This is a genomic window from Sulfitobacter maritimus (assembly GCF_013346665.1).
Classification (GTDB): domain Bacteria; phylum Pseudomonadota; class Alphaproteobacteria; order Rhodobacterales; family Rhodobacteraceae; genus Sulfitobacter; species Sulfitobacter maritimus.
Window position 1 is genome coordinate 56,745 of record NZ_JABVBB010000021.1, and the last position, 454,878, is coordinate 511,622.

Genomic DNA, 454,878 nt, shown 5'->3' on the forward strand with positions numbered 1-454,878 from the left:
CAGATTGCTGCTGCCCGCCATCGCCAGCACGCGGTAATAGAGCAGATAGGCCAACGCCGTGGCAGCCAGCGCGTAATAGGCAATGGCGGCGAGCGTGGCGGGGGCGAGGTCGAGCGTCAGCGGGCCTTCGACAACCCATGCAAGCGGCAGCATGATCAGCGTCGCCCCGGTGAGCATCCCGGCAGAGGCGAGTTGCGGCGGCTGGCCCGCAAAATGTTTCCGCGCCCAAACACCCGCCATGGCATAGGACATCGCGCCGCCCAGCACGGCAAGCTGCGCAAGGCTGCCGATGTCAAAATTCTTGAGGTTTTCGAGACCAATCGCCGTGGTGACCCCGGCAAAGCCAAGGCAAACGCCAAGCGCTTTGCGCGGGGTGATGCGCTCGTCCGCCAGAAAGACCGCCGCCGCGAGCACGCCAAAGATCGCCGTTGCGGCGTTGAGGATGGATGTGAGACCCGAGGGGATGTGCAACTGCCCCCATGCCATGAGTGAGAAGGGGATCACATTGTTCAACAGTCCCATGACTAGAAAAGCCGCCCAAATGCGCGGCTCTCGCGGCAGCGGCAGGCGCATCAGCAGCACTGCGCCCCAGAGCACCAGCATCGCCCAGAAAACGCGGTGCGCGACCGAGGTTAGCGGCCCGATCTCGTCCAGCGCCACGCGCACGGCGACGAATGACGCGCCCCAGAGAAGGGCCAGCAGCCCCATTTCAAGCCAAGCGCGGGGGGAGATGGTCTTTTGTATGATCATGGGGGTGGTGTAGGCGCATTCCGTGCCTCAGGCGACCCGAAAGATGCGCATGCACAAAAAACGCCGCCCGAAGTGGTTCGGGCGGCGGGGTTTTCGCGATCGTAATCGGTTTAGAAGGTGAAGCCGACCTTGACGCCAAAGGCAACGGCGTCGTTGTCTTCGAAATCAGCGGAGGCGTTTGCCCCGTTCAGCGTGGTTTGCGCGTCGCCGATGTTCACATAGCGGATGCCCGAGGTGATCTTCATATTGTCGCGGGTATAGATCGCCGCCAGCGCGAGGCTCTTGTTGCCATCGGTCGGGCCGAGGTTGGAAGCGAAACCACCGTTGGATTTCTCATAGCCAACGGAGGCCGAGACGGACCATGTGTCGCTGAGCTTGCGGCCAACGCCAAGCGAGTAGGTGAAGACATCGTCATCATAGCTGACCAGCGAACCGCCGCGAGTTAGCGTGCCGTAGTTCGCGGGCGAAATGTCGAAGTTCGACCAATCGACCCAGCGGACCCCGCCAAAGAGCAGCGTGTCAGCGGCGATGCCAGTCTGGAATGCTAGGTTCACCGATTGCGGCGTCTCGATATCGGTGGTCGACCGGTTGGGGCCGCCAAGAACCGAGTTTTCGACGGTATCAACATCGTGCTTGATCTTCGAGTTGTAGGTCAGTGAGACCCGCATCGCGATTTCAGGCTTTTCGTAAGCGAAGCCAACAGCATAGCCGACCCCGGTATCGCGGTCGCCGTCAACACGATACGGCGCTCCGGCGAACGGACCGGTGGTTCCGGTAACGAATGGAACAGTCGCGGTGGCTTCGATGGTCTGGATGCGGATGCCGCCATGAACGCTGAAGTTGTTCGGCAGCTTGTAGCGCAGCAGCCCGGTCAGCGCGTGGCTGTCAAGATCGGCCTGCGCCCCCTGCGCGTAATAGCCGGTGCCGTTTGGGTAATCTACATCCGCGCCAAAGGGTTGGTCATAGATGATGGCATAGGAAAGGCGTTCGTTGATGTCGGCCTTGTAGGCCGCGCCAAACTGCAGGTAGCTCGACGTCATGTCACCAGAATTGGCACCAGCACCGAAAGGCGGTGGCACTGCGGCTGTGGAGGTGCCGCTCGTGTCGGGCGAAATCGCGCCAAAAGTGAACTCGGCGTAGCGCCCGCTTTCAAACAACGCGCTGATGGATTGGCCAGAGCGGTCGATACCGCCGGCTTGGACCATGGCAGTCGACGCCAAAAGCGCCGGAATGGCCAAGAAATGCGTTTTCATATGTATTCTCCCAAGACTTCTGCGCAGACCCTCCTCCGCACAGGTTGAGTGCATGTAAGCAACAGGGGATGCGCCCGGTCAATTCCTGACCTTGGGTCACGCGGGGTTCAGGGAGCGGACGGAGCTTTGTTGCGTGTTTCATGCCACAGATTGAGATAATTCCCGGTAAAGATCACCGCCGCGCCGACGAAAACCCAGACGTCGAGCGCTTCGGCGTAGAGCAACATGCCGATGATTGCGATGACCGGCAGGCGCACGAAATCAATCGGGACTACTACCGTCGCGGGAGCGAGGCTCAGCGCGTTGGTCAGGCAATAATGCGCCAGCAGGCCGCAGACACCCACCAGCGCAAGGAAGGGCAGACTGGCCGCGTCGGGCAGGGCAATATCCCCGTCGTATCCGGCGGTTAGCAGGCCAAAGACCAGTTGCGTGGTGGTGAGGTAAAACAGAATTGTGGTGATGCCCTGCGTGCGGGTTAGACGTTTGGTCAGCACATTGGTCAGGGCAAAGAACACCGCACAACTGGCTGCAGCGATAATGCCAAGATTCAGGTTGCCGATGTCAGGGCGTGCGACGATCAATATGCCGACAAAGCCCATAAGCGCCGCCAATGCCCGCATCGCAGTCAGCCGCTCACCCAGCAGAAAGATCGACAAGACGACCACCCACAGCGGCGAGGTGAACTCCATCGCAAAGACCTGCGCAAGGGGGATCAGCGTCACCGCCAGAAACCACAGATTCTGCCCGGTGAAATGCGCCATATTGCGCAGCAGTTGCAGCCCAAGGTTGCGTCTGTTGATCTGCCGCCAGGCCCCGGTCGCCCAAGCGATCGACAGGACCACAATGACGCCAAAGGCGCTGCGGTACATCATGATCTCAAAAGTATCGTAGCGGCCCGACAATTCGCGCCCCGCCACCGCCATTGCCGAAAAAGAGGCGATTGAGCCAATCATCCAAAGAGCAGCGCGGAAGGTCGGTGTCATGGGATTACCGTAATGTTATACGCGCGTGTGATCCCAGCGGTAAGCCTCGCCCAGTCAGAGGCCCCGGCGCGGGTTTGGTGGGCGTCAAAGGCCGCGCGGTTGACGAAGAGTTCAGAGACGCGCCAGACCAGTGGATCGTCCGTTGGCGTGACGTCGAACCTCAGGCAGCCCGGGTCGGCACGGGTCAACCGCAGATGCGTCTCAAGCCCGGCGCGTACCCGGTCCGCTTCAGCCCGGGAGGCGCCGCGAAGGTGGCCGGTTAGGGCCACCTTCATGGTTATTCCCACTCGATGGTGCCCGGAGGTTTCGAGGTGATGTCATAGGTGACGCGGTTAATGCCCGGCACTTCGTTGATGATCCGCGTGGCGGTCTCACCAAGGAATTCATGGGTGAAGGGGTAGTAATCCGCTGTCATCCCATCCACCGACGTCACCGCACGCAGAGCACAGGCGAAGTCGTATGTACGGCCATCGCCCATCACACCCACCGTGCGCACGGGCAAGATCGCGACGAAGGCCTGCCAGATATCGTCATAAAGACCATGGCGGCGGATCTGGTCGATATAGACCGCATCGGCTTCGCGCAGGATGTCGAGTTTCTCGCGGGTGATCTCACCGGGGCAGCGGATCGCAAGACCCGGACCGGGGAAGGGGTGGCGACCGATAAAGGACGGCGGCAGGCCCAACTCGCGACCCAATTCGCGCACTTCGTCTTTGAAGAGTTCGCGCAGCGGCTCGACCAGTTTAAGGCCCATCTTCTCGGGCAGGCCGCCGACGTTGTGATGGCTCTTGATGGTGACCGAAGGCCCGCCGGAGAAGGAGACGCTTTCAATCACATCCGGGTAGAGGGTGCCTTGTGCAAGGAAGGTGGCATCGCCCACTTCCTTGGCGTGTTTCTGGAACACGTCGATAAAGAGCTTGCCGATGATCTTGCGCTTGGTTTCGGGGTCCGACACGCCGTCGAGTTCACCAAGGAACAGCTCCTGCTCGTCGGCATGAATGAGCGGCATATTGTAGTGGTCGCGGAACATAGTGACGACCTCTTCGGCCTCACCCTTGCGCAGCAAGCCGTGGTCGACGAAGACGCAAGTGAGTTGGTCACCGATCGCCTCATGGATCAGCACCGCGGCGACGGAGGAGTCGACGCCACCCGAAAGACCACAGATCACCTTTTGGTCGCCAACCTGCTCACGGATCGCGGCGATGGCTTCCTCGCGGTAGGCGCTCATGGTCCAGTCGCCCTTGAACCCGGCAAGCCGCACGAAGTTCTCATAAAGACGCGGGCCGTTGGGGGTGTGGTGTACCTCGGGGTGGAACTGCACCGCGTAGAAGTTGCGCGACACATCCCCGGTGATGGCGAATGGCGCGTTGGGGGAGGTGCCGTAGACCTCAAACCCCGGTGCGATCTTGCTGACGTGGTCGCCGTGGCTCATCCAGACTTGCTCGCGGTCGGTGGCAAACCAGCCTTCGAGCAGGTCAAGCTGCTGGCCTGTGGGGGTCACGAAGGCCCGGCCAAACTCGGCGGTGCCGTGACCGCGTTCCACATGACCGCCAAGGCAATGCATCATCACCTGTTGGCCATAGCAGATGCCAAGCATCGGCACGCCCAGTTCGAAAACGGCTTGCGGCGGCATTGGCGCGCCTTCGGCAAACACAGAGGACGGGCCACCCGACAGGATCACCGCCTTGGGCGCGAATTCCTTGAGGAAGGCTTCGTCCACCGTGTTGAACGGGTGGATTTCGCAAAAGACGTTCAGCTCTCGCAGGCGACGCGCGATAAGCTGCGTGACCTGGCTGCCAAAGTCGATGATGAGAAGGCGGTCATGGGTGATATCTGTCATGGGGGTGTGATTAGGCCCGAGAGGCCGCGCTGGCAAGCCTCAAGGGCGTTCTGGGCAGAGGCTGCGGCGAATATTCACGTCCTCTGGCGGTTCGCGCGGTTGCGATGTCGCTTTTTGCCGCGGAGGGGCGTTATCCGCGCGAAGGGGGTGTTGGGAATGGGGTAGTGACGGGCAAGACTTGCGGGAAGGATAGAGCAATGGCGGAATCAGCACGGCGGACGCGCGGCGGTGGCGGAGCAGCACGGCGGGCGGCACGCTCGGCGGTGTCATTTGAGACAGCACGCTATATCGAGCGTAACATCCCGAACTTCGAAGTGCTGACCGAAGAAGCGCTGGAGATCATTGAGCATAACGCCGATACGGTGCTCGAAGAGATCGGCGTGAACTTCCCCGATAACCCCGATGCATTGGCTTTGTGGCGTGAGGCCGGTGCCGATGTGCAAGGGGATCGGGTGCGTATCCCACGTGGGCTGGCGCGCAATCTCTGCGCTACGGCACCGTCGACGATCACCCAGGTGGCGCGGAACCGCGAGCGTGACGTGGTGATCGGGGGCAAAAGCCTCGTCCTCGCCCCCGTTTATGGCCCGCCCTTTGTGCGCGATGCTGTTGGCGGGCGACGCTATGCCACGATGACGGACTTCGAGAAGTTCGTGAAGCTCGGCTATATGTCCAAATGGTTGCACCACTCGGGGGGGACGGTCTGTGAGCCGACGGATATCCCGGTGAACAAACGCCACCTCGATATGCTGCGTGCGCATATGACGCTGAGCGACAAGCCGTTCATGGGATCGGTGACCGAACCCTCGCGGGCGCAGGACTCAGTCGATATGTGCGGTATCCTTTTCGGTAAGGAGTTCGTGCAGGACAACACGGTGATGACCTCGCTCATCAACATCAACTCGCCGATGACATTCGACGATGTGATGATGGGTGCGCTCAAGGTCTATGCCGAGAACAATCAAGCCTGCATCATCTCGCCCTTTATCGTTGGCGGTGCCATGGCCCCGGTAAGCGTTGCGGGGACATTGACACAGGTGCTCGCCGAGACGCTTGCGGGCATCGCCTATAGCCAATTAGTCCGCCCCGGTGCGCCTGTCATTATGGGCGCCTTCGTGACCTCCATCGACATGAACAGCGGTGCGCCGACCTTTGGCACGCCGGAGGCTGCACATATCACCTATGGCGCTGGGCAATTGGCGCGGCGGTTGAACCTGCCTTACCGCAGCGCCGGGTCGTTCAACGGCTCCAAACTGCCCGATGCACAGGCGGCGTACGAGTCGTCCAACAGTCTCAACATGGGGCTGCTGTCCGGCGTGAACTTTATGTTGCACGCCTGTGGTTGGCTAGAAGGCGGGCTTGTATCCTCATTCGAGAAATTCGTTATGGATGCCGACCAGCTTGGCACGTTGCATCACCTCGCCCGTGGGGTAGAAATGGACGAGAACGCGCAAGCCATGGACGCGATCCGCGAAGTCGGGCCGGGGGGGCATTACCTCGGCTGTGCTCATACGCAAAACAACTTCCGCGATGCGTTTTGGAAGTCGGACCTGCTGGACTACAAACCTTTTGAGACCTGGTCCGACGAAGGTGAGCGGGATACGCAAACCCTGGCGACGGCGCGGGTCGAAAAGATGCTGGCCGATTACCAGCAACCCGCACTTGATCCGGCCATCCGCGAAGCGCTTGACGCTTTTGTGGCAGAGCGCAAAGCGGCAGAACCCGATAGCTTTACCTAAGCGCTGGGCTGGATGGGCGGCATATTACTCAGCCAGAGTGAGGTCCGTTGCGGATTTTAGGAAACGGGCTTCACCCACCATCGCGATGAGCACATCGACGTGGCGCAATAGGCTGTAGCTCGCATCACCTGACTTGCGCTGGGTGTTGAGCTCGGCCTCCAGTTCTATCAGTTTAAGCAACGCGGTTGCATGACGCGGCAGCACGCCAAAGCCAAGGAGTCGCGGCAGATGGGTCGCACGACCGTACTCGTCGGCGCCGATCTTGGCGGCACGCATTAGCAGGCGTGGGCGGTGCAGTTTGTTGAGCATCGTTAGCAGATCTTGCATGGCAAATAGTCCTTTTCAGCGAGGTGGAGAATCACCACCGTCGCCAAAGTCTTTCACAACTTTACCGGGTGTTGCGTGAACTGCATTCGCGCCGTACGGCGGTTTCACCGCTGTTTATCTTTTGGAAACAATGCTGCTCAAACCGAACAATTTTAACGAACGGGTAACCAAAGGATTCATACTCTGTGAATATCTCTGGGGATAACTCCCCGGTTTGGGCCCGCCGAACATGGAAGTGGCAGTCAATTGAAGGCGCAACATCAAACCGAACAGACCTTATTGCCGGAATGGGTACCGGATGGGGCGCTGCACTATCTTGCGCATACTGAAGCAGGCGCTCCCATTCGGGCGCTGGCCCGCAAGGCGGGGTGCCATGCTTCGACGATCATGCGCCAGATCAGACGTATCGAAACCCGGCGGGATGATCCGCTGGTCGATGCGGCGTTGCGCAGACTCGGAGCGGTGCGACCTGCGTTTCAAAATACTGCCGTTTCCTCATCAGGAAAGGCCGCCGCGATGACCAAACCCTCTCCCCGACTTCTAGATGAACAAACCTTTGCCATAGAAGCCTTGCGGGTCTTGCACCGCCTGCGAGAGACTGGCGCGGTTTTGGCCGTAGCGGATGGTATGGAAAAAGCCGTGGTCGTGCGCGAAAGCGACAGTGGCCCCGGCGCGCGTACCGCAGTAGTTGATGCAGCTGTAGCACAGGCAATGGCGCTGAAGGATTGGATCACGCCCGGCCCCGCAGGGCGCGTCACCCGCTACCGTATCACCAACGCAGGACGCGCCGCGCTGCGCAAATTGGCCGAAGAACAGGGCGAACCTAATAGCGCAAAGGGCTTTGCCGAAGCTCCGGCCAATTTCGCGGGGCAGGATGCTTGCCAAGAGCCATCCGCTGGCGAGGTCGAACCCACGCGCAGCCGCTCGCGCTATCATCTGTCAGACAGCCCGCTCACCGCGCTCGCCCGTCGTCGCGACAAAAACGGCGCGCCTTTTCTTGACGAAACATTGGTCCATGCCGGGGAGCAACTGCGCGAGGATTTCGAACTGGCACAGATGGGCGCGCAGGTGGGGCAGAATTGGGACCATTTTCTAACACCCGGCACGTCGTCATCGCCGGCGCGGAGCGATAGATCGGGCGTTATGGCAGCTTCTGCGGCCCGCAAAAGGGTTGCTGATGCCATGGCCGAGCTTGGCCCCGGTCTTTCAGACGTGGTGTTGCGCTGTTGTTGCTATCTTGAAGGGTTGGAGACCACCGAAAAGCGTCTTGGTTGGTCGGCACGGTCGGGCAAGATCGTGCTGCGCATCGCATTGATTCGACTGAAGCGGCACTATGACGAAACCGTGGGGCCGGGCGGCCCGCTGATCGGGTAAAGAGTTAGGCGGCGGACTTGAGTGCCCGCCGCCTTTGGTTTTATTCCGCCACCCGTGTCGGCGTCTCATCGGTCACCGAAATGGCCAGTGCGTCTTTCTCTCCCGCCGCGCGGACACCGGCGGCATAGTCGGGATGTACTTTCTCAAGCACCGCATACCAGCGTTCTTTCACCGACTGCGAACAGGGTGCCATTGCGCCTGCCATATTTGCATGCAGCCGGTCGCGTTGCGCTTGGTCAAAGACCTCAAGGTAGAGCTTGCGCGGTTGGATGTAATCCGCGTCTGCTTCCTCTTGCACATAGCGGTCCGCATCGCCCGAGATACGCAGCGGCGGTTCTTGTACCGATGGGTCGGGGCGGGCCGAGTCCTCGTATTGGTTCGGCTCGTAATAGGCATCCGGATGCCCGGTCTGCTGGGGGAAGAACCGCATGCTGCCGTCCTTGTGGTAGTGGTGCATCGGGGCTGCCTTGGGCGCGTTAACGGGCAGGGCTTCGTAATGCGTCCCCAAACGGTAGCGATGCGCATCGGCATAGGAAAAGACCCGCGCCTGCAACATTTTATCGGGCGAAAAGCCGATGCCGGGGATCTTGTTGGACGGCGAATAGGCGGCGTTTTCGATGCTTTGGAAGTAGTTGTCAGGGTTGCGGTTAAACTCCAACATGCCGACCGGGATCAGCGGGTAATCCGCATGGGGCCAGACTTTGGTCAGATCGAAGGGGTTGAAACCACAGGTTTCGGCCTCTTCCTCGGGCATGACTTGGATATTGAGTTCCCATTTAGGGAAGTTGCCCTCTTCGATGGCGTTAAAGAGATCCTCTTGGAAGTTCTCGCGCGTCGCGCCGATCAGCTTTTCCGCATCCTCATTGGTGCGGTTGCGGATTTCCTGCTGGCAGCGGAAGTGGAACTTCACCCAATGACGCTCGCCCTTGGCGTTCCACATCGAATAGGTGTGGCTGCCGTAGCCATGCATATGCATCGGGTTCACGGGGATGCCACGGTCAGACATCAGGATGGTGACCTGGTGGACCGATTCAGGCTGCGCGGCCCAGAAGTCGAACATCGCCTCGGGCGAGCGCAGATTGGTGCGCGGGTGGCGTTTTTGGGTGCGGATGAAGTCCGGGAACTTATAGGCATCACGCACAAAGAAGATCGGGGTGTTGTTGCCAACAACGTCCCAGTTGCCTTCTTCGGTGTAGAATTTGATCGAGAAGCCGCGCACGTCGCGCTCACTGTCCGCCGCGCCCAACTCACCCGCCACGGTGGACCAGCGCGACAGGATTTCGCAGGTCTTGCCCACTTCCGAAAAGATCGCAGCGCAGGTGTAGTCGCTGATGTCATGGGTCACGGTAAATGTCCCTTCCGCGCCCCAGCCCTTGGCGTGGACGGCGCGTTCGGGAATCCGCTCTCGGTTTTGGTGGGCGAGCTTTTCGATCAACTGGTAATCGTCCAGCAGGATCGGGCCACGGCTGCCGGCGGTCTTGCTGGTGTCATTGGTCGGCATCGGTGCGCCGGCGGTGGTGGTCAGACGTTTGCTCATCTCGAAGTCCCCTCTGCTAGTGTCTGCCAGCAGCATGACCGATCTTGTTTATAATTTCCAATTGCAGTTTTATAACTTTTCGATAGGAAAAGGTTATGAACTTCACGCTAAAACAACTCGAATATTTCCGCGCTCTCGCCACGCTCGGCAATTTTGGCCGTGCGGCAGCGGCTTGTCATATCTCACAACCCGCATTGTCGGTTCAAATTCGCAGTTTGGAAGCCGCACTTGGGGGGCCTTTAATTGAACGGCAAAGCCGCCTGTCGGTTCTCACGCCATTAGGGCGGGAGGTTCTGGGCCGCGTTGATGATATCCTGCGTCAAGCCAAATTGCTTGAGGCGACAGCTCGTGCGCAGGTGGGGTTGGCGGGCACGTTGAACCTTGGATTGATCCCCACGGTTGCGCCTTATCTGCTGCCCGGCGTTCTGGCTGCCCTTAGATCGCGGGATATTTCGTTGCGGGTCGAAGTGCGCGAGGCGCAGACGGAGGTGTTGCTTGCCGACCTGCGCAAAGGGGCCTTGGACGCCGCAGTCATGGCGCTGCCGTCCGGAGAGGCAGGCATGGCCGAGACACCGCTGTTTGAGGACCGCTTCTTGCTCGCTGGTTCGGCTGAACGCATGGCGGGGCCGATGGTCACCCGCCCCACAGAGCTGACCCGAACCCCCCTGATGTTATTAGAAGATGGCCACTGCCTGACCGACCAAGCGCTAGAGGTGTGTCAGCGGGATCGCACACAGGCCGGCATTCACACGGGGGCGTCATCTCTCGCAACCCTGTCGCGGCTGGTTGAGGCTGGGTTTGGCATGACCTTGATGCCCGAAATCGCCGCCCGCACCGAGTTGGACGCGGCACCGGGGTTGCGGCTGCATCGGTTTGCCACGCCCGAGCCCGCACGGCAGATCGGCTTGGTGCGGCGTGCAGAAACCCCCGGTGGCGGATGGGTCACGCAACTGGCTGAAACGTTAAAAGAAGTCGGGGAGGGGATGACCGAACGGACGCGCCGTTTGCTGTAAAAGCTGGGTCGGGCAGCGGATCAGGCCAAGGTTGGCCTGATCCATTGACTTGGCTTACGCCGCTTCTGTTTTGCGGGCGTTGGCGAGGTATTCCAGCACATTCTCGGGGCTGGACACGCCGTAAGGGTCTTCGCTGTGGTTGTCGCAGATGCCGGGCTCTTCGAACCATGCTTCGATCTTGCCATCGTTGATGATGGCCGCATAGCGCCAGCTACGTGCGCCGAAGCCGAGGTTGTCTTTGGCCACCAACATGCCCATGCGGCGGGTGAACTCGCCCGAACCGTCAGGGATCACGTCGATGTTCTTGACGCCCTGCATCTCTTTCCACTTGTTCATCACAAAGCTGTCGTTGACCGACAGGCAGTAGATCGCGTCGATGCCCTGCTCTTGGAATGCGGCAAAGTTGTTCTCAAAGCCAGGCAGCTGGTAGGTGCTGCATGTCGGTGTGAAGGCACCGGGGAGGGAGAACAGGACGACGCGCTTGCCCTTGAAAAAGTCATCGCTGGTCTTGTCTTCCCAGCGGAAGGGGTTGTCGCCGCCGATGCTTTCATCGCGCACGCGCGTTTTGAAGGTGACGTTGGGAACTTGAATACCGGGTTTCATCGCGTCTCTCTTTCTCAAAATGGATTCTTCGTGGCTTGGTAGCGGATATAAGAAGGGTCTTCAACTTTCGCAATGCTGCAACTGCACGGTTCGTTAATCGCGGCATAAAACCGCATAAGAACAGCGACATAACGGTTTGCCAGAGATGCAAGGCTGCGTTGCGCCTGCGAATATCGGTGCTGGTGGTCATCGGCCCAGTGACTATGATAGAGAGACTGCGACACAATGATCAGAGGCCAGCCATGCGCGATCTGAAGATACCCGAACAGCGCCACCCCGAAAAAGCGCGTAAACCTGACAATGCCCAGCCGAAAAAGCCGAGTTGGATCAGGGTGAAGGCCCCCGGTGGCAAAGGCTATGCCGAAACGGCGCGGATTATGCGCGACAATAAGCTGGTCACGGTCTGCGAAGAGGCGGGCTGCCCCAACGTAGGCGAATGTTGGAGCCAAGGCCACGCCACGATGATGATCATGGGCGAGGTCTGTACCCGTGCCTGTACCTTTTGCAACATCGCGACGGGCAAACCGCCAGAGGCGCTGGATGTGTTCGAGCCGGGCCGGGTCGCCGATGCAGTGGCGAAGCTAGGGCTGAACCATGTGGTGATTACCTCGGTCGACCGTGACGATATCAAAGACGGCGGCGCCGAGCATTTCGCACAGACCATCCGCGCCGTGCGCCACCGCAGTCCAAACACCACGATCGAGATTCTGACGCCGGATTTCATCCGCTGTGACCCATCTGTGCTGGAGCAGGTGGTCGAGGCGCGGCCCGATGTGTTCAACCACAACCTTGAGACGGTGCCGGGCCTCTACCCTGAGGTGCGCCCCGGTGCGCGGTACTTCCACTCCTTGCGTCTGCTGCAGCGGGTCAAGGAACTGGACCCGTCGATGTTCACCAAATCCGGCATCATGGTTGGGTTGGGCGAAGACCGCCAAGCGGTCATTCAGGTGATGGAGGACATGCGCGCTGCTAACATCGATTTCTTGACCATCGGTCAGTATCTACAGCCCACGCCGAAACATCACGCGCTGGACCGTTTCGTGACACCGGAAGAGTTCGCCTCTTACGAAAAGGCCGCTTATGGCAAGGGGTTCTTAATGGTTTCCGCATCGCCGCTGACGCGCTCGTCCTATCACGCGGGCGATGACTTTGCCCGTCTGCGTGAAGCGCGCAATCGCAAGCTGGGGTTGGCTTAAAACTGCGGCCCGGCGTCAGCCGCCGGGCAGGGCTTTGAGATAGGCCGCGATGGCTTCGCGGTCGCTTTCAGGCAATTGTGCAAGGTTGCTGACCACCTCGGCCATCTCGCCCCCGGCGCTGTCATATTCAGGCGTGAAGCCGGAGGTGAAATATTCAACCAAATCAGCTTCTGACCAGTCCAGCTGCGCGGGGGTAATGCCGGGGATTTTGCCTTTGCCCGAGGGGTTTGGCGCCCCGGTCAGCCAAGCGCTGTGGTCCAGCGCCCCAAGCGCATTGCGCGGCGTGTGACATTCACCGCAATGGGCCAACCCTTCGGCCAGATAGCGCCCGCGCGCAACCTGCGCGTCAGGGTCGCCTGCCAGCACATAGTCATCCTTGGCAAAAAGCACTTTCCACAGGCCCAGCCCCCGCCGAACGTTAAAGGGAAAACCGACATCATGCGGCTTGCTGGGGGTGCTACTGGCCGGGAGGGTCTGCATATAGGCAAAGAGGTCTGTGACATCCTGCGGGGCCAGATGACCGTAGGCGGTATAGGGAAAGGCGGGGTAGTAATGCTGCCCTTCCGGCGAGACACCCTGCGTTACCGCGCGGGCAAACTCTGGCAGGGTCCAGTTTCCAATGCCGTGATCTGGATCGGATGAGATATTGGGCGCATAAAAGGTGCCAAAGTCGCTTGCGAAAGGCAGGCCACCCGCAAGCACCAAACGCGCCTCACCCTCGCTTTCCGGCGCGGCATGACAGGACACGCAGCCGCCCGCAGCAAAGATTAGCGCGCCAGCGTCTGGGTCAGCGGTCAGCCCCGCGCCATAGCTTTGGTCAAGCGGTTCGGGCCGGGTCAGCCCCCAGCCAAGGCCCGCGCCGAGAACGGCACAGGCCAAAACGACAGTAACAACGCTGCGCAAGGTTTAGTTCTTGGGGCCGCGGTAATCATCGTGGCAGGCGCCACAGGCTTTGCCGACCCCGCCCATGCCCGCCTTGAGCGCATCAAGATCCGTGCCTGCCATGTCCATCATCTCGGCACTGGCGGTTTGCAGGGTTTTGAGCGCGTTGGTGAACCCGTCCATATCGCTCCAGATTTCAGCCTTGGCGCGGGAGCCTTCCACCGCGCCTTGTTCGGTGCCTTCGAGCCAAAGACTGGATGGCTCAAGGCTGGCGGCAGCATGCAGGTTGGCGGCCGCGACCCGCGCCATTTCGGCGTCATAGTCTGTTTCACCCTTGGCCATGCCACCCAGAATTCCAGTATGGTAGGCGATTAACTGCATCTGCGCGTGACGCGCACCCACTGCTGCCTTGGCGGCCTTTTCGCTATGGCTCGCGGCAAAGCCGGTGGTGGCAATCATAATGGCGCCGAGGCCGATGGCGGTAATGCTCTTGGTCAAATGCATGGTTCTCTCCCTTTTGTTGCCGCAGCCTAACACGGCCAAGGCGACCTGCAAAAAACAAAAATGTGATGAGCGGGAGGGGCGAAGGGGCGCCGTCAGAAACGGCGCGGCACCCGTTCGGCGGTGGCCCAGTCCGGCCAATAGCCCAGCCATTCGATCAGCCCTATGGCAAGGGTTGCGGCGATGACCGCAAAAACCAGTATCACGCGGGCAAGAGAAGGCGGGTTGCGCAGCCAAAGCGACATGCGCATCAGCCAACGCGGGTCCATCAGGTAAAGCGTACCTTACCGATAAAGGGCAGGTTGCGGTTGCGTTGGGCAAAGTCGATGCCATAGCCCACAACGAACTCATCCGGTATTTCAAAGCCCGTCCAATCGGCCTTGAGGTCCACCTCGCGCCGGGTGGGTTTGTCGAGCAGAGCGATGGATTTCAGCCGCGCAGGCTCGCGCGATCGCAGCAGATTGGTGACATGATGCAAGGTGTGGCCGGTGTCGACGATGTCTTCGACGACCAAAACATCACGGCCTTCAATCGCGCCACGCAAATCTTTGAGGATGCGCACTTCGCGGCTGCTTTCCATCGCGTCGCCATAGCTCGAAGCCTCAAGAAAATCGACTTCGATGGGCAGGTCGAGTTCACGCACAAGATCGGCAATGAACACGAAAGACCCGCGCAGCAGCCCCACAACAATCAGTTTGTCCGTGCCGTCGAATTCGTCGTGAATTTCGCGGCAAAGGTTCTCGATCCGGGCCGCGATGGCCTTGGCCGAGATCATTTCATCGATGACGTAAGGCCGTTGTGCCATGGTTTGCCCTTGAATCTACGGGATCGAACAGTGAGATAGGGGGTAACCCGCAATGTAACGGAACGCAATGCCCACCCATTCTGAGACCCGCCAACTGCCCTATAGCGCTCAACAGATGTATGATCTGGTCGCTGACGTGGGGCGCTATCCTGAATTTCTGCCCTGGACCGCTGCGGCACGCATTCGCAGCGACGAAGACCGGGGTGATCACCGTGTGATGGAGGCTGATCTGGTGATCTCCTTCAAGGTGTTCCGCGAGCGGTTCACCAGCCGCGTGGTCTTGTGGCCCGAGGCCAAGAAGATCGATACGGAATACCTCGACGGCCCGTTTAAGTATATGAAATCAAACTGGCATTTTGAGGATAACCTCGAAGGCTGTCAGGTGCATTTCTTTGTCGATTTCGAGTTTAAGAGCGCGATTTTGCAAAAAATCATCGGCGTCGTCTTTAACGAGGCGATGCTGCGGATTGTGCGCGCTTTTGAGGCGCGGGCAAAAGCGCTTTATGGGCCGCAGAAAAGCACCGGCAGCTAGAGGGCAGGCTTGGCGTAGCCTCGTAAAAGCAGCGTCAGCGCATGATCGCGGGCGGCAAGGCGGACGGCGTCGCGACCTTGGGGGCCGAACTCAACAGTTTCCGTTTCAATCCCTGAGGGGGTTGCAAGCCCGAAGCAAACGCGGCCTTCGGGCTTGTGTTCAGACCCACCGGGACCAGCGATTCCGGTGATGGAGACGGCGATCTGCGCGTCTGAATGGGCCAAAGCCCCTGCGGCCATTTCCTTAGCGACCTGTTCTGATACCGCACCGAATTTGGCGAGCGTTTCTTGGCGGACGTCCAGCATCGTCACTTTGGCCGCGTTGGTATAGGTGACAAACCCCCGATCAAGCAGCGCCGAAGACCCCGGCAAGTCAGTGAGTGCCGCGGCGAGCATCCCACCGGTGCAGCTTTCGGCGCAGGCGACCATGGCACCCGTTTCCTTAGCTTTGTTGAGCAGTCGCGCGGCAATGCTCATCTACAGCACCCCGTGGTAGAGCGCGGCGAGCGCCATGACGCCCAGAGCCGCGAAAACCCCGGCAAAGATATCGTCGAGCATAACACCCAGCGGGCCACCTTGACGGTCAGCCCAGCCAATGATGAGCGGCTTCCAGATGTCAAAGAGCCGGAACAGCGCAAAAGCAGCGATCCAGCCCGGCCACATGGCGAGGATCGGAATTTGCATCGACCACGCTGCATAGGACAGCGGCAGCAATGCAATCCATTGGCCAACCAATTCATCCACCACGACCTCTGACGGGTCATGGTCTGCACCACCGGCTGTGTAGCGTGCCGTCGCCCACCATCCTGCGGGGAAGGCGACGAGCAAGCCGATGATCAAAAGCGGAAACCCTCCAATCACATGCAACAGCCAAGCATAGGGCAGGGCGATCAGCGACCCCCAAGTGCCGGGCGCGGGGCGGATATGGCCGACGCCAATCAGCGTGGCGATCAGATGCGCCGGGTTCATGTTTTCACCAGAGTGACTGTGGCCATACAAGCGATGCCTTCGCCGCGTCCGGTAAAGCCAAGGCGTTCACTGGTGGTCGCTTTGACGGAGACGCGGTCGACCTCAATCCCCAGCATTTCCGCCATAGAGGCCCGCATCGGGGCGACATGGGGGCCGATCTTGGGTGTTTCGCAGATTAATGTGCAATCCACATGGGTGAGGGTAAAGCCCATCTCGCGGGCAAGCTCTGCTGCGTGACGCAGGAAAATGTCACTGCGCGCGCCTTTCCACTGCGGATCACTGGGTGGGAAATGCTGGCCAATATCACCGCGCGCCAGCGCCCCGTAGATCGCATCGGTGACCGTGTGCAGCGCGACATCGGCGTCAGAATGGCCGACCAACCCGTGGCTATGGGCAATATCGACACCGCAGAGGGTCACATGGTCTCCGGGGCCAAAGGCGTGAACGTCAAATCCGTTGCCGGTGCGAATATCCATGCGGGTCTCCAATAGGCGGGTGGCGCGGGCAAAATCCTCGGGCCGGGTGATTTTCAAGTTATCTGCGCTGCCTTGGGTAATGGCAATCCGCAGCCCCGCCGCGCGGGCGACTTCGACATCATCGGCGGCGGTGCCTTCATAGGCGGCGTGGGCGGCGCGGATCGCGTCGAGGTCAAAACCCTGCGGGGTTTGCGCCGCGTATAACTGGCTGCGGTCTTGCGTGCCGGTGACCACCTTGTCGGTTCCTTGCCACAGGGCATCGCTAACAGGCAGACCGGGGGCGGCAGCTTGATGTTGGGCAAGCGCGTCGATCACGCCTTGGATGACCTCAGCGCTGACACAGGGGCGGGCGGCGTCGTGAATCAGCACTTTGCTGGCGGTCTTTATCGCCGCCAACCCGCGCTCTACGGAGGCAGATCGCTCGGCCCCGCCGGTGGTGACGGTGATGCCCTTGGCGCTGAAAGCGGGCGCATTGTGCATGTCGTCCTCATGCAGGACGAGCACAATCTCGGTAATCTGCGGCATCGCTTGGAACGCCGCGAGCGTGTGGTCGATCACCCGCGCCCCGGCAAGCGGTTGCCATTGTTTGGGGGCCGGCCCACCGGCGCGACGGCCACGACCTGCGGCGACAATCAAGGCAGCGATGCTCATTGCGGCAGTCTTTCTATGGCGAAGGGCAGGATAAAAAGCATGGCTCTGTCTAGGCAAAGCGGCGGCACTGTGCAATCTAAGCGCGCTGCCTAAATTTTAGGCAGTGGCGTGCGGCAAGGCGGGTTTTCCAGTAGGATTTGTTGAGGCCGCGCTGCCGAGGGACTACACAGCAAGGACCGTAGAAGGATTAACCACGTGACTGCCGATGCCTTGAACTTCACCCCTCCGGTTTTGCTGGCGCCGATGGCGGGGATCACTGATCTGCCCTATCGCAGCTTGGTGGCAAAATTCGGTGCGGGTCTGGTCGTCTCTGAGATGGTCGCCAGTCAGGAGTTGCTGAGCCGCCGTCCCGGCACGCGTGAAAAGGCGGAATTGGGTCTTGGCGTGGTCGGCACATCGGTGCAACTGGCCGGACGCGAGGCTGCGCCCATGGCAGAGGCGGCGCGGATGGTCGAAGCGATGGGGGCCGAGATCATTGATATTAACATGGGCTGTCCGGCCAAAAAGGTGACACAGGGCGCCTCTGGCTCGGCACTGATGAAAACGCCCGACCATGCGCTGCGGCTGATTGAGGCTGTGGTCGGCGCAGTCAAGGTGCCGGTCACGCTCAAGACCCGGCTGGGCTGGGACGACGACATGCTTAACGCCGCGTCAATCGCCAAACGGGCCGAAGAGGCGGGGGTTCAGATGGTCACCATTCATGGCCGCACCCGCTGTCAGTTCTATAAGGGCCGTGCCGATTGGGCGGCTATCCGGGCGGTGAAAGAAGCGGTTTCGGTGCCTGTCATTGCAAATGGCGATATCACCAGCAGCCAGAACGCGCGGGAGGCGCTGGCGCTTTCGGGGGCCGATGGGGTCATGGTGGGGCGCGGTGCGCAGGGGCGGCCTTGGCTGCTGGCGCAGATTGCCCATGACCTTTACAACCACCGCGCGCCTGTGGTGCCCACGAGGGTCGCGCTGGCCGAAATGGTGTCTGAGCATTTCGAGGCGATGTTGCAGTTCTACGGCCCCGACCTTGGGGGGCGTGTCGCGCGCAAACATTTGGGCTGGTATATGGATCACGCGGGCACCCCCGCCGATCTGCGGCGTGCCTTGCTGACAGCGCGGGACGCCAAGACGACCTTTTCCCTGATCGCCGCGGCGATGGACGCAGACCACGCGGTCGCGGCATGAGCGCTCCGGCGCAGGAGCCACCGATCTGGACCTCCCTGCCGGTGCCTGCCTTTCTGGTCGCCGAGGATGACCGGGTCGATGATCTCAACCCCGCCGCCGAAGGCTTTTTGAACACCTCTGCCCGAAGCGCACGCGGGGTGCCGATCTGGCAGCTCATTGCAGTGGATCAGACCCTTGAGGCCGCATTCGCCCGCGCCCGCGCACAGGGAACGCCCCTCTTTGTTAATGACGTAGATGTGGGCGCGATACAGCGTGCGCCGATGCAATGTGGCTTGCAAATTGCGCCTTTGGCGGGCAGCGCGGGACAGATGATCTTGATGATCACCCCACGGGAATTGGCCGGACGGGTGACCCAAGACCACAGCGTCAAATCCGCTGCCAAATCCGCGATCGGCATGGCGGAGATGCTCGCCCATGAGATTAAGAACCCACTGGCGGGGATCACAGGGGCGGCGCAGCTTTTGTCGATGAATCTTGGGCCGGAAGATTTGGAACTCACCGATTTGATCGTGGCCGAAAGCCGTCGGATCGTGAAACTGCTGGAGCAGGTCGAACAATTCGGCAACCTCACTGCGCCAGAGCGTCGCGCGGTGAACCTACATGATGTGCTTGACCGCGCCCGCCGCTCGGCGCTGCTGGGGTTTGGCGCGCATATGAAGATTGTCGAGGATTACGATCCCTCATTGCCCCCCGCGCTTGGGGATAAAGACCAGCTGATGCAGGTTCTGTCTAACCTCATTCGCAACGCCTGCGAGGCCGCAGGGCCATCTGGTGGAACGATCCGGCTGCGCAGTTTTTACGAACACGGTTTCCGCCTGCGCCGCGCCGGGGGCGATGGCCAGCCACTGCCGCTCCAGATCGAGGTGATCGACGATGGCCCCGGCCTGCCGGAGCATATCCGCGCCGATGTCTTTGACCCTTTCGTTTCGGGCCGCGAGAACGGCACCGGGTTGGGGCTGGCGCTGGTGAGCAAGATCATCTCGGACCACGGCGGCTGGATTTCGGTCGCCTCCGCGCCCGGACGCACCGCCTTTCGCATTTCACTGCCGCGCGCCATGGCGGCTGACCTTCAGGAGAATTGACATGGACGGGACCATCCTCGTCGCCGACGACGACCGCACGATCCGCACTGTTCTGACCCAAGCGCTGACCCGCGCAGGCTGCAAGGTCCATGCGACCTCAAGCCTGACCACATTGATGCGGTGGGTTGCTGAGGGCAAAGGCGATGCGGTGATTTCGGATGTCATCATGCCGGATGGCAACGGGTTGGAGATGCTGCCGAAAATTGCGCAGGACCGCCCCGGCCTGCCGGTGATCGTGATCTCGGCGCAGAACACGATCATGACCGCAATCAAGGCGAATGAGGCCGACGCCTTTGACTATCTACCTAAACCCTTTGACCTGCCGGACCTGATGAAACGCACCGCGCTGGCATTGGAGCAAAGCGCGAAGCTGCCCCGCCGGAAGGGGGCTGCCTTGGATGACGCGGGGGCCGAGGGTGAGGAGCTGCCCCTGATCGGGCGCACGGCGGTCATGCAGGCACTCTACCGCCGCGTGGCGCAGGTGCTGAACAGCGACGTGCCGGTCTTGATCCGCGGTGAGAGTGGTACAGGAAAGTCTCTGATCGGGCGGGCGATCCATGATTTGTCCGACCGAGGGCGTCTGCCGTTTCTCACCTTAAGCGAGACGGATTTGGCCGATGTGGACGGTCCCGCGCAGCTTTTGGCGCGGCTGCGCGGCGGCACGCTGATGATCGACGAATTGGCCGATCTGGCACCGGAGCATCAGGCGCGGCTGGTTCGGATGTTGGACATCTGCACCGCTAAGGAACAGAGCACCGACGCGCCGCGCTTCATCGCCACCAGTCAGGCCGATCTGGAGGCTGCGCTGGAGGAAGGCGGCTTGCGCCGCGATCTGTATTTTCGCCTGACGGCCATGACGATTGACCTGCCCGCCCTGCGGGATCGGGTTGAGGATATCCCGCTGCTCGCGGCGCATTTTCTGAGCCAACAGAGCGCCGCGCCGCATGTCTCTTTGTCTGACTCCGCTGGTCGTGCGCTGCAAAAGGCGCCGTGGCCCGGCAATGTGCGCGAGCTTGAGCATACGGTCCGTCAGCTTGCGCAGACTTGCCTCGGCGGTGAGGTGTCCGAGGGGGATGTGACCCGACTGCTCGGCGCTGAAGCCAGCCGTGCGCCGCTGCGCAAAGAGGCGGATAACGAGCGGATGGGGGCTTCGGTTGAACGTCACCTGCAACGCTATTTCGATCTGCACGGTGCCATGCTGCCGCCGCCCGGTCTCTATGCGCGTATTCTGCGTGAAGTTGAATTGCCACTGATTGAAATCGCCCTTGCCGCAACGGCAGGCAATCAGGCCAAATGCGCGACTTTATTGGGAATTAACCGAAATACTTTGCGCAAAAAGATCACCGACCTCGATATAGAGGTGACACGGGGCCGCAAGATGATGTAAAAGAGCCACATAAGCGTGGCCATCGGGGAACTATCCCGATCAGGACCACATAAAATGGCGGTTGGTGCAGCAATGCATCACAAAATCGATGAGGTACGCGGGTGGCAACCCGGTCACGCAGGTTCAAACTTGAGCGTTTGGGACGGCTAAGGCGCGTCAAACGGCTGCGCAATTGGTCCACATTCGGGCTGGTGGTGCTCGGCCCTGTGCTGGCGCTTGCCACCTATCTGGCGCTCGGCCCCTTGGGGCAGGGGGCGGATACCTTCAACCTGCGCCTCATCCTACTTACTGATCTGGTCTATGTGCTGCTGGTCGCGGCGCTGGTGTTGATCCAAGTCGGGCGGCTGATCTCGGCCCGTCGGGCGAAATCAGCAGGCTCGCGTCTGCACCTGCGGTTGACCGGGGTGTTTGCGCTGATGGCGTTGATCCCGACGGTGACCGTGGCGATTTTTGCCGGGCTCACGGTGAATGTCGGGCTTGAGGGCTGGTTTTCCGACCGGGTGAGCGGTGTGGTCGGCTCTTCGCTGGCGGCAGCCGAAGCCTATGAGGCTGAGCAGCGGGAAGATTTGATCTCAGACGCCCAGACCCTTGCCCGCAGCATTGCCGCCGCGCGCGCTCAAGGCATCGGCTTGAGCGACAGCGAGCTTTTGGGTGAAGGGCAGCGCCAGATCCAACGCGGGCTGCGCGAGGCGTTCCTGATCGACAGCACCGCCCAAATTCGGGCGCGGGGGGATCGATCCTATCTGTTCGATTTCGAAGCCCCGACAGAAGAGCAGATCGCCACGGCTGCCGAAGAGGGCATCTTGGTCATTGAGGATTGGCCCAACAACGAATTCCGCGCGTTGGTGCCGATGGAGGCCTATGTCGACCGCTACCTCTATGTTTCCCGCGCGGTGGATGGCGACATCCTATCGCTGCTGGACGAGACCAAGGAAACGGTGCGGCTTTACCAACAGCTTGAATCCGAACGCGGTCGGCTGTTGTTTGAATTTGCGCTTGTTTATCTGGGCTTTGCGGTGATCCTGATCCTTGCGGCTGTGTGGCTTGGCCTGTGGTTTGCCGAACGTCTGTCTGGCCCGGTGGGGCGGCTTACTGGCGCGGCACAGCAGGTCGGCGCGGGGGATCTGAACGTGCAGGTGCGCGAAGAGGAGGGCGACGATGAGATCGCGATGCTGGGGCGCTACTTCAACCAGATGACGCGGCAGCTCAAAGGCCAGCGCGAAACCCTGCTGGAGAATACCGACCAGATTGAGCGCCGCCGCCGCTTGTTCGATTCCGTGTTGAGTTCCGTAACTTCCGGCGTGGTGGGGCTGGACCCCGAAGGCCGCGTTACCTTTGTGAACCGCTCTGCCATGCGCCTGCTCGATTGGTCAGAAGAACAGCAAAGCCTGCCGCTGACCTTAGCCGTGCCAGAGTTCGGGCCGTTGTTTGAAACCGTCAAGACTGCCGTAGGCGAAGTGGCGCAGGCTGAGGTGAAAGTCTCCCGTCAGGGCGCGATGGAAAACCTGCTGGTGCGCATGGCGACACGCCGCGCCAAGAATGGCGATCTGGAAGGCTATGTCGTAGCCTTTGACGATGTGACCGATCTGGTGAGCGCGCAGCGCATGGCCGCATGGGGCGATGTCGCGCGCCGCATCGCGCATGAAATCAAGAACCCATTGACGCCAATTCAGCTTAGCGCCGAGCGGATCAAACGCAAGTTTGGCCCCAAGATGGCCGAAGGCGACGACGAAGCGCTCGAACAGATGACCGGGGTGATCATCCGCCAAACTGGTGATCTGCGTCGGATCGTAGATGAGTTCTCCAAATTCGCCCGTATGCCGGAGCCTGAAACCAGTCGTCAGGACATCACGGACCTGCTGCGCGATGCGGTGCTTTTGCAGCAAACCCGGCAGGAGGACGTTCGCATCGACATGGACCTGCCCGATGCGCCCGTCGTGGCCGAACTAGATGCCACGATGATCTCTCAGGCACTGACCAATCTGGTCAAGAACGCCGGAGAAGCCATCGAAACGCTGACGAAGAAAGGCGCCCCCGAAGGGCTGGTGCCGCAAATCCGCGTGGCGCTTTACACCAAGGATCAGCAGGTTTGCATCACCATCGCGGATAATGGCATCGGCCTGCCCGAAGATCGCGCCAGCCTGTTTGAGCCCTATGTGACCACACGCAGCGAAGGCACCGGGCTGGGTCTGCCTATCGTGAAAAAGATTATCGAGGAACATGGCGGCAGCCTGACGCTCGAAACCGCGCCTGCTTTTGACGGGCAGGACCACCAAGGCGCCATGGCGGTGATCACACTGCCCTTGGCCGCCGATATAACACCGCAACAAGGGGACAAGGCAGATGAGTGATATTCTGATTGTAGATGACGAACGCGACATCCGTGAGTTGATCTCGGATATTCTTCAGGACGAAGGTTTTGCCACCCGGCTGGCCGGAAACTCTGACGAGGCGATGGGCGCGATCAACAGTGAAGCTCCGGCGCTGATCATTCTCGACATTTGGCTGAAAGACAGCCGGATGGATGGGATCGACATCCTTAAAACCGTGAAACGCGACAACCCGGATGTGCCGGTGGTTATCATCTCGGGCCATGGCAATATCGAGATTGCGGTGGCGGCGATCAAACAGGGGGCTTACGATTTTATCGAAAAACCCTTCAACATCGACCAGCTTCTGGTGGTGATCCGTCGCGCCATGGAAACTTCCCGCCTGCGCCGCGAGAACCAGACCCTCAAGCGCCGCGACACGACAACCGCCGAGATGATCGGCACCTCCGCGCCCTACCGTGCTTTGCTAAGCCAACTCGACAAGGTCACCAAATCCAATGGCCGCGTGATGCTGACCGGTCCAGCAGGGTCCGGCAAAGAAGTGGCCGCACGCTACATCCACGCCAATTCCGCCCGCGCCTCAGCCCCCTTTGTGACGGTGAACTGCGCCGGGGTGGCCCCAGACCGGATGGAAGAAGTCCTCTTTGGCCGCGAAACGTCGGATCGTGGGGTGGAACCCGGTCTGCTGGAACAGGCCCACGGCGGGGTAATCTATTTTGACGAGGTCGCTGACATGCCGCTTGGCACCCAGTCCAAGATCCTGCGCGTTCTAGTGGACCAGCAATTCACCCGCGTCGGCGGTACCGACAAGGTGCGCGTTGACCTGCGCGTGATCTCCTCGACCAACCGCGATCTGGATCAGGCGATTAAGGCCGATACCTTCCGTCAAGAACTCTACCACCGTCTGAACGTGGTCCCAATTGCCGTGCCGTCGCTTGAAGAACGCCGCGAAGACATCCCGCTTCTGGCGGAACATTTCATCGCAGAGTTCAATGCCTCTCAAGGTCTCCCCCAACGCAGCCTGACAGAAGATGCCGTGGCGCTGATGCAGACGATGGTTTGGCCCGGCAACGTGCGCCAGTTGAAAAACCTCGTCGAGCGCGTGCTGATCCTCGGCGATGGCTCCGGCCCGATCGAGGCCCGCGAACTGCCCGGCGAAGAGGACGGCAGCGGCGGCGAAGAGGGCCGCGTGGTCCTGTCCGGTGCCTTGGCCACTTTGCCGCTGCGCGAGGCCCGCGAAGCCTTTGAACGGGAATATCTGCTGACCCAGATCAACCGTTTCGGCGGCAACATCAGCCGCACGGCCAATTTCGTCGGCATGGAACGCAGCGCCTTGCACCGCAAATTGAAATCGCTCGGCGTTGTGACTTCAGCTAAAGCCGGTGTTCGCGTGGCGCATGTGGACGAAGAGGTCGAAGCGACGGGCTAAGGTTCTTTTTGGCCCACAATACCCCCGGGATGCGAGGGGCTGGCCCCTCGCATCCCAACCTCACCCGCGCGTGACGATCTGAAAGGAGCCATCCGAGTTACGGATCACACAGGACTTTGGGTTCAACGCAGGCAGGGTCGTGGTGGCCTGTACCGGGGCTGCGCGGGCGACACTGCCGGGGCAGGCGGGGATCGACACGGGCGCATAGCCTCGGTCGGCCATACATTGCGTCTCAACCCGTTTGCGCAGTTCGGTATTAGGGTCAAAGGTGATCAACTCACCGGGGACATAAAACCCGCCGGTGGTGGTGCAATTGTTATTGGAATCGCAGCTTCGGCGCGGCGGGATATAGCGCGGCGGCGTGCGACGTACCTGCGTTGAGACGGGCACATCGCGCAGCGCTTGTACTTCGCAGGCGGTGGTGGCGCGATTGACCTGCGCCACATTGGCGCCGGGTTTGTAATAGGTGTTCAGCGGCGCGCAGGCGGCCACGCCCAAGCCAAATAGGGCAAGAGCAAAGCGGGTGCGGGCGGGGCGGAGCGAGATCGGTTTCATGGCCACATCATGCGCCTCTCTCGCGGCAATGACAATTGATTTGACCCTTGCCAACCCATCTGTCATGCCATCTAACCGACCTGATATGACCGCGGCTTGAACCAAGGCCAAGGGTAAGGAAGCCTTTATGAAGATCATCATTTGCGGCGCAGGGCAGGTGGGCTGGCAGATCGCCCGGCACCTTAGCGGGGAACGCAACGATGTCACCGTTGTCGACAGCAATGCCGAGTTGATCCGCCGCGCCACCGATACGCTGGATGTGCAGGGCATCGCGGGTTTTGCAAGCTACCCCGATGTGCTCGACCGCGCCGGAGCGCGGGACGCCGAGATGATCATCGCCGCGACCTATTCCGATGAGGTCAATATGGTGACCTGTCAGGTCGCGCATTCGGTGTTCGGCATCAACCGCAAGATCGCCCGTTTGCGCAGCCAGTCCTATCTCGACGCGATTTACTCTGACCTCTACCGCCGCGATCACATGCCCATCGATGTAGTGATTAGCCCTGAAATGGAAGTGGCCACCGCCGCCCTGCAACGCCTCAGCGCGCCCGCGTCTTTTGATACCGAAGTCTTTATGGACGGGCAGGCGCAACTGCTGGGCATCACGATTGACGAAGACTGCCCGGTGGTGAACACGCCGCTGCGGCAGTTGACGGATCTCTTCTCGACCCTGCGTGCCGTGGTCGTGGGCGTGCGCCGCGATGGCACGTTGTTCGCGCCAGAGGCGAAGGATCAGCTGTTCCCCGGTGACGACTGCTATGTCTTTTCGCACCACGAAGATGTCGCCCGCACGATGGAGATTTTCGGCAAGCAGACCACCAAGCAGGAACGTGTCGTGCTGGTCGGCGGCGGCAATGTCGGGCTGACCGTGGCGCAGCATCTTGAAGCCGGGCCGCTGCGCGTGCGCACCAAGATGATCGAGAAGAACCGCAAATGCGCCGAACGCGCAGCCGAAGCGCTGGAGCGGACGATTGTTCTGAACGGTGACGGGCTGGACGCCGCACTGCTGGCCGAGGCCGGGATCAGCCGCGCCGATGCGATGCTGGCCGTGACCGATGATGACAAGACCAATATGCTCGCCTGTGTGCGGGCCAAGGCCGAGGGCTGCGACTATGTGATCGCGCTGATCAATGACCCAACGCTTGTGCCGCTGATGACGCCTCTGGGCATTGACGCCTATATCAACCCGCGCGCCACGACCGTCAGCTCGATCCTGCGTCACATCCGCCATGGCCGGGTGCGGGCGGTCTATTCCATCGGAGATGCCGAAGCCGAGGTGATTGAGGCCGAGGTGCTGTCGACCTCGCCGCTGGCGGGTAAAAAGGTGTCCGAGATCGACTTCCCCGAGGGCGTCTTGATTGGCATGTTGCGCAAAGACGACAAGGTGATCCGCCCGCACGGCAACACTCGGATTGACGAGGGCGATGTCGTGGCGCTCTTCGCGCTGGCCGAGGACGTGCCGCGGGTTGAGCAACTGTTGCAGGTCTCGATCGACTTCTTCTGAACCTGGGGGGCAAGGGTGTCGCAAACGACCACAATTCGCCGCGAGATCACCCAGCTGCCGCTGTTCTTGCAACTGTTTGGCGTGTCGGCCCTGTCGATGATCGTGCCGTCTATTCACGGGCTGGTGATGAACGACCATCTTGCCAGCCGTGCTTTTCTCTATGCCGGGTTGTTGGGGCTTGTGGCCTTTACGCTGATTGCCATTGCCCATGCCGGGCGCAAACCGCTCGACGGGGCGCTTGGGCCGCTTCTGTCGCTGCTGTCGGCCTTTGTCTTTCTGCCGGTGTTCTTTGCCGTGCCGTTTTTGGAAGCACTGCCGACGACGCGGTTCGTGAATGTCTATTTCGAGATGGTGAGCGCGCTAACCACCACCGGGGCCACGGTCTTTGACAATCCCGAACGGCTCAGCGACACGCTGCATTTGTGGCGCGCGCAGGTGGGCTGGATGGGCGGGCTGCTGATGTGGGTCGCGGCCTCCGCTATTCTGGCACCGCTGCATTTGGGTGGGTTCGAGGTGACCGCACAGGCCGAGCCCGGCCGTCCCGATGACCGCGGAGGTGTGCGAGTGGGGCGGATCACCCCGCGCCAACGTCTGCTGCGCACCACCCAGACGCTTTTGCCAATCTATGCCGGGCTGACCCTGCTTTTGTGGCTTTTGCTGGTGATTGGCGGCGAGACCGCGCTGGTGGCGCTTTGTCATGCGATGTCTGTCTTGGCGACCTCGGGCATCTCGCCCATCGGCGGCATTGAAGAGGCGCAGATCAATGTCTCGGGCGAGGCCGTGATGATGCTGTTCATGTTCTTCGCCCTGTCGCGGCTGACCTTTTCCAAAGACACGGTGACAGCAACCCAAGGCGGGCTGATGACCGACCCGGAATTCCGCATCGGCATTCTGGTTGTTGTGGGTGTGCCGCTCCTGCTCTTCGCACGCCATTGGATCGGCGCGTTCGAGGTCGAGGTGGAGGTCGATGGGGTCCGTGCCTTGCATGCGCTTTGGGGGGCGATTTTCACTGTGATGTCCTTTCTGACCACCACGGGTTTCGTCTCAGAGCATTGGATCGAGGCGCAGGGCTGGTCTGGCCTGAGCACGCCGGGGCTGGTGCTGATGGGGCTGGCGCTGATCGGCGGCGGAGTGGCGACAACGGCGGGGGGTGTGAAACTACTGCGGGTCTTTGCGCTTTATCAAAACGGTGTACGCGAGATGGACCGGCTGGTGTATCCGAATTCGGTTAGTGGGGCCGGTACCGCAGGTCGTCGGTTGCAAAGCAACGGCGCCTTTATCGCGTGGATTTTCTTCATGCTCTTTGCCATGTCGCTGGCCGGGGTGACACTGCTGCTGACGCTCACCGGCACGCCTTTCGATGCGGCGGTGGTCATGTCGGTCGCGACTCTCTCGACCACCGGGCCGCTGATTGAACATGCTGCCGACACACCGATCCGGCTCATTGAATTGGGCATTGCGGCCAAGGCGATCCTCTGCGGTGCAATGGTGCTGGGGAGGCTCGAAACCTTGGCGATTATTGCGCTGCTCAGCCCAAATTTGTGGCGCGCCTGACACGGTCGGCCCTTTGTCTGGGTTAGCGCACTGATATTTAGTCTGGAAACTCGCGCCCTCCCGCTCCATACTCAGGCCTAATGGGGGGGTCCGGTACGCGGACGCCAGCAAGAACAAAGGCGAGACTACGATGGCGTCAGACAGACAGAACCTACAGGATGCGTTCCTTAATCACGTGCGCAAGACGAAAGTCCCGGTAACGATCTTTTTGATCAACGGGGTCAAGCTGCAAGGTGTGATTACTTGGTTCGACAACTTCTGCGTTCTGCTGCGCCGCGATGGTCAAAGCCAGCTTGTGTATAAGCACGCGATCTCGACGATTATGCCAAGCCAGCCGATCAGCCTTTATGAGGGCGAAGACGCTTCTTGAGCCGTCCAACTTTCCAGATCGACAACAGTGACGGGCCCCGCGTAACACGCGCTTGGGTGCTGCATCCTGATATCAAATCCGACAACGACCGGCGCGCGCCTGAGCCCGCGCTGGCCGAAGCCGTGGCCTTGGCCGAGGCGCTGCCGGAGTTGGAGGTCATAGGCGCCGAAGTCGTGCCGCTGCGCGCGGTTCAGGCCGGGATGCTCTTTGGCAAGGGCAAGATCGAAGAGCTGGACCAGCGGATGAAGGACGCCGAGGTCGAACTGGTTTTGGTCGACGGTCCGGTAACACCTGTTCAACAGCGCAACTTGGAGAAGGCGTGGGGCGTCAAACTGCTCGACCGTACCGGGCTGATTCTCGAGATCTTCAGCGACCGTGCCGCGACCCGCGAAGGTGTCTTGCAGGTTGAAATGGCTGCGCTGAACTACCAGCGCACGCGGCTGGTGCGGGCCTGGACCCACCTTGAACGGCAGCGGGGCGGTTTGGGCTTTGTCGGCGGTCCGGGGGAGACCCAGATCGAGGCCGACCGCCGTGCCATCGACGACCAACTGGTGCGCCTGCGCCGCCAGTTGGAAAAAGTCGTGAAAACCCGCGCCCTGCACCGCGCTGCGCGGGCCAAGGTGCCGTATCCGATCGTCGCGCTTGTGGGCTATACCAACGCCGGGAAATCCACGCTTTTCAACCGCTTGACCGGGGCTGAGGTCATGGCCAAAGACATGCTCTTTGCCACGCTGGACCCCACCATGCGCAGCCTCGTGTTGCCCGACGGGCCGGAGATTATCCTCAGCGACACGGTTGGGTTTATCTCTGACCTGCCGACGGAACTGGTCGCCGCTTTCCGCGCCACGCTCGAAGAGGTGCTTGCCGCTGACATCATCTGCCACGTGCGCGATGTCTCCCACGCCGAGACCGAAGAGCAGGCCCAGAATGTCCGCGATATTCTCGCCTCACTCGGCGTGCCAAAAGAGACCCGTAGTTTCGAGGTTTGGAACAAACTCGATCTGCTGCCCGAAGACCGCGCCGAGGCCATGCGCGCCCGCGCGGCGCGCAATGACGATGTGCTGGCGATCTCGGCCATCACCGGTGAGGGGCTGGACAGGCTGCAAGAAGTCATCGCCGAAGCGTTACAAGGTGCCGTACGCGAGGCGGTGCTGACGCTGGAATTTTCGGACGGCAAAAAGCGCGCTTGGTTGTTTGACCAAGACGTTGTTGAGAGCGAGCGTCAGACAGACGACGGATTTGAGATCACCGTCCGTTGGTCCGCGCGACAGGAAGCCGATTTTCAACAGCTTTAAGCGTTATTCTTCGGGGAAGGGCCGTCGGTTGGTAACCTGCTCGGGCCGACGCTTTTCGTAAAAAGCGTTGCCGCCGGCTGTGACGACATAATGCATGTTGTTGTAATTCGCCCGGTACCACGCTGCGTGAAAGAACTTGGCCTTTGACACTTTGGGATGCCGTTGGCCGCTCAGCACTTCTTGTGCGATTTGCCGCGCAAGGTTGGCGCCTTTGTTCATCGGTTTGGTCATCACGCCCGGTGCAAATTGTTTAGGCTGGCTTACCACGCCGCAGACGGTATTGGGGAAACGGTCCGATTCAACACGGTTCATCACCACACTGCCCACGGCGAGCATTCCATTGGAGCTGGAACGGTTGGATTCGAAATACATCGCCCGCGCCATACATTCGACATCTGCCGCCGCAGGACGTGGTTGCGGTGCCTCGCGTGATCCGCCGCAGGCGGTCAGAACGGTGAGACTGATCAGGGCGAGGGTGATTTTCGAATGCTGTGTCGTGCTGCGCAAAGTCCGGACCTCCTGAAACCCCGTCTATGTGCTTTTGATTGCGGGTGGGAATCCAGCAGAAAATGACGGCGGGGGCGAAAACTGGCTCCATTTCGCCACATCGCACGGCTTTGGCTCAACTAAATCTCGAAATCCTTCGCCTGCGCTTCATATCAACCTCAAACAAACCGGAGCCGCCATGACCCTCGTGATCCTCTACTTCGCTACTTTGATCCTGTTCCTTGGTCTCGACTACCTTGGGCTGAGCTATGTCATCAAACCTGTCTTTCAGCGTGACATTGGAAACTGGCTGCTGGATGACTTTCGCATCGTCCCTGCCGGGGTGTTCTACGCCTTCTACGTGGGTGTGCTGCTCTACTTCGTCGCATGGCCTGCGCTGGTGCAGGACCATTCGCTGCGCTGGGTCTTTGGCAACGGTGTGTTGATCGGGGCGATGGCTTACGGCACCTATGAGTTCACCAATCTCGCTACGTTGAAGGATTGGACATGGGCGATGGTGGCACGCGATTTCACGTGGGGGTCGCTGCTGACGGGCACGTCGGCAACGCTCGGCGTGGCACTGACGCGGGCGCTTACCTAGGCGTGGCGCTCACGCGGGCACTAACTTAACGGCCAGTTTCAGTTGACCAGCGCCACATGCCGGGGCGCAGCCCTGCCAGTTCCCAATCGCCGACGCTTTCGCGGATCAGCCGGAGCGTGGGTAGCCCCACATGCGCCGTCATGCGCCGCACCTGACGGTTGCGCCCCTCGCGGATGGTGATGCGCAGCCAAGCGTCTGGCACCGTCTTGCGAAAACGCACCGGTGGGTCACGGGGCCAAAGGGTTTCCGGCGCGTCGATTTGTGCGACCTCGGCGGGTTTGGTCATGCCGTCCTTCAATGCCACACCTTTCCGCAACGCCTCCAAGGCGGCCTCATCGGGCGTGCCTTCGACCTGCACGAGATAGGTTTTGGGCCGTTTGTACTTAGGATGCGCGATGCGGGCCTGTAGCGGGCCGTGGTCGGTCAATACCAGCAGCCCCTCGCTGTCGCGGTCCAACCGTCCTGCCGGATAGAAGCCCTTTTCGTCGATATAGGCCGAAAGGGTCGGGCGGCTGCTGCCTTCGGTGCCTTTGTCGGTGAACTGAGACAGCACGCCGTAGGGTTTGTTCAGCAAGATCACACGGGCGGTCATGGGGCAGGCTCCAAACGGGTGACGCCCACAGCAGCTGCGCGGGCGAGGTCTTCGTCCAGCGACATCGGGATATATTCTCCGCGCCGCCAGAGCTGGGCCATGTCGTCATAGTGCCGGGAGAGGAAGTGGCCTGACTGCCCGGTGGAGGTGACAAAGACCGAACTATCCGGATCAGCGAAATCATAGACCCCGCGATAGCCCGCGCCATGAACGTTAAAGAACGGGTCTTTCCCAGTGCCACGCGTCAGGCCACGTTGCAGCGTATTGTCCCCGCCTGAGGTCGATTGCCGGATGTTCACGAAATAGCGCAGCAGCGGGACTTCGCCCAAGACGGGATGGTCATGGGTGGCCTGATGCGCGTCCCCCCAGCGGAGGGATTCAAGCTGCGTTCCCCATGTCTCATTGATCCACAACAGCGCGTCATCCAGCGCGGCGCGGGCCATGTCGTGACAGGTCTCAACAGGAGCGGATTGGCGCACGTCGCACCATTTCGACGCACCACCGACATCGCGGAAGGCGCGTTCGATAAAGAGCGGTTGGACATGGGTGAACTCTTCGGCCAAGGGGCCAAGCTCGTCACGGATCAGACGGTCTTGGAGCGCGCGGACCCATGCAGCATAGATCAGCGGCTCAGGCAGATGTTCGTTCATCTCGCCCGACCAGCCCGCCAGCAGATCCAGCGCGCGTTGGCGCTGGCGTTCGGGCGTGCCATCTGGGGCAGCCTCGCCCGTGTACCACAGTTCCGCGCCGATCAAGGGCAAGAGCGAACGGGCGGTGGGGCTGACGGTATCCAGTTGCGCTTCGATGAAACTGTCGCGGGTGTGGACCTCGCGGTTCTGCATCAGCCGCTGCCAGCGTTTCACTCGCTGCGTGTCACCCCAGACAAAGGAGACGTGGTTCGGAAAGGGGCGGTCGACGGTCTTGTTGTTGGTATTGCCAAGGATGCCGCCAGCGGGGGCGATAAACTCAGGATTGGCGGTGTAGGGCAGCATCCCGTCCCAACGGTTTGCGGCGATCCAGCCGGGGCTGGGCATACGGCCTTGGCTCTGGTGCTGTGCGTCGCGGCGCGGCAAGGCGCCGATGGTTTTCATGGCGATGGTATCGCGGTCCACCAGTGTGAGGTTCTGTGCAGGCGCAACATAATCCGTGGCGGCGTTGATCGCCTGCTGCACGGATTTCGCCCGCATCACCTTCATCGCAGCGGCAAGCGAGGTATCATCGTCGCGCAGCACGGTCGCGGCGATTGAGGCCACGTGGCCCGCGGGTGTGATTTCGCCCAGATTGTAGTGGCTGCCGGGCATGACCGGGCCATTGTCGGTCCAGCGCAGGGTGACGGTGATGGGATCGGCATCTTTGATATTGATGATTGAGGCGCGTTTGCGGAACTTTTTGAACCCGTCGGGGGTGCGGTATTCTTCGCTGTTATCGGGGTTCAACTCTTCGATATAGACGTCTTGGTCATCGACATAGGCGGTGGTCAACCCCCAGCCGAGGTCGGCGCTGCGCCCTGTCAATACCACTGGCATGCCGGGGATCGTGCCACCGATCACGCCGCCGGTCTCAAGCTCCAGCCGCGCGAGATACCAGATCGCCGGGGCGCTGAAACCAAGGTGGGGGTCATTGGCGAGAAGGGTGCCGCCCGCCGCCGAACGGGAGGGGGCGGCGGCCCATGCGTTCGATGCGCCTGCGAAGGCCTGTGGCTTGAAGGGGGAGAGCGGGTGGTGCGCTGTGGGCGCTGCCGCTGCAAAGCGCGTGGCTTCGGGGAAAAGGGCGGCATATTCCGGCAGTGCGGCGACGCCGGAACCCGGGACATCGGGAAGGATATCCTTAACCCTTTCCTCATCCGTCAGCGTCAGGGACACCCGCGCGCGCAGCACTTCGGCCTCCAGATGTCCGCTCATTTGCAGCCCCATCAACTTGGTGATCGCCAGCGAATCCGCCGGGCGCCAGGGCGCCATGGGGGCGTTGAAAAGCCACATCTCTGGCGCGCCGCGGCCAAGCGCTTCGGTGTTGATCTGGTCCAGCCGCGCGTTGATCCCGGCAGCATAGGCTTCCAGCGCGGCGTTGGTCTCGGGGTCTAAGTGTTCGGCGGACCGCGTTGCCAGTCGGTAAATGTCATAGCGCCGCATCAGCTTGTCGGTGGCCACTGTCGCGGTGCCAAAGACTTCGGACAGCCGCCCCTGCGCGGTGCGGCGCAGCGTGATGAGTTGCCAAAGCCGGTCTTGCGCATGGGCAAAGCCGAGGCCAAAGAAGACGTCAGCATCCGTCGCGCCAAAGATATGCGGCACATTGGCATTGTCGCGCACCACCTCCACAGGCGCAGTGACGCCGTGGACCTTCACTGTATCGTTGTAATCGGGCAGGGATCGCGCGGCGAACCAATAGACCAGCAGCAGGATCACCACGCTCAGCGTGACCAGAAACACCGCCAAACGGACAAGCCAGCGAAACATCAGTGCCATCGAAAGATCCTCGACTGGCGCGCAGATTGACCGGGGCGCGCAGGGTGGTAGGTGTAGTCACAGGCAATAACGCAACTGAATGACAAGGAAAAGCACATGGCAAAGCTCGTGTTTTTGGGATTGGGCGTCATGGGCGCCCCGATGGCGGGGCACCTGCAAAAGGCGGGCCACGAGGTGACTGTCTACAACCGCACCGAAAGCAAGGCGCAGGACTGGGTCAACACTTATGGCGGTGCCATGGCGAAAACCCCTCGCGACGCGGCAAAGGATGCCGATATCGTCATGGCCTGTGTGGGCAATGACGACGATCTGCGCTCAGTTTGTCTGGGGGAAGATGGTGCATTTGGGGCCATGCGGGCGGGGGCGATCTTTGTCGATCACACCACCGTTTCTGCCGCTGTCACGCGCGAGCTTTATGGGGCGGCGAAGGACGCCGAGGTAAGCTTCATCGACGCGCCGATCTCGGGCGGGCAGGCCGGGGCGGAAAATGGCCAACTGTCGATCATGTGCGGGGGTGATGCTGACGCTTTTGACCAAGCGCTGCCAGTGATGGAAGTCTACGCGAAAATTTGCCGCCGTATTGGTGAAAGCGGTGCGGGGCAAATGACCAAGATGTGCAATCAGATTGCCATAGCCGGGCTGGTGCAAGGTCTGTCCGAGGCGCTGCATTTCGCTGAGAAGGCGGGTCTTGATGGCCGCGCGGTTGTGGAGGTCATCAGTCAGGGCGCGGCAGGCTCTTGGCAGATGGAAAACCGCTACGAGACGATGTTGGACGATGAGTTTGACCACGGGTTTGCGGTGGATTGGATGCGCAAGGATCTGGGCATCTGTCTGGATGCGGCGGATGAGACCGGGGCAAGCCTGCCGGTGACCGCGCTGGTCGATCAGTTCTATAAAGATGTGCAGAAGCTTGGGGGCGGACGTTGGGATACGTCGAGCCTGATCAAGCGGCTCAGGGCGATTGGGTAACTGCGAAAGGTAGTGCCGACAGGTAGGGTGGCGCTGAAAACGCCGCCCCAGGAAGGCGTGTCACGCCGAAGGCATGCGATCGGCGTGACGCCGCCCGGCCAAAGGCCGGGCGGCACTTCTAATAGGCCGTTGAGGTAAATTTTACGGAATGATCCGTGAGTACTTCGTGCCTTCCAGCGTCGCGCCAATGCGCAGACCGGCGCGGCCAAATACTGCGGCCAGCACCGGCGCCATGACGGTTGTGGTATCCGCCGAAACACTGTCACCTCTGTCAGAGATCACATATTCGAGCCCCGCACCTGCGGCCCAACCCGGCGAGCGGCGGAACTCGCGCAGCGCGGGCTCGGTCATGAAGAACAGCACATGCGCATATTGCTGTGCGCCGATCTGCAAGCCGCCCGAGGCTTTGGTGACTGAGTAGTAATCTACCGTCACGTCATTCACCCGCAGCGCACCGCGCCCGTAAGCGCCGCCAAAGCCAAGACCCGCTTCGGTCACCAGCGGCATAACCAACATGCCATTAGCCTTTTCGGCCAGTTGCCGGGTGTTGGGATAGCTGCGGTACATTTCGGCCAAGGTCGCATCGACCCGCGCGTCGATCATGGCGCTGCCACGCCCGCCAACACCATTGCCGCAAGCCGCTGTCACACCAAGCGCGGAGAGCGCGCCAAGGGTCACGATACGACGTGTATATGTCTGATTGCTCATGTTTCTGCCTGTAATTTGATTGATGCCTGCTGCCGGTTTGCCCGGCTTGTAGCGCAGATTACGCAAAATCAAGCGCTTTGTCATGCCGAATGGGCCTGTTGCGCTGATTTACGCCCCTGTCTTACGCGGTTTGGCGCAAAATGCGTGCGACATCGGGGGCGAAATAGGTCAAAACCCCGTCACAACCGGCGCGTTTGAAAGCCATGAGGCTTTCCAATACCACCCGGTCGCCATCCACCCAGCCTTGATCGGCAGCGCCACGGATCATGCTGTATTCGCCCGACACCTGATAGGCAAAGGTCGGCGTGCCGAAGCTGTCTTTCACGCGGCGACAAATATCGAGGTAGGGCATACCAGGTTTGACCATCACCATATCTGCGCCCTCAGCCAGATCTCGGGCGACGAGGCGTAGGGCTTCGTCACTGTTAGCCGGGTCCATTTGATAGGTCTTTTTGTCCCCCGTCAGCGCGGCAGAGGCACCGACCGCATCGCGGAACGGGCCGTAAAAGGCGCTGGCGTATTTGGCGGCGTAGCTCAGGATCATCACATCCTGATGCCCGGCTTGCTCAAGCGCTGATCGGATCGCGCCGATGCGCCCGTCCATCATGTCAGAGGGGCCGATGATATCCGCGCCTGCTTCGGCCTGCGCCAATGCCATTTTGACCAGCGCCTCAACCGTGCGGTCATTCACGATGATGCCGTCTTCGACAAAGCCGTCATGGCCGTTAATGTTATAGGTGTCTAGCGCCACATCGGTCATCACCACCATATCGGGCAATGCCTCTTTGATCGCAGCAATCGCGCGGTTGGCGGCGTTCTGCGGGTCCCAAGCGCCCGCGCAATCCTCGGTCCGGTCCTCGGGGCCGGTATAGGGAAAGACGCAGACCGCTGTGATCCCTAGGTCCGCCGCTTCGCGCACTGCCTCGACCAGCTTGTCGACCGAGCGGCGCATGACACCGGGCATGGAGGGGACAGGCTCTTCGACGCCTTCGCCTTCGCGAACGAAAACCGGCCAAATCAGATCGCCCAAGGACAACTCATTCTCGCGCACCAGCGCACGGATACCGGCATTGGCACGGGTGCGGCGCAGGCGTGTGGCGGGGAAGGGGGCGTTGATCGGTTGCATCAAAAATACCTCAGAATGGCTTGCCAAGGGCTTGCCATTTATTTTCCAACGCCTCAACCCTATGAATTGACATGCTGGCCCGGTAAGAGGGCCGGGGACAGACAGCGAACGAGCAGGCCTTGGACTGGTATCAGACCCTCTTTGAAATGATCGACATGCGGTCCTTCTCGAACCTTTGGTTCTGGATCATGCTCGCGGTAATGTGGTCCACGGCCAGCCATTGGGTGCTGGGGGTGCCCTTTGACATGGTGCTGCGGGCGCGGCGCTATGGCGGAGAGGCCGAGGCCGATCTTGAAGATATCGTGCGCATCAATGTGAACCGGCTGCTCTATATCGCGCAGGTTTCTGGCCTGTGGCTCTTGGGGCTGGGGTTCTTTGCGCTGACGACCTTGGTGCTGCTGGGTTTTGTCTATGATGTCGAGTTTGCTCAGGCGGTGCTGCTCTTGGGGTTCCCCATGTCCATCGTTGGTTTGCTCAGCCTGTCGACAGCCCGTTTGATCCGGGTCGAAGGCTCCACCGGCGAAGTCTTGCGGCGGCGGTTGATGCGGCACCGGCTTTATACCCAGATGATCGGCATGGTCTCGATTTTCGTCACGGCTCTCTGGGGAATGTATCAAAATCTTGCTGTCGGTCCGCTGTCGGGTTGACAGGCGTCCCGGCAGGGCCAATTAGGTTCCGATGAACGATCCGCGCAATATCACCCTCTCCGGCGTTCCTGAAGGCTTTGATGCCCGCGCCATCCTGAATGAAGTGGCCAAGGGCGGCCAGCCGGTGGCCCATGTGGCACGCGATGACAAGCGCATGGCCGCGATGCAGGCGGCGCTGCGGTTCTTTGCCCCTGACATGCCGGTGGTTACTTTTCCAAGCTGGGACTGTTTGCCCTATGATCGGGTCTCGCCCAATGCTGACATTTCCGCGCAGCGTATGGCAACGCTCGCGGCCCTTGTGCATGGGATGCCCGAAAAATTCGTCCTGCTGACCACGCTTAACGCCGCGACCCAGCGTATCCCCGCCCGCGCCACCCTGCGCGACGCGGCTTTCTCTGCGCGTGTTGGCAGCCGGATCGATGAGGCCGCGCTGCGCGATTTCCTCGTGCGGATGGGTTTTGTGCAAAGTCCGACGGTGATGGAGCCGGGCGACTATGCGGTGCGCGGAGGGATAATTGACATCTACCCGCCGGGCGAACTTGGCCCGGTGCGGCTGGATCTCTTTGGTGATGTGCTCGACGGTGCGCGGCGGTTTGATCCGGCGACACAGCGCACCACCGAAAAGCTTGATCTGGTCGAACTCGCCCCGGTCAGCGAAGTCATTCTGGACGAGGCCGCGATCACCCGCTTCCGCCAGAACTACCGCATTGAGTTTGGCGCGGCGGGCACCGACGATCCGCTCTATGAAGCGATCAGCGCAGGCCGCAAGCATCAGGGGGCGGAGCATTGGCTGTCCTTCTTCCAAGACGATCTGGAAACCCTGTTTGACTACCTGCCCGATGCCACCGTCACACTGGACGACCAACTGACCCCCATGCGCCTTGCGCGGTGGGACACGATTGCCGACCAATATGAGACCCGACAACTGGCGATGAAGACCCGTTCCAAGATGGACAGCGTCTATAAACCCGCGCCGCCTGAGGGGCTCTATCTGACGGACGACGCATGGCAAGAGGCGTTGCTGGGGCGGCGCGTGATCCAGTTCAACCCGCTGCCACAGCCGACCGGGCCGGGGGTGCTGGACGCTGGTGCGCGGATCGGACGCAACTTCGCGCCGGAGCGACAGCAGGAATCTGTGAGCCTATTCGGGGTCTTGGCCGCGCATATTAAAGCGAAACTCGAAGTCGGACCGGTGCTGATTGCCAGCTACTCCGAAGGTGCACGGGAACGTCTGACAGGGTTGATCGAAGACGAAGGTCTGGCCGAAGCCATCCCGGTAACGGACGGCACACGCATCGGCAAACGCGGGCTGCATCTGGCCGTTTGGGCGCTTGAGCATGGGTTTGAAGCGCCCGATATGACGGTGATCTCCGAGCAAGATGTGCTGGGCGACCGCCTGATCCGCGCGCCCAAACGCAAACGCCGCGCCGAGAACTTCCTGACCGAAGCGCAGAGCCTTAGCCCCGGTGATTTGGTTGTGCATGTCGACCATGGCATCGGGCGCTATCACGGCATGGAAGTGGTCACGGCGGCGGGGGCGGCGCATGAATGTCTGGTGTTGGAATATGCTGAGCAGTCAAAGCTTTACCTGCCGGTAGAGAATATCGAACTGCTGTCGCGCTACGGCCATGAAGAAGGTCTGCTGGACAAGCTCGGCGGTGGCGCGTGGCAGTCGAAAAAGGCCAAACTCAAAGAGCGCATCCGCGAGATGGCGGATAAGCTCATCCGCATCGCGGCAGAGCGGGCGCTGCGCAAAGCCCCGGTGCTCGACCCGCCAGAAGGCATGTGGGACGCCTTTTCGGCCCGCTTCCCCTATACCGAAACCGACGACCAGCTGCGGGCCATTGGCGACGTGATCGACGACCTGACGAGCGGCAACCCGATGGACCGTCTGGTTTGTGGCGATGTGGGCTTTGGCAAGACCGAGGTCGCCATGCGGGCCGCCTTTGTTGCGGCCATGTCCGGGGTTCAGGTCGCGGTCATCGCGCCGACGACGCTGCTGGCGCGGCAGCATTACAAAAGCTTCGCCGAACGCTTCCGTGGCTTCCCGGTTGAGGTGCGCCAACTGAGCCGTTTCGTCTCAGCCAAAGAGGCGGCGGCGACGCGGGACGGGATGGCGAAAGGCACAGTTGATATCGTCATCGGCACCCATGCGCTGCTAGCCAAGGGCATCCGGTTCAAAGATCTCGGCCTGCTGGTCATTGATGAAGAACAGCATTTTGGCGTGGGGCACAAAGAACGTCTCAAGGCGCTGCGCACAGATATTCACGTGCTGACCCTGACCGCCACGCCGATCCCGCGCACCTTGCAACTGTCGCTGACCGGGGTCCGCGATCTGTCGGTCATCGGCACGCCGCCCGTCGACCGTCTGTCGATCCGCACCTATGTGAGCGAGTTCGACGCGGTGACGATCCGCGAGGCGCTGCTGCGCGAACATTACCGGGGCGGGCAAAGTTTCTACGTCGTGCCGCGTCTGAGCGATCTGCGCGAGATCGAAGACTTCTTGCAGGCGCAGCTGCCGGAGCTGACCTATGTGGTCGCCCATGGGCAGATGGCGCCGGGTGAGTTGGATGACCGGATGAACGCTTTTTACGACGGCAAATTCGACATTCTTCTGGCGACCACGATTGTGGAATCTGGACTCGATATCCCCACGGCCAATACGATGGTCGTGCACCGGGCGGATATGTTTGGTCTGGCGCAGCTTTACCAAATCCGGGGCCGCGTGGGCCGTTCCAAGACACGGGCCTATGCCTATCTCACGACCAAGCCGCGGGCGAAACTGACCGACACCGCGCAGAAACGCCTGCGCGTTTTGGGCAGCCTCGACACGCTCGGCGCGGGCTTTACGCTGGCGTCCCAAGACCTCGACATTCGCGGTGCGGGCAACCTGCTTGGCGAAGAGCAATCCGGCCAGATGCGCGATGTGGGGTTTGAGCTTTACCAGTCCATGCTGGAGGAGGCGATTGCCAAAATCCGGGCGGGCGAGATGGAGGGCCTTAGCGAGGCTGATGAGCAATGGGCGCCGCAGATCAACCTCGGCGTGCCAGTGTTAATCCCCGAAGATTATGTGCCTGATCTGGATGTGCGGCTTGGCCTTTACCGCCGCCTCAGCGAGTTGTCGACTAAGGTGGAATTGGAAGGTTTTGCTGCGGAGTTGATCGACCGCTTTGGCAAGCTGCCGAAAGAGGTCAACACGTTGATGCTGGTGGTGCGGATCAAGGCGATGTGCAAACGCGCCGGGATCGCCAAGCTCGACGGCGGGCCAAAGGGCGCGACGATCCAGTTCCACAACGACAAATTCGCCTCGCCCGAAGGGCTGGTGCAGTTCATCCAGGACCAGCGCGGCTTGGCCAAGGTCAAGGACAACAAGATCGTCGTGCGCCGTGATTGGAAGTCGGACGCGGATAAGATCAAAGGCGCCTTTGCCATTGCCCGCGATCTGGCGGAACATGTGGTCGCTAAGCGAAAGAAGGCGAAGAAAGCCAAGGCCAAGGCGAAAGAGTAGAGCGCGCGGCGGTTATTCCGCCGCCGCGGCCAGCCGATTTTCGACCCGACCCATGTAGAGCATCAGCGCATAGCCCGCCGCCGCCATAACAAGCATCGCCAGCGCCAGCGGTTTGGTGGTGCCGTCAAACATCAGCCCAACTGGGGAGGCAATCAGCGCCGCCAACACCGTTGATATCGCCCCTACCACAGAAGCCGCCATGCCCGCGATATGGCCCATTGGCTCCATCGCGATAGCATTGAGATTGCCCAGCGTCAGGCCCGCTTGGAAGAACAGACAGGTCTGGAAGAACACGAAAGCGGCAAAGCCGTAGGGGTCGGGCAGCGCGCCAAGGTTGAACAGATACATCGCCCCCGACAGGAAAATCTGCGCACCAAGCGCGATGGTCACCAACCGCCGCATGCCGTAGCGCACAACGAGCAGGGCGTTGATCAGGCTGGCACTGGCCGCCACCACCGCGATACCGCCAAACCACAGCGGAAAGCTGTCGCCCCGGCCATAAACGCTGTCGTAAATCGGCTGAACCAGCATCAGCATGGAAAACAGCATTGCCATCGCCAGCGACTGTACGATGATCGACAGGCGCACCGAAGGGTGCATCAGCAGTTCGCGCACCGCGCCCATGATCAGCCGCGCCCGCAGCGGGCGGCGGTTTTCTCGTGGATGTGTTTCAGGCAGGCGCAGGCCCATCCAGATGACAGTGAGGAGCGAAAACACGATGAACGCTACAAAGATCGCCCGCCAACCCGCAGCGAGGATGATGCCTGCGCCCAACATCGGCGCGAGAGCAGGCACCAGCGCAAAGACCATCATCACGATAGACATAATCCGCGCCATTTCCCGCCCTGCGTAAAGATCGCGGATAATCGCCACGGCGACCACGCGCGGGCCAGAAGCCCCGAGCCCCTGAAACAGCCGCGCCACGAGCATCAGTTCAAGCGAGTTGCTCATCCAAGCCACAAAAGCCGAGAGCGCATAGAGCGCGGCCCCGCCAAAGACGACGTTGCGCCGCCCGTAGGCGTCGGACAGCGGTCCGCTAAAGAACGTCCCCAAGCCCATGCCGAGCACAAAGGCCGTGAGGATCAGCGGCGCGCGGTGGGCCAGTTCCGGTGACAGTTCAGCCGCGATCTCGGGCAGGGCGGGCAGCATCGCGTCGATCGAAAAGGCGATCGTCGCGAACATCATCGCGATGAGGCCGATAAACTCGATCCGGCCCATCTTGAATTCTGGGGTCTGGGTGGTCATGCCGCGCTCCGACAGTGCTCCGTGGCGGCAAAACCGCAGGGGCAGGCTTCAGGAATTCCTCATGGTTGCCCTCTCGATAATCGAGAGCGCTTAACTTGGCAAGGATCGCAGCGCTGTTTAGCTCTTTTGGGCCGCCAGATCGGCTATAACCTGCGCCCATAGCTCTGGCGGCTGCGCACCGGGAACCGCATGGGCGTTGGCAATGATGAAGGTCGGCACAGAGTTCACGCCCATCTTGCGGCTGTGGGCATCACGGTCGCGGATGTCTTGGGTGTCGACGTCTGACTTCAGCAAGCGAGACACCACGGCGGCGTCCATCTCGATGCTGTCAGCGATGTCGGCCAGCACTTCGCTATCGCCAATGTCGCGGGCGTCGACGAAATAGGCTTTGAACAGGGCAGAGACGGCGGCGGTCTGGCGGCCTTCGATCCCGGCCCAATGGATCAAGCGATGGGCGTCCAGCGTGTTGGGCGTGCGCTGCATGGCCTCGAAATTAATCGTGAGCCCTGCTTTTTCGGCATGTTCCACCACGGGGGCATAGGCTTTCACCGCGCCCTCCTTGCCACCGAACTTTGCTTCCAGATAGGCACGCCGGTCCATGCCTTCGCGTGGCATTTCGGGGTTTAGCTGGAACGGATGCCATTCAATCACGAAAGGATGGTCTGGGTGATCTTGCAACGCGCGATCAAGATGCGCCTTGCCAATATAGCACCAAGGACAGATCGGGTCTGACATGATATCGAGTTTGATCGCTTCGGCCATGCTGCGTCCCATCTGTTGCTGCGGGCTTGGCATAGCGGGCTGCGGCGCCTATCGCAAGGCGGCGGGCCGTTGCAAGCGCCGGGGGGCGGGGGTATAGCAAGAAGATGACACAGACGCCACCGCCCTCGCTGATCCAGATCGCCCGCGCCAGCGGAGCGAGCGAGTCTGCGCCGCCGGTGGATCTTGGCGCACGGGTGCGTGAATTGCGCAAGGCCCGCAATTGGACGCTGGAGCAGGCCGCGCGGCAAGCCGGACTGGCACGATCTACGCTCAGCAAGATCGAAAACGGCTTGATGTCACCCACCTATGACGCGCTGAAAAAGCTTGCTGTCGGGTTGGAAATCACCGTGCCGCAGTTGTTTACCCCGCCTGCGGGGGAAAAGATCACAGGCCGCATGGCCGTGACCCGCGCCGACGAAGGCGCAGCCAAGGCCACCAGCACCTATGAGCATGTCCTACTGGGCGATGCCCTGCGCAAAAAGCAGATGCTGCCCTACCGCGCCCGCATCCGCGCACGCCGGATGGAGGAGTTTGACGGTTGGGTGCGCCATGACGGCGAAGAGTTCCTTTATGTGCTGACCGGAATGGTGCGGCTTTTTACCGAATTCTATGAGCCTGTCGATATGCGCCGGGGTGACAGCGCCTATTACGACGCGACGATGGGGCATAACGTCGTCTCGCTCAGCGATGAGGACGCGACGATCCTTTGGGTAACGTCACTGGTCTGAACCTTCCGCCGGTTCCCACCACCAGACTTCTGGCATGAAATTCGGCCCATCGCCGTAGAGTGGAATTGTGTCAGGATAGGCCATACGCGCGTCATGGGCGATCAGACCTTCGTCGAACTGCCAAAACGGGATGACATAGCGCCCTGCCGTAAGGATGCGGTCCAAGGCGCGGGTGGCGGCAACAAATTGCGACGTCTCGCGTGCCTGCAACATCCGGTCGATCATCGCATCCACGGCGGGAGACTTAACTCCCATCAGGTTGCGCGTGCCGGGCAGATCGGCGGCCTCGGACCCCCAATAAAACCGCTGTTCGGTGCCGGGGCTGAGCGACAGGGCGCGCCGGAAGAACGTCATATCGAAATCATACTCATTCTGCCGCGCGACGAACTGCGCGTCATCTACCGTTTCGATCTGCGCGGTGATCCCCAAACGCTTTAGAGATTGGCTGTAAAGCTCTGCAATCGCGAGGTTTTCCCGGCTTCCTTTGGACAGCAGAATGGTAAAGGCAAGCGGCGTGCCATCCGCCCGCCGCATGGTGCCGCCTTCGGCCTCATAGCCTGCCGCCTCAAGCTGCTGCATGGCGGCGCGGATGCCCGCCCGGTTGCGTGCCGAGCCATCGGCCACCGGCAGCGCGTAGCCGTCAATCGTGCCGGGGGGCAGCGTGTCGGCATATTCATTCAGCAGATCAAATACCTGACCGGTTGCGGGACCATCGCGCATCGCCAGATCGGAGTTTGAGAAGTAAGATGTGATCCGTGGCAAAGCCCCGCCCGTCAGCGTTTCGTTGATATATTCAAAGTTAAACGCCGAAATCATCGCATCCCGCACCCGCCAATCGTCAAAGGGCGCGCGGCGGGTGTTCATCACGAAACCGGTCATGCCAGACGGTTTGCTGTGCGGGAAGGTCGATTTAACGATCTCGCCCCGCGTGATTGCGGGAAAGTCGTATTGCGTGGCCCAAGTCTCGGCGTTGAACTCACGCACGGCGGAAATCTGGCCTGCCTTGAAGGCTTCAAACAGCACATTGGCGTCGCCGTAGAAATCAATCTTGATCTCATCGTAGTTATGCGTGCCTTGGCGGAACGGGACCTCGGCCCCCCAGTAGTCAGGATTGCGCGTGAGAGTGACGTAGCGGCCCGCCTGATAGTCGCTGATCACATAGGGGCCACTGCCCAAGGGAAGCTCGGCCAAGGGCGCGTTGGCGAAGTCTGCGTCTTCCCATTGCGCGCGGCTCAGGATCGGACGCATCCCGGCCAAAAGCGCCAACTCGCGGTTGTCGCTGTTGAACGTCATGCGCAGGCTACGTGGCCCGGTCTGCTCAATGCTCTCAATCTGTTTGCGCAGGCTGTGGTAGCGCGGGTGGCCTTCAGACCCCAGCAGATTGAAAGAGAAGATTACATCCTCGACGGTGACCGGGCTGCCATCGGAAAACTGCGCCTCTTCGCGCAGGGTGAATTCGACCCAAGACCGGTCATCCGGCACCTCAATCGATTCGGCCAAGAGCCCGTAAAGCGCGAAAGGTTCGTCCCATGAGCGGCCCATCAGGGTTTCATGGGTGAAATGCGGCAGCTGCCAAGGCGCGGTTCCTTTGCGCACAAAGGGGTTGAGACTGTCGAATCCCCCGGTATTGCCCAAAACGATCTCACCACCCTTGGGCGCATCGGGGTTCACATAGGGCAGAGCGGTAAAATCGGGCGGCAATTCCGGCGCGCCATACATAGCGATTCCATGTTGGGGCTCCGCAAAAGCTGCGCTGGAGGTCAGAATCAGTGAAGAAAGCGCCGCAACGCCATGTGCTTTCGAGAAAAAATCCCAACTCATTTTCGCAACAATCCCGTTCTGCCCTTATTTTCTTGATTTTATGCTTACCTGCGGATTCCCGCCTTATCAAACTTTTAGCTTGGATTGTGACAGTAGATTGCGTATACAGAGGTCACTGCTCGATAGGTTTCTTGCCTGTATGAAACCTGCCTCAATAACTTACGCCCGCTTCGTGCGGGCGTTTTTTTTGGCCTGTCCCCAAGGTTGGATACGCCAGTAGCCCTTTCCCTTTGTCTCCGCCGCGGTACATGATGCAATTGCAGCATGAACAAGGAGACGCGCCATGGCTTTCACCATCGATCTGTCCGGCAAGACCGCAGTTATCACAGGTTCAAACTCAGGAATCGGTCTGGGCATCGCCTGGGAACTGGCGCGTGCCGGGGCCGACATTGTGTTGAACTCGTTTACCGACGATGACGCCGACCACGCCTTGGCGCAGCAGATGGCGGAGGAATGCAACGTAACGGCCCGCTACATCAAGGCCGATATGTCCAAGGGCGAGGAATGTCGGCGCTTGATCGCCGAAGCGGGCAAATGCGACATTCTGGTGAACAACGCAGGTATTCAGCACGTCGCGCCGATCCCGGACTTCCCGGTGGAGAAATGGGACGCGATCATCGCGATCAATCTCTCCTCGGCCTTTCACACCACCGCCGAAGCGCTGCCGATGATGCGCAAGGCGGGCTGGGGCCGGGTGATCAACATCGCATCCGCCCATGGTCTGACGGCGTCGCCCTATAAGTCGGCCTATATCGCTGCAAAACATGGGATCGTGGGGCTGAGCAAGACCACCGCCCTCGAAACGGCGAAAGAGCTGATCACCTGCAATGCGATCTGCCCGGGCTATGTGCTGACGCCGATCGTCGAAAAGCAGATTCCCGACACGATGAAAGAATATGACATGAGCCGCGAAGAGGTGATCGACCAGGTCATGCTGACCCGGCAGCCCAGCCGTGAATTTGCCACCGTCGAGCAGATGGGCGGCACCGCGACCTTCCTGTGCTCAGATGCAGCGGCCCAGATCACCGGCACGACGATCAGCGTCGATGGCGGCTGGACCGCGTTGTAAATGGCCAAAAGTAAACGCATCAACCTCGCGCTTCAGGGCGGCGGCGCGCATGGCGCTTTCACCTGGGGCGTGTTGGACCGGCTCCTGCAGCAGGAAGATCTGGAAATCTGTGGCATATCAGGGACTTCGGCAGGGGCCTTAAACGGCGCCGCGCTAAAGTCTGGCATGATCGCCGGAGGGCGTGAGGGCGCGCGGGAGAACCTTGCGTGGCTTTGGGGACAGGTTTCCGGCATCTCTGATCTGAGGCTGTCGCATTGGCTCGCGCCCTTTGGGTTGGATAAGCTCAGTCAGGCGATGGAGTATTCCTTGCCCGTTGCGATTTCAGATTCGATGACGCGGGTGGTCTCGCCCTATGCTTACGGCCCGTTTTACCGCAACCCGCTGGAGGATGTGGTGAAACGCTTTGACTATGGCAAAGTGGGGGCGAATAAGCCGCCGTTCTTCTTTGTTTGCGCCACGCGGGTGCGCAATGGCAAGATCAGGGTGTTTGCGGGGGATGAGATCGGCCCAGATGCGCTCTTGGCCTCGGCCTGTCTGCCGACGCTGTTCAAAGCGGTGGAGATTGACGACGCCCAGACTGGCCAGCGCGAGGCGTTCTGGGACGGTGGCTATACCGGCAACCCCGCGCTCTTTCCGCTGTTCCGCGCGGACCTGCCGGAGGACATCGTCGTGGTGAACATTAACCCGCTGGAGCGGCCAGACCTGCCGAAGACGCCGCAGCAAATCCAGAACCGCATCAATGAGATCAGCTTTAACTCCAGCCTGTTACGCGAAATGCGCGCGATTGATTTTGTGCAGCGGCTGATTGCGGATGGCACATTGCCAGAGGGTCGGATGAAGCGGGTGCACATGCATATGATCGCCGATGATGATCTCATGGCGCAGCTCTCGGTGGCGACGAAACTCATGCCCAACCCCGCCGTGATCAAAGCACTGCGCGAGGCGGGAGAGGCGGCAGCGGAGCGGTTTTTGTCGGATCATTTTGACGACATTAACCAACGCAGCAGCGTCGACTTGCCCGAAATGTTCGGCTGATCACTCTGGCTCTGACAGGTCCAGCACGCCGGGCAGGTCGGCGCCGGGCTGCGGCGGATAGACAAGTCCGGCGGAAATCACCAGCTTCGCCGCATCTTCGACACTCATATCAAGTTCGATCACATCCTCCCGCGGGACGAAAAGCAGAAAGCCCGAAGTTGGGTTTGGCGTGGTCGGCAGAAAGATCGACATCATTTCGCCGTTCCCCCCGGTCCGGGCCAGCACCTCGCCCTTTGCTTCGGTCGAGATAAAGCCAAGCGCCCAGATGCCACGCCGGGGATATTCGATCAGGCAGGCGGTTTCAAAACTGCGTTCTGATTGGGCGAAAATCGTCTCGGAGATTTGCTTGATGCCCGAATAAATGGTGCGCACAACCGGGGTGCGCTCCACAAGGCTTTCGGCAAAGCGGATCATTGAGCGGCCAATCAGCCCCTTGGCCATCCAGCCCACCATGATCGTGAAGATCAAAAAGATCACCACGCCTAGGCCCCGCACATTGAACTGCATCGACGGGTCGAGACCGAGGAAGTCCTGAAGCAGGCGATCAGGATGGTAGGCTTTGGGGACCAGGGGCAGCACAAAGCCGTCGATCCAGCCCACGACAGTCCAGATCAACCAGATGGTCAGCCCAACAGGGGCGATCACCACCAGCCCGGTCAGGAAGGACGCGCGCAGCCGTGCGACGAGGCTGCGGCGGACCTGTGTCGGGTCGGGGTCGAAAGGTGTGTTCATCAGGTCGTTTCCGCAGCGTTATTCGCCCCATAGCTAAGGCGAATACCCCCCTCCGGCAATGGCGCGACCGTGTTTTTCACCAGTCAGCGCGGCAGTTTGGACAGATGCGTTGCAATTTGCGCCCCGAGCCGTGCGTTGTTGCGCACCAAGGCGATATTGGCGGTCAGAGAGCGGCCTTCGGTAAGCTCAAAAATGCGCTGCAAGAGGAAGGGGGTCACGCCCTTACCATACACACCCTGCGCATCGGCCTCGCTTTGTGCTTGCGCGATGATGGGGGCCAGTTCGTCTGCCGGGATTTCCTCATCAGTCGGGATCGGGTTGGCGACCAATTGCCCACCGGGCAGACCCATGGCCGCGCGGGTGCGTTGGGCTTTGGCGATCTGTGCGGGGTCGTCGAGACGCAGCGGCGATTGCAGGGGCGATCCTGCGCTCCAGAAGGCGGGAAAGCTGTCTTGGCCCACTGTGATGACCGGCACGCCTTGGGTTTCCAGCACTTCGAGCGTTTTAGGCACATCAAGGATCGCTTTGGCCCCGGCGGCAATCACTGTAACCGGGGTTTGCGCCAGTTCCATCAGGTCGGCGGAAATGTCAAAGCTCTCTTCCGCGCCTTTGTGGACGCCGCCGATGCCGCCGGTGGCGAAAACTTCGATGCCTGCAAGATGCGCAGCGATCATGGTGGCGGCCACGGTGGTCGCGCCTGTGCCGCCCGATGCGATGCACACGGCCATATCAGCGCGGGAAAGTTTCGCCACATCCTTGGCCTGTGCCAGTTCGCTGAGCGTATCGTCGTCCAGCCCGATGTGCAGCGCTCCGTCAATCACGGCGATGGTGGCCGGCACGGCACCGGCTTGGCGGATGTCATCTTCGACCTGCCGCGCCACCTCAAGGTTTTGCGGGTAGGGCATCCCATGGGTGATAATCGTGCTTTCCAATGCCACGATCGGCGCACCACTTTCGCGGGCTTTGGCAATTTCGGCGCTAAAGGTCAGGGGCAGGGCGGTTGATGCAGGTGTCATATCTTGGTCTCTCCGGAAACATAGAGGGCGGCGGCGTCGAGCGCGGTCTTGAGGGCCGTTTGCGCCACCGCGCCGCCGAGTTCAGCAGCCACATGGGCCGCCATGAAAGTGTCACCCGCGCCTGTGACACGCGCCACATGAACTTTGGGCGGGGTCAGGGTGGTAATTTCGTCCTTTTCACCGACAGTGGCAGGATTGCCGCCATCGGTCACCACGGCACGCAAGGCACCCCGCGCCAAAAGAGCGCGCGCGGCGGTGGAGGAATCGTCAAAACTCGTCTGACAGAGCAGCCCGGCTTCCTCAAGGTTCACGTAAAGCGTCCCACGCCCGGCCTTGAGAAAAGGCGTCAGTCGCAGCGCCTTGCCGGGTGAGGCGGGTGCGACCCGCAGATCAGCCTTCGCCAGAAGCGGGCTTTGCGCCATCCGGGCCAGCAGCTCGACGGTCAGGTTCCCATCGAGCGCCACGGCCCCTTCATAGGGCGCAGGCAGGCTGCCGTCTTCGAGCGGGCGCAGGATTTTGTCGCCTGCCGCTTCTAACGAATGGGCGTCGGCAATCGCTGCAATCAGACCGTTGGAGCCTTCAACGGCCATATAACGGTCGGTCGGCAGGTCATCCGAGCGGTAAACGTAATCAGTAATCAGCCCGCGCAATGTGCAGGCGGCGATCAACTCATCGCCTTCGGCATCGCGCCCCACGGCTGACAGCAGCGCCGGGGTCAGACCAAAACGCGCAAGCGCCATGCCGATGTTCAGCGCAACGCCCCCCGGCAGGCGGGTAATACGCCCCGGCATGTCGGAGCCTTGGCGCATCGCGTTTTCCGAACGGCCGATCACGTCCCAAAGGACGGAGCCGATGCAAAGAATGTCTACTGTAGTCTTCATCCCGCGCTTCTAGCCGCCAAGCCTTCCTGCACGCAAGCCGCCTATTACGGGACGCGAAAGGTTAATGCCGCCCAAAGGGTTTCCCACAGCGGTTTACTGGCGTCGACCTCCGGCCCGGTCCCCACGCCCTTTACAGGTCGTAAGACCACAGCGTCGAAAAGATACTCATGGCCGGGGGTAACCGGAATGCGCGCCTGACCTTGCGCGTCCGTACGGTGCAGCGAGATGCTCACGGTATCATCCGGCGCCCGGTCAAAAACTTCGATCTGCGCCTTCGGGCGCGGTTGATCTTGGTAGAGCAGGATCACTTCCATCTGTCCGGCAAAGTCAGCGCTATAGGGATTGGTCTGCACAACGAACTCCGTCTCCATGCCGGTGGGCATGTCATGCCCCTCACCACGGCCCACCGCGATGAGGGTTTTCACATGTCGGGTGTAGCTTTCCTTGAACCGATCCTGCGGCCATTGATTGGCAATGTGATCCGACTCGGCCTGCGGAAAATCCTTATGTTTGGCGAAGGAGAGGAATTTCTCCCATTCTTTGTACGTCACCGTTGACGGCTTGGCCTCCATAATGGCGACGAGCAGAGCATCCTCGGCGGGCGGGTCAATCTGCAAGGCTGGTGTATCGCCGGCGCGGGCATCGACAGGCTGAGCGACGCCGTCCACAAAAACCTCAAACCGCGCAACCCGGTTGGGCAGATAGGAATAGGCCGATCCCACAAATTCCTCGCCATTGCGGAAGTCAGCTTGAATTTTTTCGCCGTTTTCAACTTGATAGTTCAGCGGAGACAGCCAGTATTCATGCCCAAGCACCGGACCAAGCGGCAGGGCGCAGAGCAAAACGAAACTGAGGCGGGACAAAGACATGCGGGCAACTTTCCTATTGGTCAGCGCAAAGCTGGCGCATCTTTTGGCTGTGTCAATGGTTCTGCTGCTTTCGACCACCGGACTGCGTGCGCATGAGGTGCAACCAACGATCGCTGATCTGACGGTTGCAGAGGGGCAGGTCGTCTTGGAATTGCGCGTAAACCTAGAAGCCCTGCTGGCCGGGATCGACCTTGATACGGTTGAGGACACCGACAATGCCGAAAACGCCAGTGACTACGATGACCTGCGCAGCCTGCCGCCTGAGCGGATCGCCGATAGGGCGCCGGAACTTTTGGCGGGCTGGAACGCCTTGCCCTTGCTTAGCATCAACGGGGCGCCAGTCGCTTTGAACAGCGCTGCCGTCAAGGTGCCAGAAGATATTGATCCCGAATTGCCCCGCGCCAGCGTTTGGCGCCTGATCGCCCCATTGCCGGGGCAGGCCACAGAGGTGCAAGTCGCATGGCCCGAAGGCGCGGGCGCATTGGTGCTGCGTCAACAGGGGGTGGAGGACCCCTATACCGGGTATCTAGCGGGCGGCGGGGTCAGCCCCGAAATTGAAATCGCGGGCGGCGATGCGCAAAACACACTACAAGCCTTTGTCAGCTATGTTCCCGTGGGGTTTGACCATATTTTACCCAAGGGGCTGGACCACATCCTTTTTGTGTTAGGGCTGTTTTTCTTGTCGACCCATTTGCGGCCCTTGGTCTGGCAGGTTTCGGCCTTCACACTCGCGCATACGGTGACGCTGGCGCTTGGGGCGATGGGTTGGGTCAATGTGCCGGGCGCGATTGTGGAGCCGCTGATCGCCGCGTCGATCGTTTATGTGGCGGTGGAGAACGTGTTCCATTCAGGGCTTAACCGCTGGCGACCCTTGGTGATTTTTGGCTTTGGCCTGCTGCACGGCTTGGGCTTTGCCTCGGTGCTGGGCGATTTCGGTCTGCCTGCGGGTCAGTTCGTGCCGGCGCTGATCGGGTTTAACATTGGGGTGGAGCTCGGCCAGCTGACCGTGATCGCCATTGCTTTCGTCTTGGTCGACTGGGCGATGAAGCGCGACTGGTATCGCAGTTGGATCGCCGTGCCCGCGTCCTGCGTGATCGCGGCGGTGGGCGCTTATTGGTTTGTCGAACGGGTGTTTTTGTAACGAGTGCGGCAGCCCGTGTTCGGGCTGCCTCTCTGCCGTTTAACCCTGCATCGCGGCGATCAGGCTGGTTAGTTCGGCGACGGGGTCGTCTTTGTCCCAAATCTCTGTGCCAATGCCGAAAAAGTCGGTCGAGGGGGCCAGTTTGCGGATCATATCGATGTCGAGTGCGCCTTCGGCAACCACCGGCACTTCGATCACTTCCGACCACCACTGAAACAGATCGGCTTCGGCAAAGCTGCCGTCGCCCAAGGTGCTGGCCTGAACTGGGCCGAAGCTAATGTAGTCCGCACCGGCTTCGCCTGCGGCCATGCCTTCGTGCCGCGAGGTGCCGCAGAAACTGCCAACGATGGCATCTTCGCCTAACTCTTTGCGGGCATGGCGGACCGTGCGGGCGGCATCGCTGAGGTGAACGCCATCAAGGCCGAGTTTCTCCACCATCAACAGATGATCCGAGATCACCAGCGCCACATCGCGTGCATGGGTCACTTCGCGCAGCGCGTCGCCCGCGCGGGAGAGGCGGTCTTCGTCGCGCGTGGACAGCGCCAAACGCACGCAGGCCACCGGATGTGCGTCCAACACGGCGGCCAGTTGCGCCGGGAAGCGGCTGAGTTCGACTTCGGGCGGGGTGATAAGGTAAATCTGCGGCTGTTCTGGCGCGTCCATGGTCATTGTCCTTGCTCGGGTCTGGAGGTCTGACTAGCGCAAGGCGTTGCAAAAGAAAACGCATATGCTTGTGCAGTGCGGGGTTTCTTGCGGTGCTGGGGCGCAGCAGCTATGAGGCGCGCATGACAGAGACATCATCCACCGCCATCTTGCCCGCGCCGATTCCGGCCATAGTTCTGGTCCGCCCGCAAATGGGCGAGAACATCGGCGCTGCGGCGCGGGCGATGTGGAATTTCGGGTTGGATCACATGCGGGTCGTCGCCCCTCGCGATGGCTGGCCGAGCCAGTCTGCGGTGGCGATGGCGTCGGGTGCGGGGCGGCTGTTGGACGAGGCGCAGCACTGCGCCGATCTGCCAAACGCGCTTGCCGATTGCGACTTCACTTTCGCCACCACAGCACGGGGCCGGGATTTGACTAAGCCGGTCTACAGCCCTGAGGCTGCGATGAAGCTAGCGGCCGAAAAGATCGCGGCGGGGCAACGGGTTGCCGTGCTTTTTGGGCCGGAGCGGGCAGGGCTGGAGAACGAGGACATCGCACAGGTCAATGCGATTGTGTCGGTCCCCGTCAACCCGCGCTTTGCCTCGCTGAACCTCGCGCAATGCGTATTGCTGATGTCCTATGAGTGGATGCGCGCGCAGGGTGAGGTGACCCATGAGGTGACCGAGATGGCAGGCACGGCTTGGGCCAAAGGGGCCGAGGTCGACCATCTGGCACGGCATTATGAAGAGCGGTTGGAGGAGGCAGGGTTCTTCTTTCCCGCGCATAAGACCGCGTCGATGAAGCTGAACCTGCGCAATATGTGGTCGCGCATGCCGCTCACGCGGGCAGATGTGCAGATGTTGCATGGCATCCTGCGGCAAATGGTCCGCTGGAAGGAGAAGGGCTGAGGGGAGCCCCGGCCCGGAATCAAGCCGTAGGCGCCGGGCCATCGCCTGCCCGCCCCACGGGGAGGCGATTTTGCGAATGGTCGCAACGCCTTACAGAGCTTGCACCACGGCTGAGCCATAAAGTGGCATGACAGGAGCTTCAGATCGCCACCCCTCGGGCAGGCGATGGCCCTCAGCAACTCAGGCGTTCGCCTGCTAGACCTTTCCCCCCCCATGTCATACCACGCTCTCCAAACGGAAAAAGAGGCGCGCCATGGCGGAGAAACGCAAACTTTTCGAAGAGGTCGGGACCGACCAGCCAACCCGAGCCCCGGTTCAGACCGGCGGGATCGACAAAGGCCGGGGCGGCGCGCGTGGCGCGATCCGTATCTGGCTGATGATCCTCTTTGCACTGGTCTTTATCATGATTGCCGTGGGCGGGCTCACGCGGCTCACCGACAGTGGGCTCAGCATCACCGAATGGCGCCCTGTCACCGGGGCCATTCCACCGTTGAGCGACGCAGATTGGCAGTCGGAATTCGATAAATACAAACAGATCGACGAGTTTCAGGTCCAGAACAAATGGATGGAACTGTCTGATTTCAAACGCATTTACTGGTGGGAATGGGGCCATCGTCAGCTTGGCCGCGTGATTGGTCTGGTCTGGGCCTTGGGCTTTCTCTATTTCCTGATCCGGCGGCAAATCCCTGTGGGTTGGACCAAACGCCTGCTCTTTGTCGGCGCGCTTGGCGGGGCGCAGGGGGCAATTGGTTGGTGGATGGTCGCCTCTGGCGTGACCAGCGGGGAAGGGGTTGTCGATGTGGCCTCCTACCGTCTGGCCACGCATTTGGGGCTCGCCTTTGTCATCCTTGGGGTCATCACATGGGACGTGCTTTTGCTGGGCCGCAGTGAAAGGGATCTTATTCAAGCCCGCCGTGCCAAGGAGGCGAAGCAATTTGGCATGGCGACAGGGCTGCTGCATTTCGCTGCGCTGCAAATCCTGCTCGGTGCGCTGGTGGCGGGCATTGACGCGGGCCGTTACTTTATCGACTGGCCCTTGATGCAAGGGCAGTTCTTCCCGCCCGACGCTTTTGACATCCACCCCGTCTGGCGCAACTTCTTTGAGAATCCGGGGCTGGTCCAGTTCATGCACCGGATGGCAGGCTATCTGCTCTTTGCCTTCGGCATTGTCGTCTGGCTGCGCGGACGCCGTTCGGCCCATGCGCGTACGCGTTTTGCCTTTAACGCTGTGATGGCCGCGCTGGCCCTGCAAGTCGTGCTGGGCATCACGACTGTGCTTTATGCCGCGCCGGTGCATCTCGCACTTGCGCATCAGGCGCTGGCGCTGGTGCTTTGGGTGTTGATCCTGCGGGCGCGCTTCCTTGCGGCCTATCCCATCGCCACATCGTTGAGAGGCTAAGACATGAGTGCATATGACGAATTGATGGCCTACCAGCGGGAGACCGAAGCGCTGGCACAGGTGGCAGGTCGCTTGGGCTGGGATCAGGAAACGGTCATGCCGCGCAGTGCCGCGCCGCAACGGGGCGAGGAAATGGCTGCGATGGAGGGTGTTTTACACGCCCGCAGGATCGATCCGCGCATTGGCGAATGGTTGTCTCAGATAAATCAGACGGATCTTTCCGAGGTGGGTCAGGCCAATCTGCGCCATATCAAACGAGACTATGACCGCGCAGCCCGCGTGCCCGCCGATCTCGCCGCGCGGATTGCCCGCACCACCTCCGCCGCGCAGGGCACATGGGCCGAGGCCCGCGCCGCCGATGATTTCGCCGCCTTCGCTCCAACATTGGAGGAGGTCATCGCCCTTAAACGAGAAGAGGGGGCGGCGTTGGCCGAAGGGCGCGACATCGGCATCTATGACGCGATGTTAGAGGACTATGAGCCCGGCACTACAGCCGCGGACCTAGAAGCGATGTTCGGCGCATTGCGCCCCAAATTGACCGAGCTGCGCGCCGCGGTGCGCGAGGCCGAAGCACCGCCGATCTTGGAAGGGGTTTTTGATGAAACTGTCCAGATGGCCTTGGCGGAAAAACTTGCCCGCCATTTCGGCTATGACCTTTCAACCGGGCGGATCGACAAAGCGGTGCACCCTTTCTCCTCCGGTTCTGGTCTGGATGTCAGAATCACCACGCGCACCAATGCACTTGATCCGTTCAATTGCTTCTATTCCACCGTGCATGAGGTCGGCCATGCGGCCTATGAACAGGGGATCGACAGCGCTTATCTGCTGACCCCGCTTGGCCGCGGCGTCTCTATGGGGGTGCATGAAAGCCAAAGCCGGATTTATGAAAACCAGATCGGCCGCAGCCGCGCTTTCACAGGCTGGCTGTTTGGCGAGATGAAAGACGCCTTTGGCGATTTCGGTGTCGCGGATGCCGAGACTTTCTACCGGATCGTTAACCGCGTCTCAGACGGTTTCATCCGGACCGAGGCCGATGAGCTGCAATATAACCTCCATGTCCTGCTGCGGTTTGATTTAGAACGCGCCTTGATTTCCGGCGATCTTGAAGTCGCGGATTTGGAAGCTGCCTGGAACGACCGCTTTGAAGCGGATTTCGGCTATAAGGTTGACCGACCCTCGCATGGCGTGCTGCAAGACGTTCACTGGTCGGTCGGACTGCTGGGTTATTTTCCGACCTACACCTTGGGCAATGTCTATGCGGGCTGCCTGCACGAAGCGATGCGCGAGTCGCTGCCTGATTTGGACTCTGACCTTGCGCGTGGGGACACTTCGGCTGCAACCACTTGGCTGCGAACGCATGTGCAGACACATGGTGGGCTTTATGCACCGCGTGAGGTTATCGCCAGAGCCGCAGGCAAGCCGCCAAGCGAAGCGCCGCTACTTGCCTATCTTGAGGAAAAGTTTACACAAATCTATAACCTATGAATGGGGAAGGGGCGGAACTCTGCTCAAACTGATGCGTTTGCAATTTGAACCTTATCGCATAGGCTAAATTAACTACGTGTTAATAATTCGACTTTGCGCTGGTTACTGATATGTGCAATGATGCGGTCAACACGAAATTTGTATTTACCATAGGAGTACCTTCGAAATGAAAATGTTTGCGACAGTAACAGCGGCGGCGATTGCACTTGCGGGTGCTTCTTTTGCCCAAACAACGACGCAGGAAGCCGTTCTCGGCGCGTCGGGCGATCCCGTATATGAGCTGCAGGTTCAGGGTGCCGATGGCGTCGTCTACAACTGTAAGCCTCAGCCGGTTACTGTCGACGGTCAGACGGCCCGCGTCTGTGTTCGCGCTGATGGCGCTGGCCTTTTCGCTGCCGGTGCTGGCATTGGTGGCGGCGCAGCAGCAGCTGGTGCTCTGGTTGTTCTGGTAGCTTTGGCAGCGAACTCGTCGTCCTCCACAACGACAACGTCCACGACTTTGCCAGGCAGCAACTAAGGTTTTTTAAAAACCACGGTTTGAAATTTAAAACCCCCGCATCGTCGATGCGGGGGTCTTTTTATATTTGGTGTAGCTGAACAGTAAGTGCCCCAAGCTGCCCCAATCTTGGGGCGGCTTGGAGCCTTGTACGATTACTCGGCGTTGTCGCCTGCGGCATCCACCTCAGCGTTGTCTTCGTCGCCTTGATCTGCGATCCAAGCCACGCTGACGACTTCTTCGTTCTTGCCGGTGCTAAATACTTTCACGCCACCTGCGCTGCGCGAGCGAAAAGAGATGCCTTCGACCGGCACCCGGATCGATTGACCTTTGGAGGTCGCAAGCATCACCTGATCGGACATCTCAACCGGGAAACAGGCAACGATCGGACCATGTGCCATGGCTTTGGACCAGGCTGTCACGCCCATGCCGCCGCGCCCGCGCACCGGGTAGTCATGCGCCGACGAGACTTTGCCCGCGCCCTTGGCGGTGATTGTCAGGATCAAGTCTTCCGCGGCTGACATTTCCGCATAGCGTTCGGTGCTCAACTGTCCGGCCTGAACCTGCTCTTCCTCGTCGTCAGTGCTGTCATCCTCCGTCAGCCCAGCCATCAGGCGGCGCTGTTTGAGATAGGCGACACGTTCTTCCGATGTTGCCTCGAAATGGCGGATCACGGACATGGACACGACGGTGTCGCCTGCACCAAGACGGATGCCGCGCACGCCGACCGAGTTGCGCGAGTTAAAGATACGCACATCGGTTGCCGGGAAACGGATCGCGCGGCCCGCGTCAGTCACCAACATCACGTCATCGTCGTTCGAGGCGATGCGTGCGTTGATCAGCGTGGTGCCTTCATGCTCGCCCTCGAACTTCATGGCGATCTTGCCGTTCGACTTTACATTGGTGAAATCCGACAGCTTGTTGCGCCGCACCGTGCCGGCGGAAGTGGCAAAGACCACCTGTAGGTCGTCCCAGTCTTTCTCATCCCGGTCAACAGGCATGATCGCTGCGATAGAAACGCCGGTGGGGATGGGCAGAATGTTGACGATTGCCTTCCCCTTGGCCGTCCGCGCCCCTTGGGGCAGGCGCCAGGTCTTGAGCTTGTAGACCATGCCGTCGGTGGTGAAGAACAACAGCTGCGTATGGGTATTGGCGACGAAGAGGTTGGTGACGACATCCTCTTCCTTGGTCTGCATCCCCGAAACACCCTTACCGCCGCGACGCTGCGCACGGAAATCGGCCAATGGGGTGCGTTTGATATAGCCGCCGGAAGTGATGGTCACGACCATATCCTCGCGGGCGATCAGGTCTTCGTCGTCCATGTCACCGGACCAGTCGACAATCTCTGTGCGGCGCGGCACGGCAAACTGCTCGCGCACTTCGCGCAGCTCGTCCGAGATGATGCCGAGAATGCGCTCGCGGCTGCCCAGAATCTCAAGGTATTCCTTGATCTTGCTCGCCAGTTCTTCCAGCTCGTCGGTGACTTCCTTAACGCCGATCTGTGTCAGGCGCTGCAAACGCAGTTCCAGAATGGCGCGTGCTTGCGCCTCAGAGAGGTTATAGGTGCCGTCGTCATTCGCGGTATGGGTCGGATCGTCAATAAGCGCGATGTAGGGCAGGATGTCTTCCGCAGGCCAGCGGCGCGTCATCAGCTTCTCGCGCGCCTCGGCGGCGTCGGCGGAGGAACGAATGGTGGCAACGACCTCGTCGATGTTAGTAACAGCCACGGCCAGACCGCAAAGGATATGGCTCCGCTCCCGCGCCTTGCGCAGCAGATAGGCGGTGCGGCGGGCGACGACATCCTCGCGGAAGTCGATGAAATAGCTGAGGAGTTTCCGTAGCGTAAGCTGCTCGGGCCGGCCCCCGTTCAGCGCCAGCATGTTGCAGCCGAAATAGGTCTGCATGGGCGTGAAACGGTAAAGCTGGTTCATCACCACTTCCGCGGTGGCGTCACGCTTCAGCTCGACCACGACGCGTACGCCGTTGCGGTCGGATTCGTCCTGAACGTGGGCGATGCCCTCGATCTTCTTGTCGCGGACCTGTTCAGCGATCTTTTCGATCATCGTGGCCTTGTTGACCTGATAGGGGATCTCATCGATCACGATGGCCCAGCGGTCCCTGCGGATTTCCTCGACACGTGTCTTGGCGCGGATCACGACGCTGCCGCGGCCTTCAAGATAGGCTTTGCGCGCGCCCGAACGGCCCAGCATGATGCCGCCTGTGGGGAAGTCGGGGCCGGGGACGTAGTCAATCAACTGCTCAGAGGTCAGATCTGGGTCTTCGATCAGGGCCAATGTGGCGTCGATCACTTCGCCAAGGTTATGCGGGGGGATGTTGGTCGCCATGCCGACGGCAATACCACCTGCGCCATTGACGAGCATGTTCGGGAAACGCGCCGGCAGAACCGTGGGCTCTTTCTGCTTGCCGTCGTAGTTGTCTTGGAAATCGACGGTTTCCTTGTCGATGTCCGCCAGCAGATAGGCCGCAGGCTTGTCCATACGCACTTCGGTATAGCGCATCGCCGCCGGGTTATCACCGTCCATCGAGCCAAAGTTACCCTGACCGTCGAGCAAGGGCAGGGACATGGAGAAGTCCTGCGCCATACGTACCAGCGCGTCATAGATCGCAGAGTCGCCATGGGGGTGGTATTGACCCATCACATCGCCCACCGGGCGGGCCGACTTGCGGTAAGATTTGTCGTGGGTGTTGCCGGTCTCATGCATCGCGTAGAGGATGCGGCGGTGCACCGGTTTCAGCCCGTCGCGCAGATCGGGGATTGCGCGGCTGACGATCACGCTCATCGCGTAGTCCAGATAGGACGTGCGCATCTCGTGCTCGATTGTCACCGACGGCCCGTGGAAGATGGGCTTTTCGTCTGCGTTTTCAGGGGTTTCCGGCGTATCGTTCACGTATCTTGCCCACCATTTTTATGGTTCTATATCTTGGGGTTACCTATAGCAGATGGGGCATATCAGGTGCAATGGCTGTGGCCAAAACGCACTGGCAGCACTCCAAGCGAAGTGCCAACATACTGTTTTTATTGAAAAGTAATTCTGATCGCGCATGCTTGTCATACAGAGGCAGCAAAGGAGGCGCAATATGCCCCGCAGTGAAACTGAAATGATGCTCAAAGGCTATGGCCTGACCACGGCTGAATTCTTTTACCATATGCCCGACTATAGCCACGTGCTGAACAGCTATATTTGGCAGGACTACGACATCGCGCCGGACCATCCGCGCCTGTTCGAATTTGTCGAATTTTGGCGGGCGGAACTGGACGGGCCGCTGCATTCGGTCCGCTTTACCCATCGTAAGATGATTAGTCCGGGCGAATGGCAGAACCAAGTGGGTGAATTTACGCTACATTAGGGGCAGGGGCGTCAGGCTGAACAGCTTGCCCCCCCCAACACACAAAATTTGGCGCAATGCGGGTGGTTGAGCGCAACGTCCTGTTCCGCTTCAGCCAAACGCGTGCCAAGCTCGAACTCAGGCTCATAGGGCAGCAGGGTGCATGCCAGCACGGCGGGTTTCTCGGCGCCCCTGCGTTTGACCACCATCCGCGAGGAAGCGCACATCACCGCGTCGGGAGATTTGTCCAAGATACCCCAGCAGGCCGTGGTGATCTCAGGCACCTCCACGGTTTCGTCCATTTCAGGGAAGAGAACCGTCATGCCGGGGTCTTGCGCGTCAATGTCAAAACCGTGTTCGGCATAAAATGCAGCATAACCCGCACGGCTGTCGGCATCGCTATCGCCAAAGATTGAACGCCCCGCGACGGCCATGCGAAAGCCGTTGTCGCGCAGCCATTCCATGCCGATCAACGTCTTGTAAAAGGCGCCCTCGCCACGTTCCGCATCGTGTAGCTCGCGCCGGTAGTGATCGACGGAAATGCGGAAAGTCAGCTTGCCAGGATAGGCGTCGCGCAGACGCAGCAACCCATTTTGCACCGATTTGCGCATCATCGGGCGCATGGCGTTGGTGAGGATCAGCACCTCATAGCCGCGCGCCAAAGAGGCTTCGGTCATCTCCACCATCTGCGGATTCATAAAGGGCTCACCGCCGGTAAAGGCGATCTCGCGCACTGGCCAGCCACGCTCGACAATCTGGTCAAGGTAGTCGCGGACTTCATCGGCGGTGATATAGACCAGCGCGTCATTCGTGGGGCTTGACGCGATGTAGCAGTTCACACATTCGATATTGCACAGCGTGCCGGTGTTGAACCACAGCGTCTCGGCCCCGCGCAGGGATACGGTGGCGCGTGGCTCGCCCTTGGCGGTCACTTTAGGGTCTTGAAACTTGCCCTCGTTTGCTTGCGCAATATCTTTCATCATGGTCCTTGCGTGATCGGGTTTGTTCGCGTCCTGTTGTGCTAAGCTATTGCGGCCCTGTCTAAAAGTCCAAGCAATGAGGAGCACAGTCTTGTGAAGAGGGTGAGAATAGGTATGTTTGCGGTGACCCAACCATGTTGCACGGGCAAGGATTAAACTATGGTTTCGCGCGTCATTCCGGTCGATCCTTTCGATTTGGTCATCTTTGGTGGCACGGGCGATTTGGCCCGCCGCAAAATCCTGCCGGGGCTTTACCGACGGTTCTGCGCAGGCCAGATGCCGGATAACGCACGCGTTGTCGGCGCGGCCCGGACCGAGATGGATGCCACCGGCTACCGCGAGATGGTGGCCGAAGCGATCAAAGAGTTCGGCGGCGACGAAACCTGCGACAAGCTGGATGAATTCCTCGAAAAGCTGGATTACGTCGCCATTGACGCACGCGGCGAGACGGGGTGGTCAGACCTTCACAAACTGATGGCCACCCGCGACCAGATCGAGGTCTATTACTTCTCTGTCGGTCCTGCGCTTTTCGGGGATTTGGCAGAGCGGCTTCAGCAATGGGGTTTGGCCGGGCCTGCTAGCCGGATCGTCGTCGAAAAGCCCTTTGGTCGGGACTTAGAAAGCGCGCAGGCGCTGAACGCGACCTTAGCGCGCTATTTCGACGAGCAGCAGATTTACCGGATCGACCACTATCTCGGCAAAGAAACGGTGCAAAACCTGATGGCGGTGCGCTTTGGCAATATGCTGTTCGAGCCGTTGTGGAACCGGCAATATGTGGATCATATTCAAATCACCGTGGCCGAGACCGTGGGCGTCGGCGGGCGCGGCGAATATTACGATAAATCCGGTGCGATGCGCGACATGGTGCAAAACCACCTAATGCAGCTTTTGTGCCTCATCGCGATGGAGCCGCCTGCGCGGTTTGACCCGGATGCGGTGCGCGATGAGAAATTAAAGGTGATCCGCGCCCTTGATCCGGTGCTGCCGCATCATCTGATCCGGGGGCAATATCTTGCCGAGCCGGGTCAGGAGGACCGCTACCCCAGTTACCGCGAGGCGGTGGGTGATCCGCGGTCGCGGACCGAAAGTTTCATCGCGCTCAAGGCTCATATTAGCAATTGGCGTTGGCACGGCACGCCGTTCTACCTGCGCACTGGCAAACGTATGATCGCCCGCTCTAGCGAGATCACAGTCGTGTTCAAAGACACGCCACATTCGATCTTCACCGAAGACGCAGGCCGTCACCGCAATGTGCTGTCGATCCGGCTGCAACCGAATGAGGGGATCACCCTTGGCGTGACGATCAAGGAACCGGGGCCGGGGGGCATGCGTCTTGTCGATGTGCCGCTTGATATGACCTTTGCCGAAGCGCTTGGCCCCGAGGGGGGCGCGCAGGTGGATGCCTATGAGCGGCTCATCATGGACGTGATCCGGGGCAACCAGACATTGTTCATGCGCGACGACGAGGTTGAGGCCGCCTGGGCCTGGACCGACCCGATCATCCAAGGGTGGGAAGCGCGTCACGACGTGCCAAAACCCTATGACAGCGGCTCAACCGGGCCGACAGACGCAACAGAACTCATGCGGCGCGATGGCCGTGAATGGCGAAAGGTATCCCCATGAACATCATCGAATATGCAGACCGCGAAATGTTGGTGATGAATGTCGCCAATCGGCTGGCAGGCAAGTTGAAATCAGCCCTGTCGGGTAATGAACGGGCAACCTTCGCCGTCCCCGGTGGCTCGACGCCCGGCCCGATTTTCGAGATGCTTTCGGCCACAGATATCGATTGGGCGCGGGTTGATGTCTTGCTGACAGACGAACGCTGGGTTGGCGAGGATGATGAACGGTCAAATGCGCGGCTGGTGAAAGAGCGTCTACTGACCGGCCATGCCGCGGCGGCGCATTTCGTGCCGTTCTACCGCGAAGGTCTGTCGCCCGGTGAGGGGGCAGAAGAGGTCGCGCCCACGCTTGCGCCTTATCTGCCGCTTTCGGTGGCCCTGATGGGGATGGGCGACGATATGCATACCGCGTCACTTTTCCCCGGCGATCCGAGCCTGCCGGCAGCGCTTGCCCCCGACGCGCCGCTTCTTTGTCCGGTCTATCCTGAAAGCCAATCAACCGCCCGCGTGACCTTGCCCGCGCATGTGTTGAACGGCGCTTTGAACAAACATCTGGTGATTTTCGGCGCCGAGAAACGTGCCGCTTTGAAACGCGCAGAATCCCTGAACCCTGACGAGGCGCCCATCGCGGCGTTGCTCGACGAATTGGAGGTCTATTGGGCCGAATGACTGATCTCTGGCAACAATTAGACAAGCTGCAATCCGCAGCCGCAGACCGCCCGATCCTGTCGCTGTTTGACGATCCTGACCGCGCGGCCAACTTCTCGCTGTCCACGCAGCATATGCTCTTTGACTACGCGAAAACCAATATTGATACGCAAACGCGCGATGCACTTCTTGCGCTTGCGGAGCAATCCAATGTCACGGCCCGCCGTGATGCGATGTTCGCCGGAGAGGCGATAAACGAGACCGAGAACCGCGCTGTTTTGCACACGGCCCTGCGCAACCTCGACGGCGGCGCTGTTACGGTTGACGGGCAGGATGTGATGCCCGAGGTGTTGGAGACGCTCAACCGGATGCGCCGTTTTTCCGATGAGATCCGCGCCAGCGAGATCACCGATGTGGTTAATATCGGGATCGGCGGATCGGACCTTGGCCCGGCGATGGCTGTGCGCGCGCTTTCACCTTACCATGATGGTCCGCGCTGCCATTTTGTTTCCAACGTCGATGGCGCGCATATCGCGGATACGCTGAGTGGTCTGGACGCGAAGACGACCCTGGTCATCGTCGCCTCCAAGACATTCACCACCATCGAGACCATGACCAACGCCCGCACCGCGCGGGCGTGGATGCGCGATCACGGGGGCGATCCTACGCAGCAATTCGCGGCTTTAAGCAGCGCATTGGACAAGACTGCAGCGTTTGGCATCGATTCCGCGCGAGTCTTTGGGTTCGAGGATTGGGTCGGCGGGCGCTATTCGCTTTGGGGGCCAATTGGCCTGTCGCTGATGATCGCCATTGGGCCGAAAGCCTTTGACAGTTTTCTACGCGGTGGCCAAGAGATGGACCGCCATTTCTGCGCGGCGGACCCTGCGGAAAACATGCCGATCCTTCTGGCGTTGGTAGGGATTTGGCACAACCAAATTTGCGGCCATACGACCCGTGCGGTCCTGCCTTACGATCAGCGGCTGTCGATGTTGCCCTCCTATCTGCAACAGCTTGAGATGGAATCGAACGGCAAAAGCGTGTTGATGAGTGGCGAAGCCAGCCCGCGTCATACCGGCCCCATCGTTTGGGGGGCGGCTGGCACAAATGGCCAACATGCGTTTTATCAGCTGATCCACCAAGGCAGCCGGGTGGTGCCATGTGAGTTCCTCGTGGCCGCCAATGGGCATGAGCCGGACCTTAAGCATCACCATGATCTGTTGGTGACAAACTGCCTCGCGCAGTCAGAAGCGCTGATGCTGGGCCGCTCGCTGGAAGAGGCGCGGGGGCTGATGCGCGACAAGGGGCTTGAGGGGGCAGAGCTTGAGCGACAGGCCCGCCACCGGGTTTTTCCGGGCAATCGCCCTTCCACCACGCTGATCTATCCGCTGCTTGATCCCTTCACGCTGGGGCAGATCATCGCGCTGTATGAACATCGCGTTTTTGTCGAGGGGGTGATCCTTGGGATTAATTCTTTCGATCAGTGGGGTGTGGAATTGGGCAAGGAACTGGCCACGGCGCTGCAACCGCTCATCGAAGGCGAGAGATCGGCGAATGACAAGGACGGCTCAACCGCAGGGTTGATCAACTATATCCACCGCCATCGCGATTGACCCGGCATTTCGCCTCTTCTGCCACGCCTAAGCTGTTACGCAGCGTTATTGACGCGTCATAGGCGAGGAGAGGCGCATTGGCCCGTTTAGCGGTGGTCCAAACCCTTGCAGTCGTCGCGCCCTTTGGTCAGTCTGACTGAAAATCACCCAAGGAGCCCCGCCATGCTTGGCCAAATGATGACGCAGCCGCTACTGATTTCGAGCCTGATTGCCCATTCCGAGCGCTATCATCCCGAAAGTGAGATCATATCGGTCAACACAACTGGCGGCGTAGAGACAACCACATGGGGCGGCGTCGCGCAGAACGCGCGGCGGTTGGGGTCAGCGCTGACCAATCTCGGACTGGCCCCACAGGCACGCTGCGGCACCATTGCATGGAACAACCGACGCCACCTTGAGATCTACTTTGGCACCTCCGGGGCGGGGTTTGTCTGTCATACGATTAACCCGCGTTTGTTCCCCGAGCAGTTGGTCTATATCCTCAACCACGCTGCGGATGAGGTGCTTTTCATCGACAAGACCTTTGTGCCATTGGTGGCTGCGATCCGCGATAAACTGGAGCATCTCAAACACCTCGTACTGATGTCGGGCCCGGATGAAGAAGCCGCCGAAGCGCTGCCGGGGCTTGTGTTCTATGACGAACTGCTGGCCTCTGGCGATGCCGGGTTTGACTGGCCTGCGTTGGATGAAAACACGGCGTCGAGCCTGTGCTATACCTCCGGCACTACGGGCAATCCCAAGGGCGTGCTTTATTCGCACCGCTCCACCGTTTTACATTCCTTTGGCATTAACATCGCTGACAGTATTGCGATCTCGGCGCGGGATATCGTGATGGCTGTGGTGCCGATGTTCCACGTCAACGCGTGGGGCAGCCCCTATGCCAGTGCCATGACCGGCGCGCGGATGGTACTGCCGGGGCCGAACCTTGATGGCGCGTCGCTCGTTGGGCTGATCGACGACTATCGCGTCTCCCTCGCCCTTGGGGTGCCAACGATCTGGCTGGGGCTGTTGGGGGCGGCCAAACAGTCGGGCAGCAAGCTGGAAAGCCTCGAACGCACAGTGGTGGGCGGCTCGGCCTGTCCGCCGTCAATGATCAAGACCTTCCGCGAGGATTTCGGCGTTGAGACGATCCACGCTTGGGGCATGACCGAAATGTCGCCCGTCGGCAGCGTGAACAAACCGCTGGCCAAACATGCTGACCTGTCAGACGCCGAGCAACACAAACTGCGCGAAAACCAAGGCCGCCCGGTCTTTGGCGTCGAGTTGGAGATCTGGGACGATGCGGGCAAACCGCTGCCCCATGACGGGGAAACCCAAGGCGCACTGGTGACGCGGGGGCATTGGATTTTAGATGCCTATTACCGCTCTGACCGTGACAGCACGCTGCGCGACGGTTGGTTCGATACGGGCGATATCGCGACGATGGACGCCGACGGCTATATCACGATCCGCGACCGCGCGAAGGATATCATCAAGTCCGGTGGTGAATGGATCAGTTCGGTTGAGCTTGAAAACATCGCCATCGCGCATCCCGATTTAGCGGATGCCGCTGTGATCGGCGCGACGCATCCAAAATGGGACGAACGCCCGGTTCTGGTGGCGGTCAAAGCCGAAGGGTCGGACCCGTCAGAGGCCGATGTGCTGAAAGTCTTTGAAGACCAAATCGCGAAATGGCAGGTGCCGGACCGGGTGATCTTTACCGACGCCCTGCCGCGCAATGCGACAGGCAAAGTGCTCAAACGCGATCTGCGGGATCAGTTTGGCGATGTGTTGATGGACAGCGCAAAGTAACATGGCGCTTTAAGGCGAAAAAAGCCGCCTCTGCCTTGTCGGGGGCGGCTCTTTCTTTCGGTGCAGTCGGCACCGCTTAGGCCGAGCGTGACAGGGCGCATTCCACCGCGGGCCGGGGCAGGGTTAGGCGGAAGGTGCTGCCGACGTCGACCTCACTTTCCAGTGCCAAGCCGCCACCGTGGAGCGAGGCCAGTTGTTCGGCAATCGCCAAACCCAACCCCAGCCCCCCGTTTTCACGGGACATGGATCCGTCAACCTGTTGAAACCGTAGGAAAACGCGGTCCAAATCTTCGGGCGAGATGCCACAGCCAGTGTCAGTAACGCTAAAGGTGATCTGCTCAGCGGATTGGACCATCGATAGGTGGATGTTGCCGGACTTGGTGAATTTGATTGCGTTGGAGATCAGGTTGTAAAGGATTTGGCGCAGACGGACCGGGTCCGCGTTGACGGTGGCCGCGCCGTTGTCATCATAGGTCAGGCTCAGCCCCTTGGCCTCGGCATCTGGGCGCAGGTCTTCGGCGACGGAGCGGGCAATGTCGCTTGCCTCAATCTCTTGCAGGTCCAGTTCCATTTTGCCGCGGGCGACCTTGGTCCAGTCAAGCAAATCCTCAACCAGCCGCAGCATATGTTTCGACGATCCCGCGATGCCACCGGCCTGTTCTGCGATGAAAGTCTGGTAATCGTCCACGCCACTGCGGATCTCTGGCGATGTGCCGCTGCTGTTGTCGAGCGCGGTTTGCAAGCGACGGGCCTGCGGCAAACGTTCAGCATGTTGCAAGAAGGTCGCCCGCCCCGAGATCACTGTCAAAGGGGTGCGCAATTCGTGGCTGACGTTGTTCAAAAACTCGGTCTTTTCGCGGTCTGCAGCCTCGGCGGCGTCGATCGCGCGTTTTTCTGCGGTGATATTGGTCCAAATGCCAACTGTATAGCCATGAGGGGTTTTGGCCTCATTCACCTTGACCCAAAAGTCTTTGCTCACCTCCAGCAAGAACGATCCGGTGGGATTGCGAAACCGCGCCATGCGTTTGGCGATCCATGGTTCGCGTTCGCTCACTTCGGCGGGAAACTGGTTCTCTTCGACCCAAATGCGCAGCAGTTCTTCCATGGTGCGGCCGGGGGTCAAACGGTCGGCAACCTTAGGGTGATACTCGCAGAACTTTTTGTTCACAGAGACCAGACGTTCCTTTTCATCAAAGGCGATGAAACCTTCTTGAATGGCGTTGATCGCCTCAGTCAGAAGGGTATGCGCCTCTTGTTTTTTCAAGGTGACACGGCGGAACGCCCAAAGCCCGGCGAGAAGTGCAATCGTCGCAAATAGCGCGAAAGCCACGAGATAAGGGCTTTGCGGTGAATAGGGTGGCAGGCCGTGGGTTAGCCGTGCGCTGGCCTCCCAAAGCTTGCCATGCAGTTCAAACCGGCTGCGGGCGATATGTTCATCTGCATCGCTGTCACGGGGCACGGTGAGAGTGCTGCCAGCAGGCAGGGGGGCAAGGTCAAAGGCGTATTCCCCCGCGAGGTGAGGGTTGTTCTCTTGCAGGCCAAAAAGGGTTTCACAGTCAAAGACGATGGAAATGACCCCCCAGAACCGCGGCGCGCCCAGCCCCTGGGGGCGTTCAAACACCGGATAATGCATGATATAGCCCTTGCCGCCCTGAACGAGCGACAGCGGGCCTTCGATGGTGGGGGTTTGGCGGCGGTAGGCATTGGCCACCCCCGACAGCTGCGCGGGGATGTTCTTATACTCAAGGCCTACAATATTGCCGTCGGCGGTCTCAGGAAAACTGCGGGAAATCTTCAGGTCGGGTGCCAGCGCATAGGTGATGATGCCGGGATTTTCCTGCAGCAGATCCTGCACCAAGAGTTCGATCTTCTTTTCCTTAAAGGCTTCAGACGACAGCAGAATGTTCTCAATGTTCTTGGTGACGAGAACGGTTTCTTGAAACTGATGCTGGACGAGGTTGGAGACCTCATGAAGCGCCTGGCGGGCGTCTTGCCGCAGGCTTGCAATATGTTGATCGTGATCCAGTTTGAAAATCGAATAGGTGATGCCCGCCACGCAGCACAAGACGATCACGTTTAATAGAATATAGGCCTTGGACCTTAAAGTCTCCCGAAACGTGTTAGCCACGCTTTCATCCTTTTTATGTGGCCGCGAGATACACCCTGTAATGAACGCGCTGCCGTTTCCTCCTGCTGTTGATACCTTTGAAGGCAAAGATGTCAGAAATCTGACGAAACATTGCTTTTCGCGGGAAGCGACGCAATTGACGGAGAAAACTGGATGAAATTGTTCCCTTCAGAAGGGAAAGGTGGCGCGATGGAGCGGGTAACGAGAATCGAACTCGTAACTAAAGCTTGGGAAGCTGCCGTGATACCTTTTCACCATACCCGCGCGCTGAGGGTGAGATAATTGGCAGCGTCGGAAAGGTCAAGTCAGGGTTTGGTCGCGGTGACGAAATTGATCTGCGCGGGCAGGCGGACTTCGCCGTTCTGCACATAGTCCGCAAGCGCCTCCGCTATGGCTTGCTGCAACTCTTTGATCTGCGCAGGTTCGGGTTGAAAGTAAGTGATCGCACCACCGGCAGGGCCGATCTCGCACATCTGCTCGGCAAGGGCGTCGGCACCGCCCTCGGGCGTTAGGGTCAAGGTCTCAACCGCGCAGTCTACGGATGCCCAACCTGCCTCCTGCAAAATCTGAGTCACCCGGTCGGGGTCGCGCATGGCAAAGGGGCCGGGGGCGTCTGGGTCACTTTTAGGCATTGAGCCGAGCGTTTGGCGCGCCGCACGTGCAGGCAGGGTAAAGAACGGGTTATCGGGGATTTGCCCCCATGTTGCCACGCTGAGCCGCCCGCCGGGGGTAATTTGCCTTTCCATTTGGGCAAAGCCCGCCACCGGATCAGCGAAGAACATAACGCCGAAGCGCGAGATCAGCCGGTCGAACGGGCGGTCGAGGTCCAATGTCGCCGCGTCACCGTGATGGAACGTCACTTGGGGCAGGCCTGCGGCGCGGCTGCGGGCGAGGTCCAGCAAGGGGGGCGAGACATCGACCCCCAGCACCGCGCCGCTGCTCCCCACACGCTCGGCCGCCGCAAGGCTCGCCGCGCCCGCACCGCAGCCAATGTCGAGCACCCGGTCTCCGGCACGCAGCGCTGCGCGGGCAAGGATACCGTCGAGCACCGGTTGCATCAGCCCGTCCAACTCAGCCTGACGGCGCGCCCATTTCTCGCCCACATGGCTGCTCCAGAATTGGACCTGATCGCTGTTGTCTTGGTTCATGTGCTGGCCCTTCTTCTGCGCCGCCGCCCGCCGCCTTCGCCCCCCGCAGGGCCGGAGCCGCCGGTGTTAAAGGTGATATCAGGAAGCGCCACAAGACTGTTTAGGATCGGGAAAGGTTCAACCGCATTGGGGATCGCAGAGGCATTGACGAAATGCTCCTGAAAGCGCGGTTCGACCGCGGTTTCGATCTTGTGGATCGCATGGACGGTCTTTTCGATTTCGGCGCGGGCATCGGTGTTGAGAAGCGCAATCCGTGCGCCAGTGCCTGCGGCATTGCCCGCGCTGCTCACCTTATCCAGCGGCGCATCTGGGATCATGCCCAACACCATCGCGTGGCGCGGGCTGATATGCGCACCAAAGGCACCGGCCAGCACCACACGGTCGACCTTGTCGACACCGAATTTATCCATCAGCAACCGCGCCCCGGAATAAAGCGCCGCCTTAGCCATTTGGATTTCGCGAATGTCACGGTTGGTCACGGTGATCTTGGGGCCCCCTTTGACCGTGCCATCATAGACCTGATAGCTGTTGGTACGCCCGTCTTGGAAGACCGACGCCGATCCGGTTTGCTCTGCCGTGCCGATCAGACCCGGCGCGTCGACAATGCCGTGAATCCGCATCTCGGCCACCATTTCGATGATGCCAGAGCCGCAGATGCCCGTGATGCCTGTCGCGGCAACGGCCTCCTCAAAGCCTTCGTCGTCGGACCAGATATCACAGCCGATCACCTTGAACCGAGCGACTTTGGTGTCTGGGTCAATCTCGACCCGCTCGATCGCCCCGGGGGCAGCGCGTTGACCGGAACTGATCTGCGCCCCTTCAAAGGCCGGGCCGGTGGGCGAGGAACAGGCCAGCACTTTTTCTTTATTGCCGAGCAGGATTTCAGCATTGGTGCCAACGTCCACAACGAGCATCAAATCATCGGATTTCTGCGGCGCCTCGGACAGCGCGACGGCAGCGGCATCCGCGCCCACATGGCCCGCAATACAGGGCAGCAGATAGACCCGCGCGGCTGGATGGATGTTGAGATCAAGATCCGTCGCCCGAAGCCGCATTGCGCCAGAGGTGGCAAGCGCGAAGGGGGCTTGGCCCAGTTCAAAAGGATCGATGCCCAGCAGCAGGTGGTGCATCACCGGGTTGCAGACAAATACCGCGTCAACGATCAGCTTTTGGTCGATCTCGGCCTCGGCGGCGATTTGGGTGAACAGCCCACACATGCCCTCGCGCACGGCGCGGGTCATTTCCTCGGCGCCTTGGGGGTTCATCATGGAGTAGCTCACGCGGCTCATCAGGTCTTCGCCAAAGCGGATTTGCGGGTTCATCACGCCCGAAGACGCGATGACCTCGCCGCTTTGCAGGTCGCACAGATGGCCCGCGATGGTGGTAGAGCCCAGATCAACGGCAAGGCCATAGACCCGGCCTTCGTACTGCCCCGGCCAGATCTGCATGATCCGGGGCGGGTTGTCCTGATCGCCCAGATGTACGGCAACGGTCACTTTCCACGCGCCTTTGCGCAGGATGGGCTGCATGATCTGCAAAATGTGCAGATCAGCGCCGACATTGCTCAGCCCCCATTGTTCTTCCAGTGCTAAGCGCAGCCGTTCCAGATCGCCCGACGGCTCATGCATGTCCGGCTCGTCAACCTCAACAACATAGAGTTTGACAGCCGGGTTCAGCACGATGTCACGGGCCTCGGCGCGTTTGCGCACCACTTGCTTATGCACTTGGCTTTCAGCAGGGACGTCGATCACAACATCGCCCTGTACCGTCGCCTGACAGCCCAGACGGCGACCCTCTTTCAACCCGCGCTTCTCGTCGTAGCGCTCTTCGACCGCGTTCCAGGGGCTCAATGCATCGGGGGCCACGGTAACGCCGTGTTTGGAAAAGGTGCCATAGCCGGGCGAGACCTGACATTTCGAGCAAATGCCGCGCCCGCCACAGACAGAGTCCAGATCAACGCCCAACTGCCGTGCGGCGGTCAGCACCGGGGTGCCTTTGGGAAAACGCCCTCTCTTGCCGGAGGGCGTAAAAATCACGAGGGGATCGCTGCTCATTTGGTCCGTCCTTGACTGCTTTGCGCCACCATAGCGTTCCGCGCGGCAGGGGGAAGGCAATGCGCGGCAATTCTTGTGATTGGCGCGTCATTCAGCCCGTCTGGGTGACGCAGGGGAATAGGTCTTTCCAATCTTTGCCATCCGTGAAATAGGAAACCGCCAAATGAACCCATCCAGACCGAGGTGTTAAATGGAGATTCGTGAGGCCCTGACCTTTGATGACGTACTGCTGGTTCCTGCGGCGTCCTCTGTGTTGCCGTCTACCGCAGATACAAGAACCCGCGTCACGCAGAGCATCGCGCTCAACATCCCGCTGCTCAGCTCGGCCATGGATACGGTGACCGAAAGCGGCATGGCGATTGCGCTGGCACAGGCCGGGGGCATGGGGGTCGTGCATCGCAACCTCACAATCGAAGAGCAAGCGCGTGAAGTGCGCCGGGTCAAGCGGTTCGAAAGCGGCATTGTCTACAACCCGATCACCCTGCGGCCAGAACAGACTTTGGCAGATGCCAAGGACTTGCAAGAGCGCTACCGTGTCACTGGCTTTCCGGTTGTGGACGACCAAGGCCGGGTGCTGGGGATTGTCACCAACCGCGACATGCGTTTTGCCAGTGACGACCGCACGCCGGTCTCAGTTATGATGACCTCGGACCGTTTGGCGATCCTGCACGAACCCGCAGACCGTGACGAGGCCATCAGCCTGATGAAGTCGCGCCGGATTGAAAAACTGTTGGTCACCGATGCCAATGGCAAACTGACCGGCCTGCTGACCCTGCGCGACACCGAACAGGCGGTGCTGAACCCCACCGCTTGCAAGGACGATCTGGGCCGCCTGCGCGTTGCTGCTGCGACCACGGTTGGGGACGCGGGGTTTGAACGGTCAGAGGCGCTGGTGGATGCCGGGGTCGATATGATCGTGATCGACACGGCGCATGGACATTCCGAAGGCGTGGCGCAGGCAGTGGCGCGCGCTAAGAAACAGTTTGGCGATGTGCAGGTCGTGGCTGGGAACGTCGCCACCGGCGCGGCGACGCGGGCATTGATTGACGCGGGCGCCGATGCGGTGAAGGTTGGCATCGGCCCCGGCTCCATCTGCACCACCCGCATGGTCGCAGGCGTGGGCGTGCCGCAGCTTACCGCCATCATGGATTGCGCCGCCGCAGCCGGTGACGTGCCGGTTATCGCGGATGGGGGCATCAAATTCTCAGGCGATTTCGCAAAGGCGATTGCTGCAGGCGCGTCCTGCGCCATGGTCGGCTCTATGATTGCGGGGACCGATGAAAGCCCCGGCGAGGTCATCCTCTATCAAGGCCGCAGTTTCAAAAGCTACCGTGGCATGGGCAGCATGGGCGCCATGGCCCGCGGCTCGGCGGATCGGTACTTTCAGAAAGACGCAGCAAGCGACAAACTGGTGCCGGAAGGCATTGAGGGGCAGGTGCCTTACAAAGGCAGCGCGGGCAATGTCTTGCACCAATTGGTCGGCGGACTTCGGGCCGCCATGGGCTATACCGGCTGCGCCACGGTCGAAGAAATGCGCCGCGATTGTACTTTTGTAAAGATTACCGGCGCAGGGCTGAAGGAAAGCCATGTGCATGACGTTCAGATCACACGGGAGTCGCCGAACTACCGTATCGGCTGAAGCACATAATGAGCAGTCGACAAAGCCGGGGTGTAAGAACACGCCGGCTTTTTCGTTTTGCGTGCTCGGTACAGACCGGGGGTCAGCCTGTTGCCGCATGATCCGCCAGACATTCCTCATGGTCGCGCAACACCTCCAAAATACGGCAATCGGCCACCCGGTCCGCGTTACAGGCACCAATCATCCGCTGGAGTTCGATGCGCAGAGCTTCGAGCCGCACCAGCCGCGCTTCGACTTCGCGTAGTTGCTTTTGGGCGATTGCATCCACCTGCGCGCAGGACCGGTCCGGCATGTCCGAAAGGTCCAGCAACTCGCGGATCGCTTCGAGGGAAAAGCCAAGTTGGCGAGCGTGGCGGATAAAGGCAAGGCGGTCCAGTTCCGCATCTCCATAGCGCCGCTGGCCGCCGTCGGTGCGGCCAGGTTCCGGCATCAGGCCGATCTGTTCGTAGTAGCGGATTGTCTGGACTTTGGTGCCCGTGCGCTTTGCAAGTGTCCCAATGGCGAGCATGACGAGGTCTCCTACTTCCTACAGCCACTGTAGATTGCTGACCCTGCGCGGCGCAAGAGGACCGGTGGCAATCCTTCCTTGCGCCTTGGCATGATCGCCGGGCGGCGACGCTCGGTCCGGCGATGAGCGGGGCTCATGCTGTTTCCTAACGTCAGGCGGGGTCGAAAAAGTTTTACAAAGCGCTTGAAGCTACAGCGGCTGTAGATCGTATCTTCCTTCTAAAGCATGAGTCGGATCGAGGGCAGACATGACGGATGGCACCACAACTCAGCGCGAATGGCGCGTCACAGGAATGGATTGCGGGTCTTGCGCGGCCAAGGTGCGCGGCGCGGTCGAAGGTCTGCCGGGGGTGGCTGATGTCGACGTCGCGCTGATGTCGGAACGGCTGCGTCTGACGCTGGACAGCCGCGAAACCTCACCCGAACGGGTCGAGAAAGCCGTGCGCGGTATTGGGTTTGGTATCGCCCCGAAGGGAGCCAAGGCAGAAAGACCTCCGGGCGGTTTTATCCTGCCAGAGGACGCGGTGATCGGTGGTGCGCAAGAGGCATCAGCGCAAAACGATGCGCCCGAAGAGACCCCAGAGCTTGCATGGTATCAGACCGCGAAAGGCCGTTTGGTGCTGGGCAGCGGGGCCTTGCTCGCCGTAGCTTGGGCATCGCGGTTGGTTTTGCCTGCTGAGACGTCGCATTGGGCATTTGTCCTTGCCACTTTGCTCGGGCTGATCCCGGTTGCGCGTCGCGCCTTTGCGATGGCGCGGGTGGGCATGCCCTTTACCATTGAAATGTTAATGACCATCGCCGCGAGCGGTGCGCTGGTGATTGGGGAGCCCGAAGAAGCCGCGCTGGTGGTCTTTCTCTTTGCGGTGGGCGAGCTGCTCGAAGGCGTGTCAGCCGGCAAAGCGCGCAACAGCATTCGGGCGCTCGCGGGACTGGTGCCGAAAACAGCGCGGCTTGAAGTCGGGCGCCAAACGCGGGAGGTGGCGGCGGAGACCCTTTCGGTGGGCCAGATTGTGCAGGTCCGGCCCGGAGACAGGGTGCCTTGCGACGGCGCAGTCGTAAGCGGCGTCTCTGGCGTCGACGAAAGCCCGGTGACCGGCGAGAGCGTGCCGCGTCTTAAAGAGCCGGGGGCGGAGGTTTTTGCCGGGTCGATCAACACAGAAGCGCTGCTGCGCGTGCGGGTGACCAAGGCTGCCGCGGACAATACCATCGCCCGCATCGTGCGCCTGATCGAGGAAGCCGAAAGCGCCCGCGCCCCAACGGAGCGGTTCATTGACCGGTTCAGCCGCGTCTACATGCCCGCCGTGGTTGGCATGGCCGTTTTGGTGGCTGTGGTCCCGCCGCTCGCCTTTGGTGGCGACTGGAGCGAATGGGTCTACCGGGCGCTGGCCCTGTTGCTGATCGGTTGCCCCTGTGCGTTGGTAATCTCGGTCCCTGCCGCCATTACCTCGGCTCTGTCTACCGGAGCGCGAAACGGGCTGCTAATGAAAGGCGGCGCGGTGATCGAAGCCGCTGCGCGGGTGACCCATGTGGCGTTCGACAAGACCGGAACGCTGACCCACGGTAAGCCCCGCGTGACCGATGTTCAGGTGTTGGATGGAAGCGAGGCCGATCTCTTGGCGCTCGCCGCCGGGGTTGAGAGCGGCGCGAGCCATCCGCTCGGTCAAGCGATTTGCCGCGACGCAGAAGTTCGGGGGATTGATGCCGCTGCCGTGACCGACGCGCGCGCCTTGCCCGGCAAAGGGGTCGAGGCGGTGATCGCAGGGGCCACGCTTTGTGTCGCGTCACCCCGGTTGGCAGCGGAGCGTGATGCTGTTTCAGAGGGGCTGCGCGGGGCGGTTGAAGCGCTCGAAGGGCAGGGCAAGACGGTGGTGATCGTGCTGCGCGATGATGTGGCACTTGGCCTGATCGCCTTGCGCGATGAACCGCGCGGCGATGCGGCAGAGGCGGTGGCGCAGCTACAAGCCTTGGGCATCTCCTCGGTGATGCTGACCGGCGACAACTGGCGTACAGCTTCGGCCATCGCCGAAGGGCTTGGCATCGACCACCGGGCCGAGTTGATGCCCGAGGATAAGGTGACGGAAATTCAAAAGCTGGCGGCGGACAGCAGGGTTATGATGATCGGCGACGGGATCAACGACGCCCCCGCATTGGCCGCAGCGCATCTGGGGGTCGCGATGGGCTCTGGCACCGATGTGGCGCTCGAAACCGCCGATGCCGCGATCCTGCGCGACAGGGTAACGGATGTGCCGGGACAAATCCGGCTCGCCCGCGCCGCGATGCGCAATATCAGGCAGAACATTGCCATTGCGCTTGGGCTGAAGGCGGTCTTTCTGGTGACCACAGTGTTTGGTATCACCGGACTGTGGATCGCGATTTTGGCCGATACAGGCGCGACCGTCTTGGTCACATTGAACGCTTTGCGGCTGCTGTTCTTCCGGCCAAGCAATGCCAGAAAGCTAGCCGACACCAGCAACCGCTCTACAACCCATGTACCTCAAGATTCACCGGTTTGACATTTAGGAAGGACTTTCCATGACCCTCACCAGACGCAGCTTGCTGACCTCTTTCGCAGGCCTTGCCGCCACCGCACCCTTTGCGAGCTGGGCAGGCGAAAAGCCTGTGATCCATGTGATGAAAGACCCCAATTGCGGTTGCTGCTCGGCTTGGATCGAAATCTTGGAGCAAGAAGGTTTCGCCGTGACGACGGAAAACAGCCTTGGAACGCTGTTGATAAAATACAAGCAAGACAGCGGCATCCCGCAGAACATGGCCTCCTGCCATACAGCAAAGATCGATGGCTATATGATCGAAGGCCATGTCCCGCCCGCAGATATCCACAAACTGTTGGCCATGCGTCCAGATGCGATCGGTCTTGCCGTGCCGGGGATGCCCTATGGCTCTCCGGGGATGGGGCCGGAAGCGGAGCGCGACGCCTATGACGTTTATCTGATCGCCCGCGATGGCAGTACCGAAGTGTTCACAAGCTACAAGGCTGCCTAAAGCGCGGCGTTTGTCCAAACTGGTGAGGAGGCGCGAATGGCACATGACCATGTCCACATTGACCCCGAAAGCGGAGACCGCAGGGTCTCGCTCGCCATATGGGCAAATGCGCTTTTGACCGTTGCGCAGATCGTGGGCGGGATCTTTGCCGGGTCGCTCGCGCTCATCGCCGATGCGTTGCACAACTTTTCGGACATGGCCTCTTTGGTCATCGCTTTTGCTGCGCGGAAGATCGCGCGGCGCCCGGCGGATGCCCGCATGACCTTTGGTTACGGTCGCATCGAAATCGTCGCCGCTTTGATCAATTACACCACGCTCATTCTAGTCGGTTTCTATCTCGTCTATGAGGGCGGGATGCGGATGATTGACCCGCCGCAGGTGGCGGGCTGGACCGTTGTTATTCTCGGCACCGTCGCGCTGGTGGTTGATACGCTGACAGCGCTGCTGACCTATTCGATGCAGAAAGACAGCGTGAACATCAGGGCGCTGTTCTTGCACAATCTGTCAGACGCGCTGGCTTCTGTTGCCGTAATCGTGGGCGGGACGCTGATCCTTCTCTACGATCTTCGCTGGGTCGATCCCGCGATCACCATTGGTATTGCACTATATATTCTCTACCTCGCGTTTACCGAGATCGGCGGGCCAATCCGGATGCTGATGCTGGGCAGCCCGCCGGATATGGACGCCGCGGCGGTGGTGGCGGCAATGACCAAGGTTGCGGGCGTGCGCGATGTGCATCACGTTCACCTGTGGCAGATGCAAGAGCATGAGGTGGCGCTTGATTGCCATGTGGTGTTGCAGGGCTCAGATTGGGCTGAGTTGGAGCCTGTCAAACAAGCGCTTAAGAAAATGCTCGCGGAGGACTTTGGCATCACCCATTCGAGCCTTGAGTTCGAAACCTCTGCCAATGCGCATGAGGATGCGTCCGTGTTTGGCCACCAAAAACAGGACCGCGATGCAGCGCAGGGTGGGGCGAAGCCGCACGACCATTAAGGATTGCGTCCCGCGCGGTGGCATCTTGGAACCTTCCAGCGCGGGAAGTTCGTTATGCCCCTATAGGCCAATGGCCAAGCAGCCCCAGCGATCTGGTGATGCGGATGATAGGAGGAATACCTCATCGTCGCTCTGCCGATTTAGCAGGGCGCGGCTGCGGTCAAAAACGTTGGCGGGCAAGACGGGAGGCAAAGCATGGAGAGGTCCGATAAGCCAGTTGTCGTTGTAACCGGGGCCAGCGGATACCTCGGTGCGGCGGTCGTTAAGCGGTTGCACGAGAACTATCGTGTCGTGGGCTTGGATCGCAGCTCGCCCCCACACCCGCCGCATCAAGCCGAGTGCATTTGTTTCGATATCACCGACCAAGACAGCATCGACAAAGCGCTCGCCCGCTTGCGTCTTGCCTATGGCGACCAGATCGTTGCCTGCATTCACCTCGCAGCGTTCTTTGACCTTAGCGGAGAGGACAATCCAGCCTATGACGCTGTGACCGTTGAAGGCAGCAGACGGCTTTTGAAAGGGCTGCAGGACTTTGATCTTGAGCAATTCATCTTTGCCTCAACCATGCTGGCGCATGCGCCGACGGCACCGGGAGAGCCGATAGACGAAGACGCGCCGTTTGATCCCAAACTGCCTTACCGCGCCTCGAAAATCCGCACCGAGGCATTGCTGCGTGAGGAAAAGGGGCGCGAGAAGCTGGTTTTCCTACGGCCCGCTGGCATCTACGACGATGAGGGCCATTCGACCTTTCTGGCGCATCAGATCGCGCGCATCTACGAAAAGCGTTTCAGCGGAAAGGTCTATCCCGGTGATCTGTCGCGCGGGCAGGCGTTCTTGCACCTTGACGATCTGCTGGATGCCATTGAGCGGATTGTCGAGTGCCGCCACAGCCTGCCGGATGTTTTTCCCGTGCTCTTGGGCGAGGCGGAGCCCATGCCCTTTGGCGCCTTGCAACGGCTGATCGGACGTGAATTGCATGGCGAGGAGTGGGTAACATGGAATGTGCCGCCGAAGGTCGCGAAAATGGGGGCATGGGTTGAGAACCGCTTCTTTGGCGAGGATGCTTTCATCCGAGCATGGATGGTCGATATTTCCAGCGATCACTATGAGCTTGATCTGAAGCAGGCCAAACAACATCTGGACTGGGCCCCAAGCCACAGCCTGCAACATGACATGCCGCTGATGCTGCAAAAGCTGAAGGACGATCCCTATCGTTGGTATGAGGAAAACGGTCTGAACGCCGCGCGGGTCGCAGCGGCAAAGGTCGAGCAGGCGGCAACGGACAGCGCCGCCGAGACGCAAGACGACACCACGGCTGAGCAGCAAACTGCCCTGCGTGAGCATGACAAGCACATGCGCATGATGCATTTTCAGATGCTTTGGGTGCATTGGCTGGTTGCTGCTCTGGGGCTTTGGCTGGCCACCGCGCCATCGGTGTTCGGCACGTTCGATCAGACCGAGTTCAGTGCCGCCGTGCAGCGCGTGACCGAAGATCGGGGGCTGTGGGCGGCCGCAACGCGCAGTTGGCTGACCGCTTGGAACAACGTCTTTACGGGGTTGGCGATCACGGCGCTGGCCTTCATCTCCATGAAGCCCGGCAACGGTTGGGCGCAATGGGCCAATGCGGCGCTCGGGGTTTGGCTGCTTGCCGCACCATTGGTGTTTTGGACGCCCGATGCGGCGGTCTATGCTAATGATACATTGATCGGTGCGCTAGTGATCGCGTTGACGATCCTGATCCCAATGATGCCCGGCATGTCGCAGGAAGGGATGATGGATGATGGGGACATTCCCCCGGGCTGGACCTACTGCCCTTCGACCTACGTTCAGCGCCTGCCGATCATTGCGCTCGGCGTGATCGGTTTCTTGTTGTCGCGGATTCTGTCGGCCTATCAACTGGGCCACATTGACGGAATTTGGGAGCCGTTCTTTGCCGCGCCGTCAAACCTGAACGGCAGCGAATATATCGTGACCTCGGATGTCTCGAAAACATGGCCGATTGCCGACGGCGGTTTGGGCGCAATGAGCTATATGTTTGAGATCCTCATGGGCGTCATGGGCAGCCGCAAGCGCTGGCGCACGATGCCGTGGATGGTCGCGCTTTTTGGCATTGTGGTCGGGCCTTTGGGCGTCATCAGCATCTATTTCATTATCATCCAACCCATCGCCATCGGCACCTATTGCACCATCTGCTTGCTTGCTGCTGCGGCGATGCTGGTGATGATCCCATTCTCCTTGGACGAAATCGTTGCAATGGTGCAATTCCTGATCTGGAACACGCGCCGGGGTCGCCCGTTCTGGCGTGCGTTCTTCCGGGGTGACGCGCTGCCGGGATCGCGGGCGGGCGGCACGATGAGCTTTGATGCCCCGCCGCGTGAAGTCGCCCGCCAAAGCGCACGCGGTGTCACGGTGCCTTGGACCTTGGGGGTGAGTGCCGCAATCGGGTTGTTCCTGATGTTGTCCCGCGCGGTCTTTGGCAACGCCATGCCGCTCGCGGGGAGCGATCATTTGGTTGGCGCTTTGGTTCTTACAACAGCTGTGATTGCATGGGCCGAAGTTGCCCGCCCGCTGCGGTTTCTGAACATCGGTTTTGGCCTGTGGCTGATCGTAGCCCCGTGGATTTTGGCGGGTGGCACCGTGGCAGGGAGCGTGATTGGCGTGCTGTCAGGCATTGCATTGGTCGCGCTCAGCCTGCCGCGCGGCAAGCGCAGCGCGGAACATTATGGTACTTGGGACCGCTATATCGTCTGAGCGCGAGCGGCCGTCTAACCCATCAGCTTTGAGCTGTAGCTGCCGGGCGAGGCCGGGAATACAACTGTCTTGTTGCCGTTCAGAAAGACCCGATGATGCGCATGGGCATGGATCGCCCGCGCCAAGACGCTGGATTCAACATCCCGCCCAAGGGACACATAGTCAGACGCGTTCTGCGCTTGGGTGACCCGCACGATGTCCTGTTCAATAATCGGCCCTTCATCAAGGTCGGCGGTCACGTAATGCGAGGTCGCGCCGATCAGCTTTACGCCACGCTCATAGGCCTGCTTATAGGGGTTTGCCCCCTTAAAGGACGGTAGGAAAGAATGGTGGATATTGATGATCCGACCGCTCATCTTCTGGCACATCGCGTCTGACAGAATTTGCATATAACGGGCCAGCACGATTAACTCCGCGCCGGTGTCCTGCACCACCTCCATAATCCGCGCTTCGGCCTCGGCCTTGTTTTCGCGCGTCACCTTGATGTGATGGAAGGGGATGTCGTGGTTCACCACGACCTTTTGATAGTCCATATGGTTTGATATCACGGCCACGATCTCGATCGGCAAAGCGCCAATGCGCACGCGGTAGAGCAGGTCGTTCAGGCAGTGCCCAAAGCGCGAGACCATGATGACGACCTTCATCGTGCTGTTTTGGTCGTAAAACTGGTAACGCATGTCAAAAGGTTCGGCGATCTTGGCAAAACCGTCGCGCAAGTCCTCAAGCGGCGTGCCTGTTTCCGCGTCCGCGCTGACGCGCATAAAGAACTGCCCGTTGTCTGTGTCGTCAAACTGCGCGCTGTCGGTGATGTTGCAGCCGGTGTCGGCGATGTATTTTGCGATTGCAGCAACGATCCCGCGTCGGGAGGGACAGGTCACGGTCAGGCAAAACTTGGTCATTGGGTCGTCCTCGATGCAAATGCGCAGCTTGAGAGCCGCATCTTGCGCTCCGATAGCACGCGCAGCGCAGGAGTGTAGGTGAAAAGTGGACGCCCGTAGCCGACTTGCGCCGCTTCAGACGCGCAATGCGGGCAGCCCCACACCCGTCGCGTCGAACCCGCCGTCTGCGGCAAGCACTTGGCTGGTGATGAAACTTGCACGCTCACTGGCTAGAAAACAGATCGCTTCCGCAATTTCGCGTTCCGTACCATAGCGGTTGAGCGGCATCGCGTCGTGATAGGCAGCGCGGATTTCGGGCGAATGCACGGCAAGCGCCAGTTTCGTATCCACCGGGCCGGGGCAGACACAGTTCGCGCGAATGCCGAGTTCGCCCAGCTCGGCCGCCTGTTGTTTGGTCAGGTGGATCACGGCGGCTTTGGACGTGCCATAGGCGATCCGCAGGGTCGAGGCGCGCAGGCCGGAGATTGAGCCGATGTTGACGATGGCACCGCCCCGTTGCGACAAGAGCGACAAGCAGGCCTGCGACATGAGAAACACGCCGTCGAGATTTGTCTCCATCACGCGCCGCCAGCGGGTGAAATCTGTCTCTTCCAGTGGGCCGAAATCCGCCACGCCAGCGTTGTTCACCAAAATATCGAGCCGACCAAAGGTCTGTTCAACTTCGGCCACCGCTTGGCTCACCTGTTGGGGGACCGACACATCGCAGGTGATTGCCAGTGCGCCGGGGAGAGTCGCGGCAGCGGTCTGAAGCGCGTCGCGATCGCGGTCGAGCAGCACGACACGGCGGCCTTCGCCATGCAGCAGGGTCGCGGTTGCGAGCCCGATGCCACGTGCTGCACCGGTGATTAGAGCTACGGTGTCGTTCATTTGAGCATCTCCGGCAAAAAGAGCGACAGCGCGGGGACCGCCGCCACAATGGCGAGGCCAATCACACTGATCGCCAGAAACGGCAGCGCGCCACGGGCAATGCGTTCCAGCGGCAGGCGGGTGATATTCGCGGCCACATAAAGGTTAATTCCCACTGGCGGGGTGATGAGACCAATGGCGAGGTTGATCATGACGAGCACGCCGAACCACACCGGGTCCCAGCCCAGCTCGCGCACCACTGGCAGAAAAATCGGCAGCGAGATGAACATTACCGTGACCGGGTCCATGAACATCCCAGCAATCAGCAGGATCAACATGATCACCATCAAGATCACGGCGCTGTTCTCAGACAAACCAAGCAGTTGCGTCGAATACTGGCCGACAAGGTCTTCGACGGTCACGACCCAGCCAAACAGGCTCGCATAGGCTACCACCAACATAACAACCGCAGAGGATGAGGCAGCATCGGACAGGGCATCATAAAGCGCCCGAACCGTGAGTGTGCGATAGGCAAAAGCGCCGACCGCGATGGCATAGACCGTCGCAACCAAGGCCGCTTCGGTCGGGGTAAAGATGCCTGAGTAGATACCGCCAAGGATCACCACGGGCGTCATCAGCCCCCAAAAGGAGCCGCAAAAGCTGCGCCCTAAGGCCCGCCAATAGCCGTCTTGCTCAGGTGCGGGGGACAGCGCGTCCAGACTGTCGCGCCCGCGCCCTTTGATGAAGGGCAGAATGACCAACATCAGCAGCCCCATAAAAAGGCCCGGCAGGATCGCCGCGATAAAGAGCGCCGAGATTGAGGTTTCGGCAATAACCCCATAGATCACCAGCCCGATTGACGGTGGGATCACGATTGAGAACGCCGCGCCCGTGCAGACCAATGCCGCCGCTGCTGCGCGAGGGTAGCCGTCCTCTTGCATGCCTTTAACGATCATCGGCCCGATGGCCGCGACAGAGGCCGGGCCAGAGCCAGAAACCGCACCCCAGAACAGGCAGACCACGGTGCCCACGACCCCCATGCCGCCGGGCAAATTCCCGATGAGGGTGCGAAAGAAGCGGATCATGCGCTCGGCAATGCCCAGCGTTCCCATCAACGTCCCGGCGAGGATGAAAAACGGAATGGCCAGCAGCGCATATTTCGCGATGCCCGTGGCGATCAGGTCGCCCGCGAGGTCAAAGCCGAAGCCGATCAGCCACATCGCATACATGGCCGAGAGGCCAAGGGCAAAGGCCACTGGCACGCGCAGCGCGATCAGCAGAAAGAAACCGGCGATCATCTGGGTGCCTGCACCCATACTAAAGATATCAAACACTTGGCGTGGCCTGCGGCTCTTGGCGCGGGGCGCGCCATGTTTCAGCGGCATGTTGCAGATAGCGGATAATGATCAGCGCAAAGCCAAAAGGCAGGCCGATCTGATACCACCATGCAGGCACACCAAGGGCATAGCTGCGGATGCCGCTATCAAGCTGGTTCATCAAGGTTGCCCAAGAAAACCACGCCGAGGCAGCCAGCAGCAGAATGGAGAAGATGACCGAGAGGATGAAGACCGCCTGCGCCGCACGCCGGGGCAGGGCGTCTTGCACCAATGTCACGGCAAGGTGTTCCCCCCGCCGGGCCGCGATGGCGGCGCCAAAGACGGTGAGCAGCAAAAAGCCGTTGGTCAAAAGCTCTTCTGAAGCGGCAAATGAGTAATGGGTCGCGTAGCGCACGACGACATTGACAAAGCCGATCAGCGTCATGCCCAAAAACAGCACAGCGCAGACGATTTTTTCGAATTCTTGCAGCACAAACCGCATGGCTGGTCCCTTCCCGGATCGGCGCGGCCTCATGGATGAGGCCGCGCTAAGACCTTAGTTCGCCGGGGCGGCGGCAATGGCGTCTTGGAAGCTGCTCACGATCTCGGTGCCGACTTTTTCGGCCCAAGTGTCAAAGGCAGGTTTGGTGGCCTTACGGAAGGCGGCAAGCTCTTCCTCGGAAGGCTCATAGACCTCCATGCCTTTTTCTTGCAGGAAGGCAACGCCTTCGGCAGTGCCTTTGCGGGTGATCTCTCGCTGGTATTCCATGGCCTCTGTCGCGGCGGCGCGCATCTGCTCTCGCTCTTCGGCTTCCAGACCGTCCCAGACCTTGGTGGACACGCCGAGGAAGATCGGATCGTAGGAATAATGCCATGTCGTCAGGTACTTTTGCACCTCAAACACCTGCTGGGGGATGATCACCGCGCCGATGGGGTTTTCTTGACCGTCGACAACACCCTGTTGCAGCGCTGTCATCGTCTCACCCCATTGCATTTGCTGGGGGTTGGCACCAAGCGCGTTCATCACGTCGATATACATCGGGCCGGCCACGCGCATGTTGAGCCCCTTCATGTCCTCGGGGGATTTGATCGGGCGAACGTTATTGGTGACTTCACGAAAGCCGTTTTCGCCCCACGCGAGCACTTCGATGCCCTTCTCGCGCAGAATGTCTTCAAGCAGTTTGGCGGGTTCGCCCTGCGTGGTCGCATCAACCTGCGCGTAACCGCCATAGAGGTAGGGCAGCGAAAAGACGGCCATTTCAGGCACTAGCGGGGTCACGTTGATCGCGGATGTGACCACCAGATCGAGCGCGCCGCGGCCGACCATTTCGGCCTGCTTCATCTGGTCGCCACCAGAGAGCTGCGCATTCGGGAAAACCCGAACGTCATAGGTGCCATCGGTCTTTTCAGCCAAAAGCTCGCCGAACTTTTCGGCCCCTTGGTGCCATGTCGTGCTGTCGCCGGTGTTGTGTGACAGGCGCAGGGTTTCGGCAACGGCCGCGCCGGACAACATCGTGGTGGCAAGCATCGTGGCCAAGGCGGCCTTTGCGATCATTTTCATAGTGGTCTCTCCCTCATTACGCCACAATGTGGAACAGAAGAATTCCTGTTGAGCAAGATATTTCTTGCAATAGTCGCCATAATGCGCAGGTCTTTGGCCCAAGACCTGTCTAGCGAAGTGAACGGTGGTCCATATTGTGATCGATCCAGAGGGCGCGGCCCCAGCCAGTGGAAGTCAAGCGGTGGACCGTGCTTTGGCGCTGTTGCAGATCACCGGTCGCAGTGCGGCGCGCGGCGTATCTTTGTCTGAGTTGATCGCGGCGTCAGGCTTGGGCAAACCCACTGTGCGGCGGTTGATGTTGGCTCTGATCCGGCGCGGGTTGGTCGAGCAGGACCGTGTGACGCGGCTCTACCATCTGGGCGAGGAAAGCTACGTCCTTGGCACGCTGGCGACACCGCGCCACGGGCTGCTGGAACACGCAGCGGACGCGGCGGTGCGTTTGGCGCGGGAAAGCGGTGACACGGCCTTTGTGAACATGCGGCGCGGCGCGGCGGCGATCTGTTTGCAGCGGGAGGACGGAGCTTACCCCATTCGCACTCATGCATTGGAAGCAGGGGACCAGCACCCCTTAGGGATCGGCGCGGGATCATTGGCGATGTTGAGCGCACTGCCTGATGCAGAGGTCGATATGGTGCTGGCCGATAACGCGGACCGACTGGCGGCGGATTATCCAAGTTACAACGCCGAACTGTTGCGGAGCGATGTGGCGCGAACGCGCGAAAGGGGGTTCGCGCTTAACCCCGGACGTATCGTGTCGGGCAGTTGGGGTGTTGGCGTTGTTCTGCGGCGTCCCGATGGGTCAGTTGCTGGGGCCCTCTCCATTGCGGCGATTGAAAGCCGGATGCAGTCGCCGCGCGATGCGGAACTGGCGGCCTTGTTGACGCGCGAGGCACAGGAAATCGAAACACGGTTGGCGCGGCGCTTGCCGCAGACGACCCAACAGGAGGATGAAAGATGACAGACCCCTATATCGTCGGCTGGGCGCATAGCGCCTTTGGCCGTTCCGAAGCTCCGGATACCGAAGCGCTTATGGCCGAGGTGACAGGCCCCGCGCTGGAGCATGCAGGGGTCGCGGCAGAGGACGTTGATGGCATCTTTGTCGGCGTGTTCAACAATGGCTTTTCGGATCAGGATTTTCAGGGCGCGCTGGTTGGCATGGGCAATGACGCCTTGGCTCGCACCCCCGCCACCCGCTATGAAAACGCCTGTGCCACCGGCTCTGCCGCGCTGCACGGCGCGATGGATTTCATCGCCAGTGGTCGGGGCAAGATCGCGCTTGTTGTGGGCGCTGAGAAGATGACTGCAACGCCGGGGGTTGAGGTCGGTGACATTCTGCTGGGCGCTTCCTACCGGCGCGAAGAGGCAGACGTGCGGGGCGGCTTTGCCGGGCTCTTTGGCCAGATCGCCGGCAGCTATTTCCAGCGCTACGGCGATCAGTCTGACGCTTTGGCGATGATCGCCTCCAAGAACCACCAAAACGGTATGCAAAACCCCTTTGCCCATATGCAGCGGGATTTCGACGTGGCGTTCTGCAATACAGTGTCGGAGAAGAACCCGCTCGTGGCTGGCCCCCTGCGACGTACCGATTGCTCATTGGTGTCGGATGGAGCGGCGGCGCTTGTGCTGGCCGCGCCTGAGGTGGCGGCAGAGTTGCAGCGGGCAATCCGTTTCCGCGCGCGCAGCCATACCAATGAGCCGCTGGCCCTGTCACGGCGCGACATCACGCGGTTTGATGGTGCGCGGCGGGCGTGGGAGCAGGCCTTTACGGCCAGCGGCGTGACGCTGGACGATTTGAGCCTGGTTGAGACTCATGACTGTTTCACCGTCGCCGAACTGCTGGAATACGAGGCCATGGGCCTGACCGAACCGGGGCAGGGCGACCGCGCCATCCGCGAAGGCTGGACGGCCACGGACGGGCGCTTGCCAGTGAACCCATCGGGCGGTCTGAAATCCAAGGGCCACCCCATTGGGGCCACGGGCGTGTCGATGCATGTGATGGCCGCAATGCAATTGATGGGCGACGCGGGCGGTATGCAGATCCCGGGCGCGGAACTTGCCGGCGTGTTCAACATGGGCGGGGCGGCTGTGGCCTCCTATGCCTCGATTCTTGAGCGGGTGACATGATGCAGCCGATTTCAACCCGGGTGATGAACCTCTCGCATTTCCTGACAAGCGCGGCACGGCGGCACGGGGATGATATTGGCCTTGTCTGGGGCGAGGCAATTTGGACATGGGCGGAGCTAGAAGCCCGCGCCACCGCCTTTGCCGCCGCGCTGCGCGATCGTTATGGCATGCAAAAGGGCGACCGTTTGCTGGTCCAATCGGCCAACTGTAACCAGATGTTCGAAGCCGCCTTTGCTTGTTGGAAGCTCGGCTGTGTCTGGGTGCCTGCTAATTTTCGTCAAACGCCTGAGGAAGTCGCGTGGCTGGCCGGATCTTCGGGGGCTAAAGGGCTGTTGGCGGGGGCCGAATTTGCCGATCATATCGCTGCCTGCGATTCGGCCGCCTTTACCGTGACCATTGGCGGCGAGGGGGCGGATGACTACGATGCGCTTGTCTCTGTCCATGCGGGTACAGCGGTAAATGCAGAACCTGTGGAGCGGGACGACCCGGCATGGTTCTTTTTCACCTCCGGCACCACGGGCAAGCCAAAGGCCGCCGTGCTGACCCATGGGCAATTGGCTTTTGTCGTGACCAATCACCTATGCGACCTGATGCCCGGCACTGGGCCTGACGATGCCTCGATCGTCGTGGCGCCGCTGTCCCATGGGGCAGGGGTTCACCAATTGGCGCAGGTCGCTCATGGCGTCAAAACCATTCTGCCCTGTGGGACAAAGTTCGACCCTGCTGAGGTCTGGCGGCTAGTTGCGAAATGGCGGGTCACCAATGTCTTCACCGTGCCGACCATCGTGAAACTGCTGGTCGAGCACCCGTCGGTGCATGAGCACGATCATACCAGCCTGCGCTATGTAATCTATGCGGGCGCGCCGATGTACCGCGCCGATCAAGTCCGCGCGCTTGAGACATTAGGCCCGATTCTCGTGCAGTATTTCGGCTTGGGTGAGGTGACCGGCAATATCACCGTTCTGCCGCCCGCGCATCACTCTGCCGATGACGCCACAATGCGCATCGGCACCTGCGGTTTCGCACGGACGGGGATGCAGGTTCAGGTGCAAGACGATCAAGGCCAAGAGGTCGCGCCGGGCGAGACCGGAGAAGTCGCCGTCATCGGTCCGGCGGTTTTTGCGGGCTATCACGACAACCCCGAAGCCAATGCCAAAGCCTTTCGCGATGGTTGGTTCTTGACGGGTGATCTCGGCCATATGGATGCACAGGGGTTCTTGTACCTCACGGATCGGGCGTCAGATATGTATATCTCGGGCGGCTCCAACATCTACCCGCGTGAGATTGAAGAGAAGATCCTGCAACACCCGGAGATCAGCGAATGTGCCGTTCTGGGCGTGCCGGACGCGACGTGGGGCGAGGTTGGCATCGCTGTCTGCGTGCGCCGCGGTGAGACGCCCGATGCGGCAAGCTTGCTGGCGTGGTTGGACGCCAAAGTGCCGCGCTATAAGATGCCGAAGAATGTGGTCTTCTGGGAAGAGATGCCAAAGTCGGGCTATGGCAAGATCACCAAGAAGCTGATCCGCGCCGAGCTTATGGCGCGGGGGGATATCGCCAGTGGCTAATGCGCGTATCCTGCAGCACCCCGGCCCAGTGGCGACAGAGCGCTTCAAGGCGGTCCCGTGCCGGGCGACCCGGCAGCGGGTGACATTGCGGGCCGGGGAAACGTTGCTGCAAGCGATGACCGAGGCTTCTAGCGGGGCCGGGGCTTGGTTCGACCTGCGGGATATACCCACCAAAACGCTGACCTTCGTGCGCCCTGCGCCTGCTTCCGATAGCCACCATGTCGCGTGGTACAGCGGGGAGACTGTGTTGAGCGACGCCGCGATCCGACAGGCAGGGGCGCATTTAGGTCGACGGGATGGCGCGGCCTTTGCCCATGTTCACGGTCTTTGGCAGGCGTCAGATGGGGCCCGTCACGCCGGACATCTGTTACCCGAGGCGACAGTTCTAAGCGCCGACTGTGAGGTTGATATCTGGCGATTGGATGGCGCGATCATGCAAAGCGAACCGGATGATGAAACGGAATTTACCCTGTTTCATCCAACCGCGACTTCCGTCGTAGATAGGCCGAACGCCGTCCTTGCAACCATTCGGCCCAATGAACTCTTGGAAGTTGGCATGGCGAAATGCGCCGCGACCGCCGCCGGGCCGATAGAGACCGTCAAAGGGTTGGGAAGCCTTATCGGTGTCCAGTTGGAAGATCAGACGGGATTGGAGGACGTCGCCACAGAAGTCTTGCTCACTGATCGAACGGGCCAAGATGTCGTCGCCGTGGGCTTTGAGGGGCTTGCCGTCGCCGGAAGGTTAACACCGGGGGCAAATCGGGTCTGCGTCACCTTTGAGGCGCTGCTGTTGTCGTAACGCGCCAACCGTCGCAGACAACCCCACCAGAGCGGCGGCAGGTCGCGCTCATCGCCGCAAATCCCCTTGTTATTGACGCCCTGGACAGGCACATCAGCGCCAGCCCCCGCATTGACTGTCGGATGCCCCATTCTTGACCTAAGGAATTTGCCATGACACCGGGCGCACGCGTATCGGCCGCAATCGAAGTTCTCGACGCCATCGCCGATGGGCTCGCCACAGAGCAGGCCCTGACCCGTTGGGCGCGGCAAAGCCGGTTTGCCGGGTCAAAGGACCGTGCCGCGATACGAGACCATGTCTTTGACGTGCTGCGCCAGCGGCGGACGGCAGCCCATTTTGGACAGGGCGAAACCGGACGCGCACTGATGATTGGCCTGTTGCACGCCCAAGGTGCGGATCTGGCCAGCCTGTTCACCGCCGAAGGCCATGCGCCCGCACCTTTGACAGCGCAAGAGCAGGACTTTCCGCCCGCACCAGAAGACCGTGCTGTCAGGTTGAACCTGCAAGACTGGCTCTTGCCTCATTTCGACGCTGCTTTGGGGAAGGGGGCCGATGCCACTGCGATGGCATTGCAAACCCGTGCGCCGATCTGTTTGCGCGTAAATACGGCAAAGATCGATGTCCCTCAGGCACAGGCCATGCTTGCGGAAAGCGGCGTGCAGACCCAATACAACAGGTTGGCCAGCACCGCCCTTACCGTGACCGACGGCGCGCGTCGTGTGCGGAATTCGTCTGCTTTCAAAGAAGGCTACGTCGAACTTCAGGATGCGGCCAGCCAAGCCGTTGTGGCAGCGCTTCCGGGCGGAGGGCAGGTGTTGGACTTTTGCGCAGGCGGTGGCGGCAAGGCTTTGGCGCTGGCAGTGGATCCCGACCGTCGGATTACAGCGCATGATATTGACCCGCGCCGGATGCGAGATCTTCCCCCCCGCGCGGCGCGGGCGGGGGTCGAGATTGCGATTGCTGATACCGCCACAGCCAAGGCACAGGCTCCCTATGATCTCGTGCTTTGCGATGCCCCCTGTTCCGGCTCCGGCGCTTGGCGGCGCGCGGCAGAGGGGAAATGGACTTTGACACCGGCGCGTCTCGATGAATTAACCCAAATACAGGACCAGATTCTAGACGATGCTGCCCTGCTGGTCGGACCAAAGGGGGTCTTGGCCTATGCCACCTGTTCTTTGCTGCGGTCGGAAAATGAGGATCGTGTGGATGCCTTTCTCGCGCGTCATCCCGGTTGGCGGGTCACGCAGATGCGCCGCTTCGACGTGACTGACGAGGGAGATGGCTTCTTCGCTGCACAGTTGATGCGCGACTGATTTCCGTCATACTCAACCAAAACGTGCAGAATGTGTCAGGGTTAAAGGCTGCTTAACCCTTAGTGCGCGTAATAGTCGGACGATTCGCGGTTATCGGGGGACTTACGTGCAGCAAGGTGTCCAACATTCCACGACCACGCCGCCCTCGGCTTTGCCAATAGGTCGGCGGCTGCAAACCATTCTATTGCTCGCTGTGATGGCGGGATGTTTGGCGCTGGTTGTACCGCATCAAACAGTGGCTTTGGCATTCGGGGCTTCTGCTGTAACTCTATTAGTGACCGCTCTTGGCGTAATCGGCCTGCGACGATGGGTCGGCCAACGCGAAAAGGTGGTCTCTGCCGGGGTTGCTGACTTTATCGCCAAGGACAGCACGCCGAGTTTTATTACCACCGGAGATGGCGAGATTATCAGCCAGAACCAATCCGCTGCTGCGGCTTTTGACACTTCAGAAAGTGCCACTTTGGCCGCCGCATTGAAGGATCATTTCGCCAATCCGGTCGGCATCCTTTACCGGCTTCAGTCCCGCGCAACCGCCAGCGGCAGCGCGCGAGAAGAGGTTATCACCCGCCGCGGCACGGTACGCCTTTCGGTACACGAACTGTCAGCCGATTGCTTCGTCTGGCGGATCGAACTGGTATCGGCTCGCGAAGCACCCCGCGCCGCGCAGGAGGGGTTGAGCCTGCCTATGCTGATGGCTGGACGCAGCGGCGCAATTCTTTTCATGAACGATGCCGCGCGCAGCCTGGCAGGCGGACGGGTCAAATCACTTGACCGGTTGTTCACTTCCCTGCCTGCCATCCCCGGTACCGTGGCCGAAATCACCACTGCAGAAGGGAACATGCAGGTGTTGGTTGCCGAAGTTTCCGCCGGGGCGGGACGCCGCGCACTTTACCTTCTCCCCCCGCTCGAAGGGGCGATGCCGACGGGCGAGCAGGGATGGGAAGCTTTCCAAGACCTCCCTGTTCCTTTAATAAAAGTCGGCCCTGATGGAACTGTGCAAACCTTTAACCGTATGGCCGCAAAGCTTATTGGCGTATCGCTGCGGCACGACACACAGCTCTCTCAGCTTATGGAAGGGTTGGGCCGTTCGATCAGCGATTGGCTTGACGATACCCTCGCGGGGCGGCTGGCGCAAAAGTCCGAATTTCTGCGCCTCACCCGTACGGACCGGGAAGTTTTTGTTCAGGTCACCCTTAATCGCGTCACCGAAGACGGGCGGCCCGCGCTCATTGCGGTCCTACAGGACGCGACCGAGCTAAAATCCTTGGAAGCGCAATTCGTACAAAGCCAAAAAATGCAGGCCATTGGCCAGTTGGCGGGGGGCGTGGCCCATGATTTCAACAATCTGCTCACCGCCATCTCTGGCCATTGTGATCTACTTTTGCTGCGCCATGATCAGGGAGATCCAGACTACAGCGATCTGGTGCAAATTAACCAGAATGCCAACCGCGCCGCCGCATTGGTTGGGCAACTGCTCGCCTTCTCCCGAAAGCAGACCTTGCGGCCCGAAACGCTTGATATGCGCGACACATTGGCGGACCTGACCCATTTGCTGAACCGATTGGTCGGGGAAAAGGTAACACTGACGCTCAGCCACGACCCAGTTCTTGCGCCAATCCGCGCCGATAAGCGTCAGCTTGAGCAGGTGCTGATGAACCTTGTGGTCAACGCCCGCGACGCCATGCCCGCGGGCGGGGAGATTCGTATTGTGACCGAAGTTTGCGAGTTGGAAAAACCTTTAGAACGTGACCGGGTAAGCGTGCCTGCGGGGCAGTATGTCACGGTGCAAGTCAATGACGACGGAACGGGGATTGCACCTGACAAACTGCAGAAGGTGTTTGAACCCTTCTTTACCACCAAACGCACCGGTGAGGGGACGGGTTTGGGGCTGTCGACCGCCTATGGTATCGTCAAACAGACAGGCGGTTTCATCTTTGTCGACAGCGTGCCGGGGCAGGGCACCTCCTTCACCCTATACTTTCCGGTGCTCGATGTGCAGCCAGCCCCCAGCCCACGCGCATCCGTTTCAAACACACGAAGCGGGCCGACCGAGCGCGCTGATGGGGTGATCCTTTTGGTCGAAGACGAAGCACCCGTGCGGGCCTTTGCCAGCCGTGCCCTGCGGCTACGGGGTTATACCGTTCTCGAAGCGGAATCTGCTGAAGCTGCTTTAAAAACGCTCGAAGACCAAAGCCTCGATATAGATGTGTTCGTCACGGATGTGGTGATGCCGGGCATGGACGGGCCCAGTTGGGTGCGTGAAGCGTTAAAGGACCGCCCCGGCGTCCGGGTAGTTTTCGTGTCGGGCTATGCAGAAGACAACTTTGGCGAGGCGCAGGCGAAAATTCCAAACTCTGTCTTTTTGCCCAAACCTTTCTCACTCACGGATCTTACAGATACGGTCCACAACCAATTGCACTGATACGCAGGCTGGACGGGCGAAATCGAAGACCTTTCAGGAGATCGAGTCGTATAGGTCAAACTCCGCTGCGAACTTGCGCCGGAACCGCTTTTCCACGTTGGGCGATAGGTCGAGCGTCATCTGCGGTGAGACATTCTCTCTGCTAAGCTCAAGGGACATTCCAAGCCGTTCCTCAAGAAACGCCTGCAAACGCAGCTGATTTTCATAGCGGAAATGATGGGTGATCCCCGTCCCATTCGGCTGCGTTTCCATGAACTTTAACTGACTGCCGACATCCGCAAAACCCGGTTTGTCACCCTTCATATAGGCCAAAACAAATTCGTCGAAACTCACATCGAAAGTGTTGTTCGGCTTGCCCTCCATGAAGGGACGGCGGCGATAGCGATACCAACTGCCCAGCCACGAAATCGGCTCTCGCATCACTGCCATCAACTCCAACTCCACGTCACAGACCTTTGCAAACATAGGTCGAATGAAGCGGTTGTAGCGGTATACGGGCGCGTGTTTCAGCATCGGTGGCTCGGAAATGACCATGTCAGCATGGGGTGCGAGCGCTTTTTCATAGGCTGTCGTACCCGTTTTAGGGACCGACAAAAACGCCAGTCGTTGTTTGAAAAAAACGATCACCTGCGGGCAGTCCCTTAAAAAATTGCCTTTGTCTTTCGTGGGTAAACTATTTCTTTACCAAGGGGGAGGAAAGATGAACTGCAAACAAATTGATTGAAATGTTCTCTCTTTTCCCCCATATGGAACATTAGAAGAACATAAGCGGCGTAACGCAGATGGGAAAGCACAGGCGATTGCCGCCGGGGCGCCACTGTGACACTAAGGGATAAACCTAATGGCAACGGCAGATCTTTTGACAATGGACAAGAAAACCGCTGAAAAGCAAAAGGCGCTCGACAGCGCGCTGGCCCAGATCGAACGTCAGTTCGGCAAAGGGTCGATCATGAAATTGGGCGCCGAAGGGGCGATTCAGGATATTAAAGCAAGCTCCACCGGCTCGCTCGGTCTGGATATTGCGCTTGGCATTGGCGGGTTGCCGATGGGGCGGATCATTGAGATCTATGGCCCTGAATCTTCGGGCAAAACAACTTTGACGCTGCATTGTGTTGCGGAACAGCAAAAGGCGGGTGGCGTTTGTGCCTTTGTCGACGCCGAACACGCGCTTGATCCGCAATACGCTAAAAAGCTGGGTGTGGACATTGATGAGCTGCTGATTTCTCAGCCCGACACTGGCGAGCAAGCGCTTGAAATTACCGACACTTTGGTACGCTCCGGTGCGGTAAACATGGTCATCGTCGACTCTGTTGCGGCGCTGACACCGAAATCCGAGCTCGAAGGTGAGATGGGCGACAGCAGCGTTGGCGTGCAGGCGCGTTTGATGAGCCAAGCCATGCGGAAGCTGACCGGTTCGATCAGCCGTTCGAATTGTATGGTGATTTTCATTAACCAAATCCGGATGAAAATCGGCGTGATGTTCGGCTCGCCTGAAACCACCACCGGCGGCAACGCCTTGAAGTTCTACTCCTCGGTGCGTCTGGACATTCGCCGCATTGGCGCGCTGAAGGACCGCGATGAGGTGGTTGGCAACGCCACCAAGGTCAAAATCGTCAAAAACAAAGTCGCACCGCCGTTTAAGCAGGTCGAGTTCGACATCATGTATGGCGAAGGCATTTCCAAAATGGGCGAATTGCTCGATCTGGGTGTGAAAGCGGGTGTCGTTGATAAATCTGGCTCGTGGTTCAGCTATGGAGATGAGCGGATCGGGCAGGGGCGTGAGAACGCTAAGAACTTCCTGAAAGAAAACACCGCAATGGCTTCTGAAATCGAAGATAAGATCCGTGCGGCGCATGGGTTGGATTTCGAAGGTTCCGGCGGGGATGATGCCGATATTCTCGAAGCCTGACCGCGAAGGTTAACGCGATCCAGCAAAAGGGGCGTGGCCATAGGCTGCGCCCTTTTTCCTGCGCAGCGGCGGTGGACAGCGCCGGGGCTGAGGGGTATTTGGGACCGATCCAATCTGCCCCGGAAGGCCTCGCCCATGAAGACGCTGAACGATATTCGCTCCACTTTTCTAAATTATTTCGATGCGCAGGGGCATCAGGTCGTCCCCTCCAGCCCATTGGTGCCGCGCAACGATCCGACGTTGATGTTCACGGCTGCGGGTATGGTTCAGTTTAAGAACCTTTTTACTGGCGTCGAAACCCGCGACTACAGCCGCGCCGCGTCTGCGCAGAAATGCGTGCGGGCGGGTGGCAAGCATAATGACCTTGATAACGTGGGCTATACCGCGCGGCACCACACGTTTTTTGAGATGCTGGGCAACTTCAGCTTTGGCGACTATTTCAAAGCCGAAGCGATCCCTTTTGCTTGGGATTTGCTGACGAAAGAGTTTGGCATTGATCCCAATCGCTTGTTGGTCACCGTGTACCATACTGATGAAGAAGCGGTTAACATCTGGAAAGCGCATACTGGACTGCCGGATGAGCGGATCATTCGCATTGCCACGGATGATAACTTTTGGTCCGCCGGCCCGACTGGCCCCTGCGGGCCTTGCACCGAAATTTTCTATGACCACGGCGATCACATCTGGGGGGGGCCTCCGGGCAGCCCGGAGGAAGACGGCGACCGCTTTGTAGAGATTTGGAACCTCGTCTTCATGCAATATGAGCAGTTCGCAGATGGCACACGCCAGCCTCTGCCGAACCAATCGATTGACACAGGCATGGGGATTGAGCGCGTTGCGGCCTTGTTGCAAGGCACGAACGACAACTACGCCACGGACCTGATGCGGAGCTTAATTGAAGCCAGCGCCCATGCGTCCTCGACCGATCCGGACGGACCGGGCAAGACCCACCACCGGGTGATTGCCGACCACCTGCGTTCGACGTCGTTCCTGATTGCCGATGGGGTGATGCCCTCAAACGAGGGCCGCGGTTACGTATTGCGCCGCATTATGCGCCGTGCCATGCGACATGCGCATTTGCTCGGCGTTAAGGACCCGTTAATGCATCAGCTTGTACCCTCATTGGTGCAACAGATGGGCGCGGCCTATCCAGAACTAGGTCAGGCGCAATCACTGATCCGTGAAACCCTGCTGCTGGAGGAAACCCGTTTTCGCCAAACGCTCGATCGCGGGCTGAAACTGCTGGATGACGAGTTGAGCGGCCTGCCCGAGGGGGCGACCCTGCCGGGCGAAGCGGCGTTCAAGCTCTATGACACATATGGCTTCCCGCTGGACCTCACCCAAGATGCGCTGCGCGAAAAGGGTCGGGCGGTGGATACCGAAGGGTTTGATACCGCGATGGCAGCGCAGAAGGCCAAGGCCCGTGCAGCTTGGGCAGGCTCCGGCGAGGCGGCGGATGCGACGGTTTGGTTCAACGTGGCCGATGAGCATGGCGTCACGGAGTTCCTTGGCTATGACACGGAAACTGCCGAAGGGCAGATCGTGGCCTTGGTACAGGGCGGTGATCTGGTCGAGGTGGCGGCGATCAGCAGCGACGTTCAGGTTGCGCTGAACCAAACGCCATTCTACGCCGAAAGCGGCGGGCAAGTTGGCGACACGGGCATCATTCGCACGCCGACGGGGCGTGTGGAAGTGACCGATACGCGCAAATCAGCGGGCGTCTTCGTGCACTTCGGCCATGTGGTTGAGGGAGAGATCAAACCCGGTCAAACGGCTGTTTTAGAAGTGGATTCCGCGCGGCGTACGGCGATCCGGGCGAACCACTCCGCGACCCACCTGCTGCATGAAGCGCTGCGCAATGCGCTTGGTGAGCATGTCTCTCAGCGTGGCTCGTTGAATGCGCATGACCGCCTGCGGTTTGACTTTTCTCATGCCAAGGGTCTGACGCAAGAAGAGCTCAGCCAAGTTGAGCGCGAGGTGAACGACTACATCCGTCAGAACACGCCGGTTGAGACACGGATCATGACGCCAGACGACGCGCGGGCCATCGGGGCGCAGGCGCTCTTTGGCGAAAAATACGGCGACGAAGTGCGCGTTGTGTCGATGGGCCAGCTTGAAGGGTCCGGCAAGGGCAGCGACAAATCGACCTATTCGTTGGAGCTTTGCGGCGGCACCCATGTGCGCCAGACCGGCGATATTGGTGCCTTTGTTCTGCTGGGCGACAGCGCCAGCAGCGCTGGCGTGCGTCGGATCGAAGCCCTGACCGGGACCGAGGCCTTGAACTGGTTGCGCGAGCAGGAAGCAGCGCTGAGCCGGGTCGCGGCTGAGCTCAAGACCTCGACCAGTGACGTGCCGGACCGGGTACGCGCCTTGTTGGAGGAACGCCGGAACCTATCCAATGAAGTCGCGCAGTTACGGCGCGAACTGGCTATGGCGGGCGGCGGCGCGGCAGCGCCAGAAGCGCGTGAGGTGAATGGCGTGAAATTCGTCGGCCAAGTGCTCAACGGCGTGACGGGCAAAGACCTGCCTGCGTTGGTGGATGAGCATAAGGCCAAGCTCGGCTCGGGCGCGGTACTGTTGATCGCCGATACCGGCAGCAAAGCTGCGGTTGCGGGTGGTGTGACCAAGGATTTGACAGATCGCTTTTCTGCGGTTGAGATGGTCAAGGCAGCGGTGGCCGAATTGGGTGGCAAGGGCGGCGGTGGTCGGCCTGACATGGCCCAAGGGGGCGGTGCATCGGCAGAGAATGCGGAGGCGGCGATTGCTGCGGCTGAAAACACTTTGAAAGGATAAGACCCATGGGCGCACTTTGGATTGCACATGTCACCGTCACCGACGAAGAGGCCTATAAGAAATACGCCGCCGGGGCGACCGAAGCGATCGCCGCCCATGGCGGCAAGTTCATCGCACGCGGCGGGCGTTTTGTTCAGCTTGAAGGTAAGGAACGGCCACGCAATGTAGTGGCCCGCTTTCAGGACGTCGAAACGGCGGAGAATTGTTACCACTCAGACGCTTATCAGGCGGCGTTAAACCACGCGCGTGGCGCGTCAGAGCGGGAATTGTTGATCGTCGAAACCGACGAGTGAGCTTAAGCGTCGCGGCTGACCACTGGCCGGGCGCATTACTTTTTTCAGAGGGAACCTTCCTTCGCAACTGAGGTTGAGCCGTATGAACCTCGACCGCATATCCGCCTTCGCCCATTGGTGCCGCCGCCATGTGGAGGTGACCACGCTCGCGTTAATGAGCCTTTCGATCATCGCGGTTTGGACGTTGGCGGAACTGACCGAAGAGGTCGTCGCGGGGAGTACCAGCAGCCTTGACCGCGACATTCTCCTTTTTCTGCGCACGCCGGGTGATCTTTCGGACCCCATTGGCCCATGGTGGGTCGAGGAGATCGGCCGCGACCTGACGGCACTGGGCGGCGTCGCGGTATTGGTGCTGACCACGGTTGTGGTCTCACTCTTTTTTCTGCTGCAGCGGCGATGGTCCACGGCCCTCTATATTCTCGTGACGGTTGGCGGGGGCATTGTGTTGAGCAGCATCGCCAAGGAATTTTTTGACCGCCCGCGCCCGGATCTCGTGCCGCATGGCTCGCTGGTGCATACGGCCAGCTTTCCCTCGGGACATTCGATGATGGCGGCGGTGGCCTATCTGACACTCGGCGCAATGGTCGCGCGGGCGCAAACCCGATGGGCGCTTAAGGTTTATACGCTCGCCGTGGCCGTGCTGCTCACGCTCCTCGTTGGGGTGAGCCGGGTCTATATGGGCGTGCATTGGCCGACCGATGTGGCGGCGGGCTGGTTGGGCGGTGGCGCATGGGCGGTGCTGTGTTTGGCGGTCGCACGCAGCCTGGCCAAACGCGGGCATATCGACCAAGAGCCAAGCGATAGCTGAAGGCACCACACCACAGTTCCAAATGTAGAAACGGCAGCGTATCCATCAGATGCGCTGCCGTTTTTCGTAGATAGTGTGGCTGCTTAGCCAGCTTTCGCCATACGCTTGCGCTCATGCGGATCAAGGAACCGCTTGCGCAGGCGGATTGCGTTGGGCGTCACTTCGACAAGCTCATCATCGTCGATATAGGCAATCGCCTCCTCAAGGCTCAGCGTCATCGGCGTGGTCAGGCGTACTGCCTCGTCGGTGCCGGAGGCGCGGACGTTGGTCAGTTTCTTGCCCTTCAACGGGTTTACCTCAAGATCATTCTCGCGGCTGTGCTCGCCAATGATCATGCCGGTATAGACGTCAGCCTGCGCGCCGATCATCATCTTGCCACGCTCTTCGAGGTTCCACAGGGCGAAGGCGACCGAGGTGCCGTTTTCCATGGAAATCAAAACGCCTGCCCGACGACCGGGGATCGGCCCTTTGTGCGGCGCCCAGGAATGGAAAACCCGGTTGATAACACCTGTGCCGCGCGTGTCGGTCAGGAATTCGCCGTGGTACCCGATCAGTCCGCGCGAAGGAACATGGGCAATGATGCGGGTCTTGCCTGCGCCTGCGGGTTTCATCTCGACCAACTCGCCCTTGCGAGTGCCGGTGATCTTTTCAATGACCGCGCCGGAGTATTCGTCATCGACGTCGATGGTAGCTTCTTCGATGGGCTCATGGCGCACGCCGTCGATCTCTTGGAACAGAACCTGCGGGCGGGAGATCGAAAGCTCGAAACCCTCACGGCGCATGTTTTCGATCAGAACGCCCATCTGCAATTCGCCACGACCAGCAACTTCGAAAGCATCGCCGCCCGGTGTGTCGGAGATTTTGATCGCGACGTTGGATTCGGCTTCTTTCATCAGACGCTCGCGGATCACGCGGGACTGCACCTTTTTACCGTCACGGCCCGCCAGCGGGCTGTCATTGATGCCGAAGGTCACGGTGATGGTAGGCGGGTCGATCGGCTGGGCGGGGATCGCCTCGTCAACAGAGGTGTCGGCCAGCGTGTCGGCCACGGTTGCTTTGGTCATGCCCGCGATGGAGACGATGTCGCCCGCTTCGGCCAGATCGATGGCCGTCTGCTCCAACCCGCGGAAGGCGAGGATTTTGGTGCAGCGGAAGTTCTCGATCAGCGTGCCGTCGCGCGACATGGCTTTGATTGTCTGGCCCGCTTTCAACGTGCCAGTTTCAACACGACCGGTGAGCAAGCGGCCCAAGAACGGGTCGCCGCCCAATGTGGTGGCCAGCATGGTGAAAGGCTTGTCGGCGTTTTCGATCTGCTTGGGGGCAGGGACATGCTCAAGGATCAGGTCAAACAGGGCATCGAGCCCGTCGCGCTTGCCGTCAAGCGTATGATCGGCCCAGCCGGAGCGGCCAGAAGCATACATGGCGGGGAAATCAAGCTGCTCTTCGCTGGCATCCAAGCTGGCGAATAGGTCAAAACATTCATCAAGCGCGCGGTCCGGCTCGCCATCAGGCTTGTCGACTTTGTTGACGACGACGATTGGGCGCAGGCCCAGTTTCAGCGCTTTCGAGGTTACGAATTTGGTCTGGGGCATCGGACCTTCGGCGGCGTCCACCAGCAGGACCACACCGTCGACCATCGACAGAATGCGCTCAACCTCACCGCCAAAATCGGCGTGGCCGGGGGTGTCGACGATGTTGATGCGGGTGTTTTTCCACACAACCGACGTCGGCTTGGCAAAGATGGTGATCCCGCGCTCGCGCTCCAGATCGTTGCTGTCCATGGCACGCTCAGTCGTGGCCTGGTTCTCACGGTAGGTGCCGGATTGCTTTAGAAGCTCGTCTACCAGCGTGGTTTTGCCGTGGTCAACGTGGGCGATAATTGCGATGTTGCGCAGATCCATTAAGTAAGCCTTTGGATTGGGGAGTGGCGCGCAGGCCGATGGCCGCACGAGAGATTGCGCCGCCAATAACGTGCTGCGGCGTTAATTGCTAGTCCTAATGACTAAAGTGGGCTCTTGCAGCGTTCTATCGGCGCACAACTGCCGGTTTAATGGGGGCTGGTTTTGGAGAACAGGTGGATGATCAGGATGCCGCAAATAATAAATGCGATCCCCAAAAGCGCTGGAGGATCGAGCCTTTGGCCAAAGAGCAAGAAGCCAATGATCGCGATAAACACGATGCCAAGCCCCGCCCAAAGCGCATAGACCACGCCGACGGGCATGACTTTGAGCGTCAGCGACATGCAGTAAAACGAGATTACGTAAAACACCACCACCGCGACGGAGGGCCAAAGCCGGGTAAACTGCTGGGACGCCTGAACGGCGGTCGTGCCAAGGGTTTCGGCGATCACCGCGATGAACAGCCACAGGTAATGCATGGGGTGACGCCTTATTCAAAGGGGCAGTTGCGTGGTTTCCTTGATCTCTTCCATGACAAAACTGGCAGAGACATCGGACAGCGGTACTTTGCGAATGAGATCTTGATACAATTGGTCGTATCCCGCCATATCCGCAACCCGCGCACGGATCAAATAGTCCAGATCGCCGGTCATGCGGTAGACGCCGAGGATTTCCGGCATGGCGGCGGTGGCTTTTGAGAATTTCTCAAGCCAGTCGGGCGCGTGGGCATTGGTGCGCACTTGGATGAAGACGCTTAAACCTAGCCCAAGTTTTGACGCATCCAGGAGCGTTACCCTGCCTTTAATGATGCCCGCTGTTTCCAGTGCTCTAATGCGCCGCCAACAGGCGTTGCGCGACAGGTTGACCGCCGCGCCGAGGGCTTCGAGCGACTGGCCAGCGTCGCGTTGCAGTTCCACCAGAATGCGGCGGTCAATCTCATCAAGCGTTGTCATCTTTGCAATTTGGCGGGAAGATTTCCCAAGGGCAAGCGAATCCTTGCAAGGATTTGAGAAAACGTCACGCAGGCTTTGCGGTAGGTTAGGGGAAGGCAAATCACAGGAGCTCTCTATGATCGCGCGTATTTTTCTCGACCATCCGGCTAAGGTGGAAGAGACGTTTTTCCAGCATATGGCTTTCGCGCTGAAGTTTTCCGGACTGCTCTTTGCGGCGGCGGGCGCGGCGTTGGTCCATGCGCTGATCCCCTGTCTGTTTGAGAAGACCGCGAGCAGGATTATCGCGAAGCTTTACGCGCGGACGCATAACCGGGGGCAGTAAGCCACGAGGGCCAGCGCCTGCTCATGGGGCGGCGATCCGAACCGTGATCCGTGCCACTTTATGGTGCAGCCTTTATATGACGTCGTAAAGGTACACCCAGCCTCACAAAATCGCCTCCCCGCGTGGACGGGCAGGCGATGGCCCGGGGCCTGCGGATTGATTCCGGGCTAGGGTGGTAATCGAGACCGCAAAAAGGGGCCGCGTTCATAGCGGCCCTCTTAAAGCTAGATGTTGAACCCTAGCCCTGAAGCGCCTTGCTCAGGTTCTCATCAACTTTCTCAAGGAATCCCATCGTGGTGAGCCAGCCTTGATCCGGACCAACCAAAAGCGCGAGGTCCTTGGTCATGTAGCCTGATTCCACGGTATCCACGACGACCTTCTCCAAGGTCTCGGCAAAGTTCACCAGCGCCGTGTTCTCATCCAACTTGCCGCGGTGCTTGAGCCCGCCGGTCCACGCGTAGATCGAGGCGATGGAGTTGGTCGAAGTTTCCTCGCCCTTTTGGTGCTGACGGTAGTGGCGCGTGACCGTCCCGTGGGCGGCTTCAGCCTCTACAGTTTTGCCATCAGGCGTCATCAACAGACTGGTCATCAAGCCGAGCGAGCCAAAGCCCTGCGCCACGGTGTCAGACTGCACATCGCCATCGTAGTTCTTGCAAGCCCAGACATAGCCACCTGACCATTTCATCGCCGAGGCCACCATGTCGTCGATCAAGCGGTGCTCATACCAGATGTTCTTTTTCTTGAAGGCATCCGCAAACTCGGCGTCATAGATCTCTTGAAAGATATCTTTAAAGCGCCCGTCATAGGCTTTCAGAATGGTGTTTTTGGTCGAGAGATAGACCGGCCAGCCGCGCATCAGCCCGTAGTTGAAGGACGCGCGGGCGAAATCGCGGATCGAATCGTCGAGGTTATACATCGCCATGGTCACACCGGCGGAGGGCGCGTCAAAGACCTCTTTTTCAATGGTCTCACCGTCTTCGCCGACGAATTTAATGGTCAGCTTACCTTTGCCGGGAAAGCGGAAATCGGTGGCGCGGTATTGATCGCCATAGGCATGACGGCCCACGACAATCGGCTGAGTCCAGCCAGGCACGAGGCGCGGCACGTTCTTGCAGATGATCGGCTCGCGGAAGATCACACCGCCCAAGATGTTACGGATTGTGCCGTTGGGGCTGCGGTACATGCGCTTGAGGCCGAACTCCTCGACCCGCGCCTCATCCGGTGTGATGGTCGCGCATTTGACGCCGACGCCGTATTTTTTGATCGCTTCGGCCGCGTCGACGGTGATCTGGTCATCGGTCTCGTCGCGGGCTTCGATGCCAAGGTCGTAGTATTTCAGGTCCAGATCAAGATAGGGGGTGATCAGCTTTTTCTTGATGAAATCCCAGATGATCCGGGTCATTTCATCGCCGTCAAGCTCGACGATGGGGTTTTCTACCTTAATCTTCGACATGGCGAGGTCCTTTGGCTGAGGCTGCGTTTGGCCGAGCTTTAGCCTATTTCGGGCTAAAGGGGAAGATCGTATACAATGGTATGCCGAAACCTGCCCTCAGGCGGCACCGGCGAAAAAAGCGCTGATACGGGCGCGGGCATAGGCCCAAAGGGCCGGGGCGCCGATGGCGATCTTTCGCCCAACCTTCTCTTCGATCTGCGCCTCAGAGACATTGTAATCGGTCCAGCTGCCACCGCCCGACGCGAGGTTTTGCATCGGCGGCTGAAAGCGGTCGAGCGATTTGGCGAAACGAGCCGAAGGGCTTTCTCCGGCCTCGAACTCTTCCCAAATGCCGCGCAATTCATCGCGCAGATCGTCAGGCAAGAGGCCAAATATGCGGTCGGCAGCGAGTTGCTCTTTGGCTTCCATATCAGCAGTGTCGTAAGTGCCGAAAATCGGATTATCGCCCGCGTCGATCTCAACCAGATCATGCAGGATCAGCATTTTGATCACTCGGTTGATATCCACCTCCGGCCCGGCCTGATCGGCCAGCACCAGCGCATAGAGCGTCAAATGCCACGAATGTTCGGCGGAGTTTTCAGCCCGGCTGGCGTCACAAAGCGTGGTGCCACGCAGGATCGACTTGAGCTTATCCGCCTCGTTGAGAAAGGCGATTTGCTGGTCGAGCCGTGCCGTCATACGCCCGCCTTGGCGCGGTGTGCCTTGACCTTTCCAGCCAGAAAAGCGCGGGCTTTGTCATTTGCCATGCGCGTTCTGATCGCGGTCAAAAAGGCCTCTTCAAGGGTCTGCGACGAGGCGCCGAGCACCTCGCCGACTTGGACAAACAAACGGTCGTCACCAATCTCGGCCTGAACCGCCAGACAGTCCTCGGCCAGTTTGTTGGCCAGTTCGATGACGACCTGATCTGCCATTAGCGGGTCGACTCCGTCAGGCGGCGTTTCACATAGTCGGTGGTGGAGGTGATCAACGTATCCATATGCGGCTCTTCAAAGAAGTGGCCGGCACCTTCGACTTCCTTATGGGTGATCGTGATCCCCTTTTGCTCATGCAGCTTGCCCACAAGGTTGGTGGTATCGGCGGGCGGAGCCACACGGTCGGCCGTGCCGTTAATCACCAAGCCAGAGGCCGGGCAGGGCGCGAGGAACGAAAAGTCGTACATATTCGCAGGCGGCGAGACCGAGATGAAACCTGTGATCTCAGGCCGACGCATGAGCAATTGCATGCCGATCCACGCGCCAAACGAGAACCCCGCAACCCAGCAATGCTTGGAGTTGTTGTTCATCGATTGCAGGTAGTCCAGCGCCGACGCCGCATCAGACAATTCGCCGATGCCCTGATCATACTCGCCTTGGCTGCGGCCCACGCCGCGGAAGTTAAACCGCAACACGGTGAAACCCATGTTGTAGAAGGCATAATGCAGGTTATAGACGACCTTGTGATTCATCGTCCCGCCGAACTGCGGGTGCGGATGGAGCACGATGGCAATCGGTGCGTCACGTTCTTTTTGGGGGTGGTAGCGGCCTTCAAGGCGGCCTTCTGGTCCGGGAAAAATAACCTCGGGCATGGGTGTCCCTGTCTGGGGGTTCAAAGGTTGCCACGAATAGTTGACGAATTCGCTAGGCCACCTTAGAACGGTTCTAAATCTGGTTCCGCACACTTCGGTGGGGATCAGTCTTTGGACTTATGCATTTAAGCCGCCCGCGTCAATCAAATGGCGCGTCGGTGAGGGGTAGGACGATGAAGCTGTCAACCAAAGGGCGCTACGCGATGGTCGCTTTGGCCGATATTGCCCTCCAGCCTGATGGGGCACTGGTGTCGCTGGGCGATATCGCCGAGCGGCAGTCGGTCTCCTTGCCCTACCTTGAGCAGTTGTTCGTCAAGCTCCGCCGGGCAGAACTGGTGACCTCTGTGCGCGGGCCGGGGGGCGGCTACCGTCTGGCACGGCCTGCGACCGACATTCGCGTGGTTGATGTGCTGGCGGCGGTCGATGAGACGGTGGACGCGATGCACAAGGGCGCGGGCGCGTCTGGTGGGCTGTCGGGCAGCCGTGCGCAATCGTTGACGAACCGGCTGTGGCAGGGCTTGAGCGCGCATGTCTATGTGTTCTTGCATCAAACGCGCCTGTCGGATGTGGTTGGCAACGAACTGGTCCCTTGCCCTGCGGTGCCGAACCTCTTTGCTGTGGTAGACGAGCCGTGAGAACCTATCTCGACCATAACGCGACCACTCCGCTGCGGGCCGAGGCGCGTGACGCGATGATCGCGGCGATGGACCTGCCGGGCAACCCGTCGTCGGTGCATGGCGAAGGCCGCGCGGCCAAGGCCGTGGTCGAGCGGGCGCGGGGTCAGGTGGCCGCGCTGGTAGGCTGTGATCCGGTGGATGTGATATTTACCTCTGGTGCCACTGAAGCGGCAGCACTTGCAGCATCAATGGGCGCACGCGTGGTGACCTCGGCGGTGGAACATGATGCGGTTCTGTCTTGGGGGCAGCCGGAGCGGCTTGGCGTCGATGCGAATGGCGTCTGGGATGGCGATCTGAGCGCTGCGCAGGGTGCCGATGTCGTCGCACTTCAGGCCGCCAACAGCGAAACCGGCGTGTTGCAGCAGACCATGCCGCTGGCGCAACACTGCTGGGCAATGGAAAGCTCGCCTTACGTGCTGGTCGATGCGGTGCAAGCTGTTGGCAAGACCAATTTCAAGATGGCGACCTCCGGCGCGGATTTCATCCTTATTTCTGCTCATAAACTGGGCGGGCCAAAGGGTATCGGTGCGCTAATCGTCAAACGTGGGATTGATGTCCAAGCTCTTCTGCGCGGCGGTGGTCAAGAGATGGGGCGGCGCTCCGGCACCGAAAACATACCCGGTATCGCAGGCTTTGGCGCGGCAGCGGAAGCGGCGGCTGCGGATGTGGCAACGGGTCGCTGGGAAGAAGTCGCCGAACACCGCGATTTACTCGAAACTGCCCTTGCAGATGCAGCAAAGCTGACTATTTTTGTAGGGAAAGCTGCGCCACGCCTGCCCAACACCTCTTGCATCATCACGCCCGGCTGGAAGGGCGAGACTCAGGTGATGCAGATGGACCTTGCGGGATTTGCGATCTCAGCGGGTTCCGCCTGCTCCAGCGGCAAGGTACGCGCCAGTGCTGTGTTGCGCGCCATGGGCTTTGATGAAACACAGGCCGCCAGCGCGATCCGGGTGTCGCTGGGCCTGAACACCACCCGGGAAGACATCCTGCGGTTCGCTGAAAGCTGGACCGCAAAATTGAAAAAGCACGAAACGCGGGCTGCCTAAGCGCCCCCACGGAAAGGAACGAGACCTTGGAAAATGTGACCCTGAAAGAGAATGATGGCGTCAAGGAAGGCGTCGACCAGGAGACCGTGGACGCCGTGCGCGAAGTCGGCGGCAAATACAAATACGGTTGGTCCACTGACATCGAGATGGAATATGCCCCCAAAGGGCTGACGCCCGACATCGTGCGTCTGATCTCGGAAAAGAACGAAGAGCCGGAGTGGATGACCGAATGGCGTCTTGCGGCCTATGACCGTTGGTTGACCAAGAAAGAGCCCGATTGGGCGATGGTCGACTATCCTGAAATCGATTTTCAGGATCAGTATTACTATGCCCGTCCGAAAAGCATGATCGAAAAGCCAAAGTCGCTTGACGATGTGGACCCTAAACTTTTGGAAACCTACAAGAAACTTGGCATTCCGCTGAAAGAACAGATGGTTCTTGCTGGTGTCGAAGGCGCGGAAGACATTCCTGCTGAGGGGCGCAAAGTCGCCGTCGATGCGGTGTTCGACTCTGTTTCCGTGGGCACGACCTTCCAAGACGAGTTGAAGAAAGCGGGCGTGATCTTCTGCTCGATTTCCGAGGCGATCCGCGAGCATCCTGAACTGGTGCGCAAATACCTTGGCACCGTGGTGCCAGTGTCGGATAACTTCTATGCGACGCTGAACTCCGCGGTCTTCTCTGATGGCTCCTTTGTCTATGTGCCGCCGGGCGTGCGCTGCCCGATGGAACTGTCGACCTATTTCCGCATCAACGCCGAGAATACCGGCCAGTTTGAGCGGACGCTGATCATCGCGGACAAGGGGTCTTATGTCTCCTACCTCGAAGGCTGTACTGCGCCGCAACGCGACGAGAGCCAGCTGCACGCGGCGGTGGTTGAGATCATCGTCGAAGAAGACGCGGAGGTGAAATACTCGACCGTTCAGAACTGGTACCCCGGTGACGAAGACGGCAAGGGCGGTATCTACAACTTCGTGACCAAACGCGCCGATTGCCGAGGCGACCGGGCCAAGGTGATGTGGACACAGGTTGAGACCGGCTCTGCTGTGACGTGGAAATACCCCTCTTGCATCCTGCGCGGCGACGACAGCCAAGGCGAGTTCTACTCCATCGCCATCGCCAACAACATGCAGCAGGCCGACACGGGCACAAAGATGATCCACCTCGGCAAGCGCACAAAGTCGCGCATCGTGTCTAAGGGCATCTCGGCGGGTAAGGCGCAGAACACCTACCGTGGTCTGGTGTCGATGCACCCCAAGGCCAAGGAATCGCGTAACTACACCCAGTGTGACAGCTTGCTGATTGGCTCGGACTGTGGAGCGCACACGGTGCCTTACATCGAGGTCAAGAACAACAGCAGCCGGGTTGAGCATGAGGCAACGACGTCTAAGGTTGACGACGATCAGATGTTCTACTGCCGCTCGCGTGGGATGGACGAGGAAGAGGCTGTTGCGCTGGTTGTGAACGGCTTTTGTAAGGACGTCCTCCAAGCGCTGCCGATGGAATTTGCGATGGAAGCGCAAGCACTTGTGGCGATCTCGCTCGAAGGCTCCGTTGGGTGATGGGCAGGGCGCATACTGCGCCCGTCAACCCCAGAGACAACTTTAACAACGCAGGGCATGACCCTGACGAAAAACCGAATAACGCTATTGCGGCGCGAGTGCGCGCCAGAAGGAGACCGAAATGCTGAGCATCAAAAACCTGCATGTGGAACTGGAAGATGAGGACAAGAAGATCCTCAAAGGTGTCGATCTGGAAGTCGAAGCCGGTAAGGTCCATGCAATCATGGGGCCGAACGGCTCGGGCAAATCCACGTTAAGCTATGTGCTGTCGGGCAAAGACGGTTACGAAGTCACCGACGGCTCCGCCACGCTTGAGGGCAATGATCTGCTCGATCTGGAGCCAGAAGAGCGCGCCGCGGCAGGTCTCTTCCTCGCGTTCCAATACCCGGTGGAGATCCCCGGCGTAGGCAACATGACCTTCCTGCGGACCGCCGTGAACGCACAGCGCAAAGCCCGTGGCGAAGAAGAAATGTCGGCCGCAGACTTCCTCAAGGAAATCCGCGCTAAGGCGAAAGATCTGAAGATCGACGCCGATATGCTGAAGCGCCCCGTCAACATGGGCTTCTCTGGCGGTGAGAAAAAGCGTAACGAAATCCTGCAGATGGCCATGCTTGAGCCAAAGATGTGCATCTTGGACGAGACGGACTCGGGCCTTGACGTTGACGCGATGAAACTGGTTGCCGAGGGCGTCAACGCGTTGCGCAATGAGGGCCGTGGTTTCCTTGTGATCACACACTACCAGCGTCTGCTTGACCATATCAAACCAGACGTCGTGCATATCATGTCCGACGGACGCATCATCAAAACCGGCGGTCCTGAGCTGGCTCTCGAAGTTGAACACAACGGATACGCTGATATTCTCGCTGAGGTGGCATAAATGGCCGAGGCAAAACTCCAAGAAACCGCAACCGAGGCGATGATCTCCACGTTGAGTATGCCGCAAGGGGGCTGGGCTCAGCCCGCACGCGAGGATGCGCTGGCGCGCGTTCGCGCGATGGGTCTGCCGCAGCGTCGGGATGAATATTGGAAATTCACCCGCCCCGACACGCTGACACAGGCCGAACCGGTTCCTGCCGCGATCTTTGAACATGGCGACGCGCCCATGTTCGATGGGATCGACCGTTTGCGCATCGTCTTTGCCGACGGCGAATTCGATGCCGACGCCTCTGACGATCTGTCGCTCGAAGGCGTCAAAATCGAACGGCTCGCAACGGCGATGAGCGATCTGCATTGGGCGCGTGATCTCTATGGCACGCTCGAAAAGAATGGGCAAAATCCAGTGCCACGCCCGCTCGCGGCGTTGAACACCGCCTTTGCGACCGACGGCGTTTTGATCCATGTAACAGGGCGCCCAAGCAAGCCGATCAATCTGATTTACAAACATAAATCAGAGACTTCCGATGCGATGCTGCACCATATCGTCAAACTCGACGCGGGTGCAGAGATGACGCTGTTGGAAAATGGCCCGGCGGCTGCACGCTTTAACACGGTCATGGAAGTTGACGTGGCCGATACAGCACGCTTCCACCACGTGCGCGCACAGGGTCGGGATCATGAGCGCCGCGCAGCAACTCATCTGTTCACCCGTTTGGGCACAGAGTCGCTTCTCAAGAGCTTCACCGTCACGGTAAACGGCGCAATGACACGCAACGAATGTGTGATTGAGCTGACCGGGGACGATGCTTCGGCCCATGTGGCAGGGGCGTCTGTTGGCGATGGTGATTTCCACCACGATGACACGGTTTTTATTACGCATGATGCCGTGAATTGCGAAAGCCGTCAGGTCTATAAAAAGGTGCTGCGCAACGGAGCTACTGGCGTGTTCCAAGGCAAAATCCTTGTGAAAGAGGGCGCTCAGAAAACGGACGGGTATCAGATCAGCCAGTCGCTGCTGCTCGACGGGGACAGCCAGTTCCTTGCCAAGCCGGAGCTTGAAATCTACGCCGATGACGTGGCCTGTTCGCACGGGTCCACCTCGGGCGCGATCGACGAAGAAGCGCTGTTCTACCTGCGTGCGCGTGGCGTGTCTCATGCGGAAGCGACTGACCTTCTCACACTCGCCTTTCTTGCGGAAGCGGTGGAGGAGATTGAATCTGAGAACCTGCGCGAAGAAATCATCGGACGTCTGAGCTCTTGGCTGGAGCGTCGTAGCGGCTGATGGCTGTCACCAGCGATATTGTGGCGACCTATCGTGGCCCCGGCAAAGTGATGTCGGGGCTGCTTGCGCAGGGCCGCAACGAAGTGCGTGTGCTGATGTTCGCGCTTATGGCGGGGCTGCTGATCTTTGTGGCGTTGTCCCCCTATCAGGCCCGCGCGGCCCATCTTGATCCCGAAGGGCCGCTGTCCGTACGGCAGTATTGGTCCGCCTTTTTCTGGATATTTATCATGCCTTTGCTGCTGTATGGGCTGGCGGCAATGGTCTGGGCCGTGACCCGTGTCTCCGGGCAGCGGATAAGCGGCTATGCAGTGCGTTTGACGCTGGTTTGGTCGCTCTTGGCGTCCGCGCCCTTACTGTTGCTTTTGGGGCTGGCGCTTGGCTTTATCGGGCCGGGTTTACAGGCCCAGATCGTCGGAGCAATTTGGCTGGCGGTGTTTTTCTGGTTTTGGCTGTCTGGCCTTTACGCAGCGCTGAGGGCTTAAAGAATGCTCAATGCCCTCCTACCTTTAGCACAAACCACCCTGCGCGATCCGCGCGCGGCTGCGGCGATGATCGCCTCAGTTCCGATTGAGCGCAATGTGTTGTGGATGGGGGTCGCACTGATCGCTGCTCTGAACGCGCTTGTGATATCGGCAACCTTTGTACTGGCGCCGCCTGCGATGGTCTTGCCAGGCTATTTTCACATGCCGCTCGCGCTTTTTGTTCTGCTGGCGGGGCTGATGGTGCTCTACGTTCATGCGCTTTATTGGGTGGGCCGCGCGATGGGCGGGCAGGGGCGGGTTGCACCGCTGCTGGCCTCTGTCGTTTGGCTCCAATTCCTGCGGCTTGTAGCGCAACTCGGAGTGATCGTCCTAACCTTTGCTTTGCCGCCCCTCGCGCTCTTGGCGTCCGTGGTCGTGACATTTTGGGGGTTGTGGATTTTGTTGAATTTTGTCGCCGAAATCCTCGCCCTGCCGGGGCTGTTTCATGCGGCTGCGGTGCTTGCGGGGGCTGCGCTAGGGGTTGTGCTGGGCCTTGGGTTCCTGCTGTCATTGATCGGGCTGACCGCCCAAGGAGTTTAAGTCATGTTTGACGTTGAAGCCGTCCGCGCTCAGTTTCCGATCCTCTCGCGAGAGGTGAATGGCAAACCTTTGGTCTATCTGGACAACGGTGCCTCGGCGCAAAAGCCTCAGGTCGTCATCGACGCGGTGACTCAAGGCTACGCGTCGGAATATGCCAACGTTCACAGAGGCTTACACTACCTTTCTAATCTTGCAACCAATAAGTATGAATCCGTTCGCGGCACGGTTGCGCGGTTTCTAAATGCCCGATCGGAAGATGAAATCGTCCTTAACACCGGTGCAACCATGGGCATCAATACCGTTGCCTATGGCTGGGCGATGCCACGGATGCAGGCCGGGGATGAGATCGTTCTTTCGGTCATGGAGCATCACGCCAATATCGTACCTTGGCACTTTCTACGCGAGCGCCAAGGTGTCGTGCTGAAATGGGTCGACATAGACGCAACGGGCGCGCTTGATCCACAGGCGGTGATTGACGCTATTGGTCCAAAGACGAAACTTGTAGCAATCTCACATCTTTCCAATGTGTTGGGGACAAAAGTTGATGTAAAAGCCATCACCCACGCAGCGCAGGAGCGCGGCGTCCCGGTTCTGGTCGACGGATCGCAAGCGGCGGTGCATATGCCAGTGGATGTACAAGACATTGGCTGCGACTTTTATGCGGTCACAGGCCACAAGCTTTACGGCCCGTCAGGCTCTGGCGCGATCTATATGAAAGCCGAGCGGATGGCCGAGATGCGCCCCTTCATCGGTGGCGGCGATATGATTCGCGACGTCACCAAAGAGGCCGTCACCTATAACGACCCTCCTATGATGTTCGAAGCAGGCACCCCCGGCATTGTCGCGGCGATCGGACTTGGCGCGGCGCTGGACTTTATGATGGAGCTCGGGCTGACAAATATCGCCGCGCATGAGGATGAACTGCGCGACTACGCGGTTTCGCGGCTTGGGGGGCTGAATTGGCTAAACCTTCAGGGAACGACGCCCAACAAAGCGGCGATCTTTAGTTTTACCCTTGATGGCGCGGCCCATGCGCATGACATATCTACCATCCTTGACAAAAAGGGCGTGGCCGTGCGCGCGGGGCATCACTGCGCGGGGCCGCTTATGGAGCGTCTTGGTGTTTCAGCAACCTGCCGCGCGTCTTTTGGCATGTACAATACACGTGCTGAGGTAGACGTGCTTGTCGAGGCATTGGAACTAGCGCATGATCTTTTCGCCTGATCCAATCTTCGCGATACAAGCCGTTTGATTTCCCATTGCAGGCAGGGCGCGGGCTGTTTATACCGCCCCTCAGTGGACCCTTAGCTCAGCTGGATAGAGCGCTGCCCTCCGAAGGCAGAGGCCAGAGGTTCGAATCCTCTAGGGTCCGCCATCCTTTTAAATCATCGAATAGCTGGGGTTCGGATCAGATAGCCTCGGCTTTCAGAAAAATTTGGATGAAACCGGCGATTGGGACTGATATCCTAAACACCTTATGATTGGCTCTATTGAGAAAGTCTTGTCGCCTCGGTACAGGTCGGTTTTCTCTTGATTGGGCAATCACCGGATTTCATGGCTAGATAAAACAGGCAAACGCCAAGGCCCGGGATTTACGGATCTCAAAATCATGGTTTGGGTGCGCGATCAGAGTTACGTCAAAGTGCGCACGGAATATCGTCGCGCAGGGCAAGGACTTCTGCGCGAGCCTTGCGGACGTCTTCTTCCGTCTCTAGTTTAACTGGCAATGAACCAGGGTTCACAGCGCGCGAGCGGGGTCAGCTATTTCCACAGACGCGCTTGGCTCAATGCCCAGAACCTACCGACCGGCGTGATCTTTGACAGGCATTTTGCCGTGTATGGTTCGCAGCGTGACACCTTCACCGAACAGGCGATCGCGGATCTAAACGCTGAGCGCTATGCCTCCTACGTCATGTCCAAGTATACCGCGGCGCTCATCAAAGCTTAGGCGCGGGGAGAATGGCGCATGACCTTTTCGCTTCCCTGTGTTGCTAGGCGTTTAAAATCATCTTCCGGATGTTCAATCGTCACTCTCCGACGGCCAAAGTCCAGTCGCGCGAAATTGTGTTCCTAGGATTGAAGGACGGTTCGATTCCTCTCCGGTCAGGCCCGTCATAAACTTATTCGTTGTGTATATACTGACAACTTCATGAGTTTGCCGGGACTACTGTCTGACGATAGGTCATCGATGGCGGCGAAGGTTGATCCCACAAACTTGGCGTTCAATATTTCGCACGTCTGGGTTGCGGTATGTGCTTGTCCTTTGGAGTAAGAGAGGTTCGTATCGGGAACGTCCTATCTCATATGCAGCTTAGGATTGTGACCGAAATAGGACAACCTAGCCAAAAGTTGCCACACTTTAGCGCCGCGACTTCATAATTCGGCCTTTTTCAACGCCTAGTAGAATTCCTGTACATCTATTATTAACCATTCAGTGGTCCGCCGGGCATACTCCCTGCCGTTCCGCTGAGGCAGAGAATTTTACTATGCGAAACAAAACTGCATTTCGGCAGGCGAACCAGTTCTCCAAATTTAAGAAAAGCGAAGACGGCGGGATACTGATTCTGTCATTGTTCCTCTTCGTCGGCATGATGATCTTCGGCGGCCTTGCCGTCGACCTTGCGAACCATGAGCGTACGAGAACCACCTTCCAGACACATCTCGACAATGCAGTTCTCGCGGCGGCGAGTCTGTCGCAGGACCTTAGCGCAGAGGACGTAGTCTATAGCTATTTATCCTCAGCAGGGCTCGATCCCTCCGGTGTGAATGTTGACACCTCTACCGAGAAAATTGGCGGCATCGTGGTTGGCCGCACGGTGAATGCCTCTATGAACCGCGGTATCAACACCTATTTCTTCCGGTTTTTCGACTACGATACACTTGATATGACAATCGCCTCCCAAGCGACTGAGCGTGTGGAGGACATTGAGATTTCTTTGGTGCTCGACGTTTCAGGTTCGATGAACAACTATGCGTCAGATAGAAGCGGCAGAAAGATCTATTCTTTAAAACGGGCCGCCAAAGATTTTGTTGAGGAAGTCTTGAGCGAAGCCGAAGAGGGGCGTGTTTCAATCTCGATTGTCCCTTATGCGCATAAGGTTAATGTGGGCCGTGATCTATTGCGCCAGTACAACGCGACCAACGAGCATGACTATTCTCATTGCGTCGATTTTGAAGCCGAGGACTTCCAAAGCCTCGCTATTGACCCGGATGTGCAGATACAGACCACAGGACACTTCCGCATCTCATCGGCGAGTAATTCCTACTACAACAGCCCAACCAGAGGAACTTGGGTGTGTCGTAACGATACCGGCTTTGCGATCACGCCGCTCTCAAGCTCCGCGTTCGAGCTGAAAAGGCAAATTGATAACCTTTGGGCCGGTGGCACGACCTCTATCGAAGTCGGGGCAAAATGGGGCTTGGCACTGCTTGACCCGTCTGCCCAAAGACCAATCGCTGCCCTCGCGTCGGAAGGGATTGTAAATCCTGCATTCCGCGGGCGGCCACATCCTCACAATGCCGAGAACAATATGAAAGTTCTTGTCATTATGACGGATGGCGAGAACACGACTGAACAGCAGCTGCGCCCAGAATACGCGTCGGGAAATTCAGACCTCATCCAATTTACGAGCAATGGAGGTAAAGGCCCCTACTACAACGTCGTATCACGAGAAACTGCGAACCAAAACGACGGCGATAGAGATTTGTCCGAAAGGTATTTCTACGCATCCTATCCGCCCGTAACAAATAATTGGTATTGGCCTTGGTATAGCAGCGATAAAGAAGGGAACTCTAGCGGCGACCCCTTCTGGAACGATAACCTACTCGACTCCAATCCGCAGTTCGCCTCAGACCGTGACCCTTATGTTGGGAAGAACCTAACCTGGGCTGAGGTCTGGTACAGGATGTCTCCGCATTATTACGCCTATAATATGCGAGGGCGCCAAATGAATGACACAGGAGAATGGCACCACGTCGCAAAGGACCAATGGAACCAAATGGTTAAGAAGGTCGGCTCCGGCGTGAAAGATAACCGTCTGAAAAGCATCTGCGGCGTAGCGCAGCGTGCCGGGATTGTGATCTACACCATTGGAATGGACGTTCGTTATTCAAACTCGCTCGAAATTTTAAAGGAATGTGCCTCCACTGAAGCCCATTACTTCGACGTGAAGGGGATGGAGATCCAATCTGCCTTTGAGATGATCGCAGCCTCGATCTCAATGCTGAGGTTGACCAAATGACCAACAAGCAAAAGCTCACCTTCTTCCGAAAATCTGAAAGCGGCAGTGTCACGATCGAGTTTGTGATCCTCGTTCCGATTGTGTTGTACCTATTTTTCATGGCGCTCGAAACGGGTCTTTGGAGCGCAAGGGAAATCATGTTGCGTCGTGCAACAAATATGGTTGCCCGCGATGTCCGTCTGAGTGCTGGCGATCCTCCGAACTATGAGGAAATGAAGCAAATGATTTGTGACCGGTCCTTTTTCAGCGCTGGATGTATGAACTCTATCCGCATCCAAATGCAGGCGATGCCAGTGCAGCAATGGCGCAATATCACCACCTCGGCTCCCTGCGTGGACCGAGAGGAAGATTTCGACCCAGCAAATAATTTTATTCCGGGCCAGCAGAACGATTTGATGCTGGTTCGCGTCTGTCGGCTTTTTGATCCGCTCCTTCCGGGTACCGGCTTGGGCCGTAAACTACCCGAGAATTCGGATGGCGAATACGGTGTGCGGATCACCACTGCATTTGTAACGGAGCCTCAGGGATGAATATTTTGCGTAAGGCTGTAAGTTCATTTCTTAAGAGCGAAGTGGGCAGCCAATCTATCGAATTGGTCGTAATGGCGCCGCTTCTGGTCTGGACCATTTGCGCCATGCTGGCCTTCACCGAAGAATTCCGCGTCCGCGCAATGGCTGTGGATGCTACTGCTGTCATCGCAGACACGTTGTCGCGGCAAACCACGCCCATCAATCAAGCCTATCTCGAAGGGCTTAGGTCGGTGGCCGGACAACTGACCCGATATGGCGACAACGTTGGTCTGCGGGTGACCCAACTTCGGTGCAGCGAAAGGTGTGACAATCCTTCCAGACGGGTTCTTCACGTCGTATTTTCCGAGGCCGTCGGAATGCAGCAAGATTTAGACGACTCCGATTTTGAGCGCGGGGCGTTTCGCAACCGCCTGCCACTTCTCGCGCAGGGCGACCGGGTTATTCTGGTTGAAACAGCGTTTACGCATAAGCCGATTTTTAATGTTGGTCTGAAAGAAAGCCAGATCGAAATGTCCCAGACCACCCGAATGCGCTTTGCGCCACGGCTTTGTTGGTCGAGTTGTAATGTGTGACTTCCTAGCGTGTAGTCTACTGTGTTGATCAAGGAGAGAGGACGGTCGGGAAGTGCTAGGGCCGTATGTCACAGACGGTTTGAACGATGTCTGCCAATTGCGGTGGTCTTTGGCAGCTACAGTGCGATCCTGACGACCAGCTATGATCGAAAACTAAGGCGTTGAGCCTTATCAGGGGGATAGTGGCGGAGAGACAGGGATTCGAACCCTGGGACCCCGTGAAGGGTCAACGGTTTTCGAGACCGCCCCGTTCGACCACTCCGGCACCTCTCCGCGGGGGTCTGGGTGGCCCGTTTAGTCGGCTTTCCAGAGAGTGGCAAGAGGCGTTTTGCGCTAAGAGATAAACTTCGGGGATTTTCATTGCGCTGCGGCTTTGATCCCCTAAGTTTAAAGACACAAACGCTCGAAAGGACAGCCGATGCGCCGCCTCTATAGTTCAATTGCCACACCGTTTGCGCTGGCGCTGGCCATTATGCTCGCGGTGGCGCTGCCCTTGCGGGCGGCGGATCGGGGCGCGTTGGAGCAGTTTCTGAAGGTCACTGGCTTTGACGTCGCGTTGGAAAGTATTCGGCTGTCGGCTGATTCTGCGCCTGAGATTCTGGGGTTGGAGGCGGACAGTTTCGGCTCCGAATGGTCGCGTCTTGTGGCAGAGGTTTTTGATACTGACCTGATGCACGACATGGCGTTGGATATCCTTAGCGAGACACTCAGCGACGATCTGCTTACCCATGCGGCGGATTTCTATGCCAGTGATCTGGGGCAACGGCTCGTTGTGGTGGAAAACAAATCGCATATGGCCGAGGATGATGGCCTAAAGACTGAAAGCGGGGCGGAAATTATCGCGGGCTTGCAACGCATTGGCTCCCCGCGTGTCGACATTCTGCAACGTCTGAATGTCGCCAGTGATGTGGAGGGCATTTCCGTCCGCGCGATACAAGAGGTGCAAATCCGCTTCTTGCTGGCCGCCGCAGCGGCAGGGGTAATCGAACTTCAGATGGAAGAGCCGGACCTGCGTGCCGCGATGGCTGCCCAAGCAGAGCAAATGGGCGAACAGATCGCGGCCAGCGCGCTAGCGTCAGCGGCCTATACATATCAAGCCTTCTCGGACGACGAGCTTCAGGCCTACGCCGAAGCGCTGGAACATCCAAAGATGCAAAAGGTCTATACGCTGATGAATGCCGTACAATATGAAATCATGGCCAATCGGTTTGAGACCATCGCCATGCGGCTTTCGGCCATGCAGCCCAGCCAAGACCTATGAGGCGCAGCCTGCTCATTGCGCCGCTGCTCTGGCTGCTCGCACTGCCAGCTTGGTCAGACGCGCGCATGACGGTGCTGGTAGATTTGCTCGACCTGCGCGAAGTGGCCGCGATCCTGCGGCAGGAAGGGCAGGCCCATGCCAGCACCCTTAACCAAGAGATGTTGGGCGGGCAGGGTGGTCCGGGCTGGCAGATGCAGGTCGATACGATCTATGATCCGGACCGTATGGTTGAAATGGTGCGCCGCGCGTTGGAAGAAACCCTGCAGGACGACGCGCTTGAGGCTGCGATTGCCTTCTACTCATCCGATCTCGGTGGGCAGGTGATCGAAATGGAAAACGCCGCCCGCGCCGCGATTTCCGAAGGGGCGGTAGAGGATGCCGCACGGGAGCGCTTCGCTGAGCTTGACGGTACAGACGATCCGCGTTTGGCACAGATCACTCAGCTTCTCATTGCAGGCGACATGATTGATCGCAACGTAAGCACGGCGCTGAACAGTAATTTCCAGTTTCTCAAAGGGCTGCGGGACGGTGGCGCTTTGGCGGATAGCGAAGAGGACCTTCTGGCGGATGTCAGCGCTGACCTTGACCGGGTGACCGAAGATACGCGCGCCTGGCTTTATGCCTATATGCTGCTCGCCTATCATCCGTTGGACGATGCGGCCCTGTCGCGTTACATTGAATTTGCGCAGTCCGAGGCGGGCCGGGCGGTCAATCGCGGGCTGTTCAAAGGCTTCGGGAAAGCCTATGAAGATATCTCCTATGCGCTTGGCCGCACAGTTGCGCTGAATATGACGGCTGAGGAACTTTAAGTCGGTGGCTCTTACCGACTGAAAACCTGCTTGACTTGACCCGATAATCTGCACATAAGCCCGCATCCCGGCGGTCTATCCGTTTGCGGGAATGTTTTTTAATGACGCCCATATGGGTGCGCTGTTCGAGGCGGATTGGCCGGAAAGCCTGTCCACTAACTCCCAGGCGGGGGCCACAGAACGCGGATGACAGAAAAGGAAGACGCATGTTTGCGGTCATCAAGACAGGCGGCAAGCAATACAAAGTGCAATCCGGCGATATGCTGCGGGTTGAACGTATTGCGGCCAATGCTGGCGAAACAGTCCAGTTCAACGAAGTGCTGATGCTGGGCGGTGACAGCCCCGTTCTTGGCGCGCCAATGGTTAAAGACGCAGGCGTTCAGGCCGAAGTCGTTGACCAGATCAAAGGCGAAAAGGTCATCAACTTCGTCAAGCGTCGCCGGAAGCACTCTTCCAAGCGCACCAAGGGTCACCGTCAGAAACTGACCCTGATCAAGATCACAGACATTCTCGCCTCCGGCGCAGAAAAGTCGGGCGTTGCTGCTGCTGTCGGCACCGGTTCCGTAAGCGCCGCCGCTGTGGCCGCGATCACCGGCAAGACCGACGAAGCGACACAGATCAAGAAAGCCAAGAAGGCGAAAGCCACCAAGGCTGCGCCAAAAGCCGAGAAAGCCGACCAGATGTCGGAAGCCGGCGCGGACGATTTGAAAGCGCTGAGCGGCGTTGGCCCGGCTCTTGAGAAAAAGCTGCACGAAGCGGGTATCACCTCCTTCGCTCAGATCGCAGCATGGACCGAGGCGGATATCGCTGAAGTTGACGAGAAACTGTCTTTCAAAGGCCGTATCCAGCGTGAAGGCTGGGTCGATCAGGCCAAAGAAAAGACCAAAGGCTAAGGAGAGACCGAGATGGCACATAAAAAAGCAGGCGGTTCATCCCGTAACGGGCGCGACTCAGCTGGTCGTCGCCTTGGCGTCAAGAAATATGGCGGCGAAGCCGTTATTTCTGGCAACATCATCGTGCGTCAGCGCGGCACCAAGTTCTGGCCTGCCGAAGGCGTTGGCATGGGCAAGGATCACACGATCTTTGCAACCGTTGACGGCGCTGTGACCTTCCACAAAGGTCTCAAAAACCGCACGTTTATTTCGGTTCTGCCACGCGCGGAGGCCGCTGAATAAGCCGTACCCCAAAGGGTTTGAAAAAATCAGGGATCGGCGATACCGCCGGTCCCTTTTCTTTTTCCGGGAGTATTCCCATGTATTTAGTATCAGTTAAGGGGCCAAATTGCCCCGTCAGAGATTTTGACCTTCAGGGTCGATTGCCGCGAAAAATCTATGAAAACGTTACATTCGGCAGGGAGGTTTGGGCCGGCTGTGGCGCTTTCGTTTCGCAGCAGTTTCGCCTGATCGGGGCAAGGTGGGTCATGTTGACCACCGCCCCCCTATTCGGTCTGTTCGGAGGAGGAACATGACGATGCAGATGGATCCTATAGTCACCCAGCCCATGATCGAGACCGAGCGTTTTGACCTGCGCCCGGTGCGCAAGTCTGACAGTGGGCTGATTGAGATGTACGCCAGCGACCCCCGCGTTGCGAAGGCGACCTCATCAATCCCACACCCGCTGCCGCCCGGCAGCGTCGAGGCCTATATCACCCGCGCCATGTCCGACGGCCGCGAAGAGGACGTTTGGGTAATGGACGGCACGCGCGCGGGCAGTTCCGAGGTGATGGGCGTTATCTCTCTCACACGGCTGGACCGTAACCAATCCGAAGTCGGCTATTGGGTCGCTCCGGCTTTCTGGAACACTCATCTGGCTTCTGACGCTGTTCAGGCCTTGGTGGATGCCAACCCACTGGGCAACGACGCGCTTTTTGCCTCTGTTTTTCATGACAACCCGGCGTCGGCCAAGGTGCTAACCAATGCGGGATTTGTCTATCTTGGTGATGCGGAAACCTATTGCTTGGCCCGCGATGCTGCCGTACCCACATGGACCTATAGCCGTAAGCTCTAGGACCGTTTCCCGCGCCTGAAAGGCAAGACCATGAAGTTTCTCGACCTGTGCAAAGTCTATATCCGCTCCGGCGCCGGCGGCGGCGGCTGCGTGTCGTTCCGGCGTGAGAAATACATCGAATATGGTGGCCCGGACGGTGGTGATGGCGGCACTGGCGGCTCCGTTTGGGCCGAAGCGGTTGATGGTCTGAACACGCTCATCGACTTTCGTTATCAACAGCATTTCTTTGCTAAGAACGGTCAGCCCGGCATGGGCAAGCAGCGCACCGGTAAGGATGGCGATGACATCATCCTGCGCGTGCCGGTGGGGACCGAAATTCTTGATGAAGATCAAGAGACAGTCATCGCGGACCTGACTGAGCTGGGCCAACGCGTGCAGCTTGCCCGCGGCGGCAATGGCGGCTGGGGCAACCTGCATTTCAAATCCGCCACCAACCAAGCACCCCGCCGTGCCAATCCGGGGCAGGAGGGGGTGGAGCGCACGCTCTGGCTGCGCCTGAAGCTGATCGCGGATGTGGGCCTGCTGGGCCTCCCGAATGCCGGGAAATCGACCTTTCTGGCCGCCACCTCCAACGCGCGTCCCAAGATTGCGGATTACCCTTTCACCACGCTGCATCCGAACCTTGGGGTGGTTGGCGTCGACAATACTGAATTCGTTGTTGCGGATATTCCTGGCCTGATCGAAGGCGCCTCTGAAGGGCGCGGCTTGGGGGATCTTTTCCTCGGGCACGTCGAGCGTTGCGCGGTGCTGCTGCACCTGATCGACGGCACGTCTGAGACCTTGGCAGAGGATTACCACACGATCATCGGAGAGTTGGAAGCCTATGGCGGCGATCTGGCTGAAAAACCCCGCGTCACCGTGTTGAACAAAGTTGACGCTTTAGATGAAGAAGACCGTGCAACCCGTTTGAAAGAATTAGAAAACGCCTGTGGCGGGCCGGTGATGATGATGTCCGGCGTGGCGGGCGAAGGGGTGACCGATGTGCTGCGCACCCTGCGTCAGAACATCGACGATGACCGCCTGCGGTTCCGCAGTACCGAGGAAGAAGAGCCTTGGCAGCCCTAACCACCGCCCGCCGTGTCGTTATCAAGATCGGCTCCGCTCTGTTGGTGGACCGCCACAGCGGCGCTTTGCGCCGCGATTGGCTGGCGGGATTGGCGCAGGATGTGGCTTGGCTGAAATCCAGCGGCTGCGATGTGGTGCTCGTGTCCTCAGGTTCCATCGCTTTGGGGCGTGGGGTGTTGGGCTTGCCTTCGACAGTCTTACCACTTGAGCAGGCCCAAGCGGCTGCGGCAGTGGGTCAGATCCGTCTGGCACGGGCCTATGAAGAAGTCTTAGCACCGCATGACATCACCACTGCGCAGGTGCTCGTCACCCGCGAAGACAGCGCCAACCGTCGCCGCTATCTCAACAGCCGCGCGACATTGGAGCAGCTTTTGTCGCTCAGCGTGGTGCCGATTGTGAACGAGAATGACACTGTCGCCACCGATGAAATCCGCTTTGGCGACAACGACCGGCTGGCCGCGCAAATCGCCGTGACGGTAGGCGCGGATCAATTGATCCTGCTGTCGGACGTGGATGGGTTCTACAGCGCAAACCCCGCGCAGGACGCGACAGCGAAACGCTACGACAGGATCGACTCGATCACCCCCGAAATCGAAGCAATGGCAGGGGATGCGGGTTCGGGCCTGTCCAAAGGGGGAATGAAAACCAAGCTAATGGCCGCGCGCACGGCAACGGCATCAGGCTGTGCGATGGCGATCACCGATGGTTTCGTTATGCGTCCTCTTACCGCGTTGGAAAACGGCGCCAACGCCACTTGGTTCACCGCCCAAAGCGACCCGCAGGCCGCACGCAAACGCTGGATTGCGGCCATGCAACCGCGCGGAACGGTGACGCTAGACGCAGGCGCTGTTGGAGCCTTGAGCCGTGGCAATTCGCTTCTGCCTGCGGGCATCACGGCCATATCAGGCAGTTTCGAACGTGGTGACAGCATCGCGATGCACGGCCCGGCAGGACATTTGGTAGGCTATGGCCTCAGCCGCTATTCGGCAGAGGAAGCAGCGGAGATCAAAGGCTGTAAGAGCACCGAGATCGAAGCCATTCTGGGCTATCCCGGACGGGCCGCATTGATCCACCGTGATGACATGGCGCTTTGAGACGCAGGATTAAGACAGGACGGTAAGCCGATGGATGATATGGAGAATATCCCAGCACTGATGGCCGAAATCGGCGCAAAGGCGCGTGCCGCGACGACGCAACTCGCCAGCGCGAGCGAAGAGCGCAAACATGCGGCGCTGATCGGTGCGGCCGAAGCTGTCTGGCGCAAGCGCAAAGAGATCATCGACGCGAATGCGCAGGACATGGCTTATGGCCGGGAAAAAGGCCTGTCGGACGCGATGATGGACCGGCTTATGCTCGATGAGCCGCGCATCCGCGGCATGGTCGACGGGTTGCGTTCTGTGGCGGAGCAAGCGGATCCAGTGGGTGAGGTCATTGCAGACTGGGACCAACCTTCGGGGTTGAACATCCAGCGGGTGCGCACGCCGCTTGGTGTGATCGGCGTTATCTATGAATCGCGGCCCAATGTGACCGCCGATGCAGGTGCGCTCTGCCTGATGGCCGGAAACGCTGTTATCTTGCGCGGCGGGTCGGAGAGCTTTCACTCCTCCCGCGCCATCCATGCTTGTTTGCAAGACGGTCTGCGTGATGCTGGTCTTCCCGAAGCGGCGGTCCAACTGGTCCCGACCAGGGACCGCGCTGCGGTGCGGGAAATGTTGACCATGACCGATACGATTGACGTCATCGTCCCGCGCGGCGGCAAGGGCTTGGTCGGATTGGTCCAACGTGAGGCCCGCGTGCCGGTTTTTGCCCATCTCGAAGGCATCGTGCATATCTATATCGACGCTGAAGCCGACCCGGAGAAGGCGCTGAAAGTGGTGCTGAACGCCAAGACCCGGCGTACCGGAATTTGTGGCGCGGCGGAATGCTTGTTGATCCATCACAGCATTGCCGCGACAATCGGCCAGGGGATTATTCGCGCGTTGATGGATGCGGGGGTCGAAGTGCGCGCCGATGCAGCCTTGCAAACGATCCCCGGCACCGTTGCCGCGCAGCCAGACGATTGGGGGCGGGAGTATTTGGATATGACCGTTGCCGCCCGCACGGTGCAGGATGTCGAGGAGGCAATGGCGCATATCCGGCAATATGGCTCCGGTCATACCGACTGCATTTTGACCGAGAACCCTGAAACCGCGAACCAGTTTTTGAACGGGCTGGATTCAGCTATCTTGATGCACAACGCGTCAACGCAATTCGCGGATGGCGGCGAGTTCGGCATGGGCGCCGAGATCGGCATCGCAACCGGGAAGCTCCACGCCCGTGGACCGGTTGGGGCGAGCCAGTTGACCAGTTTCAAGTACCTTGTGCGGGGCAATGGCACGGTACGCGGCTAACGGTCAGAAGGTGAGCGAAAGCTCAGTTTCCGTCGCGTGAAACGCAATCTCACGCCCAATGTCTGCCGCCAGCAGCGGCAGCAGGGCAAATTGGACCTGCGCGGGCTGTAACTTGGTTTCCTGCTCTGGATCCGTCAGCAGGCCCCAGAAGGCAGGTTCAATACCGATCTTGTCGGCGCGCGCTGTCAGTTTGAGCGCGCCCGCGTTTTCTTGGATCAGGATATGCCCGCCATAATGGAGGGCGGTTTCAAGGCATAGAAGCGCCAAGAAGCTCATCCGCACAGTGGAACGCGGCTGCGGCGCGTCGATCTGCCAGTCGACCTCAAACCTTGTGTCAGCGAAGAGATCGCGTAGGATCGAGATAATTTCACCGTTGCCCATGCTCTGCTCGCCCGCCGCGCCAAAGGCGATACGAAAGAACCGCACCCGTGCGGAGGCGCTTTCCACACTTTGACCGATGAGGGCCAACTCCGGCCCTGGCGCGGCGCCTGTGCCAGACATATTAAGCAATTCCAGCCCGTTGTTGATCGCGCCGATGGGCGATATCAAATCATGACAGATGCGGCTGCCGATGAGGGCAGGCAGGTCTAAGTTGTGTTTGCCCATGGTGGCCCCCCTATTGGGATAGGATTGGATATGGAAGATCTTAACGCGCTGCTCACGCCGGGCATGTTGGTGCAGCACCCGGACCGGCCTGACTGGGGCACAGGACAGGTGCAAAGCAACATCGGCGGCAAGGTGACGGTCAACTTTCGCGACCATGGTAAAGTGGTCATAGACAGCTTTCGGTTAGCGTTAATGCCTGTCTTTGATGAAGGATGATCCTTTTTAAATTCTTAATGTTAGAAAAGGTTTTTCGTAACACAACTTAAAGAAGAGTACCTGGCTAAGGGGCTCTTGGCAAGTGTTGCGCTGCCCATGCTGATTGCCTATCAGGCGGGGACGTTCACCAAGGCGCAGGATTGGCCAATGCCGCGGGCAGTTGCAGCAGATTTTCAGGTCAGACTGGCCCGGACCGAGGCCGATGTGCGGGCCGCGCAGCGCTTGCGTTACGAAGTGTTCATCGAGGAACTAGGCGGCGGCGGTGCGCTGGTGGATCATGCGGCCCGGCTTGAGAAAGACCGATTTGACCCGTTTTTCGACCATCTGCTGCTGACCGATCGGCGCAATGGCAATTTAGCTGGGGTTTACCGTGTGATGCGCAGCGATATGGCGCTGCGGGCAGGGGGGTTCTACTCAGAACAGGAATACGATCTGGCACCGCTGCGCGCTTCTGGCAGACGTTTGCTGGAGCTTGGGCGGTCCTGTCTGCATCCGGCGTATCGCGGCGGGGCTGCGATGCATTACCTTTGGGGGGCGCTGGCGCAATATGTGGCGGACCATGCGATCGAAGTGCTCTTTGGTGTTGCGAGCTTTCGCGGGACGGACCCTGCGGCCCTCGCGCAGCCATTGTCGCTGTTGCATCACCGTCACCTTGCCGTGCCGGAGCTGCGGGTGCGGGCCAAGACGTTTCACCGGATGGACCTGATCCCCGAAGCCGATCTTGATCGAAGGGCGGCGACTTCAGCCTTGCCGAGTCTGATCCGCGCTTACCTGCGTCTTGGCGGCAGCGTCGGGGAGGGGGCCTTCGTCGATCATGCGTTTAACACCACTGATGTCTGCCTAATCCTTGATACCGAACGGATGAGCCCGCGCGGGGTGCGCATCTATCGGGGGGCCGCCACATGACCACGACATGGGACAGCGACCAGCCCCCGCCGCGTTTTCGGCTCTCGTTATTGGGGCTCTTGTTGGTGGTCCTGCGGGGCATCCCTTTGGCGCTCTTGGTGTTCGGCGGGCTGGTCGTGCTGTTGCTGGTGCGGCTTGTGGAGCAACCGCTCTATGGCGTCAGACGGCCTGTGACGCCCTATATCACCCAGTTCGTCTGTCGGAACGCGTTCCGGGTGCTTGGGATGCGGTTTATCCAACGTGGCGCTCCGATGAGCGGCCCGGGGGCGGTGGTGGCGAACCATACGTCATGGCTCGACATATTTGCGCTGAACGCAGCAAAGCGGATCTATTTCGTGTCGAAGTCCGAAGTCGCCAGATGGCCCGGTATCGGCTGGCTTGCGCGGGCGACCGGCACGGTGTTTATCCGCCGGGACCGGTCCGAAGCCCGCAGCCAGACCGACATCTTTCGCGCGCGTCTCATGGCGGGGCACAAGTTGTTGTTCTTCCCCGAAGGCACAAGCACAGACGGGCTGCAAATCTTGCCGTTCAAGACGACACTCTTCGAAGCCTTCTTTGATCCAACCCTGCGCGACCATATCGCGGTACAGCCGGTCACGGTGAACTACCACGCGCCTAAGGACGCTGACCGACGCTTTTATGGGTGGTGGGGGGATATGTCCTTTGGCACGCATTTTCTGACCACGCTGGCCGCGCCCCGTCAGGGTGCTGTAGAAGTGATTTACCACGCCCCGTTGCCGGTTGCGGAATTTACCGGGCGCAAGCCATTGGCAAAGGCCTGTGAAGCACAGGTACGCGCCGCACACCGCGATCCGCTGGCCTTGTAATACCCCCTTGCGCTGTCGCCCGCGCTGGCATATATGCGCCCCACTTGAACCCGCAGTCGGGGTTGGGCCTTTTGGGGAGAAATCCTAAAACGTCCGCCGGTTGGTAGCATGTCGCTGTCATACCCCCGATGAGGCTAAACCGGAAAGGTATAAAGACATGGCTCTTCCTGAGTTCTCCATGCGCCAATTGCTTGAAGCAGGCGTACACTTTGGTCACCAGACACAGCGCTGGAACCCCCGCATGGGCCCGTATATCTACGGCGCACGCAACGGCATCCACATCATGGACCTCACGCAGACCGTCCCCATGCTGGACGATGCGCTGAAAGTGATCCGTGACACCGTCGCCAAAGGCGGCAGCGTTCTCTTCGTGGGCACCAAGCGTCAGGCTGCTCAGCCGATCGCCGATGCCGCAGAGAAATGCGCTCAGTATTACATGAACCACCGTTGGCTCGGCGGCACGCTGACCAACTGGCAGACCGTTTCGCAGTCGATCAACCGTCTGAAAAGCATTGATGAGCAGTCCGAGCGCGGCTTTGAAGGTCTGACCAAGAAAGAGCGTCTTGGCATGGAGCGCGACCAGTCCAAACTGGAAGCTTCGCTCGGCGGTATCCGTGAAATGGGCGGTCGTCCTGACCTGCTCTTTGTCATCGACGTGAAAAAAGAAGCACTGGCGATTGCCGAAGCGAACAAACTGGGCATCCCGGTTGTGGCCGTGGTTGACACCAACTGCTCGCCCGATGGCATCGACTACATCATCCCCGGCAACGACGACGCGGCCCGCGCCATCGCACTCTACTGCGATCTGGCGGCACGCGCGGCACTTGACGGCATGTCCGCTCAGCTGGGCGCGGCAGGCGTTGACCTCGGCGCGATGGAAGAAGCACCGCAGGAAGAAGCGCTGACCGAAGGCGAAAGGACCGGCGTCGAAATCGGCAATGCGTCCGAAGAGACCCTGCATGACGATGCCATGAGCAAAGACGCACCGCTGGACATCGAATCCAAGAAAGAGACCGTCGCCGAAGCGAAAAGCTAAGCCGTACGGATCAGAAACACGGGGCAGGGTGACCTGCCCCGATTTCCAATAGATGCGGGCCTTGGGCCTGCCCCCTTATTTCCAAAGGAGAACCAAGAGATGGCAATCACAGCATCCATGGTCAAGGAACTGCGCGACAGCACCGGCGCAGGCATGATGGACGCCAAAAAGGCGCTGACAGAAAGCAATGGCGACATGGAAGCCGCCGTTGACTGGCTGCGCACCAAAGGTCTGGCCAAAGCGGCCAAGAAATCCGGTCGTACCGCAGCCGAAGGTCTTGTGGCTGTTAAGGTCGAAGGCGGTCACGGTGTCGCGGTTGAAGTGAACTCTGAAACCGACTTCGTCGGCAAGAACGCTGAATTCCAGTCCATGGTTAGCAGCATCGCCGATGCAGCGCTGAAAGTTGACGATGTTGAGGCGCTGAAAGCGGCTGAGATCAACGGCAAATCCGTTGAAACCACGCTGACCGATGCCATCGCCAAAATCGGCGAGAACATGTCGCTGCGTCGCATGGAAAGCATCAAGGGCGAGTCGGTTGTCTCCTACGTCCACAATGCTGCCGCACCCGGCATGGGCAAGATCGGCGTTCTGGTCGCCATGAACGGTGGTAACGACGAGTTCGGCAAGCAGGTCGCGATGCACATCGCCGCTGTGAACCCCGCGTCGCTGTCCGAAGCGGATCTGGATCCGGCTGTCGTCGAGAAAGAAAAGCAGGTCCAGATGGACATCGCCCGCGAGAGCGGCAAGCCTGAAGCCGTGATCGAGAAGATGATCACTGGCCGCATGCAAAAGTACATGTCCGAAGTGACATTGCTGAACCAGTCCTTCGTTGTGAACCCCGACCTGACCGTTGGCAAAGCAGCAGAAGAAATCGGCGCGACCATCACCGGTTTCGTGCGTTTGGAAGTTGGCGAAGGCATCGAAGTCGTTAAAGAAGACTTCGCCGCTGAAGTGGCCAAGGCTGCTAAGGGCTAAAGCCCTTAGCGACAGCAAGAATAAAGAGGCGGCTCACTGATGTGGGCCGCCTTTTTCAATTAGACTTTGGTAAAAATGTAGTCGGTCCAGTCAGACGGAAATATGCCTGACTGAGACCGGCGGCCTGAAAAGAGCCTTGGTATTGCAAGGTTTTACAAGCCGTAGCTTAGCGACGAATCTGCCGTAAGCTGTTGTTAAGATGCTTTGAGATAGGCTTGGTTAACAGTCCGGGATTCCATACCCCAAATTCAGGTTTTCACCTTGAACATTTGATTTGCGAAGGCTGCCTTCAACACCGCCTGCGCCGTAGTCTCCACGGCCAATGCTTCGCGAGCCAATTTGAGGTGTTTTTCCACCGTTGCAGGGGTCAATCCCATCAGCATGGCAACGTCGCGTGTGGTCTTACCATCACCGACCCATTCCAGCGCCTCACGCTGCCGCTGGGTGAGGCTGCGGGCCGGATTGCTATAGGGCAGGCAAAGAATTTTCAGATGCGCGATCTCGTTCATCAGCTGAATATCCGCCCCATGCATCGCCCAAAGCTGATCGACTTCAGCCTGCGTCATGCCCCGTTTCGCGGTCAGCGCAATGGCCCCCTTGGCGCGCGCAGAAGCGGTCTTGAAACTGACAGTATAACCTGCGGTGACGCCCATGCTTTCGTTGAATTTCAGCACCTTAGCTTCTTCTTCGCTGCACTCCGCGCCGCCGCGCAACGTGCTCCAGCTGCAAGAGCCTTCGTTTTCCAATGCCCAGCGAACCATCGGCGCGCGGTGGTACAGCCCCGCGCCAAAGAACTGGTCGAGATAGGCCCGGTCGTGATTGCTCAAGACGACAAAATCTTCTGGATCGCCCATAGAGTTCGGACTCAAATAGCGCGTGAAGCCGTAGATCAACCGATCAAACCCAAAGCTGCGCATCTGTGCGACATGCGCTTCCCAAAGGGCTTCAATTGTCGAGCTACGCGCAACTACGTGCAAGTAATCACGCAGGTTCATTAGCCAGTCAGCCGCTTACCGAGGGCCTGTAGGGCCATGACATATCCAAAAGCACCAAAACCGCAGATTTGTCCGACCGCAACGGGGGCGATGTAGGAGGTATGGCGAAAGCTCTCGCGGGCGTGGATGTTACTTAGGTGAACCTCGACAACAGGTAGTTCGACAGAGGCGATGGCATCCATCAGTGCGATTGACGTGTGGGTATAGGCGCCAGCGTTAAGAATGATGCCGTCATGAACGTCGCGTGCAGCGTGGATCAGGTCAATCAATGCGCCTTCGTGGTTCGATTGCTCAAAAGCCATGCTGAGGCCGAGACGGGCGGCCTCTGTGGTACAAAGGGTTTCGAGATCGGCAAGAGTTGTCTTGCCATAGACCTCGGGTTGCCGTGTACCCAAAAGATTAAGGTTCGGGCCATTCAAAATGAGGACGGAGGGCATAAAGGCTCGCTTAAATCGTTTAGATACAGTTAGCGGAGCCAATGTGGCGCTGTCTAGCATCAGGTCTCATTACCGTTCGCCTGTGGCGGGAAAAACGCAGCTTTTGGTCGCGGCTTGAAGAGCTGGACCTTAGTTAATCGAGCGCATCACCGGATTGCCCCAAACTGCATCGCGGCAACCTATAATCAGTATTATGTAAATAATTGCCGCCGCGTTGGCGGGCGGGCTCTTTATTCTATCGAGTAGCCCGTTCCGCGCACCGTACGGATGGGATCGTCGCCCCCTGAGACCGCAAGCGCTTTGCGAAGCCGTGCAATATGCACATCGACGGTACGTGTATCGACGTAGATGTCGCGGCCCCATACGTGATCCAAAAGCTGTTCGCGACTGAACACCCGACCGGGTTTTTCCATCAAGGTCAAAAGCAGCCGGTATTCTGTCGGACCGAGCTTGAGTTCAGCACCGGCGCGGCTAACCCGGTGGCGTTCTGGGTCCAGCGCGATGTCTTTGCAGTTCAACACCACGCCTGCCGCCGCAGGTCTTGCACGGCGCAGTTGGCTGCGAACGCGGGCCATAAGCTCGCGGATGTTATATGGTTTGATCACATAATCATCGGCGCCGGTATCCAGACCGCGGACGGTATCGACCTCTTCGGACCGCGCTGAGAGCATGATGATCGGGATTGCACGGGTTTCTGGGCGGGTCTTAAGCTGACGACAGACTTCAATGCCACTCATCAACGGCATCATCCAGTCGAGGATAATGAGATCGGGCGCAGCCTCGGCGATCAGCATCATCGCTTCCTCGCCATTCTCTGCGCGCCGCACGGCGAAACCCTCGGCCTCAAGATTGTAGGCCAGCACTTCGCGTTGTGCTGGCTCGTCTTCGACCAACAGCACCTGGGGTTGTATCACTGCCATGGTCTTAGGTCTTCGCCGCGACAGAGGTGCGGTCCGCTTTCGGCCGATCCTCTTCGGGCATTTCGCCAGTCACAAGATAGACCACTTGTTCGGCAATCGCGGTGACATGATCGCCCATACGCTCTACGTTTTTCGCGATGAAATGCAGGTGCATACAAGCGGTAATATTGCGCGGCTCTTCCATCATGAAGGTCAGGAACTCGCGGAACAGTGCGTTGTACATCTGGTCGACGTCCTCATCTCGCGCAATCACATCGCGAGCCAAACCGGCGTCGCGTTGGATATAAGCGTCGAGCGCATCTTTCAGCATCGCCTCAACCGTCCCGGCCATGCGCCGGATCGCGCCAGTGCTGTCGCTGACAGGTTCCATCTGGTTCAAGACGGTGCTGCGTTTGGCCATGTTTTTTGCATAGTCGCCAATACGTTCGAGGTTGGCGCTAATCTTAATAACACTCAAAATCAGCCGCAGATCAATCGCTGTCGGCGCACGCAGGGCAATGACGCGTGCGGCGTTTTCGTTGATCTGTTCTTCGAGCGCGTCAATCGCCTTGTCCCCTGCCCTGACCTCTTGCGCCAGTTCCGCGTCGCGGGTTTCAAGCGATTGCGCACCGCGCAGAATGGCGGCCTCGACCAGACCACCCATCTTTAAGATTTGCGCTTGGACGGCCTCAAGATCACGATCAAAGGCTGATGCAATATGTTGTTCTGACATGGTTTTATCCGATCCGACCAGTGATGTAGCTTTCCGTGCGGGGGTCTTGGGGTCTGGTAAAGATGTCATCGGTATCGCCAAACTCTACAAGGTTGCCAAGGTGGAAAAACGCGGTTTTCTGGCTCACCCGCGCGGCCTGTTGCATGGAATGGGTGACGATCACCACAGAATAGTTTTGCCGCAACTCGTCGATCAGTTCTTCGACCTGCGCCGTGGCGATGGGATCAAGGGCGGAGCAAGGCTCGTCCATCAGCAGCACTTCCGGCTCCGTCGCCACGGCGCGGGCGATGCACAGACGCTGTTGCTGTCCGCCGGATAGGCCCGTGCCCGCTGCGTGCAGCCGGTCCTTCACCTCATCCCAGATCGCACCGCGCCGGAGCGCTCGTTCAACAATGTCATCAAGGTCAGACTTATTGCGGGCCAACCCATGGATGCGCGGCCCATATGCCACGTTGTCATAGATTGATTTGGGAAACGGATTTGGCTTTTGAAACACCATGCCGACCTTGGCGCGCAGTTGCACCGGATCGACGCGTTTGTCATAGATGTCCTCGCCATCGATGCGAATGTCGCCCGTCACGCGGGCTACATCAATTGTGTCGTTCATCCTGTTGATACAACGAAGAAAAGTAGACTTTCCGCAGCCTGACGGACCGATGAAAGCTGTGACCGTTTTGTCGTTGATATCGATGTTCACATCCTGGATGGCTTGGCTGTCGCCATAGTAAACCTGCACATCGCGGGCGGCGATTTTGACGGGGTGGCGTGTCACGTTATGCTCCAGAGTTTGGGTGTCTTTCATTGTCCCGTCCTTTCTTACCAGCGCCGCTCAAACCGGCGGCGGAGCAGCACTGCGATGGCGTTCATTGCGATCAGAAACACCAGCAAGATAATGATGCCGCCCCAGGCGCGCTCATAGAAAGCCGGGTCGGCGCGTTTGGCCCATTCGTAGATCTGCGCAGGCATGGCCGAGTTCGGTGCCATTAACCCTTCGGCGATGCTCTCAGGCGGGTTAGAGGCAATGAAGCCGACCATGCCGATTAAGAGCAAAGGTGCCGTTTCCCCAAGCGCTTGGGCCAGACCGATGATCGTACCGGTCAAGATCCCCGGCGCGGCCAGCGGCAGCACATGATGGAAGACCGATTGCATCTTGGACGCCCCAACCCCAAGCGCCGCATCCCGGATCGATGGCGGCACGGATTTTAACGAAGCGCGGGTCGAAATGATGATCGTCGGCAGTGTCATCAGGGTCAACACGAGCCCGCCGACCAAAGGCGCAGAGTTCGGCAGGTGCATGTAGTTGATGAAGACCGCGAGGCCCAAGATACCAAAGACAATCGACGGCACCGCTGCGAGGTTGCTGATGTTGACCTCGATGATGTCGGTGATCCAGTTTTTCGGTGCGAATTCCTCAAGATAGATTGAGGCCGCGACGCCGATGGGCAGAGCCAGCACCAGCACCACCAGCATCATGGCAAAAGAGCCCAGCATCGCCACGCCCATGCCCGCCGCTTCGGGCCGCGCGTCGGAGGCATCGGCACCGGTGATGAAGTCGAGGTTAAAGCGTTTGCGCAGGCTGCCGTCAGCGATCAGCGCATCAACCAGATCAAGCTGTTCGGCGTTAATGTTTTTGTCGTTCGTAATGCTTTCGCGGCTCACGCGGCCCTTGAGGTAGCCGTCAACGCGGCTGTTGGTCAGAAACTCGAACGCGACCGCGCTGCCGATCAACTCGGGGTTGGCCAACACATGGTTGCGCAATTGTGCGGCGGCGTCCTTTGACAGAAGCTCCGCCATGGCTTTGGGCTTCAGCGGGGTATCGATGCCTGCTTCGGCGACCTTTGCTTCGAAAGCGGCGCTCATCAGTGGCGTATAGCCAAAGGTCGACACCTTTCTGATGTCCGCCAAATCTCGGTTGCCCTTTTTGTCGAGCTTCTCTTCCAGCAGCGGGACCGAAAGGGTGATATAGGTCTGCTGAAACGCGCCTGTCCCGCGTGAGATAATGGTAAAGAGCAGCGTCAGCAGCATCAGCAGGCCGACGCCAATGGCCAAGATGCCATAAATCTTGAACCGTCCCTCGGCGGCGTTGCGGCGTTTGGTGCGGCTGTCCGGCATCAGCAGGGACGCGCCGCGCGGGTCTGCGATGGGCGCTGCGGGGTTTGGGATATCGCTCATTCGTACTGCTCCCGATATTTGCGCACGATGTAGAGGGCCAGCACGTTCAGGCCCAAGGTCAGGACGAAGAGGGTCAGGCCAAGGGCAAAAGCCACCAGCGTCTCAGGGCTGGCGAAGTCGCTGTCGCCGGTTAGCTGGCTGACGATGCGGGTGGTGATGGTGGTCATCGCCTCCAGCGGGTTGGCCGAGACGCGGGCGATGGCCCCTGCCCCCAGCACCACGATCATGGTCTCGCCAATGGCGCGGCTGGCCGCTAGTAGGACGGCGCCGACGATACCGGGAAGTGCTGCGGGGAGGACGACTTGGCGAATTGTCTCGGACTGGGTGGCACCCAAGCCGAACGACCCATCGCGCAGCGACTGGGGCACCGCGTTGATAATGTCATCCGACAGGGACGAGACGAAGGGGATCAGCATGATGCCCATCACCAGCCCCGCCGTCAGAACTGAGGTCGCTCCCGACATCCAGTCAACGCCCAGAAACCCAGCCTCCCCCCGGCCAAAGACCTGCACAAGGAACGGCCCCACCGTCAGCAGCGCAAAGAGACCGTAAACGATGGTCGGGATCCCGGCGAGAATTTCCAACAATGGCTTGGCTGTGGCCCGCACTTTAGGTCCGGCGTATTCACTCAGGTAGATCGCCGCGAAAAGCCCGATGGGCACCGCCACCAGCAGCGCGATGAGCGAGATATAAAGCGTGCCCCAAAGCAGTGGCAGGATGGACAGGTCACTGTCGCCACGAAAGTTCGGCGCCCAAGACGATCCAAAGAAAAAGTCAGTCCACGGATGCAGCCTAAAAAAGTTAATGGTCTCGAACAGCATTGAGAGCACGATGCCGAGGGTGGTCAGGATCGCGAGAGATGCCGCCAAGATCAACAGCGCCTTGATGCCAAGCTCCACCCGGTTGCGGGCACGGAACTCAGCGTGGCTTTCGCGAAGGGCCAGCAGCACCCCCGCAAGAGCCAGAAGCACGACGACAAGGTTCCGGGCGACATGCCCAGTCAGGTTCATCTCGCGGTAGGCCTGCGCGGCGGCGAGGATTTCGGGGTTTATATCGCCACCGATGGCCACACCCTGCTCCGCCAGCCACATGCGCAGACCATCGGTTGCGGTCAGATCGGTGGCTTCGGCGCTGGTCATTACGCCAGCCTGCACCGCGTTATCCAGCCCCTCAGCCAGACGGCGCACATCCCTCATGACAAGGTTCACCGAAGACCCCTCCGGCACCGCTTGCGCCGGGATCATCTCCATAACTGAAGATTGCACGAACATCGGTTGCACCAGCAGCCAGATGCCCAAGGCCAAAAGCGCAGGCACTGTAACGCTCATCACCGCGTTGTAGCCGTAATAGCTGGGCAGCGAATGCAGCCTGCGGCTGTCGCCCCCGGTAGAGGTCATCGCCCGCCGGCGGGCAAGGATATACCCGCCCAATGCCAGCAGCGCGATGAACACGACCAGTGGCACCACGGTGCTTGTTGTCAGTATTATTCCCACATGTCCCCCAGTGGATCAAAACGCAGCACCGGAGGCGGTCGTCCGCCTCCGGTGCCGTCAATTTTGGTTCAGGAACCGCCGCCGATCACGGTTTCGTCGGTCACAACGGTTTGGGTCTCGGCCAATTCGGGATCGGAAACGAGGCCATATTCCGCCAGCGGACCGTCAGGGCCAGCCACTTCATCCGCCACGAAGAATTCTGCGTATTCTTTGAGGCCCGGGATCACGCCGAGATGCGCTTTCTTGACGTAGAAGAACAACGGACGCGACACCGGGTAGTCACCGGATGCAATGCTCTCGGTGCTGGGTTCGACGCCGCCCATGGTGGCAACCTGAAGTTTGTCGGTGTTGTTCTCGTAAAAGGCCAGACCGAAGACGCCGATGCCGTCCTTATTGCTCTCAATCCGCGCCAGCGTCTCGGTATAGTCGCCGTCGATGTCGACGGATTTGCCGTCGCTGCGCAGGCTGATGCACTCTTTCTCCGCGGCTTTCTTGTCGCCTTCTGCGGTCTCAAGGAACGCTTCAAAGTCGCCTGTTGCTTCGCAGCCTGCGAGGATCACTTTCTCTTCGAACACCTCGCGCGTGCCGTGTTTGGTGCCGGGGATGAAGGCTTGGATCGGCTGCGCGGGGAAAGCGGGGTTCACTTGGTCCCATGTTGTGTAAGGGTTGTCGGTCACCTCGCCGTCAACAACTACCTTGGCGGAAAGCGCCTTGTACCAATCGGTTGGCGTAAACTCAAAGCTGTTGCCATTAATGTCAGAGGCAAAGACGATGCCGTCATAGCCGATACGCACTTCGATAATGTCGGTTACGCCGTTCTCAGCACAGGCGGCCACTTCAGCTTCTTTGATCTGGCGCGAGGCATTGGCCACGTCGATGGTGTTCTCGCCCACGCCTTCGCAGAAGCGCTTGAGACCCGCCGAGGAGCCGCCCGATTCCACGACCGGTGTCGGGAAGTCAAAGTTCTCGCCAAAGGCTTCGGCGACGATGGAAGCGTAGGGCAGCACGGTCGAAGAACCGGCAACCTGCACTTGGTCGCGCGCAGCGGCAGCGCTGGCAGAAACGGCGGCAAGAGCCAAGGCGGAGGTTGTGAGTTGTGCGAGGGACATAAGGTCTCCTGTCAGATGCGAATTGGCGATCACCCCATGGTGATCTGCCCCCGGTCTACGAAGGCCGTGCTGCGCTTATGTGACAGGTCTGTTACAGTTTCATGACAGGGACCGGTGACCCCGAAAATTCGTCTAAAAGCTAAGTCGAACTTTCTTCCATTGGCAAAATCACCTTAAATTCAGCGCCTTCTCCGGGCGCACTGGTGACCTTCATCCGTCCCCGGTGCCGATTCAGGATGTGTTTAACGATCGCCAAGCCAAGCCCGGTGCCACCCAGACTGCGGCTCCGGTGGCTGTCGACACGGTAGAATCGCTCGGTCAAGCGCGGGATGTGGAGCGGATCAATCCCCGGGCCATGGTCCCTGACGCTCACATGCACCGCCGCGCCGCGCATGGCGGTGTCTTGGGCGATTATCTGCGCGGTGATCTCGACGCTGTTATCACGGCCACCGTATTTGATCGCATTCTCAATGAGGTTGGTGAACACTTGCATCAACTGATCCGCATCGCCCAGCACGGTTGCTGCGCTGTTGCCAAGGTTGGGGGCGAGCGTGACACCGCTCTCAGCCGCCACGGGCGCAAGGTTGCGCAGGGTCGCGTTCAACACATCACGTAGGTCGATCCGCACATCGGGCCGCACCCGCTCTTCGGCCTCGACCCGGCTGAGCGACAGCAGTTCGCCCACCAGCCGGTTCATGCGTTCTGCCTCCTTGGCCATAATTTCCAGAAAGCGCTCCCGCGCGGCCGTATCGTCCCGCGCTGGCCCTTGCAGCGTCTCGATGAACCCCATGAGCGCAGTCAGCGGGGTGCGCAACTCGTGGCTGACATTGGCCACAAAGTCCCGGCGCATCTGTCCGGCCTGCGCCATTTCAGTCACGTCGTTGAAGCTGAGCAAAACCACACCGTCGCGCCCCAAAGGGCGAAGGCTGACGTCATAGGTGGCACCGCTGTCGCCTGCGCCCGTTACAAAGCGCGCCTGCTGCGGCCCCTCCCCGGCAAAGCATTTCTCTACCGCTGCGACCAGACCGGGCTGCCGCAATGCGGTGATGTAATGCCGCTCCGCCAAACCCTGCCCTAGCAGGGCTTCGGCTCCGGCGTTCAGCGCGGTGATCCGTTCATTCGCGTTGATCGTCAGGCTCGGCAGCGGCAGCGCCGCGACCAATTCCGTAAGCGTGACAGGCGTGTCGCCCATGTCAAAGCGGTTCGAGATCGCGCCGGAAGCGGGTGGCGTTCTGGGCATAATGTTTGGCACTGGCGGTCAGCGCTTGGATCGCGGCGGCGTCCAGTTCGCGCACCACCTTGCCCGGCACCCCCATCACCAGCGAACCGTCGGGGATGACCTTGTTCTCGGTAATGAGCGCCCCCGCGCCGATCAGGCAGTTCTTGCCGATCTTGGCTCCGTTGAGAACCGTGGCCCCCATTCCAATCAGGGTGTTGTCGCCAATAGTACAGCCATGCAGCATGACCTTGTGGCCGATGGTGCAATCTTCACCCACGGTCAGCGGATAGCCCATATCGGTGTGAAAGACGCAGTTCTCCTGCACATTGCTGCCGCGCCCGACGGTGATCATCTCGTTGTCGCCGCGCAGAGTGCTGCCAAACCAGACGGACGCCTCCGGGCCGAGGGTTACTTTGCCGATCAGATTGGCATCAGGTGCGACCCAAGCGTCGGGCGAAACATCGGGGCGGGCGTCGGATAGGGCGTAGAGGGTCATTTCAACTCCTGAAATTCAGATTGCAGGCGGCGGACATGGTCTTTGATCGCGGGTTGCTGGCTCAGACGCAGCCGCGCGGCGGTGATAATGGATTTCAACCGCGCCTCGGTCTGGTCGAGGTCGTCGTTGATCAGCACAAAATCATAGCCATCCCAGTGGCTGATCTCATCCCAGCTTTTGCCCATACGCTTGGCGATGGTCTCAGCATCGTCCTGCCCCCGGCTTTCGAGGCGACGCTTCAGTTCGGTGATCGATGGAGGCAGCAGGAAGATCGAGAGCGTGTGCGTGTTCAGGTCAGAGTTGCGAATTTGCTGCGCACCCTGCCAGTCGATGTCGAACAGAATATCCTGCCCTTCATCGATCGCCGCCTGCACCGGCGCTTTGGGAGAGCCGTAGAAATTGCCGAATACATGCGCGTGTTCGAGCATTTCACCTTCGGCCACGGCGTGGCGAAAATCATCTTCGGCAACAAAGCGGTAATCCTTGCCGTCGACCTCGCCCGGACGCGGCGCACGAGTGGTAGCGGAGACCGAGAAGTTAATCGTCGGGTCCCATTCCCGCAGCGCCCGCGCCATGGTCGATTTGCCCGCGCCTGAGGGCGAGCTAAGGATGATCAAAAGGCCGCGCCGGCTTTGTTTGCTCACGTCTTACTCCACATTCTGTACTTGTTCGCGCATCTGGTCGATCACGGCTTTCAGCGCCAGACCGACCGTCGTCAATTCGCTGCTCTGCGCTTTGGAGCAGAGCGTGTTCGCTTCGCGGTTGAATTCCTGCATCAGGAAATCCAGCTTGCGCCCGACCGGGCCACCCTGCTCCAGCAAATCGCGTGCGGCTGTGACATGCACCGCAAGCCGGTCAATCTCTTCGGTAACATCGGATTTGACTGCGATCAGCGCCAATTCCTGCGCCACCCTGTCGGCATCCGTGCCATCGCTGTTGTCCAAGACCCGCGCAAGGTTGCGCTTTAGGGCTGCGGCCATGTCGTCTTTGCGCGTCTCCGCCAAGGCGGCTGCCTTATTGGATAGGGTTTCGATCTCGATAAGCTGGTCTTGCATCACCTGCGCCAATGCAGCGCCTTCGGCCTCGCGCATGGCGTTGAATTTCGTCAGAAGTTCCGTGAACTCGGCCAGCAAAGTGCTGCGCAGACCATCCGTGTCCTGCGTGTCCTCCGTCTGCTCCAGCACGCCGCGCAGGGTCAGCAGATCGGTCGCCCGCGACGGGGCGAGCGACACGCCAGCATCCATCGCGCGGGCTTCGATCTGGTGCAAGGCGGCAAGCAGCGCATCGACCTGCGCGGTGTTCACCTGTAGCGCCCCATCGCTTTCACTGCGCGAGATGCGCAGGTTACAAGTGATATTGCCCCGCGCGGCTGCCGCTGTCAGCGCCTTGCGCAACGCGGTTTCCAATCCGTCGATCCAGTCCGGCACACGCAGACGCAGGTCCAGCCCCTTGCCATTGACTGCGCGCAACTCCCACGACCAGTTCCAGGTCTCATAGCTGCCCGAGCCTGCTGCAAAACCTGTCATAGACCTGATCATTGGCGTGTTTCCCATTCTGGCGGATGTCTTGCCTTACGGTGAAACCGGCAAAGGGAGCAAGCCCTTCGGCCAGAAAGGGCGGCTGACCAACGGACGCTGCGCGTTAACCAATTGGGGTAAAATCTGGAGAATTCCGGCCTCTCCTGCCCTATTAATGACTTGGTAATGATTGCGAACCAACCGCCGGGGGTGTGCGGCGCAATGGGAAGGGTGAGTGTGATGGACAAGACAGGCCAGAAGGCGCAAAATGTGATCCGCATGGCAGATCACCGGACATACGAAGGCTATGGCCCGCTGGCGCAGGTCGAGGCCTATTGGGAAGCATTGCGCGGCAACAGGCTGATGCCCTGCCGCTCGGACATTGATCCCCGCGGGATTGAGGACGCTTTGCCCTATGCTTTTATCCTTGAACGTGTGGCGCCGGGGGTGGCGCGGCTGCGCATCGCAGGCACGCATCTGCGCGAGTTGATGGGGATGGAGGTGCGCGGCATGCCGATCACGTCGTTCTTCACCAACGCGGCCCGTCCTTTGGCCAGTGAGGCGCTGGAAGAGGTTTTTCAACTGCCGAGCCAGACCACGCTGCACCTCAATGCCGCTGGGTCTTATGGCAAGCCGTCGCTTGAAGCGCGGATGTTGCTGATGCCGTTGAAAAGTGATTTGGGCGATGTGAGCCGTGCGCTCGGGTGTTTGGTGGCGATGGGTCAGATTGGCAAAACACCGCGCCGGTTTGATCTCACCCATCAAGAACGTCGTGGCAGCCTTACCCGCCCGGTGACGCCCTTGACCAGAGAACCGATTTCCGGTGGAAAGCAGGGATTTGCCGAAGAAAAGCAACCCTTTGGGCGCGCCACCTCTCGGCGGCTGCCCCCCTATCTGCGTGTGGTGAAATCCAACGAGGAGTGACCGCGTCTTCAGTTTGACCACTCGCTTTCGGGCTAGGGGTCTTAGACGCCGCTGTGCAGAATGCCAGCGGCGTCCGTTGTCTTTAGCGCCGCCTTATCCTGCCGCACGCGTCGTCTGAGTCGAACGGCGGTTCGACAGTTCCTCGGCGACCAAGAACGCCAGCTCCAGCGATTGGCTGGCGTTGAGGCGCGGATCGCAGGCGGTGTGGTAGCGGTCAGACAGGTCTTCGTCGCTTACCGCGCGGACGCCGCCGGTGCATTCGGTCACATCTTGGCCAGTCATCTCAAAATGCACACCGCCGGGGACGGTGCCTTCGGCGTTATGCACGGCGAAGAACTCATGCACTTCGCGCAGCACCGAATCGAAGGGCCGGGTTTTGTAGCCGCTCGACGACTTGATCGTGTTGCCGTGCATCGCGTCACAGGTCCAGACGACATTTGCGCCCTCTTCCTGCACCGCTTTGACCAGACGCGGCAGGTGATCGCCCACCTGCCCCGCGCCAAAGCGCGAGATCAGCGTCAGGCGGCCTTCTTCGTTGTCGGGGTTCAGCTTGGCCATCAACTTCTTGAGGTCATCGCTGGTCATCGACGGGCCGCATTTCAAACCGATCGGGTTCTGCACACCGCGGGCAAACTCCACATGCGCCCCGTCAGGCTGCCGCGTGCGGTCGCCGATCCAGATCATATGGCCCGAACCCGCCAGCCATTTGCCGGTCTGGCTGTCACGGCGGCAGAGCGCCTCTTCGTATTCCAGTAGCAAGGCTTCGTGGCTGGTGTAGAACTCCACCGATTGCAGCGTATGCGCGGTTTCCGAGGTCACGCCAGCGGCGGCCATGAAATCCAGCGTGTCGGAGATGCGGTTGGCGATCTCACGGTATTTCTCGGCCTTTTCGTCATCGGTAAAGCCCAAGGTCCAACCATGCACCTGATGCACATCAGCGTAGCCACCTGTCGAGAACGCGCGCAGCAGGTTCAGCGTCGCGGCGGCCTGTGTATAGGCACGCAACATCTTTTGCGGATCGGGGACGCGCGCAGCCTCGTTAAAGGCCAGATCATTGATGATGTCGCCCCGGTAGCTGGGCAGTTCCACGCCATCGACCACTTCAGTCGCTGCCGAACGCGGCTTGGCGAATTGGCCAGCCATACGGCCCAGTTTAATCACCGGCACCTTGGCCCCATGGGTCAGCACGATGGCCATCTGCAACATTACTTTGAACGTGTCGCGGATGGCGTCAGAGCTGAACTGTTCAAAGCTTTCGGCGCAATCGCCACCTTGCAACAAGAACGCTTCGCCTCGGCCCGCAGCACCAAGATGTTTCTTCAGTCGGCGCGCTTCACCCGCAAAGACGAGGACGGGATATCGCGCAAGCTGTTCCTCGACCGCCTGCAACGCAGCTTGGTCGGGGTAATCAGGCATCTGAACGCGCGGTTTGCTGCGCCAGCTTGAAGTGCTCCAGTCTGTCATCGTCTGTTCTCCGCTCAACTTACCGAAACTTTGGCTCCGGTCAGCTTCCCCTATATAAAAGTGCGGGGAAAGTGGCCAGAAGTGAAATGCGCACTCTTGACGTTGCGACAGGGCCATGAACAAAGTTCGCCGCAAGTCTGATAACCGTGGCACTGCCGTCAGACACGATTTGATTTGAAAGACGCCGCGATGTCCCAACCACGCCCGGCCACCCGCATCCCCCGCGACACCGACAAACCCCGGCGTTTTGTCTTTGTGCTGCTTGAGAATTTTACGCTTCTCAGCTTCGCCTCTGCGGTCGAATGTTTGCGGATCGCTAACCGTATGATGGGGCGTGAGGCCTATGTTTGGCAAGTGGTCGGAGAAGATGGCGGGACTTGCACCTGTTCGGCGGGCGCGGTTTTTGCATTGGACGCGGGGCTTGAGGACCTGTCCCGCGATGATACGGTGATGATCTGCGGCGGCATTGATGTGCAAGCCGCGACGACCAAAAAGCTCTTGGCTTGGCTGCGTCGCGAGGCCCGCAAGGGGCTTATTGTCGGCGGGCTTTGCACAGCGGCGCATACTTTGGCCAAAGCCGGGTTGCTCGACGGCAAGCGGGCGACGATCCATTGGGAAAATCAGGATAGTTTTGCCGAGGATTTTGAGGAAGTATCCCTCACCAAATCAGTTTTTGTGGCAGACGGAAATCGGCTAACCACCGCCGGTGGCACCTCCTCTTTAGACTTGATGCTCAAGCTCATTGCGGATGACCACGGCGAAGAGATCGCAAATGCTGTGGCGGATCAGCTGATCTACGCCTCTATCCGAACCGATCAGGACACGCAGCGTCTTTCAGTTCCGACACGGATCGGCGTGCGTCACCCCAAGCTGAGCCAAGTGATCCATCAGATGGAAAGCAATATTGAAGAGCCGGTCAGCCCCTCCATCCTCGCGCAAGAAGTTGGCATGTCGACCCGGCAGTTAGAGCGGCTGTTCCGTCGTTATCTGAACCGGTCGCCAAAACGCTACTACATGGAACTGCGCCTGCAAAAAGCGCGGAACCTGCTGATGCAGACCGATATGAGCGTGATTAACGTGGCTTTAGCCTGCGGCTTTGCCTCGCCCTCGCATTTTTCCAAATGCTACCGTGCGCATTATGAGACGACACCTTATCGCGAGCGCGGCAGCCATGCGACAAGACCCAGCGGCTAGGGCGTGATGCGGTAAACCGTGCCGTTGTCTTCCGAAATAAACCAGATCCCGCCTTCCGGCCCTTCGACCACATCGCGCACGCGGGCGGTCTCGGGGGTTTTGATTTGCTCAACTTCCTCCAGCGGATCACCGGACAGGCGCGCGATATAGTCGAACTTCAGTGACCCGACAAATATATCGCCTTTCCAGTCGGGAAATTGCGCGCCGGAATAGACCATAAGCCCTGCCGGCGCGATGGAGGGGTCCCAGTAGAATTCGGGCTGCTCCATCCCCTCTTTCGCGGTGCCCTCACCGATTTTCTCGCCCGAATAATGCTCCCCGAAAGAGATTACCGGCCAGCCGTAGTTCGCGCCTTTGGTAATGCGGTTTACCTCATCGCCGCCTTTGGCCCCATGTTCGGACACCCAGAGCCGACCCTCAAGGTCCAACCCGGCGCCTTGCGGGTTGCGGTGGCCATAGGACCAGATTTCAGGCAGCACATCAGGCATGTCGATAAAGGGGTTGTCATCCGGCACGGAGCCATCGCGGTTCACCCGGATTATGCTGCCGTTGTGGGTGCTGCGGTCTTGGGCAGCGGGCCGGTTGCCGCGCTCTCCGATCGTCAACAGCAGCGTGCCATCGGGCGCTTCGACCACGCGCGAGCCAAAATGCTGACCGCCAGAGCTGCCGGGTTTCATGGCGAAAAGCTCGGTGACATCTTCCAGTTGTTTGGCATCATCGGACAAACGTGCGCTGGCCAAAGCTGTCCCCGCGCCACCACCCTCTTGAGGTTTGGCATAGGTGAGGAACAACATCCGGCTTTGCTCAAAATCCCGCGCGAGGGTGATGTCGAGCAGGCCGCCCTGCCCCACGACGGCAACCTCCGGCAGACCGGAAACGTCGTGACGGGTGTCACTCTTTTGATAGATCAGCCGCCCCGCCTTTTCTGTCACCAGCAGCCCGCCATCTGGCAACGGCGCGACACCCCATGGGCCTTGCAAGTCTTCAATCATGGGCTCGATGGTCAGCGCCTTTGCCACATTGGACAATCCAACGGTACTGAGTGCGGCAAAGGTCACTGTGGCGATTGTGCGGGGGATAGACATGACGGCTCCTTTAAGACTGGACGCTGTACCACTGGATGTAGCCACGCCCTGCGCCCTGTCCACTCAGGTCGATAAAGCGCGCAACAAGCCGCCTGCGCAAAACTGAGATAAATCGCCTTTTCTTTTCCGAAACCACGACCTAACGTCCCTTTAGAACGAAAGTTCAACTAAGGGAGAGAAACCAAATGAAAAAAATTCTGATGGCCACAACGGCTGTTGCTCTGCTGGCCACTGGCGCTCATGCGGAAGACACGAAACTCGGCATCCTGCTGGGCTTCACCGGCCCGCTGGAATCGCTGGCCAATGACATGGCAGCCGGTGCCGAACTCGCGATTGCCGAAGTCAACGAATCCGGCCTGTTCCTCGATGGTGCCACCGTTTCGTCTGAGCGTGGCGACACGGGCTGTATCGACGCGGGCCTTGCTGTGGCCTCTGCTGAGCGTCTGATCACCTCCGACCGCGTCAAAGGCATCGTCGGCGGCATGTGCTCGGGTGAGACAACGGCTTCGCTGCAAAACGTTGCCATTCCGAACGGCATCGTGATGATTTCGCCTTCCGCGACATCTCCGGCGCTGTCGACCGTTGAAGACAACGGTCTGTTCTTCCGGACATCGCCATCGGACGCGCGTCAGGGTCAGGTCATGGCCGATATCCTGAACGACCGTGGCATCAAAGAAGTCGCCGTCACCTATACCAACAACGACTATGGTAAAGGTCTGGCCGACAGCTTTGAGACCGCGTTCAAGGAATCCGGCGGCACCGTCACCATCAACACATCGCATGAAGACGGCAAAGCGGACTACTCCGCCGAAGTCGGCGCGCTGGCCTCCGCCGGTGGGGAAGTGCTGATCGTTGCTGGCTACGTTGACCAAGGTGGTGCGGGCATCGTGAACGGTGCGCTGGACGCAGGCGCGTTTGACACCTTCATGTTCCCCGACGGCATGGTCTCCGACACGCTGGAAGAGAAATTCGCCGAAAGCGCGGATGGCTCCTTTGGTCAGAACCCAAGTGCGGCTGGCGAAGGCCCCGACACCTACAAGAAGATGGGCGAAGAAGCCGGTTTCGAGCCGACCAACGCCTTCTCGCCTGAATCCTATGACGCGGCAGCGTTGATTCTGCTGGCCATGCAGGCCGCAGGCTCCAACGATCCGGCGGAGTATAAGGAAAAGGTGATGGAAGTCGCCAACGCACCGGGTGAAAAAATCCTGCCGGGTGAACTGGGCAAAGCGCTTCAGATCATCAAAGACGGCGGCGATGTCGACTACGTCGGTGCTTCGGCTGTTGAGCTGATCGGACCGGGCGAGAGCGCGGGCAGCTACCGCGAGATCGAGATGAAAGACGGCAAGATGGTCACGGTCGGCTACCGCTGATCTTTGATCCATTGAACCAAGCTGGGCCCGGTCGCAATGCGATCGGGCCTTTGCTTTTGTAAATCGACTTTTCTTTCGCAAGCACTGCCACTACAACCCGCTGCGCGAGGATGTGGGAAACACGTCCCGTTAGGGAGAGACAGATGAATAACTATGTGATGGCCGCACAGGCCATGGCTTTTCGCGCGGGAGGCGCAAAAGCAGACACTCGCGTTGCGTTTCGCGCCAAGTTCACGGCGCAGACGCGTTTTCAGTGTCATCTGACCAAAACGGTCCCTTTCCAATATCGTATCTCGCTGTAATCATGGGCGCAGTCCGACATTCGGACGACGCGTGACGTAACGACCAATAAAAACCAGCCACAAGGTGGCGGACACGGGGATGGACATATGATCGTCGTAGACGACTTACACAAACATTTCGGCGGGTTTCACGCCGTGGACGGGGCGAGCCTGTCTATTCAAAAAGGATCGATCACTGGTTTGATCGGCCCCAATGGCGCGGGAAAAACCACGCTGTTTAACGTCATTGCAGGCGTGCTTCAGCCCACTTCGGGCCGGGTGACCATGGACGGTGAGGACATCACCGGCCTGCCCCCGCATGAGCTGTTCCACAAGGGCCTTTTGCGCACCTTCCAGATCGCCCATGAGTTTTCGTCGATGTCCTGCCGCGAGAACCTGATGATGGTCCCGGGCAACCAGTCCGGCGAGACGCTGTGGAACACATGGTTCGGCACCAAACGCATCGCCAACGAGGAACGCGCGCTGCGCGCCAAGGCAGATGAGGTGCTGGAATTCCTGACCATCGAACATCTGGCCGAGCAGAAGGCGGGCCAAATTTCTGGCGGTCAGAAAAAGCTGCTGGAACTGGGCCGCACCATGATGGTGGATGCCAAGATCGTGTTCCTCGATGAGGTCGGCGCGGGCGTGAACCGCACGCTGCTCAACACCATCGGCGATGCGATCCAGCGGCTGAACAAAGAACGTAACTACACATTTGTCGTGATTGAGCATGACATGGATTTCATCGGCCGCCTTTGCGACCCGGTAATCTGCATGGCCGAAGGCCGCGTGCTGGCCGAAGGCACGCTGGATGAGATCAAGGCGAACGAGCAGGTGATCGAGGCCTATCTTGGCACCGGCCTGAAGAATAAGGACAAGGTAGGCGCATGAGCAATGATCCCTACGGCGACCGCGGCAACAAAGATTGGTCGGTCGGCAACGCAAAAGGCCAAGGCAGCATCATGCCAAAGGCCAGCGGCAAAACCCACCCCGCCCCCGGCGGCCCCTTCCTGATCGGCGACTGCATGACCGCAGGCTACGGCGCTGGCCCTGACATTCTGCATGACTGCACCATCGCGGTGGACCGCGGCGAAATCGCCGTGATCGTCGGCCCCAATGGCGCGGGCAAGTCCACCGGCATGAAGGCGGTCTTTGGCATGCTCGACATGCGCAAAGGCAACGTGCGGCTGGACGGTGAGGATATCACTGGCCTCAGCCCGCAGGACCGTGTGGCCAAGGGCATGGGTTTCGTGCCGCAAACCTCTAACATCTTCACCTCGATGACGGTCGAAGAGAACCTAGAGATGGGCGCCTTCATCCGCCGCGATGATTTCCGCGATACGATGGCGCAGGTCTATGACCTTTTCCCGATCCTCAAAGAAAAGCGGCTGCAAGCGGCGGGCGAATTGTCGGGCGGTCAACGCCAGCAGGTCGCTGTAGGCCGGGCGTTGATGACCCAGCCCAAGGTGCTGATGCTCGACGAGCCGACCGCGGGCGTTTCGCCCATCGTGATGGACGAGCTTTTCGACCGGATCATCGAGGTGGCCCGGACCGGCATCCCGATCCTGATGGTCGAGCAAAACGCCCGTCAGGCGCTTGAGATCGCCGACAAGGGCTATGTTCTCGTGCAAGGGCGCAACGCATTCACCGGCACGGGCAAAGAGCTTCTGGCCGATCCTGAAGTCCGCAAATCGTTTCTGGGGGGCTGAACATGGATCTGCTCAACGCTTTTATTGCACTTTCGAACTATGTCCTGATCCCCGGCATCGCCTATGGATCGCAACTGGCGCTTGGTGCGCTTGGGGTGACGTTGGTTTACGGCATCCTGCGCTTTTCCAACTTCGCGCATGGCGACACGATGGCCATGGGGACGATGGCCACGATCCTCGTGACATGGCTGTTTCAATCCATGGGGCTGAGCCTTGGCTTTCTGCCCACCGCACTGCTCGCCCTGCCCTTCGGCATCGCCTTTGCGATCCTGCTGCTTTTGGGCACGGATAAGGTCGTCTATAAGTTCTACCGTGAGCAAAAAGCCAAGCCGGTGATTTTGGTGATTGTCTCGCTTGGCGTGACCTTCATCTATAACGGCATCACCCGCTTTATCATCGGCGCGGACGACCAGAACTTTCTCGACGGTCAACGTTTCATCATGTCGGCGCGGGACTTCAAGGCGCTAACCGGGTTGAAAGAAGGTCTGGCCTTCAAAACCACCCAAGGCATCACTATCGTCACCGCGATCATTGTTGTGGCGCTGCTGTTTTGGTTCCTCAACAAGACCCGCGCGGGCAAATCCATGCGCGCCTATTCCGACAATGAGGATCTGGCGCTTCTGTCGGGCATCAACCCCGAGCGCGTGGTGATGATCACTTGGATGATCGTGGCGGCACTGGCGACCATTGCAGGCACGCTCTACGGGCTTGATAAGTCGTTCAAACCCTTCACCTACTTCCAGCTTTTGTTGCCGATCTTTGCCTCGGCCATTGTGGGCGGTCTTGGCTCGCCAGTGGGCGCCATCGCGGGCGGGTTTGTCATCGCTTTCAGCGAGGTGACGATCACCTATGCGTGGAAAAAGGTGCTGGGCTACGTCATGCCCGAAGGGTTGCAGCCTGACGGCTTAGTGCAACTTATGAGCACGGATTACAAATTTGCGGTCAGCTTCGTCATTCTTCTGATCGTTCTGCTGATCAAGCCTACAGGGCTGTTCAAGGGGAAATCGGTATGACCCAGACTGTGAAAAACACGATCCTTTTCGCGATCATCGCTTTGATGATCATATATACCGGCTTTGCGCAAAGCTGGAACTCGGCGCTGCTGATCATTGCCATGGGGCTGATCTCTTCGATCATGGCGCTTGGGGTGAACCTGCAATGGGGGTTCGCGGGGCTGTTTAACGTCGGCATCATGGGCTTCGTGGCGCTTGGCGGTCTGGCGGCTGTGCTGGTCTCTATGCCCCCCACCGAGGGCGCTTGGTCCACAGGTGGTTTCGCCATTGTGGGCGCACTTTTGCTGGGTGCTGGCACGGTGGTCGCGGCGGTCATGTTGATGAAACGCATGGCCCCCGGCATGGCGCGCACGCTGGCGGTGATTGCGGTGCTGGTCATCGGCTTTTTCGTTTTTCGAGCCGTGCTTGACCCTGCGGTCGAAGCGGTGGAGGCGATCAACCCGGCGCAGAGCGGCTACTTGGGCGGGCTCGGCCTGCCGGTGCTGATCTCTTGGCCTGTGGGCGGTCTCTTTGCCGCCGGTGCGGCTTGGCTGATCGGCAAGACGGCTCTGGGCCTGCGGTCGGACTATCTGGCGATTGCAACGCTGGGTATTGCCGAGATCATCATTGCGGTGCTGAAAAACGAGGACTGGATGAGCCGCGGCGTTAAAAACGTCATCGGCCTGCCACGTCCGGTGCCATATGAAATCGATCTGCAAAACGATCCCAGCTTCGTCGAACGCGCGGCCGGGCTCGGGTTCGATCCGGTGGACGCCTCGACCCTCTGGGTCAAACTGCTCTACATCGCGCTCTTTGCCGTGGTGCTGATCGTCCTGCTGTGGATGAGCCAACGTGCGCTACATTCCCCTTGGGGCCGTATGTTGCGGGCGATCCGCGATAACGAAGTGGCCGCCGAAGCCATGGGCAAGGACGTCACCGCACGGCATTTGCAGGTCTTCATCCTCGGTTCCGCAATCTGCGGCATCGCGGGTGCGATGATGACCACGATGGACAGCCAGTTGACGCCCGGCACCTATCAGCCGCTGCGCTTTACCTTCCTGATCTGGGTGATGGTGATCGTCGGTGGGTCGGGCAACAACTTTGGCGCGATCTTGGGCGGCTTCCTGATCTGGTTCCTTTGGGTGCAGGTGGAGCCGATGGGCCTGTGGCTGATGAACCTCATCACCGCGGGCATGTCTGAAACCTCTGCCCTTAAAGCGCATCTAATCGAGAGCGCTGCGCATATGCGTCTGCTGACGATGGGCATGGTGTTGCTGCTGGTGCTGCGCTTCAGCCCGCGCGGGTTGATCCCTGAACGGTAAGCCCTGCGCAGATTAAACCCAACGAGAAAGGGGCGCGGTATTGCTACCGCGCCCTTTTTTTATCTGTTGACCGCTTCAGCGCCCCTTGAACAGTCCGCCCAAGATGCCGCGCACGATCCGGCGACCGGTGGTGCCTTTCAGCTCTTTGATGACAGCCGTGGCGATGGCATCTCCGAACCCGTCTGACGATGTACGGCTGGAGCGGCGGCTGCTGCGCGCCCCGCCATAGCGACGGGCTTTCTGAAATTCGCGGGCGGCTTCGTCCTCAGCCTCAGCGGCGGCCTCGATCTTCTCAGCCTCCTTGGCCGCTGCCTCGGCGCGGGCTTTCAGCATTTCATAGGCCGACTCGCGGTCCTTCAGCGTGTCGTATTTCCCGGCGAGGTCTGATTCAGCCAATACAGCAGCGCGTTGTCCGGCGGTGATCGGCCCAAGCTGGGAGGATGGCGGGCGGATCAAAGTGCGTTCAACCACGCCCGGTACGCCTTTGCGTTGCAGCATTGAGGTGACCGCCTCACCAACGCCCACTTCCCGGATCGCCTCTTCGGTATCAAAGCGCGGGTTCTCGCGATAGGTCTGCGCAGCTTGGCGCAGTTCTTTGCGGTCCCGCGCGGTGAAGGCGCGCAGCGCATGTTGGACGCGGTTGCCAAGCTGGCCCAGAATATCATCGGGCACATCGGCGGGGTTTTGGGTCACGAAATAAACGCCAACACCTTTGGAGCGGATCAAACGGGCCACCTGCTCGACCTTATCAACTAGTGCCTTGGGCGCGTCGTCAAACAGCAGATGCGCTTCATCAAAGAAAAACACCAGTTTCGGTTTATCGGGATCGCCCACTTCGGGTAGCTCTTCGAAGAGTTCTGACATCAGCCAAAGCAGGAAAGTGGCGTAGAGCTTGGGCGACCCCATCAATTTGTCGGCGGCAAGGATATTGATCCGCCCGCGCCCATCGCTATCGTTGCGCATCAGATCGGTCAGTGCCAGCGCTGGCTCTCCGAACAACTGCGCACCGCCTTGGTTCTCCAGCACCAGCAAGCGCCGCTGGATCGTCCCGACAGACGCGGAGGAAACATTGCCGTAGCGCAGCGCCAGATCCTTGGCGTTTTCGCCGACCCAGACCAACAATGCCTGCAAATCCTTGAGATCAAGCAGCGGCATCCCTTCTTCATCGGCCACGCGGAAGGCGATGTTTAGGATGCCTTCCTGCGCTTCGCTGAGGTCCAAAAGTTGAGCAATCAGCAACGGCCCCATTTCGGACACCGTGGTACGCACCGGGTGGCCCTGCTCCCCGAAGAGGTCCCAAAAGGTCACAGGGAAGGATTGGTAGGTGTAGTCGCCAAATCCGATCTTGGCCGCGCGTTCGGTGAAAGGGCCGTGCAGCTTGGCCTCGGCGCTGCCAGAGCGCGCGAGCCCAGACAGATCGCCCTTCACGTCAGACAAAAAGACCGGCACGCCCGCATTTGCAAAGCCTTCGGCAAGGATTTGAAGTGTCACGGTTTTCCCGGTCCCTGTCGCCCCGGCAATCAGACCGTGTCGATTGGCGTAGCCAAGGTCCAAAAACTGCTTCTCCGCATAGGCAGGACCGCCCCCGCCGATAAATATCTCTGTGCTCACGCCAAGACCTTCCTGTCAATTTTAAGCATCTGTCCGTCCCACAAGAGCATACAAACTTAACCTTTGCGCGCCATAGTCATCCTATCTCGCCCATCATGTCCTTCGGTGGCGGGATGACTTCCTCCCTGTCAGACTGGCCGCGCCTTCGGGCGCGGCCCTTTTTCTATCATGACGGGTTGGCCGGCATTTCTGCAAACGGTTGATATTTCTAGTTGACCAGAGTCAAAGGCTTGCCTAACGTGGCATCAATAAGTCGGCCCAGTCCGACGGGGAGAGTGAACACGAAAAGGGGATGCGCTGCGTCCCCTTTTTGCTATTTCGCAGATAACTCATTGACATACCTAGCTTTCGCGGCACTGGGCGTCGGCATGAAATCGCGCGTATTGCGGTTGAAATGCGGCCAGAACCACTGACAATCCTGCCACGCCATGTTAAGGGGCGCTAACGCAACAAACGTGGATATGACATGAGCAAGTATTTGACCGCCCTGCCGCTTTGTGCAGCGCTTGCACTTTCGGCCCCAATGACCGCCTTTGCCCAGACGACAACGCCTGAGACCGAGGCCGAGCAAAGCACAGCGCAAACCGAAGAAACCGCGCCGCAGCCCGGCACCAGCGGTACCGCCGCCGAGATCGAGGAAAAGCTGAGCTTGGGCGAAGACGCCGACAAAGATCCCGAACTGGGCAAGCCCTACACCAAGAAGGAAATTGGTGCGTGGGAAATGCGGTGCATCAAGACAGAGCAAGAGGTCGACCCCTGCCAGATGTACCAGCTGTTGGCTGACGGCGAAGGCGCGCCAGTGGCAGAAGTCTCGCTCTTCCGTCTGCCCGATGGCGGCAAAGCCGTGGCCGGTGCCACAGTTGTCGTACCTCTCGAAACCGCGCTGCCTGCGCAGCTGACGCTTTCGGTAGATGGCGGCAAGGCACGTCGTTATCCCTATGCCTTCTGCAACCCAGTCGGCTGCTACGTGCGGATGGGCATGACCAGCGCCGATATCGCCGCCTTTAAGCGTGGCAAGGAAGCGGTTCTGACCATTGTTCCTGCGTTGGCGCCCGATCAGACGGTTGAACTGACCCTCTCGCTTGACGGGTTCACCGCGAGCTATGACGAAGTTTCGGTGATCGAACAGTAAACCCGAAGCAGCTTCAGATCAGATGCCGCTCCCGTCCGGGGGCGGCATTTTTTGTTTCTCACGCGCGGCGCAGCGCGAGAACCGCGTTCATGCCTCCAAAGGCGAAGGCGTTGCTCAACGCCACCTCGGGCCGTGCGTCACGCGCTACATTCGGCACCACGTCAAGCGCGCAGTCCGGGTCGGGCGCTTCATAACCGATTGTTGGCGCCACCACCCCGTCCCGCAGCGCCATGATACAGGCCAAGAGTTCAACCGCCCCGGTGCCGCCGATGATATGGCCATGCATCGATTTTGTGGAAGAGATCAGCAGGTCTTTAGCGTGGTCGCCGAAAACTTCGGTGACTGCCGCGCATTCGACCCTGTCGTTGGCCGCCGTGCCGGTGCCGTGAGCGTTGATATAGCCCACGTCCTCCCTGTCGATCCCCGCATCCGCCAGCGCACCCCGCATGGCCCGCGCCGCCCCGTCCTGAGAAGGCATCACGATATCGCTGGCGTCAGAGGTCATGGCAAATCCGACCACCTCGCAGAGAATCTCCGCGCCGCGTGCTTTGGCATAGTCGTAGTCCTCGAAAACAAAAACGCCTGCGCCTTCGCCCTGCACCATGCCGTTGCGATTGGCAGAAAAGGGGCGACAGGCGTCAGCGCTCATCACGCGCAGCCCCTCCCATGCCTTCACCCCGCCAAAGCACAGCATCGATTCCGCGCCCCCGGTGATCATGACGGGTGCCATGCCAGAGCGGATCATAGAAAAAGCCTGCCCCATCGCGTGGTTGGACGAAGCACAGGCAGTAGAAACCGTAAAGGACGGCCCGCGCAGGTTCCATGTCATGCTAACATGGCTGGCAGCGGCGCTGTTCATGAGCTTTGGCACCACAAAGGGATGCACCCGATTTTTCCCCTCGGCATAGACAGCGCGGTAGCTGTCATCCCCGGTCGAAATCCCGCCCCCCGCTGTGCCAAGCACCACGCCCGCACGGTCCGCCAGATCGCCCGCAAACGTCAGTCCTGATTGGGCAATCGCTTCTCGGGCGGCACTGAGGGTGAATTGGGTAAACGGGTCGTAGAGCGCAAGCTCCCCACGTGTGTAACGGGCGTCTGCATCAAAACCCTGCACCTGCGCACCGATCCGGATCGACAAGCGCTCCACGTCTCGGAACGCCAATGGGCGGATGCCACAAACCCCTTCGCGCATGGCGGCGAGCGTTTCGGGAACCGATAGGCCAAGCGCGTTTACAGTGCCAGCACCGGTGATGACCACGCGCTTCATGGTCCTACCCCTGCTCCGCGCGGAGCCGCTCCACCCCGGCGACGATACTGCTCACCTTTGAAATGTCGAAACCGGCTTCCGATGGCGTGTTGGCATTGAAAGGCACTGCGATGTCGAATGTCTCTTCAATGGCAAAGATAACCTCAACCGCGCCCATACTGTCGATCCCTAGCCCCTCAAGCGTGCTGTCGGGAGTTACATCTGCGGGCGCTACCATGGCCTGTTCAGCGAGTATGGCGATGACCTGATCTTGCGTGTTCATGTATCCCCCGCCCCTAGGTTTGAGGCAGATTTAATCACCCTTGTCGGCTTTTGAAACCGACTTCTGCAAGGCCGCCACATCGCGCAGCAGGCGCGGCAAACGCCGCAGGGCTTTGTAGATCTCGGTTTGTTTAGACATCTGTGTGGCGGGATAGCCCAGCATGGTGCGGCCTTCGGGTACGTTGGACAGCACGATCGTCCCGCCCCCTGCAATCACCCGGTCGCCGATGGTGATATTGTCTGCCAGACCAACCTGCCCACCCAGCACCACATTGTCGCCCACACGCGTCGAACCACCGACCCCAGCCTGCCCGCACAGCAGGCAATTGCGGCCAACAATCGCGTTGTGCCCGATATGCACAAGGTTGTCGATCTTGGTGCCGTCGCCGACCTGAGTGTCACGAATAGTGCCGTTGTCGATGGTAGAGCCCATGCCCATCTCAACATCCGCGCCAATGCTGACCGCCCCGAGCGAATGAATACGGGTCCAAGGCTGCGGCTGCGCATCGCCTTGGTCGCCCAAGGTCTGACGCGCTTTTTCAACAGTAGACAGTTCCGCCGTGACAAAGGAAAACCCGTCGCCCCCCAAACGGACGCCCGATTGCGCGATAAAACGCGCCCCGATGGTGACGCGCGCGCCGATGCTGACATGCTCACGTAGAAAGCAGCCTTCGCCAAGCTGTGCATCCACTCCGATAAAACATAGCGGTCCAATCACCGTGCCTGCGCCAATCCGCGCCCCGGCAGAGATCACCGCCAATGGCCCAACCGAGACCCCTTCGCCCAGTTCCGCTGCCGGATCGATAATCGCAGAAGGGTGAATACCCGGCTCAAACCCCTGCCCTTTGTCGAGCATCCGGGTAAGGCCAGAAAGCGCGTATCGGGGGCGGTTTGGCAAGATCGCGGCCTTGAGGCCCAAGGCTTGCCAATCGGCCCCTTCCCAAAGCATCGCGACCTCGGCGCTGCCTTGGGCAAGACTGCTGGCATAACGCGGATCGGTTGCCAAAGCGATCTCGCCCAGTTTCGCGCTTGCGGGTTCTGCAACGCTGGTCACTTGAAGCGTTGTATCGCCCTCGGCTTGCGCGCCGAGAGCCTCTGCAATTTGCTGAACACTAAAAGTCATATCGCGCCCGGCCCTTTGGTTGTTGAGCCTTGAGGGTTACCCCTGAACGCCCCGCAAGACCACCCCCGCCTTGGATAGGGCAGACCAAATCCGCGCGTCACGGCCATAGACGTCATCGCGATACTCGGTATGGCCCCGCGCATTGGTCACGGCGGTCCGGTAGATCAGATGCACCGGCACTGGCTCTTCCAGGACAACCCGCGTTTCGCGCCCGCTGCGCAGGACCGCTTGAAACTCACCTTCCGGATCAGCCGATTGTGGGGACAGCAGTTCATAGGCGAATTCAAAAGGTTCGGCCAACCGCACACAGCCATGGCTAAAGGCACGCACATCGCGATCAAACAGGCTCTTGGCGGGCGTGTCATGCAGGTAGATGTTATATTTGTTAGGGAACATGAACTTCACCAGACCCAAAGCATTGGATCGGCTGGGCGGCTGGCGCATGGAAAACGGAAAGCTGCGTGCGGTGTAGCGGTTGAAGTTCACCGCGCCACGGTTCACCTTGCGGCCCCGGCTGTCGGTAATCTCAATGTGGTTCACCGCATAGGGGTTGCGCTTCAACTGCGGCAAATATTCCTTGGTCACGATTGAGCGCGGGACATACCAACTGGGGTTGACCACCATGTGCTCCATGACGTCCGAGAATTCGGGCGTGGGTCGATCTTCGCGCGCGGCCCCAACGACGGAGCGGGTCTCAAAGGTGATCTTGCCATCATCGATGATCTTGGCAGAAAAGTCGGGGATGTTGACCAAGATATGACGTTTGCCCCGGTCAGTGTTGAACCAACGCTCTCGCTCCATCGCCACCATGACCGACTGCAGGCGCTTCTCAACACCGATGTTGATCTGCTTCATCGTGGCAGGCCCGGCGACGCCGTCGGTGTTCAGCCCATGGGCCTCTTGGAACTGGCGTACGGCTTCGGTCAGCGTGGCATCATAGTCCACCGCGTTTGACCGCTCCAGATACCCCATCGCGATCAGTCGGTTGCGCAGGGCGATGACGTCGTTGCCCCGGTCACCCGGCTCCAGCTTGCCTGCCGGAACCGTTGGCCCCCAGCCGCCTTGCGACAGAAGCTCCTCCATCGCAATTTTCTCTTTCAAGAGCGCGTTATATTCCAAGCTGCGCGGCGGCAGTGCGCGGAAAAAGGCTGCAGGAGAGGATTTTGGCAAATCTTCGAGGTAGGTTTTGCGATCACGGTAGGGAATCTCACGTACAATCTGACTGATGATACGCTTGGGGATCAGCATCCCGGTCTGCACGTCGCGGGCGTATTTAAGGAACACCTTGCTCAGTTCCACTTCGGCAAGGCCACGGTCGCGCGGCGTTTTCGCGTTGCGCAGCGTTTCCAGAATCGAATCAGGATTGTAGCGCGAGACCGGCAGGCCATGCGCATCGGCGGCGCTGATTGCGCGCAGCAACTCGGCACGGCGCAAACGATGTGTGTCCTCTGCACCGGTCCAAAGCGCTTGGTAATTGTTCTCGCGATAATAGGTCGCAATGTCATCATCTTGCGCCGCGGCTTCGGCCACAGCTTGCTTGAACGCCGTGACCTGAGCCGCCACGGGGCCGGCCCCGATCAGCGTCGCCATAATCAGGGCCAAACCCACAATAAAACTGGGCAGATGCCGTGAAACTGTCGCGCTGAATGCCATTTCTTTCCCCATGCAATAATGTTAGTCGGAACTCGACCTAAAGTATTTGTCCGGTTTGCCAACAACTACATGGCCAAGTCTATTCAAATTTCCGTTCGCAGGGGATTTTGAAGATTTACGGTGCGCCGCGACCACGCTCAACCCTTGATATTGTTAGATAAATTTAGCGCACTGCGCAAAAACTTGCCTAAATTTGCGAACATATGGAACCTTTTCAATTCAGCACTTGGTCAGGTTTACCCCCTATGCAATAACAATGTTGCATCTGGGGATGAGTTGAATGGTCCATGTAACATCTTGGGCAAAACAGGCAGAAGACGGGACAGACATATGACAGGCATTCGCCAATCGGGGATGACCCGACGCGCGCTTCTTGGCGCATTCGCAGCTACCACAGTCACGGCAGCACCGACATTCGCAAACGCAGCAGGATTTCTTCGCGGAGCAGGCGACATTCGCCGCATTCGCATGTATTCCGGCCGCACTGGTGAACGGCTTGATATGATCTATTGGATCGAAGGCCAGTACATCAAGGACGCATTCAAAGAGATCAATCACTTTATGCGTGATTGGCGCACGGATGAGGTCATCAATATGGACCTGCGCACCGTGGACATCATGGCCGCTTCGCACAACCTGCTTGATGTGAGCGAGCCTTACATGCTGATTTCCGGCTACCGCAGCCCCAAGACCAACGCCATGCTGCGGTCGCGCTCCGGTGGTGTTGCGAAACGCTCCTTGCACCTCAAGGGTCAGGCCGCTGACCTGCGTCTTGCTTCGCGCTCAGTCAATCAAGTCGCGAAGGCGGCGATGGCTTGTGGCGGCGGCGGCGTTGGGCGCTACTCCGGCTCCAACTTCACGCATATGGATTGCGGCGCGGTGCGCAGCTGGGGCGGCTAAAACTCCGACACTTGCGACGATCGATATATCAAGGCACCTTCGGGTGCCTTTTTTGTGTCTTCTGAAGCGTTCCGGCTGTTTGTCCATCCGAAGGGCGAAAATAGGCGTTTCCCCTCCATTTCCGTTTCACCTTTTCCCGGGCGTCGCACCGATCTAGGGTTGCGGAAAACCGGACGGGAAGACGCCATTGACCAATCTTAATACGACAGCGCGGATCGCCATTGTCGGCATGGGGCCGCGCGGGCTTGGGGCGTTAGAAGCCCTGACAGAACGCTGCGGGTCAGTGGCTGCAAGGCTTCAGATCGATATTTTTGATCCGGCTCGCCACCCCGGTGCCGGGCCAAACTTTAACCCCGCCGAGCCGCACTATTGCCTGCTTAACATTCCCCACCGGGACCTCGCCATCCGGCCGCCCAAAGACACGTCCATCGGCAGTTTCGCGCAGTGGCAAGAAGGCCAGCCCGACCCGGACGCCTTTCCACCACGCGCAGAGCTTGGCCGCTACCTTGAAGCGCGGCTGGTGGATCTGCTGCGGCATGGAAACGTGGGCGGACAGCCGGTCATTCAGTTTCTGAAAAATCCGGTTCAACGGATTAGGCGCGACGGCACTGGCTGGCGTTTGCAGAGCACCTCAACGGACCATGGCGTCTATGACGAAGTGTTGTTGACCCTTGGCCAGCCCCCGGTTCACCCTGATGACCAATACGCTCAATGGCAGAAACATGCAGCCACGGCTAAGGCTGATCTCATGCCCGCCTACCCTGCCCGGCATTTCCGCAACGCCGCGGCGGCATGGCAGGGCAAACGGGTGGCCATTCGTGGTTTGGGCCTTTCGACCTTTGACGTTCTGCGCGGTCTCACCATCGGGCAAGGGGGCGTTTTCGAAAGGGGCAACTACCACCCTTCTGGACGCGAGCCTGAACGGATCCTGCCCTTTTCGCTGAATGGGCAACCTCCCTTTCCTAAGCCTCAAACCGAAGCACTTGATGCGACATTCTCTCCAACGCACGCCGAGACCGCCACATTCGAACAGGCCGCGACCGAGGCTGTCGCTTCTGATCCCAAAACCGCGACCGCTTTGCTGTCAGAGGCGCTTGTCGTAGCCGTAGCCCGCATCGTGGCTGCACAAGACATTCCCTCGGATGCAGTCCATAAATGGTTGGCGCGGGAATGGGATGCGCCGGGCAGCCAGGAACATGCGACCCCCCTGGATACGCTGGAACAAGGGATCGATATGGCCCGCGGTGCTCTGCCGCCGAGCATTGGCTATGCGCTTGGGCAGGTCTGGCGCAAATGGCAAGATCCTTGGCGCAACGCCTTCAACCCCGGACATGCCAGCCCCGCCACGGCGAAACGACTGATCGGATTTGACGAAGGGTTGAAACGCTACTCCTATGGCCCACCGCTCGCCTCTGCTGAGGAGTTGCGCGCCTTGGTGGACGCGGGCGTGGTCGATCTTTCCTGCGCGAGCGATCCGGATATTACTACAATCTCGGAAGGCTGGCGGCTGGAGACGGTGGACAGATCTGTTGAGGTCTCAGTGATGATCGACGCCGTGCTACCAACACCGAACCTTGAGCATCTCGCCGATCCGTTGCTGTCTGATTTGATCGAACGCGGCCAGCTGACCGCCCTGTCGCCAGAACTCGCCGCTGCCACCGCGCCGGACGGGTCTATGTACGACAGGAAAGGCGATCTCGTGCCGGGCTTGTGCCTTCTGGGGCGGCTTGCGCTTGGCAGTGTGACGGCGGTGGACTCTCTGCATGATTGCTTTGGCGAGTCGGCGGACCGCTGGGCTGCGGGGGTGTTAAACCGTCATAATCGCTAGCCCCACAGCCCCGTGGGAATTATACAACAGATTGTGATCCGGCCTGCGCGATGGAACAGCCGCCTCCCATATGGGTTCTTATACCAATACCGAATTGGACAAGTGGGGAACCAACATGAAAAGAAGACATTTTATCTCTGGCATCGCAGCAGGTAGCGCCGCGTTGACCAGCGGGCTTTCCGCGCCTGCTCTCGCACATCCGCCAAAGGAAATGCCGAGCTACGATGTGCCCGAGGATATGATGCCAAAGTTGGTGCCAATTGCAGAGGGTGCCACACCTTATGAGGTTCACGTCGATCCTGACAACTTTGCCCTTTATTGGACGCTGCCGGACAACATGGCCATGCGCTACACCGTTGGTGTGGGCCGCCCCGGTCTTTATGAAGCGGGTGAATTCTATGTGGGTGCCAAAAAAGAATGGCCAAGCTGGACGCCAACCCCCGGCATGTTGGAACGAGAGCCGGAAAAGTATGGTAAATACCGTGATGGGATGCCCGGTGGGCTGAACAACCCCTTAGGGTCGCGGGCGCTATATCTCTTTACGCCGGAAAAGGGCGATACTTTCTTGCGGATTCATGGCACGGATGATCCCAGCACTTTGGGTCGGCGGGTGTCCAACGGCTGTGCACGACTGGTCAACGACCAGATGGTCGAACTCTACGACAAAGTGCCGATTGACACGCGCGTGGTTCTTTATGAGCCACTTACCTCGTAATCAGATCTAATACCTGAAAAGGACCGGAGCGGGTTGATCCCGCTTCGGTCTTTTCTTTACCCGTCAGGGTCTTGCCCCCTTTATTTCACACCAATTCCCGTTTCCTCCGCTTTCCCCTTGTGTCGCTGGTTCCTCGACTTCAATATATTCGCATATTGGAATAGGTCGGAGGGCATAGCGATGAGATTTACCAGAAGAACAGTATTGGCCGGGATGGGCGGTATGGCCGTCGCGCAATCGCCGCTTCGGGCCTTGGCCGCGGTCTCTGCCAATATCGGAGAGTATGAGATCATCAGCGTGAGCGACGGGAACCTCGTCCTCCCGCGCAGCTTCTTTTTCGACGGGCTGCCGCAAGAGGAACTCGCCACGGTTTTGGCACCTTATGATCTGCCTGCCGAAGAGCTTACCCCGCCCTGTAACGTAACTTTGCTGCGCCACGCGGACCGCGTTGTCCTGTTCGACGCAGGTGCCGGCCCCGCCTTCATGCCCAGTGCTGGCATGTTGCAGAACAGTCTGGAGGCCGCCGGGGTTTCGACCGAGGACGTCACTCATGTCGTCTTTACCCACGCTCATCCAGATCACCTCTGGGGCGTGCTGGACGACTTTGACGATCTGGTCTTTCCGAACGCGACCTATTTGATGGGTGCGGATGAGTGGAACTATTGGCGCGATCCGAACACCGTCGACACCATCGGTGAGGCGCGTGCCGCCTTTGCTGTCGGGGCCGCGCGGCGCCTTGAGGCGATTGAAGAGCGCCTGGAAGAGATCAAAGACGGTCAAGAAATCCTCCCCGGCGTCATGGCACATGCGAGCTTCGGCCATACGCCGGGGCATATGTCTTTTGAGGTGCGGCAGAACAAGGATGCAGTGCTGATTGGCGGCGATGCGATTGGCAACCACCATGTGGCCTTTGCCCGTCCTGAGTGGCCCAATGGCGCGGATCAGGATGCGGAACGGGGCGCAAAAACCCGTGTGCGTTTGCTGGACAAACTGGCACAAGAACAAATTTCCTTGCTCGGCTTCCACTTGCCCAACGGCGGGTTGGGCCGGGTGGAACGCGCTGGCGACAGCTATCGTTTTGTCGGAGAGGCGCAATGAAAACTATTTTGCAAACGGCGGCCCTGCTCGCCCTAACCGCCACGGGTTCTTGGGCCAGCGAAGATATCGCGGACAAATACCCCGGTTCGCTACTATATAACAAACCGGTCGAATTCATCCCCGGCGTCTTCTCTGCCATTGGAGCCACCGCCCCGCCCACCTATGAAAACGCCGGTCATAACAACAACCTGAGCTTTATCGTCACCGGTGAAGGCGTCGTTGTCATCAACGGCGGCGCGGCTTACGGACTGGCCAAAGCGTTGCACGAGGAGATCAAGCAGGTCACCGACCAGCAGGTAAAACTGGTGTTTAACGAAAACGGTCAAGGCCATGCGGTTCTGGGCAACAGCTATTGGGCCGAACAGGGCGTGCCGATCGTGGCCCACGAAGACGCGGCCCACGAGGTCGAGAAATTTGGCGGCAGCATCCTTGAGGGCATGAAACGCTATAATAAAGAGCAGGCTGAGGGGACGGAGATACAACTCCCAACCGAAACCTTCTCTGATGAATATATCGTCGAGATGGGCGATTTCCGCATTGAGGCCCGCAACCTCGGTCCCGCGCACAGCCCCGGCGATATTGTCATCTGGCTGCCCGAACAAAGCCTCGTGATCGCAGGTGACATGGCTTTTCATGAACGCATGTTGCCCATCTTCCCTGATACCGCGACCGCCGATTGGATTGAGACTTGGGAGACCGCGTTCGAACCGCTAGAGGCGACCTATGTCATTCCCGGCCACGGTCATCCAACCAACATGGATCAGGTGCGCCGCTACACCCACGACTACCTTGTCTATCTGCGCGAGAAAGTGGGCGCGCATCTGGACGCCGGTGGCGGTTTGGCGGAAGCTTATTACGTGGACCAGTCGCCCTATAAAGGGTTGGACACATTTGAAGAACTGGCCACCAAGAACGCCGGGCGGGTCTTTGAACAGATGGAATTTGAATGAATGCAGTGCAGCGTCCCCTCAGGGGCGCTGCAAACCGCGATGGGTAATCAACTGCCGCGATAGGTCGAGTAGCCGAAGGGCGACAGCAGAAGCGGCACATGGTAATGCGCAGTCTCAGACATGCCAAAGCGCAGCGGCACCACATCCAAAAAGCGCGGGTTTTCCGCAGCGGTGCCATTGGCATCCAGATAATCCCCGCAGTGAAAGAGCAACTCATAGGTGCCCAACTCAAACTCTGCGGCGGGCAAAATCTGCTCATCCGTGCGGCCATCGGCATTGGTTGTCAGCGTGCGCAGATGCCTCCGCGTCTCGCCGTCAACCCGGTAAAGTTCGATCTTCAGACCCTCCGCCGGGCAGCCGCGGGCCGTGTCCAATACATGCGTTGTCAGATAGCCTGTCATTACATCCTCCGTGCTTCGCCGCAAAGTCGCAGGGCAGCCGTGCAGGTGAAAGTTGCCTTTTCGCGATAGTCTTTCAGAAATAAATTGAAAGCAATGCATCGTCTTACGAATTAGACAGAGAGCGACATAAGGAGAGATTGATGACACGCTATCCCCGCGACATGCAGGGTTACGGCCCTACCCCCCCGGACGCCCAATGGCCCAATGGGGCAAAGATCGCCGTACAATTGGTGTTGAACTACGAAGAAGGCGGGGAAAACAACATCCTGCACGGCGATGCTGCGTCTGAGGCTTTCCTGTCCGAGATCGTAGGCGCGGCGCAATGGCCGGGGCAGCGTCATGCGAATATGGAATCGATCTATGAATACGGTGCGCGCGCCGGATTCTGGCGGCTGCACCGCCTGCTGAGAGACCTGCCAATCACTGTTTACGGCGTGGCGACCGCGCTGGCCCGTTCGCCCGTGCAGGTCGCCGCGATGCTCGACGCAGGTTGGGAGATGGCGACCCACGGGCTAAAGTGGATCGAACATAAAGATATGGCCGAAGGCGATGAACGTGCGGCGATAGCCGAGGCGATCCGTCTGCATACCGAGGTGACGGGCCAAGCCCCACGCGGGTTCTACTGTGGGCGTTCGTCTGAGAACACCATCCGGCTGGCCGCCGAGACCGGGCAGTTTGCCTATGTCGCAGACGCCTATGCCGATGATCTGCCCTATTGGATGGAGTTCGGGGAGCGTGACCAGTTGATCGTGCCCTATACGCTCGACTGCAACGACATGCGCTTTGCCACGCCGCAGGGGTTCAACGCCGGCGCACAGTTTTTCGACTACCTTAAGGCCAGCTTTGACGCGCTTTATCGCGAAGGCTGCGAAGGAGCGCCCAAAATGTTGTCGGTGGGCTTGCACTGCCGCTTGATTGGCCGCCCCGGTCGTGTCGAGGCGTTGCGCCAGTTCATCGAATATGCGCAGAGCCATGACGGCGTCTGGTTTGCCACCCGCGAGCAGATTGCAGACCATTGGGCAGCAACCCATCCGCATGAGCGCGGTGAACGCCCCAGCCAGATGGCGCGCGATGCCTTTGTTGGCAAATACGGCAGCATCTTTGAACATTCCCCTTGGATTGCAGAAGGCGCCTATGCGCTGGAACTGGGCGCGGGCCATGACACGGCTCTGGGGCTGCATAATGCCTTGGCGCGAATTTTCCGCAGCGCGAGCGAAGATCAGCGTCTTGGTGTCTTGCAAGCGCACCCCGATCTGGCAGGTAAGCTCGCTCAGGCCAAGCGGCTAACGGCAGAGAGCACCTCCGAACAAGCGGCGGCAGGGCTGGACGCGCTGACGGATGAGGAACGCGAGACCTTTACCCGCCTCAACAACAGCTATGTCGAGAAACACGGCTTTCCCTATATCATCGCTGTGCGCGATCACGATAAGGCCAGCATCCTTGCCGCCTTTCAACGCCGCATCGACAACGACCGCGACACCGAATTTGCCGAAGCCTGCCGACAGGTGGAGCGGATTGCCCAGTTGCGGCTACAGGACATGCTGCCATGAGTCGCCAGCTGGTCTTGCAACCGCTTACCGCCCGCGCCTTCGCCCCCTTTGGGGAGGTGCTGGAGGTGCGTGAAACGCCGGACAAGATGATCAACCAAGACCTCTGCGGCAGGCATCACGACTTGGCCGCGTTAGACTTTGGTTCTGGCCGTGCGGGCATCAGCATTTTCGACGCCACACCCCGCGCCCTGCCCTTCACGCTCGAACTGTTAGAACGGCATCCCGAAGGCGCGCAGGCCTTTATCCCGATGCATCAGAACCCGTATCTGATCGTTGTCGCGCCGGATAATGCAGGCGCGCCCGGCCAACCGCTGGCCTTTCTTGCTGGCCCCGGACAGGGGGTGAACTACCGCCGCAACACATGGCACGCGGTGTGCTGCCCGCTTGCGGCGCCCGGTCTTTTCGCGGTGGTGGACCGCATCGGGGACGGTGACAATCTGGAGGAACATTGGTTCGACAGGCCGTGGGAGGTCGTCGAAGCCGCAACATAAGCGCCATGCCCTCAGCAGAAGCGGCAGGCGAGATCGGTCTATAGGGAGAGAGATATGACTGACGCTTCACTGGGTACGCCTGCACAATTGCGGGACCCGAACTATACACCCCCTTTATCCAAGGCGGTGCCATTGGGCATTCAGCATGTGCTGGCGATGTTCGTCTCGAACGTGACGCCTGCGATCATCGTGGCGGGGGCTGCGGGGTTCGGCTTTGGCTCGGACGCCGGGGCGCAGGGCTTTCCCGACATGACCTATCTGATCCAGATGTCGATGCTCTTTGCCGGGATCGCGACGCTGTTTCAGACCGTCGGCATGGGGCCGGTTGGCGCGCGTCTGCCCATCGTGCAAGGCACCAGCTTTGCCTTCCTGCCCATCATGATTCCACTGGTGGCAGGCAAAGGGGTCGATGCCCTGCCCGCCCTGTTTGGCGGCGTTCTGATTGGCGGTCTGTTTCATATGATCCTCGGCACCTTCATCGGCCGCATCCGCTTCGCCCTGCCGCCATTGGTGACTGGGCTGGTCGTGACGATGATCGGCCTTGCCTTGGTCAAGGTCGGGATTCAGTACGCCGCCGGTGGCGTGCCGGCGATTGATAAGCCGGAATATGGCAGCCTGCTGAACTGGTCGGCAGCGCTGGTAGTGATTGCCGCGACACTGGGACTCAAGTTCTTTGCCCGCGGCATGCTGTCGGTCTCGGCTGTCGTTATTGGCATTATCTTGGGCTATATCTATGCGCTGGCCATGGGGATGGTGACGGTCGAGGGCATCGCGACAAGTTGGGACCGCGCCGCCACGCTCGCCCTGCCGATCCCCTTTGCTTATGGGCTTGAATTCAGCTTTGCCGCCATTGTCGGCTTTTGTCTCATGGCCTTTGTCTCTGCCGTTGAAACGGTGGGCGATGTGTCGGGCATCACCAAAGGCGGCGCAGGGCGCGAGGCAACCGATGCCGAAATCACCGGCGCCACCTATGCCGACGGTCTGGGCAGCGCTGTCGCGGGGGTCTTTGGTGGGTTCCCCAATACCTCCTTCAGCCAGAACGTCGGGCTGATCGCCATGACCGGGGTGATGAGCCGCCATGTCGTGACCATCGGCGCTCTGTTCTTGATCCTTTGCGGTTTCGTTCCCAAGGTGGGCGCGGTCATCCGCACCATTCCGATTGAAGTGCTGGGCGGCGGGGTGATTGTGATGTTCGGCATGGTTGTCGCGGCGGGCATCTCAATGCTCTCGGACGTGAACTGGAACCGCCGCAATATGGTGATCTTTGCGATTTCACTTTCAGTCGGTCTGGGCCTGCAACTTGACCCAAAGGCGGTTCAGTACCTCCCCGATACGCTGCGCGTGCTGATGACAAGCGGGCTGCTGCCAGCGGCGCTGATTGCCATCGTCTTGAACTTGTTGCTGCCCGAGCAACTGTCAGACGAGTCGACAGAAGAAGTGTCAGGCGGCATGTCAGGCCACGGCAAAGGCTCGTTAGAAAAGCGGGTCTGATGCGAAAAAGGGCGCCCTGCTGGGGCGCCCTTAATCTTTGAGATGCGCCGAACTTTAGCGCAATTTCATATGCCGGTTCACATCTTTATAGAGCAAATAGCGAAACGGCCCCGGTCCGCCTGCATAGCACGCTTGCGGGCAAAAGGCGCGCAGCCACATGAAATCACCCGCTTCCACCTCAACCCAATCCTGATTGAGCCGGTACACCGCTTTGCCCTCAAGCACATAAAGCCCATGTTCCATCACGTGGGTCTCGCAAAACGGGATCACCCCGCCGGGTTGCAGCGTGACAATGGTGACGTGCATATCGTGGCGCAGATCTTCCGGATCGACAAAACGCGTCGTCGCCCAAACGCCGTTGGTGTCGGGCATAACATTGGGCGCGATGTCTTGTTCGTTGAGCACCAAGGGGTCGGGGTGATCCAAACCCTCCACAGCCTCATAGGCCTTGCGGATCCAGTGAAAGCGCGTGACAGCGCCACTGTCGTTCTTAAGGGTCCAACGCGCGCCCGCCGGAATATAGGCATAGCTGCCTTCGCGCATTTGATGGGTATTGCCCTCAATCGTGAGAGAGAACCCGCCCTCAACGACAAAGAGCACTCCCTGCGCTTGTGTGTCCAACTCAGGCCGCTCCGAGCCACCGCCGGGCTGTACTTCCATAATATACTGCGAAAAAGTCTCGGCAAAGCCGCTCAGAGGGCGGGCGATGACCCAAAGGCGCGTGCCTTCCCAGAATGGCAGGAAAGAGGTTACGATATCGCGCATCGTGCCGCGTGGCAGCACGGCATAGGCATCGGTGAAAACGGCGCGATCACTGAGCAGGGTTTTCTGGTCAGGATGGCCGCCAGTCGGCGCGAAATAGCTTGGCGTGGTCATGTGAAATCTCCGTTGCGGTTGCCATGAGAATTGCCGCAAGGCCGCGTGGGGCCAAGGGATATATCGCGAAAGGTTTGTTCCGCTTAATTTGATAGTATTCCCTAATGGACTTTTAATCCTCGCCACGTAGTTTGCTCGAAACCACCCTATTTATCACCTGCCTCCGACGCATTTTCCTGCCAGAAGGCATAATATGAGCCAGAAACAACATTCCGCGCCGGAAGAGCAAAACCGGCACCGGCAGATCTTCGATATGCTGCGCGATTCAGAGCGTGCGGCGCAAACGGTTGAGCGGCTTGCCCAACCTCAGCACCTTGTGCTGACCGACGACACCGCGCGGACACTGCAAGAACGCGCGCATGCGTCGCCCCCGCCAGCGATCTTTGCCCCTAAGATCTCGGGGCCGTGGCCTACGCACATTCTTTACCTTGCGTTAGAAAAACGCGAACGCTTCCAGCCCCACGGTGATCGCGCCAATGGTCATTCCGGTGACAGGATTGACAACAACGACAGTCACCCGCCCCTGATAGGTCTGCGTATTGTCGTCAAATCTTACCGCATCCACGAGGAACGCTTCGGGGGTGGCAGACGTAAATTGGGGTTTTTCGCCCGGCCGATGCGCGGCCGTACCCGTATTTTCGGCAACCGTCAGCCCCTGCGCATCTCGCAAGGTCACACTGGTAATGCGTCCCCCTGACCGGGCCATTTGTGCACGCAGATAGTCAGACAACGGCAGGCTTTGCCCGGAGATCACATTATGACGGCTCACAATATGAGGGAGGGTCGGCCCGATATGTCGTTGGTTCTGTGCCTCAATCGCATCCACGATTGGCGCGGCGTTGACCCAAGTGAGCAAATCAAGGTCGATGTATTTCGTAAGCGCCCAAGGCGCTTTACCCGCATCCGAAGCGCTGACTGGCGAGAGCGCTGCGAAGGCGGCCGCGACTATAGCCACTTTGAGCATAATCGATGACAAAAACCTGCGCATGGCAGTCCCCCGGTCAAAAGCGCGGTTCAGTGACCGCCGCTGTCTGACCTAGCGCATTCGGGTTTACGCTATATGAACGGCCACGCTTATTCTTCCGCGCCCTTGAACCCTGTCGCGACGACAAATTTCTCAGATGAATCCGCGCGGCTCGCCGGAGGTTTGATATTGGCCACTTTGGTAAACCGCTTCTTGAGCAGCTTTTGCAACTCGCCTTCCGCCCCGCCAGCCAGAACTTTGGCAACAAAGGTGCCGCCTTCTTCTAAAACGTCAAAGGCGAAGTAGGCCGCCGCCTCGCAAAGTGCGATGATGCGCAGGTGATCGGTCTGCTTATGACCCGACGCAGAGGCGGCCATATCAGACATGACCACATCGGCCTTACCGCCAAGCCATTCTTTGACCTTCAGGTCCGCATCGTCTTCCATAAAATCGAGCTGATGCAGCTCGCAGCCCGCAATCGGCTCCATCTCCTGAAGGTCGATGCCCAGAATGGTGCCCTGGGCCTTGCCCTTTTTCTCGCCCAGCACGTTGCAGCGTTTGACCGCCACCTGACACCAGCCGCCGGGGGCAGCGCCAAGATCGACAATCCGCGCACCAGGGACGAGGAACCGGTATTTGTCGTCCAATTCCATGATCTTATAAGCCGCACGCCCACGGTAGCCTTCGGCCTGCGCGCGTTTGACATAAGGGTCGTTCAACTGTCGCTGCAACCAACGGGTCGAGCTGAGCTTGCGCCCACGCGCCGATTTTACTTTCACCTTCAGGTCACGCTGCCCGCGCCCCGAGGTGTTCTTTCCGTCCGGTGTCTTGGCCATCAAAAGACCCCTTCTTCTAATACGCCATCGGCGCTCATCTGTGCATATAGCAGGCCTTCGCGCAGACCGCGATCCGCAACTGACAGCCGGTCGGTCGGCCAGCAGCGCATGAGGGCCTGTAGAATAGCCGCGCCTGACATGATCAAAGCCGCCCGGTCCTGTCCGATGCGTGGATCGGCCCGGCGCCCGCCCGGCCCCATCGCGATATAAGAGTGGATCACCTTGTCGATCTGGGCGCTGGTCATGCTCAGCCCGTCCACTTTGGTCCGGTCATAGCGTTTCAGGTTCAGGTGGCTCGCCGCTACGGTTGTCACGGTCCCCGAGGTGCCAACGATTTGGAACCTCTTTTGCGACTGGATCGACTGATAGGGCGTAAAATCCGTCAAGTTTTCTTCAAAGAACCATGACATCAGCGCAAACCGCGCCGCGTCGTCTTCGACATCCGAGAACTGGTCGCGCAGAGTGGCCACACCCAATGGCACGCTGATCCAATCGACCACCCGCGCCGCCGGCACATCGGTCTTGGCCTGGTTGAACCCATCCTGCAGGCGCATGATAGACCGCGCACGGTCGGCTCTTGGCACTTTGGAAATGTCGATCCAAACCAATTCCGTCGAGCCGCCGCCAATGTCGACCACCAGCAGGTTCTCGGTCTTGCGGCTGACCAGCGGCGCGCAGGAAATTACGGCCAATTGGGCCTCTTCTTCAGGGCGGATGATGTCGAGTTTCAGGCCCGTTTCACGCTGGATACGACGCATGAACTCGGCACCATTATGTGCGCGGCGGCAGGCTTCGGTCGCCACAAGACGCATATTGCGGACCTTGTTGCGGCGCAGTTTCTGCTGGCAAATGCGCAATGCCTGAATGGTACGCGCCATCGATCCGCGCGAGAGCCGCCCGGTCTTTTCCAAACCGGCGCCCAATTGCACCGATTTTGAAAAACTGTCCACCACATGGAAACCGCTGCCACGAGGCTGGGCGATCAACATGCGGCAGCTATTTGTACCCAGATCAAGGGCCGCATATAGCTCATTCGATCTGGGCGGAACTGGCGCGGGGCTCAGAGCCGGTATGTCCTTGTCGAGCGCGCCCGCACCTTTGGGACGCTGTGGCGCCATGGGTTCGCGCCTTTCATATCGAGTTGCATCAAGGGTATGCGCTGAGGGGTCCCTGTGCAAGTGGTCGCGGTGCTTGCCGCGAGGTTCAGCGGCGTTTCTCCGCCCGCGCTCACAATCATCTTGAGAATAATGAGGCCGCCCTGCCCTCGTTCTGGCAACGGCAATGCGCTATGACCGCCGCAAGTCGCGGATGGGTTGCGTTTTGTCGAAAAACGGCCCTGTCCTGACCGCGGCGGAAGCTAGACAGAATGAAATCGGACGAGAGGAATCAGCCCATGCCCGCAGTCACCATCGTTTATTGGCGTGATATTCCAGCGCAGGTGATCGTCGGCAAAGGCCGTCGCGGCACGAAACGGCCCCTGCCGGAGCGTTTTGAGCAAGCGATTGACCGCGCGGCGATGAAAACGGGCGCCGCGGGGACGGATGACTACCTCGCCGAATGGCGCAAGGCCGATCCGGTTGAGGTCGAAGGAGAGCCTGAGGCCGTCGCGGATGCCGAAGTGGCGCGGATTGACGCGGAATACGACCGCGAACGCCTCAAGCAACTGATTGGTAACAATGGGTGGGCCTAGCCTGCCACTCTGTCTGCAACGCTTATGATCAAGGACACGCTCATGGCCCTATTGAACTTCCGCAAGAAAGACTTGCCCGCGCCCGCGACCCCTTCCGCTGAGGTCGAAGCGTTGTTGAGGGGCTACTCAATCGAGGTCATGCCCCGCACCGCCGAGAAGGTTGAGGATTTCCGCGCCCTGCTGCCCAAAGGCACCCGTGTCTATATCGCCCATATCGACGGGACACCGATTGAGGACATGGTCGCAACCGCTGCCCGGCTGAACGCCGACGGTTTTGAGGTCATGCCGCATTTCCCCGCCCGCATTATCAAAGACCGCGCCACCTTGGCCGATTGGATTGCCCGTTATCAAGGTGAGGCAGATGTACGGCAAGCCCTGTTGCTGGCGGGCGGTGTGGCCACCCCGGTTGGAGAGTTCAGCGATAGCATGCAATTGATGGAAACCGGGTTGTTTGATCAAGCCGGATTTACACGGCTGCACGTCGCAGGTCATCCCGAAGGCAACCGCGACATTGACGTGGAAGGCGGGCGGCTCAAGGTCGATGCCGCGCTCAAATGGAAAAACGATTTCCAAAGCCGCACCGATGCGCAGATGGCCATCGCAACACAGTTTGCCTTTGAAGCGCAGCCGATCATCGAATGGGCCGACAGTCTCAAGGCCGCTGGCATTACACTGCCCATTCACATCGGCATCGCAGGCCCCGCCAAACTGCAAACGCTGATCAAATTCGCCATTGCCTGCGGCGTCGGCCCTTCGCTCAAGGTGCTGCAAAAGCGTGCAATGGACGTAACCAAGCTGCTGTTGCCCTATGAGCCCGCAGATGTGATCAACGACCTGGCCGCGCATAAGGCGGCGAACCCGGATTTCAACATCACCCATGTGCATGTCTTCCCGCTGGGCGGGATCAAGACCAGTGCCACATGGGTCCAAGAGAACGGCGGTGCCTCTGGGGTGCCAGCCGACGCAGCCTGAAGGACCAAACTACATGACCAGAACCGTCATCGAATCCAAAACCAAGACCGCCGTCATCGGCTTTGAAGAGCCCTTCTGCGTGATTGGTGAGCGGATCAACCCCACAGGCCGCAAGATCCTGAGCCAAGAGCTGGAGCAAGGCGATTTTTCGCGCGTGGAGGCCGACGCCATCGCGCAGGTTGCCGCCGGGGCCACGGTGCTGGATGTGAATTCGGGCGCGGTCTTCTCCAACAAAATGGCCGAAGATCCGCGCTATGCCGACAATAACTTTGTTGAGCCGATGTTGATGCCGGAGCTGATTAAGATCGTGCAAAACGCTGTTGATGTGCCGATCTGTATCGACAGTTCGGTGCCCGGCGCGTTGGAGGCTGGCTTGCAAGCCTGCGAAGGCCGCCCGCTGCTCAACTCAGTCACCGGCGAAGAAGAGCGGCTCGAAGTCGTCCTGCCTTTGGTCAAGAAATACAACGTGCCGGTCGTGGCGATCTCAAACGACGACACCGGCATTTCTGAAGACCCCGATGTGCGCTTTGCTGTGGCCAAGAAGATCGTCGAACGGGCTGCCGACTTTGGCATCCCGGCACATGACATCGTGGTCGATCCGCTGGTCATGCCAATCGGAGCGATGGCAACAGCCGGTCATCAGGTCTTTACCCTCGTGCGCCGTCTGCGCGAGGAGTTGGGCGTGAACACCACCTGCGGCGCGTCCAACATCTCTTTCGGGCTGCCCAATCGGCATGGCATTAATAACGCTTTCCTGCCCATGGCCATGGGCGCTGGCATGACCAGTGCGATCATGAACCCGGTGGCGCTGCCCGTGGGCCAGACTAAAATCGAAGAGAAGAAAGCTGAACTGGCGGCCCTTGGGTTGGTGCTGCCCGAGGGGATGGATGACGAGACCTTCGTGCAACTCTTCGGCATGGGGTCGACGAAACCCCGTCCGGGCAAAGAGATGGAAGCGATCCGCGCTGCGAACTTCCTTTTTGACCGCGATCCGCACGGCACCGAATGGATCAAGTTTAACAAGGTAGCACCCAAAGTGGGCCAAGAAGGCCGAGGCCGCGCGGGCCGCAGCGGCGGGCGTCGCCGCCGCTAACTCATTATTAAGGCAGAAATAAAAGACCCCGCAGGCGCCGCTTGCGGGGTCTTTTGCTTTGGCCCAAGGGTTTCCGCCCCCTCATGTGGCGTGAGTAACGTGGTCTTAACGTCCTGCTCGATAGAACAGGCCAAACCTGCCACAGACCGGAGCGTCTCCCTCATGACTTCAAGCATTGCCTCAGGCGCTTCAGAGACACGCACGGCACCGGACGCAGCATGTAGCTACGCGGGTGGCAGCGAAAACAATGCGGCGCAACGCACTCTCATTACGGCTGAGGGAAGGCTCGACCTTTCTACGGTAGCCGCCCTGCATGAAAAGCTATCAGAGGTCGGCTGCGGCGATATCACCCTTGATCTGGCCGGCGTCACGCATTTCGGCGCCCTCGCCCTACAGGTGGTTCACGCGGCTGCTGTTTCAGCTCAGCAACGCGGTGCGCGGCTCAATATCGAAAACCTGTCAGACCGGGTGAAGGCGCAGCTCGCGGCTATGGGCATGTCGGCAAGCACGTTGACGGAGCCGGCACGATGAGCCTGAGCATCCTCGCAGTGGACGACAGCCGCACCATGCGCGACATGATCCGCTTGGCCCTGCAACCTGCGGGTTTTACCGTCCATACCGCCGACGACGGTCTGCATGGCATTGATGTGCTGGATGGCATCACGCCGGACGCGATCATCACCGATATCAACATGCCGCGTATGGATGGTTTCGGCTTTATCGACGCTGTGCGCGAGCAAGAGCAGCACCGGGCCACGCCCATCCTCGTCCTGACCACCGAAGCTGCGCCGGAGCTTAAAGCGCGCGCACGTGCAGCGGGCGCGACGGGCTGGATCGTCAAACCCTTCGATCCGGCCAAACTGGTCAAGGCGTTGCAGATGGTCGCAGGATAGGAGCCGCTCATCATGTCCTTTGAGACCGACCCCATGGCCGAGATTCGCGCGTCTTTCTTTGTGGAATGCGAAGAACTGCTCGAAGCGCTTCAAGACAGCCTGCAAATCATGGACGATGGAGCCGAGGACAGCGAAACGATTAATGTGGTCTTTCGCGCCGTACATTCCATAAAGGGCGGTGCGGGGGCTTTCGGGCTTGATGCCCTTGTGCGCTTCGCGCATCGGTTTGAAACCGTCCTGGACGCGCTTCGTACTGATCGTATGCAAGCAGATGCGGCGGCGGTGAAAGTCTTCTTTCAATGCGCGGATCACCTGTCTGACCTAGTGCGGCACAGCCGTGACGGGGGAAGCGATCCTGCCGAACAGAGTGGTGCATTGCTCGCCCGGCTTGATGCGCTTTTGGGGACCGAAGCTGCTCCGGCCGAGGACATTGCAGAGCCTGAGATCGACTTTCAGCCCATGGGGTTGACGCTTGACCTCGCAGCGCTCGACGATGCTTTGCCCGCTGACCTCCCCCCGCTCAACGCGCTGCCGCCGCTCTGCGATCTCGCTGATTTGCCGCCACCTGAGGCGGACGGATTAAAAACATACCGGCTGCATTTTACCCCGGACACCAAATTGTACGAGACCGGCAATGAGCCTTTCCTCTTGCTCCGCGCGCTGGAAGAGCTTGGCGCCGCGCAGATCACCTGTGACACCACGCGCCTGCCCAAGCAACAAGACTTGATACCAGAGCACAGCTATCTCAGTTGGACGGTGAAGCTTGAAACGGATGCCGAAGAAGCAAAAATCCTTTCGGTTTTTGACTTCGTAGAGGGGCTATGCAGCCTTGATCTCCAGCCGATCGCCGTCACGCCAGACGCCGCTTCGGCCTCAGCGCCCCGCACGCCCAAAACGCCAACTGCGCCGCCTTCGCCCTCCGCCGCACCGGCAACAGCGAAAGCGCCCACGCCCATCAAAAATGTTGTCCGCGTGGACCTCGACCGGATTGAGCGATTGGTCAATCTGGTGGGCGAACTCGTCATCAACCAAGCGATGCTGAGCCAAAGCCTAGAGACCGCAAACCTCCCGCCACATGGGGACGCGATGAACGGTCTGGAAGAATTCCAACGCCTTACGAGAGATATTCAGGACTCGGTGATGATGCTCCGTGCCCAACCCGTCAAATCCCTGTTCCAGCGCATGTCCCGCATCATCCGCGAAGCCTCCACCGCCGTGAACAAAGAGGTGCGCCTGCACACAGAGGGCGACGCGACCGAGGTCGATAAAACCGTGATCGAAAGATTAGCGGACCCATTGACCCATATGATCCGCAATGCCGTCGATCATGGTCTTGAGACACCTGCCGATCGCATCGCAGCAGGCAAACCGGCAGAGGGTCAGGTCAAGCTCTCGGCGTCGCATCGGTCGGGCCGGGTGATCATAGAGGTGTCGGACGACGGTGCAGGCATAAACCGTCCCCGCGTCCTGCAAATCGCCATCGACAAAGGTCTGATCCCCGCAGATGCACAACTTAGCGACAGTGAGATTGACAACCTGCTGTTTTTGCCGGGATTCTCCACGGCGGGCAGCGTGTCGGACCTGTCTGGCCGGGGCGTTGGTATGGATGTGGTGCGCACCGCTATTCAAGCGCTCGGCGGGCGCATTACCATCACCTCTGTGCCCGGCAGTGGCACCTGCTTTTCAATCTCCCTGCCACTAACCCTCGCGGTTCTTGACGGTATGGTGATCGATACGGCGGGCGAGACCTTGGTGGTGCCGCTGAACCTTGTGGTCGAAACCTTGACCTTTCAAGCGCAGGACGTCTCAATGATCCGTCCGGGGCAGCATGTGGTGCGCGTGCGCGGCGCCTTTGTGCCGATCGTCGATCTCGCGGCCGAGCTCGGTTATCGCGCGCCGCAGAACAGTTATGACGGGGCCGTGGCGCTGCTCATCGCGCATGAAAATGGCAATCGGGCGGCACTGTTGATCGATAATATTCTCGACCAACGGCAAGTGGTGATCAAAGGATTGGACGACGGATTTTCCCGCGCCGCTGGCATCGCGGCGGCAACGATCCTTGGGGATGGGCAGATCGCCCTAATCCTCGATCCGTCAGATATTATCACCAACGCGGCGCAGCCTCTGCAAAAGCCCCTTCGGGCAGGAGCTTTGACATGACAGACAATAACCGTGACAGCACAATCGAATTGCTGACCTTTCAACTGGCTGGCCATGAATATGCGCTAGATATCATGTCCGTTCGCGAAATCCGAAGCTGGACGCGGGCCACCCCCCTGCCCCATGCGCCCACTTGTATGCGCGGTGTGATCAATCTGCGCGGTACGGTGTTGCCGGTGCTCGATCTGGGCGACAGGCTTGGTTTGTCACCGCAGGTCCAAAGTGAACGCGCTGTGATCATCGTCGTCGCCCAAGGAGAGACCTTGACCGGGCTATTGGTCGACGCGGTGTCAGACATCGTTGCTTTGACGAAAGATGATCTTCAACCGCCCCCCGATCTGGCGAATGGCGCGGCAACGGGCATGGTCAGCGCGTTAACGCTTATCGATGAGCGTATGGTGCGGGTCTTGGATTTGGCGGCGACAGTGACTTTGGAGAAAGGGATGGCAGCATGACCACAGCCTCTTGCGATCATCCTCTCGACCGAAGAAGTTTTCGGGCCATTGCGGATCTGGCCTACCGCGAAAGCGGACTGACGCTGGTGAAAGAGAAGAGCTCAATGATCCAGTCGCGGCTGCGTCCCCGTCTGAAAGTCCTAGGCCTGCGGGATTTTGCACAATACAGCGCATTCGTGCAGTCCGACGCGGGCGAAGATGAGCGCAAACAGCTAATCTCTGCGCTCACCACAAACGTCACGCATTTTTTCCGTGAGAGCCATCACTTCGCCACGCTTGGAAACGTTCTTGATGCCCGAATGGACGATCTGCGTAAAGGTGCAAGGATGCGCATCTGGTCTGCGGGATGCTCCAACGGACAGGAGGCCTATTCCGCTGCTATTTCCCTGCTTGAACGCTGCCCAGAGGCCGCACAATATGATTTGCGCATTCTCGCCACTGACATTGATCCGCAAGTTATAGCCTTTGCCCGTCGCGGCAAATACGGCGAAAGGCTTATGGCAGGCGTGTCCGAACCGCTACGCGACGGCTATTTTGATGCGGAAAGGGATAGGAAGGGCGAGCGGCAGTTCACCGTCAAACCCGAAGTCAAAAACCTCATCCACTTCAATGAGTTAAACCTGCTTTCAGCATGGCCCATGCGGGGCAGTTTTGACGTTATTTTCTGCCGCAATGTGGTGATCTATTTCGACGTTGCTACTCAAACATCGCTTTGGCCGCGTTTTTTGAAGGCACTTCGCCCTACGGGTCATTTGTTTTTGGGACATTCCGAACGGATTGCCACCCCCGAGGCGATTGGTTTTTGCAGCGATGGCCCGACAAGCTATCGCCCGCTTTGACACGCTTCGCGTACCCTCTGACTGCACAAGGAAACTAAAATGGCATTGCGCGACCAAATTCGGATCATGGTGGTTGATGATATGTCCACCAGTCGCGGCTTGATTACACAGGCGCTCGACAGTTTTGGCGTTCGGGATGTCGCTGTGGCCGAGAACGGCAAAGAGGCGCTTCATGCTTTGGCCAAACGGCCGGTGCATCTGGTGATATCTGACTACAATATGCCCGAGATCGACGGGCTAAAGCTGCTGCATTATTTGCGCTCTGGGGCGAATACCAAAGGCGTGGGCTTTGTGCTAATCACTGGACGCGCTGAACAGGAAATTATCGACCACGGCAAAAAGCTTGGCATGAACAACTACCTTAAGAAGCCGTTTCAACCCGAAGATCTGCGCAATTGTATCGAAGCCGTGGTTGGCCGCCTGTAATGCCGCCTAGGCCGCCTTCAGGGTCGGTGCTCACTGCCGAAACCCTCATGGTCCGATTGTCGGAACATCTTAAGGGGCTCGCGGCCGAGGTTCAGCAAGTTGAACAGGTTGTCGGTTCAACGGCTTTACGCGCGCAGCTGTCATCGCAGGATGCCATTGTCCAACTGCAAAGCCTTGATTACCTGCGCCAATCGCTTGAAGACCTGTCAGTTCTCACCATGCTTTTGGCCCGCTCAGATGAAGCTGGCGTGTCGGCTCTGCAAGATCCGGTTCAGATCCGGGGTCGGATGCGCTTGGGCAGCACCAAAGCGCTGTTCGATGCCCCCTTGTCTGGTCACGCGCTGACGACTCTAGACATAGCAGGCAGTGTGGATCTGTTTTGAACCTGTCAGTTCCGACTGATCTCTTACCGGTGTCTAAAACAGTTCCAGCCCATTGCCCTGCGCATCTGCTGTTGCTTGCGGCACGCTTTCATTCACGATGCTTATCGGCGTGACTTTCTGGCGCACTATCCCGCTGGCAGGCCAAAACCGAATTTGCCGCGCAGTGATACCGCCTAAGGATTGCGCCGTGCAGGCAATCCCCTCGCGCGCCAAAAAATCCAGTGTAAACGCCGCATTTGCCGAGCCAATATCCGATAGCCCATCAACCATACGCGCCCCGCCAAAGACTTTAGCCTGCAACCGATCTCGTCGTGCGCCCAGTTTAAGCAGCTCATTGATCAAAAGCTCCATCGCATTCACGCCAAGCGCATCACATGACATATTGCCCCGCTGTCGTTGAGTCAGCAGCATGTGATTCATCCCGCCCAAGCCGCCAATTTTGTCCCAAAGGCAGCAAGCCACACAGGACCCCAGAACGGTGGCAATCGTCACATCAGGATCGCCGGACACAGCATATTGTCCTTGGGTGATGACAATCATTTCACTCATTGGCAGCGCCTTCGCCGACTATGGGCCATCACGGCGGCGTTAATCGCTTGACCAATATCCTGTACTGGCAATTGTTGGTCAATCACGCCGGCCTCCCACGCCGATTTGGGCATGCCGTAAACCACCGAACTGGCGGCATCTTGTCCAATGGTATGGGCCCCCGAGCGATGCAAAAGGCGCAGCCCTTCCGTCCCATCCTGACCCAGACCGGTCAAGATGACCGCAATCACATCATGGCCATAGGGCGCCGCAGAGCAAAACAGCGCGTCCACAGACGGGCAATGCAAACCCCGCTCGACATCATCACGCAGATGTCCTTGCCAAAGCCCATTGCGCCGGGTCAATTCAGTTTGCCGCCCCATTTCAGGGGCAAGCCGCACCTGCCCTGCACGCAGCGGGACGCGGTCGTCTACCATGCCGACGTCATGCGGCACATTGCGATCAAGCAGTTTTGCGAAACTAACAAGAAAGGCTCTTGGCATATGCTGCACGATGACGGTCGGCGGCCCGTTGTAATCCATATCCGACAAGACAGTCTCAAGCGCTGACACGCCGCCTGTCGAAGCACCGATCAGCACGATCGGGCCATTCTGTTCAGAGACGTCCGGGGGCACGGCAGACCGTAACGCGGGCCGTTTCAGGATGGGCTGATATTGGCTGCAGGCTGCCGCATAGACCCGTCTCGCAATATCACGCGCCGGAAGGCTTTGGCCCGCATGCCCCGGCTTTACAATGCAGTCGACCGCGCCCAACGACAGCGCTTGAATCGCCGTATCTGATCCGTTTTCCGTCGAGGCCGAAACCATCACAACCGGCATTGGATGAAGCGACATAAGACGCTCAAGGAAGGCCAATCCAGACATGCCGGGCATCTGCACATCGAGGGTGAGCACATCTGGATTGGTTTGCTTAATCACCTCTCGCGCGCTCTGCGCGTCATGCGCTTCGCCCACCACCAACAAGCGGGGATCTTGTTGCAAGAGTTGCCGCAACCAAGCGCGGATGGCTCGGGAATCGTCGACGATGACGACGCGTTTGACGGGGCGTGCTCCGGTAGGTCGGGTCTGCGTTGGATCATGCAACATCCGGTAACACCGCCGCGCTAAGTGTACGGAGGAAAGCCGCCCAAAGCTCTGACAGACAGCAAGGCGGTCCCATCCAGATCATTCCAGCCCCTCTGCCAATAACCACAGAAGGAGACTGACGCAAACCGATGAAAGGAGCGTTAAGCGCCGCGCATCTTTCGGAGTGAGCGAAACGATGGATTTATTTCACATTCTTCGGTTTGTTATATTTTCACCGGATTTTGCGGGTGTCGCGAACGCGACAGCATCAGCAGTCGAACCCTGTTACGAGGTATGAGCGAGATCCCGGCGGTCGAGCGACAGACGCCCCCCACGCGCCAACGCGGTCTCTTTAACCATTCGAAAAGGTGGATAGATTGCTCTCATTACATGCGATACCTGACGCCTTTAGCAAATATGAATGTGAGCGCGTTATTGCGGCTATTTCGGATGTGCCAACCGACGAAGCACTCCTCGTTGGCCACAACAAGGATCATAATCTTCGCAAAGCCGAGCTGGTCTGGACAGATAACATGCCAGGCATGGATTGGGTTATGGAACGCCTGATCGAGCTGGTTCGGCAAGCAAATGGGGATCAGTTTGGGTTCGATCTGCGCGAATTTGCTGAAAGCCCCCAAGTGGCAATCTACAAATCGTCAGAGAGCGGTCACTTCGCTTGGCATTCCGATATTGGCGGCGGGCGCCTTTCTCGAAAACGGAAGCTTACCCTTGTGCTGCAACTAAGCCGCTCCGATACCTACGAAGGCGGCGATCTGGAGATCATGCCGGGCGTCCAAATTCTCACCGCCAATCGCGCCCAGGGGAGTGTCTGCATTTTTCCTAGTTTCACGCTCCATCAGGTATCGCCGGTCAAAAGTGGCATACGCTATTCGATGACCGTTTGGGCGCATGGTCCGGCATTCCGGTAAATTTGCCACAAGATGACAAGCGCCGTTCTCAAGGCTGCGCGGCAGGTTTCATGGGGCCATCATCCGACAATCGCGTTTGGCGCTGGCGGAGCGTGCGGCGTGTTTCTTGGCCTGTGGGTTTGAGCTGGGGGCCTCAAGTCGAACAATTAGTCGCTTTGATATTGGATAGCAGGTTCTAAACCCATCTGCGCAATCGGATATCAGCGGCCCTGTGGCGTAAGGGACATGCATCGGTCGGGGGCTGCGGGAGCACGATTCTTTGCGGCCTTCCCGATACTCGACAATGCCGACGGTCCATCCTCGGCCCCACAGGAGACGAACATGAAACTACTCTACCCCCTCATCGCCGCCTTAGCGCTTACCTCTGCCTGCGCCCCTAATCTTGCACTCGATAGCGATGTGGAGCGCGGGCTTGCGGGCGCGGCGCTCGGCTATGGCGCGGCAAAAGCTTTGGATGAAAACGCTGACCACGGTGCGATCATTGGCGGACTTGCTGGCGTGTTCTGTGATGACGCGGGCATTTGCAGCCCACCGCGCTAAGACGCGTGAACTTGGGGCGCGGATTAAGGCCGCGCCCTATTAAAACCGGCGGTAGGTCATACAAAGCGACCACGCCGCGCTGCAAGTGCTGGCGCTCATGTGCCAGAGTAGAAACGAGGCGAACAAACCTGCGGGTTTAACCCGCGGCGTGTTGCGCCAACTCACTGTCCCGCATTGGACCGGGATGGATGCAGGCCACGCGGTGCAGATCATCGTCGGGCTGCGGCACGACTTCAGCGCAATCGGCTTGCGCGCGCGGACAACGGCCTCGGAACACGCAGCCGGACGGCGGATTCATCGGTGACGGCATGTCACCGGTCATCGGCACGATCTGTTTGGCGCGTTCCGCTACCGGATCGGGGATCGGCACGGCAGAGAGCAGTGCTTGGGTGTAGGGATGCTGGGGATTGTCATAAAGCAGCGCTTTTGGCGCCTTTTCCATAACCCGACCCAGATAGAGCACCATGACCTCGTCCGAAATGTTCTTCACCACGCTCAGGTCATGGGCGATGAAGATCATCGCCAAGCCCAGATCGCGTTGCAACTCTTTCAGCAGTTCGATCACCTGCGCTTGGATCGAGACGTCGAGGGCCGAGACCGGCTCGTCGCAGATCAGCAGCTTTGGTTCCACGATCAGCGCACGGGCGATGCCAATGCGTTGGCACTGGCCGCCTGAGAATTCATGCGGGTAGCGGTTGATCATCTGCGGCAGCAAGCCAACGCGCTCCATCATCTGCGCCACGCGGGCGCGGCGTTCCTTGCCTGACACCTCGGGCCGATGGGTGCGCAGCGGCTCGGCAATAATCTGGCCCAGCGTCATGCGTGGGTTGAGCGAGGCCAGCGGGTCTTGAAACACCATCTGGATCTCGGAGCGGTAGGGTTTTATCTGGCGGGGGGAAAGCGACAGCAGATCGGTCTCGCCGCGCCACTTCACTTGCCCTGTTGCCGGGACCATCTGGATCAACCCGCGCGCAAGCGTGGATTTCCCGCAACCGGATTCACCGACGACGCCCAGCGTCTTGCCCGGCTCCAGATCAAAGCTGACCCCGTTCACCGCATGCAGAAAGCGCGGTTTGGTCCAAGGCATGTCCCCGGCGCGGGTGATGGGGAATTTTACGTGCAGGTCGCGAACGGACAGAAGCGGGCTCATGCGGTGACCTCCGCGATGGGACGGTGGCAAGCGCGGGCACGGCCTGTGTCGAAGGCTGCGAGCGGCGGCATGACGCGGCAGTCGTCACCGGCGTAGTTGCAGCGCGGGCGGAAGGGGCAGCCTTGGGGCGGGGCGGCCATGTTGGGCGGGTTGCCGGGTATCGCCTTCATCGTGGCGTCCTCGTCGTCGACGCGTGGTACGGCGGCAAGCAAGCCGCGGGTATAGGGATGCGTCGGCTCAGCAAAGAGCGGCTCGGTCGGCCCCTGCTCCATCACCCGGCCACCATACATCACCAGCACCCGCTCGCAGAAGCCTGCGACAACGCCGAGGTCATGGGTAATGAGGATCGTGGCCATGCCGAAATCCTTTTGCAGATCGCCCAGCAGGTCCATGATCTGCGCCTGCACTGTGACGTCGAGCGCCGTGGTCGGCTCGTCGGCGATCAAGAGGTCCGGCTTGCACAGCAGCGACATGGCGATCATCACCCGCTGGCGCATGCCGCCTGAGAACTCATGCGGGAAAAGACGAATGCGCTCCTTGGCCGCCGGGATTTTCACCGCGTCGAGCATCCGCACCGATTCCGCTAGTGCGTCCCGTTTGGACAGTCCTTGGTGCAGGGTCAGCACCTCGGTCATCTGGTCGCTGATCCGCATGTAGGGATTGAGCGAGGTCATCGGGTCTTGAAAGATCATCGCGATGCGCTCGGCGCGTATCTTGTTCAGCACCTTCGGCTTCGCTCCCAAGATCTCCTGCCCGTCGAAACGGATCGAGCCCCCGGTGCGCCCGTTGGGTGCGAGCAGCCCCATGATCGAAAAGGCCGTCTGCGATTTGCCCGAGCCGCTTTCGCCAACGATGCCGAGGGTCTCACCCCGGTTGATCGAGAGCGACAGGTCGTTGACCGCATGCACGGGGCCGTCTTCGCCGTCGAAGGTGACGGAGAGCTTGTCGATTTCGAGCAGAGACATCAGCGATCCTTAGGGTCGAGAGCGTCACGCAGTCCGTCGCCGATAAAGAACAGGCCGAAAAGCGTGAGACAGAAGAACAGCAGCGGGAAGCCCAGCTGCCAGGTGGTGCCATAGGCGATGGTGCCCGCCCCTTCGGAGATCAGCGCCCCGAGGGAGGTCAGCGGCTCCTGTACGCCAAGGCCGAGGAAGGAGATGAAGCTCTCGGTCAGGATCATCAGCGGTACCAGCAGCGTGGCATAGACGGCGATCACGCCCAGCAGGTTCGGCACGATATGGCGCAGGATGATGACCGGGGCCGAGACGCCGGTGGCGCGGGCGGCCTCGACGAATTCGCGGCCCTTGATGGTCAGGGTCTGGCCGCGCACGATGCGGGCCATCTCCATCCACGAAATTAATCCGACACCGGCGAAAAGGATTGTGATCGACCGGCCATACATCACCAGCAGCAGGATCAGCACGAACATGTAAGGCACGGCCATGAAGATATCGACGAGCCGCATCATGATGCTGTCGGTGCGTCCGCCGAAGTAGCCCGCCACCGCGCCGTAGAGCGTGCCGACGATACAGGCGATGAGGGCGCCGACGAGACCCACGGCGAGGCTGATCTGCGTGCCCTGCACGGTGCGGGCGAAGAGGTCGCGGCCCAGATCGTCGGTGCCGAAGTAGTGACCGCTTTCGATGGACGGACCGCCGAGTTCGACGATCTGGCCCATGACGTTATAATCGAGTTCCTCGTTCGACCACTGCGCGAGGCTGTTGCCGAAAAGCGCGAATGCCACGACGAAGCCGAGGATCACCAGCCCCATCAGCGCCGCCTTGTTGCGAAAGAACCGCCGCCGCGCGTCGGCCCAGGGGGAACGCCCCTTGCCCGCGATCTCGGTGGCCTCGACCCGTTGTTCGGATGTCATCACCATGTCAGTACCGGATCTTGGGGTCGATCCATCCATACAGGATATCGACCACGAGGTTGAAGAAAATAGTCAGCGCGCCCACGAGGATCGTCACTCCCATCATCACCGCGTAGTCGCGGTTCAGCGCACTGTCGACAAAGGCTTTGCCAATGCCGCCGGTGGAGAAATAGATGTCGACCACCACTGAGCCGGTGATCATCGCCACGAAGGCTGGCCCGAGATAGGAGATAACCGGCAGCATCGCGGGCTTGAGCGCATGGCGCATAATCACGCGGCGTTCAGGCAACCCTTTGGCGCGGGCGGTGCGGATGTGGTTTGAGGTCAGCACCTCAAGCATTGAAGACCGCGTGATCCGCGCGATGGACGCCATGAAGGACGTCGACAACGCGATCACCGGCATGATCCAATATTCCGGCCCCTGCCAGCCACCGCCGGGCAGCCAGCCGAGCCAGAGCGTGAAGACCAGCACGAGGATCGGCGCCATAACGAAGTTCGGCAACACCTGCGCGCCGATGGAGACGCCCACGGCGGCATAATCCAGCGCCGAATTGTGCCGCACGGCGGCGGCAACGCCAAGGCTTACGCCAACGATTACGGCAACAGCAAAGGACAACAACCCATAGGTCAACGTGATCGGGAAACCTTGGGCGATGATCTCGTTCACCGAGCGGTCTTTATAAACAAAGCTCGGACCGAAATCGAACTCGGTGACGATGCCCCAGACATAGCTGCCGATCTGCTTCCACAGCGGATCGTCCAACCCGTATTTCGCGTTGAGGTTTGCCAACACCTGCGGCGGCAATTCGCGCTCTGACGTGAACGGCCCGCCGGGTGCGGAATGCATCAGAAGAAAAGAAATGATAATCAGCACCAGCAGCGTCGGGATCGCGATGGCAAGGCGCTTGAGAATGTAACTGAGCAAGGGGCACGCGCTCCGGATACGGGTTCAGGGAAGTACAAAAGATAAAGGCAGCCCCGCATAAACGCAGGGCTGCCCAAATGTCGAGGGGTTACTCGGCGACGCGATACAGGTCTTTGCCGTACCATGTGTTGTTCACGTTGTTTTCGGGCAGACCTTCGATGTCTTCGGCAATCATGTCGACATTCGCGTAATGGTAGATTGGAATGATCGGCATTTCCTCGGCCAAGATCTTCTCAGCCTCTTGATAGAGCGGCTGCGGATCTTCGGCGGTTTTGCTGTCCTTCATGAGCTTGTCATAGGCGTCATTGTAGAATTCGCCATTGTTATGACCAGAATAGGAAGTCAGCAGATCGAGATAAGTGGAGGCCTCGTTATAGTCCCCGCACCACGCATAGCGCGCCATGTCGTAGTCTTGGCTCTGCATCCGGTCGGTGTGGACCTTCCACTCATAGTTGTCGAGCGTGAGGTTCACGCCGACCTGTTTGAGCATCTGTGACGCAGCGATGGCGATCTTTTTGTGATCTTCCGAAGTGTTGTACTGCAACGTCAAGTCCAGCGGGTTGTCGGGGCCATAGCCTGCTTCGGCCAGGAGTTCCTTGGCCTTCTCTACGCGCTGCGCCTGATCCATATTGTCGGCCCAGTCGAGTTCGGGACGCTCGAAGTCAGCAATCGCCCAATGGGTCCAGTTGTAGGACGGCTTCTGCCCGCCTTGCAGAATGCGCTCGACGATGATGTCGCGGTCGATGGCATAGGCCAGTGCCTTGCGCACGCGCACATCTTTCAATGCCTCTGGCCCCTTCTCGCCCACGTTAAGCATGTAGATGTAGGAACAGTTGTAAGGCGTCGAGACAGCCTGCTCGGGGTACTCTTTCTTCAGCCGTGGATACTGACCGGCGGGGATGTCAACACGGTCCAATTCGCCCGCCAAATAGCGGGTCAGGGCTTGGTTCACGTCGTTGATGGTCAGAGCGGTGATCTTCTCCATCACTACATTCTCGGCATCCCAATAGGTGTCGCTCTTTTCCATCACGACCCGCTCACCCAACTGGTGCTCGACCAGTTTATACGCGCCGTTGCCCACAAGGGTGCCTGCGTCGGTCCAGTCGTCACCATGTTCCTCAACCACGCTTTGGAGCACGGGGAAGGTTGAGCCGTGCACCAGCATCTGCGGGAAATAGGGCAGCGGCGTGGTGATCTTGACCTCAAGCGTGTGGTCATCAACGGCGCGGATGCCCAGCTCTTCGGGAGATTTATCCCCGGCGATGATCTCGGGCGCGTTCTCGACCTGCATCAACTCCATGTACCAGGCGTATTCCGAAGCGGTCGCCGGATCGGCCAAACGACGCCAGGAATAAACAAAGTCATTTGCTGTAACCGGCTCACCGTTCGACCATTTCGCGTCCTCGCGAAGGTTAAACGTGTAGGTCTTGCCGTCTTCCGAGACCTTGTGATCGAGCGCGACACCCGGCACCAGTTCACCGTTGCCATCCTCATTGTAGAGACCTTCAAAAAGGTTGCGCAGCACGTCCGAGCCTTCGACATCGGTGTTGATCTGCGGGTCCATCGACTTGATCGCGTCCAGAAGCCAGAACGTATAGGTCTGCTCATCGGCCAGCGTCACGCCTTCGGGGACATCAGCGGCCTGCGCCTGAAGCGCCAAGCCCAATGCCAGCGCGGAGGCGGTCATCGTCTTGCGAAATTTCATCGGGATTCTCCTCGTGGTGGGTGAACATCTCATCGTGTTCTGATGGGGAGAGGAGACCCAAAATCACCCCCAGTTGCAAGGGCTCGTTCTGCCGCACAACGCGAGGTTAACGGCTGCGCGGAAATCAGTGATTTGCTCTATTTTGATGAGACATGACGCGCCCGCAATGCGACCCACAGTGTCGCAGATTATTCAGCATTTCTGGAGAGTTGGAATTGCCTAACACGTGCGCGAACCAACCTCTCGGCAGTGATGTCCGCGCAAGATATGAGCACAAAGGCAGTGATCGATTGAGGTTATGGCGGAGCGACAGGGATTCGAACCCTGGAGACGGTCTCCCGCCTACACACTTTCCAGGCGTGCGCCTTCGACCACTCGGCCACCGCTCCGTTGATGCGGGGTTTAGCTTGGGGGGGGCGGGAGTTGCAAGGGCGAAATCTTCGGTTTTGACGGATAATTTCGCTTAGGCGTCAAGATGGACATAGACGCGGCGGTTGAGCCGGCCTTTTTTCTCGATTTTGCCCAAACGCAGGGCACCAATCTCGCCGGTGCGCGCGACATGGGTGCCGCCACAGGGTTGCAGGTCTATGGGGGCTGTAGCCTCGCCAATGCGAACCAACCGGATGTCTCCCCGGCCCCGCGGCGGGGCTACGGACATGGTTTTGATCAACTCAGGCGCGTCGTCGAGTTCTTCCTCGGTGATCCAATCTTCGCTGACCTTTGCGTCGAGCGAGACGTAGTGGTTTAGCAGGTCTTCAAGCTCTTCGCGGTCCTGTGGCGCGTCGGGCATGTTGAAGTCGAGCCGCCCATGGGTGGCCGAGATCTGCCCGCCTGTCACGGCTTCAGGAATTACCACGGACAGCAGGTGCAGCGCCGTATGGACGCGCATGTGCTTGTGGCGGCGGTCCCAGTCGAGCTCTTGGGTAACGTAGGCGCCCACGGGCGGCAGCGCGCGCGGCTCGGCGGGGACCAGAACGATCCCGCCGGTGTCGCGATCACGCACGGTGGTGGCGATGCTGAGCGTTTGGTTGTCCCAACTGATCCAACCGCTGTCGCCGGGCTGGCCGCCGCCGGTGGGATAAAACAGGCTGCTGTCGAGGATGATGCCCCCTTCGGGCGTCAGCGCGGCCACGCGGGCTTTGGCATCACGTAGATAGCTGTCTTCGCGGTAGAGTTCGCGGGTCATTCCTGTGGCTCCGAGGGTTGGGTTTTCAGAACTTCCGGGTTGCGTAGCCAAAGGTCGCGCTGCGCAAAGGGAATTTCAATCCCTTCGGCTTTGAACCGTTCAGCAATGGCATGGTTGATGTCGTTCTTGACCTTCATCATCCAGTTCACATCGCGCAGATAGCAGCGCACTTCGAACTCAAGCGCATCGGCTCCGAAGTTCAAAAAGAGGATGCTGGGCGCCGGGTTTGCCAACACAATGGGCTGAGCTTCGGCAATCTCTTGCAACAGGCTCTCAACCCGCTTGGTATCGGTGCCATAGGCAACACCGACAGGGACGATCAACCGACCTACTGTGTTGCCGCGGGTAAAGTTGGTCACCGTGCCGCTGATGAGATCGGCGTTGGGGACAATCACATCGGTCCGGTCAAATGTCTCAATACGGGTGGAGCGCACGGAGATGTCGCGCACATAGCCCATCTGGCCCCCTACCTCGATCCAGTCGCCTTCGGAAATGGGGCGTTCGATGAGCAAGATGATACCCGACACAAAGTTTGACACCACGTTTTGCAGACCAAAACCGATCCCGACCGAGAGCGCCCCGGCGACATAGGCGAGCGCAGACAGATCGATCCCCGCGCCGGTGATCGCCAGCAGTGCCGCGAGGAAGATACCGATATAGCCCAGCCCCGAGATAATGGCATTCTGCCCACCGATATCCATGCGCGTTTTGGGCAGCACATTGTTGCGCAGCGCCCCCTGAATAGCGCGTGTCACGCCATAGCCGATCACAAAGATGATCGCGAAGGACAAGAAATCGGTCGGGCGGATGCGTGTCTCACCAAAGGAGAAGCCCCGACTGAACAGCGCCCAAAGTTCGGTGAGGTCAGTGACACGTGCGCCCCATGCCAATGCCATGAGCGGCAGCGACAACAGCAGCAGCACCATACCAAAAAGCACCGGCATCAGCGCCTCGCGGGCCTGCACCCCCTGCCCGGTCACGGCGCCATAGACATCCGCGAGGAACCGCTGCAAGGACATCACCAGCCCTAGCAGGACCAACGTGGTCACATAGGGCGGCAGCAGCGAGACGGCAGCATTGTAATAGCCGGTAACCAGCAACAACGGGGCCACAACGGCGACGACTACAGCCCCCAGCCCCAGCCCGCGCACAACGCGGCCAAAGGTCGAGCTCCGCATGTCTTCGCTCTCAGGCGTGTCGGTCTGCGGGTCGGCGTAGCTGCGCAGGATTTGTCCGATGCGGAAAAGAGCAAAGGCGCTTAGCAGCATAACGGGCAGTCGCAGCACAGCTTCGGTGGTTTCTGCCGGGTCATTGCCTTCAAAAACCGCCGCGATCAGCGCGCCGAGGATGATGGTGACCGTGATGATGCTGACGTAAAACCGGATCGCCTTGCGCTGCTCTCGCGGCAAAAGGATAAGTGCTTCGTCCTCATCGCGCGAAAACACCCGTTCCGACACCCAGCGAACGCCCAACATCGCGCCGCCGACAACCGGCAGCAGACGCACCAGCGCGTTGCCGCGTGGGCCAAGCAGCCCGGTGGCATGTACCGCCATGGCGATCAAAACCAATCCGCCCGTCGGCAGAATGATCCGCAAAAGCGAGACAACAAAGCGCCAAATACCAAAGCCGCGCGCGCCAAACTGTTGCAGGCGGCTGACGATCATGGTCGACCAATCGTGACCTTTGAAGATCAAGACCAGCCCCAGAATGCTCAGCAAGAGCACAGCCGGAAGAGAGCCGCGCAGGGTCTTGCGCGCCTCCGTCACGTCGTCGGGCGCTTCGGCTGCAATGTCGCGGGCGGCCGCCGTCAGATCGTCTAGCGCGATGCGCCAATGGGCCGGGTTCAGCGGCGTGCCGACGACTTGAAGCAGTTGCTCTGTCTGGCGATCCCGCATGGCCTTGTCGATCTGACCAATCAGCGCATCCGCACGCAAAAACGCCGCTTCGGCCCGCTGTACCGGAGCCAAAAGCGTGTTCAATTGCTGCGTCAGTTCTACCCGGTTGGCGGCAACCTCGGGGGGTTCAGGCTCGGCGGTCTCACCTTCTGGCGGTGTCCCCAAGGCGGCCAATTGCTCGCGCATCGTTGCGATGCGTGTGGCATTCGCCCCCCGCGCCGCGTCGAACTTCTCGCGGTAGTCTACCAGCCGGGCGCGGAGCACCTCCAGCATGTCTTCGGTGGTGTCGTCTGAATCCACGGCCTCTTCGGCCGTGGTGGCCAGTTTGTCCCACTCGTTAAAATCAAGTGTTTCGGGCTCTTGGGCAAATACCGCGCCGGTCAGCCAGACCAACAGCGCGGCAAGGCTGAAAAGTCGTCGCATTATCAGGGTCATGTATCCTCAAAGACGCCGGGAATGGATTGCGGCGCGCTGTCGAGCCAACCGGGTGTCGGCAACCCCTGTTCGCGCAGGAATTCGGGGTTAAACAGTTTGGACTGATAGCGCGTCCCAAAGTCGCAAAGCACTGTCACGATGGTATGCCCCGGCCCCATTTCGCGTGCCATCCGGACAGCTCCCGCCACGTTCACGCCCGAAGACGCACCAAGGCAAAGCCCCTCATGCTCCAGCAGATCAAAGACCACCGGCAGCGCTTCTTCGTCGGAGATGTTATAGCTGTAGTCAGGGGTGAACCCTTCGAGATTGGCGGTGATCCGCCCCTGCCCGATCCCTTCGGCTATTGAGCTGCCTTCGGCGCTCAACTCGCCTTGGGTGTAATAGCTGTGCAGCGCAGCCCCGTCGGGGTCGGCCAAAGCGATCTTGACACCTTTGGGCTGCAAGGCCATCGCCACCCCGGCCAGCGTGCCGCCAGAGCCTACCGCGCAGCAGAAGCCATCAACCTTGCCGCCAGTTTGCTCCCAAATCTCGGGACCGGTGGTTTCGATGTGTGCCTGCCGGTTCGCGACATTGTCGAATTGATTGGCCCAGATGACCCCTTCGGGCGTGGTTTTGGCAAGTTCCTTGGCCAACCGTTCGGAATAGCGCACAAAGTTATTGGGGTTCTTGTAAGGCGCTGCAGGGACTTGCACCAATTCCGCACCCGCCAGACGCAGCATGTCTTTCTTTTCCTGAGACTGCGTCTCAGGGATGACGATCACGGTCTTGAACCCCATGGACGCGCCCACAAGCGCCAAGCCGATGCCGGTGTTGCCAGCCGTGCCTTCGACAATCGTGCCGCCCGGCTTTAACTCACCGCGTGCGATGGCGTCGCGGATAATGAACAGCGCCGCGCGGTCTTTGACCGATTGGCCGGGGTTCATAAACTCCGCCTTGCCCAATATCTCGCAGCCGGTTTCCTCGCTCGCCCGGCGCAGCCGGATCAGCGGCGTGTTTCCAATGGCCTCGGCCAGATCAGATGCAACAAGCATAATAGCCCCCAATTCATGTTGTTTCCGGTGTAGACTCCGCCTCTTCAGACCTCAAGCGGTCACGGTGGCGGGCCAGCCAATAGGCGCTTGCCACCAAGGGCGCATTCGCCAGCGCCTGCGCATCGGCCAAGGCCATCAGATCGTCAAAGGACATAAGGTGCGAGCGGATATCTTCATGCTCTGATGCCAGCCCGCCGGTGCCCGTTACCGCGTCCGGCAGATCAGCCAGCCCCACGAAGATGTGAAAAAATTCGGTCGCATTGCCGGGCGAGGCATAGACATTGCCGACCGGCTCCAAGCGGCCCAAAATGATCCCCGCTTCCTCATGTGCTTCGCGCCGCGCGGCCTGCTCTGCAGTCTCGCCCACATCAATATGACCGGCGATGGGTTCAAGTTGCCAGCAAGTTGCATCGCCGCGTGCCAGCGGCCCCATGCGCAATTGTTCCACCAGCAGCACCCGGTCGCGCACCGGGTCATAGGGCAGCACCAAGGCGGCGTCGGCGCTCACGAAGACGGCACGCTCCATCTGCGCGGACATGCCGCCGGCAAAGGTCTCATGCCGCAGATCGAACTCATCCAAGGCAAAGAAATTCGCATAGACCCGTTCACGACGCGCAATTTCGATCTTGCCGTGCAGAGTCAAGGGATCATGTTGTCCCTGCTCGGCCAAGACCTGCTGATAGGCGCGGCGGCGGATCATTGGGAACATGGCATCGACCTCGGCCTGCGTATTGCGGCCCATATAGCCCATCACCTCCCGCGCGGCATGGCACGACAGCGCCGCCCAATCCGCCTCCCATTGCGTGAGCGACCACGGGCCATTCGCCTGCCAGCGTCCGGGTTGCGGCAGATAGACTTCAGCCTTTTGCCCATCTGCAAGGGTCAGGGGCAGCAAATCGTAGTCAAAAGCACCCTCGTAGAAGTCCAGCCGCGCAAAGTCTGCCTCGCTCAGCCCCCGGATCAAAAGCCCCTCCGCCTCTGCCCCCGGCTCTGCAGCAATCGTCGGAAACGGGCCTTCGGCAGCGGCGGATACCCGGTGGTCGGGCAATTTGGCGGGGCTGAGGTCAAGGTCTGAGGCCGGGCGCCCCAGCACAATTTCAAGAAGCGGCAGATGCCGCAAAGAGCCGTAAATAAAAAGATTTCGCATAGATCAGGGCCAACGGTTAAAAGCAAATTCAGTGAGCAACCCGCAGATAACAGCGCCCACGACAAGTGCAATGGCGATTGGTGCCGTGGCCACCATCAGCCCATATTCGGCAGCGATCTGAAACACCGCTACCAAAGCCTCAAAGGGGTCATCATAGCGGTTGCGCATCGCCCGGCGGAACATCTCATAGGCCGCTTGCACGCCGATCCCCCAAAGCATCAGCACAAAGGCACCGGCAAAACCGTTGTTGATCGCCGCCGTGGTGCCTCGGCCCGCGCGCGAGCCCATCACCACCCAGCCGATGCCCAGCCCCAACACCATATTCAGCGGCACGAAATACCCGAAATCCGTGCTTTCGGGCATTAAGGGGATGACCATCCCCGACAGGACAAAGGCCAAAGCCGAAAGACAGACGGCCCCCATAAGTCTTGCGGCACTCGGCATTTTTTCGGCTCCTGCGGTCTTCCTGCGCTGCTTTACGCGGGTCGCCGTACCGTAATCTGCGTCACGTCGCAATTTCCACTGTCAAATGTCGCAGCGCAGGAAGTGAGGTAAAAATTCCACATGCGGCGAAAACGCTCGTCAAAGCCAAGTTCAGCGATCTGGTCCCACTTACGGTTGAAGGTCTCATGCCAACGCCGCAATGTGATGTCATAGCTTTTGCCAAACTCGACCGAGCGGTCCACCATCAGCCCTGCGCGTTCCACCTGTTGGCGCAGCGCCGAGGGGCTGGGCAACATGCCGCCCGGAAAGATGTACTTCTGAATGAAATCCACCCCCCGTTTATAGACCTCCCAACGGCTGTCGGACACCGTGATAATTTGCAGCGTCGCGGCCTTTCCAGGTTTGAGCCGTTTGCGCAGCGTGTCGAAATAGACCGGCCAATATTGTTCGCCCACCGCCTCGAACATCTCGATACTGGCGATGCCGTCATAACTGCCCGCCTCGTCGCGGTAGTCTTGCAGCTTGATCTTTACCTTGTCGGAAAGCCCGGCCTTTTCAATGCGTTCTTGCGCATAGTGAAACTGCGCGCGGCTGATCGTAAGCGCCGTGACCTTGAGCCCCCGCTCCGCAGCCGCATATTCCGCAAAGCCACCCCAGCCGCAGCCAATTTCAAGCACATGCTCGCCCGGTTTGACATCCATCTGATCGACCATAGATTTGTATTTCGCCCGCTGGGCCGCTTCCATAGACATCTGCGCACCGTCCTCGAACAGGGCCGAGGAATAGGTCATCGTGTCATCCAGCCATAGGCCGTAGAATTCATTGCCCAGATCGTAGTGCCGACCAATGTTGCGCTTGGCCTGCTTGCGGTTGTTGCGCTGCAACCAAAAGCGGAATTTCTCTAGGTTGCGCAGCAGCCCCTGGCCGGGGAAACCGTCATAGACCGTCTCGTTCCCCGCATGCACCAGATCCATAAAGGCTTGAAGGTCGGGCGTGGACCACCATTCATCCAGATAGGCATCACAAAAGCCCAGATCGCCCTCGCGGATTAGCCGAGCAAAGAGGTCTGGGTTGTGGATGCGCAGCTCGGCCACCGGTCCGGGTTTGGCGGCATCTGCGCGAAAGCGGCGGCCATCTGGAAGGATGAAATCTACCCGCCCGTGCTGCATCTGCTGCGCCATGGCAAAGACATGGGAAAAGTAACGCGGCAGGTCTTTTTGCCCTTCGGTGGTCGTCAGATACATGCACTGGCCCGTTCAATTGATTGCGCGTGAGAGAAGACTAACTCCCTCGCCCCATTTGACAAATGTTTATGCTTAACGATTGCGATAGGCGTCGAGTGCGCGTTCCCGCCCTTCGGACAGATCGACGATCGGGTCGGGGTAGTCATCATCCGGCGACATCTTCCAACGGCGCGGGATCGCATCAAAAAAGGCCAGCGCGTCGTCGCTGGGGTTTGTCCGCCCTTCGGCGATCCAGCGGCGGGTGTAGGCGCGGTCCTTGTCAAAGCGATCAAGCTGGGTTTCGGGGTTAAAAATGCGAAAGAAGGGGGACGCATCAGGGCCAGAACCTGCGGCCCATTGCCAGCCCATGGCGTTATTGGCCGGGTCCCAATCGATCAGATGTTCTTCAAACCACTTCTGGCCAATGCGCCAGTGACACATCAGGTGTTTGGTCAGGTAACTCGCAACAATCATCCGGCCCCGGTTGTGCATCCGTCCCGTAACCTGCAATTCGCGCATCGCGGCATCGACGAATGGCACCCCGGTGCGCCCCTGTTTCCATGCCAACACTTCGGCGCGGCGCTCGTCTTCGTTCCAAGGAAATGCGTCCCATTCCTCACGCCAGTTCTTATCCACGATGCGCGGGCTATGGTGCATCAGGTGGTAGGCAAACTCGCGCCATGCCAGTTCCTTGAGGAATGTCTCGGCCCCCCGCTTGCCCTCTTGCATCGCGCGTTGGCCTGCGTGCCAACATTGCGCCGGGCTGATCTCGCCCAGCGTCAAATGCTCGGACATCTCCGACGTGCCGTCTTCGCCAGGTTTGTCGCGGCTCTCATCGTAGCCTTCGACAATATCCGCCATAAAGACGCCCAAGCGGGACTGTGCCGCGGCCTCCCCTAAGCGTACGAAGGGCCGTACCACATCGCGCCCACGCTGCATTTCCGCATCCATTGCCCAATCGCTAAGACTGTCACTGGCGGGCCACGACTTCGGCGTGGGAATGTCACGCGGCGTGGAAAGCGGCTCGGCCACATCCCGGCCACGCACGGCCTTCCAATAGGGGGTGAAGACCTTGTAATATCCACCGGTCTTGGTCTCGACAGTCCAAGGCTCGAACATAAGATGCCCCGAGAAACTACAGGCCTCGATGCCATCGTCCTTCAGCGTCTCTTTGATACGGCTGTCGCGCTCTTTTGCCGCCGGGTCATAGAGCCGGCTCCAATAGACCGCGCCGGCCCCGGTCTCCTCGATCACCTCGCGCAGAACCTTCAGCGCGTCGCCCTTTCGGCGCAGGATCAACCGACTGTCTTTCTCTTCAAGCGTCTCGCTCAAACACGCAAGTGCCAGCCCCAGCCGGAACTTCGGCGCGACGCCCAAAGCCTCGGTTTGGTCGTCGTGAATAAACAGCGGAATGACCGGACGTCCAGATTGGCACGCCGCTGTTAAAGCCGGATGGTCGCTCAGCCGCAGATCGCGACGGAACCACAGAATAATTGGGGAAGTCTCGCTCACGGTCGGGTCAGGCTCCTATGTTGATCTCGAAACATAGCGCCCCCGTCCCCCCGTCAAGGCTCAGAGCAAATCGTCGAGCGCGTTCAGCAGCTTATCCATCTCATCTTGCGTGGTGTAATGAGTGAAGCTCAGCCGCAGCACGCCCTTGTCCTGCGGCACGTTCATCGCTTGCAAGGTGCGACCCGCGTAGAAATCCCCGCCGCCTGCCATAATGCCGCGCTCGGCCAAAGCCCGCGCCATCTCCGCCCCCGGACGATCCAGCGCCAGCGCCACCGTTGGTGCGCGTTTGGTTGCATCCGCCGGCCCGATCACCCGCACTGAATTGCGCGCGGCCATGGCATCGAGCAGCGACTGCAAAAGTCCGGTCTCATGTGCGCGCATCGCATCATGCACGGCCACCCCTCGCCCCGTCGCATCTGCATCGCCCCCGATGTGATGGGCATGGAAAGCATCAATATAATCCGCCATCCCCGCACTGGCCGCGACCTGCGCGTGATCGGGCCCCGCAGGGGTAAAACGCTTATAGAGCACGTCACCGTTGAAGTAGTGCGCCTGATTTGGCAGCAGTTCCGCCAGCGCCTTGCGGATCACCATCAGCCCCTGATGGGGGCCAAAGGTTTTATAGGCTGAAAACAGATAGATATCCGGCCCCAACTCCCCCACATTAGCAAAGCCATGCGGCGCGTAGGACACCCCATCGACGCAGACAAAGGCACCTGCGGCATGGGCCAACGCGGTGATCTCTGTCACCGGATTGATCTCTCCCACCACGTTGGAGCAATGCGGGAAACAGACGAGCCGCACGTTTTCATCCAACAAGTCTTCAAGCGCCGTTGGGTCCAAATGTCCGGTTTCGGGATCGACCTGCCACTCGCGGATCTCGATGCCGCGGTCCGCCAAACGCCGCCACGGGCCGGAGTTCGCCTCGTGGTCTTGGTTGGTCACCACAATCGCCTCGCCCGGCTGCATCATCTGGCCGAAAGCCTGCGCTAGAACATAGGTGTTTTGCGTGGTCGAAGGGCCGAAACTTAACTCTTCAGGCGTCACGCCAAGAATGGCCGCCATGCGATTGCGCGCCTCGTCCATCTCGGCACCGCCCGCTTGGCTCGCCGCATAGGCGCCATAGGGCTGCACCTTGCGCTGACGGTAGAACCGCTCCAACCGGTCGATGACCTGCTGACATGTGTAAGAGCCACCGGCGTTCTCAAAAAACGCCTGTCCCTGAAGGCTCGGCTCGGCAAAGGCGGGAAACTGGGCGCGGACCCATTCGGAATCAATATTCATGGGCAAGAAGGTCTAATGGTCTGCTGCTAAGGTCAAGCGATGAAACAAAAACGGCGGCTCCAAAGAGCCGCCGTTCGCTTTGTCAGTCTGCCGGAGTCTTAGCGGATATTCCGCTCGTCCTGTAGCCCCCGGAAGATACAGTAGCACATGAAGACCAGCAGCAGCGTAAAGAGCAAACCAGTGGAGATCACCATCGATTGCAAGGCCGCAAGACCGCCGCCGATCAACAGCGCGATCGCCACGGCGCCTTCAAAAATGCACCAGAACACCCGCTGCGGCACCGGCGCGTCGACCTTGCCGCCTGCGGTGATGGTGTCAATGACCAGCGAGCCAGAGTCAGACGAGGTGACGAAGAACACCACCACCAGCACGATGCCGATAAACGACGTGATCGAGGCCAGCGGCAGTTGATCCAGCATCTTGAACAGCTGCAGCGGCAGACCCGCATCTTGGGCGCCGGTGTAGCCATCGTTCAGCACCTGATGGATCGCCGTGCCGCCAAAGATCGACATCCACAGCACGCAGACCATCGAAGGGATCAGCAAAACGCAGATAATGAACTCTCGCACCGTCCGGCCCCGGCTCACGCGGGCGATAAACATGCCCACGAAGGGTGACCAGCTGATCCACCATGCCCAATAGAACGCCGTCCAGCCCTGTTTGAAGTTCACGTCTTCACGGCCAAAGGGATTGGCAAGCGCAGGCAGGTATTCGATATAAGCCACCAACGAGTCCCAAAAGAACGTGAGCAGGAATACGGTTGGCCCCACGATCAGGGTAAACAGCGCCAGCAACGCCGCCAGCCCCATGTTGATCTCACTCAACACCTTCACCCCGCCATCAAGACCGCGCAGAACCGAGACCAGCGCGACGGCGGTAATGAGCGAGATCAACACGATCTCAGAGGTTTGGCCAATTGGGACGCCAAAAAGCTCGTTCAAACCAGCGTTCGCCTGCGTGGCACCCAAGCCGAGCGAAGTGGCCAAGCCAAAGAGCGTGGCAAAAACCGCGATTATGTCGATGATATGGCCGGGCCATCCCCAAACGCGCTCTCCCAAAACGGGGTAGAAGGCGGAGCGGATCGTCAGCGGCAGGCCTTTGTTATAGGTAAACAGCGCCAGTGCCAAAGCCACCACCGCATAGATCGCCCAAGGATGCAGACCCCAGTGAAAGATCGTCGCCGCCATGCCAAGCCGCAGCGATCCGGTCTCATCACCGGTAGCAGCACCAAGCGGCGCCCAGTCCGTTCGCAAACCGTTTTCAGACGTAATCTCACCGAAAGAGGTCGAGAAATGCGTCAGCGGCTCGGACACGCCGTAGAACATCAGCCCGATGCCCATGCCGGCGGCGAAAAGCATCGCAAACCAGCCAAGATACGTGTAATCCGGCACCGCTTCATTGCCGCCAAGACGCACCTTGCCATAGGGTGTTACGATCAACAGCAGCGAGAAGATCACCACCAAATCCGCCGCCCCGATCAAGAACCAGTCAAAGTTCTTAGTGGTAAAGTCGAACATCGCCGAAAATATCCCGGCGGCCTGTTCTGGCAGCGCGATCGTGTAGAAGACAAACACCACCACAGCGATCCCGGAAACCAAGAAAACCGGGTTGTGAATGTCCAGCCCGAAGGGGCCAATCTGCCGTTCAATATTGTCCTGACCGATCTCGTAATCGGTATCGATGACATCCGCCTTACCTTCCGGTTCGGGGATGCCGTGCGTACCCGCATCGCTCATTTTCTGTTCCCTCTATGATGACGGATCGCCACGCGGCTGCATGGCATCCGTTCTTATGATCCGTGGGCAACAGGATAGAGGGTTCAGGCTATGGGGCAAGCTTTTGCTGCCAAGCCTCAGGAGAAACTTGGGAATTCGGCTTGCGCCCTAGTGGGTTAGATTGCGGTCAATCCGTGCCGAGCGCCGCTTTGATTGCATCGGCCTGCTCGCGGATTCGGTCCATGTCGCCTTGCACACCGGGGGGGCGGAGCTTGTCGCCTTCTTTGCGCGGCAAGATGTGGAAATGCAGGTGAAAAACCTCCTGCCCGCCTGCCGCTTCGCTGAACTGTTGCAAGGTAATGCCGTCCGCGCCAAAGGCGCGCAGACAGGCTTTCGACACCTTCTGTACCGTCGTCATACAGGCGGCGAGCTGCGACGGGCTTGCGTCCAGCATATTGCGGCATGGCGTCTTGGGGATCACAAGACAATGCCCTTCGGCACGCGGCATGATGTCCATAAAGCAATAGGTGTCGTCGTCTTCATAGACCTTAAAGCTGGGGATTTCGTCCCGCAGGATCTTGGCGAAAATATTGCTGTCGTCGTAGGTGGCCATGATGCTCTCCTTTAGGCGCTGCGGGCGGTGGGCCTATTAACCACACCGCCCACCCGAACCGCAATATCAAGCGTTTACGTCGACAACCACACGGCCCTTCACTTGCCCTTTCAGAATGTCGGCCCCGAGCTTCGGCAGATCGCTCAGCGTCGCGGGCTGGACCATCGCCTCAAGCTTGTCGATCGGCAGGTCTTTGGCGACCCGTTCCCACGCGCGTAGGCGGTTGTCATAGGGCTGCATGACCGAGTCGATGCCCAAAAGGTTCACGCCCCGTAGCAGGAACGGGATGACCGTGGCTGGCAGCGCGGCACCGCCAGCCAGACCAACAGCGGCAACACTCGCGCCATATTCCATCTGGCCCAAGACCCGCGCCAACATCGCGCCGCCAACGGCATCGACGCAGCCGCCCCATGTCTCGCCTTCAAGCGGGCGTTTGACGGTCTCGTTGATCTCATCGCGGGCCACGATCCGGCTCGCGCCCAAATCTTTCAGGTAGTCTTCGGTTTCAGGTCGGCCGGTGACCGCTGCCACCTGATAGCCAAGGTTGGCAAGGATGGCGGTCGCCACCGAGCCGACACCGCCCGCAGCACCCGTCACCAGAACTGGCCCTTGCTTTATGCCATGACCCTCAAGCGCCATGACGGCCAGCATCGCGGTAAAGCCAGCGGTTCCCACCGCCATCGCTTGCCGCGTATCGAGCCCATCCGGGAGCGGGACCAGCCAATCAGCCTTAACCCGCGCTTTTTGAGCATAGCCGCCCCAATGCGCCTCGCCAACGCGCCAGCCGGTCAGCACTACCTTGTCACCCGGCTTGTAGCGCGCATCGTTCGAACTTTCGACCGTACCGGCGAAATCGATCCCCGGCACATGCGGATAGTTGCGCACCAATCCGCCTCCCGGCCCGATGCACAGCCCGTCTTTGTAGTTCACGGTGGAGTATTCAACGGCAACCGTCACCTCGGCATTGGGCAGATCATCTTCGCTGATCTGTGTTACCTCGGCGCTGGTTTTTCCCTCGTCATCTTTATTCACGATCAATGCGTTAAACGCCATTCTTCATCTCCTATCTTAAGTTTACCCAAGACTATCGGGCCCAAAACTTCTCACGCACCACGACGTCAAATCGCCCTTCCGGGGTATCAACCTGTAACTCGGTCCCCGGCTCCCAATGCGTCATCTTCACCATGCCGATGGCCACGTTGACGTTGTAGTCCGGCGACCAGACCGCCGAAGTCACCTGCCCCACGCGTTTCTCCCCCGCCATAAGCGGCCACGCCCGGTCACAAAGCGGCACTTTGCCTCCGGTGATCTCCAACGGACGGATCTGTTGGGTCGGCCCAGTCTGCGCAACCCGCAGCAAAGCATCCCGCCCCATGCAGCCTATCGCCGTCTCTGGTTTGCACAGCGCCTCAAGACCGCATTCGTAGGGTGTGTTGTCGTCTGTCATGTCATTGCCATAACTCAACAATCCGCCCTCAATCCGCTCGATCAGGTTCGGACAACCGGCGCGCACGTCGAGATCCGGACCGGCCTCAAACAAGGCATGCCACAGCGGCATGGCAAGCTCCGTACCTTCCAGATAAATTTCGAAACCACCCTGTTTGGAATAACCCGACCGCGAGATCACCATCTCTCGGCCTTCAAAAGAAAATCGTCTAAAGCGGAAGAATTTCAAGTCAGTGACGTCATCGCCAAAGACCCGAGACATCAGCGTGTTCGCCTTCGGTCCCTGCACTGCGAGCAGGTTTACATCGGGTTCATCGATCAGAACATCGAGTCGAAAGCCGTTGCATAGCCCCTTGACCCACAACAATAAATCGCTGTCTGCGATAGAAATCCACCATTGATCCTCTGCCAGTTTCACGGCCAATGGATCGTTCAACATGCCCCCCGTCTCATCGGTTATCGGCACGTAGACGCATTGCCCCGGCACCACCCCGCTGAGGTCGCGCGGGGTCAGCATCTGCATCAACCGTCCCGCTTCCGGTCCGCGCAGTTCGACCTGTCGTTCGCATGCCACGTCCCAGACTTGGACGGCAGACTTCAGATGGTGGTAATCTGCCTCGGTGCTTTCAAAAACTGTCGGCAATAACATGCGGTTATAGACGGTATAGGCTTTCACCTCCGCCGCTTCGACCCCTTCGGAAAAAGGCGTGCGCCGGATGCGGCGCGATGGGGAAAGTTCGACCATTACACAGTCTCCCGCGGTGATTGTTGCCCCCATATGATTTGATACGGGCGTGGCCAGTGGACCATTCGCGATGGGCGGTGATCCACGGTTAACTTTGCTTCATGCAGTGCTTTAGTAATAGGCAGCAACCTTTTGTTTCTGAACGTGATATCCACAGATTTCGGGTTGCTGCATATCGGCTGTCTATCACTTCGCAGCGCCCTGCCAATCGATCGCGCAGACCTCAGCGGATTTTCCGCCGAAATCCCAAACCCGGCCATAGTCGCGCACTTTGGACTTCACGCCCCGCGCCGCGGCAATGTTCGGCCCCATCCAGTATTTGGAGTTGCTAATCATGACCGGCTGATCCGGCTCTGCGCCCGTTAACAACTCGATCTCACCGTTGATCTTGCGACCAATGTTGATGACGCGGCGGTTGCCGTCGCGGATGATCTCGACCCGGGCGCGTTCCGCACCAAGAATCTCACTCACCAACATGGTAAATAGCCCCGTCGTGCCGCCTGCCGCACCGGAAAAGATTTTTAGCAACCCGTCGTAGGCCGCCTCAGAGGCGCGCTCATCCACATAGGCGGCGACCTTCCAGTTGCCCTCGCCCATGCGACCGGGAATATCGACCAAAAGCCCGATGTTCAGCCCAGCCAAATCCTCGCCCTCGAAGTGACCCTCATCGATGGCGACCGCCATCCATGTATGACAATGCCCTTCGGTTGGCAGATGCGCGCCAAGGCTGACGACACAGGGGCAGAAAACGTCGCAAGAACAGTTTAGAAACAGCTCCCCCTTGATGGCCCAATCAGCCGGTGTCATCTCTCTATTTGGCATATTACCCTCCTGTTATCATAGGCCAGCCCGCCACGACGCCCGCGCCGAGGATCAGGGCGAAACCCATTGGTTTTATGACGTAATGTCCGATTTGCGGTAGTTTTTCGACCACCATGAAAAGCGTCGCCAGCCCCATCCACGCGAGGTTCATTACCCCGCCGGCAAAGCCCAGCAGCATGAAACCCCAGCAGCAGCCTGCACAGAAAGCACCAAGCCCCAGCCCCATGCGAAACCCGCCCGTGGCACCCGGCCGCCAATTGCCCATGAAGTACATCAACGGCGAATGACAGACGCCGTGGCAGACCTCTTTGACGCGGGTGAACTGGAACAGACCGACCGCTAGCAAAAGGGCCGCCGCCGTCCAGCGCGACTTCGCGATGCCTAGCATGTCAATGACGCCCGCATGGAGCAGCAGCAGTTGCAAACCGGCCGCCCCGGCGGCGAAGGCCAGCCAGACCGCGAGATACCCCGCCAGCACCGCGAGCCAACCAACACGTGTGCCATTGGCGGAGGTCATAAGGTCTTCGTAGGCACGCAGCGTGGGCACCATGGTCGGGACCATCATAGCTGCCATCATCGCGCCCCACATGGCGAAAAGCGGCCAGAACCGCGCCATGGGCATATACATATCCATGCGCGGATCCATTTGGCGCATGCGTTCGCCCATCTCACCGGGGCGGCCAAGAAGGTCGACGTCCATCTGCATGGCCATGGAATACATCATCCACCAAGCGCCGAGCACGAGCGCAAAGAATCCAAGCCACATCGTGGACCGCACCATCCCTGCCATCTCGCCCTCCCCTGCAAGTTCTTGCGAATTTAATGTCAGACAATTAAAGTTCTCGCAAACGATAAATGTAAGACATATGAAAATCGACCCCAAAAGCCCTGCCGATCTCTCGGCTCAAATTGCGGCGGCGATCCGCGATGCCATTGTCGAAGGTCGGTTGATCGTCGATCAGCGCTTGCCGTCTGAGGCGGAACTGGCCGAACAGTTCAACGTCTCTCGCCCTACGGTGCGCGAGGCACTCAAGCGGCTCGCCGCGCAGTCGCTGATCCGCACGCAGCGCGGCGCCACCGGGGGCGCTTTTGTCAATCGGCTCAGCTTTCCCGACGCCTATGACCAGCAGATCACCACCTCGACCCTGCTTCTGTCAATGAACGCGGTAAGTTTTGAGACCGCTTGCGAGGCCCGCTATGCGCTAGAGCGCGCCTGTGCGCCGCTGTCTGCGATGCGGCGCAGTGCGGATCATCTTGCCACCATGCGGGCAGAGATCCACCGACAGGGGCAACCCGGTCTGACTGATGAGGCGTTTTGTGCTTCAGATGTCGCCTTTCATCGGGCTCTGGTCGACGGCGCGGGCAACCCGGTGCTGAGCTATCAACTCGCCGGAGCAGTTGAGGCGATGCAACCATTGATGAATATGATCACTTTCACAGCTCGCGACCGCGCCCGCATCATTGCATTGCACGAGAACATCGCGAATGCAGCTGAGGCGTGTGATGGAGATGGTGTGACGCAAGGGCTGACTGCGCTTGAAGCCGAAACGCAATCGCTTGCTCAGGCAGTATTTAAGGCCCGCGCTGCGAGGTAGGTGTCAGCGGCGATGTTGCAAAGCACGATGCTATTGCCGCGCGCATAGTGCTATTGCCGACTGGGCAAGATTCCAGAAGGTGAGCGATACTGACCGGGAAAAAGGGAGAAAGTGCAGGTTTCTGTTGCCAGGTACCTGCGGACCCCGCCTTAGGTCGCTAAACCCAAGGAGTTAGATTTCAGTCATTGAAACCGCTTACGCGGCCATCATAACTGGAGCACTATTGTCATTTGCAATTGTACATTTTGTACCGATAACGGTGGTAACTCACCGAGACAAAGCAACTTCTTTAGACGTCCGTCGACCCTAATTCAGCCCCTCAGTTCCCCCCAAATGAAGAGGATATTGGTGGAGCTGGGGGGAATCGCACCCCCGTCCGGCCCGCTTATTACAAGCGCCTTTATGTCCATAGTCCCGAAGGACATCCCATATATACGGCAAACACCCGATTGTTTCAAGGGGAGAACGTGTTTTTAGGATGGTGTTCGGGGCTTTGGAAGGATCCTCACCTGTCATTTACAAACGGTGCAGTGCTTACCTCAAACACGCCCCTGCCCTTAATTCCCCGTGCTGCTCAGACCGCACCGATGGGGCTAGACGTCACGGAATGCCCGGTCAAAATATACCAAGAGCGGCCGTAGCACATAATTGATCGGAGTGCGGCTTTCCGTCGATAGAAACGCATCGACAGGCATTCCGGGCAGCAGCACCTTTCCGTCAAGCTTAGCGAGCTCTTTTTCAGGCAGAACCAGAATGACCTCGTAATAGGTCTTTCGGGTAGATGGATCTGTGAACACATCTGCCGAGATTTGTTTGACTTCGCCCGTCACCAGAGGGGTATTGCGCCCGCTGAACGCCTTGAACTTCAGCGTACCGATTTGGCCAACATGCACTTGATCAATATCTGTGTCACGTATCTGGACCGCGACGAATGTGGGCGCGGTGTCTGGCACGATCTTCATAAGCGTTTTCGCCGCGACCACGACAGAGCGAACACCCTGAAGCTGGATATCGTGGATGCGGCCGGATATTGGCGCGCGGATCTCTAGCCGGGACAGCTTATTCAGTAGCGTCGCGCGTTGTTCCAGCAGTTTGGTGCGCTCAGGCCGTAGCTTGCTGAGTTCAGCCACGGCCAACTCACTCGCTTTGGGCTTGATGGTATGGCGCTTTAGATTGATCTCCGAGATTTTGCCGCGCAATTCCGCGACATGGGCTTCCAATCTGCCAATCTCTCCACTCACCGTCACCCGCATCTTTTGCGTGTTGAACATCACATCCTGTTTCAGGAGTTGACGATCAGCAAGCGATTTCAGTCGTTCCAATTCTTTGACGATAAACGACATCTCAGTTTCACGGCTGGCAATCTGCGCCTCTAGCCCGTCAATCTGCGAGCGGACCTGCGTCACTTGCTCATCCAGCAGTCTCGATTCCGCGGCGAGTGAGGCGTAATGCGCGTCGAGTTGCCGGCGCTGGCGTTTCAGCAAGGCTTCAATGGAAGGCCGTTCATCTGCTGCTTCGTCCAACAGGGCATGTGTGACCAATTCCCGCCGATCATCAAGGATCGCTTCGAGCCGCGCGATATTTGCAAGTACTTCGAACAGATTATCTTCGATGACCGACAGTTCTGAGCGCATGTCCTTGTCTTCGAGGCGAACCAATATGTCGCCGGCTTTGACTTGATCGCCGTTGTTAAAACGGATCTCCTCGACCACGCCGCCGACGGGGTGCTGCACGGTGGTCATCGTCTGCGATACTTTTATCGTACCCTTACCGATGACAGCGCCAGAAATTCTGGCGTTGACCGCCCACGCACTTGTGAGCGTGCCTAACACCAACAGCGCGCAGAGGCTGAGCATCAGCGGGTAGCGCGCGCTCCAAGTGATGCGATGGGGGTCACCTTTTGCCATCAGGCGTTTCCTGCAAGAGCGGTTGTTTCGCTAAGCACCGCGACCTTGGAAGGTTTTTTGGCGCTCATCGGTTTGGATGTGTTCAAGTTCTTCGCGCGAACCCGCTTTGACTCGCCCAGCCGGCCATTCGACATATTGAAATGAAGATAGTCGTATTCCAAGTTCAGCGAGTTCCGCGCCAATGCGAGAACGACTGTTCCCTGTTTCAGCAGCGCGTCCATGAGCTTGTCCATTGTCTCAGGCAGGCGCTCAAACAACATCCTGTCGGGCTCGTCCAAAATGAGAACCTTGGGCTCGTGATATAGCGCCCTCGCCCAGGACAATTGTTGCCGCTGCCCCTGCGAGAATAGCGTTGCTTCAGGGTCCAGCACGGTCTGATAGCCTTGCGGAAGTTGGCTGATCCATCCGTGCAAGCAGACTTTGCGCGCCGCGTTCGATACCTTTTCGGGCGTCATCTCCGGATCCAATCTGGAAATGTTCTCAGCGATCGTGCCAGCGATAAAACGCGGATTCTGAGGCACATAGCCTATTGCTGCACCCAGTTCGGCGTCAGTCATCCGGGCCACATTTGCCCCATCAAGCGTTATCGTGCCCGACGTGCTGCGGGCAATGCCGCAGATTGCCTTGGCCAATACGGTTTTGCCTTGACCGGAACTGCCGCAAACCTGCGTGAAACTCCCCGGCGCAAGTTGCATTGTGGCTTGCCGTACAACCATCGATCCATCGAGCGGTGACTTGACCGAAACGCCGCGCAAAGACAGCCGGACTCGCTTGTTGGGGGGGGCGGTAGGAAATGGCTCAGCGGTCGCCACATCCCATTTTGCAAGTATGTTTTTCAGACGACGCCAATTGCTTAGAGCTTCGAAGATCGCCGGTACAGTGCTTGCAAAGCGGTTCACCGGCACCAAGACACGGGTCACGAGGAATGCGCAGGCGACCATTGCGCCCACGGTCAATTTTCCGTCGAGCACCAGATAGGCGCCAGAAGCCAGCACCGCATAGCGCGTCACCAACAAGGTGGTCGAGGAGAGCTGATCGAACCAAGCTACCCAGTCGCGCAATGCAATCGCGGCGTCGCGGCTGCTTTCACGCGCTCGCATCCAACGGTCTTTGTACCCGGTGCTCATCCCTTGGCCGCGCACGGTTTCGCGGGAAGCGACGACCATTTTCTTGAGTTCGTTGATGCGGTTAGAGGAATCTTTATTGCGGTCTTCGCGGCCCCCGATAAAGCCAAGGCGAATTACAACCAATGCGACCATGGCGATCAGCCCGGCAAGGCAGACATAGCCTAATATGGGATGAAGTACGAAAACGACCGCAACGAACATCGGTGTCCAGATTAAATCCATGACTGAAATTAACCCGCCGGAATGAAAGAAGCCGCGCAGAACGTCAGCTTCGTCTAATCCGACAGCTGGCTTGGATTTCCCCTTCGGAAACATAGAACCCTGCTCTGCCGCGCCGAGAATCGTATGCTCAAGTCGCTCTTGGAATTGCGCAGCAAAGCGCGCGATAATGCGCTTTCTTGCAAAGTCCAGCATGCCCAAGGTGACAATTAGCGCCGTTACCATAAGCAGCAGCGCAAATAACGTCTCTTCTGACCGCGAGGTTAGTACCCGGTCGTAAATGAGAACAATAAAAAGCGGTCCTGCGAGGCGCAGTACGTTAACGAAAAAGCTTAATGCGAATGTGACCCAAAGCAGAAAACTGCCTTTTCTTAATGCGGCCCGTGCAGAATTCTCTAGCTTGCCGTTTGCCATAACAATATCATCTCTCCAGCGCGTGGGCTCATGCCCACGCACGTTCAGTGCGAAATAGATTTCGCAGTCGTCGTTAATTTATTATGCTTTACCAAAGCGCTAGTCGCATCGGTTCGTCAGGCTTTGACTTGGCTTAGATTAAAGCTAATGATAATCCGGTTCGCCGCGTCTCCGGTTTCCGTAGACATATTCGGATCGACCCCGTGATACAGCCAGCTTGGGAAAATCAGCATTCGTCCGGCTTGCGGCATGAACCGCACTTTGGTCCAGTAATCGCGCTGGCGCTGAGCGTTGGGCTTATAGCGCGGCTGGTTCATCAGATGCATTGTGCGCGGCTCGATGAATTCGATGCGACCGCAATTCTCGGGCGCTTGGATATAATAGACGCCACTCCAAAGGCAGCCTGGATGAACATGCGCGCGGTTTGCAGCTCCCGGCGCATTGATGATCGACCACATGGTGCCGATCTTTAGCTTTTGTTTTGGATCATAGCCCATCGCCTCAGACATGCGCGCGCTGGCGGTGTCAACAAGGTTGACGATATCCGCGTACTCAGGTCTTTTGTGAAGGTCGCTTTTGCTATGCCATCCGCCAAGCTCTGAGAAGTTAGAGCGTGTAATTCCCGTACGATCCGCCTCTCGTTCGGCATAAGTCATCTTCCGAAGCTTGTCGTTGAGCTCTTCAGGTTCCGGCAGATCAACCTGAAAGATCGTAGTTGGGAAATACGTGCGCTTAGCAAATTTGATTTCGTCGACGGCGTCAAAAGCCATGGTTCAGTCCCCTTGAAGTCAAAACGAGATCGCCGCTTAAAATAGCGGATTAGGCCAATCCGATGAGGTGGCGATCCCCGTAGGTGGTTGAAATGAAGCAGATAAAATAAATTACCACGATGTTAACTTTACGTAAACTTTTTTGTGGTTGAAGCAGTGCTTGCTATGGTGTAACGGCGATTCGCGTCCAAGCGTTTTTTTAGCGAATCTCGGTTATTTTCAGATATTGAAGTAATTCATTAGGATAGCCGGTGAATAACTCAGAGACCGGCCAGGAAAGCGCGGTAATATTTGTGTCAACATTTTGGCGTGAATGGGGTGCATTTCAGCACCATCCCGCGCATAACGAGGAACGGGCAAAAAAAGGTAAAACTAATATGGCAGTGTCAGCGCCTTTCGGTCTGCGACTCGACAGGCGGATTCGCGCGGTCGTTTTGGCAAATTAGGCGCAGCATTGCCGTCAAGTTATTAAGTTGTGAACGAAAGGCTGGAAACGAATCGTTTCTTTCGTATGCTGAGGCGATGGGTACTTTAAATTTCTTAGCACGGCTCGTCCTCGTCAGCGCTCCTCTTGCGGCCACATTTGGGCAGGCAGCGATTGCCGATCCTCCTTATGACGATACGGTCGGCACGGTTTTCGACATCATCAAAAGCAGTGATGCAACGACCTTTATGTGTCTCAAAGGTTTGGACCGCGCTGAGCGACAAATCTGGGACAAGCGGGTCGATGGTGAGCCAACGGTTATGGCCTATCTCTTTCAGGCCCATTATTCCGATGGCACGAATATCGAGATTGCAATCAATCCAGAGTTCGGATCACAGGAAGCGGCGCAAACCCAGGCACTTCGGTTTGCCAAGCCACTGGGTCGCCTGCCGACACTGTTGCGTCAGGGCATCGAAAAATTCAGTCTACACAAGGGTGATCGTGGATTTCACGCAGGCAGCGGTCAGGTGGTTTTCTATTCCGACGCGGCCAGCCAACGCGAAAGCTATGATCATTTAGAAGAAAGTCTGTTTCATGAAGCGGTTCACGCGTCTTTGGACGAAGCGCACCGCTTGGCGCCAGGCTGGATCGCGGCGCAGCAGGCCGATGGCGGGTTTTTGACAAACTATGCGGCGCGGAGTCCTGAACGTGAAGATTTGGCGGAAACGGCGCTGTTCGCCTTTGCCATTCTGCATTTTCCGGATCGCTTCCCGCCCAATGATACGGATGAAGTGCTCAAGGCAATCCCGCATCGCTATGCTTACATCCGAGAGCATTTTTTCCCGATCGACAAACCGCTAACGTGGCAGGTGGCGCCCCCCGCCGATTGCTCCGATTGTGCCGGCGGATCATGTATTAATGACTAAAACCGGTGCCACTATGGCTGACTGGTTAGCGCATAACGGCCTTACACCGGCGCTCTGTTCATCAATCCTCCAACTCCACCCCGATCTATCTGCGGCTTCGGAACTGAAAGCCGGAACAGATCCAACATCCTATACAACGCAAGAGGCATGGGAGCTCTGTGCCAGAGCGGCAAGTTCACGGCTGCCAGAACTTGAAGACGCCGTGCATCGGGTTTTGAACGCGGCGCAGGTAAACTTTTTTCCGGATCTGGCCCGCTACCCTCGTGCATTTACCCTGCACGATAACGGCAAGGGGGTGCCTTATATCTCTTGTCCTTGGCAGGGGTGTCAGAACGATCTTTTGACACTTGCTCATGAATTCGGCCACGCTTTGCAGATTGTAGCAAGCGAAGAGCGCAGGATGCCGCCGGTGCTGAGAGAGACCTGCGCAAGCCAATCCGAGCTATGGTTCATCGCGGAACTGAAAAAGAGCGATCCAACACTATCGGAAAAGCTAGCGCGTGTATTTGAGTCGCGTGCAAATTACACTTTTACCCGAGTTGAGCCGGAGTTGCGTGCTGCCCTGACAAAACCGGATCAACAATACCAGTATCAATGGAACTACCCATTGGCGCAAAGCCTTGCATGGCAGTTTGAACAACAGCTTGAGAACGGCACAATGGTCTCTGTCTTTCAAAACCTTCGATCAACCGAAGAGCTTGTGACTGCGCTCACCACCTGACAATCGAAGAACTGACCAAGAGAAAGGCCGCGCCCCGAGGGGCGCGACCAACTATGCATTCTGCTTAATGCATTACTAGCAGAGGGTTATACCGCTTCGTTTCCTTCATTTCCTTCATCGCCTTCATCACCCTCATCGCCTTCATTTCCTTCGTCGCACTCATCTCCCTCATTGCCTTCGTTGTGCTCGTCGCCTTCGTTACCCTCGTTGCCTTCGTCTCCTTCATTCCCTTCGTTGCCTTCGTCGCCTTCATTGCCTTCGTTGTGCTCGTCGCGTTCGTTACCCTCGTTGCCTTCGTCTCCTTCATTCCCTTCGTTGCCTTCGTCGCCTTCGTTGCCTTCGTTGCCTTCGTTGCCTTCGTCGCCTTCGTCGCCTTCGTCGCCTTCGTTGCCTTCGTTGCCTTCGTTGCCTTCGTTGCCTTCGTTGCCTTCGTTGCCTTCGTCGCCTTCGTTGCCTTCGTTGCCTTCGTTGCCTTCGTTGCCTTCGTCGCCTTCGTTGCCTTCGTTGCCTTCGTCGCCTTCGTTGCCTTCGTTGCCTTCGTTGCCTTCGTCGCCTTCGTTGCCTTCGTTGCCTTCGTCGCCAGGGATTACGGTGAGAGGAGGAACGCAGGCAGTAAAGCTGATCGGCGCGAACAGAGCGTCTTGCTCCATTGCCTCTGCGATCAGGGTGTCGAGTGTCGCTGCGATATCTGTATTGAACATGCTTTCCATGGTACTATCTCCGTAGATTAATTGATGAAGAGCACAGCACGCGGCTGTTGCTCAGGATTTAGATTTTCAGGAAAAATTCGGAGCGAACTCGTTGCGGCTTGCACATGCAAAACCAACAATTAAGAACGGACTAGCCGAACCTTGTAGCAATATATAATACTTGCTGAATACGCAGCCATATGATCGGGCATGCGCTGAATCGGTCCTGGCATAAATATGCGCATAAAGATGCGGCAGCACTTAGACTGATTCCGTCTTTATATAAGCGCAGGTTTTGTTTTTTGTCAATTACGGACACGGATCAGCCGTCCTAATGCCATCTTTCCGACGGATCAATTCCTTAATTTCGCCATAATTAAGCTGCTGTCATTGTACGTTTTATTGGGTCGTTTGGGGGGCGAATATTGAACCGGATATTCCCGGTAGCGGAGAATCCTGCCCTAGCCCGAATGGCGCCCCGAGCAAAATTTTGATCGGGAACCAAGATTTCAATTCGGGCCAAACCGAATGAGATTTCGTCTAATGCTGGCGGCGCTATTCTCATGCATTTCCGTCGGCTCCGTCTTAGCCGCTGATCAAGCCTCATTCGGACCATATTCCACGCGAAAGCGGTTCGCGATTGCCACCGTAAGAAATTAACACGAGGATCGCATCCTATTACGAATGCGAAAGATGCCCGATGCCCGTCGCCAGAAATTCCCCTCTCGTCCCCAGTCGCCATGTGAGCGGCACCCCTATAGTGCCTGCTCGTGTAAATGCCTGCCTCATTCCAAATTTAACCATAGCGCGTCACCGGCCTGCGAGGCAGATGCAATGATGCCCCCCTCTTGGCCCGAGATGACCCGCGTTTTTGGCCGCATTGGCCTGATGTCTTTCGGCGGGCCTGCGGCACAGATCGCGGTGATGCACCGAGAACTGGTTGAACATCGGCCGTGGTTGTCGGAACAAACCTACCTGCGCGCCCTATCGCTTTGTATGCTGCTCCCCGGCCCGGAGGCGATGCAGCTTGCGACCTATGCCGGGTGGCGCTTGCGCGGGGTTGCGGGGGGTCTACTCGGCGGTCTGCTTTTTGTCGTGCCAGGCGCGCTATTCATCGCGCTGCTGGCCCTGCTCTATGCTTGGTATGGTCAACTCCCCTTAGTTCAGACGGCTTTTCTCGGAATTAAGGCTGCGGTTATTGTCGTCGTTTTTCAGGCGCTTCTAAAGGTCTCTTCCAAAGCATTGCATGGGGGGCTTGGTTGGACGCTTGCCATCGCCTCCTTCGTCGCGCTCTTTGTTCTGGGCCTGCCCTTCCCGTTGATCATCCTCGTGGCCGGCGCGATTGGCATGGTTGCTGGCTTTCCTGCGCCGAATGAACCTGACAGCCCCCCGCCGCCCGGCGGCGCACATAGCCTGAGAACGCTCGTGGTCTGGGGGGCGCTTTGGGCCACGCCGCTTCTTGCGGTGGCGCTGATGGGCGATGGCTTCTTGCTAGATCTAGGGCTGTTCTTCTCAAAACTTGCTGTGGTTACCTTTGGCGGCGCCTATGCCGTTCTGGCTTATATGACCCAGACGGTGGTGCAGGATTTCGGTTGGATCGGCACCGATCAGATGATTGACGCGCTTGGGCTGGCGGAAACCACGCCGGGGCCGCTGATCCTCGTGACGCAGTTCGTCGCGATGCTTGCAGGTTTCGCCGAGACCGGGCCAACGGGCGCTATTGCGGCGGGGCTGCTCGCGCTTTGGGTGACCTTCACCCCCTGCTTCCTCTGGATATTCCTTGCTGGGCCTTACCTCGAAGCGCTCTCGGCCCAACCGCGTATCGCAGGCGCTTTGCGCGCCATCACCGCGGCCGTTGTGGGGGTCATCGCCAACCTCTCTGTCTGGTTTGCCCTGCATGTCCTTTTCGACCGTGTGGGCACGAGCGATATCTTCTCTCTGCCCGCGCCGGAATTGGCGAGCTACAACCCCACCGCCACCGCCCTGACCCTGGTCGCGGCGTTGCTCATGTTACGACTGAGATGGGGGTTCGTAACAACCATGGCATTTTTGGCAGCCCTCGCCCTCGTCTTGGCCGCGATTTAGCGCCGCGCCCCCTTTTACTCAGCCGTGAATGTACTATGCTGCTTCTGCCTTACCCCGAACGGAGAGTAGAATGAGCCGCAGCATCGATTACGGCAACCTGATGCACGAAGCCATGCGGGGCCTGATCCGCAAGGTCTTGCATGATGTGTCTGACAACGGCCTGCCGGGGAATCATCACTTCTTTATCACCTTTGACACGTCCCATCCGGACGCTGAACTCGCTGATTGGTTGTCTGACCGTTATCCGGGCGAGATGACGGTGGTGATGCAGCATTGGTACGATGGGCTCGAAGTCTCGGAAGACGGTTTCGCCATCACTTTGAACTTCGGCGATGCGCCTGAGCCGCTCTACATCCCCTATGACGCGATCCGCACCTTTGTGGATCCTTCGGTCGAGTTTGGCCTGCGCTTTGAGCAGCAAGACACGGAGGAAGAAGCGGAAGAGGATGAGGACACGGCGCTTGATCAGACAGATCAAGAGGATTTGGAAGTGGCCGAAGAGCCCGCCAAAGACGCCGAAATTGTTTCGCTGGATTCTTTCCGCAAATAGCGCTCTGCGCCAACCCTGCATTGCGTAGCGGCGTTTGCGCGGGTACACCGCTTGGCAATAGTTACGTCACAGCAGGAGCCGCAAATGGCCGATACCCGCACCGAAACCGACAGCTTTGGCCCGCTTGAGGTCCCCGCCGATAAATACTGGGGCGCGCAGACGCAGCGCTCGATCATGAACTTCCCCATCGGTTGGGAAAAGCAGCCCATCGCCATCGTGCGTGCGCTTGGTGTGATCAAGAAAGCCTGCGCACAGGCGAATGTCGCCCAAGGCTCGCTGGACGAAGAACGCGGCAAGGCGATCATTCAGGCCGCGGGCGAAGTCTTTGAAGGCAAGTTCGACGATAACTTCCCGCTGGTCGTCTGGCAGACCGGCTCTGGCACCCAGTCCAACATGAACGCCAATGAGGTCATCGCCAACCGCGCGATTGAACTGATGGGCGGCACCATCGGCTCCAAAGACCCGGTACACCCGAACGACCACTGCAACATGGGCCAGTCGTCGAACGACACTTTCCCGACCGCCATGCATATCGCCACCGCGATGACCGCGCGTGACGTGCTGCTGCCGGGGCTGGAAAAGCTGCACGGTGCGCTGCAAAAGAAGGTCGAGGAGTTCGACGGTATCATCAAGATCGGCCGGACCCACACGCAGGACGCGACACCGCTGACGCTGAGCCAGGAATTCTCCGGCTACACTCATCAAGTTGCCATGAGCATCGCCCGCGTGCGTGACGCGCTTGGCCGCATCTATGAGTTGGCCCAAGGGGGCACTGCTGTCGGCACCGGTCTGAACACCAAAAAAGGCTGGGCCGAGACCGTGGCGCATAATATGGCGGAGATCACCGGCCTGCCCTTCGTCACCGCACCGAACAAGTTCGAAGCGCTGGCTGCGCATGACGCGATGGTCGAAATCTCCGGCGCACTGAAGACCGTTGCTGCTTCGCTGTTCAAGATCGCCAATGACATCCGCCTGCTCGGCTCCGGACCACGCTGCGGTTTGGGCGAGTTGATCCTGCCCGAGAACGAGCCGGGTTCTTCGATCATGCCGGGCAAGGTTAACCCCACGCAGTGCGAAGCGCTGACGCAGGTCTGCATCCATGTCATGGGTAACGACGCCGCAGTCGGTTTCGCCGGTTCGCAGGGTCATTTCGAACTGAACGTCTATAAGCCAATGATGGCCTATAACGTGCTGCAATCTATGCAGCTTCTGGGCGATGCGGCCTCCGCCTTCACCGACAACGCGGTCAACGACCTTAAAGCTGACGCGGACCGTATCGAAAAGCTGATGCGCGAGTCGCTCATGCTGGTGACGGCACTGGCGCCGGAAATTGGCTATGATAATGCCACCAAAGTCGCGAAGACCGCGCATAAGAACGGCACCACGCTGAAAGAAGAGGCCATCGCACTGGGCTTCGTGGATGCGGAAACCTTTGAGCGGGTCGTGCGGCCTGAGAATATGATCGGACCGAAATGAGTGCGCCCATCAATCTCAACAAGGTGAAGAAAGAGCGGGATCGGTCGTCGCGCAAAGCCCGTGCGGACGAGAACGCCGTGGCCTTCGGCCAAACCAAAGCGCAGAAAGACGCGCTCAAGGCCTGCGCCGAGCAAATCGCCCGCAATCTGGAAGCGCATAAGCGCGAGACATGAGCGCGCGGCCCCGCAAACATTCGGTGACCCTTCGGGGTCACCGGACATCAATCTCTCTCGAAGATGAATTTTGGGAAGAGTTCCGCGCAATCGCGGCTGCGCGCAACATGCCGATCAACGCGCTTGTGGCGGAAATCGATGCCGAACGCGGGCTTGATCTTGGTCTTGCCAGTGCCATTCGGCTCTTTGTGCTGCGCGCCTTAAAGGAACGTTTACCAAGCTGAGCCTAGGCTGCGGGCATGACCTATGCTTCGCCCCTATGCCCCGCGATCTGGCTGAACGACATCTTTTCGTCCCGCGCGGCGATCAAAGGACAGGTCATTCGACGCAAAGCGCGGGATATCGAAAGGTTCGTCGGCCGCAGCGCGTTCGAGGCTGAGCTCAAGCGCCGCGGCTATCAAGCGGTGGAGAACGCCGGACAGGTCATCATCTTTTGCAATCGAGAACCCATCCGGCGGATCGCATAGCCATTTTCTTTAAAAGAAAACGGCCTCGGAATTTTCAAAAAATTCCGTTTAGGCGACCGAGGCTTGATAAATTTTGTTGATATTCTGACCAAGCGCATCGTTGAACTCTTGGTCAGTCATCTTAACGTTCAGCCCTTCGGTCAGCGCACGCGAGAAGCTGGCGATCATCTTGGGGTTCTTGCCCAGCAGCTCACAAGCCTCGGCGGTCGAATAGCCCCCCGACAGTGCCACGACCCGCAGCACATTGTCATGATCCGCCAACCCGTCATAAAGCCCAGCTTTGCTTGGCAGGGTCAGCTTCAACATCACCATCTCGCCTTCGGGCAGCGCATCAAGGTTCTTTTGCAATTCGGCCAGCAGAATGTCCTCAGCCTCGGCCTTGCTCTCGGAGTGAATGTTCACCTCAGGCTCAATGATCGGCACAAGACCTGCGGCGCAGACCTGACGCGCCAGTTCGAACTGTTGAGCAACCACCGCAGCAATGCCGTTTTCATTGGCTTCATGGATGACCGAACGCTCTTTCGTGCCGAACATGCCATTTTTCACCGCACGTGCCAGTAGATCATCGATCTCCATGATCGGTTTGAGCATCTGCACGCCGTTGCTGGTCTCTTCCAAGCCTTTGTCGATCTTCAGAAAAGGCACGACACCCCGGTCTTCCCACAGCAGTTGCGCCACTGGCTTGCCGTTGATCGTATCGTCCATCGTGCGTTCAAACAGGATAGCGCCAATGACCTTTTCCGAGGTGAAATCATCCGCTAAAATGATCCGTGCGCGCATGTCATGCACCGCTTTGAACATCTCTTCGTCACCGTTGTAATCGCCCGGTTCCACACCATAAAGGCTCAGCGCCTTAGGGGTGGATCCGCCTGATTGGTCAAGCGCCGCAATAAACCCTTTGCCGCTGCCCATCTGCTCAAGTTGCGCCTTATCGTAGCCCATGTGATCCACATCCTGTGTTTGATTCCGTTTCCAGCGTTTCTAATTCAAACCCAAAGACGATGATAGGAGCTAGCGCTTTGATAGCGCTAACCAAATGCCCTTATCTGACCGCACGGTCAGATGCGCCACCGGGACCGGCACCCGGTCCGTCTGCGCCGTCACCCGGAAGTCGCGCAGGATGCGTGAAAGGATGAGCGGCCCCTCCACCATCGCAAAGCCGGCCCCCGTACAGACACGCGGCCCGGCAGAGAATGGAATATACGCCTCGCGCTGACATTTCTTGCCATTCTCGCTTTGCCACCGGGTCGGATCAAAGCCGTCCGGGTTGTCCCACAGCCGCTCATGGCGGTGCAAATGCCACGGACTGAGCACCAGTTGCGCCCCCGTCTTTACCTCCCGGTCGCGGAAGGTCTCAGGACAAGTGGTCTCTCTCACCATCATCGGGACGGGTGGATAAAGACGCAGCGCCTCACGGAACACATCGCGGCTTAGTCTGAGCTTCGACATCACCGCAAAGTCGCAGTTGTCCAACGCCTGCGCCTCTTTGGCCAAACGCTCCTGCCACTCCGGATGCGTCGCGACCAGATACAGTGCCCAAGCCAGAGCCGAGGCGCTGGTTTCATGTCCGGCAAGGAAAAAGATCGCGACTTGGTCGACCATCTCTTCGGTGTCAAAGGTCTCTTCCGTGATCGGATCGACTTGGGTCATGATCTTTGTCGCGAGGTCATCGGGCGCGGTGCCCGCCTTGATCTCTGCCATGCGGTCTTGGGTCAGCCCGGTGATAAGCGTTCGGATCCGGGCAGCACTGGCGCGGGTGTCTTTGCGAAACAGGCGCGGCATCCAGCGCGGCAACGGCAAAAAGGCACCGAGGTTAAGGATCGGTTGGCTCCGCTGATAATTGCGAAACTCGTCAAACACAGCGCGGGCGACCTCATTTTCGATCGGCAGGGAAAACAACGTGCGAAAGATCACATCCGCAGCGGCATGACTGGTTTCAGCCTCGATCTCGATCACTTGCCCCACCTGACTGCCAAGCCGCTGCGCCGTGGCCTCGGCAGCCTCCCACATGGCGGGGAAAGTCTCTCGCAAGCGCCCCCCTTCAAAGGCAGGATCGATAATCCGCCGTTGCCTTTGCCATGACGCGCCGTTGGTGAGAAACACCGAATTGCCCAAAAGCGGCCGTAGGCCTTCGCTGATGCGGTCCGATTTGGGAAAATCACCGGGCCGTTCTTTCAGGACCGTTTTGACCAGCTCAGGCTGGTTCATCAGATAGCTGCGGAAAAAGGGCGTTTTGAACTCGGCCATCCATGCGCGGTAAAGCCGTGCGGGTTGGGCAGAGAGAATGTCTTGCCGAAACAGTCGGACATAGCGCCACAGCGACACGCGGTCAGGGCGGGCTGATGGTTTGGGCGGGTGGCTCATGCGGCGACCGAGGTGAACTTGCTCACCGCATGGTCGATGCGCGATTTCGAAGCTGGACGCTCTGCATAACGTGCGGCCAAGGTTTGCGGCCCCGCTGTGATCTGAAAATAGTCGTAATCGCGTGGCCGGTCAAAGGCGCAGAGATACTGGAAATGAAGCCGAAAAAAGCGCCACCTTAGAGCCTTCCAACGTTCAGGGCTCAGGGTTTTGGTAAACGCGGCTGAGAACACCAGCGGCCAGCGTTTGCCCTGCGGTGCCACGCCCGACACCGCGACCGGATCGCAGAGCGCAAAGGCACAGCCATCGCCGGGCGCCGTGACGTCGACCCATGCCAGTTCATCGCGTGTCGACAGATAGGCCAGATCCGCCCGCAGGCGCTGCGCTTTGGGCAGGAAAGACACCATCGGCACGACCTGTCCGAGCGTCAGAAAACCCAAAGCCGGCCCGTCTGTCGGCACCCTGCCCGCGCGGATCAAATCGGCCAGTACCGACACCCCCAGATGCGCACCAGAGGAATGACCGACCACCAGAACTTCATCAACCTCCTGGGCAAGCGCTCCCGCGATGTCATCGGCAAAACGCGTCATGCGAACCTCAAGCTCAGGCGTATTTGCCCCACCGGTTTGCGCGGAATAGGCGTAGTCGTGCATAAGGTAGTAGGCAAAAAACTTGTTGTCCTTCTTTTTGAACCAGCGCAACAGCGACACGGCCAGTGCAGCCCCCGCCAGTCCGAAAAGCACCTGCGCGGCCCAGTGGTTCGCGGCGACCCCATGCAGACGATAGACCCCCACCCAAAGCATCAGCGCCAGCGACGCCTGCAAAAGCAGCATCCCCACAGGGTAAAGTGCCGCGATAACCGGCCCTTTGCGCAGCCGCATCAGCCGCCAAAGCACCCCGGAACCGATATAGGTCCACGCGGTGCACAGCAGCTGCCAATAGGTCGTGGGGATCGAGTTGCTCATGCTCTTGCGCACGATGTCTGACCAAACCAACACATCGACCTGCGATGTTACCGCTGCCCCGTCGATCTGTGCATCGACGTTCCAGCCGTAATTGCCCTCGCCAGTCTTGGGCTTCAAAGCGATCTCATAGCCCGAAATATCCGCCTGCGCTGCGCCCTCCTTGCGGTAAAGCTCACGGTAGCGGCGAGGATGAATGGGATCATAGCCCGGAATGTAGAACACCCGGCGCGTCTTTACCTCTGGGGTTTGGCGTTTTTGTCCTGAATTCATGCCTATGCCCAACCTTTCGTCCGGCACAGTCTAGCCGCAATTCAGGGCAAGATTAAGGCTTCACCCCACCATGGAAAGGACGGGGAAGGTCTCCAGCAGCCAGAAGGAAAAGCTGGTGAACGCCCCTGTCAACAGCGCCAATCCGACGAGGATCAAAAGCCCGCCCATGATCCGCTCGATCAGCTTCATATGGGGTTTGATCCGGTTCATCAGCGTCATTGCGCGGGTGATGAACAGCGCTGCCAGCAAGAACGGAATGCCCAAGCCCGCTGCATAAATCCCCAAGAGCAACGTCCCCCGCGAGACCGATGCTTCGCTGGCGGCCAAAGACAGGATCGCCCCAAGCTGCGGGCCAATACAGGGCGTCCAACCAAAGGCAAAGGCCAGCCCCAGCACATAGGCGCCAAAGCTCGAACCGCCCTTATCGCCCGCGTCCAACCGGGCCTCTTGGTCCAAAAAAGGAATGCGGAAAAGGCCGACGAAATGCAGGCCAAAGATGATAATGACCACGCCGGAAATCTTGGCAAAAAGCACTTGGTTCTGAAGAAAGAACATCCCGAATGCCGAGGCGGTAAAGCCCAGCAGAACAAAGACCGTGCTCAGCCCCAAGACAAAGAACAGCGCGGCCACAACAGCACGGCGCCGCGCGGACCGCTGGCTTGACATATCATTGATGGAAACGCCGCCCATATAGGCCAGATAGGGCGGCACAATGGGCAACACGCAGGGCGACAGGAAACTGAATATTCCTGCGATCAAGGCGATGGTCATGGCGGGCAGAAGCCCGGCGTCGAGAAGGCTAATATCAAACATAGCCTGTTCCTAGCTTGCCCTGTCGCTGGCGTCACCTGTCATATTGTCACAAGGTCGTGGACCTCATGAAACACTTGGATTAACTGAACCCATGAAGATTGAGAAACTAGATGCCACCGGGCTGCTTTGCCCCTTGCCCGTCTTGAAAGCGCGCAAACGATTGGCCGCTTTGGCGCCGGGCGATCAATTGCATATGCGTGCTGATGATCCTGCCGCTGTGATCGACGTCCCGCATTTTTGCGCCGAGGCGGGCCATGTCCTGACGGATAGCCGGCCTGAAGATGGCGCGGAACTCTATATCATTACCAAGGGCGGCTAAGCACGGCCTAGGGCGCAACTTTGCCACCGGGCTGCTTTGCCCCCTACCTGTCTTGAAAGCGCGCAAACGATTGGCCGCTTTGGCGCCGGGCGATCCATTGCATATGCATGCTGATGATCCTGCTGCCGTGATCGACGTCCCGCATTTCTGCGCCGAGGCGGGCTATGTCCTGACGGGGAGCCGGCCTGAAGATGGCGCGGAACTCTATATCATTACCAAGGGAGGCTAAACGCGGCCTAGGGCGCGACTTTCCAACCGGGCTGCTTTGCTCACTGCCCGTCTTGAAAGCGCGCAAACGATTAGCGGCTTTGGCGCGGGGAGATCAATTGCATATGCGTGCTGATGATCCTGCTGCCGTGATCGACGCCCCGCATTTCTGCGCCGAGGCGGACCCTGTCCTGACGGATAGCCGGCCCGAGGATGGCGCGGAACTCTATATCATTACTAAGGGCGGCTAAGCGCGACCTAAGGCGCGATTTTTGCACCGAGCCTTATGACCAAACGAAAACGGCGGGCCTGAAAGCCCGCCGTTTGTCATTCAAGTGATCCCAGTTAGCCGCCCAGCGACCACCAACCCCTGCGTTTGGCTTTGGGTTTTTCGACCGGCTGGTCGTCCACCTGCTCTGGCGCCTGTTCAGGCATTGGCACGGCGGCAGGCTCCGAGGCGGCTTCTGCGGCTGGGGTTTCCTCTGCCACAGGTGCTGCTGTCGGTTCCGGTTCTGGCGCATCAGCTGGAGGCGCTGTAGGTGCTTCAGCCTCCGGGCTGGCTTCTGCGACCGGGGTTTCTTCTGCCACGGGCGCTGCTGCCGCTTCGGGTTTTGGCGCGTCGGCTGCGGGCGCTGTAGGTGCTTCAGCCAGCGGTGCGTCATTCACCTTTTCCGGCGTCTCATCCGCAACAGGTTCGACCGGCTTCGCCTTCGCGCGACTGCGGCGTTTGGGCTTAGGCTTGGCTTCCTCTGTCGCCTCAGCGTCAGTCGCGACAGCGTCCTCAGCAGGCGCCTCGGTGGCGGGTTTCTTGGCCCGGCTGCTGCGGCTCCGCTTCGGCTTCGGCTTGGCCTTTTCCTCTGCCTCCGCATCCGCGGTCACCTGAGGGTCGTCACCCTGTGCTGCGGCAAGCGCTTCGGGCGCTGGCTCTGCTTCGGGTGCCACCTCGGCCTTTGGCTTGCGCGTCCGGCTGCGGCTCTTTGGCTTGGGCTTCTCCTCAGCAGCGGCGGGCGTTTCGACCTCGGTCGGAGCCGCCTCTTGTTCTACCGGCTGGCTCTGCGCTGCGTCGGTCGCCTCGGGGGCCTCCTGCGGCTGACCGTTGGTTTGGTCCGCCTCGCCATTTTGCTGCTCACCGTTGCCATTGTCATTACCATTGCCATTGCGGCCACGGCCCCCACGGCTGCGACGACGACGGCGGCGGCGTTTGGATTTTCCTTCACCTTCGCTCTCGTCACCGTTGCCATTGCCGTTCCCGTTCTCGGAAGCGCTGGTCTCCTGCGCGGCGGCCGGGGCATCTTGGTTTTCCGCGTCTGCGGCGCTCTCATCCTCGTCGATCTGATCCATCAAGGATGTATCAACCGAGACAACATGATCCGACGCAGGCGGCACCACGCGTGTGGCGGTTTTGAACTTCTCGATGTGGAAGTCAGGGCTGACCAAGGTGGGATCGCCTTCAATCCGTACAGACAAACCATAGCGCATTTCGATATGCGCGATATGTTCGCGTTTTTGGTTCATCAGGAAATTGGCGATGCCCACCGGCGCTCGCACCAGCACTTCGCGCGAGCGGCGACGGGTGCCTTCTTCTTCAATCTGACGGATGATCGACAGCGCAAGGTTGTCATCAGAGCGCACAAGACCGGTGCCGTGGCAAGCGTGACAAGGCTGTGTCGTCGCCTCGATCATGCCCGGACGCAGACGCTGGCGCGACATCTCCATCAGGCCAAAGCCAGAGATGCGGCCCACTTGAATACGCGCTCGGTCGGTCTTGAGCTTTTCTTTCATCATCTTTTCGACGGCGGCGTTGTTCTTACGCTCGTCCATATCGATAAAGTCGATGACAATCAGACCTGCAAGGTCGCGCAGGCGCAGCTGACGCGCCACTTCAGCGGCGGCCTCAAGGTTGGTCTTGGTCGCTGTCTGCTCGATGGAGCCTTCCTTGGTGGCCCGGCCCGAGTTCACGTCAATCGCCACGAGCGCTTCGGTCACCCCAATCACGATATAGCCGCCGGAGGGCAGTTGCACCGTGGGGTTGAACATGCCCGACAGATAGCTTTCCACCTGATAGCGCGCAAAGAGCGGTAGGGTCTCATTGTAAAGCTTCACGTTTTTCGCATGGGACGGCATGATCATCTTCATGAAGTCCTTGGCGATGCGGTAGCCGCGCTCGCCCTCGACGTGAATCTCGTCAATCTCACGGTTATATAGGTCGCGGATCGAGCGTTTGATTAGGTCGCCTTCTTCGTAGATTTTGGCGGGCGCGATGGACTTCAGCGTCAACTCGCGGATCTGCTCCCACAAACGCTGAAGGTATTCGTAATCGCGCTTGATCTCGGCCTTGGTGCGTTTCGCACCAGCGGTGCGCACGATAAGACCGGCCCCTTTCGGCACTTCGATTTCGGTCGCAATCTCTTTCAGCTTCTTGCGATCGGCCGCGTTGGTGATTTTGCGGCTGATGCCACCACCGCGCGCGGTGTTGGGCATAAGGACGCAGTAGCGACCTGCAAGGCTGAGATAGGTGGTCAGGGCAGCACCCTTGTTGCCACGCTCTTCTTTGACGACCTGCACCAGAAGGATCTGGCGGACTTTGATGACTTCTTGGATTTTATAGCGACGCGGGCGCGGCTTGCGCACCGGGCGAATGTCTTCGCTGTCGTCCTCGTCGGCGACGGATTCGATGGAATCGTCCTTGGCGGTAGCGTCGTTGCTGTCATCGTCACCGTTCGCGTCGTCGTCGTTCGCGTCGTCACTTTTGGAGTCGTCGCTGTTTGCATCGTCGTCGTTCGCGTTATCGCCTTTGGCGTTATCGTCTTTCGCGTCGTCGCTGTTCACATCGTCGCTATTCGCTTCATCAGACGTATTCTCGTCCTTCTCCACTGCAGTGGAGGTGTCTGAATCATCGCTGGCGCTATCGTTCTCCGGCTCTTCCACCGGAGTCTCCGCGACCCGCTCCATGGGCGAACTGCCCTCTTCACTGTCCAGATCGACCGTTTCCATACCAGCAATCTGATTGCTGCTATCGTCTGCGACCTCCGCCGTGGCAACGGCGTCGTCGCTATTGGTCTCAGCCGCTTGGCTCTTGGACCGGCTGCGCGAGCGTGACCGGGTGCGTTTGGGCTTCTCGTCTTCTTCGTCCTTGGCCGCCTGCGCTTCAGCATAGGCGCGCTCTTCTTCCAGCAGCGCCTGACGGTCGGCTACGGGAATCTGGTAATAATCGGGGTGAATTTCCGAAAAAGCGAGGAAGCCGTGGCGGTTACCGCCATAGTCCACAAAGGCCGCCTGCAATGACGGTTCAACCCGTGTCACCTTGGCGAGATAGATATTGCCAGCTAGCTGGCGCTTGTTCTCAGATTCAAAATCGAACTCTTCGACTTTATTTCCATCCACGACCACGACGCGAGTTTCCTCGGCGTGGGTGGCATCGATAAGCATTTTCTTAGACATAGATCCATTATGCACAACACCCGCGCACGGAAAGCCCCTGGCGGGGCATCGGGCTGAGAGTTGTGTCTTGTCAGGGCGATGGAGGACGCGGCAACAGCAGGGCCAGTTGCGGCCCCGGTCTGTCTGCTCTGAGCATCTGCGCGCGTCATCGCGGTTCTTCTCCGATGCAAGGCAGCCTTGCTGCTTGCATCCATTAAATGAGCTGTGCTTCGTCTGGGCTAACCCTCGCGAATATCAGCGGTTCTTTGGCCGTATCCGGCCCAATCGGTCTGCCTGCCCTTCGGGCTCGAAGTGACACGGCAGCGAAACTGTCAAAGTTCCTGCGCGCCTGTCGGGCTGCGCAGAACTTATCTGCCTAGTTAAGGGCTTTTAGGGGTGAAACACAATGGACAATCGAAAGCGCAACACTCAAATGCGCAATATCTGCGCATGGTTGACAAGCTTCTGTGCGTTGGAAACATATGATCTGTCGCTGGCACGATAATCGAGTGACGTCATAGATTTGCCGGACGATGCGTCACGGCAACAAGTTTCAAAGGACCGTAGCCCATGCCATTTCCCCTGCGCCCCGCGCTTTTGATCACCCTTCTGGGCCTTGCGGCTTGCGATGAAATCGCCGTCGCGAACGACCCTGCCGCTTTGGCGGACCTGAGGGGGCAGAAGAGCTGTCTTGCGGCAGTGGCGAAAGAAACGGGTGTGTCGGGGGTGGCGATCAACACATCGCGCCCAGTGGTCGAGCTTTACCGTTATATCGTTGACGTTCCGGCGGCTGGAAGTTGGGCCTGTATCACCGACACTAACGGCAAAGCGATTGAGATTGTCGAGCAACGCAGCGGTTAAACGCCGCGCTGCCCTTGGCGGTCAGAGATAGTCCGACCGCTGCAATCCGTATTTCGCCATTTTTTCGTTCAACGTGCGCCGTGGCAGGCAAAGCTCATCCATCACACTGGCGATTGAGCCTTTGTGTCGGCGCATGGTGTTGTCGATCAGCATCCGTTCGAAGGCTTCGACGTATTCTTTCAACGGCTTGCCTTCTGTCGTCATCACGGGCTGCATCTCGTCGTGATCGCTCATCAAAAGCGAGGCGATGGTGCCGGAGCCTCGGCGAGATTGCAGCACCGCGCGTTCTGCAACGTTGATCAACTGACGTACATTGCCGGGCCACGGCGCTTGCAGCAGTTGAGCCGCTTCCTGAGCGCTCACCTGAGGGGCTTCGCAGCCGTATTCGTCCGCAAACTGATCGCTTAGGCGGGTGAAGAGCGTCAAAATGTCCTCACCACGCTGGCGCAGCGGTGGCACGGTAATCCGCAGCGCAGCCAGACGGTAGAACAGATCAGACCGCAAGGCATCTTCAGAGGTGCGGCCTGCTTCTTGCAAGTTCGATATTGCGACGATGCGCGTCTCAGCCGGGGTGCCCTGCTCGTTGATCGCGCTCAGCAGCCGCGCCTGAAGGCTTTCGGAAAGGGCTTCGATATCCTCAAGCACCAACGTGCCGCCGCGTGCTTCTTCTATGGCAGGTAGCTGCGCATCCTCAGGCTGCATCGGGCCGAACAGCCGCTTAGCCAATGCGTCTTCCTCCAAGGCACCACAGGACACGAGGACGAACTTCTTGCCGGCCCGGCTGCCAACGGCGTGCAGTGCATGGGCGACCAGCGTTTTGCCAGTGCCGGTCTCCCCGTCAATGAGCACGTGACCGTCCGCTTGACCGAGGTCAAGAATATCCTCGCGCAAACGTTCCATCACTGGCGACTGGCCGATCAGCTTTTTCATCAACTGGCCGCCATCAGACAATTCCCGCCGCAGGGCGCGGTTGTCCATCACCAAACGGCGCGCATTGGTCGCTTTCTTGGCCAACTCGCTCATTCGGTCGGGGTTAAAAGGTTTCTCCAAGAAGTCGAACGCGCCGACGCGCATCGCCTCTACCGCCATGGGGACATCACCATGTCCAGTGATCATAATCACCGGCAGGGCCGAGTCGCTGCCCATCAGCTTTTTCAAAAACTGCATCCCGTCCATTCCCGGCATCTTGATGTCAGAAATGACGATGCCCGGATAATCGGGGCCAAGCGTCTTTAACGCGTCTTCGGCGCTGCCGAAGGTCTCCGTGTCATAGCCCGACAGGGCCAGCCATTGGCTGATCGACTGTCGCATGTCTTGTTCGTCGTCAACAATCGCGATTTTCATTGCCTGAGCCATGCGTTCACTCCGCCGCTTCAATCTTCGTTTCATCTGCCAAGATAGGCAGTTGCATTTCAAACACCGCGCCACCGTTTTGGCCGTTGCGCGCTGTCAGCCGTCCGCCGAGGTCGTTTACGATCCCCGATGATATGGCAAGACCCAGCCCAACACCATCGCCGGGCTGTTTGGTCGTGTAGAAAGGTTCAAACAGCGCATCCAAGTCCTCGATACCCGGGCCATTGTCACGCACCGTTAATGTCGCCGTTTCCCCCGCTGATAGTATAATGTCTACCTGCGGGTTTCGTTCCGATTTAGTCGCATCTAACGCATTTCGCAGCAAATTCACCAAAACTTGTTCGATCCGCATACGGTCACCCATCACCATGACGGGGGTGTCGGGCAGGATACGACTGATTTCGACCTGACGCTGGCGCAACTGTGGCTCCATCATGGATAGCGAAGACGCCAGTGCGGCCCCCATATCGACGGGCGAGAAGGCCTCCTGCCCCTTACGGGCATAGGATTTGAGCTGCCGCGTGATCGCGCCCATACGTTCGATCAGGTCGTCAATACGCCCGAAAGAGGACAGCGCCTCATCTTGACGGTTGCGCTGTAGCAGCAGCCGCGCACCCGCCAAATAGGTCTTCATCGCGGCCAGAGGTTGGTTCAACTCATGGCTCACGGCGGCGGACATTTCCCCCAAGGCCGCAAGTTTCGAAGATTGCTCCAAGGTTTGCTCGGCCACTGCAAGGGTCTGCTGCACGCGTTTGCGCTCAGCAATCTCGCGTTGCAGGGCAAGGTTCAGGGAACGCAGCTTGGCCGATTCCCGTTGGAAAATCGCAAGACGCCCCGCCGTGCGCCGACTAAGGAAATAGAAGGCCAACGCCAACAGGATGGCAAAACCCATAACCTCCAGCGCCAGCACGCCATTCACCTTTTCACGCACCGAGGCATAGGTGGTGTAGCTGCTCATTCGCCAACCGCGGAACGGAATACGGCTTTCCAACCGCATCACCGCTTCGCCTTGCAGATAGGCATCTGGCGGCAAAGCGGTCCAATCAGTGGTGGCTTGAATGGCGCGTTCAATGGCGCTTTGCGGGGTGTGGTTGGACAGCGCTTCGGGTTCGGTCAAGCCACGCCAGCGGGGTTCGGTTGCCAGAATAATCTCGCCGGTGCTGTTCATAACGATCACTGCGTCAGAAATGCCCGCCCAGGCCCGCTCGAACTTTTGCAAATCCACTTCAACCGCGATCACGCCAAGCGTCGTACCGCCCGACTGAATCCGCCGGGAATAGAGAAAGCGGTAACCCCCCTGCTCGCGTTCAATCGTCGAAAAGATCGTCGCGTTGGACCGGATGGCATCGACAAAATAGGCTTCGGACTTATGCGCGGAGCCGAGCTTGTTGCGGTCTGTGGCCGCAACCGTGCGCCCGTCGATGTCATAGAGCATCAAGGACGCGGCTCCGATCTCTTCTACAAACGAAATCAGCCGTTGTGTAGAGAGCGAATAATCCGCTGATTGTAGCGCGCCGATCAATGTCGGGTCACGGGCAAGCAGTTGCGGCACGATGGCGTTCTGCCGTAGCTCTGCCAGCAGGTTGCCACTATAAAGCGCGATGCGCAGTTCAGCGCGATTGCGGGTGCTTTCCGTAAAACGGTCCGTCAGCAACTTATTGGTGATCGAGATCGTGACCACCGCCAAGACCATCAAAAGACCAATGGCAATCCGCACCCGCCAAGAGACGGCCATGGTATTTCGAAGGGTTCGAGATGCATCGCTCATTGGGTCAATCTATGCCCTGAGGCCGATGCGCTCAAGTCACGCCGTTGCGAGCGCGCCGGTCAAGCTGCGAAACAGAGCTAAACCGTCGATCCCACCATGTACTGGATCAGCCGCCCGCTCGGGGTGCGGCATCATGCCCAAGACACGCCGGTTTTCCGACAGGATACCCGCGATATCGTCCTGCGCGCCATTGGGGTTTTCGGCATAGCTAAAGGCCACCCGATCCTCACCGCGCAGCCGCGCGATGGTCTCGGCATCGGCAAAATAGTTGCCATCGTGATGCGCGATTGGGATGTCGATGATCTGTCCCGCCGTATAGTCGCTGGTGTAATCACTGGCGGTAGTTTCCACCTTCAGACCGATGGTCTTGCAGATGTACTTCAGCCCCGCGTTGCGCAGCAGCGCACCGGGCAGCAGGCCGGTTTCCGTCAACACCTGAAAGCCGTTGCAGATCCCAAGCACATAACCGCCGCGTTCCGCATGGGCAGCGACACTGCGACAGACCGGAGATTTCGCCGCAATCGCCCCACAGCGCAGGTAGTCCCCATAGGAGAACCCGCCGGGGATGCCCACGATATCAACGCCTTGCGGCAGTTCGCTGTCCTTGTGCCAAACCATTGACACCTTGGCGCCCGCAGCTTTGAAAGCCACGGCAAGGTCACGGTCGCAATTGGACCCGGGAAAGACAACTACCGCTGCATGCATCAGCCCAGCTCCACCGAATAGGATTCGATCACCGTATTGGCCAAAAGCTTTTCGCACATGGCGGTCACATCAGCCTCGGTCGTGCCCTCGGCGAGGTCCAGCTCAATCACCTTGCCCTGACGCACACCGTTCACCCCGTCAAAGCCCAAGGCTCCGAGCGCGTGGCGGACAGCTTCGCCCTGAGGGTCGAGCACCCCGTTCTTCAGCATCACATGCACCCGTGCTTTCATGGCGCGACACCCCTTTGTAACATCTGCAAATTGAACGGCGAAGCCGCGTTAGTTGATCAGCGTCGGTTTTGACACCGGCGCGTTGTTCTTGGGCATAACGCCCAGACGTTTGGCCACTTCGGTATAGGCATCGGTAAGCGAGCCCAGATCGCGGCGGAACACGTCCTTGTCGAGCTTCTGGCCGGTTTCGATGTCCCACAGACGACAGCTGTCGGGGCTGATCTCATCGGCGACGATCAGGCGCTGAAAGTCACCATCGTAAACACGGCCAATCTCGATCTTGAAATCCACCAGCTTGATGCCGACGGCCATCATCACGCCGGACATAAAGTCATTGACCCGCAGCGCGAGGCTCAGGATATCGTCCATGTCTTGCTGGCTGGCCCAACCGAAGGCGGCGATATGCTCTTCGGTGACCAGCGGATCGCCAAGCGCGTCGTCTTTGTAGCAATACTCGACAATCGGGCGCGGCAGTTGCGTGCCTTCTTCGATGCCAAGGCGCTTGGACATGGAACCGGCAGCATAGTTGCGCACGATCACTTCCAGCGGAATAATCTCAACCTGACGGACGAGTTGCTCGCGCATGTTCAGGCGTTTGATGAAATGCGTCGGCACGCCGATGTTGTTCAGCCCGGTCATAAAGAACTCAGACAGGCGGTTGTTCAACACGCCCTTGCCCTCGATCGTGGCTTTCTTCTCGGCGTTAAAGGCCGTCGCATCGTCTTTGAAATATTGCACGATGGTACCGGGCTCAGGACCTTCATAGAGGATCTTTGCCTTGCCTTCGTAGATCTTGTTGCGCCGGGCCATGGGCATCCTTTCCAACAGGGGGCCGGGAACATCCCCGCCGCTTGCGCTTCTCTTAGTGCAACCACTCTGATGCTGCAAGCGGGGCGCATGCTTTCCCCGCGCCCTTGTGCGAAGGTCGGTGCAACCGCATATTAAACTGATGACAACAACCGCTGGAGCGTCCGATGAGTAGCTTTGATGACCGCCTGAACGCCTTTGAAAGTAAATTCGCCCATGACGCTGACATGCAGTTCCGCGCAGAGGCGCGGCGCAACAAACTGCTAGGCCTTTGGGCGGCGGAGCTTCTGGGAAAATCCGGCAGCGATGCCGAAGATTACGCCAAAGAGGTCGTGCGCTCGGACTTTGAAGAGGCCGGTGACGAGGACGTGTTCCGCAAGGTCTCAGGCGATCTGGGCGACAAGGCCGATGAGGCCACCATTCGTGCCAAGATGAAAACGCTGACTGCCGAGGCCAAAGCGCAGCTCATGCGCGAGGTGGAATGACATAGCCTGCGCAAGACTGCGTAAGTTGCGTTAAATTGGACTAAGAAACCCCGCCTTTCGCCGTCGGAAGGCGGGGTTTTTCCATTTGGGCGCCCGTGCCTTAACCGTTTAGACGCGCCCTCTGCCCTAGTCTCGCCGGACTTAGGTGAGGGTGAACATGGATTGGTTGAATGTAACAAGGCAGCGGGCGTTGTCGCGCATGATGCGGGTCGGTCTGCCGCTGGGGGTCACGGCGCTGGCCTTGTGGCTGCTGGCGCGTCAGATTGCGGGCGTAGATGTACGGGCCATCACGGGGACCATGTGGCAAGTCTCAGCCGGGCAAATCCTTGGGGCGCTTGGCCTCACGGCGCTAAGCTTTGCGGCCATCGGGCGCTATGACCTTGTGGCGCATCGGCATTTTCAAAGCGGGATCGATGATAAATCAGCCAGCCGCAGCGGCATTGCAGCGGTGGCATTGGCGCAAACGCTTGGTTTTGGTCTATTGACCGGGGCGCTGGTGCGCTGGCGGATGTTGCCCGACCTCACTCTGACCACGGCGATGCGGCTATCAGGCTTCGTTTGCCTATCGTTTCTCGGAGCGCTTGCACTCGTTACCGCTGCGGCCTGCCTGATTCTGCCCGCGCCGAAAGGGGCATTGTTGCCTGCACTTGGCCTTCTTATCGCGCTCCCGCTGATGATTTGGCTTTTGCTTCGTCACCCCATTCTTCGGTTTGGTCGGCTCACTTTGCGGATGCCCAGCCTTACAGCGGTTTCGGCCATTCTTTTCTGGGTCGCTTTGGATACCACCGCAGCGGCGGCAGCCTTCTATCTACTGTTGCCTGCAAGCGGGCCGGATTTTGGCACTTTGCTGCCCGTCTTTCTAATCGCATTCGGTGCGGCGCTGCTGTCTGGTGCGCCGGGGGGCGTGGGACCGTTTGAACTGGCGCTTCTGTCGCTGCTGCCACAAGTTCCCACCGCAGATCTCTTGGCAGCCATCCTGATGTTTCGCGGGGTCTATTATGCGTTGCCAGCGGTCATCGCTTTGGCCGCCTGTGCGGCACCGCGCCGCGCCACCCCAGTTGCACGCGCGTCGGTCCAGCCAGCGCGTCGGTCTATGCTTTGGCAAGCGCCCCGTGCCGAGGTCGGGGTGATCCGACAGAATGGCGGCACCGTCATCGCCCGCCAAGGTGCGGCTATGGCCGTCTGGCCCACAGCGCAGAGCTGCGTGGGGCTTTTTGATCCGGTAATGGGGGATATGGTCGACCTGTTGCCAGCCCTGCAAGAAACGGCGCAGCGCACCAATAAGCAGCCCTGCCTATACAAAGTCAGCGCCCCCGCCGCACTCACTGCACGCCGAGCGGGTTGGATTGTGATGCGGATTGCGCAGGAAGCGGTGCTTGCCCCATCGACCTTTAATCTTAACACGCCCGCACGTCGCGGCCTGCGGCGCAAACTTCGGCAGGCGGCGAAGGCGGGTGTTGAGCTGCAAGACGCGGGGCTGCTCCCGTTGCGGGAGATGGCAGAGGTTGACCGCGCGTGGCAAAAACGCCGGGGCGGCGCACGGGCCGGGTCGATGGGGTGTTTTTGCCCTAACTACGTGGCCGGTCAGCGCGTGTTTCTGGCCTATCGAGGGGGTCACCTGCTGGGCTATATCAGCTTTCATGTCTCGGCGCATGAATGGTGCCTCGACCTGATGCGCAGCGCCGATGACGCGCCGGATGGCATGATGCACGCGCTGGTTTACAAGGCTCTACAATCCGCCGCTGCGGCGAAGGTTGCGCGGGTTAGCCTTGCAGCCCTTCCTGACCTTCTCGGAAGCGAAAAAGGGGCATTCGCGCGGCCTTGGGCCGCCCTTATGGCACGCTATAACGCAGATGGGTTGCGCCAGTTCAAGGCCAGCTTTGCCCCCCACTGGCAGCCGCTCTACGCCGCTGCACCAAACCGCTTAGCGCTCTGGCTGTCTCTCACCGATATTGCCCGCGCCATTCATTGTCCGGCGCCACTTAGCCCGGCTCATAATGAAGATGAATATAATGAGGTTGCCCCCATAATTGCATCGTGACATCAGGCGCAGTCTAAACGTCCCCAAAAGGAGCATCCTATGAGCAACGCATTCACCGATCTTCTGGCAGAGAAAGGTACGTTGCTCGCCGACGGTGCGACAGGCACAAACCTGTTCAACATGGGGCTGATGTCAGGCGATGCGCCTGAGTTGTGGAACACGGATGAGCCACAAAAGATCACCAAGCTCTATCGCTTTGCGGTGGATTCGGGCAGTGATCTTTTCCTGACCAATTCTTTCGGTGCCAATGCGGCGCGGCTCAAACTGCACGATGCGCAGGCCCGCGTGCATGAGCTTAGCCGCGTCTCTGCCGAACTGGCGCGCGAGGTCGCGGACACCGCCGGGCGCAAGGTGCTGGTGGCTGGGTCTGTGGGGCCGACGGGCGAGATCATGGAGCCGGTCGGCACCCTGACCCATGCGCTTGCGGTCGAGATGTTCCATGAGACCGCCGATGGGCTGAAAGCCGGTGGTGCTGACATTGGCTGGCTGGAAACCATCAGCGCCCCGGAAGAATACCGCGCCGCCGCCGAGGGCTTTGCGCTGGCGGGGCTCGACTGGTGCGGCACGATGAGCTTTGACACTGCCGGACGCACGATGATGGGTCTGACCTCCGAAGGCATGGTTGATCTGGTGCATGGACTGGACAATACGCCGCTGGCTTACGGGGCCAACTGTGGCACAGGGGCGTCTGACCTGCTGCGCACGGTACTTGGTTTCGCCTCCAAGGGCGGCACGCTGCCGATCATTTCCAAGGGCAATGCGGGCATCCCTAAATATGTCGAAGGGCATATTCACTATGACGGCACACCAGAACTCATGGCGCGTTATGCGATTATGGCCCGCGATGCCGGGGCCAGCATCATCGGCGGCTGCTGCGGCACCCTGCCCGAGCATCTGGTCGCCATGCGCGCTGCGCTCGACAGCACGGAAAAAGGCCCCGCCCCTACGCTGGAACAGATTGCCGAAGAGATCGGCCCGTTTTCGTCCGACAGCGACGGCACGGACGGCAATGGCCCCACCCGCGGCCCACGGCGTGGGCGTCGTCGTGCCTAAGTGTCAGAACAGGCTCAACTGATCCGTTTTCACTTGGGGTGGGCGGAACAAATCACACCGCAGCGGCACGCCGCTGCGCGTCAATCCCAAACGCTTCACCGCCAAGTCAAACCGCTGCGCCACCATCTGCGCATAAGGCCCCTCGCCCCGCATCCGACGGTGCCACGCCGCGTCATATTCCTTGCCCCCATGCATATCGCGCAGCCGCGCCATGATCCGCTCGGCCCGGTCGGGGTAATGTTCGGCCAGCCAGTCTTGCACCAGGGGGGACACTTCACGCGGCAGCCGCAACATGCTCCAACTGGCATGACGCGCACCCGCATCGCGACCCGCGGTCAAAATCGCCTCCAACTCCGGGTCCGTCAAAGCCGGAATCATGGGCGACGCCATAACGCGCACCGGCACGCCTGCCGCTGACAAATGCCGGATCATCTGCAATCGCCTTTTCGGTGCCGGCGCGCGTGGCTCCATCAGCCGGCTCAATTTTGCATCCAACGTGGTGATAGAGATCCCCACCGCCGCAAGTCCTCGCGCGGCCATATCGCTTAAGATATCGGTGTCTCGCTCAATCAGGCTGCCCTTGGTGACGATGGCCACCGGGTGATTGGCCTGCGATAGAACCTCCAGACAACGGCGCATGATTTCATGCGTCTTTTCGATCGGTTGGTAGGGATCGGTATTGGTGCCAATGGCGATGGGGGCCACGGCATAGCGCTTTGACCGCAGCTCCCGCGCCAGCACATCAGGCGCATCGGGCCGCGCGACAAGCTGGGTTTCAAAATCGAGCCCCGGCGACAGACCTAGGTAGGCATGGCTCGGTCGCGCAAAACAGTAAACGCAGCCGTGTTCGCAGCCGCGATAGGGATTGATTGATCGGTCAAAGGGCAGATCGGGCGAGCGGTTGTAGGTGATCATCCGGCGCGGCACTTCAATGCTGGTCTGCGTGCGCAACACCGGCAATTCATCTTCGCGCGCCCAACCATCGTCCTCAGCCACCCGTCTATGACGCTCAAATCGGCCAGCATCATTGCTGCGTGCCGCCCGGCCCAAGACCCGAAAACGCTGATCCTCTTTATCCATGAAAGAAGGGTAGAACATTTCGCGAACACGCGCAAGTATCGGCGCTCAAACCCTTGTCCTTACACCGCAAAATAAGATAGTTTCAGCCGAACACGTCGCGCAAGGCGTGGACCATGTCGCAAACCGTGGTCCCGCCCGACACGTTTCGTGAGATAAGGGCGGAAGTGCCTAGCACCTGCATGCCCAGCAGAAGGAAATACCATGTCCGAAGAAGACGATATCATCCTCTCCGAGTTGGACGATGAAGAGCTTGTTCAACAAATGTTCGACGACCTTTATGACGGTCTAAAGGAAGAGATCCAAGAAGGTGTGAACATCCTGCTTGAACGCGGTTGGGAACCCTATGACATTCTGACCAAAGCGCTTGTTGGCGGCATGACGATTGTTGGCGCCGACTTCCGGGACGGCATCCTGTTCGTGCCCGAAGTGCTTTTGGCTGCGAATGCGATGAAGGGGGGGATGGCGATCCTGAAACCCCTGCTGGTGGAAACCGGTGCGCCGCGTGTGGGCAAGATGGTCATTGGCACGGTCAAAGGTGACATTCATGACATCGGCAAGAACCTCGTCGGCATGATGATGGAAGGCGCCGGGTTCGAGGTGGTTGATCTTGGCATCAACAACTCCGTCGAAGCCTATCTGGAGGCAATGGAAGCCGAAGGGCCGGATATTCTTGGCATGTCCGCCCTGCTCACCACGACCATGCCTTATATGAAAGTCGTGATCGACACGCTGGTCGAACAGGGTATCCGCGATGACTATATCGTTCTCGTGGGCGGGGCGCCGCTGAACGAAGAATTTGGCAAGGCGATTGGCGCAGATGCCTATTGTCGGGACGCCGCTGTTGCGGTGGAAACGGCAAAGGAATGGATGGGGCGCAAGCACAACTCCGCCGCCACTGCCTGAGCCAGCGCCCCTGTGACTGTCCCCGCTGGCCACGGCGGGGACCAGATGCAAAGGTATGGCCATGTCTGAAACTTCGATCCCAGATGACCGCACCCTTACGGATGAGGGGCTCGCCCCTGCCCGCGCGGGTCGTATTTTGCTGATCGCCTGCGGGGCATTGGCGCGGGAGATTCTTGATCTGAAAAAGGCGAATGGCTGGAGCCACTTAGACCTGACCTGCCTGCCCGCGAAATATCACCTCTACCCCGAAAAAATCACCGATGCGGTGCGCGAAACCGTTGCGAAACACCGCGCGGAGTATGACGACTTCTTTGTCGTCTATGCGGATTGTGGCACGGGCGGTGGCTTGGAACAGGCCTGCGAAGAGATGGGTGTGCAAATGGTCGCCGGGCCGCATTGCTACAGCTTTTTTCAGGGCAACGAGAGCTTTGCCCAAACGGCGGAGGACGACATCACGACCTTCTACCTCACCGATTTCTTGGTGCGGCAGTTTGAGGCGTTTATCATCAAACCCATGGGCTTGGACCGTCACCCTGAGTTACGCGACATGTATTTCGGTAATTACGAGAAACTGGTCTATCAAGCGCAGACCGATGATCCCGCGCTTACCGAAAAAGCGCGTGACTGCGCAGACCGCCTGGGCCTCGCATTTGAACGCCGCTTCACCGGCTATGGCGATCTCGAAACTACGCTAAAGGCGCTTTGAACACCTACGCCTCTTGAGCCGCGGTTTCGCGGATGCGCTCGATCATTGCCCGCAGCCCGTTTGAGCGTTGCGCCGACAGATGATCGTTCAATCCCAAACGGGCGAGTTCAGATTTCGCATCGACCTTGCCAACCTCGGCGGGGGTCAAACCGTTGAAGAGCAAACGCAAAACTGCGATTAATCCCGATACGATCATCGCATCGCTTGCGCCATCGAAATGCAGCTTTCCACCGTCAAACTGGGCGTGCAGCCAGACCTGACTGGCGCAACCGTCGACCTTGGTCGCAGGCACGCGCAGCGCTGCGGGCAGCGGGTCCATCGACTTGCCCAGATCGATCACATGACGGTAGCGGTCTTCCCAGTCGTCCAGAAACTCGAAATCCTCGACCAATTCTTCAAAGGCGGGCGTGGCCATGGGGGGACTCTCTTTGGTCTATTGCACTGGCAGAGAGGTAGGATGCCAATGTCCAAAGGTCCACCCCCTTCCCATGGCTGGCGTGATGGGGTAGCAAAAGACAATCTAATTGAACGGCGGAACTTATGCGCAAGACACTAATGGCTCTTTCAGCTTCGACCCTTTTGGTTTCCGCCTGCGGTTTCAGCGACAGCCGTGCGAATCCGTTGAACTGGTTTGGCCCGTCTCAGCCCGCCGCCGTTAACGCGCAGGCAAGCACCAACCCCTTGATTCCAAAGCGCCGCGGCCTGTTTGCGAAACGCCGCGCTGAGGTGAGCACCTATGAGGGACGCCCGTTCGAGCAGATCACCGATCTGACGGTGGAACCGGTGCCGGGTGGCGCGATTGTGCGTGCCACAGGTTTGGCGGCGCGACAGGGTATTTATTCGGTCCAACTGACCCCTGCCAACGTCGATGAACTGCCGGTGAATGGCGTTTTGACCTACCGCCTTGAAGGGGTCCGTCCGAACAAGGCAACCCCGCAGGGCAGCCAGCCCACACGCGAGGTTATCGCAGGCCGTCATTTGACCAATCAAGATTTGCTCGGCGTGCGTGAAATACGGGTCGAAGGCCAGACCAACGCCTTGGTTTCCCGCCGCTAAACAGTTGGACGTTGTGCCGAGCCGCCCCTGACGGAGCGGCTTTGGCACCGGGATTAAACCTTCACAGTCTTCACGTCATTGCCATCCGCTGCAAGCGCGATCTTGCCCTCGCAAAGCAGCAGCGCATCCGCACCAAAGACCTCATGCCGCCAACCGCGCAGCGCCTGCACATCGCGTAGCCCCGCCGACAGCAGATCAAGGTCCGCAGCCGAGGCGATGAGTTTGGCGGCGACACCCGCACTCTCGGTCTTGGATTTCAACAAAACCCGCAGCAGGTCGGCCAGCGCAGGGTTCACCTGCAGCTTGTCGCGGCGCAGGTCAGGCTGCGGCATATCGGCGGGTTTACAGGCCACGCCAGCGGCAACCGCTTTCAAGATCCCCGCCGCGATCTCACCCTTGCGGGCATCGCGCAGCAACAGCCGGGCGCGGTTTAATTCTTCGCCATTCGTCGGCTTAAGGCTTGCCAATTCAACCAGCGCGTCGTCCTTGAACACCCGGTTGCGGGGGATATTACGGGTGCGGGCATAGTCCTCCCGAAAGGCCGCCAGTTCCCGCACGATGGCCAGAAACTTGGGCGAGTTTGTCCGGGTCTTGACCCGTTTCCACGCATCCTGCGGCTCGGTCACGTAGGTTTCGGGGCTCAGAAGCGTTTCCAGTTCTTCCGCCACCCACCGCGCACGGCCGGTTTTTTCGAGCTTGTCGGCAAGGAATTCGTAAATCTGGCGCAGATGTGTCACGTCTGCCAGCGCATAGGTCTTTTGCGCATCGGTCAGCGGACGGCGTGACCAATCGGTAAAACGCGATGTCTTATCAAGCGATTGATGCGCGACTTTGCGCACCAGCGTTTCATAGCCCACTTGTTCGCCAAAGCCGCAGACCATCGCGGCGACCTGGGTATCGAACAAAGGTTCAGGGAACACTTCGGCGTCAACGTAGAAAATCTCTAGATCTTGGCGGGCGGCATGAAAGACTTTCACCACTGAGGTATCGCGGAAAAGGTCATAAAGCGGCTCAAGCGAGATGCCCTCTGCCAGAGGATCAACCAACACAGCGTTACTGTCGTCCGTACCGGGCATGGCAAGCTGGACCAGACAGAGTTTCGAATAATACGTTCGCTCGCGCAGAAATTCGGTGTCGACGGTCACATAGTCATGGCGGGCCGCCTCTTCACAAAATTGGGCGAGATCGGCTGTGGTGGTGATGGTTTTCATATACGCTCTTTGACAATTTGGCACGCCCGGTCATCGGGCTTGAGTTCAGAGGTACATCACGTTCCCGCGTTTGACCAGCGTCACCCCGTGAGCATGACCGGCTGCCGCTCACCCGCCGCAAAGCGGCGCAGCACGGCGGGATAAAGTCGATGCTCCTGCACCAACACCCGTTCGGCCAAGGTTTCAGCGGTATCGCCCGGCAGCACCGGAATGCGCGCTTGCCCAAGGATCGGCCCATCATCCAGCGCTGCGGTCACCTCATGCACCGTGCAGCCATGTTCGGTATCGCCTGCCTCAAGCGCGCGGGCATGGGTGTGCAGCCCGCGGTATTTCGGCAGCAAAGACGGGTGGATATTGATCATCCGACCGGCCCAAGCATCGGTAAATCCTTCGGTCAGCTTGCGCATGAAACCGGCAAGGCAAATGATGTCGGGAGCATGAGCCTCAAGCGCGGTGGTCAGAGCCGCTTCAAACGCCGGGCGGTCCTTGCCGAAGGGGCGGTGATCGACCACTTCAGTCGCAATCCCCTGCCCCTGCGCCCAAGCGATACCGCCTGCCTCCGCATTGTTCGACAGCACCAGACAAGGCCGCCCTGCGTGGTCGCCGGTCATATCCTCGACCAGCGCCCGCATATTAGAGCCGCCGCCCGAGACGAAAATCGCAACCCGCTTGGTCAAAGCAGCGCGCCGGAGTAGGTAACGCCGTTGCCGGTCGTGATACGTCCGATCTCAATGGCGGCGTGGCCATCCTCGGCAAAGGCAGCTTTGGCTGCCTCAACCTTATCGGCAGACACCACGGCGACCATGCCGATGCCGGCGTTGAAGGTCTTGAGCATTTCGGCCTCGGCCATGCCGATTTCGGCGGCCAGCCATTTGAAGACTGGCGGAAGGTCCCATGCATTAAGATCAACTTCCGCGCCGAGGCCTTCAGGCAGCACACGCGGCAGGTTTTCAGTCAGGCCGCCGCCGGTGATATGTGCGAGCCCCGACACCGCATTCGCACGCAGAGCAGCCACGGCCCCTTTGACGTAAAGCTTCGTAGGTGTCAGCAACGCGTTGCCCAGATCGCCCTCGCCCCATGGGCAATCGTCGCCCCAGCCCAGTCCACTGCGCTCAACTATCTTGCGCACAAGGCTGTAGCCGTTGGAATGCACCCCATCACTTGGCAGGCCCAAGAGCACGTCGCCCTCTTTCACATCGCGCGGCAGCTCGGTACCACGCTCCATCGCGCCGACCGAAAAACCTGCGAGGTCGAAGTCGCCCGCGTTATACATGCCCGGCATTTCTGCCGTCTCGCCCCCGATCAGGGCACAACCGGAATCGGCGCAGCCCTTGGCGATGCCTTCGATGATCCGCGCGGCACTGTCGAGTTCCAGCTTACCGGTCGCGAAATAGTCGAGGAAGAAGAGCGGCTCGGCCCCCTGACAGACCAGATCGTTGACGCACATGGCGACCAGATCGATGCCGATGCTGTCGACATTGCCGGTGTCGATGGCAATGCGCAGCTTGGTGCCGACCCCATCCGTCGCGGCCACCAGCACCGGATCGGTAAATCCTGCGCCTTTTAGATCGAACAGCGCGCCAAAGCCGCCAAGACCGGCCATAACGCCAGGCCGCGCGGTGGATTTCGCCGCAGGCTTGATCCGCTCTACAAGCGCGTTGCCTGCGTCAATATCCACACCTGCTTCGGCATAGGTGATTCCGTTGTCGGATTTCGTCATGGTCATGGCCCCCGGCGCGCATTTTCCCTTGCGCGCGGGGTTAGAGTATTGCGCCGCCCACTGCAATGATTTGGTGCAGCTAATGTCTTGACGCCCCGGCTGCGGCGTCATACCCAAACGTCATGGCGGGCCTGTAGCTCAATTGGTTAGAGCAGAGCGCTCATAACGCTTTGGTTGCGGGTTCAAGTCCTGCCGGGCCTACCATACTTCCAGTCATCAAGCTGGAACCGCCAATCAGCCGATAAACATGCAGTGCAATGGGTCTCTGACTGCGCATCCGGCCGCATAGTTTGAGCAAAAGACCCCTTGCCAGCACAGCTCGCCCGCTCCCAACAGGCTTGACCTCCCCGCGATTCCGAAAGATCGTAAAGATACGAAGTTTACGCGCGTATTATTTGTGGCAGCGAGGCACAAAATGCCCCCATCCAAAATCCGTAATATGGAAGAGTTCGCGACCATCAGCGGGATCTCCCGCCCGACGCTTTCGAAATATTTTAACAATCCCGAGAGCGTTCGAAAGTCCACGCGCCAGCGTATCGAAGCTGCCTTAAAGTCGCACGACTATAAGCCAAATGTCTATGCGATGAACCAAAACAGGCAGACCACGCGCAATATCGGCGTTATCGTCCCTAATCTGGCCGACCCGTTCTTTAACGAGATCGGGCGCGCTGTTGAGGTGGCTTGCATCAAGGCCGGTTACAGCCCGATCCTGCTTGGTTGTCACGGTAAGCCTGAACTTGAGGCCGAAAACCTTGAATCGCTGCGCTCACTGAAACCCGCTGGGGTCTTGCTGGCGCCGTTCGGGCGCGGTTCTGACCGCAAAGCGATTGAGAAAATTCTCAAAGAGGTCCCGCTGATCCTTTTTGACGCCAATATCGGCGAGATTGGTGCGGAGTTTGTCGGCACCGACAATCTTCAGAGCGTGGGGCTGATTGTCGAATACCTCTGCCGTAGTGGCGAGCCGCCGTCCTTTTTTGAAATGGAAACCCCCGCGAACCCGAACGCCAGCAAGCGGCGGCAGGCCTATTTGCGGAGTATGGAAGTGCATGGGTTTGCCCCGCATATCTTACAGGTCAAAGGGAGCGGTTGGAATTTCGAGGAAATCGGCCAAATCGAAGGTGGCGCGGTTCTGCGCGAGGGCGGCTTGCCGACCAATACCGTCTTATGCAGCAACGACCGATTGGCCATCGGCATGTTGTCGGCGGCTTATAAACTGGGGCTAAAAGTAGGTCATGGGCCCGGTTGCGACATCCGTATTGCAGGCCATGACGACCATCCATTCTCGCGGTTCACCTGCCCCTCTTTGACGACCATTGCGCAGGATTACGCAGCCATTGCGGAGCGTGCCGCCAGTTCGCTTTTTCGAATCATCGACACGAACGAGAAGCCTCCCCAGCGTGTTGAGACGCTTTTCGAAGGAAAACTCGTGTTGCGCGACTCAGCCTAACTGTTGATCACGACGCAATAAAACGATTAATATTTACGCGCGTAAAATTAAAATTGACTTCGCGTAGCGTTGGCACTTAGGGTTTTCTCACACCGGACGTTTAGGGAGGAACGAATGTCCCAGATCAAATCACTCTATGCCGCCACGGCGATTTCTGCGCTAAGCGCAACTGGCGCCTTCGCTGAAACCACCGTCACGATCGCCACCGTTAACAACGGCGATATGATCCGCATGCAGGGGCTCGCATCCGAGTTCGAGGCGCAGCATCCCGATATCAAACTCGAATGGGTGACGCTTGAGGAGAACGTTCTGCGCCAGCGCGTGACCCAAGACGTGGCAGCCAAGGGCGGCCAGTTCGATGTGATGACCATCGGCACTTACGAGGTTCCGATCTGGGGTCAGCAGGGCTGGCTGGTGTCGCTTAACGACATGTCTGATGAATGGGACGCCGACGACCTGCTGCCTGCGATCCGCGACGGTCTGACGGTGGATGGCGAGCTTTATGCCGCCCCCTTCTATGGCGAAAGCTCGATGGTCATGTACCGCAAGGACCTGATGGAGAAAGCGGGTCTGGAGATGCCCGAGGCACCGACTTGGGAGTTCATCCAAGAAGCCGCAGCGGCCATGACCGACAAGGAAAACGAGATCTACGGCATCTGCCTGCGCGGCAAGGCTGGCTGGGGTGAGAACATGGCCTTCCTGACAGCCATGGCGAACTCCTTCGGCGCGCGCTGGTTCGACGAGAACTGGCAGCCGGAACTGAATGGTCCGGAGTGGACCGAAGCGGTCAATTTCTACATGGACCTGATGCAGAACTACGGCCCTCCGGGTGCCTCGACCAACGGGTTCAACGAGAACCTCTCGCTGTTCCAACAGGGCAAATGCGGCATGTGGATCGACGCCACCGTGGCGGCTTCCTTTGTGACCAATCCTGACGATTCCACCGTTGCCGATCAGGTCGGTTTCGCTCTGGCCCCCGACAATGGTCTGGGTCCGCGCGGCAACTGGCTCTGGGCATGGTCGCTGGCTGTTCCGGCAGGATCGGATGCAACCGAAGAAGCCAAGAGCTTCATCGAATGGGCGACCTCCAAGGAATACACTGCAATGGTCGCTGAGAAGGAAGGCTGGGCCAATGTGCCTCCGGGCACCCGCACCTCGCTCTATGAGAACGCCGAGTATCAGGAAGCGGCCCCCTTCGCAGAGATGACGCTGAGCTCAATCAACGCTGCCGATCCCAAGAACCCTTCGGTCAAGCCCGTGCCTTATACCGGCGTGCAGTTTGTCGCGATCCCAGAGTTTGCAGGTATCGCCACGCAGGTCGGGCAGGAAATCTCGGCCGCTCTAGCTGGGCAGCAAACCGTCGAAGAGGCGCTTGAGAAAGCCCAGGCGTTGACGCTCGACGAGATCGAAGCCGCCGGCTACTGACACAGCGATCCTCGGGCGGTGCAACTGGCACTGCCCGCGGTCCCCCTGTTCTTTTTCGCAAAACCACCGTTTGATCCAAGGTGGCCCCCGGGGCCATCAACAGGAGAGATCAGCCATGGCGACACAAAACTCCCGATCTGCGGCCCGCCTAATGATGGCCCCCGCTGTGATCCTGCTACTGGGATGGATGCTGGTCCCGCTGGTCATGACCTTGCTGTTCTCCTTCAAAAAATATCTGCCCCTGCGGGGTGGTGATTTGGGCTGGGTGGGGTTCGACAACTACGTCCGTTTCGTGACCTCCAGCGCCTTCTGGCCCTCGGTCTCGGCCACGCTCATCATCGTCGGCGGGGTGCTGGCGATCACCGTGGGTCTTGGCGTATTGCTGGCGATCCTGCTGAACCAGCCGATGTGGGGCCAAGGCATTGTCCGTATCCTCGTGATCTCCCCGTTCTTCGTGATGCCGACCGTCTCGGCACTGGTGTGGAAGAACATGTTCATGGACCCCGTGAACGGTCTTTTCGCTCATTTGTGGAAGTTCTTCGGTGCGGCCCCGGTGGAATGGCTCAGCCAAGCCTCGCTGCAATCCATTATCCTGATCGTCTCGTGGCAGTGGCTGCCATTTGCCACGCTGATCCTGCTGACGGCGATCCAGTCGCTCGACCGCGAACAGTTGGAGGCCGCTGAAATGGACGGTGCTGCCCCGCTGCAGCGTTTCGGCTACATCACCCTGCCCCATCTGGGCCGCGCGATCACCGTTGTGGTGCTAATCCAGACGATCTTCCTCCTCGGCATCTTCGCTGAGATCTTCGTGACCACCCAAGGCTCATTCGGCACCCGCACGCTAACCTACCTGATCTATCAGCGCGTGTTGGAAAGCCAGAACGTCGGGCTCGGCTCCGCCGGCGGTGTTTACGCCATCATCCTCGCCAATATCATCGCCATCTTCCTGATGCGCATGGTTGGCAAGAACCTCGATAAGTGAGGAGACCAACATGGCACGCGCAGTCACTTCGAAACGCAAGATCATCAACACCGCTGCCGCATGGACGGTGGGTCTGCTGATCTTCTTCCCGATCCTCTGGACGATCCTCACCAGCTTCAAGACCGAGGCCACGGCGATCGCCGATCCACCGGTCTTCATCGGCTTCGAATGGACCTTGGCAAATTACGCCACAGTGTTGGAGCGGTCGGACTACGCACGGTTCTTGTGGAACTCCATCATCATCGCCGGCGGCTCGACCATTCTGGGTATTCTGGTCGCCGTTCCCGCGGCATGGTCCATGGCCTTCGTGCCGTCCAAGCATACCAAGGACATTTTGCTGTGGATGCTCTCGACCAAGATGCTGCCAGCGGTGGGGGTGCTCTACCCGATCTACTTGATCTTCATCAAACTGGGCCTTCTCGACAGCCGCACTGGTCTGGTGATCGTCCTGATGCTGATGAACCTGCCGATCATCGTCTGGATGCTCTACACCTACTTCCGCGAAATCCCCGGTGAGATTCTCGAGGCCGCGCGCATGGATGGGGCAAGCCTGAAGGAAGAAATCCTTTACGTGCTGACGCCCATGGCGGTGCCCGGGATCGCTTCCACGCTGCTTTTGAACTTCATCCTCGCGTGGAACGAGGCCTTCTGGACGCTGAATCTCACGGCGGCAAAGGCCGCGCCGCTCACGGCCTTCATCGCCAGCTATTCGAGCCCCGAGGGTCTGTTCTACGCCAAGCTCAGCGCAGCATCGACCATGGCCATCGTGCCGATCCTCATCCTCGGCTGGTTCAGCCAGAAACAACTTGTCAGCGGTCTGACCTTCGGCGCCGTCAAATAGGAGACACGGGAACAATGGGACGTATCACACTGGACAAGGTCTCCAAGAGTTTCGGCGACGTGGAAGTGATCCCGCCGCTGGACCTGACCATCGAAGACGGCGACTTCACGGTTTTCGTTGGCCCCTCGGGCTGCGGCAAGTCGACCCTGCTGCGGCTGATCGCGGGGCTGGAAGACACCTCGGGCGGGCATATCCGCATCGACAGCCAAGACGCCACCCATGTGCCCCCGGCGAAACGGGGTCTGGCGATGGTGTTTCAATCCTACGCGCTCTATCCGCATATGTCGGTGCGCAAGAACATCGCCTTTCCGATGAAAATGGCCGGGGTTTCCGAGGAGGAGCAGAGGCGCCGCATTGATGCCGCTGCCAAGGCGTTGAACCTCACCGATTACCTTGACCGCCGTCCGGGGCAGCTTTCGGGCGGGCAGCGCCAGCGCGTGGCCATTGGCCGGGCCATCGTGCGCGAGCCGGCGGCTTTTCTCTTCGACGAGCCTCTGTCGAACCTCGACGCGGCGCTGCGTGTGGGCATGCGGCTGGAGATCAGCGAGCTGCACAAGCGCCTGCGTACGACGATGATCTATGTGACCCATGATCAGGTTGAGGCGATGACCATGGCCGACAAGATCGTGGTGCTCAGAGCAGGCCATATCGAACAGGTCGGCAGTCCGCTGGAACTCTACCGCGCGCCGCGCAACACCTTTGTCGCGGGCTTCATCGGCTCGCCCAAGATGAACCTGATCGAAGGCCCCGAGGCCGCCAAACATGGCGCCCATACCATCGGCGTCCGGCCTGAGCATATCGACGTGGTCGAAGAGAACGGCATATGGCAAGGCACGGTTGGCGTGGCCGAACATCTTGGCTCCGACACCTTCTTCCACATCCATAACACCGGCCTTACCGATACCCTGACAGTACGCGCTTTAGGTGAGGTTACGCTCAGCCATGGCGACACGATCCATCTGTCGCCGCGGGCCGAACAGATCCACAAGTTCGACGCGCAGGGCCTGCGGATCGAATGACGCGATATACCAAAATCTCCGGGTTCGGGCTGGCTGACATGACGACAGATCTTTCGCTCTCCACGCTTTCGCAACTTCCACAGCGCGTCTCCGTGCCATCTTATGATCGCGCGCAACTGTCGCCGGGTATCTTGCACATCGGCATGGGGAACTTTCACCGGGCTCATCAAGCGGCCTATCTGGATCGGCTGTTCGATCTAGGCGTGGACCATGACTGGGCCATTGTCGGGGCTGGTGTCATGCCTTTCGACGCTGAACGACGTGCCATGCTGCAGGCGCAGGACTGGCTGACCACTGTGGTTGAACTAAGCCCCGAGACATACGCCGCGCGGGTGACGGGCGCGATGATAGACTTCTGCCCGATTGACGCCCAAGCCATCATTCAGCGCATTGCCGATCCCGCGATCCGTATCGTGTCTCTGACAATCACCGAAGGCGGCTATTTCATCGACGCGGCGACCGGCGAATTTGACGCAGCCCATCCCGACATTCGCCAAGACGCGGCAGCCCCTGACGATCCAGTAACGGTCTTTGGCATCTTGCTTGCTGGCCTGCGCCAACGCCGCGAGAGAGGGCATCCGCCGCCCACCATTCTGTCCTGTGACAATATCCCCGAAAACGGCCATGTCACCCGGCAAGCACTGGCCGGGCTGGCGGGGCTGATCTGTCCTGAGGTGCAGGGGTGGGTCATGGATGAAGTGGCTTTCCCCAACTCTATGGTGGACCGTATTACCCCAGCCACATCAGCGGCCAAGCGTACCATGGTGGCCGAAACCTTCGGCATAATCGACGCTGCTCCGGTCGTCTGCGAGCCGTTCACCCAGTGGGTCATGGAGGACAATTTCCCCTTGGGCCGCCCGTCTTTGGAGAAGGTCGGGGTACAGTTCGTCGACGATATCGCCGCCTATGAGACGATGAAGCTGCGGATCCTCAACGCCAGCCATGCTGCGCTGTCTTATCCGGCGGCCCTGATGGGACACGACTGTGTGCATGACGCGGTGGCCGATCGGGACATATTTGACTGGGTGCAACAACTGATGCGCACGGAGGTCATTCCAGTGCTCGCACCGATCCCCGGCGTGGATTACGACCATTACCTCGCAACCTGCCTTGACCGTTTCGCCAATCCGGAGGTGCGCGACACCATCGCCCGGCTGTGTCAGGACGGCTCGAACCGCCAGCCAAAGTTCATTCTGCCCACCATCACGGATGCGTTGGCGCAGGGGCGTCCGCTCGACGGGCTCGCGCTTGAAGTGGCGCTGTGGTGTCGCTATTGCGCCGAGAGTGACGCGCTGGACGATCCGCGTGCCGACCGGCTGCGCGAGGCCGCGCGCCACGCACAGCAGAGCCCGGCAGGCTTTTTGGCCCTGACCGATGTTTTCGGCACCCTCGGCCAGCAGGATCGATTTGCCCAAGCCTTCGCCCGACAGGTCGAAGCGGTCTGGAACGGAGACGCCCGTTCAGTCCTGCGCGGCTTTTTGGACAGGAAAGCAGCCTGATATGATCCTATGTTGCGGAGAAGCGCTGATCGACATGATCCCCGCGCCGACGGCAGAGGGGCGCACTGGCTTTGTTCCTCATCCCGGCGGCGCGGTGTTCAACACCGCCATCGCCCTTGGCCGACTGGGGGCAGCGGCTGGACTGCTCACGGGTCTTTCGACGGATATGTTCGGTGCGCAATTGGCCGAAGCGCTTACCGCCAGCCATGTGGACGCCAGCCTTGCCATCCGGGCTGACCGTCCAACGACACTCGCTTTCGTGCAGTTGATCGATTGGCAAGCCCAATACAGCTTTTACGACGAAAATTCAGCCGGACGCATGTTGACCAGCGCAGACATGCCGGCCCTGCCAGAGCAGATCACGGCTCTCTTCTTCGGTGGCATCAGCCTTGCCTGTGAACCAGCCGCAGATGCCTATGCCGCCCTTCTGGCGCGCGAGGGCAAGACCCGCGCGGTCATGCTGGACCCGAATATTCGGCCTGGTTTCATCGAGGATGCAGAGCGCTATCGCACCCGGCTGAACGCGATGCTGCAAGAGGCTGATATCGTAAAAGTTTCCGACGAAGATCTGGGTTGGATCATCCCAGATGCCCCATCGCTGGCCGAGAAAGTCGCGGTCTTGCGAGAGCGCGGACCCGCTGTGGTCATCGTGACCCGCGGTGGCGAAGGCGCGACCGGCCATCTCCCCGACGGCACGGAAGTGCAGGTGCCTGCCGAGCGCACGGCGGTTGTCGATACCGTCGGGGCTGGCGATACATTCAACGCGGGCGTTCTGACAAAGTTGTCGCAGATGGGCCGGTTGACCAAAGACGCGCTGGCCACCCTATCGGCGTCGGATTTGCAAGAGGCCATGGCCTACGGCGCGAAGGTCGCGGCTGTGACGGTTTCTCGCGTCGGCGCCGATCCCCCTTGGAGCAGCGAGCTGTGATAATCGTTCAACTTAGTTTTCCCTCATTTTTTTGGTGCCAAAATGTTAGCGCTATCAAGTCTGCGATATTCTGTCCTTCGACAACGAAACGGGCGCAGTAGCATTTCGGTGACAGCAAAGCGTGTCGTGTCGCTCCGTACCTGCCGTCCACAACAACGGGCATCCTGATGGTATCGCGTGTTATCCCTGTCGACCCGTTTGACCTCGTCATCTTTGGCGCGACTGGTGATCTTGCGCGCCGCAAGATTATTCCGGGTCTGTTCCATCGTTTCGCCGTCGGGCAGATGCCTGCGGGGGCCCGTATCATTGGGGCGGCCCGAAGCGAGATGAACCATGAAGCCTTTCTCAAACTGATCGAAGACAGCCTCAAAGAGTTCGTGCCAAAGTCGGCAGAGCAATCTGCCCAAATCGCCGCGTTCCTCAAGTCCCTACGCTATGTCTGCATCGATGCCACCGGTGAAGCGGGCTGGCGCGAATTGGGCGAACACCTGCGCCCAGAGACGGTACGCGCCTTCTACCTTTCCGTCTCGCCCACGCTCTTTGGTGCAATCGCGGATAACCTTAGCACCCATGGGCTTACCACCCCGCAGGCGCGGATCGTTGTCGAGAAACCCTTTGGCCGCGACCTCGCCTCAGCAAAAGCGCTGAACGCCGACTTGAGCCGCGTCTTTGACGAAGGCCAGATTTACCGGATCGACCATTATCTGGGCAAGGAGACCGTGCAGAACCTCATGGTGCTGCGCTTTGCCAATGCGCTTTGGGAGCCGCTGTGGAATTCCACGCATATCGACCATGTGCAGATCACCGTGGCCGAAAGTCTCGGTGTCGAAGGCCGGGGCGAATATTATGACCGCTCCGGTGCCATGCGCGATATGGTCCAGAACCACCTGATGCAGCTTTTGTGCCTCACGGCGATGGAGCCACCCTCCCGGTTCAGGCCCGACGCGGTGCGCGACGAAAAGCTGAAAGTGATCGAGGCCCTTGATCCTGTAGCGCCTGACAGTATCGCCCGCGGGCAATACCGCGCCGCCAACGGCGAAGGCGGGTATCGCGATCATGCTGGCGATCCGCAAACGCTGACCGAGAGTTTCATCGCCATGAAGGTGAACGTCAGCAACTGGCGGTGGGCAGGCACCCCTTTTTACCTGCGCACCGGAAAGAAACTGCGCGCCCGCACGTCTGAGATCGCGATCACCTTCCGCGATCCTCCGCATATGATCTTCCCGAAGTTGGAAGGCCGTCGCGGCAACGCCCTGATCATTCGGCTGCAACCTGACGAAGGCATCACCCTGCGCACCACGATCAAAGAGCCGGGCCCCGGCGGCATGCGCGTGGTCGAGGCCGCGCTCGACCTGACCTTTGCCGACGCCCATGGCCCCGATGTCGAAGCCCAAGATGCCTACGAGCGGCTGGTGATGGAAGTCATTCGCGGCGACCAGACCCTGTTTATGCGCGGCGACGAGGTCGAGGCCGCATGGGCTTGGGTCGATCCGATCATTCGCGGCTGGGAAGAGACGCGCGAAAGGCCCGCCCTCTATGACGCGGGGAGCGCCGGGCCAGAAGACGCGCTGATGCTTCTGCACCGCGACGGGCGGCGTTGGCGCGATCTTGAGCCATGAGCACGCGTCCGCCGCAACCATCACGCCCGGCGCCCTGCCCCTGCACGCGCGCCGACGGAAAGGAGACCTAAGATGACCACCATGAACGACACCGTGAAACGGGTGACCGACCGGGTAATCGCCCGCAGCGAAGCCTGCCGCAGCGCCTATCTGGCCCGAATGGAAACGGCCCGCGCGAAAGGCCCCGCCCGCGCGCATCTGTCCTGTAGCGGACAGGCCCATGCCTATGCCGCCTCCGGCCCCGACAAGGACCGCCTGGCCACCACCAGCGCCGGCAACCTCGGGATTGTCACCGCTTATAACGACATACTTTCGGCCCATCAGCCGTTTGAGCGCTACCCGGAGCTGATCCGCGCAGCGGCCCGCGAAATAGGCGGCACGGCGCAGGTTGCAGGTGGGGTGCCGGCCATGTGCGATGGGGTCACGCAGGGCGAGGCCGGGATGGAACTGTCGCTGTTTTCGCGCGACGTGATCGCGCTGGCCGCCTCTGTGGCGCTCAGTCACAACACCTTCGACGCAGCTGTGTTTCTAGGCGTCTGCGACAAGATCGTGCCGGGCCTGGTGATCGCGGCGCAGGCTTTCGGCCATCTGCCCGCGGTCTTCATGCCAGCGGGGCCGATGAAAAGCGGCTTGTCCAATGACGAGAAGGCCAAGGTCCGTCAGCAGTTCGCGGCTGGGGAAGTGGGCCGCGAGGCGCTGATGGCCGCCGAAATGGCCGCCTATCACGGTCCGGGCACCTGCACCTTTTACGGCACGGCCAACACCAACCAGATGCTGATGGAATTCATGGGGCTGCATCTGCCCGGCGCCAGCTTCGTCCCGCCCAGTTCTGGTCTGCGCGAAGCGCTGACCCGCGAAGGCGCCAAACGCGCGCTGCGCCTTAGCGCGCTCGGCAATGAGTACACCCCGGTCTGCGATATTCTGGACGAGCGCGCCTTTGTGAACGGAATCATTGGGCTCAATGCCACCGGCGGCTCCACAAATCTGCTGATCCACCTGATCGCCATGGCCCGCGCGGGCGGAATCATCCTCGACTGGGAAGACTTCTCCGAGCTTAGCGACATCACGCCCCTGATGGCGCGCGTCTATCCCAACGGTCTGGCCGATGTGAACCACTTTCACGCAGCGGGTGGGCTCGGCTACATGATCGGAGATCTGCTGGGCGCGGGTCTACTGCACCCAGACACCAAGACAGTCGCCGGAGAAGGGTTGGAACATTACACCAAAGATCCCGTCTTTGCCGAAGATAAGCTGGAGTGGCGCAGGGGCGCGAGCGAAAGCCTGAACGACAAGATCCTGCGTCCAGCCCGCGACCCGTTTCAAAGCTCCGGGGGGCTCAAGCGTCTCTCCGGCTCACTTGGCACCGGCGTGATCAAAGTCTCAGCCGTGGCTCAAGAACACCGTATTGTCGAAGCACCTGTGCGGGTGTTCCATGATCAGGATGCGGTGAAAACTGCCTTCAAAGCGGGCGAGTTGACTGGCGATCTGAACGTCGTCGTGCGCTTTCAGGGGCCCAAGGCCAACGGCATGCCCGAATTGCACAGCCTCACGCCGCTCCTGTCGATCTTGCAGGGGCGTGGGCAGAAGGTGGCTCTTGTCACCGACGGGCGCATGTCCGGCGCGTCCGGCAAAGTGCCTGCGGCCATTCATGTCTGTCCGGAGGCAGTAGACGGCGGGCCAATCGCGCAGCTTCAGGATGGCGACCGGCTGCGGGTCGACGCTGAGCAAGGCACGCTCGACATCCTGACAGATGGGGTTTTGCAACGGCCTGTCCCGACGGCTGACCTCTCCGCCAGTGCGACCGGGACGGGCCGCGAGCTTTTTGCAACATTCCGCGCCACGGTGGGCTCTGCCACCACCGGTGCTACCATATTCGGAGGTTAGACCCATGACCTTGTCCCCCACAGAGGCAAGCCGGCACATGCGCGAGATCTGCGGCTTGGCACCGATTGTTCCGGTGCTGGTCGTTGAGGATGCAACAACCGCGCGCCCCATGGCTGAGGCCTTGGTGGCTGGTGGCCTGCCGGTGCTTGAAGTCACGTTGCGAACACCGGCAGCATTGGACGCGATCCGCGCCATGCGCGAGGTCGCAGGTGGACATGTCGGGGCCGGAACCCTGATCACGCCAGAGGACGTGCGCGCAGCCAAGGCGGCGGGCGCGAGCTTTGGTGTGTCGCCCGGTGCCACAGACGACCTTCTGGCCGCCTGCGCGGCAGAAGGCCTGCCGCTTTTGCCCGGTGCCGCCACTGCCAGCGAAGCGATGCGGCTCTTGGTGCGCGGATACGACATGCAGAAGTTTTTCCCTGCCGAAGCCTCCGGCGGCGCACCAGCCCTTAAGGCCATTGGCGCCCCCCTACCCCAAATCGCCTTTTGCCCCACCGGCGGGATCGGACTGGAGAAGGCAACAGGCTATCTGTCACTGCCGAATGTGCGCTGTGTTGGGGGAAGCTGGGTCGCGCCAGCGGCGCTTGTCAGCGCGCGGGATTGGGCCGGGATCGAGGCCCTCGCCCGCGACGCTGCAGGGCTGGGGGCGCGGTCTGATTGTGTAGAGAGCTAAGATCGGCAGTCTGTATGACCGATATGACTTTCAACGCTTTAGGCCAACCACAACAAAGATCGGGAAACCCCGTTCCTTTTGTTCAATTTACGCGTTCCCATCCGCGCCTTCGCGGTTGCGGGTTTCAACCGACGCGCTGCCCGTCGGCGTCAATCAACAGCGTGCCATCCTCTTTTGACATCGGACCGGGTGGCAGGTGGTCGAGAAGCTCCAGCACGGTCTCGCTCGGGCGGCACAGCCGCACGCCCTTGGGCGCGCAGACAATGGGACGGTTGACCAGAACCGGATGCTCCAACATGGCCGCGAGCAGCGTTTCGTCATCGACAGACGGATCAAGCAGCCCCAGTTCCTCCGCCGGTGATTTCGTCGTCCGCAGAGCACTGCGGGGCGTCAGGCCAGCGGCCGCGAAGAGCCCCAGAAGCTGCGGGCGGGTCCAGCCAGTTTTCAGGTAGTCGATGACCACTGGCGTCTCGCCCGATGCCTCAATGATCGCCAGCACATTGCGCGAGGTGCCGCAGTGGGGGTTGTGGTGGATCACGATGCTCATGCAGCACTCCCTTCCCTAGGAAACCAATGTTGTGTCCGGTTCGCAAATGCGACGAGAGAAAGCATCACCGGCACTTCCACCAGAACGCCGACGACAGTCGCCAAGGCAGCCCCCGACCCCAGCCCGAACAAGCTAATTGCAACGGCAACCGACAGCTCAAAGAAATTGGACGTACCGATCAGGGCGCAGGGTGCGGCTACGTTGAACGGAATGCGCCATGCCCGCGCCGCAGCATAGGCCAGAAAGAAGATGCCGTAGGACTGGATCAGCAGCGGCACGGCGATCAGCACGATGACCAAGGGACGGTCCAAAATGACCTCGCCCTGAAACCCGAACAGCAGCACCACCGTCACCAACAGCCCGATGATCGAGAACGGTTGCACGCGGGATTTGAAGGCATCCACCGCCGCCTCACCACCCTGAGCCACCAGTTTCCCGCGCGTCAGATACCCGACCAGCAGCGGCAGCATGACATAAAGGCCAACCGACAGTAGCAGCGTATCCCACGGCACGACAATATCCGTGACACCAAGCAGAAAGGCAACGATCGGCGCAAAGGCGAAGACCATAATCACATCGTTTACGCTCACCTGCACCAGCGTATAGGTCGCATCCCCCCGCGTCAGGTTTGACCACACAAAGACCATCGCAGTGCAGGGTGCGGCCCCCAGCAGAATAACCCCCGCAAGGTAGGCCTGCGCGTCGTCCGGCGGGATCAGGCCCGCAAAGACATACTCGAAGAACAGCACACCAAGAGCGGCCATTGTGAAGGGTTTGATCAGCCAGTTGACGACCAAGGTCACGACCAGCCCTTTTGGCTTGTCTCCGACCTGACGCAGCGCGCCAAAGTCCACGCCGACCATCATCGGATAGACCATGGCCCAGATCAGCAGCGCCACAGGCAGGTTGACCGAGGCCACCTCCAACGCGGCGAGAAAGGAGAACAGCTCCGGAAAAATATTGCCCAGCAGCAACCCGCCACCGATGGCAAGCGCCACCCAAATGGACAGCCAGCGTTCAAAGGTTCCCAGACCCGCCGCTGCAGGAAGTGTTGTATCGGTCATATCGGGCAACTATCCAATTGAAAGGTTTTTGTATTAGCAGGCGCAAGCGATCTCATTAATGACGGGCTGACACTGATCAGGCCGCCCACCGCAGCAATCTTCCATGAGGAAGGCCAAGAGCCCGCGCATCCCATCCATGTCAGCAAAATAGCGGATGCTGCGGCCCTCTCGCTTACTCCGGATCAGATTGGCGCGGGACAGGATGCTAAGGTTGGCGGACATTGTGTTCTGACGCACCTCAAGGGTGTCGCTTATCTCACCTGCTGTCATCCCTGTCTCGCCAGCCTTTACCAGCAGACGGAAGACATCCAGCCGAGTAGGCTGACTGAGCGCGGCGAAAGCATCGAGGGCGAGATTCTTATCCATATATCGTGAACTATTGATACGTCAGATCTGGGTCAAGCGATTTTTGCGCATGTAAGGTACTCCTGAACCCTCCCCTTCGGTGCAAGGCGACAAGTGGCGGTCAGGCATCCGCCTTTGACACGAACCATTCGAGAACAGTCTGAATAGCTGCGCTCCGTTTGGACCCTCGCCGTGCCAGCAGGTAAAAGTGATCGTCGCCAGAAAGCGTCTCAGGACGCAGTTGGACCAAATGATTTGCCGCAATATCGCGCTGCGCAAGGAAGCTGTTGACCAGAGCCACGCCCTGCCCCGACAGCGCTGCGTCCATGGCCAGAGCGGTTTGGCTGAGCCGCAACCCGTGGCCCCCAAGGTCTTCGATCTTCAGGCGTTTTAGATAGGCGGGCCAAAGGTCATGCGCATCATGCAGTTTCGGGATCTGCGCAAGCACATCCGGTGCGAGGGGCAATTGCTGCGACCCGATAAGCGATGGGGCCGCTACGGCGATGATCTCTTGGTGAAATAGGCGGACAGCGTCCAGCGATGCACCGAATGGCGGTTGCCCCTGCCGGACGGCCAAGTCGATCCCGTCGCCGTGGAAACTGGAAACCTTCTCAGTAGCAAGGATTTGCAGATCAATGTCAGGATGGGTGACAGCAAAGTCCGGCAGGTTTGGGATCAGCCATTTGGCTGCAAAGGTTGGCGTGACGCTGACCAAAACCCGATCAGGTGCCGGGCGCAGGGCGGCGGTCGCCACACGCAATTCCTCAAACGCCATCGCGACTCGTCCGTGGTAGCGGCGCCCCGCCGACGTGAACGCCAGTCCTTTGGGCAATCGCTCAAACAAGGCGACTCCTAAATGCGCTTCTAGGTGCCTGACATGCTGGGCGACAGCAGCTTGCGTCACGCCCATCTCATCAGCGGCGGCGCGAAAGTTAAGGTGCCTGCCAGCTACTTCAAAGGCACGCAGACCGTTCAGTGGCGGGATTTGGGTCATCTGGCGATAGTATTGCTATTATCAGATAACATCAATTCTTGCGCGTAATAATCGTCAAATCTCCCTAAGTATGGATAAGAACAATAGCGGAGAGTCCAATGTCAGTAGAGAAAATAGCCCTTATCACCGCAGGCGGCAGCGGCATGGGAGCAGACGCGGCCCGCAGATTGGCCGCAGACGGATTTCGGGTCGGGATATTATCGTCGTCAGGCAAAGGCGAAGCGCTTGGCGCGGAATTGGACGGTTTCGGCGTCACCGGGTCAAACCAGTCAGATGATGACATTACCGCCTTGGTGGACGGCGCAATGGAACGTTGGGGACGCGTCGATGTCTTGGTGAACTCTGCCGGGCATGGCCCCAAGGGACCGGTGCTGGATATCTCAGACGAAGATTGGCACTTGGGCATGGAGGTCTATCTGCTCAACGTTATCCGGCCCACCCGGCTTGTGACGCCGCTCATGCAGGCGCAGGGTGGCGGCGCGATTGTAAATATCTCAACCTTCGCTGCATTTGAGCCAGATCCGCTCTTTCCCACCTCTGGCGTGTTTCGCGCGGGGCTGGCGGCCTTTGCCAAGCTGTACGCTGACAAATACGCAATAGAGAACATCCGCATGAACAATGTCCTTCCCGGTTTTATCGACAGTCTGCCTGAAACCGAGGACCGCCGCGCACGTATCCCTATGGGGCGGTATGGGAAGGCGGATGAGGTATCGTCGTTGATCTCATGGCTGGCTTCCGACGGGGGCGCTTACATGACCGGGCAAAACCTGCGGATCGATGGCGGGCTGACCCGTGCCGTCTGATATTACGATGGCTGCGCCCTCAACGGGGCGCGCCGCATTCTTGGTAGAATGGGCAGCGTCGCTGATTCAGATCATGGGCTATACAGCGACTGCATTTGGCTGGACACCTTGGAACCTCTATCTGTTCCTAGTCGGCGTTCTTGGTTGGTTTGCGGTGGGCGTTCTTTGGAATGATCGTGCAATCATGTTGATTCACATCGCTGCCCTTGGGGCGATGCTGGTGGGGATGAGCCAAGGTTAGAGGGGCGTCCGCGCACCCTGCCCGATATAGCTATATGACGTCACGCAGTTGCCCCCGCGCCAACCGTTTCAGGAAAGCTCCTTTGGTCTAATGTTTCCCCGGTTCCCACTTCCACAGGTGGGAACTGACATCACGGTGACCCGTTAACCTATTATAAGGGAGCATTGGAACCGTCCTAGGCGCCTATGGCGAGCGTGATTTAGCAGCTCATTTGCCCGGCGATTTTTAGCCCGCTGCCCCGAGATACCACGGCGCAAAGGAACATCCTGCGCTCATATTGCAAAGGAGACCACCCCATGTCCTACTGGCGTTTTGCCGCGATGATCGCGACCTCAACCATCGTGATGTTCGGTTTGATGTATTTAAACACCTACGCTTTCGAACACGTCTTCTTTAGCGAAACGCGGACCTATATGGCACTGTTGATGGGGGCCGTTATGGCGGTCATCATGTTAAGCTTCATGTTGTCGATGTATGCGAATAAGGCGATCAATATCGCGATTTACCTCGGCTCTATCTTGGTCTTCGCGCTGACCCTATGGCTGGTCCGCAGTCAGGTCACCGTGGGCGATACCAGCTATATGCGCGCCATGATCCCGCACCATTCGATTGCGATCATGACCTCCGAGCGGGCGGACATCTCTGACCCGCGGGTGCGCAAGCTTGCGGACGACATCATCGCGGCACAGCGCAAAGAGATCGCCGAGATGCGCAGTCTGATTGCCGATATCGAGGAGAATGGTGATGCGGTCGATCCGGAGCTGGGCGAGACAGGAAGCCAGCCCGAAGTCGGTACGCTGGATGCCGCGCTTTCGTCAGCGGAAATTGCCAGACTCGACCCGGCGGGGCTGACCGCTGAAGATGTCGAGAGCCTGCTCGGCACTGCCACCTGTCAGTTTAGCCGGACCAACGAAGGTGAGCCAAGCCTCGTGATGGCTGGAAATACCGGCGGCATCAAACTGTCAGGCACCTTGATCGAACTGCAATCCGATGAGGATATCAACGAAGCCGCACTTGCGGATGGGGCTCGGTTCACCGCCGATGGCGTCGATGTTACCGTTACACCCATCGCCGGCGCTGACTGGACCGACACCGAAAGCAATCTGCGCCGCTCGGAAGCTGAGATGAAGTTCCATCTCGACCGTGGTTTAACCGTTGGCTATCGCGGCTTTTTGGACTGTCAGAACGAAATGTAAGTTTGGCGAGGGCGAGATGTGCCGGAAAGCGCGCGGTTCACTTTTGATATTGCGCTAGCGGTGGTGATGTTCCGGCCAAATTCCGGGTGATCTCGATTGTTGCAGGGAATGGCCGCTTTGCCGTCGTAACCTCAACGCTTGGCGCTAACGTGCCAGTTCACCATCATCTCCACCACGGTGTCGCCTGCCTCATTCTGAATGTCGACTGTCACGTCAAAGGCGACTTTCCCCTCTTCTCGGAGGGTCAACAGCAGATCAGCGCCGGGACGAGAGGTCTTAGCATGGGCTGTCAGCGTGCCTTCGGCGATCTTTTTGAACGCGATCTTGCCCATGGCCGCGACGGGCCGCATGTCCATGATCACCGGCGCAATCGCCCCGGCCATGGCAGCACCCGAAGCCGCCTCGCCCAAGGTAAACATCGCACCTGCGTGCTGTGTGCCGATATGGTTGGACGTCTCATGCCGCTGCACCAACTTGGCGCTTGCGGTCCCGTCACCGATGTCGAGCAGTTTCACCCCGACATGGGCCGCAAAGGGGACTGCTGAATCGAGGTGGGCTTTGATCATGTCATAAGGGGTCATGGGTGCGCTCCGCTTGCGTATGGGCTTACTCTGGCAAAGGTCTGCCCAGCACACAATCATGCCGCCGGGTCACCGTGCGATCACGATATCCGCCCGCAGACCGCCAAGCCGTGTCGACTCGCCTAAACGCAACACCCCGCCATGGGCGCGCGCGATGTCTGTGGCGATGGCCAAACCAAGGCCAACTCCGCCGCCCTTGTCCTGATTGCGCGCAGGATCCAGGCGCGAGAACGGGCGAGTTGCTTCCTCGCGGCGGTCTTCGGGAATACCGGGGCCATCGTCCTCAACCCGAATACGCAGGGTGCGGTCGCTGAGCATGACCGACACTTCCGCTCGCGCGCCATAGCGCACGGCATTCGAGATCAGGTTGTCCACCGCCCGCCGCATAGCCACACGCCGCAGTTTCACTGTGCCTTCGCCCTCACCCTCAGGTGGCAGGAGCACCACGGCACGCCCGCCGCGCTGCGCCTCTTCGACGATTTCGGCCACGAATTCATGCGGTGCCACGCGCTCTGGCTCACCCTCTGACGCGCCTTTGGCGAAATTTAGAAACTCATCCAACATGCGCTGCATGTCGTCCACATCAGCCATCAGTGGGGCTGCGTCTTCTTCGTCAATCATCGACAGGCCCAAGCGCATCCGTGTCAGCGGGGTGCGCAGATCATGGCTTACCCCCGACAGCATCAAGGTGCGCTGTTCAATCTGCCGCTCAATGCGCGCACGCATATCGACAAAGGCATTGCCGGCTGCGCGAATTTCGACCGCTCCTGCCGGGGTGTAAGGCTCATGGCGCCCCCGTCCAAACGCCTCTGCCGCACGGGCGAGCCGTTTGATCGGACGCAGTTGATTGCGCAGGTAAATCGACGCGATGATCGACATCACCACCCCAAAGAACACCGTATGGACAAACAGTTGGTGCGGGTTGGAAGCGGAGATCCGACGTCTGTCGAACTGGATGCGCAATGGGCCGTGCGGGCTTTCCACATAGAGAACGACAAAGTCATCATCTGCCAGATCGACCGCCTCAATCCCCTCCATGTTGGCTCTCAGCCGTGGGATGAGCACGCGGCCCGAATAGTCATACCACAGCATGCTGTCGCGCTGCGGTAGCGGGCGGTTCGCGGGGGTGACGACCATATCAAGCGGCCCGGCGCGGGCCTGCACCGCCATTGGCACCGATTGTGCATCGGGTGCTGTGCCCACGGCGAGCATGATCAGTTCCAACTCCCGCAGGACCGTGTCGGTCATCTGATTGGTGACGCCTTCGAAATGTCGCTGGGCAAAGATCACCACCACAACCAGTTGCAAAAACACAACCGGCAAGAGCAGGATCAGCGCAGCGCGTCCGTAGATGCCGCGCGGCACATATCGTTTGAGCCAAGCAAAATTCATGGCTAGACCTTAGCCAGCCCCCTGCCCCTGCGAAAGGTGAAACCATGTTGCCGCCCGATGACTTTGACCCCAAGATCGGCCTGCCCGAGACGCTTGAGCCCGGACTGCGCCGCATCGTTGCGCCAAATCCATCGCCTATGACCTATCGCGGCACCAATACCTACCTGATCGGAGAGACGGATATCGCGGTAATCGATCCCGGTCCTGACAGCGCGGCGCATCTGGATGCGATCCAAAACGCGATTCAACCGGGCCAGCGGATCAGCCATATCATCGTGACCCATACCCATGTCGATCATTCCCCCCTCGCGCGGCCCTTAGCGGACGCCTGTGGGGCTCCGATCTATGCGTTTGGCAATGCGACTGCGGGGCGCTCGCCCATCATGCAAGAACTGGCCCGCGCAGAAGAGATCGGCGGCGGCGAAGGAGTTGACTTGAGTTTTCAGCCGGACCGTTTGCTGGCCGATGGTGACGTTGTCACAGGCGAAGGCTGGCAACTCGACGTGCTGCACACCCCCGGTCATATCGGCAACCACATTTGTCTGGGAATGGGAGACGCCTGTCTGACGGCGGATCACGTGATGGGCTGGGCCACATCGCTCGTCTCGCCCCCGGATGGTGATTTGACAGATTTCATGGCGTCCTGCGAACGGCTCGCCGCGCGGGACTGGCGGGTGTTCTACCCCGGTCACGGCGCCCCGGTTCACAATCCTGCGGAACGGCTGGCGTGGTTGATGGCCCATCGCCGCGCGCGAGAGGCGTCAATACTGGATGCGCTGCAAGAGGCAGATGCGACCGCCGCCGAGCTTGCCAATGTAATCTACGTGGATACCCCTTCGGCGCTGCTGGGGGCGGCGACGCGAAATGTGCTGGCCCATCTGGTCGATCTGACCGGGCGGGGCAGCGTTCACCCCCTTGGTTCGCTACAAGCGACTGCCCGTTTTCGTCTTAACTGATCTCGGATACGCGCAAACCGTCGCAAATTAGCAACGATGGCCGCATTCTCGGCAGTATCTGGCCCTTTTTTGGACCTTTCCCCCGGCCAAGCTCGTTTCATGGGTGAACCAACTCACCCACCGAGCAGCAAAGGAGCTACCCGATGGCCCAACATAGCAGAACCCAGCAGCCGCCAAAACCCGCGCCCAATCCGCAGCCGACTTCGAGCACGACGCCGGCGCAGCCACCGCGCAACCCAAAGCCGATCTTTACCGATTACGCGAGCATCTAACCGTCGCCGTCTACCCTATAGGGCTTGCTGATTACGGAACCGAATAACCCCGCGTTGCGTTTGGCTTCCAGTGCAACAACGCAGGTATCCTATGGCTCCGCAACCTCACGCCCATGACGCTGATCTCGCCCGCTTGCGCCGTTTGGCGCAGAGCATGGATAGCGCTTTTACACTCCCCATCATCGGCGTGCGTATGGGGTGGGATTCGATCCTCGGCCTCGTTCCTGTGGTCGGAGACACGATCGCCCTCATCCCTTCGGCCTATATTATGAAAGAGTCCCATCGTATGGGCGCACCCAAAAGCGTGTTGGCGCGAATGGCCGTTAATGCTGGGGTGGATTACGTGATTGGGTCAGTGCCGCTGGTGGGGGATCTTTTCGACATTGGGTGGAAATCCAAGTTGCGAAATGTCGATCTACTAGAGAGACATCTGCAAAAGGAAGCCGCCAAAGCTCCGCGGGATGGTGATGTTGAAGGACGCATGTCCTCCCACCATCCGACGCTGAATAACTAAATTTTAACTAGATCGAAACGAAAAAGGGCTGCCCTAAAGCAGCCCTTTCGCATGTCTTGTAAGCCGAAAGCTTAGCCAACCAGTTCAAGACCGGAGAAGAAGTAAGCGATCTCAACCGCTGCGGTTTCCGGTGCGTCGGAACCGTGAACGGAGTTTTCGCCAACGCTTTCAGCAAATTCTGCGCGGATGGTGCCCTCTGCCGCATCGGCAGGGTTGGTCGCGCCCATCACTTCGCGGTTTTTCGCGATGGCGTTTTCACCTTCGAGAACCTGAGCCACGATCGGCGCGGAAGCCATGAACTCACACAGTTCGTCATAAAAGGGACGCTCGGCGTGCACTTTGTAGAACTCGCCCGCCTGCGCTTTGGTCAGGTGGATGCGCTTTTGTGCGACAACGCGCAGGCCGGCGTCTTCGAATTTCTTAACGATGGCGCCGGTCAGGTTGCGGCGGGTTGCGTCGGGCTTGATGATCGAGAAGGTGCGTTCGAGGGCCATTGGCTGTACTCCATAGCGGGTGTTGATTTGCGCGCTCCCTAGCATGGGGTCTGGCCCATGAAAAGCCGTGATTGACCTTCGGCCCCGCTTGCTCCAAACGGCTTTCATGTTACGCATTTCAGAAATCAACTACTCCGTCGAAGGCCGCCCTCTGTTCGAGGAAGCCTCCGCCGTGATCCCCGAGGGCCACAAGGTCGGCATCGTCGGGCGCAATGGCGCGGGCAAAACCACGCTGTTCAAGATCATCCGTGGCGAGCTGTCGCTCGACAGTGGCGATATCTCTTTGCCGTCGCGGGCCAAGATCGGCGGCGTGGCGCAAGAAGTGCCATCGTCAGAGACCTCGTTGATCGACACGGTGCTTGAGGCCGACGTCGAACGCGCACGATTGATGAAAGAGGCGGAGTCCGCCGAGGATCCGACCCGCATCGCTGACATTCAGACCCGTCTGGCAGATATCGACGCATGGTCCGCCGAAGGGCGCGCGGCGTCGATCCTCAAAGGGCTTGGTTTCGACGACGAAGAACAACAAATGCCCTGCTCCGCCTTTTCGGGCGGCTGGCGGATGCGCGTGGCGCTGGCGGCGGTGCTTTTTGCGCAGCCGGACCTGCTGCTGCTCGACGAACCGACCAACTACCTCGACCTCGAAGGCGCGCTCTGGCTGGAAAGCTATCTGGCGAAATACCCCCATACCGTGCTGATCATCAGCCACGACCGCGGTCTTCTGAACCGCGCCGTGGGCGGCATCCTGCACCTCGAAGACCGCAAGCTGACCTATTACCAAGGCCCCTATGATCAATTCGCCCGCCAACGTGCCGAAAAACGCGCGTTGCAGGCGGCGATGGCCAAAAAGCAGCAGGCGCGGCGCGACCATATGCAAAGCTTCGTTGACCGTTTCAAAGCCAAGGCTTCTAAGGCGAAACAGGCGCAATCGCGTCTGAAGATGATCGAGAAGATGGACATGATCACCGCGCCCGAGGACGTGGCGCGCAAGGTATTCACTTTCCCTGAACCCGAAGAGCTTTCACCGCCGATCATCAACATCGAGAACGGCTCGGTCGGTTACACCGACGACAACCCTGTGCTAACGCGGCTAAACCTGCGCATCGACCAAGACGACCGCATCGCGCTTTTGGGCAAGAACGGTCAGGGCAAGTCGACGCTGGCCAAGCTGTTGTCAGACCGTTTGCCACTGATGGCGGGTAAGCAGATCAATTCATCCAAGCTGCGTGTTGGCTTCTTTGCCCAGCATCAGGTGGACGAGTTGATCGTCGAGGAGACGCCGCTACAGCATATGATTGCCGCCCGCCCCGGCGTGCTGCAGTCGAAACTACGCGCGCAACTGGCGGGCTTTGGCCTTGGCCCCGAACAGGCGGAAACCGAAGTGGGCCGTCTGTCGGGCGGGCAAAAAGCGCGGCTGTCGCTGCTCTTGGCAACGCTGCACGCGCCGCATCTGCTGATCCTCGACGAGCCGACCAACCACCTCGACATCGAATCCCGCGAAGCGCTTGTCGAGGCGCTGACACGCTACTCGGGTGCTGTGATCCTCGTCAGCCACGACATGCACTTGCTGTCTCTGGTCGCCGACCGGTTGTGGCTGGTGTCGAACGGCACGGTCAAACCCTATGAGGACGATCTCGAAGCCTACCGCAAGATGCTGCTGACCCCGGAAAAGCCGGTCAGCAAGAACCCTGCGAAACCAAAAGAAGCGCCCAAGCCCAAACGTGCCAGCCGAGACGAGGTATTGGCGCTGCGCTCCGAAGTCCGCAAGGCCGAAGCGCGGATGGAAAAGATCAACGAAATGCGCGACAAGCTGGCCAAGAAATTGGCTGATCCTGCGCTCTACGAGGACGCCAAAACCGGTGAGCTTGAGGTCTGGAACAAGAAATACGCCGAAGTGATGGACGCGCTGCACCGCGCCGAAACGCTTTGGATGGGCGCTCAGGAAAAGCTGGAGAAGGCCACCGCCTAGCGCGGCGAGACCTATCTACCGCCACGGCATGGCAAATTTTGCATTAAGGGGGGTCGCTCGTTCGGCCCCCCTCGTGCAATCTGATGTCGCTTACCTCATAAAGGACAGCAGATGACCTTCGACACCGCCTATATGATCACCGCTCTTGTCACGATGTTCGTGGTGATTGACCCCATCGCCATCGCACCGGTTTTCTTGGCGCTTACACAGGGCATGAGCAAGGCGCAACGCCGCCTGATTGCGTGGCGGGCTGTGGGGGTCGCTGGGCTGATCCTGTTGATCTTTGCTGCCTTTGGCGAAGCGGTGCTGAACTTCGTCGGCATTTCCATGCCCGCCTTCCGTGTGGCTGGAGGGATTTTGCTGTTTATCACCGCGCTCGACATGCTTTTCGACCGCCGCACCAAACGCCGCAAGGATCGCGCGGATGAGGATGAGCATGACGACCCTTCGGTCTTTCCCATGGCGATCCCGCTTATCGCCGGGCCGGGGTCGATTGCTTCGGTCATTCTGCTGACGGGCGAAAAACCGGGCGGCGAAGGGTTGATCACCATTATTGTTATCTCTGCGCTGACGCTGGTGGTCATGGCGCTGACCATGCAGGTCAGCAGCGCATTGGAACGGGCGATGGGCAAAACCGGGATCAACATCGTGACCCGCCTTTTGGGGATGTTGCTGGCCGCCCTTTCCGTTCAATTCGTGCTGGACGGGCTCGCGGCCTTTGGCTTTGGCCCCGGCCCTATGCCCGGCTGACATTCGACTGCTGCCTTCCTATATCTATAATAGGTTAAGGGGGGGCATCATGGCCACTATCGACACTGCGCATCTGATCTACCTTATCGTTCTGCTGGCCATGGTGGCGGGCTGGTTCTTTTTGCAAAGCCGTCCATCGATGAACAAGACACTGCAGCAAGCGGCGGTCTGGGGGCTGATCTTTACCGGCGCGGCGGCGGGGGTTGGGCTATGGCAAGACATCACCCGCGATACCGCAAGCCAGCAGCTGCGCATCGACGCACAGGGCGAGATCGTCCTGCCGCGCGGACGGGATGGGCATTACTACCTTACCGCACAAGTGAACGATGCACCTGTCCGCTTTGTCGTTGATACGGGCGCGACCGATATTGTGCTTACCAAAGCCGACGCCGCACGGATCGGGATCGATCCCGAAGGGCTGAAATACCTTGGCCGCGCCGGCACTGCCAATGGGGAAACCCGCACGGCTTACGTGAAGCTGGACAAGGTCGTGGTGGGCAATGCGGTGGATCACAACGTCCCTGCGGTGGTGAACGATGGGGAAATGTCGCAGTCGCTTCTTGGGATGGGATACTTGCAACGTTGGGGCCGGATTGAGATCAGCGGCGGCGAGCTACGGCTTAGCCGCTAGACTCTCCGGTCGGGCAGCATCAAAAGAATTCGCCGCAAAATGACGCCATATTTGCCGCGACTTCGACAGGGTTTCGCCCTGTTCCTCAGATATTTCGACAGGTTAATATAACCTTATAAAGGATACATTATCTTGTTACTTTCAAGCCTTACTGGCGGTTCATACCCTCAGTCACAGCCCCCCAAACCTGCGGCAAGCTCCGAAAGCACCGAGGACTCACAGACATCTGCGCCCGCTGCGGAAGACAGCGCGTCTGACGCGCCGTCGCAAACGCAAGCCAGCGCCGCGCCTCAGGAAGCGAGCAAGGCCCAATCCGCTCCGGCACCAAGCAAAGCCGAAGCCGTGCAGCCAGCACAAAAGACGAATTCTGTCGAAACGACCAACAAGCCATCAGCAGCCGACGAAGAGGCTTTCGCACGGGCGGCTGCGCAACGCGGAGTCGACAGCGCCCGCACACGCGCTTTGTTGGATACGATTGATCCGGTGAACAACTCAGCGGTGCAAGCGGCAAAATCCTATGTCAGCAAAGCCCCGCAAGACGTACCGGCTGAAAAGGCCAGCAACGCTGCTGCTGCGCCCAAAGCCGAGATGGACAACGCGGCTTAATGCTACGGCCGGCAGCGGGGGCCATTTGGCCCCTGCTTGCACTGGGTTAGGTCTCTGCCTTCTTCTCCCACCGTCCGCTTTCTTCTGACCAATATTGCGCCGAGGCGCCTTCGGCTTTGAGACGCCTCCACAATCCGCGCGCCTGATCCAACGCCATCGGGTCATGCCCGTCAAACAGCACGCAGACCCGCTCAAGTGCGGCGACTTCCTCGGCGGTGACATTTGCGCCGTGAACGGCCATCACACAATTGGGCTGATTGGCCGCGCTCTCTTCTAACGTCAACAGCACCGGCTGATCCGCATCCTGAGCCCCGCCGGCCATGCCATGCGGCAGAAAGCTGTCCTCCGAAAAAGTCCAAAGGGCTTGATCCAGCGCCTCCAGCCCTTCGCGGTCCGTGCCACGCAGGGCCACACGCCAGCCATTGGCGAGCGACTTTTCCAGCAGCATCGACAGCGTCTCAACCAAAGGTCGCTGGGTCAGGTGATAGAAAAAAGCCGCTCCCATGTTGCGCTCAGCCCTTCTCGAAGCGGTCAGCTACGAGGCGGTTTAACGCCGCCACGCCCCAGCCTGTCGCCCCTTGAGGTGCAAGCGTGGTTTCGGATTTCACCGAGGCGACCCCGGCGATGTCCAGATGGATCCAGGGCGTTTCGTCTTTGACAAACCGCTTGAGGAACTGCGCTGCGGTGATGGAGCCCGCCGGGCGACCGCCGACGTTCTTCATATCAGCGATGCGGCTTTTCAACTGGTCATCATAGCCCTGCCCCAGCGGCAAGCGCCATGCGCCCTCATGCTCGCTTTCGGCAGCCTTAAGAAACGCATTGCACAGCGCGTCATCGTTGGAAAAGACCCCGGCATTCTCATGCCCCAGGCCGATGATGACCGCCCCTGTCAGCGTCGCCAGATCAATCATCGCAGCGGGTTTGAACCGCTCCTGCGCATACCACATGACATCGCAAAGCACCAAACGCCCCTCGGCGTCGGTGTTGATGATCTCAACCGTGTCACCCTTCATAGATTTGACCACATCGCCGGGGCGGATGGCGTTGCCTGACGGCATGTTCTCAACGATGCCGACCAGCCCTACGACATTGGCTTTCGCCTTGCGCCGCGCCAAGGTCCGCATCACGCCGGAAACTACGCCCGCGCCGCCCATGTCCATGGTCATATCTTCCATGCCTGCGCCGGGCTTGAGGCTGATGCCGCCGGTGTCGAAGACCACACCCTTGCCCACAAGCGCCAATGGGGCGTTGTCCTTTGCGCCGCCTTCCCACCGCATCACAACCACTTTGGAGGGGCTGTCGGACCCCTGCCCTACGGATAAAAGCGTGCGCATACCGAGGCTTGCAAGCTCATCTTCATCCAGCACTTCAACTTTCAGGCCAAGGCTCTCCATCGCGACCAACTGTTCGGCAAAAGCGCTGGTGGTCAGCACATTGGCGGGCGCGTTAGTCAGATCGCGGGTCATGAAAGCGCCTTCAGCCACGGCGAGCATAGGTGCTGCGGCCTCGCGCGTGTCGTCGGGCTTGGCGCACATGACCGTAACACTGCCCTTTCGGGGTTTGGCTGCTGATTTGTGGTCTTGGAAGGTATAGTCCCGCATCACCAATCCAAAGGCGACATCTGCAACGCGATTAGTGCTCGCGGCCAGCAACAGCAGATCACTATCGCTGCGCAGTTTGGCCAAGGCCGCCCCGGCCTTGCGCGCCAGAGCAACATCCGCGCGGCGCGGCAGATGCACCACATCGACTGCCTCAGCCGCCATGCCTGAGGGATAGGTCAGGCTCAGAACCTCGCCCGGCTTCAGATTGGCGAAACGCGCCCCTTCGACGAGACGTGCCAGCGCACCTTTCGTCAGTTTGTTGATCCGCCGCGCACCGACATCTAGGCGCCCCGAAGGCTCAAGAAACACCGCCAGTCGCCCCGCGTGACCTGCGATTTGGTCAATGTCAGTCTCGGAAAAGGTGATCGGTGTCAGGTCAGTCATGGCGTGCCTCTTGTTTGCTTTGGCCCAGACCTAGCCTGCCCGGAGCGGCATGACCAGATAGCAGTTTTCCCGGCTCTCAAATTGCATTAACATCCCCGCAAACGCCGTTAGAGCATCAAGGGGGATCGCAGTGGCACGCATTGATCGCTACATGCTATCGCAACTTTTGGTGATGTTCGGCTTTTTCTCACTGGTTTTGGTCGCGCTGTTCTGGATCAACCGAGCGGTTGTCCTTTTCGACCGGCTGATCGGCGATGGTCAGTCTGCCATGGTCTTTCTTGAGTTCACCGCCCTTGGTCTGCCCAAACTTATCGTGACAGTGCTGCCCATCGCGACATTTTCGGCCTCAGTCTATGTCACCAATCGCATGACCGGGGAATCCGAACTTACGGTGCTACAGGCGGCAGGCGCCGGACCTTGGCGGCTGGCGCGGCCCGTTTTTGTTTTCGGTCTCTGTGTGGCTGCGATGATGACGGTACTGAGCCATTTTCTCGTGCCGATGGCCGAAGGCCAGCTAAAGCAGCGCGAAGCCGAGGTATCGCGCAATCTGACCGCCCGGCTGCTCACCGCTGGAGTGTTTTTGCACCCGACCGATGATGTGACATTCTACACCCGCGAGATCGACAGCGACGGGGTGCTGCGGGATGTTTTCCTGTCAGATCGCCGCAATCGCGAAGAAGGCGTGATTTACACCGCAGCCGAAGCCTATCTGACCCGCAACGGGGACGCGACAACGCTGATTATGGTCAACGGGATGGCACAGCGGCACAACACGGTTAGCAAACGGCTGGCAACGGCCAAGTTCCGCGATTTCTCCTTTGATATCTCCCCCTTGGTGGGCGAGGACGGCGCGGCTAATCAGACCCCGCGCAGCATGATTACCCCGGAACTGCTGTGGAATTGGCCGGCGATCGCCGCGCGCTCGGGCAGCAGCGAAGGCGATGTGGCCGAGGAGCTGCACGGTCGGTTTGCACAGCCATTGTTCTGTCTGGTTGCAGCGATGATTGGCTTTGCCACGCTGATGCAGGGCAGTTTTTCACGCTTTGGTGTCTGGCGCGAAGCGGTGATTGCCTTTGCACTGCTCATTGCGATTGACGGGATGCGCGGGACTTTGGTGACGCAGGTGCGCGAGGCCGCAGCGCTTTGGCCCTTGCTCTATCTGCCCGCTTTGATCGGCGCGCTTCTCAGCTTGGCGATGCTTTGGCAGGCCGCCCATCCCGGCTGGACCCGCAGAGTCGCGCGCAAGGAGAGCCGCGCATGATCCTGCATTTCTATTTTGCCCGTCGTTTCCTTATCAGCTTCTTAGTTATTACCAGCGTGCTGGGTGCCTTGGTCATGCTGGTGGACGGGGTGGATCAGGCCCGGCGGTTTGCCAATGACGAAGTCAGTTGGGCGCAGGTTTTTGGCATGACCCTCCTCAATCTGCCGCAAACGGTTAATCTGATCCTGCCACTGATCATGATCCTGGCAACCGTCGCGCTTTTTCTGGCGTTGGCACGGTCTTCGGAATTGGTTGTGACCCGCGCCGCGGGGCGGTCGGCGATGGGAGCGTTGATTGCGCCGGTGATGGTCGCCCTTGTGATCGGCGTGTTGGCGGTGGTGGTGCTAAACCCGATTGTCGCAGCCACAAGCGAACGTGCCGAACAATTGACCCAGCGGTATCGCTCGGACGGGCGCTCTGCCCTGTCGGTGAGCGACGAAGGGCTCTGGCTGCGCCAAGGCAATGCAGAGGGTCAATCGGTGATCCGGGCGTGGCGCACGAACAGCGATGCCTCGGTGCTGTATAATGTGACGATCATTACCTATGAGCCGGACAAAGGCCCAACACGACGCATTGAGGCTGAGACCGCGCGGCTGGTCGATGGCGAGTGGCGCTTGCGGGGTGCGAAGGTTTGGCCGCTCGCTGCCGGGGTCAACGCCGAAGGGGCGGCGGAAATACATGAGAGCCTAGCGATCCCGTCGTCTTTGACGGTTGAACGCATTCGCGAAAGCATTGGTCGTCCGTCAGCCGTGTCGATCTACGAACTCCCCAGTTTTATCCGTCAACTTGAGCAGGCAGGTTTTAGCACGCGACAGCATGAAGTCTGGTTGCAGGCCGAACTGGCGCGGCCTCTGTTTCTGGTGGCGATGGTTCTGGTTGCGAGCGCTTTCACCATGCGCCATACCCGTTTTGGCGGGACCGGCGTGGCGGTTCTGGCGTCGATTTTGCTGGGGTTTGGTTTGTATTTCATTCGCAGTTTCGCTCAGATCCTTGGCGAGAACGGCCAGATCCCGGTGGCGCTGGCCGCTTGGGCGCCGCCGCTGGCCGCGATCTTCCTCGCACTTGGTCTTTTACTACATGCAGAGGATGGCTGATATGCGTGCTGCCCTGTTTGGTCTTGCCTTAATCGTCGCCCCTGCCACCCTCTTGGGGCAAAGCACTTCGGTAGCGGATCGCCCTGCTGTTTTGGTGGCAGACCGGGTGTTTATCACGCGTGACCGGGTGCTGGTGGCTGACGGGAATGTTGAGGCTTTTCAAGGCGAAACCCGACTGCGTGCCTCAGCCATCCGCTATGATCAGGACCGGGGTGCGCTGAGTATCGAAGGGCCGATTGTCTTGTCCGAAGGTGACAGCACCACGATCCTTGCCGATGCCGCCGAACTGGACGGTGAATTGCAATCGGGGCTGCTGCGCGGTGCGCGGATGATCCTTGAACAACAGTTGCAGCTTGCGGCGGTCCAGATCAACCGGGTCGAGGGGCGTTATAGCCAGCTTTACAAAGCTGCCGTGACGTCTTGCAAACTGTGCGAGGACGGCGAAGCGCCGCTTTGGCAGATCCGCGCCAAACGCGTGGTCCATGATGAAGTGGCCCAACAGCTTTATTTCGACGAAGCACAGTTCTTGATCAAGACCGTGCCAATCTTCTACCTGCCGCGCCTGCGTCTGCCCGATCCGACGCTTGACCGCGCGTCCGGCTTTTTGGCGCCCACTGTGCGCTCCACATCGCAGTTGAGCGTGGGGCTCAAGCTGCCCTATTTCATCAAAATCGGGGACCACCGCGACCTGACGTTGACCCCTTATCTGTCGAGCAAAACCCGCACGATGGAGTTTCGCTACCGGCAAGCGTTTGTGGCAGGGCGGATCGAGTTTAACGGTGGCATCACCCGCGACGATCTCCAACCGGATGACACCCGCGGCTATCTATTTGGCTCCGGCACCTTTGATCTGCGGCGCGACTACAAGCTCGACTTTGGCATTGAGACGACCAGCGACCGGTCCTACCTGAACGATTACGGCTATTCTGTTGCAGACCGGCTGACCAGTGAATTGACCGTCAGCCGGACGCGGCGGGACGAATATACCCGCGCCAGCTTGCTGAACTACCAATCCCTGCGCGACGGCGATGTTAACGACTATCTGCCGACGCTGGTGTTGGATGGTGAATACCAGAAACGCTATTTCCCCGCCCGGATCGGTGGCGAGGTGAGGCTCTCGCTCGAAGCGCATAGCCATCGGCGCGCGTCGGACGTCAGCGCGAATGGACTTGGACGCGATGTGTCGCGCCTTAACGGCGATCTTGATTGGATGCGGCGTTTGACCTTCGGCAATGGGCTGGTGAGTGATCTGCAACTCGGCACCAGCTTTGGCCTGTTCAACATCGCACAGGACGCTGACTACACGCCGCGCCATAGCGATATGGTGCCAAAAGCCGCCGTTGCATTGCGCTACCCGATGCAGCGGCGCGAGGCTGGCGGCGCGGTGCAACAAATCGAACCTCTGGTGCAACTGGCATGGACCGGCGGGGACCGTCTGGACATTCCCAACGAAGAAAGCACGCTGGTCGAATACGACGAAGGCAATCTGCTCGCACTCAGCCGCTTCCCGCGCCCCGACCGGCGCGAGCGGGGTGCCGTGATGGCCTTTGGCGTGAACTGGGCGCGAATTGACCCCAATGGTTGGGACGCCAACCTGTCTGTAGGGCAAGTCATCCGCGACAAAACTGACGCTGACTTCTCTTTTAGTTCCGGCTTGGAAGGCACCCAGTCCGATTTCCTCATTGCAGGACAATTGCGCAACGACAATGGTTTCGCCGTCATCGGGCGCGGGCTTGTCGATGATGATTTCCAAGTCGCCAAAGCCGAATTGCGGGGGGTCTGGAACTACCAGCGTGGGCAGATCGCGGGGAGCTATGTCTGGCTCAGCGCAGATGATGATGAAGAGCGCGACGACAATGTCTCTGAGATCACCTTCGACGGCAGCTATGCAATCAACAATCAATGGCAGGCTACCGCCGACTGGCGCTTTGACGTCGAAGATGAACGCGCCGCAAGAGCGGGTTTGGGCCTGAGTTACAACAATGAATGTGTACAGGTCGACGTTTCGGTCAACCGACGCTATTCATCCTCAACAAGTGTTGAGCCCTCAACCGATTTCGGATTTAACATCGGTCTGCGGGGCTTTGCAGCCAACACCGGAACAGAAAGATACGTGCGCTCATGTGGGAAGTAACGAAACAGAAATTCCGTGTCGTGATGCGGGGAGCAGCGGGCGTCGCGCTTGCTTTGATGATCAGCCAACCCGCCACGGCGCAGAACCTTTTTGCCCCGGTCGTGCAGATCGACGGTGCGGTGATCACCGAATACGAAGTTCAACAGCGCCAGCGTTTTATGCAATTGCTGGGCGCCCCCGGCACCGACCGTGAGAGCGTGATTGACGCCCTGATTGAGGACCGTTTGCGCGGCGCTATCTTGGAACAGGCAGGGCTGGAAGTTACCCCAGAAGGCATCCGCGCTGGTATGGCGGAATTCGCCGCACGCGCCGATTTGACGACTGACGAATTTCTCAAAGCGCTTGCGCAGGCGCAGGTCTCTGAAGAAACCTTTCGTGATTTCATCCTGATCAGCTCGGCTTGGCGCGACCTGATCCGCGCACGTTACAACAACCGTGTCACGATCACGGACGCCGAGGTGGACCGGGCGCTCGGCAGCAGCCGCGGCAGCACCAGTCTGCGCGTGCTCTTGTCCGAAATTATCATTCCCGCGCCGCCCCAGAATGCGGATCAGGTGAATGCGCTGGCCGAAAAAATTTCTAAGACGCGCAGTGAAGCCGAATTTTCAGCCTATGCCCGGCAGTATTCCGCAACAGCGTCGCGCGGTCGGGGTGGCCAAATGCCTTGGACCGAATTGGATAAACTCCCGCCCTCCCTGCACCCGATCCTGCTTGGATTGGCGCCGGGTGAAGTGACGAAACCGCTGCCGATTCCCAATGCTGTGGCCCTATTCCAACTGCGCGGGATCGAAGAGACCGACGCGCCCTCTGTCACCTATTCCGAGATTGACTACGCCGCCTATTACATCCCCGGTGGGCGCTCTGAAGCCGCCTTGGCGCGGGCCGCGCAGTTGCGCGGGCAGGTTGATCAATGCGATGACCTTTATGGTGTGGCCAAAGGCCAACCCGCGAATGTCCTTGACCGTGAGGTCAAAGCGCCTTCGGAAATCCCGCAGGATGTGGCGATCGAACTGGCAAAGCTGGACCCCGGCGAAGTGTCCACCACACTGACGCGGGCCAATGGTCAGACGCTGATGTTCCTGATGTTGTGCAAACGGGTCACGGCAGCAAACGCTGATGTAGACCGTGAGGCGGTGATCAGTTCGATCCGTCAGCGCAAACTGCAAGGCTTTGCTCAGCAGTTGGTCGATCAGGCCCGCGCTGACGCCCGCATCATCCGCCAATGACCGGCGCCACCCGGCCGGTGGCCATTTCCTGTGGTGAACCCGCAGGGATTGGCCCCGAAATCGCGGCCCGCGCATGGGCTGCGCTGGCCAGTGATATCCCGATGGTCTGGATTGGTGACCCGCGCCATCTGCCAAAGGATGTGCCGCACCGGGTGATTGAGAGGGCCGAAGACGCAAGTCTTCCAAGTGCGGACGCGCTGCCGGTTCTGCCGCATGATTTTGGCAGCGCTGCCCTGCCCGGCGTGGCGCAGCCCGGCCATGCGCAGGGTGTGATCGACGTGATCGCACAGGGTGTTGATCTCGTTCAACAAGGCGCGGCGTGCGCGCTTTGCACCGCGCCCATTCACAAGAAAGCGCTGCAAGACGGTGCGGGTTTTGCCTATCCCGGTCACACCGAATACCTCGCGGCGCTTGCGGGCGTTGATGATGTGGTGATGATGCTCGCGTCAGAGCAGTTGCGGGTGGTCCCGGCAACCATTCACATCGCCCTGGACCAAGTACCACAGGCACTCACACCACACGGATTGCGGCGCACGATTGAGATTACGGCAGAAAGTCTGCGCGCGCGTTTCGGCATTGCGCGCCCTCGGATCGCCGTTGCGGGTCTGAACCCCCACGCTGGCGAAGGCGGCAGCATGGGCCAGCAAGAGATCGACTGGATCGCGCCACTGATCCTTGAGATGCAGGGCGAAGGATATGCGCTGACCGGCCCCCTGCCGGCCGACACGATGTTCCACGCCGCAGCACGACAGAATTACGACGCCGCCATCGCCATGTATCACGACCAAGCGCTGATCCCGATCAAGACGTTAGATTTTGACCGCGGTGTGAATGTGACCTTGGGCCTGCCCTTCGTGCGGACCTCACCCGATCACGGCACCGCCTTTGACATCGCAGGCCAAGGTCGCGCCAATCCGACCAGCATGATTGAAGCGATCAAACTGGCTTGGCGGATGGGGAGCACCACATGAGCACAATCGACAATCTTCCGCCGCTGCGCGAAGTGATTGCAACGCATGACCTCGCCGCGCGGAAATCTCTGGGGCAGAACTTTCTGCTCGACCTGAACCTTACCGCCAAGATTGCCCGACAAGCGGGCGATATGGCCGATTGCGATGTGCTTGAGATCGGCCCCGGTCCTGGCGGGCTGACCCGCGGTCTGCTGTCTGAGGGAGCGCGCCATGTGCTGGCGATTGAGAAAGACCGCCGTTGCCTGCCTGCCCTTGCCGAGATTGCCGATCACTACCCCGGTCGGCTGACCGTTATCGAAGGCGATGCGCTTGAAGTTGATCCCTTGACGCATCTGACGCCACCGATCCGTGTCGCGGCGAACCTGCCCTATAACGTCGGCACCGAGCTTTTGGTGCGCTGGCTGACCCCGCCTGAATGGCCACCTTTCTGGCAAAGCCTGACGCTGATGTTCCAGCGCGAAGTGGCCGAACGCATCGTGGCCACCCCCGGCTCCAAGGCCTATGGCCGCTTGGCGGTTTTGGCGCAGTGGCGCAGCGATGCACGGATCGTTTTGCAACTGCCACCCGGCGCTTTCACGCCGCCGCCTAAAGTCTCCTCCAGTGTCGTGCACCTTACTGCCCTGCCCGAACCGCGCTTTCCTGCGGACCCCGATGTGCTGAGCCGTGTCGTCGCGATGGCCTTCAACCAACGTCGCAAGATGCTGCGGTCGGCGCTCAAGGGTGCCGCGCCCGATATCGAAGACCGTCTGCGGGCGGCAGGGCTGAGCCCAACAGAACGGGCCGAGCAAATCTCGCTCGAAGGCTTCTGTGCGCTCGCCCGTGAAATTGCCAAAGGTTAATCATGTTCCACCGTCTATTGTTGCTCTTTGCCCTGCTCTTGGGCCTTGCTGCCTGCGCTTTGCCCCGGACCGGACCACCTCCGCTCGGGACAGAGGCAGAAATCGCTGCCCTTACGCGTGCCATTGAAGAGCTGTCGCCCGCCGTTGACCCCGCAGAGGCCGCCCGCGCGGCGCGTATCGCCTATCGCCACACGCATGAACTCGCCATCGCTTATGAGATCACCGACCCCCCGCTGGTCCACAACATTAAGGTCAACAGCGGACGCAAACCGCGTGGGCTGTGCTGGCATTGGGCAGAAGATCTGGAAAAGCGGCTTATGGCAGAGGGGTTCGCCACATTGGACATGCACCGCGCCATCGCCAATGGCGACACACGGTTGCTGATCGATCATTCTACAGCGATCATCTCAGCCGTCGGCGCGCCTATGGAAGAAGGTCTGGTGCTCGACCCTTGGCGCAAGGGCGGTGAGCTGTTCTGGTCCCCGGTGCAAAGCGATCCGCGCTATACGTGGGAGCCACGGGAAGAGGTTTTGCGCCGCAATGGGCGCGTCAGATACGTGCAAGCCGGCATGACCGACGACTGACGCCTTTCACAGCGCAAGTGCAAAAGAAAACCCCGCCAGTTTGGCGGGGTTTTTGTTACTCAGCGGCTTTAGGCGTATCGCCGTTGCTTTCGCTGCCGTTGTCCTGCGGTTGTTCTTCGGCCGCTTTAGGCTTGGGCTTGCGGCGCGGGGCGCGCTTGGGTTTAGGTTTGCTTTCCGGTGTTTCCACGAGATTGCTTTGCTCAGCGTCATTCGCAGCGGGCTCAGCCTGCGGCTGCGGGTTTTGCTCTGGTGCGGCGTCTTGTTCGGGCTGCTCAGCTTGCGGCTGACCGCCTTGGTTGGCTTCACGTTCCTGACGCTCGGCCCGCTCACGATCGCGCTCGGCCTGACGCTCGCGGTTCTGGCGCTCTTGCTCTTCGCGGCGCTGGTCCACCTCGCGCTGTGCTTCGCTCAGCAAACGCAGGTAATGTTCGGCATGCTGCTGAAAGTTCTCTGCAGCAACGCGATCGTTGCTCAACTGCGCATCGCGGGCCAACTGGTTGTATTTCTCGATAACCTGCTGCGGCGTGCCGCGCACCTTGCCCTCGGGGCCGGAACTGTCGAACACACGGTTCACGACGTTGCCGCCGCCACCACCATGCGAGGAGCGTTTGCGATTGTTCTTCGACCGGGAGCGTGATCTGGGAGAATTCATGGAATGATGTCAGCCTTGTGTGCTGTGTGTCGTTTACCGGGGGTGCAAAGCACGTCATCGTCCCGGCTTAAGCGATATGTTGGGCATAGTGCCGCGCGGGACCGCCCAAAGGCATCCACCGCTGCAACACCTCTGACTAACCATGCCAGCCGTGCTACGGCAAGAAGAAACTGCAATTTAACCTGCTAAAACTGTGGATTTCCGCGCATTCATGCCGGTTTTCTGGCACAAACCACCCGCGGGCGGCCATCCAGATCCTCGGCCAAAGTGACTTGGCCCCAGCCCGCGCGGGTAAAAATCTCTTGCACAGCTGCGCCCTGCTGCCAGCCGATTTCCACAAGAACCCGGCCATTAGGCGTGAGATACCCCTGCGCCTGTTCTGCGATAATGCGGTAGACGCTCAGCCCGTCCTGCCCGTCCGTCAGCGCCATTTCAGGTTCATGCTGGCGCAATTCCGGTGCCACATCGGCCATTTCCTGCGCGGCGAGGTAAGGCGGATTGCTGACGATCAGATCAAAACGGCCCGTGACTGTACTGAACCAATCCGACTGCGAGATATCCGTGCGGTCCGCGATCCCATGTTGCACCGCATTGGCACTGGCTTGCAGGCAGGCCGCCTCAGATAGATCGACACCCAAACCGGTGGCCTCTTGCCGCTCGGCCAACAGTGTCACCAATATGCACCCCGACCCGGTGCCAAGATCCAGCACCCGCTTGAAACGCGCGCTTAACGCGAGATCGATCAGCGTCTCCGTCTCTGGCCGGGGGTCCAGCACATCGCGGGAGATGGCAAAGTCACGCCCATAAAACGCCCGCCGCCCCACCAGTTGCGAGACCGGCACCCGCACGGCACGCAGAGAGATAAGCTGCTCAAAACGCTCGGCAACATCGGGCGCGATTTCTTCGGGGGCGATCAGGGTTACGCGGGTCGCATCGACAGCCGCCGCATGAGCCAGCAGCAGACGCGCATCGCGCGCGGGGTCAGGCACGCCAGCGGCGCGCAGCCGCCCAGCAGCGGCGGCCATAGCTTGGGCTGCGGTCTGCGGGCTCACCCTTCCATCTCCGCCAATTGCCGCGCCTGCGCGTCGGCGGTCAGGGCGTCAATGATCTCATCCAGATCGCCCTGCATCACGGCGTCAAGCTGATAGAGGGTCAGATTGATCCGGTGGTCGGTCATGCGGCCTTGGGGGAAGTTATAGGTGCGGATACGCTCTGATCGGTCGCCCGAGCCGACCTGTGCCGCGCGATCGGCAGAGCGTTCGCTGTCCATCCGGCTGCGCTCCATGTCATAGAGCCGTGCCTTGAGCACCTGCATCGCTTTGTCTCGGTTCCGGTGTTGCGATTTCTCGGAGGAGGTCACAACGATTCCGGTGGGGATATGGGTGATGCGCACCGCAGAATCGGTGGTGTTCACGTGCTGCCCGCCCGCGCCGGAGGAGCGCATCGTATCAATCCGCAAATCATTCGGATTGATGTCGATATCCACATCCTCGGCTTCAGGTAGTACCGCCACCGTGGCCGCCGAGGTGTGAATACGCCCGCCGCTTTCCGTGCTCGGCACGCGCTGCACCCGGTGCACACCGCTTTCGAACTTGAGCCGGGCAAAGACGTTCTGCCCGGTGATATGAGCCACGACTTCTTTTACACCGCCAAGCTCGGTCATCTGCTCTTCGATCAGATCAAACCCCCAGCCCCGCGCTTCGGCATAGCGTTGGTACATGCGCAGCAGATCGGCGGCGAAAAGCGCGGCCTCATCGCCCCCTGTACCGGGGCGAATTTCCAACATCGCAGGCTTCGCATCTGCCGCATCACGCGGCAGCAGGGCGAGTTGCAAAGCGGCCTCCACCTCCGGCAGGCGCGTACGCAGGCGCGGCAATTCCTCGCGCGCCAGTTCGGCCATTTCGGGGTCGTTCAGCATTTCTTCGGCGTCTTCAAGGTCGCGCTGTAGTTGCTGATAGAGTTCAATCTGATCGACCACCGGCTTCAGATCGCTGTATTCTTTGGCAAGCTTGGCGAAATCTGCCCCGTCGGAGCCCGCAGACATGCTGGCCTCCAGAAACTGAAAGCGCTGCGTGATTTGTGCAAGACGAGGCATTGGGATCATAGGGTTCCTGTCGCCTATGCAAAGGCTTTGGTCAAGAGGCCGATTGTGCTAGAATACAGCATGAAACGACTGTTGCTTGCGCCCATTTTGCTGGCGTTGATGGCCAGTGCCCCTGCCCGCGCCGATGTCAAAGCGCCGGGTGGCAAGACGATTGATTGCTATTGCACAGATCGCCAAGGGGCGCGGGTGGAACTAGGCGAAATCATTTGTTTACAGGTAGATGGGCGAATGTTTATGGCGCAATGCCAAATGTCGCTTAATGTGCCGATGTGGCGCGAGGTGCAAAAGGGCTGCTTATCGTCCCGCCTCGACCTGCGCACGCCAGCCAGCAACCCGCTTGGCATTTACCCCCATATCTGACTTGCCGAAACGCGAGCGGCCATAGACCTCAACATAGCGCGGATTTTCGCCATAGACGCCGATCGTTGTGTAATCAGGATAGCCCATCAGCGCGGTGCGGGTGACATAGGTCGCTTGGCCCGTCTCCACCGATCCGGCTATCCGTTCAGTGCGCGGGGTCTGTTGGATGACCGCGTCATAGCGCGTGAGTAAATCTGCGCCTGCAGGCTCACGCCAGATGACCGAGTTCTCGCCCCGCGTCTCACCCATAGCCTCTCCCGACGCTTTTTGATGCCACCGCGCCACGTCTGTTGGCGCAAAACGCACATAGGCCAAGAGCGCCAGCAGCGCGATCACGATCAGCCAAAATACCATTCTAATCACCTCTCTCGTGTCATCGGTAAACGACACCGGGCAGCACGCAGAGCAGTTCATACAAGATATTGGCCCCCGTGAGCGCGGTATTTCCTGTCGTGTCATAGGGCGGCGAAACTTCCACCAGATCACCTCCGACGATATTGGCACCCTTGAGACTACGGACCAGTTCGAGCGCTTGAGGCGAGGTCAGCCCGCCGATCTCGGGCGTGCCGGTGCCGGGGGCGAAGGCCGGATCAAGGCTGTCGATGTCAAAGGTCACATAGACAGGCAAATCCCCGATATCGCGGCGGATTTCGGCACCGAGTTCGGATAGGCTGCGATGCCAAAGCTCATGAGCTGGGAACTGCTGAAAACCCCATTGCGCGGCTTCGGTGAAATCCTGAGCCAAATAGCCCGACCCGCGCAGACCGATTTGGTAGGTTTTCTCTGCCTTTACGAGCCCTTCTTCATAGGCGCGACGCAGGAAAGTGCCGTGGGTTTCCCGCTCGCCAAACATATCGTCATTCACGTCTGCATGGGCATCAACATGGACCAACGCCACCGGCCCATGCCGCCGTACGATCGCACGCAGAATGGGAAGCGTCATCGAATGATCACCCCCAATTGCCAACGGCAGTGCATCATAGTTTAAGATTGCATCGTAACTCTCTGATATGATGCGCAAAGAATCCGATAGCGAGAACGTGTTAATCGCCAAATCGCCAATATCCGCCACCTGTAGACTGTCGAAGGGTGCCGCGCCAGTGGCGAGGTTATAGGGCCGGATCATCGCGCTTTGGCTGCGGACTTCTTTGGGGCCAAACCGACAGCCTGAGCGCCACGAGGTGCCAATATCCATCGGCACCCCAAGAACAGCCACGTCTAACCCCTTCAAATCATTTGCACTCGGCAAACGCATAAAGGTATTGGGCCCAGAGAACCGCGCCAGATCGTTGCCACTAATTGGTTGGTTCTTTGCGCTCATTTTGTCCTCAAGCGGTGGCCCAGCAAGGATAGAATTTCAGTTGCGACATGAGCGCCTGCAATGGCTGTCGCACCGGTTGTGTCAAAGGGCGGTGAGACTTCGACCACATCGCCGCCCATGATATTGATCCCCGCCAGATCGCGCAGCATGATTGATGCCTGTGCGGAAGTCAGCCCACCCCACACAGGTGTGCCGGTGCCGGGTGCGAAAGCTGGGTCCAAAGCGTCGATATCAAAGGTGAGATAGCAAGGCCGGTCGCCCAGTATCCCTTTGATCTTGGCCACAGTGGCCTGTGGCCCCTGCTCATGGACCTCCCGCGCGTCGATGATATTAACACCCATCGTGTCTTCATTGGTGGTGCGGATGCCGACCTGAACACTGGTCGCGGGATCGACGATGCCGGATTTTACCGCCTTGTAGAACATCGTGCCATGGTCGATGCGGTCCATATCGTCGTCTTGCCATGTATCCGTATGAGCATCGAACTGTAACAGGCTGATTGGACCGTATTTTTCGGCATAGGCCTTGAGGATCGGGAAAGAAATATAATGATCCCCGCCTAGCACGACCGATGCGGCACCTGCATCCAGAATGGTCTTGATATGCGCGCTTAACGCCGCGGGAAACTGGCTTACGTGACCATAATCAAACGCCAGATCACCGTAATCTGCGATGGCAAACTCGCTCAGCACATCGAAATCCCAGCCATAAGGCGCATCGGGCGCCTGCAAAGCACTGGCTTCGCGAATGGCGCGGGGGCCGAGGCGGGTTCCGGGGCGGTTGGTCACGGCTTGGTCAAACGGCACGCCGGTCACGGCGATGTCTACGCCGGTTAGGTCTTTGGTGTATTTACGCCGCAGGAAAGACGTCGCCCCGCCAAAGGTCAGCTCATAGCTTGGGCCTTTTAGGTCCTCGCGGGTAAAGGCCATGTCCATCTGCTTGGCCGCGTCTTCCAATGCCATTATTTGCCTCCTGCTGGCTGCGCCCGCTCGACGAGGCGGGCAAAAAAGGATGCTCCTACTGGAGCGATATCATCGTTAAAATTGTATTTAGGATGGTGCAGCCCCGCGCCCTCTCCGGTCCCGAGAAACAGATAGGCGCCGGGGCGTTCTTCGAGCATATAGGCGAAATCCTCGGAACCTGCGAGCTTTGGGAAAGCGCCGTCTACCGCGGCTTCACCGGCCACGTCCTGCGCCACGCGGGTGGCCAATGCGGCCTCATCCGGGCTGTTGACCGTGGCCGGATACCCATGTTCATAATCAAGTTCGGCCTCCAACCCAAAGCTGGCCGCCTGTCCTGCCGCGATCTCTCCTAAACGGCGCTTGATGAGCGCCTGCGTGTCCTTGTCAAACGTTCGCACGGTGCCGTTTATCATCGCTGTGTCAGGCACGATATTGCTGGCGGTGCCCGCATGAATTTGGGTGACGGAGACCACTTTCTCTGCCGCTGAATGGGTGTTGCGGCTGACGATGGTCTGGATCGCTTGCACGATGGAGCAGGCAGCCACTACCGGATCTGCTGTCTCATGCGGCATCGCACCATGACCGCCGCGCCCTTTGACATGGATGGTAAAGCTGTCCACCGCAGCCATGATCGGACCGGGCGTGGTGAGGAATTTGCCAAATTCGACGTTGGGAAAATTGTGGATGCCATAGACCTGATCGATCCCGAAGCGCGCCATCATGCCTTCGTCGCACATCACCTTGGCCCCGCCCCCGTCTTCTTCGGCTGGTTGAAAAATCAGCGCAACCTTGCCCGAGAAATTGCGCGTCTCCGCCAGATACTTTGCCGCGCCCAACAACATTGCCGTGTGGCCGTCATGCCCACAGGCATGCATTTTCCCGGGATGGGTCGAGGCATAGTCGACGCCGGTTTCCTCGGGGATCGGCAGCGCATCGAAGTCAGCCCGCAAACCGATGGTGCCGCCCTCTGTTGGCCCTTTGATAATTGCCACAATGCCAGACTGCGCAATCCCCTCGTGGATTTCATCCACGCCGATTTCCTGCAACCGCTCCTTGATAAAGGCCGCCGTTTTCGGGCAATCAAAGCTCAATTCGGGGATTGTATGCAAATGGCGTCGCCATGCGGTCATCTCATCGGAGAGAGCGGCGATACGGTTGATGACGGGCATGGGCTGGACTCCTTGAGGCTGGTTTGCTCAGGGTGCATCTGACACCAGACATGCGGGGCCTGCAATGCCAGACAAAACGAAAGCTGATCTCATTCACGATTACGATGCGGGGATCGAACGGCTCTTGGAAATCATGCGCCGTTTGCGCGATCCTGAAACCGGCTGTCCGTGGGATATTGAGCAAGATTTTGACAGTATCGCGCCCTATACCATTGAAGAAGCATATGAAGTCGCTGACGCCATCGCCCGGCGTGATTGGGCAGAGCTTGAGGGCGAATTGGGCGATCTATTGTTGCAATCGGTCTATCACACCGCAATGGGCGAAGAGGCCGGGCATTTCACGTTCCAATCCGTGGTGCGCAATATCAGCGATAAGATGGTGGCGCGACACCCCCATGTTTTTGGCGATGAATCGCGGGACAAAAGCGCCGAACAGCAGACCAAGGATTGGGAGGCCATTAAGGCTGCCGAACGCGCCGGCAAGGCGCAAGGTGGCTCGCTGGATGGGGTCGCCATCGGCCTGCCCGCGCTGCTGCGGGCGCTCAAGCTGCAAAAGCGTGCGGCGCGGGTCGGGTTTGACTGGCCGGAAACCACACAGGTACTTGATAAGATTACCGAGGAAGCCGCTGAACTGGTCGAAGCTAAGGATAAGCTTACCTCCGATAAGGTCGAAGAAGAATACGGCGATCTGCTTTTCGTTATGGCGAACCTTGGGCGTCACCTTGGCCTTGATCCAGAAGCCGCGTTGCGCCGTGCGAACGCCAAGTTCACCCGGCGTTTTGAAAGGATTGAGGCGCGTCTGGCCGCTCATGGTAAGACTCCGCAGGACAGCGATCTGGCCGAGATGGACGCGCTTTGGGACGAGGTTAAAGCGGCGGAACGCAGCTAATCACCCGGCCCATCGCTGGACAATCAGCCCCCCCTCCGGCAAGGCTCTGGCGCAAGGAAATTCACGAAAGAACACCCCATGACCGCACGTAAGATCATTATCGACACAGACCCCGGCCAAGACGATGCCGTTGCGATCCTGCTGGCCCTCGCCAGCCCGGAGGAGATCGACGTGCTGGGGATCACCTGCGTTGCGGGCAACGTGCCGCTTGACCTGACCTCCAAGAACGCCCGGATCGTCTGCGAATTGGCCGGGCGGAGCGATATGAGCGTCTATGCGGGCTGCGACCGTCCGCTGGGGCGTGATCTGGTGACGGCGGAACATGTGCACGGCAAAACCGGGCTGGATGGTCCCAACCTGCCCGACCCGACGATGCCGTTGGCCGAAGGCCATGCGGTCGACTACATTATCGAACAACTCCGCACCCATCCGGCTGGCACTGTGACGCTCTGTCCGCTTGGGCCGCTGACCAATATCGCCACCGCGCTGCAAAAAGCGCCCGACATCGCAGAAAAGGTGCAAGAGATCGTGCTGATGGGCGGCGGCTACTTTGAAGGGGGCAACATCACCCCCACTGCCGAGTTCAACATTTATGTCGACCCGGAAGCCGCTGATATCGTTTTTAAATCCGGTATCCCGATCGTGGTTATGCCGCTCGACGTGACCCATAAGGCGCTGGTGACCAAGCCGCGCAACGACGCTTTCCGCGCCCTTGGCACGCCCGTTGGCGTTGCCGTTGCAGCGATGACCGATTTTTTCGAGCGCTTCGACAAGGAGAAATACGGCTCCGAAGGCGCGCCGTTGCATGATCCTTGTGTGACCGCCTATCTGATTAATCCAGACCTTTTCTCTGGCCGACATATCAACGTCGAGATCGAAACCCAGTCTGAGCTTACCATGGGCATGACCGTGGCGGACTGGTGGCGCGTGACTGACCGCACGCCAAATGCACTCTTCGTGGGGAATCTGGACGCGGACGGTTTCTTCTCCTTGCTGACCGAAAGGCTGGCCCGTCTATGAGCGCACATCTGACCCTCGGCGCGCCCGAACATCTTGATAAATTGGTGGGGTTGGTTGCGGCCTTCCATGCCGAAGCGGGCATTGAGATGACCGATGAGCAGCGCCGGACGGGGCTTGCGCCCTTGCTCGAAGGCATCCCACATGGGGCTGCCTATTTGATCGGCCCGCCCCGTGCGCCGATTGGCTATGTGGTGATCTGCTTTGGCTGGTCGGTCGAATTCGGCGGGCTGGACGCGATGATCGACGAAATCTATGTCCGCCCCGGTGTCCGCAAACGCGGCATTGCGAGTGAAGCCATGATCGCCCTGCCCCGCGCCTTGGCCCAAGGCGGGCTGCGAGCGGTGCATCTTGAGGTCGACCGTAACAACACCGCCGCGCTCAAACTCTATCAACGTGCGGGCTTTCAAAGCCGAGAGAATTACATGCTCATGTCGCGGAGACTGTGATGAAAATACCCTTCGACAACAGCTATGCCACACTGCCTGACGCCTTTTACGCGCGGCTTAATCCGACGCCGGTGAAAGACCCCAAGCTCTTGGCGTGGAACGCTGATCTGGCAAAGGTGCTGGGGATCGAAGGGGAAGATCGAAACGTCTTGGCGCAGGTTTTCGGAGGCAATCTTGTGCCCGAAGGCGCCGCCCCCTTAGCGCAGCTTTACGCCGGGCATCAGTTCGGCAACTACAATCCGCAGTTGGGCGATGGCCGTGCGATCTTGTTGGGCGAAGTGATTGGCCAAGACGGTATCCGCCGCGACATTCAGCTTAAAGGCTCTGGCCCCACGCCCTATTCGCGCATGGGCGATGGCCGCGCATGGCTTGGGCCAGTGCTGCGCGAATACGTTATCAGCGAAGCCATGCATGCGCTTGGCGTTCCCACCACGCGCGCGCTTGCCGCTGTGAGCACAGGCGAGCCGGTGCTGCGCGAGACCGGCCCGCTGCCCGGCGCCATCGTCACCCGCGTGGCACAAAGCCATCTCCGCGTCGGCACCTTTCAGGTGTTCGCCCATCGCGGGGAGACGGACCACCTCAAGACCCTCACCGACTATGCCATCGCGCGGCACTATCCGGATGCGGAGGGCCCGATGCGGCTTCTGCGCAAAGTCTGCGCCGCGCAGGCGGAATTGGTCGCACAGTGGATGTCCTTTGGGTTCATTCACGGCGTGATGAACACCGACAATTGCACGATTTCTGGCGAGACGATCGACTATGGCCCCTGCGCCTTCATGGATGCGTTTCACCAAGGCCGGGTGTTCAGCTCTATTGACCGACAGGGTCGCTATGCCTATGGCAACCAGCCGCAGATCGCGGTCTGGAACATGGCGCAACTGGCGACCTCGCTGTTGCAGCAGATGGACGACAAGGAATCCGCTGTCGAAGAAGCCACCGAGATTGTCCACGCCATGCCTGATTTGCTTGAAGCCGCGTGGCTCCGCCGCTTTGCGGCCAAAGTTGGAATTACACAGACCACGGAAGAGGATGTGGCGCTGATCAATGAGCTTTTGGGCCTGATGCAAACGGATGGCGCCGACTTTGCAAACACGTTTCGTGCGCTTTGCAAAGATAACGCCCGCGATCAGTTTACAAACCGCGAGGCTTTTGACGCTTGGGCCGCCACGTGGCGCGCGCGGATTGAACGGGAACCAGAACCATACGCAAAGATGCAAAGTGCAAACCCCGCTGTGATCCCGCGCAACCATCGCATTGAACAGATGATTGAAGCTGCCGTCGAAGGCGATATGGCGCCGTTCGAACGGTTGATGAAAGCGCTCGCTACGCCATTCGAGGAAACCGATCCGGAATTGCAGCGCCCGCCCACCCCCGACGAGATCGTGCCGGCGACATTCTGCGGCACCTGATCAGAGTGGCACGCGTGGCTTACGGTTAATCAAATAGATGCCCGCCGCCACCAGAGCCAACGCCGCCCAGACATTCGCGGCGATATCCTCTGACAAGATTAGCCATCCCAACAGCACGGATGAGATCGGCGACAGGAAGCTGAAGGACGCGACAGAGGACGCGGGGTAGATGGTCAAGAGCCAAAACCACGCGAGAAATCCAAAGCTTGCCACCGCGATGATCTGATAGACCAGCGCAGCCAAATGTAGGGGCTCAACCCCCCGGAACAAATCACCGAACAGCGGTGCGATCAACAACAGGATCGGCGCGGAGATGATGAGTTGCATCATCAATTGCTGCGCGGGTGGCACTTTGGACAGCGGCGTGATCCGCACACAAAGGGCGATCCCGGCCCAACAGAATGCCGCGAGCAAGGCCAAAACATCACCGGTCCAGCTCGCCCCCTCTGCCCCGGAATCACTCAGCGCAAGCGCGACACCACTCATCGCCATGCCCAACCCGAGCAGTCGCAACCCGCTGAGCCTTTCCCCCGGCAGCCATAGATGCGCCGCAAGGCCCAACCAAACCGGCATGGAATAGAGCAGCACCGACGCCCGGCTGACCGTGGTTAGATCGAGCGCGAGAAACAGGCAGATAAATTCCAGCGTAAAGAAAACGCCTGCCGCCACACCGCCCCAAAACGCTTCGCGTGGGAGCAACAGGCTGATCCCCCGCAACCGCATCCAAAGCAACACGACCAACACGGCACCGGCGGAACGCAGACCTGCTAGAAAGACGGGATTAAAACCTCCCGTGCCGATTTTAATGACAACTTGGTTAAAGCCAAGATTCAGCGCGAAAAGCACCAGCGCAATCGCGCCGAATGTATCAATCTGAGATTTGCGTTCCATGGCGCTAGAAACGCCGCCTGCCGCAGATAAGTCAATGGCGCGCCGAGGTTTTTCCCGGCGCGCCGTTTTGATCGTTCAGTCGATTGGTCGCAGCTTAGGCCGCTTGCTGGCCACCCGGCTTGCCACCACCGCCACCGCGTCGCCGACGGCGACCACCGTTCGGCTTGGCAGCACCTTCGCCGCCGCCACCGCCACCGGGGCGACCACTGCCACCGGAACGTCCGCGACCGCGTCCACGGCCCTTAGGTTTGGACGGCTCGTCGATCACTTCCCACGGACGACCCGAGGCCACGGGGATCGAAATGCCCATGGTCTTTTGAATCGCCTTCAACTCGCCCATCTCATCCGGTGCGCAGAAGGCCACGGCCGCGCCATCTTTGCCTGCCCGCGCGGTCCGGCCGATGCGGTGGACATAGTTGTCGGGCACATTTGGCAGGTCGAAGTTATAGACGTGTTTCACATCTGGAATGTCCAAGCCTCGCGCGGCCACATCGGTCGCCACCAGCACGGTGATGTCACCATTCTTGAAGCCAGCAATCGCCCGGTCGCGCTGACCTTGGCTTTTGTTGCCGTGGATCGATGCTGCGTCAAATCCGGCCTTCACCAGCGTTTTCATCAGCTTTTCGGAGCCATGTTTCGTGCGGCCAAAGACAAGTGCCCGCTCGCCTTTGTGCTTGGCGAGCAACTCTTTCAGCAGCTCGGTCTTCTCGGCCTTCGCGATGAAGTGGACCTCTTGTGTCACCTTGTCCGCAGCCTTGCCCGGAGGCGAGACTTCGATGCGGATCGGGCTTTTGAGATAGCTGTTGGCGATCTCATTCATCAGCTTGGGCATGGTCGCCGAGAACAGCATCGTCTGACGCTCTTTCGGGATCAGGTTCGAGATTTTCCGCAGGTCATGGATGAAACCCATGTCGAGCATCTGATCGGCCTCATCCAGCACGAGGAAGGTCGTCGTGTCGAGCTTGACCGCCCGGCGATCGAGCAGGTCCAGCAGACGGCCCGGGGTGGCGATCAACAGGTCAACGCCGCGTTCCAGACGTTTGATCTGGGTGTTGATCGACTGGCCACCGACAACCATCGCCACTTTGATCTGCGTACCTTCGGCATAGCCGCGCAGGTTCACAGCGATCTGCTGCGCCAACTCGCGCGTTGGTGCCAGTACCAGCCCGCGCACAGACCGCGGCGCGGGGCGGCCTTCAAGTTCCATCATCTGCGCCAGCAGCGGCACACCAAAAGCCGCCGTTTTGCCAGTACCGGTCTGGGCAAGGCCCATCACGTCACGGCCATTCATCGCCTGGGGAATTGCTTGGCGTTGGATCGGGGTCGGGTCCTTCAGACCCATTTCATTCAACCGGGCTACCAGTTTCTTTGGCAGGCCCATCATGTCAAAATCGCTCATTCGTTCACTTTCCGGCACACGAAGACGCGCGCCATCCTTAGTCGCCGCGCCCGTCAAGGACGCCACGGGGTCGCGCAAGCCAGATCGCGGGCGCAGGCCACATGCCTCACACCCGTCTGTTGCGCTTGGCCCCACGCGTGATTTTGGGAACATCGGCGGGCCTTGTCGTCAGCATCCAGTGGCCCCCTCGGGACTTGGCGCTGATACTGCTCACGCGGCAGAAGGCTTCGCTTGAGGTCCAAATGGGCGCTTTGGAGATGAAAGTCAACCGTCCGCTTCAATTGCTGTGGCCTATCGTGGCGCTAGAATGTTAGGAACGTGGTCCGACGGACGAAGGGCAAGACGATGCGCAACCCGATCATCAAACGCTGCGAAGCCATGGGGCTGCGCATGACCGGCCAACGCCGGATTATCGCTCAGGTCATTCAAAACAGTGACGACCATCCCGATGCCGAAGAACTGCTGGCGCGGGCCACGGCGATTGATGACGGCATCTCCATTGCCACGGTGTACCGCACTGTGAAGCTCTTTGAAGAAGCCGGTATCCTCGACAAGTTGGAGTTTGGCGATGGCCGTGCGCGCTATGAGGACGCCGAGCGCGCCCACCACGACCATCTGATCGACATGAACTCCGGCGAGGTCATTGAATTCGTTGATGCCGAGATTGAGGAATTACAGGAACGGATCGCCCGCAAGCTGGGTTATGAACTGCGGGGGCACCGGATGGAGCTCTACGGCGTACCGTTAAAGAAGGACAAATCATGAATGACCGAGATCGCCCGCTGCTGGCCGTGCTTATCGATGCGGACAACGTGCCAGCCAAACATGCTGAGGCGATCATGCGCGAGGTTACCACGATAGGTGAGCCCGCTCTGCGCCGAGTCTACGGAGATTGGTCAAACGAGCATCTGAAAGGGTGGAAAGCGCCGATCCGCGAGTTGGGGTTGGTGGCCCATCAGGAGACCGCCAACACCAAGGGCAAGAACGCGAGCGACATCGGCCTCGTCATTCAGGCAATGGACATTCTGCACAGCCGTCGCTTTGACATCATCGTGATCGTCTCCTCCGACAGTGACTTTACCGCCTTGGTCAACCGCCTGCGCGAAGATGGGGTAACCGTTATCGGCATTGGCGAGAATAAGACCCATGATTCTTTGCGCAATGTCTATAACCGGTTCATTCTGATCGAGAACCTTGATGGCGCGGAAGCCGACACCCCGCCTCGTGCCAGCGCCAAAGTGGGTGACGCTCTGCCCCTGTTCAAATCGGCGATGAATAAGATCGACACCGAAGATGAGTGGTACAACCTTGGGCAGATCGGCCAGACCATTCAGGCGGCGCATCCGGATTTTGACAGCCGAACCTATGGCCATGGCAAGCTAAGTGCGCTGGCGGCGGACCTCAAAGCGCTGGAGACGCGTAAAGAGGGCAACCGTTTGATGGTGCGGCTCAAGTCCTAAGAAATCGCGCTCATTCGGCGGGCCGCTCTTCCCGCCGGGCAACCCTTGCCAGCATCGCGGGCAGCAGTACGCTCAACACCACCAGCCGCATAATATGGCAGGCGGCAACAAACCCCGGCACAACCGCCAGCACGGCACCGAGGGCGATCATCGTTTCCAGCCCGCCGGGCGCGAAGGCCACCAGCACATGCCCAAGCGGCATCCCGAGCGCCCAAGCCACCGGGACCGCGCCCAAACCTGCCAGTCCCACGGCCACCCCGGTGATCGCAAGCCCTGCCCCAAGCCCGCTGCGCAAACGCGCGAGTGTCATGCCAGAAAACCGGCTGCCAATCAGGCTGCCCAGCACCAGATAGGCGGTAAAGGTCAGCCACTGTGGCAGCACCCCGGTCTCTATTTGCGTCAGATGCGCCATGGCCGAGACAACCATCGCCCCCATCAGCAGCGGCGCAGGCACCGAGAAACGCTTAAAGGCCAAGCCGACCAGCACGGCCAGAGCCATCAGCAAGAGCATCGCAAACGGTCCGATCCCTGCCCCGACCGGAGTAATCTGACCCGTCATATCGACCCCCATCAGCATGGCCACAAAAGGCACCACAATCGTGAGCGCCAAGAGCCGCACCGATTGCGTGATCGAGATCCGCGCCACATCCGATCCACTGTAGCTGGCCACCGCCATGACAAAGCTCAGATGTCCCGGCGCCGAGGCCAGCAAGGCTGAGCGCCTGTCAAAACCAAAGAACCGCGCGAGCATCCAGCGGCAGATCGCCATGATCGCCCAGATCACACCAGTCATAAAGACAAAGGCCAATGGCCACCGCACCATCGCATTCACCGCGTCATGGTTGAACCCGGCCCCAACCGTGAGGCCCAGCACGATGAAACAAGCGTCCCGCAGCCGCGCATCGACCCCGGTTCGCACCCCGGCGAGGCTTAGAACGCTGACCGCAATCACCGGCCCCAGCAACATGTAGACCGGCGCGTTCAGCCACCAGAACAGCAACGCGCCCGCAGCGCCCACGGCAAGGGTCAGCGGGGTATCACGCGGGCTAAGGGCGAAGTTGGGCCATCTCATGCCATAGGGCTAGCACTTGGCTGTGACGCGCACCAGAGATACACGCATGACGCGCATTGCCCACTCTTGCCCTTTCGCAACAAAAGGTTCATGGCCGAATGGCAAGACCAAGGGTGAAAGGACTGAACCATGGACAACCTACGCGGCGCGATTCTGATGGTGCTGGCCATGGCCGGTTTTGCCATCGAGGATATGTTCATCAAACTCACCAGCGATGCGCTCCCCGTGGGCCAGATCATCGCGACACTTGGGGCGGGCGGTGGCACGGTCTTTGCGATCATCCTTTTGCTTCAGGGGCGGCGGTTGTTCTCTGCGGATATGTTGACCGGGCCAATTCTGTTGCGGGCGGTGGGCGAAGTTCTTGGCACGCTTTGCTTTGTAACCGCCATTGTCCTGACCCCGCTTTCCTCGGCTTCTGCGATCCTTCAGGCGACGCCACTGGCGGTTACCCTTGGCGCCGCGCTGTTTTTAGCAGAGCCCGTCGGTTGGCGGCGTTGGAGCGCAATCATCGTAGGCTTCCTTGGCGTTTTGCTCATCATCCGCCCCGGTCTCGAAGGCTTCAACGCGCTGTCACTTTTTGCCGTAGCCGGGGTGATTGGCCTCGCGCTGCGCGATCTGGCGACCCGCAAAGTGCCGCCGAGCATCAGTTCAATGCAGCTCAGTTTTCTGGCCTTCATCGTCTTGGTCCCGGCGGGTCTGATTCTGATGCTCGCCACGCGCTCGCCGGTGGCAACACCCGGCAAGGCAGAGATGCTCTATCTCGGCGGCGCGGTGGTGATTGGCGTCTTGGCCTATTACGCCATCGTCGCGGCGATGCGGGTTGGTGAGGTGAGCTTTGTCACCCCCTTTCGCTACATGCGGATGCTGTTCGCGCTGGTCGTGGGTATCATGGTCTTTGACGAATCCCCCGACACGCTGACGCTGGTCGGCGCCGCGATCATCATCGCATCAGGCGTCTATACCCTCTGGCGCGAACGCAAAATTCGCCCCCGGCCCCGGCGCGGCCTTTCCAAGCCGGGCCTGCCGGGGTAAACCGCCTCAAATCCGAACATGAGGACATTTCCATGAGCACGATCATCGACATCCACGCCCGCGAAATTCTCGACAGCCGGGGCAACCCGACGGTCGAAGTCGACGTTATCCTCGAAGACGGCACCATGGGCCGTGCGGCCGTGCCATCGGGCGCGTCGACCGGTGCCTATGAGGCCAACGAGCGTCGCGATGGCGACAAATCGCGTTACATGGGCAAGGGTGTTCTGGAAGCCTGCGCGGCCGTGAATGGCGAAATCGCCGAGGCGCTGGTGGGCATCGACGCGACCGAGCAGGTCGAGATCGATGAGATGATGATCGAACTGGACGGGACCGAAAACAAATCCCGCTTGGGCGCGAATGCAATTTTGGGCGTATCGATGGCCGCGGCTAAGGCCGCTGCGGACTATTGCACACAGCCGCTCTATCGCTACATCGGCGGCACCACCGCTCGTGTTCTGCCCGTGCCGATGATGAACATTATCAACGGCGGGGAACATGCGGATAACCCGATCGACATCCAGGAATTCATGATCATGCCGGTCGCCGCGGACAACATCCGCGAGGCGGTGCGCATGGGCGCCGAGGTGTTTCACACGCTGAAGAAAGAACTCTCCGCCGCTGGCCTGTCGACGGGTATCGGCGACGAAGGCGGCTTTGCACCTAACATCAGCTCTTCCCGCGACGCGCTTGATTTCATTCTGAAGTCGATCGAAAAAGCTGGCTACAAGCCGGGCGAAGACCTGTATCTCGCCCTCGATTGCGCGGCGACGGAATACTATAAAGACGGCAAATATGTCCTCTCCGGCGAGGGTAAAACCCTGTCGAGCGAAGAGAACGCTGACTATCTGGCGGCCCTCGTGAAGGATTATCCCATCATCTCAATCGAAGACGGTATGGCCGAGGACGATTGGGACGGCTGGAAGGCCCTGACCGACCTGCTCGGCAACAAGGTGCAACTGGTGGGTGACGATCTTTTCGTGACCAACCCTGCGCGGCTGGCCGACGGTATCAAACGCGGCTGTGCGAACTCCATGCTGGTCAAAGTGAACCAGATCGGCACCCTGACCGAAACTCTTAAGGCGGTCGATGTCGCGCATCGCGCAGGCTACACAAACGTGATGTCGCACCGCTCGGGCGAGACTGAGGATGCCACGATTGCCGACCTCGCCGTGGCGACCAATTGCGGCCAGATCAAGACCGGCTCGCTGGCGCGTTCTGACCGGCTGGCGAAGTACAACCAGTTGATCCGTATCGAAGAAATGCTGGGCGAGACCGCACAATACGCTGGCCGCTCGATCCTGCGCGGCTGATGTCGCGGGTCACGGTCAAAGCCGCCACCACCGCTGCGGACCTCGCGGCGGTGGTGGATCTTTGCTGGGCCTACCGCGATTTTCTCTACACTTTCGCCCCGGCCGAGCGGCGGATTGTTGAGATTTTCTATCCTCAAGATAAATACAGCGCCCTGATGGACCGTTTGGCCGAGGAACACGCCCGTCCGCGTGGGATTATCCTGCTGGCCGAACGGGATGGCGAAGCCTTGGGATGCGGGATGTCTCACGCGCTGAGCGATCGAGAGAGTGAGATCAAGCGTGTCTTTGTCACCGACGCGGCCCGTGGCAGCGGTGCGGGCCGTGCGATTTGCCAAAGGCTGATCGATCAGGCGCGCGAGGATGGGTTTGAAAAGGTCTATCTCGACACGTCCATCGCCTTTGCCCCTGCCCGCGCGCTCTATCAATCGCTCGGCTTTATCGAGCGCGGCCCCTATCAGCCCACGCCCGCTTTCGCGCGTGAAGCGATCTGCTTTTACGAGTTACCCCTCGCCCCGGAGCCACCGAAAAGGGAACCAGCGCCTTAAACCCGGCTAACAGTGCCGCCGCCCACGGCGGCCCTTACGCCAGTGGTGCCGGGACAGGAGGTTGGCAAGCCGCGCGCAACTCGCACGGCAAGATAGGCAAAAGCCTGAGCTTCTAACATATCACCATCCAGCCCGATCTCCTCCACCTGTGCGACGGGGCAGTCAAGACTGACGTCCAGCATACGCATCAATACAGGGTTATGGCGTCCGCCCCCGGTCACATAGACGCGCTCAGGCGGGGCTGGGCAGTGCTGCATCCCCTCGGCCACCCCGGCGGCGCACATGGCAGTCAGCGTGGCGCAGGCGTCGGCGTCCGACAATTCGCCAACCAATGCGATCATGTCGGCAAAGTCGTTCCGATCAAGGGATTTGGGCGGCATCCGTACGAAATAAGGTTCGGCGAGGAACAGTTCCAACGCGCCCTGCTCTACCCGCCCCCGCGCCGCCAGTTTGCCGCCTTCGTCATAGGCTTGGCCAAGTCGGGCCTGCATCAGATCGTTGATCGGCGCGTTGGCCGGGCCGGTGTCGAAAGCCAGCAGCGCGCCTTCTTCTTCGGGCCGAGAGATGCGCGGATCGACCCAAGTGAGGTTGCCCACACCGCCGAGATTGAGAAAAGCTACCGGCCCGGTGCGCCCCGCATAGCGCGCACAGGCATGGTGAAAGAAGGGGGCCAAAGGCGCGCCCTCTCCGCCCAGTTCAACGTCTGCGCTGCGAAAATCCCAGACCACGGGCAAGCCAATGTCACGCGCCAATTGCGCACCGTCGCCCACCTGTAGCGTCCCCTGCATCCGTGGCGCATGGGCCAGAGTCTGGCCGTGAAAACCGACCAGTTCCACAGCGGTGTCTTCTTCCAGAATCTCCCGCAACAGCTCGAGATGCGCGGCTTCGACAGCCGCACGCGCGGCCTCAACCTCAGGCCCATGCCAATGGCCAAAGCCCGCGGTGATCACCTCGCGCTCTTGGTTTGTGTAGCTTCGGTATGCGCTTTTGCCAAAGCTGGTAATATCATGCCCATCGGTGCGCAAAACGGCGGCATCGACCCCATCCAACGAGGTCCCCGACATCATTCCCAGAGCCGTCACCACCCCGGTTCCACTACGTTGCCTGTGCATGGCCTTATTCATGGCCTTTTCCTTTGTCGCTTGTGCGCATATAGATTGCCCCGCAACACAGTTTTGAGGCAAGTCACCATGACATACCATCCCAAATCGGAGTTCATCCACACGATGATGCAGCGCGGCTTTCTGGCCGATTGCACCGATTATCAGGGGTTGGACGAAGCCCTGCTGAAGGGCGCGGTGCCTGCCTATGTCGGCTATGACGCAACCGCCAAATCGCTGCATGTTGGCCATCTGGTGAACATTATGATGCTGCGCTGGCTGCAAAAATGCGGTGGCAAGCCGATCACGCTGATGGGCGGCGGCACGACCAAGGTGGGCGATCCGTCGTTCCGTTCGGATGAGCGCCCCCTGCTGACGCCCGAGGCGATTAACGAAAACATCGAAGGCATCCGTCAGGTTTTTGCGCGCTACCTTGATTACGGCGACGGACCGAGCGATGCGCTCATGCTCAACAATGCCGAATGGTTGGACGGGCTGAACTACCTCGAATTCCTGCGCGATATTGGCCGGCATTTCTCCATTAACCGGATGCTGAGCTTTGAAAGCGTAAAATCGCGGCTCGACCGTGAACAGTCGCTGTCGTTCCTTGAGTTCAACTACATGATTCTTCAGGCCTATGACTTCATGGAGCTGCACCGGCGCTATGGCTGCCTGTTGCAGATGGGCGGCTCGGATCAATGGGGCAATATCGTCAACGGGATCGACCTAACGCGCCGTGTGATTGATGGCGAGGTCTACGGGCTGACTTCACCGCTTTTGACCACCAGCGACGGCAAGAAGATGGGCAAATCGGCAGGCGGCGCGGTATGGCTGAATGGCGATATGCTGAGCCCTTACGAGTTCTGGCAGTTCTGGCGCAACTGCACCGATGCTGACGTGGGCCGTTTCCTGAAGCTCTATACAGAGCTGTCGGTCGAAGAATGCGACCGTCTGGGTGCGCTGGCCGGGTCCGAGATTAACGAGGCCAAAGTGCGTTTGGCCAATGAGGTGACCAGCCTTCTGCACGGCGCAGAAGCGGCGCGGACAGCCGAGGCCACGGCCCGCGAAGTCTTTGAAAAAGGCGGCGTCGGGGATGATCTGCCAACGCTGACCCTTTCGGCGGCGGATGTGGGCGATGGTATTTCGATTGTGCAGCTTATCGTAAAGTCCGGCCTTGCCGGGTCGGGTAAGGAAGCGAAACGTCTGATCGCCGAAAATGGCGCGCGTATCGACGATCAACCGCTGACGGACGCCGGGATGATGCTTGACGCGACGGCATTGGCCTCACCGATCAAACTGAGCGCCGGTAAGAAACGTCACACTCTGGTGCAGGTTGGCTAAGCGGCAGGGTTAATCTGCGCGCATTTGCACGCTTTAACGGTGGATTAACCAACATCGGGCTCAATAGCCGGATGTTGGATGTTGCCACCTCTGCGCCAGAAAGCTTGATGCAGGACGCTGCTTTCGCTGCGGCCCTTCGATCCTGCGGACAACAGCCACTGCGGCTTCCGGGTGGTCTTACTGTCTTGCAACGGCGCTTTTGCGGACTACGGGTGGCGATGTTGCCACGCGCCCGTCCGCCCCCTGATCTGGCAGAGCAATTGCGGGCGGCGGGGCTGCATACTGTGCCGCTTATTCTCTCGCCGCCTACGCCTTGCGCGATGCCACACGCCATGCGCCTGCGTCGGCCTCAAAGCTGCGCGGTGCTGGACCTTACACCACCGCAAGACGCCCGCCGCGCGGCCCTGAACGGCAAATGGCGCAACCAACTGCGCCGCGCGGAGGGTGCTGGACTGCGCGTTCATCACGCCAGCTTTCCACCAGACCCGAATCATCCCCTGCTTATGGCCGAAGCCGCGCAGGCCCGGACCCGCCGCTATGCGGCTTGGCCACCGAATCTCACAGCCGCCTTCGCGCGTGTGGCCCCGACGCAGACCCGGCTGTTTACCGCGCGGCTGGGGCGTCGACCCATCGCGCATATGCTCTTTCTCCGCCATGGCCGGGGTGCCACCTATCACATCGGCCACAGCTGCCGCGAGGGGAGAGCGCTTCATGCGCATAACCTCTTGTTATGGCAGGCTGGGAACTGGTTGGCCGAGGTTGGCCATAGCCATCTTGATCTGGGCCCGCTGCACCCGCGCACGCAGGGGCTGACACGGTTCAAACTGCGCAGCGGCGCACAGGTCCAGCCGACGGGCGGCAGTTGGCTCTACTGGCGGCCCTTTGGTTAGCCCCGCTTGCACCGCGCAGCGCTTCGTGATGAACTGAACAAGCGTTCATATTCGGGGGAAGCAGCATATGAAACTAGACACCACCGCCGCCATTGTCACCGGAGGCGCTTCGGGGCTTGGAGAGGCCACAGCGCGTCATTTCGCAGAACAGGGCGCGCAAGTGACCCTGCTTGACCGCGACGCCGAGCGCGGCGCGGCCGTGGCCGAGGAAATCGGCGGCTATTTTATTGAGACCGATGTGACGGATGAGACTTCGGTTCAGGCGGCGGTTGATTTTGCCGCCGAAAAAATGGGGCGCATCACAGCGGCTGTGAACTGCGCGGGCATTGCGCTTGGCATCAAAACGATCGGTCGCGATGGCGCGCACCCGCTTGACGCGTTCCAACGCACGGTCGACATCAACCTTGTTGGCAGCTTTAACGTGGCGCGTCTGGCCGCGATGGCAATGGCCCGTAATGAGCCAGAACCGGATGGGGCGCGGGGGGTGATCATCAACACGGCCTCTATCGCCGCCTTCGATGGGCAAAAAGGTCAAGCGGCCTATGCGGCGTCCAAAGGGGGGATCGTCGGCATGACCCTGCCCATGGCCCGGGATTTGGCCAAGGATGGCATTCGCGTTATGACCATCGCGCCGGGTATCTTTAAAACGCCCATGCTCGCCGGGCTGCCTGAAGAGGTGCAGGCCGAACTTGCCAGAGATGTGCCAAACCCCGCTCGTTTGGGTGATCCGTCTGAATATGGTCGGCTGGCCGCGTTCATTGTTGAGATGGGCTATCTTAACGGCGAAGTGATCCGGCTGGATGGCGCGTTGCGCATGCGCTGATGCCCCTGCAAAACCGTGTTCAGCCTACCGGAGAGATCCTCGCGCATTCTGCGCGGGGTGGCTTTATGGGCAATCGCGGCATTTTGCATGACGCGAACGGTCTGCTCCCCAAGCGCCGTTGGGCGCATCAAAACTGGGTCTGCTGTCAGCTGAGTTTCAAAGGTAGGCGGCGGCAGCTTATGGCCCCGCGACGCTACACCGAACTGTTCTTTCTGGATGAAGCCGTGGCTTTTGCTGCCGGGCATCGGCCCTGTGCAGAATGTCGCCGCGCATCGTACCAGCAGTTTCGCACCTGCTGCCCGATCCCCGGCCCCGCCGCAGCACTGGATCGCCAGTTGCATGCAGAGCGTGCGGAACCTCGGGTCTTTCGACAAAGACGGCATACAACAGTGGGCGCACGCAGCCTGCCGGACGGCAGCTTTGTTTTAGATAAAGGCGGCGCAGCGGGTGTCATCGCGGTCGGGAAATTTCACCCCTATGCGCCCGAAGGCTACGGTGCCGCGCAGAGCGCGCCTGAAGGCCCGGTGACCCTGCTCACCCCGCCCAGCATCCTTGCGGCGTTCCGGGCGGGCTACCGGCCACAGATTGCCCTTACGCGAGCAGACGGTTAGCCCCCCGCCTTCTCTTCCAGCGTCATCCATTCTTCTTCGGCGTCCGACAGTTTTTCATGCCGCTGTACCAAGGCATCAGTCGCTTTTTGGAATTTCACCGGCTCACGGGTGAACAACTCGGCATCGCTGAGCAATTCTTCGAGCTTGGCAATCTCGGCCTCCAATCGCGCAATCTCAGCGGGGAGTGCTTCTAGCCGGTGTTTTTCGGTAAAGCTCAAGCCACTGGAACTTTGCTTCTTTTCCGGTTTTGCGTCGGCTTTCGACGGTTTGGCCTTGACCACGCTGTCCGAGAAATCATCCTGCCCGCGCTGCGCGATATAGTCGCTCCAGCCGCCCGCATAGACCGTGGCACGGCCATCGCCTTCCATCGCGATGGTGGTGGCAGCGACCCGGTCGAGAAAGTCGCGGTCGTGGCTGACCAGCAGCACCGTGCCGTCGTAATTGCCCAGCAGTTCTTGCATCAGGTCGAGCGTTTCGACGTCCAGATCGTTGGTCGGCTCGTCAAGCACCAGAAGGTTCGAGGACCGCGCCATGATCTTGGCCAGCAGCAGCCGCGCCTTTTCCCCGCCTGAAAGCGAGCGCACCGGGGCGCGGGCCTGTGCCTCGTCGAAGAGGAATTCTTTCAGATAGCCGACCACATGTTTTGGCTGGCCCCGCACCAGCACCTGATCCGCCTTGCCGGATACGCGCATTTCCGGATCGCCGGTCAGGCTGTCCCAAAGCGTCATATCGCCATCCAACTGCGCCCGCGCCTGATCAAACAGCGCCAGTTCCAAATTGGTGCCGAGCTTGATCTCGCCCTGATCCGGTTCTTCCTTACCGATCAGCATGTTAAGCAGTGTTGTCTTGCCCACGCCGTTCGGCCCCACTAACGCGATACGGTCGCCGCGTTGCACGGTGATCGAAAAATCGCGGAGGATCTGTTTGTCGCCGAATTTCTTGGCCACGCCGGTTGCTTCGATCACTTTGCGGCCGGATTTCGGTCCGGCTTCCAGCGCCATAGCGGCGGTGCCTTGGCGTTTGATCTGGGCCGAGCGTTCGGCGCGCAATTCCTGCAGCGCGCGCACACGGCCTTGGTTGCGCTTGCGCCGGGCCGAGATCCCCTCAACCGCCCAACGTGCTTCCGCCTTGATCTTGCGGTTGAGCTTGTGGCGCTGCATGTCCTCTTCTTCCCATACCTGATCGCGCCATGCTTCAAAACCCTCAAACCCGATCTCTTGGCGACGTACCGCGCCGCGGTCGATCCAGAGGGTTGCGCGAGTCAGGTTGCACAGAAAAGCGCGGTCGTGGCTGATGATGACAAAGGCAGTGCGGGTGGCCTTTAGCTCGGCTTCGAGCCACGCAATGGCCTCGATGTCGAGGTGGTTGGTCGGCTCGTCCAGCAGCATCAGTTCAGGCTCTTCGGCCATCAGACGCGCCAGTGCGGCGCGGCGGCGTTCCCCGCCAGAGGCGGTCGCGACAGGGCGTGCGGGGTCGAATTTGAGCCCCTCGCCCGCGCGTTCGACCTTATACATCTCGCCGGGGTCCAGCCCATGCGCGGCGAAATCGCCCAAGGTCTCAAACCCTGACAGATCGGGTTCCTGTTCCATATAGCCGACCGAGACACCCGGCCCGGTGACGACAGCGCCGCTGTCGGCCTCGACCAGCCCGGCCATGACCTTCATCAACGTGGATTTGCCAGAGCCGTTTCGCCCGACCAAAGCCAGCCGGTCGCCGGTCTGAACCACCAGCGAAAGGTCTTCAAAAACAGGATCGCCGCCAAAGGTCAGCGAAATGTCGGTGAGTTGTAAAAGGGGTGCGCGTGCCATAGCTGCCAGCTATCCCCCGGCGGGGATAAGGTCAATGTCCCGCGCTCTCTTTCGACATTGCCAATGCGCGCAGCAGACGTTTGCGGCCCGGCGGGATGGCCGCGATCTCTAGCCCGGTAAAGACATGGATCGTGTTCATCGCCCGGTCGACTACCGCGTGATCGCTCACCCAGCCCCCCATCGTCAGATAGCTGCGCAACAAGGGGGGGAGAAGGCGCAGCCCTGCCCGCATGTCGGTCGCGTCTTGCGATGCAAAGCGGATCACCTCAGACGCTTTGACGCCGGGCTGCCATTTGGGGGGGGCGAGATGTCGGCTGTTGAGGAGCGCAAAGGCATCGCGGTAGCGCGCAGCATCAACCCCCGCAAAGGAGGAACACCCAAAGAGCAGTTCCGCCCCTTGGGCATCAACCTGCCCCGCCAGCCAGCCCCAAGCCAGTCGCAGAATGTCAGGATCATGCCAATCCGGGTGGATGCAAAATCGCCCAAGCTCTAGCATCGGACCGTCAAAGTGGCGAAGGGCAGAAAGGTCATAAACCTGTGCGGAATAGCTTCGGTGCAAGGTCGCCGCGCTGAAAGTGGTCACGCGAAAGCAGCAAATGGCCTCTTCGCTGTCGCGGTCTTTCACGACGATATGACGCGCGGCCTGATCGAAATCGTCGGCCTCTTGCAAGGCCAGATTGCGAAAGCAAAGCGCCCGCAGCGTGCGGGCCTGTGCAAGATCATCGGCCGAGCGCGCCTCAGTAATGTGAAAGCGGCCCGGGGGGGCATGGGTCATCGCTCAGATCGCCCCCTCTGCCCCGTCCAAGCGGTCACGTCTTAACTGCCAAATGCAGCCGGGCTGAAGCGACCCAAATTGCCCAAAAGCTGACGTAGGAAGGAATTGTCCTGCACCGGAGAGGACGTCACCCGCCGCGACAGTGGCACAACGCGCCCATCCTCAAGCCCAAAGCGTTCGACATTCTGAACGACACCCGCATCGCTAAAGCTGATCGCCACGACTTCACGCTCAATCTCTTCAGGCGCGAGGAAGCCGAGCGCCCGTTTGCGCATCTTTACATAGTAAAAACTGTCATCATTCAGCACGCCGCCCGCTGTGGGATTGCCGATTTTCGCGGTCACGCTTTCCTTGGTATCGCTGCCAACCACCACTTGCTCCAACTGATCGGCTGGCGGCACATAGCCGTGGTTTTCATACTGCGGCGCACAGGCGCCCAGCACGAGCAGAAGGCTCAGACATCCGGCCCGAAAAATAGGGGTGCCGGTCTGTTTCGTGATGCGCATTTGGTCTGCCCTCTTGCCCTGACGGATTATGGCTTTTATCTCGCATACACCAAGGCACCCTCAGTGTTCAAGAAACGAAAGTCGGTTCTCATGTCGCGCACGCCCCCTTCTGCCACCGCCCTGCGGGTCTCTGACCTGTCTCAGACGGAGGCCAATAGTTTCGCTTTGCGCCCCGAGGCGGATGTTCTCGCCCGTATTGCGGAGGAACTGGATATCTCGGCCCTGCGCAAGCTCAGCTTTGCGGGAGAGATCACACCGCTTGGCAAGCAGGATTGGCAACTTAACGGCAAATTGGGCGCCACAGTGGTTCAGCCCTGTGTTGTCACGCTTGAACCGGTCACCACACGGATTGACGTGCCGGTCACGCGCCACTTTGTCCGCGATTTCGAAGTGCCGGACGAAGAAGAGATCGAAATGCCCGAAGACGACAGCAGTGAGCCTTTGGGCCAGTGGATCGACCCCGCCCAGGTGATGATCGAGGCGCTGGCGCTGGAAGTGCCGGAGTATCCGCGCAAAGGTGATGCCGAACTCGGCTCGGTTGTTCTAACTGAACCTGGCCAAAAACCGATGACCGACGAAGACGCACGGCCTTTTGCGGGGCTGGGCGCGTTGCGGGATGCGCTAAGGAAGGGCGAAAGCTAAGCCCACGCGCGGAAAACCGCAGATATTCCGGGTTGCATCGGGGGGTATTCGCGTTATTTTGCCGCCCTTACCCGAATTAAGGTTGGACATTGTGCGGCTGCGGCCCTAAAGCACCGTCACGCCCGAAACGGGGTCCGAATTGAAACACGGTTGCGGCATGTCCTGTGCAGGTCAGCAACCCCGAAGGCAAAGGCACCAGACATGGCTGTCCAACAGAATAAAGTATCCAAATCGCGCCGCAACAACCGCCGCGCGCACGATTCGCTCACAGCGGCGAACCCGAACGAATGTTCGAACTGTGGTGAGCTGAAGCGCCCCCACCACATCTGCGCTGCTTGCGGTCACTATGACGACGCCGAAATCGTTGCCCTGACCGAAGAAGTAGACCTGGAAGACGACGCAGCTTAAGCTGTCGTCATTTCCCAAGTTTTTTCTAAGGCAAGTGAGGCATTCGCACCGATGACGGCCCAGCCCGATCACCCCGACGCGAAAGCCGGTCACACCCTGATATCGGTTGATGCGATGGGCGGTGACGAAGGCCCGGCAGCAGTTGTTGCCGGGTGTGCGCTTTCTGCGCAGGCGAACCCAGACATTGGGTTCATTCTGCATGGCCCCCAAGAGCAACTAACCCCGCTGATCGCCAAACATAGCGCGCTGTCGGGACGTTGTGAGATCCATCACACCACAGACGTGGTCACGATGGAGGACAAGCCCAGTCAGGTCGTGCGCACGGGCAAGAACACTTCGATGTGGTCTGCCATCGAATCTGTCCGCAGTGGCGCTGCCGCTGTGGCAGTTTCCTGTGGCAATACCGGCGCGCTTATGGCGATGTCGACGATCCGGCTGCGCAAGCTGCCGGGCGTCAACCGCCCCGCGATTGCCGTGCTCTACCCCTCCTCCAACCCGCAGGGGTTTAACGTGATGCTAGACGTCGGCGCAGACATCCGCGCCGATGCCGAAGATCTGTTGCGCTATGCGCTGATGGGGACGTCCTATGCCCGTAATGGGATGGACTTACAGCGCCCGCGCGTTGGCCTGCTGAATGTCGGCACCGAAGAGCATAAGGGCCGCACGGAACTCAAAGAAGCCTATGATCTGATTCGCGCACAAGGTGACGCGGCTGGGTTTGAATTCGTGGGTTTCGTCGAAGGCGGCGACATTTCGGGCAATCGCGCAGATGTGATCGTGACCGATGGGTTTACCGGCAATGTCGCGATCAAGACCGGCGAGGGCACGGCGAGCATGATCGGTAACCGCCTGCGCGAAGCGTTCAAATACTCGCCCCTGTCCCGCTTGGCCTCGCTGCTCGCCTATACTTCGTTGCGGCGGCTGAGCAAAAAGATTGATCCGCGCCGCGTGAATGGCGGCGTCTTTTTGGGCTTGAATGGCACGGTGGTTAAGTCGCATGGTTCGGCTGATGCGACGGGCATCTCTGCTGCGATCAAACTTGCGGCTCAGTTGTCCGAGAATAAATTCAATGACAAGCTGGCCGCCCGCGTCGCCGCGACGCTGCCTGCCGAGGAGTCCCCGACATGAGCCTGCGCGCCGTTGTCACTGGCTGTGGCCACTACCTGCCCTCCCGTGTTGTCGAGAATGCCGAGTTCGAAGCCACGCTCGACACCAATGACGAATGGATTCGGTCCCGCTCGGGCATTGAGCGCCGCCATTTCGCCGCCGAGGGGGAAACCACCTCGACCATGGCCGCGGCGGCGGCGCGCGATGCATTGAAAGACGCGGGCTGCGAGATTGCGGATGTCGATGCCATCATCGTCGCGACCTCTACGCCCGACCTTACCTTCCCATCTTCCGCCACCATGGTGCAGGCCGAGCTTGGCATGACCAATGGGTTTGCTTTTGACGTGCAAGCGGTCTGCGCGGGCTTTGTCTATGCGCTGGCCAATGCCAATGCGTTGATTGTTTCTGGCCAAGCCAAACGCGTGCTGGTGATTGGGGCTGAGACCTTTAGTCGGATCATGGACTGGACGGATCGCTCTACCTGCGTGCTTTTCGGCGATGGTGCCGGTGCGCTTTTGCTGGAGGCGCAGGGCGGCGAAGGCACCGCACAGGATCGCGGCATCCTTGCCACCGATCTCAATTCCGACGGACGCTTCCGCGATCTGCTTTATGTTGATGGCGGCGTCTCGACCGGCAACACCGGCTATCTGCGTATGCAGGGCAATCAGGTGTTCCGCCACGCGGTTGAAAAGCTCGCCGCCACCGCCAATACCGCGATGGAGCGCGCAGGTGTCACAGCTAATGATGTCGATTGGATCGTGCCGCATCAGGCCAATATTCGCATTATTCAGGGCACGGCCAAGAAGCTGAACCTGCCGATGGAGCAGGTGGTAGTGACGGTTCAAGACCACGGCAACACCTCTGCCGCATCGATCCCGCTGGCGCTTTCTGTGGGGCGCACGCGCGGGCAGATCAAACCGGGTGACCTGATCGTGACCGAGGCCATCGGGGGCGGTTTGGCATGGGGTGCGGTGGTCCTGCGCTGGTAAGTGACTGACGCAACGCGGAAAATTACCGCCGAAATTGGTACAATCCGGCCAATGATGTTGACTCTAAAAATGGCAGCAGCATATTCTAACCCAAAGCATGGGGGATATTATGCCGAACAAGACATTGACGCGCATGGATTTAAGCGAAGCGGTCTTCCGCGAAGTCGGTCTCTCGCGCAACGAAAGTGCCCAGCTTGTCGAAGCCGTGCTAGAGCATATGTCTGATGCGCTGGTGAGCGGGGAACAGGTGAAAATCTCTTCCTTTGGCACCTTTTCGGTGCGAGACAAAACCGCGCGTGTGGGTCGCAATCCCAAGACGGGCGAAGAGGTCCCGATCAACCCGCGCCGTGTGCTGACTTTCCGCCCGTCGCATCTGATGAAAGACCGCGTCGCCGAAGGTAACAAGTCCTGATCCATGGTCAAATCGCCGGACGCTTTCCGCACCATTTCTGAAGTCGCTGACTGGCTTGGGATTCAAGCTCATGTCCTGCGGTTCTGGGAAAGCAAATTCACCCAAGTAAAACCGATCAAGCGCGCCGGAGGGCGGCGCTATTATCGTCCTGCGGATATGTTGCTTTTGGGTGGGATCAAGAAACTGCTGCACGACGATGGGCTGACCATCAAAGGCGTGCAAAAAATCCTGCGCGAAGAAGGCATGACTCATGTTTCAAGCCTGTCTGCACCGCTGGATGAATTGCCAGACACGGAGGGTGAGGCAGAGTACATCACCGCCCTCCCCGTAGAACGCGAGCGTGGTGTAGTGCTGAAATTCGGCGCAACGACCAGCGATTCCGAGCAGACAGCGCCGCTCGCCCGCACAGCCACCCCAGATTTCGAGCCGGCAACGCCCGCAGCGGCGGCCCAAGAGTCCACCTCCACTTTGGACGATGCGCAACCTGCCATGCCCACCACAGAAACAGTCTCGACCCCCACGACTGAGCGGGTTTCCGAACCTGCTGCCGAGGCGGCGCCGAGCTATTCCCCCGAGCCACCGGCCGACGATCACCCACGCGCCACGCCGGACCCGCTGGGACCATCGACATCCGAGACTGAGGACGCGCCGCACCTCGATCCGCCGCCCCATGTGGCCGAGCGCGAGACTGCGCAATCACAGCCTGAACCTGCGTCTGACGAAGCGTCTGAGGATACAGAGACCGCGACCCTACCCGACTTTATCCAGCGCCCCATGAGCAAGGCTGCGGCCCCGTCTGACACAGACGACAGCGCATCTGAACAAAGCGCTGAGGGCGTCGAAAACATTGATGATTCTGAGGATCTTGCCGTGCAAGATGACACCTTAAAGCCTGCTGTGATCGATCTGCCTGCCTTTACGGCCGAAGCAGACTTTCCAGCCTCCCCCGGCCTGCTGACCCGCATTGGCCGCGTGCGCCGTTTGCCGCGCGAAGTGCAGCCGGATGTGGCAACCCTGCTGCTGCATCTTGCCGACATGCGCGGTCAGATGGATGCAAACAACGACACGACCAGTAATTTCTGATCTCAATGAAAAACCCGGCAATTCCCTCTTGCACCGCCTGCGAGATCGGGTATGAAGCCCACGTAGTCGGGCTATGGCGCAGCCTGGTAGCGCGTCCGTCTGGGGGACGGAAGGTCGCAGGTTCGAGTCCTGCTAGCCCGACCAACCGACTACATCAAACCGCCCGTGCCTGTCAGGCGCGGGCGTTTGTCATTTGAAAGGCCCCCAATGCCCCATGCGATGAACGGCGTGCTTCCCAACCAGCAAATTTCAGCCATGGTCGAAAGCGGCGCGATCCGCGCCGAACCGCCTGTGACCGAAGCTCAGATTCAACCTGCGAGCCTGGATTTGCGTCTGGGTACAGTGGCCTACCGCGTGCGGGCGTCTTTCCTTGCGGGACAAGGGGCCAAGGTCGCGGACAGGCTTGCCGAGTTCGAGATGCACCGCGTTGATTTGAGCGATGGCGCAGTGTTGGAGAAAGGCTGCGTCTATGTCGTTCCCTTGATGGAGGAATTGGCGCTGTCAGAAGGGGTTTCTGCTGTCGCCAACGCCAAAAGCTCCACCGGGCGGCTTGATCTTTTGACCCGGACCATCACCGATGGTGGCACGGAGTTTGACCGCATCGCACCGGGCTACCATGGGCCGCTTTATGCTGAAATCTGCCCCCGCTCCTTTTCCGTGCTCGTGCGTCCGGGGATGCGGCTCAACCAGATCCGGTTTGGTAATGGGGATGCAACGCTAAATGACGACGCCCTGCGGGCGCTCCATGCTGAGACCCCGCTCGTGGATGGCACGGCGGTGATCGACGAGGGCTTGGGTTTTTCAGTCGATCTCAAACTCCCCGGCACCAGCCTCGTAGGCTACCGTGCCAAGCCGCATACCGGCGTGATTGATCTTGATAAAATCGGTCACTACGACCCGGCGGCCTATTGGGAAGAAGTGCACAGCACGAATGGTCAGATCATTCTTGATCCCGGCGCGTTCTACATTCTGGTCAGCCGCGAAGCAGTGACGATCCCCCCCGCCTATGCCGCTGAAATGGCGCCCTATCTGGCGATGGTTGGTGAATTCCGCGTGCATTATGCGGGTTTTTTCGATCCCGGCTTTGGCCATGCGGAAGCCGGTGGCGCAGGGTCACGCGGGGTGCTTGAGGTGCGGTGCCACGAAGCGCCCTTTGTTCTTGAGCATGGTCAGGTCGTGGGCCGTTTGGTCTATGAACATATGGCGCAGGTCCCGAACCAGCTATATGGCGCGGATATTGCCTCTAATTACCAAGGCCAAGGTCTGAAACTCTCGAAACATTTCAAGCCTGCTTGAACCCGCCTGTCCCGGCCTTCAAAACCGCTTGAAACGGCGCAGCATACGGATGCCTTGGCGGATACGGCTGCTGTTCAACCCGGCCCCTTTCCGCGCGCCCTGCCCGCCACGTCGCATACCCGCGCGCAGCCCGCGTGAGGCGAGTTGACGGATCACTGTCCGTAGGATCATGGAGGCGATCTTGTTCATCGGTTGGTCCTTCCCGGTTGCTTTGGGCCAGATATAGGACCGCTGAGGGCGGATTACAGCCTCGGCCCCGTCAATCTTCGAACAACTCGCTTTGGCCTTCGGTGGCCTCTGGCTCGTCCTCTCCGTCGCCAACGGTTGGAGCAAGCGCGGGCAAGGGCCGGTTTTCCAGCAGCCCGGCAGAGCGCAATTCCTTCAAGCCCGGCAAATCGCGGGCGCTTTCCAGTCCGAAGTGATCGAGAAACTCTTGCGTGACCACGAAAGTGACAGGGCGACCCGGTGTCATCTTGCGGCGGCCAAAGCGGACCCACTCCATCTCGAGCAGTTGATCCACTGTCCCGCGCGAAACCGACACGCCCCTGATTTCCTCAATCTCGGCGCGGGTGACAGGCTGGTGGTAGGCAATGATCGCCAAGGTTTCAATCGCGGCACGGCTGAGCTTGCGGGTCTCGACTGTTTCCTTATGCATCAAAAAGCCAAGGTCGGGCGCGGTGCGAAAGGCGTAGGCATCGCCCACTTTCATCACCTGCACGCCACGCCCCTGATAGCGGTGCCGCAGGAATGCCATCGCCTCGCCCACGTCCGAGCCGCGCGGCAGACGGTCCTCTAGCTCGCGCAGCGTGATTGGCTCGGAACTGGCGAAAAGCACAGCTTCGATCATACGTTCCTGTTCGGCCAAGGATGGCGCATCAAACAGCTTTTTCTCTTTTGGTTTGGTATCTTCCGACACGCATCAATCCTTTTTGCGCAGTTGGATCGGGGCGAAAATCTCTTTCTGGCGGATTTCCAAATGCCCCTCTTTCACCAATTCAAGCGAGGCCGCAAAGGTCGCTGCCGTCGCAGAGCGCCGCCGTTGAGGGTCATCGCCCCACCCATCTGGCAGATAGCTCGTCAGATCGCCCCAATCGCCTGCATAGCCAATCAGCCCGCGCATCCGTTCCAACGCCTCCTCCATGGTAAAAACCGCATCGCGGTCCATCACAAAGGGGCGGAACTCGTCGCGGGTGCGGGTGCGGGCGTAGCCCTGCATGAGATCCAGCAAGGTGGCGGTATAGGTCACCTTTTTGACGCGGGTGATCTCATGGGTTTGGCCACGGGCAAAGAAATCTCGCCCCAGTTGGTCGCGCCCCATCAACCGCGCCGCCGCGTCGCGCATGGCTTGCAGTCGTTCCAACTGAAAGGCCAGATGCGCGGCCATTTCTTCGCCCGACGGCCCTTCTTCGGTCGGATCAGGCGGCAGCAGCAGGCGCGATTTCAGAAACGCCAGCCAAGCCGCCATCACCAGATAATCCGCCGCCAGTTCCAGCCGCAGCGCCTTAGCGCGTTCGACAAAGTCGAGGTATTGCCGGGCCAGTTGCAAAACGGAGATTTTGCGCAGATCGACCTTTTGCGTGCGGCTTAGCGAGAGCAACAGATCAAGCGGACCCTCATAGCCTTCGACGTCGATGATAAAGGCTTCAGCAGCCAGCCGACCGGCCACGCTGCCTGCGGCCTCGTTGCTGTCTTGCACAAAATCGGTATCAGCCATGTAATGCCCCGCCCAGAAGCGCGTCAAATTGGGCATTAAGAGCGTCGATGTCAATCTCATCGGGCCTGCGCCGGGCGGCCATCGCACGCTCTGCGCGGATTTGCGCCTCGGGCGTCATCTCTCCGGCGGCCTCAGCAACTGCACGGCGTTCATCCAGCGTGCCGTTGCAGAACAGCGTCACATCACAGCCCGCCGCAAGCGCCGCACGCGCACTTTCGGCAGGCGCCAGCGGCAATGCCTTCATCGAGATGTCATCGGTCATCACCAAATTGTCGAATCCGATGTCTTCGCGGATCAGACGCATCATTTCAGGCGATAGGGTCGCTGGGCCATCGGCCAAGTCTTCATAAACCAGATGCGCGGTCATCCCCATGGGTAAGTCTGCCAGCGCGCGGAACGGCGCGAAATCAACCGCCTCCAATTCTTCACGCGGGGCCGAGACTTTGGGCAGATCATGGTGGCTGTCGAGCGTTGCGCGCCCGTGACCGGGCATGTGTTTCATGACAGGAAGCACCCCGCCGCGCAGCAAGCCCTCGGCGGCGGCGCGGCCAATGCGGGTCACTTCTTCGGCGGAGTCACCGTAACAGCGGTTGCGCAGGAAGGGATGGGTCTGCGGCGTGGCAATGTCCAGCAAAGGCGCGCAGTTGCTGTCGATCCCGACCGAATGAAGCTCATGCGCGATGAGCCGGTACATCAGATAGAACACTTCCGTCGCACGCATACCAACGCGTTGCGCCAGTTCAAGCGGTGGCTGCCAGTCCCGCCAATAGGGCGCAGACATGCGCTGTACGCGACCGCCCTCTTGGTCGATCGTGATAACCGCATTATGCCCTGCCGCTTCGCGCATTTCTTCGCAAAGCCCACGCAGTTGATCGGGGGTGTCGATGTTGCGGCCAAAGAGGATGAAACCAAAGGGCCGCGTCTCGCGAAAAAAGGCTTTCTCCTCGGCGCTGAGGCGGTGGCCTGTGGCGTCGAGGATGGTCGCCCCAAAGGGGCGCATCAGCGCATCACCACCGGGATGCAATCCGCATTCTCTGCCACCAGAGCCGAGCAGAAACGGCGGGCATCGGCAATGTCTTCAAAGCCCAGAGCCCGCAGGCGGTAGAACACACGCCCGCCGCTGGTGGCTTTCTGAACGACACGGTCCTTGCCTTGCAGATAGGGGCCAAAGCGGCCTTGTAGGCGTTCCCATTGTTCGCGGGCGACTTCGGGGCTGTCGAAAGCGCCAAGCTGCGCCATGCGGGTGCCTGCGGGGAGCGTAGCTGGGTCCACTTCGTTGGCGGCGGCGGCAACTGGTGCCGTTTGCAGTGCGGCTTGCGTGACAACCGCCCCGCCCGCAGGACGGTTGCGCGGCCGCAGCGAATTGCGTACGCCGGGGGCGTTGAGCACGGCCTTGACGATTTTGGGCTTCACGCTGGTATCGGCCATCGCCAAAGCCACCGCAGCGTCAACCGAATTTCCCTCCGCGTCCAGATCGGCCACTGCGCCGCTTAATGGGGCGACACCGTCGGTCAGCTGGGCAACAAGATCCTGCACATTGCCCGTCCGAATGGCCTCGGATGCGTCGATCAGGGGCGCGTCGGTCTCTGCGGTTGCATCCTGTGGCTTTGCCGCAACCATTGCCACCTGAACGGGTTGATCTTCGGCCTCTAGCTCCATCGGATTGGGGGCGAGACGGAGCTGATCCGCCGGGCGCCCGGCGCTCCCTTCGGCAGCGACCACATTGACCGACAGGCCTTGATGACGGGCCAATTCGCCGCCCGGCTCTTCGGGGCGGACGCGGATTTCGCCTTGGACGGCACGGACGACCGGGATGCCGGTCACATCGCGCACAAGCAGTTTATAGCCCCAAACGCCGATCCCCGCGACAAGGGCCAGCGACACGGCAGCCCCCGCGATATTGGTCAGCGTTGTCAAAGCCTTAGGCCCGGTTTCTACTGCGTATTCCTGCGTGGAATCGGGCGCATAGCCCGTCATCGTCGGGGAAGACGTGAAATCTGCCATCTGTGCCTCTTTGCCCGACGTGATACATCGCCACGCGGGTCTGTCTTGGGGTTGCCTGTTTTCGGCGCGTTGGTGCGGTTATCGCATCTCTTGCGCCGGTGTGACGCCAAGAATACCAAGACCCGCCGCGATTACAATCGCAACGGCACGCGACAGGGCAATTTTTGCCTGCGACGTTTCGGCGTCCCCTTCTTGCAACGCCCGCAACCCATCCTCGGACCGGCCTAAGTGGTAAAGGCTGTGGAAATCTGACGCGAGCTCATAGAGGTAGAAGGCAACGCGGTGCGGCTCATTGCTGCGTGCGGCGGTTTCTACCAGACGGGGCCATTCCGCGATTTTGCGCAGGAGACCGATCTCGGCCTCATGGTCGAGCTTAGACAGGTCAGCCTCCATCAACGCCGCATCCGCCACGTCGATCTCTGCCGCTTCGGCTTTGCGTAGGATCGAAGCGATCCGAGCATGGGCGTATTGCACATAGAACACCGGGTTCTCGCGGCTTTGCTCAAGCACCTTGTCGAAATCAAAGTCCAGCATCGCGTCGTTCTTGCGCGTCAGCATGACAAAGCGCGTCACATCTGGGCCGACCTGATCCACCACATCCCGCAGAGTAACAAAGGTCCCTGCCCGCTTGGACATCTTGAACGGCTCGCCGTTCTTATAAAGCTTCACCAGTTGCGTCAGCTTGATGTCGAGCGGCACATGACCGTCGCTGAGCGCCGAGACCGCTGCCTTCATCCGCTTGACGTAGCCGCCATGATCCGCGCCAAAGACGTCGATCAGCATATCAAAGTCGCGGCTGACCTTGTCATAGTGATAGGCGATGTCGGGGGCGAAATAGGTCCAAGAGCCGTCGGATTTCTTGACTGGCCTGTCCACGTCATCGCCGTGTGCGGTGGATTTGAACAACGTTTGTTCGCGCGGTTCCCAATCCTCCGGCTTTTTGCCCTTTGGCGGCTCCAGCACGCCTTCGTAGATCAGCCCTTTGGCTTCGAGCGAGGCAATCGCCGCTTCGATCTGGCCGGTGCCGTAGAGGGATTTCTCGCTGTAAAAGACATCCATCTCAACGCCGAGTGCGGCCAGATCCTCACGGATCAGGTTCATCATCGCATCGGTCGCGAACTCGCGGATATGATCGAGCCATTCGCTTTCAGGCTGGTCCACCAGCTTATCGCCATACATCTTGGCCAGCGCCTCGCCGAGCGGGATCAGGTAGTCGCCGGGGTATGTGCCATCGGGGAAGGCCACCTCTTTGCCATTGGCTTCGAGGTAACGCAGGTACACAGACCGCGCCAGCACATCGACCTGCGCGCCGCCGTCGTTGATGTAGTATTCACGCGTCACATCGTAGCCGGCGAAGTCCAGCAGGCTCGCCAGCGCGTCACCAAAGACCGCACCGCGGGTGTGACCCACATGCAGCGGGCCGGTGGGGTTGGCGGAGACATATTCCACATTCACCCGCTGACCCGCGCCAAGGATCGCGCGGCCAAAATCGGTGCCTTGTGACAGCACCTGCCGCGCCACATTCTGCCAAACCGAAGGTGCCAACCGCAGGTTCAAGAAGCCCGGCCCCGCAACCTCAGCCGAAGTGATGCGCTTGTCTTGCAGCAGTTGCGCGGCCAGTGCCTCCGCGATGTCGCGCGGCTTCATGCTCGCCGGTTTTGCCAGCACCATGGCGGCGTTGGTGGCCATATCCCCATGCGCAGGGTCGCGCGGTGGCTCGGCGGTGATCGGGTCGAAATTCAACGTCGCGGGCAGAGCGTCCTGCGCGACCATGTTTTCGAGCGTGGTGATGATCAGATGGCGAATTTCGGCAAATAGGTTCATGTCGGGTATCCTTGTTCCCCGTCCGTTTATCATCTGCGGGGATGCAGTCAATCAAGCCGCACGGGCGGTGTAGAGATAGGTCTTCGCTGCCGATAGGCCGCGGTCGCTTCAGTCCAGATCAATCCGGCGACTGCGCAGCCGTTGTCCCGCAGGAGAGGCAAGGAAAAGCGCGGTCTCAACTGACTGATCGGCTTGCCCTTCTGGCACGGTCACAGTGTAGAACCGAATGCCGCGCGGGCCAAAGACCTGCGCCAAAGCCTCATTCGCGGCGGCAACGGCGGCGATCATGCCATGCGCGCTCAGCGCCAGCGGCTGCTGAGAGCGCTCAAGCACGGAGACAACGGCCCCCTGCCCTGCGGCCAGCCCGCGCCCCAACGCCCGCATCAGCGCCGAGAGGCCGCGTATCTGCGCGTCTATCCCTTGGGCCTGTGTGTTGGACCACTCCAGCGGCATCAGGTTCAGCACCATATGCAGCGGCGTGTCTCCCCATGTCTGGCGCAACGGCTCCAACCGCGCGACCGGGTCTCCGACAAGTGCGAGCCCTTCGATCTTGTCAGGTGCGGCGCCCACAACCTTGGCCAGCCCGGACGGATCACTGTCCATCGCGATCACGTCCGCCCCGAGCCCAGCGGCCCGCTCTGCCAGCGCAGGCCCCGGTCCATGTGAGGCGGATAGGATTGCGAAAGTCGCATCCTGCGCAAGGCTATCGGGAAGAACCGGGGTTTGTATCATGGATCACCTATTGAACGGGCCAGAGATAGCATGACCCCCATACCAACGAAAGCACCGCATCTAACGGAAATCGCGCAGGTCACTGCCGAACAAACGGGCATGCTCCTGAAGCGCGAAGCGGTCGGTCATCCCAGCGATGTAATCCGACACCATCCGCGCCAGCGTCACATCATCCTGTGCGGCTTCCACCGCATCGGCCCAATGGCGTGGCAGGAGGTCAGGCCGCGATAGGAACAGCGGAAAGAGGTCCTTGACCACTTTGGTCACCTTCTCACGCTGCTCCATCACCGACGGTGCGCGGTACATGCGGGTAAAGAGAAACTCGCGGATTTGCCGCAGATCGCGCCAGACCGGGTCAGAGAAACGGATCACCGGGCGGCCCAGATGCCGGATGTCGTCGGGCGAGCGCGCCCCGGAGGCTTTCAGCAATCCCGCCGAGGTTTCGATCACGTCGCTCACCATCACGCCAAAGACCCGCCGCAGCGCCTCATGCCGACGGCGGTAGGAATCGGTATCGGGGTATAGACGGTCAACCTCGGCATAGGCGGGGCCGACCATGGGCAGTTCTGCGATCTCGGCCTCGGTGAACAGCCCGGCGCGCAGCCCGTCGTGCAGGTCGTGGTTGTTGTAAGCGATGTCGTCCGAAAGTGCGGCCACCTGCGCCTCTGCGCTGGCGTGGGTGTGCAGTTCCAGATCATGCCGCGCGTTGTATTCCGCCAAAGCATGGGGCAGTTCACCCACCACCGGGCCATTGTGTTTGGCAATGCCCTCCAGCGTGTCCCACGTCAGGTTCAGCCCGTTAAACTCGGCATAATGGCGCTCCAGCGCGGTGACGATCTTGATCGCCTGTGCGTTGTGGTCAAAGCCGCCATAGGGCTGCATCAGCGCATGAAGCGCGTCCTCTCCGGTGTGGCCAAAGGGCGTGTGGCCCAGATCATGGGCCAGTGCCACGGCCTCGGTCAGTTCGCCATTCAGACGCAGCGCCCCGGCGATGGTGCGGGCCACTTGCGCGACCTCAATCGAATGGGTCAGACGGGTGCGAAAGTAATCGCCCTCATGCTCCACAAAGACCTGCGTCTTGTGTTTGAGCCGCCGAAAGGCGGAGGCGTGGATAATACGGTCTCGGTCCCGCTGAAAGCAGGAGCGGAATGTGCTTTCCTCCTCGGGCACCAGCCGTCCCCTGGCGGTGTCCGGATCGGAGGCGAAATCTGCGCGCATTGCGGCTGGTCCTTTTTCGCGGTCCTTGTGACCTGTCCTTACGCTTTCTATATGTTAGGTGAAGACAGAAGAAAACCGATGCATCGGAGCCCAGCAGATGAACCTGCCCCCCAAAGTCACCCCCCGCGCGTTTGAACGGCTTGCCGAGATCGGGGCCGCAGACGAAGGCAAAGCCCTGCGCATCGCTGTCGAAGGCGGCGGATGCTCGGGCTTTCAGTATGAGATCGCCCTTGATGAACCTGCCGAAGACGATCTGGTCTTGGAAGGATCGGGCCAAAAGGTCGTGGTCGACAGTGTGTCGCTGCCATTTTTGGCGGACGCGGTGATCGACTTTACCGAAGAGCTGATCGGCGCACGGTTTACCATCGAGAACCCCAACGCCACGGCGGCCTGCGGCTGCGGTACGTCCTTCTCTATGTAAGATGGGGATCTCGCCTATTGCGCCTTCGCTCGGGCGAACCCTTCGAAAAAGGCGTCGAACCGGGGGCTTGAGCGTTCGGCAGAGATCAGGATGGCATGGCTGTCTGGGCTAAGATAGGACAGCACACGGGGTCGCATCCGGTCCCAGTCGGCGCTTCGCGCGGGTCCCATATCGCGCAGACAAACCGCCAGATCGCGCAGGGCGCCCCCGATGGCACGGTCTTTGTGAAACCGTATCGCCCCCGCCGGCACCCGGTGATGCAGCACCGCCCGCCCTGCGATGCGGGAGGCCCAGCCGGTGACGAGCCATTCGTGAAAAACATCTTCCTGTGAGGCGCCGTAATCGGCCCTGATCTGACATTCTCCATGCGCTTTCGCGACCGCGGCTTCCCAAAGCGGGCTGGGCGTGGCCTTGGCAAAGCGGAGCGCGGCACAGACTTCGGCCAACAAGTCCATATCTTGGTCAAGAAACGCAAGCAGGCCGGTGTATTCCAAACTGATCAATGCTGCCGGCGGCAGATCGGGGTCTTGGCGGCCATAGTCCGACAGGTAATAGACAATATGCGTTAGTTCATAGGCAGCCTTGCGGTTGGGTAGCGCAAACGTGTTGCTGTGTTCGATAAAACGCCGCAGACGCCCGCCAAGCGCACCGTCATCAACACGTGGCCCGACACCGCGCCGCCGCAGCAACCGCCGCGCTTCGGCACGCTGCAAATCGGACAATTCCGCATTGACCAGTCCCGCCCGATCAACCTGATCACAAAGCGCCGCCCCTTGGGTCTGGGGCAAGCCCAAATCCTCCAGATCAAGCACGATTGACAGGATGAACCGATAATACTGCGGATAATCGCGTAAGCTCTGGCAGGCTTCGGCGTGGAAACCGGCAAGGGGTGCCAAGCCGGGCTCATTCACCTTCGTTCCGAGAGACGCAAACATCCCCAACAGTTCCGCATTCTCCTTAAGCCAAAAGACATCTCCCCGCGAACGCCGGCCCGTCGCGACCGCTTCGATCAGTTTTGCGAGGCTGGTACCATCCTCCGTGTCCGCTGGTCTAAACCTCACAATATTGGTCATCATAATCCTCCCATATTGAATGCGGACCGCGCAGCGGCCCGCTTTCCTGTGGTCCCGCCGGGGTTACGCCAAACCGGTGGTGAACAAGCCTACCCCGCCGCCGCTGGTCATGCGCGTCTGTCGCCGTTGCAAACCAGTGGTGAACAGCGCCACCCCGTCGCCACACATCATGTCGCCCCCCTGACGGCAAAGCCCTGTGGTGAACATTTCCACACCATCCCCACAATCCATGGTTCCAGCGGTTGGCAAAGAAGTGGTGCGGCGGGCGGAAATTCGTGCTGCGTTCAAAGTCATCTTGGTCTCCTCCAAATCAATTTTTGCAATCTAAAGATGTAGCAATCGCATTGATGCAGCCTGAACGTGTTAGACCAAGATGTTTTTCCCTTCCGCTGTTGTACTGCTGGTTTTGTCCACATTAACATTGGCCTAGAGGATCGCCGAACCCCACCAAAACTTTCGGGTAACGCGCTTGAAAATAAAATTTACCCACAGGGCTGGGTCAGAACAATCTAGGCAAGCGATTGCTTTAACTTCCCTTTTTACGAGAATCGAATGAGCCGAATCATCCCAAAGGAGAGGCCGCTTCCACCCTTGCCCCATGCCTTCGTTTGCGCGATAGCGGTCCTGTAGCACGACGGAGGCAAAGATGAAGATCGCGAGTTTTAACATCAACGGGATCAAAGCGCGCGCCACGGCTTTGCCCGACTGGCTGGACGAAGCGCAGCCCGACGTCGTGGTTCTGCAAGAGATTAAATCGGTGGACGAAGCTTTCCCGCGCGAAATGTTCGAAGAACGTGGATACAACGTCGAAACCCATGGTCAGAAGTCCTTTAACGGCGTGGCGATCCTGTCAAAACTGCCGCTCGAAGATGTCACGCGCGGCCTGCCGGGCGATGAGGCCGACGATCAAGCCCGCTGGATTGAGGCGACGGTGATGGGCGATGACATGGCGGTCCGGGTCTGTGGGCTCTATCTGCCCAATGGCAACCCGGTGCCGGGGCCGAAGTATGACTATAAGCTCGCGTGGATGGAACGTCTGCAAGCCCGCGCTGAGGCGCTTTTGGCTGAAGAAACGCCGTTTCTCATGGCGGGGGATTACAACATCATTCCGCAGGCAGAAGATGCCGCCAAACCCGAAAGCTGGCGCGAAGATGCGCTGTTCCGGCCAGAATCCCGCGCGGCTTGGCGGCGTTTGGTGAACCTTGGCCTCACCGACGCCTTTCGCGCGCGGACCCAAGGGCCGGGGCATTATTCTTTCTGGGATTATCAGGCAGGTGCATGGAACCGGAACAACGGCATCCGAATCGACCATTTCCTGGTGTCGCCCGCCTGTGCGGATCGGCTTCGGGATTGTCAGATCGACCGTGATGTGCGCGGGCGCGACAAACCGTCCGACCACGTGCCGATCTGGGTTGAGTTAGATATCTAACGCGCGGACTCCGTCCTCCGCCCGCCAACCGTGTCATCACTGCTGTCAGGCTTCGAGTTCGGCGTCCCAGTACAAGAAGTCCATCCAGCTTTCGTGCAGATGGCCGGGCGGAAATTTGCGGCCCATGTTGCGCAACTCCTCCGCTGCAGGTTGGCGTGGGGGTTTGCGCAGTACCAGCCCGGTGCGGTGCAACGGGCGCGATCCTTTGCGCAGGTTGCAGGGGCTACAGGCCGCCACGACATTTTGCCAACTGGTCACACCGCCCGCCGCACGTGGCACCACATGGTCAAAGGTTAAATCCCCCTTGGCGCCGCAGTACTGACAGCGGAATTCGTCCCTTAAAAATAAATTAAAGCGCGTGAAGGCCACGCGCTTTTGAGGTTTAACATAGTCTTTGAGGACGACAACGGAGGGGATTTTGATCACCGTCGAGGGGCTGCGCACCACATCGTCATACTCCGCTACGATCTCAACCCGGTCGAGCCATTTGGCCTTGATAGCCTCCTGCCAAGGCCAGAGCGATAAGGGATAGTAGGATAAGGGCCGATAATCCGCGTTGAGCACCAGCGCGGGGCGGTGTCTCAACGCCGCCGGCTGGCGGGTAAATTCGGTCCTGAAATCGCCGTCCATAAGGTCGCGTCCTCTGCCCGTTTACTTTACTATATAACGCGGTTTCGCTCTTGCAAGACAAAGCTGCGCCATGGATTTGCACCGATTAAGTCTGGTAAATACGACAGGCGCGTGACAGCGCCGCGCAAATTGTTAAGCTCTGACCATGACCAATCACGCCCTGCCCCATGCTCCGGCCCCGCGCGCGCTGCTCGAAGCGGCGCTTTATGTCGATGACCTTGACGCGGCGCGGCTATTCTACTGCGATCATCTGGGGTTACAGTTGTTCCAAGAGGTGCCGGGACGGCATATGTTCTTCGCGCTTGGCCCGTCAGTTCTGCTGATCTTCAACCCGACAGCCACCGCGCAGCCGCCGGGCAATCCGCAGATTCCGGTGCCGCCCCATGGTGCGAAAGGGTCGGGGCATGTTTGTTTTGCCATGGCGCGAGACGAAATCGCGCAGATGGAAAAGCGGCTGCGTGCCGCCGGGGTCAAGATCGATACGGCGTTTGACTGGCCAAACGGGGCGCGCTCGCTCTATGTGCGCGACCCCGCTGGCAATTCGGTCGAGTTTGCCGAACCTTGGCTTTGGGATGAGCTGAAGGGTTAAAGCCCCAGTTTGTCACGCATAAAGGCCAGTGCGACGCTAAGCCCATCGGGCGCAATGCCGTGGCCGGTGCCTTTCATCACATGGGCATAGACGTCCTGCCAGCCCGCAGCTTGCAGCGCTTCAGCGGCTTGCGGCAGGGATTGCGGCGGCACCACATCATCGGCGTCGCCGTGTACCAGCAGCACCGGCGGCTTGACCCGCGCCTCCTCGGCCAGTGCCTCGGGGTTCAGCAAACGACCCGAGAAGGCGACGATACCTGCCACCGCATCCTCGCGCCGGGGCGCCACATGCAGCGACATCATCGTGCCTTGGGAAAAGCCAAAGAGCACGACCTGTTCGGGCAGCACGTCTTCATCCACCATCAGCGCGTCGAGGAAGGCGTCGAGATCTTCGATAGCGCTCATCATGCCGCGCATCGATTCCTCTTCGGACGATCCGTCGATCCATGGGATCGGGAACCACTGGAACCCCATCGGCGCACCGGCGCAGGCTTCGGGCGCGTCGGGGGCGATGAAGAGCGTGTCGGGCAGATGCTCGCTCAGCGGATCGGCCAGCCCCAGCAGGTCAGCGCCATTTGCGCCATAGCCATGCAGGAACACCACAACCGACCGCGTGGTGCCAGAGACCGGCTCGCGGCGCTCGGCGTTCAAAACCCGTGTCATGACAATCCTTCCTTTTGTTTCAACACCCGGTAGTAGGCAAAGAGCAAGCGGGCCGCAACCGACCGCCAAGGTGACCATGCGGCGGCCATGGCAGAGAGGTTTTTTGGCGTTGGGCGCGCGGACAGGTCGAACAACACTCTCGCCGCTTCTTGCAGGGCCAGATCGCCCGCCGGAAAAATATCGCGGCGGCCCATGCAGAACATGACATAGACCTGTGCTGTCCAAGGGCCGATGCCGGGCATCTGTGTTAACGCTGCAGTGGCGTCGGCGTCCGACATCCGGTGAAGCGCTTCAAAATCGAACGCACTCGCCGCCAAGGCCATGACATAGCGGGCTTTGGGACGGCTGAGGCCCGCGGCACGCAGCCCATCCTCTCCAGCATCAATCACCCCCGCCGGATCGTCCAATCCTGCCGCCACGAGCCGCGCATGGATTGCTCTGGCCGATGCCACGCTGACCTGCTGACCCACGATAATATCAAGCAACCCGGCAAAACCCGGCGGGCGTAAACGCAGCGGTAAGGGGCCGGTCCGCTCAAGTGCTGCGGCAAAGCGGGGTTCGCTTTGCGCCAGCCACCGCGCCCCTTCGGCCACATCGGCGGCACAGGTGATGGGGGGATGGGCTGTCATAACTGCGCGACCCAGTTGAGCATGGCGTCGAGTGACATCAGATGCGGGGCATTTGCAGGATGTGCCGGTCGGTCGATCAGGATAACCGGCAGGCCAAGCGCTAATGCGGCATCGACTTTAGGCCGGCTGGCGCTGCCGCCCAGATTGCGGCATATCAGCAGGTCGACCGAAAGCGCGTGAAACAGGTCGGTTTCTTGGCGCGTGACAAAAGGCGGGTCACCGAAGATCAGATCAACAAAATCATAAGGCGCAGGCCGATCATGGCGGTGAGTTTGGCGCAGCATTAAGCGACTGCCCCGGAACGGGGTGAACTCCGGCAAGCTGGCCCATCCAGTCGCCGCAAAGACCCGCGCGCCTTTGGGGATCGCTTTTGCGGCGCTCGCCACGTCCGGAGCGGTTGTGATGAGCGGATCATCTGCAGGCCATGCGGGACGCTCGAAGCTGACAAAGGGCAGACCAAGTGCTGTGGCTGTAGCAAAGCCTGCGTGGCTCAGGGGCGCATCAAAGCTATGGCTCAGATCAAGAACAGCATCATATCGGGCCATATCGCGCCGCAGGGCGACACAGTCCTTTGGGTCACGCAGTTCGACAGGCACCGGCATCGGTGTTTGCCCGCGTGGCGGTTCGGTCATCCAAGCCGTGACGCTATGACCCGCAGCAGTTAGACGCTCGGCCAATTCACGTGCCTCGGCGCTGCCAGCGAGCAGCAAAAGGTTCAGGGGAAAGGCGCGTGCAGTGGTCATCCTCGCGATCTTCTGCGAGGTTTCATTCGGGCGCAAGCGCCAACCCGTCCCATCTCTACACCGTTCCTGAAAACCCCGGCCCCACTTGCCCTTATCTGCGCGCAGGGCTACGCCTTGGCGGTAAGTGAGGAACAGTGACATGATCGACGACAGACGCGCAAAGCGCAATGTGGCGGTGCTGGTGACAGCGCAGGCTTTTCTTGGGGCGCAGATGCCGATGATCTTTCTTGTTGGCGGGCTTGCCGGGCAATCGCTGGCCACCAATGTCTGCCTTGCGACCTTGCCGATCTCGATGATCGTTCTGGGCTCCATGCTGTCGGCCACGCCAGTCTCGGCGATCATGCAGCGGTTTGGCCGTCGCGCGGGGTTCTTCCTTGGGGCTTTGGGTGGTGCTGCGGGGGCGGCACTGGCGGCCTATGGGCTCTATCTGTCGTCCTTTCCGGTGTTCCTTGCGGGCTCTTTGCTGACCGGCGTCTACATGTCTGCGCAAGGGTTCTACCGGTTTGCCGCCGCCGACACCGCGTCAGACGACTTCCGGCCCAAGGCGATTTCCTATGTCATGGCCGGGGGGTTGGTCTCTGCCGTGCTGGGGCCGCAACTGGCCAATGCGACTTCTGAGAGTTTCGTCGTGCCGTTTTTGGGGACTTATATGGCCGTGGTGCTGGTCAATGTGGTCGGCGCCTTGCTGTTTTTGTTTCTCGACATTCCAAAGCCGCCTGTGCCTGCCCATGATGCGCCCAAGGGCCGCAGCCGTTGGGAATTGCTGACCACCCCGCGCATCGCCGTCGCGGTAATCTGTGCCATGGTGTCTTATGCGCTGATGAACCTTGTGATGACCTCGACCCCGCTGGCCGTCGTGGGCTGCGGGTATAGTCAGGACAACGCGGGCTATGTGGTGACCGGCCATGTGCTGGCGATGTTCGCGCCGTCGTTCTTTACCGGCCATTTGATTTCGCGCTTTGGCGTAGAGCGGATCATGGGGCTGGGCATTGCAATCCTCGCGGCGGCTGGTTTGGTGGCTTTGCAAGGGGTCGAGCTGGGTAACTTCTTTGTTGCCTTGATCCTGCTCGGACTGGGCTGGAACTTCGGTTTTATCGGCGCGACCACAATGCTCGCGGGTGCGCATGAGCCGCATGAGCGGGGGCGGATGCAGGGGTTGAATGATCTGCTGGTCTTTGGCGGTGTGACGGTCGCCTCGCTGGCCTCGGGCGGGTTGATGAACTGCTCAGGCGGCACAGCGCAAGAAGGTTGGGCGGCGGTGAACCTCGCCATGGTGCCTTTCCTTGTGCTGGCGGGCGGGTCACTGATCTGGCTGGTGATGCGCAAGCGGCGGGAGGCCCGGCTTACCTAAGTCGGAGCTACCAACGCGAGACCAGCGCCCGCAGTGCGAAATGGCGTCGGGGGTCGGGCAATGCGGCCTCTGAAACTTTCTGTGGCGCAGCGGCAGCCGCGCGCAGCACTGGTCCGGCATGGGCAGCAGGAAGAAGCGCCATCTGCGCTTGCCCCTCAACCTTGCTGCGGTTCGCACGCGCCGCCCGCAGCCTGTCGAGCGCCCCCTGCGCCAAGGTAGAGACACCCTGAGACGTGCCATCAAGCAAAGGCACCCGCCCCGCCTCTTCCAGCGTGGGAATGGCACAGAGCCATGCCGCGATGCCGGTCGCATAGGCCGCATCACGGACAACACCTTCGTCCGCAGTGCCAAGCCGACGGGCTGCGACCCACATCAGGTGACCGGCCGTCTGGTCGATATAGCGCTCAAAATGAGCGGCGTCCTCAAACGGGTCTTTGTAAATGTCCCAACGGCGTGCGGCGACGAGTTCATCTAGCAGCCGGGCGTCATCGGCTGTAATGGCACTGGCCAAGGGCGTGGTGACCTCATGGCGGCGCACCGGCTTGCCCTCAGCGATTTCTTCCAGCGCGTCGCGCCACCATTGCAGCCGCATTTCAGCGATCATGGTTTCTTGGGTCACCCAAGGGGCGCGGGCGACCTCGACGTTGAAGGCATAAAGCGGAAACAGCAGCTTGCGCAGGTCCACCGGGGCCGCCATCGCCGCGCGAAACCGCCATGGATCGCCGCGCTCGACGAGCGCAGCGCAGGCGTTCAGGTCAGCGTCAAAGGTCATACCGGGCGGGCCACGGTTAAAAGATAGCCAAATTCATCCCGGTGCGCGCGCCAGCAGGCGATTTCCGCTTCGGCCTCATCCAATACCTGTGCCAGCGGCCTTTCGGCACCGGAGCGCAGCCGTTCGATCCGGGCCTCCAGCGGGGTGTAGTAATTCTCCCAAGCCTCATCGGACAGCAGCCGGGTGGCGATCACCTCATAGCCTGCGGCCTCGACCCGCTCCGCGATCCCCGCACCATCGCTCATCGCTGGATAGCTGTCCCAATGTTTGCGCGCGGCATCTGATGGCGTGTCGGTCAGCCAACAGGGTTCAGAGAAGGCCACGACGCCGCCCTCGCGCAACGACTTGCGCCAGCGGGTCAAGGCCTCTGTCACCCCAAGGAAATAGACCGCACCTGCGCACCAGATTAGATCGTAGTCATTGGCAATTGCGGCCATATCCGCGCATAGCAAGGTGACATTCGCATCTGCCACAAAACGCCCCCGCGCGGCATCTACGAAATGCGCGGTCTTATCAAGCGCGGTGACATGGCCCTGCGGCAGCGTCGCCCGCAACGCGCCGATGTCGCTGCCGGGTCCGCAGGCGACATCCGCAATCTCGGCCCGGGCGGGCAGATCGGCCTGCGCCACGGCCCAAACCACATCCGCAGGTTCGCCCGGCCCTTCACGCGGCAGGTCGCGGTGCAGCGTGAAAAAAGCGGTCATATCGTTGTCAGTCATTCAGCGTGGTCCCGGATCAGTTTCCAACGAATTGCATCAAGCAGCGCCTCGAAAGAGGCATCAAGTATGTTCGCGCTGACCCCAACCGTGGACCAGCGCCGCCCCTGCCCGTCTTCGCTGTCGATGATGACGCGGGTTGTGGCTTCGGTGCCGCCTTGGGTGATGCGCACTTTGAAGTCAACCAATCGCATGTCGTCCAAAAGGCTGCTGTATTTGCCCAAGTCTTTGACCAATGCTTTTGACAGCGCGTTGACCGGGCCACGGTCAGACCCATCCGCATCAAGCGACTCCGAGACCGACAGACGCTTCTCGCCGTCGACGTTAACCACAACAACCGCTTCCGACAGGCTGACCATCCGGCCTTCTGCGTTGCGGCGGCGTTCCACCGTGACCCGGTAGCGTTCGACTTCGAAAAGATGGGGCAACTGGCCCATGACCTCACGCGCGAGCAGCTCGAAACTCGCCTGCGCCGTGTCATAGGCATAGCCCTGCGCCTCGCGCTCCTTCACCACCTCCAAGATTTGGCCAAGTGCCGGATCGCCCTTGGTAACGGACAGCCCAGCATCACTCAGCCGCTTGAGCAGGTTGGATTGCCCGGCTTGGTTCGACATCGGAATGATACGGGTGTTCCCGACCAACGCGGGGTCAATATGCTCATAGGTGGTGGGGTCTTTGGCAATGGCGCTGGCGTGCAGCCCCGCCTTATGCGCAAAGGCCGAAGACCCCACAAAACCCGCCTGTTTCATCGGCACCCGGTTGAGGATCTCGTCTAACATCCGACTGATGCGCGTCAGACCGCGCAGCGCGTCATGCGTAACACCGGTCTCATAGCGGCTGGCATAGGGGTCTTTTAGCAGCAGGATTGGGATCAGCGTGGTCAGGTTGGCATTGCCGCAACGCTCGCCCAGACCGTTCAGCGTGCCTTGAATTTGCCGCGCCCCGGCGTCGACGGCGGCCAATGTGCAGGCGACGGCGTTTTCGGTGTCATCATGGGTGTGGATGCCCAGCCGATCACCGGGGATGCCTGCGGCGATCACTTCGCGCGTGATACGGCCAATCTCTTCGGGCAGCGTGCCGCCATTGGTGTCACACAGGACAATCCAACGCGCACCCGCTTCATATGCGGCGCGGATCGCCTCAAGCGCGTAGTCCGGGTTCGCCTTATAGCCGTCAAAGAAATGTTCAGCATCAAACAACGCCTCGCGCCCCTGCGCGACCAGATGGGCGACGGATTTGGCAATGTTCTCGGTGTTTTCTTCGAGCGTGATGCCGAGGGCGGTCTTGACGTGGAAATCATGGGTCTTGCCGACGATACAAACCGATTGCGTCCCGGCGTTAAGCACGGCGGCCAAGACATCGTCATTCTGTGCCGACATCCCTGCGCGTTTGGTCATGCCAAAGGCGGTGAGCCGTGCCTGTGTATCCGGGGCCGCGTTAAAAAAGGCGCTGTCGGTGGGGTTCGCACCGGGCCAGCCGCCTTCAATATAGTCCACCCCGAGCGTGTCGAGGGCGCTGGCGATCTGGCGCTTCTCGTCGGTCGAGAATTGCACGCCTTGGGTCTGCTGCCCATCGCGCAGGGTGGTGTCGTAGATGGTGAGGCGTTCGCGGGTCATAGGGCGGCCCCATACTGATGGCCTTCACAACAGGCGCGCAGGTGCCATGCCCGACCCTGGGGGGGCCACGTCGAATAGAACAACCGGCTGTTTTTCGGACTTTGGCCACAACGCGCGCGAGAGGTGTTGCAAGATGCCCTCCCGGGGGGGAGGTCGGGCATGGCACCTGCGCGCCGGGCGGTGATTGCAGTTAAGGTCACAATACCCCCTCCAACTGGCTGCGATCGAAACCGGGAGGCGGGGTCAGCTTCACCCCATCCTTGCTCATCTGCACTTCGATACCCACCGAGGTCAGCGCCGTTTTGATCCGATCCACCTCGGCAAAATCCTTGGTCTCCATCGCCGTCGCACGCGCATCGCTAAGGAAGGCTTCAATGTCGCTGAGATCCAGTGCCTGCACCGCTGCCCATTCTGGGATCAGCTCATCCATCAGCCCTAACAGCGTGAGCGCCCCGCGCAGTCGGACTGTATCGCCCGCGTTCGACAGACGGTGACATTCGGTCAGCGCACCGTGGGTGTTAAGATCATCGGCCAAGAGCGCAACCAGTTCAGGACCAGGAACCGCCGCTTCGGCCTCAGCCGCTTGAAGATACCATTTGCGCAGGGTCTTCTCGGCTTCCTCGCGCTTCTTCTCGGTCCAGTCCATCGGCTTGCGGTAATGGGTCGAAAGCATCACGAAACGGATCACCTCGCCCGGTACGCCTTGGTCCAGCAAATCACGCACGGTAAAGAAGTTGCCTAAACTTTTGGACATCTTCTTGCCCTCGACCTGCAACATCTCATTGTGCAGCCAGTAATTGGCAAAGCCGTGGCCTGCGCACTTCGATTGGGCGATCTCATTCTCATGATGCGGGAATTGCAGATCAATCCCGCCGCCGTGAATGTCAAATCGCTCGCCCAAGAGATCATGCGCCATGGCAGAACATTCGATATGCCAGCCCGGACGCCCCTGCCCCCAAGGCGAGTCCCAACCCGGTGCGCCCGCTTCTGAGGGTTTCCACAGGACAAAATCCATCGGGTCTTCTTTGTAAGGTGCGACTTCGACCCGCGCACCGGCGATCATATCGTCGACCGAGCGGCCGGAGAGCGCGCCATATGCGGCATATTTGCGGACCCGGAACAACACATGGCCCTCGGCCTCATAAGCGTAGCCGTCATCAATCAGCCCTCGGATCATAGCGACCATCTGTGGGACATATTGTGTGGCGCGGGGCATGTGGTCAGGCTCCAACGCGCCGACGGCGGCCATGTCGTCCAGATACCACTGGGTCGTCTCGGCGGTGATTTCGCCAATGCTGCGCCCGCTTTCAGCAGCGCGGGCGTTAATCTTGTCGTCCACATCCGTAAAGTTGCGCACATAGGTGACGTGATCGGGGCCATAAACATGCCGCAGCAGACGGTAAAGCACGTCGAACACGATCACGGGCCGTGCGTTGCCCAGATGCGCCCTATCATAGACGGTCGGGCCGCAGACATACATTCGCACATTTTCCGCATTGATCGGTGTGAAATCCTCTTTCTTTCGAGTGGCAGTGTTGTGCAGCTTGATCGTCAGGTCACGGGTCATGGGCAGGCGTCCTTGCGCGGTGTGACGCGGGCTTGGCATAGTTTGGTCAGAATGGGAATGACGTGAACAGCAGCCCGCGAGAATGTCTCAGCGGGTAATGCAGCAAATAATGAGCGTTGCGGTGTTCATGAAAGGCTTGTAGCAAGCGCACCGTCCCGCGCCAAGACCTGCGTTGAACGATATTTGACCGCGTTTCGCGTAGCGCTGACCATAAAAAAGGGCCGGCCCCTTTCGAAGCCGACCCCAAAATCCGCGCGAGAAACCTCGCAAGGATAGATTAGAAGCGCATGGAACCGCGCAGCGAGATGGTTGTCGCGTCCAGATCGTTGCCGGCTGTTCCGCCTACGTCGTCAAACTTGTGCTGCAGAACTTCACCACCGATGGTGTACTGATCGGTGACTTTGTATGTCACGCCCAGACCTGCAAAGGGACCGGTTTCATCACCAACACTAGTGTCAGCGCGGGCTGCACCGGCTGTTGCATAGACCAGCGTGTTGCCGAAGTCGTAACCAGCTTTCAGCTTGGCGCGTGCGACGGAGTCGACATTTGCCGCTCCATTGCCGAGATCGATGTCGGTCTTGTCGTAGTCCAGTTCACCACCCAGTACGAATGTACCGAAGTCGTAGTCGTAACCGGCGTGCACACCGTAGGAAGTATCGTCACCGTCCAACTGACCGGAATCGCTGTCCACATCGGTGCGGCCAACCTGCAAACCGCCGTAGAACCCTGTCCAGTCGCTACCAGTCGCAACAGGTGTAGGCGCGGGAGTGTAGACGGGTGCTTCTACGGGTGCGGTTTCCAAAGAACCGGCTGTAGCGACACCGGCCAGGCCGGATGCGATCAGGGCGAGGCTGGAGATAGTTGTAATGCGTTTCATGTTCTGCTCCTTAGTTACAGGTGATTGCCTACGCTCATTGGCGCAGGGTCACTCACGCAACGCCCCATATAGGTTCCGGTTTCCTAAAATTCACATCACGGAACTGCGATCAGCGCTTTGTCGCACATTTGCAACAGAGGGGCGGGCCGAGGTCCGCCTGAGGACGGGTGAGCCGAGTGAAAGCCGATTGCAAAGCGATCCATTTTATGGCCAAGGCTTCAAACTTGCGGCTCGAATCTTGGGGACCCCGATACAGACTTGAATGCCGGGCGCTTGCCTTATAGCGCAAAGCGTTATCTGCTTGATGTGGCAGTCTTAAGGAGCAGGCGCGGGCATATGTCCTGGATTACTACCCATCTGGAAATCGTCGTCATCGTGTTGCTCACGCTGCTTACAGCGGTCGTGATCTTGCAACAACGGCGGACGCCTCAATCCACAGCGGCATGGCTCTTGGCGATCATCGTGCTGCCATGGGTCGCGGTGCCTTTGTTTCTGGGCTTAGGCTTTCGTAAACAGTCGACACGCTATTCCCCTGTGCATTTCCTAAAGGGTGACACGGGTGGGCCACCGCCACGCCCTGTGCATACGCTGGATGCCACCATGCAGTATTTCGGTCTGCCTGCTGCTGCGCCGGGGCAGAACCTGCGGCTGCTCGCCGATCCTGTCGCGGCTCATGAAGCCGTACTGGCGCTCGTTAATGGTGCCGAGAAATCAATCGATGCGCTGTTTTATATCGTTAGCAATGACGCCACCGGGGTCGCCTTTGTCGATGCACTGACCGAGCGGGCAAAGGCAGGAGTTAAGGTGCGCCTGCTGATGGACCGGCTTGGCACCTTTCGCGGACCACCTGCCGCGCTGCGGCGTCTGCGGGCTGCGGGGGGCGACGTGCGTTTTTATTCGCCGCTGCTTCAGGTGCCGGGCTCTGGCCATTTGAACCTGCGCAACCACCGCAAGATGATCATCGCCGATGACGCTCGTGTGTTCTCAGGCGGCATGAACATCGGCGCGCATTACCTTGGCCCTATGGCGCTGGAGGACGGCTGGGCCGATCTGGCATTCCTGCTTGAAGGTCGCGCGGTGCAGAGTTTTGGAGATGTCTTTCGATCAGACTGGGAGGTCGCCAGTGGCGAAAAGTTGGAGCCCACGCCGTTGGTTCCCACGCATACCGGCGGCAACGCCACTGTGCAGCTGGTGCCATCCGGCCCTGACATTGCTGAAGACCCGCTGCATGACGGCCTAATCCGCGCCTTGCATCTGGCGGAATCGCGGATATGGCTGGTCACCCCCTATTTTGTCCCCACCGAAGCGCTTGGCGCCGCGCTCACCACTGCCGCACGGCGCGGGGTTGATGTGCGTGTGCTGGTGCCTGATCGGTCCAACCAACGACTCGCGGACTTTGCGCGGGGCGCCTATCTGCGCGACCTGCACGATGCGGGCGGTCATGTGCTTTATTACCAGCCCGGGATGATCCATGCGAAAGCCGGGATCATCGACGACATGGGTTTTGTCGGAACGGCTAATTTCGACGTGCGCAGCATGCTCTTAAACTTTGAGATCATGCTCTTGATCTACGACGCTGGCACCGTAGGTAGCCTCTGTGATTGGTTTGAACATCTGTCGGAACATTGCGCGATGGAGAAACCCCCAACTGGCATGGCCCGAAAAGTGGCCGAAGGCCTGTTCCGTCTTGGAGCTCCTGTCCTATGATCCCACCCGCAGCGCCCCAGACCCTCCGTGTCGTCAGCTATAACATTCGCAAGGCACTGGGCACAGACCGCCGTCGCGACCCGGAACGGATTATGCGCATCATACGCGGGATGCATGCTGATGTGGTGATCCTGCAAGAAGCCGACCGCCGCCGTGCGCCGCGCCCTTCGGCCCTGCCCCTTGAGCGCGTGGAGGCGGCCACTGGTCTGCGCCCTGTCCCGACCCCAAGTGACGTCAGCATCGGCTGGCATGGCAACGCGATCTTGGTCCGTCCCTCTACGCGGATTGACCATGTGGCCCATCTCACCCTGCCGGGGGTAGAGCCGCGCGGGGCGATGGTGGCTGACCTACATCAGGGGGCGAGGAAAATTCGGGTGATTGCCTCCCATCTCGGCCTGCTGCGCCCCTCGCGCAAAGAGCAGCTTAGCGCCATGATCGCCCATCTTGACGCCTGCGACGCCTGCCCGACCCTGATCGCCGGTGACCTGAACGAATGGTCGCAAAAGGTGGGGCTGGGCCGCTTGGCCAAACGCTTTACCATCCACGCGCCGGGCAAGAGCTATCACGCAAGGCTCCCGGTGGCCTTTTTGGATCGGATCGCCTTGGATCAACATCTGGAAGTGCGGCAAGGTGGGGTGGTCGAGACTGCGCAGACACGGCAAGCCTCAGATCACCTGCCGATCTGGTTGGACGTAGCGCATCGGTAGCGCGCTTTGGATCGGCGCGAAACCGTCAGGTCTTATCCGGATCGCTGTCTGACTTGGTTTCGGGATCGTTATAATCACTGGGATCAAAGTCACCGGGATCAAAGGCCTCCTCGTCTTCAGCAATGCCCGAGACATGGGTGGTCCCGGTTTCCTCGTTATAGACCAACCCATAGGTCGCTTTGCCCTCAGATTTATAGCGCCGATACTCGTGAATGCCTGCGTAGACAAAGACGATCGTAATCGGGAGCAGAATCAATGCAGCGATCAATTGGGGTTCCATGTAGGCTCCTTGGTTGCGGAATGGCGTTGGCACAGGGGCGATCTGATGCAGTGACAGGCCGCCCTCAGGTGCCAAGCGCCTTTCTATCAGATGGGGTCGCGCGCGAAACCGTCAACCTTTGACCGAGCGCAGCTCGGACGCGCGAGCGGCCCGCGCCTCGCTTAATGACCGCCGCACAGCCATCGCCGCCTCGGTAAAAGCAAGCAGCGCGATCAGGATCAACAGCGGGCGCGCGCCTACCTCGACGATCATCCAGCCTGCGATCAGCGGGAAGCCGAAAATCCCAATAAAATAAGTCAGAGCAAAGAGTTGCAGGGTCTGTGCGCTGAGGTCCTCTTGGGCGTCATTGGCTGCAGCGGTCACCAGGATCGGATAGGACACCCCGTAGCCAATGCCAAAGAGCACGGCCACCAGCAGATAAAGCGGCACGCTCGTGCTGCTAAAGATAAACAAAACCACGCTTGTCCCCATGACACATAGCAAAAAGGCGATTGTCCGATAGGGGTTATCGCCGCCCCTGAACCGCGCCAAAATCAGCCGGAAGAAGACGACAGTCGCGGTATAGACCAGAAAGAAGTTGGCATAGTCCAACCCCCTCGCATCGGCGAAAACAGTCTGAAAGTTGATCATCCCCGCAAACACGCTGGCGCCCAGACAGATCATTGTGATCGGCAGCAAGGACCGGGATCTGACGACCCCGGACAAGGCGCGAAGGGTGATACGCGACGGCGCTTCCGGGCGTGGGCTGATGGCATGGGCTTTAATCGGATGATCCAACAGGTAAAACAACACCGCACTGATGATGCAGAGCGCTCCCGTAAGGTAAAAGGCAAAGCGCACCGAATAGCCGGCCCCTTCAAGAGCCGAGGCGAGAACGGGCGATAAGCCAAAGCCAGCCATGTTGAAAGCCGACAATAGCGTGAAATAGCGCACCCGGTCGGCGACTGTCACAAGGCGCGACAGAACGATCGGGCCAAGCGAATAAGTCAGCCCCCAGCCAAACCCCATCAGCAAGCTGGCGACGACCAGCCCAACGCCGACCGTGTCGATGTACCCAAACAGAAAGAGCGACAGCGAGATCGCAAGACAGGCGCCGCTGAGCGTGCGTAGGCGTCCGAAAAGATCGGACAGATGCCCAGAGAAATAGACCGTTACGAGGGTCGCGATAGTGGTCGCAAACAACATGCCCCCGACCACTTTTTCATTGGCGCCGAAACTGTCAAAAAGCCGCGGAAGCAGAAAGGTCAAACCGTAGGCACCTGCTTGCAGGAAAATTGCGATCAGATACAACGCAAAGAGCAATGGTCGGTTCATGAGAAAACCTTAAAATACCTAGTCTATAGGTCGCCCCGCATCAGGAAAGCTTTATCTCCTGCTGCGTCGAATTCCGCGCGATTTTTGGCTATGAAAACACAACCGTGCGCTGCCCGTTGAGCATAACGCGCCCTTCGAGATGCAATTTCACCGCTCGCGCCAGAACACGCGATTCAATATCGCGGCCTACAGCGACCAGATCATCGGGGGTCATCGAATGGACCACGCGCTCGGCCTCTTGTTCGATGATCGGCCCTTCATCAAGGTCAGCGGTCACGTAATGCGCGGTGGCACCGACCATCTTCACCCCACGTTCATGGGCTTGGTGATAGGGTTTCGCCCCTTTGAAACTGGGCAAAAACGAATGGTGAATATTGATGACCCGCCCCGACAGCTTGCGCGACAGATCGTCGGACAGCACCTGCATATAACGGGCCAAGACGACAAGATCGACATTGCTTTCATCCACAAGTTGCATCAGCGCCGCTTCGGCTTCGGCCTTGGTGTCTCGACTGACAGGAATGTGGTAAAACGGCAGCCCCTCTTGCGCCGCGACCCGCGCAGCTTCGGGGTGGTTCGAGACAACCCCCACAACCTCAGCGTTCAACCAACCCACGCGAACCTGATACAGCAGATGCAGCAGCGCATGATCAAAGCGCGATACCATAATCAGCACCCGAGGTTTGCGCGCCGCATCGGTTAGGCTCATCTGCATATCAAAACGTGTGACCACCGGCGCGAGGGCCGTTTCGATCTTAGCGGCGGTTGTCCCTTCCGCCCCGTTAAAGGCCAGACGCAAAAAGAACCGACCGCTTGGACGGTCCCAGAACTGCGCTGTTTCCACAAGGTTTGCGCCATGCCCTGCAAGCACATTGGTCACAGCCGCCACGATCCCCGGCTCGGCCTTGCAGGTCAGGTTTAAGATGAAACGGCGCTCGCTTGGGATGCCAGCGGTCGGTTTCTCAGCATTCGGGCAAGTTAACGGCAAGGCCTCCAAGGCTCGTCTCCTTATATTTTGTGTTCATGTCTTCGCCGGTCTGGCGCATGGTTTCGATGCAATTGTCGAGCGGCATGAAATGTGTCCCGTCGCCGCGCAGCGCGAGACTGGCCGCGCTCACGGCCTTGATGGCCCCCAGTCCGTTGCGCTCAATGCAGGGCACTTGCACCAGCCCCGCAACCGGATCGCAGGTCATGCCAAGATGGTGTTCCAGTGCGATTTCGGCAGCGTTCTCGATCTGGGCGTTGCTGCCACCTAACGCCGCGCAGAGCCCCGCGGCGGCCATGGCAGAGGCGCTTCCGACTTCAGCCTGACAGCCACATTCCGCGCCCGAGATTGAAGCGCGATGTTTGATCAATCCGCCAATTGCGGCGGCGGTGAGCATCATCGTTTCCACCCCCGCATCTGACGCGCCAATGCAGTGGTCGCGGTAGTAGCGCACCACAGCGGGCACCACCCCCGCCGCGCCGTTGGTGGGTGAGGTAACGACCCGCCCCCCTGCCGCGTTTTCTTCGTTCACCGCCATCGCGTAGACCGATAACCAATCGTTGGATGCATGAGGTTGGCGTTGGTTGCTCCCGCTCTCGGCCAGAAGCTGTTGGTGAATGGCTTTGGCACGGCGTTTGACACTCAGCCCGCCCGGCAAAAGACCGTCGAGTTGCAAACCGCGGTCGATACAGGCGTTCATGACGTCGCAGACGCCTTTGATCTGGGTCGACAATTCGCGCGGTTGAATGGCCTGATGCGCACATTCGTTAGCACGCTTCATCTCGGCGATGGTCTTGCCCGCTTCCGCGCCCATCTGCAGCATCTCAGCCGCTGAGCCAAAGGGATAGGGATAAGCGCGGGTTGCCTGTTGGGGCTGTGATTTTGCGTCCTTTTGCGCCCTCAGCTCTGCATCCGTCACGACAAAGCCGCCGCCTACGGAGTAATAGGTCTGCGTGAGATAGGGATTGCCGCGCTCGTCAAAGGCACGCAGCACCAGCCCGTTCGCATGGCCCGGCAAAGGCGGGCCATAGTCAAAAACCAGATCTTTGTCGGGATCAAAGTCCAAGGTTCCCAGTCCCGGCGGGCTGATGCGTTTGGAGGCGCGAACCTCCGCCTCCAACGCTTCGGCGGCGTCTGGCTCAAGCGTTTGCGGCGAGTAGCCAAGCAGCCCAAGGATCACCGCCCGGTCGGTCGCATGGCCTTTGCCGGTAAAGGCGAGCGAACCGTGCAGGGACGCGCCGAGACGGGTCAGGGTGCCCGCACCGGGGATTTTCTCCGCCCCGCCGCGCAGATCGTCCAGAAACCGCGCGGCGGCGGTCATCGGCCCCATCGTATGAGACGATGAAGGGCCAACGCCGATTTTGAAGATATCAAAGACGGACAGAAACATCGGGCTAGACGCCGTCGGCGTAGATCGGATGAGCCGCACAAAGCGCCTGCACCTCTTTCAGCACCGCCGCTTCGACTTCGGCATCGCCTTCGGGGCTATCGGCCAGTGCGTCGATCACCCGCAGGACCAGTTCACCAACCTTGCGGAACTCCGCTTCGCCAAAGCCGCGCGTGGTGCCAGCAGAGGTGCCAAGCCGCACGCCCGAGGTCACGAAAGGTTTTTCAGGATCAAAGGGGATCGCGTTTTTGTTGCAGGTCAGGCCCGCGCGTTCGAGCGCGATTTCCGCGACCTTGCCGGTAACCCCTTTTGGGCGCAGATCGACCAGCACCATGTGGCAATCCGTGCCGCCAGAGACCACGCCAAGCCCGCCCGCGACCAGCACCTCGGACAAGGCACGCGCATTGGCGATCACATCTTGTGCGTATTGTTTGAACGACGGGGCGAGCGCTTCGCCAAAGGCCACCGCCTTGGCAGCGATCACATGCATGAGCGGCCCGCCCTGGTTGCCGGGGAAAACAGCGGAGTTGAACTTTTTGGCGAGCGCTTCGTCATTGGTCAGAATGATCCCGCCGCGGGGGCCGCGCAGGGTCTTATGGGTGGTCGATGTCACGACATGGGCATGGGGCACCGGGTCCGGGTAGTGACCGGCGGCGATCAGCCCCGCGTAATGCGCCATATCGACCATCAGATAGGCGCCCACCTCATCCGCGATGGCGCGGAAGGCGGCGAAATCCATATGCCGTGGATAGGCCGATGCTCCGGCGATGATGAGCTTTGGCTTGGTCTCCTGCGCGACTTTGCGCACATTGTCCATGTCGATCAGGTGATCGTCCTTTGACACTTCGTAGCTGACCACATCGAACCATTTGCCCGACATGGTGACCGGCGAGCCGTGGGTCAGATGGCCGCCGTGCGCCAGATCCAGTCCCATGATCCGATCGCCCGGCTGCAGCAGGGCAAGGAACACCGCCTGATTGGCCTGCGCTCCGGAATGGGGCTGCACATTGGCAAAGCCCGCGCCGAAGAGTTCTTTCACTCTGTCGATGGCGATTTGCTCGACCGTATCCACATGCTCGCAGCCGCCGTAGTAGCGCCGCCCCGGATAGCCTTCGGCGTATTTATTGGTCAGCACCGATCCTTGTGCACGCAGCACATCGCGGCTCACGATGTTTTCTGACGCGATCAGCTCGATCTGGTTCTGCTGACGGTCAAGCTCGTGGCTGACCGCATCGGCCACGGCGGTGTCGGTAATCTGGTTTTTATCAACGGTCATAAGCATGACAAATATCCTTTCGAACACTCGGGAAGAGCGCGCTCCCGTCAGAGAGCGCGGCATTGTTGAAATGTGGCGAAGCCTTAGTAGCCGGCGGCAAACTCGCGCGTTGCGATCTCAAGTATGCCCTGCACATGCGGCATGTAGGAGCGCCAGACTTCGAGCCGGAAAGCCTCCTCCGCATCGCGGATCAGCACGACCTGCGCATAGTCAAAAACGGTGCGTTTGGCCCCGCCAATCGGCAGACGTGACAGATCAATGGGACAGCCAACCGACAACAGTTCGGCAGCCGCTGGCCCCTTGATGCTCAAGGTCAACTCCCGGTCAGAGATCACCACCAGACTGTGCGGCGTAGTGGCGCGCACCTTGTCAAAAGCAGAGACAATCGCCTGTTGGTCGCTTTCTGCCGCGTGAAGCAGCCATTCATCCGGCCCCATACAATAGGCGGCGCGGTCCCCGTTTTGCGCCCCCTCCCCGATCTTGGTCGGAAGGGTCAGGCCAAAGGCAGAAGCAGCGGCGGAGAGGTCCTTGGGGTCAATGCGAAGGTTGAACCGCGCCACAGGGGGCAAAAGCGTGACACTCACTGCATCGAAAGAAGTTACTGGTGCATTCATGGTCTCGTCCTCCTTATTCGACCTTCAAGCGGTCGCCCGCAGGGTCGTAGAACATGGTTGAGGTGACTTTCGCCGTGATCGGTTTGCCGGACTCGCCGGGAAGGTAGAGGGTCTGATCCATCCGGTCGAAGCCCCCTTCGACCACCGCCATCGCGATGGAGCGGCCAAGCGCTTCGGACCAATAGGAAGAGGTCACATGGCCGATCATCTTCATCGGCTTGGGCTGGTTCGGATCATCTACGATCTGCGCCCCTTCGGTCAGCACGGTCTTCGGGTCATCGGTCAACAGGCCAACCAATTGCTTACGCCCGGGTGCCACGATATCGGGCCGCTCAAGCGAGCGTTTGCCGACAAAGTCCGGTTTCTTCTTGCCAATCGCCCAGCCGATGCCGGCATCGAGCGGGGTAACCGTGCCGTCGGTGTCTTGCCCGACGATGATGAAACCCTTCTCGGCCCGCAGAACGTGCATCGTTTCTGTGCCATAGGGGCAGATGTCGTATTGCTGTCCTGCCGCCCAGAGCTTCTCCCACAGCGCTTTGCCGTGCCGCGCCGGGACATTGATCTCGAACCCCAACTCGCCGGTAAAGCTGATCCGGAAGAGCCGCGCCGGGAAGCCGCCAACGGTGCATTCGACCACTGACATATGCTGCATTGCCTCGGCCGAGATATCGGCCCCCTCAACGAAGGGCGCCAGCAGTTTGCGGGCATTGGGACCGTTGAGCGCGATGGTCGCCCATTCCTCTGTGGTTGAGGTCAGCCAGACCTTGAGATCAGGCCATTCGGTCTGAAGGTAATCCTCCATCATGTTGAGCACCCGTGCCGCACCCCCGGTGGTGGTGGTGACATGGAACAGATCATCGCGCATCCGGCCAATCACACCGTCGTCGCGGATGAAGCCATCCTCTCCCAAAAGCAGGCCATAGCGGGCGCGACCGACGCCCAGTTTGGTCCAGGGATTGGTGTACATGCGGTTCATGAATTCGGTGGCATCAGGGCCGGAGACTTCGATCTTGCCAAGCGTTGACGCATCGAAAATGCCGACGCTTTCACGGGTCGCCTTACACTCCCGCGCTACGGCCTTGTGCATGTCCTCCCCCGCTTGGGGGAAATACCAAGCCCGCCGCCAGAGCGCTACCGGCTCAAAGGCCGCGCCGTGTTCTTCGGCCCAACTGTCAATCGGCGTGCGCCGCGTGACTTCAAAATGCTTGCCTTTGTGATACCCCGCAAACGCGCCGAAAGTGGTGGGCGTATAAGGCGGGCGGAAGGTGGTGAGCCCGACCTGCGGCGCCTCTTTGCCAAGCGCGTCAGAGGCGATGGTCAGCCCGTTCATGTTGGACAATTTGCCCTGATCCGTGGCCATGCCATTCGTGGTGTAGCGTTTAACATGCTCGATCGACTTCATGCCCTCGCGCACCGCAAGGCGAATGTCCTTGGCTGTCACGTCGTTCTGGAAGTCGACAAAGGCCTTGGCCTTGCCCGCGCTGCGGTCGGTCGGCAGTTCCTTTTGCGTGATCCCCGTCCCGGCCCGGTCGTTGGACACCTCATAGGTGGCGGTTCCGGTCATACGTCCCAAGGCTTTCACCGCGTCCGTGCCAGCCTTCGCGCCGTCCTCAAGCGCCGCGGCAATGCCCCAGAGGCCACGGCCCGCGCCCGCAATATGGACGTTCTCAGTCTTGTGGCCCGGCAGGTAGACTTTCGCTTCGGGGTCCCAGTGCAGCGAGCCTTTGGTGTGCGAGAAAAGATGCAGCGATGGGGTCCAGCCGCCGCAGACCAGAACTGCATCGCAGTTCAGCATTTGCGCCGGGCCGACTTTCCCGTGCCGGACCGGATTGACACGCAGTGCTTTGACCCGCAAACGCCCTTTTGCGCCGGTGGCCGTATGCCCCACCAATGTGTCGATCCCGCGCTTCATGGCTTGCTGCACCAAGGCGGCAGGGACTTCGGGCCGCGTATCGACGATAGCCACCACATTGGCCCCGGCATCGGCCATGTCAAAGGCGCTATACCACGCGCTGTCGTGACTGGTCAGAACAACAGGGTTCTCTCCCACCAAGACGCCAAAGCGGTTCAGGAAGGTCTGTGCCGCGCCTGCCATCATAATGCCGGGGGTGTCATTGCCGTGAAAGACCATCGGGCGTTCGATGGCACCCTGGGCCAATACGACCTCCTGCGCACGCACCCGCCACATACGTTCGCGCGGCGCGGCGGTCGGCGCATCAGCAAGGTGATCAGTCAGCTTTTGCACCAGCCCGATCATGTTCTGGTGGTAGTAGCCCATCGCCGTGGTGCGGGTCATGCGGGTCACGTTGGGCAGATTGTCAAGTTCCGCCAGCGCAGCTTCCAACCAATCCCAAGCCTCTTTGCCGTCAATGGTGATCGATGGTTCTGACAAAAGCGTGCCGCCCATTTCGGCATGTTCGTCCAGCAGCACCACCTTGGACCCAGCCCGCCCGGCAGACAACGCCGCAGCAATGCCCGAGGGGCCAGAGCCGACCACCAAGACGTCACAATGCAGATAGCGGCTGGCATAGCTGTCGGGGTCGACCTCACTCGGGGCCTTGCCCAGACCGGCGGCCTTGCGAATGAAGGGCTCGTAGACCGAGTCCCAAAAGCTGCGCGGCCACATGAAGGTCTTGTAATAAAACCCGGCAGAGAACAGCATATAGAGACGGTCGTTGATCGCGCCGAGGTCAAAGGCCAGCGAGGGCCATTTGTTCTGGCTCTCGGTTTTCAGCCCCGGATAAATCTCTTGCATCGTGGCGCGGGTGTTCGGCTCGAACTGTCCTTTGCCGCGTGTGGTGCCGATGAGCGCATTTGGCTCTTCCGATCCCGCCGTGACCACACCGCGCGGGCGGTGGTACTTGAAACTGCGGCCCATCAGATGCACGCCATTGGCGAGCAGAGCGGATGCGACGGTATCCCCTTCAACACCCTCGAACCGGTCCCCATCAAAGGTGAAAGACACCGGTTTTGCGTGGTTGACCCGGCCTTTGCCCTTTACGCGGTACTTTGTCATTCTGCTGCCTCCAGCTGTGTCATATCGGGCCGGGCTTCGCCTGCCTTATAGGTGGTCAGAAAACGGTCGCTGACGGTGTCGCGCAGCGCGTTGAAGAAGCGTCCGCAGCCGTTGATGTGCCGCCAGCGCTCAGCGTGGACGCCTTTGACGTTGGTGCGAATGAACAGAAAATCGCGCCATTCTTCGTCGCTGAGCTTCGAGGGATCTTCGGGCCGCACGATATGCGCCTCGCCCGCATAGGCGAATTCCAGTTCGGGCAGCGTATCATCGCAATAGGGGCAATGGATCAGTAGCATATCAGGGTCTCCTCAGTGCGCCACGGCTGCCGCGGCGGCCTCGTCAATCAGACGGCCAGTTGTGAAACGTTCGAGTGTGAAGGGCGCATTGATCGGGTGCGGCTCGTCCTTAGCGACGGTATAGGCCAAGGTATGCGCGGCCCCCGGTGTCGCCTTGAACCCGCCCGTGCCCCAGCCGCAGTTAACGTAAAGCCCCTTGACGGGGGTTTTCCCAAGAATGGCTGAGCGGTCCGGCGTAACATCAACGATACCCCCCCATTTGCGCAGCATTCGCATCCGGTTGAATATCGGAAAGACCTCGCAAATCGCGGAAACCGTATGCTCGATCAGCGGCAACCCGCCCCGTTGGGAATAGCTGGTGTATTGATCGGTGCCAGAGCCGATGACCAACTCGCCCTTGTCGGACTGGCTGATATAGGCGTGCACGGTGTTAGACATGACAACACAGGGGAAAACGGGTTTCACCGGCTCCGAGACCAGCGCTTGCAACGGGTAGCTTTCCAGCGGCATCCGCACGCCCGCGCTGTCCATCACGACCGAGGTATGGCCCGCAGCCGAAACCGCGACCTTCTTGGCTTTGATAAAGCCCTTGGCCGTGTCGACCCCCTCAACCGAGCCATCGGCGGCGCGTCGGATCGCGATCACCGGGCAGTTCTGAATGATATCGACGCCACGCTTCGCCGCGGCCCGCGCATAGCCCCAGGCAACCGCATCATGCCGCGCGGTGCCAGCGCGTTTTTGCAAGGCAGCGCCCATCACCGGATAGCGCGCATCAGGCGAGATGTTGAGCGGTGGGCAGAAGGCCTTGGCCTGCTCCGGCGTCAGCCACCGGTTGTCGACCCCGTTCAGACGGTTGGCGTGAATGTGGCGCTGGAAGCTCTGCACGTCATGGACGTTATGGGCCAGCATCATGACGCCCCGTTTGGAGTACATGACGTTGTAGTTCAGCTCGGTCGATAGGTTTTCCCAAAGATCGAGCGCATGGTCATAAAGCTTGGCGCTTTCGTCATAGAGGTAGTTCGAGCGGATGATCGTCGTGTTCCGCCCGGTGTTGCCACCGCCAAGCCAGCCTTTTTCAATGACCGCGACATTGGTGATGCCATGCTCTTTGGCCAAGTAGTAAGCCGCGCCCAGCCCATGACCGCCTGCCCCGACGATGATGACGTCGTATTCGTCCTTGGGCTGTTTGTCGGGCCACTGCTCCGGCCAATTCTTATGGCCGGTTAGCGCATTTTTGAGCAGCGACATTGCAGAGAAATGGGTCATTTTCAGAACCTCGAATGAAAGAAGGGAGCCGTTAAACTGACCTTGGCGAAAGGGCGAAATTTCTCATTGTATCTTTGCGCCAAAAGCATGGTATATTCGCGCCAGTGATCGCTTTTAGGAATCCGCTAAATGTCCTCAAAACCCGCGCTGAGAGTCGGCTTTATTCTGGCCCGTCAATTCACGCTGTCGGCATTCGCAAACTTCGTCGATGTGCTGCGCCTCGCGGCGGACGAAGGCGACAGATCACGCCCGATCCGCTGCTCTTGGCGCGTGCTTTCGGTGACGATGGACCCAACAGTGTCAAGCTGCGGGATTCCGGTGCAGCCCGATGAACGACTGGGCGATCCGCGCGAGTTTGATTACATCGTCGTCGTCGGCGGGCTGATCCCCGCGATGCAGGACCTCAACCCGGTCTATATTGAATACCTCAAGCGCTGCGCGCGGGCCGATGTGCCGATCATTGGTGTCTGCACCGGCGCGTTTATTCTCCACCGCGCCGGATTGATGGACGGTTACCGCTGCTGCGTAAGCTGGTTTCATCATGACGATTTTCTAGAGCAGTTTGAGGAGCTTATTCCCGTCTCCGACCAGATTTTCGTCGTCGACCGCGACCGGATGACCTGCTCGGGCGGGGCGAGCTCCGCGCATCTGGCGGCGTTTCTCGTGGACCGGCATATCGGACAGGCCGCAGCGCGCAAAAGCCTGAACATCATGATTATCGACGAAGCCCAGACCCCCGAGAACCCGCAGCCGGGTCTGCCTTTGGAATACAACACCTCCGACAAATTGGTGCGTAAAGCGCTGCATTTGATACGTCAGAATGTAGCCACCCCGCTGACGGTGGGCCAATTGGCCGAACGGCTAAAAGTCAGCCGCAGGCGTCTGGAAAGGCATTTTGAGGAAGCGCTGCAACTGTCGCCTGCCGAAGCGGGCATCTCGGTGCGGCTGAATGTGGCGCGTCACCTATTGCGCGGTACGGACCGGACGGTGACCGACATTGCCGCGGCGACCGGGTTCTGTGATGCTTCGCATTTCGGAAAGGTGTTTCGCGGTCGAGAAGGGTCTCCGCCGGAGGCTTGGCGGCAGAAAGCCTGCCTTCTTGAACCGGAAATGTAGATCGGCGGGCGCAACCCACGCCCGTCGATCCAAAAGGCTTAGATTGCCGAATGTGCCGTGGTGATTCCGTCTTTGGAATGTTCCCGCGACAGGCAGCGCAGAATGGCGAAACACATCAGCACCATGATGACCGAGAACGGCAAAGCTGCGATGATCGCTGCGGTCTGCAACGTGCTAAGCGCTGCGCTGCCTCCGGCCACCAACAAAACGGCCGCCACTACGCCTTCGAATGTCCCCCAAAGAATACGGTGACGGAACAGCGGGTTCTCGTTCCCTTCGCTGAGGATTGTCGCCACAACCAGCGTGCCGGAATCCGATGAGGTGACGAAGTAAGTGGTCACAAGGATCGTACCAATCACGCCCGCGACAACAGCAATCGCGCCGACGTCCATCGCCTCAAAGGTCGCAAAGAGCGCCATCGAGATATTCGCATTCACCGCGTCAGACACGCCGCCCGGCCCAAAAAGCTCAGCCCAAAGCGCTGTGCCACCGTAGGCCACGATCCAGACAAACGACAGGAGCGATGAGACACCGACCACGCCAAAGATGAATTCCCGAACTGTTCTGCCCCGCGAAACCCGCGCCACAAACACACCAACGAAAGGCGCCCAAGAAATCCACCAACCCCAATAGAATGTGGTCCACCACCCCTGCCACATCGCCTGCCAATTGGTCGCATCAGCGGGAACACTTTCAACAAAGACATTAAACCGGAAGAGGTTCGTCACATAGGACAGCGTGGCTTCGCCAAGACTAACCAGCAGATACCTTGTCGGCCCCCATGCGAAAAAGAAGACCAAGAGCAGGATGGTCAACCACATGTTAACCTGAGACAGCCATTTGATGCCGCGATCAAGGCCAGACAGCACCGAGCAGAGCGCTACGCCGGTGATCACGGCAATCAAGATCAACTGCACCGCCTCTGTGATCGGAACCTCCCAGATATGGTTCAGCCCCGCGTTAATCTGGGTAACACCCAGTCCCAAAGAGGTCGCGATGCCAAAGATGGTCGCAAAGACCGCAATCACATCAATCACCACGCCAAGCCCGCCTTCGACACGGTCACCGAAAAGCGGATAGAGCGTGTAGCGGATGCCCAACGGTTTCTTCAGACGGTAGCTGACCAGACAAAGCGCCAGGGCAACAATGCAATAAATGGCCCAGGCATTCAGTCCCCAGTGAAAGAAACTGACCTGAAGCGCCATATCCGCGGCGACCGCGTTGCTGGTCCCCTCTGCGAAGGGCGTGCCGCCCGTGTAGTGAAACATCGGTTCTGCGATGGACCAAAAGATGATCCCAATCCCCTGTCCCGCCGCATAGAGCATCGCAAACCAAGTGAAATAGCTATACTTTGGCCGCTCATTCTCGTCACCTAGCCTGAGAGCGCCGTATTTACTGACGGCAATCCCCACCAGAAAGATCAAAAAGACGCAGGACAGAAGGACATACCACCAGTTAAAATAAAAGGTGACAAAGGTCCGGGCGCTGTCGATCCAAGCGGCGGAATCCGTTGGAAAGGCAAGCACCAAAAAGACAAACAGCAGAATGATCCCGGCCGATATTAACGACGAATACGGGTTCGCTCCCCTGAATACTCCCGATCGAATAATCACAATTTTCCTCCCTGTGATCGAAAAAACGAAAAGCGGCTCCCCCTGCTCACCGTCTAACGCTTTTAGTCAGGTCACTTATTTTCACCCGGCAGAATATGGCAGTGCTCCGCTGCCCAATGGACGACCAGCTTGGCGCCCGCCTGACGGTTCAGCAAAGCCAGTTCGTCATGCGATTTTTGCACCTTAAGCTCTTGGCCTGTGTCCGTCTCCAAAAATAGCATCGCCGTGCCACCGATGAATTCTTCGCCCGCAATCGTCGCGGCAATGCCGTCTTGCCCCGCGTCGGGCCGACTGAGCTGCATGTTCTCCGCGCTGACAATAAAGGTCACGGCCTGCCCCGCCGATGCGTCTGGCAACTCGGCCTTGGGCAAGACGGTCTCGCCCCCGTCAAAGGTAACCCGCCATCCATCTGCGCCCGACGGTCCTGCAACCGTCCCGTCAAAGATATTCGCAGAGCCCAAAAACTCCGCCACGAAACGGTTATAGGGTTCGCGGTAGATTTCCTCTGGCGTGCCGATCTGTTCGATCTGTCCCCGGCTCATGATCACCACCCGGTCGGCCATCGAAAAGGCTTCGGACATGGAATGGGTCACATACACAAAAGTAATGCCAAGGTCCTTTTGCAGGTTCGACAAAACGGCCTGCATCCGCACTTTCAAATGCGCATCAAGGGCGGACAGCGGCTCGTCGAGCAACAGAATTTTCGGCTCGGTCACCAAGGCGCGGGCCAAGGCGACGCGTTGCTTTTGCCCGCCCGACAGTTGATTAATATTCCGGCTGGCGAACTCTGTGATTTGCATCTTTTCCAGCCATTTTTCGGCCCGGCGGCGGCGCTCTTCTTTACCGACTCCGCGCATCTTAAGCGCGAATTCGACGTTTTCTTGCACCGTCAGGAACGGGAACAAGGCCAGCGATTGCCAGACCATCGGCGTGTCGCGGTCCCATGTGGCCTTGCCGTTGACCTTTTCACCGTCGAGGTAGATCGCGCCCTCACTGGGGTCCTCCAGCCCGGCTAACATGCGCAGCGTCGTCGTCTTGCCACAGCCAGACGAGCCCATGATTGCAAGGAACTCGCCCCGGCCAATCTCAAAATCGGCCTTTTTGACAGCCACAAAACTCCCGAACCGCTTTACCACATTGTCGAACCGAACGATCGCTTCAGACTGAACTTCCATCTGTGTATCCACTTTCATTTCTTTTGGTCCTCAGGGCTGCGCAGCAAAAGCTGGGCCAGAATGATCAGGGTCATGGAACTGAGGAAGGCGAGAGACCCAATGGCGTTGATCCGTGGGCTTACTTGCCCTTGCAAAAAGCCGAGGATCTTGACCGGCAAAGTCTCGTTCAGCCCCGAGACAAACCACGCGACCGCAAACTCATCGAATGACACCGCCATGGTGATAAAGAGCGCCGCAAAAATCGCCGGTTTGGCGAAGGGAATGATGACATAGCGCAGAGTCTGCCATTGGTTCCCGCCCATATTCCACGATGCCGCTTCAAGGTCAGGGTCCATTTGCGACAACCGAAGCCGGATAATCGCCATGGCAAAGGGCGCGCACATCACCCCATGTGCAATGATGACAGAAATGGTCGTGCCAGATAGGTTGATGCGGCTGAGGAAGGCCAACATCGCAAGCCCCATAATCACCACCGGAATGGTCGGCGGCAGCAGCGCCAGCGCCACGTAGATTGACTTACCAGTGAAGTTATACCGAAAGTCCGTGTAAGCGCCGCCAAATCCTAGGAGCGTGGCGATCACCGCGACGGTCAGACCAACAATCAGCGTATTGCCAAAACCCTGCCAGACCAACGGATCCTCCCAGATCGCACGATACCAATCGGTCGAGAATGTCCCAAGCGGCAGCGATGGGAACCGGTCGGAGTTGAGCGAAAAGACGAAACTCCCCGCGATTGGCGCAAAAATGAACAACAGGCATAGGACGATATGCAGCTTCAGCAGGCCGTTGATAATCCGGTTTTCATTGCCCATTTTACTTGCCCCGCTCTTTGTAAGCGTAAGTGATAGCTGCAAAAGCTGTCGTCAGAAGTGTGGCAATCATCATGATCGCCACGACCGCCGCGCGGGGCCATTGCTGGCCTGATTTGGTGAAGTCTGTGATCATGATCGACAGCGTAGGCGGATTGCCACCGCCGAGATAAAGCGGGCTCACGAAATCCCCAAAGCTAAGAATAAAAGAAAATAGCGCCGCAATGACCAGACCAACTTTGGCAGAGGGCGCGATCACCGCGAAAACCGTCCGAAGCCGCCCGCAGCGCAGATTATGCGCAGCTTCGATAAGGTCCCGGTTTACAAAATTCAGACTGAAGGTCTGCAAAAGAATAACCAGCGGCAGAGTAAGCGTTACCATGCCCACGATCACGCCAAACGCGTTGTTCAACATCGAAAATGGGCCAAGCCCGATATAGGCGAATGCGGCGTTTATGATCCCTGCGTCAGATAGAAACACCTGCAAAGAATAGACGCGCACGAGGTAGCTGGTGAAAAACGGGATGATAAGGATAAAGATCATCCAGCGCTTTGCCTTCTCGCTCATCTTGAAGGAAATCGCATAGGAGGCCGGAAAAGCAATGGCGCTGGTGATCGCCGCAGCCGCCGTGGCAAGGATAAAGGTACGCAAGTAAGCGTCCCAGAACACACCCCGCGACAACACTCTTTCCCAGTTCCCGAAATTAAGGTCAGGGGTCATCTGGAAGTTCCGCACCGTCCAGAAGCTGATCGCAACCAGAAAAAGAAGCGGGAATAGAAAAAAAGTCAGCTGCCATATCAGCAGCGGAAGTGACAGGATCAGAGAAAAAAATGTCGGTCGCTTGGTCATATTATATCCCATGGACTCGCAGGTGAGACGATGAGGAGCGCAGTCTGCCCACGCTTCTCAAGTCTCTGTCAATCAAGCGCTTTTGTAGTCTGACCAGAAGTCGTTCCACTCTTCCAAACTTTGCTGGATCGGAAGCTGGCGATACTGGATCAAGCCTTCGCGGATCATATCCATCGCGTTGCGCTCGCCCAAAACCATGTTCTGCCGTTTCGCTTCGGCAAGGTTGGTCTCGTTCAAAACTTCCCAGCCCTTTTTTGACGGGATCATCGCAGGATAAGCGGCCATATCCGCGGATTTTGCCTGCCCTTGGGGCGAGGTGATCCACTGGATCCACTTTTTGGCCATTTCCTGATTGCGAGAGCCTTTGCCGATTGAGAAACTCTCAGTCCATTGCAATCCGCCCTGCTCAGGAATCACGCTGCGGACCGGGCTGCCGTTTTTCTCCAACGTGCCGGTGATCCAATCGCCAATTCCGGCAAAGGCGAGCATTTGACCATTATCGAGCGATGAGAATGTCCCGCCGTAGTCAAAAAAGCCTCCTGCCTGCCGGCGCAACGACATTGTATGCTCTTGCACCTTTTCCCACGCCGCTTGGTCGATGTCATAGGGCGACGGATTGCCGACATGCAGGCTGGCTTGCCCTAGATTTGGCAGATGCCAATCAAAATGGCCCAGCTTGCCCGTCAGGCGCTCATCGGCGAAAAGATCATAGCTTGAGGCTTCTTTTTCCGAGAATGTGTCGGTGTTATAGGCAACCCCAAGGAAGCCGAAACGCGTGATAACGGAATACAATTTGTCATCTTGCCAGTGGCCGGGGAACTTCTGGAATTCAGGGAAAAAGTCGTCAAACGGGTAGTCCGCGGGGTCAAGCTCTTCGATATAGCCTGCGGCATTCAACTGCTGAACATATTCCCCGTCGGATAGAATGACATCAAACGTGCCGCGCGGAGATTGCGCAATCAAGCCCAGCATATTGTCACCGCCGGTGTAATACTTCGGCACGAATTTGACGTTATTCGCCTCTTCGAACTCACCGACGATATCCGGTTCGGCATGGCCATACCACGCCAACATCGAAAGCTCAGTTGTCTGCGCCGCGGCGCGAATGGACAAAAAGGGCGTGGCCAGCGCGGCCCCCCCGGTAATTTTTAACAAGCTACGCCGATTGGGTCTGATAAGTCTGTTAGACATTCTATTTCTCCTTGTTGGGTCGTTTGTTATTTATCCTGCGTGATTGATCCGCAGGTTATCTTCAAAAGGCTTAGGAAAATTCGTCTTGCAGAGCCTTAACGATCCCCTTGGTGCAGACCTCAAGCAAAAGGTCCCCCTTTTCCGCCGTGGCTTCTTTGGGGGAAGACAAGGTGCCGCTCGCGGGTGTCCAATCGGGCTTAGCTGGATAAACATCATAGGGTGGGAATGTGGCTGGCGCATGTTCAACCGCATTCTGCAAAGACACCAGTTCGGGGTGCAACCGAAGCATCAGTGACGTTTCCAAAACGCCCCCATGCTCAATATCCCAGCCGTGAAAACCATTCGGGTAGAGCTTTTCGATTGAGGCTTGATCAACGAAATCCCAATAGGACAGCACCACGAATTTCACGTCATGAATATCGGCCCAGTCGAGTTCGCGCAGGGCAAGGTCGATCGCCTCTGTGATAAACCAAGAGTTCTCGAAATGCCCGTTCACAATGCAAAGGTTGCGCGCCCCGTGGCGCACGAATTCTTTGACCACGTCTTTGAGCGCATTAACGAGGCTTGCCCCATCAAGACTGGTTGTGCCGGGGAAGAAATTACCGCCACCCGACTTTTGATGTGATTTGTAGCCGTAGGTGAAGGGCGGTGCGACAAGCCCGCCCACTTCCTCGGCCGCTCGCCGGGCGAATTCTGTGGGCAACAACACATCAACATGCATCGGCATATGGTGGCCATGCTGCTCCATCGAGCCGAGCGGAATCAGAATAGGAACGTCGCCGCCTTTCACCTGCTCTTGATAGTCTGGCCAGGCCATTTCGGCTGCGAAAACGGTAGAACGCGGCATAGATCCCCCTGCATCTTGCGTTAACGAAAGCCTAAGACAGCTTGCGGAATACAAAAAATTCATAGTAGCAATAACTGAATAAGGATAATTTATGATGCGTAAGTTCACGAACCTACAGACTGACCTGCTGCGTACTTTTGTGACCGTGGTTGACCTGCGCAACTACACCGAAACAGGCAATGTGTTGGGCCGAACCCAGCCTGCGATCTCTCTCCAAATCAAACGGTTAGAAGAAATTGCAGGTGTTAAGTTGCTGTTGCATGAAGGCAAGAAAGTCGAGCTCACCCCCAATGGGCAAGCCTTGCTGGGATACGCTAGAGAGATTCTGCGGCTGAACGATCGCGCAGTTGCCAACCTCCAGCAAGCTGCCTTTTACGGTACGCTGAGGGTCGGCCTACCGGTGGATTACTCGATCGAGTATTTCCAAAGCATCATTTCTGAATTTTCCCACAACAATCCAGACGTTACGCTTGATATCCGCTGTGACCGCAGTGTCGATCTTCTGTCCGCCTTGCATGTTGATGATCTGGACCTGACCATCGCGCTCACCGACACGATGTCGGCGCCGCATGTCTCAGTCTATTGGTCAGAGCGTCCGGTTTGGGCCTGTAGCCGTGACTATAAGATCGACCCCACGCAGCCGCTGAAACTCATCGCCCACCCCAACGGCTGCTTTTACCGCCGCCGGATGATCGAGGCTTTGGACACTGAAGGCCGCGATTGGCGCGTTTCATTCGAAAGCCTCGGTGTTTCGGCGCTGCAAAAGGCGGTGCTCGACGGGATGGGCGTGACAGCATTGACCCGCAAAACAATGCAGCCCGGGATGCGTATCCTCACACAAAGCGACGGTTTTCCGAACCTGTCTAAAATCCACGTCGGTCTATTTTATAAACACATCAAAATGTCAGACGCGGCGCTAAAGCTCATTGAGAAGATTACTGAGAACATCTCTACCTTCCGTATTCCCACCCGAACCCGGGCCGAAACGGTAAAGTCCCGCCATTAACGATCCTTATGGTTAAATGATTTCAATTGATTTTTCTCCAGTCGCGGCCTGCTGCTAGTCAAACGCATAGAAAAGTTAGCAGAGAGGACTTCTTATGTTGGATGACATGCTTCACGTCATGGAGTGGCACAATGGCGAGAAAGAGTTTTCGCCATTTTCGGATAGTGAGATGGCCCGCCGCCAGAATGAATTGCGCGAATGGATGAGCAAGAATGACGTCGATGCGGCGCTGTTCACCTCTTACCATTGCATCAATTACTATAGCGGCTGGCTCTACTGTTATTTCGGCCGGAAATACGGCATGGTCATCGACCAGAAAAACGCCACGACCATCTCTGCCGGGATCGACGGTGGCCAGCCTTTCCGCCGCAGTTTTGGCAATAACATCACTTATACAGACTGGCGGCGCGACAATTTCTACCGCGCGATCCAACAGCTAACAAAAGGCGCGCGGCGTGTCGGGATCGAATACGATCATGTATCGCTCGAATACCGCCAGATGATCCAGGATGCCCTGCCGGGCGTCGAACTGGTGGACGTTGGTCAGCCTGCGATGTGGATGCGGACCATCAAATCCGAAGAAGAGATTAAGCTGATCAAAGAAGGCGCACGTGTTGCCGATGTTGGCGGTGCCGCAGTGACAGCCGCTGTTAAAGCAGGCGTGCCCGAGCACGAAGTGGCGATTGCAGGCATCAACGCCATGATCCGCGAGATTGCGAATTCATTTCCCTTTGTCGAATTGATGGACACTTGGACTTGGTTCCAATCGGGCATCAATACCGACGGTGCGCATAACCCGGTAACCAACAAAAAGGTGCAGTCGGGCGAGATCCTTAGCCTGAACACTTTCCCAATGATCTTTGGCTATTACACCGCCCTGGAACGGACGTTGTTCTGCGATCACGTGGATGATGCCAGCCTCGATATCTGGGAAAAGAACGTCAAAGTGCATGAGCGCGGGCTAGAGCTGATCAAACCCGGTGCGCGTTGCATGGACATCGCAATTGAGCTCAACGAGATGTACCGCGAGTGGGATCTGCTGAAATATCGCTCCTTTGGCTATGGTCACAGCTTTGGTGTGCTGAGCCATTACTATGGGCGCGAGGCTGGCGTTGAACTGCGCGAGGATATTGAGACAGAACTGAAGCCCGGTATGGTCGTATCGATGGAGCCGATGGTGATGATCCCCGAAGGTCAGCCCGGCGCTGGTGGTTATCGGGAACACGACATTCTTGTGATTGGCGAAGACAAAGTGGAAAACATCACGGGCTTCCCCTTTGGTCCCGAACACAACATCATCAAGAATTGAGACCTGCGACTTTGATCGCCCGAAATCTCGCTATGATCGGTGTCATCTTGGCACTGATCATAGCGATCATTGCTTTCGCCCCGCTGTCGCAGCAGAATGGAAATTCTATCGTGCTACGCGGGGCGGGGCTCGCTGTATCTCTCGGACCCTTTAGCGATGAGAAGCCAAACTGAACTTCGGTCATCTTAACGGCCTGAGCCAAAATCCGCTTCGGATAAAAGGGACCTATGACCAGCAGAGATCCCAGCCTCGAAGCATTTTTAGACGCAGCTAGAGAGGCTTATTTTCACCGCACCAATGACCCACGCGCGCTCGCTTCCCTGCATCAAGCCTTTGATGCGCTGGAAGGGGTCAAACCGCAATCTGTCCGACCAAGTCAGCGCCTTCCGGTATGTCAGTTACTCAGACGCATGGGGTCTGAAACCTTACACGCACCCGACCTGACCCGACTTATGGACTCGTTCTTTGCGTTGGAACCCTCGCTTAATTGGGCGCGACGTGCAGGCGACCTGACAGGCGCGAGCGAAAACTTTACCGACAACCACGCCAACGCTGTAATCTTTGGCAAGAACGGCCTTGAACCCAGAGACGATGTCACACTCGGCATATCGCTGGTGGGTCCTGACACCCTCTATCCGGACCACCGCCATAAGCCGGAAGAAACATATCTGGTCATCAGCCCCGGTGACTTTCGTCAGGGACATAGGCCATGGGTTAAGGTCGCCTCAGGCGACACGTTTTACAATCCATCAAACATCCTACATTCCATGCGCTCCTCTACCGTACCCATTCTGGCCTTTTGGGTCTTGTGGCATGGAGCATAGGGCGGATTTTCCTAACAAATCCTTTACCGACGAGCGAAAGAGACAAACCGCGCGTCGTTGAACACCTTTACAACGGGGCAGGCTTTCCCCACCTACCCCGCTGCAAGTCAGGCCAAGTACAAATCAGCTACAGCCGCTCGTGCCGCCGCAAGTGTTGCACTTCATGCATGTCCCGTTGCGTACCAACGTGTAGTTGCCGCACTCACCGCAGGCCTCCCCTTCATAGCCCTGCATCTTGGCCTTGGCCCGCGCGTCGATCCCGACCGCACTTGCGGACGTCGAAGCTGTCGCGCTGACCGCCACCGCCATATCGCCCGCGCCCGTCATTTGCGGCGTGACGGTTTGCAGGGTCGCGCCGGTTTCCGCGCCCTGCCCGCCTTGCAGCACCACCAACTCCTGCGGAAGACGGTTGCGCAGATAACCTGAGGAACTGATTTGTTTGAGCACTTCGAGCGACTTATTCGCAGCGGTTTCGCTTAACTCGGTGACGTTAGAGAGGTTCTCTTCCTCACCACGACCGAGATCATCAAAGGTAGCGCCTTCAGGCTTCACATGCGCCAGATCAGTCCGGTCAAGGTAGGACACCGCCAACTCGCGGAACACATAATCAAGGATCGAGGTCGCCTGTTTGATGCTGTCATTGCCCTGCACCATACCCGCGGGCTCGAACTTGGTGAAGGTGAAGGCATCGACGAATTCCTCCAGCGGCACGCCGTATTGCAGACCGACCGAGACCGCGATGGCGAAGTTGTTCATCATCGCCCGGAAGCCCGCCCCCTCCTTGTGCATGTCGATGAAGATTTCGCCCAGCTTGCCGTCTTCATATTCGCCGGTGCGCAGATAGACCTTGTGCCCACCGACGTTGGCCTTCTGCGTATAGCCCTTGCGGCGCTGCGGCATCTTCTCGCGGTGCGATTTGATGATCTCTTTGACGATGACCTTTTCGACGATCTTTTCGGCCAGCACAGCGGCTTTCTCATGCGCGTTGCCGCTTTCCAGCATTTCGGCGGCATCCTCATCGTCCTCTACGAGAGCAGCGGCCAAGGGCTGGCTCAGTTTCGACCCGTCGCGGTAGAGCGCGTTGGCCTTGATGCCCAAGGACCAGCTCAGCTCGTAAGCCTTCTGACAGTCTTCAATCGTCGCGTCATTCGGCATGTTGATCGTCTTGGAGATCGCCCCTGAGATGAAGCTCTGCGCCGCCGCCATCATGTGGATGTGGCTGTTGACGGACAGGTAGCGCTTGCCCTTTTTGCCGCAGGGGTTCGCGCAGTCGAAGATGCCGTAATGCTCTTCGCGCAGATGCGGCGCGCCTTCGAGCGTCATGGTCCCGCAGACGTGGTCGTTGGCTGCTTCAATGTCCGCCTTGCTGAAGCCGAGCGAACGCAGCAGGTCGAAGGTTGGGTCGTTCAGCTTTTCCGTCGGGATGCCCAGCACCTGCGTGCAGAAGGCCTCACCTAGCGTCCATTGGTTAAACACGAAACGAATGTCGAACGCCTGTTTCAGCGCGGCGTCGATCTTGGCCAGTTCATTGGCGCCAAAACCGTGGCCCGCCAGCGTGGTGTGGTTGATCGCGGGCGCATTGCCGATGGTGCCATGGCCCACCGCGTAGCTGACGATCTCTTCGATCTGGGCCGAGCCGTAGCCGAGTTTCTCAAGCGCGGCGGGCACGGACTGGTTGATGATCTTGAAATAGCCACCCCCCGCGAGCTTCTTGAACTTCACCAGCGCGAAGTCGGGCTCGATCCCGGTGGTATCGCAGTCCATCACCAGACCGATGGTGCCGGTGGGCGCGATGACGGATGTCTGCGCGTTGCGGTAGCCGTGGGCCTCGCCCAGTTTCAGCGCTTCGTCCCAGCAGGATTTGGCGATGTCGACCAGTCCGGCCTGCGGGCAGTTGGCGTGATCCAGCGGGACTGGTTTGACAGACAGCTGCTCATAGCCATCCGACTTGCCATAGGCCGCCGTGCGGTGATTGCGGATGACGCGCAACATATGCTCGGCGTTCTTGGCATAGCCCGGGAAGGCGCCCAATTCGCCCGCCATCTCCGCTGAGGTCGCATAGGCTACACCGGTCATGACCGCCGTCAGCGCCCCACCAAGTGCGCGACCCTCGTCGCTGTCATAGGAATAGCCCATGTTCATCAAGAGCCCGCCGATATTCGCATAGCCCAGCCCCAACGTGCGGAAGTCATAAGACCGCTGGGCGATTTCCTTGGACGGGAACTGCGCCATCATCACGCTGATCTCCAGCGTCACGGTCCAGAGGCGCGAGGCGTGCATGTAATCGTCGACTTGGAACTCACCATCCTTGAGGAAGGTCAGCAGGTTCATCGAGGCGAGGTTACAGGCCGTATCGTCGAGGAACATATATTCCGAACAGGGGTTCGAGCCACGGATCGCACCGTCTTCGGGGCATGTGTGCCAGTCGTTCACGGTGTCGTGGTACTGGATGCCGGGATCGGCGCAGGCCCAAGCGGCATGGCCGACCTGATCCCAAAGGTCACGGGCGCGGACGGTCTTCACCACTCGGTTCTCGGTGCGGCTGATCAACTCCCAGTCGGCATCCTTTTCGACGGCTCTGAGGAAGGCATTGGTGACGCGGATCGAGTTGTTGGAGTTCTGGCCAGAAACCGAGTTATAGGCTTCCGAATCCCAGTCGGTGTCGTAGGTCGGAAATTCGATGCCGGTGTGCCCCTGCTTCGCGTAATCCAACACGCGCTTGACGTAAGTTTCGGGAATCGCGACCTTTTTAGCTTCGCGGATCGCCTGCTTCAGCTGCTCGTTCTTGGCGGGATCATAGGCGTCTTCTTCCACCCCGTCCCATGCTTTGATCGCGTCGAACAGCAGGTTCAACTTCTGCTCGTGCATCTTGGAGCCGGCGACGATGCTCGCCACCTTCTGCTCTTCGAGCACCTTCCAGTTGATGAAATCCTCGATATCTGGGTGGTCGGCGTCGACAATCACCATCTTGGCCGCGCGGCGGGTGGTGCCGCCGGATTTGATGGCGCCAGCGGCGCGGTCCCCGATCTTGAGGAACCCCATCAAACCCGACGACTTGCCGCCGCCCGACAGCTTCTCGCCCTCTCCGCGGAGCGATGAAAAGTTAGTGCCTGTGCCTGATCCGTATTTAAAAAGCCGTGCTTCGCGCACCCAAAGGTCCATGATGCCGCCGTCGCCCACCAGATCGTCCCCGACGGACTGGATGAAGCAGGCATGCGGCTGCGGGTGCTCATAGGAAGATTTCGAGCGGGTCAGTTTGCCGGTCTTGTAGTCGACATAGTAATGCCCCTGCGCCGGGCCATCGATGCCATACGCCCAATGCAGGCCAGTGTTGAACCACTGTGGCGAGTTCGGCGCGGCGCGTTGGCTGGCCAGCATATGGCGCATCTCGTCATAATATGCGCGGGCGTCTTCCTCGGTGGTGAAATAGCCGCCCTTCCAGCCCCAATAGGCCCAAGCGCCCGCGAGACGGTCGAACACCTGTTTGGACGACGTCTCACCGCCCATCTCTGCGCCCTCGGCAGGCACCGAGCGCCACAAGAACTCCGGCACGCCTTTTTCTTTGACCTTGCGCGTCGCGCTTGGCACGCCCGCTTTACGGAAATATTTCTGCGCGATCACATCGCTGGCGACTTGGCTCCAAGCCTTGGGGACTTCAACATTGTCGAGCTTGAACACCACCGACCCGTCAGGGTTGCGGATTTCAGACACCGTAGTGACAAAATCCAAATCCGCATAGGCGTCCTGCCCGACCGTCGTGAATTTCCGTTCAATTTTCATTGTCGCTGCCCCGTTTCCAGCATTTCCAACTGCCAAGCGGATCTGCATATCGCAGAGCGCTTCACCGTGATCGTTATGGGCCGCAGAACGCTTTCCAGCATCGGCGTTGCAACCGATGACGGCTGTCCCTGCGAGACAAAATGATCCTGTACCCAATCCCTTTGCCGGAAAGCGCGGCGGCTGCCTGCTACTACATATTGTAGCATCTCTCCCGACCTCCACAAACTGGCGTAGGTCGCCCTATTTGGTCAACGGTTTTTTTGTAAACGAGTTTGTATCTTTAGGTTGACCGTAATGTTTGAATGCAACTTCGCGAACCGCACGCGATTCACCCCATAAATATCCCCAGAGTTACCCGCAGGGCGGATAAGGGGCGGCACTGCGAATAATCCAATGAGACGATAAAGTTAGCGTGGGGAACTGGTGCGCTCTGCTGATCCATCCACAGGATCGGGATGTTTTAGCGGCGATGCGCAGCGTTAAAGCAACGTTGTTTAATAAATCTAAACAACGCGCCGCAAATCCAAGCTGCGCAGCTAAAGCGCGACAGAATCATCACGGTCAGACGCTCCCTGAAAACCACAACCTGTAGCGGCATAGAGGCTATCTCAACAATATATAGAGAAGTGATCTACCAAGCTGCGTGCCACCGAACGATCGGCCTATGCAACTTTAAAAAGTGGTCGGAGCGAGAGGATTCGAACCTCCGACCCCCTGTACCCAAAACAGGTGCGCTACCAGGCTGCGCCACGCTCCGACTGAGGCTTCTTTAAACATATGACAGCGGATTGAAAAGCCCCGAATGACCTAAAGATGCGGCAATATTCGATTTCGTTGAAAAACCTTGCTCAACAAGGCCAAGCTGGGTCGTTCTCAGTAAAGGCAGGGTGGCGCAATTGTGTGCCTTCGGTGATCCCCATGCGCCGTGACAGCCCGCCATTGATCTCAAGCACGGCCAGCAGATCGTCGCCGCCGGGAATCGGTGTCTCGTCCAGCGGTTTGGCCGAATGGTGGATGTGCTGCACAACGCCCTGTGCGTCGATGAAGAGCAGGTCCAAAGGAATCAGCGTGTTGCGCATCCAGAAACTGAGCGGCTGGGGCGCTTCATAGATAAACAACATGCCCGCACTCAGCGGCAGTTCTTCGCGGTACATCAGCCCTTTTGCGCGTTCCGCGTGGTCGTCGGCAATCTCAACCGAGAATCGCGCTGTTCCCCAATCGCCGCGCAGGCTGACCGCATTGTCTCGGCACGCCCCGGCCATCGCGCTGCTGGCGGTCAACACCCCCGCCAGCACTGCCCCGCCAATCGCGGCAGCGCTCAATCCTCGCGAACGACTGTTTCCCATGCCCGAACCTCCGCTGCCAAATAGCCCCGTTCGCCGTTCACCACCCGCATCGCCAAGGCTTCGCCCGACTGCGGATCGGCCAGACCGGACTGGCGCAACACATCTATATGTAAAAACACGTCTTCATAGCAGCCAAAGACATTGGCAAAGCCGAAGCCTTTGGTCTTATCGAACCACTTCACACGGGCGGGCTTGAGGTCGGTTTGCGCCAAAGTCTCGGCATCGAACCCGGCGCGTTCTATGACGACGGGTGGCAGGTCGGCAGGTGGGGTGACCGACAGCACCTGCGCGGCCTGCGCCCCCCGATCGGTCTGCTGGACCTTAATCTCCACGCGCGCACCATCGGCCACCGAACTTTGCCCAAAGCTGCGCAGCACATTGACGTGCAGCAAAATATCCGCCCCGCCGTTGTCAGCGACGACAAAGCCGAACCCCTTGGAGGGGTCGAACCATTTTACCAGCCCTTGCACTGTGTCGGCTTGCTCAGCGGTTGCCGTGTCCTGCTTATCTAACACCGTCGTCATCTCTCTTCATTTCACCCTATGGGTTTAACCGTGTGACCTGCCAAGGGTCCGCAGGATCAGAGCGTCGCCATTGAAAGCGATCATGCAAGCGAAATTCTCCGTCCGCCCAAAATTCGATCTCAAGCGGAGTGATCCGGTAGCCGCCCCAGAACGGCGGGCGCTTTGGGTTCACGCCATGTTGGGCCGTCACCTTGGCGACTTCGGCCATTAGCGCCCCGCGCCCGGACAGGGGCCTTGACTGACGCGAGGCCCAGGCCCCCAGCCTGCTTTTAAGCGACCTTGATGCGAAATATTCATCTGCCTTCGGCCCATCTTCGCGGCTGATCAACCCGCGCACGCGGATCTGCCGCCGCAATGATTTCCAATGCATGACAAAGGCCGCCTTTCCCGTCGCGTCCAACTCCTGCGCCTTGGCGCTTTCATAGTTGGTGTAGAAAACGAAAGCCGCCGCTTCGATTTCCTTGAGCAACACCATCCGGGCATTGGGCATTCCGGAGGCGTCCACGGTGCTGAGTGCGATGGCGTTGGGGTCGTTGGGTTCTGACGCCTCGGCCTCCCGCAGCCAGCTTTGCGCGATGACAAAAGGGTCTTCGCCTTGAAAAATGCCGCTGCGCGCTTCCATTTTGCGTCTCTCCTAAGCCATCGGCCCGCCCTTTGGCGTTCCCACCTACCCGATCCTTGTCACATCGAAATGTGAAAAAACTTGGGTAAGCCTGTTGTTTTTACTCTTAATATCCCCCCGCCCTGCAAAGCACAACTGGGCCTGTATCGCTGCGCAGGCGCCCGCTGTGGGATCTGCGCCATTGGACCTGCCGGCGGCCGCTCCAGCCTTGCCGCTTTGCGCACAATCGCCTAAACCATGCCCAACAAAACAGAACATGGACAAGGCGCCGGTATGGGAAACGAACTGATGAAGGGCAAACGCGGGCTGATCATGGGCCTTGCGAATGACAAATCCATCGCATGGGGCGTGGCCAAAGCGCTGGCCGATGCGGGGGCTGAACTGGCCTTTTCTTATCAGGGTGAAGCGCTGAAAAAGCGCGTGGGTCCTTTGGCGGAGCAGTTGGGCAGCGACATCGTTCTGCCCTGCGATGTGGGCGACGAAACCTCGATAGACGCGCTGTTCGATGGGCTGAAAGACCGCTGGGATGGCCTTGACTTCATCGTCCACGCCATCGGCTTTTCTGACAAGGGCGAGCTGCGCGGGCGTTATATCGACACCAGCCGTGGCAACTTTGCCATGTCGATGGATATTTCCGTCTATTCCTTCACCGCTGTCATGCAACGTGCGGAGAAGATGATGTCGCCCGGTGCCAGCGCATTGACGCTGACATACTACGGCGCGGAAAAGGTTATGCCGCATTATAATGTGATGGGCGTGGCCAAGGCTGCGCTCGAAGCATCCGTTAAATACCTCGCCGAAGACCTTGGCAAAGATGGCATCCGCGTCAACGCGATCTCGGCCGGGCCGATCAAGACGCTGGCCGCTTCCGGCATTGGCGACTTCCGCTACATTATGAAGTGGAACGAGTACAATTCGCCCCTGCGCCGCAATGTCACCACCGAAGACGTGGGCAAAGCCGCGCTCTTCCTGCTCTCGGATCTTGGCAGCGGTACAACGGGTGAAAACCTGCATGTCGACGCGGGCTATCACGTCGTTGGCATGAAGGCGGTTGACGCGCCGGACATGTCCAAGGAATAACGCGCCTCAACATCATCGCGCGGGTTCCCGCGCCAGCCGCAGCAAAGGAACGTTATGAGCAACCCGAAAGACGCCTCGCGCCTGCCCCATGAAAAGGGCTTTCATATTTCTTGGGATCAGATCCACCGCGACAGCCGCGCGCTGGCGTGGCGGCTGGATGGGCTCGGCCCCGACAATGGCGCATGGCGTGCAGTGGTCGCAATCACCCGTGGCGGCATGGCCCCCGCGATGATCGTCGCACGGGAGTTGGACATTCGCACCGTCGATACGATCTCGGTCATGTCCTACCATTCGGGCGGCGGCGCGGCTGACCAACGCCGTGACGCCAAGGTGCTGAAATCACCGGATGCCGAAATCATGGGCGATGGCACCGGCATCCTGATCGTTGATGATCTGGTCGACAGCGGCAAAACCATTGAACTGGTGCGGGCGCTTTACCCTAACGCGCATTTCGCCACGGTCTATGCCAAACCCGAAGGCGAGCCACAGGTTGATACTTTTATCACCGGCGTCAGCCAAGACACATGGATTTTCTTCCCCTGGGACATGGCGCTGCAATATGTCGAGCCCTATCGCGGCAAAGACTGACCAGCGCAGCGCCGCGCCCTACTCTCCCTTCTGTTCCGGACTGCCCCTATGACGCTCTCGCGCACCGCCACCACATTCTTCCCCCCGGTGATGGAGGCGCGGCGTTGGCTTGATGGCCTCGCCTTTTCTGCGGATCGTCCGCTGATCAACGTCAGCCAAGCCGCCCCTGTCGATCCGCCCCCCGAAGCCTTGCGCCGGGCAATGGCGGAGGTGGTGCTGAACAACGACGAGGCGCATCTCTACGGCCCGGTGCTGGGTCTGCCGGAACTGCGGGCGGAACTGGCGCGGCAAACGGCAGAGAAATACGCGGGCGTTGTGACCGACGAGCAGGTCTGTATCACGTCGGGCTGCAACCAAGCCTTCGCCGCAGCAATCGCCACGCTGTGTGGTGAGGGCGATGAGGCGATTCTGCCGACGCCGTGGTACTTTAACCACAAAATGTGGCTCGACATGAGCGGCGTCACTGCCCTGCCCTTGCCGGTCGAATCCGACATGCTGCCCGATCCTTCCCGCGCCGAAGCGCTGATCACCCCACGCACACGCGCCATCACGCTGATCACACCGAACAACCCGACGGGCGTCGAATATCCTGCCGCCTTGGTGCAAGAGTTCTTCGACCTCGCCCGCCGCCACGGCATCGCGCTGATCTTGGATGAGACCTACCGCGACTTTCACAGCCGTCCCGGCCCGCCCCACGCGCTGTTCAGCGATCCTGATTGGGATGACACGCTGATCCACCTGTATTCCTTCTCCAAAGCCTACCGTCTGACCGGCCACCGGGTCGGCGCGATGATCGCCAGCAAAGCGCGGCTGGCGGAGGTTGAAAAATTCCTCGACACCGTGGCGATCTGCCCGGCGCAAATCGGCCAGCATGGCGCGCTTTGGGGGATGCAGAACCTCGGCCCTTGGCTCGCGGGCGAACGCGAAGAAATCCTTGCGCGCCGTGCAGCAATCTCTGACCTGATGCCTAAGCTTGAAACGCTGGGCTGGGAACTGCTCGGTCTGGGCGGTTATTTTGCCTATATGCGTCATCCGTTTGACATCTCATCCGCTGATCTCGCCCCGCGTTTGGTGCGCGATGCGGGCGTGCTGTCGTTGCCCGGCACGATGTTCACGCCGGAGGGCGACGACAGCGGCGCGGCGCAGTTGCGCATCGCCTTTGCCAACCTTGATGCGGCCGGTCTGACCACCCTTTTCGACAGGCTTGCAGCCCTGCCATACAGCGCATAGACAGGTCCGAAATTAACGAGGGACCGTGTCATGGCCAAAAAAGGCTTCAGCTTTTCGAAAACCGCCGTTTGGGCCTTGATGGGCCTTTTGATCTTGGGTCTTGGCGGCTTTGGCGCGATCAACCTTAGTGGCAATCTGCGCAGCATTGGCAGCGTCGGTGACAAGTCGATCTCGGTAGATCAGTACTTCCGCCAGTTACAGCAGGAAATCCGCGCGATTGAGGCACAGACGGGCGAAAGCTTGTCCTTTGCCCGCGCTCAGGAAATGGGCCTTGACCGCGCCGTGTTGCAACGGATCGTGCGCAACCGGGCGCTTGATAATGAAGCCGATGAGATGGGCATCTCCATCGGTGACGCGACCCTGCGCGACGAAGTGGTCTCGATCTCGGCATTTCAGGGCATTGACGGCAAATTTGACCGCGAAGGCTACCGTTTTGCTCTTCAGCAAAGCGGGATGAGCGAGGCGGAGTTTGAAACCTCCCTGCGCGAAGAGGCCGCCCGCGGCCTGCTCCAACGCGCTGTTCTTGGTGGCGTGTCGATGCCCGATACCTATGCCCGCACCTTGGTCGATTACGTCAGCGAAGCCCGCAGCTTCACTTGGGCGCAGATGGATGCCGATGACCTCGACGCACCCCTGCCAGCGCCCACTGAGGAAGAGTTGAAAGCCTATTACGAGGCCAACCAAGACGCCTTCATGCTGCCCGCGAGCAAGAGCATCACCTACGCCTGGCTCTCGCCCGAAGACCTGTTGGACGAGGTCGAGGTGCCAGAAGAGGAACTGCACGCCGAGTATGAAGCCCGCAGCGACGAATATGACCAACCCGAACGGCGTCTGGTCGAGCGTTTGGTTTTCGCCAATGAGGAAGCTGCCGATCAAGCCGCTGCCGCGCTCGAAGTGGACGGCACAACCTTTGAAGCGTTGGTCGAAGAACGCGGTCTGGCGCTGCAAGACGTTGACATGGGCGATGTGGCGAAATCCGATCTTGATGCCGCTGGCGACGCGGTCTTCTCGGCTGAGACAGGCGATATCGTTGGCCCTCTGCCCACCTCGCTTGGACCGGCGCTTTTCCGTGTGAACGCCGTGCTGCCCGCCCAAAACGTGCCCTTTGAAGAGGCCCGTAAAGTGCTCGAAGAAACCCTCGCCATCTCCCGCGCGACCCGCGCAGTTGAGGCCCGCGCCCAAGAGATCGACGACCAACTTGCAGGCGGCGCCACGCTGGAAAACCTCGCTGAGGAAACCAAAATGCGCTTGGGCACGATCGACTGGACCGAAGACAGCAGCGAAGGCATCGCCGCCTATGGCGCCTTCCGGCAGGCCGCCGCATCGCTGAGCGAGAACGACTTCCCGCAGATCGACCAGCTTGAAGACGGCGGCATCTTTGCCATGCGCCTTGATGAAACCAAACCCGAGCGCCCCAACCCCTTTGACGCCGCCCGCGCCGAAGTCGAAACCGCATGGCGCAACGCGCAGATTGTGGAGCGTCTGACCGAAAAGGCCGATACGCTGACCGCGCAATTGGCCGAAGGCGGTGGTTTTGAAGCTGCTGGTCTTGAGCCAAAAATCGGTGAGAATATGACCCGCGGTGCTTACGTTGATGGCACGCCCGAAGGCTTCATGGATCAGGTCTTTGACCTTGAAGAGGGCGGCGTCGCGGTGCTGCCTGCGACGGATCACGTCGTCGTCCTGCGTCTCGACAGCATCACCCCGGCGGCGGAGAGCGATGAGACCAAAGCGCTGATGACGCGCCTGTCTGAGCAGTTGGATCAAGCCTTGGCAGAAGATCTATTCAACATCTACAGCGAGGCGGTCCTGCGCCGCACCGCGCCGCAGATCGACCAGCGTGCGGTGCAAGCCGTGCATGTGAACTTTCCCTGATAGGCACGCCCATGGCCCTGACCCCGGATTTCGACAGTTTCGCCCGCGCCTATGACGCGGGGGAAAACCAGATCGTCTACACCAGACTTGCCGCCGATCTCGACACGCCGGTGTCGCTGATGCTCAAGCTGACCGGGGATGGTGAGAACGCCTTTGTTCTGGAATCCGTCACTGGCGGCGATGTTCGGGGCCGCTACTCGATCATCGGCATGAAACCCGACCTGATCTGGCGTTGCCGGGGCGAGACGGCGGCGCTGAACCGCGCGGCCCGCTATGACGCGGATGCCTTTGAACAGATGCCGGGCAATCCGCTCGACTGTCTGCGTGAGGTTATCGCGGAGTCGCGTATCACCCTGCCCGATGACCTACCCCAAGCCGCTGCCGGTCTCTTTGGCTATCTCGGCTATGACATGATCCGGCTGGTCGAACATCTGCCCAACGTAAACCCCGATCCGCTCGGCCTGCCCGACGCGCTGATGCTGCGCCCCTCGGTCGTGGCGGTGCTAGACGGTGTGAAGGGCGAAGTGACCATCGTGTCGCCCGCTTGGGTGTCTGACGGCCAATCCGCCCGCGCCGCCTATGCGCAGGCCGCTGAGCGGGTTATGGACGCCGTGCGCGATCTGGAACGCGCCATGCCGCCGACCTCGCGCGAGATGGGGCAAGCCGCCGAATTACCAGACCCGGTCAGCAACTTCACCCGCGACGGCTATAAGGCCGCGGTCGAAAAGGCGCGGGACTATATCGTTGCAGGCGACATTTTTCAGGTGGTGCCGAGCCAACGTTGGGCGCAGGGGTTCACCCAACCGCCCTTCGCGCTTTACCGCTCGCTGCGGCGCACCAATCCCTCGCCGTTCATGTTCTATTTCAACTTTGGTGGCTTCCATGTCGTTGGTGCCAGCCCTGAAATCCTCGTCCGGGTTTTTGGCAATGAAGTCACCATCCGCCCCATCGCTGGCACCCGCAAACGGGGGGCCACGCCAGAAGAAGACCGCGCGCTTGAAGCCGATCTGCTGAGCGATCCGAAAGAACTGGCCGAACACCTCATGCTGCTCGACCTGGGCCGCAACGACGTGGGCCGGGTGGCCAAGATCGGCACCGTGCGCCCAACCGAAGAGTTCATCGTCGAACGCTATAGCCATGTCATGCACATCGTTTCCAACGTGGTGGGCGAGTTGAAAGACGGCTGCGACGCGCTCGATGCCTTCTTTGCCGGGATGCCCGCTGGCACGGTCTCCGGTGCGCCCAAGGTCCGCGCGATGGAGATTATCGACGAGTTGGAGCCCGAAAAGCGCGGCGTTTACGGCGGCGGTGTGGGCTACTTCAGCGCGGGCGGCGACATGGACATGTGCATCGCCCTACGCACCGCTGTGGTCAAGGATGAAACACTCTATATCCAAGCAGGCGGCGGTGTGGTCTATGACAGCGACCCCGAGGCCGAGTTCATGGAAACCGTGCATAAATCCGGCGCGATCCGCCGTGCTGCCGCTGACGCGGCGCGTTTTGGCGGCAAAGGCAACGGCTGACCATGCCCCCCCGCGCTCCCTTTCAGATTGCGGGACATTCCGTTGCCCCCGGCAGCAGCCTCGCTGTTGATCTGCCGGTCTCGATCCTGCCCGATCACACGCCAGTGCATCTGTCGCTTGAAGTCTTCCACGGCAAACGCGCGGGGCCGACGATGTTTGTCTCTGCCGCCGTGCATGGCGATGAGGTCATCGGCGTCGAAATCCTGCGCCGCCTGCTGCGTGCGCCGCAGCTGAGCGCCCTGCGCGGCACATTGATCGTGGTACCGGTGGTCAATTCCTTCGGCTTTCTGAACCGCTCGCGCTACCTGCCCGACCGCCGCGATCTGAACCGCTGTTTCCCCGGCTCGCCCTCGGGCAGTCTTGGCGCGCGGCTCGCGCATATCTTTTTGCATGAGGTGGTGCAGCGCTGCGATTTTGGCATTGATCTGCACTCCGCCGCGATCCACCGCACCAACCTGCCGCAGGTGCGGGTCTCTCCGGCAGACACGGTCACCCAGAAAATGGCGCTCGATTTCGGCGCTCCGGTGGTACTGACCTCTCCCCTGCGCGATGGCTCGCTAAGGGCCGTGGCTGCGCGCGAAGGCACGCCGATCCTGCTTTATGAGGCCGGTGAGGGGCTGCGCTTTGATGAAATGGCCGTGCGGGCGGGGCTTGCGGGCATCCTGCGGGTTATGCGCGGGCAAGACATGCTGCCCGCCAAGGGCATCGCCCGCGCCCGCTCTGCGCCCTACATTTGCACCGCGTCCCATTGGCTCCGCGCTCCGGCGGGTGGCCTTCTGCGGACCTTCCGGGCCGAGGGCGAAACCGTGGCTGAAGGCGATTTGTTGGCCATCGTGTCCGACCCCTTTGGAAAAGAAGAGGCCGAACTGCTGGCCGATGCGCCGGGCATCTTGATCGGGCGTGCCATGCTGCCTGTGGTAAACGAAGGCGATGCCGTCTTTCACCTCGCCAAACTCGGCCCCCGCGCTGCTGAAGCCACGGTGGACGAATTGGTCAGCCAGTTGGAAGAAGACCCGCTCTTTGACGAAGACGAGATCATCTGAGTCGGGTTTATTCCTCGCGCAGTAGCACGGATGACACCGGCACCAAGGCCACATCGCTCGCCCGGTCCTGCAACCCCCAGAGCAACAGCGCCGAGACTGTATCGGGGCGCAAACGGCCCAGCATGATCACCGCGCCCTCCTGCCCGGCTTTGAATGCGGCCTGATCGAGAAAACGCCGGATCACGCGCGCAGTCTGACCTTTGCTGTCGAAATCACGGAACACCGGGTCCGCAGGCACGCCATCCTTCCGCGCGAGCTTGGGCATGGTGTTGAGCCCTTTGTTCTGTGTCACCAAGCCCAAACCGGACAGCCGCAGAATATCGGTCACCTGATCGGCCAAAGCGCGACTGCCCTGAAACCCGGCTTCGGTGCCTTCAAGAACGCCGACAACGCCTTCGATCCGGTCCAGCGTTGCGGCAAAGCTTGTCTCGGCATCACTGGGCTGCGCGCCTTGCGGCAGATCAACCATCGCCAGAACCTCGAACCCCGCCTCACGGTAGGTCGCGATACGGTCCGCCACATCAGGCAGGCTGCTATCAACAGCAAAGCTAAGCGGATAGGGAAAGCTGCGCAGCGCGGCGAGACCCGCGTCCCCGGTAATCACGGTGGAGCCATCATCAATGAGAACAACGCTCATCAAAGGTTTACCGTCGGGCACATCAACAGCAACGCGGTTGGCAACGATGGGACGGGTATCCGCCGAGGTCTCAGGCTGGGCGGCGTCCTCGGTCTCTGTTGCGTCCTGCGGGTCAGCCTCTGCCGCGTCAGGTCGGTTGATCACCACAGCGCCACCGCGATCGGTGAGACGGGTCGCGGGGGTGCCTATCGAGGGGCGGGGCTCAGCCGTTTCAGCAGCAGCCCCCGCCTCACTCTCATCGCCCGCATCTCCTTGGGCCGTGTCGGCTTCCAGAATCGCTTGTTCCAAAGGCGGGCGCAACGCGGTGTCGGGGGCCTGCGGCAAATCAGGCACATTCACCTCGGTCTGCGCCTCCGGTCCGGGACCGGGGACGACTTCAGTCACGCGGTCGGTCTGCGTGGCGGGCTCAGCCGCGCTCTCATCGACGCGCTCTTGCGGTGCTGCGGGCGCGGGCTGCTCGGCTTCGCCCTCTTCTGCAAGGGTCGGCTCTGGGGCCTGCTCCTGCGCGGGAAGGGTAATGGCCTCCTCCTCAACAACCTGCGGCGCTTCGATCTCTGCGGGTGCGTCGAAAGCTCCTTCAATAGCGGCGATCTCAGGCGCCGGGGGCTGCGCGGGTTCGGTACTGATTGACAGTTCTTCGGCAAGCGGTGGCGTGGCTGGAGCAGTGGATTGGGGGTTGGGCAGCACAGGCTCCTCCCCACCGGGTTGGGCGGGGCTTTCGCCCGTGGGATCAGCAGGCGTGCTCAGCCCTTCGGCCTCACCCGTTTCAGGCAATCCAGCCGGCGCTTGTGCATCGGCATCCAGCGCGGCAAGGTCGTCTTGCTCGGGCGCGTCAGTGCGCAGCACGGCGCGGTTTGACGCAGGCGGTGTCTCGGGCAAACGGTCTTGCTCGGCGACATCACTTAACCGAATACGCGCGGGAGCGGGGCCAGCGCCGGGGGCCGCATCACCGACCTGCGGCGGCAAAGGAAGCGGCGCGATCAATGAAAGCGTGCTAACAACGCCAATGCTCGCGACGCCGCCCCAAATCAGCCCGCTCAAAAATCCGCGTGCCATGTTCCCTACTCCCGCTGCCTGCGCCACGTCTTTCGCTGTGGCGTTTCCTCAAATGCCTTGGCCCACACTCTTGACGATAGGGTCCAAGCCTGAACATGTATGCTCAAACCTATACCGCGCTCCGGCGTGGTTTCTCCAGACCTAATACAAGAAATGGCTGCCCCTTGCTGCTGCTTATCGATAACTACGACAGCTTTACCTACAACCTTGTCCATTGCCTTGGCAGCCTCGGTGCGGATGTGCAGGTGCACCGCAATGACGCGCTGAGCGTGGCCGATGCGATGGCGCTGAACCCTGCGGGGATCTTGCTGTCCCCCGGTCCTTGCGACCCGGATCAGGCGGGCATTTGCCTAGAGCTGACCCATGCCGCAGCCCAAGCCCGGCTGCCGCTTTTGGGCGTCTGTCTGGGGCACCAGACTTTAGGTCAAGCCTTTGGCGGCAAGGTCGTGCGTGCGGATGACATCGTGCATGGCAAACTGGGACAAATGCAACATCAAGGGAAAGGCGTCTTTGCGGGGCTGCCTTCGCCCTTTGGCGCCACGCGCTACCATTCGCTGGTGGTTGAACGCGCCAGCCTGCCCGATTGTCTTGAGGTGACTGCGGCGCTTGAGGATGGCACGATCATGGGGCTGCAACACCGCGAACTGCCGTTGCATGGCGTGCAGTTTCACCCTGAATCGATCCGCTCCGAGCATGGCCACGCCCTGCTGCAAAACTTCCTGAATGAGATGAAGGTCCCGGCATGAGTAGCGCATTAAAACCCCTGCTGGACGCTGCCGCCAATGGGCCGCTGACATCTGACCAGGCCGTTGAAGCCTTTGAAATCCTGTTCGATGGCGAGGCGACGCCCAGTCAGATCGGCGGCTTTCTCATGGCGCTGCGCACGCGGGGGGAGACGGTGACGGAATATGCCGCAGCCGCTCAAGTGATGCGCCACAAATGCAATCCCGTTCATGCGCCCGAAGGGGCGATCGACATCGTCGGTACAGGCGGAGACGGCAAAGGGACGCTGAATATCTCCACCGCTGCGGCCTTTGTGGTCGCGGGCGCGAATACCGTCGTGGCAAAACATGGCAACCGGAACCTCAGTTCGAAATCCGGCGCGTCAGACGCGCTGACCCAATTGGGGATCAATGTCATGGTCGGCCCAGGCGTTGTGGAACGCGAACTACAAGAAGCCGGGATCGGGTTTATGATGGCGCCCATGCACCATCCTGCCGTCGCCCATGTAATGCCCACCCGCTCCGAACTTGGCACCCGCACGATCTTTAACATCCTCGGCCCGCTCACCAATCCCGCCGGGGTGAAACGGCAGCTGACCGGCGCTTATTCCCGCGACTTAATCGAGCCGATGGCGCTGACCTTAAAGAAGCTTGGGTCGGAAAAAGCATGGCTGGTACATGGCTCCGACGGAACCGACGAATTAACCATCACCGGCGTAAGCTGGGTCGCGGCCCTAGAGAACGACGTCGTGCAGATGCGTGAGTTACACCCCGAAGATGCGGGCCTTCCGGTCCATCCGTTCGAAGCCATCGCAGGCGGCGCCCCAGAAGAAAATAGCAAACATTTTGCGGCCTTGCTGGAGGGCGCGCCGTCCGGCTACCGTGATGCGGTGCTGCTTAACGCGGCTGCGGCTTTGGTCGTGGCTGACGCCGCCGCGGACCTGAAAACCGGCGTCGAAATGGCGCGAGAGAGCATCGACAGCGGTGCTGCGCGGGACCGGGTTGAAAAGGTCGCTCGGATCAGCCACGAAAAATGACAGCCGCCCCGCGCCCAAAACTTGGCGCATGGGGCGCTTTGCCGTTTTTTGACCAAGACTGGCCGCGCATCGCCAAGGCACTTGCCGACGATCCGCGCGAGATTTTGCCGCCCGCACCACAGATCTTTGCCGCGCTAGAACGCACCCCGCCCGACGAAGTTAAGGTGGTGATCCTCGGCCAAGACCCGTACCCGACGCCCGGCCACGCCCATGGTTTCGCCTTTTCCGCTGAACCCGACACACAGCCCCTGCCCCGTTCGTTAGCGAATATCTACAAAGAGTTACAAGCTGACTTTGATGTCCGACCCCAAACCGCTGATCTGCGATTCTGGGCCGATCAGGGCGTGCTGCTCTTGAATAATGTCCTGACCGTGCCTGCAGGCGAGCCCAACGGCCATGCAAAGCTGGGTTGGCAAAATCTGACCCAAGATGTGTTGGAGCGCCTGTCTGACACCCCGCGTGCCTATCTGCTCTGGGGTGCGCAGGCCCAAAAGGCAGCACGCATGGTCGATCCGCGAAGAAATCTCAAAATCGAGACCCCACACCCCTCACCGCTCTCGGCACATCGCGGGTTCTTTGGCTCTCGTCCCTTCTCCAAGGTCAATGATTGGTTGCAGCATCACGGCAAGCCCGCCATACAATGGGCAAAGCCGTGAGGATGCCATGACCGCCACAATTCTGGAAAAGATCAAAACCTATAAACTGGAAGAAATAGCCGCAGCCAAGGCCGAAAGACCCTTGGCTGACGTCGAATCTGCCGCGCGTGCCGCCTCACCTGTGCGCCCCTTTGCCCAACGGCTTCATGAAGCGTCGCGCGAGGGATATGGCTTGATCGCCGAGATTAAAAAAGCCAGCCCGTCCAAAGGCTTGATCCGCGACGATTTCGAACCAGCCGCTTTGGCCCAAGCCTATGCCGCGGGCGGCGCGACGTGCCTGTCGGTCCTCACTGACACGCCAAGTTTTCAGGGCGCGAAAGAGTTCTTGGTCGAGGCCCGCGCGGCCTGTGATCTGCCCGTCCTGCGCAAGGACTTCCTTTACGATCCCTATCAGGTAGCCGAAGCACGGGCCCTGGGGGCCGATTGCATATTGATCATCATGGCCTCGGTTTCAGACGCCCAAGCGGCCGAGCTTGAACAGGCTGCGCATGAATGGAACATGGACGCGCTGATCGAGGTGCATGATGCGGCAGAAGTGACCCGGGCAGAGAAGCTTACCAGCCGGATGATCGGCATTAATAACCGCAACCTCAATACCTTCGAGACGTCTCTTGATGTAACACGTCAACTGTCCGAAGCGGTTCCGCATGACCGGATGCTGGTGTGTGAGTCCGGGCTCAACACCCCCGCCGACCTTGCCGATATGGCGATTTATGGGGCCCGTTGTTTCCTGATCGGCGAAAGCCTGATGCGACAGGAAGACGTTGAACAGGCCACCCGCGATTTGCTGGCCAATCCGCTGGCCCCGGGGGGGATGTAATGGCCCTAACGCACTTTGACGCCGAGGGCGATGCCCATATGGTTGACGTGTCCGAAAAGCCTGTCACGTCTCGTATTGCCAGCGCCGAAAGTCACATTAAGATGGCGCAGGAAACACTTGAAATCATTACCGAAGGTCGTGCTAAAAAGGGTGATGTCATGGGTGTGGCACGACTTGCCGGGATCATGGCCGCAAAACGCACCGCGGATCTGATCCCTCTGTGCCATCCGTTGCCCATCACGAAGGTGAGCGTTGACCTGACACCCGATGCCGATCTGCCGGGCGTGCGGATCACAGCAACCGTCAAGACAACCGGCCAAACGGGCGTAGAGATGGAAGCGCTCACAGCCGCAAGCGTGGCTGCCTTAACGGTTTACGATATGGCCAAGGCCGTTGACAAGGAAATGGAAATCGGCGGCACGCGGGTTTTGCTGAAAGACGGCGGAAAATCAGGCCGTTACGAAGCGCCATGATTAGCGTCGAAGAGGCGCTAAGCGCCGTTCTTGACCTCGTCTCCCCCCTTCCTTTCGAAAACGTGCCTCTGCGCGCGGCAAACGGTCGGGTGCTTGCACAGACCCTGACCGCCCGCCGAACCCAACCGCCCTTTGCCGCCTCTTCCATGGATGGATATGCGCTGCGCCGGTCCGAGGTAGAACCAGATGCGATGTTCAAGGTCATCGGCGAGTCCGCTGCTGGACACAGTTTTTCGGGGACGGTGCGCGCTGGTCAAGCGGTACGGATTTTTACCGGCGCACCGATCCCTGAAGGTGCTGACTTCGTCGTCATACAAGAAGATGTTACGCGGCGTGGCAACCTCATTACTCTTGGCCACAATATTGATTCAAAAGATAATATTCGACCGGCAGGTGGGGATTTCAAAGAAGGCGACCAGTTGACCGCGCCGCGTTTGCTAAGACCCGCAGATATCGCTCTGCTGGCCGCCATGAACCACGCTGTTGTGCCTGTCACGCGCAAACCCGTTGTCGCAATCCTTGCCACCGGGGATGAGCTTGTCCAACCGGGCGAGACTCCCGGACCCGACCAGATCATTGCCTCAAACAGCTACGGTTTGGCCGCGATGTTCGAAAACGCAGGCGCTGACGTGCGTATTCTCCCCATCGCGCGGGATACAGAAGCCTCGCTTAAACAAGCTTTCGCGCTGGCTGCGGGTGCCGATCTAATCGTAACCATTGGCGGTGCTTCAGTGGGTGATCATGATCTTGTGGCCCCCGTCGCAGTCGAGCTTGGGTTGGAGCAATCTTTCTATAAAGTCGCCATGCGCCCCGGCAAGCCGCTGATGGCTGGCAAACTGGGCGCCGCTGCAATGATCGGCTTGCCGGGAAATCCAGTGTCTGCAATGGTTTGCGGCTTAGTCTTCGTGTTGCCGATGTTGCAGCGGCTCTTGGGGGTCGAAGCTGTGCATCCCGAAGGATTTGATGCGCCACTTGGTCGAGATCTCGGGTCAAATGGCCCCCGAGCACATTACATGCGTGCAACCCTGCGTGAGGGCAAAGTTTTTCCTGATGACCGTCAGGATTCCTCACTTTTATCAGTCCTTTCGACCGCCGATGTTCTAATGGTCCGTCCGCCTCATGATCCCCCTCGCGAAGCGGGTGAAATGCAAAAGTGTTTCCCGCTTTGATTGTTGGGTATTGACACAAAACGGGAACGTCCATAGAACAAAAGGCAGAATTCATCAGGGGGCGCATATGCTGACTAAGAAACAGCTCGATTTGTTGGCTTTTATTCATAAGAGAGTGCAGCGCGACGGTGTCCCGCCGAGTTTTGATGAGATGAAGTTGGCTTTGGATCTGCGCTCTAAATCCGGCATCCATCGGTTAATTACCGCCTTGGAAGAGCGTGGTTTCATTCGACGTCTGGCGCACCGTGCGCGCGCAATAGAAGTGGTCAAATTGCCAGAGAGTCTTGGAGGCGCTCCGGGGTTTGCGCCTCGGGTGATTGATGGCGATCGTCCTGATACTGCCCCCCCTGCCGCTGCCCGTAATGTTTCGACGCAGCATGCGTTCGACGTGCCAGTTATGGGCCGTATCGCGGCGGGTGTTCCGATTGAGGCAATTTCGCAAACGTCTCACAACGTGACCGTGCCCGGCGGGATGATCGCAGGTCAAGGAGAGCATTACGCGCTTGAGGTTCAGGGCGACTCGATGATCGAAGCGGGTATTAACAATGGCGATATTGTCGTGATCCGCGAGACATCGGTGGCCGATAACGGGGATATCGTTGTGGCACTGGTCGAGGACTTGGAGGCGACGCTGAAACGATTCCGGCGTCAGGGCTCCTCTGTCGCATTGGAAGCGGCTAATCCAGCTTATGAGACGCGCGTGTTGCCATCCGATAAGGTCAAGGTACAGGGGCGATTGGTTGGGCTGATTAGAACCTACTGATCGTCTCTGCCTCTTTTACGTTGACGGTTCCATAGTCGGTTCCCAGCCAGTTCTCGCGCTGTCACGACGTGCCAGCCTTGAGATGTCTGATGTAAGGCCACCGCACCTGTCACGCGCAGGCGCGGTGGGTCATAGACAGCGCAGTCAGAGGAGCGGTCCTTATCCATGGGCACTGAAGCCACCACCAGCTGTTCGAACTTGCAGCCTGTGAATTGAGCGACGGCGTGTTTTCCGGACAGGTGGATGATGGGCAAGCTGCGCTTTGCAGCCGTCCACCGGGCCGCGGCCCGGATTTGATCCGCCCCATCCCCGTCGTTTTCCAGCCAGTTGCGTGCGATAAAGCCAGCGCCCTTTGATTTGCTCAGAGCCCTGCCTTGAAGCGTCATTACGCCCACCAGTGTTCCGTTGTCCGCGATCAAGACATCGGGCCGGTCATTGTCTTGCCACAGCACTAGAGCAGCCGTCATCATCAGAGCCCCGCTCCACCGCAGCCGTCCTTGCCACAGGACCAATAGCAGAAACCCAAGTGTCAGCAGCGGTAAGACCCAAGAATTGGGACTTGTGACATGTCCCTGTGCGCCCGGCAGCGCGGCGACGATTTCGGCAACGCCAAGTATCCAGTGCAGTCCTAAGCCCATCGCCCAAAGCCCGATGTTTTCCAAACCTAAGGGGGCAAGCAGCAATGCGATCACTGCGGCGGGGATCACCAAAATGCCCATCAGCGGGACCGACAACAGGTTTGCCGCCAACCCATAATGCGCAAGCGTATTAAAATGCGCGGCAGAGATTGGTGCAGTGGCCGCACCGGCGATCGCCGACGAGAGGACAACCGCCGCCACCGGGCGCAACCGGCGCGGAATTAAGTTTGCCTCCGCATCGCGTATCCAACTGAACACCGCGACCAGACCCGTAGTGGCGGCAAAGGACATTTGAAATCCCGGTCCCAAAAGCGCCTCGGGCCGAAGGATTAGAACTATGGTTGCCGCCACGGCCACTGCGCGTAGCGATATTGCACGGCGTCCGATCATCAAGGCGCAAAGGGCCACAGCCACCATAATATAGGCGCGTTCAGTGGCGACGTTCCCGCCTGACAGGGCGAGATAGCCAGTTGCCGCCACCAGAGCGACCGCCGCTGCGATGCTGCGGCTCGGCAGATGCATCGCGGTGAACGGGTGCAGCGCGAACAACAGCCGGATGGCGGCAAAGACGACACTGCTCAGCAGCCCCATGTGAAGGCCGGAAATCGCCAGAAGATGCGCGAGATTGCTGTGGCGCAGGTCGCGCAGGGCGTCTTGGGATATAGCGCTGCGGTCTCCGGTTGTAATGGCGGCAGCGATACCGCCGACGTCGCCCGGGAGCGCTCCCCGCACGCGCGTCGAAGCCGCCATGCGCAAGCGAAACAACAGCAATTCTGTCCCCCCCCCTCTCAACCGCTTTCACCCCCAGCAGCGGCGCATGGGTATAGCCGACAGCTCCCAGCTGCGCGAACCAAGCTTGGAGCTGAAAGTCAAAACCGCCGGGTTCGACCGGGCCACTCGGGGGCAGCAAATGTGCCGTGGTCATCACGCGGAAACCCGGCTTTGGCACGATCCCTTCGATTTTTCCATGAAATGACACGCGCACACGGTCCGGGGTTCGCTGAGGCGGTACGCGATCAAGCCGGACCTGATCCAGCGTCACACGCGGCGCGTCAGATTGGCTTCGGTCCAGCGCCACAATACGCCCCTCCACAGGGCCGTAATAGCGCCAACCGAGGACTGGCCCTGCAACCAAATGCGCGCGTGTTGCGGCCAGCATCAACCCGCTCAGCACCAGCGCCACGCCAAGGGCAAGCGGGGCCGCGGCTTCGGGCAACCGCCGGCTCAATAGTGTGAGCGCCACAACTCCCGCAGCTACCGCGGCGAGAATTTGCAGCGAAGGCTCTTCCAGCAGCGCAAAATACCAACCGATCCCGACCGCGAGACAAACCGGCACCCAATTGAACAGATGCCCGCGTTGGCGCAGCATCATATCGCGTATCTGGATCAATAGCCCCACGCTTGCCCCCGCGGATCGCACTGGGTAGACAGGCTGAAATGCTAGGGTGTCTGTGGTTAGCAAATGGTAAACACCACCCTGCGCCATTCATATTTCTGACCGAAAGGCCTTGCCATGAACGCCCCTGTTGTGACCCGTTTCGCCCCTTCGCCCACCGGGTTTTTGCACATCGGGGGCGCGCGTACGGCCCTATTTAATTGGCTCTACGCCCGCGGGCGTGGTGGGAAATTTCTGCTACGGATTGAGGACACAGACCGCGCGCGCTCGACCCCGGAGGCGACCGAGGCGATTCTGAAAGGGATGGCGTGGTTGGGGCTGGACCACGACGGCGAGATCGTCAGCCAGTTCGAGAACGCCCCGCGTCATGCCGCCGTCGCGCAGGAATTGCTGGCCGCAGGCAAGGCCTACAAATGCTTTGCCTCGCAAGATGAAATCACCGCGTTTCGTGATGCGGCCAAGGCCGAGGGCCGCAGCACGCTGTATCGCTCCCCCTGGCGCGATGCGGATCCGGCGAACCATCCGGATGCCCCCTATGTCATCCGTATCAAGGCGCCGCTCGAAGGCACCACCGTGATCCGGGATCAGGTGCAGGGCGATGTCACCATCCGCAACGACCAGTTGGATGACATGATCTTGCTACGCTCGGACGGCACGCCGGTTTATATGTTGGCGGTAGTGGTCGATGACCATGACATGGGCGTGACCCATGTGATCCGGGGCGACGATCACCTCAACAACGCCGCGCGACAGATGATGATTTATGAAGCGATGGGCTGGGACGTGCCAGTCTGGGCGCATATCCCGCTGATCCACGGCGCGGATGGCAAGAAACTTTCGAAACGTCACGGCGCCTTGGGCGCGCAGGAATATCAGGTGATGGGCTTTCCCGCCGCTGGCATGCGCAACTACCTCGCGCGGTTGGGCTGGAGCCACGGTGATGACGAGTTCTTTACCGATGCTCAGGCGAAAGAGTGGTTTGACCTTGATGGCATCCGCAAAAGCCCCGCGCAGTTTGACCTTAAGAAACTGGAAAACCTTTGCGGTCAGCACATTGCACAGGCTGATGATGCCGCACTGCGGCGCGAAATTGAAGCCTATCTGGATGCCGCTGGCAAAGCTGCCCTTACGGAAGCGCAAGCCGACGGCTTGGAACGGGCGATGTATTGCCTGAAGGATCGCGCGAAGACCTTCCCGGAACTTCTTGAAAAGGCAGCCTTTATTTTGGCCAGCCGCCCCATCGAGCCGGATGAGAAGGCCAGCAAAAATCTTGATACGGTATCCCGTGGCATACTGTCGGAATTGACGCCGCATTTGCAAAATGCTAGCTGGAACAAGGAAACGCTGGAGGAGGTGCTGAACGGCTTTGCTGCTGCGCATGACACCAAGTTCGGCAAGCTGGCGGGTCCGCTTCGGGCGGCACTTGCTGGCAGGGCAGTCACCCCATCGGTTTTTGACATGATGTTGGTGCTGGGGCGCGATGAAACCCTTGCCCGACTGACAGACGCCGCCACGTGAAGTTTGGTTAACCACTTCTCAAGGCAGCACGATATAAGTGACCGGGTCGGCCCTCTTTTGCGGGGCCTAGCCCAGACGGCGGGGCCTACCTCGCAGCCAACATTCGGGAAGGGACTTCATGACCAATAAAAACAAGACCGCAACGCTGACGATTGATGAACAGAGCTTCGATCTGCCGATCCACAGCCCGACCGATGGGCCTGATGTTGTCGACATTCGCAAGCTCTATGCGCAGGCTGGCGTCTTTACCTATGACCCCGGCTTCACCTCAACTGCCGCTTGCGACAGCACGATCACCTTTATCGACGGAGATAAGGGCGTGCTGCTGCACCGGGGCTATCCGATTGAACAGTTGGCGAGCAAATCGCACTACCTCGAAGTGTGCTACCTGCTGCTCTACGGTGAGCTGCCCTCCCCCAAGGCGCTCGAGGATTTCGAGCGTCTGGTGACCAATCACACCATGCTGCATGAGCAGATGATGTATTTCTTCCGTGGCTTCCGCCGCGATGCGCACCCGATGGCCGTTATGGTGGGCGTGGTTGGCGCGATGTCGGCCTTCTATCATGATAGCACCGACATTACGGACGAGCACCAGCGCGAAGTCGCCTCGATCCGTCTGATCGCCAAGATGCCGACAATCGCTGCGATGGCCTATAAGTACACGATCGGTCAGCCGTTCGTCTATCCGCGCAACGATCTGGACTACGCGTCAAACTTCCTGCGCATGTGTTTCGCGGTCCCTGCCGAGGAATATGAGGTTAATCCGATCCTGAGCCGTGCGATGGACCGGATCTTTACCCTCCATGCCGACCACGAGCAGAACGCTTCGACTTCGACCGTGCGTTTGGCGTCTTCTTCCGGTGCGAACCCATTTGCCTGCATTGCTGCCGGCATTGCCTGCCTTTGGGGCCCGGCGCATGGCGGGGCGAACCAAGCCTGCCTCGAAATGCTCAAGGAAATCGGTACACCTGACCGTATCCCCGAATTCATCGCCCGCGCGAAGGACAAGAACGATCCCTTCCGTCTGATGGGTTTTGGCCACCGCGTTTACAAAAACCACGACCCCCGCGCCACCGTGATGAAAGAAAGCGCGGATGAGGTTCTGGAGCTTTTGGGGGTCGAGGACAATCCGATCCTTCAGGTTGCCAAGGAACTCGAAAAACAGGCGCTTGAAGATCCGTATTTCGCCGAGAAGAAACTCTTCCCCAACGTCGATTTCTATTCGGGCATCATTTTGGAAGCCATGGGCTTCCCCACATCGATGTTCACGCCGATCTTTGCGCTCGCGCGGACCGTTGGCTGGATTTCGCAGTGGAAAGAGCAGATTAGCGATCCGCAACTGAAAATCGGCCGTCCGCGCCAGCTGTACCTTGGCGAAGATTCCCGCGATTATGTGGATATCGAGAACCGCTGAACGGCATTGATACCGAACAAACAAACGCCCCGCCACGCGGGGCGTTTCGCGTTTTGGCGGCGCTTTTTTTAAGCGGTCTTAAACCGTTGTTGCCACCACGGCGACAATCAGACGTGGCGCCCTGCCCTGCACGAATCGCAGGTGCACGGGCCTAACAGTTAAGCTTTCCGCAATCCGCCCGGAAAAGCGCGAATGTTTCCAAGCGTTTTGCCAGTTTCGAAACACCGCCTGCCAAAATAAGGCTAATTTTAGGCATTGTTGCGCGCTGGTTTACAATAATTCCGCCCGCTTGACCCGATTCACAACTTCCCGTTACCGTTAAGCTTAACGCCTCTTTCCGGGGTCGCATTGTTGCAGTGTTCGCGGGCAATCCTGTGGCGGCGCTATGGCAGCTTACCCGGACTCGATAAACCCGCAGTGGCGAATGCCGCCTCAACACCAAGGATTGCGCTATGGCCGTATTAGATCGGACAAAGAGGCTTCGCTGGGACTGCGCGGTTGGCCTGACGCAGCCCTCCTCCGGCGACGTACCGGCACCGCATGGCGCGCTGGTGCCGGACACACAGCATGATTGCGATCAAATCGCCGTGGTCTACGACAAGGGACAAAGGCCGCCCAAGATCACCATCCGGCGCGTGTCGGGGTCGGTGCATACCGTTCTGGCGGATGGTGTCGCTGTGGCGGTGGTGGCGCGGGCCGGTGGCCCGGCGCCTTCGGCAAAAGATGTTTTGCTCGTCGAACGCAGTTGCTAGCCCTTAGCGTCCTTCGAATTTTGGCGCACGCTTTTCAGTAAACGCCCTGACCCCCTCCATGAAGTCATGCGACTTGCCGCATTTCCCTTGGGCTTTGGCCTCCAGCGTCAATTGATCCTCAAAACCGTTGTCCCAGCTTGCCCGGATCGCCCGTTTTGCTTCGGCATAGGCTGCTGTCGGCCCTGCCGCCAACTGCGCGGCCTTCGCCCGCCAATGCGCATCAAACTCCGCATCGGGCACCGCTTGCCAGATCATGCCCCAGTCATCGGCCTGCTGCGCGGTGATCTTGTCTGCGAAAAGCGCGGCCCCCATGGCCTTTGCCATGCCCATTTGGCGCGGCAAGACATAGGTGCCGCCCGCGTCTGGGATCAGCCCAATGCGGGTGAATGCCTGCATGAAGTACGCGCTTTCGCTGGCGAAAACCACATCCGTGGCCAAGGCTAGATTAGCCCCCGCGCCCGCCGCTGCGCCGTTCACAGCGGCGATGGTCGGCACCGGACAGTTGACGATCGCCCGCAGCATCGGCGCATATTCCTCGTCAAGGGTTTGCTCAAGATCGATGGCAGCGCCGCCTGCCCGATCCCCGAGATCCTGCCCCGAGCAAAACGCGCGTCCCGCCCCGGTCAGCACGACAACGCGCCCTTCCTCGCCACCCTGCGTCACCGCTTGGGTAATCTCAGCCCGCATCTGCGTGGTCAGCGCGTTCATCTTGTCCGCGCGGTTGAGGGTGATCAATGCGATGCCATCGTTCAGCGCATAGGTGATCGTTTCATAGCTCATCAGGATACCTCGATATTTGCTTGGCCGCAGCATAGCAAAGCCCGTCGGCGCGACCAGAAGAACTGCGCGTCAGCGATTGAGAATATCGCGCAGCCGGGCCTCTTCTTCTGCGTTAAGCGGCGCTTCTGTCGCCGCCTTGCCGCCTGCGCGACCTCGAAGATAGACCAGCCCAAGCCCACCAGCCAGCAAGAGCATCAGCGGCCCTGCCCCCCAAAGCAACCAGTTCGCCCCGGTGGCACGCGGATTGAGCAAGACATATTCGCCGTAGCGGCCAACGATGAAATCGACTGCCTCCTCATCACTGTCGCCCGCCACCAAACGTTCGCGAAGCAAAAGGCGCAGGTCACGGGCAAGGCTCGCGTTGCTCTCATCAATGCTTTCGTTCCGGCAAACGAGGCAGCGCAGCCCTTGGCTCAACTCGCGTGCGCGGGCTTCCAAGGCAGGATCGTCCAACACTTCGTCAGGCTGGACCGCCCAGAGGGGGCTGGCGAGTAGGGTCAGGATCAGCAGCAGTCGTTTCATTCCGCAGGCACCCCTTCGGGCTGTTTGCGCGCCCCTGCGGCCACCCGAAAGCGCCGGTCACTAAGGCTCAGCAGTCCCCCAAGGGCCATTAAGGCGCAGCCGATCCAGATCCAGTTCGTCATCGGCTTGATGTAGGTCCGCACGGCCCAACCGCCGCCATCCTGCGCGTCGCCGATAACCACATAGACGTCCCGCGCGAGGTTGTAGTCGATCGCCGCCTCAGTGGTGGGCATCTGCGCCACCGGGTAGAAACGTTTCTCGGGTCGCAGGGTCGCGATTTTCGCGCCGTCTTGTGCCAAAGTCAGTTCTGCGATGGTGGTGAGGTAGTTTGGACCGCGCTCTTCACGCACTTCGTTCAGCGTGAGCGTGTAGCTGCCGACGTCAAATGGTGTGTCGATCTGCGCCACGCGGATGTCGTCCACCGCCCAAGCCATCAGCCCCGCGATCCCCGCCATGGTCACACCAAGGCCGCCATGCGCTGTGGCTTTGCCCCAATCCGCACGCGGAAGACGCCGCAACCGGCGCAGCTTGCCCGGCCCGCGGCCCAACCGCTGCATCAGGTCAACAACCGTGCCCATGACCAGCCAGGCGCCAAGGAACATACCGATTGGCCCCAAAAGCCCACGCCCGCTCTGCATGGCAAAGGCCAGCCCACCGAGCGCCAGCGCAAGAACGAAGGCATAGCGCAGCGGATAAAGGGCGCGCATGATCTTGGCCCGTTTCCACGGCATCGCACTGCCAATCGGCAGGATCAGCCCGAGCGCTACCATGAAAGGAGTAAACGCAGCGTTAAAGAAAGGCGGCCCCACGCTCAGCTTACGGTCAAGGAACATCTCAGCGACCAGTGGCCACATGGTGCCGACGAAGACCACAAAACAGGCCACCGCCAGCAGCAGGTTGTTCACCACCAGCGCGGTCTCACGGCTTAGCAGGCCAAAGACGCCCTTGGCCTCCAACACGCTGGCGCGCATCGAATAAAGCACCAAAGCGCCACCTGTGAAAAAACCAAGGATCGCGAGGATAAAGACCCCACGCTCAGGGTCATTGGCAAAGGCGTGAACCGAGGTCAGCAGGCCCGAGCGCACGATAAACGTCCCGATCAGCGAAAAGCCAAACGCCAAGATCGCAAGAAGGATCGTCCAGCTTTTCAAACTCTCGCGTTTCTCGACCACAATGGCCGAATGCAGCAGCGCGGCGGCCAAGAGCCACGGCATGAAGGAGGCATTCTCGACCGGGTCCCAGAACCAGAACCCACCCCAGCCCAGCTCGTAATAGGCCCACCACGAGCCAAGCGCGATGCCGATGGTCAAAAACACCCAAGCCGCCAGTGTCCAAGGCCGAACCCAACGGCCCCACGCCGCGTCCACACGGCCTTCGATCAACGCTGCGACGGCGAAACTAAACGACATGCTCAGGCCGACATAGCCGAGGTAAAGAAAGGGAGGGTGGAAGGCCAAACCGGGGTCTTGCAACAGCGGGTTCAGGTCTTGCCCGTCAAAAGGCGGCGTGCCCATGCGCAAAAACGGGTTGGAGGTAAAAAGGATGAACGCCAAAAACGCCACCCCAATCGCCGCCTGAACCGAGAGCACCCGCGCCCGCAAACGCGGCGGCAAATTGCCGCCGAACCAAGCGGCCATAGCACCAAACAGTGCCACGATCAGTACCCAAAGCAGCATGGATCCTTCGTGGTTGCCCCATGTGCCGCTGATTTTATAGAGCATCGGCTTGGCCGAGTGACTATTGGCCACCACCAGACGCAAGCTGAAATCCGAGGTGATAAAGGCCCACATCAGCGCGCCAAAGCTCAGCGCGATCAGGGCAAACTGTGCGCCTGCCGCAGGCTCGGCCACCGCCATCCAACTCGCACGGCCGCGCCATGCGCCCCACATCGGCACCACCATCTGTACCAAGGCCACGCCAAAAGCGAGCACCAGCGCGAAATGTCCAAGTTCTGTAATCATGGGCCGAACTATAGGGGGCCAGCGCCCCCTAAGCCATGCCAAATTACGCGGGGAAGATGGTCAATCGGTCGCAGCTAACGCCCGGCTGCGACGCCATGCATCGAGTGCCGGATTGTCGGAGGGCTCCAATGCGGCAAGGGTCAGACGGCTGTCTTTTCCAGTGTTCGCGACCTGCGGGGTATCGGTCCTCAGCGTCCGCAGCGCTTCGATATTGTTGACCACCTGCGGCACCCGCGTGATCGTCCCGACGATGGCTTGCTGAAACGCCTGTGCCTTGGCCTGTTGCCGGGCACCAAAGTAGAAGGAAACGATCACGCCCAAGAGCCACCAGAGCGGCTCTGGCACCAAGGCGATGCCCTGCATACGCTCGGCAAACCACAGTGGATTGATCATCGCCGTCACAAACAGCCCCAAGGTGCCAAGCGCCAACATCGGGCGCGGCAGGCGGTTAACCCCATCCATAAAGCGGTCAAATCCACCTTGCCGCGCCACGGCGAACTCCGCCCCATATTGCGCCATGGCTTGACCCTGAACAGTATGCGCACGCTCTGCGCTCGCTTCGGCGTTTTCGCGGAACACTTCGACGGTGTCGCGCACAATGTTACGCTCGCCGCCGAAAACCATTGTAAAGATACGTTCGATCAACCCCATGCTGCCACCCTCTGCACGAATGCCGCCGGTGTCATATGATATTGCGGTGCGATAAACTCTTCGGCCCGACGGATCCAACCACCTTTGCCCCCCGCCTGATTGCGCGCATATTTGCGGCTTGCGGGGCGGCGGTCGGCCAGACGGAAATAGTAATTGCGCCGGGCAATACCGTAGGCATCGACCAGATGATCTGGCGCGGCACGCAGCGCCCCATGCGCGGCGCGTATGGTCTGGGGGCCAATAGCGCCGTCGACAGCGATATCGTGACCCATTTCTCGTAGCAGCTGTTGCAGGATCTTAACGGCGTTGCTCCCGGCGTTCACATACATATCAAAGACGCTCGCCTGAAGCGGCTCAGGCAGTTCCGCGATCAGCGGTGCGTCAAAGTAATGTTTGATAAAAATATCCACCGCCTGGGCTTGGCTCAGGCTGCGCACGTCCGAGAGATCGACCTGCCCATCTCCGGTCAGGTCCAGCCCCAGCCGCCGCATTGTGTGAATGGTGACACCAAAATTCGTCGCCCCGCCCGGATCGTCCGGGTCATTCACAAACCCGCCCTCGCGGGCGACAATTGCTTGGGCGATCTCTTTGACTGACTGCATCTCTGCCCTCCTGTTCTGCGCTAGAACAGGCTGAAGAGGAACGGTTAACACACCGTCTGCGCAACGTGCGCAGCAGAGCTAGATCAGCTATCGCCCTCGCGGTAGACACCCTGCGCCTTCAGCGCATCCGTCACCTCTTTGGGCATGTAGGTTTCATCGTGTTTGGCAAGGATTTCAGAGGCTACAAAGACGCCGCTCACATAGCGCCCGGTCCCGACCATCCCTTGGTTTTCCTCAAAAAGATCCGGCAGCACGCCAGTAAATACGACCGGCACAGACGCGCCGCCATCGGTGACAGAAAAGCGGATCGACTCACCCTGCCCGCGTTTGAGCGAGCCTTCTTCGACCAGTCCCCCGATGCGGAACACCTCTGTCGGTCCGGGTGGCTCTGCGATGACTTGGCTCGGCGCACGGAAATAGTTGATACCGTCCCGTAACGCATAGCCGATCAGCGCGGTCGACAGCACCAGTGCAACGGCTGCCACTGCGATGATCTGGATGCGACGTTGTTTCTTAAGGCTTTTCATAACGCCCTCATGGGAAGAGCGGAGCCATCATTAGCCCCTCGGTTTCATCCAACCCCAGCATCAGATTGGCGTTCTGCAACGCCTGCCCGCTGGAGCCTTTGGTCAGATTGTCGAGCGCCGCGACCACGGTGGCGCGGCCGGCCTGACGGTCCGCCACGACGCCGATATGGCAAAAGTTCGAGCCGCGCACATGCCGCGTGCTGGGGGCTTCGCCCAAGGGGAGCACTTTGATAAAGGGTTCTTCGGCATATGCGGTTTTCAGAGTGTCATGAATGGCTTGCGCGTCACCCTTAACGTAACAGGTCGCCAGAATACCCCGGTTTGCTGGCACAAGATGCGGGGTGAATTGCACCTGAACGGGCCGACCCGCAATGGCGGAGAACTCCTGATCGAACTCGCCTAAATGCCGGTGCGTGCTGCCGAGCGCATAGGCATGATACCCCTCGCTCAGCTCCGCATGCAGCAAGTTTTCTTTCAGCGAGCGCCCCGCCCCGGATACCGCGCATTTCAGGTCTAGTATGATGTCATCAAGATCAATCACGCCTGCAGCGATCAGCGGGCGCAGAGCAAATTGCCCGGTGGCTGCATTGCACCCGGTGCCCGCCACCAACCGCGCGGCGGCGATTTCTTTGCGGTAGAACTCGGTCAGACCGTAGACCGCCTCTTTCTGCTGCTCGACCGCGGCATGGGCGTTGCCGTACCATTTTTCATAAGCCTCAGGGTCGCGCAGGCGGAAGTCGGCGGAGAGGTCAACGATCTTCAGGTCCTTCGGCAGCGCCGAGATCACCTCCTGCGACGTCTTATGCGGTAGAGCACAGAAGCACAGGTCAATCTGCGAAAAATCGATCTCGTCGATCGTGACCAACGCAGGCAGGTCAAGATGCCGCAAATGTGGGAAAACGTCAGCCATGCGTTGACCCGCCTTGGAGTTCGCGCCCAAAGCGGCAATGCGCATTGACGAATGACCAGCAACAAGCCGGATAAGCTCTGCCCCGGTATAGCCGGAAGCGCCAAGGATTGCGATGTTCTGGGTCATGGTTTGCCCCTCGTTCGGACGGTAATTACAGCAGGCTCAGGCGGCGGTGAAGGTGATCTGACGTCGCAGGAACTGCGTGGCACGGTCGCTCACACGGGCCGGATCGCCGGTGGTGAGGAATGCCGCTTCGCCCTTGCCGATCATTTCAGGACGCCGCTCAAGGTAATCCGCGAGCGACTCTGCCACCAATTCCGCTTGGGAGAACACTTGAACCTGCGGCCCGAGTGCGGCCTGAAATGCCTCTTGCAGCAGGGGGTAATGGGTGCACCCCAGAATGGCGGCATCCGGCTCTGGCATTTTTCGTTTGAGCGCATCGACATGGCTGCGCACCAGCGCTTCGGCAAGGATCATATCGCCCTCTTCGATGGCATCCACCACGCCGCCGCAGGCCTGCGCTTCGACGTCTACGCCAATGGCGCGGAAGGACAATTCGCGTTGGAAAGCGCGGCTCGACACTGTGGCGGGCGTGGCAAAAAGCGCCACATGGTTCACCGCAACCTCGCGCGGCGGGGAGTTGTCGCCCCACTGCCGCTCGGTCATTGCCTCAATCAGTGGCACAAAGACGCCCAGCACGCGCTTATCGCGCGGCACCCAGGTCTCTTGCATCCGCCGCAGCGCCGCCGCTGATGCCGTGTTGCAGGCCAGAACGACCAAATCACAGCCCGCATCGAACAACCGCTGTACCGCAGCGCAGGTCAGCTCATATATATCGTCCGGCTTGCGTACGCCGTATGGCGCATGGGCGCTGTCAGCGAGATAGACAAAATCGACGTCAGGAAGACGCTCTTGCACCTTGGCCCAAACGGTCAGCCCGCCGAGACCGGAATCGAAAATACCAACTGCCATGGTTCGTTGTCACCTAAACTGGGGCCGGACCTGCCCGGCTTCAGGAGACTCATAAGAGGCTTTGGCAGGGAAATCCATGGGCGCCGTGGCATGTTCCGCAGGGCGACCACGTCCACCTGTCACCTAAGCATCACCAGCCAAAACAAAAGCGCCAGACCCGTCGTAGGTCTGGCGCTTTGCCACAGTCATCGCGCCCCAGTCGCGGGCGATTAACTTTCGCAGGTGATTACTCCGCCGCCTTGGCCGTTGCGGTGCCACCCGCGCGGATCACCGCCAGCAGTTCCTCGCGGCGTTTGGCGGCTTTCAACTCGGCAGCCTGTTTCACCGGCCCGAACCCGCGAATTTGCAAGGGCAGTTCCGCCAAGGCCACAATTGCCTCACGCGTTTGATCGGTCAGCTTGGGCAGCACCTCGGCCATATCCGCTTCATATTGTTTGATCAGCGCCCGCTCCATCTTGCGCTCAGCGGTATAGCCGAAGGGATCAAAGGGCGTGCCGCGCAAGCCCTTGAACTTGGCCATGACCCGCAGCGGCCCTTCGAGCCACTGGCCGAACTCGCGTTTCTGCGGACGGCCATTTGGCCCCATCTTGGACAGCAGCGGCGGCGCCATGTGGAAGGTCATTTTAAAGTCGCCGTCAAACTCAGCCCGCGCCTTGTCGCGGCTGGTGATGAGCAGACGCGCGACTTCGTATTCGTCCTTGTAGCTCAACAGCTTATGATAGCCCAAAGCCACTGCCGCTTTGACGTCACGATCTTCAATCCCGTCGAGCATCTTAGCGTAACGCTTCGCCAATCCGCTGCCTTGATAGGCGGTCAGATGGTTCTTGCGGAAGGCGATTTTGTCGTTAAGCGACTTGGGCAGTTCCACCACTTTCGGCTGGCTGACTGCTTTTGCATCCTCAGGATAAAGCACCGCCCAACGGCCAATCTCAAAGGCCCGCATATTGCGCTCAACAGCGGCCCCATTCATGCGGATTGCTTCGTGCAGGCTCTCCAAGGTCAACGGCAGCAAGCCCCGCTGCCACGCCGCGCCAAAGATCATCATGTTGGAAAAGATCGAGTCGCCCAAAGCCGCTTTGGCCAGATCAGAGGCGTCGAACATCGCCACATCGTCCTTCAACCGCGCCTCCAATGCCAAGGACAAACGGTCGTAGGGCATCTGGAATTCGGTATCGCGGGTGAAATCGCCGGTGATAATCTGATGCGAGTTCACAACGGCCCCGGTGCGGCCAGCACGGGTCAGCCCCAGCGTCTTGTGGCCCGCCGAGACCACCAGATCGCCACCGATCAGCGCATGGGCCTCGCCCGTGGCCACACGGATCGCGCTGATGTCCTCAGGCCGCTCAGCCAAACGGCAATGGATATGCACCGCACCGCCCTTCTGCGCGAGACCGGCCATCTCCATCATGCCCGCACCCTTGCCATCTAATTGTGCCGCCTGCGCCAGCAACGCGCCGATGGTCACAACGCCAGTGCCGCCCACGCCGGTGATGACGACGTTATGAGTGCCGTTGATTTCTGGCAGGTCAGGCATCGGCAGATCGGGGATGGTCAGTTCTGTGGTGGGGTCTTTACGCACCTTCGCGCCTTCCAGCGTCAGGAAGGAAGGGCAGAAGCCGTCGAGGCAGGAGAAGTCCTTATTGCAGGAGGATTGGTCAATCGCCCGCTTGCGGCCCAACTCGGTCTCATTGGGCACTACGGCCACACAGTTGGATTGCACGCCACAATCGCCGCAGCCCTCACAGACGTCCTCATTAATAAACACCCGCTTGTCCGGATCGGGGAACAGTCCGCGCTTGCGGCGGCGGCGTTTTTCGGCGGCGCAGGTCTGAATATAGACAATTGCGCTGACGCCCTCATGCTCCCGGTAGGCCTTTTGAACATTGGGCATCTCGGCCCGCTCATGCACTTCAACGCCTTTGAAGCGCGTGAGGTCGACATCTTCTTTCTCGTCATAGACCACGGCGATGTTCTTCACGCCCATCGCTTTGAGTTCTTCGACGATGCGGTACGCGTCGAGATCGCCCTCATTATGCTGGCCGCCCGTCATGGCAACCGCATCATTGTAGAGGATTTTGTAGGTGATATTGGTCCCCGCCGCGATGGCCGCGCGGATCGCCTGCACGCCGGAGTGGTTGTAGGTGCCGTCGCCAAGGTTCTGGAACACGTGTTTGGTGTTGGAGAACGGCGCCTCCCCGATCCAGTTCGCGCCCTCGCCGCCCATATGGGTAAAGCCGGTGGTCTCGCGGTCCATCCACTGCACCATATAGTGACAGCCGATGCCCGCGTAGGCGCGTGACCCTTCCGGCACTTTGGTCGAGGAGTTATGCGGGCAGCCTGCGCAATAGTACGGCAACCGTGCCGCTATATCCTCAGCATTGTCCGAGCGGCGTGCCTCGTTCAGCGCCTCCAGCCCGGCGCGGATGCCATCGGTTTCGCGGCCTTCTTCCAAGAGAATACCACCAATTTTCTCAGCAATCAGGATCGGGTCCAACGCGCCGCGCGTCGGGAACAGTTCCTCCCCATGCTCCATGCCCGCGCCACCCTTGTGCCAGCCATAGACGCGGCGATGGGTATCGTTGAACAGCGCTTCTTTGATCTGAATTTCGATCAGTTTGCGCTTTTCTTCAACAACCACGATCAGATCGAGCCCTTCAGCCCATTCATGGAAGCCCTGCATGTCCAACGGGAAGGTCTGGCCGATCTTATAGGTCGTGATCCCAAGCCGTTCGGCCTCGTTCTCGTCGATATTCAGCAGGCTCAACGCATGGACCAAATCAAGCCAGTTCTTACCCGCAGCCGCAAAGCCAATCTTGGCCCCGCGCTTGCCCCACATTCGTTTGTCCATCTTGTTGGCGTGCGAAAACGCCTCCGCCGCGAAACGCTTGTAGTCGATCATCCGCGCCTCTTGCAGGTGCGGCGTGTCGCCCAAGCGGATGCTCAAGCCGCCATCGGGCATGTCAAAATCTGGCGTGATCAGTTTCATCCGGTTCGGATCGCCGTTGACGACACTGGTGGCCTCCACGGTGTCCTTCATCGTCTTCAGGCCAACCCAGAGGCCAGAGAACCGGCTCAGCGCCCAGCCATAGATACCGTAGTCCAAGATTTCCTGCACACCGGCGGGCGAGACGACAGGCATATAGGCATCCACCATCGCCCATTCCGACTGGTGTAATACGGTGGAGGATTCGCCCGTATGGTCATCCCCCATCGCCATCAACACACCGCCGTGGGGCGAGGTGCCGGCCATATTGGCATGACGCATCACATCCCCGGTGCGGTCCACGCCCGGCCCCTTGCCGTACCACAGGCCGAAAACGCCGTCGTATTTCCCTTCGCCGCGCAGTTCCGCCTGCTGGCTCCCCCAAAGCATCGTCGCCGCGAGGTCCTCGTTCAAACCCGGCTCAAAGCGCACGTTATGCTCGGCCAATTTCTTCTCGGCCCGCTGCATTTGCAAGTCCACCGCGCCCAGTGGGCTGCCGCGATAGCCGGTCACATAGCCTGCCGTATTCAACCCCGCCGCCTTGTCGCGGGCCGATTGCATCATCATGAGCCGCACCAGCGCCTGCGTGCCGTTCAGCAGCACCGGGCTTTTCTCAAGGTCGAAACGGTCGTTGAGTGAAATCTTCTGCGTTGTCATGGCGGGCCTCCCTAGCACGTCAGTCTTGCGTCATTTGCCCCTATATAGGTCACACTTGCTGACCTGTATAGCAGGTTTTCCGCTGCGGCATCGCGCGATGCGATGCTTTGTGCTGTTTTCTCCCTGTTATTAAGATAGGAGAAAGGCTGGGCAAGGAAAGTACGCGTCATGGATTGGGACAAACTGAGAATTTTTCACGCGGTCGCGGATGCAGGGTCACTGACCCATGCGGGTGACAAGCTGAATCTGTCGCAATCCGCTGTCAGCCGGCAGATTCGCGGACTTGAGGAGCAATTGAACACCAACCTCTTCCACCGCCACGCGCGCGGGCTGATCCTGACCGAACAGGGCGAGCTTCTGTTCGACGCAACCTCGGCCATGGCCAAACGGCTCGACGCCGCCGCCGCGCGTATCCGCGACAGCGAAGAAGAGGTCTTTGGCGAGTTGCGTGTCACCACCACAACCGGTTTCGGCACCCTCTGGCTCGCCCCGCGCCTGCCCAAACTCTATGAGCAATACCCCGACCTCAAAGTCGATCTGATGCTTGAAGAGCGCGTGCTTGACCTGCCCATGCGCGAGGCCGATGTCGCGATCCGCATGAAAGAGCCAAGCCAGGCCGATCTGATCCGCAAGCGCCTGATGTCCGTGCGCATGGGGCTCTACGCCAGCCCCGAATACCTCAAGACCCATGGCACCCCAAAACGGCTCGAAGATATGGCCGATCACCGTTTGATCTGCCAGAACACCGACAGCGATCAAGTCGGCGCGGGCCTGCAACTGGTCAAAGAACTGATGATGTTCGACCTGCGCTCAATGCTAACGGTCAACAACTACTTTGGCGTCTTGCAGGGCGTGGTCCACCACCTTGGCCTTGGTGTGCTGCCTAACTATCTGATTCAGGATTTCCCCGATATCGTGCAAGTGATGCCAGACATTGAATCCGCCGAAGTGCCGGTCTATCTCGCCTACCCAGAAGAACTGCGGCAGTCCAAACGCGTGGCGGCTTTCAAAGATTTCGTTCAAAAAGAGATCATTACCTACCGCAAGCAGTGGCGTGAGCGCACCGAGGGCGAGAGCTAGACCGTCCCTAACCCGGCCCAGCCATGCAGAAAACGCATAGCGGCCATGATGACTTGCCATGTTAAATAGCCTTGATCTGAGCAGCACTGCCTCTTATTTGCTCGTTATGAAGATTGACAGCCCGAGGGCGCGTCGCTTCATACCTCCCTGTTGGACTTGGCCGAGCTTTTAGCTCGGCCTTTTTTTTGCCCATGCTTTTGGGGTGGCTGACGTCTTTCCGCCCCAAGGGGTGCAAACCCCCTTCCCCCCCGGCAATCCCCCTTGTATGAGGGCGCAAACGCGCCAGTCGGGGAATTTCCATGCAAGATCCAGCCATCACGCCTGACCTCATCGCCAGCCACGGGTTCACGCCTAGGGAATACGACGAGGTCGTCAACATCCTCGGGCGCGAGCCGAACTACACCGAGATGGGCATCTTCTCGGCCATGTGGAACGAGCATTGTTCCTACAAGTCGTCCAAGAAATGGCTCCGCACCCTGCCCACCGACGGCCCCCAAGTGATCTGCGGCCCCGGCGAGAACGCGGGCGTCGTCGACATTGGCGACGGTCAAGCGTTGGTCTTCAAGATGGAGAGCCACAACCACCCCTCCTACATCGAACCCTACCAAGGTGCTGCAACCGGCGTCGGTGGCATCCTGCGCGACGTCTTCACCATGGGTGCGCGCCCGATCGCTGCGATGAACGCGCTCAGCTTTGGCCGCCCCGACCACCCCAAGACGCGCCAGTTGGTGCATGGTGTCGTCGAAGGCATCGGTGGTTATGGCAACTGCTTCGGCGTCCCCACCGTGGGCGGCGAAGTGCGCTTTGACGCGGCCTATGACGGCAACTGTTTGGTCAACGCCTTTGCAGCGGGCCTCGCGGATGCCGACAAGATCTTCTACTCCGCCGCCTCCGGTGTCGGGATGCCGGTGGTCTATCTCGGCGCGAAAACCGGCCGCGACGGTGTCGGCGGCGCAACTATGGCGTCGGCTGAATTCGACGACACCATCGAAGAGAAACGCCCCACCGTCCAAGTCGGCGACCCTTTCACCGAAAAACGCCTGATGGAAGCCACGCTTGAGCTGATGGCCACGGGTGCCGTGATCTCGATCCAAGACATGGGCGCTGCGGGCCTCACTTGTTCGGCGGTTGAAATGGGCGACAAAGGCGGCCTCGGCGTGCGCCTCGACCTTGAAAAAGTGCCGACGCGCGAGCCGCATATGACCGCCTATGAGATGATGCTCAGCGAGAGCCAAGAGCGAATGTTGATGGTCCTGCGCCCCGAGCTTGAAGCCGAGGCCAAAGCCGTCTTCGACAAATGGGACCTCGATTTCGCCATCGTCGGTGAGACCCTGCCCGAGGACCGCTTCCTCATCTGCCTCGACGGCGAGGTGAAAGCCGACCTGCCTCTGTCGAAATTGGCCTCCACTGCACCCGAATACGACCGCCCTTGGGTCGAAACGCCCGCCGCCGCCCCTCTGACAGAGGCGCCGACCATTGATCCGATCGAAGGTCTGCGCGCGTTGATCGGCTCTGTGAACCACGCTTCCAAAGCATGGGTCTATGAGCAATATGACACGATGGTCATGGGCGACACCCTCCGCCTGCCCGGTCTTGGCGCTGGTATCGTCCGCGTCCACGGCACCAACAAGGCGCTGGCCTTCACCTCTGACGTAACCCCGCGCTATGTCAAAGCCAACCCGACCGAGGGCGGCAAACAAGCCGTGGCCGAAGCCTACCGCAACCTCTGCGCTGTAGGTGCCAAACCACTGGCCACGACTGACAACCTCAACTTCGGCAACCCCGAAAAACCCGAGATCATGGGTCAGCTCGTCGGCGCGATCAAAGGCATCGGCGCGGCGGTCGCGGCGCTCGACATGCCGATCGTATCTGGCAACGTCTCGCTTTATAATGAAACCGATGGTAAAGGCATCCTACCGACACCGACCATCGGCGCCGTGGGTCTGATCGACGACATCGACGGGGTCATTCACAACCAACTACGCGAAGGTCATGTCGCCCTGCTGATCGGCGAGGCAGGCAGCCACCTGGGCCAATCCGCGCTTCTGGCCGAAGCCATGGGTCGCCGCGAGGGCGACGCGCCGCAGGTCGATCTCGACAAAGAACGCCGCCACGGCGAATTCGTCCGCGCCCAAGCCGCGCATATCTCCGCCTGCACGGACCTTGGCGATGGCGGCCTCGCGCTCGCCGCTTTTGAACTGGCCGAAACAGCCGGCATCGGCGTTGAGGTTGAGAGCGACGACACCGCCATCCTCTTTGGCGAAGACCAAGCCCGCTATCTCATCGCCTGCACCGCCGAAGCTGCCGAGACCCTGATCGCCGCAGGTAAAGACGCGGGCATCCCGGTCACCCAAGTCGGCGCCTTCGGTGGTGAAAAGGTCAGCTTCGGCAGCGCGTCCGCCCTGCTTGCCGATCTGCGCGCCACCTACCGCAGCACCTTCGCACGGACCTTTGCCTAAAAACTCTGGTTTCGGAGCCGCCCTTGCTTGGGACCAAACGGTCGCGCGCAGGGCGGCGGGGCAAGTTAAATCGCCGAGGGGCCCCTTTAGGGGATGCGGCTATTTCGCTTGAACCGACGACAGGCGGGTGACAGGCCGGGACCGAGTAAGGGTGGCTTTGAAACCTTCTGGTTTTGGTGAGCCCCGCAGCCCCGCGCCCGCCAAGTTCAGCGCCCTTCTACCGTTCTCCCCCCGGCCCGCCGGCCGCGATGCCTGCCATCATACGTGCTTTCTCTCCCAAATCGTCAGGCCGGGAAATCGCCTCTGCCAGTGCTTCCAGCGATGCGATGGAGTGGCCTGCGCGAAAACTATCGACAAAGGGCATCATCGCACGAATGCCCGCCGCCTTCGGCGCAAAACCGTCCCAGCGAAGCAAAGGATTAAGCCAGATCACCCGCTGTGCGCTGAGCTGCAACCGTTGCATCTGCCGCGCTAGCGCCTCGGGATCGTCCCTGTCCAACCCATCGGTGATCAACAGCACAACGCTGCCGGAGCCCATCACACGGCGAGACCAATCGCGGTTAAACGCAGCCAGAGCCGCGCCAATGCGGGTACCACCCTCCCAATCCTGCGCCTGCGCCCCGGCGGCGGCGAGGGCGGCATCGACGTCGCGTGTGGTCAGATGGCGGGTGATATTGGTCAACCGCGTCCCAAAGGTAAATCCATGGACCTGCGCCCAGCCCGCGCCTTTGCGGTTGGCGACGGCATGGAGGAAATGCAAAATCACGCGGCTATATTGGCTCATAGAGCCGGAAATATCACACAACACCACAAGGTTCGGCAGACGCGGCCGCGGGCGGGTGCGGTGGAGCTTGGCCATCTCGCCCCCCCGGCGCAACGCGGCCCGCATGCTGCGCGCTGCATCAATGCGCCCCTGAGCGCAGGCGTTATGGCGTCGGCTCGGCATGGGCGGCACGGGAAGGTCAAGCCGTGCCAACATCCGTTTGGCCTGCGCCATTTCCGCAAGGCTCATTTGCTCAAAATCAAGGGTCCGGAGGCGCTCGCGGGCGGACATGGTCAGGCTAGCATCGACTTCCACCAGCGTCTCTTCGGTATCCTCAGGCGTGTCGGGTTGAGGTGCCATCGCGCCATCCAACAGCGCCTCCGCCGCGCGTTTTTCTGCGGGCGAGGCCGGGCGGTCTTCCTGCACGCCGCGGATCGCGGGCAGCATGGCGGCCATCATATGTTCCAGATAGCGCGGATCGCGCCAATAAAGGCGAAAGATCTGCGCAAAGACCCGCGACTGTTCCGGGCGGCTTACGAAACAGGCATGGAGGGTCCAGTAAAAATCGCGCCTGCTGGTAAAGCCGACCGTCGCCACCGCCTGCACTGCATCAACCACACGCCCCGGTCCGATCGACAGGCCCGCCCGGCGCAAGGCGCGGGCGAAATGAGTGATATTGCCCGCAAGTTTCGGATCATCCGGCAGGTCGAGAGGAAGCTGTTCAGCCATACAGAGCCGTCTGGAAGCGCTGCCCCCACCCCTCCCATGTTTCTTTTGCCAAAACGCGCATCATTGCGGCGGCAGTGCTGCGCGGGCCTGCGCGAGAATGCGGGCGGCCTCAGAGCTTTGCAATTTGGCGATGTCGTCTTGGTATTTCAGCACCGCACCGAGGGTATCGGCGATGACGTCAGGGCTGAGCGTTGTCACATCAAGCGCGAGGAGACATTTGGCCCAATCAATTGTTTCGGCAACGCCGGGTTTCTTGAACAGATCCTCCGTGCGCAATTGTTGAACAAACGCCACAACCTCGCGGCTCAGATCGGCAGCGGCTTCTGGCGCACGCGCTGACAGGATCGCCATTTCGCGCGCCGCATCTGGATAGTCGACCCAGTGATATAGACAACGGCGTTTGAGCGCATCATGCACTTCACGCGTTCGGTTAGATGTCAGAATGACAATCGGCGGCTCCGGCGCTTGGATGGTGCCAAGTTCGGGAATGGTCACCTGAAAATCGCTGAGCGCTTCCAGCAGGAAGGCCTCAAACGGTGCATCCGTGCGGTCGAGCTCGTCGATCAACAGCACCGGGGGGCCGGCAGGGTCTGGCCGCAGCGCTTGCAGTAGGGGGCGTTCAATGAGGTAGTCGTCGCTAAATAACTCATGCGTCAGCGCTTTGCGGTCGGCACCCCCGCCAGCCTCTGCGGTGCGAATGGCGACCATCTGCGCGGCAAAGTTCCATTCGTAGACGGCACTGGCCGCATCAAGCCCCTCATAGCATTGCAAGCGGATCAATCGGCGGTCCAACCCTGCTGCCAACGCCTTGGCGATCTCCGTTTTGCCCACGCCTGCTTCGCCCTCCAGAAACAAGGGCCGTCCGAGCTTCAGACTCAGAAACAGCACCACCCCAAGCGCACGGTCGCAGACATAGCCTTGGCTGTCGAGCAAGTCTTGCACGGCCTCGATGGTATCTAGGTTTTTCATAGACCTAGTGGTGCATTCCCACTGGACGCCGTCAAGGGCTTTGCACGCCACGCCGATTGACGTGAATTGGGCCTGATGCCATAGTCTTAACCAATAATTGACGGCCATCGGGGACAACAGCCGGGGCCACAGGGGCAGATATGGGCAGAGCAACATCTCCAGCAAACGGGGCGCGGTCTGACCTGCGCATCACCGCTGTGACCTGCGTGAAGAACGAAGGACCGTTTCTGTTGGAGTGGATCGCCTTTAACCGCGTCATCGGGGTGGGCGATTTTCTGTTCTACTCCAACGATTGCAGTGATGGCACGGATCACCTGCTCGATTGCTTGGAAGATCATGGGATCGTCACGCATCTGCCGAACCCGGCCTCCAACCGAAACTATCAGATGCAGGCGTTAAAGGACTCGCGCCGTCATGCTGTCGTCAAAGAGGCCGATTGGGTCTGGGTCGCGGATGTGGATGAGTTTTTGAACATCCATGTCGGGGATCACAGCATCCCTGCCCTCATTGCGGCTTGTGGCAATCCACAGGCCATCTCGCTGAACTTTCAGTTTTTTGCCAATGGGGGTGTGCAAGACTTTGTCGACACGCCCATTATTTCGCAATTTCTCTTTAGCCATAACCCCGACATCTGGGGGGCGGAAACGGCGATTGAGGTTAAGACACTGGTGCGACAGGATTTCCCGCTGGGGTATTACGGCGCGCACCGTCCTTTCCACGACGACAGCAAGAGCCAACCCCATTGGACCGACGCATCAGGTCGGCAGGTGCCGGTGCCCTTTCGCGCTGCGGCCAACAAGCGCCGGATCCGCGCTTTCCCAGCCCGCGGCGCGCGGCGTTTTGCAACGTTGAATCACTACGCGCTGCGGTCCTTGGATAGCTATCTGGTCAAGAACGACCGGGGCGATGTGAACCGTGCGCATCGCGCCTTTGACGACAATTATTGGCGGGATCGCAATGATGCTGCGTGGCGGGATGAGAGTATCCTGCGCTATCTGCCCGCTTTAAAAGCGGAAATGGCGCGGCTTGCGGCCCTGCCCGGCGTTGCTGATTTACATGCCCGTGCGGTACGCGCGCACCGGGCGAAATGCGATGCCCTGATGGCCGACCCTGGCTACCGCGAAATGCGCCAGCTGCTTCTGGCAACCAGCCCCTATTGCGCCGCTGAGGCCGCCTTGCGCGCAGAGATCGGTCTGACATGAGCGGCCCGCGTATTATCAATCTCGGCCTGCCCAAGACTGGCACCACCACGCTGACCGATGCGCTGCGCCATGCCGGGCTGCGGGTTGCAGATTGGCGGATCCGCAAAGGTCAAAGCCGCCGTGAGGACATTACCGGAGAGCATGTTGGACGCATCATCTATGCGGATTACTTTGCCAACGGCGATCCTTTGGCGCGGTTGAACGAGTTTGACGTTATCAATGAGATGAGCGCCGTGCGCCATGATCGCAGCCTTTGGCCACAGACCGATTTCGGTATCCTGAGCGCCATTCAGGCGCATCACCCAGAGGTGAAATTCCTGCTGTCGCACCGTGACCCCGCTAAGACCGCCAACAGCATGATGCGTTGGAACAATCTGGGCCGACGGCGCCTGCCTGCGGCGGACGTGCCGGGGCTGCCACGCGGCTTTGGCCGCAGCGAAGCAGAGCTTGCCCGTTGGATCGAAGCGCATTTCGCCTTCTGTCGGAAGGTCTTTCAGGGCTGCGAAAACTTTATGGAGTTTGACATCGAAGACCCCGATGCGCAGTCCCGTATCGCCGCCTATCTTGGTCTCGAATTGCCGTGGTGGGGTCAGAGCAACAGCGGCAAAATGCCATCGGCGGAGGCTGGGTGATGCGTCTTACCCTGCTGATCGGACCGTCGGAGAAAGGCGCGGCACGCCTGCGCAACATTTTGCAGCAGCAGCGTGACGCCTTGTTAAAACAGGGTGTTTGTGCCCCTGACTGGAACCATGTGCGCCTCTATACGGCCTGCGCATCACCAAAGGCCGTGGGTATGTTGCGCTACCGCCGAGGCTTGGACAGCCCGCTGATCGGCGCCACGCTGCGTGACGAATTCGCAGCATTGATCCCCCGCGATCTGAGTGAGACCCGCGCAGATCACGTGGTGCTGAGTGCTGCGCAACTGGGCAATCTGCTGTCAGACCCTGCGGAAATCAGGCGATTGCAAGCGCTGCTTACGCCCTATTTTGATAACATTCAGATTGTCGCGCATGTCGATGAACAGGCGCGGTTGCTGGCGGCGCATTATGATTACGCGGTGACTGAAGGACGCCGTCATTCGCTGGAGCAAGAACTGACGTTGGCCGAGAACGCGGACTGGTGGCAGGCGGCGTTGCAAGGCGGTGACGCGGACCCCGATTTCGGCCTGTTTCCAGACATACAGAACCCGCCGTTCTGGTTGGACTTTGCAGCCCTGCACCGCCATTGGGCGCAGGTCTTCGGGGAGGATAACGTAACCTTCAGACCGCTTAACCTTGACCATCTGACCTCAGAAAAAGGCGCGTCAGAGATTGCGGATATTCTAGGCCTTGATACGTCACTTGGCCCTGTAAAGCCGGGCCGCCTGATCGCCCCCCTGCCTGCGGCATGGCTGGCCAGAATGCGGCAGTTCAACGCGGTCCTGGTCCGCTACCTGCAAGCGCAGGACCTGTCTTGCCCGCGCAGCACCTGGAACCCGATGTTGCAAGCATTGCAGATCGACGGAAAGCCAACAGCACCGGGCAGCCTCACACCGGTGTCCGAGCGGTTTTCGCACGACAATCAATCACTTGCCACCAAATTTCCCGCCCTGCGCGAGGCGCTTACACCGGATGCACCCTTACCGAATTGGGTTGAGCCGGACCCCGAGTTTGGCTTTCGCGCCACGCAATATCTCACCGCTTTCGCGCATCGTATCCGTGCGACCTCTACCCCGCTGAGCGAGAAACGCGCTGATGTTGCTGAACTCGAACGCTCGGCTGCAAAGTTTGAAACGATGCTCTCATTGTCGCCACAACACCCTGACCCTGCGCGGCTGCTCAATCGGATCAAAGTGAACCATGAGATGATCCTGCGCGGCCCCTTCAGGCCGCATAATGCCGCGACCGTTGAGGGCGAAGATCAGCCTGCCTCCCCCTTTACCCCAGTGCCCCCCCGCAGCCTCCCATCCGGGAGCAGTGGAAATGTCATCGTCGGCTGTATGAAAAACGAAGCGCCCTATATTCTTGAATGGGTCGCCTATCACCGTAGCATCGGCTTCGACAATTTCCTGATCTACACCAACGACTGCACCGACGGGACGGATGCGTTGCTATCGCATTTGCAGGCTTTGGGGATCGTGGAGCATCGCACCAACGACAACTGGAAAGGCAACTCGCCGCAGCAGCACGCGTTGAACCGGTCGCTCAAAGAGCCGCTTATCCGCAATGCCGAATGGATCGCGCATATTGATGTGGATGAGTTCGTCAACATTCGCACCGGCAATGGCACGCTCAACGATTTCTTCGCCGCTGTGCCGGATGCCACAAATGTCGCGATGACATGGCGGCTGTTTGGCCATAACGGCGTGACGCGGCACACTGATGCGCCGGTCATCGCGCAATTCGACCACGCAGCCCCCAGCTTTTGCCCCAAGCCGCATACCGTATGGGGCTACAAAACCCTGTTCCGCAATATCGGCGCCTATGGCAAGATTTCCTGCCACCGGCCTAACAGGTTGGACGAGGCTGCAACAGCACGCGTCAAATGGGTCAACGGCTCGGGGCGGGACATGACCAAAGACGCACTGCACAACGGGTGGCGGTCGTCTAAAAACACCATCGGCTATGATCTCTTGCAGCTGAACCACTACGCGCTGCGCTCGGCTGATTCATTCCTGATCAAGCGCCAGCGCGGGCGCGCGTTGCATGTGGATCGCTCAATCGGGCTGAATTATTGGATCCGCATGGATTGGAACGACCACCGCGATGTGTCGATCCAACGCAACCTGCCGCGTCTGCGGGCCGAGATGGACAGATTGCTGGCCGACGACAAACTGCGCAGCCTACATAACGCGGGTGTGGCATGGCACCGCGCGAAGGCCGACGAGCTACATAAAACGCCGGAGTTCAGCGATCTCTACCGAAAGGCTCTGGCCACCCAGCTGACCGCAAGCGAACGTGTGGCCTATGCGCTGGCCCTTGATATGGAAAGCTAAACGATGAGCGACAGCCCCCCGGCCAAAGACCAGAAATTCATCCGTTCACGCGGTATGAAATTCCCCGATGACCCCAGCATCCTGCGCGGCCGTTTGCGAAAAATGCTACGGCAAAACGATTACGAGACCAAGGAAACCCAAGCCGTCCTCCGAGTTGTGCGCGAAGGAGACCGGGTGATCGAATTGGGCGCTGGTGTGGGCTATATGTCCACGTTGGTGGCCAGCAAACGCAAGGTGGCCTCTGTCCATTCGTTCGAGGCCAATCCGAACCTCATCCCCTATATCCGCCGGGTCTATGCCGCCAATGGGTTGGACAACGCTGAGGTCACCAATGCAATCCTCGGCGCGCGAACAGGCCGCGTTGATTTTCATGTCCGCGCCGACATCCTGTCCTCTTCCATGACCCGTTTTGACGGCGAAGAGCCGCCCCAAACCCATCAGATCGACGTGCTTGATGCAGGCGCGGTATTTGCCGATCTAAAACCCAATGTCCTGATCTGCGATATCGAGGGCGCCGAGGTCGATCTGATCCCGGCCCTTGATTTGTCCGGGCTGCGCGCGGCGGTGATAGAATTGCACCCGCAATGGATCGGCCCCGAGGGGGTGAACAAGGTGTTCGCCGCTTTCATGTCCGCCGGTCTCGCCTATTACCACCGCGGCTCGCAGAACAAAGTCGTCAGCTTTCGGCGGGAATGGTAGCGGCGTGACCCATCTCGCGATCCTTTGCGTCCGCAATGAGGCCGCCTTTCTGTTGGAATGGCTCGCCCATCACCGTGCGATCGGGTTTGATCATTTCTTAGTGTTTTCCAACGACTGTAAGGATGGCACCGATCAGATGTTGGACCGGTTGCAGGACTTAGGCGGCCTCACCCATATCCGCAATGCTGGTCCCTATGATAAGGGCGGCATCCAGTTCACCGCGCTCAAGGCCGCCGCCAAACTGCCAGTGGTGCAGCAGGCCGATTGGATTTTACCGCTTGATGTCGATGAGTTCGTCAACATCCATTGCGGTGATCACAGCCTCGCAGCACTTCATAATGCCCTGCCCGACGCCACAGCGATCACATTGACATGGCGGCTTTTCGGCAATGCAGATCAGGTCCGTTATGAGGACCGCCCGGTGACCGAGATATTCACCCGCGCCGCCCCATCCGTCATGCATTGGCCATGGCGTGCGGCGATGTTCAAAACCCTCTACCGCAACGACGGCACCTACGCCAAACCCGGTGTTCACCGCCCCCGCGACCCGGATCTGACACGGCTCGACGCGGCCCACTGGTTCGACAGTCATGGGCGGCCACTGGGTGCGCAGTTCAAGACCCGGCGCATCTTTTCCAACTTCGGACGCGACAACTATGGGCTGGCGCAGATCAATCACTATCCCCTCGGCGCGATGGAGACCTATGTGCTCAAAGCAGACCGAGGCCGCGCCGTGCACAGCGAAGACATGCTGGGGTTGGACTATTGGGTCGAGCGCAACTTCAACACCGATAGTGATACGACGATCACCGCCACAGCCGAGGAACGCAATGCAGCCTTGGCCGAACTCAAAGCCGATCCCCGGTTGGCCAAGCTTCACGCACAGGCCGTTAAATGGCGCCGCGCCCGCTTTGACGCTCTCATGCAACGCGAACCCTTTCGCGCTCTTTTTGGCCGCTTGCTGATGACCCCGCCCAGCCGGCCAGTCACCGAAAACGCCGCACGGTTTATGATCCGACATGCCAATCTGGCCCGGCAATCCGACGCAGAAAACAGCTAAATCGCTGCATCTCCCGCAGGCCAGAGCCACAGTCTACGTCACATTCTCTTCAATTTCGCACGGATTTTCCGTATTTCTGCCCTATTATCCGATTAGACCGAGCAGAATAGGCGGGGTCTCCTCCGTCATAGCATAGTCGAGGATGCCAGATGCCGCGTGAGACACCTACAATTGAAAGCTCATTGGCCGATCTGCCAAAGCGCAAATGGCTGCGTGCAGTGGAAGCAGTGGCCGAAGAAGATGGCTATTTCGAATCTCTGGGACAAAGCCATTTTTCCGCGTTTATCGAACGCGAAACCACCCTCCTCGTCACATTTGAAACCTATCAAGGCATGCATGCGCTTTCGGACAAAGCGCAGCCCTTGGGCTGGGACATGGTGCGCAACCACGATTGGTCGCATCTGTGTCTGGCCAGCGATGGCGACACTTGGTTCCGCGCTGAAGAAGTCTATGCCTATTTCGACCGGCTGATCGACGATGGCTTCTTTGATGAATTCGAGCAGGTCTTGTTCTACGGCGCTGGCCCCTGCGCCTATGCTGCCGCTGCCTATTCGGTCGCGGCCCCCGGTGCTGCGGTCGTGCTCATTCAACCGCAGGCCACGCTCGATCCGCGCATCACCGAGTGGGATGACCGCTTTGTCGACATGCGCATTCACGATTTCACGTCCCGCTATGGCTTTGCGCCTGATATGCTCGACGCCGCCGAGCGGGCGTTCGTACTCTACGACCCGAATGAGACGCTCGACGCCATGCACGCCGCGCTCTTCACCCGCCCCAACGTGTTAAAGCTGCGCATGCCGCGCATGGGCGATGCGTTGCAGACCGATTTACTAGAGCTTGATCAACTCGACCCGCTCTTACAGGCTGCGGCAGATGGCACATTGGACGCCGCGCGCTTTGCCGCGCTCTACCGCGCGCGCCGCGACTACCTGCCCTATCTGCGCAACGTGGCCCATGCACTCAACAGCAATGGGCGCGAACGGCTGCTGGAAGCACTCTATGCCAATGTCACCGCACGCATGAACGCCCCCCGCTTTGCCCGACGGTTGGAACGCATCCGCGCCCGCCGCGCCGCCCGCGCAGAAGAGACCCGCACGGCCGCCGGATAAGGTTTTCAATCTGGCGTGCGGCAACGCACTGTGCTAGCCCCGCGCCCATGACACAAAGCCTCACGATCCGCCGTCCCGACGACTGGCACCTGCACCTGCGCGACGGCGACATGCTGCGCGCTGTGCTGCCGCATAGCGCCCGCGACTTCGCCCGCGCCATCATCATGCCGAACCTTGTGCCTCCGGTGGTGACCGGTGCCCAAGCCGCCGCCTACCGCGACCGGATCATGGCTGCCCTCCCCGAAGGTGCCGATTTCACCCCGCTGATGACCCTCTACCTGACTGAGGATACGGACCCCGACGACGTCGCCCGCGCCCATGCCGACGGCTTGATCCACGCCGTCAAACTCTACCCCGCCGGGGCCACGACAAACTCCGCCAGCGGCGTGTCGAACTTCGATAAAGTCGCCCCCGTGCTGGACCGTATGGCCGAGATCGGCCTGCCGCTTTGCACCCACGGCGAAGTCACCGACAATGAGATCGACATCTTCGACCGCGAAGCCGTGTTCATCGACCGCGTGCTCGACCCGATCCGCCGCGCCCACCCCGCGCTGCGCGTCATCATGGAGCATATCACCACCGCCGAGGCCGCCGATTACGTGCGCAGCAACGACAGCGGTCTCGCCGCCACGATCACCACGCACCACCTCGTAATCAACCGCAACCACATCCTCGCCGGCGGCATCCGCCCGCATTACTACTGCCTGCCGGTCGCCAAGCGCGAGACCCACCGCCGCGCCCTGCGCCAAGCGGCCACCTCTGGCGACGCGCGCTTCTTCCTTGGCACTGACAGCGCGCCCCATACCGATGGCGCCAAACTGCAACCCTGCGGCTGCGCCGGCTGCTTCACCGCGCCCAACACAATGTCGATCCTCGCCCATGTCTTCGAAGAAGACGACGCGCTCGACAATCTCGAAGCCTTCACCTCGCTTAACGGCCCTGCCTTCTACGGCCTGCCGCCAAACGAGACGCGCATCACCCTGCGTCGCGAATCCCCTCAGCATCCCAGCAGCATCGACACTCCCGACGGCCCGGTCACGGTCTTCGATCCCGGTTTCGATCTGCAGTGGACCTCTTAATCTTCATCCTTTCTTAAATACCGATCCGACCTCTCCCTAGCCAAGGACGCCAGCCATGATCCCCACCAGCCACCCCAGCCCCGAAGAAATGGCCCGCCTCGCCGCGCGCATGCTGCTGGAGATCGGCGCGGTGCATTTTAACGCGGATGAGCCCTTCACGCTGGCCTCAGGTCTGCCTTCCCCGACCTATATCGACTGCCGCAAGTTGATCTCTCACCCGCGTATCCGTTCGACGCTAATGGATTTCCTCACCGTCACCGTGATGCGCAACGCGGGCTTCGAGGCGTTCGACAACATCGCGGGCGGCGAGACCGCAGGCATCCCCTTCGCCGCGATGGTGGCCGAGCGTATGGCCCTGCCCATGACCTATGTGCGCAAAAAGCCCAAAGGCTATGGCCGCAATGCGCGGATCGAAGGCGAGATGACCGAAGGCCAGCGTGTCCTGCTGGTCGAAGACCTGACCACCGACGGCGGCTCGAAGCTCAGCTTTGTCGACGCGATTCGGGAAACCGGCGCCACCTGCGCGCATACCGCCGTGATCTTCCACTACGGCATTTTCCTGCAGACAGAAAAGACCCTTGGTGACCATGGCGTTAGCCTGCACGCGCTCTGCACCTGGTGGGATGTTCTGGCCGAGGCCCGCAGCCAGAACGCCTTTGACGCGGCCACGCTAGCGGAAGTCGAAGCCTTCCTCAACGCCCCCCGCGAGTGGCAAGAATCCCGCAAAAAGTAAGCCTTTTTGCGCCAGATGTTGACGCAGGCGCCCAGCACAATGCAAGATGTGGTGGGCGCTGACAATTCGTCACATATCCACAGAAACATACAATTTGCGCCGCATTGCCCCAGTGGCTAAGACGATCCTCTGGGTAGATATGGGTGAGGCCATGAACGAGATTACATCGCTGAACGCGAACCAATTGGCTGTGCAGGCCCCGGAAACGATGCCCCATTCGATTGAGGCTGAACAACAGTTGTTGGGCGCGATTCTAACCAACAATGACGTCTATGACCGCGTCGCCTCCGTGATCGGTCCTAAACATTTCTATGAGCCGGTTCACGCCCGCATCTTTGACATCGCCGCCCAGCGGATTGCCAAGAACAATCTTGCTTCGCCGGTCACCCTCAAAGCCTTCATGGAAGACGATGAGGGGCTCAAGGAACTCGGCGGCCCAGCTTATCTTGCTCGCCTTGCAGGGGCCGCGATCAGCGCCTTTGCCGTGCGCGACTATGCGCAGATGATCTATGACCTCGCCGTGCGCCGCGACCTGATCCAACTGGGCCGGGATATCGCGTCCAAGGCGGCGCAGGTCGATGTCTCTTCCGAGCCACGCGAGCAGATCGTTGAAGCCGAACAGGAACTTTATAAACTGGCCGAACAGGGTCAGGTCGAGAGCGGCTTTCAGTCCTTCCTTAAGGCCGTAACCGACGCCGTTAACGTGGCCAACGCCGCCTATCAACGTGACGGTGGCCTGTCGGGCGTCTCCACAGGGTTGATTGACATGGATAAGAAACTGGGCGGTCTACACCGCTCTGACCTTCTGATCCTTGCGGGCCGCCCCTCTATGGGTAAAACCTCGCTTGCCACCAACATCGCTTTCAACGTGGCCAAAGCCTATAAGCGCGGGATCAAGCCTGATGGCACCGAAGGCGCGATTGATGGTGGGGTTGTGGGTTTTTACAGCCTTGAAATGAGCGCGGAACAGCTTGCCGCGCGTATCCTCTCGGAAGCAGCTGAGATTCCCAGCCAGCAGATCCGATCCGGTGACATGACCGAAGCCGAGTTCCGCCGTTTTGTCGATGCCGCCAAGGCGCTGGAAGCCTGCCCGCTCTTCATCGATGACACCCCCGCCCTGCCGATCAGCCAACTGGCCGCCCGCGCGCGGCGGCTTAAGCGGACGCATGGGCTTGATGTGTTGATCATTGACTACCTTCAGCTGGTGCGTGGCACGGGCAAGTCCGAAAACCGCGTAAACGAAATTTCCGAGATCACCATGGGCCTCAAGGCCATCGCCAAGGAACTCGACATTCCGGTGATCGCCCTGTCGCAGCTCTCGCGTCAGGTGGAAAGCCGGGAAGATAAACGTCCACAGTTGTCGGACCTGCGTGAATCCGGCTCGATCGAGCAGGACGCGGATGTCGTAATGTTCGTTTACCGCGAAGAGTACTACAAAGAGCGTGAAAAACCCGGCGATCACGAACTTGATAAAATGGCGGCATGGCAGGAAGAGATGGAGCGCCTGCACGGTCGCGCTGAGGTGGTGATTGGCAAGCAGCGTCACGGCCCAATTGGCACGGTTGACCTCAGCTTTGAGGGCAAGTTTACCCGCTTTGGCAACCTTGTGCAGCCATGGCAACAGGGCGGCGGCGACGATCAGGAGTTCTGATCCGCCCGGGCCTCCCGCAACTCCCAACAATCGCGATCCACGCATAAATTCGCATTTGTGAATAAAAGGTTTGGATCGCGCCATTGCCTTGCTACTCTGGCAAGGCCAGCCGGGCGTCACGCGCCCGCGCCTGCAACCAACTTGGGAGGAACCATATGATCAATATCATCCGCGCAATGTGCTTATTGCTGGCCACCAGCCTCGCCTTTGCCGTTCAGGCCGAAGAGACCGAGCGCTATGGCAAGCAGAAGGTTGTCTATCATATCAATTATGAAGGCGGCGACGGGTCCAAGAAACACCTAGGCGCCATGCGCAATATCCAAAACCACATCAACGCCGTTGGTGCTGAAAACATCAATGTCAAAGTCGTGCTGCACGGCAATGGTCTGAGCCTGCTGGCGGATGCCAAGGGAAACGATAAGATGCAGACTTCCGTGTCGTCCCTTAAGGGTCAGAACGTGAGTTTCCACGTCTGCAACAACACCCTCAAAGGGCGCAAGATCAGCTACGAAAGCGATCTTTATGACGTTTGGGAGGAGGACATCGTGCCTTCCGGTGTGGCCGAACTCTCGCGGTTGCAGCAGATGGGCTATACCTACATCAAGCCCTGAATTGCATCGCCCGGGGCTGACCCCGGGCGACCGGCTGACTACTCGCCCGCCTTGCGCAGTTCATACATCAGCCCCTTGGCCGTCCCTTCGGGGAAACCTTTCCAATAGCTGTGATCTTCTTTTTCGGTACCGTCCTCGTCCACCGACCAGACGCCCGCGTTCGAGTCTTCCACCAGATCGAAATAGTCGGCTTTCTCCGCCTCACCCTTAAGGTAATGATCCAGCCAAGCGGTGACGAAATGCTGCGCGATATTGTTCATGCGCGCCGTGTCCCAGACCGCATCGGTATAGTGATCTGAGATGTTGAAACCCTTTTCCTCGTTAAAGTAATAGGCCTCTTTGGGCGCGGGCATTGGCGCGCCGGCGTTGTGACCGGCGTTCATATAAGTCAACAAGCCGCGGTCGACGTTCGAGGTGTTCTCCCAAATCGCCCGCACACCGTCCTCATAGAGCGATACATCGTCCTGCGACCCGGCAATAAAGAGCATCGGGATTTGCACCCCGGCCAGCCCTTCGGCGTCCCAAAAGCCACGGTTCATTCCCCAAGGCCCGAATGCCACGGCGGTCTTGATGCGCGGGTCGGGTAAGGTGTTGTGGCTATCAGAACCTGCCTGATGGATGCCCAGCGTCCCATGTGGCGCGCCCCACGCATAGCCTACGGACGTTTCCGTCACCCCGCCCCCGGCGGTGATAATGGCGCCGTAGCCACCCATGGAGTAGCCGATCAGGCCGGTGTTCTCGGCGTCATAGAGCCCGGCAAAAGCGCCACCCTCGGCGCTTTTCTGCGCCATCTGCTCCAACACGAACAGTTGGTCGAGGGAGCGGTTCACCAGTGTCGAGCCAAAGGCGGCCTGCGTGCGATAGGTGCTGTCGGTATGGTCGATGGAGGCGACGACATAACCCTTCGACGCCAGATTTTCAGCCAGATGCGACAGCAGATAGCGGTTGCCGGGGTAGCCATGGCTGATCAGCACCAGTGGAAAGGTCTCCCCCGTCGCGGGGACGGCGTCGCGCATGGCTTGACCTTCGAGCGTGACCTCCGTCGTCCCGTCGCGCAGATAGGCTTTGAACGCAGTCTCGCCCTCTGCGCCCTCATCGGCAGGGTAATAGACCTCCACCTTCAGAGGGCGGTCATAGCGCGGCATCTCAGCGGGTTTGTCAGCGGCTGGGTCGATTGCAAGGATGTCGATCTGATCAGGATTGGTCATGTCCAAACTGCGCACACCAACCGCATAATCGCCATAGGCCGCCAGTTCCGGCGCATTCGGCAGTTGCGTATCAATCCGATTTTCCGCTCCTGCAGCACCGGCCACAAGGCCGAGCGCCATCGCCCCGGCGGTTTTTCCTATATGTTTCTGCATGGCTGATCCTCTCCCTCTCCTGATGGAGACAGCCTAGTCCTGCGCACTCATCGCGCAAGCATGCTGCGCGTGACGTTACGGCACTTGGCGGGTCAGCTTCGTGCCGCGCGGGCGATCTCGGCAGCGCTCAACTCGTACTTGGGCGCGAACCTATGTCGTGCGGCCACAAGTCGGGGATCGTCGGGCTGAAGGCCTAAGGTGCGGATAAAGGCGATGCGCTGTTGTTGTTTCAACGCTTCTGTGTCGATATCGGTCCCCATCGCGCGATCTATGATTTGCCCACCGGGGCTGACGTGAAACCATTTGTTGAAGTCGCGAAAGTGGTGCTGGTTGTGCAGTCGGGTGACGTGGCGCTCCAGCGCCGTTTTCGGCAGGTTGAGGTGCGCTGTCATATGGAACCATTCGTAGCTTAGAAAGGTCAGCACCCCGCCCACCGGCACAACTGCAGTGGCGATCCAAACCGCGGTCTCTGCCCCCAGGAGCGTCATCACACCCCACACCAGCAGAAAATTCCCGACGAGCATCGGCAGGGCCACCCAGACTGGGACAAAGAACAGCCCGTGGTTGGTGGGGAAATCATGATGCCCGTAATGCGCGCGGTAGAGCAGATCGAAAGCCCATTGTCGCTTCGGCGGGTGCAAGTGAAAGACATAGCGATGCAGGTTATATTCATTAAGCATCTGCGCCACGACCCCGAGCGGCACCAGCGCCCAGCACCAGACCGGCGCATGCAACAGCATCGCGACGACACCTACGGCACAAGCCAGCGCCATCAATGCCACCCCGGCATGGCCAAACATAATTTTGATACGCGTCACACCACCGCCCCTCCCGGCTAGGTGTCTCAACTGTATCAAAACTGGGACGCTCCTGTCGCGCTTGACGTGGCGTTGATCAGTGCCTCTTGACCTTAGGCAGCGCGCCGCCCAAACCATCGGCCATGAGCACCGCGACCCTGACAATCGACCTCACCGCCCTCGCCGACAACTGGCGCGCGCTTGATAGAAAAACACAGTGCGAGACTGGCGCTGTGGTAAAGGCTGATGGCTACGGTCTGGGGGCCGCTCAGGTCGGCAAGACGCTGGCGAAGGCCGGGGCGCGCAAGTTCTTTGTCGCACAGGCCGAAGAAGGGCTGGCCCTGCGCGACGCGCTTGGCCCCGGCCCGGAGATTAACGTATTTTCTGGCCATATGGCCGGTGATGCAGAGGTGATCCGTGGCGCGGCGTTGACCCCGATGATCAATTCCACCGATCAACTCCTGCGCCAGATGGAGGCCCTGCCCGGCCACCCCTTTGGCATTCAGTTGGACAGTGGGATGAACCGGTTGGGGATGGAGCCTGCGGAATGGGCGGCGCTGCGCGATATCGTTTTGGCCCAACGGCCAACTCTCGTGATGTCGCATCTTGCCTGTTCGGACGCGCCAGAGCATCCCACCAATGCCGCGCAGTTAAAGTGCTTCCAAGACATGACCCACGGTATCGACGCGCCGCGCTCGCTGTCGGCCACCGGGGGGATCTTGCTCGGCGCGGACTATCATTTTGACGTGACCCGCCCCGGAATTGGTCTTTATGGCGGTCGGCCCTTTAAGGACGCACGGCCCGTGGTCACACTGGACATTCCGGTAATCCAGACTCGCGAATTGGCGGCTGGCGAATGTGTGGGCTACGGTGACAGTTGGACCGCGCAGGGGCCGACTGTGGTGGCGACCGTCTCAGGCGGCTATGCGGACGGATTGCTGCGCGCCATCGGCAAGACGCCGGGTCGGGCTGGCTTTTATCACGAAGGACAGCGCTTGCCGATTTTGGGACGTGTCTCGATGGATCTGATCACTGTCGATGTAACCGCACTGAGCGAGGTGCCAGACACGCTGCGCCTGATTGGTGAAGCGCAAGGCGTCGATGATTTGGCTGATTGGGCTGACACGATTGGCTATGAAATACTGACATCGCTCAGCGCCCGCTACGCTCGATACTATCAGGGGTAAGCGCGGCCCGCATTTCGCGCACAGGCAGAATTAGCGGTGCAGTGCAACCCTGTCAACTAAAGTCCTTACGCGATTTTTCACCGATCACGACAGAGTGAAAAACCTAAATATTTCATTTACGGCCAGACACTTACGCAAGCGCACTCAGTTTGTGCAGCGATTTTTCGCGCATTTATGTTAGGATAGGCGGGAACAAAGCGAGTCAAATGGGGTTTTCTCGGCAGAAACTCGCTTATCTTCCAGGGGGGAGAATGAATGACCCAGCTTCGTGATTTTACGCATATCGTACAATATATTTTCCAACGAATTGCCCTCGCCTTATTTCTAATTGCGGCGGTGGCCTTAACTTTCGCCAGCGCAATGGCTGCGTTTGGCCTGTGGAATTGGATCAGCCTGCCACTTGAATACAACGGCGCAGTTGTCGAAAACGCCGGCATGTATGCCCAACTGGCACTGACCGCTCTGGCCATTGGCCTTTGCTTTTTCCTACCCACCAACCGCCGCGTGATGCAGTTGGAGAATTCGCACCGTCAATTCGCTGTCGGCATGCAGGATGTGGCGCGGGCCTATGCGGCTGTTCATGCGGCAGACCGGGCCGAGAATTTTCAGCTCAGCTCTGAGTTTGACTCGGTGCGCGAGCGTCTCGCCTATCTGCGGGACCACCCTGATCTGAGCACGCTTGAGCCTGCGGTGCTTGAGATGGCCGCTCAGATGAGCCATGTGGCTCGTGATTTAGCGGAAGTCTACTCGGACGATAAAATCGCCCGCGCCCGCAGTTTCCTCAAACAGCGTCAGGAAGAAGTTGAACTGTTCAACGACCGCCTTGATCAAGCCAAAGCCATTTCTACTGAAATGAAACATTGGCTGCACGAAGTCGAACTCGAAGAAAGCGTTGCTATCGCCCAGCTTGAGCGTCTGCGTGATGAGATGCAGGAGATCATGCCGGAACTTGGTATGGAGCGCGTCGTTCCTACGGACGACAAAGCCCCCACGGCAACGCCGTTTAAGGCCGATCCGACCACGTTGGATAACATCGTGATCGATCTGCCCCCGAAAGCCGCAGAGTAAGTCCCGCGGCTGTAGCCCGACCGTTGGCGTTCCACCCCCTGGAACCAAAGCGCCAACGGCCGGGCGTTTTCCCTTTGACGCTGCTCAAACCCTGCGCGACAAGGGCCTATGGCAAAATCCTCCTCAAGTTTTTCGTGCACCGAATGTGGTGCCAAACATTCCAAGTGGTCCGGGCGCTGTGACGCCTGCGGCGCTTGGAATTCCATCGTTGAAGACAAGGGCATTTCCTCTGGCCCGCCCAGCAAATCGCTTGGGGCAAGACGCGGCTCTAGTATTGAGTTGACCGATCTTGCAACACAGGAAACCCCGCCCCCCCGCGCCCATTCCGGCATCGCCGAGCTAGATCGCGTATTGGGCGGCGGATTGGTCCCTTCCTCAGCCATTTTGGTGGGCGGTGATCCGGGTATCGGTAAGTCAACGCTGCTGCTACAGGCGGCCGCGCATTTCGCGCAATCCGGGCTTAAAACCATCTATGTCAGCGGCGAGGAAGCCAGCGCCCAAGTCCGCATGCGCGCGCAGCGTCTTGGGCTTGCCGACGCCCCGGTGAAACTGGCGGCGGAGACCAATCTGCGCGACATCCTAACCACACTCGAAGCAGAGCGGCCCCAATTGGCGATTATCGACTCTATCCAGACCATGTGGGCCGATAACGTCGAAAGCGCCCCCGGTTCGGTTAGTCAGGTGCGTGCGGCAGCGCATGAGCTGACCAGCTTTGCCAAACGGCGCGGTGTGGCGGTCATACTGGTCGGCCATGTCACCAAAGAAGGCCAGATCGCCGGTCCCCGTGTGGTTGAGCATATGGTCGACACGGTACTTTATTTCGAAGGCGAGCGCGGCCATCAGTTCCGCATCCTTCGCGCGGTTAAGAACCGTTTTGGCCCGGCGGATGAGATTGGCGTATTTGAAATGACCGGCGGTGGCTTGACTGAAGTGACCAACCCGTCAGCGCTGTTTCTGTCAGAGCGTGGCCAACCCTCGCCCGGCTCCGTGGTCTTTGCAGGCATCGAAGGCACCCGGCCTGTCTTGGTCGAACTCCAAGCATTGGTGGCCCCTTCCCCACATTCACAAGCCAGACGGACCGTGGTCGGCTGGGATTCGGGGCGGCTGGCGATGATTCTGGCCGTTTTGGAGGCGCGCTGTGGCATCCCCTTTGCCGGGCTTGACGTCTATCTAAACGTCGCCGGCGGTATGAAGATTTCCGAACCCGCCGCTGATTTGGCGGTGGCAGCCGCCATTCTATCCGCCCGCGAAGATGCCGCCTTGCCTGCCGAAACTGTGGTTTTCGGGGAAATAAGTCTTTCGGGTGCGCTGCGTCCTGCCAGCCAGACCGAAAACAGGTTGAAAGAGGCGCAAAAACTTGGTTTTACGAGCGCTATTGCACCGCGTGGCGGCAAAGCCGTTGGTGCGACCGGAATTGCGCTAAATACCATGAGCGATCTGACCGGTTTTGTTGGCGAAATCTTCGGGGCGGGCTGACCTCCCCAATATAAGGGCAAGACGCGCATGGACGGTTTTACCATTGTTGACGGAATTGTGGCGGTGGTCATCGTGCTTTCAGCGCTGCTGGCTTATGGCCGCGGGCTGGTGCGCGAGTTGATGGCCATTGTGGGCTGGATCGCAGCGGCGGTTCTTGCCTTTCTCTTCGCCCCGCAGGTGGAGCCTTTGGTGCGGGAGTTGCCCTATGTTGGTGAGTTCCTGGCCGATAGCTGCGAATTGTCCGTGATTGGCGCCTTCGCGCTGGTCTTTGCGACTGCATTGATCGTGGTCTCGCTCTTTACGCCGCTGTTTTCCTCGCTGGTGCATCGCTCGATGCTGGGCGGTGTCGATCAGGGCTTGGGCTTCATCTTTGGTGTGGTGCGCGGCGTGGTGCTCGTGGCGATTGCCTTCTTTGTCTATGACACGGTGATCACCGGCGAGCGTGCCGAGACTGTCGACAACAGCCGTTCCGCCGCTGTCTTCTCGCAGTTCACTGGCCAGATCGACGACCAAGACCCGCAAGAGGCGCTTGGCTGGATCACCAACCGCTACGAAGCTTTGGTTGGTAAGTGCAGCGCCTAAGCGCGTTAGCCATTCCTTAACCCCATGCATTTAATCAGGCGCCCCGTATTCGAGGGCGCCTGTGTCGTTCTATAGACCGAAAAACGGGATTTTATGCGTTCGGCACGGTGTCCACGCCGCTCATCATCCTGCGGGATGACGAAAACCTGCGAGAAACAAACAGGTCATCGCCTTGATGAACCTACAGTATTCGGCTTGAGCGTGACCGAGCGTCACATCCGGGGTGACAGGGGCGCGCGAAGCCCCTACATAGGCCGTGATCTCACCCGGAACCGGAGTTGCCCCGTTGTCCAAAATCATGCCACCCGCACATCCTTTCGACACATCCTATCTTCGCGACAACGATGATGAGGACAAACTAAAGGAGGAATGCGGTGTTTTCGGTGTCGTCGGCCTTGCCGATGCTGCCAATTTCGTAGCCCTCGGGCTGCACGCGCTCCAACACCGGGGGCAAGAAGCCGGCGGAATCGTGAGCTACGATCCGAAGGTTGGCTTTCAATCCGCCCGCCGGTTTGGCTATGTGCGGGACAATTTCACCTCGCAGGACGTGATGGAAACCCTGCCCGGCGAAATCGCCATTGGTCATGTGCGCTACTCCACCTCCGGCGACAGAGGCCCAACCGCGATCCGCGATGTGCAGCCGTTCTTTGGCGAATTTGCCATGGGGGGTGCAGCGATTGCGCATAACGGCAATATCACCAACGCCAACGCCCTGCGGCGTGAGTTGATCGAGCATGGCTCGATCTTTCAGTCTTCCTCGGACAGTGAATGCATCATCCATCTGATGGCCCGTTCCTTGCAGCGCAATATTCCTGAGCGGATGGAGGATGCGTTGCGCCGGGTTGAGGGCGCGTTTTCTGTTGTTGCCATGACCCGCACCAAGCTGATCGGTGTCCGCGACCCGCTTGGGGTGCGCCCGCTGGTGTTGGGCCGTGTTGGCGATGGTTGGGCGCTTAGCTCGGAGACCTGCGCACTTGATATCATCGGGGCGGAATTCGTCCGCGAAATCGAGCCCGGCGAAATGGTTGTCATCACGGAAAAGGGCGTCGAAAGCCATTTCCCCTTCCGCCGCGTCGCCTCGCGGTTCTGCATCTTTGAGCATGTGTATTTCAGCCGCCCCGACAGTATCTTGGGTGGTCGCTCGGTCTATGAAACGCGCGAGAATATTGGCCGCGAACTGGCCAAGGAAAGCCCGGTGGATGCCGATTTGGTCTGCCCCGTGCCGGACAGCGGCACCCCGGCGGCGATCGGCTACAGTCTGGAATCGGGCATCCCCTATGCGTTGGGCATTATCCGGAACCAATATATGGGCCGAACATTCATCGAGCCGACCGAGCAGATCCGGAACATGGGCGTGCGGCTCAAGCTCAACGTCAACCGGGCACTGATCAAGGGCAAGCGGGTGATCCTTGTGGACGACTCAGTGGTGCGCGGCACAACCTCGCGCAAGATCAAAGAGATGATTTTGGATGCTGGCGCTGCCGAAGTTCACTTCCGCATCGCCTCTCCGCCCACAGCTTGGCCCTGCTTTTATGGGGTCGATACGCCGCAGCGCGAGAAACTTCTTGCCGCTACGATGTCCGAAGAAGAGATGCGCGATCATCTACAGGTCGACAGTCTGAAGTTCATCACGCTGGATGGTCTCTATCGCGCCGTGGGCGAAGCCGAAGGCCGCAAGGCCAGTTGTCCGCAATATTGCGATGCTTGCTTCTCTGGCGAATATCCGGTGACGCCTGCGGATAAGGTCAAGGAAGGGTTTCAAATGAAACCCGCCGCTGAATAAACGTTCGCTGAACAAAAGGCCGCGTCTCCGAATGGAACGCGGCCTTTGACCTTTCCGGCGCTGCGATTACGCTCGCGTTTACTCGGTCACTTCCTGTGCCGCGTCATTTGCGCTTTCTGTGGCGCCATCTACCACGTCAGAAATCGCCTCCCCGGCCTTCTCGGCTGCGTCAGTCACCTCATCCGCCACCGCCGGCGCATTGATCGCATCGGATGCCTCTGTGGCCACTTCTTGCGGTCCCTTGCCGGTGAAAAGCATGTAGCCTCCAAGCGCAATCACCGCCGCGACGACCAACCAGACCAAATTCTTCATGTTATTCCCCTATTCACGTAGCCACGCGGCGCGAGATTACCCGCGTGTCTGTTCCTTCGTCAATTACGCCACAATCGCCCAACGGCAAGGGCAAAACCGCGCAAACCCCACCAAGAGCGTGATTTTGCGGCTTGAAGAACCATGCGCCCGGGTTTACCTTGCAATCTCGGAATAGGTAACAATCAAAGGACCATCACCATCGCTCGCAGACCTCATAACGCGCCGCCGCAACGCGACACCGGCCCGCGCGTCAACGAAAAGATCCGCTCAAACGAAATCCGCCTGATCGGTGCGGACGGTGAAAACGTCGGCGTTGTGACCCCCTCGCGCGCCATGGAAATGGCCGATGAAGCCGGGCTCGACTTGGTCGAAATCTCGCCCAACGCCAACCCGCCTGTCTGTAAGATCATGGATTTTGGCAAGTTCAAATACGAACAGCAAAAGCGTGAGAGCGAAGCCCGCAAAAAGCAAAAGATCATCGAAATTAAGGAAGTCAAATTCCGGCCGAATACCGATCAGGGTGATTACGATGTGAAAATGCGGAATGTTTTCAAGTTTCTTGATGGCGGCGACAAGGTGAAAATCACGCTGCGCTTCCGCGGCCGGGAAATGGCGCACCAGAACCTCGGTCGTGAGCTGTTGGAACGGGTTGCAGAAGACACCAAAGAGCATGGCCGGGTGGAGAACTTCCCGAAGATGGAAGGCCGCCAGATGGTCATGGTGATCGGCCCACTGCCGAATAAGTAACCGAACATTCGGTCGCCTGCTTTCGCCAGAGTCTTTGAGGAATACAAAAACGCCCCCGGAGATCTCCGGGGGCGTTTTGCGTTCACGTTGTCTTGTGCGGCTTACCGAAGCAGGCCGGTAATGTTACGCACAACAGCACGGCGGTTTGCTGGCTCCGGACCGTTTGTCGGCACCCGCAACTGGCTTTCACCATAGCCCTGCGTGACAAGGTTCGCTGGCGGTACGTCAAAGTACTCGGTCAGTGCCAGAGCAACGGTTTCCGCACGGCGGTCCGACAGCGCCAAGTTGTAGCTCGCATCACCCACTGCATCGGTATGTCCTTCGACGAGAATAACCGTGCGCGGGTCTTTCTGGATCATGTCACGCAGCGTGGCACCAATGTTGGCCAGTGCTTTTGCTTGCTCAGGCTGGATTGCAGCCGACCCGGTTGGGAAGCGCACTGCGTCCAGTTCCAACTGGGGTGCAAGAGACCGCACCTCTTGGATTTCACGCACCTGACGCAGCGAGAACGTGCGACCTTGGTCTGACCGCTGTTGAGCCTGCAACGCACGCCGCAGTGCTTCTTCGTCCTGCTGGCTGGCAACAACGGTCCGCTGCGTTTCCTGTACTTTGGGCAGTTCCGAGACGATGACCTCTTGCTCATCAACGAGATCGTCAACCAAGACATATTCGCGACCCTGCGCATCAAAATTGGTTCGACGCAGAACCGAGCCATCGCGGGCGCGAATGGTTTCAATGCGGCTGCCGTCGGCTTTCGTCACGATCGTACGGGTCGAACCGTCGTCGAATGTCTGCGTTTGCACTTGGTCGCCGGGGCGACGGATAAGCGCGTTATCGTCTTTCAGCACGCGCAGTTCGCCATCTGGATCCTGAACCACAACACGGTCGCCCGTGCGGCTCACGATCTTCTCACCATTGTTCAGCACAGAGCCTACGGCAACAGCGCCCAGACCCAAAAGCAGGGCCTTTTCGAAGTCCGACATGCCGCTGTCGCTGTCATTCGCTTGCGGCGCGGCTTCACCGGCTGCGGTCACTTTGGTGTCGAAGTCCTCGTCCGAGCTGCGCACGTCTTCTTCGGTGACTTTTTCTGTCACCACTTCGGCCTCCGCACCCGTTTCTTCCGCAGCGGCGGCGGCGGCGGCAGCAGCGGCTTCACGTTCGGCCCGACGTTGCGCGCGGCGCTCTTCACGACGCTGCTCACGACGCTCTTCACGGGCCTGCAACTGTTCGTCGGTCAGGGCAGCTTCGGCTTCTGCATCAGCCTCACCGTCCGCTACAGTGGCGGTGTTCTCCACTGGCGCTTCGGATTCAGTGGCTGTTTCGGCCTCAGCAGCCGTGTCGCCTTCTCCAGCGGTTTCGGCTTCACTAACGGTGTTAGCCTCACTCGCAGTGTCAGTCTCGACAGCGGTGTTGGCCTCAGCAGCAGTGTCTGCTTCAATAGCTGTATCGGCATCAACAGCAGTATCGGCCTCAGCAGAGGCTTCTGCCTCAGTTTCCGTACCAGTCTCATTCAGGGGCGTTGCGGCTTCGTCCTCGGAGATCTCCTGAGCGTCGCTATCCGCGGCCTCGTTCATGGTTTCGTCGTCAGCGGTCGCCGTGTCAGCCGCAACAGCATCGCCTTCCGGCGCATCGGTCATGACCGGCGCGTCAGCGGTATCGCTGTCACCCTCGGCTCCATCAGCAGGCGCGACTTCCTCAACGGTCTCGACGGGCGCGTCGGCATTTGTCTCTGCCTCTGCTTCAGCGCCGTCGGTGGAAACGGTTGCGTTGACATCAGCTTCAGCCTCGGTCGCTTCCTCAACCACCTGTGCTGTTTCATCCGCAACATCATCTGCCGCGTCGGCCGCATCAGAACCGGCTTCCGCGGCTTCCTCTGCCGCCTCGTCCGCCATATCTTCCACAGCGTCTGTCGCATCGTCGGCAGCGTCAGCCGCGTCGTCGATCACTTCGTCTGCTTCCGCGTCTGCCGTTTCTACGTCAGCCCCTTCAGCTTCGGCATCCGCCTCTACATTTGCGCTCAGATCTGCCGCGATCCGAAGTTCTTCCGCTGTTTCTACGGTCTGATCCTCAAAAGCGCAGGGAAATTCACTTGCCTCACCAACAGGACCGCAGGCCGGCACGTCTTGCTGCTGTGCAAAAGCGCCTTGCGGAAAGGCGAGCGCAAGGCTCAACCCTAAAGAAGTTGTTGATTTGAGAAGATTTTTCATTCTTACGTCCTCATTATTACGGGAACGCCGTTCGGGCAGCGCTTGTCACCTAACGCATAATGAGCATGGAGGTTCCGCTATCCAATATCACAGCGTTACCCCATAAAAATACCGCGCCCCAGCGAGGGGCGCAGTCAGAGCAGAAGCGACTGTTATCGCCTATCAAACGATGGATTGGACCGCACGGCGCGTCATCACCCCGCAAAGGTGCGCTCGGTAAGCGCCGCTGCCGTGCAAATCACTGATCATTTCGCCGCCATCCAAGGTTAGACCATCCAGCGCGCTGGCTGCGAAAGTGGCCCCAAGCGCAGCCTCCGCTTCGCGCCAACGGAACACCCCTTCGTTCGACGCCCCGGTGATCGCGACCCGCACGTGACTGTCAAAACGCGCAACGAATGCCGCAACCAAGGGGAACCGAGAGGCCGGCTGAATGAACTTCTCATAATGCGCTGCCTGCGGAATGGGGAAGCGCACGCCGGTTACGATTTCCCCCTCCTCCAGCGCGGTGGTGAACATGCCTTGGAAGTAGTCATCCGCAGCGATCTCACGCCGGTCGGTCTCAATGGTCGCCCCGCTGGCCAGCGCACCCGCCGGATAGCAAGCGGAAGGATCGTTGTTGGCGAGCGATCCGCCGATCGTGCCCCGGTTGCGCACCGCAGGGTCGCCGATCCGCGCAGCAAGGCTGGCAAGGGCCGGATAGCTATCCGCCGCCTCGCGCATAACGGTCGCATGGGTTGTGCCGCCACCGATCCAAAGCGCACCATCGCGCATTTCCACGCCCTTGAGTTCATCAATCCCCGCCAGCGACACCAGAACCGAGGGCATCGCCAGCCGCGCCTTGAGCGTTGGGATCAGTGTCTGCCCCCCGCTGAGTGGCTGCGCGTCCTCTTGCCCCAGAGCCTTGACCGCATCCGCCACATTGCCGGGGCGTTCTATTTCGAAATCATACATCTCTCATCCTTCCCAGAGGCCGCCGAGCGTCGCCTCTTCTCTCAATCCAATATTCAGCAGGCCGTGGCGCTTAGACATTCATCGCCTCCCAAACCCGCGCGGGGCTGACCGGCATATCGATATGGCCGATGTCCTTCCCGCCCGAGCGTATGGCGTCGAGCACTGCGTTGACCACAGCAGGCGGCGAGCCAATCGCCCCCGCCTCCCCGCAGCCTTTCACGCCCAAGGGGTTGTGTGTGCAGGGTGTCTGGCAGGAGTGGTCCACGTCATAGAACGGCAGATCGCTGGCCCGCGGCATGGCGTAATCCATGTAAGATGCGCTGAGGAGTTGGCCGTCCTCATCGTAAGCGCAGTTTTCTAGCAGCGCCTGACCAATGCCTTGAGCCAATCCGCCATGCACCTGGCCGGTCACGATCATCGGGTTGACCACATTGCCGAAATCATCGGCCGCCGTGAAGCGCTCGACGGTGACATGGCCGGTTTCGGGATCAAGCTCGACCTCACAAGCGTAGGCCCCCGCTGGATAGGTGAAGTTCGACGGGTCGTAGAATGCCGTCTCCTCCAGCCCCGGTTCGATCTCCTCGAGCGGGTAGTTATGCGGCACATAGGCTGCGAGCGTCACATCGCCCCAAGCCACGGATTTGTCGGTCCCTGCCACGCTGAAGGCACCATCCTTCAACTCGATATCCCCTTCCGAGGCTTCGAGCAGATGACTCGCAATCTTCTTGGCCTTAGCGATGATCTTTTCCGTCGCGCGGACCATGGCGCTGCCACCCACCGCCAGCGAGCGTGAGCCATAGGTGCCCATGCCCATCGGCACCTTGGAGGTGTCGCCATGGACGATCTCGACCATATTTTCGTCGATCCCGATCATGTCCGCCACAACTTGCGCAAAAGAGGTCTCATGCCCCTGCCCGTGGCTGTGGCTGCCGGTCATCACGACCAAGCCGCCGGTGGCGTTGACCCGCACCATGGCGCTCTCATAAAGCCCCGCCCGCGCGCCGAGTTGTCCGACGAGGTTCGAGGGCGCGATGCCGCAGGCCTCGATATAGCAATTCACACCGAAACCGCGCAGCTTTCCCTTGGATTCACTCTCGCGGCGCCGCGCCTCAAAGCCCGCGTGGTCGGCGATCTCTTCGAGTTTGTCCATCGTCGCGTTGTAGTCGCCCGTGTCATATTCCACCGCTACCGGCGTGGCATAGGGAAACTCGGTCACGAAATTCTGGCGGCGCAGTTTGATCGGGTCGACCTTTAACTCATGCGCAGCCTTGTCGATCAAACGCTCTAGTTGATAGGTCGCCTCGGGCCGTCCGGCACCGCGATAGGCGTCTACTGGCACGGTATTGGTAAACACCGCCTTAACGTTCACATAGATCAGCGGCGTTTTGTAGTTCCCCGCCATCAGCGTACCGTGCAGCCACGTCGGCACCGAGGGCGCGAAGGTCGAGAGATAGGCGCCCATATTTGCATAGGTATCGGTGCGCAGGGCGGTGAAGTTATTGTCTGCATCCAGCGCCAGTTCGATCTTGGTTACGTGATCCCGGCCATGAGCATCCGACATGAAAGCCTCGGACCGGCTGGAGGTCCATTTGACCGGTCGGCCAACCGCCTTGGCGGCGAAGGTGCAGAACGCTTCTTCTTGATAGTGGAAAATCTTGGTGCCAAAGCCCCCGCCCACATCCGGGGCCACCACACGCAGCTTATGCTCAGGGATGCCCAGCACGAAAGCGCCCATCAGCAAACGGATCACATGCGGGTTCTGGCTGGTGGTGTAGAGCGTATGCTCGCCATCCGAACGGTTATAGTCGCCGATGGCCACGCGCGGCTCCATCGGGTTGGCGACAAGACGGTTGTTCACCAGTTCCAACGTGGTGACATGAGCGGCCTGTTCAAAGGCCTTGTTCACCGCGTCTTTGTTCTCCTCAACAAAACCCCAGTCATAGCAAAGGTTGCTTGTCAGATCGTCATGCACCTTGGGCGCGCCGTCCTTAACCGCATCCTTCATATTCACCACGGCGGGAAGCTCATCGATATCGACGACAATCGCCTCGGCAGCATCGCGGGCCTGCGCCAGCGTTTCGGCCACCACGGCGGCGATGGGCTCGCCCACATGGCGGACTTTTTCATGGGCCAGTACAGGGTGTTTCGGCTCTTGCATCGGTTGGCCGTGTTTGTCGGTCACCTGCCAGCCGCAGGGCATCCCGCCGATCTCGGCGAAATCCGCGCCGGTGAAAACCTTGAGCACGCCGGGCATGTCTTCGGCGGCAGAGGTATCAACCCCCGTCAGCCGCCCGTGCGCCACATCCGAGCGCAGGAAAAACACATGGGTCTGGCGGCGCAGGTTGATGTCATCGGTGTAACGCCCTGACCCGGTGAGAAAGCGTATGTCCTCCCGTCTCTTGCTGCTGGCGCCAATTCCGCGCGTCGGTTCAAAATCCTTAGGCATAATGTCCTCCCGTTTGGTGGCGGTGCGGATGCACCTGATCTGTCACGCGGCGTCCGGTTCTGGCGGTCCTCCCCCGCCATCACCGTCCTGCTCAGCGTGACACTGTTCTCGGCGTTACTCTGCCGCGAGTGCGCTGACCTCTTGGCCGCTGGCCGCCATGATTGCTTTGACGATATTGTGGTAGCCGGTGCAGCGGCAGATGTTGCCGTCTAGGTAATGCCGCACCTCAGCCTCGCTCGGCTTGGGGTTTTCCTTGAGCAGGGCCGCCGCGGACATCACCATGCCCGGCGTGCAAAAGCCGCATTGCAGACCGTGGTGGTCCTGAAACGCCTGCTGGATGGTGTTGAGCGTGCCATCAGGGGCCGCTTGGCCCTCGATGGTGTCGACCTCGGCGCCGTCGGCCTCAACCGCGAACATGGTGCAGGCCTTGACCGCATTGCCGTTAACATGCACCACGCAGGCGCCGCATTGGCTGGTGTCGCAGCCCACATGGGTGCCGGTGAGTTCCAGATCATCGCGTAGGAAATGCACCAGCAGCGTGCGCCCTTCGACCTCCCCTGACGCGGGTTTGCCGTTCACGGTCATCTTGACCTGTGTCATGTTCATCCTCCCGTTTTATACGCTTGTTAAGGGCAGTTAAGCACGACACGCCTACGTTGAGAACAAATTTTTTGCAGGGGCTGGGGTCAGCGCTTGCCTTTGCCGGGGTTGCGCGGTTGAGGTCGGGTGGGAATTTCCTTGAGCAGCCCGCCCACGCCCATGGCAGCAATATCCTGACTGCTGACCGGGATGCCGCAGATCACCCGCGAGAGGACCCAATCGGCGCCATTGAGCGCGGGCGAGCGCGCACATCCCGGCAGACCGATAACAGGCCGTTCGCCATATTCGCCGATAAAGAGCAGGTTACCGGGATCGACCGGCATGCCAAAGCGTTCAACCCGCCCGCCTGCGCGGCGCAGGGCTGCCGGGGCGACATCGTCAATGTCTGAAGTGGCTGAGGCAGTGAGGATCAAAATCAGATCGGTGGTGGCCTTTTCAATTTCTTGCGTCAATGGCGCCGCCTGATGGGGCACGTTGACCACCGCTGTCAGGCGCACGCCAAGCGCGTTCAGCCGTGCTTCGATGGCCGCGCGGCCTTTGTCTCCTGCGCCACCGTCGACCTCAGTTACAATCAGCGTGGCACTGCGCAATTGGGGCGTGCGCAGGTACAGGGCATCGGTTTTTGCTGCGGCGCAGGCGGCTTGCAAAGCCGCTTCGGGTACCGCGTAGGATATGATCTTGATCGTCGCTACCATGCCACCCGCGGCCATTTGCTGAAACGGCGGCACCGTGGCCAAGGTGATCATCGGATGCGCCGCATTGACGGCTTCCAGTGCTGCGCGGTCAAGCATGACGACCCCCGGCCCATCAGCGAGCAAATTGACCCGCCCGGTAAAGGCGTTCGACATGCGCAACCCCGGCCCCCGCAATCTCTGCGCAAGCCGCGCGGCGGCGGTGTTTTCGTCAATGTCCTGCGGGTCCAGACGGGCGACAATGACATTTGACACGCCCGCTGCTGCCAAGGCGGCAATGTCTTCGGCGCTCAACACCCTACCCTTGCGCAACCGGCCTTTTTGCAGCGCGACCGAATGGGCCAGCGTCGCGCCTTCGGCATCGCGCAGGGGGACCGGACCGAACTTCATGGCCGGCGCAGGGTTTGGATGATTTCAGCGAGGATCGAGACCGCGATCTCCGCCGGGCTGGCCGCGCCGATATCCAACCCCACCGGACCGTGGATACGGGCAGTCTGCACGGTGTCAAACCCAGCCTCTGCCAACCGCGCGAGGCGGCTGGCCTGCGTCCGGGTCGAGCCGAGCGCGCCGATATAAAACGCCTCCGACCCAAGCGCCACATGCAGGGCCGGATCGTCGAGTTTCGGGTCATGTGTCAGCAACACCACAGCAGAGCGCGCATCCAACCCGATCTCGCGCAAGGCGGCATCGGGCCAGTCGTTCATTAGCGTGCAATCAGGGAAACGCGCAGACGAGCCAAAGGCGTCGCGGGGATCGACCACGACGTGGTCAAAGCCCGCCTCCCGCGCCATGCTGACCAGATGCTGCGCGATATGCACCGCGCCTACGATCACCAGACGCAATGGCGGGTTGTGGATGGCGATAAAACGTCCGGTTTCTTCATCCACGCCCGAGCGGTCGCGGCGGAACCTGTCGGCATGGCCTACGCGGGTCAACTGCCGTGCGCTGCCGTCAAGCGCCACCTCATAGGCGACGGCTTCGCGTGCGGCCCGTGCCGCCACCAGATCGCCCAACAACTCGATGCTCAACCCGTCTGGCCTCACCGGCTCGGCCAGCACTTTGATCGTCCCGCCACAGGCCAGCCCCACGGCAAAGGCGTCGCCATCGCTGACGCCATATTCCAACAGCCGTGTCTTACCGTCTTCCAGCGCCTCTAGCGCCTCCACAACCACCGCGCCTTCGACGCAGCCACCGGAGACCGAGCCCATCATCGTCCCGTCCCCCGCCACCACCAATTGCGCCCCGGCGCGGCGCGGTGCGGAGCCCCAAGTCTCAACCACAGTGGCCAATGCGACGGGTTGTCCGGTCTTGGCCCATGCGAGTGCCTGTTCGGGTATGCGGTCCATATTGTTTCCTTTCCAGTCGCCCCAGAGTGTCGCGCTTCGCGTCCAAAGGTCAATGCGTGAAACCCCGGCGCCATCGGCTTGCACGCAGCGCTGTGCGGCACTACATCTAACGCAAGATCATACAACAGCCGGAGCCACTTGAAATGCCGATGCAAGCCAGTGAAATCGAAGACCTGATCCGCGCGTCTTTCCCGGATGCCAAGATCACCGTCGAGGGCAATGACGGTGTGCATATGGCCGCGATGGTGGTGGACGAAAGCTTTCGCGGCATGAACCGGGTGCAACAACAACGCGCTGTCTATGCTGCGCTCAAGGGCAAGATGGACGGCTCGAACGGCGACCTACATGCGCTGGCGCTGACCACGCGCGCGCCGGACTGACCATGTGGATCTGGGGCATAGGCGCGGTTCTGGGCGTTATTGCCGCCGTGGCCTATGCCCAGCACCGTGCGCGAGCTGGGCGTCATGTACCCCTGTCACAGCGCCAGCCTGCCCGCCCTGAGACGGGCAAAGTGCCGCTGGGGATGGAAGCGCTCGATCTGGATGCCGTGGCGAGCGCCGCGCGGCGCAATGAGAGCCTTGAGCGCGGGCATACGAACTGGACCCGGAAACGGGGTGGGTTTTTCCTCGGCGGTGCCGAGTTGGACGTCAAACCCTGGGCCGATGATGAAACCTATGCGCGGCGCTATCACGCTGCGTTCAAGAAATCAGATAGTAAGGACAAATGACATGAGCGATGCTGCAAGTCAGATCAAAGAGCAGATCACTAAGAACGACGTGGTTCTGTTTATGAAGGGCACCAAAGAGATGCCGCAGTGCGGGTTCTCCAGCCGCGTGGCCGGGGTGCTGAACTATATGGGCGTTGAGTTTTCAGACGTGAATGTGCTGGCCGACGAAGGTCTGCGTCAGGGGATCAAGGATTTCTCTGACTGGCCGACCATCCCGCAGCTTTACGTCAAAGGTGAGTTCGTCGGCGGCTGTGACATCATCACCGAGATGACGCTGTCGGGCGAGCTGGACACGCTCTTTGCCGAAAACGGCGTGGCCTTTGATAAGGACGCTGCGGATAAGATCCGCGAAGCCAACGGCTGAAGCGCCGACAGGTTAAACGAAAAACACCCCGGACCGGCTTTGCCCTTCGGGGTGTTTTTATATCTGACATCAGCGCCCTTCTGCCCGGCACCGCCGGGCCACGCCCGACCTCCCCCCGGAGGGCGTGATTGCAACGTAGCACCTTGCAGCAAACTCAGTGCTTGCAGCAATTGATCCGCAAACAGAACCGTCCCGAACGCCCCCAGGTCGGGCGCGTCCCGGCGATGCCTTTGTCTCAGTCTTCAATCGCGGTAATCATATCCACGCGGCGGCCATGGCGTCCGCCTTCGAACGCGGTGTCAAGAAACGCATCGACAATCTCAAGCGCGAGACCGCCCCCGATCACCCGCGCGCCCATCGACAGCATATTCGCATCATTATGCGCCCGGATCATCTTGGCCGAAAACGTATCGGAGCAGACCCCGCAGCGAATGCCTTTGACCTTATTCGCCGCCATCATGATCCCCTGCCCGGTGCCACAGATCAGAATGCCAAGGTCAAACTCCCCCGCCGCGATGCGCCGTGCGGCAGCTTCGCCGTGTTTGGGGTAATCGGTGCTCTCAGCCGTCTCGGGACCAATGTCCTCAACCGCAAAGCCACGCTCGGCCACATGACGCGCGATGTCTTGGCGCAGGGCGATATCGGCATGGTCACTGGAGATGATGATGCGGGGCTTGTCGGTCATGGGGAACATCCTGCTGCTGATGATAAAGGTCACCGCGATGCGGTGCTGATGCCGCCCCAGAGCATATTCACAGGCGCGGCGCAATCCGACGAAAGGACGCGCCGCGCATGTCGTTTAGTCGGCGGTCTTTTCGTCCACCTCATCGGCCAGGGCTTCGGCCCGCGCGGCGAGTTCGGCCAGAGTATCTTTGACCCCCTGCGGCACGACTGGCACTTCGATGCGTTCAGGCTCGACCTTCACGTTGCGCAGGGCGGCCAATTCAGCCTCCCGCTCGGCCAGTTCGGCCCGCACTTCGGCAATTTGGTCTTCGACGCTGGCGGTTTTGTCGGCCAAGAGCAGACCGGCCATAAGCAACATGCGCGCTTCGGGCATCCGGCCAACCTGATCGCTCAGCACCCGCGCTTCATCGTCGAGCATTTTGGCGGCGGCGTGCAGGTAGCTCTCTTCGCCCTCCTGACAGGCAACTTCAAAGCCCCGGCCGCCGATGGTGATCCTAACTTCTGGCATCAGTGAGCCTCTTCTGTTTTGCTGGCGGTGGTCTCTTCGCTGCTGGCGTCGGCGGGGCTGTCTTCGGCCTCGGTCTCTTCGACCAAGGGGGCCAAGGCGCTCAACACGGCGTCAATCTCTGCCATCTCAATGGCGCGGGTGGCGCGCAGGCTCTCCAACTCAGCAATTACGGCAGTGTCGATCAGCTTAGGGTCCGCCAGCCCTTCAGCATTCGCTTCACGCAGCTTTTCGCAAGCTTGCGACAACTGCTCATTGGCCTGCCGCACGCGTTGCAGATCCAGATCAATCTGCCCCATCTGCGCCGCGCTGGATTCTACCCGATCCCGCAGAGTCGCCAGTTCAACCTCATATCCCTCGCGCAGGGTCTTTATCCGTTCGTTCAACTGAGCATTCGCAAGACGCTCTTCTTCCAACGCCTGAACGATATCCTCATCCGGCTCGGCGGGCGCCGGTTTGATCCGGTCCACCCCCTTGGCGACCCGGTCCATCGCGGCCGTGATGCGGCGTTGATACTCGTCAAGTTCGCTCATCAGCATGAAGTCTCCTCACTCGTTCTTATCCTGTCGGTCGTCTGCCGACATCTTGCCACGGGATACCCAGCCACAAGGCGCAAAGCACCGCGCGGCGAATCGCCCCAAAGGCCGGTTTCTGCGATCCTAGCCAAAGCCGCAAGCAAATGCGCCCCCCCTCTTTTGATTCAGCGGCTTGGCCGGCACAGTTCAACCGAAGCCTGTGCCGATCCGCGCTGCTCTGCCGAACCATAGCCCGGTTATGCTTGAACTTTGCCCGTTCGCTGGTATGCACAGGCCAAATCTGCCACAGCCCCAAAGGAATGCCCTCGTGGATCTGCAAGCCCTCGCCCGCGCCAACCCTGATCATTGGTCCAAGGCCACCGCCATCCGCGCGCTGACCCTTGATGCCGTCGCTGCTGCGAACTCTGGCCACTCCGGCATGCCGATGGGCATGGCCGATGTGGCCACCGTTTTGTTCGAAAAGCACCTGAAGTTTGACGCGGCCAACCCGCTGTGGCCCGACCGCGACCGGTTTATCCTGTCCGCAGGCCATGGTTCCATGCTGCTCTATGCGCTGCTGCACCTGACAGGCTACGCGCAATTCCCCATCGAAGAGTTAAAGAACTTCCGTCAGATGGGCGCACGCACTGCCGGCCACCCGGAAAACTTCCTTGCCGACGCGATCGAGACCACCACCGGCCCGCTCGGTCAGGGCATTGCCAACTCGGTCGGCTTTGCGATGGCCGAAGAAATGCTCCGCGCGCAATATGGTGCCAAGGTTGTCGACCACCACACCTATGTCATCGCAGGCGACGGCTGTTTGATGGAAGGTGTCAGCCAAGAGGCGATCACGCTCGCTGGCCGCCATAAGTTGAGCAAGCTGATCGTGATGTGGGACAACAACAACATCACCATCGACGGTCCTGTCACCCTGTCCGACAACACCGATCAGGTTGCGCGCTTCAAAGCCGCGCAATGGCATGTCATCGAAATCGACGGCCACAACCCCGATGAGATCGACGCGGCGCTGACCGAGGCGAAAGCCACCGACCTACCAACGATGATCGCCTGCAAGACCCATATCGCCCTTGGCCATGCCGCACAGGACACCTCCAAAGGCCACGGCGCGCTGACCGATGCTGACCAAATGGCCGAAGCGAAGAAGGCTTACGGCTGGACAAGCGGCCCCTTCGAAGTGCCTGCCGATGTGAAATCCGCATGGGAAGAGATCGGCAAACGCGGCGCCGACGCCCGCCGTGAATGGGAAGAGCGCTTTGACAATATGCCGCGCAACAAGCGCGAGACCTTCAACCGCGCCTTGGCCTTGGACGCGCCCAAGAAGATGAGCGCAACGGTTAAGGCGTTTAAAAAGCAAATCTCCGAAACCGCCCCCAAGATGGCCACCCGCGCGGCGAGTGAGAAAGCGCTCGAAGTGTTGAACCCGATCCTGCCCGAAACAGTCGGCGGCTCGGCGGATCTCACTGGCTCGAACAACACCAAGACCTCTGATCTGGGTGTCTTTGACGTCGACAACCGTGGCGGGCGCTATGTCTATTGGGGCATCCGCGAGCATGGCATGGCTGCGGCAATGAACGGCATGGCGCTGCACGGCGGCCTGCGTCCCTATGGCGGCACCTTCATGTGTTTCACCGATTACGCACGCCCCGCGATGCGTCTGGCAGCGCTGATGCAGATCCCCACGGCCTTTGTCATGACCCATGACAGCATCGGCCTTGGCGAAGACGGCCCGACCCACCAGCCGATCGAGCATCTGGCGATCAGCCGCGCCACACCCAACACTTACGTCTTCCGCCCCGCCGATGCGGTGGAAACGGCAGAGGCTTGGGAGATTGCCTTCACCTCGAAGACTACACCCTCGGTTCTGTCGCTGACCCGTCAGGGGCTGCCGACTGTGCGTCTGGAGCATAAGAACAACAACCTCACCGAAAAAGGCGCCTATGTGCTGGCCGATGCTGAGGGCAAACGTCAGGTGATCCTGATCGCCACCGGCTCGGAAGTGCATGTCGCACTGGCTGCGCGCGACCTGCTGCAGGCCGAAGGCATCGGCACCCGCGTCGTCTCCATGCCTTGCATGGAACTCTTCGCAGCGCAAGACGAAGCCTACCGCAAACGCGTCCTGCCCGGTGGTGCTGTGCGTGTCGGGATCGAAGCTGGCGCACGTCAGGGCTGGGACCAGTGGCTCTTTGGTGAGCGCGGCAAATACGGCAAGGCGGATTTCGTCGGCATGGACCGTTTCGGCGCCTCCGCTCCGGCAGAGGAACTGTTCGAGCGGTTCGGCTTTACCGCCGAGAATGTCGCGGAAAAGGCCAAAGCCCTGCTCTGATCGCCATATCCCGAAAAACCAAAAGCCCGCCCGGTCCAGCCGCGCGGGCTTTTTCTATGACGCTAACACCAACCGCAGATTACCTTACGTAAAGCCCCTCAACCCCAGATTGTCACCTTGAGCCTATAATGCTTTCATAGACGGAACGGCGCCCCTCTTCGCATAGGACACTTCATGGCCCTTGCCTACATTCTCAGCGGCATCACCACCGGCAGCCTTGCGGCTGCGATCTGGCTTGGCTCCGGAGGCAGCATTCTCGGCGCTTTCGGCAGCTATACGCTCATAGGAACACTTGCCGGACTGCTGGTAGCAATTCACAGCCTAACGTCACATTCGCGACGATAGATAACACCCCTCAAAGCGCTGCCTTGTGAAAGACCTTGCGCCAAATCGGCGTGACGATCTTCTCACCCACAGGGATCAAAAGCAGCCCAAGCGCGAGCCCGAAGATACCATCAATCGCAGCGGTCGTCGTCCACTCTACCGCGCCCATCAAACGCTCCGGCGCCGCATGACCGACCGCAACCGCAATATGGTGAATCCATTCGTAAGGCGCAGCGAAACCCATTTGCTCCATCCCATGGATAATGATCGAGCCGCCGACCCAAAGCATTGCCGCCGTGCCAATCACCATCAGCAATTTCAAGAATCCAGGCATGCCCCGCACCAAGGCCCGCCCGATTGAACGCGTGGCCGCAAACCGCCCGCGCTCCGCCATGAGCAACCCCAAGTCATCCATCTTTACGATCAAGGCGACAGCGCCATAGACCGCAACGGTGATCATCACCGCCACCATCGCCAGCGTCGCCGCCTCCATCCAAAACGAACTTTCAGGGATCGCCGCCAAGGCAATGGTCATGATCTCGGCGGAAAGAATGAAGTCGGTCTTGATCGCGCCCGCGGCTTTCTGCTCTTCCAAGAGCGCCGGGTTTTCGGGGACTTTCTTTTTGTCGGGGTAGTCCGCATGCCCTTCCGCCAGCCCGAGGGCATGGGCCACCTTCTCGGCCCCTTCGAAACATAGGTACGCCCCGCCCAGCATCAGCAAAGGGGCAATGGCCCAGGGCGCGAAGTTCGATAGGATCAGCCCGGCGGGCAAAAGAAAGACAAGCTTGTTCTTCAGGGAGCCTTTGGTGATTTTCCAGATCACTGGCAGTTCACGTTCAGCGCTGAACCCCTGCACGTATTTCGGCGACACCGCCGCGTCATCAATCACCGCGCCCGCCGCTTTTGACCCAGCTTTCGCAGCCTGCCCAATCACGTCATCCACACTGGCCGCCGCAACCTTAGCAATCGCTGCAACGTCATCTACAAGTGCCAGTAATCCGCTCATTCTACGCCCCTTCGTTCCATTCTGTCCGAAGTAGCATGTGCCTCACATCTGACAAGTCCTGCCCACACCAAACCGCTACCGCTAACACAAAGGTTTAACGCTAACATATCGAAATCAGACGGTTTTCCCTCTTTCCCCTTCCCACGTCCGACAGATATAGAGCCCGCGACCCCCGACATACGGCCCGACATCGGCCCGAGACAAGGATTGCACCATGACCATCAAAGTTGGCATCAACGGATTTGGCCGGATCGGCCGCTGCACACTCAGCCATATCGCAGCGTCAGGCCGCGATGATATCGAGGTGATCAAGGTCAACGCCACCGGCCCGCTCAGCACCGCCGCCCATCTGCTGAAATATGATTCCGTCCACGGGCGTTTTCCCGGCGAAGTGAATGTGGACGACGGCTATATGAACCTCGGCCAGAACGACATTGAAATGATGTCCACCTACAACCTTGAAGAGCTGGATTGGTCCGGTTGCGACGTGGTGCTGGAATGTACCGGCAAGTTCAACGACGGTAACAAAGCCAACGTGCATCTGGAAAATGGCGCCAAGCGGGTCCTGCTGTCTGCCCCCGGCAAGAACGTCGACAAAACCATCGTTTTCGGCGTGAACGACGATCAACTCGTCGCGTCTGACCGGATGATTTCCAACGGCTCTTGCACGACAAACTGCCTCGCCCCGCTGGCCAAAGTGATGCATGACGCCGTGGGCATCGAAAGCGGCCTGATGACCACTATCCACAGCTACACAGGCGACCAGCCAACGCTGGACCGCCGCCACAACGACCTCTACCGCGCCCGCGCCGCCGCCATGGCGCTGATCCCCACCTCCACAGGGGCAGCCAAAGCGCTTGGCGAAGTGCTTCCCGCGCTCAAAGGCCGGCTCGACGGCACCGCCATCCGCGTCCCCACCCCCAACGTCAGCGCGGTCGACCTCACCTTCCAAGCCAGCCGCGATGTCACGGTTGAAGAGATCAACGCCGCCGCCCGCGCTGCCGCAGACGGGCCAATGAAGCGCGTGCTGGCCTATGATCCTGAGCAAAAGGTCTCGATCGATTTCAACCACACCGAACACAGCTGCATCTTCGCCCCCGATCAGACCATTGTCGTCGCAGGCCGGACGGTGCGCGTGCTGGGTTGGTATGACAACGAATGGGCCTTCTCTGTGCGCATGGCCGATGTTGCGGTAGCCATGGGCAATCTGGGCTAAGCCTTGCACGGCGGAATTGTCCCTGTAATATCAGGGGCAACCCGCCGGGAGCGCTCGTATGACCAACCGTATCGCCATCGTGCTCGCCCTTCTCATCATCGCGGGCATTCTGGTTGACGGCTATTATTACGGCAGCGATCACATGATCTATCTGGGCAAGAAATTCTTTGCCCTGATCGAATGGATGGCTTTCTGGCGCTAACCCCAACCCGGCCAAAGCTCAAGCGCGGCGCCGCCTTCAAGGCACCACCCCCCTTATCTTCATCCTTTTAAAAAATACCGTGCACATCGCCTGCGTCACCCGCAACGCCCGCGCTTCCTGCGCAGAGCTCTAGCCCTGCGCAAACCGCTTGATCAGCTCATCATTCACCGCTGGCGTCACAAATTTACTGACATCCCCATCCAGCCGCGCGATTTCCTTGACCAGTTTACTGGCAATCGCCTGATGGGTCGCCTCGGCCATCAAGAACACCGTCTCAATCGAATCGTCAAGCTGACGGTTCATGCCAACCATCTGGAATTCATACTCAAAATCGGACACCGCGCGCAGCCCGCGGACAATGATCTGTGCGCCAACATCGCGGGCGCAATCGATCAATAGGTTCTCAAAAGGATGTACGACAATCTCAACGCCGGTTTCTTGGGCCAATTGCACACATTCCGCCTCGATCAAGGCCACACGCTCTTCGAGACTGAACAGCGGTCCCTTGTCGCGGTTGATCGCCACGCCAATGACCAACCGGTCGACCATCCGCGCAGCACGGCGGATAATGTCGATATGACCCAAGGTGATCGGATCAAACGTACCGGGGTAAAGGGCTATGCGCATTGGGATATCCTGATTTGTGCCGCGTTGCGGCATAGCCAAGCATTTCACCGGGCCGAGCGCAACCCGGTTCGCGTTCACCATCCCCCGTTTTTACGGGCGCGCTCAATGTCCCATGATCATGCCCTCAAGGGCCTGTTTCTCCATCGACAATTCTTGCAACTGCGCTTTGACCACATCCCCGAGCGAGATCAGGCCGACCATTTCACCATCCTCCAGCACCGGCATATGGCGGAAGCGGCCGTCGGTCATCTTTTGCAAAATCGCATCCGAGCGGTCATCGCGGCTACAGGTTACCAGTTTGGTCGTCATCATGCTTTCAACGCTTTGGTCCAAACAGCCCGCGCCCTGACGGCCCAACTCCCGCACAATGTCACGCTCCGACAGGATTCCGTCCGGTGTCTTGCCATCCGCAGAGATCACTAAAGTCCCGATTTTCTTTTCAGACAGCATCTGCGCCGCCTCAGCGACAGAGAGCCCCGGTTTGGTCGTTACCACCTTGTCATCCGGTTTGGTCTTGAGAATCTGCGATACAAGCACCTGGCCCCTCCTTCGTTGCACGGCGATCAGAGTTCCAGCGTCACCGCGAAATCCTTTTCTGTCAAGCTTTTGGCGCAGTACGTCCTGCGGCTATCGCTTCCAGCCGCGTGGTTTCCGCACGCAGTCCGGCGGCCAGAGCTTCCGCAAAGGCGGAAAGGCGCGCATTGCGGCGGTCGTCTGCGTGGCGGATCAGGTAAAAGGCCCGCTTCAGGCTGACGTCTTCGGTCAGGATCCGCCGTACCCCTGCGGTCGCCGGCAGCGAGAAGTCATGCGCGATGCCAACCCCCCCACCTTGCTGGATCATCCGCACCTGCACAGAAACCGAGTTTGACGCCAGCGCCACGCGTTTGATGCCAAGGTCAGCAAGGTAATCAAGTTCTCGGTCAAAGATCATATCGGGGATATAGCCGACAATACGATGCTGCTGTAAATCAGCGACCGATGTGATGTCTGGGTGGGTTGCAAGATAGGTTTCGGCAGCAGCAAGATGCAGCTTATAATCCGTGACCTTTTGCACCACCAACCGTCCCGCTGTAGGGGCGCTGACCCCAATCGCCATATCCGCCTCGCGCCGGGACAGGTTAAACACACGCGGCAGAGCAATAATCTGCACGTCAAGGTCCGGGTTCTGCGCTGCAAGCGCGGCACAGACCTGCGGCAGCAGATAGTTCGCCGCCCCATCCGGCGCGCCCACGCGAATCTGACCAGACAGACGGTCGCTTTGCACCGGCACCCCCGCCGTTGCCGCCCGCATGGCCTGTTCAGCCTTTGTGGCACGTTGCATCAGATCGCTACCTGCCTCTGTCAGCGCATAGCCCTGTGGCGATTTGACGAAGAGCACGGTCTGCAAGGACTTTTCCAGCCGCGCCATACGCCGCCCCAGCGTAGCCGGATCAAGCCGCAACAGTTTGCCCGCCGCAGAAAGACTCTGCTCGCGTGCCACGGCCAGAAACAGGCGTAAATCGTCCCAATTCTGTTGCATCGTGCGGCCTTTCTGCGCTTTGCAAATATGCAAGGCGGTTTTGCCATCCTTCCTCTGTTCCATTGCTTTTTGCAAGGCTATCGTGCCGCCAACCATAAAGGAGACCGATCATGCAAGAGATGACCCATTACCTGAACGGCGAACACGTCAAAGGCACCTCCGGGCGCTTTGCCGATGTGATGAACCCCGCCACTGGCGAAGTGCAGGCGAAAGTGCCGCTCGCCAATGCTGACGAGTTGAACAAAGCTGTCGAATACGCCGCCGCCGCCCAGCCCAAATGGGCCGCGACCAACCCGCAGCGCCGCGCCCGTGTGCTGATGAAATTCGTGGGCCTTCTGAACCGCGACATGGACAAACTGGCCGAAGCGCTGAGCCGCGAACATGGCAAGACCCTGCCTGACGCCGCCGGTGACGTACAGCGTGGCCTCGAAGTGGTGGAATACTGCATCGGCGCGCCCGAACTGCTGAAAGGTGATTTCACCGACAGCGCAGGCCCCGGCATCGACATGTACTCCATGCGTCAGCCGCTGGGTGTCACTGCGGGCATCACGCCTTTCAACTTCCCCGCCATGATCCCGATGTGGATGTTCGCGCCTGCCATCGCCTGCGGCAACGCCTTTATCCTCAAGCCGTCTGAGCGTGACCCCTCCGTCCCCCTGATGCTGGCCGAACTGCTGGAAGAAGCCGGTCTGCCCAAGGGCATCATCCAAGTCGTCAACGGCGACAAAGAAGCCGTAGACGCGATCCTGCACCATGACGTGATCCAGTCGGTGGGCTTCGTGGGCTCGACCCCGATTGCCGAATACATCTATGCGACCGGCTGTGCGAACGGCAAACGCGTGCAGTGTTTCGGTGGTGCCAAGAACCACATGATCATCATGCCCGACGCCGACATGGACCAAGCCGCCGACGCGCTGATCGGTGCGGGCTACGGTGCCGCTGGCGAACGCTGCATGGCGATCTCCGTGGCTGTGCCGGTGGGCGACGAAACCGCCGACCGCCTGATCGAAAAACTGGTGCCACGCATCGAAAAACTGAAAGTTGGCCCCTACACGGCGGGCAATGACGTGGACTATGGCCCCGTCGTGACCGCTGCTGCCAAAGCCAATATCGAACGTCTGGTACAGTCCGGCATCGATCAAGGCGCAGAGCTTGTCGTCGACGGGCGCGACTTCAAACTGCAGGGCTATGAAGACGGCTATTTCGTCGGGCCACACCTGTTTGACCGCGCCACCAAAGACATGGACATCTACAAACAGGAAATCTTTGGCCCCGTGCTGACCTGTGTGCGTGCTCAGGACTACGAAGAGGCGATCGGCCTTGCCATGGACCACGAGTATGGCAACGGCACCGCGATCTTCACCCGCGACGGCGACGCAGCGCGTGACTTTGCCAACCGGATCAATGTCGGCATGGTCGGCATTAACGTGCCGATCCCCGTGCCGCTGGCCTACCACACCTTTGGCGGCTGGAAGAAATCCGTCTTTGGCGATTTGAACCAGCACGGCCCGGATGCGTTCAAGTTCTACACCCGCACCAAGACCGTGACGGCCCGCTGGCCGTCGGGCATTAAAGAGGGTGGCGAGTTCTCCATCCCGGTGATGGAGTAAATCATCACGCCGGCTGCCCTTGGGGTGGTCGGCCCTAAAGAACGAGGCCAGCGCCATGCAAAAAGAATTCACCATCGGTATCGAAGAAGAGTATCTTCTGGTCGACAAGGATTCACTGGCGCTGGCTGACACCCCCGAAGGGTTGATGGAAGATTGCCGCAAGGACCTCGGCGAACAGGTCAGCCCCGAAATGCTGCAATGTCAGATTGAAATCGGCTCGAAACCTTGCACCACCGTGACCGAGGCCCGCGACGACCTGCGTCACCTGCGCAGCACCATCGCCAAACATGCGGCCAAACATAACCTCGCGCCCATCGCTGTGTCTTGCCATCCTTTCTCGGATTGGAAGAACCAGGAGATCACCCACAAGGAACGCTACGCCAAAATCGAAAGCGAATTGGAGGACATTGCCCGCCGGATGCTGAGCTGCGGGATGCATGTGCATGTTGGGATCGACGGTGATGACCTGCGTGTCGATCTGATGCCGCAGTTCTCTTATTTCCTGCCGCATCTGCTCGCCTTGTCGGCCTCCTCGCCCTACTGGCAAGGCGAAGACACCGGGCTGGCCTCCTACCGGATGTCGGTGATGAACAGCATGCCGCGCACCGGGCTGCCGCCGCAGTTGCACAGTTGGGGTGAATATGAGCGCAGCACCGAGACGCTTATCGACCTCGACATCATTCCCGACCAGTCGAAAATCTGGTGGGATCTACGCCCCTCAACCCACTACCCTACGCTGGAAAGCCGCATCTGCGACGTGCAGCCGCGCCTGTCACATGCGCTTGGGCTGGCCGGATTGACGCAGTCCCTCGCCCGCTTCCTGCTGCGCCTGCGCGACAGCAACCTGCGCTGGCGTGAATATGACCGTTTTCTGATCGAGGAGAACCGTTGGCGCGCGCAGCGTTACGGTGTGAATGAGACACTGATCGACTTTGGCGGGCCGACCCTCAAACCCTTCGATCAGATTTTCGAAGAGATCATCGGTATGATCGCGGAAGACGCCGAAGCGCTCGGTTGTCTGGACGAGGTTTGCGCGCTGCGCGATGTGGTCAAGGAAGGCACCTCTGCCGACCGGCAGCGTAAAGTTTGGGCCGAAGCCCCCGAGGGCAAGGGCGGTGAGGCTGTCGTGCGGCATCTGATCGAGGAATACCACGCCGATCTGTGAGCCTTGTTGCGGCATCCGTCGGCTGTTAGAATTAAACAAGTGTTCAGTTCCAAGAACACCGAGACATTCAGGGAGAGAGCCGCGATGGATTTCGCATTAAACGAAGAACAGTCAGCCATTTTCGACATGGCCTATGCCTTTGGGCAGGACAATATCGCCCCCCATGCCCATCAATGGGAAAAGGACGAGACCATTCCTAAGGACCTGTGGCCACAGGTTGGCGAGCTTGGGTTTGGCGGCCTGTATGTTTCGGAAGAAAGCGGCGGCGCGGGTCTGAGCCGCCTCGACGCTACGCTGGTCTTTGAGGCGCTGTCGATGGCCTGCCCTTCGGTCGCGGCATTTCTGTCGATCCATAACATGTGCGCAAAAATGCTCGACACTTTCGCCAGTGACGAGATGAAGGCCCGCGTCATGCCGGGTGTGGTAAGCATGAATACGGTGCTGAGCTACTGCCTGACCGAACCCGGCTCCGGCTCGGACGCAGCGGCGCTCAAAACCCGCTGCGAACGCACCAACGACGGCTATACGCTCAACGGCAATAAGGCGTTTATCTCAGGCGGCGGCTATTCTGATGCCTATGTAACCATGGTGCGCACGTCGGATGACGGCGCCAAAGGCGTCTCGACCGTGTATGTCGAGGATGGCGCGCCGGGGCTGAGCTTTGGCGGACTTGAGGACAAAATGGGATGGCGCAGCCAACCGACGGCGCTGGTACAGTTTGACGACTGCAAAATCCCGGCAGAAAACCTTGTCGGAGAAGAAGGCCAAGGGTTCAAATACGCCATGGCCGGACTTGATGGCGGGCGGCTCAATATTTCCGCTTGCTCCTTGGGTGCCGCGCAGACCGCGCTGACGAAAACGCTGGAATATATGGGCGACCGCAAGGCCTTTGGCAAAAGCATTGACCAGTTCCAGGGCCTGCAATTCCGCCTAGCGGATATGGAGACCGAACTTCAGGCCGCCCGCACCTTCCTGCGCCAAGCCGCGTGGAAGCTCGACACCGGTGCGCCGGACGCGACGAAATTCTGCGCCATGGCCAAGAAATTCGTGACCGAGACAGGCAGCAAAGTTGCGGATCAATGTCTGCAACTGCACGGCGGTTATGGCTATTTGGCCGACTACGGGATCGAAAAGCTGGTGCGCGACCTGCGGGTGCATCAGATCCTCGAAGGCACGAATGAGATCATGCGCGTCATCGTCGCCCGCGACATGCTGAAAAACCGCTGAGGCTGGCCATGAGCGACATCAACATCCGCAAAACAGGCCGCGCCGGGCGTATCACCCTAACCCGGCCCAAGGCGCTTAACGCACTGAGCTATGACATGTGCCTCGCCATCGAAGCGGCCGTGGACGACTGGCGCGACGATCCCGATGTGGCGGTGATCGTGCTGGATGCAGAAGGTGAAAAGGCCTTCTGTGCAGGCGGTGACGTGGCGCAGCTTTACCAGACAGGCAAAGAAGGCGACTACGATTTCGCCCGCCGTTTCTGGGCCGATGAATACCGGCTGAACAACAAGCTGCACAGCTATCCCAAACCGGTGATCTCTTTCATGCAGGGGTTCACCATGGGGGGCGGTGTCGGCATCGGCTGTCATGGCTCGCACCGGGTTGTGGGCGAAAGCAGCAAGGTGGCCATGCCTGAATGTGGCATCGGACTGGTGCCTGATGTGGGCGGCACGCTGCTGCTGGCACAGGCACCGGGGCGGATGGGCGAATACCTCGGCACGACCGGCGCGCGGATGGGACCAGCTGATGTGCTGCACGCAGGCTTTGCCGATTATTTTATCCCCGAAGATCAATGGCCGGCACTTATCGCACAGTTAGAGGAGAACGGCGATCCTTTCATCCTCGACAAGGCCGCAAGCCCGCCGCCTTCCGGCAAGCTGGCCGAGATCCAGACCGAAGTGGATCGGCTCTTTGCGGGCGAGACCCTGTCGGAGGTCACAGCCGCGTTGAGCAAGGATGAAAGCGATTTCGCAGCCGAGACCCTCAAGACCCTGCGCCGTGGATCGCCGCTCTCTATCGCCTGCACCATTCACATGCTCGGCAACCTGCGCGGCCCCGGCATTGGCATGATCCCTGCCCTGCAACAAGAATACCGCTTCACCTGGCGTGCCATGGAGAACGGCGACTTTATCGAAGGTGTGCGCGCCGCGATTATTGACAAAGACCGCGCCCCGCAGTGGCAGCATCAGGGGGACGTCCCGCAGGCCGATGTCGCTGCCATGCTGGCCCCCTTGGGCGATAATGAATTGAAGTTGGAGGAAAATACATGAGCAATCTCACAGTCGGTTTCATCGGTCTGGGCAATATGGGCGGTCCGATGGCCGCCAACCTTGCCGCCGCTGGCCATACCGTTCGCGGTAACGATGTGGCCGGCACCACGGCCCAAGGGGTGACACAGGCGGCAACTATTGCTGAGGCGGTTGAGGGCGCGGATGTCGTTATCACCATGCTGCCCAACGGGGCCATCCTGCGCCAAGTCGCTGAAGAAGCGATCGGCAATATGACCGCGGGCGCGCTTTTGGTGGATTGCTCAACCGTAGATGTCGAAAGCGCGCGGCATGTGGCCGACACAGCCGAGAAAGCAGGTCTGCTCTTTGTCGACGCCCCTGTTTCCGGCGGCATCGGCGGCGCTCAGGGCGGCACGCTTACCTTTATGGCAGGCGGTGCAGAAGCGGCGTTTAAAAAGGCCGAACCTTTGTTTGACATCATGGGGCAAAAGGCCGTGCATTGCGGCGAGGCCGGTGCCGGACAGGCCGCGAAAATCTGCAACAACATGATCCTCGGCGCGACAATGATCGCCACCTGTGAAGCCTTCGCGCTGGCTGATAAATTAGGTCTGGATCGCGAGCGGATGTTCGATGTGGTCAGCACCTCTTCGGGCTATTCGTGGTCCATGAACGCCTATTGCCCTGCCCCCGGCGTTGGTCCCAAATCGCCTGCTGACAATGACTATCAGCCCGGTTTCGCGGCAGAGTTGATGCTCAAAGATCTTGGGCTGTCGCAACAGGCCGCGGAAATGGCAAACGCGGACACACCCATGGGCGCGCTCGCGCGGGATCTTTATCAACGTTTTGTCGAAGAAGAAGGCGGCAAGGGCAAAGACTTCTCTGCGATGCTGCCCCGTTTTGAAAAGCGCGGCTGGAACGGGTAAATTCTCATTAAAGGAACTGGAGTTGCAATCAGGCGTTGTCCTCGGAATTCTATCTTAAAGGAGAATATCGATGCGACGCCTGCTCTACTCTACGGTGCTATGCTCTCTCTACGCGGGCTCTGCCATTGCGGCCACGCCCTTGGCTGCACCCGCTGCGTCCGATCTGCATTTGGCGTTTTCAGAAACAGGCCCCGATACGCTGTGGCTTGCTAAAAACGACAAGGACAAAGGCAATAAGCCCCATAAGGGCAAGAAAGATAAAAAGCCGAAGAAGGACAAGAAGGACAAAGCCGATAAGAAGGCCGGTGACCACGGCAAAAAGGACAAGCCTAAGAAAGGCAAACCTGAAAAAGCCGACAAGCGCGATAAGCCCAAAAAGGATAAAAACAAAAGCGCTCGGGTTAAGATCGACAGACCCGACCCCGCGCGCATAGAAGACCGCGTCGCGCGCTTTACCGCTGACCGCGCAGAAACGGTAGAGCGGGTGCTAAGAACGCAGGCCCCCGAGGGGCGCGATATGGCAAAAATCCTCGGCGCAGCAGCTTTGGCGCTCGCAGCCCCAAACCTGAACATCGCGGCCGCCCCCGATGACGAAGTCATCACCTATCGCAACTGCCCCCCCGGCTTGGCAAAAAAAGATCCTCCCTGTGTACCACCAGGCCTCGCTAAAAAAGGCGTGACTTACGAGCAATGGGCTAGCTATTCGGACGAGGAACTTGACGAATTGCTCACTGAGCGGCGGGAGCCCTATGTGACTGCCGAACCTGTGACCGATCAGGATCTTCTGCTGCTGAGTTCCGAGCAGATTGGCGCGCTATATGCCCTCGCCCCTGCGCCAGAGGGACACCGCTATGCCCTAATCGACGGACAACCGGTTCTGCTGTCGGCAGAGGATCACACCGCCCTTATGCGCATTAACGAACTCGCTAGAATTCCTGCTCCGGACGCGGATTTTACCGTCGCACCGACAGCCGCGCTTACACAGTCGGAATTGGTACAACTTTACCGCCTGCCCGCGCCAGAGGACGGCTATAATTACGCTGTGTTGAACGGCCAAGTCGTGTCACTGCGCGACGATGCCTATGAGACTTTGCAGCTGATCCGTGTGGCACGTGCCGTGCTTTGAAGTTTTAGCGCAAGAACAATAAGATGGCGGCGGCTATTCCGCCGCCATCTTTTGTTTGGTCAACATCGGTTTGAGGTATTTGCCGGTGTAGCTTTCAGCAACCTCCGCCACTTTTTCAGGTGTGCCAGTCGCCACCACACGTCCACCCCCATCGCCACCCTCGGGGCCAATATCAATGATATGGTCGGCAGTTTTCACCACATCCAAGTTATGCTCGATCACCACGACAGAATTGCCCTGATCAACCAATTCATGCAGCACTTCTAAGAGTTTGCGCACATCTTCGAAATGCAAACCTGTGGTCGGCTCATCGAGAATATAGAGCGTGCGCCCGGTTGAACGTTTGCTCAGCTCCTTGCTCAGTTTCACCCGTTGGGCTTCCCCTCCGGACAGGGTCGTCGCCTGCTGGCCCACTTTGATATAGCCCAATCCCACACGCATCAGTGCGTCCATCTTCTCGCGGATTGAAGGCACGGCGGCAAAGAAGGTCTGTGCATCTTCTACTGTCATATCAAGCACATCCGCGATGCTCTTGCCCTTAAAGCGGACCTCCAGCGTTTCGCGATTGTAGCGTGCGCCCTTGCAGGTTTCGCATTCGACATAAACGTCCGGCAGGAAGTGCATCTCAATCTTGATGACCCCGTCGCCCTGACAGGCTTCGCAGCGCCCGCCTTTGACGTTGAAGCTAAACCGCCCCGGCTTATACCCACGCGCTTTCGCTTCCGGCAGACCGGCAAACCAGTCGCGGATCGGCGTGAAGGCTCCGGTGTAAGTCGCTGGATTTGAACGCGGCGTGCGACCAATCGGGCGCTGGTCAATGTCGATCACCTTATCAAGATGTTCCAACCCTTTGATGGTTTGGCAGGGCGCTGGCGTTTGCCGCGCACCGTTCAGGTTCATTGAGGCGGTTTTGAACAGGGTCTCGATGGTGAGGGTCGACTTCCCGCCGCCCGAAACTCCCGTGACACAGACAAATTTCCCAAGCGGGAAATCTACAGTCACATTCTGAAGGTTATTTCCCGTCGCCTTAACGACCTGAATCTTTTTCTTGTTTCCTTTCCGACGTTTCGCAGGCACAGCGATTTCACGAACCCCGGTAAGGTACTGGCCCGTCACAGAATTCGGGTCATGCGCAACCTGCTCCGGCGTGCCATGGCTGACCACTTGACCGCCGTGAACACCTGCGCCCGGCCCGATGTCAAATACGTAGTCGGCCTCGCGGATCGCCTCTTCGTCATGCTCCACGACGATCACGGTGTTGCCCTGGTCACGCAGGTTCTTCAACGTTTGCAAAAGACGGTCATTGTCGCGCTGGTGCAGACCGATTGACGGTTCATCCAACACGTACAGAACACCCGTCAGACCCGAGCCAATCTGGCTTGCCAAACGGATACGCTGGCTTTCACCGCCACTTAAAGTACCGCTTGAACGTGACATCGTAAGATACTCAAGTCCCACATTATTCAGGAACCCAAGGCGCTCGCGGATCTCTTTCAGGATGGCACGCGCAATCTCGTTCTTCTGCTCGGTCAGATGCTCCGGCACCGACTTGCACCAGGCATAGGCCTCGCGGATCGACATTTCAACGACCTTGCCCACATGCAGCAGTTCATCCTCGCCCCCATCGGCGGGACCGATCTTGACTGCCAGCGCCTCCGGCCGCAGGCGATAGCCCTTACAGGTGCCACAGGGGCGGTTGTTCTGATACCGCTCAAATTCTTCGCGGACCCAATTGCTGTCGGTCTCGCGGTAGCGGCGCTTCATGTTTGGGATTACCCCCTCAAACACGCGTTTGACCTCATAAACCCGGCCACCTTCGTCATAGCGAAAGGTGATTTCTTCGTCGCCAGACCCACGCAGGAACACTTCTTGCACGTGTTCGGGCAGATCTTTCCAGCGCGTTTTCTGGTCAAATTTATAATGCTTCGCAATGGCTTCGATGGTTTGCTTAAAGTAAGGGGACTTCCCCTTACGCCAGGGTGCTATGGCGCCGTCATATATCTTGAGGTTCTGGTCCGGCACGATCAGGCGTTCGTCAAAGAACAGCTCGACCCCAAGACCATCGCAAGACGGACAAGCCCCGAAAGGCGCGTTAAAAGAGAACAGGCGCGGCTCAATCTCAGGGATTGTGAAACCACTAACCGGACACGCAAATTTCTCGGAGAAGGTAAAACGCTCAGGCTCACCCTCGCTTGGCGCGGTTTCCAGAATGGCGATCCCATCGGCAAGATCAAGCGCCGTGCGCAAAGAGTCAGCTAACCGCGTCTCCAACCCTTCGCGGACCACGATCCGATCCACGACCACATCAATGTCATGGCGGAATTTCTTGTCCAAGGTGGGCGGTTCATCGAGGTCATAGAAAGCGCCATCGACCTTCACGCGTTGGAAACCCTGCTTGCGCAGCTCGACAAATTCTTTGCGGTACTCACCTTTGCGGTCTCGGATCATCGGGGCGAGCAGATAGGCCCGTGTCCCCTCCTCCATCGTCATGATCCGGTCGACCATATCCTGCACTTGCTGAGCCTCGATCGGCTTGCCAGTCGCGGGGCTATAGGGGGTGCCCACACGCGCAAACAACAGGCGCATGTAGTCGTAAATTTCGGTCACCGTGCCGACGGTCGAGCGCGGATTCTTCGAGGTGGTTTTCTGTTCAATCGAAATCGCCGGGCTAAGACCCGAAATATGGTCAACATCCGGCTTTTGCATCATGTCGAGGAACTGCCGCGCATAGGCGGACAGTGATTCCACATAGCGCCTCTGGCCTTCGGCATAGATCGTATCGAACGCGAGGCTCGATTTGCCCGAGCCAGAAAGCCCAGTGATCACAACCAGTTGGTCGCGTGGGATGTCCACATCGATGTTCTTTAGGTTGTGTTCGCGCGCGCCGCGCACTTCGATATTCTTTAGCTCAGCCATCACATGCCCCTCTTAACGGTTTGTACATAGGTGCTGATGCAGTGTTTTCCAACGGTAAAATGAGAACTAAACAGGAACGCGCTCAGAGCGCCGTGCCACTGCCAAAAGGAGGTGCACCGCCAAACCCAAAACGAAAGCCCCACCCGCCAGCAGCGGGAGCGCTGATGCACCGATTGAGGCGAGACCGAAGGCCATGATCGGGGTTCCGATGCTGTTGCCCAAATTGCCCATCTGCGCCATCGCTCCATTGGCTTGCGCCTGAGCCGCAGCACCGTGGTTGAGTTGTGGCACGGCGGCAAAGCTGGCCCCCTGGATCAACCCCATCGCCCCCGCCAGCGCAAGACAGGCCAAGGGCGCGCCGGGGCTTGCCCAAAGCCAGCCCATGCTAACGGCGGAAAGGCCGAAGCCCCATTGAACCACTGTTACCGCAGGCAGACGGCGCAGCAAAGCCACGCCAAGGGTCATAGAGACCGCGATGCTGGCCAAGGGCATCGCCGCCATCACCGGCGCGCGCCAAACCTCGTCGAGATACGGCGGAAGGACAGTCAGAATGGAGACAAAGCTAAATGTGTAGAACAACCAGCCCGCCGCAGGGGCCGCAAGGAATGGGGATCGATAAGTGGTGATGTGATCGCGTAGGATTTGAGGAACTGAAAAGGGCGGCTGCGGTGTCTCTGTGGGTAAGCGCTGAAGGCTGACGGTCAGCACGATAGCACAGGCGGCCATGTAGAGCGCATGTGCGGCAAACAGCGCGGGCAACCCCCATGACAGGGCCAAGGGACGCCCGGCGAGGGCCAGCACTGCAAAAGCGACGCCAAAGAAGGTTCCCCAAAGGGTCAGGGTAAAGCCGCGATCTCGAACGGCGCTAAGCTGGGCGATTAGCGTAGGGGCCGCGACCACGATCGCCAGATGCGACAGGCCTTCTAGCAGCCGGCTGGCCAGCATCCAGCCAAAGCCGGGGGTGAGCGTCTGAAACGCAGAAATGGCAGCTCCAAGCCAAAGCGCTGACAACAACGCCCGCCGATAGCGAATACGCGCGACGACCAATCCCGCGACGACCCCAAGGAGGATACCAACACCGCCGACCAGCGACACCAAAAACCCAAGTGCAACACCGGCCTGCGGGTAAAGCTCTGGCAGCAAATCAAAGACGACGCTCATCTTGCCGTATTGCGCCGCCGCACCCAACCCCGCAGCCCAGAGCGCAAAGACGCGCGGGAATGACGTGGTTTCGGCCACGGTGCCGCTAGTTCAATTGGGCCGCGTCTTGCGGCATCATGAGTTTGTCTGTGACGTGATCTTTCGGCAAGCCAGAATCTTTTGGCAAGTCAGACCGGGCCTCATTTCCGCAGCAAAACGCGGTGAGCGACGGTCGGCGCAAGTAACAGTAAAACCGCGCATCGCTTTTAGAACCAGCGCGATTGCACAAGGGTCCGGCCGCCCTCGATGTCTTTACTCCGCGCCGCCGAACAATCCGGCGTTTGGAACAGTGCATTATGCCAGTAGAATGGCTGACCATGACGGTCTCCTGCAGGGCCGCCATTCGGCGTGGCGGTTCGGACAGACAGAGCGGGACCGCCTGGCCCAGTTGCATCTACATATGGATGACGCGGTCAAAGGCGTCGAGTACCGATTCATGCATCATTTCGCTCAAGGTCGGATGCGGGAAGACCGTGTTCATCAGGTCTTCTTCCGTGGTCTCCAACTGACGCCCGACGACATAGCCTTGAATGAGCTCTGTCACCTCGGCCCCGACCATATGCGCGCCCAGCAACTCGCCCGTTTTTGCGTCAAAAATGGTCTTCACCAGCCCTTCAGGCTCGCCCAAAGCGACTGCTTTGCCATTGCCGATAAAGGGGAAACGCCCGACTTTGATGTCATAGCCTTGCTCTTTCGCTTTGGCCTCGGTCAGACCGACAGAGGCGACCTGCGGGTGGCAATAGGTGCAGCCGGCGATGCTTTCGGGTTTGACGGGATGCGGCTTTTTACCGGCGATCAACTCCGCCACCATAACGCCTTCGTGGCTGGCCTTATGTGCAAGCCACGGCGCGCCAGCGATGTCCCCGATGGCGTAAAGCCCGTCGACCCCGGTGCGGCAGTATGCGTCAGTCACCACATGGGTCCGGTCGACTTTGACGCCGAGGTCTTCCAGCCCCAGCCCTTCGGTATTGCCGACGATGCCGACGGCAGAGATCACCGTGTCGAACTCCAGTTTCTCAACCTTGCCGTCGCGCTCAATATGGGCAGTGACCTTGTCCTCGGCACGGTCGAGCTTCTTAACCGTCGCCTTTTGCATGATCTTCATGCCTTGTTTCTCAAAGGCTTTCTTGGCGAATTTCGAGATTTCCTCATCCTCAACCGGGAGGACGCGATCCATGACTTCGACCACGGTCGTATCCGCACCGAGCGTATTGTAAAAGCTGGCAAATTCGATGCCGATGGCGCCAGAGCCGATCACCAAGAGCTTCTTGGGGTCATGCACCGGTTGCAGAGCGTGGCGGTAGGTCCAGACGCGTTTGCCATCCGCCTCAAGCCCCGGCAGTTCGCGGGCGCGGGCGCCGGTGGCCAGCACGATGTTCTTGGCGGTCAACTCTTCGCTGCCCTTGTCGGTCCTGACGGAAACCTTCCCCTTGGCGGGGATCGAGGCTTCGCCCATGAAGACCTCGACCTTGTTCTTCTTCAGCAGGTGTTTGACCCCGCCTTCCATCTGTTTGGCCACCCCGCGCGAGCGTTTGACGACCGCTTCGAGATCATAGTCGATCTTATCCGCCGCCAGACCAAAATCCTTGGCGCGGTGCATCAGGTGGAAGACTTCGGCAGAGCGCAGCAGCGCCTTAGTGGGGATGCAGCCCCAGTTCAGACAGATGCCGCCAAGGTTTTCCCGCTCGACAACCGCAACCTTCAGGCCAAGCTGTGCGCCACGGATCGCGGCAACATAGCCGCCCGGCCCCGCACCGATCACGATCAGATCAAAGGATTTGGCAGCCATGGCACGGACCTCGCGTTAGGGTTTTGCAAATATAGTTTACCGCTAAACTATATTTGCATTCGCCACAACAGCGGGCTTATTCCCACGTCCAAATTTGCGCTCAAGCGGCTTTGGCAGTTTGAAGCTCTTTCACCGTTTTGCCGTAGCCGCCCTGTTCAAGATAGCGCACTTCAGGAGCGGTAAAGCTGCGCGACAGCGCCTCGTTGCGGTAGGGGAATCGCCCGAACTGCCGAATAACTTCGCGGTGCGCGCGGGCGTGGAGCATGTTGTTCTTGCCGCTTTCCGGCATCCGCTCACACATTAACCGTACGCAGCGTTCTTGATCGCAGAGGTTTTCGGAATGCATCAGCGGCATGTAGAAAAACTGCCGCGCCGGTTCTTCGATGCGCATGTCCCAGCCCTTGTCGATGGCGAGTTTCGCCGCCGCAAGCCCCTGTTTGTCGCTGGCAAAGGCCTTGCCCGTATCGCGGAACATATTGCGTGGGAACTGGTCCACCAAGATAATAAAGGCCAGCGCTCCCTTCGCATAGGTCAGCCAATGGGCAAGCTTGCCCGCACATGCAGCCTCCCACGCGCCTTCAAAGCGGTCGCGCAGGGTGGCGTCCAGTTTGGCGGTGCTATTGTACCAGTCAGACGGGGACACCTCCTCCAACCAGAACTTCAATACATCATCAGGTCGAATTTCTGCGCCAGTCATCCTGCACTCTCCTCTGCCGTGCGTCGGCCTATGCCGTGCTTCGGGCTAATTCCAATGTTAGGAACGTCTTACCCCAAAAGCCCAGTCACGAATTGTATCAACAGCGACATAGTTATCGCTATCAGGGGCCGTTTTTCGCCGAGGTGTCATTTTCCTCCGCCTCGGCTTCCTCAGCATCCTGTTCTGATTCAATGGCATATTCCTGCGCGATCTCCACCGCCACGCGGGTGGCAGAGGGGTAGATCGGCACGTAGTTGCCTGTCTCGTCGACCGGAACGGCAGCACGCTGCGTCTTACGATAGGACGCATATCCCGCGAGCGCGGCAAAGAGCACGGCGGTAAAGAGGTAAAAGCCCCCCGGTCCGAGCGATGTGCCCATCATCCAACCCGTGATCACCGGCCCTAACACCGCCCCTAAGCCGTTGATAAATATCATGCCGCCAGAGGCCGAGGCCATGTCCTCGTGTTCCAGAAAGTCATTCGTGTGGGCCATGAGCAGCGAATAAAGCGGGTTCGACATGCCCCCGACCAGAAAGGCCGTGGCGAGCAGGATTGGGAAGACATGGCCAAGCATCATGCCGATGACCGAACCGATGCCGCCGAGGGTTGCTACGATCACGATCAGGCTGCGGCGGTCCATGCGGTCCGAGATCCAACCGATCGGATATTGCAAGATCACCGAGCCCACGAAAAACATCGCCACAAAAAGTGAAATCTGTCCAACGCTGAGCCCCGCTTCGGCGCCGTAAACCGCAGCCATGCCGAACTGCGCCGAGAAAACTCCGCCCAGAAGGAACATGCCGACGCAGCCCAATGGCGAGAACTCCATGAGGGTGCGCAGGCTCATGGGTTTGGTGGTGTCAAAGGGCGGTGTGGGGCTGATCGACAAGAGGATCGGCGTAACCGCGATGCTCACCAGCACCGAGGGGATGACAAAAAGTACGAAACCCGAAGGGTCAGCGGTCAGAAGCAGCGCCTGCGCGATCACGATGCCCAATGTTTGAACGATCATATAGGCCGAGAGCGCTTGCCCGCGGTTTTCATTGGTGGCCGCATTGTTCAGCCAGCTTTCAGCGGTGACGTATACGGCTGAGAAGCAAAAGCCGATCAGCACTCTGCCAAGGGACCAAACGATTGTGTTTGGAAACGTCGGATAAATGATCATCACGGCTGAGATCAGAGAGGCCAGCGCCGCAAAGACCCGCACATGCCCGACCCGGCGGATCATGCCCGGTGCCATCCGCGAGCCGCCAAGGAAGCCCAGGAAATAGGCCGACATGACGATCGACATTTGCAGGGTCGAGAACCCCTCAATGCCGCCGCGAATACCCAGCAAAGTGCCTTGCATGCCGTTGCCGACCATCAGCAGGCACATGCCCAGCAAAAGCGCCCATGCGCTTGAAACCACTTGAATCATTTGGCCGTTTCCTTGTTCGCCCCGGCCCTCCCATGAACCCCTATTGCAGGCTAGTCATCCCCTGATACGACATTCAAGCGGGTTTTTGCGTCTCGGGCAGCAGAAGGGAGGAATCGCCATAGGAAAAGAAGCGGTATTTCTGCGCGATGGCATGGGCGTAGATGTCTTTGACCGCCTGTACACCCATGAGGGCAGAGACCAGCATCATCAGGGTGGACTTGGGCAGGTGGAAATTCGTCATTAGCCCGTCAGTCACGTTAAAGGTGAAACCGGGCGTGATGAAAATATCGGTGTCGCCTTCCCAAGCTGCAATCTCTCCGCCCCGCGCCGCCGTCTCGATCAGCCTCAGCGCCGTGGTGCCGACAGGGATCACCCGGCCCCCGGCGGCGCGGGTGGCGGTGATCTCCTCGGCGGCCTTGGCGCTGACCTTGCCCCATTCGGCGTGCATCTTGTGGTCCGAAATGTCGTCAACCTTGACCGGCAGGAAGGTCCCCGCGCCCACATGTAGGGTGACATGGCTGAAGTCGACGCCCTTCTCGCCAAGCGCCGCCAGCAGCGCTTCATCGAAATGGAGCGAAGCCGTGGGCGCCGCGACCGCCCCCGCGTGGCGGGCAAAGACCGTCTGATAGTCGGTCATGTCCCGCGCATCTGCCGCACGTTTGGCAGCGATATAGGGCGGCAGCGGCATGGCACCCGCGGCATTGAGTGCGGCGTCGAAATCATCACCTGTGCAGTTAAACCGCAGATGCCCCTGCCCGTCTTCCACCGCCTCCAACGTGGCGCGGAGGTCGTCGGAGAAGATCACTTCCTCGCCGATCTTCAGCTTGCGCAGCGGTTTGATCAACGCCGACCATGTGCCATCGCCTCGCGGCTCCAGCAGGGTCACTTCGATCTTGGCCTGCACATTGCCCTGGGCCGAGGCGCGGTGGCGCAGGCCCGAAAGCCGTGCCGGGATCACGCGGGTGTCGTTCAGCACCAAGCGGTCGCCGGGGCGCAGCCAGTCTGTCAGGTCCGTCACGCGTTGGTCGTGCAGTTGGGCGCCCTCGGCCACCAGCAGCCGCGCTGAGGAACGCGGGTTGGCGGGGCGTGTGGCGATCAGGTCTTCGGGCAGATCGAAATCAAAATCTGAAAGTTTCATGGCGGCATCCCGGCTGGCTGGCGTCAACTGTCGCCTCGGCGCTTAGCGGTCCTCTGGCACCCGGGCAACCGGATTCGCTTGGCCCCGCACCTCGGGCACCGCCGGGGCGGGCCTACGAAAGATCTCGCGGAACATGCCGGGCGTCAGCGCCGAGAGCGGGTTGACTGAGACTGCGGGCTTTTTCGCAGGCCCGGTCAGCCGGTAGTTAAACCCGATCAAACCCTCGCCTTTGCGGGTGAACAGCGATCCGATCCCGTTGAACAGATAGACCGGAGAGATCACCCCCTGCATGTCGATCACCCCCTCATCCAGCCGATAGATCCCGTCCATCGACAGCCCCATCGACGCGCCCACGGCACTGGCTTGCGTCAGAACCAAACTGTTCGGCGTCAGCCGAAAACTCGCCTCTACATCGTCGAAATAGATACCGTCCCCATTCAGCTCATTGACCAGACCGACCACCGAGACCGCATTCAGCAGCGCCGCGATGGCCGGGGCGTCCTTGATCCGCACGCCGTTGACATTGAGTTGCCCGTCAAAGGCCCCGCCCGCACCCACGGGCAGCAGAGTCAGCGAGAGGTTGCCGCCGACCACCTGTTTGACCAGCCCGGCCGAGCGCAGCACCCCGCCCGCATCGTCCGACACCACCCGCACCGCACTACGCCCGCCTTGGGGCAAGAGCCGCCCCTGAACCGGGGTGCCGCCGTTGAGGCGTGCTTGGAATGAGCCGTCCATCCCCTTGGCGGTGTCAAAGCTGCCCGCCACATCGGTCAGGTAAATCGTATCGGTGATCTGCAAGCGGTTCAGCCGCACCTGCATCGGTGGGCCGGGCTGCCCGCCTTGCGACGGGCCGAATTCCGCCCGGCGCATGTCCAACGTGCCGCCGCCCAAGACGACCTGAAGCGGCTTGCCCTTGCCTTGGCCCACCAGTTCCACCGGAATGTCGAGCCAATCGCCCCGGCGCAATCGGTCAATCCGCACCCGGTCCAGCGATCCATCTGGCTTGAGCGCGATTGACCCGGCCAGTCGCAGTCCGGGCGCGGTGAGTTGTAGGGCTTCGATGTCCGGCGTCTTGCCCAAACGCCCGGCAATGCGCAACTCGCCTTTGGTGGCGGGGGCTTTGGACCACGTTAACTGGGGAATGGAGACACCCAACCCCGAAAGATTGCTTTCCAAGGTAAAGCGCGGCGGGGTGTTCTTTTTCAAATCTACCGTGATCTGCCCCGTGGTGCTGCCCCGAACACTGCCGGGCGGCAGGGCGATGCCAAAAGCGTCGAGTGCGGCAGGGTCCAGTGCGACCTTGCCTGTCAGACGACTCTCATCTGACCCCGGCCCGATCGCTTGGGACCACTGCCCCTCAAAGGCGACACCATCGATCAACCCTTCTCCGCCGATGCTCACCCGGTCATTGTCTGCCGTAATCGTCATTTTCCGCGCCCGCAGGCTGCGGTCTTTGACCAGCGTGTCACTGGCGACCGACAGCAGCTCCCCTGCCACGTGATAGCGCACGTCCGACGGTTTGCCGCCCTTTTTCAACGGCAGCGCCAGCGTACCGCTGAGCACAGCCTCCCCATCCGCTAGCGTCACCGGCAGACCGGCCTTGTCCATCACTTGCATCGGCGCTTGGTTCAGGAGCGACAGCGCGGCGGTCAGGGTCGAGCGTGTGTGGAGCCGGATCACCGCCGGGCTGCCGTCTTTGACGCGGACATCGGGGATGATAAAGGACGAGCCTCCGAGCGCCACAGCGCCGCCTTGCGGCGCGATCACCTCGCCCCTGTCCACGGTCACGACAAGACGGTTGTCGAGCAGGCTCATATGGCCGCGCCCTTCGGTGATATGGGGCCAAGTTCTGAGGAACCGCACCTCGGCACCGGAATAGTCAAAGGCCACATAGGTCTGCGGCGCTTTTCCTGGTGCTGTGCGCAGGGCAATATCGAGGTTGCGCATTTCGCCTGCGTAGAGGTTTTCCTCCACCCATTTCCGGCTCTTGGGCTTGATCCCTTTGGGCCAGAACGCCAGCAGCCGATCTGGCTTTAGCGCATTCATCGCGCCATCAAGCGCCAGTTTCCAACCCTTCGGATCGGCGGTTAACGTCCCGTCCAAATGCAGGCTGCGCGGCCCGTCGCGCAGTTCCACCCGGCCAAGGCTCAGGCGAAACGGGTTGAGGCTAAGCTGAAAGTCGATGTCGGCCTGATCCAGCGCCACCGGTTCGGGATAGACATCCTTTGGGTTGGCCTTGAGGTCTCGCAGGGTGAACTGCCCGGTGAGCTTGCCCGGAATCCCCCCTGTCACAGCACCCAATTGCGCCGTGCCCGTCACCTGCCCCGACACCCATTTGCTATTAAGCGACATCTCGTCAAACCGCAGCGTCTGCCGGGCGGGGTTGTAACTGAAATAACTGTGCGCACCCTCAAAAGGGATCGGCTTGGTCTGGGCATTGGGCTGCACCGCGCCCGCCCCGATCTGCAACGCGGCACTGATCGGCGCGAAACGGCCCGAACTGTCGATCCCGCTGCGCACCGCGCCTGAGATGGGCGCGTTAAGCACTTCAAGCCACGAGAATGCCGGCCCCTGTGCGGCGATGTCCCCCGCCGCGATGTCGTCGAATGTGACACCGAACGTCGCCGCGTTCTGGCCGATCCGGCTGCTGTAATTGGCCGAGAGCGTCGCCACCCCCGCGCCGCCGCTGAGCACCGCAAGGTCTGCCGACAGGTCCAACTGCGCGCCCTCACGCGACAGGCGCAGACGCCCGCCATCGCCGGTCCAAGCGCGGCCTGCACGGGCATCTTCAAAGCGCAAAGTCAGGGCGCGCAACTCCACCGACCGCAGGGCCGAAAGCGCGGGGGCGGCAAGCAGTTTGTCGATCTCCCCGATCAATTCAGGCAAAGTCGCGGCCTCGCGCTCGGGCGGTGCAATCCCGGCCCCCGCGCTCAGGCTCACCCGCCCATCCGTGCCGCGCCGC

Annotated in this window: 432 protein-coding genes, 7 tRNA genes, 1 other RNA gene and 1 pseudogene (2 of these 441 running past the window's edge); 225 read left to right on the forward strand and 216 right to left on the reverse strand. The window is 59.7% G+C overall.

The features are described from left to right. The 5 genes from HTT03_RS02250 to guaA form a co-directional block, all read right to left on the reverse strand. Positions 1-750, reverse strand: partial view of a DMT family transporter gene (locus tag HTT03_RS02250; RefSeq protein ID WP_174858258.1) — the 5' portion only. It extends 183 nt beyond the left edge of the window; the window shows 750 of its 933 coding nt (coding positions 1-750); the start codon lies at positions 748-750; its stop codon lies beyond the left edge, outside the window. A 110-nt stretch (positions 751-860) separates the two neighbouring features. Continuing rightward, the gene (locus HTT03_RS02255; protein WP_174858259.1) at positions 861-2,003 is read right to left on the reverse strand and encodes an OmpP1/FadL family transporter; all 1,143 of its coding nucleotides are present in this window, start codon (positions 2,001-2,003) and stop codon (positions 861-863) included. Between the two features lie 107 nt (positions 2,004-2,110). Next, entirely contained in the window at positions 2,111-2,986 is an 876-nt protein-coding gene (locus tag HTT03_RS02260; RefSeq protein WP_174858260.1) for a DMT family transporter, read from the reverse strand. After that, positions 2,983-3,261: a putative quinol monooxygenase gene (locus HTT03_RS02265; RefSeq protein ID WP_174858261.1), complete on the reverse strand. Its 279-nt coding sequence runs from the start codon at positions 3,259-3,261 to the stop codon at positions 2,983-2,985. Before HTT03_RS02265 ends, HTT03_RS02260 begins: the two co-directional genes overlap by 4 nt. A gap of 2 nt (positions 3,262-3,263) precedes the next feature. Continuing rightward, positions 3,264-4,826, reverse strand: a complete 1,563-nt coding sequence (guaA, locus tag HTT03_RS02270) for a glutamine-hydrolyzing GMP synthase (protein WP_174858262.1) — start codon at positions 4,824-4,826, stop codon at positions 3,264-3,266. 197 nt (positions 4,827-5,023) lie between these two features. Here guaA and HTT03_RS02275 point away from each other — a divergent pair, with 197 nt between their 5' ends. After that, positions 5,024-6,562 (forward strand): trimethylamine methyltransferase family protein, encoded by a 1,539-nt coding sequence (locus HTT03_RS02275; protein ID WP_174858263.1) that lies wholly within the window; start codon positions 5,024-5,026, stop codon positions 6,560-6,562. A 24-nt stretch (positions 6,563-6,586) separates the two neighbouring features. Here the strand turns inward: HTT03_RS02275 and HTT03_RS02280 are convergent, their stop codons facing one another. Further along, the gene (locus HTT03_RS02280; protein ID WP_174858264.1) at positions 6,587-6,889 is read right to left on the reverse strand and encodes a DUF6477 family protein; all 303 of its coding nucleotides are present in this window, start codon (positions 6,887-6,889) and stop codon (positions 6,587-6,589) included. A 279-nt stretch (positions 6,890-7,168) separates the two neighbouring features. On the opposite strand from HTT03_RS02280, the gene HTT03_RS02285 reads away from it, so the two are divergent. After that, positions 7,169-8,263, forward strand: a complete 1,095-nt coding sequence (locus HTT03_RS02285; protein ID WP_174858955.1) for a DUF6456 domain-containing protein — start codon at positions 7,169-7,171, stop codon at positions 8,261-8,263. 40 nt (positions 8,264-8,303) lie between these two features. Here HTT03_RS02285 and HTT03_RS02290 read toward each other — a convergent pair whose 3' ends face one another. After that, positions 8,304-9,800, reverse strand: a complete 1,497-nt coding sequence (locus HTT03_RS02290) for a catalase (protein ID WP_174858265.1) — start codon at positions 9,798-9,800, stop codon at positions 8,304-8,306. A 95-nt stretch (positions 9,801-9,895) separates the two neighbouring features. Between HTT03_RS02290 and HTT03_RS02295 the strand changes: the two genes are divergently transcribed. Further along, complete coding sequence (locus tag HTT03_RS02295) at positions 9,896-10,813, forward strand: hydrogen peroxide-inducible genes activator (RefSeq protein WP_174858266.1); 918 nt, start codon at positions 9,896-9,898, stop codon at positions 10,811-10,813. Between the two features lie 54 nt (positions 10,814-10,867). On the opposite strand, the gene HTT03_RS02300 is transcribed toward HTT03_RS02295, so the two are convergent. Next, complete coding sequence (locus HTT03_RS02300; protein ID WP_174858267.1) at positions 10,868-11,416, reverse strand: peroxiredoxin; 549 nt, start codon at positions 11,414-11,416, stop codon at positions 10,868-10,870. 242 nt (positions 11,417-11,658) lie between these two features. Between HTT03_RS02300 and lipA the strand changes: the two genes are divergently transcribed. After that, a complete protein-coding gene (gene lipA, locus HTT03_RS02305; protein ID WP_174858268.1) occupies positions 11,659-12,612 on the forward strand; it encodes a lipoyl synthase in 954 nt (317 codons plus the stop codon). Between the two features lie 15 nt (positions 12,613-12,627). Here lipA and HTT03_RS02310 read toward each other — a convergent pair whose 3' ends face one another. From HTT03_RS02310 to hpt, 4 genes are all read right to left on the reverse strand, one after another. Then, positions 12,628-13,515 (reverse strand): c-type cytochrome, encoded by an 888-nt coding sequence (locus HTT03_RS02310; protein WP_174858269.1) that lies wholly within the window; start codon positions 13,513-13,515, stop codon positions 12,628-12,630. A 3-nt stretch (positions 13,516-13,518) separates the two neighbouring features. Then, complete coding sequence (locus HTT03_RS02315) at positions 13,519-13,998, reverse strand: c-type cytochrome (RefSeq protein ID WP_174858270.1); 480 nt, start codon at positions 13,996-13,998, stop codon at positions 13,519-13,521. Positions 13,999-14,090: 92 nt separating this feature from the next. Further along, positions 14,091-14,264, reverse strand: a complete 174-nt coding sequence (locus HTT03_RS02320; protein ID WP_174858271.1) for a hypothetical protein — start codon at positions 14,262-14,264, stop codon at positions 14,091-14,093. Beyond that, a complete protein-coding gene (gene hpt / locus HTT03_RS02325; RefSeq protein ID WP_174858272.1) occupies positions 14,264-14,800 on the reverse strand; it encodes a hypoxanthine phosphoribosyltransferase in 537 nt (178 codons plus the stop codon). The genes HTT03_RS02320 and hpt overlap by 1 nt, the downstream gene beginning before the upstream one ends. 67 nt (positions 14,801-14,867) lie before the next feature. Here hpt and HTT03_RS02330 point away from each other — a divergent pair, with 67 nt between their 5' ends. Continuing rightward, positions 14,868-15,332, forward strand: a complete 465-nt coding sequence (locus HTT03_RS02330; protein WP_174858273.1) for a type II toxin-antitoxin system RatA family toxin — start codon at positions 14,868-14,870, stop codon at positions 15,330-15,332. Here HTT03_RS02330 and HTT03_RS02335 read toward each other — a convergent pair. Genes HTT03_RS02335 through HTT03_RS02345 form a run of 3 tightly spaced genes read right to left on the reverse strand, consistent with a single transcriptional unit; the run spans position 15,329 to position 17,427 of the window. Then, entirely contained in the window at positions 15,329-15,808 is a 480-nt protein-coding gene (locus tag HTT03_RS02335) for a CinA family protein (RefSeq protein WP_174858274.1), read from the reverse strand. The genes HTT03_RS02330 and HTT03_RS02335 overlap by 4 nt on opposite strands. After that, positions 15,809-16,300 (reverse strand): phosphatidylglycerophosphatase A family protein, encoded by a 492-nt coding sequence (locus tag HTT03_RS02340; RefSeq protein ID WP_174858275.1) that lies wholly within the window; start codon positions 16,298-16,300, stop codon positions 15,809-15,811. Further along, a complete protein-coding gene (locus tag HTT03_RS02345; RefSeq protein WP_174858276.1) occupies positions 16,297-17,427 on the reverse strand; it encodes a bifunctional 2-C-methyl-D-erythritol 4-phosphate cytidylyltransferase/2-C-methyl-D-erythritol 2,4-cyclodiphosphate synthase in 1,131 nt (376 codons plus the stop codon). The genes HTT03_RS02340 and HTT03_RS02345 overlap by 4 nt, the downstream gene beginning before the upstream one ends. Before the next feature lie 195 nt (positions 17,428-17,622). Between HTT03_RS02345 and dusB the strand changes: the two genes are divergently transcribed. The 5 genes from dusB to ntrX all read left to right on the forward strand — a co-directional run bounded on the left by dusB (position 17,623) and on the right by ntrX (position 24,828). Then, the gene (gene dusB / locus HTT03_RS02350; protein ID WP_174858277.1) at positions 17,623-18,600 is read left to right on the forward strand and encodes a tRNA dihydrouridine synthase DusB; all 978 of its coding nucleotides are present in this window, start codon (positions 17,623-17,625) and stop codon (positions 18,598-18,600) included. Next, positions 18,597-19,682 (forward strand): two-component system sensor histidine kinase NtrB, encoded by a 1,086-nt coding sequence (locus HTT03_RS02355; RefSeq protein WP_174858278.1) that lies wholly within the window; start codon positions 18,597-18,599, stop codon positions 19,680-19,682. Before dusB ends, HTT03_RS02355 begins: the two co-directional genes overlap by 4 nt. Position 19,683: 1 nt before the next feature. Beyond that, a complete protein-coding gene (locus HTT03_RS02360; protein ID WP_174858279.1) occupies positions 19,684-21,069 on the forward strand; it encodes a response regulator in 1,386 nt (461 codons plus the stop codon). A 101-nt stretch (positions 21,070-21,170) separates the two neighbouring features. Next, the gene (locus HTT03_RS02365) at positions 21,171-23,420 is read left to right on the forward strand and encodes an ATP-binding protein (protein WP_174858280.1); all 2,250 of its coding nucleotides are present in this window, start codon (positions 21,171-21,173) and stop codon (positions 23,418-23,420) included. Beyond that, a complete protein-coding gene (gene ntrX, locus HTT03_RS02370) occupies positions 23,413-24,828 on the forward strand; it encodes a nitrogen assimilation response regulator NtrX (protein WP_174858281.1) in 1,416 nt (471 codons plus the stop codon). The genes HTT03_RS02365 and ntrX overlap by 8 nt, the downstream gene beginning before the upstream one ends. 60 nt (positions 24,829-24,888) lie before the next feature. On the opposite strand, the gene HTT03_RS02375 is transcribed toward ntrX, so the two are convergent. Continuing rightward, positions 24,889-25,449, reverse strand: coding sequence for a hypothetical protein (locus tag HTT03_RS02375; protein WP_174858282.1), 561 nt, complete (start codon positions 25,447-25,449; stop codon positions 24,889-24,891). A 61-nt stretch (positions 25,450-25,510) separates the two neighbouring features. Between HTT03_RS02375 and trkA the strand changes: the two genes are divergently transcribed. From trkA to hflX, 4 genes are all read left to right on the forward strand, one after another. Then, positions 25,511-26,887 carry a Trk system potassium transporter TrkA gene (trkA, locus tag HTT03_RS02380; RefSeq protein ID WP_174858283.1) on the forward strand — a complete coding sequence of 459 codons (1,377 nt, stop codon included), beginning with the start codon at positions 25,511-25,513 and terminating at the stop codon, positions 26,885-26,887. A 15-nt stretch (positions 26,888-26,902) separates the two neighbouring features. After that, the gene (locus HTT03_RS02385) at positions 26,903-28,441 is read left to right on the forward strand and encodes a potassium transporter TrkG (RefSeq protein ID WP_174858284.1); all 1,539 of its coding nucleotides are present in this window, start codon (positions 26,903-26,905) and stop codon (positions 28,439-28,441) included. A gap of 130 nt (positions 28,442-28,571) precedes the next feature. Continuing rightward, positions 28,572-28,811, forward strand: a complete 240-nt coding sequence (gene hfq, locus HTT03_RS02390) for an RNA chaperone Hfq (protein WP_007119530.1) — start codon at positions 28,572-28,574, stop codon at positions 28,809-28,811. After that, positions 28,808-30,106: a GTPase HflX gene (gene hflX, locus HTT03_RS02395; RefSeq protein WP_174858285.1), complete on the forward strand. Its 1,299-nt coding sequence runs from the start codon at positions 28,808-28,810 to the stop codon at positions 30,104-30,106. Before hfq ends, hflX begins: the two co-directional genes overlap by 4 nt. A gap of 3 nt (positions 30,107-30,109) precedes the next feature. Here the strand turns inward: hflX and HTT03_RS02400 are convergent, their stop codons facing one another. Next, entirely contained in the window at positions 30,110-30,613 is a 504-nt protein-coding gene (locus tag HTT03_RS02400; RefSeq protein ID WP_246253331.1) for a cell wall hydrolase, read from the reverse strand. 178 nt (positions 30,614-30,791) lie between these two features. On the opposite strand from HTT03_RS02400, the gene HTT03_RS02405 reads away from it, so the two are divergent. Further along, positions 30,792-31,193 carry a DUF2177 family protein gene (locus HTT03_RS02405; RefSeq protein ID WP_174858286.1) on the forward strand — a complete coding sequence of 134 codons (402 nt, stop codon included), beginning with the start codon at positions 30,792-30,794 and terminating at the stop codon, positions 31,191-31,193. Positions 31,194-31,218: 25 nt separating this feature from the next. Here the strand turns inward: HTT03_RS02405 and HTT03_RS02410 are convergent, their stop codons facing one another. Then, the gene (locus tag HTT03_RS02410) at positions 31,219-31,785 is read right to left on the reverse strand and encodes a pseudouridine synthase (protein WP_174858287.1); all 567 of its coding nucleotides are present in this window, start codon (positions 31,783-31,785) and stop codon (positions 31,219-31,221) included. Next, positions 31,782-34,247, reverse strand: a complete 2,466-nt coding sequence (locus HTT03_RS02415; protein ID WP_174858288.1) for a penicillin acylase family protein — start codon at positions 34,245-34,247, stop codon at positions 31,782-31,784. The genes HTT03_RS02410 and HTT03_RS02415 overlap by 4 nt, the downstream gene beginning before the upstream one ends. 96 nt (positions 34,248-34,343) lie before the next feature. On the opposite strand from HTT03_RS02415, the gene HTT03_RS02420 reads away from it, so the two are divergent. Beyond that, complete coding sequence (locus HTT03_RS02420) at positions 34,344-35,216, forward strand: NAD(P)-dependent oxidoreductase (protein ID WP_174858289.1); 873 nt, start codon at positions 34,344-34,346, stop codon at positions 35,214-35,216. Positions 35,217-35,357: 141 nt separating this feature from the next. On the opposite strand, the gene HTT03_RS02425 is transcribed toward HTT03_RS02420, so the two are convergent. Further along, positions 35,358-35,924, reverse strand: coding sequence for a lipid-binding SYLF domain-containing protein (locus HTT03_RS02425; protein WP_174858290.1), 567 nt, complete (start codon positions 35,922-35,924; stop codon positions 35,358-35,360). 121 nt (positions 35,925-36,045) lie between these two features. Then, positions 36,046-37,050 (reverse strand): porphobilinogen synthase, encoded by a 1,005-nt coding sequence (hemB, locus tag HTT03_RS02430; protein WP_174858291.1) that lies wholly within the window; start codon positions 37,048-37,050, stop codon positions 36,046-36,048. Between the two features lie 119 nt (positions 37,051-37,169). Between hemB and HTT03_RS02435 the strand changes: the two genes are divergently transcribed. Then, the gene (locus HTT03_RS02435; RefSeq protein ID WP_174858292.1) at positions 37,170-37,697 is read left to right on the forward strand and encodes a component of SufBCD complex; all 528 of its coding nucleotides are present in this window, start codon (positions 37,170-37,172) and stop codon (positions 37,695-37,697) included. A gap of 31 nt (positions 37,698-37,728) precedes the next feature. Further along, positions 37,729-41,205 (forward strand): transcription-repair coupling factor, encoded by a 3,477-nt coding sequence (gene mfd / locus HTT03_RS02440; RefSeq protein ID WP_174858293.1) that lies wholly within the window; start codon positions 37,729-37,731, stop codon positions 41,203-41,205. 12 nt (positions 41,206-41,217) lie between these two features. Here mfd and HTT03_RS02445 read toward each other — a convergent pair whose 3' ends face one another. After that, the gene (locus HTT03_RS02445) at positions 41,218-42,450 is read right to left on the reverse strand and encodes a multidrug effflux MFS transporter (protein ID WP_246253332.1); all 1,233 of its coding nucleotides are present in this window, start codon (positions 42,448-42,450) and stop codon (positions 41,218-41,220) included. 117 nt (positions 42,451-42,567) lie between these two features. After that, entirely contained in the window at positions 42,568-43,212 is a 645-nt protein-coding gene (locus HTT03_RS02450) for a DsbA family oxidoreductase (RefSeq protein WP_174858958.1), read from the reverse strand. Between the two features lie 104 nt (positions 43,213-43,316). Between HTT03_RS02450 and HTT03_RS02455 the strand changes: the two genes are divergently transcribed. Continuing rightward, positions 43,317-43,940 (forward strand): helix-turn-helix domain-containing protein, encoded by a 624-nt coding sequence (locus HTT03_RS02455; protein ID WP_174858294.1) that lies wholly within the window; start codon positions 43,317-43,319, stop codon positions 43,938-43,940. Here HTT03_RS02455 and HTT03_RS02460 read toward each other — a convergent pair. Next, positions 43,929-45,659 carry an extracellular solute-binding protein gene (locus HTT03_RS02460; RefSeq protein WP_174858959.1) on the reverse strand — a complete coding sequence of 577 codons (1,731 nt, stop codon included), beginning with the start codon at positions 45,657-45,659 and terminating at the stop codon, positions 43,929-43,931. The two genes, HTT03_RS02455 and HTT03_RS02460, sit on opposite strands and share 12 nt — an antisense overlap. A gap of 385 nt (positions 45,660-46,044) precedes the next feature. On the opposite strand from HTT03_RS02460, the gene HTT03_RS02465 reads away from it, so the two are divergent. Together HTT03_RS02465 and HTT03_RS02470 are read left to right on the forward strand one after the other, a co-directional pair. Then, positions 46,045-46,830, forward strand: coding sequence for a 3-hydroxybutyrate dehydrogenase (locus HTT03_RS02465; RefSeq protein ID WP_174858295.1), 786 nt, complete (start codon positions 46,045-46,047; stop codon positions 46,828-46,830). Then, on the forward strand, positions 46,831-47,865 hold the full coding sequence (locus tag HTT03_RS02470) for a patatin-like phospholipase family protein (RefSeq protein WP_174858296.1): 1,035 nt from the start codon (positions 46,831-46,833) through the stop codon (positions 47,863-47,865). Here HTT03_RS02470 and HTT03_RS02475 read toward each other — a convergent pair whose 3' ends face one another. From HTT03_RS02475 to HTT03_RS02490, 4 genes are all read right to left on the reverse strand, one after another. Beyond that, positions 47,866-48,597 (reverse strand): DUF502 domain-containing protein, encoded by a 732-nt coding sequence (locus tag HTT03_RS02475; protein WP_174858297.1) that lies wholly within the window; start codon positions 48,595-48,597, stop codon positions 47,866-47,868. Between the two features lie 83 nt (positions 48,598-48,680). Beyond that, positions 48,681-49,613 carry a pseudouridine-5'-phosphate glycosidase gene (locus HTT03_RS02480; protein ID WP_174858298.1) on the reverse strand — a complete coding sequence of 311 codons (933 nt, stop codon included), beginning with the start codon at positions 49,611-49,613 and terminating at the stop codon, positions 48,681-48,683. Continuing rightward, complete coding sequence (locus HTT03_RS02485) at positions 49,610-50,494, reverse strand: PfkB family carbohydrate kinase (RefSeq protein WP_174858299.1); 885 nt, start codon at positions 50,492-50,494, stop codon at positions 49,610-49,612. Before HTT03_RS02485 ends, HTT03_RS02480 begins: the two co-directional genes overlap by 4 nt. A gap of 44 nt (positions 50,495-50,538) precedes the next feature. Continuing rightward, complete coding sequence (locus tag HTT03_RS02490) at positions 50,539-51,363, reverse strand: DUF4198 domain-containing protein (RefSeq protein WP_174858300.1); 825 nt, start codon at positions 51,361-51,363, stop codon at positions 50,539-50,541. Between HTT03_RS02490 and HTT03_RS02495 the strand changes: the two genes are divergently transcribed. Beyond that, on the forward strand, positions 51,362-52,504 hold the full coding sequence (locus HTT03_RS02495; RefSeq protein WP_174858301.1) for a HupE/UreJ family protein: 1,143 nt from the start codon (positions 51,362-51,364) through the stop codon (positions 52,502-52,504). The two genes, HTT03_RS02490 and HTT03_RS02495, sit on opposite strands and share 2 nt — an antisense overlap. A 39-nt stretch (positions 52,505-52,543) precedes the next feature. On the opposite strand, the gene HTT03_RS02500 is transcribed toward HTT03_RS02495, so the two are convergent. After that, a complete protein-coding gene (locus tag HTT03_RS02500) occupies positions 52,544-53,167 on the reverse strand; it encodes a thiamine phosphate synthase (RefSeq protein WP_174858302.1) in 624 nt (207 codons plus the stop codon). Positions 53,168-53,289: 122 nt separating this feature from the next. Here HTT03_RS02500 and HTT03_RS02505 point away from each other — a divergent pair, with 122 nt between their 5' ends. The 3 genes from HTT03_RS02505 to HTT03_RS02515 all read left to right on the forward strand — a co-directional run bounded on the left by HTT03_RS02505 (position 53,290) and on the right by HTT03_RS02515 (position 56,938). Next, positions 53,290-54,054, forward strand: a complete 765-nt coding sequence (locus HTT03_RS02505) for an RNA methyltransferase (RefSeq protein WP_174858303.1) — start codon at positions 53,290-53,292, stop codon at positions 54,052-54,054. 253 nt (positions 54,055-54,307) lie between these two features. Further along, positions 54,308-55,453: a heme A synthase gene (gene ctaA / locus HTT03_RS02510; RefSeq protein ID WP_174858304.1), complete on the forward strand. Its 1,146-nt coding sequence runs from the start codon at positions 54,308-54,310 to the stop codon at positions 55,451-55,453. A gap of 3 nt (positions 55,454-55,456) precedes the next feature. Beyond that, the gene (locus HTT03_RS02515) at positions 55,457-56,938 is read left to right on the forward strand and encodes a carboxypeptidase M32 (RefSeq protein ID WP_174858305.1); all 1,482 of its coding nucleotides are present in this window, start codon (positions 55,457-55,459) and stop codon (positions 56,936-56,938) included. Between the two features lie 651 nt (positions 56,939-57,589). Here the strand turns inward: HTT03_RS02515 and gyrA are convergent. Beyond that, positions 57,590-60,343: a DNA gyrase subunit A gene (gyrA, locus tag HTT03_RS02520; protein ID WP_174858306.1), complete on the reverse strand. Its 2,754-nt coding sequence runs from the start codon at positions 60,341-60,343 to the stop codon at positions 57,590-57,592. Positions 60,344-60,533: 190 nt separating this feature from the next. Here gyrA and HTT03_RS02525 point away from each other — a divergent pair, with 190 nt between their 5' ends. After that, entirely contained in the window at positions 60,534-60,803 is a 270-nt protein-coding gene (locus HTT03_RS02525) for an usg protein (protein WP_174858307.1), read from the forward strand. Positions 60,804-60,814: 11 nt separating this feature from the next. Here HTT03_RS02525 and HTT03_RS02530 read toward each other — a convergent pair whose 3' ends face one another. After that, the gene (locus HTT03_RS02530; protein WP_174858960.1) at positions 60,815-61,762 is read right to left on the reverse strand and encodes a radical SAM protein; all 948 of its coding nucleotides are present in this window, start codon (positions 61,760-61,762) and stop codon (positions 60,815-60,817) included. Positions 61,763-61,921: 159 nt separating this feature from the next. Between HTT03_RS02530 and zwf (HTT03_RS02535) the strand changes: the two genes are divergently transcribed. The 4 genes from zwf (HTT03_RS02535) (at position 61,922) to HTT03_RS02550 (ending at position 67,433) form a co-directional block, all read left to right on the forward strand. Continuing rightward, complete coding sequence (gene zwf / locus HTT03_RS02535; RefSeq protein WP_174858308.1) at positions 61,922-63,385, forward strand: glucose-6-phosphate dehydrogenase; 1,464 nt, start codon at positions 61,922-61,924, stop codon at positions 63,383-63,385. Beyond that, a complete protein-coding gene (pgl, locus tag HTT03_RS02540) occupies positions 63,382-64,053 on the forward strand; it encodes a 6-phosphogluconolactonase (protein ID WP_174858309.1) in 672 nt (223 codons plus the stop codon). Before zwf (HTT03_RS02535) ends, pgl begins: the two co-directional genes overlap by 4 nt. Continuing rightward, a complete protein-coding gene (gene pgi, locus HTT03_RS02545; protein ID WP_174858310.1) occupies positions 64,050-65,642 on the forward strand; it encodes a glucose-6-phosphate isomerase in 1,593 nt (530 codons plus the stop codon). Before pgl ends, pgi begins: the two co-directional genes overlap by 4 nt. Positions 65,643-65,804: 162 nt before the next feature. Further along, positions 65,805-67,433, forward strand: coding sequence for a long-chain-fatty-acid--CoA ligase (locus HTT03_RS02550; protein WP_174858311.1), 1,629 nt, complete (start codon positions 65,805-65,807; stop codon positions 67,431-67,433). Positions 67,434-67,509: 76 nt separating this feature from the next. On the opposite strand, the gene HTT03_RS02555 is transcribed toward HTT03_RS02550, so the two are convergent. From HTT03_RS02555 to HTT03_RS02570, 4 genes are all read right to left on the reverse strand, one after another. Next, complete coding sequence (locus tag HTT03_RS02555) at positions 67,510-69,561, reverse strand: ATP-binding protein (RefSeq protein WP_174858312.1); 2,052 nt, start codon at positions 69,559-69,561, stop codon at positions 67,510-67,512. Between the two features lie 190 nt (positions 69,562-69,751). Then, positions 69,752-69,825: transfer RNA gene (locus HTT03_RS02560), tRNA-Gly, on the reverse strand. Between the two features lie 41 nt (positions 69,826-69,866). Beyond that, positions 69,867-70,709, reverse strand: coding sequence for a class I SAM-dependent methyltransferase (locus HTT03_RS02565; RefSeq protein WP_174858313.1), 843 nt, complete (start codon positions 70,707-70,709; stop codon positions 69,867-69,869). Further along, on the reverse strand, positions 70,706-72,763 hold the full coding sequence (locus HTT03_RS02570) for an ASKHA domain-containing protein (RefSeq protein ID WP_174858314.1): 2,058 nt from the start codon (positions 72,761-72,763) through the stop codon (positions 70,706-70,708). Before HTT03_RS02570 ends, HTT03_RS02565 begins: the two co-directional genes overlap by 4 nt. Before the next feature lie 190 nt (positions 72,764-72,953). Between HTT03_RS02570 and guaB the strand changes: the two genes are divergently transcribed. Beyond that, entirely contained in the window at positions 72,954-74,402 is a 1,449-nt protein-coding gene (gene guaB / locus HTT03_RS02575) for an IMP dehydrogenase (protein WP_174858315.1), read from the forward strand. 82 nt (positions 74,403-74,484) lie between these two features. Here the strand turns inward: guaB and HTT03_RS02580 are convergent, their stop codons facing one another. Next, positions 74,485-74,910 carry a MerR family transcriptional regulator gene (locus tag HTT03_RS02580; RefSeq protein ID WP_174858316.1) on the reverse strand — a complete coding sequence of 142 codons (426 nt, stop codon included), beginning with the start codon at positions 74,908-74,910 and terminating at the stop codon, positions 74,485-74,487. A gap of 247 nt (positions 74,911-75,157) precedes the next feature. Between HTT03_RS02580 and HTT03_RS02585 the strand changes: the two genes are divergently transcribed. From HTT03_RS02585 to HTT03_RS02600, 4 genes are all read left to right on the forward strand, one after another. Beyond that, a complete protein-coding gene (locus HTT03_RS02585) occupies positions 75,158-77,422 on the forward strand; it encodes a heavy metal translocating P-type ATPase (protein ID WP_174858317.1) in 2,265 nt (754 codons plus the stop codon). A gap of 19 nt (positions 77,423-77,441) precedes the next feature. Beyond that, complete coding sequence (locus HTT03_RS02590) at positions 77,442-77,909, forward strand: DUF411 domain-containing protein (RefSeq protein WP_174858318.1); 468 nt, start codon at positions 77,442-77,444, stop codon at positions 77,907-77,909. A 36-nt stretch (positions 77,910-77,945) separates the two neighbouring features. Then, positions 77,946-78,902: a cation diffusion facilitator family transporter gene (locus HTT03_RS02595; protein WP_174858319.1), complete on the forward strand. Its 957-nt coding sequence runs from the start codon at positions 77,946-77,948 to the stop codon at positions 78,900-78,902. 195 nt (positions 78,903-79,097) lie between these two features. Next, entirely contained in the window at positions 79,098-81,653 is a 2,556-nt protein-coding gene (locus tag HTT03_RS02600; RefSeq protein WP_174858320.1) for an NAD-dependent epimerase/dehydratase family protein, read from the forward strand. 14 nt (positions 81,654-81,667) lie between these two features. Here HTT03_RS02600 and purU (HTT03_RS02605) read toward each other — a convergent pair whose 3' ends face one another. The 5 genes from purU (HTT03_RS02605) to HTT03_RS02625 all read right to left on the reverse strand — a co-directional run bounded on the left by purU (HTT03_RS02605) (position 81,668) and on the right by HTT03_RS02625 (position 86,275). Continuing rightward, positions 81,668-82,552 carry a formyltetrahydrofolate deformylase gene (gene purU, locus HTT03_RS02605; protein WP_174858321.1) on the reverse strand — a complete coding sequence of 295 codons (885 nt, stop codon included), beginning with the start codon at positions 82,550-82,552 and terminating at the stop codon, positions 81,668-81,670. Positions 82,553-82,666: 114 nt separating this feature from the next. Then, positions 82,667-83,419 (reverse strand): SDR family NAD(P)-dependent oxidoreductase, encoded by a 753-nt coding sequence (locus HTT03_RS02610; protein WP_174858322.1) that lies wholly within the window; start codon positions 83,417-83,419, stop codon positions 82,667-82,669. After that, a complete protein-coding gene (locus tag HTT03_RS02615) occupies positions 83,416-84,714 on the reverse strand; it encodes a TRAP transporter large permease (RefSeq protein ID WP_246253361.1) in 1,299 nt (432 codons plus the stop codon). Before HTT03_RS02615 ends, HTT03_RS02610 begins: the two co-directional genes overlap by 4 nt. A 10-nt stretch (positions 84,715-84,724) precedes the next feature. After that, positions 84,725-85,216 (reverse strand): TRAP transporter small permease, encoded by a 492-nt coding sequence (locus HTT03_RS02620; RefSeq protein ID WP_174858324.1) that lies wholly within the window; start codon positions 85,214-85,216, stop codon positions 84,725-84,727. Positions 85,217-85,270: 54 nt separating this feature from the next. Continuing rightward, a complete protein-coding gene (locus HTT03_RS02625; protein WP_174858325.1) occupies positions 85,271-86,275 on the reverse strand; it encodes a DctP family TRAP transporter solute-binding subunit in 1,005 nt (334 codons plus the stop codon). A gap of 124 nt (positions 86,276-86,399) precedes the next feature. On the opposite strand from HTT03_RS02625, the gene HTT03_RS02630 reads away from it, so the two are divergent. The 6 genes from HTT03_RS02630 (at position 86,400) to HTT03_RS02655 (ending at position 94,498) form a co-directional block, all read left to right on the forward strand. Next, complete coding sequence (locus HTT03_RS02630; protein WP_343035654.1) at positions 86,400-87,233, forward strand: IclR family transcriptional regulator; 834 nt, start codon at positions 86,400-86,402, stop codon at positions 87,231-87,233. Then, the gene (locus tag HTT03_RS02635) at positions 87,230-88,399 is read left to right on the forward strand and encodes an acetyl-CoA acetyltransferase (RefSeq protein WP_174858326.1); all 1,170 of its coding nucleotides are present in this window, start codon (positions 87,230-87,232) and stop codon (positions 88,397-88,399) included. Before HTT03_RS02630 ends, HTT03_RS02635 begins: the two co-directional genes overlap by 4 nt. Then, on the forward strand, positions 88,396-89,964 hold the full coding sequence (locus tag HTT03_RS02640) for an acyl-CoA synthetase (protein WP_174858327.1): 1,569 nt from the start codon (positions 88,396-88,398) through the stop codon (positions 89,962-89,964). Before HTT03_RS02635 ends, HTT03_RS02640 begins: the two co-directional genes overlap by 4 nt. Then, positions 89,957-90,763 carry a PPC domain-containing DNA-binding protein gene (locus tag HTT03_RS02645; RefSeq protein WP_174858328.1) on the forward strand — a complete coding sequence of 269 codons (807 nt, stop codon included), beginning with the start codon at positions 89,957-89,959 and terminating at the stop codon, positions 90,761-90,763. Before HTT03_RS02640 ends, HTT03_RS02645 begins: the two co-directional genes overlap by 8 nt. Positions 90,764-90,915: 152 nt before the next feature. Further along, positions 90,916-92,076 carry an RsmB/NOP family class I SAM-dependent RNA methyltransferase gene (locus HTT03_RS02650; protein ID WP_174858329.1) on the forward strand — a complete coding sequence of 387 codons (1,161 nt, stop codon included), beginning with the start codon at positions 90,916-90,918 and terminating at the stop codon, positions 92,074-92,076. Positions 92,077-92,272: 196 nt separating this feature from the next. Continuing rightward, the gene (locus HTT03_RS02655) at positions 92,273-94,498 is read left to right on the forward strand and encodes a hybrid sensor histidine kinase/response regulator (protein ID WP_174858962.1); all 2,226 of its coding nucleotides are present in this window, start codon (positions 92,273-92,275) and stop codon (positions 94,496-94,498) included. Between the two features lie 33 nt (positions 94,499-94,531). Here HTT03_RS02655 and HTT03_RS02660 read toward each other — a convergent pair whose 3' ends face one another. Further along, positions 94,532-95,125 (reverse strand): gamma-glutamyl kinase, encoded by a 594-nt coding sequence (locus HTT03_RS02660; RefSeq protein WP_174858330.1) that lies wholly within the window; start codon positions 95,123-95,125, stop codon positions 94,532-94,534. Between the two features lie 214 nt (positions 95,126-95,339). Here HTT03_RS02660 and recA point away from each other — a divergent pair, with 214 nt between their 5' ends. The 4 genes from recA (at position 95,340) to HTT03_RS02680 (ending at position 100,301) form a co-directional block, all read left to right on the forward strand. Then, positions 95,340-96,407, forward strand: coding sequence for a recombinase RecA (gene recA, locus HTT03_RS02665; RefSeq protein WP_174858331.1), 1,068 nt, complete (start codon positions 95,340-95,342; stop codon positions 96,405-96,407). A 135-nt stretch (positions 96,408-96,542) separates the two neighbouring features. Beyond that, positions 96,543-99,200, forward strand: a complete 2,658-nt coding sequence (gene alaS / locus HTT03_RS02670) for an alanine--tRNA ligase (protein ID WP_174858332.1) — start codon at positions 96,543-96,545, stop codon at positions 99,198-99,200. Between the two features lie 5 nt (positions 99,201-99,205). Then, the gene (locus tag HTT03_RS02675; RefSeq protein ID WP_174858333.1) at positions 99,206-99,493 is read left to right on the forward strand and encodes a DUF1330 domain-containing protein; all 288 of its coding nucleotides are present in this window, start codon (positions 99,206-99,208) and stop codon (positions 99,491-99,493) included. A gap of 82 nt (positions 99,494-99,575) precedes the next feature. Next, on the forward strand, positions 99,576-100,301 hold the full coding sequence (locus HTT03_RS02680; RefSeq protein WP_174858334.1) for a phosphatase PAP2 family protein: 726 nt from the start codon (positions 99,576-99,578) through the stop codon (positions 100,299-100,301). An 83-nt stretch (positions 100,302-100,384) separates the two neighbouring features. Here HTT03_RS02680 and typA read toward each other — a convergent pair whose 3' ends face one another. The 3 genes from typA to HTT03_RS02695 form a co-directional block, all read right to left on the reverse strand. Beyond that, positions 100,385-102,202, reverse strand: a complete 1,818-nt coding sequence (typA, locus tag HTT03_RS02685) for a translational GTPase TypA (RefSeq protein WP_174858335.1) — start codon at positions 102,200-102,202, stop codon at positions 100,385-100,387. Between the two features lie 146 nt (positions 102,203-102,348). Beyond that, the gene (locus tag HTT03_RS02690) at positions 102,349-102,678 is read right to left on the reverse strand and encodes a DMT family transporter (RefSeq protein WP_174858336.1); all 330 of its coding nucleotides are present in this window, start codon (positions 102,676-102,678) and stop codon (positions 102,349-102,351) included. A 15-nt stretch (positions 102,679-102,693) separates the two neighbouring features. Next, positions 102,694-103,152 (reverse strand): Lrp/AsnC family transcriptional regulator, encoded by a 459-nt coding sequence (locus tag HTT03_RS02695; RefSeq protein WP_174858337.1) that lies wholly within the window; start codon positions 103,150-103,152, stop codon positions 102,694-102,696. 115 nt (positions 103,153-103,267) lie between these two features. Here HTT03_RS02695 and HTT03_RS02700 point away from each other — a divergent pair, with 115 nt between their 5' ends. Next, complete coding sequence (locus HTT03_RS02700; RefSeq protein WP_174858338.1) at positions 103,268-103,474, forward strand: DUF6356 family protein; 207 nt, start codon at positions 103,268-103,270, stop codon at positions 103,472-103,474. A gap of 238 nt (positions 103,475-103,712) precedes the next feature. Here HTT03_RS02700 and HTT03_RS02705 read toward each other — a convergent pair whose 3' ends face one another. The 4 genes from HTT03_RS02705 to HTT03_RS02720 all read right to left on the reverse strand — a co-directional run bounded on the left by HTT03_RS02705 (position 103,713) and on the right by HTT03_RS02720 (position 106,491). Continuing rightward, positions 103,713-104,927 carry an NADP-dependent isocitrate dehydrogenase gene (locus tag HTT03_RS02705; protein WP_174858339.1) on the reverse strand — a complete coding sequence of 405 codons (1,215 nt, stop codon included), beginning with the start codon at positions 104,925-104,927 and terminating at the stop codon, positions 103,713-103,715. A 96-nt stretch (positions 104,928-105,023) separates the two neighbouring features. Next, complete coding sequence (locus HTT03_RS02710) at positions 105,024-105,605, reverse strand: HD domain-containing protein (protein WP_174858340.1); 582 nt, start codon at positions 105,603-105,605, stop codon at positions 105,024-105,026. Further along, complete coding sequence (locus HTT03_RS02715) at positions 105,602-105,838, reverse strand: hypothetical protein (protein WP_174858341.1); 237 nt, start codon at positions 105,836-105,838, stop codon at positions 105,602-105,604. The genes HTT03_RS02710 and HTT03_RS02715 overlap by 4 nt, the downstream gene beginning before the upstream one ends. After that, positions 105,838-106,491, reverse strand: a complete 654-nt coding sequence (locus tag HTT03_RS02720) for an alpha/beta hydrolase (protein ID WP_174858342.1) — start codon at positions 106,489-106,491, stop codon at positions 105,838-105,840. The genes HTT03_RS02715 and HTT03_RS02720 overlap by 1 nt, the downstream gene beginning before the upstream one ends. Before the next feature lie 173 nt (positions 106,492-106,664). Here HTT03_RS02720 and iscR point away from each other — a divergent pair, with 173 nt between their 5' ends. From iscR to HTT03_RS02780, 12 genes are all read left to right on the forward strand, one after another. Further along, on the forward strand, positions 106,665-107,126 hold the full coding sequence (gene iscR / locus HTT03_RS02725) for a Fe-S cluster assembly transcriptional regulator IscR (protein WP_174858343.1): 462 nt from the start codon (positions 106,665-106,667) through the stop codon (positions 107,124-107,126). Next, on the forward strand, positions 107,123-108,217 hold the full coding sequence (locus tag HTT03_RS02730; protein ID WP_174858344.1) for an aminotransferase class V-fold PLP-dependent enzyme: 1,095 nt from the start codon (positions 107,123-107,125) through the stop codon (positions 108,215-108,217). Before iscR ends, HTT03_RS02730 begins: the two co-directional genes overlap by 4 nt. Positions 108,218-108,252: 35 nt before the next feature. After that, positions 108,253-109,776: a Fe-S cluster assembly protein SufB gene (gene sufB, locus HTT03_RS02735; RefSeq protein WP_174858963.1), complete on the forward strand. Its 1,524-nt coding sequence runs from the start codon at positions 108,253-108,255 to the stop codon at positions 109,774-109,776. A 121-nt stretch (positions 109,777-109,897) separates the two neighbouring features. Beyond that, positions 109,898-110,653, forward strand: coding sequence for a Fe-S cluster assembly ATPase SufC (sufC, locus tag HTT03_RS02740; RefSeq protein ID WP_174858345.1), 756 nt, complete (start codon positions 109,898-109,900; stop codon positions 110,651-110,653). Continuing rightward, positions 110,654-111,934 carry a SufB/SufD family protein gene (locus HTT03_RS02745; RefSeq protein WP_174858346.1) on the forward strand — a complete coding sequence of 427 codons (1,281 nt, stop codon included), beginning with the start codon at positions 110,654-110,656 and terminating at the stop codon, positions 111,932-111,934. Next, positions 111,934-112,416: a YIP1 family protein gene (locus HTT03_RS02750; protein ID WP_174858347.1), complete on the forward strand. Its 483-nt coding sequence runs from the start codon at positions 111,934-111,936 to the stop codon at positions 112,414-112,416. The genes HTT03_RS02745 and HTT03_RS02750 overlap by 1 nt, the downstream gene beginning before the upstream one ends. 3 nt (positions 112,417-112,419) lie before the next feature. After that, positions 112,420-112,995, forward strand: a complete 576-nt coding sequence (locus tag HTT03_RS02755) for a YIP1 family protein (RefSeq protein ID WP_174858348.1) — start codon at positions 112,420-112,422, stop codon at positions 112,993-112,995. Positions 112,996-112,998: 3 nt separating this feature from the next. Next, positions 112,999-114,219, forward strand: a complete 1,221-nt coding sequence (locus HTT03_RS02760) for a cysteine desulfurase (protein WP_174858349.1) — start codon at positions 112,999-113,001, stop codon at positions 114,217-114,219. 74 nt (positions 114,220-114,293) lie between these two features. Then, positions 114,294-114,370, forward strand: a tRNA-Arg gene (locus tag HTT03_RS02765). A gap of 1,111 nt (positions 114,371-115,481) precedes the next feature. Continuing rightward, positions 115,482-117,236, forward strand: a complete 1,755-nt coding sequence (locus HTT03_RS02770) for a TadE/TadG family type IV pilus assembly protein (protein WP_174858350.1) — start codon at positions 115,482-115,484, stop codon at positions 117,234-117,236. Further along, positions 117,233-117,766, forward strand: a complete 534-nt coding sequence (locus HTT03_RS02775; RefSeq protein WP_174858351.1) for a TadE/TadG family type IV pilus assembly protein — start codon at positions 117,233-117,235, stop codon at positions 117,764-117,766. Before HTT03_RS02770 ends, HTT03_RS02775 begins: the two co-directional genes overlap by 4 nt. After that, on the forward strand, positions 117,763-118,338 hold the full coding sequence (locus tag HTT03_RS02780) for a hypothetical protein (RefSeq protein WP_174858352.1): 576 nt from the start codon (positions 117,763-117,765) through the stop codon (positions 118,336-118,338). Before HTT03_RS02775 ends, HTT03_RS02780 begins: the two co-directional genes overlap by 4 nt. Positions 118,339-118,521: 183 nt before the next feature. On the opposite strand, the gene HTT03_RS02785 is transcribed toward HTT03_RS02780, so the two are convergent. Next, positions 118,522-118,611, reverse strand: a tRNA-Ser gene (locus tag HTT03_RS02785). Positions 118,612-118,756: 145 nt separating this feature from the next. On the opposite strand from HTT03_RS02785, the gene HTT03_RS02790 reads away from it, so the two are divergent. From HTT03_RS02790 to HTT03_RS02825, 8 genes are all read left to right on the forward strand, one after another. Continuing rightward, complete coding sequence (locus tag HTT03_RS02790; RefSeq protein ID WP_246253333.1) at positions 118,757-119,599, forward strand: DUF2059 domain-containing protein; 843 nt, start codon at positions 118,757-118,759, stop codon at positions 119,597-119,599. Beyond that, entirely contained in the window at positions 119,596-120,408 is an 813-nt protein-coding gene (locus HTT03_RS02795; protein WP_174858353.1) for a DUF2059 domain-containing protein, read from the forward strand. The genes HTT03_RS02790 and HTT03_RS02795 overlap by 4 nt, the downstream gene beginning before the upstream one ends. Before the next feature lie 206 nt (positions 120,409-120,614). Continuing rightward, positions 120,615-121,301 carry a 50S ribosomal protein L21 gene (locus HTT03_RS02800; RefSeq protein ID WP_174858354.1) on the forward strand — a complete coding sequence of 229 codons (687 nt, stop codon included), beginning with the start codon at positions 120,615-120,617 and terminating at the stop codon, positions 121,299-121,301. Positions 121,302-121,313: 12 nt separating this feature from the next. Further along, complete coding sequence (gene rpmA, locus HTT03_RS02805; RefSeq protein ID WP_174858355.1) at positions 121,314-121,583, forward strand: 50S ribosomal protein L27; 270 nt, start codon at positions 121,314-121,316, stop codon at positions 121,581-121,583. Positions 121,584-121,878: 295 nt separating this feature from the next. Then, on the forward strand, positions 121,879-122,415 hold the full coding sequence (locus tag HTT03_RS02810; protein ID WP_174858965.1) for a GNAT family N-acetyltransferase: 537 nt from the start codon (positions 121,879-121,881) through the stop codon (positions 122,413-122,415). Positions 122,416-122,445: 30 nt separating this feature from the next. Further along, complete coding sequence (obgE, locus tag HTT03_RS02815; RefSeq protein WP_174858356.1) at positions 122,446-123,480, forward strand: GTPase ObgE; 1,035 nt, start codon at positions 122,446-122,448, stop codon at positions 123,478-123,480. Beyond that, positions 123,468-124,574: a glutamate 5-kinase gene (gene proB, locus HTT03_RS02820; RefSeq protein ID WP_174858357.1), complete on the forward strand. Its 1,107-nt coding sequence runs from the start codon at positions 123,468-123,470 to the stop codon at positions 124,572-124,574. Before obgE ends, proB begins: the two co-directional genes overlap by 13 nt. Before the next feature lie 30 nt (positions 124,575-124,604). Continuing rightward, complete coding sequence (locus tag HTT03_RS02825; protein WP_174858358.1) at positions 124,605-125,870, forward strand: glutamate-5-semialdehyde dehydrogenase; 1,266 nt, start codon at positions 124,605-124,607, stop codon at positions 125,868-125,870. A 3-nt stretch (positions 125,871-125,873) separates the two neighbouring features. Here the strand turns inward: HTT03_RS02825 and HTT03_RS02830 are convergent, their stop codons facing one another. Beyond that, positions 125,874-126,476 carry a histidine phosphotransferase family protein gene (locus HTT03_RS02830; protein WP_174858359.1) on the reverse strand — a complete coding sequence of 201 codons (603 nt, stop codon included), beginning with the start codon at positions 126,474-126,476 and terminating at the stop codon, positions 125,874-125,876. 30 nt (positions 126,477-126,506) lie between these two features. Here HTT03_RS02830 and HTT03_RS02835 point away from each other — a divergent pair, with 30 nt between their 5' ends. From HTT03_RS02835 to tsf, 5 genes are all read left to right on the forward strand, one after another. Next, complete coding sequence (locus tag HTT03_RS02835; protein WP_174858360.1) at positions 126,507-126,692, forward strand: DUF3553 domain-containing protein; 186 nt, start codon at positions 126,507-126,509, stop codon at positions 126,690-126,692. 147 nt (positions 126,693-126,839) lie between these two features. Beyond that, positions 126,840-127,598 carry an L-ornithine N(alpha)-acyltransferase gene (gene olsB, locus HTT03_RS02840; protein ID WP_174858966.1) on the forward strand — a complete coding sequence of 253 codons (759 nt, stop codon included), beginning with the start codon at positions 126,840-126,842 and terminating at the stop codon, positions 127,596-127,598. Then, positions 127,595-128,425: a lyso-ornithine lipid O-acyltransferase gene (olsA, locus tag HTT03_RS02845; RefSeq protein ID WP_174858361.1), complete on the forward strand. Its 831-nt coding sequence runs from the start codon at positions 127,595-127,597 to the stop codon at positions 128,423-128,425. Before olsB ends, olsA begins: the two co-directional genes overlap by 4 nt. 157 nt (positions 128,426-128,582) lie before the next feature. After that, positions 128,583-129,461, forward strand: a complete 879-nt coding sequence (gene rpsB / locus HTT03_RS02850; protein ID WP_174858362.1) for a 30S ribosomal protein S2 — start codon at positions 128,583-128,585, stop codon at positions 129,459-129,461. Positions 129,462-129,560: 99 nt separating this feature from the next. Beyond that, complete coding sequence (gene tsf / locus HTT03_RS02855; RefSeq protein ID WP_174858363.1) at positions 129,561-130,436, forward strand: translation elongation factor Ts; 876 nt, start codon at positions 129,561-129,563, stop codon at positions 130,434-130,436. Between the two features lie 248 nt (positions 130,437-130,684). Here the strand turns inward: tsf and HTT03_RS02860 are convergent, their stop codons facing one another. From HTT03_RS02860 to HTT03_RS02915, 12 genes are all read right to left on the reverse strand, one after another. Beyond that, on the reverse strand, positions 130,685-131,431 hold the full coding sequence (locus HTT03_RS02860; protein WP_174858364.1) for a LuxR family transcriptional regulator: 747 nt from the start codon (positions 131,429-131,431) through the stop codon (positions 130,685-130,687). Further along, on the reverse strand, positions 131,431-131,868 hold the full coding sequence (aroQ, locus tag HTT03_RS02865) for a type II 3-dehydroquinate dehydratase (RefSeq protein WP_174858365.1): 438 nt from the start codon (positions 131,866-131,868) through the stop codon (positions 131,431-131,433). Before aroQ ends, HTT03_RS02860 begins: the two co-directional genes overlap by 1 nt. A 230-nt stretch (positions 131,869-132,098) precedes the next feature. Further along, a complete protein-coding gene (gene phoB / locus HTT03_RS02870; RefSeq protein WP_174858366.1) occupies positions 132,099-132,788 on the reverse strand; it encodes a phosphate regulon transcriptional regulator PhoB in 690 nt (229 codons plus the stop codon). 4 nt (positions 132,789-132,792) lie between these two features. Next, positions 132,793-133,500 (reverse strand): phosphate signaling complex protein PhoU, encoded by a 708-nt coding sequence (phoU, locus tag HTT03_RS02875; RefSeq protein ID WP_174858367.1) that lies wholly within the window; start codon positions 133,498-133,500, stop codon positions 132,793-132,795. A gap of 4 nt (positions 133,501-133,504) precedes the next feature. Next, positions 133,505-134,302: a phosphate ABC transporter ATP-binding protein PstB gene (gene pstB, locus HTT03_RS02880; protein ID WP_174858368.1), complete on the reverse strand. Its 798-nt coding sequence runs from the start codon at positions 134,300-134,302 to the stop codon at positions 133,505-133,507. A gap of 14 nt (positions 134,303-134,316) precedes the next feature. Further along, the gene (gene pstA, locus HTT03_RS02885; RefSeq protein ID WP_174858369.1) at positions 134,317-135,672 is read right to left on the reverse strand and encodes a phosphate ABC transporter permease PstA; all 1,356 of its coding nucleotides are present in this window, start codon (positions 135,670-135,672) and stop codon (positions 134,317-134,319) included. Next, the gene (gene pstC, locus HTT03_RS02890; protein WP_425506279.1) at positions 135,669-137,165 is read right to left on the reverse strand and encodes a phosphate ABC transporter permease subunit PstC; all 1,497 of its coding nucleotides are present in this window, start codon (positions 137,163-137,165) and stop codon (positions 135,669-135,671) included. The genes pstA and pstC overlap by 4 nt, the downstream gene beginning before the upstream one ends. 68 nt (positions 137,166-137,233) lie before the next feature. After that, positions 137,234-138,274: a substrate-binding domain-containing protein gene (locus tag HTT03_RS02895; protein WP_174858370.1), complete on the reverse strand. Its 1,041-nt coding sequence runs from the start codon at positions 138,272-138,274 to the stop codon at positions 137,234-137,236. A 139-nt stretch (positions 138,275-138,413) separates the two neighbouring features. After that, entirely contained in the window at positions 138,414-139,466 is a 1,053-nt protein-coding gene (locus HTT03_RS02900; protein WP_174858968.1) for a sensor histidine kinase, read from the reverse strand. 1 nt (position 139,467) lies between these two features. Next, positions 139,468-139,989: a gamma carbonic anhydrase family protein gene (locus tag HTT03_RS02905; protein ID WP_174858371.1), complete on the reverse strand. Its 522-nt coding sequence runs from the start codon at positions 139,987-139,989 to the stop codon at positions 139,468-139,470. Beyond that, positions 139,986-140,633, reverse strand: coding sequence for a guanylate kinase (gene gmk, locus HTT03_RS02910; RefSeq protein WP_174858372.1), 648 nt, complete (start codon positions 140,631-140,633; stop codon positions 139,986-139,988). The genes HTT03_RS02905 and gmk overlap by 4 nt, the downstream gene beginning before the upstream one ends. 3 nt (positions 140,634-140,636) lie before the next feature. Next, on the reverse strand, positions 140,637-141,515 hold the full coding sequence (locus HTT03_RS02915; protein ID WP_246253334.1) for a YicC/YloC family endoribonuclease: 879 nt from the start codon (positions 141,513-141,515) through the stop codon (positions 140,637-140,639). A 231-nt stretch (positions 141,516-141,746) separates the two neighbouring features. On the opposite strand from HTT03_RS02915, the gene HTT03_RS02920 reads away from it, so the two are divergent. After that, the gene (locus HTT03_RS02920) at positions 141,747-142,430 is read left to right on the forward strand and encodes a PAS domain-containing protein (protein ID WP_174858374.1); all 684 of its coding nucleotides are present in this window, start codon (positions 141,747-141,749) and stop codon (positions 142,428-142,430) included. Between the two features lie 93 nt (positions 142,431-142,523). Here the strand turns inward: HTT03_RS02920 and HTT03_RS02925 are convergent, their stop codons facing one another. Further along, on the reverse strand, positions 142,524-143,894 hold the full coding sequence (locus tag HTT03_RS02925) for a class II 3-deoxy-7-phosphoheptulonate synthase (RefSeq protein ID WP_174858375.1): 1,371 nt from the start codon (positions 143,892-143,894) through the stop codon (positions 142,524-142,526). Positions 143,895-144,083: 189 nt separating this feature from the next. Between HTT03_RS02925 and HTT03_RS02930 the strand changes: the two genes are divergently transcribed. Continuing rightward, a complete protein-coding gene (locus HTT03_RS02930) occupies positions 144,084-145,088 on the forward strand; it encodes a GlxA family transcriptional regulator (protein WP_174858376.1) in 1,005 nt (334 codons plus the stop codon). On the opposite strand, the gene HTT03_RS02935 is transcribed toward HTT03_RS02930, so the two are convergent. Further along, positions 145,085-146,173 (reverse strand): PQQ-dependent sugar dehydrogenase, encoded by a 1,089-nt coding sequence (locus HTT03_RS02935; protein ID WP_174858377.1) that lies wholly within the window; start codon positions 146,171-146,173, stop codon positions 145,085-145,087. The two genes, HTT03_RS02930 and HTT03_RS02935, sit on opposite strands and share 4 nt — an antisense overlap. Before the next feature lie 185 nt (positions 146,174-146,358). Between HTT03_RS02935 and HTT03_RS02940 the strand changes: the two genes are divergently transcribed. The 6 genes from HTT03_RS02940 to HTT03_RS02965 all read left to right on the forward strand — a co-directional run bounded on the left by HTT03_RS02940 (position 146,359) and on the right by HTT03_RS02965 (position 151,847). Then, on the forward strand, positions 146,359-147,543 hold the full coding sequence (locus tag HTT03_RS02940; RefSeq protein ID WP_174858378.1) for an ABC transporter substrate-binding protein: 1,185 nt from the start codon (positions 146,359-146,361) through the stop codon (positions 147,541-147,543). Between the two features lie 143 nt (positions 147,544-147,686). Beyond that, positions 147,687-147,845, forward strand: coding sequence for a hypothetical protein (locus HTT03_RS02945; RefSeq protein WP_174858379.1), 159 nt, complete (start codon positions 147,687-147,689; stop codon positions 147,843-147,845). A gap of 87 nt (positions 147,846-147,932) precedes the next feature. Next, positions 147,933-148,715, forward strand: a complete 783-nt coding sequence (locus HTT03_RS02950) for an ABC transporter ATP-binding protein (RefSeq protein WP_174858380.1) — start codon at positions 147,933-147,935, stop codon at positions 148,713-148,715. Beyond that, a complete protein-coding gene (locus HTT03_RS02955) occupies positions 148,712-149,533 on the forward strand; it encodes an ABC transporter ATP-binding protein (protein ID WP_174858381.1) in 822 nt (273 codons plus the stop codon). The genes HTT03_RS02950 and HTT03_RS02955 overlap by 4 nt, the downstream gene beginning before the upstream one ends. 2 nt (positions 149,534-149,535) lie before the next feature. After that, complete coding sequence (locus HTT03_RS02960; protein ID WP_174858382.1) at positions 149,536-150,546, forward strand: branched-chain amino acid ABC transporter permease; 1,011 nt, start codon at positions 149,536-149,538, stop codon at positions 150,544-150,546. Further along, positions 150,543-151,847, forward strand: a complete 1,305-nt coding sequence (locus tag HTT03_RS02965) for a branched-chain amino acid ABC transporter permease (protein ID WP_174858383.1) — start codon at positions 150,543-150,545, stop codon at positions 151,845-151,847. The genes HTT03_RS02960 and HTT03_RS02965 overlap by 4 nt, the downstream gene beginning before the upstream one ends. Before the next feature lie 75 nt (positions 151,848-151,922). On the opposite strand, the gene HTT03_RS02970 is transcribed toward HTT03_RS02965, so the two are convergent. Next, positions 151,923-153,458 (reverse strand): helicase HerA-like domain-containing protein, encoded by a 1,536-nt coding sequence (locus HTT03_RS02970; protein WP_174858384.1) that lies wholly within the window; start codon positions 153,456-153,458, stop codon positions 151,923-151,925. 466 nt (positions 153,459-153,924) lie between these two features. Between HTT03_RS02970 and HTT03_RS02975 the strand changes: the two genes are divergently transcribed. Next, the gene (locus HTT03_RS02975; RefSeq protein WP_174858385.1) at positions 153,925-154,590 is read left to right on the forward strand and encodes an invasion associated locus B family protein; all 666 of its coding nucleotides are present in this window, start codon (positions 153,925-153,927) and stop codon (positions 154,588-154,590) included. A 58-nt stretch (positions 154,591-154,648) separates the two neighbouring features. On the opposite strand, the gene HTT03_RS02980 is transcribed toward HTT03_RS02975, so the two are convergent. Genes HTT03_RS02980 through HTT03_RS02995 form a run of 4 tightly spaced genes read right to left on the reverse strand, consistent with a single transcriptional unit; the run spans position 154,649 to position 158,894 of the window. Then, entirely contained in the window at positions 154,649-155,857 is a 1,209-nt protein-coding gene (locus HTT03_RS02980; protein WP_174858386.1) for a beta-ketoacyl-[acyl-carrier-protein] synthase family protein, read from the reverse strand. A gap of 4 nt (positions 155,858-155,861) precedes the next feature. Next, positions 155,862-156,119, reverse strand: a complete 258-nt coding sequence (locus tag HTT03_RS02985; protein ID WP_174858387.1) for an acyl carrier protein — start codon at positions 156,117-156,119, stop codon at positions 155,862-155,864. A 30-nt stretch (positions 156,120-156,149) separates the two neighbouring features. Beyond that, the gene (gene lpxD, locus HTT03_RS02990) at positions 156,150-157,241 is read right to left on the reverse strand and encodes a UDP-3-O-(3-hydroxymyristoyl)glucosamine N-acyltransferase (protein WP_174858388.1); all 1,092 of its coding nucleotides are present in this window, start codon (positions 157,239-157,241) and stop codon (positions 156,150-156,152) included. A 36-nt stretch (positions 157,242-157,277) separates the two neighbouring features. After that, complete coding sequence (locus HTT03_RS02995) at positions 157,278-158,894, reverse strand: L,D-transpeptidase family protein (protein ID WP_174858389.1); 1,617 nt, start codon at positions 158,892-158,894, stop codon at positions 157,278-157,280. A gap of 354 nt (positions 158,895-159,248) precedes the next feature. On the opposite strand from HTT03_RS02995, the gene mepK reads away from it, so the two are divergent. From mepK to HTT03_RS03020, 5 genes are all read left to right on the forward strand, one after another. Continuing rightward, positions 159,249-159,794 (forward strand): peptidoglycan L,D-endopeptidase MepK, encoded by a 546-nt coding sequence (gene mepK, locus HTT03_RS03000; RefSeq protein ID WP_174858969.1) that lies wholly within the window; start codon positions 159,249-159,251, stop codon positions 159,792-159,794. 187 nt (positions 159,795-159,981) lie between these two features. Next, entirely contained in the window at positions 159,982-161,622 is a 1,641-nt protein-coding gene (locus HTT03_RS03005; protein WP_174858390.1) for an FAD/NAD(P)-binding protein, read from the forward strand. Positions 161,623-161,737: 115 nt separating this feature from the next. Further along, a complete protein-coding gene (locus tag HTT03_RS03010; protein ID WP_174858391.1) occupies positions 161,738-162,337 on the forward strand; it encodes a L,D-transpeptidase in 600 nt (199 codons plus the stop codon). A gap of 180 nt (positions 162,338-162,517) precedes the next feature. Next, complete coding sequence (locus HTT03_RS03015; protein ID WP_174858392.1) at positions 162,518-163,435, forward strand: MBL fold metallo-hydrolase; 918 nt, start codon at positions 162,518-162,520, stop codon at positions 163,433-163,435. Continuing rightward, on the forward strand, positions 163,432-164,385 hold the full coding sequence (locus HTT03_RS03020; RefSeq protein ID WP_174858393.1) for an MBL fold metallo-hydrolase: 954 nt from the start codon (positions 163,432-163,434) through the stop codon (positions 164,383-164,385). Before HTT03_RS03015 ends, HTT03_RS03020 begins: the two co-directional genes overlap by 4 nt. Positions 164,386-164,432: 47 nt before the next feature. Here the strand turns inward: HTT03_RS03020 and uraH are convergent, their stop codons facing one another. After that, positions 164,433-164,786 carry a hydroxyisourate hydrolase gene (uraH, locus tag HTT03_RS03025; RefSeq protein WP_174858394.1) on the reverse strand — a complete coding sequence of 118 codons (354 nt, stop codon included), beginning with the start codon at positions 164,784-164,786 and terminating at the stop codon, positions 164,433-164,435. 140 nt (positions 164,787-164,926) lie between these two features. Here uraH and puuE point away from each other — a divergent pair, with 140 nt between their 5' ends. The 3 genes from puuE to HTT03_RS03040 are packed head-to-tail and all read left to right on the forward strand — an operon-like array spanning position 164,927 to position 168,318. Next, a complete protein-coding gene (puuE, locus tag HTT03_RS03030) occupies positions 164,927-166,336 on the forward strand; it encodes an allantoinase PuuE (RefSeq protein WP_174858395.1) in 1,410 nt (469 codons plus the stop codon). Continuing rightward, a complete protein-coding gene (locus HTT03_RS03035; RefSeq protein ID WP_174858396.1) occupies positions 166,333-166,827 on the forward strand; it encodes an ureidoglycolate lyase in 495 nt (164 codons plus the stop codon). The genes puuE and HTT03_RS03035 overlap by 4 nt, the downstream gene beginning before the upstream one ends. A gap of 54 nt (positions 166,828-166,881) precedes the next feature. Further along, a complete protein-coding gene (locus HTT03_RS03040) occupies positions 166,882-168,318 on the forward strand; it encodes a uracil-xanthine permease family protein (RefSeq protein ID WP_174858397.1) in 1,437 nt (478 codons plus the stop codon). 54 nt (positions 168,319-168,372) lie between these two features. On the opposite strand, the gene HTT03_RS03045 is transcribed toward HTT03_RS03040, so the two are convergent. The 4 genes from HTT03_RS03045 to HTT03_RS03060 all read right to left on the reverse strand — a co-directional run bounded on the left by HTT03_RS03045 (position 168,373) and on the right by HTT03_RS03060 (position 172,112). Continuing rightward, entirely contained in the window at positions 168,373-169,194 is an 822-nt protein-coding gene (locus HTT03_RS03045; RefSeq protein WP_174858398.1) for a bifunctional allantoicase/(S)-ureidoglycine aminohydrolase, read from the reverse strand. A gap of 433 nt (positions 169,195-169,627) precedes the next feature. Beyond that, positions 169,628-170,182: a hypothetical protein gene (locus tag HTT03_RS03050; protein WP_174858399.1), complete on the reverse strand. Its 555-nt coding sequence runs from the start codon at positions 170,180-170,182 to the stop codon at positions 169,628-169,630. Between the two features lie 86 nt (positions 170,183-170,268). Next, positions 170,269-170,994 carry an RlmE family RNA methyltransferase gene (locus HTT03_RS03055; RefSeq protein WP_174858400.1) on the reverse strand — a complete coding sequence of 242 codons (726 nt, stop codon included), beginning with the start codon at positions 170,992-170,994 and terminating at the stop codon, positions 170,269-170,271. Then, positions 170,994-172,112: a Ppx/GppA phosphatase family protein gene (locus HTT03_RS03060; protein ID WP_174858401.1), complete on the reverse strand. Its 1,119-nt coding sequence runs from the start codon at positions 172,110-172,112 to the stop codon at positions 170,994-170,996. The genes HTT03_RS03055 and HTT03_RS03060 overlap by 1 nt, the downstream gene beginning before the upstream one ends. Before the next feature lie 275 nt (positions 172,113-172,387). Between HTT03_RS03060 and HTT03_RS03065 the strand changes: the two genes are divergently transcribed. The 10 genes from HTT03_RS03065 (at position 172,388) to HTT03_RS03110 (ending at position 179,905) form a co-directional block, all read left to right on the forward strand. Continuing rightward, positions 172,388-172,684, forward strand: coding sequence for a virulence factor (locus tag HTT03_RS03065; protein ID WP_174858402.1), 297 nt, complete (start codon positions 172,388-172,390; stop codon positions 172,682-172,684). A gap of 42 nt (positions 172,685-172,726) precedes the next feature. Further along, complete coding sequence (locus HTT03_RS03070) at positions 172,727-173,656, forward strand: methylenetetrahydrofolate reductase (protein ID WP_174858403.1); 930 nt, start codon at positions 172,727-172,729, stop codon at positions 173,654-173,656. A 13-nt stretch (positions 173,657-173,669) separates the two neighbouring features. Beyond that, positions 173,670-174,749 carry a methyltetrahydrofolate cobalamin methyltransferase gene (locus HTT03_RS03075; RefSeq protein ID WP_174858404.1) on the forward strand — a complete coding sequence of 360 codons (1,080 nt, stop codon included), beginning with the start codon at positions 173,670-173,672 and terminating at the stop codon, positions 174,747-174,749. Between the two features lie 162 nt (positions 174,750-174,911). Beyond that, complete coding sequence (locus HTT03_RS03080) at positions 174,912-175,280, forward strand: STAS domain-containing protein (RefSeq protein WP_174858405.1); 369 nt, start codon at positions 174,912-174,914, stop codon at positions 175,278-175,280. Continuing rightward, positions 175,277-175,642, forward strand: a complete 366-nt coding sequence (locus HTT03_RS03085) for a response regulator (RefSeq protein WP_174858406.1) — start codon at positions 175,277-175,279, stop codon at positions 175,640-175,642. The genes HTT03_RS03080 and HTT03_RS03085 overlap by 4 nt, the downstream gene beginning before the upstream one ends. 12 nt (positions 175,643-175,654) lie before the next feature. Then, on the forward strand, positions 175,655-177,802 hold the full coding sequence (locus tag HTT03_RS03090) for a chemotaxis protein CheA (protein WP_174858407.1): 2,148 nt from the start codon (positions 175,655-175,657) through the stop codon (positions 177,800-177,802). Further along, positions 177,799-178,257, forward strand: a complete 459-nt coding sequence (locus tag HTT03_RS03095) for a chemotaxis protein CheW (RefSeq protein WP_174858408.1) — start codon at positions 177,799-177,801, stop codon at positions 178,255-178,257. The genes HTT03_RS03090 and HTT03_RS03095 overlap by 4 nt, the downstream gene beginning before the upstream one ends. Then, a complete protein-coding gene (locus HTT03_RS03100) occupies positions 178,254-179,096 on the forward strand; it encodes a CheR family methyltransferase (protein WP_174858409.1) in 843 nt (280 codons plus the stop codon). Before HTT03_RS03095 ends, HTT03_RS03100 begins: the two co-directional genes overlap by 4 nt. Positions 179,097-179,135: 39 nt before the next feature. Continuing rightward, positions 179,136-179,522, forward strand: coding sequence for a response regulator (locus tag HTT03_RS03105; RefSeq protein ID WP_174858410.1), 387 nt, complete (start codon positions 179,136-179,138; stop codon positions 179,520-179,522). 47 nt (positions 179,523-179,569) lie between these two features. Further along, positions 179,570-179,905: a hypothetical protein gene (locus tag HTT03_RS03110; RefSeq protein WP_174858411.1), complete on the forward strand. Its 336-nt coding sequence runs from the start codon at positions 179,570-179,572 to the stop codon at positions 179,903-179,905. 33 nt (positions 179,906-179,938) lie between these two features. Here the strand turns inward: HTT03_RS03110 and HTT03_RS03115 are convergent, their stop codons facing one another. Then, the gene (locus tag HTT03_RS03115) at positions 179,939-180,454 is read right to left on the reverse strand and encodes a chemotaxis protein CheD (RefSeq protein ID WP_174858412.1); all 516 of its coding nucleotides are present in this window, start codon (positions 180,452-180,454) and stop codon (positions 179,939-179,941) included. Beyond that, positions 180,451-181,539, reverse strand: coding sequence for a chemotaxis-specific protein-glutamate methyltransferase CheB (gene cheB / locus HTT03_RS03120; RefSeq protein ID WP_174858413.1), 1,089 nt, complete (start codon positions 181,537-181,539; stop codon positions 180,451-180,453). Before cheB ends, HTT03_RS03115 begins: the two co-directional genes overlap by 4 nt. Before the next feature lie 356 nt (positions 181,540-181,895). On the opposite strand from cheB, the gene HTT03_RS03125 reads away from it, so the two are divergent. Further along, entirely contained in the window at positions 181,896-182,447 is a 552-nt protein-coding gene (locus HTT03_RS03125) for a 2OG-Fe(II) oxygenase (RefSeq protein WP_174858414.1), read from the forward strand. A 321-nt stretch (positions 182,448-182,768) separates the two neighbouring features. Beyond that, positions 182,769-182,987: a hypothetical protein gene (locus HTT03_RS03130; protein ID WP_217482716.1), complete on the forward strand. Its 219-nt coding sequence runs from the start codon at positions 182,769-182,771 to the stop codon at positions 182,985-182,987. A gap of 136 nt (positions 182,988-183,123) precedes the next feature. On the opposite strand, the gene HTT03_RS03135 is transcribed toward HTT03_RS03130, so the two are convergent. The 20 genes from HTT03_RS03135 to HTT03_RS03230 all read right to left on the reverse strand — a co-directional run bounded on the left by HTT03_RS03135 (position 183,124) and on the right by HTT03_RS03230 (position 204,928). Beyond that, positions 183,124-184,137, reverse strand: a complete 1,014-nt coding sequence (locus tag HTT03_RS03135; protein WP_174858415.1) for an ABC transporter ATP-binding protein — start codon at positions 184,135-184,137, stop codon at positions 183,124-183,126. Continuing rightward, positions 184,134-185,102, reverse strand: a complete 969-nt coding sequence (locus HTT03_RS03140; protein WP_174858416.1) for an oligopeptide/dipeptide ABC transporter ATP-binding protein — start codon at positions 185,100-185,102, stop codon at positions 184,134-184,136. The genes HTT03_RS03135 and HTT03_RS03140 overlap by 4 nt, the downstream gene beginning before the upstream one ends. After that, entirely contained in the window at positions 185,102-186,016 is a 915-nt protein-coding gene (locus tag HTT03_RS03145; RefSeq protein ID WP_174858417.1) for an ABC transporter permease subunit, read from the reverse strand. The genes HTT03_RS03140 and HTT03_RS03145 overlap by 1 nt, the downstream gene beginning before the upstream one ends. A gap of 1 nt (position 186,017) precedes the next feature. Then, positions 186,018-186,935 carry an oligopeptide ABC transporter permease OppB gene (oppB, locus tag HTT03_RS03150; RefSeq protein WP_174858418.1) on the reverse strand — a complete coding sequence of 306 codons (918 nt, stop codon included), beginning with the start codon at positions 186,933-186,935 and terminating at the stop codon, positions 186,018-186,020. 88 nt (positions 186,936-187,023) lie between these two features. After that, positions 187,024-188,640: a peptide ABC transporter substrate-binding protein gene (locus HTT03_RS03155; RefSeq protein ID WP_174858419.1), complete on the reverse strand. Its 1,617-nt coding sequence runs from the start codon at positions 188,638-188,640 to the stop codon at positions 187,024-187,026. A gap of 299 nt (positions 188,641-188,939) precedes the next feature. Further along, a tRNA-Ser gene (locus HTT03_RS03160) sits at positions 188,940-189,029 on the reverse strand. 74 nt (positions 189,030-189,103) lie between these two features. After that, positions 189,104-189,826, reverse strand: coding sequence for an alanyl-tRNA editing protein (locus HTT03_RS03165; RefSeq protein WP_174858420.1), 723 nt, complete (start codon positions 189,824-189,826; stop codon positions 189,104-189,106). After that, entirely contained in the window at positions 189,823-192,144 is a 2,322-nt protein-coding gene (locus HTT03_RS03170; protein ID WP_246253335.1) for a DUF3772 domain-containing protein, read from the reverse strand. Before HTT03_RS03170 ends, HTT03_RS03165 begins: the two co-directional genes overlap by 4 nt. Positions 192,145-192,152: 8 nt before the next feature. Then, positions 192,153-193,187, reverse strand: coding sequence for a cysteine synthase A (locus HTT03_RS03175; RefSeq protein WP_174858422.1), 1,035 nt, complete (start codon positions 193,185-193,187; stop codon positions 192,153-192,155). Between the two features lie 13 nt (positions 193,188-193,200). Beyond that, positions 193,201-194,334 carry an NUDIX domain-containing protein gene (locus HTT03_RS03180; RefSeq protein ID WP_174858423.1) on the reverse strand — a complete coding sequence of 378 codons (1,134 nt, stop codon included), beginning with the start codon at positions 194,332-194,334 and terminating at the stop codon, positions 193,201-193,203. Positions 194,335-194,337: 3 nt separating this feature from the next. Continuing rightward, positions 194,338-194,778 (reverse strand): TrgA family protein, encoded by a 441-nt coding sequence (locus HTT03_RS03185; protein WP_174858424.1) that lies wholly within the window; start codon positions 194,776-194,778, stop codon positions 194,338-194,340. Between the two features lie 32 nt (positions 194,779-194,810). Beyond that, positions 194,811-196,022 (reverse strand): SAM-dependent methyltransferase, encoded by a 1,212-nt coding sequence (locus HTT03_RS03190; RefSeq protein ID WP_174858425.1) that lies wholly within the window; start codon positions 196,020-196,022, stop codon positions 194,811-194,813. 72 nt (positions 196,023-196,094) lie between these two features. After that, complete coding sequence (locus HTT03_RS03195) at positions 196,095-197,513, reverse strand: FAD-binding domain-containing protein (RefSeq protein WP_174858426.1); 1,419 nt, start codon at positions 197,511-197,513, stop codon at positions 196,095-196,097. A 60-nt stretch (positions 197,514-197,573) separates the two neighbouring features. Beyond that, positions 197,574-198,797, reverse strand: a complete 1,224-nt coding sequence (locus HTT03_RS03200) for an aminotransferase class V-fold PLP-dependent enzyme (RefSeq protein WP_174858427.1) — start codon at positions 198,795-198,797, stop codon at positions 197,574-197,576. Between the two features lie 98 nt (positions 198,798-198,895). Next, positions 198,896-200,533 (reverse strand): BCCT family transporter, encoded by a 1,638-nt coding sequence (locus HTT03_RS03205; protein ID WP_174858428.1) that lies wholly within the window; start codon positions 200,531-200,533, stop codon positions 198,896-198,898. 166 nt (positions 200,534-200,699) lie between these two features. After that, positions 200,700-201,125 carry an HIT family protein gene (locus HTT03_RS03210; RefSeq protein WP_174858429.1) on the reverse strand — a complete coding sequence of 142 codons (426 nt, stop codon included), beginning with the start codon at positions 201,123-201,125 and terminating at the stop codon, positions 200,700-200,702. A 66-nt stretch (positions 201,126-201,191) separates the two neighbouring features. Next, complete coding sequence (gene acuI / locus HTT03_RS03215; protein ID WP_174858430.1) at positions 201,192-202,178, reverse strand: acryloyl-CoA reductase; 987 nt, start codon at positions 202,176-202,178, stop codon at positions 201,192-201,194. 31 nt (positions 202,179-202,209) lie between these two features. Further along, positions 202,210-203,316 (reverse strand): dimethylsulfoniopropionate demethylase, encoded by a 1,107-nt coding sequence (locus HTT03_RS03220; RefSeq protein WP_174858431.1) that lies wholly within the window; start codon positions 203,314-203,316, stop codon positions 202,210-202,212. Positions 203,317-203,502: 186 nt separating this feature from the next. After that, on the reverse strand, positions 203,503-204,138 hold the full coding sequence (locus tag HTT03_RS03225) for a DUF1326 domain-containing protein (RefSeq protein ID WP_174858432.1): 636 nt from the start codon (positions 204,136-204,138) through the stop codon (positions 203,503-203,505). A gap of 1 nt (position 204,139) precedes the next feature. Further along, positions 204,140-204,928 (reverse strand): DUF2182 domain-containing protein, encoded by a 789-nt coding sequence (locus HTT03_RS03230; RefSeq protein ID WP_174858433.1) that lies wholly within the window; start codon positions 204,926-204,928, stop codon positions 204,140-204,142. A gap of 76 nt (positions 204,929-205,004) precedes the next feature. On the opposite strand from HTT03_RS03230, the gene HTT03_RS03235 reads away from it, so the two are divergent. Beyond that, on the forward strand, positions 205,005-205,733 hold the full coding sequence (locus HTT03_RS03235; protein WP_174858434.1) for a FadR/GntR family transcriptional regulator: 729 nt from the start codon (positions 205,005-205,007) through the stop codon (positions 205,731-205,733). Positions 205,734-205,843: 110 nt separating this feature from the next. Here HTT03_RS03235 and ssrA read toward each other — a convergent pair. The 4 genes from ssrA to HTT03_RS03255 all read right to left on the reverse strand — a co-directional run bounded on the left by ssrA (position 205,844) and on the right by HTT03_RS03255 (position 210,170). Then, positions 205,844-206,195, reverse strand: a transfer-messenger RNA (tmRNA) gene (ssrA, locus tag HTT03_RS03240). Positions 206,196-206,326: 131 nt separating this feature from the next. Further along, positions 206,327-207,640, reverse strand: coding sequence for an HlyD family type I secretion periplasmic adaptor subunit (locus HTT03_RS03245; RefSeq protein WP_174858435.1), 1,314 nt, complete (start codon positions 207,638-207,640; stop codon positions 206,327-206,329). After that, positions 207,640-209,400, reverse strand: coding sequence for a type I secretion system permease/ATPase (locus tag HTT03_RS03250; protein WP_174858436.1), 1,761 nt, complete (start codon positions 209,398-209,400; stop codon positions 207,640-207,642). The genes HTT03_RS03245 and HTT03_RS03250 overlap by 1 nt, the downstream gene beginning before the upstream one ends. 116 nt (positions 209,401-209,516) lie before the next feature. After that, the gene (locus tag HTT03_RS03255) at positions 209,517-210,170 is read right to left on the reverse strand and encodes a TIGR02466 family protein (RefSeq protein ID WP_174858437.1); all 654 of its coding nucleotides are present in this window, start codon (positions 210,168-210,170) and stop codon (positions 209,517-209,519) included. A gap of 318 nt (positions 210,171-210,488) precedes the next feature. On the opposite strand from HTT03_RS03255, the gene HTT03_RS03260 reads away from it, so the two are divergent. Continuing rightward, entirely contained in the window at positions 210,489-211,520 is a 1,032-nt protein-coding gene (locus HTT03_RS03260; protein WP_174858438.1) for a hypothetical protein, read from the forward strand. A 13-nt stretch (positions 211,521-211,533) separates the two neighbouring features. Further along, positions 211,534-212,241 carry a gluzincin family metallopeptidase gene (locus tag HTT03_RS03265; RefSeq protein ID WP_174858439.1) on the forward strand — a complete coding sequence of 236 codons (708 nt, stop codon included), beginning with the start codon at positions 211,534-211,536 and terminating at the stop codon, positions 212,239-212,241. Between the two features lie 86 nt (positions 212,242-212,327). On the opposite strand, the gene HTT03_RS03270 is transcribed toward HTT03_RS03265, so the two are convergent. Continuing rightward, positions 212,328-212,951, reverse strand: a complete 624-nt coding sequence (locus HTT03_RS03270; protein ID WP_174858440.1) for a hypothetical protein — start codon at positions 212,949-212,951, stop codon at positions 212,328-212,330. Positions 212,952-213,764: 813 nt separating this feature from the next. Here HTT03_RS03270 and chrA point away from each other — a divergent pair. The 6 genes from chrA to HTT03_RS03300 all read left to right on the forward strand — a co-directional run bounded on the left by chrA (position 213,765) and on the right by HTT03_RS03300 (position 217,681). Next, positions 213,765-215,015 carry a chromate efflux transporter gene (chrA, locus tag HTT03_RS03275; protein ID WP_174858441.1) on the forward strand — a complete coding sequence of 417 codons (1,251 nt, stop codon included), beginning with the start codon at positions 213,765-213,767 and terminating at the stop codon, positions 215,013-215,015. Positions 215,016-215,085: 70 nt separating this feature from the next. Next, on the forward strand, positions 215,086-215,565 hold the full coding sequence (locus tag HTT03_RS03280) for an SspB family protein (protein WP_174858442.1): 480 nt from the start codon (positions 215,086-215,088) through the stop codon (positions 215,563-215,565). An 84-nt stretch (positions 215,566-215,649) separates the two neighbouring features. Beyond that, a complete protein-coding gene (gene fumC, locus HTT03_RS03285) occupies positions 215,650-217,041 on the forward strand; it encodes a class II fumarate hydratase (protein ID WP_174858443.1) in 1,392 nt (463 codons plus the stop codon). Then, a complete protein-coding gene (locus tag HTT03_RS03290) occupies positions 217,038-217,214 on the forward strand; it encodes a DUF4169 family protein (RefSeq protein ID WP_174858444.1) in 177 nt (58 codons plus the stop codon). The genes fumC and HTT03_RS03290 overlap by 4 nt, the downstream gene beginning before the upstream one ends. Beyond that, positions 217,211-217,438, forward strand: a complete 228-nt coding sequence (locus tag HTT03_RS03295; protein ID WP_174858445.1) for a ribbon-helix-helix domain-containing protein — start codon at positions 217,211-217,213, stop codon at positions 217,436-217,438. The genes HTT03_RS03290 and HTT03_RS03295 overlap by 4 nt, the downstream gene beginning before the upstream one ends. 15 nt (positions 217,439-217,453) lie before the next feature. After that, on the forward strand, positions 217,454-217,681 hold the full coding sequence (locus tag HTT03_RS03300) for an N-(5'-phosphoribosyl)anthranilate isomerase (RefSeq protein WP_174858446.1): 228 nt from the start codon (positions 217,454-217,456) through the stop codon (positions 217,679-217,681). A gap of 48 nt (positions 217,682-217,729) precedes the next feature. On the opposite strand, the gene HTT03_RS03305 is transcribed toward HTT03_RS03300, so the two are convergent. From HTT03_RS03305 to HTT03_RS03320, 4 genes are all read right to left on the reverse strand, one after another. After that, positions 217,730-218,623: a fructose bisphosphate aldolase gene (locus HTT03_RS03305; protein WP_174858447.1), complete on the reverse strand. Its 894-nt coding sequence runs from the start codon at positions 218,621-218,623 to the stop codon at positions 217,730-217,732. Between the two features lie 69 nt (positions 218,624-218,692). After that, entirely contained in the window at positions 218,693-220,045 is a 1,353-nt protein-coding gene (locus HTT03_RS03310; RefSeq protein WP_174858448.1) for a cytochrome P450, read from the reverse strand. Continuing rightward, positions 220,042-221,277 carry a hypothetical protein gene (locus HTT03_RS03315; RefSeq protein WP_174858449.1) on the reverse strand — a complete coding sequence of 412 codons (1,236 nt, stop codon included), beginning with the start codon at positions 221,275-221,277 and terminating at the stop codon, positions 220,042-220,044. The genes HTT03_RS03310 and HTT03_RS03315 overlap by 4 nt, the downstream gene beginning before the upstream one ends. Before the next feature lie 60 nt (positions 221,278-221,337). Further along, positions 221,338-222,090: a cytochrome c biogenesis CcdA family protein gene (locus HTT03_RS03320; RefSeq protein ID WP_174858450.1), complete on the reverse strand. Its 753-nt coding sequence runs from the start codon at positions 222,088-222,090 to the stop codon at positions 221,338-221,340. Between the two features lie 91 nt (positions 222,091-222,181). On the opposite strand from HTT03_RS03320, the gene HTT03_RS03325 reads away from it, so the two are divergent. From HTT03_RS03325 to HTT03_RS03335, 3 genes are read left to right on the forward strand one after another with little or no spacing between them, the layout of a single operon-like run. After that, positions 222,182-222,409: a sulfurtransferase TusA family protein gene (locus tag HTT03_RS03325; RefSeq protein WP_174858451.1), complete on the forward strand. Its 228-nt coding sequence runs from the start codon at positions 222,182-222,184 to the stop codon at positions 222,407-222,409. Then, a complete protein-coding gene (locus HTT03_RS03330) occupies positions 222,372-222,638 on the forward strand; it encodes a sulfurtransferase TusA family protein (protein ID WP_174858452.1) in 267 nt (88 codons plus the stop codon). The genes HTT03_RS03325 and HTT03_RS03330 overlap by 38 nt, the downstream gene beginning before the upstream one ends. Beyond that, positions 222,601-222,867 (forward strand): sulfurtransferase TusA family protein, encoded by a 267-nt coding sequence (locus HTT03_RS03335; RefSeq protein WP_174858453.1) that lies wholly within the window; start codon positions 222,601-222,603, stop codon positions 222,865-222,867. Before HTT03_RS03330 ends, HTT03_RS03335 begins: the two co-directional genes overlap by 38 nt. 94 nt (positions 222,868-222,961) lie before the next feature. On the opposite strand, the gene HTT03_RS03340 is transcribed toward HTT03_RS03335, so the two are convergent. After that, positions 222,962-226,057 carry an Rne/Rng family ribonuclease gene (locus tag HTT03_RS03340; protein ID WP_174858454.1) on the reverse strand — a complete coding sequence of 1,032 codons (3,096 nt, stop codon included), beginning with the start codon at positions 226,055-226,057 and terminating at the stop codon, positions 222,962-222,964. Between the two features lie 549 nt (positions 226,058-226,606). Here HTT03_RS03340 and HTT03_RS03345 point away from each other — a divergent pair. Beyond that, positions 226,607-226,897 carry a hypothetical protein gene (locus HTT03_RS03345; protein ID WP_174858455.1) on the forward strand — a complete coding sequence of 97 codons (291 nt, stop codon included), beginning with the start codon at positions 226,607-226,609 and terminating at the stop codon, positions 226,895-226,897. Between the two features lie 21 nt (positions 226,898-226,918). On the opposite strand, the gene HTT03_RS03350 is transcribed toward HTT03_RS03345, so the two are convergent. From HTT03_RS03350 to purC, 5 genes are read right to left on the reverse strand one after another with little or no spacing between them, the layout of a single operon-like run. Beyond that, entirely contained in the window at positions 226,919-228,253 is a 1,335-nt protein-coding gene (locus HTT03_RS03350) for a sigma-54-dependent transcriptional regulator (RefSeq protein WP_067624654.1), read from the reverse strand. Between the two features lie 4 nt (positions 228,254-228,257). Beyond that, the gene (locus HTT03_RS03355; protein WP_246253336.1) at positions 228,258-230,018 is read right to left on the reverse strand and encodes a sensor histidine kinase; all 1,761 of its coding nucleotides are present in this window, start codon (positions 230,016-230,018) and stop codon (positions 228,258-228,260) included. A gap of 36 nt (positions 230,019-230,054) precedes the next feature. Next, positions 230,055-230,723: a phosphoribosylformylglycinamidine synthase subunit PurQ gene (gene purQ, locus HTT03_RS03360; RefSeq protein ID WP_174858456.1), complete on the reverse strand. Its 669-nt coding sequence runs from the start codon at positions 230,721-230,723 to the stop codon at positions 230,055-230,057. Beyond that, a complete protein-coding gene (gene purS / locus HTT03_RS03365; RefSeq protein ID WP_174858457.1) occupies positions 230,723-230,953 on the reverse strand; it encodes a phosphoribosylformylglycinamidine synthase subunit PurS in 231 nt (76 codons plus the stop codon). Before purS ends, purQ begins: the two co-directional genes overlap by 1 nt. 48 nt (positions 230,954-231,001) lie before the next feature. Continuing rightward, positions 231,002-231,763: a phosphoribosylaminoimidazolesuccinocarboxamide synthase gene (gene purC / locus HTT03_RS03370; protein ID WP_174858458.1), complete on the reverse strand. Its 762-nt coding sequence runs from the start codon at positions 231,761-231,763 to the stop codon at positions 231,002-231,004. A gap of 164 nt (positions 231,764-231,927) precedes the next feature. On the opposite strand from purC, the gene HTT03_RS03375 reads away from it, so the two are divergent. From HTT03_RS03375 to bmt, 3 genes are all read left to right on the forward strand, one after another. After that, positions 231,928-232,245, forward strand: a complete 318-nt coding sequence (locus HTT03_RS03375; protein ID WP_174858459.1) for a DUF1476 domain-containing protein — start codon at positions 231,928-231,930, stop codon at positions 232,243-232,245. 157 nt (positions 232,246-232,402) lie between these two features. Continuing rightward, entirely contained in the window at positions 232,403-234,286 is a 1,884-nt protein-coding gene (locus HTT03_RS03380; protein ID WP_174858460.1) for a phosphatidylglycerol lysyltransferase domain-containing protein, read from the forward strand. A gap of 39 nt (positions 234,287-234,325) precedes the next feature. Beyond that, positions 234,326-235,339 carry a betaine--homocysteine S-methyltransferase gene (gene bmt, locus HTT03_RS03385; protein ID WP_174858461.1) on the forward strand — a complete coding sequence of 338 codons (1,014 nt, stop codon included), beginning with the start codon at positions 234,326-234,328 and terminating at the stop codon, positions 235,337-235,339. Positions 235,340-235,342: 3 nt separating this feature from the next. On the opposite strand, the gene HTT03_RS03390 is transcribed toward bmt, so the two are convergent. Continuing rightward, on the reverse strand, positions 235,343-236,419 hold the full coding sequence (locus tag HTT03_RS03390) for a PA0069 family radical SAM protein (RefSeq protein ID WP_174858462.1): 1,077 nt from the start codon (positions 236,417-236,419) through the stop codon (positions 235,343-235,345). 201 nt (positions 236,420-236,620) lie between these two features. On the opposite strand from HTT03_RS03390, the gene HTT03_RS03395 reads away from it, so the two are divergent. Then, positions 236,621-237,322 (forward strand): corrinoid protein, encoded by a 702-nt coding sequence (locus tag HTT03_RS03395; RefSeq protein ID WP_174858463.1) that lies wholly within the window; start codon positions 236,621-236,623, stop codon positions 237,320-237,322. 61 nt (positions 237,323-237,383) lie between these two features. Continuing rightward, positions 237,384-238,028, forward strand: coding sequence for a DUF1638 domain-containing protein (locus HTT03_RS03400; protein ID WP_174858464.1), 645 nt, complete (start codon positions 237,384-237,386; stop codon positions 238,026-238,028). Between the two features lie 4 nt (positions 238,029-238,032). Here the strand turns inward: HTT03_RS03400 and HTT03_RS03405 are convergent, their stop codons facing one another. After that, complete coding sequence (locus tag HTT03_RS03405; RefSeq protein WP_174858465.1) at positions 238,033-238,443, reverse strand: SufE family protein; 411 nt, start codon at positions 238,441-238,443, stop codon at positions 238,033-238,035. Positions 238,444-238,568: 125 nt separating this feature from the next. Between HTT03_RS03405 and HTT03_RS03410 the strand changes: the two genes are divergently transcribed. Next, positions 238,569-239,084 (forward strand): hypothetical protein, encoded by a 516-nt coding sequence (locus HTT03_RS03410; protein WP_174858466.1) that lies wholly within the window; start codon positions 238,569-238,571, stop codon positions 239,082-239,084. 53 nt (positions 239,085-239,137) lie between these two features. Here the strand turns inward: HTT03_RS03410 and rnd are convergent, their stop codons facing one another. From rnd to purM, 3 genes are all read right to left on the reverse strand, one after another. Beyond that, positions 239,138-240,295 (reverse strand): ribonuclease D, encoded by a 1,158-nt coding sequence (gene rnd, locus HTT03_RS03415; protein WP_174858467.1) that lies wholly within the window; start codon positions 240,293-240,295, stop codon positions 239,138-239,140. Between the two features lie 80 nt (positions 240,296-240,375). After that, positions 240,376-240,972: a phosphoribosylglycinamide formyltransferase gene (purN, locus tag HTT03_RS03420; protein WP_174858468.1), complete on the reverse strand. Its 597-nt coding sequence runs from the start codon at positions 240,970-240,972 to the stop codon at positions 240,376-240,378. Continuing rightward, positions 240,969-242,015, reverse strand: a complete 1,047-nt coding sequence (gene purM, locus HTT03_RS03425) for a phosphoribosylformylglycinamidine cyclo-ligase (protein WP_174858469.1) — start codon at positions 242,013-242,015, stop codon at positions 240,969-240,971. Before purM ends, purN begins: the two co-directional genes overlap by 4 nt. A gap of 127 nt (positions 242,016-242,142) precedes the next feature. Between purM and HTT03_RS03430 the strand changes: the two genes are divergently transcribed. The 11 genes from HTT03_RS03430 (at position 242,143) to eda (ending at position 254,332) form a co-directional block, all read left to right on the forward strand. Next, a tRNA-Ile gene (locus HTT03_RS03430) sits at positions 242,143-242,219 on the forward strand. Positions 242,220-242,430: 211 nt separating this feature from the next. Next, a complete protein-coding gene (locus tag HTT03_RS03435; protein WP_174858470.1) occupies positions 242,431-243,462 on the forward strand; it encodes a LacI family DNA-binding transcriptional regulator in 1,032 nt (343 codons plus the stop codon). Positions 243,463-243,576: 114 nt separating this feature from the next. Continuing rightward, on the forward strand, positions 243,577-244,887 hold the full coding sequence (locus HTT03_RS03440; protein WP_174858471.1) for an ABC transporter substrate-binding protein: 1,311 nt from the start codon (positions 243,577-243,579) through the stop codon (positions 244,885-244,887). Positions 244,888-245,002: 115 nt separating this feature from the next. Further along, a complete protein-coding gene (locus tag HTT03_RS03445; RefSeq protein ID WP_174858472.1) occupies positions 245,003-245,869 on the forward strand; it encodes a carbohydrate ABC transporter permease in 867 nt (288 codons plus the stop codon). Between the two features lie 10 nt (positions 245,870-245,879). Next, positions 245,880-246,710 (forward strand): carbohydrate ABC transporter permease, encoded by an 831-nt coding sequence (locus tag HTT03_RS03450; protein WP_174858473.1) that lies wholly within the window; start codon positions 245,880-245,882, stop codon positions 246,708-246,710. 14 nt (positions 246,711-246,724) lie between these two features. Continuing rightward, on the forward strand, positions 246,725-247,729 hold the full coding sequence (locus tag HTT03_RS03455) for an ABC transporter ATP-binding protein (protein ID WP_174858474.1): 1,005 nt from the start codon (positions 246,725-246,727) through the stop codon (positions 247,727-247,729). Between the two features lie 38 nt (positions 247,730-247,767). After that, positions 247,768-249,228, forward strand: coding sequence for a mannitol dehydrogenase family protein (locus HTT03_RS03460; protein WP_174858475.1), 1,461 nt, complete (start codon positions 247,768-247,770; stop codon positions 249,226-249,228). A 1-nt stretch (position 249,229) separates the two neighbouring features. Then, a complete protein-coding gene (locus HTT03_RS03465) occupies positions 249,230-250,156 on the forward strand; it encodes a carbohydrate kinase family protein (protein WP_174858476.1) in 927 nt (308 codons plus the stop codon). Positions 250,157-250,323: 167 nt separating this feature from the next. Continuing rightward, positions 250,324-251,775: a glucose-6-phosphate dehydrogenase gene (zwf, locus tag HTT03_RS03470; RefSeq protein ID WP_174858477.1), complete on the forward strand. Its 1,452-nt coding sequence runs from the start codon at positions 250,324-250,326 to the stop codon at positions 251,773-251,775. A 72-nt stretch (positions 251,776-251,847) separates the two neighbouring features. After that, complete coding sequence (edd, locus tag HTT03_RS03475) at positions 251,848-253,659, forward strand: phosphogluconate dehydratase (RefSeq protein WP_174858478.1); 1,812 nt, start codon at positions 251,848-251,850, stop codon at positions 253,657-253,659. 4 nt (positions 253,660-253,663) lie between these two features. Beyond that, a complete protein-coding gene (eda, locus tag HTT03_RS03480; RefSeq protein WP_174858479.1) occupies positions 253,664-254,332 on the forward strand; it encodes a bifunctional 4-hydroxy-2-oxoglutarate aldolase/2-dehydro-3-deoxy-phosphogluconate aldolase in 669 nt (222 codons plus the stop codon). A gap of 124 nt (positions 254,333-254,456) precedes the next feature. On the opposite strand, the gene arsC is transcribed toward eda, so the two are convergent. The 4 genes from arsC to HTT03_RS03500 form a co-directional block, all read right to left on the reverse strand. Then, complete coding sequence (arsC, locus tag HTT03_RS03485) at positions 254,457-254,879, reverse strand: arsenate reductase (glutaredoxin) (RefSeq protein WP_174858480.1); 423 nt, start codon at positions 254,877-254,879, stop codon at positions 254,457-254,459. Beyond that, complete coding sequence (arsB, locus tag HTT03_RS03490; RefSeq protein WP_174858481.1) at positions 254,876-255,943, reverse strand: ACR3 family arsenite efflux transporter; 1,068 nt, start codon at positions 255,941-255,943, stop codon at positions 254,876-254,878. Before arsB ends, arsC begins: the two co-directional genes overlap by 4 nt. A gap of 33 nt (positions 255,944-255,976) precedes the next feature. After that, entirely contained in the window at positions 255,977-256,309 is a 333-nt protein-coding gene (locus HTT03_RS03495) for an ArsR/SmtB family transcription factor (protein ID WP_174858482.1), read from the reverse strand. A 100-nt stretch (positions 256,310-256,409) separates the two neighbouring features. Then, the gene (locus HTT03_RS03500) at positions 256,410-257,282 is read right to left on the reverse strand and encodes a LysR substrate-binding domain-containing protein (protein WP_174858483.1); all 873 of its coding nucleotides are present in this window, start codon (positions 257,280-257,282) and stop codon (positions 256,410-256,412) included. Positions 257,283-257,380: 98 nt separating this feature from the next. Between HTT03_RS03500 and HTT03_RS03505 the strand changes: the two genes are divergently transcribed. The 3 genes from HTT03_RS03505 (at position 257,381) to HTT03_RS03515 (ending at position 259,522) form a co-directional block, all read left to right on the forward strand. Beyond that, positions 257,381-258,085 carry an SDR family oxidoreductase gene (locus HTT03_RS03505; RefSeq protein WP_174858484.1) on the forward strand — a complete coding sequence of 235 codons (705 nt, stop codon included), beginning with the start codon at positions 257,381-257,383 and terminating at the stop codon, positions 258,083-258,085. 7 nt (positions 258,086-258,092) lie between these two features. Next, on the forward strand, positions 258,093-258,326 hold the full coding sequence (locus HTT03_RS03510) for a DUF6552 family protein (protein ID WP_174858485.1): 234 nt from the start codon (positions 258,093-258,095) through the stop codon (positions 258,324-258,326). 296 nt (positions 258,327-258,622) lie between these two features. Next, complete coding sequence (locus tag HTT03_RS03515) at positions 258,623-259,522, forward strand: DUF305 domain-containing protein (RefSeq protein WP_174858486.1); 900 nt, start codon at positions 258,623-258,625, stop codon at positions 259,520-259,522. A 131-nt stretch (positions 259,523-259,653) separates the two neighbouring features. Here HTT03_RS03515 and HTT03_RS03520 read toward each other — a convergent pair whose 3' ends face one another. Both HTT03_RS03520 and HTT03_RS03525 read right to left on the reverse strand, forming a co-directional pair. Next, a complete protein-coding gene (locus HTT03_RS03520) occupies positions 259,654-260,103 on the reverse strand; it encodes a DUF4442 domain-containing protein (RefSeq protein WP_174858487.1) in 450 nt (149 codons plus the stop codon). Positions 260,104-260,172: 69 nt separating this feature from the next. Beyond that, on the reverse strand, positions 260,173-261,495 hold the full coding sequence (locus HTT03_RS03525; RefSeq protein WP_174858488.1) for an ATP-binding protein: 1,323 nt from the start codon (positions 261,493-261,495) through the stop codon (positions 260,173-260,175). Positions 261,496-261,539: 44 nt separating this feature from the next. Here HTT03_RS03525 and HTT03_RS03530 point away from each other — a divergent pair, with 44 nt between their 5' ends. Continuing rightward, entirely contained in the window at positions 261,540-262,451 is a 912-nt protein-coding gene (locus HTT03_RS03530; RefSeq protein WP_174858489.1) for an MBL fold metallo-hydrolase, read from the forward strand. A gap of 363 nt (positions 262,452-262,814) precedes the next feature. Next, a complete protein-coding gene (locus HTT03_RS03535; protein ID WP_174858490.1) occupies positions 262,815-263,237 on the forward strand; it encodes a DUF4112 domain-containing protein in 423 nt (140 codons plus the stop codon). Positions 263,238-263,308: 71 nt separating this feature from the next. On the opposite strand, the gene ndk is transcribed toward HTT03_RS03535, so the two are convergent. Beyond that, a complete protein-coding gene (ndk, locus tag HTT03_RS03540) occupies positions 263,309-263,731 on the reverse strand; it encodes a nucleoside-diphosphate kinase (protein WP_067266630.1) in 423 nt (140 codons plus the stop codon). Between the two features lie 106 nt (positions 263,732-263,837). Between ndk and HTT03_RS03545 the strand changes: the two genes are divergently transcribed. The 4 genes from HTT03_RS03545 (at position 263,838) to HTT03_RS03560 (ending at position 267,687) form a co-directional block, all read left to right on the forward strand. Then, positions 263,838-265,700, forward strand: coding sequence for an ABC-F family ATP-binding cassette domain-containing protein (locus HTT03_RS03545; RefSeq protein WP_174858491.1), 1,863 nt, complete (start codon positions 263,838-263,840; stop codon positions 265,698-265,700). 111 nt (positions 265,701-265,811) lie between these two features. Then, positions 265,812-266,450, forward strand: a complete 639-nt coding sequence (locus tag HTT03_RS03550) for a MarC family protein (RefSeq protein WP_174858492.1) — start codon at positions 265,812-265,814, stop codon at positions 266,448-266,450. A gap of 49 nt (positions 266,451-266,499) precedes the next feature. Next, complete coding sequence (locus HTT03_RS03555) at positions 266,500-267,081, forward strand: retropepsin-like aspartic protease family protein (RefSeq protein ID WP_174858493.1); 582 nt, start codon at positions 266,500-266,502, stop codon at positions 267,079-267,081. 342 nt (positions 267,082-267,423) lie between these two features. After that, complete coding sequence (locus HTT03_RS03560) at positions 267,424-267,687, forward strand: hypothetical protein (protein WP_174858494.1); 264 nt, start codon at positions 267,424-267,426, stop codon at positions 267,685-267,687. 46 nt (positions 267,688-267,733) lie between these two features. Here the strand turns inward: HTT03_RS03560 and HTT03_RS03565 are convergent, their stop codons facing one another. Together HTT03_RS03565 and HTT03_RS03570 are read right to left on the reverse strand one after the other, a co-directional pair. After that, positions 267,734-268,192, reverse strand: a complete 459-nt coding sequence (locus tag HTT03_RS03565) for a DNA polymerase III subunit chi (RefSeq protein ID WP_174858495.1) — start codon at positions 268,190-268,192, stop codon at positions 267,734-267,736. Between the two features lie 7 nt (positions 268,193-268,199). After that, a complete protein-coding gene (locus HTT03_RS03570) occupies positions 268,200-269,672 on the reverse strand; it encodes a leucyl aminopeptidase (protein WP_174858496.1) in 1,473 nt (490 codons plus the stop codon). Between the two features lie 130 nt (positions 269,673-269,802). Here HTT03_RS03570 and lptF point away from each other — a divergent pair, with 130 nt between their 5' ends. The 7 genes from lptF to HTT03_RS03605 are packed head-to-tail and all read left to right on the forward strand — an operon-like array spanning position 269,803 to position 277,781. Further along, positions 269,803-270,933, forward strand: coding sequence for an LPS export ABC transporter permease LptF (lptF, locus tag HTT03_RS03575; protein WP_174858497.1), 1,131 nt, complete (start codon positions 269,803-269,805; stop codon positions 270,931-270,933). Beyond that, on the forward strand, positions 270,930-272,027 hold the full coding sequence (gene lptG, locus HTT03_RS03580; protein WP_174858498.1) for an LPS export ABC transporter permease LptG: 1,098 nt from the start codon (positions 270,930-270,932) through the stop codon (positions 272,025-272,027). The genes lptF and lptG overlap by 4 nt, the downstream gene beginning before the upstream one ends. Position 272,028: 1 nt before the next feature. Next, positions 272,029-274,161 carry an LPS-assembly protein LptD gene (locus HTT03_RS03585; protein ID WP_174858499.1) on the forward strand — a complete coding sequence of 711 codons (2,133 nt, stop codon included), beginning with the start codon at positions 272,029-272,031 and terminating at the stop codon, positions 274,159-274,161. Further along, complete coding sequence (locus HTT03_RS03590) at positions 274,149-275,387, forward strand: peptidylprolyl isomerase (RefSeq protein ID WP_174858500.1); 1,239 nt, start codon at positions 274,149-274,151, stop codon at positions 275,385-275,387. Before HTT03_RS03585 ends, HTT03_RS03590 begins: the two co-directional genes overlap by 13 nt. Further along, the gene (gene pdxA / locus HTT03_RS03595; protein ID WP_174858501.1) at positions 275,384-276,358 is read left to right on the forward strand and encodes a 4-hydroxythreonine-4-phosphate dehydrogenase PdxA; all 975 of its coding nucleotides are present in this window, start codon (positions 275,384-275,386) and stop codon (positions 276,356-276,358) included. The genes HTT03_RS03590 and pdxA overlap by 4 nt, the downstream gene beginning before the upstream one ends. Further along, positions 276,355-277,197 carry a 16S rRNA (adenine(1518)-N(6)/adenine(1519)-N(6))-dimethyltransferase RsmA gene (gene rsmA, locus HTT03_RS03600; RefSeq protein ID WP_174858502.1) on the forward strand — a complete coding sequence of 281 codons (843 nt, stop codon included), beginning with the start codon at positions 276,355-276,357 and terminating at the stop codon, positions 277,195-277,197. Before pdxA ends, rsmA begins: the two co-directional genes overlap by 4 nt. A gap of 2 nt (positions 277,198-277,199) precedes the next feature. Continuing rightward, positions 277,200-277,781 (forward strand): hypothetical protein, encoded by a 582-nt coding sequence (locus tag HTT03_RS03605; RefSeq protein WP_174858503.1) that lies wholly within the window; start codon positions 277,200-277,202, stop codon positions 277,779-277,781. Positions 277,782-277,836: 55 nt separating this feature from the next. Here the strand turns inward: HTT03_RS03605 and HTT03_RS03610 are convergent, their stop codons facing one another. The 3 genes from HTT03_RS03610 to prfA all read right to left on the reverse strand — a co-directional run bounded on the left by HTT03_RS03610 (position 277,837) and on the right by prfA (position 280,537). Beyond that, the gene (locus HTT03_RS03610; protein WP_174858504.1) at positions 277,837-278,433 is read right to left on the reverse strand and encodes a DUF4167 domain-containing protein; all 597 of its coding nucleotides are present in this window, start codon (positions 278,431-278,433) and stop codon (positions 277,837-277,839) included. A gap of 209 nt (positions 278,434-278,642) precedes the next feature. Next, positions 278,643-279,485, reverse strand: coding sequence for a peptide chain release factor N(5)-glutamine methyltransferase (prmC, locus tag HTT03_RS03615; protein ID WP_343035670.1), 843 nt, complete (start codon positions 279,483-279,485; stop codon positions 278,643-278,645). Further along, entirely contained in the window at positions 279,482-280,537 is a 1,056-nt protein-coding gene (gene prfA, locus HTT03_RS03620) for a peptide chain release factor 1 (protein WP_174858505.1), read from the reverse strand. The genes prmC and prfA overlap by 4 nt, the downstream gene beginning before the upstream one ends. Positions 280,538-280,597: 60 nt before the next feature. On the opposite strand from prfA, the gene HTT03_RS18645 reads away from it, so the two are divergent. Further along, positions 280,598-280,897 (forward strand): hypothetical protein, encoded by a 300-nt coding sequence (locus tag HTT03_RS18645; RefSeq protein WP_246253337.1) that lies wholly within the window; start codon positions 280,598-280,600, stop codon positions 280,895-280,897. On the opposite strand, the gene HTT03_RS03625 is transcribed toward HTT03_RS18645, so the two are convergent. Genes HTT03_RS03625 through HTT03_RS03640 form a run of 4 tightly spaced genes read right to left on the reverse strand, consistent with a single transcriptional unit; the run spans position 280,832 to position 284,349 of the window. Beyond that, positions 280,832-281,251 carry a DUF1499 domain-containing protein gene (locus HTT03_RS03625; protein ID WP_174858506.1) on the reverse strand — a complete coding sequence of 140 codons (420 nt, stop codon included), beginning with the start codon at positions 281,249-281,251 and terminating at the stop codon, positions 280,832-280,834. The genes HTT03_RS18645 and HTT03_RS03625 overlap by 66 nt on opposite strands. Before the next feature lie 19 nt (positions 281,252-281,270). Next, positions 281,271-282,218, reverse strand: a complete 948-nt coding sequence (gene speB / locus HTT03_RS03630) for an agmatinase (RefSeq protein ID WP_174858507.1) — start codon at positions 282,216-282,218, stop codon at positions 281,271-281,273. Next, positions 282,215-283,180, reverse strand: a complete 966-nt coding sequence (speB, locus tag HTT03_RS03635) for an agmatinase (protein ID WP_174858508.1) — start codon at positions 283,178-283,180, stop codon at positions 282,215-282,217. The genes speB (HTT03_RS03630) and speB (HTT03_RS03635) overlap by 4 nt, the downstream gene beginning before the upstream one ends. Next, the gene (locus HTT03_RS03640; RefSeq protein WP_174858509.1) at positions 283,180-284,349 is read right to left on the reverse strand and encodes a M20 aminoacylase family protein; all 1,170 of its coding nucleotides are present in this window, start codon (positions 284,347-284,349) and stop codon (positions 283,180-283,182) included. The genes speB (HTT03_RS03635) and HTT03_RS03640 overlap by 1 nt, the downstream gene beginning before the upstream one ends. A 64-nt stretch (positions 284,350-284,413) precedes the next feature. Between HTT03_RS03640 and mazG the strand changes: the two genes are divergently transcribed. The 4 genes from mazG to HTT03_RS03660 all read left to right on the forward strand — a co-directional run bounded on the left by mazG (position 284,414) and on the right by HTT03_RS03660 (position 288,113). Further along, positions 284,414-285,238 (forward strand): nucleoside triphosphate pyrophosphohydrolase, encoded by an 825-nt coding sequence (gene mazG, locus HTT03_RS03645; protein WP_174858510.1) that lies wholly within the window; start codon positions 284,414-284,416, stop codon positions 285,236-285,238. 78 nt (positions 285,239-285,316) lie between these two features. Then, positions 285,317-286,258 (forward strand): nucleoside hydrolase, encoded by a 942-nt coding sequence (locus tag HTT03_RS03650; protein ID WP_174858511.1) that lies wholly within the window; start codon positions 285,317-285,319, stop codon positions 286,256-286,258. Next, positions 286,255-286,704 carry a GNAT family N-acetyltransferase gene (locus HTT03_RS03655; RefSeq protein ID WP_174858512.1) on the forward strand — a complete coding sequence of 150 codons (450 nt, stop codon included), beginning with the start codon at positions 286,255-286,257 and terminating at the stop codon, positions 286,702-286,704. Before HTT03_RS03650 ends, HTT03_RS03655 begins: the two co-directional genes overlap by 4 nt. After that, on the forward strand, positions 286,704-288,113 hold the full coding sequence (locus tag HTT03_RS03660; RefSeq protein WP_174858513.1) for a protein adenylyltransferase SelO: 1,410 nt from the start codon (positions 286,704-286,706) through the stop codon (positions 288,111-288,113). The genes HTT03_RS03655 and HTT03_RS03660 overlap by 1 nt, the downstream gene beginning before the upstream one ends. On the opposite strand, the gene HTT03_RS03665 is transcribed toward HTT03_RS03660, so the two are convergent. Both HTT03_RS03665 and HTT03_RS03670 read right to left on the reverse strand, forming a co-directional pair. Beyond that, a complete protein-coding gene (locus HTT03_RS03665; RefSeq protein WP_174858514.1) occupies positions 288,114-289,004 on the reverse strand; it encodes a DMT family transporter in 891 nt (296 codons plus the stop codon). A 94-nt stretch (positions 289,005-289,098) separates the two neighbouring features. Continuing rightward, positions 289,099-290,403 (reverse strand): DEAD/DEAH box helicase, encoded by a 1,305-nt coding sequence (locus tag HTT03_RS03670; protein WP_174858515.1) that lies wholly within the window; start codon positions 290,401-290,403, stop codon positions 289,099-289,101. A 345-nt stretch (positions 290,404-290,748) separates the two neighbouring features. Between HTT03_RS03670 and HTT03_RS03675 the strand changes: the two genes are divergently transcribed. Then, positions 290,749-291,168: a Fur family transcriptional regulator gene (locus tag HTT03_RS03675; protein WP_174858973.1), complete on the forward strand. Its 420-nt coding sequence runs from the start codon at positions 290,749-290,751 to the stop codon at positions 291,166-291,168. Then, positions 291,165-291,863: an NYN domain-containing protein gene (locus tag HTT03_RS03680; protein ID WP_174858516.1), complete on the forward strand. Its 699-nt coding sequence runs from the start codon at positions 291,165-291,167 to the stop codon at positions 291,861-291,863. The genes HTT03_RS03675 and HTT03_RS03680 overlap by 4 nt, the downstream gene beginning before the upstream one ends. A gap of 10 nt (positions 291,864-291,873) precedes the next feature. Here HTT03_RS03680 and HTT03_RS03685 read toward each other — a convergent pair whose 3' ends face one another. Continuing rightward, positions 291,874-292,935 (reverse strand): AbrB family transcriptional regulator, encoded by a 1,062-nt coding sequence (locus HTT03_RS03685; protein ID WP_174858517.1) that lies wholly within the window; start codon positions 292,933-292,935, stop codon positions 291,874-291,876. Positions 292,936-293,064: 129 nt separating this feature from the next. On the opposite strand from HTT03_RS03685, the gene HTT03_RS03690 reads away from it, so the two are divergent. From HTT03_RS03690 to HTT03_RS03700, 3 genes are read left to right on the forward strand one after another with little or no spacing between them, the layout of a single operon-like run. After that, the gene (locus tag HTT03_RS03690; protein ID WP_174858518.1) at positions 293,065-293,967 is read left to right on the forward strand and encodes a DMT family transporter; all 903 of its coding nucleotides are present in this window, start codon (positions 293,065-293,067) and stop codon (positions 293,965-293,967) included. Positions 293,968-293,999: 32 nt separating this feature from the next. Then, the gene (eno, locus tag HTT03_RS03695; protein WP_174858519.1) at positions 294,000-295,277 is read left to right on the forward strand and encodes a phosphopyruvate hydratase; all 1,278 of its coding nucleotides are present in this window, start codon (positions 294,000-294,002) and stop codon (positions 295,275-295,277) included. Continuing rightward, entirely contained in the window at positions 295,277-295,822 is a 546-nt protein-coding gene (locus HTT03_RS03700; protein ID WP_174858520.1) for a GNAT family N-acetyltransferase, read from the forward strand. The genes eno and HTT03_RS03700 overlap by 1 nt, the downstream gene beginning before the upstream one ends. Here the strand turns inward: HTT03_RS03700 and HTT03_RS03705 are convergent. Further along, positions 295,819-296,946: an anhydro-N-acetylmuramic acid kinase gene (locus tag HTT03_RS03705; protein WP_174858521.1), complete on the reverse strand. Its 1,128-nt coding sequence runs from the start codon at positions 296,944-296,946 to the stop codon at positions 295,819-295,821. The genes HTT03_RS03700 and HTT03_RS03705 overlap by 4 nt on opposite strands. Positions 296,947-297,012: 66 nt before the next feature. Between HTT03_RS03705 and tyrS the strand changes: the two genes are divergently transcribed. The 4 genes from tyrS (at position 297,013) to HTT03_RS03725 (ending at position 300,587) form a co-directional block, all read left to right on the forward strand. Then, positions 297,013-298,263 carry a tyrosine--tRNA ligase gene (gene tyrS / locus HTT03_RS03710; RefSeq protein WP_174858522.1) on the forward strand — a complete coding sequence of 417 codons (1,251 nt, stop codon included), beginning with the start codon at positions 297,013-297,015 and terminating at the stop codon, positions 298,261-298,263. A gap of 107 nt (positions 298,264-298,370) precedes the next feature. Beyond that, positions 298,371-299,153, forward strand: a complete 783-nt coding sequence (locus tag HTT03_RS03715) for a GNAT family N-acetyltransferase (protein WP_174858523.1) — start codon at positions 298,371-298,373, stop codon at positions 299,151-299,153. Positions 299,154-299,220: 67 nt separating this feature from the next. Next, positions 299,221-299,976, forward strand: coding sequence for an SDR family NAD(P)-dependent oxidoreductase (locus tag HTT03_RS03720; protein ID WP_174858524.1), 756 nt, complete (start codon positions 299,221-299,223; stop codon positions 299,974-299,976). Continuing rightward, positions 299,976-300,587 carry a hypothetical protein gene (locus HTT03_RS03725; protein ID WP_174858525.1) on the forward strand — a complete coding sequence of 204 codons (612 nt, stop codon included), beginning with the start codon at positions 299,976-299,978 and terminating at the stop codon, positions 300,585-300,587. Before HTT03_RS03720 ends, HTT03_RS03725 begins: the two co-directional genes overlap by 1 nt. Here the strand turns inward: HTT03_RS03725 and HTT03_RS03730 are convergent. The 3 genes from HTT03_RS03730 to HTT03_RS03740 are packed head-to-tail and all read right to left on the reverse strand — an operon-like array spanning position 300,584 to position 303,676. Beyond that, on the reverse strand, positions 300,584-302,395 hold the full coding sequence (locus HTT03_RS03730; RefSeq protein ID WP_174858526.1) for an ABC-F family ATP-binding cassette domain-containing protein: 1,812 nt from the start codon (positions 302,393-302,395) through the stop codon (positions 300,584-300,586). The two genes, HTT03_RS03725 and HTT03_RS03730, sit on opposite strands and share 4 nt — an antisense overlap. Positions 302,396-302,426: 31 nt before the next feature. Then, entirely contained in the window at positions 302,427-303,170 is a 744-nt protein-coding gene (locus HTT03_RS03735) for a GNAT family N-acetyltransferase (protein ID WP_174858527.1), read from the reverse strand. Between the two features lie 41 nt (positions 303,171-303,211). Continuing rightward, entirely contained in the window at positions 303,212-303,676 is a 465-nt protein-coding gene (locus HTT03_RS03740; RefSeq protein WP_174858528.1) for an outer membrane protein assembly factor BamE, read from the reverse strand. A gap of 90 nt (positions 303,677-303,766) precedes the next feature. Here HTT03_RS03740 and HTT03_RS03745 point away from each other — a divergent pair, with 90 nt between their 5' ends. The 8 genes from HTT03_RS03745 to HTT03_RS03780 all read left to right on the forward strand — a co-directional run bounded on the left by HTT03_RS03745 (position 303,767) and on the right by HTT03_RS03780 (position 309,613). Then, positions 303,767-304,318 (forward strand): YceD family protein, encoded by a 552-nt coding sequence (locus HTT03_RS03745; RefSeq protein WP_174858974.1) that lies wholly within the window; start codon positions 303,767-303,769, stop codon positions 304,316-304,318. Between the two features lie 201 nt (positions 304,319-304,519). Next, on the forward strand, positions 304,520-304,726 hold the full coding sequence (gene rpmF / locus HTT03_RS03750) for a 50S ribosomal protein L32 (RefSeq protein ID WP_174858529.1): 207 nt from the start codon (positions 304,520-304,522) through the stop codon (positions 304,724-304,726). Positions 304,727-304,777: 51 nt separating this feature from the next. Beyond that, positions 304,778-305,854, forward strand: coding sequence for a phosphate acyltransferase PlsX (gene plsX / locus HTT03_RS03755; RefSeq protein WP_174858530.1), 1,077 nt, complete (start codon positions 304,778-304,780; stop codon positions 305,852-305,854). Beyond that, positions 305,851-306,822 carry a beta-ketoacyl-ACP synthase III gene (locus HTT03_RS03760; RefSeq protein ID WP_174858531.1) on the forward strand — a complete coding sequence of 324 codons (972 nt, stop codon included), beginning with the start codon at positions 305,851-305,853 and terminating at the stop codon, positions 306,820-306,822. The genes plsX and HTT03_RS03760 overlap by 4 nt, the downstream gene beginning before the upstream one ends. Before the next feature lie 109 nt (positions 306,823-306,931). Next, entirely contained in the window at positions 306,932-307,234 is a 303-nt protein-coding gene (ihfA, locus tag HTT03_RS03765; RefSeq protein WP_093741382.1) for an integration host factor subunit alpha, read from the forward strand. Positions 307,235-307,237: 3 nt separating this feature from the next. Further along, complete coding sequence (locus tag HTT03_RS18650; protein WP_246253338.1) at positions 307,238-308,317, forward strand: MerR family transcriptional regulator; 1,080 nt, start codon at positions 307,238-307,240, stop codon at positions 308,315-308,317. A gap of 67 nt (positions 308,318-308,384) precedes the next feature. Further along, positions 308,385-308,461, forward strand: a tRNA-Pro gene (locus tag HTT03_RS03775). A gap of 75 nt (positions 308,462-308,536) precedes the next feature. Next, positions 308,537-309,613, forward strand: a complete 1,077-nt coding sequence (locus tag HTT03_RS03780) for a 2'-deoxycytidine 5'-triphosphate deaminase (protein ID WP_174858975.1) — start codon at positions 308,537-308,539, stop codon at positions 309,611-309,613. Positions 309,614-309,631: 18 nt separating this feature from the next. Here the strand turns inward: HTT03_RS03780 and HTT03_RS03785 are convergent, their stop codons facing one another. The 8 genes from HTT03_RS03785 to HTT03_RS03820 form a co-directional block, all read right to left on the reverse strand. Next, the gene (locus HTT03_RS03785) at positions 309,632-309,802 is read right to left on the reverse strand and encodes a hypothetical protein (RefSeq protein WP_174858532.1); all 171 of its coding nucleotides are present in this window, start codon (positions 309,800-309,802) and stop codon (positions 309,632-309,634) included. Positions 309,803-309,872: 70 nt separating this feature from the next. Then, on the reverse strand, positions 309,873-310,529 hold the full coding sequence (gene scpB, locus HTT03_RS03790) for an SMC-Scp complex subunit ScpB (RefSeq protein WP_174858533.1): 657 nt from the start codon (positions 310,527-310,529) through the stop codon (positions 309,873-309,875). A gap of 3 nt (positions 310,530-310,532) precedes the next feature. Next, positions 310,533-311,327, reverse strand: coding sequence for a segregation and condensation protein A (locus tag HTT03_RS03795; protein ID WP_174858534.1), 795 nt, complete (start codon positions 311,325-311,327; stop codon positions 310,533-310,535). Next, positions 311,320-312,327 carry a glycoside hydrolase family 3 N-terminal domain-containing protein gene (locus HTT03_RS03800; RefSeq protein ID WP_174858976.1) on the reverse strand — a complete coding sequence of 336 codons (1,008 nt, stop codon included), beginning with the start codon at positions 312,325-312,327 and terminating at the stop codon, positions 311,320-311,322. Before HTT03_RS03800 ends, HTT03_RS03795 begins: the two co-directional genes overlap by 8 nt. Continuing rightward, positions 312,327-313,331, reverse strand: coding sequence for an SPOR domain-containing protein (locus HTT03_RS03805; RefSeq protein WP_174858535.1), 1,005 nt, complete (start codon positions 313,329-313,331; stop codon positions 312,327-312,329). Before HTT03_RS03805 ends, HTT03_RS03800 begins: the two co-directional genes overlap by 1 nt. Positions 313,332-313,409: 78 nt before the next feature. Further along, positions 313,410-315,155, reverse strand: coding sequence for an arginine--tRNA ligase (gene argS, locus HTT03_RS03810; protein ID WP_174858536.1), 1,746 nt, complete (start codon positions 315,153-315,155; stop codon positions 313,410-313,412). A gap of 108 nt (positions 315,156-315,263) precedes the next feature. After that, entirely contained in the window at positions 315,264-315,887 is a 624-nt protein-coding gene (locus HTT03_RS03815; RefSeq protein WP_174858537.1) for a hypothetical protein, read from the reverse strand. Between the two features lie 60 nt (positions 315,888-315,947). Beyond that, positions 315,948-317,105, reverse strand: coding sequence for a deoxyguanosinetriphosphate triphosphohydrolase (locus tag HTT03_RS03820; RefSeq protein ID WP_174858538.1), 1,158 nt, complete (start codon positions 317,103-317,105; stop codon positions 315,948-315,950). Between the two features lie 97 nt (positions 317,106-317,202). Here HTT03_RS03820 and HTT03_RS03825 point away from each other — a divergent pair, with 97 nt between their 5' ends. Further along, positions 317,203-317,526 (forward strand): HesB/IscA family protein, encoded by a 324-nt coding sequence (locus HTT03_RS03825; protein ID WP_174858539.1) that lies wholly within the window; start codon positions 317,203-317,205, stop codon positions 317,524-317,526. A gap of 14 nt (positions 317,527-317,540) precedes the next feature. Here HTT03_RS03825 and HTT03_RS03830 read toward each other — a convergent pair whose 3' ends face one another. After that, the gene (locus HTT03_RS03830) at positions 317,541-318,602 is read right to left on the reverse strand and encodes a DUF6902 family protein (RefSeq protein ID WP_425506280.1); all 1,062 of its coding nucleotides are present in this window, start codon (positions 318,600-318,602) and stop codon (positions 317,541-317,543) included. 60 nt (positions 318,603-318,662) lie between these two features. After that, positions 318,663-318,893, reverse strand: a complete 231-nt coding sequence (locus tag HTT03_RS03835) for a DUF6749 family protein (protein ID WP_174858541.1) — start codon at positions 318,891-318,893, stop codon at positions 318,663-318,665. Between the two features lie 352 nt (positions 318,894-319,245). Between HTT03_RS03835 and xth the strand changes: the two genes are divergently transcribed. Then, the gene (gene xth, locus HTT03_RS03840) at positions 319,246-320,028 is read left to right on the forward strand and encodes an exodeoxyribonuclease III (RefSeq protein WP_174858542.1); all 783 of its coding nucleotides are present in this window, start codon (positions 319,246-319,248) and stop codon (positions 320,026-320,028) included. Positions 320,029-320,073: 45 nt separating this feature from the next. Here xth and HTT03_RS03845 read toward each other — a convergent pair whose 3' ends face one another. Continuing rightward, entirely contained in the window at positions 320,074-320,658 is a 585-nt protein-coding gene (locus HTT03_RS03845) for an HNH endonuclease (protein ID WP_174858543.1), read from the reverse strand. Between the two features lie 145 nt (positions 320,659-320,803). Between HTT03_RS03845 and HTT03_RS03850 the strand changes: the two genes are divergently transcribed. Continuing rightward, positions 320,804-321,247, forward strand: a complete 444-nt coding sequence (locus HTT03_RS03850) for a VOC family protein (protein ID WP_174858544.1) — start codon at positions 320,804-320,806, stop codon at positions 321,245-321,247. Here HTT03_RS03850 and HTT03_RS03855 read toward each other — a convergent pair. The 3 genes from HTT03_RS03855 to HTT03_RS03865 are packed head-to-tail and all read right to left on the reverse strand — an operon-like array spanning position 321,244 to position 323,281. Then, the gene (locus HTT03_RS03855) at positions 321,244-321,909 is read right to left on the reverse strand and encodes an alpha/beta hydrolase (protein ID WP_174858545.1); all 666 of its coding nucleotides are present in this window, start codon (positions 321,907-321,909) and stop codon (positions 321,244-321,246) included. The two genes, HTT03_RS03850 and HTT03_RS03855, sit on opposite strands and share 4 nt — an antisense overlap. Further along, positions 321,906-322,538 (reverse strand): DNA-3-methyladenine glycosylase family protein, encoded by a 633-nt coding sequence (locus HTT03_RS03860; RefSeq protein ID WP_174858546.1) that lies wholly within the window; start codon positions 322,536-322,538, stop codon positions 321,906-321,908. The genes HTT03_RS03855 and HTT03_RS03860 overlap by 4 nt, the downstream gene beginning before the upstream one ends. Beyond that, a complete protein-coding gene (locus HTT03_RS03865; RefSeq protein ID WP_174858547.1) occupies positions 322,535-323,281 on the reverse strand; it encodes a precorrin-6A/cobalt-precorrin-6A reductase in 747 nt (248 codons plus the stop codon). The genes HTT03_RS03860 and HTT03_RS03865 overlap by 4 nt, the downstream gene beginning before the upstream one ends. Positions 323,282-323,420: 139 nt before the next feature. On the opposite strand from HTT03_RS03865, the gene HTT03_RS03870 reads away from it, so the two are divergent. Next, positions 323,421-324,632 carry an MFS transporter gene (locus tag HTT03_RS03870; RefSeq protein WP_174858548.1) on the forward strand — a complete coding sequence of 404 codons (1,212 nt, stop codon included), beginning with the start codon at positions 323,421-323,423 and terminating at the stop codon, positions 324,630-324,632. A 7-nt stretch (positions 324,633-324,639) separates the two neighbouring features. Here the strand turns inward: HTT03_RS03870 and HTT03_RS03875 are convergent, their stop codons facing one another. The 5 genes from HTT03_RS03875 to HTT03_RS03895 all read right to left on the reverse strand — a co-directional run bounded on the left by HTT03_RS03875 (position 324,640) and on the right by HTT03_RS03895 (position 330,180). After that, the gene (locus tag HTT03_RS03875; protein WP_174858549.1) at positions 324,640-325,404 is read right to left on the reverse strand and encodes a squalene/phytoene synthase family protein; all 765 of its coding nucleotides are present in this window, start codon (positions 325,402-325,404) and stop codon (positions 324,640-324,642) included. Further along, positions 325,401-326,123, reverse strand: a complete 723-nt coding sequence (locus HTT03_RS03880) for a class I SAM-dependent methyltransferase (RefSeq protein ID WP_246253339.1) — start codon at positions 326,121-326,123, stop codon at positions 325,401-325,403. Before HTT03_RS03880 ends, HTT03_RS03875 begins: the two co-directional genes overlap by 4 nt. Further along, on the reverse strand, positions 326,120-327,736 hold the full coding sequence (gene cimA / locus HTT03_RS03885) for a citramalate synthase (RefSeq protein ID WP_174858550.1): 1,617 nt from the start codon (positions 327,734-327,736) through the stop codon (positions 326,120-326,122). The genes HTT03_RS03880 and cimA overlap by 4 nt, the downstream gene beginning before the upstream one ends. A gap of 196 nt (positions 327,737-327,932) precedes the next feature. Then, entirely contained in the window at positions 327,933-329,303 is a 1,371-nt protein-coding gene (gene cysS, locus HTT03_RS03890) for a cysteine--tRNA ligase (protein ID WP_174858551.1), read from the reverse strand. 277 nt (positions 329,304-329,580) lie between these two features. Further along, entirely contained in the window at positions 329,581-330,180 is a 600-nt protein-coding gene (locus HTT03_RS03895) for an outer membrane protein (RefSeq protein ID WP_174858552.1), read from the reverse strand. Between the two features lie 336 nt (positions 330,181-330,516). Here HTT03_RS03895 and HTT03_RS03900 point away from each other — a divergent pair, with 336 nt between their 5' ends. Then, positions 330,517-331,887, forward strand: a complete 1,371-nt coding sequence (locus HTT03_RS03900) for a phospholipase D-like domain-containing protein (protein WP_174858553.1) — start codon at positions 330,517-330,519, stop codon at positions 331,885-331,887. Further along, positions 331,884-332,594: an endonuclease/exonuclease/phosphatase family protein gene (locus tag HTT03_RS03905; RefSeq protein ID WP_174858554.1), complete on the forward strand. Its 711-nt coding sequence runs from the start codon at positions 331,884-331,886 to the stop codon at positions 332,592-332,594. Before HTT03_RS03900 ends, HTT03_RS03905 begins: the two co-directional genes overlap by 4 nt. A gap of 25 nt (positions 332,595-332,619) precedes the next feature. On the opposite strand, the gene HTT03_RS03910 is transcribed toward HTT03_RS03905, so the two are convergent. The 9 genes from HTT03_RS03910 to HTT03_RS03950 all read right to left on the reverse strand — a co-directional run bounded on the left by HTT03_RS03910 (position 332,620) and on the right by HTT03_RS03950 (position 343,028). Further along, complete coding sequence (locus HTT03_RS03910; protein WP_174858555.1) at positions 332,620-332,874, reverse strand: hypothetical protein; 255 nt, start codon at positions 332,872-332,874, stop codon at positions 332,620-332,622. A gap of 111 nt (positions 332,875-332,985) precedes the next feature. After that, positions 332,986-334,188 carry an MFS transporter gene (locus tag HTT03_RS03915; protein ID WP_174858556.1) on the reverse strand — a complete coding sequence of 401 codons (1,203 nt, stop codon included), beginning with the start codon at positions 334,186-334,188 and terminating at the stop codon, positions 332,986-332,988. Positions 334,189-334,276: 88 nt separating this feature from the next. Continuing rightward, positions 334,277-335,176 (reverse strand): formyltetrahydrofolate deformylase, encoded by a 900-nt coding sequence (gene purU / locus HTT03_RS03920; RefSeq protein WP_246253368.1) that lies wholly within the window; start codon positions 335,174-335,176, stop codon positions 334,277-334,279. Then, positions 335,151-336,563, reverse strand: a complete 1,413-nt coding sequence (locus tag HTT03_RS03925; protein WP_174858558.1) for an L-serine ammonia-lyase — start codon at positions 336,561-336,563, stop codon at positions 335,151-335,153. Before HTT03_RS03925 ends, purU (HTT03_RS03920) begins: the two co-directional genes overlap by 26 nt. Before the next feature lie 4 nt (positions 336,564-336,567). Then, positions 336,568-337,842 carry a serine hydroxymethyltransferase gene (gene glyA / locus HTT03_RS03930; RefSeq protein WP_281361038.1) on the reverse strand — a complete coding sequence of 425 codons (1,275 nt, stop codon included), beginning with the start codon at positions 337,840-337,842 and terminating at the stop codon, positions 336,568-336,570. Between the two features lie 77 nt (positions 337,843-337,919). Then, complete coding sequence (locus tag HTT03_RS03935; RefSeq protein ID WP_174858559.1) at positions 337,920-338,450, reverse strand: sarcosine oxidase subunit gamma; 531 nt, start codon at positions 338,448-338,450, stop codon at positions 337,920-337,922. Positions 338,451-338,463: 13 nt separating this feature from the next. Beyond that, the gene (locus HTT03_RS03940; protein WP_174858560.1) at positions 338,464-341,466 is read right to left on the reverse strand and encodes a sarcosine oxidase subunit alpha; all 3,003 of its coding nucleotides are present in this window, start codon (positions 341,464-341,466) and stop codon (positions 338,464-338,466) included. Then, positions 341,463-341,762, reverse strand: a complete 300-nt coding sequence (locus HTT03_RS03945) for a sarcosine oxidase subunit delta (protein ID WP_174858561.1) — start codon at positions 341,760-341,762, stop codon at positions 341,463-341,465. Before HTT03_RS03945 ends, HTT03_RS03940 begins: the two co-directional genes overlap by 4 nt. Positions 341,763-341,774: 12 nt before the next feature. After that, positions 341,775-343,028: a sarcosine oxidase subunit beta family protein gene (locus HTT03_RS03950; protein ID WP_174858562.1), complete on the reverse strand. Its 1,254-nt coding sequence runs from the start codon at positions 343,026-343,028 to the stop codon at positions 341,775-341,777. Between the two features lie 129 nt (positions 343,029-343,157). Between HTT03_RS03950 and HTT03_RS03955 the strand changes: the two genes are divergently transcribed. After that, complete coding sequence (locus HTT03_RS03955) at positions 343,158-344,144, forward strand: GlxA family transcriptional regulator (protein ID WP_174858563.1); 987 nt, start codon at positions 343,158-343,160, stop codon at positions 344,142-344,144. A 38-nt stretch (positions 344,145-344,182) separates the two neighbouring features. Here the strand turns inward: HTT03_RS03955 and HTT03_RS03960 are convergent, their stop codons facing one another. The 6 genes from HTT03_RS03960 to HTT03_RS03985 all read right to left on the reverse strand — a co-directional run bounded on the left by HTT03_RS03960 (position 344,183) and on the right by HTT03_RS03985 (position 350,629). Further along, positions 344,183-345,757 carry a BCCT family transporter gene (locus HTT03_RS03960; protein ID WP_174858564.1) on the reverse strand — a complete coding sequence of 525 codons (1,575 nt, stop codon included), beginning with the start codon at positions 345,755-345,757 and terminating at the stop codon, positions 344,183-344,185. 71 nt (positions 345,758-345,828) lie between these two features. Further along, a complete protein-coding gene (locus HTT03_RS03965) occupies positions 345,829-346,950 on the reverse strand; it encodes an ABC transporter ATP-binding protein (protein ID WP_174858565.1) in 1,122 nt (373 codons plus the stop codon). Further along, positions 346,947-347,744 carry an ABC transporter permease gene (locus HTT03_RS03970; RefSeq protein WP_174858566.1) on the reverse strand — a complete coding sequence of 266 codons (798 nt, stop codon included), beginning with the start codon at positions 347,742-347,744 and terminating at the stop codon, positions 346,947-346,949. The genes HTT03_RS03965 and HTT03_RS03970 overlap by 4 nt, the downstream gene beginning before the upstream one ends. 1 nt (position 347,745) lies before the next feature. After that, complete coding sequence (locus HTT03_RS03975; protein ID WP_174858567.1) at positions 347,746-348,591, reverse strand: ABC transporter permease; 846 nt, start codon at positions 348,589-348,591, stop codon at positions 347,746-347,748. Positions 348,592-348,663: 72 nt separating this feature from the next. Beyond that, entirely contained in the window at positions 348,664-349,782 is a 1,119-nt protein-coding gene (locus tag HTT03_RS03980) for a polyamine ABC transporter substrate-binding protein (protein ID WP_174858568.1), read from the reverse strand. A 70-nt stretch (positions 349,783-349,852) separates the two neighbouring features. After that, complete coding sequence (locus HTT03_RS03985) at positions 349,853-350,629, reverse strand: creatininase (RefSeq protein WP_174858569.1); 777 nt, start codon at positions 350,627-350,629, stop codon at positions 349,853-349,855. 91 nt (positions 350,630-350,720) lie between these two features. On the opposite strand from HTT03_RS03985, the gene HTT03_RS03990 reads away from it, so the two are divergent. The 3 genes from HTT03_RS03990 to HTT03_RS04000 all read left to right on the forward strand — a co-directional run bounded on the left by HTT03_RS03990 (position 350,721) and on the right by HTT03_RS04000 (position 353,768). After that, complete coding sequence (locus tag HTT03_RS03990) at positions 350,721-351,635, forward strand: LysR substrate-binding domain-containing protein (RefSeq protein ID WP_246253340.1); 915 nt, start codon at positions 350,721-350,723, stop codon at positions 351,633-351,635. A gap of 94 nt (positions 351,636-351,729) precedes the next feature. Beyond that, entirely contained in the window at positions 351,730-352,944 is a 1,215-nt protein-coding gene (locus HTT03_RS03995) for a M24 family metallopeptidase (protein WP_174858570.1), read from the forward strand. A gap of 227 nt (positions 352,945-353,171) precedes the next feature. Further along, positions 353,172-353,768 (forward strand): dimethylsulfonioproprionate lyase family protein, encoded by a 597-nt coding sequence (locus HTT03_RS04000; protein ID WP_174858571.1) that lies wholly within the window; start codon positions 353,172-353,174, stop codon positions 353,766-353,768. Between the two features lie 123 nt (positions 353,769-353,891). Here HTT03_RS04000 and HTT03_RS04005 read toward each other — a convergent pair whose 3' ends face one another. The 5 genes from HTT03_RS04005 to pdxH all read right to left on the reverse strand — a co-directional run bounded on the left by HTT03_RS04005 (position 353,892) and on the right by pdxH (position 360,040). Further along, on the reverse strand, positions 353,892-357,548 hold the full coding sequence (locus tag HTT03_RS04005) for a vitamin B12-dependent ribonucleotide reductase (protein ID WP_174858572.1): 3,657 nt from the start codon (positions 357,546-357,548) through the stop codon (positions 353,892-353,894). A gap of 680 nt (positions 357,549-358,228) precedes the next feature. Continuing rightward, positions 358,229-358,305 (reverse strand) — tRNA-Pro (locus HTT03_RS04010). A 91-nt stretch (positions 358,306-358,396) separates the two neighbouring features. Then, positions 358,397-358,894 carry a DUF192 domain-containing protein gene (locus HTT03_RS04015; protein WP_174858573.1) on the reverse strand — a complete coding sequence of 166 codons (498 nt, stop codon included), beginning with the start codon at positions 358,892-358,894 and terminating at the stop codon, positions 358,397-358,399. Further along, a complete protein-coding gene (locus HTT03_RS04020) occupies positions 358,867-359,418 on the reverse strand; it encodes a cold shock domain-containing protein (protein ID WP_174858574.1) in 552 nt (183 codons plus the stop codon). The genes HTT03_RS04015 and HTT03_RS04020 overlap by 28 nt, the downstream gene beginning before the upstream one ends. A gap of 16 nt (positions 359,419-359,434) precedes the next feature. Next, positions 359,435-360,040, reverse strand: a complete 606-nt coding sequence (pdxH, locus tag HTT03_RS04025) for a pyridoxamine 5'-phosphate oxidase (RefSeq protein WP_174858575.1) — start codon at positions 360,038-360,040, stop codon at positions 359,435-359,437. 273 nt (positions 360,041-360,313) lie between these two features. On the opposite strand from pdxH, the gene fabI reads away from it, so the two are divergent. From fabI to HTT03_RS04055, 6 genes are read left to right on the forward strand one after another with little or no spacing between them, the layout of a single operon-like run. Further along, a complete protein-coding gene (gene fabI / locus HTT03_RS04030; RefSeq protein ID WP_174858576.1) occupies positions 360,314-361,120 on the forward strand; it encodes an enoyl-ACP reductase FabI in 807 nt (268 codons plus the stop codon). Positions 361,121-361,174: 54 nt separating this feature from the next. Continuing rightward, positions 361,175-361,708 carry a xanthine phosphoribosyltransferase gene (gene gpt / locus HTT03_RS04035; RefSeq protein ID WP_174858577.1) on the forward strand — a complete coding sequence of 178 codons (534 nt, stop codon included), beginning with the start codon at positions 361,175-361,177 and terminating at the stop codon, positions 361,706-361,708. 48 nt (positions 361,709-361,756) lie between these two features. Further along, a complete protein-coding gene (locus tag HTT03_RS04040; RefSeq protein WP_174858578.1) occupies positions 361,757-362,938 on the forward strand; it encodes an aminotransferase in 1,182 nt (393 codons plus the stop codon). A 30-nt stretch (positions 362,939-362,968) separates the two neighbouring features. Next, positions 362,969-364,813: a peptidyl-prolyl cis-trans isomerase gene (locus HTT03_RS04045; RefSeq protein WP_174858579.1), complete on the forward strand. Its 1,845-nt coding sequence runs from the start codon at positions 362,969-362,971 to the stop codon at positions 364,811-364,813. An 11-nt stretch (positions 364,814-364,824) separates the two neighbouring features. Further along, positions 364,825-366,336 carry an anthranilate synthase component I gene (gene trpE, locus HTT03_RS04050; protein WP_174858580.1) on the forward strand — a complete coding sequence of 504 codons (1,512 nt, stop codon included), beginning with the start codon at positions 364,825-364,827 and terminating at the stop codon, positions 366,334-366,336. A 2-nt stretch (positions 366,337-366,338) separates the two neighbouring features. Further along, a complete protein-coding gene (locus HTT03_RS04055; RefSeq protein WP_174858581.1) occupies positions 366,339-367,379 on the forward strand; it encodes a succinylglutamate desuccinylase/aspartoacylase family protein in 1,041 nt (346 codons plus the stop codon). Positions 367,380-367,386: 7 nt separating this feature from the next. Here HTT03_RS04055 and HTT03_RS04060 read toward each other — a convergent pair whose 3' ends face one another. Next, entirely contained in the window at positions 367,387-369,072 is a 1,686-nt protein-coding gene (locus tag HTT03_RS04060; protein WP_174858582.1) for a polysaccharide deacteylase family 2 protein, read from the reverse strand. 164 nt (positions 369,073-369,236) lie between these two features. Between HTT03_RS04060 and HTT03_RS04065 the strand changes: the two genes are divergently transcribed. The 7 genes from HTT03_RS04065 to lexA all read left to right on the forward strand — a co-directional run bounded on the left by HTT03_RS04065 (position 369,237) and on the right by lexA (position 374,712). After that, positions 369,237-369,818, forward strand: coding sequence for an anthranilate synthase component II (locus HTT03_RS04065; RefSeq protein ID WP_174858583.1), 582 nt, complete (start codon positions 369,237-369,239; stop codon positions 369,816-369,818). Continuing rightward, entirely contained in the window at positions 369,815-370,831 is a 1,017-nt protein-coding gene (trpD, locus tag HTT03_RS04070; RefSeq protein ID WP_174858584.1) for an anthranilate phosphoribosyltransferase, read from the forward strand. Before HTT03_RS04065 ends, trpD begins: the two co-directional genes overlap by 4 nt. Next, complete coding sequence (locus HTT03_RS04075; protein ID WP_174858585.1) at positions 370,828-371,487, forward strand: uracil-DNA glycosylase; 660 nt, start codon at positions 370,828-370,830, stop codon at positions 371,485-371,487. Before trpD ends, HTT03_RS04075 begins: the two co-directional genes overlap by 4 nt. Before the next feature lie 7 nt (positions 371,488-371,494). Next, on the forward strand, positions 371,495-372,307 hold the full coding sequence (trpC, locus tag HTT03_RS04080) for an indole-3-glycerol phosphate synthase TrpC (protein WP_174858586.1): 813 nt from the start codon (positions 371,495-371,497) through the stop codon (positions 372,305-372,307). Further along, a complete protein-coding gene (gene moaC / locus HTT03_RS04085) occupies positions 372,307-372,780 on the forward strand; it encodes a cyclic pyranopterin monophosphate synthase MoaC (protein WP_174858587.1) in 474 nt (157 codons plus the stop codon). The genes trpC and moaC overlap by 1 nt, the downstream gene beginning before the upstream one ends. Then, the gene (locus HTT03_RS04090; protein ID WP_174858588.1) at positions 372,777-373,949 is read left to right on the forward strand and encodes a molybdopterin molybdotransferase MoeA; all 1,173 of its coding nucleotides are present in this window, start codon (positions 372,777-372,779) and stop codon (positions 373,947-373,949) included. The genes moaC and HTT03_RS04090 overlap by 4 nt, the downstream gene beginning before the upstream one ends. Positions 373,950-374,016: 67 nt before the next feature. Continuing rightward, positions 374,017-374,712 carry a transcriptional repressor LexA gene (gene lexA, locus HTT03_RS04095; RefSeq protein ID WP_174858589.1) on the forward strand — a complete coding sequence of 232 codons (696 nt, stop codon included), beginning with the start codon at positions 374,017-374,019 and terminating at the stop codon, positions 374,710-374,712. Here lexA and HTT03_RS04100 read toward each other — a convergent pair. Together HTT03_RS04100 and HTT03_RS18875 are read right to left on the reverse strand one after the other, a co-directional pair. Beyond that, complete coding sequence (locus HTT03_RS04100) at positions 374,706-376,082, reverse strand: ComEC/Rec2 family competence protein (protein ID WP_343035682.1); 1,377 nt, start codon at positions 376,080-376,082, stop codon at positions 374,706-374,708. The two genes, lexA and HTT03_RS04100, sit on opposite strands and share 7 nt — an antisense overlap. Before the next feature lie 163 nt (positions 376,083-376,245). Beyond that, positions 376,246-376,836: pseudogene (locus HTT03_RS18875) on the reverse strand (hypothetical protein); the annotation flags it as partial. Between the two features lie 27 nt (positions 376,837-376,863). Here HTT03_RS18875 and gltX point away from each other — a divergent pair. The 3 genes from gltX to HTT03_RS04115 all read left to right on the forward strand — a co-directional run bounded on the left by gltX (position 376,864) and on the right by HTT03_RS04115 (position 380,430). After that, positions 376,864-378,264 carry a glutamate--tRNA ligase gene (gene gltX / locus HTT03_RS04105; protein ID WP_174858590.1) on the forward strand — a complete coding sequence of 467 codons (1,401 nt, stop codon included), beginning with the start codon at positions 376,864-376,866 and terminating at the stop codon, positions 378,262-378,264. Positions 378,265-378,382: 118 nt separating this feature from the next. Then, complete coding sequence (locus HTT03_RS04110; protein WP_174858591.1) at positions 378,383-379,678, forward strand: citrate synthase; 1,296 nt, start codon at positions 378,383-378,385, stop codon at positions 379,676-379,678. A 452-nt stretch (positions 379,679-380,130) separates the two neighbouring features. Next, positions 380,131-380,430, forward strand: coding sequence for a hypothetical protein (locus tag HTT03_RS04115; RefSeq protein ID WP_174858592.1), 300 nt, complete (start codon positions 380,131-380,133; stop codon positions 380,428-380,430). Between the two features lie 3 nt (positions 380,431-380,433). On the opposite strand, the gene HTT03_RS04120 is transcribed toward HTT03_RS04115, so the two are convergent. The 9 genes from HTT03_RS04120 to HTT03_RS04160 all read right to left on the reverse strand — a co-directional run bounded on the left by HTT03_RS04120 (position 380,434) and on the right by HTT03_RS04160 (position 390,995). Further along, positions 380,434-381,210 carry an enoyl-CoA hydratase-related protein gene (locus HTT03_RS04120; RefSeq protein WP_174858593.1) on the reverse strand — a complete coding sequence of 259 codons (777 nt, stop codon included), beginning with the start codon at positions 381,208-381,210 and terminating at the stop codon, positions 380,434-380,436. Between the two features lie 69 nt (positions 381,211-381,279). Then, positions 381,280-381,732 (reverse strand): cytochrome c-type biogenesis protein, encoded by a 453-nt coding sequence (locus HTT03_RS04125; protein ID WP_174858594.1) that lies wholly within the window; start codon positions 381,730-381,732, stop codon positions 381,280-381,282. After that, a complete protein-coding gene (locus HTT03_RS04130) occupies positions 381,729-383,693 on the reverse strand; it encodes a heme lyase CcmF/NrfE family subunit (RefSeq protein WP_174858595.1) in 1,965 nt (654 codons plus the stop codon). The genes HTT03_RS04125 and HTT03_RS04130 overlap by 4 nt, the downstream gene beginning before the upstream one ends. A gap of 60 nt (positions 383,694-383,753) precedes the next feature. Continuing rightward, the gene (locus HTT03_RS04135; protein ID WP_174858596.1) at positions 383,754-384,344 is read right to left on the reverse strand and encodes a holin family protein; all 591 of its coding nucleotides are present in this window, start codon (positions 384,342-384,344) and stop codon (positions 383,754-383,756) included. Next, positions 384,335-384,946, reverse strand: a complete 612-nt coding sequence (locus tag HTT03_RS04140; protein ID WP_174858597.1) for a holin-associated N-acetylmuramidase — start codon at positions 384,944-384,946, stop codon at positions 384,335-384,337. The genes HTT03_RS04135 and HTT03_RS04140 overlap by 10 nt, the downstream gene beginning before the upstream one ends. 83 nt (positions 384,947-385,029) lie before the next feature. Beyond that, entirely contained in the window at positions 385,030-385,473 is a 444-nt protein-coding gene (gene ccmE / locus HTT03_RS04145) for a cytochrome c maturation protein CcmE (protein WP_174858598.1), read from the reverse strand. A 7-nt stretch (positions 385,474-385,480) separates the two neighbouring features. Next, positions 385,481-386,509 carry an N-acetyl-gamma-glutamyl-phosphate reductase gene (gene argC, locus HTT03_RS04150; RefSeq protein WP_174858599.1) on the reverse strand — a complete coding sequence of 343 codons (1,029 nt, stop codon included), beginning with the start codon at positions 386,507-386,509 and terminating at the stop codon, positions 385,481-385,483. A 36-nt stretch (positions 386,510-386,545) separates the two neighbouring features. Continuing rightward, positions 386,546-387,355, reverse strand: a complete 810-nt coding sequence (murI, locus tag HTT03_RS04155) for a glutamate racemase (RefSeq protein ID WP_174858600.1) — start codon at positions 387,353-387,355, stop codon at positions 386,546-386,548. 226 nt (positions 387,356-387,581) lie between these two features. Then, a complete protein-coding gene (locus HTT03_RS04160) occupies positions 387,582-390,995 on the reverse strand; it encodes an indolepyruvate ferredoxin oxidoreductase family protein (protein ID WP_174858601.1) in 3,414 nt (1,137 codons plus the stop codon). A gap of 168 nt (positions 390,996-391,163) precedes the next feature. Here HTT03_RS04160 and HTT03_RS04165 point away from each other — a divergent pair, with 168 nt between their 5' ends. After that, positions 391,164-392,075 (forward strand): LysR family transcriptional regulator, encoded by a 912-nt coding sequence (locus HTT03_RS04165; RefSeq protein ID WP_174858602.1) that lies wholly within the window; start codon positions 391,164-391,166, stop codon positions 392,073-392,075. A gap of 299 nt (positions 392,076-392,374) precedes the next feature. Then, positions 392,375-394,534 (forward strand): phosphoribosylformylglycinamidine synthase subunit PurL, encoded by a 2,160-nt coding sequence (purL, locus tag HTT03_RS04170; protein WP_174858603.1) that lies wholly within the window; start codon positions 392,375-392,377, stop codon positions 394,532-394,534. A gap of 217 nt (positions 394,535-394,751) precedes the next feature. Here the strand turns inward: purL and HTT03_RS04175 are convergent, their stop codons facing one another. After that, the gene (locus HTT03_RS04175) at positions 394,752-396,026 is read right to left on the reverse strand and encodes a vWA domain-containing protein (protein ID WP_174858604.1); all 1,275 of its coding nucleotides are present in this window, start codon (positions 396,024-396,026) and stop codon (positions 394,752-394,754) included. A gap of 60 nt (positions 396,027-396,086) precedes the next feature. Then, complete coding sequence (locus tag HTT03_RS04180; protein WP_174858605.1) at positions 396,087-396,995, reverse strand: AAA family ATPase; 909 nt, start codon at positions 396,993-396,995, stop codon at positions 396,087-396,089. A gap of 182 nt (positions 396,996-397,177) precedes the next feature. Between HTT03_RS04180 and HTT03_RS04185 the strand changes: the two genes are divergently transcribed. The 10 genes from HTT03_RS04185 (at position 397,178) to HTT03_RS04230 (ending at position 408,113) form a co-directional block, all read left to right on the forward strand. Continuing rightward, positions 397,178-398,197 carry a glycosyltransferase family 2 protein gene (locus HTT03_RS04185; RefSeq protein ID WP_174858980.1) on the forward strand — a complete coding sequence of 340 codons (1,020 nt, stop codon included), beginning with the start codon at positions 397,178-397,180 and terminating at the stop codon, positions 398,195-398,197. Then, positions 398,194-398,829, forward strand: coding sequence for a sulfotransferase (locus HTT03_RS04190; RefSeq protein ID WP_174858606.1), 636 nt, complete (start codon positions 398,194-398,196; stop codon positions 398,827-398,829). Before HTT03_RS04185 ends, HTT03_RS04190 begins: the two co-directional genes overlap by 4 nt. Further along, positions 398,829-401,171, forward strand: coding sequence for a glycosyltransferase family 2 protein (locus tag HTT03_RS04195; RefSeq protein ID WP_174858981.1), 2,343 nt, complete (start codon positions 398,829-398,831; stop codon positions 401,169-401,171). The genes HTT03_RS04190 and HTT03_RS04195 overlap by 1 nt, the downstream gene beginning before the upstream one ends. 3 nt (positions 401,172-401,174) lie before the next feature. Beyond that, a complete protein-coding gene (locus tag HTT03_RS04200; RefSeq protein ID WP_174858607.1) occupies positions 401,175-401,870 on the forward strand; it encodes an FkbM family methyltransferase in 696 nt (231 codons plus the stop codon). 4 nt (positions 401,871-401,874) lie between these two features. Next, positions 401,875-402,930 carry a glycosyltransferase family 2 protein gene (locus HTT03_RS04205; RefSeq protein ID WP_174858608.1) on the forward strand — a complete coding sequence of 352 codons (1,056 nt, stop codon included), beginning with the start codon at positions 401,875-401,877 and terminating at the stop codon, positions 402,928-402,930. Positions 402,931-403,079: 149 nt separating this feature from the next. Then, complete coding sequence (locus HTT03_RS04210; RefSeq protein ID WP_174858609.1) at positions 403,080-404,039, forward strand: phosphoadenosine phosphosulfate reductase; 960 nt, start codon at positions 403,080-403,082, stop codon at positions 404,037-404,039. A 47-nt stretch (positions 404,040-404,086) separates the two neighbouring features. Continuing rightward, the gene (gene pyrC / locus HTT03_RS04215) at positions 404,087-405,118 is read left to right on the forward strand and encodes a dihydroorotase (protein ID WP_174858610.1); all 1,032 of its coding nucleotides are present in this window, start codon (positions 404,087-404,089) and stop codon (positions 405,116-405,118) included. A gap of 55 nt (positions 405,119-405,173) precedes the next feature. Continuing rightward, positions 405,174-405,851, forward strand: coding sequence for an orotate phosphoribosyltransferase (locus HTT03_RS04220; protein WP_174858611.1), 678 nt, complete (start codon positions 405,174-405,176; stop codon positions 405,849-405,851). 151 nt (positions 405,852-406,002) lie between these two features. Beyond that, entirely contained in the window at positions 406,003-407,502 is a 1,500-nt protein-coding gene (locus HTT03_RS04225) for a replicative DNA helicase (protein WP_174858612.1), read from the forward strand. 155 nt (positions 407,503-407,657) lie between these two features. Next, complete coding sequence (locus HTT03_RS04230) at positions 407,658-408,113, forward strand: DsrE family protein (RefSeq protein WP_174858613.1); 456 nt, start codon at positions 407,658-407,660, stop codon at positions 408,111-408,113. Positions 408,114-408,151: 38 nt separating this feature from the next. On the opposite strand, the gene HTT03_RS04235 is transcribed toward HTT03_RS04230, so the two are convergent. Beyond that, positions 408,152-409,474 carry an alpha/beta hydrolase family protein gene (locus tag HTT03_RS04235; RefSeq protein ID WP_246253341.1) on the reverse strand — a complete coding sequence of 441 codons (1,323 nt, stop codon included), beginning with the start codon at positions 409,472-409,474 and terminating at the stop codon, positions 408,152-408,154. Positions 409,475-409,566: 92 nt separating this feature from the next. Then, positions 409,567-410,292 (reverse strand): sterol desaturase family protein, encoded by a 726-nt coding sequence (locus tag HTT03_RS04240; RefSeq protein WP_343035686.1) that lies wholly within the window; start codon positions 410,290-410,292, stop codon positions 409,567-409,569. Positions 410,293-410,414: 122 nt separating this feature from the next. Between HTT03_RS04240 and alr the strand changes: the two genes are divergently transcribed. The 5 genes from alr (at position 410,415) to purF (ending at position 416,367) form a co-directional block, all read left to right on the forward strand. Then, positions 410,415-411,458, forward strand: a complete 1,044-nt coding sequence (alr, locus tag HTT03_RS04245; RefSeq protein WP_174858614.1) for an alanine racemase — start codon at positions 410,415-410,417, stop codon at positions 411,456-411,458. 255 nt (positions 411,459-411,713) lie between these two features. Next, positions 411,714-412,526, forward strand: coding sequence for a DNA repair protein (locus HTT03_RS04250; RefSeq protein ID WP_174858615.1), 813 nt, complete (start codon positions 411,714-411,716; stop codon positions 412,524-412,526). Between the two features lie 108 nt (positions 412,527-412,634). Continuing rightward, the gene (gene radA, locus HTT03_RS04255) at positions 412,635-414,002 is read left to right on the forward strand and encodes a DNA repair protein RadA (protein ID WP_174858616.1); all 1,368 of its coding nucleotides are present in this window, start codon (positions 412,635-412,637) and stop codon (positions 414,000-414,002) included. A 27-nt stretch (positions 414,003-414,029) separates the two neighbouring features. After that, positions 414,030-414,584 (forward strand): CvpA family protein, encoded by a 555-nt coding sequence (locus tag HTT03_RS04260; protein WP_174858617.1) that lies wholly within the window; start codon positions 414,030-414,032, stop codon positions 414,582-414,584. A 298-nt stretch (positions 414,585-414,882) separates the two neighbouring features. Next, positions 414,883-416,367 carry an amidophosphoribosyltransferase gene (gene purF / locus HTT03_RS04265; protein WP_174858984.1) on the forward strand — a complete coding sequence of 495 codons (1,485 nt, stop codon included), beginning with the start codon at positions 414,883-414,885 and terminating at the stop codon, positions 416,365-416,367. A gap of 78 nt (positions 416,368-416,445) precedes the next feature. Here the strand turns inward: purF and HTT03_RS04270 are convergent, their stop codons facing one another. Next, positions 416,446-416,679, reverse strand: coding sequence for a hypothetical protein (locus HTT03_RS04270; RefSeq protein ID WP_174858618.1), 234 nt, complete (start codon positions 416,677-416,679; stop codon positions 416,446-416,448). A 141-nt stretch (positions 416,680-416,820) separates the two neighbouring features. Here HTT03_RS04270 and infC point away from each other — a divergent pair, with 141 nt between their 5' ends. Further along, positions 416,821-417,426 (forward strand): translation initiation factor IF-3, encoded by a 606-nt coding sequence (infC, locus tag HTT03_RS04275; protein WP_174858619.1) that lies wholly within the window; start codon positions 416,821-416,823, stop codon positions 417,424-417,426. A gap of 101 nt (positions 417,427-417,527) precedes the next feature. Here infC and HTT03_RS04280 read toward each other — a convergent pair whose 3' ends face one another. From HTT03_RS04280 to HTT03_RS04305, 6 genes are all read right to left on the reverse strand, one after another. Then, positions 417,528-419,633: an OmpA family protein gene (locus HTT03_RS04280; RefSeq protein WP_174858620.1), complete on the reverse strand. Its 2,106-nt coding sequence runs from the start codon at positions 419,631-419,633 to the stop codon at positions 417,528-417,530. Between the two features lie 162 nt (positions 419,634-419,795). Next, entirely contained in the window at positions 419,796-420,584 is a 789-nt protein-coding gene (locus tag HTT03_RS04285; RefSeq protein ID WP_174858621.1) for an FAD binding domain-containing protein, read from the reverse strand. Between the two features lie 70 nt (positions 420,585-420,654). Continuing rightward, positions 420,655-423,030: a xanthine dehydrogenase family protein molybdopterin-binding subunit gene (locus HTT03_RS04290; protein WP_174858622.1), complete on the reverse strand. Its 2,376-nt coding sequence runs from the start codon at positions 423,028-423,030 to the stop codon at positions 420,655-420,657. A gap of 114 nt (positions 423,031-423,144) precedes the next feature. Then, positions 423,145-423,630 carry a (2Fe-2S)-binding protein gene (locus tag HTT03_RS04295; protein ID WP_174858623.1) on the reverse strand — a complete coding sequence of 162 codons (486 nt, stop codon included), beginning with the start codon at positions 423,628-423,630 and terminating at the stop codon, positions 423,145-423,147. An 86-nt stretch (positions 423,631-423,716) separates the two neighbouring features. Further along, positions 423,717-424,712, reverse strand: coding sequence for a molybdopterin-binding protein (locus tag HTT03_RS04300; protein WP_174858624.1), 996 nt, complete (start codon positions 424,710-424,712; stop codon positions 423,717-423,719). After that, positions 424,709-425,668, reverse strand: coding sequence for an XdhC family protein (locus HTT03_RS04305; RefSeq protein ID WP_174858625.1), 960 nt, complete (start codon positions 425,666-425,668; stop codon positions 424,709-424,711). Before HTT03_RS04305 ends, HTT03_RS04300 begins: the two co-directional genes overlap by 4 nt. A 143-nt stretch (positions 425,669-425,811) precedes the next feature. Between HTT03_RS04305 and HTT03_RS04310 the strand changes: the two genes are divergently transcribed. From HTT03_RS04310 to grxD, 3 genes are read left to right on the forward strand one after another with little or no spacing between them, the layout of a single operon-like run. Continuing rightward, entirely contained in the window at positions 425,812-426,048 is a 237-nt protein-coding gene (locus HTT03_RS04310) for a BolA family protein (protein WP_093741138.1), read from the forward strand. Positions 426,049-426,050: 2 nt separating this feature from the next. Next, positions 426,051-426,395 carry a hypothetical protein gene (locus HTT03_RS04315; RefSeq protein WP_246253342.1) on the forward strand — a complete coding sequence of 115 codons (345 nt, stop codon included), beginning with the start codon at positions 426,051-426,053 and terminating at the stop codon, positions 426,393-426,395. 1 nt (position 426,396) lies between these two features. Beyond that, complete coding sequence (gene grxD, locus HTT03_RS04320) at positions 426,397-426,759, forward strand: Grx4 family monothiol glutaredoxin (RefSeq protein WP_174858626.1); 363 nt, start codon at positions 426,397-426,399, stop codon at positions 426,757-426,759. A 235-nt stretch (positions 426,760-426,994) separates the two neighbouring features. Here grxD and rpiB read toward each other — a convergent pair whose 3' ends face one another. The 3 genes from rpiB to HTT03_RS04335 all read right to left on the reverse strand — a co-directional run bounded on the left by rpiB (position 426,995) and on the right by HTT03_RS04335 (position 428,481). Further along, entirely contained in the window at positions 426,995-427,444 is a 450-nt protein-coding gene (rpiB, locus tag HTT03_RS04325) for a ribose 5-phosphate isomerase B (RefSeq protein WP_174858627.1), read from the reverse strand. A gap of 114 nt (positions 427,445-427,558) precedes the next feature. Continuing rightward, positions 427,559-427,951, reverse strand: coding sequence for a cell division protein ZapA (locus tag HTT03_RS04330; protein WP_174858628.1), 393 nt, complete (start codon positions 427,949-427,951; stop codon positions 427,559-427,561). Then, positions 427,951-428,481 carry a hypothetical protein gene (locus HTT03_RS04335; RefSeq protein ID WP_174858629.1) on the reverse strand — a complete coding sequence of 177 codons (531 nt, stop codon included), beginning with the start codon at positions 428,479-428,481 and terminating at the stop codon, positions 427,951-427,953. Before HTT03_RS04335 ends, HTT03_RS04330 begins: the two co-directional genes overlap by 1 nt. 310 nt (positions 428,482-428,791) lie before the next feature. Here HTT03_RS04335 and tkt point away from each other — a divergent pair, with 310 nt between their 5' ends. Beyond that, positions 428,792-430,807 carry a transketolase gene (gene tkt, locus HTT03_RS04340; protein ID WP_174858630.1) on the forward strand — a complete coding sequence of 672 codons (2,016 nt, stop codon included), beginning with the start codon at positions 428,792-428,794 and terminating at the stop codon, positions 430,805-430,807. Positions 430,808-430,981: 174 nt separating this feature from the next. Then, the gene (locus tag HTT03_RS04345; RefSeq protein ID WP_174858631.1) at positions 430,982-431,152 is read left to right on the forward strand and encodes a hypothetical protein; all 171 of its coding nucleotides are present in this window, start codon (positions 430,982-430,984) and stop codon (positions 431,150-431,152) included. A 10-nt stretch (positions 431,153-431,162) separates the two neighbouring features. On the opposite strand, the gene HTT03_RS04350 is transcribed toward HTT03_RS04345, so the two are convergent. Further along, entirely contained in the window at positions 431,163-432,137 is a 975-nt protein-coding gene (locus HTT03_RS04350) for a DUF808 domain-containing protein (protein WP_174858632.1), read from the reverse strand. 214 nt (positions 432,138-432,351) lie between these two features. On the opposite strand from HTT03_RS04350, the gene gap reads away from it, so the two are divergent. Both gap and HTT03_RS04360 read left to right on the forward strand, forming a co-directional pair. Continuing rightward, the gene (gene gap / locus HTT03_RS04355; RefSeq protein WP_174858633.1) at positions 432,352-433,353 is read left to right on the forward strand and encodes a type I glyceraldehyde-3-phosphate dehydrogenase; all 1,002 of its coding nucleotides are present in this window, start codon (positions 432,352-432,354) and stop codon (positions 433,351-433,353) included. A 58-nt stretch (positions 433,354-433,411) separates the two neighbouring features. Continuing rightward, positions 433,412-433,555, forward strand: a complete 144-nt coding sequence (locus tag HTT03_RS04360; protein WP_174858634.1) for a hypothetical protein — start codon at positions 433,412-433,414, stop codon at positions 433,553-433,555. A gap of 129 nt (positions 433,556-433,684) precedes the next feature. Here HTT03_RS04360 and coaD read toward each other — a convergent pair whose 3' ends face one another. From coaD to HTT03_RS04375, 3 genes are all read right to left on the reverse strand, one after another. Continuing rightward, positions 433,685-434,182: a pantetheine-phosphate adenylyltransferase gene (gene coaD / locus HTT03_RS04365; protein ID WP_174858635.1), complete on the reverse strand. Its 498-nt coding sequence runs from the start codon at positions 434,180-434,182 to the stop codon at positions 433,685-433,687. Between the two features lie 102 nt (positions 434,183-434,284). Beyond that, entirely contained in the window at positions 434,285-434,719 is a 435-nt protein-coding gene (locus HTT03_RS04370) for a CBS domain-containing protein (RefSeq protein ID WP_174858636.1), read from the reverse strand. A gap of 61 nt (positions 434,720-434,780) precedes the next feature. Further along, the gene (locus HTT03_RS04375; RefSeq protein ID WP_174858637.1) at positions 434,781-435,701 is read right to left on the reverse strand and encodes a LysR family transcriptional regulator; all 921 of its coding nucleotides are present in this window, start codon (positions 435,699-435,701) and stop codon (positions 434,781-434,783) included. 110 nt (positions 435,702-435,811) lie between these two features. On the opposite strand from HTT03_RS04375, the gene HTT03_RS04380 reads away from it, so the two are divergent. The 6 genes from HTT03_RS04380 to HTT03_RS04405 all read left to right on the forward strand — a co-directional run bounded on the left by HTT03_RS04380 (position 435,812) and on the right by HTT03_RS04405 (position 442,759). Beyond that, complete coding sequence (locus tag HTT03_RS04380; RefSeq protein ID WP_174858638.1) at positions 435,812-437,311, forward strand: CoA-acylating methylmalonate-semialdehyde dehydrogenase; 1,500 nt, start codon at positions 435,812-435,814, stop codon at positions 437,309-437,311. A 55-nt stretch (positions 437,312-437,366) separates the two neighbouring features. Next, entirely contained in the window at positions 437,367-438,476 is a 1,110-nt protein-coding gene (locus tag HTT03_RS04385) for a carboxylate-amine ligase (RefSeq protein ID WP_174858639.1), read from the forward strand. 84 nt (positions 438,477-438,560) lie between these two features. Continuing rightward, positions 438,561-439,703: an acyl-CoA dehydrogenase family protein gene (locus HTT03_RS04390; RefSeq protein ID WP_174858640.1), complete on the forward strand. Its 1,143-nt coding sequence runs from the start codon at positions 438,561-438,563 to the stop codon at positions 439,701-439,703. An 8-nt stretch (positions 439,704-439,711) separates the two neighbouring features. Then, the gene (locus tag HTT03_RS04395) at positions 439,712-440,752 is read left to right on the forward strand and encodes an enoyl-CoA hydratase/isomerase family protein (protein ID WP_174858641.1); all 1,041 of its coding nucleotides are present in this window, start codon (positions 439,712-439,714) and stop codon (positions 440,750-440,752) included. Continuing rightward, positions 440,749-441,633 (forward strand): 3-hydroxyisobutyrate dehydrogenase, encoded by an 885-nt coding sequence (mmsB, locus tag HTT03_RS04400; protein ID WP_174858642.1) that lies wholly within the window; start codon positions 440,749-440,751, stop codon positions 441,631-441,633. Before HTT03_RS04395 ends, mmsB begins: the two co-directional genes overlap by 4 nt. Positions 441,634-441,703: 70 nt before the next feature. Beyond that, entirely contained in the window at positions 441,704-442,759 is a 1,056-nt protein-coding gene (locus HTT03_RS04405) for a transketolase (protein WP_246253343.1), read from the forward strand. 33 nt (positions 442,760-442,792) lie between these two features. Here the strand turns inward: HTT03_RS04405 and uvrA are convergent, their stop codons facing one another. The 7 genes from uvrA to HTT03_RS04440 all read right to left on the reverse strand — a co-directional run. Beyond that, complete coding sequence (gene uvrA / locus HTT03_RS04410) at positions 442,793-445,675, reverse strand: excinuclease ABC subunit UvrA (RefSeq protein WP_174858643.1); 2,883 nt, start codon at positions 445,673-445,675, stop codon at positions 442,793-442,795. A gap of 66 nt (positions 445,676-445,741) precedes the next feature. After that, positions 445,742-446,914: an MFS transporter gene (locus HTT03_RS04415; RefSeq protein ID WP_174858644.1), complete on the reverse strand. Its 1,173-nt coding sequence runs from the start codon at positions 446,912-446,914 to the stop codon at positions 445,742-445,744. A 355-nt stretch (positions 446,915-447,269) separates the two neighbouring features. Further along, complete coding sequence (lpdA, locus tag HTT03_RS04420) at positions 447,270-448,664, reverse strand: dihydrolipoyl dehydrogenase (RefSeq protein WP_174858645.1); 1,395 nt, start codon at positions 448,662-448,664, stop codon at positions 447,270-447,272. Positions 448,665-448,764: 100 nt separating this feature from the next. After that, positions 448,765-449,361 (reverse strand): DUF924 family protein, encoded by a 597-nt coding sequence (locus tag HTT03_RS04425; RefSeq protein WP_174858646.1) that lies wholly within the window; start codon positions 449,359-449,361, stop codon positions 448,765-448,767. A 121-nt stretch (positions 449,362-449,482) separates the two neighbouring features. Beyond that, positions 449,483-450,778 carry an MFS transporter gene (locus tag HTT03_RS04430; protein ID WP_174858647.1) on the reverse strand — a complete coding sequence of 432 codons (1,296 nt, stop codon included), beginning with the start codon at positions 450,776-450,778 and terminating at the stop codon, positions 449,483-449,485. A gap of 73 nt (positions 450,779-450,851) precedes the next feature. After that, positions 450,852-451,916 carry a tRNA preQ1(34) S-adenosylmethionine ribosyltransferase-isomerase QueA gene (gene queA, locus HTT03_RS04435; RefSeq protein ID WP_174858648.1) on the reverse strand — a complete coding sequence of 355 codons (1,065 nt, stop codon included), beginning with the start codon at positions 451,914-451,916 and terminating at the stop codon, positions 450,852-450,854. Between the two features lie 42 nt (positions 451,917-451,958). Continuing rightward, positions 451,959-454,878, reverse strand: the 3' portion of a protein-coding gene (locus tag HTT03_RS04440; RefSeq protein WP_174858649.1) for a YhdP family protein. 425 nt of this gene lie beyond the right edge of the window; only the last 2,920 of its 3,345 coding nucleotides appear in the window; its start codon lies off the right edge, out of view; its stop codon occupies positions 451,959-451,961.

Coding starts and splice junctions, on each gene's coding strand:
- HTT03_RS02255 (WP_174858259.1), bottom strand. CDS start 2,003: ATGAAAACGCATTTCTTGGCCATTCCGGCGCTTTTGGCGTCGACTGCC.
- HTT03_RS02260 (WP_174858260.1), bottom strand. CDS start 2,986: ATGACACCGACCTTCCGCGCTGCTCTTTGGATGATTGGCTCAATCGCC.
- HTT03_RS02265 (WP_174858261.1), bottom strand. CDS start 3,261: ATGAAGGTGGCCCTAACCGGCCACCTTCGCGGCGCCTCCCGGGCTGAA.
- guaA (WP_174858262.1), bottom strand. CDS start 4,826: ATGACAGATATCACCCATGACCGCCTTCTCATCATCGACTTTGGCAGC.
- HTT03_RS02275 (WP_174858263.1), top strand. CDS start 5,024: ATGGCGGAATCAGCACGGCGGACGCGCGGCGGTGGCGGAGCAGCACGG.
- HTT03_RS02280 (WP_174858264.1), bottom strand. CDS start 6,889: ATGCAAGATCTGCTAACGATGCTCAACAAACTGCACCGCCCACGCCTG.
- HTT03_RS02290 (WP_174858265.1), bottom strand. CDS start 9,800: ATGAGCAAACGTCTGACCACCACCGCCGGCGCACCGATGCCGACCAAT.
- HTT03_RS02295 (WP_174858266.1), top strand. CDS start 9,896: ATGAACTTCACGCTAAAACAACTCGAATATTTCCGCGCTCTCGCCACG.
- HTT03_RS02300 (WP_174858267.1), bottom strand. CDS start 11,416: ATGAAACCCGGTATTCAAGTTCCCAACGTCACCTTCAAAACGCGCGTG.
- lipA (WP_174858268.1), top strand. CDS start 11,659: ATGCGCGATCTGAAGATACCCGAACAGCGCCACCCCGAAAAAGCGCGT.
- HTT03_RS02315 (WP_174858270.1), bottom strand. CDS start 13,998: ATGCATTTGACCAAGAGCATTACCGCCATCGGCCTCGGCGCCATTATG.
- HTT03_RS02320 (WP_174858271.1), bottom strand. CDS start 14,264: ATGGACCCGCGTTGGCTGATGCGCATGTCGCTTTGGCTGCGCAACCCG.
- hpt (WP_174858272.1), bottom strand. CDS start 14,800: ATGGCACAACGGCCTTACGTCATCGATGAAATGATCTCGGCCAAGGCC.
- HTT03_RS02330 (WP_174858273.1), top strand. CDS start 14,868: ATGCCCACCCATTCTGAGACCCGCCAACTGCCCTATAGCGCTCAACAG.
- HTT03_RS02335 (WP_174858274.1), bottom strand. CDS start 15,808: ATGAGCATTGCCGCGCGACTGCTCAACAAAGCTAAGGAAACGGGTGCC.
- HTT03_RS02340 (WP_174858275.1), bottom strand. CDS start 16,300: ATGAACCCGGCGCATCTGATCGCCACGCTGATTGGCGTCGGCCATATC.
- HTT03_RS02345 (WP_174858276.1), bottom strand. CDS start 17,427: ATGAGCATCGCTGCCTTGATTGTCGCCGCAGGTCGTGGCCGTCGCGCC.
- HTT03_RS02355 (WP_174858278.1), top strand. CDS start 18,597: ATGAGCGCTCCGGCGCAGGAGCCACCGATCTGGACCTCCCTGCCGGTG.
- HTT03_RS02360 (WP_174858279.1), top strand. CDS start 19,684: ATGGACGGGACCATCCTCGTCGCCGACGACGACCGCACGATCCGCACT.
- ntrX (WP_174858281.1), top strand. CDS start 23,413: ATGAGTGATATTCTGATTGTAGATGACGAACGCGACATCCGTGAGTTG.
- HTT03_RS02375 (WP_174858282.1), bottom strand. CDS start 25,449: ATGACAGATGGGTTGGCAAGGGTCAAATCAATTGTCATTGCCGCGAGA.
- trkA (WP_174858283.1), top strand. CDS start 25,511: ATGAAGATCATCATTTGCGGCGCAGGGCAGGTGGGCTGGCAGATCGCC.
- hfq (WP_007119530.1), top strand. CDS start 28,572: ATGGCGTCAGACAGACAGAACCTACAGGATGCGTTCCTTAATCACGTG.
- HTT03_RS02405 (WP_174858286.1), top strand. CDS start 30,792: ATGACCCTCGTGATCCTCTACTTCGCTACTTTGATCCTGTTCCTTGGT.
- HTT03_RS02410 (WP_174858287.1), bottom strand. CDS start 31,785: ATGACCGCCCGTGTGATCTTGCTGAACAAACCCTACGGCGTGCTGTCT.
- HTT03_RS02415 (WP_174858288.1), bottom strand. CDS start 34,247: ATGGCACTGATGTTTCGCTGGCTTGTCCGTTTGGCGGTGTTTCTGGTC.
- HTT03_RS02420 (WP_174858289.1), top strand. CDS start 34,344: ATGGCAAAGCTCGTGTTTTTGGGATTGGGCGTCATGGGCGCCCCGATG.
- HTT03_RS02425 (WP_174858290.1), bottom strand. CDS start 35,924: ATGAGCAATCAGACATATACACGTCGTATCGTGACCCTTGGCGCGCTC.
- hemB (WP_174858291.1), bottom strand. CDS start 37,050: ATGCAACCGATCAACGCCCCCTTCCCCGCCACACGCCTGCGCCGCACC.
- mfd (WP_174858293.1), top strand. CDS start 37,729: ATGAACGATCCGCGCAATATCACCCTCTCCGGCGTTCCTGAAGGCTTT.
- HTT03_RS02445 (WP_246253332.1), bottom strand. CDS start 42,450: ATGACCACCCAGACCCCAGAATTCAAGATGGGCCGGATCGAGTTTATC.
- HTT03_RS02450 (WP_174858958.1), bottom strand. CDS start 43,212: ATGGCCGAAGCGATCAAACTCGATATCATGTCAGACCCGATCTGTCCT.
- HTT03_RS02455 (WP_174858294.1), top strand. CDS start 43,317: ATGACACAGACGCCACCGCCCTCGCTGATCCAGATCGCCCGCGCCAGC.
- HTT03_RS02460 (WP_174858959.1), bottom strand. CDS start 45,659: ATGTATGGCGCGCCGGAATTGCCGCCCGATTTTACCGCTCTGCCCTAT.
- HTT03_RS02465 (WP_174858295.1), top strand. CDS start 46,045: ATGGCTTTCACCATCGATCTGTCCGGCAAGACCGCAGTTATCACAGGT.
- HTT03_RS02470 (WP_174858296.1), top strand. CDS start 46,831: ATGGCCAAAAGTAAACGCATCAACCTCGCGCTTCAGGGCGGCGGCGCG.
- HTT03_RS02475 (WP_174858297.1), bottom strand. CDS start 48,597: ATGAACACACCTTTCGACCCCGACCCGACACAGGTCCGCCGCAGCCTC.
- HTT03_RS02480 (WP_174858298.1), bottom strand. CDS start 49,613: ATGACACCTGCATCAACCGCCCTGCCCCTGACCTTTAGCGCCGAAATT.
- HTT03_RS02485 (WP_174858299.1), bottom strand. CDS start 50,494: ATGAAGACTACAGTAGACATTCTTTGCATCGGCTCCGTCCTTTGGGAC.
- HTT03_RS02495 (WP_174858301.1), top strand. CDS start 51,362: ATGCGGGCAACTTTCCTATTGGTCAGCGCAAAGCTGGCGCATCTTTTG.
- HTT03_RS02490 (WP_174858300.1), bottom strand. CDS start 51,363: ATGTCTTTGTCCCGCCTCAGTTTCGTTTTGCTCTGCGCCCTGCCGCTT.
- HTT03_RS02500 (WP_174858302.1), bottom strand. CDS start 53,167: ATGGACGCGCCAGAACAGCCGCAGATTTACCTTATCACCCCGCCCGAA.
- HTT03_RS02505 (WP_174858303.1), top strand. CDS start 53,290: ATGACAGAGACATCATCCACCGCCATCTTGCCCGCGCCGATTCCGGCC.
- ctaA (WP_174858304.1), top strand. CDS start 54,308: ATGGCGGAGAAACGCAAACTTTTCGAAGAGGTCGGGACCGACCAGCCA.
- HTT03_RS02515 (WP_174858305.1), top strand. CDS start 55,457: ATGAGTGCATATGACGAATTGATGGCCTACCAGCGGGAGACCGAAGCG.
- HTT03_RS02525 (WP_174858307.1), top strand. CDS start 60,534: ATGCCCCGCAGTGAAACTGAAATGATGCTCAAAGGCTATGGCCTGACC.
- HTT03_RS02530 (WP_174858960.1), bottom strand. CDS start 61,762: ATGAAAGATATTGCGCAAGCAAACGAGGGCAAGTTTCAAGACCCTAAA.
- zwf (WP_174858308.1), top strand. CDS start 61,922: ATGGTTTCGCGCGTCATTCCGGTCGATCCTTTCGATTTGGTCATCTTT.
- pgl (WP_174858309.1), top strand. CDS start 63,382: ATGAACATCATCGAATATGCAGACCGCGAAATGTTGGTGATGAATGTC.
- pgi (WP_174858310.1), top strand. CDS start 64,050: ATGACTGATCTCTGGCAACAATTAGACAAGCTGCAATCCGCAGCCGCA.
- HTT03_RS02550 (WP_174858311.1), top strand. CDS start 65,805: ATGCTTGGCCAAATGATGACGCAGCCGCTACTGATTTCGAGCCTGATT.
- HTT03_RS02565 (WP_174858313.1), bottom strand. CDS start 70,709: ATGAACCAAGACAACAGCGATCAGGTCCAATTCTGGAGCAGCCATGTG.
- HTT03_RS02570 (WP_174858314.1), bottom strand. CDS start 72,763: ATGAGCAGCGATCCCCTCGTGATTTTTACGCCCTCCGGCAAGAGAGGG.
- guaB (WP_174858315.1), top strand. CDS start 72,954: ATGGAGATTCGTGAGGCCCTGACCTTTGATGACGTACTGCTGGTTCCT.
- HTT03_RS02580 (WP_174858316.1), bottom strand. CDS start 74,910: ATGCTCGCCATTGGGACACTTGCAAAGCGCACGGGCACCAAAGTCCAG.
- HTT03_RS02585 (WP_174858317.1), top strand. CDS start 75,158: ATGACGGATGGCACCACAACTCAGCGCGAATGGCGCGTCACAGGAATG.
- HTT03_RS02590 (WP_174858318.1), top strand. CDS start 77,442: ATGACCCTCACCAGACGCAGCTTGCTGACCTCTTTCGCAGGCCTTGCC.
- HTT03_RS02595 (WP_174858319.1), top strand. CDS start 77,946: ATGGCACATGACCATGTCCACATTGACCCCGAAAGCGGAGACCGCAGG.
- HTT03_RS02600 (WP_174858320.1), top strand. CDS start 79,098: ATGGAGAGGTCCGATAAGCCAGTTGTCGTTGTAACCGGGGCCAGCGGA.
- purU (WP_174858321.1), bottom strand. CDS start 82,552: ATGACCAAGTTTTGCCTGACCGTGACCTGTCCCTCCCGACGCGGGATC.
- HTT03_RS02610 (WP_174858322.1), bottom strand. CDS start 83,419: ATGAACGACACCGTAGCTCTAATCACCGGTGCAGCACGTGGCATCGGG.
- HTT03_RS02615 (WP_246253361.1), bottom strand. CDS start 84,714: ATGGGTGCAGGCACCCAGATGATCGCCGGTTTCTTTCTGCTGATCGCG.
- HTT03_RS02620 (WP_174858324.1), bottom strand. CDS start 85,216: ATGCGGTTTGTGCTGCAAGAATTCGAAAAAATCGTCTGCGCTGTGCTG.
- HTT03_RS02625 (WP_174858325.1), bottom strand. CDS start 86,275: ATGAAAATGATCGCAAAGGCCGCCTTGGCCACGATGCTTGCCACCACG.
- HTT03_RS02635 (WP_174858326.1), top strand. CDS start 87,230: ATGACAGACCCCTATATCGTCGGCTGGGCGCATAGCGCCTTTGGCCGT.
- HTT03_RS02640 (WP_174858327.1), top strand. CDS start 88,396: ATGATGCAGCCGATTTCAACCCGGGTGATGAACCTCTCGCATTTCCTG.
- HTT03_RS02650 (WP_174858329.1), top strand. CDS start 90,916: ATGACACCGGGCGCACGCGTATCGGCCGCAATCGAAGTTCTCGACGCC.
- HTT03_RS02655 (WP_174858962.1), top strand. CDS start 92,273: ATGGCGGGATGTTTGGCGCTGGTTGTACCGCATCAAACAGTGGCTTTG.
- recA (WP_174858331.1), top strand. CDS start 95,340: ATGGCAACGGCAGATCTTTTGACAATGGACAAGAAAACCGCTGAAAAG.
- alaS (WP_174858332.1), top strand. CDS start 96,543: ATGAAGACGCTGAACGATATTCGCTCCACTTTTCTAAATTATTTCGAT.
- HTT03_RS02675 (WP_174858333.1), top strand. CDS start 99,206: ATGGGCGCACTTTGGATTGCACATGTCACCGTCACCGACGAAGAGGCC.
- HTT03_RS02680 (WP_174858334.1), top strand. CDS start 99,576: ATGAACCTCGACCGCATATCCGCCTTCGCCCATTGGTGCCGCCGCCAT.
- typA (WP_174858335.1), bottom strand. CDS start 102,202: ATGGATCTGCGCAACATCGCAATTATCGCCCACGTTGACCACGGCAAA.
- HTT03_RS02690 (WP_174858336.1), bottom strand. CDS start 102,678: ATGCATTACCTGTGGCTGTTCATCGCGGTGATCGCCGAAACCCTTGGC.
- HTT03_RS02695 (WP_174858337.1), bottom strand. CDS start 103,152: ATGACAACGCTTGATGAGATTGACCGCCGCATTCTGGTGGAACTGCAA.
- HTT03_RS02700 (WP_174858338.1), top strand. CDS start 103,268: ATGATCGCGCGTATTTTTCTCGACCATCCGGCTAAGGTGGAAGAGACG.
- HTT03_RS02705 (WP_174858339.1), bottom strand. CDS start 104,927: ATGTCGAAGATTAAGGTAGAAAACCCCATCGTCGAGCTTGACGGCGAT.
- HTT03_RS02710 (WP_174858340.1), bottom strand. CDS start 105,605: ATGACGGCACGGCTCGACCAGCAAATCGCCTTTCTCAACGAGGCGGAT.
- HTT03_RS02715 (WP_174858341.1), bottom strand. CDS start 105,838: ATGGCAGATCAGGTCGTCATCGAACTGGCCAACAAACTGGCCGAGGAC.
- HTT03_RS02720 (WP_174858342.1), bottom strand. CDS start 106,491: ATGCCCGAGGTTATTTTTCCCGGACCAGAAGGCCGCCTTGAAGGCCGC.
- iscR (WP_174858343.1), top strand. CDS start 106,665: ATGAAGCTGTCAACCAAAGGGCGCTACGCGATGGTCGCTTTGGCCGAT.
- sufC (WP_174858345.1), top strand. CDS start 109,898: ATGCTGAGCATCAAAAACCTGCATGTGGAACTGGAAGATGAGGACAAG.
- HTT03_RS02745 (WP_174858346.1), top strand. CDS start 110,654: ATGGCCGAGGCAAAACTCCAAGAAACCGCAACCGAGGCGATGATCTCC.
- HTT03_RS02750 (WP_174858347.1), top strand. CDS start 111,934: ATGGCTGTCACCAGCGATATTGTGGCGACCTATCGTGGCCCCGGCAAA.
- HTT03_RS02755 (WP_174858348.1), top strand. CDS start 112,420: ATGCTCAATGCCCTCCTACCTTTAGCACAAACCACCCTGCGCGATCCG.
- HTT03_RS02760 (WP_174858349.1), top strand. CDS start 112,999: ATGTTTGACGTTGAAGCCGTCCGCGCTCAGTTTCCGATCCTCTCGCGA.
- HTT03_RS02770 (WP_174858350.1), top strand. CDS start 115,482: ATGCGAAACAAAACTGCATTTCGGCAGGCGAACCAGTTCTCCAAATTT.
- HTT03_RS02775 (WP_174858351.1), top strand. CDS start 117,233: ATGACCAACAAGCAAAAGCTCACCTTCTTCCGAAAATCTGAAAGCGGC.
- HTT03_RS02780 (WP_174858352.1), top strand. CDS start 117,763: ATGAATATTTTGCGTAAGGCTGTAAGTTCATTTCTTAAGAGCGAAGTG.
- HTT03_RS02790 (WP_246253333.1), top strand. CDS start 118,757: ATGCGCCGCCTCTATAGTTCAATTGCCACACCGTTTGCGCTGGCGCTG.
- HTT03_RS02795 (WP_174858353.1), top strand. CDS start 119,596: ATGAGGCGCAGCCTGCTCATTGCGCCGCTGCTCTGGCTGCTCGCACTG.
- HTT03_RS02800 (WP_174858354.1), top strand. CDS start 120,615: ATGTTTGCGGTCATCAAGACAGGCGGCAAGCAATACAAAGTGCAATCC.
- rpmA (WP_174858355.1), top strand. CDS start 121,314: ATGGCACATAAAAAAGCAGGCGGTTCATCCCGTAACGGGCGCGACTCA.
- HTT03_RS02810 (WP_174858965.1), top strand. CDS start 121,879: ATGCAGATGGATCCTATAGTCACCCAGCCCATGATCGAGACCGAGCGT.
- obgE (WP_174858356.1), top strand. CDS start 122,446: ATGAAGTTTCTCGACCTGTGCAAAGTCTATATCCGCTCCGGCGCCGGC.
- HTT03_RS02825 (WP_174858358.1), top strand. CDS start 124,605: ATGGATGATATGGAGAATATCCCAGCACTGATGGCCGAAATCGGCGCA.
- HTT03_RS02830 (WP_174858359.1), bottom strand. CDS start 126,476: ATGGGCAAACACAACTTAGACCTGCCTGCCCTCATCGGCAGCCGCATC.
- HTT03_RS02835 (WP_174858360.1), top strand. CDS start 126,507: ATGGAAGATCTTAACGCGCTGCTCACGCCGGGCATGTTGGTGCAGCAC.
- olsB (WP_174858966.1), top strand. CDS start 126,840: ATGCCGCGGGCAGTTGCAGCAGATTTTCAGGTCAGACTGGCCCGGACC.
- olsA (WP_174858361.1), top strand. CDS start 127,595: ATGACCACGACATGGGACAGCGACCAGCCCCCGCCGCGTTTTCGGCTC.
- rpsB (WP_174858362.1), top strand. CDS start 128,583: ATGGCTCTTCCTGAGTTCTCCATGCGCCAATTGCTTGAAGCAGGCGTA.
- tsf (WP_174858363.1), top strand. CDS start 129,561: ATGGCAATCACAGCATCCATGGTCAAGGAACTGCGCGACAGCACCGGC.
- HTT03_RS02860 (WP_174858364.1), bottom strand. CDS start 131,431: ATGAACCTGCGTGATTACTTGCACGTAGTTGCGCGTAGCTCGACAATT.
- aroQ (WP_174858365.1), bottom strand. CDS start 131,868: ATGCCCTCCGTCCTCATTTTGAATGGCCCGAACCTTAATCTTTTGGGT.
- phoB (WP_174858366.1), bottom strand. CDS start 132,788: ATGGCAGTGATACAACCCCAGGTGCTGTTGGTCGAAGACGAGCCAGCA.
- phoU (WP_174858367.1), bottom strand. CDS start 133,500: ATGTCAGAACAACATATTGCATCAGCCTTTGATCGTGATCTTGAGGCC.
- pstB (WP_174858368.1), bottom strand. CDS start 134,302: ATGAAAGACACCCAAACTCTGGAGCATAACGTGACACGCCACCCCGTC.
- pstA (WP_174858369.1), bottom strand. CDS start 135,672: ATGAGCGATATCCCAAACCCCGCAGCGCCCATCGCAGACCCGCGCGGC.
- HTT03_RS02895 (WP_174858370.1), bottom strand. CDS start 138,274: ATGTCCCTCGCACAACTCACAACCTCCGCCTTGGCTCTTGCCGCCGTT.
- HTT03_RS02900 (WP_174858968.1), bottom strand. CDS start 139,466: ATGGGCGACACGCCTGTCACGCTTACGGAATTGGTCGCGGCGCTGCCG.
- HTT03_RS02905 (WP_174858371.1), bottom strand. CDS start 139,989: ATGACCCTCTACGCCCTATCCGACGCCCGCCCCGATGTTTCGCCCGAC.
- HTT03_RS02915 (WP_246253334.1), bottom strand. CDS start 141,515: ATGACAGGTTTTGCAGCAGGCTCGGGCAGCTATGAGACCTGGAACTGG.
- HTT03_RS02920 (WP_174858374.1), top strand. CDS start 141,747: ATGGACAAGACAGGCCAGAAGGCGCAAAATGTGATCCGCATGGCAGAT.
- HTT03_RS02925 (WP_174858375.1), bottom strand. CDS start 143,894: ATGACAGACTGGAGCACTTCAAGCTGGCGCAGCAAACCGCGCGTTCAG.
- HTT03_RS02930 (WP_174858376.1), top strand. CDS start 144,084: ATGTCCCAACCACGCCCGGCCACCCGCATCCCCCGCGACACCGACAAA.
- HTT03_RS02935 (WP_174858377.1), bottom strand. CDS start 146,173: ATGTCTATCCCCCGCACAATCGCCACAGTGACCTTTGCCGCACTCAGT.
- HTT03_RS02940 (WP_174858378.1), top strand. CDS start 146,359: ATGAAAAAAATTCTGATGGCCACAACGGCTGTTGCTCTGCTGGCCACT.
- HTT03_RS02945 (WP_174858379.1), top strand. CDS start 147,687: ATGAATAACTATGTGATGGCCGCACAGGCCATGGCTTTTCGCGCGGGA.
- HTT03_RS02950 (WP_174858380.1), top strand. CDS start 147,933: ATGATCGTCGTAGACGACTTACACAAACATTTCGGCGGGTTTCACGCC.
- HTT03_RS02955 (WP_174858381.1), top strand. CDS start 148,712: ATGAGCAATGATCCCTACGGCGACCGCGGCAACAAAGATTGGTCGGTC.
- HTT03_RS02960 (WP_174858382.1), top strand. CDS start 149,536: ATGGATCTGCTCAACGCTTTTATTGCACTTTCGAACTATGTCCTGATC.
- HTT03_RS02965 (WP_174858383.1), top strand. CDS start 150,543: ATGACCCAGACTGTGAAAAACACGATCCTTTTCGCGATCATCGCTTTG.
- HTT03_RS02975 (WP_174858385.1), top strand. CDS start 153,925: ATGAGCAAGTATTTGACCGCCCTGCCGCTTTGTGCAGCGCTTGCACTT.
- HTT03_RS02980 (WP_174858386.1), bottom strand. CDS start 155,857: ATGAAGCGCGTGGTCATCACCGGTGCTGGCACTGTAAACGCGCTTGGC.
- HTT03_RS02985 (WP_174858387.1), bottom strand. CDS start 156,119: ATGAACACGCAAGATCAGGTCATCGCCATACTCGCTGAACAGGCCATG.
- lpxD (WP_174858388.1), bottom strand. CDS start 157,241: ATGACTTTTAGTGTTCAGCAAATTGCAGAGGCTCTCGGCGCGCAAGCC.
- HTT03_RS02995 (WP_174858389.1), bottom strand. CDS start 158,894: ATGGCATTCAGCGCGACAGTTTCACGGCATCTGCCCAGTTTTATTGTG.
- mepK (WP_174858969.1), top strand. CDS start 159,249: ATGACCCGACGCGCGCTTCTTGGCGCATTCGCAGCTACCACAGTCACG.
- HTT03_RS03010 (WP_174858391.1), top strand. CDS start 161,738: ATGAAAAGAAGACATTTTATCTCTGGCATCGCAGCAGGTAGCGCCGCG.
- HTT03_RS03015 (WP_174858392.1), top strand. CDS start 162,518: ATGAGATTTACCAGAAGAACAGTATTGGCCGGGATGGGCGGTATGGCC.
- HTT03_RS03020 (WP_174858393.1), top strand. CDS start 163,432: ATGAAAACTATTTTGCAAACGGCGGCCCTGCTCGCCCTAACCGCCACG.
- uraH (WP_174858394.1), bottom strand. CDS start 164,786: ATGACAGGCTATCTGACAACGCATGTATTGGACACGGCCCGCGGCTGC.
- puuE (WP_174858395.1), top strand. CDS start 164,927: ATGACACGCTATCCCCGCGACATGCAGGGTTACGGCCCTACCCCCCCG.
- HTT03_RS03035 (WP_174858396.1), top strand. CDS start 166,333: ATGAGTCGCCAGCTGGTCTTGCAACCGCTTACCGCCCGCGCCTTCGCC.
- HTT03_RS03040 (WP_174858397.1), top strand. CDS start 166,882: ATGACTGACGCTTCACTGGGTACGCCTGCACAATTGCGGGACCCGAAC.
- HTT03_RS03045 (WP_174858398.1), bottom strand. CDS start 169,194: ATGACCACGCCAAGCTATTTCGCGCCGACTGGCGGCCATCCTGACCAG.
- HTT03_RS03050 (WP_174858399.1), bottom strand. CDS start 170,182: ATGCGCAGGTTTTTGTCATCGATTATGCTCAAAGTGGCTATAGTCGCG.
- HTT03_RS03055 (WP_174858400.1), bottom strand. CDS start 170,994: ATGGCCAAGACACCGGACGGAAAGAACACCTCGGGGCGCGGGCAGCGT.
- HTT03_RS03060 (WP_174858401.1), bottom strand. CDS start 172,112: ATGGCGCCACAGCGTCCCAAAGGTGCGGGCGCGCTCGACAAGGACATA.
- HTT03_RS03065 (WP_174858402.1), top strand. CDS start 172,388: ATGCCCGCAGTCACCATCGTTTATTGGCGTGATATTCCAGCGCAGGTG.
- HTT03_RS03070 (WP_174858403.1), top strand. CDS start 172,727: ATGGCCCTATTGAACTTCCGCAAGAAAGACTTGCCCGCGCCCGCGACC.
- HTT03_RS03075 (WP_174858404.1), top strand. CDS start 173,670: ATGACCAGAACCGTCATCGAATCCAAAACCAAGACCGCCGTCATCGGC.
- HTT03_RS03080 (WP_174858405.1), top strand. CDS start 174,912: ATGACTTCAAGCATTGCCTCAGGCGCTTCAGAGACACGCACGGCACCG.
- HTT03_RS03085 (WP_174858406.1), top strand. CDS start 175,277: ATGAGCCTGAGCATCCTCGCAGTGGACGACAGCCGCACCATGCGCGAC.
- HTT03_RS03090 (WP_174858407.1), top strand. CDS start 175,655: ATGTCCTTTGAGACCGACCCCATGGCCGAGATTCGCGCGTCTTTCTTT.
- HTT03_RS03095 (WP_174858408.1), top strand. CDS start 177,799: ATGACAGACAATAACCGTGACAGCACAATCGAATTGCTGACCTTTCAA.
- HTT03_RS03100 (WP_174858409.1), top strand. CDS start 178,254: ATGACCACAGCCTCTTGCGATCATCCTCTCGACCGAAGAAGTTTTCGG.
- HTT03_RS03105 (WP_174858410.1), top strand. CDS start 179,136: ATGGCATTGCGCGACCAAATTCGGATCATGGTGGTTGATGATATGTCC.
- HTT03_RS03110 (WP_174858411.1), top strand. CDS start 179,570: ATGGTCCGATTGTCGGAACATCTTAAGGGGCTCGCGGCCGAGGTTCAG.
- HTT03_RS03115 (WP_174858412.1), bottom strand. CDS start 180,454: ATGAGTGAAATGATTGTCATCACCCAAGGACAATATGCTGTGTCCGGC.
- cheB (WP_174858413.1), bottom strand. CDS start 181,539: ATGTTGCATGATCCAACGCAGACCCGACCTACCGGAGCACGCCCCGTC.
- HTT03_RS03130 (WP_217482716.1), top strand. CDS start 182,769: ATGAAACTACTCTACCCCCTCATCGCCGCCTTAGCGCTTACCTCTGCC.
- HTT03_RS03135 (WP_174858415.1), bottom strand. CDS start 184,137: ATGAGCCCGCTTCTGTCCGTTCGCGACCTGCACGTAAAATTCCCCATC.
- HTT03_RS03140 (WP_174858416.1), bottom strand. CDS start 185,102: ATGTCTCTGCTCGAAATCGACAAGCTCTCCGTCACCTTCGACGGCGAA.
- HTT03_RS03145 (WP_174858417.1), bottom strand. CDS start 186,016: ATGGTGATGACATCCGAACAACGGGTCGAGGCCACCGAGATCGCGGGC.
- HTT03_RS03155 (WP_174858419.1), bottom strand. CDS start 188,640: ATGAAATTTCGCAAGACGATGACCGCCTCCGCGCTGGCATTGGGCTTG.
- HTT03_RS03165 (WP_174858420.1), bottom strand. CDS start 189,826: ATGACCCGCGAACTCTACCGCGAAGACAGCTATCTACGTGATGCCAAA.
- HTT03_RS03170 (WP_246253335.1), bottom strand. CDS start 192,144: ATGCGACGACTTTTCAGCCTTGCCGCGCTGTTGGTCTGGCTGACCGGC.
- HTT03_RS03175 (WP_174858422.1), bottom strand. CDS start 193,187: ATGCTTGTTGCATCTGATCTGGCCGAGGCCATTGGAAACACGCCGCTG.
- HTT03_RS03180 (WP_174858423.1), bottom strand. CDS start 194,334: ATGCGAAATCTTTTTATTTACGGCTCTTTGCGGCATCTGCCGCTTCTT.
- HTT03_RS03185 (WP_174858424.1), bottom strand. CDS start 194,778: ATGCCGAGTGCCGCAAGACTTATGGGGGCCGTCTGTCTTTCGGCTTTG.
- HTT03_RS03190 (WP_174858425.1), bottom strand. CDS start 196,022: ATGTATCTGACGACCACCGAAGGGCAAAAAGACCTGCCGCGTTACTTT.
- HTT03_RS03200 (WP_174858427.1), bottom strand. CDS start 198,797: ATGAATATTGATTCCGAATGGGTCCGCGCCCAGTTTCCCGCCTTTGCC.
- HTT03_RS03205 (WP_174858428.1), bottom strand. CDS start 200,533: ATGAGCGATGCGGGTACGCACGGCATCCCCGAACCGGAAGGTAAGGCG.
- HTT03_RS03210 (WP_174858429.1), bottom strand. CDS start 201,125: ATGGCCACCTACGACGACAGCAATATTTTCGCCAAGATCCTGCGGGAC.
- acuI (WP_174858430.1), bottom strand. CDS start 202,178: ATGGCGTTTAACGCATTGATCGTGAATAAAGATGACGAGGGAAAAACC.
- HTT03_RS03220 (WP_174858431.1), bottom strand. CDS start 203,316: ATGGTCGAACTTTCCCCATCGCGCCGCATCCGGCGCACGCCTTTTTCC.
- HTT03_RS03225 (WP_174858432.1), bottom strand. CDS start 204,138: ATGCCAAATAGAGAGATGACACCGGCTGATTGGGCCATCAAGGGGGAG.
- HTT03_RS03230 (WP_174858433.1), bottom strand. CDS start 204,928: ATGGCAGGGATGGTGCGGTCCACGATGTGGCTTGGATTCTTTGCGCTC.
- HTT03_RS03235 (WP_174858434.1), top strand. CDS start 205,005: ATGAAAATCGACCCCAAAAGCCCTGCCGATCTCTCGGCTCAAATTGCG.
- HTT03_RS03245 (WP_174858435.1), bottom strand. CDS start 207,640: ATGGCAAAAGGTGACCCCCATCGCATCACTTGGAGCGCGCGCTACCCG.
- HTT03_RS03250 (WP_174858436.1), bottom strand. CDS start 209,400: ATGGCAAACGGCAAGCTAGAGAATTCTGCACGGGCCGCATTAAGAAAA.
- HTT03_RS03255 (WP_174858437.1), bottom strand. CDS start 210,170: ATGGCTTTTGACGCCGTCGACGAAATCAAATTTGCTAAGCGCACGTAT.
- HTT03_RS03265 (WP_174858439.1), top strand. CDS start 211,534: ATGGCTGACTGGTTAGCGCATAACGGCCTTACACCGGCGCTCTGTTCA.
- HTT03_RS03270 (WP_174858440.1), bottom strand. CDS start 212,951: ATGGAAAGCATGTTCAATACAGATATCGCAGCGACACTCGACACCCTG.
- chrA (WP_174858441.1), top strand. CDS start 213,765: ATGATGCCCCCCTCTTGGCCCGAGATGACCCGCGTTTTTGGCCGCATT.
- HTT03_RS03280 (WP_174858442.1), top strand. CDS start 215,086: ATGAGCCGCAGCATCGATTACGGCAACCTGATGCACGAAGCCATGCGG.
- fumC (WP_174858443.1), top strand. CDS start 215,650: ATGGCCGATACCCGCACCGAAACCGACAGCTTTGGCCCGCTTGAGGTC.
- HTT03_RS03290 (WP_174858444.1), top strand. CDS start 217,038: ATGAGTGCGCCCATCAATCTCAACAAGGTGAAGAAAGAGCGGGATCGG.
- HTT03_RS03295 (WP_174858445.1), top strand. CDS start 217,211: ATGAGCGCGCGGCCCCGCAAACATTCGGTGACCCTTCGGGGTCACCGG.
- HTT03_RS03300 (WP_174858446.1), top strand. CDS start 217,454: ATGACCTATGCTTCGCCCCTATGCCCCGCGATCTGGCTGAACGACATC.
- HTT03_RS03305 (WP_174858447.1), bottom strand. CDS start 218,623: ATGGGCTACGATAAGGCGCAACTTGAGCAGATGGGCAGCGGCAAAGGG.
- HTT03_RS03310 (WP_174858448.1), bottom strand. CDS start 220,045: ATGAGCCACCCGCCCAAACCATCAGCCCGCCCTGACCGCGTGTCGCTG.
- HTT03_RS03315 (WP_174858449.1), bottom strand. CDS start 221,277: ATGAATTCAGGACAAAAACGCCAAACCCCAGAGGTAAAGACGCGCCGG.
- HTT03_RS03320 (WP_174858450.1), bottom strand. CDS start 222,090: ATGTTTGATATTAGCCTTCTCGACGCCGGGCTTCTGCCCGCCATGACC.
- HTT03_RS03325 (WP_174858451.1), top strand. CDS start 222,182: ATGAAGATTGAGAAACTAGATGCCACCGGGCTGCTTTGCCCCTTGCCC.
- HTT03_RS03330 (WP_174858452.1), top strand. CDS start 222,372: ATGGCGCGGAACTCTATATCATTACCAAGGGCGGCTAAGCACGGCCTA.
- HTT03_RS03335 (WP_174858453.1), top strand. CDS start 222,601: ATGGCGCGGAACTCTATATCATTACCAAGGGAGGCTAAACGCGGCCTA.
- HTT03_RS03340 (WP_174858454.1), bottom strand. CDS start 226,057: ATGTCTAAGAAAATGCTTATCGATGCCACCCACGCCGAGGAAACTCGC.
- HTT03_RS03345 (WP_174858455.1), top strand. CDS start 226,607: ATGCCATTTCCCCTGCGCCCCGCGCTTTTGATCACCCTTCTGGGCCTT.
- HTT03_RS03350 (WP_067624654.1), bottom strand. CDS start 228,253: ATGGCTCAGGCAATGAAAATCGCGATTGTTGACGACGAACAAGACATG.
- HTT03_RS03355 (WP_246253336.1), bottom strand. CDS start 230,018: ATGAGCGATGCATCTCGAACCCTTCGAAATACCATGGCCGTCTCTTGG.
- purQ (WP_174858456.1), bottom strand. CDS start 230,723: ATGCATGCAGCGGTAGTTGTCTTTCCCGGGTCCAATTGCGACCGTGAC.
- purS (WP_174858457.1), bottom strand. CDS start 230,953: ATGAAAGCACGGGTGCATGTGATGCTGAAGAACGGGGTGCTCGACCCT.
- purC (WP_174858458.1), bottom strand. CDS start 231,763: ATGGCCCGGCGCAACAAGATCTACGAAGGCAAGGCAAAGATCCTCTAT.
- HTT03_RS03375 (WP_174858459.1), top strand. CDS start 231,928: ATGAGTAGCTTTGATGACCGCCTGAACGCCTTTGAAAGTAAATTCGCC.
- HTT03_RS03380 (WP_174858460.1), top strand. CDS start 232,403: ATGGATTGGTTGAATGTAACAAGGCAGCGGGCGTTGTCGCGCATGATG.
- bmt (WP_174858461.1), top strand. CDS start 234,326: ATGAGCAACGCATTCACCGATCTTCTGGCAGAGAAAGGTACGTTGCTC.
- HTT03_RS03390 (WP_174858462.1), bottom strand. CDS start 236,419: ATGGATAAAGAGGATCAGCGTTTTCGGGTCTTGGGCCGGGCGGCACGC.
- HTT03_RS03395 (WP_174858463.1), top strand. CDS start 236,621: ATGTCCGAAGAAGACGATATCATCCTCTCCGAGTTGGACGATGAAGAG.
- HTT03_RS03400 (WP_174858464.1), top strand. CDS start 237,384: ATGTCTGAAACTTCGATCCCAGATGACCGCACCCTTACGGATGAGGGG.
- HTT03_RS03405 (WP_174858465.1), bottom strand. CDS start 238,443: ATGGCCACGCCCGCCTTTGAAGAATTGGTCGAGGATTTCGAGTTTCTG.
- HTT03_RS03410 (WP_174858466.1), top strand. CDS start 238,569: ATGCGCAAGACACTAATGGCTCTTTCAGCTTCGACCCTTTTGGTTTCC.
- rnd (WP_174858467.1), bottom strand. CDS start 240,295: ATGAAAACCATCACCACCACAGCCGATCTCGCCCAATTTTGTGAAGAG.
- purM (WP_174858469.1), bottom strand. CDS start 242,015: ATGACGAAATCCGACAACGGAATCACCTATGCCGAAGCAGGTGTGGAT.
- HTT03_RS03435 (WP_174858470.1), top strand. CDS start 242,431: ATGCCCCCATCCAAAATCCGTAATATGGAAGAGTTCGCGACCATCAGC.
- HTT03_RS03440 (WP_174858471.1), top strand. CDS start 243,577: ATGTCCCAGATCAAATCACTCTATGCCGCCACGGCGATTTCTGCGCTA.
- HTT03_RS03445 (WP_174858472.1), top strand. CDS start 245,003: ATGGCGACACAAAACTCCCGATCTGCGGCCCGCCTAATGATGGCCCCC.
- HTT03_RS03450 (WP_174858473.1), top strand. CDS start 245,880: ATGGCACGCGCAGTCACTTCGAAACGCAAGATCATCAACACCGCTGCC.
- HTT03_RS03455 (WP_174858474.1), top strand. CDS start 246,725: ATGGGACGTATCACACTGGACAAGGTCTCCAAGAGTTTCGGCGACGTG.
- HTT03_RS03460 (WP_174858475.1), top strand. CDS start 247,768: ATGACGACAGATCTTTCGCTCTCCACGCTTTCGCAACTTCCACAGCGC.
- HTT03_RS03465 (WP_174858476.1), top strand. CDS start 249,230: ATGATCCTATGTTGCGGAGAAGCGCTGATCGACATGATCCCCGCGCCG.
- zwf (WP_174858477.1), top strand. CDS start 250,324: ATGGTATCGCGTGTTATCCCTGTCGACCCGTTTGACCTCGTCATCTTT.
- edd (WP_174858478.1), top strand. CDS start 251,848: ATGACCACCATGAACGACACCGTGAAACGGGTGACCGACCGGGTAATC.
- eda (WP_174858479.1), top strand. CDS start 253,664: ATGACCTTGTCCCCCACAGAGGCAAGCCGGCACATGCGCGAGATCTGC.
- arsC (WP_174858480.1), bottom strand. CDS start 254,879: ATGAGCATCGTGATCCACCACAACCCCCACTGCGGCACCTCGCGCAAT.
- arsB (WP_174858481.1), bottom strand. CDS start 255,943: ATGACCGATACAACACTTCCTGCAGCGGCGGGTCTGGGAACCTTTGAA.
- HTT03_RS03495 (WP_174858482.1), bottom strand. CDS start 256,309: ATGGATAAGAATCTCGCCCTCGATGCTTTCGCCGCGCTCAGTCAGCCT.
- HTT03_RS03500 (WP_174858483.1), bottom strand. CDS start 257,282: ATGACCCAAATCCCGCCACTGAACGGTCTGCGTGCCTTTGAAGTAGCT.
- HTT03_RS03505 (WP_174858484.1), top strand. CDS start 257,381: ATGTCAGTAGAGAAAATAGCCCTTATCACCGCAGGCGGCAGCGGCATG.
- HTT03_RS03510 (WP_174858485.1), top strand. CDS start 258,093: ATGGCTGCGCCCTCAACGGGGCGCGCCGCATTCTTGGTAGAATGGGCA.
- HTT03_RS03515 (WP_174858486.1), top strand. CDS start 258,623: ATGTCCTACTGGCGTTTTGCCGCGATGATCGCGACCTCAACCATCGTG.
- HTT03_RS03520 (WP_174858487.1), bottom strand. CDS start 260,103: ATGACCCCTTATGACATGATCAAAGCCCACCTCGATTCAGCAGTCCCC.
- HTT03_RS03525 (WP_174858488.1), bottom strand. CDS start 261,495: ATGAATTTTGCTTGGCTCAAACGATATGTGCCGCGCGGCATCTACGGA.
- HTT03_RS03530 (WP_174858489.1), top strand. CDS start 261,540: ATGTTGCCGCCCGATGACTTTGACCCCAAGATCGGCCTGCCCGAGACG.
- HTT03_RS03535 (WP_174858490.1), top strand. CDS start 262,815: ATGGCTCCGCAACCTCACGCCCATGACGCTGATCTCGCCCGCTTGCGC.
- ndk (WP_067266630.1), bottom strand. CDS start 263,731: ATGGCCCTCGAACGCACCTTCTCGATCATCAAGCCCGACGCAACCCGC.
- HTT03_RS03545 (WP_174858491.1), top strand. CDS start 263,838: ATGTTACGCATTTCAGAAATCAACTACTCCGTCGAAGGCCGCCCTCTG.
- HTT03_RS03550 (WP_174858492.1), top strand. CDS start 265,812: ATGACCTTCGACACCGCCTATATGATCACCGCTCTTGTCACGATGTTC.
- HTT03_RS03555 (WP_174858493.1), top strand. CDS start 266,500: ATGGCCACTATCGACACTGCGCATCTGATCTACCTTATCGTTCTGCTG.
- HTT03_RS03565 (WP_174858495.1), bottom strand. CDS start 268,192: ATGGGAGCGGCTTTTTTCTATCACCTGACCCAGCGACCTTTGGTTGAG.
- HTT03_RS03570 (WP_174858496.1), bottom strand. CDS start 269,672: ATGACTGACCTGACACCGATCACCTTTTCCGAGACTGACATTGACCAA.
- lptG (WP_174858498.1), top strand. CDS start 270,930: ATGATCCTGCATTTCTATTTTGCCCGTCGTTTCCTTATCAGCTTCTTA.
- HTT03_RS03585 (WP_174858499.1), top strand. CDS start 272,029: ATGCGTGCTGCCCTGTTTGGTCTTGCCTTAATCGTCGCCCCTGCCACC.
- HTT03_RS03590 (WP_174858500.1), top strand. CDS start 274,149: ATGTGGGAAGTAACGAAACAGAAATTCCGTGTCGTGATGCGGGGAGCA.
- pdxA (WP_174858501.1), top strand. CDS start 275,384: ATGACCGGCGCCACCCGGCCGGTGGCCATTTCCTGTGGTGAACCCGCA.
- rsmA (WP_174858502.1), top strand. CDS start 276,355: ATGAGCACAATCGACAATCTTCCGCCGCTGCGCGAAGTGATTGCAACG.
- HTT03_RS03605 (WP_174858503.1), top strand. CDS start 277,200: ATGTTCCACCGTCTATTGTTGCTCTTTGCCCTGCTCTTGGGCCTTGCT.
- HTT03_RS03610 (WP_174858504.1), bottom strand. CDS start 278,433: ATGAATTCTCCCAGATCACGCTCCCGGTCGAAGAACAATCGCAAACGC.
- prfA (WP_174858505.1), bottom strand. CDS start 280,537: ATGATCCCAATGCCTCGTCTTGCACAAATCACGCAGCGCTTTCAGTTT.
- HTT03_RS18645 (WP_246253337.1), top strand. CDS start 280,598: ATGAAACGACTGTTGCTTGCGCCCATTTTGCTGGCGTTGATGGCCAGT.
- HTT03_RS03625 (WP_174858506.1), bottom strand. CDS start 281,251: ATGGTATTTTGGCTGATCGTGATCGCGCTGCTGGCGCTCTTGGCCTAT.
- speB (WP_174858507.1), bottom strand. CDS start 282,218: ATGAGCGCAAAGAACCAACCAATTAGTGGCAACGATCTGGCGCGGTTC.
- speB (WP_174858508.1), bottom strand. CDS start 283,180: ATGGCATTGGAAGACGCGGCCAAGCAGATGGACATGGCCTTTACCCGC.
- HTT03_RS03640 (WP_174858509.1), bottom strand. CDS start 284,349: ATGCCCGTCATCAACCGTATCGCCGCTCTCTCCGATGAGATGACCGCA.
- mazG (WP_174858510.1), top strand. CDS start 284,414: ATGCCAGACAAAACGAAAGCTGATCTCATTCACGATTACGATGCGGGG.
- HTT03_RS03650 (WP_174858511.1), top strand. CDS start 285,317: ATGACCGCACGTAAGATCATTATCGACACAGACCCCGGCCAAGACGAT.
- HTT03_RS03655 (WP_174858512.1), top strand. CDS start 286,255: ATGAGCGCACATCTGACCCTCGGCGCGCCCGAACATCTTGATAAATTG.
- HTT03_RS03660 (WP_174858513.1), top strand. CDS start 286,704: ATGAAAATACCCTTCGACAACAGCTATGCCACACTGCCTGACGCCTTT.
- HTT03_RS03665 (WP_174858514.1), bottom strand. CDS start 289,004: ATGGAACGCAAATCTCAGATTGATACATTCGGCGCGATTGCGCTGGTG.
- HTT03_RS03670 (WP_174858515.1), bottom strand. CDS start 290,403: ATGAGCGATTTTGACATGATGGGCCTGCCAAAGAAACTGGTAGCCCGG.
- HTT03_RS03675 (WP_174858973.1), top strand. CDS start 290,749: ATGCGCAACCCGATCATCAAACGCTGCGAAGCCATGGGGCTGCGCATG.
- HTT03_RS03680 (WP_174858516.1), top strand. CDS start 291,165: ATGAATGACCGAGATCGCCCGCTGCTGGCCGTGCTTATCGATGCGGAC.
- HTT03_RS03685 (WP_174858517.1), bottom strand. CDS start 292,935: ATGAGATGGCCCAACTTCGCCCTTAGCCCGCGTGATACCCCGCTGACC.
- HTT03_RS03690 (WP_174858518.1), top strand. CDS start 293,065: ATGGACAACCTACGCGGCGCGATTCTGATGGTGCTGGCCATGGCCGGT.
- eno (WP_174858519.1), top strand. CDS start 294,000: ATGAGCACGATCATCGACATCCACGCCCGCGAAATTCTCGACAGCCGG.
- HTT03_RS03700 (WP_174858520.1), top strand. CDS start 295,277: ATGTCGCGGGTCACGGTCAAAGCCGCCACCACCGCTGCGGACCTCGCG.
- HTT03_RS03705 (WP_174858521.1), bottom strand. CDS start 296,946: ATGAATAAGGCCATGCACAGGCAACGTAGTGGAACCGGGGTGGTGACG.
- tyrS (WP_174858522.1), top strand. CDS start 297,013: ATGACATACCATCCCAAATCGGAGTTCATCCACACGATGATGCAGCGC.
- HTT03_RS03715 (WP_174858523.1), top strand. CDS start 298,371: ATGCAGGACGCTGCTTTCGCTGCGGCCCTTCGATCCTGCGGACAACAG.
- HTT03_RS03720 (WP_174858524.1), top strand. CDS start 299,221: ATGAAACTAGACACCACCGCCGCCATTGTCACCGGAGGCGCTTCGGGG.
- HTT03_RS03725 (WP_174858525.1), top strand. CDS start 299,976: ATGCCCCTGCAAAACCGTGTTCAGCCTACCGGAGAGATCCTCGCGCAT.
- HTT03_RS03730 (WP_174858526.1), bottom strand. CDS start 302,395: ATGGCACGCGCACCCCTTTTACAACTCACCGACATTTCGCTGACCTTT.
- HTT03_RS03735 (WP_174858527.1), bottom strand. CDS start 303,170: ATGACCCATGCCCCCCCGGGCCGCTTTCACATTACTGAGGCGCGCTCG.
- HTT03_RS03740 (WP_174858528.1), bottom strand. CDS start 303,676: ATGCGCATCACGAAACAGACCGGCACCCCTATTTTTCGGGCCGGATGT.
- HTT03_RS03745 (WP_174858974.1), top strand. CDS start 303,767: ATGTCGCGCACGCCCCCTTCTGCCACCGCCCTGCGGGTCTCTGACCTG.
- rpmF (WP_174858529.1), top strand. CDS start 304,520: ATGGCTGTCCAACAGAATAAAGTATCCAAATCGCGCCGCAACAACCGC.
- plsX (WP_174858530.1), top strand. CDS start 304,778: ATGACGGCCCAGCCCGATCACCCCGACGCGAAAGCCGGTCACACCCTG.
- HTT03_RS03760 (WP_174858531.1), top strand. CDS start 305,851: ATGAGCCTGCGCGCCGTTGTCACTGGCTGTGGCCACTACCTGCCCTCC.
- ihfA (WP_093741382.1), top strand. CDS start 306,932: ATGCCGAACAAGACATTGACGCGCATGGATTTAAGCGAAGCGGTCTTC.
- HTT03_RS18650 (WP_246253338.1), top strand. CDS start 307,238: ATGGTCAAATCGCCGGACGCTTTCCGCACCATTTCTGAAGTCGCTGAC.
- HTT03_RS03780 (WP_174858975.1), top strand. CDS start 308,537: ATGAACGGCGTGCTTCCCAACCAGCAAATTTCAGCCATGGTCGAAAGC.
- HTT03_RS03785 (WP_174858532.1), bottom strand. CDS start 309,802: ATGAACAAGATCGCCTCCATGATCCTACGGACAGTGATCCGTCAACTC.
- HTT03_RS03795 (WP_174858534.1), bottom strand. CDS start 311,327: ATGGCTGATACCGATTTTGTGCAAGACAGCAACGAGGCCGCAGGCAGC.
- HTT03_RS03800 (WP_174858976.1), bottom strand. CDS start 312,327: ATGCGCCCCTTTGGGGCGACCATCCTCGACGCCACAGGCCACCGCCTC.
- HTT03_RS03805 (WP_174858535.1), bottom strand. CDS start 313,331: ATGGCAGATTTCACGTCTTCCCCGACGATGACGGGCTATGCGCCCGAT.
- argS (WP_174858536.1), bottom strand. CDS start 315,155: ATGAACCTATTTGCCGAAATTCGCCATCTGATCATCACCACGCTCGAA.
- HTT03_RS03815 (WP_174858537.1), bottom strand. CDS start 315,887: ATGATACAAACCCCGGTTCTTCCCGATAGCCTTGCGCAGGATGCGACT.
- HTT03_RS03820 (WP_174858538.1), bottom strand. CDS start 317,105: ATGCGCGCAGATTTCGCCTCCGATCCGGACACCGCCAGGGGACGGCTG.
- HTT03_RS03825 (WP_174858539.1), top strand. CDS start 317,203: ATGAACCTGCCCCCCAAAGTCACCCCCCGCGCGTTTGAACGGCTTGCC.
- HTT03_RS03830 (WP_425506280.1), bottom strand. CDS start 318,602: ATGATGACCAATATTGTGAGGTTTAGACCAGCGGACACGGAGGATGGT.
- HTT03_RS03835 (WP_174858541.1), bottom strand. CDS start 318,893: ATGACTTTGAACGCAGCACGAATTTCCGCCCGCCGCACCACTTCTTTG.
- xth (WP_174858542.1), top strand. CDS start 319,246: ATGAAGATCGCGAGTTTTAACATCAACGGGATCAAAGCGCGCGCCACG.
- HTT03_RS03845 (WP_174858543.1), bottom strand. CDS start 320,658: ATGGACGGCGATTTCAGGACCGAATTTACCCGCCAGCCGGCGGCGTTG.
- HTT03_RS03850 (WP_174858544.1), top strand. CDS start 320,804: ATGACCAATCACGCCCTGCCCCATGCTCCGGCCCCGCGCGCGCTGCTC.
- HTT03_RS03855 (WP_174858545.1), bottom strand. CDS start 321,909: ATGACACGGGTTTTGAACGCCGAGCGCCGCGAGCCGGTCTCTGGCACC.
- HTT03_RS03860 (WP_174858546.1), bottom strand. CDS start 322,538: ATGACAGCCCATCCCCCCATCACCTGTGCCGCCGATGTGGCCGAAGGG.
- HTT03_RS03865 (WP_174858547.1), bottom strand. CDS start 323,281: ATGACCACTGCACGCGCCTTTCCCCTGAACCTTTTGCTGCTCGCTGGC.
- HTT03_RS03870 (WP_174858548.1), top strand. CDS start 323,421: ATGATCGACGACAGACGCGCAAAGCGCAATGTGGCGGTGCTGGTGACA.
- HTT03_RS03875 (WP_174858549.1), bottom strand. CDS start 325,404: ATGACCTTTGACGCTGACCTGAACGCCTGCGCTGCGCTCGTCGAGCGC.
- HTT03_RS03880 (WP_246253339.1), bottom strand. CDS start 326,123: ATGACTGACAACGATATGACCGCTTTTTTCACGCTGCACCGCGACCTG.
- cimA (WP_174858550.1), bottom strand. CDS start 327,736: ATGACCCGCGAACGCCTCACCATCTACGACACCACCCTGCGCGATGGG.
- cysS (WP_174858551.1), bottom strand. CDS start 329,303: ATGACCCGTGACCTGACGATCAAGCTGCACAACACTGCCACTCGAAAG.
- HTT03_RS03895 (WP_174858552.1), bottom strand. CDS start 330,180: ATGAAACGCATTACAACTATCTCCAGCCTCGCCCTGATCGCATCCGGC.
- HTT03_RS03900 (WP_174858553.1), top strand. CDS start 330,517: ATGTCCTGGATTACTACCCATCTGGAAATCGTCGTCATCGTGTTGCTC.
- HTT03_RS03905 (WP_174858554.1), top strand. CDS start 331,884: ATGATCCCACCCGCAGCGCCCCAGACCCTCCGTGTCGTCAGCTATAAC.
- HTT03_RS03910 (WP_174858555.1), bottom strand. CDS start 332,874: ATGGAACCCCAATTGATCGCTGCATTGATTCTGCTCCCGATTACGATC.
- HTT03_RS03915 (WP_174858556.1), bottom strand. CDS start 334,188: ATGAACCGACCATTGCTCTTTGCGTTGTATCTGATCGCAATTTTCCTG.
- HTT03_RS03925 (WP_174858558.1), bottom strand. CDS start 336,563: ATGTTTCTGTCCGTCTTTGATATCTTCAAAATCGGCGTTGGCCCTTCA.
- glyA (WP_281361038.1), bottom strand. CDS start 337,842: ATGCTTATGACCGTTGATAAAAACCAGATTACCGACACCGCCGTGGCC.
- HTT03_RS03935 (WP_174858559.1), bottom strand. CDS start 338,450: ATGAATGCACCAGTAACTTCTTTCGATGCAGTGAGTGTCACGCTTTTG.
- HTT03_RS03940 (WP_174858560.1), bottom strand. CDS start 341,466: ATGACAAAGTACCGCGTAAAGGGCAAAGGCCGGGTCAACCACGCAAAA.
- HTT03_RS03945 (WP_174858561.1), bottom strand. CDS start 341,762: ATGCTACTGATCCATTGCCCCTATTGCGATGATACGCTGCCCGAACTG.
- HTT03_RS03950 (WP_174858562.1), bottom strand. CDS start 343,028: ATGACCCATTTCTCTGCAATGTCGCTGCTCAAAAATGCGCTAACCGGC.
- HTT03_RS03955 (WP_174858563.1), top strand. CDS start 343,158: ATGTCCTCAAAACCCGCGCTGAGAGTCGGCTTTATTCTGGCCCGTCAA.
- HTT03_RS03965 (WP_174858565.1), bottom strand. CDS start 346,950: ATGAAAGTGGATACACAGATGGAAGTTCAGTCTGAAGCGATCGTTCGG.
- HTT03_RS03970 (WP_174858566.1), bottom strand. CDS start 347,744: ATGGGCAATGAAAACCGGATTATCAACGGCCTGCTGAAGCTGCATATC.
- HTT03_RS03975 (WP_174858567.1), bottom strand. CDS start 348,591: ATGACCAAGCGACCGACATTTTTTTCTCTGATCCTGTCACTTCCGCTG.
- HTT03_RS03980 (WP_174858568.1), bottom strand. CDS start 349,782: ATGTCTAACAGACTTATCAGACCCAATCGGCGTAGCTTGTTAAAAATT.
- HTT03_RS03985 (WP_174858569.1), bottom strand. CDS start 350,629: ATGCCGCGTTCTACCGTTTTCGCAGCCGAAATGGCCTGGCCAGACTAT.
- HTT03_RS03990 (WP_246253340.1), top strand. CDS start 350,721: ATGATGCGTAAGTTCACGAACCTACAGACTGACCTGCTGCGTACTTTT.
- HTT03_RS03995 (WP_174858570.1), top strand. CDS start 351,730: ATGTTGGATGACATGCTTCACGTCATGGAGTGGCACAATGGCGAGAAA.
- HTT03_RS04000 (WP_174858571.1), top strand. CDS start 353,172: ATGACCAGCAGAGATCCCAGCCTCGAAGCATTTTTAGACGCAGCTAGA.
- HTT03_RS04005 (WP_174858572.1), bottom strand. CDS start 357,548: ATGAAAATTGAACGGAAATTCACGACGGTCGGGCAGGACGCCTATGCG.
- HTT03_RS04015 (WP_174858573.1), bottom strand. CDS start 358,894: ATGGGAAACAGTCGTTCGCGAGGATTGAGCGCTGCCGCGATTGGCGGG.
- HTT03_RS04020 (WP_174858574.1), bottom strand. CDS start 359,418: ATGACGACGGTGTTAGATAAGCAGGACACGGCAACCGCTGAGCAAGCC.
- pdxH (WP_174858575.1), bottom strand. CDS start 360,040: ATGGAAGCGCGCAGCGGCATTTTTCAAGGCGAAGACCCTTTTGTCATC.
- fabI (WP_174858576.1), top strand. CDS start 360,314: ATGGGAAACGAACTGATGAAGGGCAAACGCGGGCTGATCATGGGCCTT.
- gpt (WP_174858577.1), top strand. CDS start 361,175: ATGAGCAACCCGAAAGACGCCTCGCGCCTGCCCCATGAAAAGGGCTTT.
- HTT03_RS04040 (WP_174858578.1), top strand. CDS start 361,757: ATGACGCTCTCGCGCACCGCCACCACATTCTTCCCCCCGGTGATGGAG.
- HTT03_RS04045 (WP_174858579.1), top strand. CDS start 362,969: ATGGCCAAAAAAGGCTTCAGCTTTTCGAAAACCGCCGTTTGGGCCTTG.
- trpE (WP_174858580.1), top strand. CDS start 364,825: ATGGCCCTGACCCCGGATTTCGACAGTTTCGCCCGCGCCTATGACGCG.
- HTT03_RS04055 (WP_174858581.1), top strand. CDS start 366,339: ATGCCCCCCCGCGCTCCCTTTCAGATTGCGGGACATTCCGTTGCCCCC.
- HTT03_RS04060 (WP_174858582.1), bottom strand. CDS start 369,072: ATGGCACGCGGATTTTTGAGCGGGCTGATTTGGGGCGGCGTCGCGAGC.
- trpD (WP_174858584.1), top strand. CDS start 369,815: ATGAGTAGCGCATTAAAACCCCTGCTGGACGCTGCCGCCAATGGGCCG.
- HTT03_RS04075 (WP_174858585.1), top strand. CDS start 370,828: ATGACAGCCGCCCCGCGCCCAAAACTTGGCGCATGGGGCGCTTTGCCG.
- trpC (WP_174858586.1), top strand. CDS start 371,495: ATGACCGCCACAATTCTGGAAAAGATCAAAACCTATAAACTGGAAGAA.
- moaC (WP_174858587.1), top strand. CDS start 372,307: ATGGCCCTAACGCACTTTGACGCCGAGGGCGATGCCCATATGGTTGAC.
- HTT03_RS04090 (WP_174858588.1), top strand. CDS start 372,777: ATGATTAGCGTCGAAGAGGCGCTAAGCGCCGTTCTTGACCTCGTCTCC.
- lexA (WP_174858589.1), top strand. CDS start 374,017: ATGCTGACTAAGAAACAGCTCGATTTGTTGGCTTTTATTCATAAGAGA.
- gltX (WP_174858590.1), top strand. CDS start 376,864: ATGAACGCCCCTGTTGTGACCCGTTTCGCCCCTTCGCCCACCGGGTTT.
- HTT03_RS04110 (WP_174858591.1), top strand. CDS start 378,383: ATGACCAATAAAAACAAGACCGCAACGCTGACGATTGATGAACAGAGC.
- HTT03_RS04115 (WP_174858592.1), top strand. CDS start 380,131: ATGGCCGTATTAGATCGGACAAAGAGGCTTCGCTGGGACTGCGCGGTT.
- HTT03_RS04120 (WP_174858593.1), bottom strand. CDS start 381,210: ATGAGCTATGAAACGATCACCTATGCGCTGAACGATGGCATCGCATTG.
- HTT03_RS04125 (WP_174858594.1), bottom strand. CDS start 381,732: ATGAAACGACTGCTGCTGATCCTGACCCTACTCGCCAGCCCCCTCTGG.
- HTT03_RS04130 (WP_174858595.1), bottom strand. CDS start 383,693: ATGATTACAGAACTTGGACATTTCGCGCTGGTGCTCGCTTTTGGCGTG.
- HTT03_RS04135 (WP_174858596.1), bottom strand. CDS start 384,344: ATGGGGTTGATCGAACGTATCTTTACAATGGTTTTCGGCGGCGAGCGT.
- HTT03_RS04140 (WP_174858597.1), bottom strand. CDS start 384,946: ATGCAGTCAGTCAAAGAGATCGCCCAAGCAATTGTCGCCCGCGAGGGC.
- ccmE (WP_174858598.1), bottom strand. CDS start 385,473: ATGAAAAGCCTTAAGAAACAACGTCGCATCCAGATCATCGCAGTGGCA.
- argC (WP_174858599.1), bottom strand. CDS start 386,509: ATGACCCAGAACATCGCAATCCTTGGCGCTTCCGGCTATACCGGGGCA.
- murI (WP_174858600.1), bottom strand. CDS start 387,355: ATGGCAGTTGGTATTTTCGATTCCGGTCTCGGCGGGCTGACCGTTTGG.
- HTT03_RS04160 (WP_174858601.1), bottom strand. CDS start 390,995: ATGACAACGCAGAAGATTTCACTCAACGACCGTTTCGACCTTGAGAAA.
- HTT03_RS04165 (WP_174858602.1), top strand. CDS start 391,164: ATGGATTGGGACAAACTGAGAATTTTTCACGCGGTCGCGGATGCAGGG.
- purL (WP_174858603.1), top strand. CDS start 392,375: ATGCAAGATCCAGCCATCACGCCTGACCTCATCGCCAGCCACGGGTTC.
- HTT03_RS04175 (WP_174858604.1), bottom strand. CDS start 396,026: ATGGCTGAACAGCTTCCTCTCGACCTGCCGGATGATCCGAAACTTGCG.
- HTT03_RS04180 (WP_174858605.1), bottom strand. CDS start 396,995: ATGAAAAACCTAGATACCATCGAGGCCGTGCAAGACTTGCTCGACAGC.
- HTT03_RS04190 (WP_174858606.1), top strand. CDS start 398,194: ATGAGCGGCCCGCGTATTATCAATCTCGGCCTGCCCAAGACTGGCACC.
- HTT03_RS04195 (WP_174858981.1), top strand. CDS start 398,829: ATGCGTCTTACCCTGCTGATCGGACCGTCGGAGAAAGGCGCGGCACGC.
- HTT03_RS04200 (WP_174858607.1), top strand. CDS start 401,175: ATGAGCGACAGCCCCCCGGCCAAAGACCAGAAATTCATCCGTTCACGC.
- HTT03_RS04210 (WP_174858609.1), top strand. CDS start 403,080: ATGCCGCGTGAGACACCTACAATTGAAAGCTCATTGGCCGATCTGCCA.
- pyrC (WP_174858610.1), top strand. CDS start 404,087: ATGACACAAAGCCTCACGATCCGCCGTCCCGACGACTGGCACCTGCAC.
- HTT03_RS04220 (WP_174858611.1), top strand. CDS start 405,174: ATGATCCCCACCAGCCACCCCAGCCCCGAAGAAATGGCCCGCCTCGCC.
- HTT03_RS04225 (WP_174858612.1), top strand. CDS start 406,003: ATGAACGAGATTACATCGCTGAACGCGAACCAATTGGCTGTGCAGGCC.
- HTT03_RS04230 (WP_174858613.1), top strand. CDS start 407,658: ATGATCAATATCATCCGCGCAATGTGCTTATTGCTGGCCACCAGCCTC.
- HTT03_RS04235 (WP_246253341.1), bottom strand. CDS start 409,474: ATGCAGAAACATATAGGAAAAACCGCCGGGGCGATGGCGCTCGGCCTT.
- alr (WP_174858614.1), top strand. CDS start 410,415: ATGAGCACCGCGACCCTGACAATCGACCTCACCGCCCTCGCCGACAAC.
- HTT03_RS04250 (WP_174858615.1), top strand. CDS start 411,714: ATGACCCAGCTTCGTGATTTTACGCATATCGTACAATATATTTTCCAA.
- radA (WP_174858616.1), top strand. CDS start 412,635: ATGGCAAAATCCTCCTCAAGTTTTTCGTGCACCGAATGTGGTGCCAAA.
- HTT03_RS04260 (WP_174858617.1), top strand. CDS start 414,030: ATGGACGGTTTTACCATTGTTGACGGAATTGTGGCGGTGGTCATCGTG.
- purF (WP_174858984.1), top strand. CDS start 414,883: ATGCCACCCGCACATCCTTTCGACACATCCTATCTTCGCGACAACGAT.
- HTT03_RS04270 (WP_174858618.1), bottom strand. CDS start 416,679: ATGAAGAATTTGGTCTGGTTGGTCGTCGCGGCGGTGATTGCGCTTGGA.
- infC (WP_174858619.1), top strand. CDS start 416,821: ATGCGCCCGGGTTTACCTTGCAATCTCGGAATAGGTAACAATCAAAGG.
- HTT03_RS04280 (WP_174858620.1), bottom strand. CDS start 419,633: ATGAAAAATCTTCTCAAATCAACAACTTCTTTAGGGTTGAGCCTTGCG.
- HTT03_RS04285 (WP_174858621.1), bottom strand. CDS start 420,584: ATGTATGATTTCGAAATAGAACGCCCCGGCAATGTGGCGGATGCGGTC.
- HTT03_RS04290 (WP_174858622.1), bottom strand. CDS start 423,030: ATGCCTAAGGATTTTGAACCGACGCGCGGAATTGGCGCCAGCAGCAAG.
- HTT03_RS04295 (WP_174858623.1), bottom strand. CDS start 423,630: ATGACACAGGTCAAGATGACCGTGAACGGCAAACCCGCGTCAGGGGAG.
- HTT03_RS04300 (WP_174858624.1), bottom strand. CDS start 424,712: ATGAAGTTCGGTCCGGTCCCCCTGCGCGATGCCGAAGGCGCGACGCTG.
- HTT03_RS04305 (WP_174858625.1), bottom strand. CDS start 425,668: ATGGACCGCATACCCGAACAGGCACTCGCATGGGCCAAGACCGGACAA.
- HTT03_RS04310 (WP_093741138.1), top strand. CDS start 425,812: ATGCCGATGCAAGCCAGTGAAATCGAAGACCTGATCCGCGCGTCTTTC.
- HTT03_RS04315 (WP_246253342.1), top strand. CDS start 426,051: ATGTGGATCTGGGGCATAGGCGCGGTTCTGGGCGTTATTGCCGCCGTG.
- grxD (WP_174858626.1), top strand. CDS start 426,397: ATGAGCGATGCTGCAAGTCAGATCAAAGAGCAGATCACTAAGAACGAC.
- rpiB (WP_174858627.1), bottom strand. CDS start 427,444: ATGACCGACAAGCCCCGCATCATCATCTCCAGTGACCATGCCGATATC.
- HTT03_RS04330 (WP_174858628.1), bottom strand. CDS start 427,951: ATGCCAGAAGTTAGGATCACCATCGGCGGCCGGGGCTTTGAAGTTGCC.
- HTT03_RS04335 (WP_174858629.1), bottom strand. CDS start 428,481: ATGAGCGAACTTGACGAGTATCAACGCCGCATCACGGCCGCGATGGAC.
- HTT03_RS04345 (WP_174858631.1), top strand. CDS start 430,982: ATGGCCCTTGCCTACATTCTCAGCGGCATCACCACCGGCAGCCTTGCG.
- HTT03_RS04350 (WP_174858632.1), bottom strand. CDS start 432,137: ATGAGCGGATTACTGGCACTTGTAGATGACGTTGCAGCGATTGCTAAG.
- gap (WP_174858633.1), top strand. CDS start 432,352: ATGACCATCAAAGTTGGCATCAACGGATTTGGCCGGATCGGCCGCTGC.
- HTT03_RS04360 (WP_174858634.1), top strand. CDS start 433,412: ATGACCAACCGTATCGCCATCGTGCTCGCCCTTCTCATCATCGCGGGC.
- coaD (WP_174858635.1), bottom strand. CDS start 434,182: ATGCGCATAGCCCTTTACCCCGGTACGTTTGATCCGATCACCTTGGGT.
- HTT03_RS04375 (WP_174858637.1), bottom strand. CDS start 435,701: ATGCAACAGAATTGGGACGATTTACGCCTGTTTCTGGCCGTGGCACGC.
- HTT03_RS04380 (WP_174858638.1), top strand. CDS start 435,812: ATGCAAGAGATGACCCATTACCTGAACGGCGAACACGTCAAAGGCACC.
- HTT03_RS04385 (WP_174858639.1), top strand. CDS start 437,367: ATGCAAAAAGAATTCACCATCGGTATCGAAGAAGAGTATCTTCTGGTC.
- HTT03_RS04390 (WP_174858640.1), top strand. CDS start 438,561: ATGGATTTCGCATTAAACGAAGAACAGTCAGCCATTTTCGACATGGCC.
- HTT03_RS04395 (WP_174858641.1), top strand. CDS start 439,712: ATGAGCGACATCAACATCCGCAAAACAGGCCGCGCCGGGCGTATCACC.
- mmsB (WP_174858642.1), top strand. CDS start 440,749: ATGAGCAATCTCACAGTCGGTTTCATCGGTCTGGGCAATATGGGCGGT.
- HTT03_RS04405 (WP_246253343.1), top strand. CDS start 441,704: ATGCGACGCCTGCTCTACTCTACGGTGCTATGCTCTCTCTACGCGGGC.
- uvrA (WP_174858643.1), bottom strand. CDS start 445,675: ATGGCTGAGCTAAAGAATATCGAAGTGCGCGGCGCGCGCGAACACAAC.
- lpdA (WP_174858645.1), bottom strand. CDS start 448,664: ATGGCTGCCAAATCCTTTGATCTGATCGTGATCGGTGCGGGGCCGGGC.
- HTT03_RS04425 (WP_174858646.1), bottom strand. CDS start 449,361: ATGACTGGCGCAGAAATTCGACCTGATGATGTATTGAAGTTCTGGTTG.
- HTT03_RS04430 (WP_174858647.1), bottom strand. CDS start 450,778: ATGATTCAAGTGGTTTCAAGCGCATGGGCGCTTTTGCTGGGCATGTGC.
- queA (WP_174858648.1), bottom strand. CDS start 451,916: ATGAAACTTTCAGATTTTGATTTCGATCTGCCCGAAGACCTGATCGCC.